Genomic DNA, 461373 nt, shown 5'->3' with positions numbered 1-461373 from the left:
ATGCCAACTGCGGATACTTTCCCCAACCAAAAAGTGAATTGGGTTTTAGAGCCTAAGCGAGCTGTATTTTTAATTCATGACATGCAAGCGTACTTTTTGCGCTTTTATGATCAAGAGTCAGACTTAATAAAAACGTTGAAGCAAAATCTTGCTGCAATTAAAGCGTATTGTCATGCCAACGGTATTCCTGTCGTTTATACGGCTCAACCAAAGGATCAAACGCCGGAAGATAGAGCTTTATTGAATGATATGTGGGGAAGTGGCCTTAACGACTTTCCTGAGCTACAAAAAGTGGTTGAAGAACTCGAACCTGATGAACAAGATACGGTTTTGGTGAAATGGCGTTATAGTGCTTTTCATCGTTCAAGTTTGGAAAATTTGATGAAATCGTGGGGCCGTGATCAATTAATTATTGGCGGAATTTATGCTCATATTGGTTGTATGATTACTGCTGCTGATGCTTTTATGCGTGATATACAGCCTTTTATGGTGGGTGACGCTTTGGCTGATTTTACCGAAGAAGAACATCGACAAGCGCTTGTTTATACGGGGGGAAGAACAGGGCGAGTGATTTCAACAAAAGACATACTCACGTCCACTGATATCCCAGATGCGGGTTTTCGATATGAGCAATTAAAAACGCAAGTATTGGCTTTTTTGGATGATGAGGATATTCAAGAATTTGATGCTGATGAAGAGCTTATTGACTACGGTTTGGACTCCATTCAAATAATGTCTCTTGTTTCAACATGGAAAGCGCATGGTGTTGAAGTGTCTTTCCAAGAGCTGGCTAGTGCTGCGACATTGAATGGTTGGTGGAATCTTCTGCAAAGTAAGCAGCAGGTGGCGGCATGATCAATCCGTTGGATTTCACTGGAAAAACCGTTTGGGTGACAGGTGCCGGAAGAGGAATCGGCCTAGAAGTTGCCAATGCATTTTTAGAAAATGGTGCCACTGTTATTGGGTTTGATTTGGTATTTTCTGAGCCAAAATATGACTTTGAATGCATTGAGCTGGATATCAGTGATGAACAAGCGGTGGCAAGCACTGTTTTGTCGGTGAGTGAACGTCATCCTGTTTTGGATGTGCTGGTAAATGGCGCGGCTATTTTGCATTTAGGAAGTGTTGAAGAAACAAGTTTAAAAGAGTTTCAACGTTGCATAAATGTCAACGCGGGTGGGCCTTTTTTGATGATCCAGCACACCATTCCTCTTTTTAAACAGCAAAAGAGTGGTGCGATTGTTACCATCAGTTCGAATGCGGCTAAAGTGCCAAGACAAAATATGGCGGCTTACTGTGCGTCAAAAGCTGCCTTGTCCGCATTAAGTCATACCGCTGCATTGGAACTTGCGCCTTATGGTGTGCGATGTAATGTGGTGTGCCCAGGTTCTACAGATACACCTATGCAGCGTATGTTATGGACGGATGACGAGGCGGAAAAGAACACCATTCGAGGCTTTCCAGAACAGTACAAACTGGGGATCCCTTTAGGCAAAATTGCTCAACCTAATGACATTGCTCAAGTGGTCTTGTTTTTCGCTTCATCTATGGCAAATCATATTACGATGCAAGATGTGGTCGCTGATGGTGGTGCAACATTGAATGCTTAATAGTTATTAAATAGGCTATGAAAAAAACAACATGGTTTCATGTTGGTTTTTTTAAGATGGTTGGGCTGGATACTTATATGTTTTTAAATTCTGAGAGTTCATATGGACAAACACAAATTAGCATTGGAGAGTATGGTTTTTTAAATATCAGCCAATTCTTTTTCCAAGAACACGGATTGATCGATTCTGAGTGCGAAGCAAAAGTAACTAAACCTGAGGGTTACGAAAAATGGAGAGTAAAACGAAAGGAGTCATTTCTAGCTGGACGGCTGGCTGTAAGGTATGCGCAGTATTGTTTGAATCTGCCAATGGTTGATATTCCAAAAGGAAGTAATGGCTCTCCTATTTGGCCAAATAACTATACTGGAAGTATTTCACATATAGATGGTCAAGCTGTCGCGGTATTATTGCTAAATTCGCATTCGCATATTAAAGGGATTGGAATAGATGTAGAAAAGACTAGCCATTCAAACCAACTTGAAGAGTTGGATATGATAGGCCGAGAGTCAGAGTTACAGGTTCTTACGGACATAAATGTTGAAGCGAGGTTGGCAAGGTTGCTTTTATTTTCTCTTAAAGAGAGTGTCTACAAAGCGTTATTTCCAATCGTTGGTACTTTTTTCGATTTCTTAGATGTTGATCTTATTTCTTGTCATAAAAATACCGTTACCTTTCAAGTGAAGCGACAATTAAGTGATCAAGTTCAAAAAGGTTTTCAACTTAAAGGAAATTTTATCCAAGAACAGGATCATTTTATTACATGGGCATATTGGTAAAATATCTTCCAACACTTTCGTTATTAATTCGGTGTGAATTTTGTCTAATTTAGCGTCTTGATAAACTAACTTAGTCTTTCTTTATATACGCTATAGGGTTGTTTTTAAATACTTGTTTGAAGGCATAAGCAAAAGCCGAAGATGAGTGATAACCGACTTCTAAGGCGACTTCTGTCACTGACATTCCACCTTGTTCTAATAAATTTATGGCTTCTAATAGTCGTATTTTCTGACGCCACTCTTTAAATCCCATACCCACTTCTTTGTTAAATATTCGAGTAATTGTTCTACTTGAAATCGTCAGCTTTGTTGACCAATTTTCAAGGCTCAGTGAGTTACTTGGCTCTTTCATTAATTGAGTAACTAATTGGCTCAACCTTTTATCAGAAGGGATTAATAAGGATAAAGCATTGTCTGATTGCAAGGCTAATTGATCAATCAGTACCTGTATGAGTCGTTGTTCAGGATCGTCTAGATTTTTTTGGGGGCTGATATTACCAATAGAAAGAATGAGCTCTCTAGCTAATGGTGTAATGTTTAATACCTTATTTTTATCTCCCATCTTAGTGACAATATCTGGTCTAAAGTAAAGGCTATGGAATTTTGCACCAATGGGCGCTTTTACACCATGATCACAATTAGGCGCTAACCAGATAGCTTTTTGTGGTGGTACCAACATGATTTGGTTTTGATACTCCACATGCAAAATTCCTTTTGAAGCATACATAAGCTGGTACCAGCTGTGATGATGTGGTGGACCTTGATGGCCGGCTGGCATATCTATTTTTCGAGTGATGACAGGTTTATCGCCAGCATTGATGATTTGTTCATTGGTTGAAAATGCTTTTATATATGGTTTCATGTTTAATTATTAGATGTTTGTCTTTTAATCGATGATTGAAGTCATTTTGTAGAAGGTAAGACTTAAAGCTAACTGATAAACTCTGCGATATCATATATCACCATTTATTGCATTCAAGCTATTCATAAAGAGAAGTTGTTATGTTGAATTCAGAAATAACGCTGCAATCAGAGAAGCCACTAAAGTCATGGCAAACGCCTAAACATTTACTTATGTTGGTGTCGATTGTTGTGCCAATAGCATTTGCTAGCTGGCAAGCTTTGCTTAATAATTTTGTGATTGAAAAAGCCAATTTCACAGGTGCTGAAATTGGCTTATTGCAAAGTGTTCGTGAGATTCCTGGTTTCTTGGCTTTCACTGCTATTTTTATTCTATTGTTCATTCGAGAGCAAGGCTTCATGCTTTTGTCTTTGATCATGCTTACTGTTGGCGTGGCGATTACAGGTTTTTATCCTTCTGTAGCAGGGCTGTTATGTACGACATTATTGATGTCTGTTGGCTTCCATTATTTTGAAACCCTTAAGCAGTCCTTGTCATTGCAATGGCTAACTAGAGAAGAGGCACCAGAAGTTCTAGGTAAGCTTATTTCGATTGGTGCACTAGCATCTTTGATAACTTACTCTGGTTTATGGTTATTACTTGAGGTTGTTCAACTTGATTATAAATGGGTGTATCTAATCGCCGGTGGAGCAGCTTTGACCTTGGTTTTATTTATTTGTGTGGCTTTCCCTCGATTTGAAGCAAAAACACCACAAAACAAAAAGCTGCTACTTCGTAAACGTTATTGGCTCTATTACGCACTGACATTTATGAGTGGTGCGAGACGTCAGATATTCGTCGTTTTTGCTGGTTTTTTAATGGTAGAGAAATTTGGTTATTCCGCATCAGACATTACCTTATTGTTCTTGATAAATTATCTGTTTAATTGGTTTTTTGCTAAACGAATTGGGCGTTTGATTGGTCGTTTTGGTGAGCAAAAAGCATTGGTTTTTGAATACACTGGTTTGGTTTTTGTGTTTGTTGGTTATGCGTTTGTTGATTCAGCTATGTTGGCAGGTAGTTTATACGTCATTGATCATTTATTTTTCGCATTGGCATTAGCGATTAAAACCTACCTACAGAAAATTGCAGATCCAGCGGATATGGCATCCACGGCAGGAGTATCTTTTACCATCAGCCATATTGCCGCAGTTGTTATTCCAGTTACTTTTGGACTGATTTGGTTGGTGTCGCCAGCTAGTGTCTTCTTAGCGGGTGCCTTGATGACGGTTGTTTCTTTGATATTGGCATTTAATATCCCGAATAAACCAGAGGAGGGCAACGAAGTTCGCCGTTTTCAATGGCGTTAATAATAAAAAAAGGCGAATCATTGATTCGCCTTTTGAATTTGATTACTCAATACATGTTACATACGGTAAGTAGCACTTACACCAATTGTACGGCTTTGACCAACAGAAGCCCTAGTACCTCTATTTATTAAGTAAACTACGTCTTCATTTGTTAGGTTTTTAATGTACCCATCAATGGTTAAGTCCCCAGTGGTATATTGAATACGAGCATCAGTGACAACATAATTTCCAGACTTGTAATCTTCAGTGTTATCTAAATCAGCGTAGTACTCGCTAACATAAGTTGCATCGGCTCCAAAAGATAAGTTGTCGCCAATATATTGTGTAAAACCTAAGCCAAGGTTTAGGTCTGGTGCATAAGTAAGTTCATTGCCATCCCAGTCAGAAGTGCTATCACTGGTCGCGTTGATGGTGTTTTGCAATGTACCTATCGAACCACGTAGTTCTAGGTCATCAGTTACCAAAAAGGTAACCTCTAATTCAGCGCCATAAGTCTGAACAGACTCGACATTTTCTAATGTGTCGCTTGTGTAAGCCTGATAATCGGAATAATCATTGTAGAAAATACTTGCATTAACAGACATGTGATTAAAACGTGTTTTACTACTTAGTTCGAGCGCTGTGACTTCTTCTTTATCATAAGTGTAATACTCATTAGTGCTCCAATTAAGGCCTGCTCCACCTGCGTTGTAACCTTGACGAGCAGAGGCTCCTAGTGTTGTTTTTCCGGTTAGGTCATAAGTAACACTTAGTTTAGGGAGGATGATTGTGTAATTCTCATCTTGATCTAGTGTATAGGTGCTGGCTTTTACAAGTGTTCTATCTTGATTTTGGTTTTCAATACGACCGCCGACAGTCAATGACAGTTTCTCTGTGGCGTCATAAGTTGTCTCACCAAAAATTGCTAAGGTAGTTTTTGTCCCATCTGAAATAAAGTAATTGGAATCTGAAGAGCCAAAATCGACATCCAGAGTTGTATCTGACTGGGATGCATAGAATCCAATTAAGCTAGCAAGATTGGAATTATGTGGTGTGATTAATATTCTGTTTTCTAGAGCAATTGTTTCTTCAGTTATGTTTAAAAGCGTTGTTCCTGGGTATTCATCAAAGGAAGCATCTTGATTGTTGTAGCTGAATTGAGTTTGATTTTTGACGGTGTCAGAGATCTGGTAATCAACATCAATAGAGACAGTATCTACTATTGAATCTTGTAGACGAGTATTTTCACGGTCACTTGAATTTATTGAAGATGTAAGAGATTCGAAGTTACTACTGTCACCATTAATCCAAGAAAGGTACTCTCCTTCATTTTCTCTATGGATAACGCTTAATTTGGCTGTTAAGCCTTCAATGTCAGACGGCTCCCAGAGTAGTTTTCCTCGAAAGTTAATAGACTCTGAATCATTTAAATCAGGTGAATCCGCTACATCACTATCTGCTACGTCATAATCAATCCAACCTTCACCTGTAGTGCCATCAAAAGACAGTCGATAAGCTAATTCGTCTTCAATGAGTGCGCCAGAGTTCATGACTCCAAGGTTATACATGAGGTTGCCGTTATTATATTGCTCTAACCCTAAACGAATCGCACTTTCTGGTGTAAAGGTAGGATCATTAGTTTTAATAACAACAGCACCTGCAATGGCATTTGTTCCCTGCGATGTGGATTGTGGCCCACGAAGTACTTCAACAGTCTGAGTGTCCCACAGCCCAGCTGGTGTAAAATTATACCCGCCCCATGCTTCTGTTACACCATCGACTGTGGTCGATATGCGAGGGCTACCTCCTGTCATGAACGCGTTACTTCCTGTTGCCGCTCCAGCACCATTAACGCCACGAATATTAATCGTACCGAATCCTGCCGCAGTTACGTTAGGTGCTTGAATAACAATATCATTTACTTCTTTCGCTTCACCGCTTGCATAACTCTCTTCACCAATAACGGTTACCGCGGTAGTCGTATTCTTTATGTCTTTGTCTACTTTTTCACCTGTAACGATTAGAACAGGCAAGTTTGTTTCTTCTGTTGCAGCGTTTTCGGCAAAGGAGTTTCCTGAAATAAGTGCCGCATTGATGCTTATTATTGCTGCAGCGACACGTGATAGTTTGGTTGATGGTGTGTATTTCGACATTTTTATAACCTTCCTTTGTTTAGATTAAGTAAAAAGCTTGCTAATAGTATTGATAATGCGAATCGTTCGCAATAGTATTCGTTAGGTTTTTTTATTTAGGCGAAATACATTGATTAACAATTGGTCTCTTTTTTTGAGCTCTTATGGTGTTTTAGGTGAGATTGGTAGCGAGCCTTGGTGGGAGGCAATTCGTTCTGTTGGCATGCCAGTTATTCAGACATTAGATGAAGAAAACTGTTTAGTTGTTTTTATTTGGCAGGATCCGCAAGGGAATGAAAAAACGTCAAGCGTAGCCAGTGTTATCTTAGATGTTAACTCTCTTACCAATCATCATAGTTGGGAACCGATTTGTTTGAGTCGCTTGGCTGGTACAGATGCATGGTTTGGGCAGCTAACAGTGAGTTCACAATGGCGTGGCAGCTATTCATTCATTCCTCTTCAGGCAAATCAACTTCCAGATATTGCACTAAAAAATAGTGATGGTTCTAGAGAGGCACAACGAGCTTGGTGGATAGATGTTGCGAGTAATCAAATCCCCGATGATTTAAATACATTACCTACACAGGTTTCAGGATGGGGGGAGAGTTCACCACTCCATCTTCCTAATGCACCTATTGAACTAGGCTGGAAAGAATGGGAGCAGGGAAACCTCGATACTGTGCCTACTAGTCAAATTCATTCTATTAGTTGGCAGTCGTCAAGTTTAGAAAATAAACGAATTTGCAGTGTTTACTCAACAGCAATGGGTGACGCACCGTTAGTTATTCTATTAGACGGCCAACAATGGGGAGCTGTCAGTGGAACCTTATCCGTTCTTCAATATTTAACTGAAACGAAGAGGGTTTCTCCAGCGCATTACCTTTTGATCCCTTGTATTAATGGCCAAACTCGTTGGAAAGAATTGAGCTGTCATCGACCTTTTTGGCAAGCGTTAATTGATGAGTTACTTCCTACTGTAAAACATGCTTTATCAACTTCAGACAGTGATATTTCAGAGATGATAGTGGCTGGTCAAAGTTTAGGGGGGCTTTCTGCATTGTATGCGGGACTGACTTTTCCTGAACACTTTTCTAAGGTAATTAGCCTTTCAGGCTCTTTCTGGTGGCCAGAGGAAAATAGGGTGAATGGCTTGGTTCCTGAGCAACCTTTAGAGAATCTATTACCGAAAGGTGGCCTTGCTGAGCAAGTCGTTGAGGGACGATTGTCCATACAGCATTTGAATATTTTTATGACGGTCGGTTCAGGGGAAAAAGACATGTGTCTTTATAACCAAATGATGTATGAAGCGATAAAAGGAAAGAATGGCAATGTGCACTTTGAGACAGTACATGGTGGCCATGACAGGCTGTCATGGCGTTCAGGGTTGGTGAATGGCTTATTACACTTAATACCTGCGTAAATAGAAATAATTTAGGAGTAAATGATGAGTAATGTAATGGCAAATGTATTCGATGATGAAACATTGGATTTTATTGTGCTAGTAAATGCCCAGCAACAGCACAGTTTGTGGCCCAACTTTAAAGCCATACCACAAGGCTGGACATCCGTCTTTGGTCCCTCTTCTAGAAATGCTTGTCTTGACTATGTCGAAATGAATTGGACAGATCTTCGCCCGTAACTGTTTTACTCAAGATCTCAAGGAATCACAATGATGGATAATAATACCGCGTCAGATCTTTCTACTTCTGTTGTGCCATTAACTGACGTGCAAATGGGGATATGGTTAGCGGATGATATATCGCAGCAAAAAAACATCTTTACCATCGCCCATAAAGTTCATATCAATGGAAATATTGACAGTCATTACTTACTAGAAGCCATCGAAATCGGTCTAAAAGAAGCTGATACTATTAATGCGAATTACAGCGAACAAGATGGCATACCAACGCAAAGTTTCACAGGTAAACCATTACCTTTTTCACCTGAATGGGTTGATTACACAGATCATGCTGATGGTGTGGAAAAAATGGAACACTTGATTCAGCAAGATTTAGAAGCAGAATTAACCGTATTGTCTTCTGCTCCTTTAGCTCGACAAATGCTATTTAAACTGGCGGATACACATTATGTCTGGTACCAGCGTTTCCACCATATCATGTTGGATGGTTTTAGCTTTAATGCCTTTACCAGTCGAGTCGCCTCTATTTATCATTCTTTGCTTCATAAGAAGCGTATCAGCCAAACCCCTTATACGCCTTTTAGCGAGGTAGTCGAAGAAGAGTTGGCTTATAAAAATTCAGAAAAATATGCTCGAGATAAGGCATTTTGGGAAACCTATTGTGCCGACCTTCCTCAGGTTGTGAGTTTAGCCAAGGAACAGGCTGAAGAAAGTGCTGCGTTAACGACTTCTCAAAGTTTGATTCGTCTTGATAGCGAAATGAGTGGTCTGCAATTACAGGCGTGCTTAGACACCCTGGAGTCAAACAAAAACTTAGCGGTTGCGGATCTTGCTATTGGTTTGATCTCCGCGTTCTTGATGAGAGTGACAGATCAATGGCGTTTGCCAATTGGTTTCCCTTTTATGGGGCGTGTTGGTGGTGCGGCATTACAGGCTCTAGGTCCTGTTGTTAATGTGCTTCCTTTGATTTTAGAAGGGCAGGTGGATTACACCATTTTTGATGTGACACGTCGTATTAAGAAAGATTTACGATCGGTTCGTAAGCATCAAAAATACAATGGAGAGCAGATTTTCCGTGATCTGAATCGAGTAGGGGATGCCTTGTATGGCCCTACGATTAACTTACGATTATTTGATTATGAGCTAGCGTTTGGTGATGTTCCTGGAAAAATAGAACACCTTGCAGCGGGCCCTGTTGAAGATTTGGATTTCGGTATTCATTTCGAAAAAGACACGGTACACATTGAGTGGGTGGCGAACAGCCAGAAATACAATAAAGCCGATTTAGAAGACTATATTGCTCGCTTTGAATACTTTATTCAAAATATTTTATCGGCTCCTCAGTCAAGTATTTCTGAAATATCGACACTGCTCGTGCCTGAACAATCACAAATAACGCAATGGCAATGCGGTGGCATATTGCCAGAGCATCAATGTGCTAGTGTAATAGAAAAATTTCACACCCTAGGCGACGATTTATCTTCTACAGCGGCATTGGTAGTGGATGATAAAGAGATTACTTTCTCAGAGTTGAATCTTAATATTGCGAAATGGGTATACGCTTTACAGGACCTTGGTGTTGAACGAGGCGCTTGTGTTGGTCTTGCATTATCACGGGATGAACGCATGGTATTCGCCATGTTTGCGACCATGACAATTGGCGCTCATTATCTACCCATTGACCCAGCATACCCTCAAGATCGTATTAATTGGATGATTGAAGATGCGGCGCCAAAACTAGTATTGACCTATTCGGAGGTGGTGTGTGATCTACCGGATGGTACGTCTATTCAGCCCGTGGATGATGTGGCTTTTCTTGATTTGTTAAGTCGCTGTAATGATAAGAAGGTAGTCAATAACGCTTTTCCTGAGCCAAATGATTTGGCGTACATCATGTACACATCGGGTTCTACAGGAAAACCTAAGGGCGTTGTTATTGCTCATCGTGGCTTAATGAATTTAGCGTATTTTCATTGGTCTCGTGACGGTAAAGCCTTGGCGGAGAAGTATCAGCAAGTTAATGTGCTGCTAACGGCTTCTTTCTCCTTTGACACAAACTGGGATATTTTGTACTGGCTATGCTTTGGTCATACTGTTCATATTGTTCCAGATGAAATCAGTAAGGACCCAGAGTTAATTCAGAATTACTGCCAGAAACATTATATTCAGGCAGTTGATCTACCTCCGACAGTATTGACTCAACTGTTTGATGTGGATGCTATTGAGCCTAATCAATATTTCCCTAGCCTAATCTACATTGGAGGAGAAGCGGCGTCCTCACGTTTATGGCAACAAGCGCGTACTTACCCTCAGCTGAAAATTCGTAATTATTATGGCCCTACTGAAAACACGGTAGACAGCTTGGGCGCTGATGTTATGGATTCAGTGAGAATGGTCATTGGTCGCCCACTTTCCAATACAGAAGCTTATATTCTGGATTCGAGTCTATCTCCGGTTGCCATCGGTGTAGCAGGGGAGTTATATGTTTTTGGTCCGGGCTTAGCTCATGGTTATCTAAATCAACAAGCATTAACATCCACTCGATTCGTGGCGAACCCTTTTAAAGAGGGTGAAAGAATGTATCGAACGGGGGATTTAGCCCGTTGGTTAGACGATGGTCAGGTTGAATTTATTGGCCGTACGGACCATCAGGTTCAGATTCGTGGACATCGTGTTGAGCCAAGTGAAGTCGAAGTGACGATTAATCAGCTTGATGGTGTGAAAAACTGTTTGGTTGTGGCGAATAAGCAAGGTAGCACCCATCGATTAGACGCTTATCTTATTGTGGAAGAAAGCGTGATTAATGACGGTGTAGAAGAGATTAAACGACTGACTCAATCATTTTTTGAGGCTTTGTCGGACTTGCTTCCTGTTTATATGATCCCAGCCACATTGACTTTGTTACCTCGTTTTCCTTTGAATACGAACGGTAAAGTTGACCGTGGCGCTTTGCCAAGCCCAGTGGCGATGAAACGCCAAGGTACGCTACCTAAGAATGATCAAGAAGTACTGATTTCTCAGCTAGTACAAGAGGTTTTAAATCTTGATGAAGTCTTTGCGGATGATGATTTCTTTGCCCTAGGCGGAGACAGTATTGTGGCTATGTCGCTGAGCAGTTTGGCCAGAAAAAATGGCTATTCTTTACGGGCAAAAGACATTTTTGAAAGCCGAGTAGTAAGTGTGATTGCTGGGCGTCTGACACCATTAGATCAGAAGAAAATGGTGTCGAGTGTTCATACTGGTCAATTATCAGAGTTGCCTATTTATCGCTGGATGGATCAGGCTGGCGGGCTAGATTTATCCTACTACCAAGCGGTTTGTATTGCTCTACCTGATAATATGACATATCAAACCTTTCGTGGTTTGGTGAATCAGCTAATTGCTGCACACTCTATATTGAATGCTGTTGTACAGAGTTCAAAAGTAACGGTTGAGGGTTCATTAGGTTCTTTCCCTGTTCGTTTGTTTGCGGATCAAAAAGCATTTCCAGCCATGGTTGATTATGGGTTTGAGGCGCTTATTCAAACACCTGAACATCAAGTCTTTCCAGCGATGCGTGTGGGTTACCTGCAAGGTGACAAGCAGCAGGCGGCTGTATTTGCATTGCATCATACTATTGTTGATGGGGTGTCTTGGCGTGTCTTGTTTGCAGATATTTCTTGTCTATTAAGTGATCCATCTAAAGAGTTAGATGTGTCTCCTAACAGTTTACTAGACTGGCAAACAGCGTTGAAAAATGACATGCCTCGTTGGCAAAAAGAACAAGCCCATTGGTTTACTCAACTAGACGCTAAGCCGATCTTTAATACCGAGGTGTCCGGTACTAGACAGCACCAACGCTTGTTGTTGGATACAACAGCATCAGGTTTGTTGCTTGATACCTTACCTAAACAATATCGTTGCCAGCCGCAAGAAGCCTTTTTGAGTGCCTTGTATCTTGCTTTTTCTGAACATTATCAGGTTTCAGACCTTCCTATCATGATGGAGTCTCATGGTCGTGCTGAAGTGGATGGTTTGGACTTAACGAGAACGGTCGGTTGGTTTACGGCGGAATACCCTGTTCGCATGGCAGCACCAATGTCGTTACTCAAACAACTGAGTCACGTTGAGGCCCCATATGACACTGTGGTGCGTTTGGTTCGTTCTTCATTACAGAAAGTGCCTAATAATGGTGTAGGTTATGGTGTTCTCAAATATCTGAATGGTGGTGAATCGGGGCTTCTGCGACGTGGTAAATCAGAGCCGCAGATTTTGTTTAACTACCTTGGGCGTTTTCAACAAGACGCGCTGACCTTTCTGAAAGGGGAGCGTTATTTCCATGATACGTTTGAGGTACATCAGTCGGCGCTAATTAAGTCCTCTTACGCTATTGAACTGAATGTCTTCATTGATGATCAGCAGAGTGAATCGCAATTGGTGGTTCACCTTGATTACGATACTTCCTGTGTTGAGGAAAAAGAGGTTAAACATCTGATGGCTCGGCTGTCTGAGATGGCGTCTCTTATGAATCAATTTGCGAATAAGCACCAAGCGATCGCGGCAGATACATTAGTATCTGAAGATCTAAAAAGCGTCGACTTAAATGAACAGAATATCGATGACTTACGAAATCAATATGGCGCTTTAGAAGCTGTCTTACCAGCCTTACCTTTGCAAGAAGGCTTGCTTTTCCATGCTCAACTTGAACAAGCGTCTCACGCCAAAGACGCAGGTTATAGCTCCTTAGCGCGTTTGGCATTTTCTGGAAAAATGGATTTACAGCGATTGAAACGTTCGTTAGGCATGGTCATTGAGAAACATCCTCAGCTTGGTGCTTTGTTTGATTTCTCACAAGGTGATAGAGCATTGCAGATATTGCCTTGGCGACGCATCAGTGAACGTCAAAACTGGTGGCCAGTGGAAGAAGTGAATCTTCAGGGACTGGACGAATCTACACAACAAGATCGCTTATTAGAAATTGAAAAAGAAGAGTTAAGCCGAGATTTCATGGCGTTACAGTCTGCTGGTGTGCCGCTGTTGCATGCGGTCTTGGTGAGCCTGTCAGAAGATAAGCATTATCTCTTCTTGAATGCCCATCACTTGGTTGTTGATGGATGGTCAACGCCAATTATGTTGCGCGATTTAGTGAATGCTTATGGCAGTGATAAAGCTAAGCTAGTTTCTACCTCTGTGCCTTATTCGTCTGTTGTTGAGCAGCTCTTGATGCTAGACAAAACGGATATGGAAACCGCTTGGAAAGACGCTTTCACAGGCGCTGAACCAACCTTATTGTTTGCTGATAACCCACCTAATGAGTTGGTGACGACTCATACTTTAACTTTTGATACGAAGAAGTTTACTCAACTGAAAGCGCTTTATCAGGGTAAAGGTTTGACTTTAAACAGCCTTTTACAAACAGTGTGGGCGAATGTGTTGTTTGGCCTAACAGGGCGCTCTGATGTGGTGTTTGGTACACCAATTTCAGGTCGTTTTGGTAGTGTCACAGGCATTGAAGAGCATATTGGGTTATTTAGTAATACGGTGCCTGTACGAGTGAATTTGCAACCAGAGTTAAGTCTGTGGGAGCAAATGCAACAGGTGCAGAATGAACAAATTGCCTTACTTGAACATGATGGCTTGGGCTTATCGGAAATTCAGCGTCTGGTTGGTCAAAACAACTTATTTGATACCTTGTTGGTGGTCGAGAACTTCCCAGAACAAGCAGACTTGTTTGCATCGCAATATCAAGGTTTAACGCTGGATGAAGTCTATAACCGTGGCTTTACTCATTATCCACTGACTGTTTTGGCTTTACCGAGTGAGCAATTGGATTTGCTGTTTGAGTACCGTGGTGGTTCAGAGATAGCGGCCTTGCTAACACGTTTTGAAAATGTATTGGACTTTCTCCTGTCTGGAGAAACGATGCCTCAGCATACTTTGGATATTCGACTAGACGCAGAAAAAGAGCTTGTCTCGACTCTGAACAATACCGCTCATGATGTGCCAAATAGCACATTAAGAGACTGTTTGATCCAGCAAGCCTTGGCAACACCAGATCAAGCGTGTTTGTCTGACGAGTCAACTCAGTTGAGTTATCTCCAAGCTCGTTATGAAGTGATTCGTTTAGCCAAACAGTTACAGAGTCTCGGTGTGGAACCTGGGGACATTGTAGCGGTTGCTTTACCGAGATCCGTTAAGCTGAGCTTGGCTTTATGGGCCATTATCGAAGTGGGCGCTGCTTACTTGCCATTGGATACAGGTTACCCAGATAATCGCTTGAATTACATGTTAGAAGACGCCAAGCCACGAGCCTTAATTACGTTGGGTGTTGAGCAACCGCGTTTTGTGCATGAGGGTGAAAGCTTCCTTTTCGATGATGAGATTGTGCCATTACAGGATGACACGCTACTTCGTGATGAAGTTGAGGCTTGGCAAGCGCCAGTACTGGATGAAAAAGCAGCGGCTTACTTGCTTTATACGTCTGGTTCAACGGGGCGTCCTAAAGGTGTTTTGGTTTCTCACCAAGCCATTGTCAATCGTATCTTATGGATGCAGGACAGTTATCCATTAACCTCTGATGATGTTGTTCTACAGAAAACCCCTTGTAGCTTTGATGTGTCTGTTTGGGAGTTCTTCTGGAGTGCCATGGTCGGAGCGAGTTTACATATGGCTCCGCCAGAAGCCCATAGAGACCCAGTTCAATTGCAACAATTGATTGATCAGCAAGGTATTACAACACTGCATTTTGTGCCTTCTATGCTAGCAGCTTTTGTTTCTGCAATAGAAAGTACTTCTGTCTCTGAAATAAAAAGTATTTCTGTCTCTGAAATAGCAAATGATAGGGCAGATAAAGGTTGGTCTTGTGACACATTACGACGTGTATTTTGTAGTGGTGAAGCCTTGCCGGCTGAGCTGTCTAGACAGTTTGAAACAGTAATAGGCTGTGAACTTCACAACTTATATGGCCCAACGGAAGCGGCTGTTGATGTTAGCTATTATCCTGCTTTTGGTCAGGGCTTACAAAAGGTCGAAGGCGTTGGTGTACCGATTGGTTATCCTGTTTGGAATACTGAGTTACGCATATTAGATAGCTTCTTACGTCCTGTTCCGATTAGTGTGGCAGGTGAGTTGTACCTTTGTGGTGTGCAACTAGCAGAAGGCTATTGGAAGCGTCCTGAATTGTGCGCAACACGTTTTGTTGCGGATGTGGAAGGCAATGGTGGACGTATGTATCGCACTGGCGATGTGGTGCGCTGGTTAGACAATGGTGCCATTGAATATCTTGGTCGTAGTGATGATCAACTTAAAATCCGTGGACAGCGGATTGAGCTGGGCGAGATTGAGCAAGTCTTAGCCGCTCAACCAGAAGTTGATCAATCCGTTGTAGTGGCCAAAGAATGGGGACAACAAAGCGGCTCTATGGGGGCGGATGCGCGCCAACTTGTTGCTTATGCAACCAGTAAGAATGGAGAGCTTGATGTGGCTCAAATGCGTATCTCTATGGCTGAACAGCTACCAACACACATGGTGCCGGTTGCCATTATTCAGTTGGATGCTATGCCTCTTAGTGCAAATGGTAAATTAGACCGAAAAGCCTTACCTATTCCATCTGATGTGATGGATTCTAGTGCAGGGCGTGCACTGAAGTTGGGTGTTGAAACTGAGATAGCCAACGCGTTCTCGAAAGTACTTGGGGTGACAGGCTTGAGTGCGACAGATGACTTTTTTACCTTGGGTGGCCATTCTATTCTCGCGGTACGTCTTGTTGCTGAACTTCGAAAAGCGCTAAGGCTGAATGTGACAGTAGGTCAGATCATGGTGTCGCCGAGTATTGAGAAGCTAGCACAAGTGTTGGGCAATCAAGACCTAGCAAATAGTCGCGAGTTATCTGGGTTTGGTGCGGTACTGCCAATTAAACAAGGTGTAGGTAACCCTATATTCTGTATTCACTCTGCTTCTGGGTTTGCTTGGCAATATACAGGCTTTGCCCGTTATGTTGATAAAGAGTGCTCAATGCTAGGTTTACAATCACCAAGACCTGATGGGCCAATAGCGGCTCAAAAGAATATGGAAGGAATGATTGATCAGCATTTACGCGTGTTGAGGTCTCGTCAACCTTCAGGGCCTTATCGAATTATTGGTTATTCTCTTGGTGGCGTCATTGCCCATGGGTTGGCTGTACGCCTACAAGAAATGGGTGAACAAGTGGACTTCTTAGGCTTATTGGATACCTATCCGCCTGATGAGCAAGATTGGTCTGGCTCTGTTGATGCGGAAGCGCAAGAAGAAGTTGAACGCGAAAAAGAGCAATTCATGAATGTGTCTGGAGATGTATTAGATAAACAAATGGAACGAGACCGAGACGAGATGTTCGCTGATATCGTGAAAAACTATGCGGATTCGGTCACGCTTTTATCTTCAGCTAAATCAAAACGTTTTAAAGGCAAAGCTGTGTTGTTTGTTGCGGATAATACAGTGCCAGAAGGAATGGATACTCAAGCCACTTGGGCGCCTTACATAGATGAACTTGAAGAACATCACTTTGACTTTGCCCATGAAGATATTTTATCGCCAGAAGCATTAGTTTCAGTCGGCCCAATCTTTAAAAAAATGATTGAACAATAATATTTAAACGTATTCAGTGCGTGGGTATGACTACGCCAAATAAAAAGAGATCTCATGACCAAAAAAATATTATGTTGGATTTTAGTTTGCTAAAAACCAACGCTAATTTCCGCGCTATTTTCATTGCACGCTTAATGTCCGTTTTGGGTATAGGCATGTTGAATGTGGCGGTGCCTGTGCAAATTTATGAGTTAACTGGGTCGAGCTTACAAGTCGGTTATGCGGTAGCTCTTGATGGCATAGGGATGTTTATTGGCCTTATGTTAGGTGGTGTGTTGGCGGATCGAATGGATCGTAAGTATCTGATCTTATTTTCACGATTTATTTGTGGTGTTGGCTTTGTTTTGTTGGCAGGTAATGCGTATCTTTCTGAACCAAGTCTTTTCGCGGTATACGCTATTTCTTTGTGGGATGGATTCTTTAGTGCTATCGGCATGACGGCGTTAATGGCCTCTATTCCCAATTTGGTTGGACGAGAAAACGTACCAACAGCGGGCGCATTAAGTATGCTGATTGTACGAATTGGTTCTGTGATTTCTCCAGCACTAGCGGGAGTTATTATCGTGGCGTATGGCGTGACATGGAATTATACATTGGCGGCCATTGGGACGCTCTGTACACTTATTACATTAGTGACATTGCCAAATATGAAACCTCAAGAAGGAGGTCCAAAAGAGCATCCTTTGAGATCTTTGTTTGATGGTTTTTCGTTTGTTTTTACCCATAAGGTTATTCGAGCCGTAGTGGCGCTTGGTACTTTGGAAGCCGTGACAAAATCGATTCGTATCTTATTCCCTGCGCTTGCTGCAACCGCGTTTGGTGGCGGTGCTTTTGAAGTCGGTTTAATGTATGCGGCAGTACCTGTTGGCTCTACTTTAGGTGCATTAACGAGCGGCTGGGTTCGTCAATTAAAGCGTCCAGGAGTGGTAATGCTGATCACGGCGTTTCTGTCTTTTTTGTGTGTGGCGTCTTTAGGGCTAATGAGTCATTTATTCTTAATGTTGATAGTGCTCGCGGTGTTTGGTTATCTCGGTTCTATTGGCGGTTTGTTACAATATTCGATTGTTCAAGGTCATACGCCAGATCACATGCTAGGGCGAATTGGTAGCTTTTGGACAGCGCAGGATGTGGTTGGTGATTCAGCGGGTGCCTTGGGCATTGGTGTGATTGTGAAAGTGCTTTCACCTGTGTTTGGGGTGGTGGCGCTTGGGCTGGGGTGTGCGGCGACAAGTTTGCTTGTTGGCGCAGGTGTTCGTTCGCTCCGTGAAGCAAGCTTAATTGATGCTAGTATTTTTCCGGAAGAAGAAAATAAAAACGTCAATACAACAGAGCCGAGTGCCGCATCATAGTAATCAATTAAGGTGGCGTTGGTTGAATTAGAGTTCATTTAATTAAACAGATATCAGGTAAGAAACGGGGCTTTATAAAAAGATGAAGCCCCGTTTTTTTGTCTTTTCTAAAAAATCAAAGGGTAAGTTTATTTTCTTCCTTTAGGGACTATCAGCGGTGTGTTGGAAATAGGGTCGTTTATGATTAAGCAGGGTAATCCAAATACACTTTCAATTAGATTTTCCGTGATAATGTCATTTGGAGCGCCTGTGGTTATGACTTGTCCTGCTTTTATGACAATGAGGTTATCTGCATAGCGGCAAGCGTGATTTAAATCGTGTAACACGGCAACTAGGGTGTGGCCTTGCAAGCGGTTTAAATCCTGAAATAAATCCAATAATTCAATTTGATGCGCAATATCTAAATAAGTAGTGGGTTCGTCCAATAATAACAATGGCGTTTCTTGAGCCAACGCCATAGCGACCCACACTCTCTGCCTTTGTCCGCCAGAGAGTTGGTCGACATTATGAAAAGCAAGTTCACTCACATTCGTCGCTTTCATTGCTGCATCTACTGCGTTTTGATCTTCTTCTCGCCAAGGCTGAAACCATTTTTGGTGAGGAAAGCGACCACGAGAGACCAGATCCACAACCTTAATTCCGTCTGGGGCAATGGCGCTTTGAGGTAAAAGTCCTAATGTTTTTGCCACGTCTCGGGTGGCGAGAGTGTGAATATCCTCTCCGTTGAGTAATACCTGTCCAGATTGAGGTATGAGTAATCGACTCATAGAGCGTAATAAGGTTGATTTACCACAGCCGTTTGGACCGACAATGACGCTGAATTTTCCTTCGGGAATATGAACGGATAAATCTTTTGCGATGACGGTTTGGTCATAACATAAGGTGACAGATTCTGTTGAGAGTGAGATGGCCGATTTTGATGTCATAACTTTCCTTCCCGTGTAATCAAATAAACCAAATAAATTCCACCTAAACTAATGGTGACTAACCCCACAGGCAAGGTAGAACCTTCCCAACCGTGTTGTGCGATAAAGTCAGCACAAAGCAATAACAAGGCGCCCACAATCGCGGATGAACCCAGTGACACATTGGTATTTTTCTCTAATCGACGGGCAATTTGTGGTGCAGCAAGAGAAATGAATGCAATTGGCCCAGTGATTGCGGTAGCAACGGCAGTCAGAGCCACACCGATGAACATCAAGGTGAGGCGTGATTTGTTAACCGATATGCCTAATGCGGCGGCGGTGTCGTCGCCCATTTCGAGTAATTTCATGCGACTGTTCATTAAAAAAGCGCACACCATGAAAATGCAAATCAGCACAGCGGCAGGTAGAACTCGAGACCAAGTCATGCCGTTTAAAGTGCCTGCACTCCATAAGGCGGCTGTCATGGCAGTCTCCAAAGAAACAGTGAGAGACAACCATTGATTAAATGCAGTCAGTGTCGCACTGATGGCAATACCAACTATGATTAGACGAAAGCCAGAATGACCATCTCGATAGGCAAATATATACACAAGAACCGCAGAAAAAAGACCACCTAAAATCGCGCCTAACACACTCATCCAATACAGGTTTCCAAAGATAGCAATGGATATTAAAACGCCAGTAAAAGCCCCAACATTGAATCCAGTAATGTCTGGACTGCCTAATGGATTGCGCACCAAAGACTGAAACACAGCACCGCTTACACCAAGACCAGCACCGATAACCAAAGCAGCAAATAAGCGGGAGGCTCGCCATTGCCAAACTACAATAGATTGATAACGATCCGCCTCGCCAATGATCAATTGCCAAATATCATGGCGACTCTTGGCAACATGATCTCCAATGAATAAGGTGGCGAAAATCAACAACAAAGTAATCAATAGCACAATAGCTTTGGATGGTCGGATTGAAATGAGAGTGAATGTGTTTCTCATAGGCTGGTGGCTCCTTTCCTGCGTACCAAATAAATCAAAATTGGCGCACCGATAAAAGCAGTCACAATGGAGACTCTTAGTTCTCCTGCTATCAAAATTCGCCCGATGATATCGGCAAAAAGTAAAAGGCTAGGAGTCAAAATGAAACTAAAAGGAATGATCCAACGTTGATCAGGCCCAACCATCCAACGAGCAATGTGAGGCATCATCAAACTAACAAAAGCAATTGGACCTGCTGCAGCTGTTGCTGCACCACAAAGTAAAGTAATGGCGAGTAACCCTAATAGCTGGGCACGAGCAGGGTTACTTCCTAGGGCAGAAGCTAAAGAGTCTCCCAAACTAAATGCGTTTAATGCCGGGGTGATTGCTACGGCAATTAAACAACCGAAGATAACCACAGGTGCAATAAACAATGGTACGGATAACGTTCGAATATCTAAGCTGCCAACCAACCAAAAACGAATTTGATCAAAAGCATTAGGATTAAATAAGGTAATCGCAGAACTCAGTCCACCAAAAACTGCACCAATAGCAATGCCTGCCAGTGTGAGTTTCAGAGGATCGGTTTTACCTCCGCCAATATTGCCAACAAAATAGACCAACAAGCTGGCAAGAAGAGCGCCTAAAGCCGAATAAACGAAGAATTCGGAAAGTTGTGTTGCTCCTAAAAAAACAATGGCAATCGACACGGCAAGACTGGCGCCTAAATTCACACCTAATATGCCAGGGTCAGCAAGTGGATTTCGTGTGATTGCTTGAATTAGGGCACCAGAGGTTCCCAATGCCATACCGACAAATAAACCGTTTAACGTTCTAGGCAAACGGCCTTCAAGAATGATGGTTTCTGCAAGACCATGTTCTTTTCCTATTAGAACATTCCACAGCACTTGGATTGATAATGGTTTCGCACCGATGCATAAACTGAGAACCATAATGAACAAGAGTAAGGCAATCGAAACTAATAACCAGCCGTATTTTGTTTTCTCAGAAGTATATTCGTTATTGGCCATTTTCGGGATGTCCAAAGAGATTCTGCAAGCGTGTAAGCAAATTACTTGCGCTATAATAATCCAGTCGAAATGTGTCATTGCCAACAGCGAATACTTGGTCGTTTTTAATGGCATTAACTGACTGTAAATAGCTATTCTTTTTTAGTGCTTCTTCTCTGTCTTTAGAGGCAGAAAATAGTAGTACTGAGTTGCCATTAACTGCATCCGGAAAGCGTTCTCCTGTGGCGATAATAATATCGTCACGCAGACCCATACTGATATTGCCTTTGACGGATTCCGGAACGTCAGCCAGAGTGAATCCTAGCTCTTTTAATAAGCGGCCTTGTGCAGACTTGGATGTCCAAATATTCGCACCAGTGTCGTCTTGATAATAAACCATGGCTGTTGTGGGTTGAGGCGGTAAGGTGATTTTGCTTTTCGTGTCTGCGACTTTTTGCTCGAAGTCTTTAATGACATTTTTTGCTTGCTTTTCCAAACCTAATAAATCACCAAAGATTTTCGCTAATTGCATCCAGCTTTTGTTGTCATAACCAATAACTAAGGTCGGTGCGATATCTTTTAATTGGTCGTATAGTTTCATGGCCGAATCTCCACTAGTCGCAGAAATGATGATTAAATCTGGATTTGCTTTGATAATAGCTTCGGCATTCGGTTCTGTTTGGTAAAGTGCAAGCACGCCTCGCTCTTTGGCGATAGGAGCCCATTGGCGCATAAAACCTTGCTCTGACGCGACGCCTGTATTAGCCATAGTTGCACCTGATGCGATAAGCGGTGCATTGATTGCTAGTAATGTGCCGGAAAGGGTTACGCTAGTAGAAACTATTCGGTTCGGTGCCTTCTCAAGAGTAACTAATCCCTTGCTAGTCATGATGCTTCTTGGCCAACCTGATGGATCTTTCTCCACTTGGTCGATAGCTAGAGAGCCTTTTAAATGTGATGCAACTTTCTTTGTTGAGGTTTTATTATCTTGTGACTTGTCATCACAGCTTACTAACGCGAGAGAAAAAATGAAAAACACTAGAATTCGACCAAAATAGGAATAACTGCGAACCATATCTAAGACCTTAAAGACGAAAAATGAACGCGTTATTATATATAGGAGATTGAAGATTTCATACTATTGATAATCATTTTCATTAGTGGGTTTGATATTTACATGGCAAAGCACCAAAAATTAATACTATGTGGGCTGACAATGTTGAGCTTTGATAGTTTAGGAAAGTCTTTCAGTTTAACTTTTCCTTGATTGAATTTTGGATGAACGCCATTGATACGGATTTTTCTTGAAGTTAGTGAGTCTGCTGTCATTTCAAAGCGTTTTTTCTTTAGGCCGAAATTCTGGCAATGGATGATTTTTGGCTTCTCTGACATATTGATAATGAGTAGGGTGCATTTGCCTTCTTTCTTTGCGCTATGGCAATAGGTTTGTACAAAGGGATCATTGCTTGGTACATCAAACACGGTATTGCCCATTAGTTTCCCCCATAACCAGCTCACCCAATAATCGGGATTAGGTTTTAACGTTTGTCGATTGATTAGGGCGTAATCACCTCCGATGAGACTTTGCCTAATCATAACCTTTTGACCTATTTTCGCACCGCGACCTAATTGATCAGCCCACCAAAAACTAGAGACAAAACGGTCTGATAGTTTGGCCTGTCCACCACATTGCGCTGAACCTGTTTCTCCTGTCCAGAGTTGGGCGTTGGGCTGGTATTGATCGCGCCATTTTTTTAACTGCAAAGCATATTTTTCATAATCTTTGAGAGAGTTAGGTGACAGCATATTGTTGATGGTGGCTGCGCGGGTTTTTACAGGAGATCGACTACTTTGGAAAGGGTAATAATGCCAATCTACTATGTCGATTTTTTCTTCTAAGTTGGCTAAAAACACCGAAGAAATATTACTAAGGGGTTTAATCGCTTCTCCTATTCTTGGCCAAAAAGCACTTCCTGGACCAGCGGTTTTACTGCTCGGACTGTATTTATGAACACTTCGAATAAAGGTGTCGTAGTCTGTTGCAAGATTTTTGGCACTAGGTTGAGAAGTAAGACCATGAAATGCCCAATAGGCATTAAGCTCGTTGCCTAGCTCTAGAATGTCGATAGTTTGTTGATGTGCTTGGCAATAAATCAGTAAACGTTCCATTTCTTCTGCTTGCCATGCGCCTTGCTCTCGTCGTTCAAAGAGGCCGTACTTCATCGTAAACATGAGAGATAAATCATTACGCTGGCAGAAGTCGTGTAAGTTATGCCACATCTCTTTGGTAAGCTTTAAAGTATGGGACGACTCATGAGGTGGTATGCTTTTTAAACTCGTAAAATAATGCACTTTATCGGCTTCTGATCCACCGACACGAATATAAGCTGAACCAAGCGCTGATACTAGCTTATCTAATTTGGGTTGTGTTAAGTCTAATGGATCTACACGTTCTGTGCCGAGTCCACCTTGTGTACTTGTACTGCCTTCCCACCAAAATCCGCCAGCTAGTACGGAAATATCAATTGAAAAAGACAAAAACCTTGAATCGACTTTGGCTACTGGTGCCATACTCTTAAGACTGAGAGAAACGGTTTTATGTTGTCGTTTAATATTTCTGTCGTTATTCCATGAGCGGACTAGTCTACTATTAAGCAAGATATGTGTTCCCAATATGAAGGTTTGTAATAGACTGCAACAATAATATGACAGTTTTATTGTTTTATTTGTGGCGTTGAATGTTTTGAAATGATTCATAAAGGTACCAATATGAAATTTATCGTTTGGATGATGGCTGTTTTATTGGCTGGTTGTACCAGTGCTCCTAAAAACATAGACCCCGTGACTCAGTTTCAAATAGAGCGTTACCTCGGTACTTGGTATGAAATCGTTCGTCAAGATCATGCTTTTGAAGAAGGGTTGTCTGAAGTTACCGCGACTTATACTCAACAGGAAGATGGCGGTGTCGGTGTATTAAATCGAGGCTATTCTGTTGAAGAAAAAGATTGGCGGGAAGCAAAAGGGCGAGCTTATTTCGTTGATTCTTCCGATGTTGGCCATTTGAAAGTATCTTTCTTCGGACCTTTCTATGGTGCCTATGTGATTTTTGAGTTGGACCAGAAAAATTACCAATACGCCATAATATCAGGCCCTAGTAGAGAGTTTTTTTGGTTAATGTCTAGATCGCCGAGTATGCCTTTGAAAACTCAAAAACGTTTATTGGCAAAAGCGGAGGCCTTAGGCTTTCAAATGGATAAGTTGGTATATGTAAAACACACAGACCAATATAAATAAAAGTGGTTTAAAAGAGTGTGCAAGTGACGGATTGTTTTGCATTAGTGCAAACAGCAGCATAGGCTGTTGGATCTTGAATTAAAGCATAGTGAGCGTCTGAATTTCGGCAGGAAGCTATAAAGGCTGCATAACGTTTATTAAAGTTGTCTTTGGTTATTTCGGCTTCAAGGATTGAGTGCTCATCTTCGAATTGTTCTTCTAGAGCATCTTCTTTCAAGTTTTGAATGCGATACGACAGTTCATTGTATTGGTGACGAATCTGATGACAATAATGACTGTTTGGTTCGGTTTCAGAGCACTCTGTCATACTGGTATCGAGTTCTGCTCTGGCTTCCTCGTAACGCCTTAAATTGTTTTGGGCTTTATTGGCTTGAGCATTGGTACGATCAGCTTGATTGGATAACCTGCCTAGTTTGATCTTGGCAGTATTGAGACGATCTTCCATTGCAAGGCAGTGTTGGCCGAATGTGATGAGGTCATTGCCATAGGCTAAGCTGATGCCGCTGCACGCCAAAACAAAAATACTTGATGTCACGATCGACTTTCTCATAAATGTACATTGCCTGTTTGATTGAAGTTATTTTCTTATTAAGAATACGATGAATTGTAACGGGAAATAATACGGCATATTTTGTCATTTTGGGAAGGTGATTAAATGGCTCTTGCTGATGATAAATCAGATTGTTTTGAACTCAATGTAAATAAAGCTATCTATCTGATCTTCATCCCTATATAATTCACACACAAGCTAGAAAGAAGTCTCTAATTAAAAACTCTGCTATACGTTGTTTTATTCATAATTCCTCGTCCTGAAGTTTCTAAGTAAAAGTCTGATTTTTTTGCAATCTTCGCCTTATTTTGAGGCGGCTAATATTTTAATACTCAGGTAATAATTATGTCTAATACAGTAAAAGGAACCGTTAAGTGGTTCAACGAAACTAAAGGTTTTGGTTTCATCGAGCAAGAATCTGGTCCAGATGTTTTCGCACATTTCAGCGCGATCGTTAGTGATGGATTCAAAACTTTGGCTGAAGGCCAACAAGTTGAGTTCGTTGTAACTGCTGGCCAAAAAGGTCCTCAAGCAGAAAATATTACAGTTATCTAATTTTTTAGCTAATAGAATATTTTAAAAAAGGTAAGTTCTTCGGAACTTACCTTTTTTTTGTTTTCAAAAAAGCGAGCATAGAGTTTCTTTCTCTTTCCCCTTTAAAAGCCGTTTAATTTATTAAAAATAAATAACGACTCGACTCTATTTTACAAATATCTTTTGCGCATTGTTTCCCAACTTTCATAAATAAGCATGTATTTAGACATAAGGTTCAGGCAAGGAACTAAGTTTTATCTATCGCGTCCAAATATCATAACCTTAATAAGGATAATGTTATGAATCGTAGACATTTTTTCGTCACAACAGCTTGTGTGATAGCTGGAGCAAAATATTTTTCATCCTCACTAACTGCCAAAGAGCTGCCTTCAGATTCAACGTTTGAAGTGGTTTATACCAAAGAGCAATGGCGAGCAAAACTGAGTGATTTTGAATACCAAGTAATGCGAGAAGAAGGCACAGAGCGAGCTGGGAGCAGTTCATTGCTTCATGAAAAACGAGCGGGTGTTTATGATTGCAAAGGTTGTGATTTACCTCTTTACGATGCGAGTACCAAATACGACAGCAGAACAGGTTGGCCAAGTTTTTATCAAAGTCTGCCAAATTCGGTAGAGACAAAAGCTGATAATAAATTTTTTATGAGCCGCACCGAAGTGCACTGCCGTCGTTGTGGAAGTCATTTAGGTCATATTTTTGACGATGGACCACAACCAACGGGCAAACGCCATTGTTTGAATGGAGTTTCTTTAGTATTCCACTCTGCTTAACGACTTCTATTTGAAGGCTCTTTCGAGAGGAGAGAGCTTTTCTTTTTAAAATACCTAATAATCTTAAGTGAATAGAATATTACTAACTTAACTTGTCTGTTTCTTCTTGCCTTAAAGTGAGAACCTCATAACCCGTTTTGGTGACCAGAATGGTGTGTTCCCATTGCGCTGAAAGCTTTTTGTCGGCGGTAACCACAGTCCAACCGTCTTTCTTCGTTTTGGTTTTGGGTTTACCTTGGTTGATCATAGGTTCAATAGTAAAGGTCATGCCTTCTTCTAAAACCAGACCCGTACCAGCTTTGCCATAATGAAGTACTTGAGGCTCTTCGTGCATTTCACGACCTATACCATGGCCACAATATTCTTTCACAACAGAATAGCCTTTGCTCTCAGCCAGAGTTTGAATCGCTGCACCAATGTCACCTAACGTCGCGCCGGGTTTTACCTTCTTAATTCCGGCCCACATGGCATCATAGGTTGTTTTAACCAAACGCTTTGCAATGGGATTCGCTTCACTCATGACAAACATTTTACTGGAATCGGCAATAAAACCGTTTTTTTCTAGTGTGATGTCTAGGTTAACAATATCTCTGGCTTTGAGTATGTTGTTTTCATTAGGAACGCCATGGCAAACCACTTCATTGATTGAAGAGTTTAGTACAAACTCATAACCGTATTGACCCAAGCTAGCTGGTCTGGCGTACAATGTATGACGAATAAAGTCGTCAACCTTGTCATTGATTTCTAGAGTCGAAATGCCTTCTTTTACGAAGCCATCTAACATGTGAAAAACTTGCGCTAATAGCTTTCCAGACTCTCTCATTAACTCAATTTCTTCTGAATTCTTGATCTGTACTTGCATGCTATTTTACCAACTTAAGTGGTGCGTCATCGTTGGCGTTTGCCAGTTCATTAGCGATAATTTCTGCGAAAGTAAGCGTTGGATTTAGTTCTGCTAAACGGCCCATTTTTATCCAGAACTCTGCTTGAGCATTGATAGAGCGGGACATAACTTGGCAGCTTTTGCGAATGTCGTCGTGAAGATCGTCGGAGATTTTGATGATACCCATAATATATGATCCGTATATGAATTATATGCGGATCATATATTCTGTACTGCTGTGTTTCAAGCAGTTTTTACTGTGGGTGTTGAAACTGGACTTAGTAAAATAAGTTTTTTATCAGTTTAATACCTTCTTCTTGCCCGCCTTTGTTGTACGCATCCAATAGCGCAGAACCAAGAATAGCGATATCCGCTTTGCCAATTAACTGTTCGATTTGCGCTCGTTCTCTTAAACCAAAACCGACGCCAATAGGAGCGCTTGCATGGTCTTTGATTTCCGCCAAATAATCGTCTAACGACGTGGTTTTACTTTTCTCTTCATGGACAGAGTTACCCGTTACACCAGAACGTGCGACACAATATAAGAAACCACTGGCTTGGCCTGCCAGCATAGCAAGGCGATCTTTTGGTGTGACTGGAGTAACCAACCAAATAGGATCGACTTGATATTTGTCACAAGCCGCTTGATAGGTTGCAGATTGCTCGATCGGTAAATCAGGTAAAATCAAACCAAGAATATTTTCTTCGGCTGCACGTTTGGCGAGTTTTTCTAAGCCATATCGATACATAGGATTGAGGTAACTCATCAACACAATGCGGCTTTCTGGAAAGCCTTTCGCTAGTTCACCTAACTGCGTCAAACAAGTTTCTACATCAAGAGTTTGCTCCAAGGCTTTATGACACGCTGCCACAATACTTGGGCCATCGGCGACAGGATCAGAGAAGGGGAATTGCACTTCGATGAAGTCCACACCTTCTTGCATCAGACGTTCCATCCAATCCAAACTTTCTTGAACCGTTGGGTAGCCGTAAACCACATGAGTCATGGATAAAATAGGCTTTTCCTGACGTTTTTTTTCAATAAATGCCGCTAACTTACTCATGCGTTTTGCTCCTTGTTATCAGTGTGAGTATTACCAGTAGAAACAGCTGGGTAAGATGCAAGATAATCAGTTAAGAACTGAGGGAAAGTTTCGTCTTGAACCGCTTTTGCTACATTGAAAATATCTTTATCACCACGACCTGAAAGGTTGATAACAATCTTCGAGTCTTTTGGCAAGTTGGGTGCATCTTTAAAGGCGCCAGCCAAAGCATGAGACGATTCTAGCGCGGGAATAATGCCTTCTTTTTTCAGCAACATAGTACAGGCTTCGATTACCTCATCGTCCATGGCGTAAGTCATTTGAATTCGGCCAGTTTCTGCAAGGTGCGCAATAATAGGCGATACACCAACGTAATCTAAACCAGCTGCAATGGAATGAGTTTCCTGTAATTGCCCCGCTTGGTCTTGTAAAAACATGGTCGCAAAACCCTGAGCAATGCCTGGCTGACCAAGGTTGTGAGACAAGCGAATAGAGTGCTCGCCCAATTCCAAACCTTTACCGCCAGCTTCTACGCCCACCATCTCGACGTTTTTCTCATCAAGGAAGGGTAAGAACAAACCACACGCATTTGAACCACCGCCAACACATGCGTACAGACGATCAGGAAATTGACCGAACTGTGCGACACTTTGTTCGCGTACTTCTTCACCAATCACGGATTGGAAAAAAGCGACCATTTCAGGGAAGGGCGCACAACCACAAGAAGTACCGATCAGATAATGGCTGTCTTCATGACTAGAAGACCAGTCACGCAAGGCTTCGTCTAACGCATCACGTAATGTCTGTGCGCCCGTGGTGACAGGCACAACGGTTGCGCCTAATTGCTTCATCCAAAATACATTTGGGTATTGGCGTTCTATGTCTTTCGCGCCCATGTAAATCGTACATTCTAAGCCTAAGCGAGCAGCGACAAGTGCCGTGGCAATGCCATGCTGACCCGCGCCTGTTTCAGCGATCACACGTTTTTTACCCATGCGCTTCACCAACAAACCTTGGCCAATCACGTTATTCATTTTGTGCGCGCCACTGTGGTTTAAATCTTCCCGTTTAAGGTAAATCTGTGCGCCACCAAAATGGTTGGTTAAATTTTCACAAAAAGTAAGCGGCGTTGGGCGGCCAGAAAATTGCTGCCATTGTTTGTTTAGTTCAGTGAGAAAGGCTGGGTCGTTTTTGGCTTCTTCAAAGGCATGCAAAATTTGCTGCTGACTCGAATAAAGAATCTCAGGAATGTAACTACCACCGTACTGCCCGTAGAAACCGTTCTCACTTTTCATGGTGTTCTCCAATTATTAAATTAACTATACCGTTTAGTTAATTTAATCTAGATTGAGAAAGACGTCAAGGGGAGTTTTTATAAAACCGAGAAGACTAAGAGTGAAAGGAGGGAAAAGTGTATAGAACACTAAAACCTATAAATGATATGACACTAAAACCTATAAATGGTCTGAGAAGAATATCCCTTAACCAATGAACTAAGCCATGTATCTTAAAGGCTGAATAAGCTCGGCTTTACAGGCTTTTTTAGCTATATTAGACGCTTAAATGAGTGGTAAGGGATTAACGGCATGGCATCGAGCATTAACAAAGCAAAACTCACGGAAACAGACATCATCACGAAATTCGTTTTGCCAGCGATACAAGGTGTCGGTTGGGATGATATGATGCAAATTCGCCAAGAGGTGCCGTTAACCGATGGCAAAGTGGTGGTCCGTGGTTCAGTGGCAGCACGACAGAAAGGAAAGCGAGCGGATATTGTCCTTTATCATAAACTAGGAAAACCGCTGGCGGTCATTGAAGCTAAGGCTAATAAATATAGTATTGGTCAAGGCATGCAACAAGCTTTAGGTTATGCTGGCTTGTTAGAAGTACCTTTTGTGTTTGCTACCAATGGAGATAGTTTTATTTTTCATGACAAAACTAATCCCACACAACTCGAAACAGAAATTCGTTTAGAAGACTTTCCAACACCGCAATCTTTATGGCAAAAATACTGTCAATGGAAAGGCTATAAAGCAGAGCATATTCCTACCATAGAGCAAGACTACTATGATGATGGAACAGAAGAAAAACTACCACGTTATTACCAAATACAAGCGATCAATAAAACTGTAGAAGCTATTGCTGCTGGACAGGATAGGTGCTTACTGGTGATGGCGACAGGCACAGGAAAAACCTATACAGCGTTTCAGATTATTTGGCGATTATGGAAAGCCAGAGCGAAAAAACGCATTTTATTTTTAGCCGACCGTACCGCCCTAATAGATCAAGCGAAGAAGAACGATTTCCAGCCATTTGGTCCGGCCATGACTAAAATAAAAGGCCACGAAATTGATCCCGCATACGAAATTCATTTAGCCCTTTATCAAGGATTAACAGGCAAAGAAGAAGAGCTGAAAGCCTACAAACAAGTTAGCCCAGATTTTTTTGATCTTATTGTCATAGACGAGTGCCATCGCGGTAGCGCGTCAGAAGACAGTGCGTGGCGTGAAATTCTCGAACATTTTAGTGCCGCATCACAAATAGGGTTAACCGCCACACCGAAGGAGACTGATGAAGTCTCTAACATCGAATACTTCGGTGACCCTATTTATACCTATTCCTTAAAACAAGGCATCGAAGACGGATTCCTTGCGCCGTATAAAGTGGTGCGTGTCGACATAGATGTGGACGTTCAAGGTTGGCGACCAATGAAAGGACAAGTTGATAAAAAAGGCAACGAAGTCGAAGACCGTATTTACAACCAAAAGGACATGGATCGAACCTTAGTCATAGATGAACGTACTCAGCTGGTGGCTCAGACGATTACCAACTATTTAAAACGTACCGATCCCATGGCGAAAACCATCGTCTTTTGTAACGACATTGATCATGCAGAACGCATGCGCAGCGCCTTGGTAAATTTGAACCCAGAGCAAATAACGAAGAATGAAAAATACGTTATGAGAATCACTGGAGACAATCAAGATGGGAAAGATCAACTAGAAAACTTCATAGACCGTAAAAAACCTTATCCTGTGATCGCCACCACGTCAGAGCTGATGACCACAGGCGTCGATGCCAAAACCTGTAAGCTAGTCGTGTTAGATCAAAATATTCAATCCATGACCAAATTCAAGCAAATCATTGGTCGTGGAACACGTATAGATGAGAGGTATGGGAAGCTCTGGTTCACGATCTTGGACTTCAAAAAAGCCACAGAACTCTTCGCCGATGAGCGCTTTGATGGCGAGCCTGAGCAAGTAAAAGTGACGACACCAGCAGATTTTGAAAACGATGACAGTTTTGACGATATTGTCGGTCTTGATGACATCGCCCCAGCTAGCGTTCAAGAACCAGAAGCGCCATACGATAGCCATGATAATTCTGCTGAGAATAATAACTTTACCGCTGGCATGGGAGAAGACTGGAACGACGAAGAGAAAATTCGCAAGTTCTATATAAACGGCGTTGCCGTAAAGGCTTTAGCGGAGCGTATTCAATACTACGATACAGACGGCAAACTGGTGACAGAATCCTTTAAAGATTACACCCGCAAAACCATGGCGAAGCAGTTTTCCTCTCTCGATGACTTTATTAAAAAGTGGCAAAGCGCAGAACGTAAGCAAACCATTCTGGATGAAATGGCAGAGCAGGGGATTATTTGGCAAGCTTTAGAAGAGGAAGTGGGCAAAGACATGGATCCTTTTGATATGATCTGTCACCTTGTTTACGACATGCCGCCATTAACTCGACAAGAACGAGCCAAGAACGTCAAAAAGCAAAATTACTTCACTCAATACAGCGACACGGCCCAGCAAGTATTAAACAACTTGCTGGATAAATACGCGGACGTTGGCGTACAAGAAATTGAATCCATGCAAGTGCTCAAAGTACAGCCATTTAATGAAATCGGCAGTTTGAGCGACATCATCAAAAAAGGCTTTGGTGGTAAACCTCAATACGAACAAGCCATTAAAGACTTAGAAATGCATATTTACCACATGCCGCCAAAATCGGCTTAACTTGCTTTTGGCTTAACAAATTGCACGTTAAAAAATAGAAAAAGAGAATACTATGTCCATCAGTTCAGCAATCAAATCCATTCAAGACATCATGCGCAAAGACGCCGGAGTAGACGGCGATGCACAGCGCCTTGGGCAAATGTCTTGGTTATTATTTTTAAAAGTATTCGACGCCCAAGAAGAAGAGTTAGAACTGGAATTAGATGACTACCGCGAGCCCATCCCAAGCGAATTTTTATGGCGTAACTGGGCGGCCGATAATGAAGGCATAACAGGCGAAGCACTGCTTGAATTCGTTAACGATGAACTTTTCCCAAAACTGAAAAACCTCACGGCCCCGATTGATAAAAATCCTCGTGGATACGTCGTAAAAGCCGCTTTTAGTGATGCTTTTAACTACATGAAAAACGGTACGCTACTCCGCCAAGTTATCAATAAACTGAATGAAATCGACTTTACCGATTCCAAAGAGCGCCATTTATTCGGTGATCTCTACGAACAAATTCTGAAAGACTTACAAAGCGCGGGTAACGCAGGGGAATTTTATACGCCTCGCGCCATTACCAAGTTCATCGTCGCGGTCACAGACCCAAAACTGGGCGAATCTATTATGGACCCAGCGTGTGGTACAGGGGGCTTTTTGGCTTGCGCCTTTGATCATGTCAAAGCCAATTACGTGAAATCCGGTGAAGACCACCAAACCCTGCAAAAGCAAATTTACGGTGTGGAAAAGAAACAGCTGCCGCACCTACTTTGCACCACCAACATGATGCTTCACGGCATTGAAGTACCCGTACAAATAAAACACGGCAATACGCTGAATAAACCGCTTTCCAGCTGGGACGATCAAGTCGACGTCATCATCACCAATCCGCCTTTTGGTGGCACAGAAGAAGACGGTATCGAGAAGAACTTTCCTAGCGACATGCAAACCCGTGAAACCGCTGATTTGTTTTTGCAGCTGATCATCGAAGTATTGAATGACAAAGGCCGCGCGGCTGTGGTGTTGCCAGACGGCACCTTGTTTGGTGAAGGCGTGAAAACCAAGATCAAGAAAATGCTCACGGAAGAATGTAATTTACACACCATAGTACGTTTGCCCAATGGCGTGTTTAACCCCTACACAGGCATAAAAACCAATATTCTGTTTTTCACCAAAGGTCAGCGAACCCAAGATATTTGGTTCTATGAGCATCCGTATCCTGAAGGGGTGAAAAACTACAACAAATCCAAGCCGATGAAGTTTGAAGAGTTTGAAACCGAACTCTACTGGTGGGGCGATGAAGCAGATGGTTTTACCAGCCGTGTGGAAAACACCCAAGCGTGGAAAGTTTCCATTGATGAAGTGATTGCTCGTAATTTCAATCTCGACATTAAAAATCCTTACCAAGAAGCGCAAGAAGTCCACGATCCAGACGAATTACTGGCGACTTACCACACTCAGCAAGAAGAGATTGCGGCTTTGCGTAACCAACTCAAAGACATACTCGGCACAGCCTTACAATCTTCATCCAATGGAGACGCTAAGTAATGTCTGTCGATAAAGGAACGACCGCAGAGAAAAGCACGTCAGTAGATAAAAATACCTCAATAGAAAACCTGATCACGGATCATATTGATATTTGGACCAGCGCCATTAAACAAAAATCCGCCACAGGCCGAGGCTCTAATAAAAAGATAGAGCTTTACGGTATTAAGAAACTGCGTGAGCTCATATTAGAACTGGCCGTGCGTGGCAAACTGGTTCCACAAGACCCGAATGACGAACCAGCCTCTGTTTTGCTCGAACGCATCGCCGAAGAAAAAGCTCAGCTCATCAAAGATAAAAAAATCAAAAAGCCCAAAAAACTGCCTGAGATAACAGAAGACGAAAAACCGTTTGAACTACCGAAAGGGTGGGAATTCGTACGTTTTATTGACGTTTTAGATTTTAGTGGCGGTGGTCAACCGCCTAAGTCTATATTTTCTGATGTGAAATTAGAGGGATATGTTCAACTAATCCAGATTAGAGATTTAGGCCCAAACCCTCAACCAGTTTATGTTCCGAAAGATAAAGTCTCAAAATTCTGCACTGTTAATGATGTTATGGTTGGACGATATGGAGCATCTGTAGGTAAAGTTTTTTGGGGTAAAGAAGGAGCTTATAATGTTGCATTAATTCGTATTCATAATGAACTAAATGCTTTTTTTAATAGTTATATATATCAATTATTAAAGAGCCCGCTAGGGAAAAAAATGTTTACAGGTATATCTAGGTCTGCTCAAGATGGTTTTAATAAAGACGATATAGCTTCAAGTGTTTTACCTTTGCCTTCCATTGCAGAACAACACCGCATCGTTACAAAAGTCGATGAGTTAATGGCTTTGTGTGATGAGCTTGAATCGCAAACCGAATCCAGTTTGAACGCTCACCAAACCTTAGTGACTGTCTTGCTCGACACCTTGGTGAACAGCCAAGACGCCGACGAAACGGCAGAAAATTGGGCACGACTCAGCGACCACTTCGACACCTTATTCACCACAGAACACAGCATCGACCAACTCAAACAAACCGTCCTGCAACTGGCCGTGATGGGCAAACTGGTTCCACAAGACCCAAATGACGAACCAGCGTCTGTTCTACTGGAACGTATAGCCGCCGAAAAAGAGCAGCTACTCTCTAACCAAAGAAAAGACAAAAAAATCAAAAAACAGAAACCACTGCCGCCGATAACTGATGATGAGAAACCGTTCCAACTACCGAAAGGGTGGGAGTGGGTTAGGTTCGAAAATATAGTTGAGATTCAGGGAGGTATTACAAAAGGAAGAAAGCTTGCTGGCAGGGAAGTTGTAACCGTTTCATATTTAAGTGTTGCAAATGTTCAGCGAGGCTATCTCGATTTAAACTCCTTAAAAGAAATTGAAATTCCGAGTAATGAAAAAGAAAAATACAGAGTTAAAAAAAGGGATCTATTAATAACTGAAGGTGGTGACTGGGATAAGGTTGGGCGTACTGCAATTTGGCTAGATGAGCTTGATTATGTTGGTCATCAAAATCATGTATTTAAAGCTCGAATATTTATTGAAGAACAAAGTGAAATTTGGTTAGAAAAATATCTCAATGGACCTTATGCCCGTGATTATTTTGCAGGCTCCAGCAAGCAAACAACTAATTTAGCTTCTATCAATAAAACACAATTACGCGGTTGTCTAATAGCAATAGCACCAATAGCAGAACAACATCGCATTGTCGCTAAAGTCGATGAGTTATTGGCACTTTGCGACCAGCTCAAAACTCGCCTAAACGACGCACAAACCACACAACTGCAACTGGCAGATTCATTAACTGAGCAAGCTTTGTAAACATATAACCAAGGATGGTGAATTATGGCTTATGATCGCCCATGGAAGTCGTTTGAGGAGCAACTTAACTTGCTCAAACAACGAGGCATGTCCGTTACAGATGAAGTCGCCGCTAAAAACTATTTAGAACGTGTTGGCTATTATCGACTCAGTGGCTATTGGTATCCTTTTCGACAGTTCTCCATTCATCAAGACCCGAAAACCAAAGCCTTGCAAACGAGTGTCAGCGATCAATTTCATTTGAATACGCATTTTTCTGATGCGGTTGAACTGTATTTGTTTGATAAGAAACTGCGCTTGCTTGTATTGGATGCCTTAGAAAGAGTAGAAGTCGCATTGCGTGTCGATATTGCCTACTTGTTAGGTCAACGTAGTGCTTTTGCGTATCTTGAACAGCAGCAGTTTCACCCTAAATTTTCCAATCGAAACTTCAATGGTGAGCCTGCATTTGTCGCGTGGCAGCAAAAATATTTGGGGTTGGTTAATCGCTCAAAAAAGAAAGAGGATTTTGTAAAACATTACCTCAGTACGCATGGCGAAAACTTACCCATTTGGGTGGCCGTAGAAGTATGGGATTTTGGTGCATTGTCTCAGCTGTTTGCGATGATGAAGGTGCCAGATCAGGAGAAAATTGCGGCTAAATATGGGCTAAAGGACTTTAAAATTTTTGCCAGCTGGCTTCGCTCATTGAACCATTTACGTAATATAGCGGCACATCACAGTCGTTTATGGAATCGTAATATCGTTGATCAACCAAAGTTACCCGAATTGGGTGAGATAAGGTGGTGTGATGATTTTATCGGTAAGTCAGACTTAATTGCTAAGCCTTTTCTTCTGTTTGCTATATTGCGTCATATTGTACGAGAAATTTGCCCAAATACTCAGTGGCATCATAGATTAGCTTTGCTTTTAGATGATTTTCCAACAATACAGTCAGACAATAAGCGAACCATTGCCGACATTGGTGTTGTTGAGGGTTGGAGTGTTTGGTGGTCCGCTGTAGAGGAAAGCAAGCAATAAAAAACCCCCGCGTAATCTCAAAGAGACAAGAGGCAGAGGCCGTATTACTAGTAATAGTAAATTTGGCGACGGTAACAAGTCAAGCGATAATTTCTTTGGTAGTTTGGAGGCAGATCAAAAATTCTTCGAAGTTTCTTGATTTGCCTCCAAAGTCCGATGGTTCATTCATATGCTCTAGTGTAGGTTTATAATGAGCTACTTATTCTAATATAAAAAAGGCCCCAAGTTGCTTGGGGCCTTGTTTATTAGTCTTTACGCTTTTTCTAGTGCTTGGCTAATGTCTGCGATGATGTCATCAATGTTTTCAATACCGACTGAAATACGGATGAGGTCGCGACTTACGCCAGCTTTGGCAAGTTCATCATCATTAAGTTGGCGGTGAGTGGTAGAAGCAGGGTGACAAGCTAGAGACTTGGCGTCGCCGATGTTGACCAAGCGTAAAATCATATTGAGCCCGTCAATAAAGCGTGTGCCAGCTTCTAAACCTCCGACGATTCCAAAGCTTAAAATTCCAGATGCTTTTCCATTGGTGATTTTTTTCGACATGGCATGGTAAGGGCTTGACTCCAAACCAGCATAATTTACCCAAGATACTTTAGGGTGTTTTTCCAAGTACTCAGCGACTTTCTGGGCGTTTTCACAATGACGTTCCATTCGTAGTGCTAGAGTTTCTAGACCGATAAGAATGTCTGATGCGTTTTTAGGTGCCAGTGCTGCGCCTGTATTTCTTAAGGGAACAACTCGACATCGACCAATAAACGCAGCGGCTTCGAAGGCGTCTGTGTATACCACGTTGTGGTAAGACGGATCTGGCTCGTTCATCATCGGAAAACGGGTAGCATTGGCTTTCCAATCAAAATTGCCTGAGTCAACAATCATGCCGCCAATGGCGGTGCCGTGGCCGTTAATGTATTTGGTTAATGAGTGCACCACGATGTCGGCACCTAATTCAAATGGGCGACACAAATAAGGCGTTGCAACTGTGTTGTCTACGATCAAGGGTACACCTTTTTTATGGGCAATTTCAGCTAACTTTTTGATGTCGACTATATTGCCAGCTGGATTACCAATGGATTCACAAAAAACGGCGCGGGTGTTGTCGTCAATGGCATTTTCAAAGGCTTCAAAATCATCCGCTTTGATCATACGTGCTTCGATGCCTTGACGAGGTAATGAATGGGCGAATAAATTGTAAGTTCCGCCGTAAACTTGGCTGGTACTGACAATGTTGGTGCCGACTTCACAAAGACACTGAATAGCATAAGTGATGGCTGCCATTCCAGACGCTACGGCTAATCCACCAATGCCTCCTTCCATCGCCGCAATACGTTGTTCTAATACAGCATTGGTTGGGTTCATGATGCGAGTGTAGATATTACCAGCGACTTTCAGATCGAATAAATCTGCACCGTGCTGTGTATTATCAAATGTGTAGGATGAAGTATGGTAAATAGGTACCGCAGCAGATTTAGTAGTCGGCTCGGATTCGTAACCATGATGAAGAGCTAAAGATTCTAATTTCATTGTGAAACCTATTTGTTTGAATGATTCACAGTAAATTAACATCCATGCATAGTTATTTGCACATGAAATATATTTAAGCGCTAAGTTGCTTCAGTCATCTTTATTATTTTTGTACGATTTCTCCTTAATTTGCACATGTTTATTTTACCTAGCTTTACTTCGTGTCGCCTTGTCTGCCTCTTCCTCCCTCCTATAGAATTCTGTCCACGTTAACCTTAGGTATTTAAAGGGATAGGTATGAATCAGTTTGTTTATAAGAGTGCGCTTTTTTTGTTTGTCAGCGCTAGTTTTTTTGCCAGTAAAAGTTTTGCTCATCATGGTGTAAATGGTCAATTTGATGAATCAACCACCATTAAAGTGGAAGGTGTGGTGACCAAGAGTCGTTTAGTGAATCCTCATGCTTATATTTATTTTAATGTTTTGGATGCGCAGGGGCAGACGAACGAATGGCGTTGTGAGTTGGGAACAGGCAGTGCATTGAGGCGGGCTGGTTGGACAACGAATACTTTCGCTAAAGGTACGCAAATTACCGTGGTGGGGTCGCCGGCTCGCAGTGAAGACAATGCTTGTTATGTCCATACGATTACTTTTGACGATGGTGTGACCATTAAGCGTAATTCGATTTTTGATAAAGCAGGGCAATTGGTGAAGCAACCAAGACAAACCACCTTGGCCGATGGTACGCCGAATATTGATGGTACTTGGGTGGCTGAGCGACCTAAACGAGGCCCGATGCCGCCTCGTCCTGCGGAGGGTGATTCAGAAGGTCAACGCCCAATGCCGCCAGAAGGTGCGCCAAAATTGGTGGATGGTGAACAACGTCCACCCCGTGGTGATCGTCCTCCAATGGATGAGAACCGTCCGCAGTTTAATTTAACCGCAGAAGGGAAAGCGGCCGTGGCTGATTATGATTTTGCTAATTCTCCTCGTTTACATTGTACAGCGACGAATATTATTGATGATTGGACCTTCGATCAGTTGGTGAACAAAATAGAGCAAACGGAAGAGGATGTCGTGCTTTCTTATGGCTTCATGGACATCACTCGAACCATTCACCTTGATTTAGATAAACACCCAGAAAACCTAGAATTGACTCGCGAAGGTCATTCAATTGGTCATTGGGAAGATAAAGTATTGGTTGTCGATACGGTTGGCTTTAAACCAGGTTACATTCATGCGCCACCAATGAAACAAGGCGCTGCGATGAATAGCGATCAATTACACATGGTTGAGCGTTTTTATTTGAGTGAGGATGGCTTAACCCTGTATCGAGAATACACGGGAGAAGACCCACTTTACCTAGAAGGCAGTTTCTCAGGTAAAGACGAGGTGAAGTTAACCGAAGGCCACTATGAACCCTATGACTGCGCTGATTTAACCACTGAAATCCGCTAAGTAAGGTCGTCTTGTGAGCTTTTTAAACTGGGCCGAAATGTCGCCTATTGGTGAATGGGTATCTACCTCACTTTGGGGATACCCAATTGTCTTGATCTTGCATACGATTGGCATGGGAATCCTAGTTGGACTCGCGCTGATGATTTGCTTGCGAGTCTTGGGATATGGCCAAGGAATACTTCCCAGTCGTTTACTTGTTTATTGGAGGCTGGCGTTAATAGGCTTTGTGATTAATCTTGCTTCCGGTACGGTGCTGTTTTTTGGCAGCGCTACAGTCCTGTGGGAAAGCTGGCCGTTTCGGATAAAAATTATTTTTATCGCAGCGGGCTTAGTGGGAACTCATTGCTTAGTGAAAGGCCTGACAAGAACAAAGCGTATTTCGATAGGAAATATGCCAGAAGGCTTGATCTCATTGGGCCGGATGTCTGTGGGGCGATGCATAGGAAAACAAAAAATCTTAGCGTTAGCCGTGATTATTATTTGGATAACGGCTTTAGTCGCAGGGCGCTTGATTGCGTACATATTTTAAGATGATGCTTTCTAAGGGGACTTTATCTATGCAAATCCAAACGATTGTTCAGTGGATGAGCGACTCTGGCCTTAATCATTATATTGTTACCCACAGTTATGTGTGGCCGACACTAGAAAGCTTGCACTTCATTGGCTTGTGTTTGTTGTTTGGTTCTTTGTTGTTGATCGACTTACGAGTATTAGGCGTCGCTCAAACGATTCCATATTTGGCGGTTGAGAAGTTTGTTCTAGTGTCAATAATAGGCTTTGGGATTAACTTAACGACAGGTGTTATCTTCTTATTTGGTGATCCAAGCCGCTATTTTATAAATCCATCCTTTCAGTTGAAAATGCTGTGTATTTTGTTGGCATTATTGAATGCTCTATATTTCTCTTTGCGGATGAAGAAGCAAAGGGACTCAGAAGTAATTTCTAAATATATGAAAATTTCAGCGGGATTGTCACTCATATTGTGGGTTGCCGTAATTGTCTTTGGTCGAATGATTCCTTACGTTGAGTGAGGAAAGGCGGTACTGCATGTTACTTCTGTTTTGTTGGTAGTCGGCAGGTTAGAATAAAGACAATAAAACAGAATAAGCAGAGACCGTTATGGCGAGAGGAAGACCAAGTAAAAAGGTGCATATTATTGATGCTGCCTGTGGTTTGTTTACTAAGCAGGGTTACCAAAGCACCAGTATTGATCAAGTTGTAGTTACCGCAGAGGTTTCAAAACCAACAGTTTACAGTAACTTTCCGACCAAACTTGTGCTGTGGGAAAACGTCGTTGAGTCTTTAATTGAGCGTGCAAAAGAAGATATGAACGCTGCGTTGATGAGATTACAGTCTGAGGTGAAAACAACGGATAACGAAGCATTGCTAGCTGGTTGGATAATCCTTTGGGAAACTTGGGTTGCGAAGCAAGAACGTCTTGCTGTGTATCGAGTTTTGTTAGGCGAACAACATAAAATGGCAACATCTACAATTGCATTATTTGATCAGTTTGAAGCGGTTTTAGAATCTGTATTAGCTAAATGGTTAGAAGCGTTTAATGTGTCTTTGATGGCACTGTTTGCATTGAAGGCAATCAGTAAAGAGGCGCTACTAATGCCAGCGTTGTTGAATCAAGCGCGGATGAGCTCGGACAAATTCAAGAAGCAATTAGAGTGGTTGGTTAATCAGCAGTATTGAAAAGTAAGCAGAGTCTTTTACCTTTAACTTGCGGCTCTGCCTACTTTTCAGTCGTTATTTTTTAGTTGTTATTTAATTGAATACTTTCTTCTTCGGTGATTTCTGGCTCTGCAGTAAAACGACCTTTTTCTGCCCAGAACATAAGGCACAAGGCCAATGTTCCCATCACCATAAAACCACTCGACACTGGCACCAAGGTGTTGTTGTACATCTGCCCAATTATCGTGCCGATACTTAATGACATAATTGAGGATACAGAACCGATCACAGCGGATGCTATGCCTGCTACGTGTCCCATAGGTTCCATTGCTAAGGCGTTGAAATTACCAAACAACAAACCAAAGCTGAAGAAAATAGTCGCTGCATAAATCAAAAACATCCATAACTGAATATCTACGAAAGCATGCAAGCATAAGAAGAATGTCGAGACGATTACCACGACACAAATGGATCTGAACGCGATCAGTTTAGCACCGTATTTTTCGACGATACGTGAGTTCATCAAAGAAGAAGACCCTAACACTAAAGCCAATAAACCGAAGTACACAGAGAACATGCTTCCGGTTTCAAATTGAACCTGAAAAATTTGCTGTGACGAGTTTAAATAACCAATAAAGCTACCGAAGAATAACCCCATACAAACCGTGTAACTGGCGGTAATTCGGTTAGTCAGTACTTCTTTAAAGCCGTCGTAAAAGCCTTTTCTTGAAAACGCGATACGGTTTGATTTTGGCAAGGTTTCTTTGAGTCTGAATATAACCCACAAAACCAATATAGCCGCATAGACAAGGTACATTTCAAAAATACCACGCCAATCAGCGACAAACATAATGGCTTGGCCAAGCGTCGGAGCAATGGCAGGAACCAGGACGAAAATCATCATCACTAATGACATGATGCGTGCCATTTGAGCACCATGAAATAAATCGCGAACCAATGAAATTGCTGAAATATAGGGCCCTGCAACACCAAGCCCTTGAATGAAGCGACCGAACATCAATACTTCTAAACTGTCGGCTTGATAACAAACCACCGTACCGACAACGTATAAGGCAAAACCACCAAACAAAATTGGACGGCGTCCCAAAGCATCGGACAGCGGGCCACAAATAAGTTGGCCAAAAGCCAAACCAAGAAACAACATACTAATAAGTAACTGAGGTTGGTTTGCGGTTGTCGCGCCTAATTCTTTACCAATAATACCTAACGCAGGCAGTAACGCATCTATTGAGATAGCAACAATAGACATCAACATAGCGACTAGAACGGTGAATTCCTTTGGCGAAACGCCGGAAGCCGACGTATTGTTGTGAGCATTTTCCATATGATTTCCAAACTAGAACGAGCATTGTGAAGGATGACGAGCAAAATCGGATCCTGATTATGCGGGCATTATACTTAGGCTTTCTTTGTATGAGTTTGTTTCTATGTGCACAAAATAAGGAAGTGAAAGTATACAAGGTCTTATTGTTTTTGTAGTAACTTTATAGAATAGGATCAATAAAATGATTTGGACATTTCAATTCAATTCAATTAAAGAGAAGAAGGGGGCGTTATGCATAAAAGCGAACAAGAAAAAATTGAATTAGAACACCAAGCCGCCAAACTCTTTATGAGCTGCTATGAACATAATACGGGCAAACACATTCGCCATATTTGGCATAATAACCCGATTCGTCCAGATGTTTCCTGCATGTTAGAAGGCGAGCCTTTAGACCTCGAAATCGCTCATTTGTATGGTTCGGAAGAAGAAGCCATGGAGATTCTAGGACGCAACCTGACCGACAACATACGCAGCGTTTTACGTACCTTAAAAGAGGAACCTGCAAGCGGAAGACTGTTAAAAGCCCTAAACCGAATCCTAGAAAATAAATCCGGCAAACACTACAAAAGTAAACGGGTTTGGTTAGTCATTCGCAATACCCATCCTGCTTGGGTGCAAGCAGACATCAAAGCACTAGAACACCTTATCACTATACCAGAGCCACATTCCTTTGAGAAAGTCTGGATACTCGGCGACATGGAAGGCAAAAGCGGCATCGTCAGACTTTATCCTTGAGGCTTTACTCTGATGAAGCAAAGGGTCGAACCCCTTTTCCTCCAACATACATCCCAAAACAACAAGCCTTCATGGAAAAGGGCTTTGACCCTGACTATCAAGCCTCATTACTCGACGCTACCTTTGAGCTCGCTTTACCTTTAAAAACTATATAGACATACAGTTTATTTTTGCATGACTGTCTTTCTTGCGCGTTTAGCCATTTTCAATAACTTCATCTTGCGCGTTTGCACTGGCAGAAATCCGAAAAGCGTTTTAGTATCAATGAATAAGAATTTTCATAGTAGAAATAACGCGCTGTGGATAGAAAGAATAACGCGCACGCTCGTTTTTCCAGTTTTCAAAATTGTGATTAAACCTTAAAAGTTATTTATTATTAATAGGTTAAATGGCTTTTAAGGCAGCCTAGAAAATGTCTAAACGCGCATGCGCACTATTAAACTGTTATGTCACTTCACTGGTTTAGAGGTTTAAATTGATAGATTCAAATTATGTAAAGGAATCATTGTTAAAGTTTAACTATTTACCTTTGCAGAAAGATAAAAATGAAGAATTACCTGAGTTGTTTAACTCAGAGCTTTTCGGATCAGATGTTTGTGATGAATTAACTAAAATCGACTTACGAAAAGGTGGATACGATCAATGTAGTTACTTTGCGACAAGATTTAATAATGTTCATCGTCCATTAAGTATCCCTCATCCTTTACCTTATTCTCATTTAGTAAATCACATTTCTAGTAACTGGGATAAATTTCACCATATTGAAGATAATGAAAATAGTGTCATTAGACCTCTGAAGCATAAGGATGGTCGCCTCATTGTTATGACTTATGAGCGAGCAAAGGCGAAAACTAAGCGTTATCAGGATGGTATTCGCGGTAAAAAATTCATCGTTCATAGTGATATTTCAAATTTCTACCCAAGTATTTATACACACTCTATTCCTTGGGCATTGCTTGGAGTTGAAGAGGCTAAGTCTAATCCAGATGGTGGGATTGAAAATGATTTGGATCGTTACCAACGAATGATGAAGCGAAATGAAACTATGGGTATAGCTATAGGTCCAGGAACATCAAACATTGTTAGTGAAATTATCTTATATGAAGTTGATAAAGCTTTAAAGAACAATGGTTTTGAGTTTTATCGATTCATCGATGACTATACGGCGTTTTGTGAAACACATGAGCAATCCGAGAAGTTTATTCGCACTCTATCTGAAGAGTTATCTAAGTTCGGCTTACTTTTAAATATAAAAAAAACAGAAATCAAGAAATTACCCCAAGCATCAACTTCTGATTGGGTGTCTGACCTTGGTTCTCGCTTTAGCCAACGGCTAAAAGTTAGTGAGCATTATTGCACTCGCATGCTCGATTATGCCATTGATCTTCAATCAAAAAATAGCGGAGGGAGTATTCTAAAGTACACTATTAAATCCCTTATTCGTAAGGCTAATACGTCCGGTAAAAAATCACTACTAGAATATACAGCCAATTTGTCAATGCATTACCCTGTGTTATTGCCTTTGCTGACAGACTTGTTGCCACTGGCAAATTGTAAAGCTAATGACAAGTTTCATTTATCAATAAATGCGGCTCTTCGCGAATGTATAGTGAACAAGAATTCAGATGGAATAGTATGGTGCTTATTCTATTTGAAAAAGTTCTATAGTGAGTCTCTATCTAATGAATGCGCTATAGATATAATTGCAACAAAAGATTGCGTCGCAATTACAATGCTGAGCCTATTTAAACAGCACGAAGCTAAAGCAATCGCTTTTGCAGAGAGCGTTATGCTTAAATCGCTATTTGAAATAGACCAGTATTGGCTATTGCTTTATCAACTATTTATCTTTAAAAAAATAAGTAACCCATATAAATTGCCAGCTAAATACCATCATTTAGTAAAACACCCTAAAACAGGTGTGGTTAATGAAAATCGTGCTCAAAACCTCTCTAACTTAGACGCTAAAGTGTTTGATACACTCCGAAGCAAGAAAGTTACGTTTTTGAATTTGCAGTGTTTGATATTGCCTAAAAAGAAGAAGCAGAGTTGGCTAAAATCAATCATAGGCAAAGCATCAACGTCAATAGTTAAAAAAGTCGAGGAAAACGTGACATAACAAGCTGTTAAACAAGGACAAAAAACAGTTGGTTTTTGCTCCTTCGTCGCTGATTTTAACCAACTATTTTATTGCCTGTTAACAGGGCGTTATGCCTCAGTACAATGGAGTTTCTTTGAAAATACTCAGTAAAATTTATAATAACTATAAAATGATAAGCCCGTCACCGATTTTTTGGTGGCTAGTAGTTGGATTAGTCGCTCAATATTTTTATCCTTTAACAAAGTTAAACTCTGACAATGTTTCTGTAACTACTTTACAGTTTGGTTTGGTATCAGCGTTTATTTTATCCATGGGGGCAATGTGGCTTTCATTTTTATGGGAAAAAAAGCAAATGAAAGTAAGTTTTTAAATTTCTTATTTTCTAGTTCAAAGCAATTTGCTGATCTAGCTATGGGAGTTGTAGGCTTTTCATCTGCTTATTTTATCTTGCATTCAGTATATTGGCTTCCAATTTTACTGATACTTGCATCTATCGTTTTAGCTACATGTTTAAACCATATTTATTTAGTTGTATTTAATGACATTAGTGTTGGCACCTATAAATGGGTTCTTTCTTTAGATAAACGAAAGAATAAAGAGATTGAACCAATCACAGTTAAAGTAATAGCTGGTATTTTGGCGTTATTATCTATGGTACTAATTATCTGCTTTGTTGTTGGGTGGTTAAATGCATAAAAAGGTGTTTAAACAGAACAAAAACAGCGAGTTACGTTTCGCTACACATTATAACCCACAACTTTTTGTCCGCTTAACGCGGCGTTGAGGCTGTAGAATTACTCTTTTTTAAGAAAAGTAGTTTTTTTATGGGGGCGAAATGCATTACCTAATGCCTTAAAACCTCTTAGAATTGATCTCAGGGACTCGTTTTTTAGCTGAATTTAGCTGTTCGAGTAATTCTACAGCCTCGTTAGGCATTCATCGCGTTATACGTAGAGAATTTTAAATTATGAATATTTGGTTTCTCAGAATGGATAAATATAGCTTAGGCGAGCAGTGTCTCAGCGAGAGTCATGAATTTATTTATAGTGTACATGGAAGTTGTGGAAGCTTGGAGGTAGCTAAACAACATAAGAATAAAGTATTTCCAGAGTTAACGTTGGACGGTAAAGAATTAGCAAAATTAATCCGTTCAATTAAAGAAAAGCTAATTAAGGATAAACAAATTAGCTTAGATGAATCTGGGAAGCGCCGTTGTGATATTGCTATTCGGTATTGGCTTTCGGTTATGAAAGTAGGTGATTTAGTCTTTGTTAGGAATAAACAAAACAAGGTGATATTAAGTCGCGTTACAGATTATATATCTGAGGAGTTTTTCGACACATATGGTTGCTTTAAACGTCCTGTCAAAATTATAAATGAAGTAACCGAATCAATGGTTACACCTGAAATATGGAGAAGAACGCAAGGTCGAAAAACAATCGAGAGAAACGCTAGGAAACATATTACTGATTGGGTAGCTAATAATTCCGAATCTTTAAAGAAATAATAAAAACTCCTAACAAGGCGCTTAAAACAGTGGGGTTCGCTACACTACACATTATAACCTACTGTTTTAATCCGCTTAGCGCGGTGTTGAGGTCCTAGAATTACTCTTTTTTAAGAAAAATGGTCTGTTTTATGGTGGCGATATGCATCACTTACTGCCTTGAAACCTCTTAGGATTGATTAAGATACTCGTTTTTTTACTAAATTTGGTAGTTCGAGTAATTCTACAGTCTCGTTAAGTGGCTAGGGTAAGCTTGGTTATCAATTAACTATCACGGAAAAGGAAACTGTTCAAATGGACGACAATTTATCTCTTTTTATAAAATCACTTGAATCTCTACAAGAAACTATTGATGCTGCTTCTATTAATGAAGCAGGTTTTCAAGCCCATGGTTGGAACCAAGTACATCTAAGTAAACAACAAGTTTCATATGTTATATCAAACCAAATTTCAAAATTAAAATCTTATGGTAATAAAAAAGTCACGGATGGATTTACTACAACCATAAAGAGCCACATTGAAAAAATAGATCTTTTAAATACTAATTCAAAATCTTATTTTACTGATCATGCACAGCATTTACTGCAGTCTGTGCCTGGAATATTACATACTCTTCAAGTTATATTTAGTGATATAGATTATGAATTATTCTCATACGAAAATATTCAAGATAAAAAACTTTTACCAAGAGGTTTAGCTAATCGCCTGAGAAGTGCATATGCTAATTTAGATAAGATCGATGAATCAAGTAAAGATCTCAAGGGTAAAATAGCCGTTATAAATGAAGCCCATGAAGCCGCTGAGTCCTTACCAACTGATTTAGCAAGCTTAAAAGAAGCTAAAATAGAATTGACTAGTTTAATTTCTGCTGCAAATAGCGAACTCAATACGGCTAAAAAAGAGCTTTCTACTTTAAAAGAAGATGTATTAGTTTTAAAAAATGAGGCTAAAAAAGCTAGCGAAGAAGTTGAGTTGTTAAAAAACAAAGCAACATCTTCAGCTGAAGAAGCTTCAAAATTAGTGGAACAATGTGATGATGCTCTTCAAATTACGACAACACAAGGGTTGGCGGCTGGCTTTGATCAAAAAGCTAAGGAACTAAAAAATTCTATTTGGGTTTGGATTGTTGGGCTTCTAATTGCATTGGTCGCTGGGGCATGGATTGGCTCTGAAAGAGTAGACGCATTTACTCAAGTATTAAATAACGATCTAACAGCTGGGCAAGCAATTTTACACACAATTATGTCCGTTTTCTCTATAGGCGGCCCACTGTGGTTAGCTTGGATCTCAACTCAACAAATCAACCAGCGTTTCAAGTTATCAGAAGACTACTCGTATAAAGCTACCGTTGCTAAATCATTTACTGGTTTTAAAAAATTTGCAGAGCGCTTCGAGCCAGAAACAGAAGCAAGGCTATTTAACTCTACCTTGGATCGTCTAGATGAAATGCCTCTTCGATTAATCGAAGGCAAAGATTACAATAGCCCATGGCATGAATTTGTGGATTCTGAGCCGTTTAAAAATGCTATGTCCATGTTTCCAACTTTAGCTAAAGAAGCAGGCAAGTTTGCTAATAAAACAGCTTTAAAAAATAAACCTAAGCAACCAAAACAAAAAACAGAAACGACTAACTCACAGGCTGAAGCAGTCGAGGTGGAATAGCCTCTTAACAAGGCGTCAAAAAATAGAAAAAACACCAGTATATCACTCTTACTTACTACATAAATTCTAAGAACAGCTCGTGCCAATATCTAAAGCCGTTGAAGAGATGTTGAAGATTGTAGAAGCCATTATTTAATGGACTTGGAGCAGTCGCTTGGGAAGCAAACCAGTACACTTTTTTGCAGTTTGAACCACGAAGGAAAAACCATGATAGGCGAAACCAATCTCAACAAATTACTTGAATCCATGTCACCAGCATTAATGCCAGATGAATATGTCTTTTGTACGGTTCAGGGCGAGTACGGTGATTTTCATAAGCTGTCGCCTTTGGCATCTTATCGAGAGGCAGAAGGGCTTACTTTAGTCGTTACGAAAGAAGCGGCTCTTGCTAATGATTTAGCATTCGAATCCGTGTTCAAAGGCATCACGTTAACGATTCATTCGAGTCTCGATGCGGTTGGTTTAACGGCGGCGGTGTCTACTAAGTTGGCTGAAAAAGGCATTAGTGCCAATGTCATCGCGGCGTATTACCACGATCATATCTTTGTTCAATCAGAGAAAGCAGAACTGGCCATGGAAGCGCTAGGTGAATTTAGTCGTTAACAATTATAAGCGCTAAAAGCGTGCAGTTTATTTCGAGGACATTATGACATTGTCGAGCAAACAAGTTGGCGTATTAAAAGGTATGGCATCGGCAATGTTGCTTTCCATAATTTCCATATGGATTGCGGTTCACTTCGACCCGTTTAATTATTCTAATATCAGTTTGTTAGGCGAACGGTTAACCGTTTTAGGGTTATCTTTGATTTTGCCAACACTGTTGTTGATTGTATCCATTGGACGGTTAGCTAGATTTAGATTCTTCAGCCCAGAAGATATTGATGGTAGTGGGTTAACTTTAGGTTCAGCCAAAGCAAGAGTTTTACAAAGCTTACTTCAAAATACATTAGAGCAATTTGTTATTATGTTTGGCACATATACAGCTTGGGTTTTGCTAATGCCGGCTTCTTGGTTATCTGTTGTGCCAGTGAGTTCCGTATTGTTTGCCATCGGCCGGTTATCCTTTTTTAAGGGGTATAGCCATGGTGCGTCAGCAAGAGCTTTAGGGTTTGCCTTAACATTTTATTCCACTGCGCTGATGTTTTTTGTGCTTATTGCGTATCAATTATTGATCATTATAAGTTGAGTGATTAAAGACTCATGGAAGCATCGTAATAATCTTAATTTTGTATCGATTATTAAAAATGATAGCGGCAGAGTCTAACTGGATTGAAGAAGGCTTTTGGTCGGATTAATCCAAGTCTGTTTTAATATAACGAATCTTCTCAGAACACAATTAAGGCACTAAATAATGTATAGAAAACTCGGATTGTGCATCTCTGGGCTAATTATTAGTTTTCAGGCAGTAGCCTTTGATGGTTTTGCTTTCCAACATAAAGATTGGTATCTCGCTTGTGATAATTCTGGTACCTGTCGAGCAGCGGGTTACTCTGACTATAATGAATATGAGAACCCAGTGGCAGTATTGTTTGAACGTAAAGCTGGCCCTGCAAGTGAGGTTACAGCGAAAGTTTTTTATGGTGAGAGGTCGGTAAATTTCGGTGGCTCTTATGAGTCAGAAGCGACAATCACTGAAGAGGAACGAAGCATTTATCATTTATTTATTGATGGTAAAGATTTCGGTGCGGTTAAAACCTACCTGAATTCAAATCAGGTCAATAACATTCTCTCTGTTGTTACTCGAAATACCAAGATTACCTTTGGCAAAAAGGATAGGTTTTGGGCGCTTTCTGATAGTGGTGCGAGTGCAGTCTTTCGTAAAATGGACGAGTTCCAAGGGCGAATCGGTACGCTGCATGCGATTGTTGCTAAAGGCAATAAAAGCGAGTCTCAAGTTTATCCAGCTAAAGCTATTCCCATTATTTATAACAAAGCCGTCAAAGGGGAATTGCAGGCAGTTGAGCACGATAGTGTGTTATTTAAAACCTTGTTTCCGCTGTTGGTGAATGACTCAAAAGCACAAGCTAATTGTTCTGCATTTGATAATGACGGCTTTGCGTCTGATGCTAGAATGGAGAAAGCGAATTTAGGCAACGGACGTAGTATTGTTTCTTTGCCCTGTTGGATGGCGGCCTACAATTTCGCTGACGGATTCTGGGTTATTAACGATGTGGAGCCTTACGAGCCTGAATTTATTCGAGCCGGTGGTTATTATTCGAATGGTGAAATTTCAGCGTCTTATAAAGGTCGAGGCATTGGTGATTGCTGGAGTTCGGAATTATGGGTTTATGATGGTGAAGCATTTCGACTAGCAAGCTCTGATGATACTGGGCTTTGCCGAGCGATTGCTGCTGGTGGCATAGATTCAATGCCGACGTTTGTTAGTGATGTTAGAGTAGGTGAATAGATGCTATTACATTCTGCTAACAGTCTGTGAGTTCGCTCTTTATATAACGTCTCAGAACAAGGAATACACAATATAAAACTATGTCTCTTAAATCCAATTTCGAATTAATGGCTGATTATAATCAGTGGATGAATCAAAGCCTTTATAGTGCGGCGTCCAGCTTAAACACTGCGGAGCTTAATCAAGATCGTGGGGCGTTTTTTGGTTCGATCATGGCGACGCTCAATCATATTCTTGTTGGTGACACGATTTGGCTTAAACGCTTTGCTTGTCATCCGTCTTGTCTTACTTCACTGGAATACGTTCGAAAACTCAATCCACCATCGTCATTAGATGTTATTTTACACACTGAATTTGCTTCGTTATTAACAGCAAGAAAGGTAATGGATGCACTCGTTATTGAGTTTGCTGATGAATTAACCGAAGAAGTTCTAACGTCGTCCTTCACTTATACAAATACCAAAGGCGATTTGTATACTAAGAGCTTTGGACACCTGATTCAGCATTTCTTTAATCATCAAACACACCACCGTGGTCAAATATCGACTTTGCTTTATCAAGCGGGTGTTGATATTGGAATGACTGATTTGTTGGTGCGTATTCCTGATGTATAAAACAAAGTAATAAACTTTGTTGAAATTAAAAACGGGAAGTAGATTGTGTCTACTTCCCGTTTTTGTTTTTCCGTATGGTTCTTTATTGTTCTCTATTCTATGGTTCTCAACGTTAGCGTTTATGCACGCATTTCCCAGCAGATTAGATGGCTTGTATCGCTCTATCGTCGACTATGTCATGGATGGAAAATACCTTGAACTAAACGGTGATAGCCCAATGACTCCCTGTCTCTTCCAATAATATGTCTTGTGCCGCTTGTTTTGCTTCTGAGTCAGATAGCAGATCTAAAAAGAATCCAACAGGATTGTTCTTTTCTAGCTTTTCCATGTACAAAGAACGTAATGCGGCGTCTGTCGTACGAGGAATGTCAGATTGGCCTTTTTCATAACGAGCAATGGTTTGTTCTGATACACCAAAGCGATTCCCAAGCATTTTTTGAGATAGGTTTAATTCTACGCGTAAAAACTTAAACTCGGCAGGGCGTAGTGCGGTATGGCTGTCTACAATTATTTGTGCGATCGTTGAGTGAAGGCAGTTCATATCATTAATGCTGATGTATTCTTCATCATCGATTAATTCAACGGTAAAACCATTTTTTAAATAAATGTTTGGTAAGCCGCATTCAATGTAGTGATACATTTTTTTGCTCCTAATGAACCCAAACGGTTATTAATAATACGTTTGGATTATTACTGTGATTCTTGATGGTGACAGTGAGTTCAATAATTTTTCCTGCTGCCATGCCTTTCAAATTGAATTTCCAGTCTCCGTTAATTTCTGGATAAGGCCCTTCACGAAATATAGAATGTCTGCTTTTTAATAAAGTTAAAATTTGGCTAGTGGTCACACTTCGTTCAAGCATTCTTTGTTTAACATGCTTACTCCAACGAATTCTGTTGGTGTGATTTTCAGCAAGGTCGTTCATTATTTTTCGTGCAGAGTATTCACTAAGGGGAAATTCCACTATTCCTTGTGGTTCTGTTTCTTTCATAATGCTCATCCAATGAGAATTTACCTATCATTATGATAGGTGTTTGCTTTTTGTCAAGTATCTGTTTTTAGTTGGCTATTGTTGATTTAAGGCTTTCATAAGCGAAAAAAAGGAAGTAGATTAATGTCTACTTCCCTTTTATTCTTCTACTTTATGACCTGCTGTTAGCGTTTATGTACACATTTCCCAGCAGAATAGGTAGCTTGGATTGCTCTGTCGTCACCTATTGTCATGAAGACAAACAAGCTTTCTTCGATGTTTTTAGACAAGGCCAAACGTGATTCAAGTAACGGTGTGCCTTTGGTGTCTAAAATCAAGAAGTCGGCTTCTGTACCGACGGCGAGGTTGCCAATTTTATCGTCAAGACGAAGGGCTTTCGCGCCACCTAATGTAGAAAGGTAAAGTGATTTGATTGGGTTCAAATTCTCGTTTTGCAGTTGGATGACTTTGTAGGCTTCGTTCATGGTTTGCAACATGGAGAAGCTGGTGCCGCCGCCTACGTCTGTGCCGAGTCCAACGTTTACATCGTGCTCTTCGGCTTTGCTCAGTTTGAATAAACCGCTGCCGATGAATAAGTTAGAGGTTGGGCAAAATGAAATGGCAGAACCTGTTTCGTGGAGTCTGTGGTATTCGCTGTCACAAAGGTGAATGCCGTGGGCAAAAATAGAACGCTCGCTTAGTAATTTGTGTTGGTCGTACACGTCTAAATAGTTGCTGCTGTTTGGGAAAAGGTCTTGAACCCAAGCGCATTCGTCTTTGTTTTCAGACAGGTGCGTATGCATATACACATCGTCGTATTCACTTAATAGTTTGCCAGCCAGTTGCAACTGTTCGTCTGAGCTGGTTGGTGCGAAACGAGGAGTAATGGCGTAGTGCAAACGGCCTTTGTTGTGCCACGCCTCAATCAATTCTTTGCTTTCTTGGTAGCTGCTTTCTGGTGTGTCGGTTAGGTAATCTGGCGCGTTGCGATCCATCATCACTTTGCCACAAATCATGCGTAGATTATGGACTTCGCTGGCTTCAAAAAAGGCATCAACAGACACTTTATGAACGGTACCAAATACTAGTGCTGTGGTTGTACCGTTACGCAAGAGTTCTTTTAAGAATCGGTCTGCCACGTCTCGGGCATGAGCCTTGTCGCTGAACTTACTTTCTTCAGGAAAGGTGTAGGTATTTAACCAAGTAAGCAGCTGTTCACCGTAAGAACCAATCATGTCGGTTTGTGGGTAATGAATATGAGTATCGATAAACCCCGGAGTGATGATGGCATCAGGGTGATGCTCAATTGAAAGGTCGTATGGTAAGTTCGGTAGAAGTTGTTCTGCATGACCCAAAGCGTGAATTTTATCGCCATCGACAATTAAGATGCCATCTTCAAAATATTCATAAGCGGCATCAATGCCAACGTCTTTTGGATCTGCTATGCAATGGACTATGGCGGCACGCCAGGCTTTTAATTGGCTCATGATATCTCTCTTAGCTGTCTTTTTAAATCGAAGTTTGACCGAACGGTTATACTTTAGCAGGTCTTGCTTTGCCTTTCATTAGAGGCTTCTATTTTTCAATTACTTTTTGTTGTTGATTGCTTTTCTTTTGAGCAAGCTATGGAAGCCAAATCGTGTGGTTAATACTAATAGAGCACCAAAGGCATCGGCATAAAAATCGAGCCATTCACCATAGCGATTTACGCTAGGCTGAATCAGTTCAATCGCGCCACCCCAGAAGATGATAAACAACACCATATAGGTAAAGCGCTTGAATGGGCCAAAAGCACACATAAGTGCCCAGCCACCAAAACCAATAATATGGTGAAGCTTGTCTGAACCGGGAGCGGGTGGAAGGTTTTCTACAGGTAGAAGAGTGGCTAAACTAATGATGAGTCCACCAATAACAAAGCCGGCAGTTTGCACTGCCGGAGCGCTTAAAAGTCGATAGAAATGGAAGATCAATGTTTTATCCATGACCATAAAATTGCTTAGCGTAAAATGCGTGCTCGAATGTTACGGCCTTTGATTTTTTTGTTTTCCAATTCATTGACAACTTTTTTCGCAACGTCATTATCGACTGAAACGTAAGCGCGGAAATCGAAAATATCAATTTTACCCACTTGGTTTTTATCCAAGCCTATACCTGCTGTAAGTGCCCCTAGAATATCGCCTGGGCGTAGTTTGTTTTTACGGCCAGCATCAAAGGAGATGGTGGTTTTTTGTGGAATTAAACGGTAATGAGCATCTGCTTGTTCGAGTTCAATAAAGTTTGCCGTAGTGGAAAAACGTTCTTCGATGTCACGAACTTTATAATCGTCTTTTGATGTCACTAGGTTTACGGCAATGCCAGCAGCACCTGCACGACCTGTTCGACCAATACGATGGGTGTGAACGTCTGTATCGCGAGTTGTATCGTAGTTTACGACAAGGTCGATTTCTTTCACGTCGATACCACGAGCCGCTACGTCTGTTGCGACTAAGACACAGGTACTTTGATTGCTGAAGCGAACCAATACTTGATCACGCTCTCGTTGTTCAAGGTCTCCATGAATCGCTTGCGCCGCGACTTTGTGGTCAACTAACCAATCCGCTACCGCTTGGCATTCTGCTTTTGTGTTAGAGAAAACAATGGCTTGGCGTGGTTCAAAGTGTTGTAGTGCGGCCAATAGAGTTTCGCATTTGTCTTTATTTTCACTGCGAACAAAAAACTGTTCTATGTTTGGTTTTAAATCTTCGTCGGCTTCAACCTTGATGCTAATCGGGTTGGTTTGGAATTCCGCACTGATGGCTTCAATATCGTCGCCATAAGTGGCAGAGAATAGAAGAGTTTGACGATTGTTTGGTGTCAGCTCGACAACTTCGCGAATACTGTCTACGAATCCCATATCAAGCATTCTGTCTGCTTCATCAAGAACCAAGGTGTTTAGTGCATTCAATCGCAATGTGCCTTTACGAAGATGCTCCATCAAACGACCTGGTGTACCAACAACAATGTGAGCGCCATGCTCTAACGATCCAATTTGTGGTCCGAATGGCATACCGCCACACAGGCTTAATACTTTGATGTTGTCTTGGTAGCTGCGCAACTTTACGGATTTCTTTGGAAACTTGATCTGCCAATTCACGAGTCGGGCACATCACCAATGCCTGTACACCGAAAAAACGAGGATTGATTTTAAGTAAGAGACCAATGGCGAATGCTAAGGTTTTACCGCTGCCAGTTTGTGCTTGAGCAAGGATGTCTTTGCCATCAATAATTGCCGGTAAGCTTTGCTCTTGAACAGGTGTGAAAGTCGTGAATCCCATGTCTGATAGCAAGGCTGTCAGTTTTGTTGGAAGGAGGTTGGTTAAAGCGTGGTTAAATTGGGTCACAAAATGCCTGTCTAGTAGAGTAAATAATATGGGGAGGATAACAGAAATACACAGAAAATACTTTTCTTAACCATTTATTCCGTGTCGGCTAGGTGATTTTTAGGTAAAGTGTTTAATTATGCAAAATACGATGTATTGCAGAGACAAATTTTTGTTTTTTAACATAATAATGGGTAAATAATGAACTCTTCACAGGGCCATGTGAAAAATAAAAAAATGCACTACATCATATTAGCTGTTGTCTTCTTATGTGGTGTGGTGACAAGTAGTACGATTTATTTAGAAGAATACAAACATATTCGTCTCGCACAAAAAGAATCTGGTATTCATTTTACTGAAACATTGCATGATGGTTTATCTCAACACGCTTTAGTGTTGACATCTATTTCCTCTCTTATTCAATCTAGCAAAGAAGATATCTCTCCAGAACATTTCACCCGCTACCTTCAAAGCTTATCTCCTCAGCTTAATGCAGGGTTTTATTTTGCACAGTATGTTCCTGCTAATAAAAAAGCCGATTACGAGACAAAGCAAAGAAATATATTAAAGGATGATAGCTTTGCTATTCACCCAGAAGGAGACAGAGCAGGCTACCTTGCTCTTGGCCTTGGTTATCCTGATAAGCTCTCTTATGGTTATGACCTTTTATCCTCTGAGTATCGATACTCAGACACTATTAGCCGTGCACGAACCTCATTAGGTTATGTCTTATCTGAGCCAACTAAAATCTTATTGTCTGGCTGGGAGTCAACAACCGGTACGGATACCTTTATCTTAAGAATGCCTATTTATTTACCTATTGATGCTCGTTCTTATAAGTTAACGGATAAGTTTGGCTTTCATGGCATGGTGGGGACTTATTTTAGAATCGACGATTTATTGGAACAAATCGGACTTTTGAAAAATCATAGTGTGTCCTATCGAATTGCTGATGTGAGTGATACTGGTTCATTGGTTTGGTTTGCTGGTTCTTCTTTTGAAACATCTGTATGGGAAGACGGTAAGTATGACACCCAAATAGTCCGTTATGCTGGGCGTGAATGGCGTGTAGATACTCGTTTTTCAATGAATATCTCTAGTTTAATTCATTGGGATTCAGTGGTATGGCCACTGGTTCTGTTTGCTTTTGTTGCTTTGTTTTTATTCTTTTATACCCAGAAATTGTCGTCTGCCTACTATTTCGCTCTTAATTTGTTAAATAAGCGAATTGAAACAGATGATCTGACAGGCCTAGCTAGCCGTTATCAAATTCAAAAACTTTTGACAGGGTTAATTGATAGTAACCAAGAGAAAGGTGACTGGATTGCTACCTTTGTTCTTGATTTAGACCATTTTAAAACCATTAACGATGCATTTGGTCATGAAGTGGGCGATAAACTATTGATCAAGGTTGGGCAGCGTCTAAATTCTGTTTTACCTGAAGAGGCGGTAATTGGCTATTTAGGTGGTGACGCTTTTGTTGTATTACTGGCAAGCAATAACAAGCATGATATCCCTCATCTCGAATTATTAGCGAAGGAAGTGATACAGAAAATTAGCCAGAGTTATTTTGTTGACAGGCGAACACTTAATATTGGCTGCTCTATTGGCGTCGCTATGTACCCGGAATTTGGTAAAGACGCAGTGACGTTGATTAAGAATGCGGATATGGCGGTTTATAAAGCTAAAACGCTAGGTCGAGCAACCTATCACTTTTATGATGGCGAAATGGGTAAACAGTTCGCGCGTAATGTGAGAATAGAATCTCGATTAAGGCAAGCCTTGTTACATGAAAAATTTGAGCTGCATTTTCAACCGAAAGTAGACATTGTCACTGAACGTTGTGTTGGTATGGAAGCTTTATTACGTTGGAATGATGATGAGCTAGGCGCGGTTTCGCCTGCTGAATTCATCCCCATTGCAGAACAGACTGGCATCATTTTATCTTTGGGTGAGTGGGTATTCGAACAAGCTTTCCGACATATTATTGAGTGGCAAGAGCAGGGTATTAGTGTTCCGCCAATTGCCATTAATTGTTCTGCTGCACAATTAAAGCGAACTGACTTTTTACCCAACCTTTTAGTATTACTGGATAAATATAAAATTGATCCGGGTCTGTTGGAGATTGAAGTAACCGAATCTATCTTGATTGAAGACGCGGAAAGTTGTGCAGAACTTTTACGCCGAATTAGTCGTTTAGGTATTAAGTTAGCGATTGATGATTTTGGAACGGGTTATTCAAGTTTAAGCTATTTGAAAGATTTGCCGTTTGACTATATTAAGATTGATCAGGTATTTATTCGTGATATTACCGAAGACAGAGATCATGCAGCTTTGACTCACGCTATTATTGGTTTAAGTCATAATTTAAACTTAAAGGTGATTGCTGAGGGTATTACTGACGTGAAACAGTTAATCATGCTGCAAGAGTTTGGTTGTGACATTGGTCAAGGTTATCTTTTTAGCAAGGCTTTTGGTGCGAATTCTATGGGAACCGATCCAATGATTGTCGCCCTAAATGAGAAAGATGTTTCTAAATAATCTGAATACATAATTCTTGTGTTATCGATTATAAAGAAAGGACCCAATGGTTACATTGGGTCCTTTTTTATTGTTCTGATTTTATTTTGCTGTCGTAACTTTTTTAACACATTGGGAATAGTGTAACTAGAAGGCGTTATTGTTGCTACGCACTTTGTCTTTTAACGCTTCCCAGAATTGCGTCAGGTTTGGATTCTGATTGAATTTGGATCGGTATAAGCGTATTTCTAAAGGAATATTCCAGTTTTCCTCGCCAGCTAATGCCACTTTACCGTAGTTAAGTGTGTCCAGCATGAGGCGTTTTGGAATCCAGCCAATGCCGTAACCTTCTTTTACCATGGCTTTTATACTTACAGAATGATAATTCTCAGAGATGGTTTGTAACTGTGGTACTTCTCTTTGTCTCTGTAAGTGGTGATGAATCACAGGCTGTAAAAACGAGTTTTCATAATAACCAATGTAGGGAATAGGCTTGCGTTTCGCACCTGGCAAGGTGAATTTAGGCTCACCCGAGTCATCGGTGGCACTGCATGGAATTAAGGTTTCTTCGGCGATTACTATGTATTCGTATTGTTCGTCATCAATAGCTCGAATGAAGTTAATCGCTGGGTGCCAGTAACACAGCATGATGTCGCATTTTTGATCCACCAAGGAATTGACGAAGTCGATACCAAGCCAAGAACTAGACTTCATATTGATGTCTAAATCCATCTCGATATCCTGACAGAATGGTTCAATAACTTCTTTATAAAAGCTCAGGAAGAGGGTTTGTGTAGTAACAAAACGCACCTGAGATTCTTCCTGTTTCTTAATCTCTTGGCAGCGTTCTTTAGTGTCCCTGAGTTGCCGAGTAATTAATTCAGCACTTTGCAAGAAGACTTCGCCTGCTGGAGTTAAAGACAAGGGCAAGGTGTTGCGATCAATCAAGGTGACACGCATTTCCTCTTCGAGCAATTTAATACGTCGACTAAAGGTTGGCTGAGTGACGTTTTGTTCATCAGCCGCACGGGAGAAATGACGCGTTTTTGCTAGGGCAATAAAGTCCTCAAGCCATCTTATTTCCATGGAACCTCCTGACGCAAAGAAAGAAAAGCCGAATGAATCATATTCGTCCCTCCTCAATAGCGTGACAGGCGACACTGCTAGTGTCGCTTTGAAGTAACATGCTTGGAGATGTTTCGTAGCAGCGTTGATTTGCATGTGGGCATCGAGCTTGGAAAACACAGCCAATAGGTTTTTCGATCGGGGTTGGAACTTCACCAATCAATCGAATAGGTTGTGCTATTGTGCTGTCTAATCGTGGAATAGCAGACAATAAGGCGCGAGTATAAGGATGTTTAGGGTTACTAAATAATTCGCTGGTTGGCGCTAATTCACAAATTCGACCTAGATACATAACTGCAACTCTGGTTGCGAAATGCTCTACAACCGCCAAATCGTGAGTGATGAAAAGATAACTAAGATTTCGTTCTTCTTGTTTGTCCATCATCAAGTTCAATACTTGTGCTTGAACCGATACATCTAGTGCTGACAAAGGCTCATCAGCAACGATAAAGTCAGGTTCAACCGATAATGCACGAGCAAGGCTAATTCGCTGACGCTGTCCTCCAGAAAACTCATGGGGATAAAGGTCAGAACTAGAGGCTGCAATACCAACGGATTCTAAAAGCGCCTCGATTTCCTCATCAATCTCAATTCTAGAAAGTTGCGGGTTATGAAACGCAATAGGCTCACTAAGAGTTTGATAGACCGTCATTCTAGGATTCAAAGATGCATAAGGGTTTTGAAATACCATTTGCATACGGCGACGGAAAAACATGCGTTGGCGGTCATTGAGTTGATCGATACGTTGATCAAGGTAATGTATTTCGCCAGCTGTTGGTTGTGTTAGCCCCATGATGGCACGAGCAAGGGTCGATTTTCCGCATCCAGTCTCGCCGACAACGCACAAGGTTTCACCTTGGTTGATTGTTAAGTTAACGCCATTGAGTGCATGAACACTGTCTTTGTGTCTGGCCAGTTTGCCTTGGCGAAAGCGCCATTGGCTAAGCCAGCTTTCATTGGTTGAAAAAGACTTTTCCAGACCGTTAATTTGAATAAGAGGAGTCGTCATTGATTTTCCTCCTCATCTTGGTTAGTAAATTCATTGACCATATCTTCTACTAAAAAGCAGGCAACGCTGGAAACACCACTATGAATAAAGCTGGGTTGTTCTTGTCTACACCTTTCTGTGGCGTAAGGGCAGCGTGGGTGGAAAGCGCAGCCTGTTGGGCGTTCTGACAATGATGGCATACTGCCTTGAATTTGGTTAAGGCGTTGGCCCGGTAATGTCATTTGTGGTAAGGCATTTAACAAACCTTGTGTGTAAGGATGTTGGGGGTCATTGATAATCTCAAGCGTAGGGCCTTCCTCAACAATATGACCAGCATACATTACCAAGGTACGTTCAGCGACTTTTGACACTACGCCAAGGTCATGACTAATTAATACCAGTGCAACGCCATTGTCGCGACAAATGGCGAGCAGCAGCTGAAGTATTTCTGCTTGAATTGTTACATCCAAGGCGGTTGTTGGTTCGTCAGCGATGATGATGTCTGGATTCAATAAAAGAACAGAGGCAATGATGACCCGTTGACGCATACCACCAGACAATTCATGTGGGTATTGGTCAAAACGTGTTTCCGGGGACGCTATTTGTACCTTATGTAGTTTTTCTATAGCGATACCACGAGCATCTTTATAGGAGATTTTAGTATGGCTACGAATAGTTTCGACTAGCTGATCGCCAATGGAAATGACTGGGTTTAGCGTCATCATAGGGTCTTGAAATATCATGGCGATGCGCTTACCACGGACTTCTTGTAGTTGGCGTAAACTCATCTTAGTGAGTTCTTTATTCTCCAGTTTAATTGAACCTGATTTTATGTAACCAGGCTTGCTGATTAAATTAACAATAGAGAAACCTAATATGGATTTTCCTGCACCGGATTCACCGACAATGGCAATGCGTTCTCCACGATTTAGAGTGAAGCTGACGTCAATCAAGGCGGCAAGTTCTTGCTTCTTCATTTGGAAGTTGACGTTTAGGTTACTGACGCTTAATAGATTCATATTAGTCTTTATACGTCCTTGGATTTAGGTGATCGCGTAACCAATCTCCAAGTAAGTTCATTGCTAATATCAAGATGATCAGAGTGACACTTGGAAGTACGCAAATCCACCATGAGCCAGCAAACATATAGGCAAAACCTTCTGAAATAAGAGAGCCAAGAGACGGCTCGGTCGCTGGCATTCCGAGTCCTAAAAAAGACAGGGCAGCTTCTGCCACAATGGCATTGGCAATTTGTACCGTAAAGATAACTAACACTGGAGACAAGGTGTTAGGCAATATATGACGAAACATGATGCGTTTTGAACTGATGCCCATAACTCTTGCTGCATCGACATATTCTTTTTGCTTTTCTGCCAACACAGAGGCCCGGATGGTTCGAGCGAAAAGAGGCCATTCTGTCAATCCAATTACAAGTATTAATATCACCATGGCCAATTGTTGATACATAGCAATGCCGAATACGGATTGGAAAATGGCGAGAAAAACGATAGCTACCATCATGTTAGAAAAAGACAGTTGGATGTCTGCGCAGCGCATTAAAAAGTTATCTACTCGTCCACCTAAATACCCAGCCATTAAACCAATACAAATACCTAATGTGGCTTGTATTAAAACCGCACAAATACCAATAGTAAGAGAAAGTCGAGTGCCATATAAAATAACTGAAAGTAAATCTCGGCCTTGAGCATCGGTTCCCAATAGGAAGTGTGTGTCATGACTTATCCAACTAGGTGCAATTTCGGAGTTCATTAAATCCATAAAGGCTGGATCATTCACATCAAAGGGGGCAACCAAGGGAGCAAGTAAAGCCACAAGACAGTAGAAGATGAAAATAATCAGTGCTAAAACCGCCAGTTTATCACCGACAAAACCTGACCAAATATGATTCCAGCGACTACCTGAAATAGGATGGATAAGATCTTTCTTTGAATATTTCATAGGCCATGGCTCGCTAGGCGGACTGTTGGATTTACTAAACCGTAAATTAAATCAACAAGAGTATTGGTTATAACGAACATGCCTCCGACAACGATCAGATAAGCAGCGACAAGTGGCGTATCGACTCGACTAACCGCGTCCATAAATAAGAATCCCATTCCCGGCCATTGAAAAATAGTTTCCGTTAATATGGTATAAGCCACTAAGGTTCCTGCTTGAATGCCGCCAACGGTAATGACCGGCAACATGGTGTTTTTCAATGCATGTATAAAATAAATACGTTTAGCGGAAAGTCCTTTTGACCAGGCAAAGCGAATGTATTCTGATTGTAAAACCTCCATCATTTCTGCTCGGATTAATCGAACAAAAATAGGCATCAGTGCAATGGCAAGAGAGAGGCTTGGAAGAAGTAAATGGCTTAATCCGTCTTTGGTGAAGATGCCACTGTCCCATAAACCTAATATTTCAGTGGTTTGTCCACGACCAAAACTTGGCGCTATATTCCATTCCACGGAAAAAATATAAACCATGAAAATTGCAATAATAAAAATAGGCACGGAAAGGCCGATGGAGCTTAGTATCATTAATAAACGAGAAACTGGGTGTTTAGGTTTGATCGCGGCTAATACGCCACAAGGCGTGGCGACGATGATAATGAGTAAAATTGCACAAAAAACCAGTTCTAATGTAGCCGGAAGTTTTTTAAGAATGACGTCTAAAGCAGGTTCTTTATAATAGTAAGACGTACCAAGGTCACCTTGAATAGCTCCTTTGGCAAAACGCCAATATTGACTTAAGAAGCCGTCATTTAGGCCTAGCTGCTCACGTAATTGCTCTCGCTCATCTAAGGATGCCGTCATGCTGACCATTTGTTGTACTGGATCACCCAGCTTGTCTTGGATAGCAAAGCTGATCACACTAATGATGATCATAACAAAGCAAGCTTGCATTAAACGGCGAAGTAAGAAAATCAGCATCTGGTGATTTTTTTCCTTTTGATCATTGAGATAAGTTTTCCTTGTATGCTGGTGGCAAAGTACTTCGAGTGGTTGTTATTCATCAATGAACAGGTCTCCCAAATAAGGGTAATTCTGGTCATTTACAATGTCTTGTATTTTAACTTTGCTTTTCGCAGCCCAAGAAAGATATTGCCAGTAAAGGGGAACAACAGCGGCATCTTCATATATAGTTCGTTCTATTTTCTGCAATAAGCGAAGACGTCTTTCTGGATTCATCTCTCTGTTTGCTTGATGAATATCATTGTCGATACTAGGGCGACAATATTCGCTGGCGTTATAAGCACCTAATCCTGTTTTATTGTTTGGGCAGGCAATGATGAACTCGAATAAGTTGTTGGAATCCATAGTGTCCGATTGCCAGCCAAGCATCATAATATCTGCTGTATGATTATCAAATTCTTGAAAATACTGAGCTTTAGGTAATGTTTTTAAATCTACCGTTATATTAATCCTGGCTAACATGGCGGCAACAGCTTGGGCAACTTTCTCATCATTCATGTAGCGATTGTTTGGCGCCATCATGCTAATACGAAAGCCTTTCTCGTAGCCTGCTTGTTTCATTAAGTCTTGTGCTTTGCGTAAATCGTATTCAGGCTCTAAGTCTTGGACGTGACCAAGGAAACGATCTGCGCTTAATTGTCCTGCTGGTGTAGCATGGCCCTTTAATATTTTATCTACAATAAGTGTTTGGTTGATTGCGAGATTAATTGCTTTTCTGACTCTAACGTCTTTGAATTCTTGACGTCGATTTTGATTCATATGTAACAATAAAATACGAGTGCTTGGCAAAGTGACAAGCTGAATGCCTGCGGCCCGCTTGGTTCGTTCAATATCAATAGGTGATATAGGGAATATGAAATCAACATCACCTGAGAATAAGGCAGCGAGTCTTGTTGAGTCGGTACGGATAGGCGTTAGAATAACCGTGTCTACATTACCAGGTGAGTCTACGTCCCAATAATTGTAATTACGCTTTAATTCCATTCGACTACCAAGTTCACGGTTTATAAATACAAATGGACCTGTACCTGAGACATTTTGAGACGCAAAGGTTTTACCATATTTAATAATTTCATCTCGACCTTGATAGAAAGCCTGATCCATTGGGAACACATAAGCCATGATATTTAAAAGTAGTGGGTTAGGTGAGGTCGCATGAACATCAACAGTATAGTCATTGATAGCAGTTGCTGAGGCTATGCTGTCAAACATGGCGCGAAAATCCGGCGACGTTTTTAAACGGTTAATGGTGTAAACCACATCTTTTGCTGAAAATGGATTACCAGAATGAAAAGTGACGTTTTGTCTTAAAAAGAAACGCATGGTGTGTGCGTCGATACGTTGCCATTTTGTGGCCAGTCGAGCTTCAAATTGACCGCTTTTGTTCCACCGTAATAAGGGGTCAAAAGTGAAATGAGAAAACTGCAATGTTCCTTCGGAAAGCTGTTCGTGGGGGTCTAATGAGATTGGATCTGCGTTTAAAGCAATTTCTAATTTTGTTGCGTTCACCTTGTTGCATAAAATAAGTGTCAAACAACAGGCTATAATAACCTTGATCTTCATTACTTTAGACCTCATTTATGTGTGGTGCGTTGCTCTGCTTTGTCTGCAAGTGATTCAATCGTCTTTTTTTGTAGAGTATTTGACGAGGAAATGACGTTTTATATGGCTTTTGGCCAAAAGGGTAGCTAGGTATTCTTACAAATAAATAAGTAAAAATACAGTAAGACCGTGTTGTTTCAGCACATTTAGATCAGAATTGTGTTTTATTTAAAGCATTAGGTTTAAATAAATAGGTAAATATGAATTATTTTGCTCATCTGCATATAGCGTCCATAACTCAAACATCTTGGGTTGGTAATTTATTGGGTGATTTTCCAGTAAATGCGAATTTGCTGGATGCAGATTTGTTAGAAGGTTGGCGTTTGCATCAACAAGTTGATGTTATGGTTGATCAGCATGCGGCCAGTGTCGAATATCGTTCTATGCCAAGAAATGGCCGGAGACGCTTCGCTGGCATAGTGCAAGACATTGTCATGGATTATTGGTTAATCCAAAACTGGTCTCGTTTTGGTGTAATGCCTTTAGAGGTATTTTGTGATCAAGCGGTATTGGGTTTGACGTTAGATAAAGAGCGTAGCCCTGAACGTTTGAAAAATATGATTAGCTCATTAGAGGCGGACAATTGGTTATCAACACTAGGAACCGCTGATGGTGTAGAAAAAGCCATACGTTCCATTATGCGGCGCTGGCGATATGGCGAGTATTTACAGGACTTTGTTGATGATCTTCCTAATGTTATTGAGCAAGCGGAGAGGCCGTTTTTGGCTTTATATCCAGACTTACTGAAGTTTGTTGATCAGGAAATGAAAAAAGCCGAGGCCACACGCAGCCTCGGCTAAGTGAACTTAGAAAAACTAAGTTCGGTCAAGAGAACAATCACACAAGCTTCAAGTTAGGTGCAGATTCCTTTCTTGTGCTTAATATGACGTAGATGAGTATAGGTGTTTAGCTTTCTAGCAACCTTGACTTAAGTCAGAGCTGCACCAAGTGCATGATAAAAAACTAATGGTATCTTGAGAGAGTATTTTCTCTATCTTAATTGGAACTTGTGGTAGAATCCGCCACCGAAAAAGACTTGGTCGTACTTAATCATAGCACTTCATCATAAATGCGATCATAACAACAGGGGGAATTAGCTTGGCCGTTCAGTGGTATCCAGGGCACATGAACAAAGCGCGTCGAGAAATCGAAGAGGTTATGACGCAGGTGGATATAGTCATCGAAGTATTAGATGCCCGTATTCCTGACTCTAGTCAAAACCCTATGTTAAATACATTGCGTGGTGAGGTTCCTGTTCTTCGTCTTTTGAATAAAAAAGACTTAGCTGACAAAGCTCGTTTGGATCTTTGGTTAGAACATTGGCGAGGTAGCGAGACAGTATTAGCACATCCTTTTTCAACACTTGATAAAGTTGACGTTGCTAAAATTAGCCAATGGGTAAGCCAAATGGTTCCCCATCGAGGCAGTGCTGAAAAACCGATTCGTGCGATGATCGCCGGTATTCCTAATGTGGGAAAATCCAGTTTGATGAATGCGTTGCTTGGTCGCCGTGTGGCAAAAGTGGGTGATGAGCCTGCTGTTACCAAGTCGCAACAAAAATTAAAAGTAACCAATGGCTTTCAGTTGTTGGATACACCAGGCATTTTATGGCCAAAAATTGAAAATCCAGATGCTAGTTATCGTCTAGCGGTAACCGGTGCAGTTCGGGATACAGCAATTGATTACGAAGATGTAGCTTTGGTTGGCTTGAAATTCTTTATTAGCGATTACTTGGATGCATTGGTGAGTCGTTATAAGTTAAAAGAAATTGCCGATGATCCTTATGACGTTTTGAAGGTTATTGGTTCTAAGCGCGGTGCTTTGCGGTCTGGTGGCAAGGTCGATATGCACAAAGCAGCTGAAGTATTTTTAAATGATGTAAGAACGGGTGCGATTGGTCCTTATGTGATGGAAACGCCCGAAATGATTGCATTGGAAGAGCGTTTGGTTGAAGAAGCAAAAGCGAAGAAGGAAGCAGTTCGGCTAGCAAGATTAGCCGCCGCTATACCTCAACGTCAACAAGCGAGCAATCGTGCTTATCGTGAAAATCAGGCGCAATCCACTAAGCAAGATGAAAATTTAGATGACCATTAGTGAGGTTCACTGTCATGGATTATGAAATTGCTTTTGACCAAGACGAAAATATTTATCGTATATACACAGGGTATGAATTCGCAGCAATTGGCGAGTGGATTTCTGAATATGTACGAGATTTAGAAAGTATTCAACGAGTATTAATGGCTGCTCGTCTAGCAGAAACTGAAAAAGAAACGACCGAATTCAAACATGGTCCTTTTGATGTGATTCTGAGTGAGGAGGGGGTCTCTGTTTCTCGTCAAGTTGACCTGGATTCGGCTGAAGAAGAAATAAAAGCCATGTTTGATACTCAAGAAAGCTTTTACCAAACATCAACAGATGGCATTCAGTCAGAGTGCGGTCTAGAAGATTTGATCAATATGATCGAAAACTGGCACGAAGTGCTGCAATAGTTGTTCCTTGCGCTGGCTGGGTTTACACTAGCGTATGTTTATTTTTCATGTTTTTTTAGGGAGCCAATATGCTCATCGAATTGGAAAAAGCTCGTACTCGAAATAATGTCGTTCGCATTTTTCGTGAAGAACTAGACGGACCAGAAAGCTGGACGGATGGTTTTGTTGTGGCTGCCAACGAAGAAATGGTTTTGCTCCAATTAGTGGATGACAGCATTCGTCTTAATGGTTATCAAATTCTATTTCTTGAAGACATTAGCGATTTTGCCCATCCAGCTCCCTTTAACGACTTTCAGAAAAAAGTATTAGCGCTTCGGGGCGAAGAAGTGGTTGATCCAGAAGTAGAGCTTGATGATCTTGCTGTATTGTTGATCGACATTAGCGAAGAGTTTGGTTTAGTTACCCTTCACCGTGAAGAAATTGAACCGGATAGTTGTGAAATCGGTCGTGTTATCCGCGCTGATGCAGTGACCTATGAATTAGAAGAAATTGGTTCAGACGCACGTTGGTTTGACGATACTTTTGAATACGACTTATATGATATTACTCGTATTGAATTTGGCGGTGCATATGAAGAAGCTTTAATGCTTGCCAATGATGATATGGGCGATGATGCCTATGAGTTATCTGATACTTATCCTGAAGATGATGTGAATATTGACGACGAAAAATAGTTGTTAGTTTCCTTATCTGTTTTTTAGAAAACGCCTTCATTGGCGTTTTTTTATTTTATCTGTATATATTGTCTGTATTCAGTGTGTGTTTTTCTAATTTAGGCTGAATTTGAGGCAAGGTTTTGACTTGCTTTTAGCATGAAGTAAAAAAGGAAACTTTTTATGTCTCGTTGGTTGTCACTTCTTTGTTTGCTTATTTTGGTTTCAGGCTGTGCTGCGTATGCAACGCATCAATTTGATGACCTTTTCGGTGCTGAAAATCCTGAGAACCGTGTTAGTTATATTAATAAAGATGATGCAACATTTTATAATGAGCAAGTTAAGCCGATTTTAGATAATCGTTGTGTGTCCTGTCATGCCTGTTATGACGCCCCTTGTCAGCTCAAATTGACCGCTTCAGAAGGTATTGAGCGAGGAGGTTCAAAGGACTTAGTTTATGATGGAACTCGTTTGTTAGCGGCTTCTCCAACACGATTATTTATTGATGGAAAAACTACTCAAGAGTGGAGAACAAAAGGCTTTCACCCTGTTTTAAATGAACGGGGGCAATCACCTTCTGCAAATCTGCAAGGTAGTCTGCTATATCGTGCAATAGCGTTACGCAAAAAACAGGGAGAGTTTACACAGCCTGTTTTATCAGATGATTATGATTTTTCTTTGGCGCGAGATCAGCAATGTTCGAGTGTAGAAGAGTATTCCCAGTTTGAGAGAGATTATCCAAATTGGGGGATGCCATACGGGCTCCCCGCCCTGAGTGACCAAGAGTACGACATTTTGACCCGTTGGTTAGCGAAAGGGGGAAAAATGCCAGTAGCGAAGGCGCTACCATCGACACTTCAAATGAAGGTCGAATTATGGGAATCTCGTCTAAATCGCGATGACTTAAAAGGTCAGTTGATTTCTCGTTATATTTACGAGCATTTGTATCTATACAGTTTGTACCTTGATGATGGTGAAGACTATCGCTTCCAATTAGTACGATCGAAAACCCCACCGGGTGAACCTGTTGATCGTATTGCCACACGCAGACCTTATGATCCACCTGGCGTAGCTAAAGTTTATTACCGCCTTTTAGCCGATCCTGAAGTAAAAGTTCAAAAAAATCATATTCCTATGCAATTAGACGAAGCGCGTTATATACGCTGGATGTCTTACTTTTATGGTGAAAAATACCAAGTCACAAGAGACCCTGGTTATGAACGAGAAATTGCCACTAATCCGTTTAAGGCTTTTCGTGAGATTCCTGCCCATGCTCGTTATCGTTTTTTATTAGACCATTCTCAAAATACCATCATGGCCTTTATTAAGGGGCCCGTTTGCCGTGGTCAGGTTGCTGTAAATGTAATTAATGAGCAATTTTGGGTATATTTTGTTGATCCTGAGCTGGCTTATAACAAAGGCTCTGCTGATTTTTTAGAAGACCAAGTACAAGAACTTGACTTACCCGCTGTAGGTTCTAGTAATACATTGCCTTTAGCGTCATGGGTTATCTTCTCTGAACAGCAAAAATCTTATCTATCCGCAAAAGCGGCATTAATTGAAAGTGACGCTGGGAAGAAAATGCCATTAGATCTGAATATGATCTGGGATGGTGATGGCAATAATCAAAATGCTGCGCTAACTATTTTCCGTCACTTTGATAACGCCTCTGTTGTAAAAGGTATGGTTGGACAACACCCTAAAACCTCATGGGTAATTGATTACCCATTATTAGAGCGTATTCATTATTTGTTGGTGGCAGGTTTTGATGTGTATGGCAATGTGGGTCACCAATTGGTAACTCGCTTATATATGGATTTTTTACGCATGGAAGGAGAGATGAACTTCCTGATGCTATTGCCAACCCAAGATAGAGAAAGAATTCGAAAATATTGGTATCGAGATGTTAGCCAGACAATAAAGAATTACATTTTTAGTGATTACATTAAAATTGATAGAGAAGCTGAAATTAAATATGAAACAAATGATCGTCAAGCTGAACTCTATGAAAAGTTACGTCAAAAGCTGACAAAAATTCTTGATCATGATTATGACTTAGAGCAAAGCATTTTAAATACTAAACAAATTGAAGCCTTGTATCAGCTTCAAGCTGCTCGTGGTGGAGGTTTAGTTTTCTTACCTAATGTTGTTACTGTCTTAGTGACTAAGCAGGGTGTTCCTGTAGAAGTATTAAGTCTGATTCATAACAAGGCCCATTCAAATATTTCTAGTTTATTGGATGAAGAATCGGCACGCTTGCCAGCAGAAGACGGTGTCACTTTAGCAAAAGGTGTGCTTGGTGATTATCCAAATGTTCTCATGCAAGTTGAAGAAAGTGAGTTAATCGATTGGGCTGGCCAAGTGTCCCAATTGAAAACGCGCAAAGATTATACTGAGCTTCTAAATAGTTTTGGTATCCGACGAACTCATCCAAACTTTTGGCTTGTTAGTGATGCTATTGCCAATCTGAATAAATTAGACCGACCAAGAGAAAGTGGTATCTTGGACTACAACCGTTTAGAAAATAGGTAATGTAACTCTGTGTTGTGTTGAAAATGATGTGTTTAGAGTTAATTAAAGGATATTCGTCGTGCTTTGATTTTTAGATTCCTATGACCCTAAAGTATAAAATAGATGGGATAAAAAGGCGTCAATTAAATTGACGCCTATATAGTTAAGGTTTTTTCTTCTTCCTAGGTTTTATTACTTTATTTTCGTCTGATTCTTTTTTTAATTTCCGTTTTTCTTTTATTGATAATACTGGTTTTTTCTTTTCATTTTTAGACATATCATCCCTCTAATTTAATAACAGATTAATTAATGTTTTTAAAAAATAAAAATTACATGAATAAATTGGGCCATCTCACCTCTTTGATTGATTTTTAAAATAGAAAGCTTTTTAAAACAACCTTTTTTCTGAAAGTTTATTTTTGAAGAAAAATATATTTAAATAGTCTGTTTTTTTATTTTATTGGCATTTATAGATGCATGCTAAAAAAATATTTTCATATAAAAAATAAAAAACTTTAAGAAATTCTAAGGTAATTTAAAATAATAAATTCAGGCGAGCGTAAGGTTACGCCCGATTAAGAGGGGAAGATCAGGGTAAAACTCCCTGAAAATAAAATATAAAAAAGTATTAATATAATGTCTTTCATGCTTCCAATATAGCAACTTAAATAATAACTTCAAGCTTATGTAGATCTATTTTAAAAAGAAAGCGCGAATTCAACTCCGAAGTGCACCACTCCCTAAATTACGCTGCACTTCGTAGTTCATCGAACACGACCGCAGGTTGTCTATAGCCAAGGCACTTCCTTGGCCTCAGATTTAGTGACCTTTGTACCTTCGCAACTTCTTCATCTGTCACTGTCCTAAGATCGGTTCCCTTAGGGATATATTGCCTCAGCAGACCGTTAAAATTTTCATTTAAGCCGCGCTCCCAGGAAGCGTAAGGGTTAGCAAAATACACATCGGCCTTCAGTTTTTGAGCAATGCTTTCATGGGCACAAAACTCTGTTCCGTTATCTGCGGTAATCGTATGCACGTGACGACGATAGCGCCACAGCATAGCACCAACCGCTCGACACACATCTTCAGTACTTTTCTTGGGCACTTTACGGATTAAGTACATCTTACTCTTCCGCTCAACCAAGCTAACAATCGCTCCAGTACCTTGCTTGCCTAAAACGGTATCGACTTCCCAGTCACCAAAACGCTGCTTGCTATCCACTATATCAGGGCGTTCTTCGATACCAACTCTATTAGGAATAATGACCCGTTTGGTATGCTTTCCTTTTCGATATCGCCTACCGTTGTGTCGTAAATGCTTGTACAGTTTTCCACCTTGACGCTTGTCTCTTTGCACATAGCCATAAATCCATTCATGACTGACAGGTAAGCCTATTAAATGGCTTACACCTGATATCTGTTCAGGGCTCCATTTTAGCGCTAGACCAAACTCAACATAATCGATGGTTTTCTGTGATATCTGGCTTTTCGCAGCACAGTGTCGTCGATGTTGAGCACGGCGCTGTGCGACATTAGGCTCATAAGTGCCATTGATAGTATGCCGCTTTAACTCTCGACTGATACTGGAATGACTGATGTTAAGTCGCCTGCCAATCTCTCTGTAACTTAAATGTTGGCTCAGATAGGCTTGAATCTGATATCGTTGTCCTTCGATCAACTGCTTATAGCTCATGGTAATACTCTAATTGTTTGGCGACGTTAGAATACCACCTATGGGCAGTTGATCTCTCGTCACCTACTCAACCATGAGTGGTGCACTTATTATCTGAATTTGCGAAGTATTTTAGTAGTGGAATAACGCGTCTGTGTTCGCGTCTTCCTTAGTGAATAACTGGAATGCAATAATATTGTACCCGTTCATCGGTATCGTAAGTCCTACAAGGGGCAACCTCATTCATGATGGTGGTGTTTCTCAGCTTTATCTCCTCAAGTGATACTAGAAAGCCCAGTTCTGTTATTTGTGTTATAGATAAGCATAAATACACACTTCTGCATTCCCTGCAATATTTGCTACTTGTATCTTGAGTGATTAAACCCAACTAACAATATATATTCTCTATTTGTTGGAAAATCTTATGATTCCTTTCTCTATTCTTGATTTAGCACCGGTTGCTGATGGCTACTCTGTGGCGGATTCACTTGCTATGAGTCGTAAAATGGCAATGGCGGCTGAAGAAAAAAATTATCTGCGTTTTTGGTTAGCTGAGCATCATGGTATGGCAGGTGTAGCAAGTTCTGCGACCTCTGTGGTGTTGTCTCATCTTGGTGCAGCGACATCAAAAATTCGCCTAGGTTCTGGTGGTGTTATGTTGCCAAATCATTCTCCTCTGGTAATCGCTGAGCAGTTTGGTACCTTGGCAGAACTTTATCCTGATCGAATTGATTTAGGATTGGGGCGCGCGCCGGGTACGGATATGCAAACGGCTAGAGCGTTAAGGCGTAATATGGATGCTTCCGTTGATAGTTATCCTGATGATGTCTTGGAGTTACAGAGGTTGCTTGGAAGTGGTAGTCAAGGAATTAAAGCTGTGCCTGGTTTTGATACTCATGTCCCTTTGTGGATGCTAGGTTCGAGTTTGTACAGCGCTCAAGTTGCGGCAGAATTTGGTTTACCTTATTCTTTTGCATCCCATTTTGCGCCTGATCAATTGATTCAGGCGCTTACTGTTTACCGTCGTAACTTTAAACCGTCGGAGCAGCTTGCGAAACCTCATACCATGGCTGGTGTTATGGCTGTTGTAGCCGATACAGATGAAGAGGCACAGTATTTATTTACCTCTGCTCAGCAGCAGTTTATCAATTTACGCCGTAATCGAAATGTTCCATTTGCGAAACCTGTTGATTCTATGGATGGCATTTGGTCACCTAGTGAAAAGCACATGGTTGAGCATATGTTGCAATATGCGGTTGTTGGCTCGAAGGCGTCTGTTGCCTTTAAACTTTCAAGTTTTTTAAACGCAACTGAAGTGGATGAACTTATTGTTTCTATGCCTATTCATGATCCCGAAGCACGATTGAAGTCACTAGGTTTAATGGCAGAAGTTCGAGAAGAGTTGGTGATTGGTTAATATCTAGATACATTGATGTTGTGAGTTTATCAATGGTTGTTCTAAATGGTGTATTTTAATAGAAGTCATTGGAAGCAAAAAACCACTAAAGAGATTATCTTGCTTTAGTGGTTTTTATTTAAGTAAGGATGACTATTTTAATAAGGCGATGGGGTACCTGTTACTCTTTGTGTCTTGAATCGACGGTGACCCCAAAAATACTGTTCTTTTTTCGATTCTATTTGTGCTTCGATTAGCTTATTTATTTTGGTAGCGTCTTCCACCTCATCCCCTGTCGGGTAATCTTCAAGTTCAGTGAGGGATAAATAATAGCCTTTTTCAGTGCGACCATAATCATAGAGTAAAATGGCTGCTTGAGTGGTTTTGGCCAGTTTGCTGATATGGGAAATAGTCGCACACTCTTTTCCATAGAAAGGAGCGAATACGGAATTTTTTCGACCATAATCTTGATCTACTGCATACCATACGGCTTTATTTTGCTTCAAAGATTTAAATACTTCCCGTACGTTTCTGCGTTCGATGGTTTTTGAGAAAATTGCTTGGCGTTGGCGTTCCATAACCCAATTCACGACAGGGTTTCTCTGTAATTTATAGATTGGGTGAACGTCTATGTATCGAGCCATATGGGTTCCACATAAATCGATAGAGGAAAAATGAGCGCCAATAATAATGCAGCCTTTACCTTTTGCTAGGGCCTTTTCAATTACATCTTGGTCGTTAAATGTCACTTTTGAGATAGTCTTGCTTCTGTCTTGAAACCAGGTGTTAAACATTTCAAAAATGCCTATTCCCATACTTTCTGAATGTGCTTTTGCTAACGCTATTCTTTCTTCATGAGTCATTTCAGGAAAACAAATTTTCAGGTTCACATAGCATATATGTCTTCTATTCGAGTCTAAATAATAGTGTAACTTACCAAAGTATTTACCTAGGTTTTTTTGTACGCTCCAAGGTAAAAAACTGAGCAGATAAGCAACTCCCATACCTAACCATGTTAACCAATGTTTTGGTTTTATGAATTTAGTAAAACTTTTGTCTAGAGTGCTTTTTTTAGCCATTGTATCCCTCCAAAAAAGCCTGCCACTGCTTATCTGATACGTGAAAAGTTGAGTGTTTGCTGGTTTCTTTGTCTAGTGATCGTTTTAAACGGTCAATGTTTGATTGCTGCCAGGCTGGATTTGCGGTTTTAAGTTCGCATTTATCGAAGTCGATAACCCACACTTTATTATGATTATCTATCATGATGTTATGGCAATTTAAGTCTGAATGATAAACGCCATGGTTATGGAAGTCTCTAATGACTCGTCCTATTTCTGTCCAGTTGATTTTGCTACTGTGATCACCTTTTATGATATCGAACAAATCACTGGCATTGGGTATGGTTTCTGTAAGTAGTTCTGCGTGATAGAAACCTTTGTTAAGTGTAAAGAGGCCACCAATTGGACGTGGTACAGGAAGCCCCAAAGTACACATTTTTTCTAACAGCTTTAGTTCTAGCCAGGGGCGCGTTTTTTCGATGCCGTTAAATAAGAAATATTGTTTATTTACTTTAGCAATTAAGCCCCCACGTCGATAACGACGAATCACAAAATGGCCGAAAGAGCTGTTTATAAACCAAACCGCGCCCCGACCAAGCCCGGTTCCAGACTGAGCATTTTGTGATTTCCAAAATTCAGGGTCAAACCATGACGCTGTTACTGGTAGTTCTTGATCGCTTTGTAATAACGTCATATTAGGCGATACTTTAATGGTCTGTGGCATGTTACTCGCTTTATTGTGATGTATAGGTAATGCTTATAATTTTGGACACATTCAAGGACGACTATTCTATAATACTTACCGACTTTAATCAGCCCTAGAGGAAGACATGCAACAAGAGAATATTCAACATTTAGCCGTTGTTCGGTTATCTGCGTTAGGTGATGTGTGTCACGCTATGGCTGTGGTTCAATCTATTCTGAAACAGAACCCTGGGATGAAAGTAACTTGGGTTACATCTCCACTAGAGGCGAACCTTGTACGATTGCTAAAAGGTGTGGAGGTTGTTGAATACAATAAAAAGACGGGGATTCCTGGATTATTCTCATTGCGGAAGCAATTAAAAGGGCAGCGATTTGATATGCTTTTGCATTTGCAGTGGTCCTTACGTGCAAGCTTAGTATCCCTAATGATTAAGGCCAAAAGACGAGTTGGTTTTGCTTTGTCTCATTCTCGTGAAAAACAATCTTGGTTTGTTAATGAGTTGGCACCTGAACCGAAAGGGGAGCATGTTTTAGATTCTTTTCTATCGATTGCCAGTGTACTTGGGGTCACAAAACCGAGTTTGCCTTGTGATCTTGTTTTGCCAGAAGTGAGCTTTGATCTGCCAAATCGTTATGTGGTATTGAATCCGTCAGCCTCTAAAGCAGACCGGAATTGGACAATAGAAGGCTATCAAGCGGTGTTAGATTACCTTATTGATAAAGGTATTTGCCCCGTTATTACCGGTGGACCGTCAGAAAACGAAGCGGAGTTTGCGCAACGTATCATTGAAAATCGGAAAAAAGACGTGATTAATTTAGTGGGAAAAACACCGCTGAATATGATGTTGTCTGTTCTAAAAGGCGCGGATTTGGTGATCAGCCCCGATACAGGGCCAGCCCACATGGCAACTTTGGTTGGAACTCCTGTGTTAGGTTTGTATGCACATTCAAACCCTAAACGAACAGGGCCATATCAGGATTTAGATAAGGTCATCAGTGTATACGAGAAGTTGGTTGAGAAGGAATATCAAAAGCCAGTTGCTGAATTACCTTGGTCAACACGTGTGCACGATCAAGAAGCCATGCAGCATATTCGTATTGACCAGGTCCTAGCGTTATTAAAAAGGCTTATCTAAGGCCTTTCTCTGCCAACTTAAGATCTAATGTTGCCTTTAAGAGCTTATATAATTGGATAGAGGCATCAATTTCTTCTTTTCTATTGGTTAAGCTTTCTATATTCAAACCAAGTGGAACATCTAGTGGTAAAGCTGTTTCGATAATTTGCTCTAAAGCGTTACGACAAATTTTTATGGACTCATCCAATGGTGTTGCTGAATCTAGAATGCGGTGTTTGGTTGCATCTGGCACCGAGATGCCTAGCCATTCCATGAATTCGAGTGTTTTGGCGCTACCACAAGGTGTGAAGGTTAAAATGATACGCTTTGGCGTCTCACCTTGTTGTTTACATTCTCTTGCATAGCGACTGATTAAATCAGCTGTTGCTTGATGATTGTAAACCGCTTGTGAGATAAAAAATTCACAACCTGCGTCCGATTTTTTCATCAAGCGTAAATGCTCGTCTCCTTTTTTTGCATGGCGCTCAGCAATGGTGACACCACCCAAATTGAAATCATGAGACGATGCTTTTAATGTATCGTACGCTTTTGGTAAAGGTAGTTTGATATTGCCATCAGAAGAAGGTGAGCCAACTAGCACTAAATCGCGAATACCAAAATCTTCCCATGCTTCTGTTAACCAGCCAGAAAACTCTTCTGAACTGCGAGAAGAAACAGATTTATAGGTAATAACAGGTTTGCCTGATTGAGTATGAAGGCGCTTTGACCAAGCTCTGGGATCATGGGTTTCCATAAAAGGGAAAGGGCGAGGTTTGTCGATGCGACTCGTTTCGTCTTGAATGTCATAGACGATCAAGCCATCAGCCTCAACATTTGTTAAGCGTTCTAAGAGCTTGTCACTAATTTGCTCTAGCTGTTCTTCTCCAACAGATGACCGTGGCGGTGTTGTGCCAATGAAGTACACGCCTCTGCTGGGATCTTGAAACTTTGTTGCCAATTCGGATTTCATAATGTCACACTCTAAGTAGGCGAGGCAGATAATGTTGTTCTGTACCTCGGTAAATTTGCTTGATGTGGCTATTCTAACAGTGAAATGTATTCAAGGCTTTGCTTACAAGTTGAATAATATTGTAGATGAAATGAGGCTCGCTAATTCGTTCAATAAAATAAAGAGGTAAAGATGCCAAATATTGAGTTAAAGGGGCTGCATGAAATAACGTCATTTAAAACCAGTTCATCGGGCTTGCCCCCAGTGCATACTTGGTCTCCTCCTTTTTGTGGTGATATGAATCTTATTATTAAAGCAAATGGGGAATGGTTTCATGAGGGTGGAAAAATAAGGCGTTCTGCCATGGTTACCATGTTTAGTCGAATTTTATGGTTCGAAGCTGGTGAATACTTTTTAGTAACTCCCGTTGAGAAAGTTCGGATCCAGGTGGAAGATGCCCCTTTTTTAGTTACTGAATGGCGTTGGATAGAAACCGTGCAAGGGCAAGCTATTGAGTTTAAGACACATACAGATGATGTTTTAGTGTTGGGTGTAGACTGTAATTTATGGATGGATTTTTTTAAAGACGAAGAGCGCCCTTATATTTCGATGCGCTACGGAATGAAGGCATTGGTTGGCCGCAATGTGTTTTACAGTCTAGTTGAAAGCTTAGAAAGGGTTGAGACATCAAAGGGAACCGGTATGGGGCTGATAAGCGCGGGTAAATCTTATCTTTTAATGGAAGATGAATGACGAATTCTTACCCGTCTAGGTATATAATGTGATGCATTGAGCGTGATGTTTTGCTTTGCGCATTATTTTTGTTTGAAGGGGTGTTTGTTTGTTATTCGAAGAATTTGGTTTTGATAATCGCATTTTGAAGTCCATTGATCACTTAGGGTTTAATGAGGCGACAGAAATTCAATCCCGTGCGATACCAGAAGCTATGGTTGGTCGTGATTTATTAGCGTCGTCAAAAACTGGATCAGGAAAAACACTCGCTTATCTTTTGCCAGCGTTACATCGAGTTTATAAGAAAAAAGCCTTGTCAAAACGTGATCCACGGGTTGTGATTTTAGTACCAACTCGTGAATTAGCGAAACAGGTTTATGGTCAACTTCGTCTTTTATTAGCGGCAAGTCGTTTTACATCCATTCTTATTCAAGGTGGCGAAAACTTCAATGATCAGCATAAACTTTTACAAAAAGATCCCCATTTTATCGTCGCAACACCAGGGCGTTTAGTGGATCACTTGAAACAACGTCATGTTTTTCTTGAAGGGTTAGAGTTACTTATTTTGGATGAAGCTGACCGTATGTTGGATTTGGGGTTTGCTGATGCCATGCGTGCTATAAACGCTGCGGCAAGTCATCGTCAGCGTCAAACTTTATTCTTTTCTGCCACACTAGATAATACCGATGTCAGTGATATTGCAGGAGAATTATTGCGGGAACCTTCTCGTATAGCGATTGGTCAAGGTTTTGATGAGCACTCAGATATTGGACAACATATTTTGCTATGTGATCACTTAGATCATAAAGAAGCATTATTGAAACATTTGTTGGTTGGCGAAACGATTAAGCAAGCCATTGTTTTTACTGCGACTAAAAGTGATACCGTGCGCTTATCTGAAATCATTGAAGGTTGGGGGTTAAGTACTCAAGCACTTAATGGTAATTTATCGCAAAGTGCTCGAAATAAAACGATGGAAAGTTTTGCCAAAGGACAATTTGACGTTTTGGTGAGTACTGATGTGGCATCTCGTGGTTTAGATATAGCTAGTGTTTCTCATGTATTTAATTTTGATTTGCCAAAACAAGCAGAAGAATTTGTCCATCGTACTGGACGAACCGGTCGCGCAGGCTTTAAAGGGGAAGCTTATTCCTTAGTTGGTCCGAAAGATTGGGTTAACTTTAAGGCTATCGAAGCATTCTTACAAAAAGAGTTTTCAACCGAAGTGATTGAGGGCTTAGAGCCTAAATTTAAAGGATTAACACCACCAAAACCAACTCGTAAAGTGGGTAAAAAGCCAACAACAAAGGTACAAAGTAAAACGCCTAAGAGGTCGACCAAGAAAGCCACTGGTAAAGCTCGTTTTCATGATAATCAACAAGATGGTTTTGATGCTTTCAAATTACCAACTAAGCGTTTCGAAAAACAAGCTAATAGCGATGATGGTGAAGATTAGAATATTTGGCCTTGTTGGGTATTGGTGGTTTGCTTAAATTGCTAAACAAGTACTATATTTTGATGTTATTAGATTAAAGGTGAGATATATTCACGGTACTGGTTAATTTTGCTAATTCATTGGAGAGAAGGTTATTAACCGTTTACCCCCACTAAATTCATTAAGATGTTTTGAATCTGCTGCTCGTCATGGAAGTTTCAATAAAGCAGCCAAAGAGCTTTCTGTGACGCCTTCGGCAATTAGCCATCAGATTAAAGGTTTAGAGAGCTTTCTAGGCCTTGAATTATTTCGACGGACCAAGCGTAAGGTAATTTTAACGGAAGCTGGGGAGTCTTACCTAAAGCCGATAAAAGCTATCTTTGAACAACTGGAAAATGCGACATCTGAACTAAAAAGCCAGCAAAAATCAGGTTCATTACGTTTAGCTGTTGCCCCTGCGTTTTTAACTCGTTGGTTAATGCCCCGGATGGAGCGTTTTCAAAGTCGTTATCCTGATATCCAAATTGAAATCAGCTCGTCTATGGGGTTAATTGATTTTTCTGCTAATGATGTTGATATGGCCGTGTATTTTGGTAATGGTGAATGGGAGGGGGTAGAGGCTTATTATTTACGTCCTGCTCGCTTAGCTCCTGTGTGTAATCCAAAGCTGATAAAAGCAGATCAGCCAATCAATACACCTGAAGACATGCGTTTCTACCCTTTATTGCATGTTTCAAAACGAAAAGACGAATGGCATGATTGGCTACAACAGCATGATCTTGATCCTACGCGTTTTCGCCGAGGTTTGATGTTTTTCAGTGGTTCTTTGACCGCAGGAGCCGCTGCACAGGGTTTAGGTATTGCTTTGTCTGACTCTGAGCTTGTCATGCCAGAAATCGAGGCGGGGACACTAAAAATATTATTTGATCAGCATTTAATTACTAACAAATCTTTTTACTTGGTATATGAGAAACGCCGTTCTGTTACATCTGCTATGTTGGCATTTAAAGAATGGATTATTGAAGAAATGGTAAGTAATTAAGTTATTTTGATTATAGCAATACATAATTTGTCGAAATTTTAAAAACGTAAATGAGAGTTTATATATGAGCACAGCGTTAGCGGTAAACAGTTATTTTGATGATAAAGTAAAATCTATTGCTCTAGATAATGCCGAAGGTACTTCAACAGTTGGTGTTATGGCAATTGGCGAATATGAATTTGGTACTAGCCAAAGAGAATATATGACGGTTGTGTCTGGGGCTTTGACTGTGAAGCTGCCAACAGAAAATGATTGGAAAATTTTTGCAAAAGGTGAGTTATTTATTGTAGAAGCAAATCAGACTTTCCAAGTAAAAGTCGAAGAAACTACTGCGTATCTTTGTCGCTACGAATAACCTGCATCGCTTTCAAAAAAAGGGCTGATTAATTAATCAGCCCTTTTTTCGTTCTTAAGATAGCTTTATTTTTTGATTAGCCGCCAACCACATTAACCAATAAGGTTACTCTGTCTCCTGGTTGTACATATTTCTGACTACCAACTTTAGGGTTCCAATCTTTAATATCATTCACAGAAACTTTGAACTTATTGGCAACAACAGCTAATGAGTCTCCGGAGCGAATGGTATATACCACTTTTTTCATTACACTGCGTGTACCACGTGTATTCTTAGTACTGTTTTTTGATTCTTTAGGTTCAAGCCAAACAACCAGTTTTTTTCCTGGGAATAACGGATCGCCAAGACCCATACTGTTCCAGCGGGCAAGTGTTTTACTGGTTGTCCCGTATTTATTAGCAATCAACCATAAGCTGTCCCCTGGTGAAACAGTGTAGTTGATTTTGATTCTATTACGGCTCGGCGCATTAGATTGTTTAGCTAATAAGCGTTGGTGGGAACTTAGTGTGTAGCTTTCAATGTCGTTACCAGCTACTGGAATCATAAGTTCTTGTCCAACACGAATTAATGAAGACGATATTTTGTTCACGTTTTGCAGAACACCGACTGTTGTGTTGTGTTGTTTAGCAACTAGTAGCAAGCTGTCTCCCGCTTTTACTGTATAGCGAACCCAAGTGACACGTTCTTCGGGTGGAATTTCTGCTAATTTAGTGCGGAATTGTTTGGCTTTAGTAATTGGCATTAGCAATCTATGAGGGCCGTCAGGTGAGGTTGCCCATTGATTAAACCCTGGATTTAAAAGATAGACTTCATCGATACTTATTCCAGCCATTTCCGCAGCTTGTGCTAAATCGAGCTGGCCACCAATGTTGACCACATCAAAGTAAGGTTTATTTGGAATAAAGTAAGTTGAATAATTATACTTTTCAGGATTCTTAATTATCTTTGCTAAGGCAATAAGTTTTGGAACGTAGGCACGTGTTTCTCTTGGTAAATCTAAAGACCAGAAATCGGTTGGCTTACCTGCTTTTTTATTCTTTCTGATGGCGCGCATAACCGTGCCTTCACCAGAATTATAAGACGCTAGGGCGTGTAGCCAGTCACCATCAAACATTTTATGTAGACGAGTAAGGTAGGCAATTGCTGCTTGAGTCGAGCCGATGATATCTCTACGGCCGTCATACCACCAAGTTTGATCTAGACCATACATTTGTCCAGTGGATGGAATGAATTGCCAAGGGCCAGATGCACGTCCATGACTGTAACCAAAAGGGTCGAAGCCACTTTCAACAATCGGTAATAGTGCTATTTCAGTAGGTAGTCCGGCTTTTTCTAATTCCTCAACAATGTAATACAAATAACGTTCACCACGCTTTGATACACGGTCTAGATAGGAAGGATGAGAGCTAAACCAACGTAGTTGCGAAGATAATCGAGGACGATCTATATCAATGTCCATTTGGTAGCCAGCACGAACTCTGTCCCAAATATCATCAGGTACGCGTGGTTTACTAATGGCAATAACCGGTTCGATTGGCTCTTGCTCAATGTCTTCCACCGCGGTTTCTATTTCTTCTATTGTTGAATCAATAGGCGGAACGGAATCAATAAAGCCTAGGCGTTCAGTGTCTGCTTCCACGACATCGGCTTCTTCCGCCGGTTCTAAAAGATCGACAGACTCATTGGATCGCTCTACTTTAGAGGCTGTTTGGCAAGCACTGAGGATTAAACTTGCAAGGCAAATCCATAAAATTTTATATATCATGAAAACCACAAAATTGAATAAAGTTTAGACATTTTAAAGGTGTGGCGGGAGAGGTCAACTAAAACTATCTTTAGCTCGACGTACTTGACTAAATGCAGCGACCGAATCTTCCGTAGGATCTTCTTTAAGTTGTTGTGCCGCATACATTTTAATTGTTTTATTGTGAGTGCGTAAAAAAGGATTAGTTTTTTTCTCTAAACTTAATTCTGTCGGAATGGTTGGCTCATTGTGTGAGCGTTTTTCTTGGCTAGTTGTATTGCTTTCTAATAAGGTTTTATTTTGAGGGTCTAATGACATCGCAAAGCGATAGTTCGCTAGAGTGTATTCATGGGTGCAATAAATTAGAGTGTTCTCAGGGAGTGATGATATTTTTTCCATGGCTTCTAGCATCTGTGCTGGGGTACCTTCCATGATTCGACCGCAACCACCTTTAAATAACGTATCACCACTGAATAAAATAGGTGTTTCTTGTACTGAAAAGTAGCAAAGGTGATCTAGGGTGTGCCCCGGTGTTGCAATTACACGGAAATTTTTTGTAAATACTTGAACACTATCGCCTTCTGATACGGAATGAGTCACAAGTTCAGTTAAGTGTGCAGGACCATAAACTTGGCAGCATGTTTGTTGTTTCAGTTCCGCTACACCGCCTGTATGATCATAATGATGATGAGTGATTAAAATGCCGACTAAGGTTTTTTGATTTTCGAGGCAGTATTGTTTCACTACTTTCGCAGAACCCGGATCGACAGCCCAAACTTGTGAGCTATCTTTATCTTGGATTATCCAGATATAATTGTCTTGAAAAGCTGGAAGCGGAAGTATGGTCATATATTGTCTACTTTAATAGAAGTTTTGCATTTCAGATGACGCGCCATAATAAAAATAAAGACATCGTCACGCCGTTTTAAATAGAGAATTCATTGTATGTTGGATGATCAATCAAGACAATTTTTTCAGACTTGGTACAAAACTAATTTAGGGGACAGTCTGCTGCAATTAGAGTTAGCAGAAATTGAATCTGAACTCGATCTCTCTGTAGGTTATTACTTGGTTTCTCAGTCACCGTTGATGACGTTATCATTACAAAACCATCGAATCAGAGAGAGTATTTTATTAGCCCCTGTTTTGGAATTTGGTGCACCTTCGAATACCATAGTTGCTAAGTCAAGCGAACTGCCTTTTGAAAGTGATGGGGTTGATATTCATGTTTTTCATCACTCATTAGATATTTCAGCAACTCCCCATGATGATTTACGGGAAGCAGCAAGAACCTTATTACCTAGTGGTAAACTGATTGTTGTTGGTTTTAATCCGTTGGGTTTATGGGGGTTTTGCCGCCTCTTTTCACCACGTGTGAAAGCACCTTGGTGTGGTCGCTTTATTTCTCATCAGCGTTTGGAAGATTGGTTGAAAGTAGCGGGTCTAACTTTAGAGTCTAAACGGTTTATTTATTACAAACCTCCTGTGCAAAATAGTAAATGGCGATTGCGTTTTAAGTGGCTTGAAAAAATGTTGAAACCACTTAAATTACCTTTTAGTGGTGTTTATGTCATGACAGCAACAAAGCATGAAAAGCGCTATATTCCGTTAAAACCTCGTTGGTCAGGGGCTCGTGTTAGAGTGCCACCATTAACAAAACCAACAGCAAAAGAGATGAAAGAGTGAAAGATGTAATTATGTACACTGATGGAGCTTGTAAAGGCAATCCAGGGATTGGCGGTTGGGGAGCTTGGCTTACCTTTGGTGAGCATGAAAAGCGTTTATGTGGTGGTGAACATGACACCACGAATAACAGGATGGAATTAATGGGGGCAATAGAGGGGCTAAGGGCTTTAAAAGAAAAGTGCTCTGTAACCCTATACACAGACTCCTCTTATGTTCAAAAAGGCATCACGGAATGGATGGCTGGCTGGAAGCGGAAAGGTTGGATGACTGCTTCAAGACAGCCGGTAAAAAATAAAGATTTATGGCAGGCATTAGATGAACAATGCCAAAGACATGAAATGACTTGGAAATGGGTGAAAGGTCACGCAGGAATAGAAGGCAATGAGATTGCGGACGATTTGGCGAACCAAGGTATTGAAGAGTTAAGGGCAAGATCATGAGGCAGGTTGTTCTCGATACGGAAACAACAGGTATTGATCCTAAACAGGGTCATCGTATTATCGAAATCGGTTGTGTAGAAATGATAGGTCGTAAGCTAACGAAACGACACTTCCATGTTTACATCAATCCTGACAGAGAAGTTGAAGAAGAAGCTTTCAGAGTCCATGGAATTAGTAATGAATTTCTTGCTGATAAGCCTCGTTTTCATGAAGTCGCTCAAGATTTCTTTGATTTCATAAAAGGGGCTGAATTAATCATCCATAATGCGCCTTTTGATATTGGTTTTATGGATCATGAATTTGCTCGACTCGGCGGCTACCCTAAAACTGCAGAGGTGTGTGGTGTTTTTGATAGCTTGGTTTATGCTCGAAAAAAGCATCCAGGACAAAAAAACAACTTAGACATTCTATGTCGACGTTATGGTATTGATAACTCACACCGAGAATTACACGGCGCACTTTTAGACGCTGAAATTCTGGCCGATGTGTATTTGTTGATGACAGGTGGCCAGACCAGTTTGGGGTTGGCTAATAGTTCTGATTCAAATTCTAAAGAAGAGGGTGATGTTGGCGAGATTCGTCGTCTTGCTCCTGGGCGCCCAGCGTTAAAAATAATTAGAGCGAATGAAAGCGAATTGAAAGTGCATGAAGAGCGTTTGGATTTGATTGATAAAAAATCAGGTCAATCTTTGTGGCGAATTAAGCATTAATGGAGTATAAAAATTTGTTTATAATTTTTATACGTAACCTTAAATGATTGTAATAAAAAGCCTTCAAAAGAAGGCTTTTTATTACTTAGAAATAAGCGAAAAATTAATTTTCTTAACTCAGGACTTACAGGAAGTAAACAACACAAAGGCCGCCAACTGTGCTTAATACGATGGTATAAGGAAGAGCCATCCAAACCATCTTACCGTATGAAAGTCTTAGTAAGGGGGCAATTGCTGAAGTAAGTAAGAACAAGAATGCTGCTTGACCGTTTGGCGTTGCCACACTAGGAAGGTTTGTTCCCGTATTAATCGCAACCGCCAATGTATTAAAATGTTCTTTAGTAATTGCTCCTGCATCAAGAGCTGCTTTTACTTCACCAATGTAGACGGTGGCAACAAATACATTATCACTAATTGCTGACAACAAACCGTTAGCGATAAAGAACATGATAGGTTGTGAATGTGTCGGCATATTTAATACGATGTCGATAATAGGCTGGAACAAATGCTGTTCGTGTATAACAGAAACAATGGTAAAGAAAACAACAAGTAACGCCGTAAAAGGAAGTGCTTCTTCAAACGCGTGACCGATTTGATGTTCCTCTGTGATGCCGTTAAAAGCAGTTAACAAAACAATAACCATTAAGCCAACAAGACCAACTTCAGCCACATGAAAAGCTAAAGACAGCATGAGTATGATAGACACAATGCCTTGAATAATAAGTTGAGCTTTGTGTTTGTTTGTACTTTTTTTAGATTCTTCCTCTTCAAATTTTTTCAGTATATTGCGAACGTTTTCAGGAAGGCGAGCACCATAATCAAACCATTTTGTTTTTTCTAAAATAACAACAGTAATTAATCCGCAGGCCAATACTGGCATGGAAATAGGTGCGACGCGCAAAAAGAACTCAACAAAATCCCAACCCGCAACTTTTGCAATAAGAAGGTTTTGTGGTTCACCTACTAATGTTGAAACACCACCAAGAGCAGTACCTATTGCACCATGCATTAATAAGCTACGTAGAAAGGAACGAAATTCTGCCAAATCTTCTTGGTTGACAGGAAGTATGTTGTCGTCACTGTTTGGGTTGTGTTTTTTATTAGGGTCTTGGTCTGAGGCGACTTTATGGTACACGGAATAAAAGCCGACACTTACACTTATAAGGACAGCCGTAACCGTTAATGCATCTAAAAATGCAGACAATATTGCAGCAGATAAGCTAAAAACCAATGAGATGATGACTTTGGATTGAATTTTTACTAACAACTTATTGAATATGAAAAGGAGCATGTCTTGCATGAAGTAAATGCCAGCGACCATAAACATTAGCAGTAGGATTACATCGAAGTTTTTAATTACTTCATGGTAAACACCGTCAGAGGTGGTGAGCCCTAAAAGAACTGCCTGAATAGCAATCAAACCACCGGGTTGTAACGGGTAGCACTTTAATGCCATGCCAAGAGTGAAGATAAATTCAATAATAAGTAACCAGCCCGTGATGAATGGGCCTAGTGTAATAACAGCAATTGGATTAATTATTAAAAATGCAATCACGGCTTGCTTGTACCACAGGGGGAAGCCCCTAGAAAGTTATTCCCAAGCGCATGTGATATAGAGGTTTTCATTCATTGCTCCTTCTGAGAAGAGGTTAAAGTTTTTTTATAGTTTTTAATTGAGGGCATGATAAGGGATATGGAAAACAGTATCTATAGTGATTAATAGCTAATAGATATTGTTATTTGCGTAAATATCCCCACTATCACAAGAGCTTATAATTATTTAGAGGAAGAAAACGTTGGAATTTTTAACTGACTACGCAGGTTTTTTATTAAGGCTCATTAGTGTGGCTTTGATTATCGTGTTTGTACTAGGGATTATCGCCAGTGGGAAGCGTAAGTCACAACCAGGTAGTTTATCCGTTACCAAACTTAATGAAAGCTATGATGATATGAAGGCGGAGTTAGATCGCCAGCTATTAGATAAAAAAGTACTTAAGGACAGAGAAAAAGAGAAAAAGAAAAAAGAAAAATTAGAAAAAAAGCACAGAAGAAATCCCCGAAAGAAGCAGATGCAAAGAAGCGTCTTTATGTTTTGGACTTTGATGGTGATATCAAAGCATCCGCTGTAGAAACCATGCGTGAAGAAATTACTGCTATTTTAAGTGTTGCAAAGCCGCAGGATGAAGTTGTGGTTCGTTTGGAAAGTGGTGGTGGTGTGGTGCATGGCTATGGATTGGCGGCATCTCAGTTGCAACGTATCCGTGAAGCGAATATTCCTCTTACTATTTGTGTTGATAAAGTGGCAGCTAGTGGTGGTTATATGATGGCCTGTGTGGCCGATAAAATTATTGCGGCTCCTTTTGCTATTTTGGGCTCTATTGGTGTGGTTGCTCAAGTTCCGAATGTGCATAGATTGCTTGATAAAAGTTTAATTGATGTTGAGCTTCATACAGCGGGTCGTTATAAGCGTACTTTGACTATGTTAGGTAAGAATACTGAAGAAGGGCGTGAAAAATTTAAGCAAGACTTGGAAGATACTCACGGTCTATTTAAACGTTTTGTGTCTGGTCAGCGTCCACAGTTAGATATTGATAATATTGCGACAGGTGATACTTGGTATGGTTCTGAAGCTTTAGAAAATAACTTGGTTGATGTCGTAATGACGAGCGATGCTTATTTGGTTTCTCATTATGATAATGCTGATGTTATACAGGTCGTTTATAAACAGCCGAAAGGGATAGCCGAGCGTTTTGGTTTATCTTTATTTTCTGCCTTAGAGCATAAAGTTGTTTCTTGGGTTGGCAAACTAACTCAGACAAAAGGTTATTAGCTGGCTAACTAGAAAGTAATAGCTAAAAAAGGTGGCATGTTTTCACATACCACCTTTTTTTATTTTATTGAAAGTTCAGGGAGGTTGTTCGAACCTCTTTATTCAAAAACAATAGGAGGGCTAATCAGTTCTTGGGCATCAAATGCTTCTTCCCTATTAGCTAGTTCATTAGTGCTTTGTAGGTCGTCGTAATCAAGACTTGCGCCAGTTTCGGGTGTCATGGATTGCAAGGCGATTTTTTCCATGGCATCTTCTAAAGTAATAGGTTCAAAATAAAGTAGCGTGCCAATAGTAGGGTGATCTAAATAATTTAGCTTCTTACTTGCCGTTTTATTATTTTGTTCCAAGGTTAGAATAAAGGCAGGTTCAAATTCTTTAAATTCTGGCTGCCCTTCAATCAACTCCGGTTCAGTAATCGTTTGTGAAAAGAATGATGAAGTTGTTTCTTTAGTTTGTGGCTCTATTGTTTCGGTTTCAATTATGTCGGGCAGTGTGAAACTGTCGAATAAATAATGTTGATAGCGAATGTCAGATTCTAAATATCGGCCTAGTTTTATAGCAATGTCACCTGTTAATTCAGGGTAGCCATCTTTTTTTTGTTCACTATAAAATGTCTTTTTAATCGTATCACCAGGCTCTTTGAAAATGAGAGTCCATTGTTGATTGCTTAATATTTCTACATGACCATCAAGTTGTTCTCTAAATTTTTCAAAAGGTGTGGGGATTGTCGTTGTTTCAGCTTCAGTTGCTAATAGCGTGTTGTTCTCGCTATTAGCGTTGTCATCAAGTGGTGTTATTTCACTTTCTGGCTTTGTAAAACGAATGAGACCTTCTGTAGAGATTAGGTCTTTGTACTTTATTTGCTCAGTGGATTGACCTTCAGGCCAGATGAAGGTGAGTAAGTAGCCTTCGTAAGCTCGAGCTGTATCAGGGTCGATTTGTCCGTCATCAGCGAGCGCTTGATGGCTTAATAAAGTCAGTGTTAAGAAAGTTAAAATTCGGGCTTTCAATGCAATAGCTCCAAAGTCTTTGTTGTTTGTTGGAAGCGCTCTTCTGCGCTGTTCATAGGGGCTAAAAACTTCAAGGTATCAGATCCTACTAGTTTGTAAGAATCAGGTTTTGTTTGGATTAGCCTGATGAGTTTCATTGGATCAACCGGTGTTTTACTGTTAAAGAAAATCTTACCTTCTTTTGCGTTAGCCTCAATTTTATTGATACCAAGCAGTTCTGCTTTTAATTTCAATTCGGTTTGACGAAACAGGTTTTTGGTCGAATCAGGCAATAACCCAAAGCGATCAATCATTTCAACTTGTAAGTCTTTTAACTCTTCGCTGCTTTGTGCGCTTGCGATGCGTTTGTATAATATTAAACGTGAGTGTACATCACCTAGGTAGTCTTCAGGAATAAGTGCTGGCACTCTAAGATTAATATCCGTTTGTGCAGGGACAGATATATCAACGTCTGGTGATTCACCATTTTTGAGAGATTTTACCGCTCGGTCTAGCATTTCCATGAAAAGCGAGAAGCCAACATGTTCAATATGACCACTTTGTCCATCGCCTAATAATTCTCCAGTTCCCCTGATCTCGAGGTCATGGGTTGCAAGTGTAAAGCCAGCACCAAGTGTGTCTGCCAGCATGATTGCTTCAAGGCGCTTTTCAGCATCGCCAGTCACCTTGCGATCATTTGGGGTGAGTAAGTAAGCGTACGCTTGATGGTGTGAGCGTCCAACTCGACCACGTAGCTGATGTAGTTGGGCTAAGCCAAATTTGTCTGCTCGTTCAATGATAATGGTGTTGGCGTTGGGTATGTCTATGCCTGTTTCTATGATAGTTGAACACACCAGAACGTTGGCTCTTTTATGGTAGAAATCAGACATGACCTGTTCTAATTCTTTTTCACGCATCTGTCCGTGGCCGACAATAACTCGAGCCTCTGGTATGAGTTCTTCCAATTCTTCTGCGGCTTTTTGGATGGTTTGTACTTCGTTATGTAAAAAGTAAACCTGTCCGCCACGATGAAGCTCTCGTAAAATAGCTTCTTTAATTTGGTGTGAATCTCTTTCTTTAACGAAAGTCTTTACAGATAAACGTTTCGCTGGTGGTGTTGCGATAATGGATAGATCTCGAATGCCTGATAGGGACATGTTGAGCGTTCGTGGAATTGGCGTTGCTGTTAGTGTGAGTATATCTACCTCAGCTCGTAAGGCTTTGAATTGCTCTTTTTGTTTGACGCCAAAGCGATGCTCTTCATCGATAACAACCAAGCCAAGATTGGAAAACTTAATGCCACTCTGAATTAGCTTGTGAGTGCCGACAACGATATCTGCTTTCCCAGATTCAAGACGATCAATTGCGGCATTAGATTCCTTGCCTGATCGGAAGCGGGATAGAAGCTCAATTTCAACAGGCCAATCCGCAAAGCGGTCGCAGAAGTTCTCGTAATGCTGTTGGGCTAGTAGGGTCGTTGGTACCAATACAGCCACTTGTTTACCATCTTGAACCGCAAGAAACGCAGCTCGCATGGCAACTTCTGTTTTACCGAAACCCACATCACCACAAATTAATCGATCCATTGGCTTTTTAGAGGACATGTCTTGCATTACGGCATCGATGGCCATTTGCTGGTCTGGTGTTTCTTCAAATGGAAAGCCAGCTGAGAAAATTTCATATTGATCGTCCGGTTTTGCAAAGGCATAGCCGACACGAGCTTCTCGTTTTGCGTAAATGTCTAATAATTCGGCTGCCGTGTCTCGGGCTTTTTCGGCGGCTTTTTGTTTCGCCACGCTCCACTTATCTGTGCCTAGCTTATGCAAAGGTGCTGAGTCTTCATCGGCACCTGTGTAGCGAGAAATTAATTGCAATGAGGAAACGGGAACATACAGTTTTGCGTCATTTGCATAACCAAGAGTCAGTAGTTCTGTTTCTTGGCCATCAATTTGTAGGTTGGTAAGGCCAAGGTAGCGGCCAACACCATGATCGATATGCACAACGGGGGCATTCATTCTTAATTCCGTGAGGTTTCGAATGATAGCATCTTCACTTACATTGCTTCCGTGTTTGCTGCGTCTACGTCGTTGAGAAACGCGTTCACCAAGGATTTCGCTTTCTGCAATTAAGACAAGTTCATCATCGATAGCGAAGCCGCGGCTAATGCTCCCTTCTGTAATAGAGAGAGCTTGTTTTGACTTTGTAAATGTACTCCAACTATCGACTTGTTTGGGGGTTATTTTGTGTTTTTTTAATAAGTCTAATAATGCTTCACGGCGACCTGCTGATTCGGCGACAATTAAGACTCTAGCACTGGTTTTGCTAAGAAAATTTTGTAGTTTATTAAGTGGTGATTGGGCTTTAGAGTCTATTTTGACGCTTTCTAATGCTTTGTATGAAGGGTGGTCGCCCTCAGTAGAAAAAATAACATTGGTAAATTTATTGAGTTCACCAAATAGCTCACTTTCTAGTAGGCATATTTCATCAGGCTTGAGGATTGGTCGTTCAATGTTGTAATTGAGTGATTCGTGACGGCTACGGAAATCAAGCTGGATGCTAGCAAGTTGTTCATTAAAAGTGTCTGATCGGACAATAAGTGTGTTGTCCGGCAGATAGTCAAACATGCTTGCTGTTTGTTTAAAAAACAAGGGTAAGTAATATTCTACGCCTGCAGGGATTAATCCACTTGATATGTCTTGGTAAAGTGGGCTTGAAAGAGGGTCGGTTTCAAAGCGCTCTCTAAAGGCTTGGCGAAACTGCTGTATTCCCTGTGATGTAGTAGGGAACTCTTTGGCAGGAAGCATTTTTATTTCAGATACTTTGTTGATGCTTCGTTGTGTTTCTGGATCAAACCAACGGATAGATTCAATTTCATTATCAAACCAATCAATTCTTATTGGGTTCTCGGCACCCATTGGATACACGTCCATTAAAGCACCACGAATCGCGTATTCGCCATGTTCGTGAACATTTTCTACATTTAGATAGCCTGCGTTGGTTAGTTTTCTTGATAGTTGCTCAAGGGGGAGTTCTTGACCCTCTTCTAAATGAAAACGTTGTGCATCTAAATGTTGTTTCGGACAGAGTCGCGTTAAGCAAGATGCGACTGTGGTAAGTACAATTGGATTCTTGGTTTCTGTAAGCTTTGCTAGTGTTTCTAAGCGTTGCGATATAATGTCTTGGTGTGGTGAAAATGCATCATAAGGGAGTGTTTCCCAATCACTAAATCTTAGTAATTCTTTTTTTCCGTGATTTAGAAATTGCATTTCGTCTTCGAGTTCATTCAATTCGGCAACAGTATTTGCCATAAAAAGAATGGGGTGTTTGTGCTGAGATGCAATGGCCAGCAGCTGTAATGCTTTACGACTGCCGTCTAGTCCGTTAATTAGGTTTTTGAAGCCGGGTTTTAAAGTGAGCGATACATTCTCTGACATGTCGGGCTTATTGTTCTCTGTTTGCGGATAGTGTTAATGACACAGAGTCTGCAAATCGCAGGGCGTGTGGTTTAGCAACTTCAATTTTTGCATAAGTCACATTATCTTGTGTCATACATAGTGCGAGTAAGTCAGCTGTTAGCTTTTCTAGTAAAAGAAAGCGGTTATTTTCTGTATGGGCTATCATTTCTTTGCAAATGGTTCTGTAGTTCACCGCATTTTCAACATTATCTGTGTCATAGGCTTGGGTTGCTGGATAGTGTACCCAAGCATTGATAATAACATCTTGTTTATTGTTGATTTCTGATTCGTTGAATCCAATATAGGTCCGTAAGCGTAAGTTCTTAATATGAATCTGTGCTTCTGGTTGAATCATTACTAGTCTCTCTTTTGGGCCTATTGGTCATGTGCTTGATATTGTGTCGTTTTCAATCTGGTATGGCAACATTAGCTGTATATGAGTTTGAGTCTAATAACTGGCTGATGATAAGAAATTTTCGATTTGCATGATTGGTGTTAAAAATAGGCTATTAATTTCCCTTATTAAATAGTCGTTATAATGCTTTTTTGTTCAAAAAATGAACTTGGCTGAATAAAGTCATGAATTTAGCTAAAAGTTGGCGCTCAAAGACGGTGCAGTATGCTGGTCAATAAGAGTAATGATCTTTATAATAGTCCGGTTTTTTGGTGAAGTGAGTTTGCGTTTACAATTTTCTTAAAGTTAGTTGTTCGTTTGTACATGTTTTCCCGGAGGGGGTGCAAGCACTGCGCATTACGCTTTTTGTCTTCAATTTATTGTTGGGCAGAACATATGTATAAAATTACAAAAGGCCTAAATCTACCGATCTCCGGTGCTCCTAATCAGGTGATTGAGAGTGCGGTCGCAGTAAAAACTGTGGCTGTTATCGGTCCTGACTACCATGGTATGAAACCTACTATGCTGGTTAAGGAAGGAGATAAGGTTAAGAAAGGTCAGGTTATCTTTACAGATAAGAAAACGGAAGGTGTAAAGTATACCGCTCCTGCTTCTGGTGTAATCTCTGCTATTAATCGTGGTGCAAGACGTGTTTTACAATCTGTTGTTATTCGCGTTGAAGGAACAGACGCTGAAACATTTGCGGCTTATTCAGGATCGGAATTAAAATCCTTAGAGCGCAACAAGGTTGTAGATAATCTAGTTGATTCTGGTTTATGGACAGCTTTTCGTACACGTCCATTTTCGAAAGTACCTGAAGTAGCATCAATACCAAACTCCATCTTTGTTACTGCGATGGATACTAATCCGTTGGCGGCTTCTCCTGAAGTTGTTTTAGCAGAACAGGCTGAAGCGTTTGCTGATGGTTTGACTGTTCTAACTCGTCTAACTGAAGGTAAAGTCTTTTTATGTAAGGCACCTGGTGCAAAAATTCCAACGACAGCTGATGTAACTGTTGAAGAGTTTGCTGGTGTTCATCCTGCAGGTCTTGCTGGTACGCATATTCACTTCCTTGATCCAGTAAGCGACAAGAAGACGGTTTGGTCTATTAATTACCAAGACGTAGTATCAATTGGCAAACTTTTTGTTGCTGGTGAACTTGATGTTGAACGTGTTATCGCATTAGCAGGGCCTCAGGTTAAAAATCCTCGCTTAGTTCGGACTCAAGTTGGCGCTAGTTTAGAAGATTTAGTCGCTAATGAGTTGTCTGAAGGCGAAAATCGTGTCATTTCTGGTTCGGTTCTTTCTGGCCGTAATGCTTTTGGGCCTTTTGCCTATTTAGGACGTTACCATAATCAAGTATCTGTGTTGCTTGAAGGTCGTGAACGTCAGATGATGCATTACCTTCGTGCTGGTGTTGAGAAACATTCTATTATGAATGTTTTCTTGTCAAAGCTAATGGGTAAGAAGTCATTCGATATGTCGACAACGACCAATGGTAGTGATCGTACAATGTTGCCACTTGGTAATTTTGAGCGTCTTATGCCACTAGATATCTTGCCAACACAGTTACTACGTGCGTTGGTTGTAAATGATACAGAGCAAGCTCAGAAACTTGGTGCGCTTGAACTAGATGATGAAGATTTGGCTTTGTGTACTTACAGTTGTTCAGGTAAGTTCGAATATGGCCCGATCCTTCGGGATTGTCTAACTCTAATAGAGAAAGAGGGTTAATTCATGGGTCTTAGAAAAGTACTCGATAAAATAGAGCCTGAGTTTCATACAGGCGGGAAATACGAAAAGTGGTACGCACTTTTTGAAGCGGTAGATACCATTTTTTACCGTCCAAGTTCTGTTACGAAAAACGGCTCTCATGTCCGTGATGCTGTTGATATGAAACGCATCATGATTTTGGTTTGGATGTGTACATTCCCTGCTATGTTTTTCGGTATGTATAACATTGGCTTCCAGGCTAACAGTGCAATAGATGCGATGGGGGTGTCTGCTCCTGATACTTGGCGTCATGCTGTTATTGGCGGGTTAACCAATTACGATGCCTCTAGTATTTGGGACAATATGGTTTACGGTGCAATGTACTTTTTGCCTGTCTATCTTGTTACATTTGCAGTTGGTGGTTTTTGGGAAGTTTTATTTGCTTCTGTGCGTAAGCATGAAGTAAATGAAGGTTTCTTTGTTACCTCTATCTTGTTCGCACTTTCTTTGCCGGCAACAGTTCCTTTGTGGCAGGTTGCTCTAGGTATAACCTTTGGTGTTGTGTTGGCCAAAGAAGTGTTCGGTGGTACAGGTAAAAACTTCCTTAACCCAGCACTTGCTGGTCGTGCATTCTTGTTCTTCGCTTATCCTGCTTCTATGTCAGGTGATGCAGTTTGGACTGCGATCGATGGCTTCTCTGGCGCAACGGCATTAAGTCAATTGGCGGCGAGTGGCGTGTCTGGTTTAACACTTGCTTGGTCTGATGCTTTCTTTGGTTTCATTCAAGGCTCAATGGGTGAAACCTCTACCTTAGCTATTTTGATTGGCGGTTCTGCGTTATTGGTTATGAGAATAGCTGCTTGGCGTATTGTTGCAGGCGTGTTCTTGGGCATGGTTTTAACCTCTTCGCTATTCAATATGATAGGTTCTGAAACGAACCCAATGTTCTCAACACCTTGGTACTGGCACCTTGTTTTAGGTGGTTTTGCATTCGGTATGATGTACATGGCAACAGATCCAGTTTCTGCATCAATGACGAGCCGCGGTAAATGGTTCTATGGTGCTTTGATTGGTGTGATGGTGGTTCTGATTCGCGTAGTAAATCCAGCGTATCCAGAAGGTATGATGTTGGCGATTTTGTTTGCGAACTTATTTGCGCCCTTCATTGATCACTTTATTGTTCAGGCGAACATTAAGCGGAGGATTGCACGCAATGGCTAGCAATAACGATAGTATTCAAAAAACCATTATGGTTGCTTTGGCTCTATGTCTAGTGTGTTCTATATTTGTTGCAGCTGCAGCAGTAGGTTTAAAACCAATACAGAATGCCAATAAAGATTTAGACCGTAAGCGAAATATTTTGTCTGCGGCAAATATGCTGGATGCTAATACATCGGTTGATGCTGTGTTTGAAACAATTGAGACACGTATTGTTAATTTGCAGACTGGTGTTTTTGCAACGCAAGCTGAATTAGATGAAGCGGGTATTACACCAGCGACGTATGATCAGCAAGCTGCAGCGAAAGACCCTCAGCTATCTGTGGCGCTTGCTGGTTCCGAAGATCCTGCAAGTATTAAACGTCGTGCTAAATTTGCGTCCATTTACTTAGTGAAATCTGATGCTGGTATTGATCGCGTTATCCTTCCAGTTCATGGCTATGGGTTGTGGTCAACCATGTATGGTTTTATCGCACTAGAAAATGATTTTGATACAGTTATCGGTTTTGGCTTCTACGATCAAGGTGAAACACCTGGATTAGGTGGCGAAGTGGATAACCCAAATTGGAAAGCGTTGTGGGAAGGTAAGAAGGTTTATAATGACCAAGGCGAAGCGGTAATTCAGCTTGCTAAAGGTGGTGTAGACAGTTCGGATCCACAAGCAATTCATAAAGTAGATGGATTATCTGGTGCCACATTGACAAGTCGTGGTGTCACAAATCTTGTTCAATACTGGTTAGGCAAAGAGGGTTTTGGACCTTTCTTGTCAGTGCTACGTAGCGAAGGAGTTCAATAATGTCTAATGTGAAACAAGTCCTTTTCGGGCCAATTCTTGCGAACAACCCAATAGCATTACAAATTTTGGGTATTTGTTCTGCTTTGGCAGTAACGAGTAGTTTAAGTGTTAGTTTGGTAATGGCGATTGCTCTTACCTTGGTAACCGCTTTTTCTAGTTTCTTCATTGCTATTATTCGTAACCATATTCCTAATAGCATTCGTATCATTGTTCAGATGATCATTATTGCTTCTTTGGTTATTGTGGTTGATCAAATCCTAAAAGCCTTTGCTTTTGAAATTAGTAAACAGCTTTCTGTTTTTGTTGGTTTGATTATTACCAACTGTATCGTTATGGGTCGTGCTGAAGCCTTCGCCATGAAAAACGGTCCAGTGATGAGTTTTCTTGATGGTATTGGTAATGGCTTAGGTTATAGCGTGATGTTGATCATTGTTGCTATTTTCCGTGAGTTACTGGGCGCTGGTAAGCTTTTTGGTGTTGAAATATTTACTACCATTCAAAATGGTGGTTGGTATCAGCCAAATGGTTTGATGTTATTACCACCTAGTGCGTTCTTTGTTATTGGTTTGGTTATTTGGGCACTACGTGCTTATAAAACAGACCAAGTTGAAGAGGCGGACTTTAAAATTGCTGCTAACTCACGTGCTCAGGAGGCGCTATAAATGGAACATTATATAAGTCTATTTATTAAAGCTGTTTTCGTTGAAAACATGGCCTTGGCCTTTTTCCTTGGTATGTGTACTTTCTTAGCCTTGTCTAAGAAAGTTGAGACAGCAATTGGTTTAGGTATTGCCGTTGTTGTCGTATTAGCGATCACGGTTCCTCTGAATAACTTGTTGTATCAGAACCTTTTGGTTGATGGTGCATTAGAGTGGGCAGGGTTGCCAGGAGTTGATCTTAGCTTCCTAGGTTTGTTGAGTTACATTGGCGTTATCGCCGCAGTAGTTCAGATCTTAGAAATGACATTGGATAAATACATGCCAGCGTTATATAACGCGCTGGGCGTATTCTTACCCCTTATCACTGTAAACTGCGCAATCATGGGGGCATCTTTGTTCATGGTTGAGCGTGATTACAACTTCAGTGAAAGTCTTGTGTACGGTGTAGGTGCTGGTGTTGGTTGGGCGCTTGCAATTGCTGCGCTTGCTGGTATTCGGGAGAAGCTTAAGTATTCAGATGTTCCTGCAGGTTTGCGTGGTCTTGGTATCACGTTCATTACTGTCGGTCTAATGAGTTTGGGCTTTATGTCATTTTCTGGTGTGCAGCTTTAATTTGCTGCTCAGTGGGACAACCAAGAATAAGGTTTAACTAACATGGTCAACTTAGAGATTATTCTAGGTGTGGTGATGTTCACAGCTATCGTACTTGCGCTAGTGGCAATTATCCTTGCTGCACGTGCTCGTTTGGTAAGTACTGGTGACGTTACAATTCGCATCAATGGTGAAAAAGAAGTTACTGCTCCAGCGGGTGGTAAATTACTTCAAACTTTGGCAAATAGTGGGATTTTTCTATCATCTGCATGTGGTGGTGGTGGTACTTGTGCCCAGTGTAAATGTAAAGTGACAAGCGGTGGTGGCTCTATGCTATCTACAGAGCAGTCTCATTTTACTCGTCGAGATGAGAAAGAAGGTTACCGTCTATCTTGTCAGGTTGCTGTAAAGCAAGATATGGATGTAGAGGTGCCTGAAGAGGTATTTGGTGTTAAGGCTTGGGAATGTACTGTTGAGTCAAACCCTAACGTAGCTACTTTTATTAAAGAGCTTACGTTGAAATTGCCTGAAGGTGAAAATGTTGACTTCCGTGCTGGTGGTTATGTTCAGCTTGAAGCACCTGCTCATACGGTACATTACAAAGATTTTGATATTGAAGAAGAATACCGAGGAGATTGGGATCACTTTAACCTTTGGAAGTTTACTTCTAAGGTTGATGAAACCGTTATTCGTGCGTATTCAATGGCGAACTACCCAGAAGAAAAAGGTTTGGTTAAGTTTAATATTCGTATTGCTTCTCCGCCTCCGGGTAAAGATGATCTACCTCCGGGCCAAATGTCATCTTATGTCTTTAGCTTGAAACCAGGTGATAAGATTAAAGTCTATGGTCCTTTTGGTGAGTTTTTTGCTAAAGATACTGATGCAGAGATGGTGTTTGTTGGTGGTGGTGCTGGTATGGCGCCAATGCGTTCCCATATCTTTGATCAGCTTAAGCGTCTAAACTCGAAACGTAAAATCAGTTTCTGGTATGGTGCGCGTAGTGTGCGTGAAGCATTTTATACAGAAGAGTATGATAAGCTTCAGGAAGAAAATGATAACTTTGAATGGCATTTGGCTTTGTCTGATCCGCAACCAGAAGATAACTGGGAAGGTAAAACAGGCTTTATCCATAATGTTCTTTATGAAAACTATCTTAAGGATCATCCAGCGCCAGAAGATTGTGAGTTCTACATGTGTGGGCCTCCAATGATGAACGCTTCGGTGATTAAGATGCTAGAAGATCTAGGTGTAGAAAAAGAAAATATCTTACTTGATGATTTCGGCGGCTAGCACCTCAATAAAGACCCACCTTATGGTGGGTCTTTATTTTCTTAGGTCTTTGACTCTTTGGGTCTTTGTTTTATTACATAACTAAAAAGACTTTTTATGCGTAAAAAAATACTATTTTCAGCTTTTTTGTTAATTGTCATCGCAGTAGTTTACCGTCTTTCCTCTTTTTCTCCTGAGTTGGTAAGCTTCTCTGGCCCTACAATGGGTACAACTTATACTGTTAAGTTCTATACTACTGAGCAGGTTCATAACCCTTGGGATTTAAAAGATGATGTTGATGATGTCTTGGTTAAAGTGAACCAGTTGATGTCAACTTATGATCCAACTTCTGAACTTTCTGAATTTAATAAACTCCCTGCTGGTGGGTCTGCAGATATCAGTGAGGATATGGCATATGTCATTGATAGAGCTCTCTTGATAAGCAAAATGACGGCAGGAGAGTATGATGTAACTATCGGGCCTTTAGTTAATCTCTGGGGGTTTGGTCCTGGTACAAGAGAAGATAAGGTGCCGAGTCAAGCGGCTATTGATGCTGCAAAAACACGTATTGGATATGAGTTTTTAACACTTAACGCTCGTCGCTTAAAAAAAGAAAAAGACATCTATGTTGATTTGTCTTCAATTGCGAAAGGTTATGGTGTTGATGAGGTAGCAAGAGTACTTCGTGAGAGAGGTGTTGAAAGTTATCTTGTTGAAGTGGGTGGGGAGATTTCATCTAAAGGAATGAAGCCAGATGGTTCTGCTTGGAAAATAGCAATTGAAAGCCCTGCTGGTGGTCATTCTATGGCTGAGCGTATCCTGTCTCTTGATGATGTTGCTATTGCAACTTCAGGTGACTATCGAAATTATTTTGAAAAGAATGGTGTACGTTACTCCCATACCATTAATCCAATTACAGGAAGGCCAATAACACATCGCTTGGTTTCTGTTACTGTTATTGATAAAACAGCAACGATGGCGGATGGTCTTGCTACAGCAATTACTGTGCTAGGTCCTGAAAAAGGGTTGGTCTTTGCTCAAGAGAATGGTATCGCGGCTTATTTGCTAGTGAAAACAGATTTTGGTTTTGAAGAGCGTCCATCGGACGCATTTAAGTCTTATTTAAAATAAGCGGAATTTTCTGCTTTTAGGAGATATCTTATGTTAACGATTGTTTTAGCATTTGCCCTGATGCTTTTGTTGGTTGCAGGCATGTCTGTTGGTGTATTGATGGGAAGAAAGCCTATTTCTGGTTCTTGTGGTGGCATGAGTTCTTTGGGGATGGAAGTGGCTTGCGATATTTGCGGTGGCGACAAAGGTAAGTGTGAAGAAGAAACGAAAAACAGCGCTGCGAAAAAAGTCTCTGATGACACGTTTTATGACGCATCTAAATAATAGAATTGAAAGAGGGTAGTATGACAACGAGACATTATGATGTTGTGGTCTTAGGTACGGGGCCAGCAGGGGAAGGTGCAGCAATGAGTGCTGCTAAAGCCGGTAAAAAAGTCGCTGTTATTGAAGCGAGTTCACAGGTTGGCGGTAGTTGTACGCATTTAGGAACCATCCCGTCAAAAGCTTTGCGTCATGCTGTTAAAGAAATTATCGTCTTTAATACAAACCCTATGTTCCGTGATATTGGAGAGCCTCGTTGGTTTTCATTTCCTAAAGTATTGGATCGTGCAAATAAAGTCATTGACCAGCAAGTGATGGGGCGAACTGAGTACTACGCGCGTAATCGTATTGATATTTATTTTGGTCGAGGCAAGTTTAAAGATGCTAATACCATAGAAGTAAATACTTACGAGCAAGGCCCTGAGCTTCTTGTTGCAGATAAAGTTGTAATAGCAACAGGCTCTCGTCCATATCGCCCTGCTAATATTGATTTTTCTCATCCTCGAATTTATTGCTCCGACACTATTTTGAGCCTGAGTCATACGCCTAGATCGTTAATTATTTATGGTGCAGGTGTTATTGGTTGTGAGTATGCTTCAATTTTTTGTGGTCTCGGTGTTCGTGTTGAATTAATTAATCCAGCCAAAAAACTATTAAGCTTCTTAGATGATGAGATTACTGATGCGCTGAGTTATCACTTACGTGATAGTGGTGTATTGATTCGTCATAACGAAACCTATGATTCTGTGGAAACGACCGATCGTGGTGTTGTGATGCATATGGCGTCTGGCAAAAAATTGCGAGCAGATGCATTATTATTCTGTAATGGGCGCTCAGGTAATACAGATAACTTAGGGTTGGAGTCAATAGGTCTAGAAGCAAATGGACGTGGCCAACTTGCGGTTAATAATACTTATCAAACTCAAATTGAGAATGTTTATGCTGCGGGTGATGTGATTGGTTGGCCTAGTTTAGCTAGTGCCGCGTATGACCAAGGGCGTGCAGTTGCTGCGAACATGTATGGGGCGGAAGGGGCTGAATTTATTAGTGAAGTTCCAACAGGTATCTATACTATCCCTGAGATTAGCTCTGTTGGTAAAACTGAAGCTGAATTAACTACAGAGAAGGTTCCTTACGAAGTTGGACGTGCTTTCTTTAAGAATACGGCTCGAGCTCAAATTACTGGCGAAGCGGTAGGTATGCTGAAAATTCTTTTTCACAGGGAATCTTTAGAATTGTTAGGTATTCACTGTTTTGGTGACCAAGCCTCTGAGATTGTTCACATTGGTCAGGCAATCATGAAGCAGCCTGGCGAGCAGAATACCTTAAAGTACTTCTTAAATACGACGTTTAACTATCCAACGATGGCTGAAGCTTATCGGGTAGCTGCATTAAATGGTTTTAATCGGGTTTTTTAGCCTTTATTAGCGCTATAAAAAACGCCTAATTTTTAATGAATTAGGCGTTTTTTTTGTTTCTTATATTTGAAAATTGTAAAAGAGTAGATTAGCTGCCTTTGATGGCGTAGATGCCTTTTAGGTTGCGGAAATAGCCTTTGTAATCCATGCCGTATCCAAATAAGAATCGATCAGCTACATCCGTACCTATGTAATCTGGAACCATATTGGTTTTACGATCATGCAATTTGTTAATTATAGTTGCTGTATAAACACTACTTGTGCCTTGCTCTTCTAGCCATTTTTGAATGGCTTCAAGGGTGTGACCTTGGTCAAAAATATCGTCAACAACTAGAATATGTCTGTTTTTGAGGCTTGTTTGAGGATAGCTGAGCCAATTTAGAGAAGCGCCTTCAGTGTCCATGCCATAACGAGTGGCATGAATATAATCTAACTCTAGAGGGAAGTTTAGGCGTTCAATAAGTGCGGCTGTAGGAATTAGGCCTCCATTCATAACGCAAAGAACAAGAGGGAGTTTATCACTAAGGTCTGCGGTAATCTGATTTGCCATCTTATTTAGGGCTTCATTGATTTTTGCTTCATCAACCAAGCAATCTGCTTCATCTAAAATTTTGTTTAGTTCGTTGATTGTGTTTGTCATGGTTTGCCCTGTTAAAGAAAATTGGCGAGATTTTACATTAATCTTGACCGGATGCTAAGTTTTTATGTTATGTAATGTAGCGCAAAGGCAAATGGAAGCGAGAACAATCAGCCAAGATGTTTGTAACCAGACAAGGAAAATAGGTATCGCTGCAAAGGCACCATAGACAATTTGATAGCTGGTAAAAAATTGAGCGAATGAGCTAAATATTGTGTTCAGGGCATAAAGACCGATGCTGCCGGCAACTGAAGAAATAGCTGCCCATTTTAATGAAACGTCTGCATTAGGTGTTAGAAAATTTAAGGTGAGTAGCATTAAAAAATAAAGGGTGATGGTTCCCAATTCTAATAGGCTATTGAGCCAGAAATTATTGTTTGTATCTTGTATCTGCATGGATATCAGGGTTCCATACAGGCTTAATGAGGTTGCGAAAAGAATGGGGCCGAGGGTAAGAATGGTCCAGTAAGTTAAAAGCCGTTCTCTGATCTTCCGCCTTACTTGAATTTCCCATATAGATTGAACACTGTTTTCAAAGCTATTAAGCAACAACAGAGCGGTCAGGAAAAGTGCTATTAAGCCTGCAATGGGTAAGTTTTTGGTTTGTGCAGAAAACTTAACTAAATATGGCAGAACGACGTCACTAGAGCCTGGGGCAAGGTGTTGTTCAATCAGCTGGAGTAGTTGAGCTTGCATTGCCTCTAAAGTAGGGGTGAAACTTAAGATGCCAAGTATGATTGTGATAATGGGTACTGCTGCCAATAAGCTTGATAAAGTTAGCTGTGCAGCTTTTTGTGAGAGATTGCTGTGTTTAAATCGAGTGATGGTTAAGTTTCCATACCGTTTAAAGGTGAGATACAGGTAAATTAGGCGTTCAGGCATGTTTTCATCACGTTATTAAATAAAGTTCTACGATATCACAGGTTAAATTAGAATATAAAAACTTCTTTAGTCATATCAATTGCACAAATACAGTGCAAGGTGTATTTTTGTGGTGCGCTCTGCTTGCAGTAATCTACCTTGGCTTGTATTATTCGTCTTGTTCCTTTTGTGATATTTGTGCTGAAGAGGTAGTGGAATTTAGCTATTCTCGGTTCCTTAGTTGCAAATAGTCATTTTAGCCCAGTTTACTGGGCTTTTTTATGTCTATTGGTTGACGATTGCTATTCCATCCCTATAATAGCCCACCAAATGAAATGTAATGACATTAGTTCCGTTAGCTCAGTTGGATAGAGCAACCGCCTTCTAAGCGGTAGGTCACTGGTTCGAATCCAGTACGGAGCACCATTTCAGTCCATTACTTTAATTATATTTTTTATTTAGGTTTTGTTGGCTGTAATTGAATAAATGTCTTGTTAATGACGAGATTGCCAACAAATTAAAGCAAGTTCCCGAGAGGAAGTTTTATGCAAGTTTCTGTAGAGACAACGTCTCCAATCGAGCGCGTTCTAACCATTAGTGTTCCAGCTGCTCGTGTTGACGAAAAAGTAAGTTCTGAAGTAGCGAAAACGGCGAAAACAATCCGTATCGATGGTTTTCGTAAAGGTAAAGTGCCAGTTAGTGTTGTTAAAAAGCGCTATGGCCAAGGTATTCGTATGGATGCTGTTGAGCAAATCATGCGTGATGCTTATGTTGAAGCGATTCAAAAAGAATCAATTCAACCAGCTGGTATGCCTTCAATTGAACCTAAGAACTTTGCCGAAGGCGCTGATCTTGAGTTCGTTGTTAAAGTTGAAGTTTACCCAGAAGTTACTTTAGCAGATAACTCAGCAATTAAAGTTGAGCGTGTTGTCTCTGATGTAACAGATGCTGACCTTGATGTTATGCTAGAAACTTTGCGTAAGCAAAATGCAGAATGGACTGCTGTTGAGCGCGCATCTGCTGATGGCGACCAAGTAACAATCGATTTTGTTGGCTATTTAGGTGATGAAGCGTTTGAAGGTGGTGCTGCACAAGGTCATAAATTGGTTCTAGGCTCTAATACTATGATCCCTGGTTTCGAATCAGGTATTTTAGGTGCTAAAGCAGGTGAAGAGCTTACAATCTCTGTGACTTTCCCTGATGATTATCAAGCTGAAAATCTAAAAGGACAAGAAGCTAGCTTCAAGATCACAGTATCTGAAGTAGCAGAACAAGTGCTTCCAGAATTAGATGATGCGTTTGTTGAAAAATTTGGTTTAGAAGACGCTAGTATTGCAGGCTTGCGCGCAGAAGTGCGTAAAAATATGGAGCGTGAACTTAATCAAGCAGTTAAAGCTAAATTGAAAAACGCTTTGTTTGACGGGCTACTATCTATTAACGAAGTAGAAGTTCCTTCTGCATTGGTAGATCAAGAAGTTGACGCTTTACGTAAGCAAGCTGCTAGTCAGTTTGGTGGTGAAGGTTTTGATGCTTCTCAGTTGCCTGCAGAATTATTCCAAGACGAAGCGAAAAAACGCGCTAAACTTGGTCTGTTGATTTCTGAAGTGATCAAGAAAGAAGAATTAAAAGTCGATGATGATCGTGTTCGTGCTTTCTTAGAAGATATGGCTCAAGCTTATCAAGAACCACAACAAGTTATCGACTTCTACTTGAAGAACAAAGAGCAACTATCTCAAGTTCAATCTGCTGTACTTGAAGAGCAAGTTGTTGATAAACTGTTAGAATCTGCCCAGGTTACTGAAGTGACTTTGGGATATGAAGACGCTATCAAGCCAAATGCCCAAGCTGAAGAGGCTGGGGAAGAAGCATAAGACTCGTCTTATCTTTTTAAATAAGGTCGACATAGCATATGCTATGTCGGCTTTTTTGTTTTAAGGCTTTTTTTAAGGAACACAGTATGAACTTAACGAACCCAACTACCGGCCCTGTTGCGATTACGAGCAATGGCCTTGTTCCAATGGTTATTGAGCAAACAGCTCGCGGAGAAAGGTCGTTCGATATTTATTCTCGCTTATTGAAAGAGCGAGTGATTTTCTTGGTTGGTCAGGTTGAAGACCACATGGCCAATTTGGTCGTGGCTCAGTTGCTATTTTTAGAATCAGAAAATCCAGATAAAGATATTCATTTATACATCAACTCTCCTGGTGGCTCAGTCACAGCGGGTATGTCTATTTATGATACTATGCAATTCATTAAGCCAGATGTTAGTACTATGTGTATTGGCCAAGCGGCAAGTATGGGGGCTTTATTATTGACGGCTGGTGCAACTGGGAAGCGTTATTGCTTACCAAACTCACGCGTTATGATTCACCAACCACTAGGTGGTTATCAGGGCCAGGCTTCTGATATTGAAATTCATACACGTGAAATTCTAAGTATTAAACATAAACTAAATGAAATTATTTCTTTTCATACAGGCAAGCCTATTGAGCAAGTTGCCATTGATACGGATCGTGATAACTTCATGAATCCTGAAACGGCAAAAGAATATGGTTTAATTGACGAAATTCTGTTGAAACGAGAAGTTTAATAAAAGGGTGGAATAAATGTCGGATGATAATTTTAGCCGTGGCGACCACTCTGATCGGTTATTGTACTGTTCTTTTTGTGGAAAGAGTCAGGACGAAGTAAAAAAGCTTATTGCAGGACCTTCGGTTTATATCTGTAATGAGTGTGTAGATTTATGCAATAACATTATTATTCAAGAGTTGTCGCAAATTGATGCCGATGGTGAAGTTGATGATGAGTTGCCTACGCCATCAAAATTAAGTGCAGCACTTGATGATTATGTTATTGGTCAAGATAAAGCGAAACGTGTTTTGGCTGTTGCGGTTTATAATCATTACAAGCGACTTCGTCATCAAGGTAAAACGGATACGAGTATCGAGCTTGGCAAAAGTAATATTTTGCTAATTGGTCCAACAGGTAGTGGTAAAACATTACTTGCTCAGACACTTGCTCGTGTTTTAGATGTGCCTTTTACTATTGCAGATGCAACAACCTTAACAGAGGCTGGTTATGTTGGTGAAGATGTTGAAAACATCATTCAGAAACTACTGCAAAGCTGTGATTACGATGTTGAAAAAGCACAACGTGGTATAGTTTATATTGATGAAATAGATAAGATTTCTAGAAAGTCTGATAATCCATCTATTACTCGTGATGTATCTGGCGAAGGTGTTCAGCAAGCACTGCTTAAATTGATTGAAGGTACAGTGGCTTCTGTTCCTCCTCAAGGTGGTCGTAAGCATCCTCAGCAAGAATTCTTGCAAGTTGATACATCCAATATATTATTTATCTGTGGTGGTGCGTTTGCAGGTTTAGAGCGCGTTATTAGTGAAAGGACAGAGAAGAGTAGTATTGGCTTTTCAGCTAAAGTAAAAAGCAAGGATGAAGGTAAGTCCTTCTCTGAAGCGGTGCACCGTGTAGAAACGGAAGATTTGGTCAAATTTGGTCTGATTCCAGAGTTTGTAGGTCGTTTACCGGTAGTGGCAACGCTTTCAGAGCTTGATGAAGAAGCCTTGATGACGATCTTAAGCCAACCTAAGAATGCATTGGTTAAACAGTATCAACATCTGTTTGAGCTTGAAGGTGTAGAGCTAGAATTTACACCTGAATCATTACGTGAAGCAGCAAAGTTAGCATTAGAACGCAAAACTGGTGCTCGTGGGTTGCGTAGTATTTTAGAATCCGCATTGTTGGATTCTATGTATGAGCTACCTACCCGTAACGACGTTTCTAAAGTTGTCATGGATGGCGCCTCTATTCGTGGAGAGTCTGCACCTTTGATGGTATTAGAGAAAGAAGAAATAGCGAAAAATGCTTAATTCTTAATATTGTTGATGTGATATATAAAGCCGAATTTAAGTTTGATGACTTTTATTCGGCTTTTTTTGTTGGATTTTATGTGTTTAGTTTTCTGTAGACTAAAATACAAATGTGACTTGCGCTTGTAATTTTGTGCTTCGCCCTTATCTCTTTCCTATTGAATGTTGAAATTTAAAGTGCGCTTTTTTTGATGGCGCCCAGATTGGAAAAAAATATGTCAGATTCTTTGCTCCTTCCAATGCTGCCACTTCGAGATGTGGTTGTATATCCTCATATGGTGCTGCCGTTATTTGTTGGTCGTGCTAAATCTATTGCTGCATTAGAGTCTGCAATGGAAAATGATAAATATGTGTTTCTTGTTGCCCAACAAGATGCGTCTAAAGATGATCCAGTTTTAGAGGATCTTTATTCTATTGGAACAACAGCAAAGGTCATGCAATTGTTGCGTCTACCTGATGGCACAGTGAAAGTTTTGGTTGAAGGTGGGAAGCGTGCCCGACTAAATCGTATGGAAGATGCAGAAGGTTTTGTTTATGGCGAAGTTGTTGAGTTAAACCTTCAAGACGAAGATCAAACTGAGCATGGTGTTATTCGTAATGCTTTGCTTAAGCAATTAGATGAATATGTTGCTGGTAGTAAACGTATTCCTGCGGAAGTGGTGGCGTCTCTAAAATCAATTGATGACTTGTCTAAGTTGATTGATAACATCACTGGTCACATGAGCTTGAAGTTAGAAGATAAGCAAAAAGTGTTAGAGGTTGATTCATTAACGGGTCGAGGAGAATACTTGATCGGTTTGATGGATGGTGAACTAGATATTGCCCACCTTGAAAAAAGCATTCGTAGCCGTGTTAAAAAGCAAATGGAAAAAAGTCAACGTGAGTACTATTTGAATGAGCAAATGAAAGCCATTCAGAAAGAGCTGGGTGACATGGAAGATGGTGGTAATGAGCTGGATTTACTTCAGGAGAAAATTGCTGAAGCTGGTATGTCGGAAGAGGCAAAAGAGAAAGCCGATGCAGAGCTGAAAAAATTGCGGATGATGTCGCCTATGTCTGCAGAAGCAACAGTGGTTCGTGGTTATATAGACTGGTTGATTTGTCTACCTTGGAAAAAGCGCAGTAAAGTTCGTAATGATTTAGCTTATGCAGAGAAAATCTTAAACCAAGATCATTATGGTTTACAGGATGTAAAAGAACGAATTTTAGAGTTTCTTGCTGTACAGCAGCGTGTGAAAAAAGTAAAGGGTCCTGTTCTGTGTTTGGTTGGGCCTCCTGGTGTTGGTAAAACCTCCCTAGGTCAATCGATTGCAAAAGCAGTGAATCGTCAATATGTACGTATGGCCCTTGGTGGTGTGCGTGATGAGGCTGAGATTCGAGGTCACCGTCGTACTTATATAGGATCTATGCCAGGTAAATTGCTACAGAAGTTAGCAAAAGTAAAAGTTAAGAATCCGCTGTTTTTATTAGATGAAATCGACAAGATGGGAATGGATCAGCGTGGTGATCCTGCTTCAGCTTTATTAGAGGTTCTTGATCCTGAGCAAAACCATACCTTTAATGACCATTATCTTGAAGTGGATTATGATTTATCGGATGTGATGTTTATATGTACTTCAAACAGTATGAATATTCCAGGTCCATTGCTTGATCGTATGGAAGTTATTCGAATTCCTGGTTACACAGAAGACGAAAAACTGAATATTGCTAAACGTTATTTATTGCCTAAGCAAATCAAATTGGCAGGTCTAAAAGAACTTGAGATTCAGGTTTCTGATGACGCGCTTATGGACGTTATTCGCTACTATACAAAAGAAGCTGGTGTTCGTGGCTTAGAGCGAGAATTGAGCAAAATTTGTCGCCGAGTTGTTAAAAAGCAAGCGCTGAGTAAAGGTAAAACAGCAAAAGCGGTTGAAGTTACCGGTGCTAATTTGGAAGATTTTTCTGGTGTTCATAAATTTAGTTATGGAAAAGCAGAAGAAAAAAATCAGATTGGTCAGGTAACGGGCTTAGCTTGGACGTCTGTTGGTGGTGAATTATTGACCATTGAAGCGGCTGGAGTGGTCGGTAAAGGACGTCATGTGAAGACTGGTTCTCTTGGTGATGTGATGCAAGAATCCATTCAAGCCGCCCTTACTGTTGTAAGAAGTCGGGCAATTGGACTTGGAATTGATGAAGATTTTCATGAAAAAACCGACCTTCATTTACATGTGCCTGAAGGGGCGACACCAAAAGATGGACCAAGTGCTGGTGTGGCAATGTGTGTTGCTATTGTTTCCGTCCTCACTAAGATCCCTGTTAAGGCCTCTGTGGCTATGACAGGCGAGATTACACTGCGTGGTGAGGTGCTACCTATAGGTGGTTTGAAAGAGAAGCTTCTGGCGGCTCACAGGGGCGGGATAAAAACTGTTATAATTCCGCAAGAAAATGCTCGTGATTTGAAAGAGATTCCTGATAATATCAAGGCAGACATTGAAGTCGTTCCTGTAAAATGGATTGATGAAGTACTTGATATCGCTTTAGAGTATATTCCTTCACCAAAAAAGGTAGAAACCTTACCTTCAAGTGAAAAAACTGTTGATGAACAAGAAACTGTAAGTCATCATTAAAGGCATATCCTGTGTTGACAGGGAGTAGGTTGGGCTTGTATAACTTCTTGCTCGGCCTTGTCGGTAGGTATTTTTTACTGAGCCGAAAAATTTTAAGGAACCACGAATTTACTGAAGGGGTACAACGTGAACAAATCTGAATTAATTGATGCTATCGCAGCGTCTGCTGATCTATCTAAAGCTTCTGCAAGTAATGCTCTTGACGCTACTTTAAAAACAATTGAAGCTGCGTTGGCAAAAGGTGACCAGGTTACACTAGTTGGTTTTGGTACTTTTGCAGTTAAAGAACGTGCGGCACGTACAGGTCGTAATCCTCAAACTGGTGAGGAAATCCAAATTAAAGCAGCGAAAGTTCCTGGTTTCAAAGCCGGCAAAGGTCTAAAAGACGCTGTAAACTAATGTTTTTGGAGCAGTAGTTCAGTTGGTTAGAATACCTGCCTGTCACGCAGGGGGTCGCGGGTTCGAGTCCCGTCTGTTCCGCCATTAGACACAAAAGGTGTATTCCAAGCGGAATGCACCTTTTTTATTGGTCATTAAATTCATTCATTCGGAGGCAGTAATGCTCCAAGATATAAGAGATAAGTCACAAGGCATTGTGGTAAAGATCATAGTTGGTTTTATCGTTGTGACTTTTGCTCTATTTGGCGTAGATGCTTTAGTTAACAGCTTTACTTCATCAGATACAGTTGCAGAAGTTGATGGCGTAGAAATTACGCGAACTCAGGTTTTGCAAGGTGCTGAAACACAGCGTCGTCAGTTGATTTCATTAATGGGGGGACAAATTAATCCGGCCTTATTGGAAGATAACTTATTGCAACGCCGAGCTTTAGATGAATTGATTCAGCGCGCAGTTTTAGCAAATCAAGCTAAAGAGTTGGGTCTAGGTGTTTCTGATGCTCAAGTTGATGCTTATTTATTGCAAGCAGAGCAATTTCAAACTAATGGTCAGTTTGATCAAAATAAATACCTTAACTTTATACGTTCTCTAAGCTTTACTCCGCTTGCCTTTAAAGAACGTATTAAACAAGATGTTTTAATTCAGCAACCTCGTAATGCCATTGCCGGATCTGAATTTGTATTGCCATATCAGGTAAATAATGTTTCCAAATTACAGTCACAAGAGCGATCTTATGACTATGTTTCTTTTTCTTTGGCAGATGAGTCTGAAAACACAAGTGTGTCCGATGATGAATTAAAAGCTTATTACGAAGCTAATAAAGAAAGTTTTAAAACACCTGAGCAAGTAAAATTAAATTACGTGGTTATCTCTAGTTCTGATTTTTATGATGATGTCAGTGTTACTGATGCAGAACTACAAGATGCTTATACTGCTTCTGTCTCTGCTTTGGGACAAGAAGAAAGATCAGCTTCTCATATTCAGATAGATACATCAGATAGAAGTGATGAAGATGCGCAGAAAATTATTGAAGAAATTCAAGTTAAATTGGAGTCGGGTGAAAGCTTCTCAGATTTAGCAGCAGAATACTCTGATGATATCGGCTCAAAAAATGATGGTGGTAATTTAGGTTATCTCGTTAAAGGTACGATTGACGAAGACTTTGATGACACCTTGTTTTCAATGAAAGTTGGTGATGTGAAATCGGTTAAGAGTCAATTTGGCTATCATCTAATTAAGCTAAATGAGATTGTAAAATCGGATGCGCCAAGTTTTGCGTCTAAAGAGGCTGAGTTAAGGGAGCAGTTACTTGAGGTAAAAGCAAGAGATGCCTTGTTAACAGCTCACGAAGACATTACAGACTTAGCTTATGCAAGTGATACATTAGATGCGATTGCTAAAGAATATAGCGTAGACGTGCTTCAGAGTGATTATTTTGGCCGTGATGGTGGTTCAGATGACATTACTAGTAATGCCGTTGTGATTGCTGCTGCTTTTGATGTTTCTGTTTTGGAAGATAATCAAAATAGTAATTTAATTGAATTAAGTGATGATCAGGTTGTGGTTGTTCATTTAAATGATCATAAGCCAGAGTCTTTCCAATCATATGATGAAACGAAAGAGCAGGTCACATCGATTGTTGTGCAGAATAAAGCGTTAGAATCACTTAAGTCTAAAGCGGAAGCGGCAAAAGACTCTCAAAGCACTGTTTGGTCTTCTGTAGAGAATGCTAAGCGTGGCCAAGATGAATTAACTTCTTTAGCCTTCTCATTGGCACACCCTCAAGATGATTCGCCAGTGATTGCCGTTAAAGGGCTTTCCAATGGGGATCTAGCTTTGATTCGATTGAATGAAGTGAATGCCGGTCAGGAAGAAGTTTCTACTGATCAGCAGCTTGCTTATGAGCAATACTTGAATCAAATTCAAGCAACGTTGAGTACAGAAGGGCAGCAAAATTTTTTAACAGGTAAGGCGAATATTAAGCGATAAGCTAGTATTCGTTTTATGAAAAAGCCACTCATTGAGTGGCTTTTTTTTGTTTTAGAACGAACTAAAGAAAAGAGTTTGGTCTACTTATTTGATAGGGTTGTTAGCCATTCAATAGAAGGAACAAAAAACGCCTGTCCTGTTTTCGCACTTGTGTATTTCATAAGGTGATCTGTATTGCCATTTTCATCACCTTTTACCATGCTCTCTAGCATAAGATTGAAAATCGTAGGTGTTTTACTGTAACTCGCAAACATTAAACCTTTCTCTGTTAAAGAGGCGTAAGGAATACTTTGGCGAAGGATTTCCATAGAGCGTCCATCTTCGTCTTTTAGCGATGTTCGTTTTGTATGTGCGTGGACTGATTTATCTGCTGATGCATATTCTTGGTTGTCTTTTTTTGTGCGCCCGTAGGTATCTTCTTGAGTTTTTAGGTCTTGTTTTTCCCACTTATCTAGGTCGTGGACAAAGCGCATGAGGTTGAAATAGGAACCGTTTTTAAAGTTGGGATCTTCATCTCCAACAAGAGCAACATTTTTTCGGTTTTCACCTTCTGGATTTTCTGTTCCATCAACAAACCCAGTTAAATCACGGTTATCTAGGTATTTAAAGCAGCTCACTTCTTCGACAAGGCTGACACTGTCTTTGAATGCAGTGTAGAGAGTGTTACCTAACTGGTAAGTTACATCGCGACGAGAAGAGCGAATGTGCAAAACAAGGTCTACATCTGTTGGCTTTATTTCTATTTCTTTCCCTTTAATATGAGGAAAAGGGGCAAGGTGAAGTGGGCGTTTAACATCAAGCATTTCCCATGCTTGATGGCTCACTCCTACTGCTGCATGTAGGTTTGCATCAGGGAATTGGTTCTGAATATCAGAAATTAGCTTTGGAGTCGCTGCTAAAGTGCTTTTTACTTCATTAATCTTCGATGGATTAATGTTAAGCGTGATAAAAAGGGCGTCACTTGATGCTTCTGCGATAATGCCCGACTGAAATGATGTCATCATGAGGGTCCTTTTACTTAATAATTTAAAAATTTGGATAGAGTGTCTTTAACTGACTTTCTTGTGACGGTTTCTCTTGGCCACTGGTATATTCTTCTAATGCCTCAGCAAGAGGTTTACCTTGCCACTCATGAATAGGGTTATTCGAGTACAGCATAAGTTCAGCTTCCATTAATAGCTGCGTAACTTGAACGGAAGTGAGTCGTTTGATGTCATCTACACTGTGGATTTCGTTATCACCCCAGCGATGGCGAGCCCATTCTAAGAGGCAAGGTCTTAGTGTTGTAAGGTTGTTTTGGTGGCAAGAATCTAGCAAGGCAGTATAAGCACTTTGCTCATCTTGAGTGCTAAGTGGTGCGAATTCTTGCAAGGTTGGAACACTAGGTTCAATTTTAGGTGATGATTTCTTTTTCTTGAGCCACATAACTAGCCATAGACCTAGCATACATAAGGTGATGAATAGTAACCCAGCAATAAAATAATGGCGTAATGACGGACCTTCCTCTGAGTTATTTATGGCTATTTTAATGTCATTAGGCTCAGTTTTCTCGACAGGCTTTTTAGCTAAAGAAATGGGGGCAACAGAACGTGGTTGCGCAGGAAGGGGGTCACTAATTGTATTTTTAGTGGGGGCTGCATCCCCCGTTCCTTTATTTACCATGTCAGAAGTATTTGGAAGTGGATCAATAGTAATATCCGCTGTTGAAGCGCTGGCGTTACTTATTGACCTTGTTTCTGTATCCCAATAAGCAATGTTGATATCTGGAAGCGATAAGGTTCCTTCTTCTGTTGGAACTACTTCAACGCTAATGGTTTGATGCCCAGTAACACCCTTAGCTGTTTTTTCATTACTAAACTGAGGTGGTTTTGGATAAAGCTTGTAGTTGCGTGTGCTGTTAAAATCTAAAGTAGGAATTTGCTCAGGAAGCGCTCCTTTTGCCTTTATGTCGATTGTCCAAATCAGCGTGTCTCCAATTCTTGGCGCATCACTGGTCTTTTCTAGTTTAGTTGAGACTGTAACTTTAGAGCTTGGTAGCCAAACATCACTAGAATAGCTCGCGGGAATAGGGAGTACTTGTAGATTAAGAGGGTCACTTTGTACCTTAATCATTCTTCTGCCCGTGGAGGTGTTTATCATCGCTTGAACGGTTTGTGGTGGTACGGTAAGAATGCCACTGCGTTGTGGGAAAGCTAAATATTCACGGGTAATAACCTGATATTGTGTGCCATTGATGGTTTGGTAGTTAACTTGATCATCAATTAGTCTTTCAATGACTAGGTCTGGGTGAGATGGTGTGGAGCGGTTTGCATTTTGTAAAGCAACAGAAGTGTAGAGTTCTACACTCAAAATGACTTCTTGTTGTAAATAAGGTTCTATTTCTGAAACTTCTGTCTTCATTATGACAGGAGGGTTACCGTTACCGTCTAACAGTTGAGGTGAGCTTTTAACTGTTAATTTAATTGGTTGAGATTCGTAGTCGCCTATTTTGATAGGAGGAATCTCTACTGTTCCCACTGATTTCGGCATCAACGAAACTACCCAGAAATTCAAAGCGGTGCTTGTGCCTAAATTGAAACTGAACTGGCTGTTTTGGCTTTTGCCTAATACATCGAAATCACGCTGTAGTGGTGTTAAATCTGGACCATTCCCAGTGTCTGAAAAGTCAGCTCGTAATGTTAATTGGACAACTTCATTTTCGGTAGTGACATTTTTGTTAAGAGATGCTGTAACGCTTGCTGCATGGAGAAAGCCAGAGAGCGAGATAGAAAGCAACGTTGTCATCAGAAAAGAAAGTAAACCTACGTGCTGACTTTTCTGTATGAATGAATAGAAAAATTGCTTTATTACCATGGGTTTGGCCTATCCTCTTGGGTAAATCGACTTTCGTTACGTTTCTCTTGATGCAAGTACCAAAGTTTACGTTGGAGCAATAATCCAGGATCGTCTTGGATTTGTCTCAACCATTGGTTTAGCGCTTGAGTTTTTTCCTTATCGAGTTTTTCTTCGATAGGTTGTTCTGTTCCTCTTTTGTCTTTTGCATCGTCATTCTGCTTATTATCCTCAGGTGATTTATCTTTGTCTTCTTTTTCGTTCTTTTTATTGTCTTTTTTTGACTCTGAGGAATTTTCTGAGTCATTTTTATTATCAGCTTCTGATGGATTTTGCTGTTTGTCTTTATTTGGTTTTTGCTTGTTGTCTTGATTTTGATCCTGAGATTGTTGATTGTCTTTTTTTCTTCTTCTTGTTTCTTCAAATAGTCGAGATTTTCTTTGGCAACGACCAGTGATGGATCTTGTTCTAGGGCTTTTTCATAAGCTTCGATAGCCTTTTGTGTATCACCAGATAAGGCTAAAGCATTACCTAGGTTGTAGTTTTCAGAAGCATTTCTCTCTATTTTTTTAAGAGAATCTATAGTTTCTTGGTAGTTTTTCAAAGCATAAGAAGAGGCTGCTTTCCAATTTGGTTGAGTGAAAAATTCATCAGCGGCTAGCCAATCACCTCGGTCAACCGCTTGTTGTCCCTTTTGGTCAGGGGTTAAAAACCAATCTAAAGGAGAGGCCAGAGCTTTCTCCGAAGGGACGGAAAAAATACTAATTAGCAATATAAATAGCATGCCTTTTCTAAACTGAAACGCGAGCCAGAGTAGGAAGGGTAAAGCAAACCAATGGCCTTGTTCTTGCCAATGAAGGCTTTTGTTTTGAGATTTTTGAGTGTGTTGATTGTCTAAAGATGTATTGGTTATCAGGGCAAGTTCGCTTGGTGTTAAGCGACCTTGATAAAATTGACCATTTAATGACTTGGTAAATGCTTTTAAATCATTAATTGGTGTCGTTGCGATAACGTTTCTTCCATTTTGTCTCATGATCTGACCATCAGGAAGTGTGATAGGTGAGGCCGTAGAGGTTCCCACTGCAATGACATCGAGTTGTGTGTTAATTCCCTTTAGTAATGATGGGATCTGTTGTTTGTCTTGTTCACTTAGGTCGTCAGTTAAAATAATAAGGTGTAAAGGTGTTGTTGTATCTTGGGTGAGTGATAAGGCTGTTTCAACGCCACTACTTAAATTACTGCCATACATGGGCATAATGATAGGGTCGAGTGCTAACAAGAAGTGAGTAATGGTTTCTCTGTCTTGGCTAAATGGGCTAATGACAAAGCCTTCACCGGCAAAAGCAACCAAGGCTATATCACCTTCTTTTGTTTGCTCAAGGATATCTCGAACCGTTTGTTTTAGCTGTGTCTGACGATTAGGTTTAATATCCGTCGCATACATAGATAAAGATTGATCGACGACCAAAACGGTTTTCTGCGTACTTTCAAACATGTCCGTTGGAACTTTTGTCCAGCTAATACCAGCCAATCCAACCCAGCATAATAGAATGGCAGTGAACCCTAACCATTTATTTGTATTTGTTGATGTATTTTTGTATTCCAAATGTTTTAGCAGATTTGCGTCTACTGTGTGATTGAGCGTGGTTTTTTGTGACGCGTTAGTATCTAAAAAAAGATGATTAATAAGGTTACTGGAATGAAAAGTAGCCAATAAGGGCGTTCAAAATGAATGAGTTCAAACAACATCATGAAAGACTCCTTTTGCGCCAAATGATTTCTCTATTAGACAGCAAGGCCAAACCAAGAAAAGCGATAGCAGCAAATCCAAGCCAGTGAAAAAGGCTTGTTAAAGGTCGTTGCCAAATATCTTCTGCGGGGGTTGGTTCTAAAGCATCTAGTGTTTGATAGATGGCTCTTAGGTCTTCAGTACTCTTCGCACGAAAATATTCTCCACCGGTTTGTGCTGCAATGTTTTTAAGTAGGGTTTCGTCTAAATCACTGGACGGATTAATTACTTTTGCCCCAAAGAAACTCTGAACTAACATGCTGTCTGCACCAATACCTATGGTATGTATGCGTACGTTTTGTGAGGCGGCAAAAGTTGCAGCTTGTTCAGGTTGAACACGGCCTGCGGTATTGGCTCCGTCCGTCATGAGGATTAAGATTTTCTTATCTGATGGTTTATCTTCTAATCTTTTAATGCCTAAACCTATGGCATCACCAATTGCGGTTTGTTCTCCGGCAAAGCCTATTTGAGCTTCTTGGACAAGTTGATTAATAGTCTTGGTATCAAAGCTCAATGGTGCTTGTAAGTAGGCTTTGGAGCCAAAAACTATGATGCCAATACGATCACCTCGTCGTTCTTTAATAAAGTCAGATAACACCGATTTTGCTGCTTCGAGTCGGTTTGCTGGTTGATTATTAAGTGTCATGTCTGAAACTTGCATGCTGCCAGATAAATCCAAGGCAATTAATAAATCACGTCCTGATGGAATGACTCTTGTTGGTTCTCCCAACCAAGCAGGCTTTGTCATAGCCATAACTAGTAAAATCCATGACATCGTCAGACAGAAAAATCGTAATTGAAAGCGTCCTGATACCGCTTTGATATCCTGATGATGGATTAACTGCTCTGTGTTGGCCCACCAAATAGCATTTCCTTTTGGCTTGGCTTTTGGAAGAAAAAATACTGCCAAAGGTAGAGGGAGAAGAAATAGAAGCCAAGGCCAGGTTAATTCAAGCATGGTGTTTCCTTATCCAATAACTTGTCGTTTTAAACATAACCTTTCGTTGTTCAATCGTAAGCTCAACATTATGGCGATAAGGGCCATCAAAAAATGCGCTACCTATTGAGGAAAATTGATATTTTTTCGGCATGGTACTATCTATTTTCTCCAGCAGTAAGGTGCTGGGTAGGGCGGCCATTTCTGTTTTGTTTTCACTGATTAGGCAGCGTCTGATCATTTCATGGCACAGCAATATGCCAGCTTTATCTTGCAGAATGCCTTGCGTATTGTCCGTTGCAGCTTTTTTTATATTCGCTAAAGCTTCGCGACGATAGGCTCGTTTTTTATATCGACGATGAAAATAAATAAGAGTACCGAGTACAAATAGAACAACCACAGCCAATAGGAGCCATGTCCACCAAACGGGTGGCCACATCGGAACAGACTGGGGTAGTAAATAAGCTTCATTAGGCAAACTCATTGTTGCCTGTGCATGATCTGCAGGCATTAGCGTAAAGCTCCTTGAGAAAGTAAATAACGAGCAATTTTTTCAGGGGATTCTGTTAAGTCGAATAACTGGTGGCGAATACCAATGGTAGCCAATTTTTGGCGCATCAAGGTGTTTTGTTCGAAGAATGCTTCCTTCGCTTGCTGCATGGTTTTTTTACTGACATTGACACGTTGAATGCCTTTTTCGTCTGCTATTTGATATTGTCCAGCTGGTAAATTGTAAGCATTACTGTCAATGACCTGAATCCAGTGTACAGAATTATGTCTAGCAAGTTTTATTAGCTCACTTTCTTCATCATCACTCCAACTTTGTTTATCTGTCAGTATGATGACATCTTTATTATGTGCTTTGGCAGCCAATAATGAGTGAGCCCAAACACTGTTTTTCTTCATATCTTGTGTTCTATTTTCTAATAGTGACGCGCCTTGTAATTGATGAAGAAAGGTTGGAAACATGCTTTGTTTGTTGCTGGCGTATTCTTTTCCACCGTAACTTAAACGATAGGATAAAGTGTCGCCTTGTTGTTTTGAGCGCCATGCGATAATAGCTGCGATTTGAATCAAGCGAGTTGAGATAAAAGTGTGACGCGTTCCAAAATAAGCATGATTTGATAGATCAATTAACAATAATCTTTGATGGTCATTCTCTTGAGCATACAGACGAGTATGTGCCTGCCCCGTACGTGCAGTAACGCGCCAATCAATGTGTCTCAAATCATCGCTCGCTTGATAGGCGCGCAGCTCCAGCATTTCCATGCCGTGGCCTTTTTGGCGCGATCGACGTTCGCCTGAGTTTGTTGCAAAGCGAATGGCTTTAGGTGCTCGACCTAAATGTTTTGCATAATGGGCCAAGAGTGCAAAATGCGCTTCATCTAGCTCAGGTGATTCTGGCGATAATAATGGGCTCATGTTCCTACTCATTGTTCTTACTTTTGTCGCTAAAGTGCCGGAACGTGACTGATTAATCGCTTCAATAAATCATCCACAGACAACCCCGTCGCCTGAGCTTCAAAAGTCGTAATGATGCGATGACGCAAAACAGGTAAAGCAATCTGACGAACATCGTCGGGTGTGACAAAATCTCTACCATTTAATAGTGCATTGGCGCGGGCACAGCGATCTAATGCGAGGGTGCCTCGAGGGCTTGCGCCGAACTCAATCAGGTTTGCTCCTTTCCCTGCATCTCCAAAGTAAAGCTCAGGTTGCCTAGTTGCCATGACCAATTGCACTATGTATTGCTCGACACTTTCTGACATGTATAGAGACAAGGCTTTCTGTTGTAGTTCAAGAATGTCACTTGGCTTGCATAAGGGTTGTGGTGTGCTAGTAGCGGCTTTGTGTAGGTCTTGCTGTCTGACCAGTCTGAGTACTTCTAATTCACTAGTAGCGCTTGGATAGCCAAGATTTATTTTCAACATGAAACGATCAAGTTGTGCCTCAGGTAAAGGGTAAGTACCTTCTTGCTCAATTGGATTTTGAGTCGCGATGACAAAAAACAAAGGTGATAACGCATAACTATGGTTACCGACAGTGACTTGATTTTCACCCATGGCTTCTAATAAGGCGGATTGCACTTTTGCTGGCGCACGGTTTATTTCATCAGCCAGTACTATGTCGTTCATTATGGGGCCAGGAATAAAGCTGAATTCCCCCGTTTCTTGTTGATATATGTCGGAGCCCGTTACATCGCCAGGTAATAGGTCAGGAGTAAACTGAATTCGTTGGAAGCGGCTGTCTATCGCATTGGCGAGAGCTTTAGCGGCAGTCGTCTTGGCAATACCCGGTGGCCCTTCTAATAACACGTGGCCATTGGCGATTAAAGCGACAAGTAATTCGTGGGTTAAATCCGGTTGGCCAATAATGGCACGGTTTAGGTGGTCTTTTAGTTGTTCAATTACAGCTACCATCGAACCTAGATTCCTTATACTTCTGTCAAAAAAAGTGTCAACACAATATAATAACCTCCATCTTATCGGATTCAAATCTTTACGCACAGAGTAACGTCTGTAAGAGTAACGTAAGCATAGGAATAAAAAATGGCAAAAGTTGTATTGAGTGTGGCCTTGCCTGCATTTAAATATGAAGCTATGTATGCGGGTTCTGCAAGAAACTTAGTGGCAAGCAGCTTGGATGGTCGAAAGGTTCAACTACCTTTGGTCGCTTTTCAGCGTTTTGTAACACATCAGGGAATTAATGGTGTGTTTGAAGTAGAATTTGATGATATGAATAAATTGATTGGCGTTACTCAGCTTAGATAGTGCCGTTTAGAGAGCACTGCTTTGATAAAACGTCAGCCTGACTTAAACACCTAGGAGCCTTATTTTATGTACAACCTTGCTCGTTCATTACTTTTTAAATTGGACCCTGAAGTTTCTCATGAATTGTCATTAGATCTTCTTGCTGCAAGCAGTCGATTGGGCTTGAATAAATTGCTAGGTGGATTGCCATCAACTAAACCAGTGGATGTCATGGGGTTACGTTTTCCTAATGCGGTAGGGTTAGCGGCAGGTTTGGATAAAAATGCGGATGCTTTTGAAGCATTAGGGGCATTAGGGTTTGGTTTTGTTGAAGTTGGTACTGTGACGCCAAAAGGTCAAGCCGGGAATCCAAAGCCTCGTTTGTTCCGTTTGCCAGAGCATGAAGCTATCATCAATCGTATGGGGTTTAACAATAAGGGTGTTGATCATCTTGTCTCTCGTATTAAATCCCATCGTTACCCTGGTGTTTTAGGTGTGAATATAGGGAAAAATTTGACCACGTCGGTTGAAGATGCTGCTGCTGATTACTTAGCCTGCTTAACGGCTGTCATTCCTTATGCTGACTACATTACAGCGAACATTAGTTCACCGAATACTCCAGGGTTGCGTAGTTTGCAGTTTGGTGAAAGTTTGGCGCAATTAATAGCACCATTAGTTGAAGCTCGTAATCGCTATGAAGCGGAACAAGGTAAGCGTGTTCCTTTGGCAGTGAAAATTGCCCCAGATATGTCAGATGATGAAATTAAATTAGTGTCAGATACGCTGGTGGAGCAGGGTGTTGATGGTATCATTGCCACCAATACGACTTTGTCCCGAGATGCAGTTGTTGGTCATCAGTTTGAAGAGGAAGCTGGTGGGTTGAGTGGTGCGCCAGTACGTGATGCTTCAACTCATGTTGTTAAAGTGCTTGCAGAGCATTTGAAAGGCACCTTGCCAATTATTGGTGTGGGTGGTATTTCAAGTGGTTCAGATGCCGTTGAAAAACTTCAAGCCGGAGCAAGTTTGGTACAAATATACTCTGGTTTTATTTATCAAGGTCCAGAATTGATAAAAGAAGCCATTGCCAGTACAGATGCCTACTATCGAGAACGTGATTTAGGCATTTAAAAAATTGAATTGAAAACAGCTCGCCTGATTTTGCGGGTTGTGAAGAAGGCGAGACATGATCTCGCCTTCTTTATTTGTTGAATATCCATTGAGATCTTTAACCGGAACGCCGGAACGAGATCTCCCATTGAATTTTAAAAAAGTAATTTAAAAATGAGCACAATATTACAGACAACTGATTCAGAAAATCAGGTTTACGCATTAGAAATAACCTGTCCTTTAGGATTAGAAAATGTCTTAGAAAAAGAACTGCATGGCGAAGGTCTAATGAAGACTCGCTTTGGTGAAGGGCAAGTTAAATTAACCACAGATCTAGAAGGCATGTATAAAGCATGTCTTTGGTCTCGTGTTGCCACTCGAGTGATGCTGCCAATTGCTAATTTCAAGATCGATTCCGCTGATGATCTATACGACGCAGTAAAAGCCATTCCATGGTCTGATCACATGTCGGCGACCAATACGATTGCAATTGATTGCCATGGTACGAACCATCATATTCGTAATACTCAATTCGGTGCTGTCCGCGCCAAAGATGCGATTGCGGATTACTTTGTTGCCTTGTCTGGCGAGCGTCCAAGTGTCGAAAAAAATCAACCTGATGTACGTATTGCTTTGCGCATTAAACGTGAAGTGGTCACGGTAAGTATCGACTTATCAGGTGAAAGCATGCATCGCCGTGGTTATCGTCAACAGGGCAGCATGGCACCATTAAAAGAAAATCTTGCAGCGGGTTTGTTGCTACGAGCTGGTTGGGGCAAAGATTGTGGCTTAACTCAGTTAATCGACCCTATGTGTGGTTCTGGTACTTTCTTAGTGGAAGCGGCCATGATGTCGTTAGACATCGCGCCAGGTTTAGGCCGTCAATATTGGGGATTCAAAGGCTGGAAACAGCATGATCACCGTATGTGGCAGCAGTTAATGGATTTTGCGAAAAACCGTAAAAGAGATGCTGTTGAATTAGGTTTGCGTTTTCAAGGTACGGATCGAGATCAACGAGCGATTGCCGCTTCTCGTGAAAGCATCAAACGCGCAGGCATGGTAGGTATCATCGACGTCGCTATGACGCCATTTCAAGAGCACGAGTTTGATATTAATCCTGAACTACCGGGTTTAGTGATTTGTAACCCGCCTTATGGTGAGCGTATTGGCGACGAAATGACCTTGATCGCCTTGTATCGTGAACTTGGCGAGTGGGTCGTCACACACGCTCGTGGTTGGCAATTTATGATGCTAACCAGCAACGATCAATTAGCCCGTCAAATCCCAGTTCGCCCAGAGAAAAGTACTCGTGTAATTAACGGTGGCATTGAATGTCGTGCCTACCTTTTTCCATTGTTAGCCGGTAGCATCAAAGAAGACGTAGTCGCGCAATCTGTAATGACACCAGGTGCGCAAATGTTTGCTAACCGCTTGCAGAAAAACGCCAAGAAAATGAAGAAGTGGGTCGAGAAAAACAAGATCCAATGTTACCGAGTATATGATGCGGATATGCCTGAATACGCTGTGGCGATTGATGTTTATGGTACCTGGGCGCATGTTCAAGAATACCAAGCGCCAAAGAGTGTTGACCCTGAAAAAGCCAAACAACGCTTATATGAAGCGGTTTCTGCCATTCCTTCGTCATTGAATATTCCTGAATCTAACGTCGTGGTAAAACATCGCGTAAGGCAATCAGGTAAAGAGCAATACGAGAAACTGGATCAATCCAAACATGAAATGATTGTCGAAGAATACGGTTGCGACTTCATTGTTAACCTTAAAGATTATTTGGATACGGGTTTGTTTCTTGATCACAGACCAGTACGTAAATTGATTCAAGATAAAGCCAATCGCGCACGTTTCTTGAATCTATTTTGTTACACAGGTACTGCGTCTGTTCATGCGGGACAAGGTGGCGCACGCACAACGTTAAGTATCGATATGTCGAACACCTATACGGAATGGGCCCGTCGTAATATTGAACTGAATGAGTTCTCTAGCCGTGATCATGTGGTTGAACGTGCTGACTGTATTGAATGGTTAAAAGAGAGTCGTGAAAAATTCGATTTAATTTTCATGGATCCGCCCACTTTTTCTAACTCGAAAAAAATGGCGGATGTATTAGATATTCAGCGAGATCACGGTGAGTTGATTCGTTTAGCCGTAGCAAGACTAGATCGAGGTGGCGAGTTAATCTTCTCGAATAACTACCGACGTTTTATTTTAGATGAAGATCTGGAGCAAGAGTTTGATATTAAAAACATTACTAATCAAACCCTAGATCTTGATTTTGAGCGTAATACAAAGATTCACCAGTGTTATCTCATAAAGCGCAAATCTGGGAATTGAAATCTCAATCAATTATAATTTCCTGAATTGAGATTAAAACACCAATATTTATATTCAATATGCTGATTTTTAAAGGTTTATAAGTTTCCATCATGAGAAAAACATTTCGACTTGTTATTAGTTGCCCCGATAGAGTGGGGATTGTTGCAGCGGTCAGTCAGTTTCTGAATGAACGCTCTGGTTCTATTATTGAAGCCAGTCATCACACTGACGTTGGGCAAAAATGGTTCTTCATGCGTCATGAAGTCGACGCGGAAAGTTTAACTGTTGATGTAGAAACCTTCCGTGAAGAGTTCCAAGCCATCGCAGATGAATACGAAATGCGCTGGTATGTAAAAGACAGTGAAGATCGTCCTAAAGTTGTGTTGTTGGCAACCAAGGAATCCCATTGTCTTAATGATATTATGCATCGCTGGCACACAGGTGAATTGAACTGTGACATCGTAGGTGTGATCGCCAACCATGAAAACCTTCGTTCTATGGTTGAATGGTACAAGATTCCTTACTTTTGTATTCCTGTACCGAAAGAAAATAAAATGCCAGCCTTTCAAGAAATTGAAGCTTGCATTGATCAATCGGGTGCAGACACCATCGTATTAGCTCGATACATGCAGATATTCCCAGAATTTCTATGTGAAAAATATCGCCATCAAGTGATTAATATTCACCATAGCTTCTTGCCTTCTTTCATCGGAGCTAAGCCATACCATCAAGCGGCGGTTCGTGGTGTTAAGTTAATTGGGGCGACTTGTCATTATGTCACCGCTGATTTGGATGCGGGTCCAATTATCGAGCAAGACGTGATTCGTGTGCGTCATAGCCATGCAGCAGAAGACATGGTGCGCTTGGGGAAAGATATCGAAAAATTAGTCTTGTCCCGAGGTTTGCGTTATCACCTTGAAGATCGTGTCTTAGTGCATGGTAATAAGACTGTGGTATTTGCAGAGTAAGCTATTTTTGCATTTAATCGGGTGAATAGTAAAAGGGAAGCTGATGCTTCCTTTTTTTGCTTTTCTACAGTGTCTTCTGCCTTTGTATGTCTTTTTTATTTTTTTGTAATCTTAAGTGTGCAAAATTATTCTTCTTGAAAAAAGAGTCTATAGTTAACTTAATGATTGAATAAAGAGACGGCATGCGAGGGGAATTATGAAACTCAAATTAACGCCAACTCAGAATTTATGTGTTGGTTATTTAGAGTCTGGTTTTGAATTAATTCAATTAGACGATCAGTATTACTTCATCAAGGGAGAGCGTCGACAAAAGGTTTTACCAAAGACTTTAGAGGCGTTAATTAACAGAGGTGCCCTTACTTACACTGAGCAGGGGCGCTATATGCTGACCAAAGAATTTGTAGAATATCGAAAGTTATTACGTGAAGCGACTAAACCGGTTCATCACTAATACCTTGTTGTTTTTTAATGTAGAAAATTATCGTTTTGTTCAGAGTTGTTCAAAGTGAGGCTCGTTGCCCCATTACCTTTCTAACGAAAGATAATGGGTTTTTTTATGCCTATATCACAGACTTAAAACGCCTGATTCGTAGGGCAGTATGAGGGAGGCACGACCGTGATCTGCCACTGAAAACGAAGTTTTCATTATCTGAAGTAGGTCTGATTAGACGAGGAACGAGGCGTAATCAGGCAATCCAAGGTGTATGAAATAACAGACACATTTGTAATATGCTTCATTATGAATAATGAAATTTTTTCTTGCCTCCTGTAGGGCAGCATGAGTGAGGCACGACCGTGATCTGCCGTTGATAATGTATCTGAAGTAGGTCTGATTAGACGAGGAACGAGGCGTAATCAGGCGACCAAAGAAGTATGCAATCGCAGACAGGCTATCTTGAGTTGATCGATATGACAGGTCGCATCATACGAGAAGATAAACGTGGCTCAATAGATACGTCGCTACTGCCTATCTTGAAACGTCTAAATATTTCCTCTGAAAACTGGCTATGCGTCGCAACAGAATTCGAGAAAAGAACAGGTAACTTAGTTGGGCAAGAACGCTCAATAGATTATTATTGCGAAAGACACCAACAACAAAGAAAACCTAAAAGGCAAAGTCTTCAATTCATCGCCTAACTTGTCATAAAAACATTATAAAACCTGTTCACTAAAAAGCGTGATTTGCTTTAGTGTGTCTGAAAGTCAGCTTTTAAATCTTTTTCTGTAAGATTTTTCATTCAAACACAATAAAATAGATGTTTTTGTAGACGATTTTATCTGCTTTACTGACTTTTCATATCGTATTTTTATGGTGTGTGTCCTGTTTAAGGTTTGTGTAGACACTACAGTTAGACGAGCTGCTGGATTAGGATATTTATCGACTTAATTTCGGATGCTCATACTACACATAGCAAAGATCATGCGACAGGTGAAACAATTCGGCTGCATCACAATTGTACATTGCCAGAGGTTACGGGTTTTGGTGTGAAAATTATCGCAATTCCAACTAGTGAACTGGTAATGTTGGCATAGCAAAAACTTGAAACGGAGCTAAAGCAGGCTTTATATTTTTTCTAATGGTCAGTGTAATGTCCACCAATAGCAAATATATAAACATACTCTTCATCGAACTTGTAAATGAGTCTGTCTTTTTGAGAAATTCGCTTCGACCATAAACCAGATAGGCTATGCTTTAGTGGCTCGGGTTTTCCTAATCCATTATTGGGATCTGAGCGAAGCATTTCTTTTAATATTTTACATAGCGCGTTATGTAATTTTTTATCTTTTTCTCTTAACTGCTCGTAAGAGAGCCACGTTTTACCTTCAAAGATTAATGATCTCATCTAATTGCTCTTGTGTTGGTTTGTGGCCTTTATTAGTCTTATGCGTATTCATTGATTCAGCTATTTGTTGCATCAAGCTATTACTTTGTAATACATGTAATGTTTCTTGTTCTCTTTCCCAGTCATCTGCACTCATTATAATAAAAGCATCACCAGCACGTCTGGTTACTTTGATAGGCTCATGCTCGCTAACTGTTTGTTCAACGTATGCTTTTAAGTTGTCTCTAAACTGATTGACACTTATGCTGTCCATTGTAAACTCCAATTTGTGTACGGTATTTCCGTACATTTTATTTCAAAAAACAGAATAAGTCACTCAAAAGGGCAAAAGATAGTTGGATTTTGCTCCTTCGTTGCTTATTTTAGCTAAGCATTTCTATACCTATTAGTGAGGTATTAACACTTTAAAAGCATCAATGAGTGTTCGACAGGCAGCAGAAACTGATGAAGTAAATATCTTTAGGTTATTTTTACCTTGATGAGCCGGAGAGTTAACTTCCATTTATTTATCCTAGAGCAATATCAAGGTGAAAGTGTTTACGTTTGCTTTGAGGATGTTTGAAAAATGCGAGTTGTTTGATGTTAAGGCCTTCATTTTTATCCAAGGGTGAAGGTCTTTTTTATGTGGCGGATTTAGGTTTAAGTAATTAGGTTGTCGAGTGGGTTTTGTTTTTCAAATGAAAGCTGCGCTTTCAACGTCAGATTACGCCTTGTTCCTTGTCTTATCTGATCGACGAGGAACGAGGCGTAAATGATTTTAATGTAAAGATTTGGGTGTTTCAGTAAAGAGGTAACTCACGGCTTGGGCAAGTTTTGGGCTTATATGGCTGCTGCGTAATAATGTCCAAAGGGGTTGTTTGGTTTCCGAGTGTTGGCTTAATTCGGCTGCAATCTGCTTGAAAGCAATATAGCCATCTTCTCTATGGGCCAGTTTCTCCATGATGATACGAAGAAGCTGAGGGTTTTGTCCTAACCAATGTGGGCATTTTGCTGCTAAGGCTGCAATGGCATGGGTATCGTCGTCATGGCATTGGGTTAGGCTACCGAGTAAACCAAATAAAGGTAAGAGTAAATCATCATTAAGCTCCGCTCTTGATAGGGCACGCAAGTAGCTTGCTTGAGTCAATGGATCTTGTGTTGTTTGCAGTTGGTTGATTAAAGTTTTTTGCAGACTGTCTGAAATACCTTCGTGTTCTAACGCATGACATAATGCGCTGACAACTGGGTTGGCGGCTTGTTTGATGGCTTTATCAATAAGAGCTTCGTACTTTGCTTCGTTTGCTCTTGCGGCCAGTTCTGCAATACCTTGAAGCCCTAGTGTTTGCCAGCTGCCATCTTTTTCAATGACGTCTGATGATAAATAATCAACAACCGCATGAAAATATTCAGAAGGTTCTTGGTGTAAGTCTTTTCCTAGTATGGCGTGAAAGCTTGCCATGCGTTCTTGATCCGGTTTAAACACATAAGGGCTGTCTTCTAGGGCTTCTGATAAACCTGCTTCTTCCCCTTTGTGGAGAATCTTATCGACGATGCTTTTAATGAAATGATCTCGTGTGCCTAGATTCAAACATCCGGCTTCGTCTAAAGGCAGTTTGAGAAACCAAACCACACCTTGTTTTGCAATCTCTTCTTTTGACGCATCTTTTGATTTTAATAGGCAAGCTAGCCATGCGTGTTGACGAAATGGAAAAGGGTAGGCTTGTTGTTTTCGATCAAACTGTACGGTTTGCTGTGGTGTGATTTTGGTGATGTTTCGGCCTAAGTCGTAATAGCTAACATCGCAGCCGACCATATCAAATAAGTCAGAAAGGGATTCAAGTTTGCTCATGGTTCAATTTTGCTCATGGTTCAATCAATAGTGGCTCAAGTTGCCGATAAGTCGTGTTGTCGATAAGATAGCCCGCGTACTTTTATCGGTTTGAAAAAGATGTCGTATCTTACCGTTTTTCTAAGGAGAAATCAGGTTGAAAAAAGCCTTTTCTACCCATCATACCTTGGCTGATTTATTGATGGATTTACAAGTTGCGATGCAAAATGGTGGTGTTTGGGATTGTGAAATGCCCACTCAAGATGCATTACAAAGCGTTGAGCCTTTTTGTATCGATACCATGGCATTTGAACAATGGCTAAGATTTGTGATGATGGAGCGCTTCAAGCTTTTGCTGGCTTCAGGAGGCGAATTACCGGTTCGCTGTCATATTTCTCCAATGGCGGAAGAGGCGTTTAAGCTGAAACCGAAGCCGATTGTGAATCAGATAGTGAATTGCTTAAATCGAATTGATCAACACCTAAGCGGTATCTTGTGATTTCAGATCGAATTCATCACCCTTTCGTAAAAGATCTAGCTTGGCTGGTGGAAGGGCACTATATCGAGCAAGATTTTGACCTCGGATTATATTGGCTTTCTGATACTGAAGAGCGATTGCTTTTATTGGACTCCAATCCCACGTTACTTATAAGTGCAGTTTCTGCTTGTAAGTCGCATTTCCTAGGCAGTTACTTTGAAACCTTATTTTCTTTTGCGATAGAGAACTTATCTTCGTTAAAAGTAGTGCTTGAGCATTTTCAAATTGAGCACTTTCAAATTGAAGGTAAGGGTAAAACATTGGGTGAAGTAGACATGCTGGTAGAAACGCCAGAAGGGGAGCTTCATCAATTTGAAATAGCGATTAAATTTTATTTAGAAAGGCCGGATCTTTACCCACATGATTGGATTGGGCCGAATAAGAATGACAGTTTATTAAAAAAAGTGACAAGAGCCAGAGAGCATCAATTGTCCATTTTACAAACAGAGGCTGGTTTTTCTGCAATTAAATCTATTGTAAAAAATCGAGTGCCTAAATCGAACTTATTGGTTTTTGGTCGTTTGTATTTAGCATTAAAAAATCAACAGGATATAGTGTCCTGGTTGGCTCAAGATGGCTATGGAGGGTGGATACGAGAGTCTGATTTTACTTTATTGATGGAGCATTTCTCTCATTTTTATATGTTAGAGAAGCCGCATTGGATGGCGTTTCCAGAGATAAGTGATAAATTTATTTTATTTTCTCTTCAATCCGCCTACAATCTTGTCAGGAAATTCCTACATGATGATCGGCCTAAACATGTGTTTTTATACCATGCTCTCACTGAATCTAAGTCAACAAACAGAAGTGTGTTTGTTGTTCCAGACTCTTGGTGAGAGATTAAATAGATTCAAGCATATTCTAATAGTATTGAAATTAAATGACTGATTTATCAAAATTGCTCCATTGTAAAATGCCACTCGCTGCGTGGGTAATAGATATAGAGCAATCGAACGTGCCATGCTTTAATGCCGCAGCAGAAGCTTTATTAAAAGACTCTTTGGGTGATATCAAACTGGGTCAACGCATGATTGATGAAACCTTGAGAAAGCGTTTATCTTTTTATCTTGAGACTCTTAATGAGGGCGATGTGCTGCCGTTCAATTGGCCGTTTACCTCAAAAGACAATCGTGATTATAAGGTGATTGCCTCTGTTGTTTTACTTGATGGCGCACGTAAAGGGTTATCTGTTGAAGCTCACCCAGTTACACCTATCAGTCATAGTAATGAAAGCCAAAGCATTGATTTTTTTACACGGTTTAAAACTTTAGCCATTGCTGTTTTTGATAAAAGCGGTAACCGAGTTCGATCAAGCGAATGTTTTTCTACACACTTTGGTGATGTTAATCACATACGTGATTTATTCGCGGTATCGAGTGCCGCTAATAGTTTTATCAGTCGTTTAGCTTTACACAAGAACCTATCTCAAGAAATAAGATTGTCTACAGCAAATGCCGTTCGCTGGTATCGAATAGAAGCGTCTCAGAATGAATCTACGGAAAATGTCTATTTATTAGCTCATGACATTCAAGAAGAAAGAGATCATGAGGTTGCCCTTTATAAATTACATAATTACGATAATTTAACCAGTTTGCCTAATCGTAATTTACTCTATCAGCAACTTGAAAACGCCTTGGTTAATGCTCAAAAGCGTAATCGTGAATTTGGTCTTTTGTATCTCGATTTAGATGGTTTTAAAGTCGTCAATGATAACTTTGGTCATCGGGTTGGGGATGAGCTTATTCTTCGCGTGGCGGAGCGTATTAAAGAAAGTATTCCTTCTGAAGCTGCCCTTTATCGTTTAGGCGGTGATGAGTTTGTGGTTGTATTAGAAAATACACAGAATATTGATTCATTAAAAAATATCGCAGAAAGCATTATGCAGAATGCGAGTCATACGTATCCTGTTGCGAAAATGGAAATGATGATCACCGCCAGTATAGGAATAGCCAGTTACCCTCAACATGCGGATGATATAGATAATTTATTGAAAAATGCTGATGCGGCTATGTATCGAGCAAAATCGATGGGTCATAACATGTACTTTGTGTATGAAAAAGACATGGCTGCTAATATTAATGCACATTTAACATTGGGTGGCGGATTAAGAAAGGCAATCGATGACGAGCAGTTTGTACTTTATTATCAACCAAAAGTTTGTCTCCCAGAAGAAACTGTTGTTGGTGCTGAAGCCTTAATTCGATGGGTTCATCCTGAGCTTGGCTTAATTAGTCCAGATCAATTTATTCCATTAGCTGAAGAGAGTGGTTTGATTCTTCCTCTTGGTGAGTGGGTGATTCGCCGTGCTTGTCGCCAAATGCAAGCGTGGCGTGAAAGTGGCCACCCTCCTATTAAGGTGTCGGTAAATTTATCCAGTCGACAGTTTATGCAGGCTGATCTAGTCGACATGGTTAAGCGAATTCTTGATGAAACAGGTGTGGATCCTGAATTGTTTGAGCTTGAATTGACAGAAAGTATGTTGATGGCTGATGCAAAACAATCGATAGAAAAACTGCATGGCTTTCGTGAATTGGGTTTAACGCTTTCTATTGATGATTTTGGAACAGGTTACTCCTCGCTTGCTTACCTGAAAAAATTTCCAATACAGACTTTAAAAATTGATCGCTCCTTTATTAATGATTTAGGGCTTGATTTTGATAATGATGCCATCGTTAAGGCGACTATTGCGATGGCGAATAGCCTGAACTTAAAGGTCATTGCTGAAGGGGTGGAAAACCGCTCACAAGTAGAGACACTGAACGGTTACGATTGTCGGGAAGTTCAAGGTTATTTATTCTCTAAACCATTATCTGATATAGATTTTCTTTCCTATATGCAAGGGCAGGGATTTGGGGATATTGGGCGTTTTGGTCCCCATTAAAAGTGCAGTAATTGGGTATTTTAAAATTTTTTATATTCTGTTTATGGCGAATGGAGTATTCTCTTAATTCAAGCGACAACTTACAAAACATGTAAAATTATGGATGCCTTGTGTCAACCCTCGAAAACCTTTCTTGTCCTATAGACTCTTTATCACTTAGTCGTGATGAGCGCAGTCTAAAGTGTGAAAACGGACATACCTATGATTTAGCCAAAACTGGCTATGTAAATCTTTTACCCGTACAGAATAAGCGTTCTAAAGATCCTGGTGATAGTAAGGCTATGGTTGCTGCTCGTCAGGCTTTTCTTAATCAAGACTTTTATTATCCTATTGTTGAAGCTGTTTTATCATCTTGGCCGAAAGATCGTTTAATAAATGGTGTAAGGGTATTAGACGCAGGATGTGGTGAAGGTTATTACCTTAATGAAATAAGTAAAGCTCTACAGGATCGACATATTGAAGTGGAACTTACAGGGCTAGATATTTCAAAGTGGGCGATTACTGCAGCCAGTAAACGAGATAAAAACATCAGTTGGTTGGTGGGAAGTAACGCAAGTTTACCAACACCAGATCAACGTTTTGATGTCATTTTATGTTTATTTGGTTTTCCTATATTTAACGAGTTTTCAAGGGTTTTGACAGATTCAGGTTTGCTCCTCCTTGTTGAGTCGGGCGCAGATCATTTGATTGAGTTACGCCAAATATTGTATCCGTCAATTCACGATTATAAACAAACTCACAGCGACGGTGTGGCCGATTTTGATTTGGTTTCTGAGGAAGCAAAAACTTTTAGTTTTACACTAGACTCCCAAACAGAAATCCAAAACTTATTAAGCATGACTCCTCATATTCATAAAGCCTCTTATGATGGCAAAGAAGCCGTTAAGCAACTTGAGTCGATTATGCTGACTGCGGATATTAAACTTCGTTGGTACCGAAAAAAGGAAATAAATAGTGTCTAATCATTTAAAAGAACTCTTTAGTAAAAATAGAGAGTGGGCGTCAAAAGTAACCGCAGACAATCCTGACTTTTTTTCTACATTGTCAGAACAGCAAAATCCAGAATATCTTTGGATTGGTTGTGCAGATAGTCGTGTTCCAGCGAACCAAATTGTTGATTTATTGCCTGGTGAGGTTTTTGTACACCGTAACATTGCAAATGTTGTGGTACATACGGATTTAAATTGCTTGTCCGTTATTCAGTTTGCTGTTGATGTGTTAAAAGTGAAACACATCATGGTGGTTGGTCATTATGGCTGTGGTGGCATTAAGGCTGCAATGGGTACAGAAGAGCACGGCATGATTGATAACTGGTTGCGTCATATTAAAGATGTGTATCGTCTACACAGAAAAGAAATAGATGCCATTGATGACGAACACGCCCGTTTTGATCGCATGTGTGAGTTGAATGTGGTTGAGCAGGTGGCGAATGTTTGTCAAAGCAGTATTGTTCAGAACGCATGGCGTCAAGGGCAAGAATTACATGTACATGGCTGGTGCTACAGCTTAGGGAATGGTCATATCAAGGATCTTGAAGTAACTGTTTCTAATGCGAAAGAGTCTACGGAAAGACTTAATAGCATGTAAGAAATCAATCGAAAAAATAAACCCTAGTAAAAATACTAGGGTTTATTGATTAACTGTTGAGAACTAAGGTTGAGGTAGTTAGTTATTTCTCAAGCGTTTTACCAAATTTCATTCCCATTTGAGTTGGTGTTTCAGCTTCTAGGGACTCGTCCCATTTGATTGCGTCTTTTCCAAATAAAACGATGGCGGTAGAGCCAAGTTTAAATCGACCCATTTCCTCGCCTTTTTTGATTTCAATATCGTTTAATTCTTTATAATCCCAAGTGACGACATTTTTGTTAAAAGGGGTTACTTGTCCAGCCCAAATCGTTTCTATACTCGCAACAATCATTGCTCCTACGAGAATGACAGCCATAGGGCCAGCTTCGGTATCAAACAAACAAACAGTGCGTTCATTGCGAGCAAAGACATTTGGTATTTGTTCTGCTGTGACTTTGTTGACTGAGAACAACTTGCCAGGAATATGGATCATCTTGGTAAGTTTGCCTGTTAGTGGCATGTGAACACGGTGGTAATCTTTTGGTGATAAGTACACGGTTGCAAATGAGCCTCCAAGGAATTGATCCGATAGAGAAGCATCGCCACCTAGTAGTGTTGTTAAGCTGTAATGGTGGCCCTTGGCTTGAAAAAGTGTACCGTGTTCTATGTTGCCTAGTTGGCTAACTGCACCATCAGCAGGACAAGCTATGCTGTTTTCTTCGTCGCAAATCGGACGAAGTTCAGGGCGAATAGCGCGGGTGAAGAAATCATTAAAATTACGGTAAGACAAGGCGTCGCTGTTGATGGCCTCAGACATATCGACTTGGTATTTTTTTACAAATTGGCTAATAAATGTATTTTTCACCCAATCATTTTCGCACTCCGCTATTTTCCCTATAACGCGAGACAATGTTTTTTGAGGGGTGATATGTTGTGCAAATGCGAAAAGTTGATCTTTAGTCACTTGTTTCATCCTGATATTGGTAATTTATATAATCTTGTGGCTGATTAAAGACACAATCTGTTTAAGGTTTTTATAATCTTGTTCATTAAACTCTATGCGAGTTTCCAACCAAAATATAATCATTTCATTCTTTGATGCGAGTGTGGAGGCAAGAATTAAATGACTATTTGTATCTATTATTTGATCAGAAGTATGGGGGAAGTCTTTTAGTAAGTCTTCGAGTTTTTGTCCAAATAAATGTGTCGCAGATTTTTTGCTTGATAGCTTTTTAAACACATTCGATGGTGCATTCCATTGAATTGATTTAATGGTTTCTATGTTATAGCCAGATTGATAGATAGGCAGCGTTTTATTTGTTGAATGTTTAAAAATAATACAGTGCTGCATATTGGGAATGGTTTGTTTTGTTGCTTTTAATGCTAAGTTGGCTTTTTGTTTGATGTCTAAATTAGTCTTATCGCCAATGCTTGTTTTCAATATAGCAAGTGGTGATAGTGATGGTTTTTTAACTCTTTTTTCTTGCTAAATAGCTCTGGATCTAGCAGTTGTAGTGCAAGAGGAAACTTGCCGCCCATATTATGGAGCGCTGCAGCTTCGGTGGTTGCTAAATGTGCTGTCTGAATAACTTCACCGAGATGACGGTGCATAACAGTTGCCACAATACGATAGAAAAAAGGCAGTTTTTTCGAATCCCATCCCATTAAATTAGCTTCTCTTGCTACTTTTGTCGCGCAATAAGCAAAAATAAGCGGGCTGTTTGACAATATGGTTAATCTTTTATTTTCGGTAAATCCAGGTAACTCATCTGGGTGATGAGCAAGATGTGCTAGCTCTTGTAGTTCTTTGCTGTTTGGAATGTGCTTGGTAAGAAAGGAGTCAACAATTTCATTCGATGTATTCCAATATGTGCACATGTGAACGGTTAGTTCATCAATACGACAACCTAAGACACTGAGTTCAGCTTCGCTTGATTTTTCACCTTGTATTACTCTTTGGGAAATTTCAGTCATTAATGGGTAAGCATAAAACCATAATAGCCATCTTGCTGAGTCTCTAAATAAGGTTATCCAAAAAATATCATCTTCATGGCCAGATATGTTTTTTATTGCCCAGTATTTTGCGATGCTGGCTGCTTCATAACTGGTTTGCACCTGACTTAAGAAGGCAATTAGATGCGGTGGTTGTTTTTTGTTTTTAAGGTTATATGGTGTAAAACGGTTGAATAGTTTGGCAATTCCCTTCATACCTATCATAGATGCCGCATGGAATGGCGTTTTGATTTGGCTGCTTTTGCTGGGGGTGATGCGATTTGCTTCGTTGAGTATTGTAAAGGCGAGCATTGGATCTGATGCTATGTTGGTTTGCATTGCATCCAATGTATCAAGTGTATCTTCTGTTCTTTTAATCTGGCTCTTTAGGCGCGCCAAATTGGCCGATTTAACTGGAAATTTTTTATTTTTTAAAAAATGTAGCCATTCATTTAGGCTAGAAGGTGACTTGTCTTTCATAGCTGGTTACATTAATGGCTCAGTTATTTGTCTGTTTAAAGCATTCTTATGTTTTTGATCTCATCCATCATACTGTATATTGAGATAAGAGCATACATTGTAAGTATTAAGGAAGAGTATATGTTTGCATTAGCTGGTGTGCTAGTGGTTATCATAAGTGTTGTGGTTGGATATTTAGCGTCTCATGGCAATATGTTGGCATTATGGCAACCATTTGAAGTGCTTATTATATGTGGTGCAGCATTTGGGGCTTTTATGGTTGCTAACCCATTTATTGTCCAGAAAAAAGTATTCACTATGTTACCTCAGGTTTTTGCTGGGAGCCGACATAATAAAAGATTTTATCTACAGTTATTGGGCTTGATTTACTGTCTTTTTCAAAAGAGTCGTCAAGATGGTTTCCTTTCCATTGAAGAAGATATTGAGTCTCCTTTCACAAGTGAATTATTTAATCGCTTTCCTGACGTGGTTCGAGATCATGAAGTGGTTAATTTTCTTACCGATAATTACCGAATTTTTACTCTTACAGGTCTTCCTGCCTATGAAATCGACGCCATTATGGATAATGAAATCGAGCAGATTCAAGAAGAGCTTGTTGCGCCAAGTCATGCTTTGACTCGTGTTGCTGAGGCTTTACCCGGTTTTGGTATCGTGGCAGCCGTTCTTGGTATTGTTATTACTATGGGGTCTATTGGTGGACCATTGGAAGAAATTGGAGCGCACGTTGCGGCAGCTTTAGTGGGTACTTTCTTAGGTATCTTTTTTGGTTACGGATTTGTCGGTCCGGCTGCTTCTCATCTGGAGAGTTTAGGTGCGCATGAACTAAAGGCATATCTATGTATTAAGGCTAGCTTAAACTCTGTTGTTTCTGGTTATGCGCCAGCAGTGGCAGCTGAAACAGGTCGTAAACTGCTTCCGCCTGACATGCGTCCAAGCTTTGTTGAGTTGTCTGATGAACTTAAGCAGTATCGCTAGTATGAGCTTACGCCAGATTATGGAGGATATTACATGGCTAACGGCTTAGTTATTCGACGAGTTAAAAAAGTCAAAAAAGGAGGGCATCATGGTGGTGCCTGGAAAATAGCCTTAGCTGATTTTGCCTTGGCTATGATGGCTCTTTTCTTAGTGTTGTGGCTGTTGAGCGTGGCTTCTCCTGAAGAGCTAGCTAGCATAGAAGGGTATTTTCAAGATCCTATGGGGCCATCTACCGCAGGTTATAGTGCTAATCCTATTGATTTAGGTGGCAGTCCTGCAAAAAGTGTAGAGAAAAAACTAGACTTACAATTACCAGAAACGGGTAGTACGGATGTTCAGTCAATAGAAACTAGACGTGGTAGTGGTTCAGAAACGGCGGATTCAACAAGCTTAAATGACCTTGTACTTGAGCAGATGGAAAAAATGAACATCGTGCTTTCTGAAGAAAAAAACTTACGTATTGAGATTACCCCGTTAGGTGTTCGTATCACTTTACTTGATGATCCCAATAAGCCCATGTTCGAGCGAGGACGTGCTCGAATGATGCCGGATATTGAAAATACCTTACTTGCCATGTCCCCGATTTTTAATAACGTAACCAACCCAATTGTTATCACAGGGCATACGGATTCTTCTAAATTTGGTGATTCAGATCGGTTGGATAATTGGGATTTATCTGCGTTAAGGGCAAATGCTGCTCGTCGTATATTGGAAGAGGGTGGTGTTGTGGATGAGCGGATTGCCCAGGTGATAGGTTTGTCTGATACGGTTCCTTATAATCGATCAGATAGAAACAGCCCTGAAAATAGGCGTATCAGTATTACGCTATTAACAGATGATGCCTATAAGGAAATGCTAGAACGTAATCGTCGGAACTTTGGTGTTCCAATGCGCCAATCTGATGTTAGATTGACGCCGGACACTACATTCTAAAAAGCTTGGTTTTCTCTGATTGAGTGCTTGATTCTTAAGAAGCTCTGGAAGCGGTGTTGTGTAATTTCACCTTTTTCTAGAGCTTCTAGAATGGCGCAGCCAGGTTCTTTTTCATGGGCGCAGTCTCTGAATCGGCAGTAGCCGATATGAGGGCGAAACTCAATAAAGCCATTCATTAGCTCGTCTTCTGATATATGCCACAAACCAAATTCACGTATTCCTGGAGAGTCTATAAGGTCGCCGCCTTTTGGCATGTGGAATAAGCGTGCTGTGGTTGTGGTATGAACGCCTTTCTTTCTCTTTTGTGATAATTCACCAACGGTAATGTCTATATCGGGAAGAAGGGTTCCGATAAGGGATGATTTCCCCACGCCTGACTGCCCTACAAAAACACTGGTTTTATCTTGTAAGAAGGAATAAAGCGATTCCATGCCTTCTTGATGCTTGATGGAAGTTCGAATGATTTTGTAATCCAAATCTTCGTAGGTTTTTAAAAGTTCGTTGAGGTCTGATTGGTTACTTTCGTCTATTAAATCGCACTTGTTTAATAATATAACAGGCGGAATGCCAACCGTTTCGGCAGCCACTAAATAGCGATCTATTAAGTTCGCATGGGCAACAGGTTCAGCTGCAATAACAACAATGATGTGATCTATATTGGCCGCAACGGGTTTTATTCTGCCATGCATATCTGGGCGAGACAGTGAGGTGTGCCTTGGTGTTGTGGCAACAACAACGCCGCCTTCATTTTGTTTTGGACGCCAAACAACTTTGTCGCCTGTCACTAGTTGACCTAGGTTAGCGCGTAGATTGCATCGTGTGGAAATACCGATAAATGGCTCTTGTGTGCCTTCTACTTCCACTTGGGTGCCAAAGTGGGAAATAATAATGCCTTCTGTTTCAGGCCCAAGGTCTGATGATTGAAGAAGCTCTTCAGCAACATCGCCTCGTTTTTGTGTGCGTTCTACACGCTCTTTTTGAATTCGTTCAATTCGCCAAGTTTGTTGTTTAGTAAGTTTTCGCTTCGACATTATATTCGTCTGGTCATATAGTAAGGCGCATAGAGTATAATGCTTGGCATTGATAATAAAGGATTTGGATGGTTATGAGCTTAAATGAAGAGAATTTAGTATGGATTGATCTGGAAATGACGGGCCTTGACCCAGAAACAGATACAATTATTGAGATCGCGACAGTTGTGACCGATAAGCATCTTAATGTCTTGGCGAAAGGTCCTAGCCTTGCGGTACATCAAGAGAAGTCTGTAATGGATGCAATGGATGAGTGGTGTACACAACATCACGGCGATTCTGGTTTGACGGCAAGAGTGTTGTCTTCGACTATTAGTATGGAGCAGGCTGAAAAAGAAACGATTGAGTTTTTAGCTCAATATGTACCTTCTGGTGCTTCACCAATATGTGGTAATAGTGTTGGTCAGGATCGTCGCTTCCTATATCGTTATATGCCAAATCTAGAGCGTTTTTTTCATTATCGTTACCTTGATGTGAGCACGGTAAAAGAATTAGCTAAACGTTGGAAACCAGAAGCGTTGGAGGGTTTTCAAAAGTCTGGATCGCATTTGGCAATGGACGATATTTTAGAGTCTATTGGTGAGCTTAAGCATTATCGTCGTACTATGTTTGGTTTAGATCTAGATTGAGCTAAGTGGTAATCTTGAGGTTAATGGTTTTAGTATAGATATCCAAAAGTGTAAGCGCCTAATGTTGTTTATATGGGTTAGGTGCTTACACTGTTTTATTTGCATTATCGGTTGTTAATTGATTTCTAGATAAGTGCGGAAGTGCCGTCCCAGATTAATTTGACACCGGTTAAGAATAGAAAAAAATACATGTATTTGAAAAAAGTTTCGGTTGGTATTTTGTAGTGTAGCCATGCCCCTAGTTGTACACCTATATAAGCAAGAGGAGTAAAGCAAAGGGATAGTAGGATATTTGATGTGTGTAATTGTCCAAGCATACCGTAAGGAATAAGTTTAACGTAATTTATAACTGCAAAAATAACGGCCGCAGTAGCAACATATTGAGTTTTGTCTAGATTGGTTCTAAGTAAATATACGCTCATTGGTGGTCCGCCAGCATGAGCGATAAAACTGGTGAAGCCTCCAAGTGCACACCAAAACCTACCTGCTATCGAATTGAGTGGCTTTCTTTGAGATGTTTTGTGTTTCTTTGGCCATGAGTTGATTGTAAAACCAATCGCGATGACGCCAACGACAATTTTTAGCCATTCTACAGAAAACCACGATGCCGTTAATCCTCCAATAATGATGCCGATTATAGCCGCTGGAATACATTTAATAAGCTGTTCTGTATTCCATTTTTTCCAGAACTTTTGAACGGTAAAAATGTCCATAACGCAAAGTACGGGAAGCATAATTGCCGCGGCAATAGTGGGAGAAGTTTGAAGTGAGATTAAGGGGACTGCAATAACGCCAAAGGCACCAGAAAAACCACCTTTGGATATACCTGTTATGAAAACAGCGATAGCGATGAGAGAGATAAGAAACCAGTCCATAAGAGCTCTTTATTGGAAGTTATTGTTATTGATTAATAAAGCCGATGTTTTGATTATGATCTATCTAGTCTTGTTTCAAAAGGTTTCTGTATTAGAATTGTTTGAATATTTGTTTTGCTCCGTTTGAGTGAAGAAAGGATAAAGATGTAATGCGAATAGAAAAAGATGTGTATGGTGAAGAAGCAATGGAGAAATTAGGTGAGATCTTTTCGTCTTCATTGCGTGCTGGTGGTGTTGTCTATTTGGAAGGCGATTTAGGAATGGGCAAGACCACATTAGTAAGAGGCGTTCTACGGGGCTTAGAATATGAAGGACCAGTAAAAAGTCCAACTTATACGATAGTTGAGCCTTATGAGTTAGATGGCCTAGAGGCATTTCATTTTGATCTGTATCGTGTGACGGATGCTGAAGAGCTAGAGTATATGGGGATTCGTGATTATTTTAATGATGGTAGTTTGTGCTTGATTGAATGGGCTGAAATGGGGGAGGGAGTATTACCTGAAGCGGACCTTATTGTCTCTCTTAGTTTGATTAATCAAGGGCGTCATGTCTCTTTAGTGGCAAAAACCTCAAAAGGTAATGACATTTTAAATGCTGCGCGAGGTGCTATAGCGTCTTGATGTATAGAAGTCTTTACTATAAGTAAGATTGAGATCCACTTAATCAGCAGTTATAGTGGGACATATATACTAGCTAGCTGTCTGATATGCATACTAAATTTCGTAATAGTCTTTATATTTTTATTGGTTTTATTTTATCTGTTGCATCTTTAAATCTATTTGCCGCAGAAGTTCGAGATATTCGTGTTGCTCAGCAAGAAGGGGTGACTCGTCTTGTTTTTGAACTTTCTGATGCAGCAGAGCATCGTCTTTTTCCTCTTTCAAATCCTGACCGTATTGTTTTGGATTTAAGTGGGGTTGATCTAAACACGTCTGTTGTTAATGGGTTGTCGGCTCTGTCTTCGGGCGTTTTGATGCGAGTTCGTTATGCGAAAAGAGATAATGGCGTGCGCTTTGTTTTGGACTTATCTCAGTCTGCAAAAGCAAAAAGCACAGTTCTTTCAGCGAGTGGGACCTATGGGCCACGGATTCTAATTGAACTTGAGTATGGTGACAGAAAACCAGCGACTGTTGTTAAAAGCTTAGCGAACTTATCTAAAGAAAAGCGTGACATTGTTATTGCTATTGACCCTGGGCATGGGGGTAAAGATCCTGGCGCTTTAGGACAATACAAGGTTCGAGAGAAAGATATTGTTTTATCTATTGCTAAAGAATTGGCGAGTCGTATTAATGCGGTTGATGGTTTTAAAGCGGTATTAACACGATCAACGGATGTATACCTCAAGTTACGAGACCGATCCCGAGTAGCACGTGAGTCCAATGCAGACTTAATGATTTCTATTCATGCGGATGCGTTTACAAAAGCGAGTGCGCGTGGGGCCTCAGTTTGGGCGTTATCATTAAGTGGTAAGAGTTCTGAGATGGGGCGTTGGTTGGCAAGGCAGGAAAATTCAGCGGATTTGGTTGGTGGGATTTCCTTAGATGATAAAGATCAACTGTTGGCCGAGGTTCTGTTAGATATGTCTATGAATTCGACAATTCAGATGAGTTTGAATATCGGTAAAAGTGTTTTGGGGGAGATGCGTAGTGTTGCTAAACTTCATAAGGATAGCGTTCAGCAAGCAGGTTTTGTGGTATTGAAATCTCCTGATATACCTTCTATTTTGATTGAAACTGGGTTTGTTTCAAATAAAACGGAAGCAAAGAACTTATCTAGTCGGAATTATCGAGTGAAATTGGCCGCTTCCATATCAAAAGGTGTGATTGAGTATTTTACTAAAAACGCACCGGACGGAACGCTGGTTGCTTGGAAGCAAAAAAGCCATTCTGATTATATTTATACGGTTGGGAAGGGTGATACCTTGTCTGAAATTGCACGACGTAATCAAGTGTCGCTCAGCGTATTACGTCAAGCGAATAGTCTGAAAAACGATGTTATTTGGATTGGTCAAAAACTGGTTATTCCTGCCGGATAAAATCTAATTTTACTTCTAATTTTTGATTGGAAGTATCTTCTATTAAAGGTCGTTCATGCAAAGAATTAATCTTTTATCACCACGTTTAGCGAACCAAATTGCTGCAGGTGAGGTGGTTGAACGACCAGCTTCTGTGGTGAAAGAGTTACTTGAAAATAGTTTAGATGCGGGGGCTTCGCAACTCGATATAGATGTGGAGCAGGGTGGTGTTCGCCGTATTAAAATTCGGGACAATGGTACTGGAATCGTTAAAGATGATCTTTCTTTGGCTTTGAGCCGTCATGCAACCAGTAAAATTATCACGTTAGATGATTTAGAGGCTGTTCGTACTTTAGGGTTTCGTGGTGAGGCCCTAGCAAGTATCAGTTCTGTTTCCAGAATGCATCTGACTTCTCAGGCAGAAGGCGAGACGGAAGCTTGGCGAGTGGAAGCGGAAGGTAAAGATATGGCGGCGGCGATTCGCCCAGCTTCGCATCCGCAAGGAACAACAATTGATGTGCGTGATTTGTTTTTCAATACGCCCGCACGCCGTAAGTTTTTGCGTACTGAAAAGACTGAATTTACTCATCTTGAAGAGGTGGTGAAGCGATTGGCGTTGAGTCGTTATGAGACAGGTTTTCGGTTGAGTCATAATGGCAAACAAGTATATGACCTTCGTCCTGTAACAGATCAGCTTCATGCTGAGCATCGACTTGCTACCTTATTAGGTAAAAAGTTTATTGAGAATTCTTTAACGCTTGATGTCGAGGCGGCTGGACTGCGTTTATGGGGATGGATTGGTTTGCCAACGTTTTCTCGTTCACAGGCAGATCTTCAGTATTTTTTTGTGAATGGCCGAGTTGTTAAAGATAAGTTGGTGGCTCATGCCGTTCGCCAGGCTTACCGTGATGTTTTATATAATGGCCGTCATCCTACCTTTGTTTTGTATCTTGAGTTAGACCCTTCTACTGTTGATGTGAACGTGCATCCAACTAAGCATGAGGTGCGTTTTCGTGATGGCCGTTTGGTGCATGACTTTTTATTCAGTCGAATACATAAGGCTATTGCAGACGTTAGGCCTGAATCGGATGGTGCTCCAACGGGGATGCAGAATGATAGTTTGTCAAATGTCCCTATGCTTAATGAGCAGCAAATGAAAGAGCAGTCTGCTTTGCCTTTATCTAATCGTGCGGCTTCGAATAGCATGGATTGGATGCGAGCATCACAAGGTGCACCCGTTTCAGGTGATGTTCGAGGTCAGCTTGATGGAATGCGTCAGCTTTCTAGTTATGCACAAAATTATGCGTCTAGTGCTGAAGTTATTGACCCTGAAACTGGGGAGATAAAAGAGTCTTCACCTTCTCATTCTTTAGGAGGCGATGTTTCAGCTGTTGAAGGTGTAAGCTATCAGGCGGTTCCGCCATTAGGTTTTGCTGTAGCCCAATTGCATGGTGTGTATATACTTTCTGAGAGTGAGCAAGGGCTAATTTTAGTTGATATGCATGCTGCTCATGAACGCATTGTTTATGAAAGAATGAAAACGGCTTTTTATCAAAAAAACATTTCATCACAGCCTTTGCTGGTGCCAATCAATGTTGCCGTGTCGCAAAGTGAAGCGGACTTGGTTGAAGAGAGTGGTACTGTTTTTGAATCGTTTGGTTTTCGTGTAGAGCGTACAGGGTTGGAAAGTGTCATGGTTCGTGAAGTTCCTGTTATCCTGATTCGAGGTGATGTTGAAGGGCTTGTTCGTGATGTGATCAGTGATTTAGCCGCCAATGGTGTATCTGATCTTATGGAATCTCGTGCTAATGAGCTGATGGCGTCTATGGCATGTCATGGTGCCATTCGTGCTAATCGTAAACTAACGATTTCAGAAATGAATAGTCTACTTCGAGATATGGAAATAACAGAGCGAAGTGGACAGTGTAACCATGGTCGACCAACTTGGGCGCATTTAAGTATGTCTGATTTGGATAAACTCTTTTTGAGAGGGCGTTAAAAATGACAAAACCATATGTTGTTTGCTTGATGGGTCCGACAGCCTCAGGAAAGACAAGGTTAGCGGTAGAGTTAGCTGAAAATCATAATTTTGAGATTATTAGTGTTGATTCTGCTTTGGTGTACAAGGGTATGGATATAGGGACAGCAAAGCCGGATGCTGCTTTGCTGGCAAGGGCGCCTCACAGGCTGATTGATATTATTGATCCGCTTGAATCTTATTCGGCTGCAGATTTTGTTGCTGATGCTGTGGAACAGGCGCAAGAAATTTTATCAAAAGGTAAAACTCCCCTTTTGGTTGGCGGTACTATGATGTATTTCAATGCTTTGCAAAAAGGCTTAGCGGAGATGCCGAATGCTGATTTGGCATTGCGTGCTGAGATTGAGCAAGAGGCAGCGAATAAGGGGTGGGCTGCTTTACATGAAGAGTTGAAAAAAATTGACCCTGATGCTGCTTTACGCATCCATCCTAATGACCCTCAGCGGTTGCAAAGGGCGCTTGAGGTTTATCGTTTGACAGGAAAATCCATGACTCAGCTTTGGTCTGAGCAAGGTAGTGTTTCCTTGCCTTTTAATATGATTAATATGGCGGTGATGCCACAAGAAAGAAGTGTTCTTCATGAGCGTATTGAGCAGCGTTTCTATGAAATGATGGAACAAGGCTTTTTGGCGGAAGTTGAAGGTCTTTATCATCGCGGTGATTTGTCGATTGATATGCCTTCAATGCGTTGTGTTGGTTATCGACAGCTATGGCAGTATTTAAACGGTGACGATTTGCTAGAAGATGCTATCTTTAAAGGTGTTGTTGCTTCTCGTCAGTTGGCCAAAAGACAGCTTACTTGGTTGAGAGGATGGGAGGATTTGATGATTTTTGATAGTTTATCGAAAGATCTTGTGCCTGAGGCCTTGAATTACATAGAAAGCAGGATTATATAGGGGAAATAGATAAAAATTTGGTGTACTATCTACAAGATTGTTTTATCAATATTTAATTTAATATTTATCGCTCGCTTAAGGAGATTCCAATGTCAAAAGGGCAATCATTACAAGACCCTTATCTAAATATCCTACGTAAAGAAAGAGTACCTGTGTCTATCTTTCTTGTTAATGGGATTAAACTTCAAGGACAAATCGAATCATTTGATCAATTTGTGATTCTTTTGAAAAATACAGTAAGCCAAATGGTGTATAAGCATGCCATTTCTACTGTTGTTCCTTCTCGCACAATTAATGTGCCTGCTCCTGAACAGCAAGCAAACGAAGCTGAATAGTTTGCCTTTGATGTGGCAAGCTGAGGAATATTCTATTGTTTTTTGAACGTCCAGATAGTGGTGATATAGCTGTGCTGGTTCATATAGATTTTCATGATAAAAATGAGTCTTATGGGTCTGAAGAGTTTGTTGAACTTGCTATTTCTGCTGGTGCTGATCCTGTTGCTGTTGTTACAGGTTCACGTCAGCGACCTGATGCTCGGTATTTTATCGGTACCGGTAAGCTAGCCGAAATAAAAGATATTGTTGATCGAGAAGAGGCGGAAGTCGTTCTTTTTGATCACGCTTTATCTCCTTCCCAAGAGCGTAATTTAGAAAGTATTTTACAGTGTCGAGTATTGGATCGTACCGGTCTCATATTGGATATTTTTGCTCAACGTGCACGAACCCATGAAGGTAAGTTGCAGGTCGAGCTTGCTCAGTTGCAACATATGTCAACTCGCCTTATTCGAGGTTGGACGCATCTTGAACGTCAAAAAGGCGGGATTGGTATGCGTGGACCTGGTGAGACTCAATTAGAGACTGACCGTAGATTGTTGCGAGAACGTATTAAAGCCATTCAAAAAAGATTGGGTAAAGTGGGTTCTCAGCGAGATCAAAATCGTCGTTCTCGTTCTCGATCTGAAGTTCCAACCGTTTCTTTGGTTGGTTATACCAACGCAGGTAAGTCCACTTTATTTAATCGTGCGACTGGGTCGGATGTGTATGCTGCGGATCAATTGTTTGCCACGTTGGATCCTACGTTAAGACGCTTGGATGTTGAGCAAATAGGTTCAATTGTTTTGGCGGATACCGTTGGCTTTATTCGACAGCTTCCCCATCGATTAATTAAAGCCTTTCAGGCGACTTTAAAGGAGTCTTCTGAAGCGGACTTGTTGTTGCATATTGTTGATGCTGCTGATATTTCTCGTGATGAAAATATGGCTCATGTTGATTCTGTATTGGAGGAGATTGGGGCTAGCGAAGTGCCAACATTAAAGGTTTTTAATAAAATTGATGCTCTGGAAACAGTTGAGCCGCGCATAGATCGAGATGCTGACGGGAACCCTTATAGAGTTTGGTTGTCTGCTCGTGATGGGCAAGGTATCGATTTACTTAAGCAAGCGATAGCAGAACTGCTTTCGGAAGATGTTTTTAATGAGACGCTTTCATTATCTAATGAATCGGGTCGTTTAAGAGCAATGTTGTTTGAGCATGGTGCTGTTAGATCGGAGCGTTTTGATGAGACGGGTCGATCTGTTCTTGAAGTGAGATTGCCTAAAAAAGATTATTTGCAAATTTTAGCGCGTGCTGGGTTGTCTGAGGATCAGATACAGGCCGCATAAATTGCGCAGGATTATCATTAAAATAAAGTGGAGATGTAGTATGGCCTGGAATGAACCGGGTAATAACGACAATGATCCATGGAATCCAGATAAAAACCGTAATAATGGTTCTGGGCGTCCGGATGCTGATCGTGAAAAAGATGCCGACAAAAATGACCCTTGGGGTCGTCCATCAGGTGGAAAAGAGCAGGGTCCTCCGGATCTTGATGAAGCTTTTCAAAAACTAATGGGCATGCTTGGCGTTAAAAAAGGCCGTAAAGCTGGTGGCTCTAATGGTGGTGGTTCCGGTATGTCAGGAAAACTAGGAAGTGGCTTAATTGCTATTATTCTAATTGCACTGATTGCATTGTGGGCTTCTGCTGGTGTTTATCAGGTTGACCAACAGGAACGCGGTGTTGTACTTCGTTTAGGTAAGTACCACTCTACAGTGATGCCAGGTCTTCATTGGAATCCACCTATGATTGACTCGGTAAGCAAGGTGAATGTCACTAAAGTGCGTTCGCATGACCATAAAGCATTAATGCTTACGGTTGATGATGCTATTGTCGAGGTAGGTGTTTCTGTTCAGTATTCTGTTCAGGATCCAAAAGATTTCTTGATTAATGTGCGTAATCCTGAAGAATCTTTAGCTCAGATCACTGAAAGTGCGCTTCGCCATGTTGTTGGTAGCTCAGAAATGGACCAAATCTTAACGGAAGGTCGAGAGCTATTGGCAGTTGGTGTTAAGGCTCGAATTCAAGATTATAGTGATGCTTATAATACAGGTTTGTTGATTTCAAAAGTTAACGTCGAGAATACTCAGGCGCCAAATCAGGTGCAGGAAGCATTTGATGATGTTATCAAAGCGAAAGAGGATGAGTTGCGAGTTCGTAACGAAGCTGAATCTTATGCTAACGGTATCATTCCTGAGGCTCGTGGTCGTGCCCAGCGTATCAGAGAAGAAGCAGAAGCTTATCGATCTGAAATTGTTGCCCGTGCAAGTGGTCAGGCTGATCGTTTTGATCGTTTGTATCGCGAGTATGTTAAAGCGCCAGAAGTGACTCGTCGTCGTTTGTATATTGAAACGATGGAGTCTGTTTATAAAGACGTGAATAAGGTTGTAGTTGATACTGAGGGTGGAAATAACATGATGTATTTGCCTTTGGATCAATTAATGAAACAGCGCGCTGGCTCCTCTGATGGGGCTGGATCTATTGGTGCTGGAAATATTGGGACACTAACGGATCAAGTGATTGAAGAGATCCGTAAGCGTCAAAGTACAACAATTCGTAGAGAGGGCAGAAACTAATGAAAGGTTTTTCTTTTTCCGTTTTATTTGTTGTTCTTCTCGGTATGTTAGTTGCTTCGCAAACGCTTTTTGTTGTGAATGAAACAGAGCGAGCGGTTATTCTCAAGTTTGGTGAAATAGTTGAAGCTGATGTGAAACCTGGCTTGCATTTCAAATTACCAATCATGAATGAAGTTAAGAAGTTTGATGCAAGAATTTTAACAATGGACTCCCGTCCTCAGCGTTATTTGACGTTAGAGAAAAAAGCCGTTGTTGTAGATTCCTATGTTAAATGGAAGATCGACTCAGTCGCTAAGTTCTATCAAGCAACTTCTGGTGATGAGTTTGTTGCTAATCGTGTTTTGTCTTCTCGTGTTGATACGGGTCTTCGAAATAAGTTTGGTGAGCGAACTATGCATGAGGTGGTTTCGGGTGAACGTGATCAGTTGATGACTGAGTTGCGTGAAGATCTAAATCTGGTTGCTCAAAATGAACTGGGTATTTCTATTGTTGATATTCGTGTTAAGCGAATTGATTTACCGCCTGATGTTAGTGAGTCTGTTTACCAGCGTATGAGAACTGAGCGTGAGCGTGAAGCTCGTGAGCATAGATCGAAAGGTTTAGAGCTTGCTGAAGGTATTCGTGCCGATGCCGATCGCCAACAAGTTGTGTTGGAGGCTGAAGCACAGCGTGACGCTGAGATGATTCGTGGTGATGGCGATGCAAAAGCTGCTGCGATTTATTCTAAAGTTTATACGCAAGATCCTGAGTTTTACGAATTCTATCGTAGTCTTCAGGCTTACCGTGAAAGCTTTAATGGCAACAATGATTTGTTTGTTCTTGAGCCTGATAGTGAATTCTTTAAATATTTGAATAGTTCAACGAGCAGTGCCAAGAAATAGAGTGGATATTCATCAATAATCGTACATGAGACCTATTTGTTAAAATAGGAAACATGGTACTATTACTCAAACCGGGCTTGGCCCGGTTTTTTAATGGTCAAAATAAAGAGAATCTATGCAAGAATTGTTGCAGTCGCTGTTGGTTGGCGTCAGCCTTTTATTGATCGTCGAGGGTTTTTTGCCTTTTCTCGCTCCTAATGTATGGCGAGAAATAATGGTGAGGGCAATCGCAAGCTCAGACTTTAATTTACGTATTCTGGGTGTGGTTAGTATGATTCTTGGATTAACGCTTCTTTTGCTGACACGAAGCTAAGAGGATAATTTAATGACATTAGCAGATCGCTGGTTGCTTCCTGAGGGAGTCGATGAAGCGTTGCCAGAACAGGCGGCTAAAATTGAACACCTTAGAAGAACTCTGCTTAATCTCCATGAAAGTTGGGGATACCATCTAGTAATACCTCCTCTCTTAGAGTACCTGGATTCACTTCTTACAGGTGCTGGTTCAGACCTAGAAATTGAGACATTTAAAGTTATTGACCAATTGTCTGGTCGACTTCTAGGGATACGTGCGGATTTTACATCGCAAGTTGCTCGTATTGATGCTCATTGTCTTAAAGATGATGGTGTTCAGCGTTTAAGTTATTGCGGCAGTGTTTTGAGGACTATGCCTGCAGGTTTAGATGGCACTCGTAGCCCGATTCAACTCGGTGCAGAAATCTATGGTCACGGTGGTGTAGAGAGTGATATCGAAGTTTTGTCTTTGATGTTACAAACATTATCTGTTGCTGGGTTGCCTAATCTTGTGCTTGATCTTGGTCATGTTGATATTGTTAGCGGTGTTCTTGCTGCTTGTGGTCTCAGTGCTGATCAGGAAGGTAAATTAATTGAATTTTATAAAACCAAAGATCTTCCAGAGCTTGATCGATACGTTGACGAGTTAGATATTGGTGAAGTCAAAAAACAATGGCTTGTTGGTTTACCTCGTTTATGTGGTGGAAAGGAAGTGTTAGAGCTTGCGACCACTTTGTTTGGTAATGTTAGTGAGTCTATTAGTAGCGCGATTGTACTATTAAAGCAGCTCAGTGATTCTATTTCTGAACGATTCCCTGCGGTAGGTTTACATTTCGATCTGAGTGATTTGGTTTCTTATAGTTATCATACTGGCGTAGTCTTCGCCGCTTATGTTCCTGGTCATGGGAATGCGATTGCTCGTGGTGGACGTTATAACAATATTGGTCAGGTATTTGGTCGTTCTCGGCCTGCAACAGGTTTTAGTACTGATGTGAAAGCTTTGGTGGCCTTGGCAGATATTGTGGTTAATAAACCAAAAACAGTTCTGTCTCCTGTTTGTTCGAGTGATGCCCTTTGGAAAAAAGTAAATGCTCTGCGGGCTGAAGGATACCGTGTGGTAGAGGTTTTTGATGACCTTTATTCTGGTTATGCAGATTTTAAGTTGGATTTTGTTGATGAAACTTGGCAGTTGTTGCCTGTTCAAAACTAGACTTTTCTTTAAGAACTATCTAAATGAGACCTGAAATTATGGGTAAAAATGTTGTTATTCTAGGCACTCAATGGGGTGATGAAGGTAAGGGTAAGGTTGTTGACCTGCTTACTGAAGATGTTGCTGCGGTTGTGCGTTTTCAAGGTGGTCACAATGCTGGTCATACTTTGGTTATCGATGGTAAGAAGACTGTTCTGCATTTGATACCTTCTGGTATTTTGCGTGAAGGTGTTCAATGTATCATTGGTAATGGTGTGGTTTTGTCTCCTGCTGCTTTGAAAACAGAAGTGCTTGAGCTTTTAGAGCAAGGGGTTCCAGCGGTAGAACGTTTGAAAATTAGTGCTGCATGTCCTTTGATTCTTCCTTACCATATCGCAATTGATCAAGCGCGTGAGCTTGCTAAAGGCGAGAAAAAAATTGGTACAACTGGTCGTGGTATTGGGCCGGCTTACGAAGATAAAGTTGCTCGCCGTGCCATTCGTGTCGGAGATCTATTGGATTCTGAGCGTTTTGCAGCGAAACTGAAGGAAGTGCTTGAATACTATAACTTTGTACTGACTCAATATCATAAAGTTGATCCAATTTCCTTTGATGAGGTTTATGCGGAAGGCTTAGAGATGGCTGAGTTTTTGCGTCCTATGGTTGCCGATACAATTACTTTGTTGCATGACTTGCGTAAAGCAGGTGCGAATATTATGTTCGAAGGTGCCCAAGGTTCATTGTTGGATGTTGATCACGGTACATATCCATACGTAACTTCTTCTAATACCACTGCTGGCGGTGCGCCAGCAGGTACGGGTTTTGGTCCTTTATATTTAGACTATGTATTGGGTATTACTAAGGCTTATACGACGCGAGTAGGATCTGGTCCATTTCCAACTGAATTGTTTGATGAAGATGGCGAGCGTTTAGGTGTTCGCGGTCATGAATTCGGCGCGACAACGGGTCGTTCTCGTCGTTGTGGTTGGTTTGATGCGGTGGCTTTACGTCACGCGGTTCAAATTAACTCAGTATCGGGTATGTGTTTAACTAAGCTTGATGTTCTGGATGGATCTTCAGTTATCAAGGTGTGTGTGTCATATACAGGTGCTGATGGTAAGCCAGTTGCTGGTTCTTTAGTTGATAGTGAAGGTTATGAGCAAGCGAAGCCTGTTTATGTAGAATTACCTGGTTGGCCTGAATCAACTGTTGGTGCGGAAAGTTTTGATGCACTACCAAAAAATGCACAAGCCTATATTCGTTTTTTAGAAGAGCAAGTTGGTGTGCCGGTTGATATTATTTCCACTGGTCCTGATCGTAACGAGACGATTGTTATTCGCGATCCTTTTAAACAATAGTTTGTTTTGAATTTATTGTAGTAATGAAAAAGCCGCTTTTTGCGGCTTTTTTCATTTTTAGCGACTGTTAAGTTCATCATATTAGTATTCTTTGTAAATAGAGTGAAAAGAGGGGGCGGAGTTTATCAAGTGCTAAGGTAATATTTACAATTGAATTTATGGCGATTTAACTGCCGACTAAATAATGAAAAAAATGAGAGGAAATAATTATGGTTAAGTTGTTGCTTGCTGATGATGATGCTCGTTTATCGGATTTAATAAAGGAATACTTTGATGGTGAGGGTTATGAAGTAGCTCATGCTTGGAATGGTCGTGAAGCATTAGAGCTGATGGCTGCTGATATGCCTGATATTATTATTCTTGATGTCATGATGCCTGAATTGGATGGATTTGAAACTTTAAAGCAAATCCGTAATAAGAGTGCTGTACCTGTTATTATGCTAACGGCAAAAGGTGATGATATTGATCGTATTCTAGGGTTGGAAATGGGGGCGGACGATTATTTATCTAAACCTTTTAATCCACGTGAGTTATTGGCACGTATAAAAGCTATTTTGCGTAGGGCGAGCCAAGAGCGTGAAGATGACCCAACAGCAGATATTGATCTTTCTGGTGTATTATTACGTCGTAAAGATCGAACTGTTTATTTAGAAGGTGAGTTAGTCGAGCTAACGACATCTGAATATACTTTGCTGGAATGTATGTTGATGGCTCCGGGTCAGGTTCTTACAAAGCAAGAGCTTTCTGAGAAAGCGCTAGGTCGAAAATTGACTATGTATGATCGTAGTCTGGATATGCATATTAGTAATCTACGTAAAAAAATAGGTAATTTAGAAACTGGTGATCCTCGCATTAAAACGGTACGAGGTGTTGGTTATATTTTTGTTTCGAATGAACAGGGTGCTTAGCTTTTCATGAAAAATACTTTTCTGCGCGTGTTTTTGGTTGTGCTGTTATCCAATATTGTTGTGGTAAGTATTGGTTTGGGAATGGTGCAGTTTATCCAAAAGCGCAACCAGGTGTCAGCTGATTTGCTTGGTGATGTGGGTGTTCAGTTGGTTGCTGGGTATGAAAAGTTTGGTATTACTTCTTTGCAGGAAGAGGTGACGAAGGCTGAGAAGAAGTTATCTGGGACTATTTATCTATATCAAGAGAATGGTCGTCCGCTTCTTAAATCGTTACCTCGTAATTTCAGAGAGCAAAATACGCCAAGTGTTAGTGCGAGGCCATCTGCAGATTTTCTGCACAGCCAATTTATACAGGTGATTGGCGGAAATAATGTTCAGTATTTGCTGATATTTAAACCTAATCCAAAGATAAGTTCGCTTGCGCCTGAGGCTGTGGTTGGTTTTTCTTTGCTTGGTCTCCTCGTTTCTAGTGGTGTGTTGGCTTATTGGTTGTTGGGGCCGTTGCTTAAATTACAGAGAGTAGCGCGTTCTTTTGGTCAGGGTGATATGGCTGCTAGGGTTGAGAGTAAATTAACTCGACGTAGTGATGCAGTTGGTAAATTGGCTCGAGAGTTTAATCAGATGGCGGTGAGGATTGATACCTTATTGTCATCTAAAGAGAGATTGATGAGAGATGTTTCTCACGAGTTGAGAACGCCCTTGGCAAGAATCGAAGTGGCCTTAACTATTGCAGAAGACAAGTATGCTCTTGAGGCGCAAAAGGGTTACTTGTGTCGAATACGTACAGAGCTTCATGAACTTGATGAGTTGATTGGCCAGGTTTTAACTTTGAGCCGATTAGAAGCGGCTTCTCTTATTAAAGAGGAAATCGATTTACAGGGGTGGCTTAATGATATTGTTGAAGATGTCAGTTTTGAGAGTCAGTTAAAGGGGATATCAGTTTCTAAGTTAGGGCGCCTACCTAAAACCATATTAGGTGATCCCCTTCAGTTGCGTCATGCGATCGAGAATGTTTTACGTAATGCCTGTTTTTACGCTGGGGATGGCGGTGTTATTGAAGTCGAGACAGAGGAAAAATCTGGCTTTGCTTTGATTTATGTGAGGGATAATGGCCCTGGTGTTTCAGAAGATAAACTTGAGAAGATTTTTCATGCTTTTTATCGGTCTTCTGAGGCTAGGGAAGCCAATAGTGGAGGGTTTGGTGTTGGCCTTACTATTTCTCAGAGAATTATTCGCGCACATAAAGGCACAATAACCGCCCATAATCGTGATGTTGGAGGGCTAGAGGTTTGCTTTAAACTGCCGTTGGCTTAGTGTTAAGTATTTTCATTTTTCTGTCTGCTAAGAAAGCGCTTGTCATTATGCTTTGAGATAAGTACTATGCGCCTCGCAAGTTGGCTAGGCAGTCGCCGCTCAATTTATTGGGGGGAGGAAAGTCCGGGCTTCGCAGGGTAAAGTGCCAGGTAACGCCTGGGGGGCGTGAGCCTACGGAAAGTGCAGCAGAAAATAAACCGCCTAAGCAGTTCTCTGCCGGTAAGGTTGAAATGGTGCGGTAAGAGCGCACCGCGCGACTGGTAACAGTTCGTGGCAAGGTAAACCCCACTTGAAGCAAGACCAAATAGGAACTCTTTGGCGTGACCCGCGCTGAGTTCGGGTAGGTTGCTAGAGACGTGCAGTGATGTACGGATTAGATGAATGACTGTCCACGACAGAACCCGGCTTATCGGCCAACTTGCATTTTTCCTTTCTTTTTATACTTCCATTTTTACACTTAATTGCTAGAGGGCCTTTATTGCTCTCGGCTTTTTTGCGTTTTTTTCTCCATTTTCATTTTGCCTCTCGTAGAAATTTCCTCTTCAGTGCATCTTTTTGCGTGCGCTTTGTTTGTGATTGTTCCTTGTCTTTTACATTTTTAATTAATATTTTTTTACTATTGTGGTAAAAAGGTGTTAAATTGTGGGATAAAGTGTCGATAAGTGGGATATAGCTGTGTTTAGAGGGATTCATCAAATTAGTGTGGATGCAAAGGGGCGTATGTCGCTTCCGGCTCGTCTGCGCGATGATCTTGCACAGTACGACGACGATGGGGTGGTTGTAACCATAGATCCAGTGTCTCGGTGTTTATTGCTGTATCCCTTATCAGAGTGGGAACTGATTCAACAAAAGTTAGATAAATTACCTACTTTTCAGCCACAGGCGCGGCGACTTCAGCGATTGCTGGTTGGGCATGCGACAGATTTAGAGGTGGATAAAGCAGGGCGTATTCTATTGCCAGCACCACTACGTGAATTTGCTCGCTTAGATAAAAAGCTCACCATTCTTGGGCAAGGCAAAAAACTAGAAATCTGGAGCCAGGAAGAATGGGAAGCTCAGCGTGAAGATTACTTATCTCAAGATGCGCTTGAGGATCTACAAATTGAAACCATGATGGATATTTCTTTATGACAACGACAATGGCAGAACATATAAGCGTAATGCTTCATGAATCCGTCGATATGCTAGTTACCGACGAAAATGGCCTTTATGTCGATGGTACTTTTGGCCGTGGTGGCCATACTCGCTTGGTTCTTGATCGCTTGGATAAAGGGCGAATGCTAGGTTTTGATAAAGATCCAGTTGCTATTGCTCATGGTAAATCATTAGCGCAAGAAGATTCACGCTTTTCCATTGTGCAAGATAGTTTTGCCAATATGGTTACGCACATTTCAGATGTATTTGGTGTTGATAAAGTCGATGGTGTGATGATGGATTTGGGTGTGTCTTCGCCCCAGATTGATGATGCAGAGCGTGGTTTTAGTTTTATGAATGATGGTCCGCTGGATATGCGAATGAATCCTGATGAGGGGATGAGTGCGGCGCAGTGGATCGCGGTGGCAAAAGAAAAAGAGATCGCTGATGTTATGTATCAATATGGAGAGGAGCGATTTTCCCGCCGTATAGCAAAGGCTATCTGTGAGTATCGTGCTCATACTCCTATCCTTACAACGCTTCAACTTTCAAAAGTGGTTGCCGAAGCGAACCCTGCTTGGGAGAAAGGCAAAAACCCAGCAACACGGGCTTTCCAGGGCATTCGGATTTACATCAATAATGAATTAGGGGATTTGGAAGTGGGTCTTGAAGCCGCAGCTGAGTCCTTGAAAGTGGGTGGGCGTTTGGCTGTTATCAGTTTTCATTCACTAGAAGATCGAATTGTTAAGCGTTTTATGAAACTGAAAGCAAAAGGGCCTGAATTACCAAGACATTTACCAATTAGAAATGCACACCTTGATATTAAGTTTAAGACAATTGGTAAGGCGATTAAACCATCGCAATCAGAAGTAAGTGACAACGTTCGCTCACGCAGTGCTGTATTGCGGGTTCTGGAGCGAGTCAGTGATTAAACCGCGCTTTACACCATTGATATTTGTTTTCGGTGTGCTGATGTTGGTTGCTGTATCTATTGCTGTTGTTGTTCAGGTTTATGATTTTAGAAAGAATTTTTCCTACCTTCAGACATTGAAGCAGGACGAAGTGGATTATGAGGTGAAATGGGGGCAGTTATTGCTTGAGCAGAGTGCTCTTACTCAACCTAGTCGTTTAGAGCAAGCGGCTATTAAAGATTTAAATATGCACGCACCATCACAGGATGAATTGGTAATAGTGAAACCATGAGTATTGAAAATAGTGTTCACAGCCCAGGAAAATGGCGCTTTAGGTTTGTATATGGGATGGCTTTGGTGCTGTTCCTAGTTGCTGGCGGGCGTCTTTTTTATCTGACGGTCGTTGACAAGGCATTTTTGAAGAACCAAGGGGAGATACGAGCGGTCAGAACCGAGTCTATCCCAGCTACCCGTGGAATGATTTTAGATCGTCGTGGTGAGCCTTTGGCTGTAAGTACACCAACCTGGACGCTTGTTGCTAATCCTAAAGCTTTGTGGAGGATGAAAACTGATCCGGCATTGAATTTAGGGCCTGAGCAAGAGATAAAGCGTCTTGCAGAAGTGATGGGGGTTGGTCGTGCTTGGTTGCAGGAAAAATTTGAAGCGAATAAAAGCCGCTCTTTTATGTATTTGAAACGTCAAATACCGCCTAATGAAGCCGATGCTATTATGGCTGCAAGAATCGTTGGTGTGAGTAAAACGAAGGAATACAAACGCTTTTATCCTGCTGGTGAAGTTGCATCTCATGTCGTTGGTTTTACTAATATAGATGATAAGGGGCAAGAGGGTATTGAGCTTGCTTATGATCAGGCTCTAGAAGGTGAGCCTGGTCGTCGTAGTTATGTGAAAGACCTTTCAGGGAATATAATTCGTGGTATTGGCGTCGCTGAAACTGAGCGTCCAGGTGAAAATATCGAGTTAAGTATCGATCTTAGATTACAGTATTTAGCTTATCGTGAGCTTAAAGCAGCAGTGAATGAGCATAGGGCTACTTCTGCATCTGCTGTTATTTTGGATGTTAAAACAGGTGAAATTTTGGCAATGGTAAATCAGCCATCATATAACCCAAATGATCGCTCTAAATTAGAGTATGAAGAGCTTCGTAATCGTGCTGTGATCGATTTGTTTGAGCCAGGCTCGACGATGAAGCCTTTTACTATTTCTGCTGCGCTTATGTCTGGACAATATACAACGGAGTCTAGGATTAATACTTCTCCGGGTTATTTACGTTTTGGGCGTTTCACGATTCGTGATGCAGCAAATTATGGTGATATGGATTTTGAAAGACTATTGATTAAATCGAGTAACGTTGGTGCATCAAAGATTGCCTTGTCTTTACCGCAGGATGCTATATGGAATATGGATTATGAGCTTGGTATTGGTTCACCTGTCGGAATAGGCTTTCCAGGTGAGGCGTCTGGTGTTTTACCATCGCACCCTAAATGGCATCCCTCTGAAATTGCCACATTATCTTATGGTTATGGCTTGTCTGTTTCTACATTACAGTTGGCCCAAGCTTATATGACGTTAGCCAATGACGGTTATAGAGTTCCTGTGACAATTTTTAAACAAGATGTGCCTGCGGACGGTAAACAGGTTATTCCTCGAAAAGTTGCAAAAGACGTTGTGAAGATGATGGAGTCTGTTGTTCAGAAGGGTTCTGGTAAAGCGGCAAAAATTCCGGGTTATCGAGTTGCGGGCAAAACAGGTACAGTGCATAAGGTCGGTTCTAAAGGGTACGAATATGATCAATACATTGCTTTGTTTGCAGGTGTTGCGCCTGCGTCTAATCCTCGGCTAGCTATGGTTGTGATGATTAATGACCCAAAAGGGCGTGAATATTATGGTGGTGAAGTTGCTGCCCCTGTATTTTCTCGTGTAATGGAAGGTGCCCTAACGACGTTAAATATTTATCCAGATTTACCTGAAGGTCTTAGAGAAGTGCGTTTAGAGCCGAAAAAGACGCCGCTGCAAGTGGTTCAAGGTGGTTAAATGGATCAGTCCGGTTCTTATCAATTAACGCATGCTCAGCTACTTAATTTAGCGAATTGCCCCATTGAGGGTAATTCGTGTTTTGATGTCTACACTCATTTAGAAATCGATAGTCGAAAAGTTAATGCGCAGGCGGTTTTTTTTGCTTTGCCTGGTGTTACTTCTAATGGCTGGGATTACTTAGATAAAGTTGCAGATTTAGGTTGTAGTGTTGCTGTTGTTCCTTCCCATTTAAATCTTCAGCACGATAAGCTTAAACTCATATCTGTTACTGATCCTGTGAAACTCTTAGTTACTTGTCTTCATGGTTTTTTTGGTCGTATGCCGAAAAAAATGATTGCTGTGACAGGAACAAACGGTAAATCTTCAATTTGTTACTATATTGCTCAATTAGCTCAATCGATCGGATTAAGTAGTGGTCTGGTTGGTACTTTTGGTATTGGTCCTTTAGGTGATTTGTCGGAAGCGAAACAAACGACACCGGATATATTGTCGTTACATCTTACCTTAATGGAAATGGCTAAATCTGGAGTAAATTTAGTTGCTTTTGAGGCTTCTTCTCATGCGCTTGATCAAGGGCGTATTGAGGGTGTGCCTTTTCAAACAGCGGTTTTTTCAAATCTAACGCGTGATCACCTTGATTATCATGGTGATATGACCTCATACGCATTAGCAAAGCGGCGATTGTTTTCCTTTCCAAGTGTATCTCATTCTGTTTTTTGTATGGATGATGATAATGCTGCTTTAATGGCTGAGGCAGCTCAAAATACAGATCGCCACTATTATAGTGATCAAGATCCACGAGCAGATTTTTATGTAAGAGACTTATCGTTTAACCCTTCCGGTTGTTGCTTTATTCTGTGTCATCCAGATGGAGAAAGTGCTATTGATTTGCCTTTGCTTGGTCGATTTAATGTCCTGAATGCGTTAGCCGCATTAGCTAGTCTTTGGTATGAGGTTCAGAGTAAAGATGCACTGATAAAGGGCTTGTTCTCTTTGCAGGGTGCGCCTGGAAGAATGGACAAAATAGAAAAAAACAATGGGCCTCTTGTTGTTGTTGACTTTGCGCACACCTCAGATGCTTTGGAGGTAGCGTTACAGGCATTAAAAGTACATTCAAACGGTAAGCTTATTTGTGTTTTCGGATGTGGTGGTGATAGGGATAGAGGGAAGCGCCCGCTGATGATGGAAGCTGCTTTGTCTAACGCTGATTATGTTTGGTTAACTTCTGACAACCCTCGTACTGAGTCTGTAGAACAAATTTTTTCTGATGTTTTGGTTAATACTCCTCTAAATAATGAGTTATTCAGTTTTGAGCCAGATCGTCGCATTGCGATACAGAAAGCCGTGTTGTCTGCAGGGCCTGATGATGTGGTTCTAATAGCGGGTAAAGGTCATGAAAATTATCAAGATATTCAAGGTGTTAAATATCATTTTGATGATAAAGAAGAGGCGCAAAAAGCGTTAGAATTATATGTTAATTAAACTTACGCTTTCTGAAATAGCAAGAGCCTGTAATGGTGAACTAATTGGCCCTGATCAAGAAGTTACTACTGTGGTTACTGATACTCGTAAAATATCAGTAGGCTGCCTATTTGTTGCATTAAAGGGTGAGCGCTTTGATGGTCATGATTATGTTATCGCTGCAATGGCGTCCGGAGCTGTTGGTGTTGTTTCCGAACGGGATTTAACAGTGAGTTCGTATGTGAAAGTGGCTGATACTGTGTTGGCTTATGGTTGTATCGCACATTTAGTACGTAATGCATTTTCAGGTCCTGTTGTTTGTATAACGGGTAGTAATGGTAAAACAACAGTAAAAGATTGGTTATCTCAATCGCTTTCTGGCAAAAGTGTGTTAAAAACACGCGCAAATTTGAATAACCAAATTGGTGTGCCGCAGACCTTATTAGAATTAGAAAGCCATCATGAAATTGCTGTAATTGAGGCTGGAACAAGTATTCCCGGAGAAATTGAACGATTGGCGAAAATTGCTTCTCCTGATGTAGTTGTATTGACCAATGCGAGTGGTAGCCATTTTGAAGGCTTTGGTAATCTTGAAGGGATTGCTCGTGAAAAAGGGTGTTTAATCTCAGGTGCCACTTCAGACGCAATTGTTATCTTAAATTCAGATGATCAGTTTTTTGATTACTGGTGTGGTTTGGCCAATGAACGTAAAATTTATTCTTTTGGCTTTACGGACTCAGCAGATTTGTATGCCTATGATATTGTCTTAGGTCCGGAATCTAGTTCGGCGACCATGTGTTATCGAGGTGAATCTATTCCTGTCGTCGTTGCTGGGGCTGGTAGGCACAGCATTGCAAATGGTATGGCGGTTGTGCTTGCAATGGTCGCTGTTGGAATAAGTTTCTCCTCTGCCGTTAATGAGTTAGCCTCTCCTGTTTTGGTTTTGGGACGATTAGAGCGACTTAGAACAAAAAATGAAGCTCTATTAATTAATGATTGTTACAATGCGAGCCCAACTTCTGTTGAAGCGGCAATTGACGTACTTGCAATTCAGCCTGTAGAGAAAACATGGTTGATTTTGGGGGCGTTAGGAGAGCTTGGTGAACAACAGGATAGTATTCATCATGGGTTGGGGGTATATGCTAGAGAAAAAGGTATTTCTCACTTAGTTTGTGTTGGGGCTGTGGCCGGAATTGCTGGTAATGCTTTTAGCAGTAATGGTGGTCATGCAGTATATTGCGATACACATGAAGAGGCAGCTGCGGTTGTTTGTTCGCTTGATAAAAGACATGCCATTTTAGTCAAGGGATCTCGTTCGGCTAAAATGGAAAATGTCATTGAAGCATTAATAAAATAGGATGTTCTTTACCAATGTTACTTCTGCTAACGGCTTATCTAAGTAAATATTATACGTTCTTTACGGTATTTGATTACTTGTCTCTTCGTGCCATTTTGGGTGTTCTTACGGCATTAGCGATTTCGCTTTTGATTGGTAATAAGGTCATTGTTTTATTGCAACGCCTACAGATTGGTCAGGCGATTCGTGATGATGGTCCTCAGAGTCATCTATCCAAAGCCGGCACGCCAACTATGGGCGGAGCGCTGATTATTTTTTCTATTACAGTTAGCACTCTATTATGGGGGGACTTAAGCAATAAATATGTTTGGGTTGTTCTATTAGTTATGTTGGCATTTGGCATCATCGGCTGGGTGGATGATTACCGGAAGGTTGTTGAGAAAAATCCACGTGGACTTCCTGCAAAATGGAAGTATTTTTGGCAGAGTGTATTTGGTTTAGCTGCAGCTTTCTATTTGTATTACACGGCAAGCACACCTCAAGAAACCGCTTTAATTATTCCTTTATTTAAAGATGTTGCGATTCCATTGGGTGTGTTTTTTATCGTACTAACGTATTTTGTTATCGTTGGAACAAGTAATGCTGTGAATTTGACTGATGGGCTTGATGGGTTGGCAATTCTACCAACAGTTTTGGTTGGCGGTGCATTAGGAGTGTTTGCTTATTTAACCGGTAATATTCGATTTGCTGATTATCTTTTGATTCCTTATGTTCAAGGTTCGGGAGAGTTGATTGTTTTCTGTGCTGCTTTGGCGGGCGCTGGACTCGGCTTTTTATGGTTTAACACTTATCCTGCCCAAATATTTATGGGGGATGTTGGGTCTCTAGCTTTAGGCGCGGCGTTAGGTGTAATCGCCGTTATTGTTCGTCAGGAATTGGTACTGTTTATCATGGGCGGTATTTTTGTAATGGAAACTGTCTCTGTGATTTTACAAGTGGCCTCTTATAAATTAACGAAAAGGCGAATATTTAGAATGGCGCCGATACACCATCATTTTGAATTAAAAGGTTGGGCAGAGCCAAAAGTTATTGTTCGTTTTTGGATTATTACGGTTTGCCTTGTCTTGGTGGGTTTTGCAACTTTAAAAGTACGTTAGGAGTTTTCATGTCGTTGATCGGGTCAGATCGGGTTAGAGCCGTTGTAGGCTTGGGGGCGACAGGTTTGTCTTGCGTACGCTTTTTAGCCAGTAAAGGTATTGAATTTTACGTTGTTGATTCTCGTGATAATCCTCCGGGATTAGAGCAAGCGAAGGCTTTATGTCCTGAAAGTCATATTTTTACTGGTGACTTGTCAGTGCTTGAAACTCTGGGAGTTTCTGAGCTTTATGTTAGTCCTGGTATTGCTTTGAAAACCCCTGTTTTAGCTAAATTAGCTGAGCGCGGAGTGGCAATGCGAGGGGATATCGATTTATTTTGTGATTATGTCGATGCTCCCTTTGTCGCTATCACAGGGTCTAATGCTAAAAGTACAGTCACAACACTTGTAGCTCTGTTGCTACAAGCATGTGGTAAAAATGCTAAGGCGGGAGGGAATCTAGGTTTGCCTGCTTTGGACCTACTCTCTCCTGGTACTGATTTCTATGTGCTCGAGCTGTCTAGTTTTCAACTAGAAACAACTCATGCATTAAAAGCTGATTTAGCTTGCCTCCTTAATGTCTCAGAAGATCACATGGATCGTTATGATGATTTTTATGAATATCAGCGGGTAAAGCAAAAGGTCTACCGAGGTTGCAAAGCCGCGGTATGTAATAAACAAGATATCTTAACGGCTCCGCTTTTAGCTGAATCAACCCCAGTTCGTGCATTTACTACGAAAAGTCCTGACTTAAAAGAGTTTGGAATGTTGAAAGACGGTGATGGTGCGTGGCTTTGCCGTGGTGTCGAACGTCTTTACCATACTTCTCAAATTGCGCTGAAAGGCTCTCATAATCATGCCAACGTATTGGCTTCATTGGCTATGCTTGAGTTACTCGGTATTGATCTTATGTCGGAAGGTATTGCTAAAGTACTTGGTGAATTTGGTGGTTTGGCGCATCGATGCGAAACGGTTCGAACTTTTCACGACGTTACCTTTATTAATGACTCAAAAGGCACAAATGTAGGTGCTACATTGGCTGCTCTTCAAGGGCTGGGGTCTTTAGCAAAGAAAAATATTTTGCTAATCGCCGGTGGTGAAGGAAAGGGGGCTGATTTTAGAGCCTTAACTAAGCCTGTATCTGATTTTGTTCGTATCGTTTATTTGTTTGGAAAGGATGCTGATCAGATTGCTAAAGCATTACCTACTGAGACTCAGGTTAAGCGATTTGATTCGTTAGATGATATTGTATTAAGTGCTTCGCAAGACGCAAAAAAAATGACGTTGTTTTATTCTCGCCTGCTTGCGCCAGTTTAGATATGTATAAAAATTACGAAGTGCGTGGCGAGCATTTTGTTCAACTGGTTTCGGCGTTATGACTTGGTTGAAGGTATTTGATCGGGTTTCTCTCCGTGAGTTTACTCAAGTAGATTCTATTTTCATGGCATCGGTAATTTCCATCCTCGCATTAGGGTTGGTAATGGTATCTAGCGCATCAATATCTATTTCAGAAAGTATTCATGGGCATCCTTATTTCTTTATGGGGAGACAAGGTTTTTATCTGATATTAGGATTGATTTTTGGCTGGACGTTGCTTCATTTACCAACAAGTCAGTTGCAGAAATGGGGCATCCTAATGATGGGCTTGTCTTTGGTTTTACTTATTTTGGTATTGGTACCTGGTATCGGTAAAAGCGTAAATGGTAGTCGCCGTTGGATTAATTTAGTGGTGTTTAACTTGCAGGCATCGGAAGTCGCAAAAGTCTGTATGGTGGTTTATGTTTCTGGTTATTTGGTCCGAAGAGCAGATCGAGTAAGAGCTGGTTGGGCTGGCTTTATTCTTCCTCTTAGCCTTTGTAGTATTTTTCTTTTATTTTTGTTGTTCGAACCAGATTTCGGCGCCTCTGTTGTATTACTTGGTACCGTGATGGTGTTGTTGTTCTTGGGTGGCGCTCCTTTGTACCAATTTCTGCTTTTAATGATGGCGGCAGTAGCTATGCTGGGTGTTGTAGCTATTTCTGAAAGTTATCGTTTAAAGCGGTTGATGAATTTTATTGATCCATGGGCTGACCCTTTTAATGAAGGTTATCAATTAAGTCAGGCGCTCATTGCTTATGGTCGTGGTGAATGGTTTGGACTTGGTTTGGGGAACAGTGTCCAGAAACTATCTTATTTACCTGAAGCTCATACGGATTTTGTGTTTTCTATCTGGGTTGAAGAAACCGGTATGTTTGGCGGATTACTGTTGATTTTTTTGTTTGCAGTTATGGTCGGGCGAGCGTTTAAAATAGGTCGTAAAGCCATGGATTTAGCTCGACCTTTTGCGGCGTATATGTGCTTTGGTTTTTCAATTTTAATTTTAGCGCAAGTTATTATTAATATTGGTGTAAATACGGGTTTTTTGCCAACCAAAGGGCTCACATTGCCATTGATAAGTTATGGCGGTAGTAGCTTGATTGTAACGTTAGGTAGTTTGTTTGTGATTATGCGTGTTGATGTTGAAAATCAACGCGCAGAGAAAGGTCATAATGTTAGTGGGTTAAAAGATGTAAAAGAGAGTGCTGTATGAGCGATGTGAAAAGAGTCGTTATAATGGCTGGAGGGACGGGCGGCCATATTTATCCGGCTTTAGCGTGTGCTCATAGCTTTAAAGATAAGGGGTTAGATGTTCAGTGGTTAGGATCTAAAGGTGGGATGGAAGAGTCCCTTATTCCTGAGCATGATATTACTTTGCACTCTCTATCTATCAAAGGTGTGAGAGGTAAAGGTATTTTAGGTCTGTTGGCTGCACCTTTTAGGGTTTTGCACGCAATTGGTCAGGCTATTGCTATTTTGCAAAAGAATAAACCTGATGTTGTTTTAGGTATGGGGGGGTTTGTTGCTGGCCCTGGTGGTGTGGCGGCTCGTATTTTAGGTATCCCTTTAGTTATTCATGAACAAAATGCTATCGCCGGTACAACCAATAAACTGCTTTCTAAAATTGCTAGCCTTAGATTACAGGCTTTTGATGGCGCACTTCCTAATGGGATAAGTGTTGGTAATCCTATTCGTAGTGATATTTTAAATCAGACTGCCCGTTTATCGAGAGAAGGCTCTGCACGCCCTTTACGTTTATTGGTTGTTGGTGGCAGTTTAGGTGCCAAGGCGATCAATGATGTTGTACCTCAAGTTTTAGCTAACTGGTCCTTTTCTCAGCGCTTAGATGTTTGGCATCAAACCGGTACGCGAAACTTTGATGAGGTTTCTGAGTTGTATAAAAATGCGGGAGTTGAAGCCCGTGTTGAGCCTTACCTAGATAATATGGATCAAGCTTATTATTGGGCAGATGTTGTTTTATGTCGTGCTGGTGCAATGACGGTAAGTGAATTGGCTATTGCTGGGTTGCCTGCAATCTTGATTCCATATCCTTATGCGATAGATGACCACCAAACGGCTAATGCGCATTATTTGGAAAAGGTGGGTGCTGCATATTTACTTCCGCAGCCAGAATTAACATATGAAAAAATTATTGCTTTGCTTTCAGGCTTAATTGAAAGTGAAGATGCATTATTAAAAATGGGTGCGCAGGCAAAAAGTGTTGCTCATCCAACTGCTACGCAAGACGTCGTTGCACATTGTTTAAGGTTAATAAAATCATGATAGATAATAAAGTTCAGTACGATATTCCAACTATGCGCCGTATCCAAAATATTCATTTTATTGGTATTGGTGGTGTAGGTATGTGCGGTATCGCTGAGGTCTTACATAACCAAGGGTATCAGGTATCTGGCTCGGATCTTAAGGCATCGTCTGTCACTGAGCATTTGGAAGGTTTGGGTATTAAGGTTTTTATTGGTCATGTGGAAGAAAATGTTTATGACGCTCATGTCATTGTTGTGTCCACTGCGGTTAATGAAAAGAACCCAGAAATTATTTGGGGTAAAGAGCATCGTATTCCGATTGTTCGTCGAGCCGAAATGCTTGCTGAATTAATGCGCTATCGTCATGGTATTGCTGTGGCAGGAACTCATGGTAAAACGACAACGACAAGTTTGATGGCGTCAGTTTTGGCCGCGACAGGTGAAGCGCCAACGTTCGTCATTGGTGGGCGTTTAACGAGTGCTGGCGCTAATGCTCAGTTAGGGAGTAGTTCTTATCTTGTTGCTGAAGCGGATGAAAGTGATGCGTCTTTCCTTCATTTGCAACCACAAACTGTCATAGTGACAAACATTGATGAAGACCACATGGATACTTATGGTGGTGACTTTGAGAAGGTAAAGCATACTTTTATTGAGTTTATTCATAACTTGCCTTTTTATGGTTTGGCAGTTTTATGTGTAGATGATGAAAACGTACGAGAAATCCTCCCTTCTTTGAGTCGTCCAGTATTAACTTATGGTATTGATCAAGAATCGGATTTCTATGCAACGGATATTGTTCAAACAGGGCGTTACTGCGAATTTTTAGCGCATCGTCCAGAAGGTGAACCGCTAAAAATTCGTTTGCCAATGCCGGGGCGTCATAATGTACTTAATGCACTATCAACCATTGCTGTTGCCACTGACCTAGGGGTGGAGGCGACAGCCATTCAGGCTGGTTTGATGGGCTTTGAAGGTGTTGGACGTCGTTTTCAAGAGCAGAAGCCATTATTGCTTCCTAATGGTTCAGAAGTGATGTTTGTTGATGACTACGGGCATCACCCGAGTGAGGTTTTGGCGACAATAAAAGCAATTCGTGCAGGCTGGCCAGAAAAAAGATTAGTTATGGTGTATCAACCCCATCGCTATACTAGAACTCGGGATTTATATGAAGATTTTGTTCGTGTGTTATCTCAGGTGGATGTATTACTTTTGTTGGATGTTTACTCTGCCGGTGAAGCCTTGATTAATGGTGCTGATAGCCGTTCTTTATGTGGCAGTATTCGTCAACGGGGTAATGTTGATCCAATTCATGTTGGTAGTGAGGCAGATCTTCGTTCCATTTTAAGTAATGTATTACGTGAAGGTGATTTGTTAATTACTCAAGGTGCTGGTGATATTGGTTCCGTATCTAAAAACTTATCCGTAAGTGGGATTTAAGATGTCTCGTACGCTAAAAGAATCTGTAATTGCTGTTATTTATGGTGGTCGTTCAGCTGAGCGTGAAGTTTCTTTGCAAAGTGGGCCATTAGTGGCGGAAGGCTTGCGATTAAAAGGTTATCAAGTTCTTGAGCTTGATTTATATGGCCCAGAAAGAAATCTAGATCCTGTTGCTCAGCTGCAGTCCATTGATTTTGATTTTGCGTTTATTGCACTTCATGGTGGTGAAGGGGAGGACGGTCGTGTTCAAGCTTTACTTGAAATGCTGAATAAGCCTTATTCTGGTAGTTCTCCATTAGCATGTGGCTTGGCAATGGATAAGGTTTTAACTAAGCGCTTTTGGAATGGTATCGGAATACCAACGCCAGCGTATTTATCCTTTGTCGGCCATGCCGATGCAGATGTGATTGAAAAGCAGATGTCTTATCCTGTTATTGTTAAACCTTCCAGGGAAGGCTCTACAATTGGGATTAATAAGGCAAATAATCGAATGGAGCTTGATGATGCACTATTGAAGGCGCTTGAATATGACTCAGATATTTTGGTGGAAGAGTTTGTTGATGGGCCTGAATTTACTATTACCGTCATTGATGATGTCGCTTATCCAGCTATTGGCTTAAAACCAGCTCCAGATCATAAGCTTTATGATTACGAAGCGAAGTATATCGCTGATGATACTGAATATTTGTTGCCATGTGGTTTGAATGAAGACGACGAAAACGAACTTCAAATGCTTGCCCTGGATGCTTACCGTTCCCTTGGTTGCTCTGGTTGGGGGCGAGTAGATATTATGAGAGATCAGGCGGGTGTGTTTTGGGTATTGGAAGTTAATACTGCACCAGGTATGACAAGCCATAGTCTTGTGCCAATGGCGGCAAAATATGTAGGTATTGACTATGCTTCACTTGTTGAAAAAATTGCACAAAATGCCTGGGATCAAGTAAGGCATGATTGATTTATGAGAATAGCGGCATTAATTGGGGCGATTCTATTGATTTTGGTCGCCACTTTTCAAGGTGATGATTCACCAGATACTTGGTTTGCAATTAAAGAAATTAAGATCAAGGGGGATTTAAAATACACCTCAGAAGATCAATTAGTGTCAGACTACTCGTCTTTATTTGATCAAAGTCTTCTTGCAGTATCAATGTCTGATGTTTTGTCTGTTGTATTGTCATCAGAGTGGGTGGCAAGTGCAGAAATTCGTAAAGTTTGGCCAAATACATTGCAGGTGCTTGTTCATGAGTACACTCCTCTCGCATACTGGAGAGATGGGCAGTTAATATCGACTTCAGCCGTTGTTATTGCCCCTGATGAAATACCAAATTTATCCTTGCCAAAGCTTTATGGTCCTGTTGATTCGAGTGATGTGGTTCTTGAGCAATTTGGCCTAATTAGTCAGGTTCTTGCTTCGACATCATTGCGTATTGCTACCCTTACTTTAGAGCCAAGAGGGGCGTGGAGTATCATCTTTACCAACGGTGTTAGGGTAAAGCTAGGTAGAGAAGGGATTTTAGAACGATTACAACGCTTTATAGCGGTGTATAAAAGTGATTTATCGGGTAGAATAGATCAAATTACATCAGTTGATGCCCGATACCCACATGGGGTCGCTGTAGGTTGGAAAGAAAATAATTGATACTGGTCTGATTTTTGATTTTTGAATCATCAAATTAGAGCAACCATAAACACGTAATGCCGGGAAGGTGAAATGATAGTCGGTTTGGATGTAGGCACATCAAAAGTTATCTGTTTAGTTGGCGAAGTTCTAGCTGATGGAAGCTTGGAAATTGTCGGTATTGGCTCTCATAGTTCAAAAGGTATGAAGCGTGGTGTTGTTATCAACATAGAATCAACAGTTCAGTCTATTCAGCGTGCAGTTGAAGAAGCTGAATTAATGGCTGGTTGTAACATTCATTCCGTTTATGTGAGTGTTGCTGGAAGTCATATTCGTAGTTTGAACTCTCATGGTATTGTTGCGGTCAAAGATGGTGAAGTGCAACAGGAAGACATTGATAGAGTAATTGATGCAGCTCAAGCGGTTCCTATTTCTTCTGATCAACGAGTGCTTCATATTTTACCTCAGGAATACCATATAGATTCTCAAGAGGGTATTAAAGATCCACTTGGTATGTCGGGTGTTCGCCTTGAAGCAAATGTTCATTTGATTTCAGGCGCAGTTAATGCCGTGATGAATGTTGAAAAGTGTATCAAGCGTTGTGGCTTAGGTGTAGATGGTGTCATTTTATCTCAATTGGCATCTAGTGAGTCTTCATTGAGTGAAGATGAAAAAGATTTGGGTGTGTGTTTGATCGATATCGGTGCAGGCACATCAGACATAGCAGTTTGGATTGATGGTGCATTACACCACACAGCTGTAGTGCCAGTTGCTGGAGATCAAGTGACAAATGATATCTCTATGGCATTACGTACTCCAACTCAGCATGCTGAAGAAATTAAAGTGAAATATGCTTGTGCAATGTCTTCTATGGCGTCTGCTGACCAAGTTTTACAGGTTCCTAGTGTTGGTGATCGCCAACCAAGATCCATTACTCGACATGCTCTGACTGAGGTTGTTGAGGCAAGATATGAAGAAATTTACAACTTAATTTTAGATGAATTAAGGCGCAGTGGATATGCGGAGCGCATCCCTGCAGGTATTGTAATTACTGGTGGTACGTCGCTTATGGAAGGCGCTGCGGACTTGGCTGAGAAGATTTTTCAGATGCCAGTTCGATTATCTGTACCAGATTGTACTAAAGGTATGTCAGACATTGTCGATAACCCTATATATTCAACAAGTGTTGGATTATTGGCTTATGGTAGTAAAGAGGCTGAAGTAACAGAAATCTCGAAACGGATGATGTCTAAGACGCAAACTAAACGAGAAGCATCGATTCTGGCTCCTAAAGAAATTGGACAGACCTTCAGTGCAGCGAAGGCTTGGCAGAAACTGAAACATTGGTTTCAGAGTTATATCTAGTCAGGATTGATAGTGAATTTATTGAGGAGCGATAAGCCCATGAACGTCTTTGATTTAGCCGAAGATAATTTATCCGATAATGCTGTTATTAAGGTTGTTGGAGTCGGTGGCGGTGGCGGTAATGCTGTTCGCCATATGCTACAAAACAGATTAGAGGGCGTTGAATTTATTTGCGCTAATACTGACTCTAAAGCACTAATTGGGTTCGATACAGGAATATCGTTGCAGCTAGGCTCAACAATTACAAAAGGTTTGGGTGCTGGCGCAAATCCTGAGGTAGGGCGAGACTCTGCTTTAGAAGATCAAGAGAAAATAACTCAGCTACTTACTGGTGCTGATATGGTTTTTATCACTGCTGGAATGGGTGGTGGAACTGGAACAGGCGCTGCGCCTGTTATTGCTAAAGTAGCCCGAGAGTTAGGTATTTTGACAGTGGCGGTTGTAACTAAGCCTTTCCCGTTTGAAGGTCGTCGTCGAGCTAAAGTGGCTGAAGAAGGTGTTAAAGAATTACGTGAAAATGTCGATTCATTAATAACAGTACCAAATGAGCGTCTTTTACCCGTTTTAGGTAAAAATATTTCATTACTCAAGGCGTTTGGTGAAGCGAACAATGTTTTGTTTAATGCGGTTCAGGGTATTACAGACCTTATTATGCGCCCAGGTTTGATTAACGTTGACTTTGCAGATGTAAGAACAGTTATGTCTGAAATGGGTATGGCGATGATGGGAACTGGGTCTGCTTCTGGTGATGATAGAGCTAGGGTTGCTGCGGAAGCTGCGATACATAACCCACTATTAGAAGATATCAATCTTAGAGGTGCGCGAGGCGTACTGGTAAACATTACAGCAAACGAAGAAGTTGGTTTATCCGAGTTTACTGAGGTTGGTGGGATTATTGAAGAATATGCATCGGAAGATGCTACTGTCGTGATTGGTTGTGCTATTGATCCCAATGTTGGTGATGAAATGCGAGTCACGGTAGTTGCTACTGGTTTAGAGGGTAAATCTACAGTTGAGATGAAATCTGCTGTTGGTGAATCTGTTGTCTCTCAGCCAGTTATAACGAAGGTAGAGCAAGCTGTTGAAAGCCGTGAGACGGAAGCAGTTATGGCTCAGCCTGAGTTGAATCTTGCACCAGCGACAAAGGTGGAAGTGGTTGAGAAAAGCTTGGAGGAAAAGAGTGAATCTGTGGATTCTGCTTCTGGATCAAGTGGCGATAAATTATCGTATTTGGACATTCCAGCATTTTTGCGTCGACAAGCGGATTAATTTGCGCAAAAAATACGCAATTTTCAAATGTTGGATTGTATAAAAAATGTCTTATTGGTACTATTTGTAAAGAAAAGTAACCAGTCATAAAAATGTAGGAATATAATGGTACGCCAACACACACTAAAGAACATTATTCGAGCAACTGGAGTCGGTTTGCACTCTGGCGAGAAAGTGTATTTGACACTTAAGCCAGCCCCTGTAAATACCGGCATTGTATTTGTTCGTACAGATTTAGATCCAGTTGTTGAGATCCACGGTGATGCGAGAGCAGTTGGATCAACGAATTTTGCTACGGCTTTATGTCAAGGTGATGTGAAGGTTAGTACTGTAGAGCATTTGTTATCTGCAATGGCCGGTCTAGGTGTTGATAATGCTTATGTAGAAGTAAGTGCTAGTGAAGTTCCTCTTATGGACGGAAGTGCTAGCCCGTTTGTTTTTCTTCTGCAGTCAGCTGGGTTAGAAGCCCAAAATGCACCAAAGAAATTCATTCGAGTTAAGAAGCCTATTCGCGTCGATGAGGGTGATAAATTTGCTTCTCTTGAGCCGCATTCAGGATTTCGTTTGTCCTTTACTATCGATTTTCAGCATCCAGCAATTGGTGAGGATGTTCAAAGTACTTCGTTTGATTTTTCAACGACAACTTTTGTAAAAGAAATTAGTCGTGCTAGAACATTTGGTTTTATGAAAGATCTTGAGTACTTTAAAAACAACAACCTTGCTCGTGGTGCGAACATGGAGAACGCAATCGTTCTTGATGATTATCGTGTATTGAATGATGAAGGTTTACGTTATAGGGATGAGCTAGTACGTCACAAGGTTTTGGATGCGATTGGTGATCTTTACCTTCTTGGGCATAGCTTGATTGGTGAGTATAAAGCTTATAAATCAGGTCACGCTTTGAATAATAAGCTTTTGTTAGCTTTACTTGAGCAACAAGATGCTTGGGAATACGTCGTTTTTGAAGATGAGGCCCAAACTAATCCAATATCCTATGTTGAGCCTGCATTTGCTGGTGCATAGTGAGTGATTAAATCTTAATCAGTTTTAAAAAAACCAGACATTATGTCTGGTTTTTTTGTATATAGGTCCTTGATATTTCATGTTTTGTCACACATTACCGTGATAGACTGTATTTATTACTAATTGGCTACGTTGAGTGCAAGATGTTAGGAAATGTAATTAAAAAGATTGTCGGTACAAAGAATGACCGAGAAGTAAAACGATATAAAAAAGTCGTTGCACAGATAAACCAACTTGAAGAATCTTTTCACAAGTTGTCTGATGATGACTTAATGGCAAAAACAGGTGAATTTAGAGAGCGCCTAAATAAAGGTGAATCTTTAGATTCCATTTTACCTGAAGCTTTTGCTGTAGTTCGTGAAGGCAGTCGTCGTGTAATGGGGATGCGTCATTTCGACGTTCAGCTTATCGGTGGTATGGTTCTGCATGAAGGTAGGATTGCAGAGATGCGTACTGGTGAGGGTAAAACACTAGTGGCAACATTGGCTGTATATCTTAATGCCTTGTCATCAAAAGGTGTTCATGTTGTAACAGTGAATGATTATCTGGCTAGTCGTGATGCTAATTGGATGAGACCTCTGTACGAATTTCTAGACATGAGTGTTGGTGTGGTGTTTTCTGGTCAAGATCGTGACGATAAGAAAGCCGCTTATTTATGTGATATTACTTATGGTACAAACAACGAGTTTGGTTTTGACTATCTTCGAGACAATATGGTTTTCCGTTTGGAAGATAGAGTTCAGCGTGAGTTGAACTTCTCTGTTGTGGATGAGGTTGATTCTATTCTGATTGATGAAGCTAGAACGCCACTGATTATTTCTGGTGCAGTTGAAGATAGTTCAGAGCAATATCGAAAAATCAATTTGCTCGCTCCTCTCCTAGTTAAGCAAGAAGATACTGGTGTTGAGGGTGAAGATCCTACTGGTCATTATGTTTTTGATGAATCTCAGCGCAGTATTGAGTTGACTGAAGAAGGTCACTCCTTCGTTGAGAATTGGTTGGTAGAGCAAAATATGTTGGGTGAGGGTGAAAGCCTATATGCAGCCGCTAATTTGACTTTATTGCACCATGTTCACGCTTGCTTAAAAGCACATGTCATTTTCAAGAAAGATGTTGATTATGTGATTCAGGGTGATCAAATTGTCATTGTTGATGAACATACTGGCCGTACTATGGCTGGACGCCGTTGGTCTGAAGGTATCCATCAAGCTGTTGAGGCAAAAGAAGGTGTGACTATTCAGGCTGAAAGTCAGACTCTGGCATCAACAACATTCCAGAACTATTTCCGTTTGTATGAAAAACTATCTGGTATGACAGGTACTGCTGATACCGAGGCATTTGAGTTCCAACAAATTTATGGCTTGTCTGTCATTGTTATCCCAACGAACCGTCAAGTTCAGCGAAAAGACTTCAATGATTTGATCTACATGTCTACCGAAGACAAGTTCGAAGCTATCGTGTTGGATATTGAGAATATCGTAAAACAAGGTCGTCCAGTTCTTGTTGGTACGGCATCTATCGAATACTCTGAATTACTATCGAACTACCTTGATAAGAAAAATGTTAAGCATAATGTATTGAATGCTAAGCAGCATGAGCGTGAAGCTGAGATAGTTGCTGATGCAGGGCGCCCAGGTGCCGTAACGATTGCTACAAATATGGCTGGTCGTGGTACTGATATTGTCTTGGGTGGTAACTTGCAGGTTGAGTTGGCTAAACTTGGTGAAAATGCAAGTCAAGAAAGTATTGACGCGCTTAAAGCGGATTGGGGGTTACGCAACGAATCTGTTTTAGCTGCTGGCGGTTTACATATCATTGGTACTGAGCGTCATGAATCTCGCCGTATCGATAACCAGTTGCGTGGTCGTGCCGGCCGTCAAGGTGATGTGGGTTCTTCTCGTTTCTATCTTTCATTAGAAGATAATTTAATGCGTATCTTTATGTCCGACCGCATCAAAAAAATGATGATGGCGCTTGGTATGGAGAAAGGTGAGGCTATCGAGCATAAGATGGTTTCAAATGCGATTGAGAAAGCGCAGCGTAAGGTGGAAGGTCGTAACTTTGATATTCGTAAGCAGCTGTTAGAATATGATGATGTGGCTAATGATCAGCGTCAGGTTATCTATCGTCAACGCTTTGAGATGATGGTGTCTGAAGACTTATCTGGTGCGGTGTCTGCGATGAGGGAGGAAGTTGTTTCTAATCTTATTGATGAGTTTATTCCTCCACAAAGTATCTTTGATATGTGGGATCTAGAAGGTCTAGAAGAGAAAATTCGTAACGAATTTAGTCTCTCGCTTCCTATTGTTCAATGGGTAGAGGAAGATAAGAAGCTTTATGAAGAGCCTCTTCGTCAAAAGATTCTAGATAGCTTTATTGATGATCATAAGCTTAAAGAACAAACTGCAGGTGAGAAAGCATTTAGGTCTTTTGAAAAGCAAGTGCTTCTTCAGGTGCTTGATACACTTTGGAAAGAGCATCTGCAGACGATGGATATGCTTAGGCAGGGTATTCATTTGCGTGGTTATGCTCAGAAGAATCCAAAACAGGAATATAAGCGAGAGGCATTCGAATTATTTCAAGGGCTACTCGAGCAAATTAAATTTGAAGTGATTCAAATTATTACCCGTGTAAGAGTTCAATCAGCTGATGAAGCTGAAAAAATTGAAGAAGCTCGCAGGCAGCAGGAAGAGAAAACCACTATGAATATGGTGCATGACTCTTTGGATTCTCCATCTGAGACTTCTACGGATCTTGATCAAGAGTACCCTAAAGTTGGCCGTAATGAACCTTGTCCATGCGGTTCTGGTAAAAAATACAAACAGTGTCACGGTAGTCTTGTTTGATTTGAGAAAGTTTAATTGGAGAAAGCTTAAATGGCAGTAGGGTTACATGAATTTCCTCAGATCCCTGAAATTAAAGGGATTAGGATAGGTGTTGCAGAGGCGGGAATTAAAAAGCCTAACAAGAAAGATGTTGTTATCTTCGAATTGTGTGAAGGAGCTTCTGTAGCAGGTGTTTTTACTCAAAATGCTTTTTGTGCAGCCCCTGTGCGACTTTGTCAGAAGCATTTGGCAACAACAAATGCTCGTTATTTATTGATAAATACAGGTAATGCAAACGCTGGTACGGGTAAATCTGGTGTTGAGAATGCGTTAAAAACTTGTGAGGCTTTGTCGTCTCAAGTAAAAACGGATATCGAAGCTATTTTACCTTTTTCTACCGGTGTTATTGGTGAGCCTTTACCTGTTGATAAAATTATTGCAGCTATTCCTACTGCGTTGGTGAATTTGTCTGGCGATAATTGGCGTTCTGCTGGTTTAGGTATTATGACAACGGATACCTTGCCAAAGGGTTCTATTCGCACTTTTGATTTTGATGGTCGTACTTATTCTATTGCTGGTATCTCAAAAGGTGCTGGCATGATTCGCCCTAATATGGCGACTATGCTTGGTTATGTTTGCAGTGATATTGCGATGAGTGTTGATGTGCTTCAATCTATTTTGAAGGATGTTGTTAATAAGAGCTTTAACCGTATTACAGTTGATAGTGATACTTCAACGAATGATTCCTGTATTGCCGTAGCCACTGGCATGGCGGGTAATGAGCCAGTTACATCATTGGATGATCCATTGGCTCAGGCCTTTTTGGGTGCTTTTACAGAAGTGATGCAAGAGCTGGCTCATGCTATCGTCAGAGATGGTGAAGGGGCGACGAAATTCGTTACGGTTGAGGTTGTTGGTGCTGCAAAAGTTGAAGATTCGACTAAGGTTGCCTTTGAGATTGCTCACTCCCCATTGGTAAAAACGGCCTTGTTTGCTTCTGATCCAAACTGGGGGCGTATATTAGCCGTTGTTGGTCGAGCCGGAGTTAAAGGTTTGGATGTTGATCGTGTTCAACTTCATATTAATGGTTTTGAAATTGCTCGCGATGGTTGCCGTTCTCCTGATTATCTTGAAGAGCATGGTAAGCAAGCCATGAAGCCAGAAGAGATACATATCCGCTTGGATCTAGGTATGGGCCAACAGTCTGATATTGTTTGGACTACGGATTTTTCCCATGAATATGTCACTATTAATGCTGAGTACCGTACTTAATGTTGGTTAAAGTTGCAGCCGGAATTATTCTTCGTGATAACAAGGTGTTTATTGCTCTTAGAAAATCTAATCAGCATCAAGGTGGTTTATGGGAGTTTCCAGGAGGAAAATGTGAGTCTTCAGAGTCTGCTTCTATTGCGTTATTGAGAGAGTTGAAAGAAGAATGTGGTATTTCTGTTACAGATTGTGCTCTTTTTGAGAAAATCTCTCATGACTATGGTGATAAGCAGGTTGAACTTTTCTTCTATAAAGTTACTGGTTTTGATGGTGACCCGATAGGGAAAGAGGGGCAGGAAGTTCGTTGGGTAGCTATTGATGATTTATTGTCTTATGAGTTCCCAGAAGCTAATAGGCCTATTGTTACTGCGCTTGTGAATAATAAGTAATTGCCATGTGATTTTTTTAAAAAGAGCTTCATTATGAAGCTCTTTTTTTATCTTTAATTTAATATTTGGGCTAAGAGTTTGCGGACGACACTTGGTTCAAACGGTTTCCCGCAAATAGCGTCAACGCCTTCTTGTGCGATGTTTGAAAGTTGACTATCTTCAGAGTTTGAGCTGACCATCAAAATAGGAATGTGAGCTAGTTCCGGATCTTGTCTAACTGTTTCAGTTAGCTCTCTGCCATCCATTTCTGGCATGTTGTAATCAGTAACGATTAAATCAAATTCTGATTGAGCAAGTCGTTCAATTGCTTCCTTACCATTTTCGGCAAACTGTATATCTTCTATCCCCATTGTATTCAGGGTTTTACTTATATGTTTTCGGGCCATGAGGCTATCGTCTGTTACTAATACACGAAGCGTTCTTGGGTCGAACATTTCTAGGTCGATCTCTTCTTCAATGATTAAATCTAAAGTAGCATAAATGGCACGCTGTAAATCTTTTGGATTGAAAGGTTTAGGTAGGATCGCGAGTACACCAGATTGCCTTAAATGCTCTAGATGTTCTCTGTTTCTTTCGCTGGATATGAGCATAAAGCACTGTTCTTCAGTCGCTTTGTTGGCTCTGATGCGATCAATGAGATCATTGGCAGAGCCATCAGGAAGGTACATGGAAGAGATGACAAGATCCGGAGGAAAGGCATTTAAAGAGCTTATAGTCTCTTGAATATTATTAGCGTATTCAATTTGTTTAATACCTGCGTCTTCTAGAGCCTTAGTGATGATTTTCCGTTGAGTATCGGAAGGTTCAACAAGAAGAAAGGAGAGGTCACCGATTGCTGCGTAAGAGTCCATTTATTAAGCCACCTAGTTTCTCAATGTTAGTTGCTCTGTTTAGGGAGCTACTTTTTCTGATTAATGTTTGTTAATTCTTTTATAATAAATAGGTTAACATGTTTTATCCAATTTTTTATGAGGTCGAGACAATAAATGTCTACAGCAAGCGCATGCCATATTTTAGTAAAAACAAAAGCAGAAGCAGAATCAATTAAGGTAAAGTTAGATAAAGGAGCGGATTTTTATAAGTTGGCAAAACAATTTTCAACTTGTCCTTCAGGCAAGAAAGGAGGGGACCTTGGTGAATTTCATAAAGGTGATATGGTTCCGGCCTTTGATAAGGCTGTGTTTGGTGGGCCTTTACTGAAAATTCAGGGGCCTATCAAAACACAGTTTGGTTTCCATCTTATTAAGGTATTATATCGCTCTTAAATGAATCTAAAGAAGGAAGTAGGTATGAGTAATCCAATTCAATTAGATGAGTTTTATTTTGTTGCACCACAACTGACTAAAGAAGATTTTGTTGTTTTGAAGGAGCAAGGTTTTGAGCGAATTATTAATAATCGCCCTGAGTTAGAATCAGAGGATCAACCATCTGGACAAAGCCTTCAAGAAGCAGCAGAAGCGTTGGGTTTTGAATATATTAGCAACCCTGTTGAATTGTCAAAGCTTTCTCAGGAGCATGTTTCTTCTCAAGAGGTGGCTTTGTCTACGCTGAAAAAGACTCTGGCTTTTTGTCGAACAGGAACGCGTTCATCTGTTTTATGGCTGTTGCTGAATAATTCTCGGGGTGGAAATTATAATGACTTATCTGCACATGTATCTAGTAAAGGCTTTGATCTTACTCGATGTGTTCCAGCAATGATGCCTTTGTTAAAAAAGTAATCTGGTAAAAAATATATAAGTGCCGCTTAATTTTGAGTTGGTTTTTTTGAGCGCTAGTATTGGAAAATTATGGTTAGTCGTCCGTCATTAGAAACAGCTACAGCGTCCGATCCCGATCGTTTTGTGGAACCGTTGGAGCTTGGTAAGCGCGTGAAATCGATACGTCTGGCTAAAGGTTGGACGTTAGAAGAGGTAGGTAAGAGGACGGGTATTGCTCGTTCTACATTATCTAAAATTGAAAATGATCAGGTTTCGCCTAGTTTTACAATTGTTCAGAAGTTAATTAATGGTTTGGAGATGGATTTGCCTCAGTTATTTGTTGAGGCGAGTGAGCATTCTATTGCTGGCAGAAGGGATGTGACCCGTAAAGGGAAAGGTGAACCACACCCAACAGCCACTTATGAGCATGAGCTTTTAAACTATTCAATTAGTCGTAAGAAAATGGTGCCTTTTAAAACTAAAGTGCGAGCAAGGTCTTTTGCTGAGTTTAAAGAATGGGTTCGCCATGACGGTGAAGAGTTTCTTCTTGTTTTGCAGGGGACGGTTAATTTTTTCTCTGAACTCTATGAACCTATTGAATTAAAAGAAGGGGATAGTGTGTATTATGATGCCAGTATGGGGCATGCCGTTGTTTCCATGTCAGTAAAAGATGCAGAAATACTGTGGGTAGTTGCACGTTAAATATTATAAAAATGATAGATGATATAAAGGTTGTGGAAAGTTATGAAAGAGTGGGAATTGACAAGTTGGAGAGAAAAAACGGCGTTACAGCAGCCAGTTTATCCTAACGCAGAGCATTTGGCTCAAGTTGAGAAGTCTTTGGGGAAAATGCCTCCGCTTGTTTTTGCTGGTGAAGCGCGGCAATTAAAAAAAGCATTAGGTCAAGTGGCTAATGGGCAATCATTTCTACTGCAGGGCGGTGATTGTGCTGAAAGCTTTGCTGAATTCCACGCAAATAATATTCGTGACACGTTTAAAGTTATGTTGCAAATGGCTGTTGTGCTGACTTATGCCGGTAAGTGTCCGGTTGTGAAAGTGGGGCGAATGGCTGGTCAATTTGCTAAGCCTAGATCTGCTGGTATGGAAACGATCGACGGTATTGAATTACCTAGTTATCGAGGCGACATTATTAATGGGATTGAGTTTACTGAACACGCTCGAGTTCCAGATCCAGAGCGTTTGGTTCAAGTTTATAATCAAAGTGCTTCTACTATGAATTTACTTCGAGCGTTTGCTCAAGGTGGATTTGCAGATTTACATCAAGTGCATCAATGGAATCTAGATTTTTTGAATACGAGTCCTGCAGGTGATCGTTTTCATGGCGTTGCAAGTAAAATTGATGATGCGTTGCAATTTATGGAAGCTTGTGGAATAGGTCCTGGCTTGGGGCAGTTGAAAGAAACTGAATTCTATACTTCTCATGAAGCTTTGTTGCTGCCATATGAGCAGGCTTTGACGCGTCAAGATAGTTTGACGGGTGACTGGTATGATTGCTCTGCGCATATGTTATGGATTGGTGATCGTACTCGTCAATTAGATGGTGCGCATGTTGAATTTTTACGTGGTGTGAAAAATCCAATTGGAGTCAAAGCAGGGCCTTCTATGGATCCTGAAGATTTAGTGCGTTTATGTGACGTATTAAACCCAGACAATGAGTCTGGACGTTTGAATATTATTGTTCGTATGGGGGCTGATAAGGTTGAAGATGGTATGCCTAAACTGATTCAAGCCATTCAGAAAGAAGGTAAGAATGTAGTTTGGAGTAGTGATCCAATGCATGGTAATACGGTGAAGGCATCAACCGGTTATAAAACGCGTCGTGTTGATGATGTGTTGAAAGAGGTTCAGCAGTTTTTTCAGGTTCATAATGCTGAAGGTTCTTATGCTGGTGGTGTGCATTTTGAAATGACAGGTCAAAATGTGACGGAATGTGTTGGTGGTTCTTTTGAGGTTACCGAGGCGGATTTGGCTGATCGATATCATACTCACTGTGATCCTCGCTTGAATGCTGATCAGTCTTTAGAGCTGGCTTTCATGATTTCCGAGACGCTTAAAAAAGCGAGATCTTAAGTTTTAACGATTGACTGTTTAAAACGAAAAAAGCTCAGCTGATTAATAACCAGCTGAGCTTTTTTGTATTTTTCACTTGGGTTAACTTTTTCGGCGTCGAAATGCTGATGTGGCTGATTTTGATGTTACATCAATCTTCGCCATGATAAGTGCCATTTCTTCCGCTTCAGCCTGTTGTTGGCTTTTTAGTTTATCTTCACGCTCTTTTTTTGATGCTTTTTCAGCTTCGCTTAGCATTTTTTGAATGCTTGCTTTGCTTTTTGTGCGAGCGGGTGCCTTTTTTTCTCGACAACCTGAGAGGTTGGTGTGTCTAGTCTTTCTTCGCCAATGAGTTCTCCGAAGAAGGATTTAGCAGTTGGGGTCGGCTCAAGAGTTTTTTTGGCAGCGAGACTGTTTTTTTTACTGCTGTTTTTCTGGTCTTTTTAGGTTGCTCTGCTGTAGATACACCGTTGGCATCAAAAAGCGCTTTTTTCCCTGTGTTTAGGTTTACTGCTTTTTCTGCTGTTTGCGCTATTTTATAGCCGCGTAAGCTTTCGCCATTATAAATTGAGATGTAATCTGTCTCTAATTCATAAAGTTCTTGCTTGTCGCTTGTTTCGAAAAGCTCTTCAACAACAAATGCTTCAACGCCATTCTCCCTAATGTCATTGTATAAAGGAAAGTCTAAACCTTCATTTGTTGCTTCAATATATTGTTCAAAGCGTTGGAAGCCACTGTTAAAAGAAGTTCCAATGTAATGCTTTCCGGTAATGTTATTCGTGATCTTAAAAACGACCAAAATCGTGCCTCTTACGTGATATCTTTTAAATAACATATAAACCCCATTCACCCAAGGTAACCCAAAGGTGAATGGGGTTTATAAAAAAATAGGATTTAGTGTTTTACGACGATGTTGAGACCGTCTCGAACATTTAGGTGGACATTTTCAACTCTCAGGTCTTGCGCGATTAAGCGGTTGACTTGGTTGACAGCAATGTCGCTGTTTTCTTTTGGATCTAGAACTCGTCCTTGCCAAAGGGAGTTATCGATAACAATAAGTCCACCAGATCTAACAAGCGGTAATACTGCTTCGTAATAGTTTAGGTAGTTACGCTTATCGGCATCAATAAAGACAAAGTCGAATTCGCCTTCAAGGGATTCAATCGTATCGAGAGCAGGTCCAAAAATCGCAGTGATTTTTTTTCCGTATTCGCTACGGTCAAAAAAGGATTGAGCAAACTCAATGGCTCTTGGGTTTGTTTCACAGCAAATAAGTTTGCCATCATCAGGCATGCCTTCGGCAATTGATAGTGCTGAATAGCCAGTAAACATACCTATTTCAAGAGCACGTTTAGGCTTAGCTATCTTTGCTAGAAGTTTTAATGTGCGACCGATCGTTTTTCCTGACAGTTTATTTGGGTAACCCATATCTGAATAAGTCTTTTCAACTAGTTCAATTAATAGGTCTGGTTCTGCTTGAGTTGTCTCAATGCAGTAGTCGTCAAGATTATTAGGGTGCATATTGCCTTTTGATAAGTAAAGTCTGTATGAAACGAATGGTAATTTTACTCTGAGTACAGAGAATGTCTATGGCTGAAAGGTAGAAAAAGACCTTGATTTTTGTGGATGGCGGTAACACGGAGTAAAAACAGTTATTTAAATTAGATTCGCATGAATAATTGAAAAATGATAGTTTATGCGCTGAAATTTACATGTGCTCTTTAGTATGGAGCACCACTGACTCCGATAGGGGAATAAAATGCCTGTAATTACTTTGCCTGATGGCAGCCAACGCTCTTTTTCAAATCCAGTTACTGTTATGCAGGTAGCCGAGGACATTGGTCCAGGTCTTGCTAAAGCGACAGTTGCGGGTCGTATCAATGGTCAGTTAGTTGATGCTTGTGAGCTTATTTCTGAAGATTCAGAATTAAGTATTGTTACAGGAAAAGATGCAGACGGTATTGAAATCATTCGTCACTCTTTTGCGCATCTTGTTGGTCATGCTGTTAAACAGCTTTATCCAACCGCAGAAATGGCAATTGGTCCTGTGATCAATGAAGGTTTCTATTACGATATCGCTTATGAACGTCCTTTTACGCCAGATGATCTGGCGGCAATAGAGAAGCGTATGGGTGAGTTGGTCAAAACAGATTACGACGTTGTTAAAAAAATGACCCCTATTGCAGATGCGCGTCAGCAATTTGTTGATCGAGGCGAGACTTATAAAGTTGCTTTGATCGATGATATGGATGACTCTGTAGAAAGTGTTGGTTTGTATCAGCATGAAGAATACATGGATATGTGTCGTGGACCGCATGTACCGAATACACGCGTATTGCGTCATTTTAAGCTTATGAAATTGGCTGGTGCTTATTGGCGTGGCGACTCTAATAATGAGCAGCTCCAGCGTATTTATGGAACAGCTTGGAATGATAAAAAAGAATTGAAAGCCTATTTGACTCGGATTGAAGAGGCAGAAAAGCGCGACCATCGCAAATTAGGTAAAAAATTAGACCTTTTTCATGTGCAAGAAGAAGCACCCGGTATGGTGTTTTGGCATCCTAAAGGGTGGCGCTTGTATCAGGCTGTTGAGCAATATATGCGCCAGCAGCAGATAGATAATAATTATCAAGAAGTGAAAACTCCACAGATTGTAGACCGTGTACTTTGGGAAAAGTCTGGGCATTGGGGTAAATATCACGAAAATATGTTCACTACTCATTCGGAAAACCGTGATTACGCAGTTAAGCCAATGAACTGTCCGTGTCATATTCAAGTTTATAACCAAGGTTTGAAAAGTTATCGAGATTTACCATTCCGTATGGCTGAGTTTGGTTCTTGTCACCGTAATGAGCCTTCTGGTGCTTTGCATGGTATTATGCGTGTTCGTAACTTTGTCCAAGATGATGGGCATATTTTTGTAACGGAAGGCCAGATCCAGCAAGAAGTGTCTGAATTTATCAACTTGTTGCATGAAGTTTATGCGGATTTTGGTTTTGATAACATTATTTATCGTTTGTCGACTCGCCCAGAACAGCGTGTTGGGTCTGATGAGGTTTGGGATAAGTCTGAGAAGGCATTGGCAGATGCTTTGGATTCTGCAGGACTAGATTGGGAAGAGTTGCCAGGTGAAGGGGCGTTCTATGGCCCTAAAATTGAATTCTCTTTGAAGGATGCCATTGGCCGTGTTTGGCAGTGTGGCACGATTCAAGTAGATTTCTCTATGCCGACACGTTTAGATGCTAAATATGTGGCAGAAGATGGTTCTCGTCAGACTCCGGTTATGTTACATCGTGCTATTGTTGGTTCGTTGGAGCGTTTTATCGGTATTTTGATCGAAGAAACAGAAGGTGCTTTCCCAGTTTGGCTCGCACCAGAGCAGGTAATTATCATGAATATTACCGATCGCCAGGCTGACTATTGCTCAGATTTGGAAAAAAGATTGAATTCAAATGGCTTTAGAGCAAAACTTGACTTGAGAAACGAGAAGATCGGGTTTAAAATTCGCGAGCATACTATTCAACGAGTTCCATATATGATCGTTGTTGGTGATAAAGAAGTAGAACAGAACCAAGTAGCCGTTCGTACTCGAACCGGTGAAGATCTTGGAGTGATGAGTATTTCTGATTTTGAAGCTTTACTTCAAAAAGAAGTGACTCGTCGTAGCCGTAAACAAGACTTGGAGATAGCGCTATAAAAGGTAATATGAATCGTGGACGTGCAGCTGGTAAGCAGCGTCCTCAAATCAACGAGAACATTCGAGCCACTGAAGTACGTTTAATCGCTGCTGATGGTGAACAAATTGGTGTTGTTTCGATTGAGGAAGCACTGAAAGCTGCTCAAGAAGCTAACCTTGACCTAGTGCAGATTACTGACTCAGATCCGATTGTTTGTAAAATCATGGATCACGGTAAGCATATTTTTGAAGCGAAAAAAGCAAAAGCAGCTCAAAAGAAAAATGCTAAGCAGATTCAAGTTAAAGAAATGAAATTCCGTCCAGGGACGGAGGAAGGGGATTATCAGGTAAAACTCCGCAACCTGATACGTTTCCTTGAAGGCGGGGATAAGGCCAAAGTATCACTACGATACCGCGGTCGTGAAATGGCCCATCAGGAGCTTGGTATGCAACTTATGAATCGAGTCGCTTTAGACTTAGAGGAATATGGTGTAGTAGAGCAAGCTGCGAAAATGGAAGGTCGTCAATTGACTATGGTGCTAGGCCCCAAAAAGAAGAAGTAATTTTAAATAGCGTAAGTTATTAAGAAATTACACTAACATTAACGAATGCGAGAGTGGTTTTATCATGTCCAAAATTAAGTCACACAGTGGCGCAGCTAAGCGCTTCAAACGTACCGCGAATGGTTTTAAACATAAGCAGTCTCATACTAGTCATATTTTGACTAAGAAATCGACTAAGCGTAAGCGTCATCTTCGTTCTTTGAACCAAGTGGCGCAAAGCGACAAAGCGTTAATTGTACGCATGTTGCCATACATCTAAGTCTAGATTTTTTTAGTTCATTAATTTATTAGTATAAGGTTTATATTATGCCTCGCGTAAAACGTGGTGTTCAGGCTCGTCGCCGTCACAAGAAGATTTTAAAGCAAGCTAAAGGTTACTACGGTGCACGTAGTCGTGTATTTCGTGTAGCTAAACAAGCTGTCATCAAAGCTGGTCAGTATCAGTACCGTGACCGTCGTCAGCGTAAACGTCAATTCCGCGCATTGTGGATTGCTCGTATTAACGCTGCTGCACGTATCAATGGTCTATCTTACAGCCGTTTCATTGCTGGTTTGAAAAAAGCAGCAATTGAAATTGACCGTAAGGTTTTGGCTGATCTAGCTGTGTACGAGAAAGAAGTTTTTGCTGCAATCGTTGAAAAAGCGAAAGCAAGCTTAGCTTAATTTCTGACGTAGCCTTAGAGTGACTCAATCTTGAAGGATTCAATCTTAATAGAGAGAGTTATTCAATGCAGTCTTTGATAGGGGAAGAGCTAGCGCTCTTCCCCTATTTTATTTTTTGGAGTGTGTAAATGGAGAACCTAAAACAGATTCTTGCTGATGCGCTAAGCGCAGTTGCTGCTTCTGATAGTGAGTCCGCACTAGATGATGTTCGTGTACATTATTTAGGTAAAAAGGGCGCTTTGACCGCTTTGTTGAAACAGCTTGGTAATGTTTCTGCAGAAGACCGACCAAAGTTTGGTCAAATGGTGAATGAAGCTAAAGACCAAGTACAAGAAAAAATTATAGAGCGTAAAGCTGGTCTTGCGAAGGCAGCTTTAAATGCTAAATTGGCCACAGAGACAATTGATATTTCTTTGTCTGGTAAAGGTCAAGAAGTTGGTGGTCTACATCCAGTAACAAGAACAATGGAGCGTATTGAGACCTTCTTCCGTGGTATCGGATTTGATGTGGCTGCAGGCCCAGAAATTGAAGATGATTACCATAACTTCGAGGCGTTAAATATTCCTGCTCATCACCCAGCGAGAGCTATGCAGGATACCTTTTATTTTAATCCAACAACCGTACTGAGAACGCATACATCTCCTGTTCAAGTGCGCACAATGGAAAAAACTCAGCCGCCAATTCGAATTATTTGTCCTGGCCGTGTTTATCGTTGTGATTCTGATCAAACCCATACGCCAATGTTCCATCAGGTTGAAGGGTTGTTGATCGATGAAAATATTTCCTTTGCAGATTTGAAGGGGATTTTGCAAGAGTTCCTAAATGTTTTCTTTGAAGATGATTTAAAAGTTCGATTCCGTCCTAGCTATTTTCCGTTCACTGAACCTTCTATTGAAGTGGATATTATGCGCACTAATAGCAAGGGTGAAGAGTCTTGGTTGGAAGTGTTAGGCTGTGGCATGGTTCACCCTAAAGTGCTTGAAATGTCTGGAATCGATTCGGAAAAATACACTGGCTTTGCTTTTGGTATGGGCGTAGAGCGTTTTGCTATGTTGCGCTATAAAGTAGATGACCTTCGTATGTTCTTTGAAAACGATTTACGTTTCCTTAAGCAGTTCAAGTAACCAGTCGATCTAGGATGTTTTTATGAAAATTAGTGAGAATTGGCTAAGAGAGTGGGTCAATCCAGATATCAGTAGTGATGATTTGGTGGCTCAGATAACCATGGCTGGTCTTGAAGTTGATGAAGTTTTACCTGTTGCTTCTGAATTTTCTGGTGTGGTAGTAGGTGAGATTATCAGTGCTGGTGCTCATCCAAATGCGGATAAGCTTCAAGTTTGCCAAGTATCAGACGGTACAGATACTTTTCAAGTGGTTTGTGGTGCCCCGAATGCGCGACCAGGAATTAAAGTCCCTTTCGCAAAAATTGGCGCTGTATTAGGCGCTGATTTTAAGATAAAGAAAGCCAAACTACGTCAAGTAGAATCTTTTGGTATGTTGTGCTCTGCTTCTGAATTGGGCGTGAGTGATGACCATGACGGTATTATGGAATTGCCTCTGTCGTTAACAACAGGAGCAGACTTCCGTGAGGTGTTGGGTCTTGATGATAGAATTATCGACGTTGATTTGACGCCAAATAGAAGTGACTGTCTCAGCTTAGCTGGATTGGCGCGTGAAGTGGGTGTGTTAAATAAAGTTGATCTTACGCCTGTTGATATAGTGGCTTCGGATGTCTCTATCGAAGACACATTCTCAGTTCGTGTTGATGCTGTAGAAGCGTGTCCACGTTATTTAGGGCGTGTTATCCGTGGTGTTAACGTCACAGCGCAAACGCCTTTATGGATGGTTGAAAAACTTCGCCGAAGCGGAATTCGTTCGATTGATCCTATTGTTGATATTACGAACTATGTCATGCTCGAATTGGGTCAACCAATGCACGCATTTGATTTAGCAAATTTGTCTGGATCAATTGTTGTTCGAATGGCAGCGGCTAACGAAAAAATTGTTTTGTTAGATGGCCAAGAAGTCTCCCTTCGTGAAGACACGCTGGTCATTGCGGATGAGAGGGCGCCATTAGCCATTGCTGGTGTTATGGGTGGTGAAGGTTCTGGTGTAAACGCTGCAACAGCAGATGTTTTCCTAGAAAGTGCTTTCTTTGCTCCTATCGCATTGGCGGGTAAAGCGCGTTCTTATGGTTTGCATACCGATTCTTCTCACCGCTTTGAACGTGGTGTTGATGCAAGTTTGCAAGAGAAAGCAATTGAGCGTGCTACAGCCTTGATCCTAGAGATCGCTGGCGGACAAGCCGGTGCTGTTACACATACGGTGAATGAGGCGTCTCTTCCTGATGCTGCGGTCGTTACTTTACGTCGTAAAAAGCTAGATCAATACTTAGCGATTTCTATTGAAAAAGAGCTTGTGACTGATATTTTGACACGTCTTGGTTTGGAAATGCTTGAGGTAAATGATGAAGTTTGGACAGTTAAGTCACCGTCTCATCGTTTTGATATCTCAATTGAAGCAGATTTGATTGAAGAGGTAGCGCGTATCTATGGTTATGACAACCTACCTTCTTCTATGCCTCAGGCAGCAGTGAACTTCACTCCTTTGTCAGAAGGTAAAACGCCAATTCAAGCCTTGCGCGCCACCTTGGTGTCTCAAGGTTATCAAGAGGCTGTGACATACAGTTTCATTGATCCAGTGCTTAGTAAGCAGTTTTTACCAGAAATTGAGCCAGTGCCTTTGGCAAATCCAATTTCTGCAGATATGGGTGTAATGCGACCAAGCCTGATTCCGGGTCTTGTAAAGGCGTATTTATATAACCAAAATCGTCAACAGTCTCGGGTTCGTTTGTTTGAGACGGGACGTCGCTTTATTGGTTCTGTAGATGCTCTAAATGATCTAGATCAGCAACAACAAATATCTGGCCTTATTGCAGGTACTCGTAATGCTGAGGCTTGGTATCATGGCAGTGAGAAAGTAGACTTTTATGACTTGAAGGCGCATGTTGAGGCATTATTTGAGCTAAATAATGGCGGTCAGCCAACTTATGAGCGTTCAACGTGTGAGTTCCTGCATCCAGGTCGTTCAGCTGATATTTATATTGATGGTCAGTTTGTTGGTCTTATGGGTGAGCTTCATCCGCAATTATCTAAAACATTAGGGGCAAATCAGTCTATTTATGTGTTTGATATTGCATTGAGTGCTGTGTTGGATGCGACTCTGCCGGAATATAAGGCGGTTTCACGGTTCCCTGAAGTTCGTCGAGACTTGGCCTTGTTGGTTGATCGATCTATCCCTGTAAGTGAACTTGAGCGAGTGATTGTTGAATCAGCTGGTGAGGGGTTTAAAAATGTCTTGGTTTTTGATGTTTATCAAGGGCAGGGTATTGATGAAACGAAAAAAAGTGTCGCTTTGGGCTTGACGTGGCAGCATCCTTCACACACTCTTAGTGATGAAGAAGTGAACAACTCTGTCGAACAAACTGTTTCAGTATTATCTGAGCAGTTGGGAGCCGTTGTAAGGGGATAGATTTATGGGATCGTTGACAAAAGCGGACCTTGCTGAAAATTTAGTGGATGCAATTGGTCTAAGTAAAAAAGACGCAAAAGATCTTGTTGAAGGTTTTTTTGATGTTGTACGCCATTCACTTGTTGAAAGGCAGCAAGTTAAGTTATCGGGTTTTGGTAATTTTGAAGTGCGTGAAAAAAGTCAGCGCCCAGGTCGAAATCCTAAGACGGGAGAAGAGATTCCTATTACAGCTCGTACTGTTGTTACTTTTAGGCCTGGGCAAAAGCTTAAGTCAAAAGTAGAGGATTACATGCAGGAATGATGTTGTCTCTTTATAAAAAGCCATCCTAAGCAGGATGGCTTTTTTGTATCTATGTAATGTGCATTATTTGAATTGAATTAATAGAATATGATTAAGGCGGCTTTTTATATAATGAATGAAAAGTGACGAACTAGAATGATATTTAGATCAATGTTTAAGCGAATGATCTATTTAATTTTATTAGTGCAGTTAAATTAAAAAAAAACAGATAAAAGTCTTCCCTTTTCAATTCGTTATAGTAATATACGCACCCGCTGACAGCGACAGTGTTGTTGTTGGTTTTCGGGGCGTAGCGCAGCCTGGTAGCGCACTAGCATGGGGTGCTAGTGGTCGCAGGTTCAAATCCTGCCGTCCCGACCAAGAATAGAAATGCCGCTATAGCTCAGTTGGTAGAGCATCTGACTTGTAATCAGAGGGTCCCGAGTTCGACTCTTGGTGGCGGCACCACTACTTGGTCGAAGTTTCTTATCTTTAGTAATAAAGAATAGGAATGAAAAAAGATTTTGCTTTTATTAAAGCCGCTATAGCTCAGTTGGTAGAGCATCTGACTTGTAATCAGAGGGTCCCGAGTTCGACTCTTGGTGGCGGCACCACTTGCTAATAAGAAGTGTATGTAAAAGTAAACTGCGTCATATAATGCCGCTATAGCTCAGTTGGTAGAGCATCTGACTTGTAATCAGAGGGTCCCGAGTTCGACTCTTGGTGGCGGCACCAATTTTACTCTTAGAGTAATTGAAGATTTGATTTAGCGTTTAGCCGCTATAGCTCAGTTGGTAGAGCATCTGACTTGTAATCAGAGGGTCCCGAGTTCGACTCTTGGTGGCGGCACCACTTAATAAGTGGAATAAATGCTAGATGAATGGGAGTTAACACTCCACATCGTAAGATGTAAAACTAAAAATGGGTGTGTAGCTCAGTTGGGAGAGCGTCGCCCTTACAAGGCGAATGTCGGGAGTTCGAACCTCTCCACACCCACCACTTACTATGCAGTGGTACTTATGAGAAGTAAGTAAAAAGCTAGATTGTGATGGAGTGGTAGTTCAGTTGGTTAGAATACCTGCCTGTCACGCAGGGGGTCGCGGGTTCGAGTCCCGTCCATTCCGCCAATTACTTATTAAGCTGTAAGTAAATGGTAGTAAAAAAGCTTAAAGCGGGTGTGTAGCTCAGTTGAGATTCGTTTCTACAAGGCGCATAAGCATCGGGAGTTAAGAACTCCGATCGAGAGATCTAAAATTGATATTGGGTGTGTAGCTCAGTTGGGAGAGCGTCGCCCTTACAAGGCGAATGTCGGGAGTTCGAACCTCTCCACACCCACCACTTACTATGCAGTGGTACTTATGAGAAGTAAGTAAAAAGCTAGATTGTGTTGGAGTGGTAGTTCAGTTGGTTAGAATACCTGCCTGTCACGCAGGGGGTCGCGGGTTCGAGTCCCGTCCATTCCGCCAATTACTTTTAATAGAGTAATTTGGCTAAGTAATACCATCATTACGATGGATGTGTAGCTCAGTTGAGATTCGTTTCTACAAGACGCATAAGCATCGGGAGTTAAAAACTCCGATCGAGAGACCTAAAATTATATTGGGTGTGTAGCTCAGTTGAGATTCGTTTCTACAAGGCGCATAAGCATCGGGAGTTAAGAACTCCGATCGAGAGATCTAAAATTGATATTGGGTGTGTAGCTCAGTTGAGATTCGTTTCTACAAGGCGCATAAGCATCGGGAGTTAAGAACTCCGATCGAGAGATCTAAAATTATATTGGGTGTGTAGCTCAGTTGAGATTCGTTTCTACAAGGCGCATAAGCATCGGGAGTTAAGAACTCCGATCGAGAGATCTAAAATTATATTGGGTGTGTAGCTCAGTTGGGAGAGCGTCGCCCTTACAAGGCGAATGTCGGGAGTTCGAACCTCTCCACACCCACCACTTACTATGCAGTGGTACTTATGAGAAGTAAGTAAAAAGCTAGATTGTGTTGGAGTGGTAGTTCAGTTGGTTAGAATACCTGCCTGTCACGCAGGGGGTCGCGGGTTCGAGTCCCGTCCATTCCGCCAATTACTTATTAAGCTGTAAGTAAATGGTAGTAAAAAGCTTAAAGCGGGTGTGTAGCTCAGTTGAGATTCGTTTCTACAAGACGCATAAGCATCGGGAGTTAAGAACTCCGATCGAGAGATCTAAAGTTGATATTGGGTGTGTAGCTCAGTTGGGAGAGCGTCGCCCTTACAAGGCGAATGTCGGGAGTTCGAACCTCTCCACACCCACCACTTACTATGCAGTGGTACTTATGAGAAGTAAGTAAAAAGCTAGATTGTGTTGGAGTGGTAGTTCAGTTGGTTAGAATACCTGCCTGTCACGCAGGGGGTCGCGGGTTCGAGTCCCGTCCATTCCGCCAATTACTTATTAAGCTGTAAGTAAATGGTAGTAAAAAAGCTTAAAGCGGGTGTGTAGCTCAGTTGAGATTCGTTTCTACAAGGCGCATAAGCATCGGGAGTTAAGAACTCCGATCGAGAGATCTAAAATTGATATTGGGTGTGTAGCTCATTTGAGATTCGTTTCTACAAGGCGCATAAACACCGGGAGTTAAGAAGCTCCGATCGAGAGATCTAAAATTGATATTGGGTGTGTAGCTCAGTTGAGATTCGTTTCTACAAGGCGCATAAGCATCGGGAGTTAAGAACTCCGATCGAGAGATCTAAAATTGATATTGGGTGTGTAGCTCAGTTGGGAGAGCGTCGCCCTTACAAGGCGAATGTCGGGAGTTCGAACCTCTCCACACCCACCACTTACTATGCAGTGGTACTTATGAGAAGTAAGTAAAAAGCTAGATTGTGTTGGAGTGGTAGTTCAGTTGGTTAGAATACCTGCCTGTCACGCAGGGGGTCGCGGGTTCGAGTCCCGTCCATTCCGCCAATTTACTTAACATTAATATTCATATTAAAGCTAAGTGAATTTATGTATTTATAGTTTCCTGCTTTTTTCAAAAAAGTTCTTATCTAAATTATTTCTAATCCCTCTCAAAAATTTCTAGTTTGTTTCGTGTATTTCTTGAAATTCTCTTATTTATCAATGTACTTTACATATCTATAAATTGTTTCAGTCTATTCTCTAATAATTTTTTTTAACTTTACGTGATGATTTATTGAATATTGTATTGCAGAAGAAATACGTACTGGTAATATCATCTTATGGGCTTCTATAATAGGAGCGTATAATTGATTCAATCAAAGAATAATTCCCAATAAAAATAACAACGGAGCTTATTATGATTACCTCTTCTAAATTCTTCTTTAGAGCAAGTCTAGTTGCAGTGTCAGTCGCGGCCGCATCCTCAGCATATTCTGCAGGTTTTGCATTAAATGATCACAGTGCTACAGCATCTGGTACCGCTCTAGCTGGAGCTGCTGCTTCTAATGCAGATATCTCTTTCAGCTTTTGGAACCCAGCTCTTTTTGTAAACGCAAAAGAAACAACTGTTTTTGTGTCAGGTGCTTATGTTATACCAAGTATGGATGTTTCTCTAACGTCAGCAACGGATGCGACACCAACAGCAGCCGGTGGACCGAAAGATTTATCAAGTGACGGTGTATCAAGCGACTCTGTTGATAGCACGCTTGTTCCATCTTTATATTTTGCGAAACCTATCTCCGATAAAACGGTTGCGGGTGTGTCTTTGAATGTACCTTATGGCTTGTCTGGTAACGACGATCAAGACTGGGCAGGTCGTTTTCATGCGACAGAAACTGCAGTGCAAGATATTGCCCTGAGCTTTTCTTTAGCACACCGAGTTAATGATTGGGCATCTGTGGGTGCAAGTGTTCAAGTTCATGAAGCAGAGATTGTCTTGGAGTCTGCTGTTGGTTCAAGTACTTCCGCTACAGGTGGAGAAGGTATAGGTCGAATTGAGGCCAGTGATACAGCTATAGGTTATAGTTTTGGTGTGTTGTTAGAGCCGAAAAAAGGTACTCGTGTGGGTTTAGGGTATCGCAGTGAAGTTGAGTTTGATTTTAAAGGAGATGTTACATACACAGATGTTAGTACGACTTTAAATACAGTTTTACAAAGCAACTATGGTTATCAATTGGTTAATGCTGGCGTAACTGACTCAATAAAGTTCCCTTCGTTAATTACACTAAGTTTAGAACATGATTTGTCGAATAAATTGAAGCTAGGGTTGAGCGCAATTAGAACAGGCTGGAGTTCAATGGATGGAATTGACATTGATTTTGATAGTGATCAGCCTAATTCCAAGCTCACTTTTGGTTTCGAAGATCAGTGGATGTACTCTGCAGGTTTGACTTATGTTTACTCTGACAAATTGATTCTGAGAACGGGTGTTGCAATGGACAATTCTCCAGTTACTGACGAATATCGTTCTGCTCGTACACCAGATGGAGATCGTACTTGGTTATCATTGGGTGGAACCTATGATCTTAATGATATGACGTCACTGACGTTTTCCTATACCCATGTGATGATTGAGGATGTTTCTGTTAGTCGCGACGGTACTGGCGAAGATGCTGCTCGTGGGACATTAGACGCAGATTATGAATCTTCTGCTAATGTGATCTCTGTCGCAATGAATATGGCGTTTTAATCAGTAATAAATAGATGTTTTAATTTCAAAACCAGAACCTCTATGGGGTTCTGGTTTTTTTATGTCTGATTATGTAGGTTAATTATTTTGTCGCGAGAAGGTGTGTCTGCATTTATGCGTATCAATATTTTTGACTTTAATAGACCATGCGAAGTTCTTTGGCTTTTTCGTTGTCACGTGCTGTCCAGTCCGTTAGTGGTGATGGTTTGCCAAAGTAGTAACCTTGTAAAGTGTGGCATCCTAAAGCGGCAAGTAGATTTGCTTGTTCTTTCGTTTCTATGCCCTCTGCAATTACCTTCATATTGAGAGATTCAGCCATTTGTATTGTTGATTTCACAATATCTATATGGCGCTGATCATTAGGTAATGGTGCTATAAATCGACGATCTATCTTAAGAATGTTCGCTGGTATATCAATTAACTGGCCTAGTGAAGCTTGGCCTGTTCCGAAATCATCAATAGCAATGGATATACCATACTGAGATAGGCTTCTTAAGCGTTTATGGATAAGAGGGTTCGTCATGACGGAGCTTGTTTCTGTGATTTCCAATTCAAGCATTTTATTTAACCAAGGGTTGTCAGATATAAGTGTCATGAGTAAAGCAAAAAAGGCGTCATTCATGAGTTCTTGACCAGCGAGATTAAATGCAATTGGAGTATGTATATGCTCTTTATGCCATTCTGATAGGGTCACTACAAGCTCACGTAACAGGTTTTCTGCAAGAGTAGGTAATAGGCCTAAATCTTCTGCTATCTTGATAAAGGTGCTTGGTGGTACAAATCGCTTGCCATCATTCCAGCGAGCAAGAGCTTCAAAGGAACGAATTTGTCCATTCGGAGAGACTTGCGGTTGTAGCCAAATGCTCAGTTCTTTGTTTTTGATAGCAGTGCTAAGTTTTAAGCCAAGCTCATGCTCTTCAATTAATTTGTTTTCAAGGTTGTGATTATAATATGAGAGTCTGTCTGTGCTGCTGGAGTATTCTAGAGCCATTTCACAGTGCTCTAGTAGCTCTTCTGCACTTGTTCCATCTGTATGGTAATAGGCAATACCAACTTGATAGTCCATATTTAGGGTGCTGCCATCAATATTAATTTGGCTCGGTAATACAGAGTGGATAAGAGCTGATAGGTTTTTTTGGATTAAATAGGCTTGGCCTAATGGAACGAAACAAGAAAACTTAACCCCACGTAATCTACCAATGATGGCTTGATCAGATAATTGTTTTTGCAAGGATTTAGAAAAATTTAGAATGATTTTATTCGCGTTGTCTTTGCCATATTGCTTGTTAAGTAGTTTGAACTGACAAATTCGAATAATAAACATGGCTCCGGTTAGGTGTTTTTCTTGTTCGTTGAACCTCTGATTAACTTGACGGCAAAAGTATCGGTTGTTCGGGAGTAAGGTTAATAGGTCAAAGTGGGCTAGGCGGGTGTTAGCTTGTTGAGATGTTTCTAATTCTTGCTGTATTGCACGTAATTTAGTGGTGTTTTGTAAGTGTAGAACATAATGTCCATGTTGAGTCAGAGAAGCTCTTTTGATTTCGATGTGAACATCAGTGTTTTGTTTTAAAGTGCATTCTGCTGTATTTGATTGCCAAAAAAACTTACCGGAATCGCCTAATGGTGAAAGCCAATCAGATATTTTTGTATCTGGAAATGTATTTTGTGTTGAATTAGCTAAAAGGTCACGAGCAAGTTGATTGACTTTAATTAACTTGCCTCGTTGGTCACAAAGTAAAGTGGGTGTGCCAGTATTTTCAAAAAACTCTTCATACAATGCATAGTTTTCGTTTAATTTTCTATAAAGACCTTTCATGCGAGTAGCATTACTTTCTAATGTGGAAATAATTCTGGAAACAGCAAGTGGCAATCCAACGTTTAAAGTAATAAATGTAAGTAGTTGAAAGTAAAATGAAGCAGCTATGTTGGTTTGGTTAGAAATGATATTTTCGCTGGTGATTAAGTAAAATGGGAAGATATTCACAAACATAGCCACTAAAGAGGCTTTAAAGCTAAACAGCAGGCGAGTGATTAGTGGTAGTGAATAAAGCGAAATGAGAGCGTATTTTTGGGCATTTAACTCATTGTTTAATGTTAGTAATAAAGAGCTAGTCGTTAAGAGAGTGATAATAAATAGGGCGGCAGTTGTTTGTGTGTATTTCTTACTAAAAAAAAGTAAACCTACTAGAATGCATAGAAAAAGGCTATTCATACCGAAGAGTGATGCTTCAGTATCAATGAAAAAAGAATGCACTTCTGAGATAGCAAAAATACAAATAGTAAGTGCTAGAAGGATTCTGAGAGCACTCTGTTGAAGTGCTTTTTCATTTCGCCCAAAAATTTGGTCCGAATCAACAAAAAAATAGTTTTTAAGAAAATTAATAAACATTATTCAACTTCATAATGTAGAAAAAAAGAAGCCGCAACGAATTACGGCTGGACTTAAACATTACCTAAAAATCCTTAATACCACCATGCTATTTACAACACTGGCATCATATTTAGGTAAGAATTATGTTTTAATTTGCCGAAAATGATTATCCCAATGAATTTCTGGGTGTTTTTTGATCACTTTCGTGGTGTCTTGTATTGGATTGTTTTTCATTTGAACGCCAGTGCCACTGGTTAATAAAAACTCATGTGAGTTATTTGTGGCTACAAGACCACAAACATCTCGGCAGTTTTCTATACCTAAAAAAGTTTTGGAGCCTATATGCCAATAGGCAACTAAACCACCTCGCGGTGTGCTAATGGCTAATATTTCCCCTGATTTATCAAAACAAACACTACCGCAATATTGTTTAAAGCGAATACGAACGTTTTCCGGTATAGGAAGATACTCCATTGACGGGTTGTCTATTGTTGACAAGGCGACCAAAGGAACTTGATCCCAGATTTCTCCTTGGTATTGGAAGCCCAAAGCAACAACACCTTGCTGATTGACATCTAAATGTCTAATGCTGAGTTGATGAAATTCATCATCATGGACTGCATGATTTAATACTTTTCCACTTTCTAATGATAGGTAAGTAACGTTTGGTTGCATTGTATCAAGGTTCAATATTTTTCTGTCTTCATCTGGTCGAGTCATTAGGCCGCCGTTTGCAATGACGAGAACCTTATCACTTAAAAAGACAGATTCATGAGGGCCAATTCCATTACTATTAAAAATATTGAGTATATTTCCGCTGGGCCATTCACGAATAAATATCTTACCTTGACCTGTTGGGTAATGGTTTTCTTGAGTAATTAGGCGTTTACCATCTGATGTGAACAATGCATGACCATAAAAGTGATGGTCTTTTGTTGGTTCAATGCGTTTAATTTTTTGATGGCTAGATACATCAAAAAAATCTATATAAAAACCAGGTCTTCTAGCAACAATGCCAACAATACTTTGGCTTGGATGAATAACAGGGGCGTGTGCTCTTTGCGTCAATGGTGCAGACCAGAGTATTTCGCCCCCATCATCAAATACGCCGAAAAAATGTTCTTGTTTATTTAAAGAGTAAGCTGAAGCATACAGCTTACTCTTTGAGTCGTTAGGAATTACAGTGGCCCAAGATGGTGCTGTTGCTATAATTCCACCTAGGGCTAAAAAGGAGCGCCTAGATATCATGACTAATCTCCATCTCTACTGTTAAAGCCAATTTGAAAGCCTAATGAGGTGACAAGGCTTGATAAGTAAGATTGGCTGGTTGAAATAGACTTGACTAAAGGTGCCGCTAAGGCAATACGTTCTTCTTTTGAGTTACTTGGGTGGAAGAAGTCTTCTGGTAGCTGAAGTGCTAGCTTTACATTTTCAATGAGTTGTTGTTCGAATTGAGTTGCTAACATTGGGTTTGATTGTTTAGCAATATCATACAAAGAAGGTGACCCAGCATGATAAATTTCACGATATGATTTCAAGTTTTTTTGCATAGCTTGAAGAGACAAATCGCTTCGATAAAATTCCGCTAGCTTTAAATTCTCACGGCTATTATAACCAATTGGTGTTTCAAGCTTTGCGTCTTTAACTGCAGACATGTGTTCGATCCATTGTTGCAAGAATTGCTCTAATGCAACCTTTTCTGGATCGAAACCAGTACCTTCTTCATCAAATACCCAGTCTTCAGCTTTTCCTTCTTTCCACTGATTTGCTACCGCATTCGCACTTTCAAAGTGGTGTGTTGTCACTCTTTCTAAAAGTTGGCAATGGTTGGTAGATGTTAATGGGTCAAAATCAGGGTGGTAGAGCAAACTCTCAATTGCGGTTAATCCACGAACAGCAATACTAGCGGAAGTCCAAAACCTAGGCGCATCCATAATAGATGGATCGCTTTGAGTTAATGCTCGTAATTGGCGTTGCGTAACCCCTTTTTTATCAGGCCAATACTCAAAAGCATAGTAGCGCATAAAGTAGGTAACAGGACCGAAATTTAGCCATTGGACTTGTTGCCAGTCTAAAGCGTTCTCTTTAAAAGCTTGTTGAGCCGAATTTAATGACTCTTTGGATGGTGCTGCACAAAGTTTATCGGCGCGTTGTTGTAGTGTTTTTGATGAAATTGAATAGGATTCATAGCCTTGGTTAATGACGTTAGTCACTATGCCATTTAGAGGTCCTTCCCATTGACCGGCTGATGCGAGTAAAGGGGTAGACGCACTGATTGCTAAGGCAATCAGTTTAGGAAAGTATTTCATTAAAGCGACTCCAAAAAGTAGATAAGTTTTTTACGATGTTCTTTACTTAGTTGTTTATAAAAATCTTTGCTTTGTTGCGCTTCGCCTCCATGCCAAAGAATCGCTTCTTCAATTGTTCTGGCTCTACCGTCATGTAGAAATCCGACTCGACCTGATACTTTTTCAGATAGTCCTATTCCCCATAGTGGTGCTGTTCTCCATTCGTTTGGAGCTGTAGAGAAGCTTTGAAATCCACTAGCGAGTTCAGATCCCATATCATGTAATAACATATCCGTAAAAGGATAGAAGGTACGGTTGCTTAATTCACTGAATGTGGCATTTTTCTTTGTTTGCATTTTTGGTATGTGGCAACTAACACAACTACCTTCTTCAAATACCGTTTTTCCTTCAAGAAAGTCGGGATTGCTTAAGTTGCGCATTGCAGGTGGAGAAGACAATGAGACAAAAAGATCAACCAATCTTGCTTGCTGTATATCGACTTCCAAATTGTCTAGGTGTGGGCTGTTTCCGTTTGGACTTTTAATGCATTCAATTTGTAATTTGGTGCAATCACCTGATGCCGCTGGATTTAACGGTGTAGATAGCCCTAAATCGGTATTAAACGCCAACTGGTTTTGCGCGCTGACACTAGGAGTAGAAGCTTTGTAACCAAAGCGACCGATAGTTTTACCTTTACCGTCGTTGTTTGGAATCCAACTTACTCGACCACTAATGCCGTTATTATCACCATCCTCAGGGTCAGCGTTTGAAAGAATTATATCATCTGGAATATTGTCTAATAAACCCATTCCAACCAGTGCGGGGGAGACAAGGAGGGTTATACCTGTACTATCCTCTAAGTTTCCATAATTAAGTGCTGTCCAGTGGATGTTTGGTTTTCTCAATTCGACCTTTGTGCCGTCTGCAAGTGTTTCAGTATGGGTTGTATAAGTAAGTTTATAATCACCTTCAGGTAGAATACCTGGAGAAGCTTGTCCTTGAAATTGATTGCCATAATGTTTATCTCCAATATTTGGATAGATAAAGTCTGCAACTTGAGAGGTGTTTTTATATGATTTTCCGAAGCGAATTAAGAACGAAGGAACTGTCGATCCACTTATGCCAGATTCAGGTGCATGAGCGCGACCATTATTAATGTGGCAACTGTTGCATGATCGTGTGTTAAAAAGAGGACCCAAACCATCGCTAGCAGTGGTTGAGGAGGGCGAAGGTACCCAAAATTTTTGGAAAACACTTTGGCCTATACTAAAATGTAATTTATTTTCAGGCTTAATGCTTGAAGTAGGTTGTGTATAATCACTCGCAAAAGCAGCAGTCTGAAAACAAAAAAAGCTGGCGAAAGCGCCAGCTGTAAGAAAAGTTAAATTCTTCAAATTTGTTGTCATAAATAGACAAATACCATTAACTGACTAAATGACACATCTTTCCAGGTATCCCATTTAATTATTTATTAGGGATGGCGATATTATTCAAATACCGCACTTGGATTATCTAGGCTGTCAGACCCTTCTAGAGCAATACCCTGAAGATCCAAATGATGAATGATTTCTTCAGTAACACGAGTTTCATCTACTAGAGAATCAACAAATGTTTGGACTAGTTGGTTGCCCGCAGTATTGTTCATTGCAATTAGCACATCAAATGTCTGACCTTGTTTTGCTGCATCAACCATGGCTTGGGCTGCTGCTTCAGTAGTTTCCAATTTTGCTTTCATTTCAAGGTCTAAGGCGACGTCTTCTTGCGCAACTAATTTAGACAAAGAAGGGCCTTTTACCCAGCTACCATCAACACGTTTGTATTCACCAAGATATACATTTTTGATGCCTTGAGCGTCATGATAATGAGACCAATGAGTGTTGTCAGAGAAGCAATCATGTTCTTCTTCTGGGTCATGTAACATTAAACCAAGCTTAGTTCTTTCACCGCCAAGTTCACCATAGGCTAAACTACCCATACCAGTAAGAATAGTCGAAAGGCCTTCATCTGTAGATTGCTCTAATAGCGCAACACGAGCGTCACCGCCTTTTTTCCAATTATTTGCCATTTCTTCTAGATCAGAAATTAACAAATCAGTTGCAGCGACTAGGTAATCACGACGGCGGTCGCAGTTTCCATTTGTACAGTTTTCTAAATCGAAATCTGTTGCCGGGCGTTCACCAGCTCCTGGGTTAGTGCCATGTAAATCTTGACCCCAAAGCAGAAATTCAATTGCATGATAACCACTTGCTACGTTAGCCTCAACGCCATCAGCTTCTTGTAATGTTTCAGAGATCAACTCAGGAGTAATGTTTGTTGCATCAATCATCTGGCCGCCAATATGGAGGTGCTTAGAAGCAATAACATTTGCGGAATAAAGAGGGTTCAAATCAGATTCTGTGCCGTAGCTGCTTGTAGAAACATAGTCGATCAAGCCTTCATCTAGTGGCCAAGCGTTAACCTTTCCTTCCCAGTCATCTACGATTGCATTACCAAAGCGGTAAACTTCACTTTGTTGGTAAGGGGCGCGAGCTGCAATCCATGCAGTACGAGCTGCTTGTAGGTTTGCTTCTGTTGGTTCTGTTAGAAGAGTATTAATTGCACTGCGCAATGTTTTCGCCGTGCTTAAAGAGTCACCGTAAATTGCTTCAGCAATGTCTGCATAATGAATAACAACTGCGTCGGCAGTAACTGTGCTGGATTCATTGTTTACTGCTGTAGAACCACATGCAGTAAGCATTGCACTTGCAACGCAAATCGCAAGAGGGGTTAACATTCGTTTCATTTCGAAGCTCCAATATTAGTTAGTAAAAATATAATATTCGAAATGAAAACGATTATCAATGCTTGTTTTTACACATTATTTATAACTTCTCTACAGAGCTCTAAATAAGTAGCAGTATTACAGAATTTTTAATAACTGCATTGTTGATGAAAAGCATTGCCCGATGAATTTTTTAAATTATATTCACATGCCTTTTCTCTTAAAAGGTTTTGTCCTTCCCATGAAACACTCATAGTAATGGGTGATTTATTTTTATAACTAGGAATAAAACGATAGGCTGCAATTACATCAATAGAGCTGTTTGCTCCTAGTTGAATGGATTGTCCAATTAGACGTTGACGGGTTTCCGTATTATATAAGGTATAATCTGTCGTGTATTCTTGGTCACCATTTGTATGGGAAAAATTCAACCAGATTTTACGGTAGATTTTAGTGTCTGATGTTGGATTGGTAAAACGTAGTTTTGTATAAATAATTTGAGATTGGGATAAGCTAGATTGTGCGTTTTGGCTTACTTTTAAATAAGAAGCATTATTTTTTTGCCATGGCATTTTGGTGCCAAAAGAAGCATCAACAATCTGAATAGTTTGTTTCGCAAAATGTGCTTTTGTAAGTTGAACAAGATCTTTAGCTGGGGCATACAAAGCCAGAGCAAGTACGCTAAGTAATGCTACTTTATGAATAGAGCGAGTAGAGTTTATTAACTTAATCATATCCACAACCTTTAATTTATCTTTACTGTTTATTTGTACAGTACTGTATATAAAATCAGTATATCTGTATAGTTTTTTTTACAAAAAACATTTGCATTTTTCTAAAAAAATTATTGAATTTAATTTAAGTAATGATTTTCATGGAATTGTAAAATAATGTTTGATTTTATTTAATTTATTGAATTTAAAGGGTATTTTGATGATTCCCACAGCCTTCTTAACGGTTTTTGTGGACAATATTTTAAAACATGTTTTTTCTTGTTTTTGGATAGGTATTACTTCAGTTTCGATGGTAATAAAAGGACCAGACACTATAATGCTGCCACTAATAAGCGATGAGGTGGGTTGTGGATAAAGTCGATGTGATAGTGATTGGGGCTGGTGCTTCAGGTTTAATGTGTGCGGCGACTGCTGGTTACCGAGGTAAGAAGGTTATTGTATTAGATCATGCAAATAAGCCCGGCAAGAAAATCCTTATGTCTGGGGGAGGTCGTTGTAACTTCACTAATATGGATGCTGCACCTAAACACTTTTTATCTGATAACCCTCATTTTTGTATTTCTGCATTACGTCGTTTCTCTTCTCAAGATTTTGTTGATCTAGTTGACCGACATGGTTTGGAGTATGTGGAAAAAACACCAGGGCAGCTTTTTTGTGAGCATTCAGCAAAAGATGTATTGGATATTTTATTAACAGAGCTCGAATGGTCTGGTGCTCAGTTAAAGATGAATACCCAAATTACAGCCATTGAATATCATAATGACCACACCTTAGTAAAAACCAATCAAGGGAATTATGTTTGTAAATCTTTAGTGATTGCCACAGGTGGTTTATCTATTCCAACTATGGGAGCGACAGGGTTTGGTTATGAAATTGCTAAAAAGATAGGACACGAAATATTACCGACACGAGCTAGTTTGGTCCCCATTACAGTACAGCCAGACCGAAAAATGCAACTTGCTGAATTATCAGGTATTGCTTGCGATATTATTGCGTCAGCTAGCGGAGAAGCTTTTCAAGAGCCTATGCTATTTACTCACCGGGGCGTTAGTGGTCCATCAATACTTCAAATTACCAATTTCTGGCAGCCGGGCGAAGAGCTGAATATCAACATTGCACCAAGTCTATCTTTAGATGATTTGCTGAATGTTCGCCAACAAACACCAAAGAAAAGTTTCGAGGGATTCTTATCCAATTTATTACCTAAACGTTTAGTCGAACTTATTAAGAGTGAATTTCTATGGCTAAATGATCGCTCAGCGCAAATCTCTAACGAGCAAATAAACAATTTATTCCAGTACCTCTCTAACTTTGATATTTCCCCAAACGGCACAGAGGGTTACCGTACAGCTGAAGTGACCTTAGGTGGAGTGAATACAAATGAAGTTTCTTCTAAAACCTTTGAGTCTCAAAAACAAAAAGGTTTGTTTTTTATTGGTGAGGTTCTGGATGTGACTGGTTGGCTTGGGGGCTACAATTTTCAATGGGCATGGGCGAGTGGCTATTGTGCAGGGCAATATGTGTAATAGTGTTTCATTCATGCTTCCACGTTATTTGTTTGGTATCTCCCATTTTTCCGTCGCTGTTTAAGCGGTAGGCTAGAGCAACGAGTAAGGTTTGCGCTAAGGTCATAGAAGATGTTAGTGAACGAAACCCTAACACTTCGGCTTCTTTTATATCGAAACATACATCAGATAGTGACGCTAATGGACTGATTTTACTGTCCGTAATAGCTATCACTTTGGCACCAGCTTTAAAAGCGAACTCACTAACATTGACAGTTTCTTTAGCATATGGGCTGAACGTTGTGGCAATAATGACATCATTCTCGCGGATGTTACTGGCTTGCTCAATGAGCATCCCGCCACCGCCATCAATAAGGTGGGTGGTTTTGTTTAGATGCCTTAGGCTGTAGGCAAAATAGCTAGAAATAGGAAATGCACGGCGTAGGCCAATCAAATAGATATTCTGAGCATGTTCAAGTAAATCCACCGCTTTGTTCAACATTTCTTGAGGGAAATGATGGTTCATGTGGTTCATTGAAAAGGCGTTACTACTACTAAATTCTTCTAAAATATGAGATGCATCAATTTTAGTACTAGAGGTGCTTTTACTTAATTTTACGCGCTCGCTGTAACTCGATGTTTGTTCGACTAAAGACTGGCGAAACAAATTTTGCATTTCACTAAAACCGTTATATTCAAATGCAGCAGCAAAACGAACTAGTGTTGAAGGTGGTACATCACACTGAACAGCAAGACTAGCGACGGTTTCAAGTGCGACTGTATTAGGATGTTCTAATAAAAAGCGCGCGACTTGTTGTAATCGTTTACTTAAGTCATCGTAGTTTCGACTAATGGCTTGTTGTAATTGTTCTAGAGACGTTGGTGCAGCCAAAAATAACTCCTACCTAAAGTAATGATGCGAGAATGGTTTTCTGATAAACATTATAGCGATATTTTCGTCAAAATACTTGCTGGTTTTATCTATGGTTAAGGTGACAAGCTAGATGAAGCACTGTCGCTGAAAGCGAGGGTCAAAGGGAGGTTATCCATAACCTCCCTTTTTCTTTCTTAAATTAAATTAACGAAATTCACCCGCATATTTTTCCACTAATGCAATATTGTCTTTGGTGATAAATCCAGGTCCTGAGTTTACATCGTTGCTAGGAATCAAACCGTAGCGTGAGTAAAGCGTTAAGAAGCTGATTGGTAGATAACCTTGTAAGTAGGGTTGTTGATCGATGGCAAAATCAATACGGCCTTCTTTGATTGCTTCTGAAATTTCGCCACTTAAATCAAATGTACCAAAATAAATATCTTTAAGATTTCTATTTTTAGATAGTGCTCGCAATGTCGGATGCGCTGAGGTTGGCCCTAATGTAAGGATGGCTTGAGTATCTGGATGCTTACGTAAATAAGCAGATACTTTAGTTTCTACATTGGTTGGATCAGAACCAGAGTCAATCATCTGACTACCTAGTTCTACACCTAGCCCTTTTGCGAAGCCCATGCAGCGCTCAACAGAGGCTGGATTAGTAATGTAATGGTTAACACATAAGAAAGACTTCACACCTTGCTTTCTAGCGCGTTCACCAGCACCTAAACCTGCGGCAAATTCAGGTTGCCCAATGTGTAATAGAGCGCCTAATGCTTTCGATTGAGCTTGAGTGCCAGAGTTCATCGTAATAAAAGGAATACCTTTACGAGTGGCCTTATCTAAAGGTTCTTCTAATGTATCGTAGTCAGCAATGGACAATACAATACCATCGGGATTGGTTGCGACAGCTTGCTCAACAATACGCGCCATATCGGCGAGGTCACCTGTGGGTGGATTTCTATATTCTACAGTTACATTCATATCTGATGCTGCGTGCTTCACTGCATTCTTAATGACGTTCCACCAAGAGTCAGAATCAGGTGCATGAGAAATGAACACATAGCGTTCACCTTCGGCATGAACGGATGATGACATAGACATCACACCTAGTGTTGCCGCACTTGCTACCAGTATGGCTGTACTTTTCTTAAGAAACTTCTTCATTCCAACTATCTCCGTTTTGTTTATTTATTTTTTTATTACTCATTCCTGGATTTAGTAAACACTGATGCTGGTTTATTTTTGATCAGAGTCGAGGTGATAGTAGAATGAATGTTTCACAAATGCAATAATTTGGAATTTTTGATTTTTTTGGTGTTGTTTTTAATTATCTTGTTGTTTTTAATGTATTTATTTTAATTAATTGAACTATTTATAACTGGTTTATGAATGTTTATAGAAAAAATAATAAAAATATTTATTTTGTCTATTGAAAAAAATGAAATAAATATTCTATTATGGGTTCATTGTTGAAACAGAATGTATTGAGTTCTATCGCGTGCTGGGTAGATCGCTAGAACACGACTAGAAACCGCAAAAAATAAATATAAAAAAATAGGTGAGATGTTATGACTGATCAAATTAACTCTGTGGATGTATCTGAAGCGGGACGAGATAAGTCAGCCGAAGGTGATATAGCAATCGATGAGCGAGTCCGAAAGGTGCCCGCTTGGAAGAGACTGTTACATCGTCCGGAGTTTGGTGCTATTTCTGGTGCCGTTTTAGTGTTTGTGTTCTTTTTTATTACTGCGGGCGATTCCGGTATGTTTGCCTCAGATGGCATCATGAATTGGGCGACAGTGTCAGCTCAATTAGGATTAATCGCTATTAGTGCTTGTTTGTTAATGATTGCCGGTGAGTTTGATTTATCTATTGGTTCAATGATTGGCTTTGCCGGCATGATGATGACCATTCCTGCAGTGTATTGGGGCTGGCCAATTTGGGGGGCGATTCTTTTTGCGTTTGCTGGTGCCATGCTGATTGGTTTTTTTAATGGCTATATTGTCGTTAAAACAGGTCTTCCATCTTTTATTGTGAGCTTGGCATTTCTTTTCATTCTACGTGGTTTGACGATTGCGTTATCTATTTTATTTACTAACCGCACGATTATTGGCGGTATTGATAAATACGCCGAAGGTGATTGGCTGGCTGTGGTATTTGGCGGCACGATAGGGAATAGCCTCTTTATCTGGATGGCAGATATAGGGCTGATTGGCACTTATGATGATGGCTATCCAATTGTTGATGGTATTCCTATGGTTATTGTTTGGTGTATTGGACTGGCCATTGTAGCGAGTTGGGTTTTGCTTCGTACTTCGTTTGGTAACTGGATTTTTGCCACTGGCGGTGATGATAAAGCAGCTCGTAATGTTGGGGTCCCTGTCGATAAAGTGAAAATCTCTCTGTTTATGTTTACTGCATTTACTGCCACGGTTTATGCCGCTTGTCAGGTATTTGAATTTGGTTCCGCAGCGGCAGATCGAGGTGTATTAAAAGAATTTGAAGCCATTATTGCAGTTGTAATTGGTGGTGCATTACTTACAGGTGGTTATGGCTCGGTGATTGGTGCTTGTTTCGGTGCATTGATTTTTGGCGTGGTGCAAATGGGGATTTTCTTCACCGGAATTGATTCAGATTGGTTCCGAGTTTTCTTAGGTGGCATGTTGTTAATTGCTGTTTTGTTCAACAACTACATTCGTAAAAAAGTGACAGAAGCTCGAAATTAACAAGGTTTATATTTTTGAGTTTACTTTTTATATGAAGAATTTAGGAGAGCAAAAATGAGCGAATTTATTATTGAATTGAAAAATGTTAGCCGTTTTTTTGGATCAGTTATTGCCTTGAAAGACATTGATATGCAAGTGAAGTTAGGTGAGGTCCACTGCTTGTTAGGTGATAACGGTGCAGGTAAATCGACACTAATTAAAACCCTTGCAGGTGTTCATGCGCCAAGCGAAGGAGAGTATTTTTTAGACGGAAAGCCAGTTGTTTTTAAATCTCCCGTAGAAGCTCTAGATGCAGGCATCGCAACCGTGTATCAGGATCTTGCTTTGGTGCCTTTAATGAGTGTAACACGTAACTTTTTTATGGGGCGTGAGTTAACCAAAGGTCGTGGCATTTTTAAACGTTTTGATTTGGAAAATGCCAACAAAATTGCTCAAGCTGGAATGGCTGAAATGGGAATTAAAGTTCGGGACCCTTCTCAGGCTATTGGCACTATGTCTGGCGGTGAAAAGCAATGTCTAGCCATTGCCCGTGCAATTCACTTTGGTGCTAAAGTTTTGATTCTTGATGAGCCAACAGCAGCGCTGGGCGTTAAGCAATCTGCCAATGTTCTAAAAGTGGTCGCAAAAGCTAAAGCGCGTGGTTTAGCTGTGATTCTGATTACTCATAATGTTCATCATGCTTATCCAATTGCCGATCGTTTTACCTTGTTGAATCGAGGTCAAAGTTTAGGTTCTTTCTTGAAGTCGGAAGTCAGTCGTGAAGATGTTTTGGAAATGATGGCGGGTGGTCAAGAGTTGGATGAATTGACGGCTGAATTAGAAGAATTTAGTCGTTTAGATGCTACAGCATAAGGAAAACCATTATGACGACTAATAAAGTGCGCGTTGGTTTGGTTGGTTCTGGTTATATGGGAAAAGCTCATGCCATTGCTTATCGCAATGCAATGGCAGCTTTTGCTATCTCACAGGAACAGCTGCAGTGTGAAATGCTAGCCGATGCGACGGAAGAATTAGCAGAAAAAAAGCCAAAGAACTAGGGTTTAATCGTGCGACAGGGGATTGGAAGCAGCTTGTTAGCGATCCTAATATTGATGTTGTAGATATTTGTGCACCGAATTTTCTTCATAAAGAAATTGCCCTAGCGGCTATAGCAGCAGGCAAACATGTATACAGTGAAAAGCCCTTAGCTCTTACTGCCAATGATGCTAAAGAGATGACTGAAGCAGCAGAGTTGGCAGGTGTTAAAACCTTGGTCGGATTCAATTATATCAAGAACCCAACCGTACAATTCGCTAAGCAATTGATTGCACGTGGTGACATAGGTGAAGTAGTGCATTTTCGTGGTGTATTTAATGAAGATTATTTGGCTGATGCCAACTTGCCTTTTAGCTGGCGTTTGCAAAAGCAATTTGCAGGCACCGGAGCACTTAATGATCTGGCATCGCATCTGGTTCAATTAGCCACGCACTTGGTTGCACCTATTAGCTCACTCTGTGCAGATTTGAAAGTGGTTCACAAGCAGCGCCCATTTATGCAAGCGGAAGACGGATCGGGTATGGGCGAGGTCGAAAATGACGATCAAGCGCACATGATGGTGCGGTTTGCCAACGGTGCGCAAGGCACATTGGAGGCGTCTCGTATTGCATGGGGACGAAAGAATGGTTTGTCATTTGAAATCACGGGGACAAAAGGTAGCTTGATTTTTGATCAAGAAACCTTGTCAGAATTGTCCTTGTATATCAATGAAGGTAATCCGCAAACTCAGGGTTTTAAGCGTATTTTAGTTGGCCCAGAACACCCTGATTATCAGGCGTTTTGTGTTTCAGCGGGTCATGGTTTGGGATTCAATGACATGAAAGCCGTTGAAATCCGTGATTTGTTCCAAGGCATAGTAAACGATACATCTTTATGGCCTGATTTTCGGGCTGCTACACAGGTCAATATCATTCTCGATAGTGTCATTGAGTCTCATGAGAAAAGAGCATGGGTCGAGGTTGAACAGTACGATGAGGAACAACAATGAATAATAAAGAATTAGACGTTATTTGCTTAGGACGTGCTGCAGTTGATCTGTATTCAGAACAGATTGGTTCGCCATTAGAAGACGTTAGTAGTTTCAAGAAATACTTAGGTGGTTCGTCTTGTAATATCGCATTTGGTACGTCTCGTATGGGGTTGAAGTCTGCCATGTTAACGCGAGTCGGTGATGAGCACATGGGACGGTTTGTCCGTAAAGAATTAGCTCGTGCAGGAGTAGATGTTTCTCATGTTGTTACCGATGAAGATCGTTTAACCGGTTTAGTGTTATTAGGCATCAAGGATAAAGATACGTTTCCATTGATCTTTTATCGTGAAAATTGTGCTGATATGGCAATCAATGAAAACGATTTTGACGAAGCTTATATTGCTTCCGCGAAAGCTTTGTTGATTACAGGCACGCACTTTTCAACGGAAGGTACAGATCAAGCAGCAAGAAAGGCAATTCAATATGCCAAAGCTAACAATACAAAAGTTGTTGTCGACATCGATTATCGTCCTGTCTTATGGGGGTTAACTGGTCGTGGTGAGGGCGAAAATCGCTTTGTTTCTAACGAATCCGTTACTCAGCATCTTTTGTCTATTATGCCGCTATGTGACCTAGTTGTTGGCACAGAGGAAGAGTTTCATATTGCTGGTGGCTGTGAAGATACGATTGAATGTTTGAAACGTATTCGTAAGGTGTCATCGGCTGAATTCGTCGTTAAGCGCGGTGCATTAGGCTGTTCTGTTTTTAAAGAGGCGATTCCAGAAACATTGGATGAAGGTATTACACGGTACGGCGTAACTGTAGATGTGATGAATGTATTGGGCGCGGGTGATGCATTTTTAAGTGGATATCTACGTGGTTGGATTCAGGGCGAAGTGACTGAAAATTCCTGTGATTATGCAAATGCATGTGGTGCGATTGTTGTATCCCGTCATGGTTGTTCACCTGCTATGCCTAGTTTAGAAGAACTGGATTATTACCTGATACATAGAAATGATATTCCCAGGCCCGATCTTGATCCTGTTTTGAATTATCTTCATCGAGTAACGACACAGCGCACTGTACGTGAAGATCAGAATAAGCAGTGGCAAGACATGTGTATTTTAGCTTTTGATCATAGACGACAATTTGTTGATATGTGTCGTGAGGCGGGCGCGCCGTTATCTCAAATTACGAAAGCCAAAAAGCTGATATTGGAAGCAGCTTATCAAGGTGCGTTGTCATTGGAAGGCAAAGTTGGAGGGGCTGGGATTTTAGCCGATGGTACTTTTGCGCAGGATGTTTTGAATGATATTACGGGTAAAGATTATTGGATTGCTCGACCAGTTGAAATGCCAAGCAGCCGACCGCTTCGATTCGAGTTGGGTAATAATGTAGGGCAAGCTATTGAGACTTGGCCTATCAATCATATCGTAAAGTGTTTGGTGTTTTATCATCCAGACGATGAAATCAGCCTACGTAATGAACAAGAGCAAAAAATCATGGACCTTTATCGTGCTTGTTGCACAACGGGACATGAACTTCTTGTGGAGATTATTCCTCCAGCTGGTTCAAACGTACAAAACGATACCTTGTCTCGTTCGATTGAACGTTTTTACAACTTAGGAGTATTCCCTGACTGGTGGAAATTGCCGTCACCGACTAAAGCGGCTTGGCAGAATATTAGTGCTCTCATTAAGGCGCGAGCGCCATATTGTCGGGGAGTTGTATTGTTGGGTTTAGATGCGTCAGTGGAAGAGCTAAAAGCAGGCTTTAATGCCGCAGCGGGGCAAGAACTTTGTAAAGGTTTTGCTATTGGACGCACTATTTTTTCTGAACCAACTAAAGCATGGTTGAGAAAAAACATTAGTGATGCCGAATTCATTGCTAGCGTGAAAAAAAATTATTTGGAAATGAGTGATTTGTGGCAGCAACGTAATAACACAAGTCTTAGTGATCAAGTCGCTCAGCAGATAGAGGGGTAGAAAAATGGAGACATTACGTCTAACCATGGCACAGGCTTTGGTGAAGCATCTTCAGGCCCAGTTTATTCTCATTGATGGTGTTGAAAAGCCTTTATTTGGTGGCGCTTGGGCCATTTTTGGACACGGTAATGTGGCCGGAATAGGGGAAGCTTTGGCGCAAGTGAAAGATCAATTTACGACCTTTCGTGCTCATAACGAACAAGGGATGGCGCTGGCCGCGTGTGCTTATGCAAAACAACATCGACGTCAACGTATTATGGCTTGCACATCATCAATTGGTCCTGGTGCGACTAACATGGTTACGGCTGCCGGATTGGCAATGGCGAACCGTTTGCCGGTGTTGTTTCTACCGGGTGATGTTTTTGCGACTCGAGCGCCAGACCCTGTGTTGCAACAAGTAGAGCATTTTAATGATCCAACCATGTCGGTGAACGATAGTTTCCGTCCAGTGTCACGTTATTTTGATCGTATTAATCGCCCTGAACAGCTTGTTACTAGCTTGCCAGCGGCTATTAATACTATGTTAGATCCGATTACTTGTGGTCCTGCGACTTTGGCGTTACCGCAAGATGTGCAAACCATGGCATTTGATTTCCCAACAAGCTTTTTCACCAAGAAAGTTCATAAACTGCGCCGTAATCGAGCCGATGTCGATCAGCTCGCAGTGGCGGTTGAGGCCATCAAGGCCGCAAAAAAACCACTAATTTTACTTGGCGGTGGTGTGCATTACAGTTTAGCAGTGGAAGAAGTAAAAGCTTTTGTTGAGCAATATCAAATACCAGCTTGTGAAACGCAAGCTGGTAAAGGTGTATTAACGTGGAATCATCCATTAAACCTAGGTGCGGTTGGGGTAACTGGTTCTAGCGCCGCCAATGAGGCCGCACAAGAGGCAGATTTGATCATAGCTATTGGTACGCGTTTGCAAGACTTTACGTCGGCATCTCGTACCTTATTTGCTAATCCTGATCATATTTTGTTGAGTTTGAATGTGGCTCCATTTGATGCAGCAAAGCATAATGCTTTGCCATTAGTTGGGGACGCAAAATCGACTCTTGAAGAGTTATTCGTTCAGCTTTCTACTAGCTGGAAAGCGCCATCGTCTTGGAAAAATCAGGTTCAAGCTTTGAATGAAACATGGTTATCAGTGGTCGATCAAGTTACAGCATTACCTGCACAAGCCAGTAATACAGATTATTTACCAACGGATGCAAATGTTATTGGTGTGATAAATCGCTTTGCTTCAGTTAATAGCACGATAGTTCAAGCAGCGGGAGGTTTACCGGGAGAGCTACATAAACTTTGGCGAACCTCATCAGACCTTGGTTATCACGTTGAATACGGTTTTTCGTGCATGGGATACGAACTAGCTGGTGGTGTTGGTGTGAAGATGGCAACGCCAGAACGCGATGTGATAGTGATGGTAGGCGACGGCAGTTATTTGATGCTGAACTCAGAAATCGCAACTTCCGTGATGTTGGGTTTGAAACTCACCATCGTAGTGTTAGACAACCGAGGTTACGCTTGCATTAATCGATTACAGCAAGCGTGTGGCGGTGAACCATTCAATAATTTATTAGAAAATTGTCATACGATCGAAGAGGGCGCACCCAAAACAGATTTTGCGGCCCATGCGAAAGCATTGGGTGCAGCATCAGAACAAGTGTCTTGTCTCGTAGATTTAGAGGCGGCATTAGCGCGAGCAAAAGCAAGCGATAAAACCTATGTGATTGCGATGGATACTGACCCTATGCCAAGTACAGAACAAGGTGGCGCATGGTGGGATGTGGCAGTGCCAGAAGTGTCGACTCGTAACGAAGTGGAAAATGCTGAACGTCAATACAAAATAGCCAAAAGAATGCAGCCCTATTAACCCATATTAGATCAGAGCTTGGAGCAATCCTATGAACAGCGATAATAAAAATAACAGCACAGCAAACCAATCCAACATCCGAATTGGCATTAACCCATTAACCTGGACCAATGACGATTTGCCTTCTTTGGGTGCGGAGACCCCTCTTGAAGTGTGTTTGAGTGAAGCTCGTCAAGCTGGATACAGTGGCATTGAATTAGGAAATAAATTTCCTCGTGATGCTTCCGTGCTAGGGCCAATTTTAGAACAACATGATATTTCACTTGTTTCAGGCTGGTATAGCGCGCGTTTACTAGAGCGCAGTGTAGAAGATGAAATTGAAGCCATGCAAGATCATCTTAATTTGTTGAGAGTATTGGGTTCCAATGTGATGGTCGTCGCTGAAGTCAGTGGCTGTATCCATGGTGATCAGTCTGCACCATTGTCCCAACGTCCACGCATGACAGACAATCAATGGGGCGAGTACGCAGCACGTATGACTAAGCTAGCAGACTACATGGCTGGCGAAGGTGTAAAAATGGCCTATCACCATCACATGGGGACTGTGATTGAAACGGAGGCAGAAGTAGATAAGTTAATGGAAATGACGGGGGATAACGTCGGTTTATTACTGGATACAGGTCACATCACTTTTGCTGGAGGTAATGCGTTATCGGTAGCGAGAAAACACGCAAAACGTATTAAGCACGTGCATTGTAAAGACATTCGCCCAAGTATTTTAAAAGATAATCTTAACCGTGACAGTGCTTTTCTAAATGCCGTTCTGGAAGGTGTTTATACGGTGCCGGGTGATGGCTGTATTGATTATTTGCCAATTTTTGAAATCTTGAAGTCCGTTAATTATAACGGATGGATAGTCGTTGAAGCAGAACAAGATCCTGCTATCGCGAATCCATTAACATACGCCAAAATGGGTTATGAATATTTATCTTCGACCCTTAAAAAAGCCGGTTTTGCTTTTTAATTTTACGCTAATACTATCCTACTATTTTAAAGAGAGAAGAATATGTCTGATTCAAATGAGGTAATGGGCAACTTTGTTGATAATCAACGAGTGGCAAGTCGCTCAACTCGTATAACAAATGTTTTTAATCCGGCAACGGGTAATGTGTCTTTGTCTGTGTCTTTAAGTACCGTTGAAGAAACGCAAGCGGCCATTGCATCGGCTCAAAAGGCGTTTGAAACTTGGTCAAAAGTGACGCCGTTAAATCGTGCTCGTGTGTTATTTAAGTTCAAAGCTTTGGTTGAAGAAAATTGTCATGAGTTAGCAGAATTGATTTCTAGTGAGCATGGTAAAGTCTATTCTGATGCCATGGGAGAATTAACTCGTGGTTTGGAAGTGGTTGAGTTTGCCTGTGGTATTCCTCATCTTCAAAAAGGCGAACACAGTTTAAACGTTGGTCGAGGTGTAGATAGCTACAGCTTGATGCAACCACTTGGCGTGTGTACTGGTATCAGCCCATTTAATTTTCCAGCGATGGTGCCAATGTGGATGTTCCCAGTGTCTATTGCCTGTGGTAATTCTTTCGTTATGAAGCCATCTGAAAAAGACCCAAGTACGGTTATGCGTCTTGCGGAATTATTGAAAGAAGCAGGCTTGCCAGATGGTGTTTTCAACGTTGTAAACGGTGATAAAGAGTCGGTTGATATTTTACTTACAGATGAACGCATTCAAGCTGTGAGTTTTGTTGGTTCTACGCCAATTGCAGAATATATTTATGCAACTGCCAGTGCTCATGGCAAACGTGTACAAGCATTGGGCGGCGCAAAAAATCACATGTTGGTGATGCCTGATGCCGATCCCAATCAAGTGGTTAATTCTTTGATGGGGGCCGCTTACGGTTCAGCTGGCGAGCGTTGTATGGCGATTTCGGTTGCTGTGTGTGTAGGGGATGAGGTTGCTGACAACTTAATAGATAAATTACAGACTGAAATTGCAACAATGACGGTTGGACCTGGTCTCTATAAGCAATATGGGATTGAGCATGAGCCTCATATGGGGCCACTGGTTAGTAAAGAGCACGCACAGAAAGTACGTGATTACATAACCTCTGGTGTTGAAGAAGGGGCAACTTTAGTTGTGGATGGCCGTGATTTTGTGGTTAAAAGTCATGAGCAGGGTTACTTCGTTGGACCAACGCTTTTTGACCAAGTTAAAGCCGGTATGAGAATTTATAATGAGGAAATCTTCGGACCTGTTTTGTGTGTCGTTCGTGTAGATTCTTATGAAGAAGGTTTGGCATTAATTAATCAACATGAATACGGTAACGGTACAGCCATCTTTACTCGTGATGGAGACAGTGCTCGTCAGTTTACTGAAAATGTTCAAGTCGGTATGGTCGGTGTGAATGTACCAATTCCAGTTCCAATGGCTTTCCATAGCTTTGGTGGTTGGAAGCGTTCTTTATTTGGACCTTTACACATGCATGGACCAGATGGTGTGCGTTTCTACACTCGTATGAAAACGGTTACTGCTCGCTGGCCAACAGGTTTGCGTGCTGGCCCAGAGTTTTCAATGCCAACCATGAAGTGATTTTCTACGAGGTTTTTAACCATGTCTCATTTGCTCAGTAAAAGAAATAAACAGGTCGGACAGACTCAAACCCAGCATGTGACACCAGAAAGTGCCAACTGGAGGTATGTTGGATTTGAAGCGCATGAATTAACGGCGGGCGAATCGATTACGCTTGCTACAGGAACGGATGAAGTCTGCGCGGTTATTCTTTCAGGTAAAGCCAATGCCAGTACTAAGTGTGAAGCTTGGTCTGACATTGGGGATCGCATGAGCGTATTTGATCAGAAAGCACCGTATTCTGTTTATGCACCAGCACAAGATGAAATCCGTATCGAAGCCATTACTGATATGGAAGTGGCTTTTTGTAAAGCGCCTGGAAAAGGTGGATTTCAGGCTAAACTGATTACCCCTGAACAGTGCCAATATGAAACCCGTGGTGTTACGAGCAATACTCGTCATGTGTGTAATATTTTGTTTGGAAATGAACCTGCTGATAGCTTATTAGTATGTGAAGTTATTACGCCAAGTGGTGGTTGGTCGAGTTATCCGCCCCACAAACACGATACCGATGCGGCACCAATGGAAACTCAATTGGAAGAGACTTATTACCATAAAATTGACCCTCCACAGGGCTTCGCTTTTCAGCGTGTTTATACGGATGATCGCAGTATTGATGAAACCATGGCCGTCGAAAATGGTGACTTGGTCATGGTGCCAGAAGGGTATCATCCTGTTGGCGTACCTCATGGATATAAATCCTATTATTTAAACGTCATGGCAGGCCCAAGTCGAAACTGGATTTTCCATAACGACCCAGATCATGAGTGGATTATTGAACGTGATAAAAACGCTTAGAAAATCTTAAATAAAAATAACATTGAAGGGATAAATATATGCTGAACTTTGCTTTGTTTGGTGCTGGTCGGATCGGGAAAATGCATGCCCAAAATATTCAAGCGTTTGCTCAATCGAACCTGAAATATGTGTTTGATGTGTATGCACCTGCGGCGAAAGAGGTGGCCAAAGCCACTGGCGCGCAAGTGGTTACAAGTGTAGAGGAAGCACTAGCTGACCCTGAAATACATGCGGTATTAATCGCAACAAGTACTGATACCCATGTAGATCTAATTGTAAAAGCTGCCAAGGCGGGTAAGGCTATTCTCTGTGAAAAGCCGATTGATTTGGATACAGCTACAGTCAATGCGTGTTTAGAAAAAATTAAAGATTTCCAAGTGCCAATACAAATCGGTTTTAACCGTCGTTATGACCCTAGTCACGCGGCAATTGCCAAAGCAGCACAAGATGGTAGCATTGGTAAATTAGAACAATTGATCATTACTAGCCGTGATCCTGGTATGGCACCCGTAGAATACTTGAAATCTTCTGGCGGTATTTTCCGTGACATGATTATTCATGATTTTGATATGGCACGCTTTGTACTAAATGAAGAAATTGTTGAGTTACAAGCTTTTGGCGGCGCTATGGTAGATGAAAAAATCACCGAGATTGGCGATGTTGATAGTGTTATGCTGATTATGAAAAGCCAATCTGGTCGTTTAATCCACATCAATGGTTCACGTCGTGCGATTTACGGTTATGATCAACGTGTGGAAGCGTTTGGTTCAGAGGGAATGGTAATTTCAAATAACCAAACTCCAACCTCTGTTACGCGATTTACCAAAGAAACAACACAAGTAAAAGATCCGCTTTATAACTTCTTTATTGACCGTTATGTAGAGGCTTATAACTTGCAGCTAACGTCTTTCATCGAAAATGTAATAGCGAAGCAACCTGTCACTCCAAGCTTTGAAGATGGACGTCGCGCTCAAATGCTGGCGGATGCGGCACAGCAGTCTCTTGAGACTGGGCAAAAAGTTACTTTACGTTGGTAATATAACGGACTGTCATTTAACGAATAGAGATGAAAAGGAGCGATAAGCTCCTTTTTTTGCTTTGATTGAAACTAATGAGGGTATTGAAAATACATGCATAAACTTCCTCCTCGTGCACTTGAGTATTTGAATGCAATTGCTCGTTATAAAACCTTGCGTAAGGCAGCCAGTCGCTTAAATGTAGACCCTTCTGCAGTGAGTCGATTACTCTCTCAATTGGAGGAAAATTTGATGCTACCTGTGTGGGATAGGACAAATAACCGTAATCCGATTACGCCAGCGGGTGAAGAGTTACTGCAATATTATAGAAAAATGCATGCCAGTGAACAGGCAACGCTTTCTCGGATTGATGATTTGTTGAATTTACGTACCGGTGAGGTTCGTATTGCTGTGGGTGAAGGAATTCTTGGAGATCTTATTTCCTCTTCGTTACAGTCTTTTCTAGAAAAACACAAAGACATCCAGCTCACGGTCGAAATGGCTGGAGCACAAGATGCTGTGAACTTATTACAGGAAGAGCATATTGATTTTGCGTTGACCTATGCTTCTGCCAATCATCCTAAGTTACATTGTCATTTAGAAACCACACACCCATTGGAGTTGATTGTTCCACCGGGGCACGCTCTAACTCTATGTAAGGTGCCTGTGACCTTTGATTCTATAGCAGAATATCCGATTGCATTGATTGATAAGTCAACTGGTATGGGGCGGCTAGTAACGCTTGCTGAAGAGGTAAATCATCTTAAATTGACACCACGATTACGGACTAACTCAGTGTCGGCATTAACGAATTTTGTGGTTTCAGGTTTAGGGATTACCTTTATGCCATTACTGACTGTACGAGAAGAAATTAAAGAAAAGCGAGTTATAGTGGTACCAATGAATAACACTATTTTTTCACAAGCGAAAGTGCGTGTGCTTAGTTTAGAGGGACGAGAATTAACCTTAGCTGCACAGGCTCTATTGGATCATTTATCAGAAACCATGGAGTTTCTAGAACATCATTAATCTTTCGTTAACTATATTTTGATTTGGCAATAGTTAAAATGAAATAAACTAATTAAGTTGTGTTGACTTTAATGCAACGCTTTGAGTCTTGTGGTGTCAACAGCGCAAGTATAGTTTGGTTAGGGTAAAGAAAGAATAATTAAGGTGATAAAAAGCACCGTTAACTCACAAAGGAAGCTCATTATGAATCTCGTTAATAAAATGTTTGTAACAACCCGTTTAGTTAAGGCGTTGGCTTTAGGGGCAGCATTGTCTTCTGCATCTTTCGCCATTAATGCTCAAACGATTAATCTTAGTTATAACGGCGCACCAGATGCTGAAAAGAATGCCGTTCATTTGTTTGCCACCAATTTACAAAAGTTGGTTGCTGAAAAAACAGATGGTGATTTAGAACTTAAACTTTATCCAAATAGTATGTTGGGTGAAGAGGAAGAGCGTATGGAGCAGGTTTTAAATACGCCGAGTTTAAATGTGGCGTCATTTGGTGGTATTTCTCCGTTATTTCCGGAGATATTTGTTAGTGCTATTCCATTTTTATTTGCAGACTTTGATGAAGCTCGTAAATTTTTTGACCATGGTGAGTATTGGAAAAAATCCCAAGAAGCTTTTTATCAGCGAACTGGTGGTCACTTGCTAGCTGTTGTTGAAGAGGGTGGTTTCTTAGCCTTTACAAATAATAAGTTACCAATTAAATCACCTAAAGATTTTGATGGTTTGCGTTTTCGCGCCATGGATAAAAGCCAAGTAGCTTTATATAACGCATTTGGTGCATCAGGTACTCCAATTCCATGGACTGAAGTGTATCTTGCTCTGAAAACAGGTGTTGCTGATGGTCAGATGAACCCACCAATGTATATCATTTTGGGGAGTTTGTTTGAGGTCCAAAAATACGCTACTTTGGCTAATATTCAGTACTCTGATCAGTTTTTAGTTGGTAATGATGAGCTGTTAAAGAGTTTGTCAGCTGAAGACAAAGCTTCTTTATTGGAAGCCGTTAAAGAAGCCAATGACATTAACCGGGAGGCTGTTCAAAGTCAGGTTGAAACGCGCATCGCTTATTTAGAAGAAAATGGTATGCAAGTATATCGTCCTACAGCGGCCGAATTAGAAGCGTTTCGTACAGTAGGTCAACCTTCTTACTTTGATTGGTTGAAAGAAGAAGGTATTGGTCAAGAATGGGTTGATTTAGCCCTAAAAGACGCGGCATTTAAACACTAAAACCGTAATTTATATGGCGCCTTCGGGCGCCTTTTTTGAGGTTGTTATGACGTTAAATCGTTTCCGCATCACTTTGTATCGAACCATGTTATTTATTTCAGCATCGATCCTAGCTTTGAATGTGTTACTGATTCTTTATAGCGTGTTTACGCGTTATATATTGAATTATTCTCCTATTTGGTCAGATGAACTTTCTCGCTATGCAATTATTGCCAGTGTGATGCAAGTTATGGCGTGTGCTTATATGGATTCACGTCATATGAAGGTGTCTTTTGTTGAGCAAGCGGTAGGAACAAGATTAAGACATATCATTCAAATGTATCAATGGCTTGTCATATTAGCTGTGTCCTGTTTTTTTGTGTATGTAAGTGCTCGTTACTCATTATCACTTGGTAAGTTTTCAAGTATGGGGTTAGGGATCAGTAAAACAATTCCTTTGTTATCCGTACCTATTGGCTTCGCCGCTTTGTTTGTGATGGCTTTAATTAAGGGGCCTTATTCACAACAAATGCCGTTAGAGGAAAAAGTATGTTAGCTGCAATTATTGGCACATTTTTAGTGAATATCTTGTTAGGTGTGCCCTTGTTTATTTGCTTATTACTAGCCGCTTTAATTGGTTTTGTCTTTGTTGATTTTTCATTGGCGTATCGCATGATTCCGCAGCAATTTTATGGCGGCATTAATTCTTTTGCATTGATGGCGATTCCTTTGTTTATCTTCGCAGGTAATTTGATGAATACCTCTGGATTAACGTCACAGTTGATTCGTTTGGCGAACTCGCTTGTTGGTCATTTACGCGGCGGATTAGGCTATGTAAATGTTGTGTCTAGTGTGTTTTTTGCGGGAGTTAATGGTTCTGCTGTTGCAGACACGTCAGCATTAGGTTCTTTGTTAGTACCTGCGATGAAAAAGGAAGGTTATGCAACCAATTACGCAGCGGGTTTAACCGCGGCGAGTTCTTTGATTGGGCCCATTATTCCACCTAGCATTTTTATGATTTTGTACGCGTCTTTAACCAATACCTCGGTTGGGGATTTGTTTCTTGCTGGTGTTATTCCAGGTTTGCTATTGGGCAGTGCTTTTCTAGTAATGAACTATATCTATGTTAGAAAAGTTGGTATTCAAAGCCAACATGAACGAGCAAGTTTAAAAGGCGTTTTATCTGCATTTTGGTATTCTGCTCCAGCTCTTATTGCGCCGTTTATTATTGTTTCTAGTATCGTGTTTGGTTTTGTAACACCGACAGAGTCTGGTGCTTTAATTGTGGCTTATGCATTAATACTTGGTTTACTTAATCGAACATTGAATATGCGTAAGTTATTTGATGCCTTGACGGATACCGCTATTTTAACAGGAACAATTTTTGTCATTATCGCAGCGTCTTCTGTCGTCAGTTGGTTATTGGCTTATGCGCAGTTGCCATCACAGTTAGTAGAATATTTTGAGCCTTTTAAGAATAATCCGACTGCCGTATTGTTGATTTTAAGCTTGATTACCTTCTTTATTGGTATGTTGATGGAAGAAGTTTCCGCGCTGATGTTGCTGACGCCCGTCTTTTTTCCAGTGGCGATTGCCTCAGGTGTCGACCCTATACATCTTGGGGTGGTTATTACGGTGAATATTACGATTGCGTTAATCACACCCCCGATGGGCGCTTGTGTTTTCGTCGCTGCGGCGGTGAGTAAATTAGAAATCACCGAGATGTTTAAGAGTATTTGGCCATTTGTTTTGGTGGCTATTTGTGCTCAGGTTTTGGTGATTTGTATTCCTGATTTAACTTTATTTTTACCTGGTATCTTTAAGTAATATGAAGAGTTTAGAGCAATTGCTAATACCCAAGTGTGATGAGTTCTCTTGGGATGAATACAAGAGAATTCCGATTATAGATAATGGTGAGAGTTTAATTCCGTTAAGTACTTCTAATCGATTAGTGACGTATCCATTTTATGCAAAAATGGGCATAGCGAACGCTATGCCAGAATGTTTTGTTAGAGAGGGTGTATTTGAAAAACTACATCAAGTAACTAAGCTGATTCCTGAAGGTAAGCAGTTGGTTGTGCTTGATGGCTGGCGACCTTTTCCTGTTCAGCAGCATCTTTTTGATACTTTGATTAATATTCTTAAAAAATCGTTCCCTGGGCATCCAGAGCATTATTTACATGAGAAGGCAAAAAGCCTTGTATCTCCGCCGAGTAGTGATGTGGGAGCACCAAGTCCTCATCTTACAGGTGGATCTGTGGATGTTACCTTGTGTGATGACATGGGGCGTTTTTTGGATATGGGAACTCATTTTGATGAAGCCAGTCCACTTTCTTGGACTGACGCCTTGGAAATAGGTGATTGCCTTAATCAAGAGGCTCAAGAAAACCGCCGTATTCTTTATCATGCAATGAGTGAGGTTGGTTTTACTAACTTACCCAGTGAGTGGTGGCACTATGATTTTGGCAATCAACTTTGGGCCTATCGAACTGGGAAGCAGCATGCCCAATATGGTATTACTCGCCCTAGAGACATTATTAAACAATGGGAAAGTGAAATTTTAGAGAATGGATTTATTTAGGCTTTTAGTTGGTCTTTTTTTGTTTTCATATTAATGAGCTCACTGTGTTTAGACTCAGTGAGCTTTTTCTTGATTAAATTGCTCGTTAGTTTTATTTCTTTCCGCCAAATAATAGCTCTTCGTCATAAGGCAAAAATTCTTTATTTTGTTATAAAAGTTTCTAAAGATCCTTCAATAGTTCCTTCTGAAAAGTAACCTTTTTCACCAATGACTATATCACCAAGCTAAGCGTTACCTTGTTTTTTTATGTCTTAAGAACACTTCTGCCTTAAACTTCCTATTTGAGTATCTCTTGGATTATTATATTTTGTATTATAATATCATCAATAGTCACTATGTCTTGAAGTATACCGCTACATTGCCGTCTCTTTTTAACGGTGAATAGCGGTATCTTTTTGCTACATAAGAATAAATATTAATATGCGAAAGTCAGTTCGGATGGGAATGATATGAATATGCAACCAGTATTATTTACGAATGGTGAGCTTGATGCCTTGCGACCTCAGTTGGGTCAAACAAGCTTAATGGGCCAAACAATTGCAGGTCATATTGATCAAGTCGACGCGTATATGCGTTTGCCGTTGGAAGTACCTGGCCACGGTGAAGCGGGCGGTTATGAGCATAATCGCCATAAACAAAACTATAAACACATGCATTTGGCCGGCAATCTATTTCTTGTTACGCAAGACAAAAAATACGCCACATTTGTTATTGAACTATTGTCCTTGTATGCGGATAAATACCTTTCTTTTGGTTTTCATGTTCAGAAAAACACCAATCCTACTGGTCGACTATTTCACCAAATTTTGAATGAACATTGCTGGTTGTTGTTTAGCAGTTTGGCCTATTCTTGTGTCGCGAATGAGATGACTCAAGCCAAGCGTGATCATATTGTGACGAATCTTTTTGATCCTATGTTGGACATGTTTACTGTTAAGTACGGGCATGATTTTGATCGTATTCATAACCATGGTATTTGGGCTGTTGCGGCAGTTGGGATTTGTGGTTTGGTGATTGGCAAACGCGAATATTTAACCAAATCGGTTTACGGTCAAGCCAATGATGGCTCGGGTGGTTTCTTAGCTCAAATTTCTAAGTTATTTTCACCTGCCGGTTATTATATTGAAGGGCCGTATTATCACCGTTACGCGCTTTATCCAACCTGTATGTTTGCTGAAATCATCCACCGTTTTATGCCTGAGATAGATATTTATAACTACAAAGGTGGTGTTATTGGGCGAACGGTTAAAGCGTTATTGGCAACAGCTTATCCAAATGGTGTTTTCCCAGCTTTGAACGATGCATCGAAAACCATGGGTGTAACTGATGCCGGTGTGCAAGTGGCTGTGAGTGTGTTGTGTGAACATTATGGCTGTGATGAAAATATCGTTGGCATGGCTGAGATACAAGGCGAAGTCTGGGTGCAAGCCTGTGGTTTAACACTTTCTCAAGAGCATGAAAAAGCACAAAAAGCGGATAAGATTATTACACCTTATTGGCCAAGTATTGAGCTGAATGAAGGTGCAGAAGGAGATAAAGGTGCCATTGGTATTCTTCGTCTTCAAGGTGCGGATGACGATATCGCTCAGTTAGTGATGAGTTATGGTCAGCATGGTATGGGACACGGCCATTTTGATACCTTGGGGATTACCTTCTTCAACCGCGGACAAGAAGTTTTACAAGAGTACGGCTTTGCTCGCTGGGTCAACGTGGAGCCAAAATTTGGCGGACGTTATCTAGATGAAAATAAATCTTATGCTCGCCAAACGATTGCTCACAATATTGTGACGGTTGATCAAAAAACACAAAACAATTTTGATGTTGAGAAAGCCGACAGCGTTCATGGTATTCCACATTTCTTTAGTGCGAATGATGATTCTTGTTTAGGTGTCAGTGCATTTGCAAATGATCATTATGACAACATCGGTATGCAACGTAGTGCGTTCTTATTGAAAGATGAACGTTTTGAAGCGCCCTTGTTGATCGACTTATTCCGCTTACGCAGCGATGGGCAACACAGCTACGATTATTCTCATCAATACAACGGCCAGATAACTCATACAAATTTTGATTATGTATCCAACACGGAATTGGAGCCATGGGGCGATGATGATGGTTATCAGCACCTTTGGAAGCTCGCATCTGGAAAAGCGCCAGAGACGGCATTGGTTAGTTGGTTGCAAAACAATAGTTATTATTCTTGGAGTGGAACGAGCTCTAATACTAATGATGAGATTGTTTTTACTTCCATTGGTGCTGCAGATCCAAGTTTTAACTTGCGTAACGAGACTGGTTTTAGTTTACGCAGCCAGGGCGGTACGACTTTATTTGCGTCAGTTCTAGAAACTCATGGTTACTTTAACGAAGAGTTTGAACAATCCACCAATGCGCGTGGACAAATCTCTGAAGTTAAAGTAATTGGTCATAATGATTTGGGTTCGGTAGTGGAAATTACTGCTAAAAATGTAACGTTTGTATTGATGGTAAGCAATCAAATGGGTTGCGAAGAAAATACCGCACATCAACTTGAATTTGATGGTGTTGAGTATCGTTGGACAGGCTTTTATTCGTTGAACATCTGTCCGGCTGAAGGAGCATAAGACTATGAGTTACCAACCTTTATTATTAAGTTTTGACGAAGCCGCTATTTTAGCTAAAGACCTAGAAAAAGAGACGCTGTTAGGGCGTGGACTACGTCGTGATATGGACAAAGTAAAAGCCTATATGGACGGCGTTGGTGTTGAAGTGCCTACGCAACAGGGTGAAGCCGGCGGTTATGAGCATAACCGTCATAAGCAAAATTACATCATTATGGACATCGCAGCGCGTTTATTTTTAATCACGAAAGATGATATGTACCGTGATTATATTGTGACGATATTAACCACATACGCGCATGTTTACCCAGAACTAGAAGACAACACCAGTCGAGATTCAAATCCACCAGGTAAGCTTTTTCATCAGACATTGAATGAGAATATGTGGATGCTGTATGCCTCTTGTGCGTACAGCTGTGTTTATCACACATTGACAGATGATGAGAAAACGCTGATCACAGATAACTTATTCAAACCAATGATTCATATGTTTGTTGTCACTTACGGCAAAGACTTTGATATCGTCCATAATCATGGTTTGTGGGCCGTTGCTGCCGTTGGTATTTGTGGTTACGCGATTGGCGATCAGGCGTCTGTTGATAAAGCACTTTATGGTTTGACATTGGATCGCACCAGTGGCGGATTCTTAGTGCAATTAGATAACTTATTTTCTCCAGATGGTTATTACATGGAAGGGCCTTATTACCACCGCTTTTCTTTGCGTCCTATTTTCTTATTTGCTGAATCGATAGAGCGCCGTCAGCCTGATTTGAAAATATACCAATACAATAACTCCGTTATCAAAACCACGTCTTACGCCGTGATGGCGACCGCCTTCCCTGATGGCAGCTTGCCTGCGCTGAATGATTCCTCTAAAACCATCAGTATTAATGACGAAGGTGTCATTATCGCCACGAGCGTTTGTTTCCAGCGTTATGAGCAAAATGAAACCTTAATCAGTATGGCTAATCATCAGCAAGATGTTTGGATTCATTCATCGGGTGAAGCCTTGTCTACTGCTGTGGCGAATACGAAAGACATTAAACCTTTCTCTTGGGGAAGTACTTTCTTGAGTGATGGACCAAAAGGCGAAAAGGGTGGTGTGAGTATCTTACGTCACCGTGATGCACAAGACGATGACACCATGGTGTTGTTGTGGTTCGGTCAGCACGGTTCAGATCATCAATACCATTCAGCATTAGATCACGGTCATTACGATGGTTTGCACATGAGTGTGTTTAATCGTGGTCATGAAGTATTGCAGGATTATGGTTTTGGTCGTTGGGTCAATGTGGAGCCGAAATTCGGTGGTCGCTACATTCCTGAAAATAAAACCTATTGTAAGCAAACCGTGGCACACAATACGGTGACAGTGGATCAAAAAACGCAGAATAAATTTAATACGGCGTTGGCGGAAACTAAATTCGGTAAAAAGCACTTTTTTGAAACAAGCAATCCTGTATTGCAAGGTGCAAGCGCCATTATTGAAGGCTACTACGAGGGTGTTGATATGCAGCGTAGTATCTTGGTCGCAGATATCGAAGAATTTGAAAAACCATTAGTTATTGATGTTTATCGTATCTTGTCAGACCAAGAGCACCAATACGATTTGCCGTTCCATCATCAAGGGCAAATCGTTCATACCGATTTTGAGTACAGCATTCCGACTAAGCTTTCTCCTCTCGGTGCTGATAACGGCTACCAGCATTTATGGAAAATCGGTGAAGGTCACGTGGAGGGTAGTGCTTTAGTGAGTTGGTTGCATGACAACAGCTACTACAGTCTTGTGTCTACTGCACCAAAAGGTGGGGAGATTATTTTCGCTCGCTTAGGCGCCAACGATCCTGATTTCAATTTACGTTCTGAGCCGGCTTTCATTTTAAGGCAATCAGGTGCAAATCATGTCTTTGCTTCTGTGTTGGAAACTCATGGCTATTTTAATGAATCAATCGAAGCGTCTGACGGTGCTCGTGGTTTGGTGTCCGCAATCAGTGTATTGGCTGAAAACGCTGACGGCACCGTTATAGAAATAAAAACAGTAACAGATTCAGTATACCGTTTTGGTATTTCGAATCGGGCATCAGGATTACAACAAACAACACATACCTTGATGACTGAACAGGGTGAATTTACTTGGGTTGGTGCATTTTCAGCTCTTTAAATATCTGTTGAGTTCATTAGATGGTGTTTATTAATAGGAGAGTAGTTACCTTTTGTAAGCACCATTTGAGCGAAATTTGATGTAAGTAATAAGCAGATGAAAATAGCTTGTATTAAGTAAAAAACAACTTGATTTTGATTGTTTTTTATTTGTATTATCTTATTACAAAAATTCATGTGTATATAGTTTAGTCATTAAGGAAAATGTTTTCTCCATATACATAAAAATTTACGGTTTCAGAAAGAAGTAAGAACTCAGATTCATCATTGGGCAATGGATACTTAGCTAATTTATTTGAATATATTGGTGAAGGTATTTGGTACGTGCGCAATGGATAGCCTTGTTATTGTCTGCTCTAGTGGACTATTAGCAATCTCAAGCTGGTTTTCTAGTTGAATTGGTTGTACCCACTTTGTATTACATAAAGTGGGTTTTTTTAAATCATTTTACTCTTAAGTAATACTACAAAAATAAAAGGCAAAGTTATGGAAATACTCATCGTCGGAATATACTTTTTATTCCTAATTACCATTGGCTGGATGTTTCGTACTTTTACCAGTACGACAAGTGATTATTTCCGTGGCGGCGGTAATATGTTGTGGTGGATGGTTGGTGCCACTGCTTTTATGACTCAATTTAGTGCCTGGACATTTACTGGTGCCGCAGGTAAAGCTTATAACGATGGTTTTGCCGTAGCTGTTATTTTTGTTGCGAATGCATTCGGTTATTTAATGAATTATCTGTATTTCGCACCTAAGTTCAGACAGCTTCGAGTGATTACTGTAATTGAAGCCATTCGTATGCGCTTCGGTGCAAAGAATGAGCAGGTTTTTACTTGGTCTAGTATGCCGAACAGTGTGGTTTCTGCAGGTGTTTGGTTGAATGCATTGGCTATTATTGCCTCTAGTATTTTTGGTTTCGACATGGCAACAACGATTTGGGCTACAGGTCTTGTTGTATTAGTTATGTCCGTAACTGGTGGCTCTTGGGCTGTTATTGCATCTGACTTTATGCAGATGGTTATCATCATGGCTGTAACGATTACCTGTGCTGTTGTAGCCATTATTCAAGGTGGCGGTGTTAGTGAGATTATTGCTAACTTCCCTGTAGATGAGGGGGGCTCATTCCTAATGGGTAATGACCTTAATTATCTGAGCATCTTTGGTATTTGGGCTGTATTTATTTTCTTCAAGCAATTCAGTATTACAAACAATATGTTAAATGCTTACCGTTATTTAGCAGCAAAAGATTCTAATAATGCTAAAAAAGCCGCTTTATTGGCTTGTGTGTTGATGACAATGGGCCCTTTGATTTGGTTTATGCCAAGCTGGTTCATTGCCGGCCAAGAAGGTGTTGATCTAGCTACAATCTACCCAGAGCAAGGTAGTAAAGCAGCTGATTTCGCTTACTTGTATTTTGTACAAGAGTATATGCCTGTTGGTATGGTTGGTTTGTTGATCGCGGCTATGTTTGCTGCAACTATGTCTTCTATGGATTCTGGTTTGAATCGTAACTCAGGCATTTTTGTTAAGAACTTCTATCAAACAATTTTACGTCCAACATCGACTGAAAAAGAATTGGTGTTTGTATCAAAGTTAACCTCTACTTTCTTTGGTATTGCGATCATTTTAATTGCTTTATTTATTAATTCTCTAAAAGAACTTAGTCTTTTTGACACAATGATGTACGTTGGTGCCTTAATTGGCTTCCCAATGACGATTCCTGCTTTCTTAGGTTTCTTTATTAAGAAAACACCTGATTGGGCTGGTTGGGGTACATTGGTTGTTGGTGCTTGTGTTTCTTACTATGTTGGTTTTGTTATTACGCCAGAGTTAGTACAAAATATCTTTGGTCTTGAAGAATTAACTAAGCGTGAATGGTCTGATTCGAAAGTGGCAATTGGCCTAATGGCTCATATTATCTTCACTGGTGGTTTCTTCGTTCTATCAGTATTGTTCTACAAGCCGCTTAGTGAAGACCGTCAGCGTGATGTTGATTTGTTTTTTGGTAATTTAGCAACGCCTTTGGTTTCTGAAGGTAGTGAACAAAAAGCATTGGATAACAAGCAACGTAAGATGCTAGGTACACTGATTGCTGTGGCCGGCATTGGTGTAATGGGCATGTGCTTGATTCCTAATCCACTTTGGGGGCGCGGCGTCTTTATATTCTGTGGCGTTATTGTATTAGCGGTAGGTTTGCTATTGGTTAAAGCAGTAGATGACTCTGTTGAAGCTCAAGTGGAGTCTTAAGTTTAATACTAAATAAAGACCTATGTTTTATGAAAGCCATAACAACTCAGTTGTTATGGCTTTTTTATCATCTAAATGAAAGCAATAAAATACAATAGTGTGGTGTCCATTTCTTTAAGAAGGCTTTCTAAGAGTTCGTTCTAGACATCATTCAGGTTAGTTTTGTATTTCTTCTTAAGCCAAAATGTTTTAGTTCATCAGGTGAGGGTTTGTTTTTATGGTTGGAATTATAGAGTCTTCAGTATGGTTGAAAAAAAGAAAATCTATTTTAAGGTATTGATGGTGATGTTTAAATAATGCGGGACGCCACTAACATCTAACATCTTCTACAGGAGGGTTAACACTTTAATTTTGAAGATGGGAATCCTTCCTCTAAAGAGAATTGCTGGTTTAATTAGGAGTGCTGTGTAGCGTTATTGTAGTCGTTATATTGAGATCGGAGGTATAGATAGATACTTTAAAAAGATAAAAAAACAGCCAGTGAAAGTAAATTCCACTGACTGCTCAAAGTAATATAACTACAATATCTAAAATTTACTACTTTAAGAGATTAGTAAATTAGGCAGAGTCATTGATATAGCTGGTATGAAAGTGACTAAAATTAGAGCCGCTAACATTGCTAGGTAGAAGGGCCAAATAGTTTTAACCGCTTTTTGAATGGTTACACCACCGACAACACAGCCTACAAATAGACAAGCACCGACCGGAGGAGTACAAAGTCCTAAACCTAAGTTCATCATCATCATGATACCAAAGTGCACTGGGTCCATACCAAACCCAACCGCAATTGGTAGGAAGATAGGTGTACAAATTAGAATCAGGGCTGCCATGTCCATGATCATCCCTAGACACAAAAGCAACAGGTTGAGCATGATTAAAATCATAATTGGATTATCAGAGATTGATGTGATGAAAGATGACATCACAGCAGGCACTTGATAAAACGCCAACATATAACCAAAGGCTGAGGCACAACCGATTAAGATCATCACCATACCCGTTGTTTTGATAGATCCGGTGACTGCGGCAATAAATCCTTTAAAATCCATTGTTCGATATACAAGAAAAGACACCAGCATGGCGTAAACTGCACCAATGGCTCCAGACTCTGTCACTGTGAAAATACCAGATAAAGTACCACCCACCACAATGACTGCAGTGATTAGACCTGGTACAGAAGCAAGGAAAGTTAAGGCCAATATTTTAAAGCCAACAAAAGGTTCAGTTGGGAATTTTTTCTTGATGGCAATCCAGCGAGCGACACATGCAAGTAATAAACACATCAATACGCCAGGTACGATACCTGCCATAAATAAACTTGAAATAGATATGCCGCCACCCGCAGCTACAACATATAAAATCATATTATGGCTAGGGGGAATAACGATACCTGCAATAGAAGAGGTAACAGTAACGTTAACAGCGAAGTCATCGTCGTAACCTTTCTCTTTCATTACAGGGATAAGTAATGAACCTAGCGCTGATATATCTGCTACAGCAGAGCCTGAAATACCACCAAATAACATACTTGAAAAAATATTTACTTGAGCAAGGCCACCACGCATCCAGCCTACAGAGGCTGCTGCAAAGCGAATTAAGCGAGCAGCAATACCACCATGTAGCATCAGTTCACCAGCGAAGATGAAAAAAGGCACCGCCAGTAAAGCAAAGGTAGACATGCCTGCCACAATACGTTGATAGCCGATCATTAGCGGCAAGCCTTCAAACATAAAAGCAGAAATTGCAGCAATGCCTAAAGCAAATGCAACCGGAACACCCATCACCATTACGAGGGCGAAAACACCGAGTAAAATAGCTAAGCCCATATTATGTATTCTCCTGGTTAATGGTATTAGGTCGTATCACCCGGTTTAACGATCGTACAATTCGATCGACTGAAAATATAAAGATCAAGGAACCAGAGATAATAACCGGGTAATAGCGATAAGCGGCGCTTATGTCTAATAAAGGAATTCTTTTTGATCCAGAAAATTGAATTAAATCGAATGCACTAATAGCCATTAATAGGCCAAAGGTGGCCATAATGATATCGGCTAAAAAGCCAATAAATACTTGCCCAGAAGAAGGTAATAGTTGAGTGAAGATATCCACACTTAAATGTGTTCTTTCATGTATGCCCACTGCAGCGGTTAAAAAACCGATAGTGATGACAAGTAATAAAGAGAGTTGTTCAACCCATGTTGGTGTGTCATTTAGGATGTAGCGTCCATAAACTAACCAAGCAAAGGTAAAAACGAGAACGAGCATGCCAATACCAGAAATAAAATTGACGAGTCGTTTAACGTAAACAAGGATAGTGTTGTAAATACGTAGGATATTTATGCTATTCATGATGTGCCTCAAAAAAAGCAGGAACATAAAGGTTTATGTTCCTGCTAGTTGTCACCTAGTCGATTTTTCGAATGTCTTCGATGTACGACGCTAAAATAGGTGTTGCTTTGATGGCTTTTTCGTATACAGGTCCCATTAAGTCAGCAAACGCTTTAGGGTCATTTACGTTGTTAAATTTCACGCCTGCTTTTTCAGCAAGATCACGACTAGCCTTTACACGTTTTGTCCAAAGCTCACGTTGCATAGCAACGCTTTTATCAGCTTCTTTTTGAACAATCACCTTGTCAGCATCCGATAGACTGTTCCATGCTTTTGTGCTCACACAAAGACACTCAGGAATAATAAGGTGATTAGACAAAGAGTAGTATTTAGCTACTTCATAATGATTTGATGATTCAAATGATGGCGGATTATTTTCCGCACCATCTACAACACCAGTTTTTAATGACTGGTAGACTTCACTATAGGCCATAGGGGTTGCGTTACCACCAAGCTCTGCAACCATGTCCACGTAGAGTTCGTTGTTCATTACGCGGAACTTCATACCATTAACATCACTTGGTTGTTTAATCGGTTTTGTGTTGTTGTAGAAAGAACGTGAACCTGCATCAAACCAGCCAATCGACATGATACCGGAAGGCGCCATATCTTTACTTAAGCGCTTACCAAAAGGTCCATCCATCACACGGTACATGTGATCTACATCTTTAAAAATGAAAGGTAAAGATACAATGTTGGTTTCAGGGATTTCAGTACCCATTGGCCCAAGACTAAAACCTGCAAACTGAATGGAGCCAATTTGCATCATTTGGATCGCATCACCTTGGCTTCCTAAAACACCGCCGTTATAAAGCGTGCCAGATACTCGACCGTCAGTAGCTTTATCAACATTTTGTATGAAGGATTCAAGTGCGTCAGAAATAGGGTAGTTTTGGGTGTGTATATTCCAGCCAGTCCAAGCGGAAAGCGCAGAACCTGAAAATACTAGTCCAGCAAGAGCTGCAGAAGCGATAAGAGTTTTTTTCATTATTTTTGTCCTCTTTTTTTATATTGTGCTTTTTTAAAAGCGTTTTTTATTATTGAGAGTTTTTTTACTATATCCAAAAAGGATTAGCAATAATGTTATTGTATTATTTTTCTTGAGCAAGAAATAAGGTACCTTGGATTAAGGTAAGAAGTGGAATAAATTATTGTAATATTATGTTAAGAAAAAGAAGAGACCTTTTCGTAAAATACGATTTCAGTGATTTTTTACAAAAAGGTTTCTTTGTATTATAGGTTATTTTTAAACCACTTCAGTTTCAGGTAGTCTGTGTTTGCCTGATTGCAAATGGTCCATAGAAGCAGCTTTCGCAGCAGCAGCATTTCCAGCCATAATTGCTTCATATATCAAGCGATGTTCATTCAAACACACGGCGCCATGCATTGACGAGTGTAAAATAAATGTCTTGAACATGGTTGTCAGAATATTTCCGAAAGGTAGATAAAAATCATTATTGGTAGAGTTAAATATCAACCGATGAAAACTTAAATCTACTTCTGCCCAAGCTTCTTGGTCAAAATTTTCTGTAACTTGAACCATTTTCTGAAAAATTTCAGAAAGCTCTATTCTTTGTTCTGCTGTAGCATGAACTGCCGCAAGAGCACATGCCTCTGGTTCTACAGCGCGTCTTAGCCCAAGAAACTGACTGCAAAAGACTTTTGAGTCACTTAAACCATCCATCCATTCAATCATTTGAGGGTCTAGAAAGTTCCAGTAAGCTCTATTAACAACTTTTGTGCCGATTTTTGGCCGTGATGCAAGTAATCCTTTTGAAGTTAGAAGCTTTATCGCTTCTCGTAGTGCTGTTCTGCTCACACCAAATTGTTCACAAAGGGTCATTTCATTTGGAACGATGGAACCTTGCTCTAGATCGCCAGACAGTATTCGACGGGCAATACTGCGAGCCACTTGCACATGTAAACTTCTAGAAGACATAGATATATTAGAAAAATTATTCATAATGTCCTTAACTTTGAGACTCAATAACGAGCATTAGTCGATCTCTGATTTCTATTTATTAGTAATCGATTAGCAGATTCTAACATAAGTGAATACAGTTTTTTTATAGTTTTAGTTTAACAATTGTAATACATAAATTGAGATTGCTGTTTTTTTATTCTTTTTAATGTCCAATAAAAGGATATTACTTTGAATTTAGGAGTTAAGAAAGGGGCTGTGATTGCTGATGTTTCTTTTAGAAATTGATTTGAAATGGAAGTATATTTATCGCTTAATAATGATATTGTAATACAATATAAGTGTAGTATTAAAAACATCTAACCTTACATAATTGACTGTAGTGTCTGTATTTATCGAAGGGCTGAGCATCTATTTTATCCCTTGTAAGGCCAGGTAGCATCTGTTTCTAGTTTAACTGCTAGTGCGTTGCTTGCAAAAAAGCCAAGACTGCTGTCTTGGCTTTTCATATTTTATTTAACAATTACTTTGGAAAAATGATAACTATCTAATTTTATTATTTTTTAAATTTCTTGATTTCACCACTTTTTAGACGAGCCATATAAGAAGCTAATTCTTTCTTAACAATAGGCATTAAGAAGTACAAAGCAGCAATGTTCACAACCGCCATGGCAAAAATAGCAGCATCAGAGAAGTCGATAACTGGACCTAAATTGGCTGCGGCACCAATGACGACAAATACACAGAAGATAATTTTAAATGTCATTTCTGCCTTTGGGGTTTCGCCAAATAAGTAGGTCCATGCTTTTAATCCATAGTAAGCCCAGCTGATCATGGTTGAGAATGCAAACAGTACAACAGCAACAACAAGTAAATATGGGAACCAACTAAGTGCTGAGCCAAAAGCTGCTGACGTTAATGCAACACCTGATGCACCGCCGACAGTCGCAATAGATCCACCTTCATTGAGAATGTAGAGACCTGTTTGAGCATCTGTCATTAACTGACCAGTGATGATGATAACAAGAGCGGTCATTGTACAGATCACAACAGTATCAATAAAAGGCTCTAATAAAGAAACTAAGCCTTCTGTAACCGGCTCATTTGTTTGGACTGCAGAGTGAGCAATAGCCGCAGAACCGACACCAGCTTCGTTAGAGAAGGCAGCACGTTTGAAGCCTTGAATAAGGGCACCGACAAGGCCGCCAGCAACACCAAGTCCAGTGAATGCACCTTCAAAAATTTGACCGAAGGCCCAACCAATTTTATCAGCATTAATCAATAAAATAACAAGGGCAGCACCTACGTATAAAACCCCCATAAGTGGCACAATTTTTTCTGTTACATTTGCAATGGATTTAATGCCACCAACAATGACAGCATAAACTATGACGGCAAAAACAATACCTGTGATCCAGCCAGGGTAATCGCCGATAACACCACTTAGTTGAGCATGAGCTTGGTTAGCTTGAAACATGTTGCCACCACCAAATGAACCCATGATGCAGAAAACGGCAAATAAAGCCGCTAAGAATTTCCCCCCAGGTAAGCCTTTCTCTGCAAAGCCTTTCGATATGTAATACATCGGGCCACCAGAAACACGGCCATCAGAATATTCATTTCGATACTTTACACCCAATGTACATTCAGTGAACTTTGATGCCATACCCAATAAGCCTGCTAGAATCATCCAGAATGTTGCACCTGCGCCACCTATACCAACGGCAACGGCAACCCCTGCAATGTTCCCTAAACCAACTGTGCCAGATAGTGCTGTGGTTAATGCTTGGAAGTGACTTACTTCACCAGCATCATTAGGGTTTGAGTAATCCCCTTTAACCAGTGCGATAGAGTGTCCTACACTACGAAATTGAATAAATCCGAAGTAAAGGGTAAAGACACTTGCGCCCACCACTAACCAAAGCACAATCCAAGGAAAAGTAGTGCCTGGGATTGGGGCGAAAATAAGATTAACAAACCAGCCCGTTGAAACGGCAAAAATACCGTTAACAATTTCGTCTATGCCTTCCGCTGCAAATACGGAAGGACTCAGAAGTAGAGCAACAAAGGTAAACAAATACGTGAATAACATGGTAAATCGTTTCATACAAAAACTCCTTAGCTCACAACGGTGACGGGGACACTAGCGCTCATTACCAAATTAGCGGTAACACTTCCAAAAACACGAGCGCTAAGCCCTTGTTCACTTGATCGTGCAACAATTATTTGTTCGGCATTTTTTTCTACTGCGAGAGAGTTTAATAAATGGGCAGCTTTACCATGCAAAACCTTACCTTCAGCGTTGATGCCATCTGCTTTCAAAGAGTCAAGGGCAGGTTGGATAACTCGTTCATTCGCTTTATTTAGCTCATCCTGTCGAAGTTTCTTACGATTTGCGTTTTCTTCTGCTGTTTGGAATGTATAAGGAGACCATTCAACAATGCAGACTAATTCAAGCGTACACTCTTTACCTATTAGAGTTGCAAGACGTTTTGCATAAGCTAGTGCTCTACTGGCCGCCTCACTTCCGTCTAATCCCACGATGATTTTTGCTGACATATTTACGTCCTCTTTATTTTTTTATAGTTAAATCAAAAAAACTTTTTACATTTTTAAGTAAGCTTCGTTCGTGTATTGAATTGGTCCTAACAGGTCGATTTAATGTATTTCATATCCTAGGTTTATTGTCATAAATAAAGTGCTGTGAAAAAATTAAATAGTACTTTTATTTTTTAAAAGGGGCGGGAAAGAATAAACAACATAAGAGCCCGTAATTATTAACAGTAGACTAATAGTGCTGGTTTTGTTCGGTAAAAAGCAGATTTATTTTTTGGAGGTATAAAAAAAGCCAACGATTATTTTACAGCGCTGGCTTTTCATTGATATTAGATTGCTCTTAATATTTTTTATTTAATGCGGTATTTGAATTGCTGTCGACACTAAAGATGGTCCACCGTTCATTTACTATTTGTTGTTGAGCATATACTTCAGCAACAACTCGACGGTTCTGAGCTCGGCCTTCTTCTGTAGCATTGCTATCAATAGGGCGTGCTTCGCCGTAACCAATACCTTTAACTCTATTAGGCTTGATTCTGAAACGATCTACTAGAACATCAGCAATTGCTGTTGCTCGTTTTTGTGATAATTCACGGTTTAGATCTTCAGAGCCTTTATCATCTGTGTGACCTTCAATTACGACTGTACTATTTGGATGATCTTGTAAAAAAATGGCTAGTTTTTCCAATTCAGGATAGAAACGAGGGGAAATATCAGCTTTACCTGAATTAAATAACACATTTAATTGAACGGATAATAATTTAGTTGTTTGGTTTGGACAGCCATTATTGTCAACGGCAGAGCCGCTTGGGGTATCAGGGCAAAGGTCGCGAGCAGCAATGACACCATCTCTATCTGTATCTGCAAGACCAGACTGGACATTTGATGAGTATAAACTTTCTGCGGCAATGGTAATGTGGCTAAAAGCTAATACCATTCCAATAATGCTCATTTTTCTAATTATACTTTTCATTATGTCGCACCATTTGTATAAATTGCTTCCGATTTATACATGTTAAGAGAAACCTATTCTTGTTACTACGGTCCTTTTGTAGCGTTGTTTTAAGGAAATAGAGTTTTGTAACGGAATGTATCTATCGATATTTGTCATTCCTTCTTGTATTACCAGTTACCTGTATTCTCCATGGATACCCATGGTTCTTCTTTTTCAAGTGAGTCGCCTTTTTGAAGTAACTCAATTGAAATGTTGTTAGGATCTTTAACAAAAGCCATATGGCCGTCACGAGGTGGACGTAAAATAGTGACGCCAATAGATTGAAGCTTCTCACAGGTTTTGTAGATATCATCCACTTCAAAAGCCAAGTGTCCAAATTGATCTCCACCTGAGTAACTGCGATCCCCCCAGTTATGAGTAAGCTCTACTTCTGGTGCGCCTTCTTCAGTAGCATAATAGATTAGGGTAAATTGACCTTTTTCACTGTCTTTACGTCTGGTTTCTATTAAACCTAAGCCCTGAGTATAAAAGTGATGGCTTTCTTCTGGTTTATCTGTTCTTAGCATGGCGTGTAAATATCGAATAGACATAACAAGTCCTTAATCTGCTTGAATTATATTTTTCTATTGTTGCAGTATCAGTATCACAATTCAAAGTAATCGATAAAAATTATTTATTTCTTCCTTTTTACTTACTCTTCCCAAACCCACCTTAGAGGGTCGCCAAAGTCATCATAGATGATTTTTTTCTTTGGTCTTTTTTTGGTAGGAGTAGGGGAAGAAGCTGATTTTTGATTTTTTCTTTGCTGAAGAGCGGCAACAACATGATTTAATGGTGTTCTGTCTTGCTTTGGTTCGTTAAAGCCGATGTGGCTCGTGTTATACTTTCCATCAACTAGACCAGATTCACCCATGTTAACCTGTTGGATTTCGCCTTTCGCCTTGATAAATTGATCTACCAAAGACTCAAGTTCTTTTCGTGTGTCTTTTTTTGTGGTCTTGGGTTTAATCATAGCGTTTCAGTTGAAGGGTATCCTGCTTGCAGTAATTGGCTTGGGAAATTGGTTGTAATTTATCCATATTAAACGTAAGAGGTGGCTGGTGTCTATTAGCAACTTAATTGTACATGAGATTCAAAAGAATGAAGGCGAGCGTAAAGCGATACTCATTGCACGTCCAAATGAAAATCCTGTAGATGGACAAGCGGAAGCGCTTTCTACTCAGGTGACCAATTTATTTAACCGCTCAGGTATGAATACAGGTCGTTTTGTTAATCCTCAAGGAAGTGAAGAGGGTGCACAATTACCTGCATTACTTTTTAAACATTTTAAAGATAATGACTTTGCTGATTTTGCCGGATTTACTAAAGATTGTGCTGCTGAATACTTAAAGTATCTTGAACCAGTGGAAGAGGCAGAAGGCGGGTTGTTATGGTTTAACCACTATGAGCTGCATGATACGCATTTTTTATACATAGTTATGTTGAAACGTAAAAAAGGTATCGGCCTTGGTGCAGATCTTAGTTTATCTCAAATTGAACAAATTGAGATGGAAAAACTACATATGGCTTTGCGTATTAATTTAACGGCTTGGCAAGGTGCTGATGAAGGACGTTATATTGCCTTTCGTTTTGGACGAGCGCCTAAATCTGAGAGTGAATATTTCACTCAGTTTATTGGTTGCGATGAGCCTAAAGCAGCAGCAAAAGAAACACGTAAATTGGTTGATTTGACCTCTGCATTTTGTCAATCCGAAGGATTTCCGTCAAAACAAGCAAATGAGTTCAAAAAAGTGGTCTCTGAGCATTGTCAGATAAAAGCTCAAGATCGTGAACCTTTGGCTATTAAAGAAATTGCTTCTGAGGTGGAATCACGGTTTTCAATAGAACAAGCGAATAAGTTTTTAGAAATCGCTGACTCAGATAGCTTTAAAATGGAGAAGGAAATCTTTGTTGAGAAAGCTGCTCTGAAAAAACTTACTCGTTTATCGGGCAGCTCAAGGGCATTAACTTTGAGTTTTAATAGTGATTTGCTTGGCGAGTCGGTTGAGTTTGATGCCGACACTGGCACATTGACAATTAAAGAACTGCCAAAAAGCTTATTGAAACAGCTGCAAGCTATATCTAACTAAATACTGGTTTGTAAAGGGGCTTTAAATACTAAAGCCCTAAAAAAACTTCTAGTTCCTGCATTGTTTTGAAACAAGCCGTTGCACCAGCTGCGGTTTGTGATACAGGATCGAATGCGCCGCTGTATGCTAAAACTCTCATTCCCGCTGCACAGCCAGCTCTTATGCCCGCTACAGAATCTTCAATCACTAAACAGTCTTTTGGATCAACCTTGAGAGCTTCTGCCGCTTTTAAGTAGATGTCTGGCGCTGGTTTTCCGTTTTTGACGTCTTCAACACAAAAGCGAGTGATGAATTTTTCAGACAGGCCAATTTTGTTAAGCTTCATGTTCATTTCTTTGCGGCGAGCATTTGTGGCCATCGCAATCGGCATAGTTATTTTGTCAAGCAGTTCACGTACACCATTAATCGGTTCTAAATGTTCATGAATAATAGCGTGGAATCGTTGTCTGTACTCTGAGTCAAAAGTTTCTGGTAAAGGTTTACCTAATAAATGTTCCGCGTTTTTAAGTGTTTCTTGATTAGTAAAACCTGTAAATTTTTCTAATAAGGTTTGTTCATCAATATCCAAGCCAATTTGATGTAGCATAGAAGTGAAGATTTCGTTGGAGATGGTTTCTGTGTCAACAATGACACCATCGCAATCAAATATAACAGCTTTGTAGGGGAAATTCATAAATAAGGTGGTTCGTTGTGAGTGAAGGAAGATCATAACGAATTGTAGTGCGGAGAAGAAAGGGAGGGAGTGTTATTATTTTTCTCCCCTTTAAAAATTCTTTCTATTATATAATTATGCCACTTGCATGGTTTTTATATTTTCAGAGTTAAGCTTGGCCAAGTTCTTGTTGGCGAATATTACTTTTCTTCATTGAAATAATGATTGATTTGAAAAAAGCAATAACAGCCTTTGCTCTGCGAATACGTTTTTGACGACGAGCATAATCTTCAGCCATAGTGTCAACGAAACCCCATTTTGCTAGTAATGCTTCGTATTGTTGTTGTGAATCCATAGTATTCTCCAGTGTTAATCGATTGAAATGTTGTTTTATTACAACAATTGCAATATTAGATAAGCTTGACCGATTGAACAAACGATCCTTTTTCACTCTAAAGGTTAGTTTTTTTCATCATTTAAATTTACTAAGGAAATAACCTTGTATCAACCGTTAGAGAGTTTTTCAAAACAATGGATTTTTAAGCGTAATGATCCAAGAATAGAACAAAAAGATTTAGAGAACATTCACCTTCTAAGTGAACAGAGAGCCAGTCAAATTTGGCTTTCCTATATTAGTGATGAACAAATTCACCCAGATCATTTTACTGATAGAGATTGGTTGAAAAAAACAACATCTCAACTGGAAGTCCCTAAAACACAATGGGAAAAAACATGGGACAGTGAAAATGAATCTTTACCAGAGGATGTTTTAGCGCATTTTTCTGCATGGGGTGAAGATACTATGGTGTTTTTCTGTTGTCATAATGAGTTGGTTTTTGAGCTGACATGGGGTGTTTTTAAGCGAACTTGGAAAGCATTTTTGTTTTTAGATAATGGTCCAGTTTTAGTGGGAAAAAAGAAAAAACAGGCGGCACAATTTCATTCTAATGGTTGGGTGAATTTATTATTAAGAGAGTCTTAAACTCTCTTAATAATCGGCTGCTTATTGATTCTGATTAGTTTTTCTATTTTGTAATTTACTTACAATGTTTTTTGGCCATTACTTCGTTTTCGACTTGCGAGGCAATGCTCATTAAATGCCTGGTAATAATGAAGTAGCTTTTGGCTAGCGGAGTTGTGGCCTAGTGAGTCCAGTAGCATGGCTGTTACTTCTGCGGTGGCGAACTGTATTTTATGATGGGAATGACGAACTAAAAATGAGCGTTGTGCCTCACTGCTTATTTCAAAATGGGGGATATCCTTTAGCCATTCACTCTGATGAAACATTTTACTTGCCTGTTTCCAGCTCCCATCTAAAATAATAAAAGTGTGCTTTTTATCGTTACCAATTACTTCGGAGAACTCAGCTCTTTGTTGTCTATTTTGAGCCTGAGCGGTTTCTGTATTGGGAAATAATAGAGTGTAATTATCTTGTTGGCTTTTGATCTGGTCAAGTAGGTCTTGTTGGGGTTCTGTTCTACTCCATAAATAAGCTTGAGTGTTATTAGGGAATAGGTCTGCAATGAGTCGACCGCTGTTGGTCGGTTTATGTATTTCATCCCTATGATAGAGTAAAATGAATTCGACTGGAGAATCGTTGCTTTCTTTTAAATGGCAAAAACAAGCAAATTCCGCCATTAAGCAATGGGGGCATCGAATAGCATTGGAGCCTCTTGCAATGAATGGTCTCATTGACTCCAATTTACATTGCTCCCTCAGTACATCAACGCAATGCTTTTTAGGTGTTAGTTTCATGTTTCCCATGCCCTATATTTAATTGTAATTATTATCCTAGTTTGCTTGATGGAAAACATCTTAATAATAACTAAATATTTAGAACTATTAACCAATGTGGCTTATATCTTGAATGTATTACGGATTGATTTGATGTAAATATGCAAATATAAAGGAATGAATTGAAATAGGGTTATTGTTTCTGTTCGTTAACATCAAGTCGCGATATGGTGTCAGCTATTCTTTTTTGTACTATGAGTTGTCTATGAGTCGTTATATCTCTCCAGTGCTATACGTTCTCCTTATGTTAGTAGGGTGCGTAGCTTTTATATCTATTGCTGGTGTCCGAGTTGGTATTTTTGAGCCTTTAACAGGCTTCTCTATGTTACGAAAAAGTGTATTTGCCTCTTTATTTTTGTCTTTCCTCACTATTTTATCATTAGGAGTTTGTCGCAAAGAGCAAAATATTGCGAGTCAACGCTTCTTTATTTTGGTATTGACCGTTTCTGTCGTTTACAGCTCCATGTGGATTGCTTTTTATGTTCAAAAAGCTGAATTGCCTAAAATTAACGACGTGACGACAGATACCGAAATGCCTCCAGCGTTTTTAAATGTCAATTTTGTGCGTAAGTCTAATGAAAACAGCCTTGCCTATAATTATGATTTTGCTGCTATTCAGCATAAGTATTATCAGGACATCAAACCTGTTTTTACGAAACTAAAGAAAGATGATGTCTACAAAGTGGTAAGTGAATTAGTTGAGAAGCGTGGATGGGAAGTGGTTGCAAAATACTCTCAAGCTGGGCTTTTAGAGGCGACAGCTCGAACGCCTATTTTTGGTTTTCGTGATGATGTCATTATTCGAGTAATGAAGATTGATGATCATACTGTTCGTATAGATATGCGTTCTTGTTCGAGAATAGGTAATGGTGATTATGGCTTGAATGCAGAACGTGTTGAGACTTTTATGACGGATTTATCTAAGCTATTAGTTCGTTCAACCATGCCTAAAGTTAATTCTGTTCGTTAATTTACTTCCTTCCTATTATTGAAAATACTCGTCATTGAAAAAAAGACAGGCTAGACTCTTTAAATATATTATTTAAGGAAGTGTAAAGGTGAGTCTTCGTCAACAAAAAAAAGCCAATACTCGATCAAAAATCAAAGCAATTGCTAAGCAGGCGTTCTTGTCTCAAGGCATCGAAGCAACCAGTACTCGTTATTTAAGTGATCAAGCTGGCATTGCTGTTGGTACGCTATTTGTTCACTTTCCAGATAAACTCTCTCTGGTAAAAGACATTTTTTTTGATGAAATGGATGCAGCATTACGTGCCGCAGCATTAGCTCAAAAAGCTTGCGCTTCTCCTATTGATTATTTGCTGCAGACTGCGCAAATGCTGTTTGAGTTCTATGATGCTTATGCTGAATTTACGCGACAAGTGTTGTTAGATAGTTTGGCAAACGGAGGTTTCCACACTAAGCAAATGGCGGTAATTTCAGATGGGATTAATAAACGCTTTAAACAGGTAGGTATAGACGATAAAACGGCCAGTATATTTACTGACAATATGATTGCTAATTACTGGTTTATATTACTAAGTAGTGTGCCTCAAGGCGTTTTGGGCGAAGCCTCAATTGAGCATTTAAAACGTTTAAATTTGCCTTTTGAAGTGTCTTATAAGAATGCTCTAAAAAACAAAGGTTAGTGTTATTGAAGCTCGTTTGCCTTTCTGTAAGGGCCTTGATAATCAAATAATCGTTCTGTTACTTGCCAATGTTGCTTTTGCTTTTTAGCAATAACAAAGTCAGGTGCAGGAAGATAAGGTAAAAATTTCTCGACTTCTTCCAGTGTATCAAATTGAATGGATTGGCTGCCATTTGCTATTCTTCTGCCAAACACATCATTAAAAGACTGTCGTGATTTTTTATAGTTAAATTGAAAGGTCTCAGATAGTGTTAAACCATCTTCATCGTGATATGTGATCTTAATACTTTTGTCTTTCCATGCTATTTCTGGAGTGATGTCGGAGCAGCGTAATACCTTGTTGTTCTTTAGGTTTAACGCACTTCTTAATAAATCATCAGGGTCGATGAGCTTTTCTGAACAGTGCTGGCATTGTCGGGCCGCGATGTCATTTTCTTCATTACAGAATGGGCAACGTTTAAAACGAAAACGATAAGTACATTGAATTTCTCCTTCTGGAGTGTCAATGAGTCCATGGCAGCGACGGCCAAAATGCTCAAGAATATTCCCTTCAGCGTCTTTTCTTCCCCAAAATGTATTGGCAAAATCACAGTCAGGACAATGGATCTGAACCGCCACGGAATCCTGGGTCGGTTTTCTTTCTCCAATTTCTGGTTGAAAGATGTTGTAACCGTTATTTGTGTAATCCAAAACCAAACAATCTTTTTTTCCAGGGCTTAGTCTCAACCCTCTACCGACAATTTGTTGAAACAAGCTAATAGATTGAGTCGGTCGTAAAATAGCAATCACATCTACATGAGGTGCATCAAACCCCGTGGTTAAAACAGAAACGTTAACAAGGTATTTAATCTCTTTGGCTTTGAATGCGTTGATTAAAGTGTCCCGTTGTTTGAGCTTTGTCTTTCCCGTAATTAAGGCAGTTTCATTGACAGGCAAATAACTGACGATTTCTTTGGCGTGATCTATGGTTGCGGCGAAAACCATGACGCCTTGTCGGTCTTGGCTGAGTTGCATTATTTGTTCGGTTACGGCTTTTGTAACACGAGCGTGTTTATGAATTAGTTCATTTAAAGCGATGTCGTCCGTGTTTTGCTCACCGTCTAAACTTTCTGTTAACAGACTAAAATCATAGTGTGCAACTGCCGCGTCATAATGAATGGGAGGCGTTAAATAGCCATTTTTTACCATGTGTTGAAGCGGTAATTCAAAGATACACTTTTTGAATAGGGTATTGGTGCATTGACGTGTGTAGCCATGATAATGATTTTGATAAATCCAACCGCTACCTAAACGGTAAGGAGTAGCGGTTAAGCCGAGGATTTTTATTTTAGGATTCAGCGTTCGAAAATGTTCCAATGTTTTGTTGTATTGTCCGCTGTCGTCCATTCCGACACGATGACATTCATCGATGATGATTAAACTAACGGCTTCTTGGAAATCATCTAGGTTTGCAGAAATGGATTGAATACTGGCAAACGTGGTTTTTTCAGAACTGTTTTTTTGACTTAAGCCTGCTGAGAATATACCCGCAGATGAACCCGTTGCGAGAAACTTGGCGTGGTTTTGTTCGACAAGCTCTTTTACATGAGCAAGACAAACAACACGACCTTTCGCTAATAGGCTTAATTCAGCAATAACAAGACTTTTGCCTGCGCCTGTAGGTAAAACAATCACGGCAGGGTCATCGCTACTACGAAAGTGAGTAAGAGATGCTTCCACCGCCTGAAGTTGATAGTCTCGTAATATGAATGGCTGAATCATAAGTATTGAAATCTTGGTGTGTTAGGTGAGTAGCTACAGTAATATAATGACCTTGGTAATTTTGCCCTTTTAAAAGTGATTAATCTATCTATGTCTGTCGACACTTGGTTAACAAAAAATCCTTATATTGAAAATTCTATTCCTGCTTTTACTCGCAAAGAGCCTTTTTCTAACGTATTAACGGATTTACAGACTAAGGGGTGGAGCGTACAGGATGATTTTTTCTCAGCTGATTTTACTCAAGCATTAATGGATGAAGTTGAAAACATTCAAAATGCTTACATGCAACAAGCAGGTGTTGGTAGGAAGCAAGATCATCAAGTGGCTCTTGATGCGCGTCGAGATTATATTCAATGGATTGATCCGGATAAACCAATCAAAAGAGACTTTCTCAAAATGATGGAGACGTTAAGAATCGCGTTGAATCGCCATTTGTTTTTGGGTTTGTTTGATTATGAAGCCCATTTTGCTCGTTATGAAAAAGGCGCGTTTTATGAAAAGCATATTGATGCTTTTAAAGGAGAAAGTAATCGTATCCTTTCCACTGTTTTATATTTAAATGAAGGCTGGCAAGACGGAGATGGTGGTGAGTTAGTTATTTATGATGAACACAAACCTGAAATAGAAGTTGGACGTTATTCACCAATCAAGGGGAGGTTAGCTATTTTCTTGAGCGAATGTTTTTATCATGAAGTACTTGTGGCTAAGCGAACCCGACACAGTGTGGCAGGTTGGTTCCGAGTTAATAACACCACAGGGAAAACGTTGGACCCAGATCAATAATGCTTTTGGGTTTTTAGTAATCCAGCTTGTTTTTTGTCAAAACAAGCTCGAAAATTACTCTATAAATCTCTATAATGCGTGCCTTGTTTAATTGCTCTGGTTTTACGTTCCAGATCGCATAGGAGATTACGTGTGTCTAAAGTCGTTGTTTGTGCCCTTTATAAATTTGTTGAGCTTCCTCATTTTGAATCCATCCGTGAACCACTTCAGAAAACATTAGAAGAGAATGGCATTCGCGGTACCTTATTGCTAGCAAGTGAAGGTATTAACGGAACAGTTGCCGGTTCTCGTGAAGGTGTTGATACTATGTTGGCTTGGTTGGCGAAGCAGCCTGGTTTGGACAGTATTGTGACAAAAGAGTCATACGATGAAGACATGCCTTTCTACCGTACAAAAGTTAAATTGAAAAAAGAAATTGTGACCATGGGGGTTGAGGGTATTGATCCGAAACGCGTGGTTGGAACCTATGTCAAACCGCAAGATTGGAATGATTTAATCTCTGATCCAGACGTCGTATTGGTTGACACCCGTAATGACTATGAAGTGCAAATAGGCACATTCAAAAATGCGGTGAACCCAAAAACAGAAACATTTCGTGAATTCCCCGCGTATGTAAAAGAAAACATGAATCCAGAAAAGCAAAAGAAAGTGGCCATGTTTTGTACTGGCGGCATCCGTTGCGAAAAATCCACTGCTTATATGTTAGAGCAAGGTTTCGAAGAGGTTTATCATCTTGAAGGCGGTATCTTGAAGTACCTAGAGGAAGTGCCAAAAGAAGAAACTATGTGGGAAGGTGAGTGTTTTGTCTTTGATAATCGTGTGTCTGTGAATCATGATTTAGAAAAAGGTGAATACGATCAATGTCATGCTTGTCGTATGCCAATCACAGAAGAAGAGAAACAAGACGAACGCTATATTCAAGGTGTAAGTTGTGTTCATTGTGCAGACAAGTTCACAGATGAACAGCGTCAGCGTTTTGTGGAGCGTGAACGCCAAGTTCAATTAGCTCGTTCTCGAGGTGAAGAGCATATTGGTGCAGAAGTTTCTGATGCGGTTGAAAAGCACCGTGCAGAAAAAGCATTAGAAAAAGAACGCCAACGGAAAATTCGTGAAAGTAATGTAGGTCAAACAAAACTAAGTTAATTGGGTGTATTTGGCTCGACATAGTTGAGCCAAATAATGCTGTAAATTCAAACTATTGATCTTTATAGCAAAGTTTTTGGCTATTTCTCTCAATACCAGCCATCCAGTGCACGAAGAGTGGTTTCGAAAGTGCTCCGACTACCGTACAATAAAAAATCGCTTTTTATCAGCCAGTATCCATCATGAGTTATCAAGTTTTAGCACGTAAATGGCGCCCACAGACTTTCCTTGAAATGGCTGGGCAAGATCATGTACTTCAAGCGTTGGTCAATGCATTGCGCCAACAGCGCTTACATCACGCCTATTTATTTACCGGAACTCGCGGTGTGGGTAAAACCACCATAGCGCGTATTTTTGCTAAATGTCTAAACTGTGAAACGAATGGGATTTCTCCTGAACCTTGTGGAACTTGTGATAGTTGTAGAGAAATTGTTGAAGGCCGTTTTGTCGATTTGATTGAAGTCGATGCCGCATCTCGTACCAAGGTTGAAGACACTCGTGAATTGCTCGAAAACGTTCAATACGCCCCGACTCGTGGTCGCTTCAAAGTCTATTTAATAGATGAAGTGCACATGTTGTCGACTCACTCTTTTAATGCGTTATTGAAAACTCTTGAAGAGCCACCCGCACACGTTAAATTCTTATTGGCGACGACAGACCCACAAAAACTTCCTGTTACTATTTTGTCTCGTTGTTTACAGTTTAACTTGAAAAATATGTCACCGCAGCGAGTGGTGGATTACTTACAAACCGTATTAAAAGCGGAACAAATTAATTTTGATCAGCCTGCTCTTTGGCAGATAGGCCAAGCTGCTAACGGCAGTATGCGAGATGCATTGAGTCTAACTGATCAGGCGATTGCATTTGGTAATGGCACGATTTCTGAATCCGGTGTAACCGCCATGTTGGGTTTGGTTAATCAAGCTCAAGTGTTAGATTTACTAGAAAGTGTGGCGTCGAAAAATGCCGCTGATGTATTGTCTCGTATCTCAAGTCTTGCAGATTATCAGCCTGATTTCAGTGCTATTTGTGGTAGTTTATTGGAATGTTTACATCGTATTGCTATCGAGCAACAAGTACCGGGAGCTTTAGTCGATCAACTTGGTGATCTGGTTCGCATACAAGGTATCGCCGCAAGTGTAAGTTCAGAAGAAATTCAAGTTATGTATCAGAGTTTATTGATAGGACGTCGAGATCTTCATCTTGCTCACTCTGCTCGTGCTGGCTTTGAAATGCTGATGCTAAGACTGATCGCGTTTCGTCCTACTCCGCCAATGGTTGTGAGTCATGATGCTCCACCTGTTATGACTGCTCCACAGGAGGTTACAGAAAAAAAACACCAATCCATGAGCCAGTAGCAGAAGCAGTAACGGTAAACAATGCTTCTGATAAGGATCAATTAGGGGTTAACCAGTCAGTCTCACCATTGCCTAAAGAAAACTTATCTGAAGAAAAACTGTCCGAAGAATTACAGGTAAAAACACAAGAGACCGAAATTAACCCTTCTTTACCTCAAGAGCGTCCACCTTGGGAAGAAACTTCTGAAACAGATGTAAAACCTGAAGTGAGTGTTGAATCTGAAATAAAAATAGATGATTCAACCTATGCTGAATTATCTGACGAAGGTGATACCCATTCTGGGTATATTGAACCTGAGATTGTGGTTGATGAAACCATTGAGTCAGAGAGTAAAACCGAACTAGAAGAAACTTCGTCTGATCGGCCTGAAACACCAGAAGCACCTCGTGAACATAAACCCTTTGTTGTTGCCGAATCTGAATTTTTAGATGATGGACAAGATGACGAAGACGATGACGATGACGATGATGAAGCGGAAGAGCGAGCAATAGCAGACGTAATCGATCCTTTTAATCCAGCCGCAGATTTAGTGAACGCATTAAGTGCTGACGCTGAAGAATTACCCGCTGAAGAAGAGAAAGAGCCAGACACACGATTGTCAAAAATCCCAGATACGATTGCTCAACCAGCTTTAGGTATGCCAATGCCAGAGCTTAATCATTATAACGAATTAACCATGAAGCATTGGTGGTTAGTTGCGCCACGCTTGTCCTTAACGGGCTTGGTGCAAAATATCTTAATGAATTCCAGCTTGGTTGATGCCAGCGATCAAGGTATTCGTTTAGAAGTTCCTTTGGAATACGGTCACATGTTGAACCAAATGCGCTATGAACAAATACAAGGTGCACTAGGTGACTTCTTCAATATGGCGGTACCACTTATAATAGATACCGTGGAAGACACCAACGGTGTTACTGCAGAAGAATTTGCAGCCAGCAAACGTGCTGAAGCCCTGCAGGTTGCAATTGAACATTTAAATTCACATCCAGTTGTACAAGCCTTATCGGCGACGATGGGCGCACAACTGGTTTATGATACTGTTAAAGTTAAAGCTTAATTGGAGAGCAAAGTTATGTTTAAAGGTGGTATGGGTAACATGATGCGCCAAGCGCAGCAGATGCAAGAAAACATGCAGAAAGCGCAAGAAGAAGTTGCCAATATGGAAGTTGAAGGTCAAGCCGGTGCTGGTCTTGTTAAGATCGTCATGACAGGTCGTCATGACGTTAAACGTGTTTCAATTGATGATTCTTTATTTGCCGATGATAAAGAAATGCTAGAAGACCTAATTGCAGCAGCAGTAAACGATGCAGTACGTAATATTGAAGTCGGTCAAAAAGAAAAAATGGAAGCAGCGACGGCGGGTATGTCTTTACCACCAGGCTTCAAAATGCCTTTCTAGGAGTTTGCTTTGTTTAGTCCCTTAATTAAAGAGTTGATGGAATCATTACGTTGCTTGCCAGGTGTTGGGCCAAGATCGGCTCAAAAAATGGCCTTGTACTTACTCGAGCGTGATCATCAAGGGGCTGATAGGCTGGCAAATGCACTGCGTGAAGCGCTCGACAAGGTCGGGCGTTGTTCAAGTTGTCGCACTCTGACTGAAGAGTCTGAGTGCCAGCTTTGCCAAGACCCAGAGCGTGATGCAAAACGTTTATGTATCGTAGAGACACCGGCAGACGTTGTTGCGATTGAATCCGCGGGTACATTTACTGGTCGCTATTTTGTTTTATTGGGGCATTTATCTCCGATTGATGGAATTGGCCCTGAAGAATTAGGCTTAGATCGTTTAGAAGCCTTGGTTCAGCACAATGATGTTGAAGAGGCGATTATTGCCACAAATTCAACAGTAGAGGGCGAGGCAACTTGTCACTACATTGCTGAAAAACTAAAAACACTGAACATCAATGTTAGTCGTATTGCCCATGGTGTTCCCATGGGTGGTGAGCTTGAATATGTTGATGGGAACACTCTGGCGTTAGCGTTAGAGGGACGGAAGACACTCTAAAATGAATGACCAAGATGAGCCTCTGAATATTATTTGGGTTGCAGACAATGAATCACTGATGAGTTGGTGTGATTACTGGGCGAAATTGCCTGTGATTGCTGTGGATACCGAATTTATTCGTCGCACAACCTACTTTCCTATTACTGGATTGATTCAGATTAGTGAAGGCGACAAAGCGGTTCTAATTGACCCACTTAATATTGATGAATGGGATCCGTTGCGAGCGCTCATGGTGAATCCTTCTGTAATGAAGGTATTCCATGCTTGTTCTGAAGATTTAGATGTTTTTGATTGTTTGTTAGGTGTTTTGCCAACACCATTTTATGATACTCAAATTGGTGAAGCGTATGCATCAGGCCAATGGTCTCTAAGTTACGTTAAGTTGATTTATGAGTATTTAAAAATCGAAGTGGCTAAAGATGAAACTCGATCTGATTGGATTCAACGACCATTAACCGATGCGCAAAAACGTTATGCGGCTTTGGATGTTGTTTATTTAGCGAAAGTATACCCTTTACAAATTGCTCGTTTGACTGAAAAAAACATGCTTGATTGGGTGTTAGAGGATTGTGAGTCCTTGAAGTGGCAATATCAAATGAACTCAGATCCAGAGCAAAATTGGGCTGGTGTTAAAACAGCTTGGCGTTTGTCTCCTGCGGGTTTGACTCTGCTTAGGTTGTTGTTTATCTGGCGTGATGAGCAGGCCCGTAAAGAAAATGTACCAAAAGGGCAAATATTAAAAGATCGTACTTTGTGGTCTTTGTCTAAAATTTTGCCTACTCACAATAAAGCTATTTCAGAAGCGGAAGAGTTAACTGGTCGACAACACCGTTTATACGGTGATGTGATTTTAGAAAAAGTCGCTTTAGTTAATGAATTATCCGACGATGAATACCAATTGCCACTGGAAATGCCACTGCCTTCACAAACGGGTGAATTGACTAAATCGATTAAATCCTTTGTTCGTGAGCGTTCCACTGCATTAAATATTGCACCAGAAGCCATGATGAAACGTAAATTGTTAGAGCCTTTGGTTCGATATTTATTTGATGGCACGGAAATCGATTGGACAAATCCAGCAATGACCGGGTGGCGACGTAATGCTATTGTTGATCCAGTGTTGGAAAAATTTAAAAAATCCTAGTTCGGTAAATAAGACTGAAACCAGAGTTTAAAAGATTTAATGCAGCGAAAAATCGCTTAGAGAAAATTATGAAACAGCACTTAATCGTAGAAGTATTTCGTTCTTCGAAGCATGATGGAATGTACTTATATGTAGAAAAAAGCATTGGTCTTAAAAAAATTCCAGAAGAGCTCATGGAGCGTTTTGGAAAAGGCATTAGTGCCATGACCATGTTGTTAACAAATGAAAGTAAATTAGCGAGAGCAACACCGGAGAGTGTGACGAAAGGCATTCGAGAAAAAGGTTTTTACTTGCAATTGCCACCAGCTAAAGATGAATACTTGTTAGATCTTTATAAAACACCGACACAAGCTGTTTATTAACTATGGCCCCTAAGAACTATGATTGCTAAGCGAACAGAGCCTTTTTGGAAAACCGTTCCATTGGAGCAAATGTCTCCAGTTGAATGGGAATCCATTTGTGACGGTTGTGGTAAATGTTGTTTACAAAAGTTGCAGGACGATGAAACAGAAGAGGTGTTTTATACGAATCTTTCATGTCATCAACTTAACCCGGTAACCTGTCAGTGCAAAGTATACAAAACTCGACAGACAGCGGTTCCAACCTGTATTACGTTAACACCAGATCAGATAGATGAATTTCATTGGTTACCAGATACTTGCAGTTATCGAGTGTTGCACGAGACCAAAGATTTACCGAATTGGCATCCGCTGGTGGTTGGAAACAATCAAGAAATGCTGCGTCAAGGATTAACTGTTCGACATTACGCAGTGAATGAGAATACAGTGGATGAAGAAGAATGGGACACCCATATTATAAAGTGGGTGCATGGTATGCCAGAGCCGTATGATGTAACTTAATCAAAAGCGGTCGCTAATGTCAGCAAAGTAGTTCAAGGAGTTCGCAAACGTGAAGTGGTTGAAAGTAAATACTGTGTTGTTGTTATCTGCCGTTTTATCCTTTTGGGTTCCGTTGAGTCAAGCAGACACCCAATTCCGCGTTATTGTGGATGCCTCTGGCAGTATGTTGATCAGTGATCCTGATAGACTCACTTCTGAGGCTCTACGCCTTATTTCCAACCTTGCACCGGAAGAACAAGCCACACTAGGCATCTGGTTGTTTGGTGAAGCCCCTCGTGTGTTATTGCCAGAAGCACCGGTGAACAAAGACACTAAAGCCAAACTTGCTAATTATATGAACAGCTATGTTACACAGGATGTAAAGACAGATTTAGAAGCCATTATTAAGGTGCTGCTAGAAACGCCGGATTCAGGTGATTTAGCGGAAGGTTTTGATCGACATTGGATTTTGGTTACCGATGGCATGGTTGACATCAGTTTGGATGAAGAAACGAACAAAGCATCACGCGATCGTATCTTGAACGGCTTAACTAATAAACTAGAAGAAAACGGCATTCATCTGCATACCATTTCAATGACGGGTTATACAGACAAAGAATTGCTTGAATCCCTTTCCCTTAGGACTAATGCTACCCATACTGAAGTAGCGATTCCAGAAGATTTACTAGCAACATTCGATCGTATTTTTGCGCAAGCATCACCATCCGATGAATTGCCTTTTGATGGTAATCGTTTTGTTGTGGATGATGCGATTGATGAACTCACCCTCGTCGTATTTCATGAAAATGGTATACAACCACATATTATCAAGCCAAATGGCAAAGTCTTGTCCTTGGTAGATAAAACCAGTGCAACCGTTTCGGCATCAGATCATTACACTTTGATAACCATCAGCAAACCTGATCCTGGTGAATGGCAAATCAATAACGTGGACCTTGAGCGCAGTAGTATTCGAGTCATTACTAATTTAAGTGCCCAGGCCACAACAATATCGCCAGTAGTCTTTGTAAATGAAATGATCTATTCCACAGTGGGACTATTTGAAAGAGATACGCAAATCAAAGACGATGAAGTTCTTGATTTACTGACGGTTAATCAAACCTTGGTGCGCCTTAATGGCGAGAAAAAAGAACCCATTTTTTCCCATGGAATGACTAAATCCAGTAGCGAGTTTAAACAACGTTTAGCTGGCATTACTGAACCGGGTAACTACGAATTAATCAGTTTGATTGATGGAAAAACTTTTTCACGTCAACTAAGTCAATATTTTACTGTTCATCCTGCTGTTGAGTTTTCTGGGGACGCACCAGGAGGTAATCTAATTGCGTTCTCTGCGAAACCTGTCAACTTAAAATTGAATGTTTTACGTTCAAATATGAAGCTTGAATTTACCTACAATAGTGGAGCCGTTGAAGTCGAAGACATGCCTCTTGTTGGACAAGGCTATTGGGAAAAGATTGTTCCAGTTGCCCCTAAAGACAATGTTAAGGTGCGAGCGAAACTAATTGGCGTAACACAGACAGGAATGCGTTTTGACTATTGGACTCCTTACTGGAGTTTTGCGAGAGAAGGTGATGGCGACGCTAAAGTTATCGTAGGCGAAGACGCTCCAGTCAGTCTCTTATTGACACCTGTTTCACCCTCTAATAATGATGTGATGCCAGTCTTAGTTCCGCCGGCTATTTCCATTGTTAATGAGTCGGAAGAAAGTGAAGAGGTCGTACCAGACCGTACTTTACCGTTTACCCCAGAGAAAACAACGAAACAGCAACAAGATGTGAACATGTCATCTACTGAGTGGATCATGTATGCCGCGCTAAATCTCGGTGCTCTCTTAGTAATAGGCGGTGGTATATTTTTGTACCGATTGTCGAAGAAAAATAAATCTGCAAAAGGTGATGACGTAAACGATGTGTGAGTTATTAGGCATGAGTGCAAATGTGCCAACGGATATTTGTTTCAGTTTCTCAGGCTTACGTGCTCGTGGTGGTCGAACAGGGCCACATAAGGACGGTTGGGGAATGGCCATGTACCGCGATGGCGACGTGTGGTCGATTCATGACCCAAGGCCCAGCGCTGATTCAGACATGGCAGAAATCATCAGCAGCACTTCATTAAAGTGCGACATTGTTATCAGTCATATCCGCCAAGCCAATGTTGGAGGAGTTTGTTTATTAAACACGCATCCCTTTAGCCGTTTGCTTTGGGGAAAGACTTGGTCATACGCTCACAACGGACAACTTGAAGACGCAATGGCTTTGCCAGTCTCTGTTCATCACCCGCTTGGCAGCACAGATTCAGAACGTGCTTTTTGCTGGATCATAGAGCAACTGCAATCGCGTTTTGGTGAAAATGAGCCTTCTCTAGAAGTGCTCTCCGGCGCTTTATCTGAACTGGCGTTGCAACTAAAAGCGCGTGGTGTCTTCAATATGATGCTGTCCGATGGCGACAAATTATATTGCTTCTGCACCACCAAACTTCATTGGATCACCCGCCGAGCACCCTTTAAAAAAGCGACTTTATCGGACGAAGACGTCATCATCGACTTCAAAGAAGTCACCACAGACAAAGACGTCGTCACCGTCATAGCGACGCAACCTCTAACTCAAGATGAAAAATGGCAGCAAATGGAAGAAGGGGAGCTTTGCGTCTTTGACGGCGGTGAAGTCGTCTGCCAGATTAAAGCGGAGCTTTGATTGTTTCCGTATATGTAGGGCAGATGAACGAAGTGTGATCTGCCGATTTGTTCCCTCCCATTTTTTCAAGGGGAGGGTTAGGGTGGGGTTATGTCTGGCTCTTGTAGGTCGGAATTTATTCCGACAAGTCGTTTTGCCAGATTCCGGTTTTATTAATAGCTCTGGCAATGGTTGTAGAGTCAGTATTTTACAGAGCCATTAAAACGGTTTTGAAAATGTGTAGACGTGCAGGCACGCACGCTATCATAAAATGTTAGCTTAAGGAGGAATTGTGACGGAAAACTGGCCAATCTGTGGACGTGAAGTTCACTTGCATGGAGGTTTACTTGCGATCAATAAACCGCAATCAAACCTGATTACCCTTTGGCCAAATACTTTATGTGGTAAACGTTGTGAAATAAAAATTCCAACTTATGGGAAAATATATACTGGGATAAAAAACCTTGGTGTTGAAATTGTTGGCCTCGAGTTTATAACTCATGAAAGTGAGGCAATTGGAGAGTCCCCGACTCAATGGAGAACCTATTCAGATCAAAAAAAGATTTGGCCAAACTGGGATGCAACACAGTTATGGTCTCAGGTCGGGAATGCGTCGTTCAAGCACAAAGATGGGGTGTGTTATGATTTATCTAAAAGAATTTCTTATCAGCTTACTTCATTAAACTTAAGGCTAAAAGATCTCTCGTTGTCATACCGAGACCAGTTGAATGCTTTAAATATCAAGTCAAAACCCAATCATGGCCAACGCTTTCAAGATGGTTTTACTGATACTGTATATCAGAAATTCCATTCATTTCTTTTTGACTCTTGCATCTTGCGCGATTACTTATCGGAGTTTGTTTACAATTTTTCTAGGAGAGGTGCGCTAAGGGAGGCTGGAAAAGAAGTAACAACAGCTGGTGGATTATATAAATCATTAAAGAAGAATAGTGAATTAAGTTCTTTTGAGAAGCATCTTAAAGAATGTATGGATGATGGAGGCTGGCTGAAAGAGCTTGGCGCTTATCGAGATTTAGTTATGCATTCAGCACCTATCAATATTGCAAATCATCGGCTTTATTGTATTCAAGAGATCATTTCACTGCCTGAGTCCAAACAAGCTCAATCAGTGAGGTTCCCAATTCCTAGTAACCCAGATGGGCTTTATAAACAACGCTGCAAAAAAGCAGATTTTGACAGGTATGTTAAAGAGCTAGAGTTGATTGCAAAATCTGCGTTAGATGATTATGGCGAATACGACTGCTTAGAGTATGCTCAAGCTATCTCTACTAAGCTTTCTAATCTCGCTTTGGAGATCGGGTCTTTCGCACCTTATAAGCCAATGATTCAGCAGATTATTAGAACTCCTAGAGGTACAACATCTATCTTTCGAGAACTGTAAGTAAGCTAATAAGGCAAACAAGTGAAATAACATGTAGCTTTACTTGTGCCATTATAGCCTATGTATTTTTGCCTATTATACGAGTGTTAAATATCAACCCACATCACGCTTTTGTGTCTGTAAACAGAGCCGCTGGATTGAGGTATTTGAGCGTCGTCGCGGCTGAAGGGCAGAGTTTAAATGCTTTTGTTTGTGATGCGATTCGAGAAAAAATAACGAATTCACATCATTTAGATAATTAAAGCCTTCCCTAGCTTTTATATCTTCTCTCTTACTCACATGACTATTCACTGACCAAAGATCTTACGCTCGCATGTAAGACCAGCCTTTCATTTGCTGATGAGCAATGTATTGAACCGCTGCGTCTACTTGTTTCACGTCAGGCTGAGCGGAAAGCGTTTGCGCTTGCAGGCTGTTACGACAAATCACCAATCGACTCAAAATATCCTCGTCACTTAAGGTAACGGCCAATGCCGCCGCTGGGCCATTGACGACGATTTCCACTTGGGCATCAGGTTCCAATTTAAGCAAATTACGGGCGTTATTCTGAGCTCGTTTTAAAGCATCTACTGTTGGCGCATGGATCAACAATTGAGTAACTGCCATAGCTATATCCTCTTAAAAATTAAAGTGCATTTGCAATGTCTTGAGCGATTTTTTGTAATCCATCTGTGCCGCGATGACGTGGGCGAGGCAGGTCAATTCGCTTATCTAACACTATATTCGCAGGTGAGCCAGACAGCACAACGACACGATCGGCTAAATACACAGCTTCTTCAATATCATGGGTGATAAACATCACTGCCTTGCGAGTCTGTTCCCAGATTGCCAGTAACTGATCTTGTAAATGTTGACGAGTAATGGCGTCTACCGCACTAAAAGGCTCGTCCATTAATAACAAGTGAGGCTGAACCGCCAATGCTCTGGCAATGCCGCCACGCTGAACTTGTCCACCAGACAATTGATGTGGCCAACGTTCCGCCAGTTCTTCCAGTCGAGCCAGCTTCAGTACTTCGTCTACGCGTTCACGTTTTTCTTCCGCTGTTAGCTTAAGTCCTTTTAGACCATAGGCAACATTGCTGCGTAATTTACGCCAAGGCATTAAGCGACCATCTTGGAACACAACGCCACGGGAGCGTCGCGTGTCGTCTTCTTCAACATGAAGTTCAATGTTGCCATGGCTGGCGGTAGCCAAACCTGCTACACAGCGTAATAGAGTGGATTTACCAACACCAGAGCCACCGACAACTGCGATGAATTCACCGTCTTCCATGCGAAGGTTTAAGCCAGAAAAAACAGGATCTGGATTGTTACCATAGTGATAACTTAAGTCTTCGATATTTAAGATGGACGCCATGTCAGCACTCGCTTTTCAATAAAACCAAATAGAGTATCGCTCAAGGTGTAAACCAGAGAAATAATCAGCATGTAAACCACAACGACTTCATAAGCACCAACGCCAGCGGCTGAATTCATTTCTTGTCCCATTCCAGGAACGCCTAGAAGCTCTGCGGCGATGAGCGTCATCCAAGCTTGTCCAATGCCAGTTCGAATACCAGAAAAAATCCCTGTAGCGGCTCCCGGCAAGGTTACTTGAAGCGCTTGTCGCAAGTGTCCATTTTGACCAAAAGCACGAGCCAGTTCATAAAAGCGGGAATCCACATTGCGCACTGCAGAATAGGTCGCAAAGTAATTTACCCAAAACACGCCAATGGCAATAACGAAGGCAGCACCTGCATGGCTGACTTTGAACCAAGCAATGGCAAACACAACCCAAGCCAAAGGTGGAATAGGGCGAAGAATTCGTGCTAACCAAGCGTGTAGTGCGTCTAGCAGAGACGACGAGGCCGCCAATGTACCGACCAAGAATCCAAGAGCGGTACCAATCGCTAAACCCCAAGCGTAGTGAACCAAGCTGGAAAGAACCGCTGGCAATAAACGCTCGGATGTCCATTCATCAGCCAGTGCTTGTGGTAATTTAAATGGGTCTGGTATGGTTCCAGCCGCCGCCCAACCTGCTGATTGGGCATATTTCCAGAGCATGACAAACGCCGCCACACCGATGATTCCCAATAAAGCACGTCCTAATCGGGATCGTGTTAAAGGGTGAGCCTGTGATGCCATGATAGGGAATTACTCCTTAACTAGATCGTTGTAAAAACGAACATCAAACAAGGCTTCGAGGTCAACTTTGACTTTAAGTGTGCCTTGGCTCGCTTGGAAATCATGCATGGTACGAGTACCGTCGATGATGGCGTTCGGGTTCGCTTCAAACTGATCATGTGAATTTTTCAGAGCCGTTAGCGTAATCTTCGCAGGTAAGCGTCCGCCACCAACGTATTTGCCAACAGACTTCACTGCTTCTTCTGGGTTGTTACGCAACTCAGTTGTAGCAGCAATGTGAGCTTTTACTAAAGCTTTGACGAGTTCAGGCTGTTCATTGATTAATGCTTCGCGCACAACCATTACCGCACCCGGCTGATTAGGGAACATACCAGAACCAGATGCGACGACTTTTGCATCGGATTTTCGATCGCTAATAATGCTGACGACAGGCTCTAGAATGGCCGCGCCATCGACGGCTTCTGTCATTAGCGCTTGTTGTACCTGAGCCGCGCCTTGATAAATAATATCGATGTTTTGCGTAATTTCGTCACTGCTCATGCCAAGCTGTTTTTGTAACCAATACTGCAATACGGTTTCTGGCACAGAACCTCTTGGGAAAGTAGAAATTACCGCTTTACGGCCTTGGTCTGCCTTGAAACGAGCAAAGGCTGTTTTCGCATCACCATTTTCAAAGTAAGGAGACAAGTTGCCCAAAGCCACCATGCTGATTTGCTCAACGATGTTCGAAGCGACAACTTTAATGTCGGCACCTTTCGCACGGGCAACCATTGCTGGCCCAATACCAAGATAGGCGACGTCTAATTGACCAGCCAACAATGCTTGAACAATAGCTGGGCCATTTTGGAACTGGAACAATTTAGGGTCACTGACACCTGCGTTTTCCAAGGTGTTATTTTCCAAAACAATAAAGGCTTGGGAGATCGGGATAATAGGCATATAGCCAATTTCAAGGTTTTTTTCAGCAGCAGTTACTAAACTACTCCAACCAAACAAAAACAAAGCCGTTAGAGTCATAAATCGACGCATCGGAGCACTCCAGATAATTAAAATTTAGAGTAAATTATATATAAATTAAAAGAATATTAAAGTTATCCTAAAGATCGTTTTGAACTATGTAAATAAGCTATTTTGTAAGAAAAACCAAGAATGGGTCGAACCTCTTTTCTCCTCCAAACCTTCTGCCCACAAAAGAAATTTTCAAAGAAGTCTTTGACTTGGACTTATAGCCATAATCAGAAAGTGAACTGTTTAAGGTAGTTAGTGGGACAAATGATCTAATTTTATTTAGGCGTATATAGCTCTGATCGATTATTTTGATTTTTTAAGGTTTTATTTCTTATCATTAACTTTAAAACTATTTTTTTATATTAATATTAAGAGTGTTTAAGAATGTTTTAATGTTTGGATTTAATTTTTAAAATATTTCTTGTTTAAAATAATTTAAATTATTAAAGTGATATGTAATGTAAGACTTATTTTTAAATGATAAATATTAGAAGATAGAGTCGATAGGATTCGATTCAGAATATAACCATAATTAATGGACGATTGAATGGCTTGAATTTTATTTAAGGTATTACTTTTAGCCATTGTTTAAGTGTTAGGCGAAACGACAGCGCCATTTCTGTCGATAAAAACAAGGATGTTATAATGACAACAATACTTGCAAATGAACTGCATACAATCATGGATCAAAATAAAACCGAAATCATGCAAGCTATTCAGCAGTCACAATTAAATGCCGATTTTAGTAGCGATAAAATAACTGCCAACGCGTTTTGGTGGGGAATTCATATTGTAATTCCTGAAGGTCCTTTGAATGATATAAGATCGGCTACTGATATATCTAAAGTTATCGTTGGACTTATTGGTACTGGTTTTGGTATCGCGGGTGTTCCACCTGTAGCTGTGGCTATTGGTATTATCGTTGCGGTGTGGGGAGTTGAAAGTATAGCTATTAATGCCGTAGATCAAGGAAAAGGAGTATACTTGAGCTGGACTTGGCCTCAACTGGCTCTAGTTTGGGCTCCTCCTTATATTCAGTCTCTTCCTTTACCAACAGCAATCCTATAATACATATTAGTAATATGTAAATTGTTGTGAATAAAGTTACGCGGTTTCTGTTTTTTAGAGCCGTGTGACTTTTTTATGAATTATTATTCAACTCTTAGTTATCTTTATAAATCAAAGTGTTGAGTATTTTTTTTAATAGTTGTAATAACAGTTTTCTGATTTTTATTTCTGTTGATAGGTGGCTGTAATCTTTAATTTAATGTGAGTGTGATGTTTTTTAGTGGTGATGATTCGGTAGGTTGAAAAAAGGAATTGATGGTGTGATATAAGTGTCATTGATTTGGTAAGTGAGTTAGTGATTCTATGTTTGGATTTTATTATCTATATCAATTTTATAAACTATTTATAGTCTCTTTTTATAATGCGTGATGATGAACTTTGAGTTGTAAGAAATAATCGAGTTATAATTTATTCGTATTATTACTTCTGTTTGATAATGCGAAGATTTATTTAATATTAGAGCAGGATACGAGCTACACCGAAAAGCCGTCATTGCTGCGGAAGGGTAAAGCCTAAATCGGCTTGTTTGCGATGCCATCCGAGGAAAAATAGCAAACATGAACTCTCATCGTTTAGATTAAGTAGGTCTTAGTTATAGCCAGATATCAGGCTAAAGGGGCGAACCTCTTTTGGTCTTCTAAGCCTCCCAATACAAAAGATTTTTTCAAAGAAGGGTTTGACTCTAACTATTGAGCACTATTGCTTGGTCTCGCTCTAGGTGTTTGCTGTGCTTCTAAAGCCAAATATCCATTTGTAGGTCAGGATAAGTGAAGCGCAACCTGCTGTGAAGGCGAAGGTTTTTATATTTAAGGGTGGTATTTTCTACTTATTGAGGAGGAAAGCGGGTTGATTCAGATATATTTTGGGAACCTCAATCAACTCGCGCTAAATTAATTTCACGTTTAAATGAAAACAAAGTGACTAGCGGAATAGTTAACCTTCGACAATTCCTTTCTTTTTATTTCATTACTTAATTTTACTCTTGTATCTTAATTATTTGGTGTAGCATTCTCATCATAGATGGCTAATTTCTTGCGTTTTATAACCTTGGCGTGCGCAAGTCAAAAACGTAACACATTGAGAGGCGCTATTAACGTCTTGTAAGTGGAGAATATAAATGCATAAAGAAATCATAGACTTCTGGTTTACTGAGCTTGAGCCAAAGCACTGGTGGCAAAAAGACACTGAATTTGATGCCATGATCCAAAGTCGATTTGGTTCATTACATAAGCAGGCTAAAGCCGGAGAGTTGTTTAGCTGGCGAGAAACTGCGTTAGGTAGCCTTGCTGAAATCATTGTTCTCGATCAATTCTCGCGAAACATTTACCGCGGCAAACCGGAATCGTTTGCATGTGACGCTTTAGGTTTGGCATTGGCTCAGTTTGCCATTTCGAAAGGTTTTGATACTGAGTTGACTGAAGCGGAGCGGAGTTTCTTATACATGCCTTTTATGCACAGTGAATCAAAACTGATTCATATTGAGGCCGTGAAGCTGTTTGAATCATTAGGTAATGCAAGTAATTTAGAATTTGAACATAAGCATAAAGCTATCATCGATAGATTCGGTCGCTATCCTCATCGAAATACGATTTTAGGACGAGTATCAACACCAGAAGAAGTTGAATTTCTTAAGCAAGAAGGTTCAAGCTTTTGAGTTCATAAAGTATCTCTTCCCATTTTTATCGAGCTTCGATTGCTGTTATTCTAGCGCCATTATTGATGTAGCAGAGTAGACAGAATGATTGATGACAACGATGTAATTGAAACCTTAGACGAACTTGAGACCTTTCTACGTTTGATTGAAATGGGCGGTTTAGGCCTTAACAATGTATCCGGCGTGGCGTTAGCGACGAATAACAGTAATGGTCGTCCGTTTGTGGCTGTGCTGGATGATGACCAGCAGTTGGTGTTAGGTCGTTGGGTAACTCAAGATGTGTTTGAAAACGGTAAAGACATGGTTCGTTACGGTACGAAGAAAACCCATTAATGAAAAGCTTCCGGTACTTTTGAGTATAATGATTTTTTACATGCTGTTTACTGGTTTTTTGTAGATCCAATGTATATACTTTTTCTATCGAGTGTTAATTGATCAGATACTTTGATAGTCAAAGTATCTAAAGGTGAAAGTATGAATATCGATACAGAGGTTAAAAAATGGGGTAATAGTTTGGCCCTCAGAATTAACACTGTCACGGCAGAAGCATTGAACTTGCATCAAGGAAGTAAAGTTCGCTATGAAATTTTGCCGGAAGGGTTGTTAATCAAGCCGATAGACACAGCAGAGAAGAAGCATAAATGGCCGTATTCTGAAGAACAGTTATTAGATGGTGTGACAGCAGAAGCGGCTCATGCTGATGAGTTAGCGACACTTTCTGGTAATGAATGGCCATACTGATTCAGAGGATTGTTTAGGGAAAAACTCTTATGAAAACAGCTTATGTACCTGATAGGAAAGATATTATCAGGCTTGATTTTGATCCTAAAAAAGGCAAAGAGATTGGCAAACTGCGTCCGGCGTTAGTGCTTTCGTCTAAAGCTTTAAATTCAAAAACAGGAATGATTATCTGTTTGCCGATTAGTACCAGTATTCGAGGTGGCGCTCTAGAAGTGTCTCTAGCTGATGATTTAAATAAGCCTTCAGTTGTTGTATCTAATGCGCCACAGACGCTAGATTGGAAACATCGAAAGGCTCAATTTATTACTCAAGCTAATAATCAGGTTTATAAAGAAGCGGTATTAAAACTGGCGACCTTGATGGGCATCGATCAAATATTGGATGAGATGGAAGGTTAAAAGGTTTTGATAAAGTTAAAAAGGTCAGAGCTCTTGAGCTGGCGCTAATGTTGATGAAAAAAATCCCGCTTAAGCGTTTGCCTAAACGGGGTTTTTGTATGTTATGAAAGGCTTTACTGAACGAGTTCGTTGTCCGTAAATTCGCCTTCAAATAACGCAGTAGACAAGTAACGCTCGCCTGAGTCAGGTAAGATCACGACGATTTTCTTATCTTTAAATTCGTCTAAATGGCTTAGTCGTTCTGCAGCGATAACCGCTGCACCACAAGAAATGCCACACAAGATGCCTTCTTCGCGCATCAAGCGTTTTGCCATAGCAATGGCATCTTCATTGGATACTTGTTCAACTCGGTCAACCATAGACAAATCAAGATTTTTAGGAATAAATCCTGCGCCAATACCTTGGATTTTATGGGGTGCTGGTGTTGGTGCTTCACCGTTCATTGTCTGTGTGATAACAGGAGACGTGGTTGGTTCAACAGCAACACTGATAATCGCTTTGCCTTGAGTGTTTTTAATATAACGACTCACACCTGTGATTGTGCCGCCAGTGCCCACGCCTGCAACAAATACATCAATTTCACCATTAGTATCTTGCCAAATTTCTGGGCCAGTGGTTTTTTCGTGAATTTCTGGGTTAGCAGGGTTTTCGAATTGTTGAAGCAAAACAAACTTTTCGTCTTGTGCAATTTCTTCTGCTTTAGCAATCGCGCCTTTCATGCCTTTTGCAGGTTCGGTTAATACAATTGTCGCACCTAAAGCTTTCATTACTTGGCGACGCTCTACGCTCATACTGGATGGCATAGTGATCGTAATAGGGTAACCACGAGAGGCCGCAACGAAACATAGGGCGATACCAGTGTTGCCACTTGATGCTTCAACAATGGATTTTCCTTTGCTCAGAATGCCTTTTTTCTCAGCGTCCCAAACCATGTTTGCGCCAATTCGACATTTTACCGAAAACGCTGGGTTACGGGATTCTAGTTTTGCCCAGATATTCCCATTGCCGATACGGTTTAGACGAACTAATGGTGTGTTGCCAATGGTAAGGGAGTTATCTTCAAAAACGTGGTTAGACATACTATTTCCTTTTTATTAGTCGTTAAATAATAACTGCTTATCGTCGCAGCATATTGGTTTCACTATAACCTCTTGATGGGGATTAATGTTAGAATTTCCAACTATATAGATAGAAGCTACGCGTATTGCTCTTTTATTAAGCGACGTAAGCGCCCACTAGACAGGATACCTTTTTAGATACTATGGAAAATCATGCTGTGATGACACGTGACCGTCATCTTATTATCCGTAAAAAAGAGCAACTGACGAAACGTCAAAAAGATGGTTTACCTAGCGATCGTATGGCAAATGAACTTACCGCTATGATTGAAAAATCAAACGCTTTATACCAAGCCCGATTTGCTCGTTTACCGAAAATCACCTACGACGAAAGCTTGCCTGTTGCGGCCCGTGCTGATGAAATCATCAAAGCCATTCAAGATCACCAAGTCATTATAATTGCGGGCGAAACAGGCTCTGGTAAAACCACTCAACTACCAAAAATGTGTCTGCAAGCTGGGCGTGGGTTAGCTGGAACCATTGGTCACACTCAACCAAGGCGTATTGCCGCACGTAGTGTCGCAGAACGAATCAGCGACGAACTGCAAGTAAACCTTGGTGAACAGGTCGGTTTTCAGGTTCGTTTCAATGACGAAAGCAATGAAGAAACCTTAATCAAGTTGATGACGGACGGTATTCTTCTCGCAGAAATTCAGCAAGACAAACTGCTTTATAAATACGACACCATCATCATAGATGAAGCCCATGAACGTAGCTTAAACATCGATTTTTTGTTGGGGTATCTAAAGCAAGTATTAGCCGCTCGTCCTGATTTAAAAGTGATTGTAACGTCTGCAACCATCGACGTTGAGCGTTTTTCAGAGCATTTTGAAAACGCGCCTGTTATCGAAGTGTCTGGTCGTACTTATCCGGTTGAAATTCGCTATCAACCTTTATTGAGTAAATCGGATTCCGAAGAGTTGGATGAAGATCAAAGTATGGAGCAGGGCGTGCTTGATGCGGTTGAGCTGTTGATAGCCGAAGAGCGTCAATCTGGTTATCGCGGTGCTGGGGATATTTTGGTGTTTTTACCCGGTGAACGTGAGATTCGAGAAACGGCTGAAATCTTACGTCGTGCAGAGTTACGTTCAACGGAAGTCTTGCCGCTGTACGCACGGTTAAGTGCGAGTGAGCAGCAAAAGATTTTCAAATCCCATTCAGGTCGTCGTATTGTTTTATCGACTAACGTGGCGGAAACCTCTTTGACCGTTCCAGGAATTCGTTATGTCATTGATCCTGGTTTGGCTCGAATCAGTCGTTACAGTGTTCGTTCTAAAGTCCAGCAATTGCCGATTGAAAAAATCAGTCAAGCCAGTGCCAACCAAAGAGCTGGCCGATGTGGCCGTGTTGCCGATGGTATTTGTATTCGCCTTTATGATGAGGCAGATTTTGAAAGTCGTTCTGAATTTACTGACCCTGAAATATTCCGAACCAATTTAGCCTCTGTTATTTTACAGATGGCAAACTTGAAATTGGGGGCGGTTGAGAAATTTCCTTTTGTTGAAATGCCTGAAAAACGCATGATCAACGATGGTTATCGAGCTTTGACAGAATTAGGCGCTTTACATAAAGACCGTTTAACTCCGATTGGCCGCCAACTTGCCAAGCTACCCATTGACCCGAAATTAGGCCGGATTCTGATTGCTGCTCAGCAACATAGTGTTTTGAAAGAAGTCGCTATTATTGTCAGTGCTTTATCGGTTCCTGACCCAAGAGAGCGTCCACAAGATAAAAAGACCCAATCAGATCAAGCTCATGCGGTAGACAAGGACGAAGATTCTGATTTTGCTGTTTTCCTAAACTTATGGGAGCGCTATGAAACACAGCGTCAGGAATTGTCTCAGAACCAATTGCGTCAATATTGTCGTAAGCAATTTTTGAATTTCATGCGAATGCGTGAATGGCGAGATATCCATAGACAGATCATGATTGCTTGTAAGCAGCTTGGTTTTAAAGAAGTGCAACATGAAGAGCGTCATTATGAAGCGATTCATCGATCTTTATTAGCAGGGTTGTTTACGCAAGTTGCCAATAAAATGGAAGACAGTAAAGAAATGCTTGGTTGTCGTTCACGTAAGTTATCTATCTTTCCTGCCTCTATGTTATTCAAAAAACCACCTCAATGGATTATGGCGGCAGAATTAATCGAAACCAGTAAACTTTATGCGCGAGTGACCGCAAGAATTGATCCTGCTTGGATTGAGGAATACGCGGCACCCTTTGTAAAACGACAATACTTTGATCCGCATTTTGAACGTAATCAAGGCCGTATTATGGCGAGTGAGCAAGTGTCACTCTATGGTTTGGTTATTGTTGCTAAACGTCGTATTGATTATGGTCACATTAATCCAGAAGAAGCCCGCGAGATTTTTATTCGTTCTGGTTTAGTGGAAGGGGAGCTACGTACGAAACTCGCTTTTTATCGTAAGAACAAAGCTCTCGTTGAAACGTTAGAAACGCAAGAGGCTAAGTTGCGAAAACGCGATATTTTGGTGGATGATGAAGCTGTTTTCGCCTTTTATGATAAGCGTTTACCAGCAGATGTTCGTAATTTAAAAAGTCTAGAGTACTTTGTTAAAAAGTCTCCAGATAGCTTATTTATGACTCGGGAAGATTTAATCAACCAAGATGTCAATGTTGATGATATGGCGTTTCCTGATTCTTTTGGTTTGAATGGTGTTGCATTACCTATTGATTATAAATTTGATCCGGGCAAAGAGACGGATGGTGCGACACTCAAAGTTCCTGTCGGCTTGCTTAGACAATTAAGTTTGGAAGACTTAGGTTGGGCTGTTCCTGGTTTTATTAAAGAACGGTGTGAAGCCTTACTGCGCTCTTTGCCAAAAGTTTTGCGTCGTCGCTTTGTGCCGATTCCACAATTTGTTGATCGTATTTACCCAAATCTTTCAAAAGACAAAGGGGATTTGCTTGAACAGCTTAGTTTGCAAATCAAGCGAGAAACACTGATTGATATTCCATTAAATGAATGGAACGCGGAAAAGCTGGACTCGCATCTAACCCTAAATTTAGAAGTGGTTGATGAGCGTGGGAAAATTCTTGGTGTAGGTAAAGATCTTGGACAACTACAGAGTCAATTTAGCGACCTTGTGGAAGAAAGCTTTGCGAAATTTGGTACTAAGCAACATGAGCAAGAAGGTTTAACCGCTTGGCCAGATCAAGATATTCCTGAGCGCCAAGAAATCAAGCAAGCTGGTATTAAGGTTACTGCGTTTCCAGCGTTAGTGGCGGATGGCGAGAAAGTCTCTTTGAAGATGTTTGATGACCGAAATACCGCAATTGAAACCCACAGGAAAGGTGTTATTACGTTATTAAAGTTAACCCTTAGTAAAGAAATGCGTTATTTACAAAAGAACTTACCTCATCTAAAAGAGTCGATGTTGATCTTTTCACCTTTGGGCCATAAAGAAACCTTGCTGAATGATTTGCTCAATGCAGTATTGGATAAGGTGTTCTTAGATGGGCGTGCTTTGCCTCGTACCAAGGCGGAATTCGAGCAAGCTGTATTGACCCATAAGCCGCGTTTAATCACGGTGGCAAATGACATGGCTGAGCAGCTTTATCGAGTGCTTTCTTCTTATCAAGGCGTTGCTAAGAAGATGAAAGGAAGTATCCCACTTCCTTGGACCAGAATTTACGGCGACATTAAAATTCAGCTTGGTGAGTTGATTTACCCAGGATTCATAGGCAATACTCCGTTGTTTTGGTTGGGGCAGCTTCCTCGCTATTTCAAAGGTATTGAGGTGCGTTTAGAACGATTTCAAAATCATTTGAACAAAGAGAACGCTTATGTGTCTGAATTAGAAGGTCTTTGGCAAATGTATGTCAGACAGAAGAAGGCACATGACGAAAAAACATTATATGACCCTGAGTTAGTGAAGTACCGTTGGATGTTAGAGGAATATCGTATTTCTTTATTTGCTCAATCTGTCGGAACCTTAGAACCTATTTCAGACAAGCGACTTGCGAAGCAATGGCAAGAAGTTAAAAAATTGGTTTAATTTATAAATAACGTTTTGCTTTTTTGCTAGACGCTGTGTGTGAAGTATTACGAGTTAAGGATAGTGAAGATGTTTAAAAAAGTAATAGGTACTTTACTGTTTGGTTCTATGTTACTGCTTGTGCAATCTTGTGCGCATGTGCCAGTAGAAACCAAAGAAGATCCCTGGGAAGGGTTTAATCGATCCATGCTGACATTTAATGACACATTAGATGGCGCGATTTTGAAGCCGATCGCAAAAGGTTATAAAGCCGTTACCCCAACACCTGTGCAAAAAGGCGTGAGTAATTTTTTCTCTAACCTTGGTGAAATAGGCAACATTACGAATAATCTATTGCAAGGCAAGTGGGATGGCACTGCATCATCAACTTGGCGTTTCATTATTAATAGTACCGCAGGTTGGTTTGGTATTTTTGATGTGGCAAGCGAGCTTGGTTTAAAAGAGTACGATGAAGACTTTGGACAAACGTTAGGGTATTGGGGGGTATCATCTGGGCCTTATTTGATGTTGCCTTTCTTTGGTCCTTCTACTTTACGTGACGGTGCTGGTTTGGTGGTGGATTATACCGCCTATGATAGTGGCGAAGATTTGTTGTTGGACTTAACGTATGAAGAGTATCTTGGCACACTTGCATTAGACGTTGTTGACACTCGTGCGCGTTTACTAAGTGCTGAATCTTTTATTGTTGGTGATAGATACAGCTTTATTCGAGATGTGTATTTACAATCTCGTGCCCATGAAGTGTACGATGGAAATATTCCAGAAAAACAAAAAAGTGACGATCAAAACTTTAGTGACGAAAGCTTTGAAGATGACAGCTTCGATGATGATAGCTGGGGCGAAGAAGATTCGTCTGATGACTCTTGGGGAGACGAGTCCGATGATTCCTGGGGAGATGATTCAGCTGACAGTTGGGCTGAATAATTTAGAAAGTGCGACTGTACTTTGACATAAAAAGAACCCCCAATGTTGGTTGTCCAACTATTGGGGGTCACTTCAAATAAGCCCTTTTTTGTTGCTTCCTCAATCTATTATTTGTTCGGATATTTATTTAAGCGATGCCTGCACCGTCAGTGTTATTTTGAGAAGCTTTCCTGAATCTGTACCAATATAAAGCGCACCTTCTGAATCTTGTGCAATAGAACGAAGACGTTCAGCTAGATTCTCTAAATATCGAGTTTCTGTCGTATCGCCGTTAGCGGCAACTTTGACCTTATTTAAATGTCTTAACGCCAACGCAGTTGAAAGAAAATCTCCATTCCAATTGGAAAACAACATGCCTTGATAACGAAGTAAACTGCTAGGTGCAATAGAAGGAATAAATACCTTAGCTGGGTTGTCTATGCCGTCTTTTGTTTTGCCCTCACCAATACTCGCTGCGCCTGAATATTCTTTGCCATAGGAAACAATTGGCCAGCCATAGTTAGCAGCAGGGCGAATCAGGTTTATTTCATCACCACCTTTTGGACCATGTTCGTTTGACCAAAGTGTTTGAGTATTTTGATCATAAAACAAGCCTTGAGGGTTTCTGTGTCCATAACTCCATATTTCATTTTTGATATTGGCATGTGAAACAAACGGGTTATCAGCAGGCACTTGGCCGTTCAAACTTAAACGAATAATAGAACCCGCATGATTGGTTAAGTCCTGAGCGTTTTCTCGAACACCTCTATCACCGATAGAGAAAAACACATGTCCTTTGTCATCAAAAGCAATACGACCGCCATAGTGCTTTGTGTACGGCGATGCAGATTCAGTCACTAACAGGTCTTCCCACTGTGTCAAATCGTTATTGACTAAAATGGCTCTTGCTAATGTTGTGCGTGAACCTTCATCAGACGATTTCACATAAGTGAAATACAACCATGGTTGTTTATCGAATTCTGGTGATTTTGCGACATCCAATAAACCACCTTGACCTTTACTATCAACATTTGGCAATCCGGTAAGGCGTTGCTTTTCCCCACTGGTTAAATTAACTCGATAAGCGTCACCTTTTTGTATGGTGACAATGGCTTCTTGATCATTAAGTAACGCAATACCCCATGGCGTGCCATCAAATTGCGTTACTTGTTTAATATTCAGTGAATTATCAACAATGACAGCATTTGAGGCGTTAGCATTTAGCACCATGAGGCTTGCTAAAAATAGTATCCAATTTTTCATAAGGCGACCTCTCCCGCGAATGTTTATGCCTCTAGTATAGCGAAAAACACAGAGAAAATAGGGTGTAGGGTAGGACTTCCTTTGCAATTGCAGATTACTTACCTAGTTGAATGAAGTATTCAAATAAGCGTTCATTAAGGAGCAAAAATACGTAGTTTTGAGTCTATCTTGCAAAAAAAACTATAAGAGAAATGACAGGAAAATAACAAATAAAATGAGATGGAAAATAGTTGAAAAGGGGACAAGAAATAGGATCAAAGTTATCCGAAATAACGCTCGTTTTCTTGTACATTTCGAGTCACAACTGCATTAGCTGCAATAATGGCGTTATCGCCAATTGTGATGCCGGGTAAAATTTTAGCGCCACCTCCGATCCAAACATTATTGCCAACTGTGATGGGGCGAGAGAAGCATTCACCAGCGGTGCGTAAGTTGGCTTCTCTTGGATGATCTACCGTATACAAATGAGCCCCTGGGCCAATCAGAACATTGTCACCAATATGAATCGCAGCGCTATCTAAAAAGACGCAATGGAAATTAATGTAGACGTTTTCGCCAATGTGAATTTGAGAGCCATAGTCACATTGAAACCCCGGTTCAATCACCAGACTACCAAATTCGGCAAAAAGTCGAGTAACATGGCGCAAGTTTCCCTTACTCGGATGCGCGTTAAACTTCGCACAAGCAAGGCGAGCCGCTTCTCTACGTAAGCGTAGGTCGGTGTCGATACCATTAAAAGATTCACCACGGATCATTTTTTCGAATTCAGTCATGGGTACTTATTACTCGCTTATAAATAAACAATTGAAGTAAAAATAGAAAACGCGACCTAGGTCGCGTTTTTATATAAATAGCACTTCTTAATGAAAGCTAAGCTTACAGCATAGAAGCCAAAGTCACTTCTAACTTACGCTGATCAACAGCAAAGTTACGGATGCCTTCAGACAGTTTCTCAGTTGCCATAGCATCTTCGTTCATTGCCCAACGGAAGCCAGCTTCAGTAATGGCAGCAGGTGCTGCTTTTACATTAGTTGCTGGAATCAATTTACGTTCAAGTTTGCCTTCGTCTTTCTTCAACTCTTCAAGCAGGTTCGGGCTAATGGTTAGACGATCACAACCAGCAAGCTGCTCGATTTCGCCAAGGTTACGGAAGCTCGCGCCCATAACCACTGTTTTGTAGCCGTGCTCTTTGTAGTAGTTGTAGATCTCGGTCACAGAAACCACACCAGGGTCTGTTTCTGCTGTGTATTCTTGGCCAGTGGATTTTTTGTACCAATCAAGGATACGACCAACAAAAGGCGAGATCAGGTAAACACCCGCTTCAGCACAGGCTTGCGCTTGAGCAAAAGAGAACAACAAAGTTAGGTTGCAGTTGATGCCTTCTTTTTCTAGCTCTTCTGCTGCTTTGATTCCTTCCCAAGTAGAAGCCGCTTTGATCAATACTCGATCACGAGTTACGCCAGCTTCTTCATAAAGAGCAATCAGTTTACGAGCTTTCGCCAATGTAGCGTCTTTATCAAAAGACAAACGGGCATCCACTTCTGTAGAAATACGGCCTGGAACGTATTTAAGAATTTCAGTACCAACAATCACCGCTAGCTTGTCACCAGCGTCTAGGATTTGTTGTTCTTTGTCATTGCTCTGGGTTTTCGCCCAAGCAACCGCTTGTTCTAGGAAAGGAGCATATTCAGGGATTTGTGCTGCTTTTAACATCAAAGACGGGTTAGTCGTTGCATCTTCTGGTAAAAAGTCTTTAATCGCTGTGATATCACCGGTATCGGCCACAATGGTTGTGAACTCTTTTAATTGAGATAACTTGTTGCTCATTGCTCTTATCCTTTGCGTTGATGATGTTTGACCAAATCAATGGCCTCTAATAATACATGTATTTTTGCGTCGGCTTTATGACCATTTTCAGAAAGATAACGACGAAACTGTTTGCCGCCGGCTTCTCCTTGGAAAATACCCAAAATATGTCGAGTCAGGTGCATAAGTCGCTCACCTTCCTCTAATTTACGTTCCACGTAAGGAACGAACGCTTCCAACGCCGCATAGCGATCGGTAACAAGGGTTTGACCCCCAAATAATTGTTCATCTACTTGGCTTAATAACCAAGGGTTGTGATACGCCTCGCGGCCCATCATGACACCGTCTACTTTGGTTAACTGCTCTTGACTCTCTGCTATGGTTTTAATGCCACCATTAATAATGATTTCAAGGTCAGGAAAGTCTTGTTTTAATTGATGCACATAATGATATTTAAGCGGAGGCACCTCACGGTTCTCCTTCGGGCTTAGACCTTGCAAAATCGCATTACGAGCATGAACTATAAAAGTCGTTACGCCAGTCGTAGCTATTTCACCCACAAAGTCACGGACAAAATCGTAGGAATCTTCATCATCCAAACCAATACGGTGCTTAATGGTTACAGGCAAACCACAAGCGTCTTGCATCGCCTTCATCGCATCTTTGACTTTTTCAGGATGCGCCATCAAGCAGGCACCAATCAAACTGTTTTGAACACGATCACTTGGACAACCGACGTTTAGATTGATTTCATCGAAACCATTTTGCTCCGCCATTTTTGCGCACTTGCCTAAATCTTTCGCATCAGAACCACCAAGCTGCAAAGCAAGAGGGTGCTCACATTCATCGTAGCGTAAAAAACGCTCTGGATGATTGCCGAGTAACAAGGCACTGGACGTTACCATCTCAGTATAAAGCAGGGTTTGCTTGGTTAATGTTCTCGCGAAAACTCGGTAATCGGATGTGGTCCACTCCATCATGGGTGCTATGCTGAAGCGTCTATCCACTGAATCCCTTGATTCTACTGGGCTGGAGCCTATAATGTCATTGATGTTATTTCGCATTTATATTGTCATTTTTGGTTAAAATATGGCGTTTTAGGTGGCTCAGTGCTAAAAAAGTGCTAAAAATTTTTTTTAGCACTGGCTGTTTTTTGTTACCGAATAATGCAGTTGTAAACTCATTATTTAATTATGTCATAAAATTACAGGTTCATGGTATGGCTAGTTTTAGGAAGAGGCAAAAGAAAGACGGAACTTTGGTGGTTTATGCTCAGATTCGTTTTAAGAAATCTGGTCAAATTGTGTTTAGCGAAAGTGAAAAATTTGAAGGGAAGGGTGCGCAGAAAGCCGCTGAGTTGTGGGCAAATAATCGTGAAGCGGAAGTAAAGCGTAAGCTTGATAGTGGTAAATCTCTCGTTCAGCTTTCTATTGCTGAGGGTATGGCTCGTTATGTCTCGGAGCATGAAGACGCGCCTAATCCACTTGGTAAAACTAAGCGTGGCACTATGATACTCATGAGTAAGGAGCCTATTTTAAAAGAGATTTCTTTATCTGAAATGACCTCTGCTGGTTTAATGGAATATCTTCGTAAACGTTATCATGATGATGGCGCTAAGCCTGTAACGGTACTGCAAGACATTAACTACATTCGTGTATTGGCTAAATACGCAAGGGTTGCATGGTCGCTTCCAATTGATTTGCAGGAAATTGAAGATGCCGCAGGTTTAGGTTCCAGGATGGGGGTTATTGATCGCTCTATACCTAGAACACGGAGGCCATTGCTCGAAGAAATAAGTAATATTTGTAATTATATACACAGAGAAAAAATGGAAGAGGAAGGCTTACCCCTTTTTTAACACCATTAGATGAGGTTGTGCTTTTTGCTATTTTTTCTACGAGACGATTAGGCGAAATTTGTCGTATTGAGTGGGAAGATGTTGATCTCGAAACGGGGATGATTGAAGTAAAAGATATGAAGCATCCACGAAAAAAGAAAGGTAATAATATGACATTGCACCTTCCTAATCGTGCAGTTGAAATTATAAAGAGGCAGCCTAGGATAGAAGGGGAATCGAGGGTTTTTCCTTATGCTGAAACGACTATCGGTTCTGCGTTCCGTCGAGCTTGTAAAGAGTTCAAGATTGCCGATTTAACATTTCATGATTTGCGCCATGAAGGTGTTAGTCACTTATTTGAGCTTGGGTATACCATTCCACAAGTTAGTATGATTTCAGGGCATCGTTCTTGGAGTAATCTTTCTCGCTATACCCACTTAAACAAGCTTGAGAAGTTTGATAAATATGCGGATTTTGAACCTGTTAAAGACCTTGGAGAGGCTGGCTTGGTTAAGCCGATATAGCCTCTCGTTGATTGCGTCGGCCACGTCGTAGTGGTCCAGATTGTTCTGTCATGATTTTCTTTGGTTGTTTGATTACGGCATGAGCTCTGCCACTTAGTAGTAGTGCTCTTTCTTTTGCTTCTTGTCTTGCTTTGTCTAATGCTTCTGCTAAGTCTTCTAAGTGGACGATATAGGGGCTCTTTTGAGACTGAGCCATTCTAAACACAGGAATCATTAGTTCACCTGCATTGGCTGCTTTGTTGGCTTCAGCCAATGTTTTGAAGTTTGTGTAGTGAAGTGCTTCTTCAAGTTTGACCGCTGCACGACCCTCAAACTCTGCCATTAATAAAAATAGTGTTTTAGAGCTCATTATCCTTCTCCTTAAGCGGCGTGTTGTTTGTCTTTTATGACTGACATGGCCAGTTCAAATCCGTGGTAGCCTTTGGCGAATACGCTTCTTTGTTGTGTGTCTAATTCGCCGTGTTGGTTATATGGATTGCGCCAGTGTTTTGGCTCGGCGTAGATGGCGAGTACTTCCAGCGCTTTGCTACTTTCAATGCTTGAGTGTTCTGCGAGTAAGGTGCTGATTCTCGTATACGAGGTATTAAGCTGATCTTCTAGCGAACGAATTGTGCGGTGTTGGTGTTCGTTTTGGATTTTTACTCGATAGTTCTCTGCAGCGGCACGGGCTAAGTTATCTCGCATGCTGCTAGACATCGAAGCGATGCAAGCAAGCTGCTCATAGCCTTTTAACGTTCTAAGAAGTTCACCTACTGTAATTGGGTTGCTCTTATCGTCATATCCTGCGATTTGGTCACGGTGCCAGCTTATTGATTCTGTGTTCATTTCTCTCTCCTTAAGCGACTTTGGCGTCTTGTTTTTCGTTTTCAGCTTGGATGCGAAGATAGATTTCTTCGCGGTGAACGGTGATATCTCTTGGTGCTTTGATTCCTAAGCGAACCTGCATGCCTTTTACACTTAGTATTGAGACTGTGATGTTGTTGCCAATTTTTATGCTTTCGCCAAGCTTTCGTGTGAGAGTAAGTAATTCAGGGGTAGCGGTACGAATTCGAACAGAGTTGCCTTTAATGCCTGATACTGTGATTTGGATGTTGTCGCCAATGTTGATGGATTCGCCGATGCGTCGAGTGAGTATTAACATGATTCCTATCCTTTGGTTTAGGTTTACGATCTAAATAGTTTAGTAAAACAAACCAAATGATGTCAATGTTTTGTTCGTAAAAATAAACAAAAATGTTTTGGAGGGAATTTTAGGCAAAAAAAAGCCCGCAATATTTAGCGGGCTTAATTTAAGGGAGACGTAATCAATTAGGTTTGTAATCTATAATTAAGAATACACATTTAGCGGTATCGTAAAGGGTCATCAAAGCATATGAAAAAACAGCGAATGTTAGCGTATCTAACAGCAATGGCATATTTTCAGTCTGAGCTATCAGGATAGAATCCTTTGCTGACAGAAAGATGATTGCAAGCACAATTAGAGTAATTTGTTCTTTTATGGTCAAAAGCATGTTGGCTTTTGTCTTGGCAAAAAAGTTACCACCCCCATGCTGATCAGTCAATTCTCGAATTTTCGTTAAGGTAATACTTAGAGTTGTCGTATTAATCGCTAGTAGTGCAACAAGGATCGTGATCAGATTATTCGCGAAGAATTTGTCTAAGTAATCTGTATTAAGCCAATCTGAAAAAAGTTTCATCAGAAACCCAATGGCAATGGCTTTAAGAGCTTGGCTTAGTATTGCTTTCATCGTCTATATGGCCTTTTAGAGCATCAATAATTTCGACCAAGTCCTCTGGTCGTTGAATCGGAGCCTCAAGTTCAAACTCATCAATCACCGTCTCTTTTATAGTATCAGCAGTACTAACTTTGCTTGTCAAGCCTACAATTTTTAGTTTTATGTTACCTCCGCCTTTACTTAAATAGTCCACTAGATTTCCGATGGTTTTGTTTTCTTTGTCTAGTTTTAGTGTCGCCCCGTTATCAGACTCTAGACTCAAAGAACTGCGATGAGAATTAGTAACTTTGGAGAGATCTTTCAGTTCTTCCGAAAGGTCTGCTGTAAGATTCGCCATGTTAGGTGTAATGAATTGAAATTCTGCTTTTTTAATTTTGTGGTCATGAAGCTTTACCATCTCCCAGAACTCGTTACTTTCAAACTGTGGTTCCCATTCAGCACTTAGGTTTTTGGTTTTTAGTCTTTTATTGATATGTTTGATAATGGTCCCAACAGCAACTCGACACTCAGAAAAAGCGCGACTTCTCTTTTTTACTGCGATTATTTGTTTATTTGGTGCATTCCATATAATCATGATGGTTGAGGGCCAATCATCCAATAGTTCACCTTGAAAGTCTTTTTCGCGATGAATAAGTTTCTCGCGTGCAATCCTGATAACTAGAAACTCTCCATCGTCGAAAAGTAGTTTTGTTTTCAGTCCCTTAATATCAGGGGAGCTTTTTAGTATGGACTTAATTGATAGATAGAATAGATGATTCTTTTTTTGATTAATTCATCGAGACTTAGAAAATCCTCAAGAGCATCGGCCTGAGCAAACCTATCTTGTGGAAGGAGGTGGTATCGGAATAGTTCGAATACGTTAGACAATTTATCATCCTTGAATCAATGTTTATTACTAAAACTTAACCTTGGCCTCTTTGACAACCCCAACAATTCGGCAATTGCCATTTATTTCAAGAGGTCGGTAGTTAGGATTTAGTGGTTTTAAATATTTTTGCCCAGCATCAATGAATAGTTTTTTAAACGTTACTTCATCAGTACCTTCTAACTTTGCGACAACTAAGTCACCATTTTCCGCTTGAATACTAGGATCTACTAAGATCAGATGTCCTTCTGGAACACTAATTCCAGAAGTTGTAGTCATGCTATCGCCAACAACCTTCAACCAAAAAGAGTTTTCACTTACGTTGGCTGGAGCTTCTTCCCAATCAATTTCATCACCTAAAGTTCGGTAGTCAATTGCTTCTGTCCACTCGCCAGCTTGTACATGGCTAATTACTGGTAGTTTTCTTGTGTTGTTTTGGATAGGGGCAAGAGTCAAGTTGCTTTCTCTTGTTTCTAGAGAATGACTTCCTATGCCTGTGAATAGCCAATTTGAATCACAGTTAAGTATCTTGGTTAAAGGAACTATGAACTTTCCACCAGGTGAGTTAATTCCGTTGAGCCACTGACTAACGGTAGCCTTAGAGGCTCCTGTGGCTTTAGCTATGTTGACGGCTTTTAAATTGTGCTCCGTCATTTTTTGTCTGATTCGGTCTGAAATTTCCATGTTTAGAATACTAAACTAACTTGAGTTTATTTTTACATACATGTAATGTATGTAAAAACGAACCTTTAAGGTTAAGAAAAAAGGACATGATGATGCTCAAAAAAACAGTAGTTGATTATTACGGAAACCAATTGAAGACAGCAAAGGCACTAAACCTAAGTCGTGGTTATGTCTCTCAATGGGGCGATGTTATCCCTGAGGTGCAAGCCCTCCGAATTGAAAAGCTGACCGATGGCGCTTTGAAGTACGACCCAGCGCTTTATACCAAATCAGCTTAGCGGACGATTTTTAAATAGAACACGTTTAGTTATTTCAGGAGAAAACAATGAGTACACACAAAATTAGAAGCCGAAATATCCGCCCACTGCCTGATATCGCGAGAGTAGTTGGTGACTTAAATGAGCTTAAGAAAGCTTGTGAGGCATCTATGGGCTCACTTAATCACGCGAACTTAGACGGTACAGAGTTATTCCGCCATCTTGTTGATACGCATAAGATTGCCGAGTCAGTTCTTGAAGGGCTTTCTTTTCAGTACATAACGCCTCGTGTCTTCGATCACATCTGGGATGGAATCCTCACCAAGGAACACATTGCAATGAACCGTAGGGATTAGCTCGTTATTTATTAAGTCGTAGGTGACGGCGGCAACAATGAAGCCATCCGGTGCATTTAGTTCCCGTTCTTCTTCAGGAAGATTAATCACTTCTAAGAAGCGGGGCACAGGGCCAGAAATGCCAGAGATTCGTTTGCTGACGTGCTCGCTCTCTCCGATCTTTTTAAGAATCACAATATTCATGCGCTTTCCTTGCTTTTGTAAGTCACGGAATAACGAATTTAGAACATTAAAAACGTGGATTCAAGTGCGGCACACGTTTGTATTTATCAGGAGAAAACAATGGATCACATCGACCAAGCCCTTTACGACACGGTTCATAACTCGGATATGTCAGCCAAGGAAATATCGTCTTTATTGGGAGTAGGGCATCAGGTGCTCATTAATAAAGCCAACCCGCAAACGGAAACACACAAGATGACGTTGCGTGAAGCGGTGGCGATTCAGTTGATTACAGGGAATCACTCAATCTATCGCGCCATGGGGATGGAACTCAGCATCAAAACGAAAAAGGTTGAGACGTTAGGCATTCTTGAATCTGTGTTGAATGCCGGTAAAGAGCACGGCGATGTGTTGGCGATGATTCATAAAGCCATGGCAGACGGAAAGATGACCATGCGTGAGCAGGAAAAATGCCAACGGGAAATTACCGAAGCGATCGAGTCGCTTATGGCGCTCCGTGAGTCTGTGCTTGAGCACAGCATGAAACAGATTAAAGGTTAGCTGCCATGAGTATGGAATTGATGGTTAAGGCGATGAAAACGAAGGTGGGTAATCCACTTCGTAAGTTGGTTTTGCTGAAGCTTGCAGACAATGCAAACGATCAAGGTGAGTGTTGGCCAAGTTACCAGTACATTGCTGACCAGTGTGAAATTGGGAAGCGTACAGCGATTTGCCATATTGATAAATTAATTGAATCGGGCTACCTGAAAAAAACGACTCGAAAGGGTGTGAAAGGCAACTCTTCGAATGTTTATGTTCTTAATTTCGACGCAAAGCCAGTAAACAATGGGGGTGCAAATCCTGCACCCCATGGTGCAGGAGATGCACTAGGTGGTGCAAATGCTGCACCCCCTAGTGCAAATGCTGCACCAGGGGGTGGTGCAAATGCTGCACCCAGAACCAGTCACTCTCTTGAACCAGTCAATGAACCAGTCAATGAATCTTTGGTCGTTCCGCCCAAACCCAAAAACCAAAACGTGCTTCTGGCGTACCGGATGAATTTCTGGTCGATCAACGAATGCTGGATTGGCTGAGTGCGAATCAGATCACGACCGACTGGCGCACGGAAACCAATAATTTCTTGGACTATCACCGGGCGAAAGGCTCGACCATGGCGGATTGGGTGGCCGCATGGCGAACGTGGATGCGTAATTCCATGAAGTTTTCCGTATCACGACCTGCGCCGCCTAGCACGGCCAAGCAGCAAGTAAGCGATTCTTTGACGAACATTCACGACACCGATTGGTAGGAGCGAGCCATGAACGATTTGTTTGATGAATTCCCAACCACAGACGCGGCGTACTTCGAAGCCGCCAACCATGCCCATGACTTAGCCCATTGGAAACCAAGTCATGACACGGTCTACGAAGCAGGGCGACGAGTCAGTTTTTCTAAGCTGCGACGCCGTGACACCGGAGCAGGCAAGCGCGCTTTTGCCAAGGCATACAGAGACGTTTGCAGAGCATGGTTGCGTGGTGAACGATTCAAACGAGACGTGATTGAGGCTCAAAAATACGGCGAGAAGATCAGCGAAAGCGAATTACTGCGTCGTCGAGTGATCGGTCGCGAAAGAGTTTGTCAGTTAAAAAATTTGTTAAGGGGCGCGACATGATCATAGAAAACTTAATTCGCTATCACTTTGAAGATGGCTCTGAGGTCACCGCAAGCTGGAGTGATACACCAAGTGACTGTAATTACATTTACTTTTTTAAGGGAGCTTACACCTTTCTAAAAGTGAATGATGAAGGTTTATGGGAATTAGTGGATTTTGAGTTTCATGAATGGGATCAAATCACCAATCCCATTCGAATCGCTGAAATTATGAAAAATGTACACCCACGGCCTGTGGGTGTTTGAGAAATACTAACAAGGTTTCAAACCAACCGACCACGTTTTAAATAGGAAAGAATAAACATGCGCTGGCTAAACCGAACCAAGCCCAACACATTAGGGGCGCTAGGATGGCGGATTGTGAACGACCACATAAACTATCTGATTTCTAGTTCTGCCGATGCGGGTTGGTCTGGCGTTGGTAATACAGGGCGTATTTGTGAAGCGGTCGAGTCTGGCGTTACCCAAACCTTTGCTGGCGGCGGTGACAGTAATGCGGCGATGATTCGACAAATCCGTGCGTTAGCCGCGAAAGACAAAGGCTTTTCATGGCTCTTTAGTGACTTATCACGCATGCAATTGCTTTGCTTGCTCGCGGCGGTATTGGCAGAAGGGCGTAAAACCATCAAAGGCAAACCCTTATCGAATGGGCGTATCGCGGCCAATTTGCCAGCGTTCGCAGCAGAATTGCGACTTGGCCCTGCACACGCCACACTCAGCGAAAAAACCTTTAGTAACAACGTAGCAGAAGGGCGCAAACGCTTCTTGCTCAAGCTACAAAACGAACTGGCGGCACGGATCACAGAAGACCAATTAAAGGCGATGCTATGACTCGACGCACCACGAAGAACATCAGTGATGCGTACATCAAGGCAGCATTAAAAACAGACGTTCGTTATCTTTACGATTCCCGTCGTGTGGAGTTTCACATTAACGCTGCGAGAACCGGCGGCACCTTTTACGATGTGGTTTACAAAGGCAAGAAACGCCAGCGCACTAAGCTTGCCAAATGGCCAGCGGTGACTGCGAAACGGCTGTTTGCTGAACTCCCCGCCATTCGTGCCAACGCCTTGGCGGATCGGAACGCGAGTTTAACAGTCTCCACCTACCAAACAGGGGGCGAGGTGTTAATGTGGTTCATGCAGCACATTGACGCAGACAACACCTTTTCTGATTCCTACGTCTCCACCGCGTCCAGTTACATTGGCAACCATTTACTAAGCCTACTGGACAGCGTGCAGCTCAACGACATAGACAAAACCTTCCTATACAAACAACTCTACATGCCCATGCAAAGCGAGTACGCCCTGTCCACCATTAAAGGCGTGCTTGGCGTACTGAAAACCGCCTGTAGCCGCGCCAATGAATTGGGCCTGATTGCCAATAATCCCACCAAAAGCATTACTCTAACCAGCTTCACCACGACCCAACCCGACAGCCAACCAGGGCGACTCAAGCCTCACGATTTACCCGTGTTACTGGCGGCCATTAATAAGCAAAGCACAGCGCGTCGAATCTTCTTCATGACGCAACTGCTCCACGGCACCCGCATAGGCGAAACCTGCCTTGCCGAATGGAAGCACTTTTCGTCCAGCGCGTTGGAATGGTACATACCTGCAGAGAACACCAAAAATGGCACCGAGCACCGCTTGCCCATCACCCAACACGCCATGGACCTAATCAACACCTTACCGAAACGAGGCGACTACGTGTTCAGCGTGAAAGGTGACAAACCCATGGCGAAACGCACTGTAGAGCGTTGGTACCAAAGCCTGAGTGACCACGTCGGCATCAAATTCACTAGTCACGACATACGCAAACTCGCCCGCGACAGCTGGCAAGACATGGGCATCGACTGGGTAATAGGGGAAATGCTACTCAACCACGAACGGGACGGATTGGACAAACGCTACATGCACACCCATTCCAGAGAACAGATGCGCAAAGCGCTAGGGGAGTGGGAAATTAAACTAAATCAAGCTTGTGAAAATAAAAAAACCTACTAAGATCAATTGGTAAGGATAATTAGATTCGAGAATTAGTGTTGTTTAAATATTGAGGCTTAAACTATGACTGTTGTATTTCTGACAAATATCGTTAAACCGTGGGATGAACTCAATTCACTACTTGCGAAACGATATGTGTTTCAGCCTGAAATTTCTGATGTGACTCGTATGGCTGGATCATTAAGTGTCTCAATTAAGCATCAAGTAGAAGTTGCAGAGTTTAGTCGAACAGCAGTAGATAATGAATCAATCGAAAACCGCATAATGTCTGATGTAGCTGATGCATGGAAACATGGAAAGCTTAGAAACCCAGCTCGTGACAATTCATTTTCTGTAGGTTCACAGTTTGAGTGTGATAAAAATGATGATTTTAGGTTTATCCGAAATATTTTAAGTACGAACCATGCAACTGACGGTGTATTAGACTTTATGGAAGTATCTAAAGAAGCTATAAAGTATTGGATTAATAAATTGAACATACCAATAAATTGGAACCCGATGATACTTGAAGGGGATGTGGGGTTTCATAAAGAAGCTTATTTGTTTTATAACCCACAGTATCAAGTTAGCATGAAGTCAATGAATTTACAGGTTGTCAAAAGAAATAGTAGTAATCAATTGATACCATATGATTGCCCCAATGTGAGATTTGCAATTTATGACCATGAGAAAAATGAAAGTTAAGATATTGGCTTTGTAAGTATCAACCACGAACGGGATGGACTGGACAAACGCTACATGCACACCCATTCGAGAGAACAGATGCGCAAAGCGTTAGGTAAATGGAGGGAGGATATATTAATACATTATTAATCACTTCAATCATATTAATACATATATACAATTATAATAGTTAATCTAGCTTAACTATTATATGTATTGACGGTACCGTCAAAGAGTAAATAGTTGAGAGATAAACGTTATGCCATTACCTAAAGCAAGTCATCAAAAGCCACAAGCGACCGCGAAAGACGTTAAGTCTGCTGCTGCCGTTGGCAATGCTGCGTTTGCTTACTTCAAGAAACATGGCTCTTTTCCTACCTCCAAAGAGCAATTAGCTAAGGGTTAGCTTGCCTGTTGTTCAATGTACTTCCTTATTCAGATTAGCTGATAACTGGGAACTTCACAAAAACTCATTTGAGTCCTATAAGCTTTATGGCAGGCTTCCTGATTATTTTGGTCGGGATGCAGAACTAAGCCACCCTACAGTACATCATATCCACCTCGCAGTTACTGAAAAACTCGCTAAAGAGTGGTCAAGGCGTTACCCCAGAGTAGATCAGGTTCGTTATAGAACGACTAAAGTGGGAGAGCCTGAGAACGATTACTGGCTCATTTATGCCTATGATGATCTTGACGATAAATACTTACTATTAACCATAATAGGCCCTGATGCACATAATGATGCTGAATGGCGGTCTTCTCTAACCACTCTTTATATTCAATTCGTCGAGCCTTGGATCAATGGCAAGCTGGACGATGTTGTTTAGTTTTGGTTTTCATATAGAGCTAATATTTCATTCGTTCCTTGAACAACATACTTTTGCTGGATCATTGCCCAAGGGGAGCAGCTTTGGGCTAGGCCCGATGTGATTTTCAAATGCTCTTCTATTGCATCTGGTGAGTACCTTGTAATTATCGGTTCTTTAAAAAAGGACTGAGAAAAGAAAAAATAGACTTATATTTATGTTGATGTTCAAAAACTTTTTCTCGATTTTTTGCTAATTCTTTTTGCTTGGCCGTTGTGACTTCATTGTGAATTCCATTTACCTCTTTTAGATGAAGCTCTAGCCCTTCTAGTTTTGAGAGATAAATACTAAGGTTGGACATACACATTTCATAGCATAAGCTAAGTTCTTTGATAGCGGCTACTTTATTTTCTAAGAGATGCTGTTTTTTTACTCTCTCTTCCCATGACTGGAAAGATCTATAAGCATAGAAGGCTGCAAATGCTGTGGCTATTCCTGCGATACTAGTAGCGATACTAGAAAAAATGGATAACTTGGTATCAGTAGCTGACCATGTTGGTAAGCCTGTGAGTGTTCCTAGTGTATAGCTAATAATGATGATAAAAGCACTACATACCCACCACTCTACATCCTTGATATTCATGTTCTACATACCTTTTCTGTTCAATAGTTTGCTTTAATTTAATGCCGTTAAATATACACCAATTAATTTAATAGGCTTAATGCTTGAAGTTAGTTTATTCATAAACTACTATTTCCTTGCACTGGCAAAATCCAGTGTCGGGATTGCAACCCCGTTTTACCAAAGCGGCCTAAAACACGCACCGCGTGTTTTTTTGTGGCCGAGATTCGCCTGTTATGGTGGGTCTGCTTCAGGCCAACTTCGGTTGGGCCGTGCCTTTGGGCGGTTGTTGCAACCTGATTTAGATCCACCACCTTATTGAGATTGCAACCTCATTTGGTGGTTTAACCAGACCAAAGGAGGCCATAGATGGCTCATTTAATTATCTCTTCAAAAGACATCCGCATACTCGACGGATTGTATTCCCTTAATGATCTTCATAAAGCTGCTGGCGCAGAGAGCAAGCATCGTCCAAATTACTTTTTGAATAATCAACAAACGAAAGAGTTGATAGCTGAAATTGAAATAGACGGGATTCCGGCTATCAAAGCAAAACAGGGCGTTGGAACCTATGTTTGCAAAGAACTGGTTTACGCCTATGCCATGTGGATCAGCCCGAAGTTCAACCTAGAAGTCATCCGCGCCTTCGACCAAGCCCAACAAACACCAGAACAAGAACCTGTCCAACAAAGCTTACCCGCGCCCATCCAAGACGATGAAAAACTGAAACTCATCAACGACATCGCCCAATCCTTGGGAATCACAGAAAACATAGTCGTTGTACCCGCCAGCGAGATAATGAACATGGTCCAAACTATCCGCGGCTACCAACAACAAATCGCCAAACTCCAAACCAACCCCGCATGGGTCGACCAAACCATCGAACGCGTCAAAAACGCCACAGGCCGACACTTCGGGGAAGGGTAGAACAGAGAAGGAACAAGGGGCGAAATGCCCCTTTTAAATCTGGTATGTAGTGGTATAAGATTAAATAACCCTAAATTTAGTATGGAGAGTAGCTTATGAGTTCAATTGTTGAATATATGGAGCAACAATCTTCTAGAGACGCACTTGCATCAGTTTTAGCGCATTTGCTTGAGTGCGGTATGATTGAGGGTGATAGTGCTCGAGGTATATCTCGTCAAATAGTAGGTGAGCGAACACTGGATAACCTTACTAAGAAACAAATCTATAGATATGAGAAAGATGTTCTTCATTTAGTTAATGTTAAATGTAGTGGTCATTGCGAGGGGGGCATTCATATAGATGACCTTGAAAATGCATATTTAAGAGAAGTAGAGCTTGGTGATTTATATTGTCAGCACTGTATGCATGATGTTGAAAATCGGCCATTTTGATATTGTAGTTTAAAGCAGAAATTTTATTATGATGTTGGTGGTCATATAAAAATTTCATTTTGAGCCTATCAGGTCGCACCTCATTTCTGGTCGGAAAAACGGAAATCTTACCTCTTACAAAATTTCACTTGGTCATTCGTGATAGTTAAAACTATACTGTATGAATATACAGTATTTTAGGTGTAACTATGCGAGTGACTTATCTTGGGGTGTCTCAGTCCCAATCTTTTATTGATGCGAACAGTGTGCGGATTCCGCTTTATGTGGAGTCTGTGTCGGCTGGGTTTCCTTCGCCTGCTCAGGATTTTGTTGAGCGAGCGTTGGATTTGAATGAGCTTTGTATTCCTCGTCCTATGTCTACCTTTTTTGTGCGAGCACAGGGGGAGTCTATGATAGATGCAGGGATTAATTCTGGCGATGTGTTGGTGGTGGATCGTTCACTTACGGCTAAGCATGGCGATATTATCATTGCGAGTGTTCATGGTGAAATGACGGTGAAGACGTTGGAGTTAAAGCCAGAGGTGTTGCTTCGTCCTAAGAATAAAGCCTATAAGCCGATCCCGATTACGGAGGAATCCGAGTTCGAGGTGTTTGGCGTGGTGACCAGTGTGTTTCGTCAGTTAAAACACCATTAATGGAAACGGTGTTTGCGTTGGTGGATTGCAATAACTTTTACGCGAGTTGCGAAAAGTTGTTTCGGCCAGACTTAAAACATAAGCCAGTGATTGTGCTGTCGAATAACGATGGCTGTGTGATTGCGCTGCTCTAAAGAAGTGAAGGCGCTGGGCATTAAAATGGGTGGCCCCATTTTTACACTACGAGATGAAATCGCGCGTCACGGCATTGTGTGTTTTTCATCTAATTATGCGCTGTATGCGGATATGTCTAATCGGGTGATGACGCTGTTGGAAGAAGAAGCGCCCAGGGTGGAAGTGTATTCCATTGATGAGGCGTTTTTAGATTTAACGGGCGTGGATAATGTGGTGGATTTGTTGGCGTTTGGTCAGCAGGTGAAACGCAAGATTGATCAGTTCACCGGTATTCCAGTTTGTGTGGGAATTGCTCCGTCGAAAACGCTGGCAAAGTTAGCGAACCATGCAGCGAAGAAATACGACAAGACAGGCGGCGTGGTGAACCTGATGGATCGAGCACGCCAGCGTCGGCTTTTGGCTTTGGTTGATGTGGGCGATGTGTGGGGCGTGGGTCGTCGTATTTCGGAAAAACTGCGAACTCGTAACATTCATACCGCGTTGGATTTGGCTGATGCGGATGCTAAAGCAATTCGGAGTGAGTTTTCGGTTGTGCTGGAACGAACCGTGCGAGAGTTAAACGGTGTCTCGTGTTTGGATTTAGAAAGCGTTAGGCCGATTAAACAGCAGATTATTTGCAGTCGCTCGTTTGGCCGTCGTATTACAGAGCAACAAGAACTACGGGAAGCAATCGCAAAGTACACGACCAGAGCCGCAGAGAAATTACGAGGCGAACAGCGCTTATGCCGTGTGGTGAGTGTGTTTATTCGCACCAGCCCACATGCCAAGGGTGAACCTCATTACGCCAATTCCTTTTCTGCCGAATTACCCAACCCAACTGATGATACGCGGGATTTGTTAAACGTGGCTGATGTCTTGTTTCAGCGTATTTGGCGCGCTGGCTTTCGTTATATGAAAGGCGGCGTCATGCTGACAGACTTCTATGAACACGGCATGTATCAACAAGACCTGTTCCGATCCGATAGCACCAAACCGAACGCCAAAGCACTGATGAAAGTGGTCGACACCATCAACCACAGCGGCCTCGGCAACGTCTTCTTCGCCTCACAAGGTGTCTCACCACAATGGTCCATGAAACGAGAACATCTATCCCCAGCCTACACGACCAGATGGGGAGAACTGCCAAAGGTTTGGTGATATTAAAAAAATATCGGATTGGCCTTGAAAAATACGGCTACTGTATGTATATACAGTAATGTGTGAGTGGTCACACATTCCAATAGCTTAATTAAGGATAGTTTATGTTGAAGAAAATTGTGTTAGTGGTTGCTGCAGTATCTTCTTTTGGTGTGTTAGCTGATCAATCTAGTATCGGACAGTTTGATACAAAGTCACTTTGTATTTATAACGGTCAGCTATTCAGCATTGGTGCAACTGTCCAGTCAGGGAAAACTAAATTAACTTGTATTATGCCTGAAAAAACTGAAAATAAATCTAGTGGTATTTATCGTGACACTATATTTAAAACTGCTCATTGGGCTTAGTTTCAAAAGTTAGATTATAAAAAAACCACCTTCGGGTGGTTTTTTTATGCCTGAATAAAACGTTTTCATCAAAAAACATCTGTGATTTACCGCCAACAGGCCGCCATTGAGTTGTTAAGGTGTTTTGCTCCAGCCCAATAAATACAAGGCTTTAACTATAAAATGTCGCTTTCATAAGAAGAGAACGACACTTTATAAATTGTTCTTTCTGTCTTCTTAATTTAATATTTACTTGGCTCGGTGAAATCCATTGTCGGGATATCAGGTCTTGAAAAATTGATAAAAGGAAAAATCAATGCATAAATTAATGTTGAAAATTGTTACCTGTTCTTTGTTGGCAGTTGGACTGGTTGGTTGTGGTACTATTTATTTCGGCGGTACGCCGATGATTAAGACAACAGATCAGCTTTATGTTGAGAATATATCTCTTACGTTAACCGAGTCTGTAACGCCAGATATTGAGTATTATAAAGAAGAAGAAGTGCAAAAAATCTTTGAAGATACTCTTATAAAACACTTACAAGAAGACAATTTATTAACATTGGACAATACTCAAAACTCGTTGAGTATTGAAATAACATACCATAGACAATTCGGTGCTGATAGTACCCCGTTTCCTACTGACTCACTTCGTGGTCCTCGCATTAGTTATACAATCACCGTTAAAGATGGAAGTAAGGTTTTAACTGATAAAAGTCGGTCCGGTTTGGAATATGTTGGGAATATGATGATGAAACTTAAGATCGGCAGTTACTCAATGAGAGAGAAGTCTGATGAAGATGCGCTTATTGAAGGAGTAGCAGAAATGATCGCAGAGGATATTGAAAACTTAGAAAAGCCGTAGAGTTTTTGTAAGAACTTATCAAATTATCTTTTTAAAAAAGACGACCTTATGATCGCCTAAGAAGCCACCTTCGGGTGGTTTTTTTGTGCCTGAACAAAACGTTTTCATTGAAAAAGACTTGTGATTTACCGCCAACATGCCGCCATTGAGTTGTTAATGTGCTTTGCTGTAGCTCAATAAAAACAAGGCTCTATGTGTAAAATGTCGCTTTCGTAAGGAGAGAACGACATTCGATAAATACACGCGCGAGGCTTGCGAAGGCGGGAGTTAGCCGTTAAAGTTTCTCCATACTGTTAGTTTTGTATCTAACGGCAACACAACAAACATATAGAGCCTCGCTGATGCGGGGCTTTGTCATTTCTGGGCCTCGCTGATTGCGGGGCTTTTTTGTTTCTAGATTGGACGCACGTTATGAAATTCCTACCGGATGAGCTACTTCAAACAGCTGCGTTCGTCCTTGTGGGGCTGATGGGTGGTGCTGTGAAATATCTTCGTGATTTCCAACATAAAGCTAAGAAGTTCTCATTGATTCACATGCTTATCGCTGTGTTTACAGGCGGTTTCTTGGGCATGCTCACATTCTTTCTTTGTGCATCTCTCAATATAGGCGGGCCGATGACTGGCTTTATGGCAGGTGTTGCCGGGCTGATGGGTGATGAAGCAATCAAACTCTTTATTAATCGATTTAAGCGGGGCTTGTCATGAGTTTAAATTTATCTCAATTGCGTGAGTACGTTGTCATACCTGCATTACAGCAGTTAGGAATGTATTCATTAGCCGCTGAACAGCTTGTGCTGGGGACGATTGCTCAAGAGTCACACGGTTCGTATTTGAAGCAATTGGCTAATGGGCCAGCACTTGGACTCATTCAGATGGAGCCAGCAACACACAAAGACCTGTGGATCAACTTCATCAAATATAAACGAGCCATAAAGCATTCGTTGCTGATGATGACCTCAGACAGTGTAGATGAATGCTATGAGCAGAATGGCTGGCCTGATCATGTTGCGCTGATTTGGAATCTCAGATACGCCATTGCTATGTGCCGTGTTCACTATTACCGAAAGCCTCAAGCACTGCCAGAAGCCCACAATATCAGGGCTTTGGGTCAGTATTGGAAAGATCACTACAACACGATTCACGGTGCCGGCACTGTTGAAGAGTTCATTAACCATTTTCCATTCGAGCTGTATGGAATCGATAAGGAGCAATACCTATGAGTACAATTTTCTTAGCCATTTTAAAGACATTATTAACGAAATTAGTCACCGAAAAGGTGTTGATCGCTGTCTTCTTACATGTGGCCGAATCACTGACAAAAAAGAGCAGCAATACTCTTGACGATAAGCTCATGGTTGAAATTAAAAAAGCTCTCAATGAGTCGTAAATTTCAGTAATAAATCATCATTTTTACTGTGTTAAAAGTAGCTCAATTTTTATGACAAAACCGCTCATTATGCTTTTTTACTGAAAAGTGGCAAAAAAGGTCTGTTTTTAGCTTAATGCTGATCAATTGGTTAATTTTATTGATTGTTTATATCCTATTGATTTACAAGGAAAAGGTACTCTCTATAGGGCCCTTTTTTCTGCGGGTAGAAGACTCGCGGGGTCACAGAAATTTTTCAGAAATTAGCTTCTATTACCCATTCCCATTTGACCATCATTCTTGTGAATAGAGGGTGAATTTACATGGCTACAAAAATACAGCTTGCCGCCGCTTTGGATGTGAACGTTAAGACGATCCGTAATCATGAAAAAGAGGGCTATGCCGTTGTTCGCGATGAATCTGGCTCAATCGACATTGAAAAATCGGTGCATGCTTATGTGGATTATCTATCGGAAACGGTTCGGCAGCTGAGAGCGAATAATGGGAGGAAAACGGGGGGAACCAGTAGAAACAGTAAACAGCCAAAAACCCTCGAAGATTGGAAAAAAGAGAAGGAAAAGCAGGCGGCGATAAAACTGCATCTACACAATGGCCGTGAAAGCGGTGAATTAGTGCCTTATGACGCCTTGTTAGAGTTGGTGAATGGCCCACTTTCGATGTTTAGAAGGCAGCTTTTAGACGTACCCAATCAGTTGCAAAAACGCTTACAAGTTTCTCCTAAAGAGGTGAAGGCTATTGAGCAGGTAGTTGAAGGCGCTTTTGAAAGTTTAAATGAGCTTGGAAATGATGAATTACCGTCGCTTATCGAGAACATTCTCGAAAAATATTCTAAGCATTACGTCCCCGCCGAAGAAGATACCGCTAATACCGTGGAGTAAAGACAACTATAACTCTGATGCTCAGATATACCCGCCTAAGTCGTTTCAAAGGGCGTGGTTACTTGCTCTTGAATCGCCTTATATTGAAAAAATTGTTCTGTCTAAAAGTGCGCGTGTTGGTTACGCGATTTTTATAAACACGTCTGTGGCGTGGCTGGTATCGAATGATCCTGGCAACATTATGATTGTTCAGAACACACAGGGCGATGCGGAAAAGTTCGCGACAAAAGAAATAGGCAAGGTTTTTAATCACTGTTCGCCAGTGATATCTAAGTTATACGGTAAAAATACTTCAACCGAGAAAAGTTTTTTCGGTGGTGACTTGTCCGTTGTTTGGGCCACGTCCGCCAGTAGCTTTCGCATGGTGACAATCAAGTATCTCTTCATGGATGAGATATCGGGCTGGCCGGATAACGTCGATAAAGAAGGCGACCCAATTGATTTGGGTATCACTCGAACTGAAAGTGAAGGGCAACGCAAGATTGTTCTTGGTTCCACTCCAAAAGAAGCCGGCACTTGCAAGATCACTCGTGAATTTTTACAGACAGACCAGCGTTATTTGTATGTACCTTGTCCTCATTGCGAATTCAAACAACGTTTAAAATTAGAGAATTTTAGATACTCAGCAAAAGACTATAAAAGTGCGCATTTTGTTTGTACGAACTGCAGCGGAAAAATTGAAGAACACCATAAATTCAACATGGTGGAAGCGGGCGAATGGCGCGCGACACGTGAATTTGAATGTTGTGATGTTCATCAGGTGCCAGAACAATGGGACGAAACTGGCAGCGCACTTTGCTGCAAATGTGGTGAACCAGGTGATACCAACGAGCGCGGAAAAATAGACGCTGGTTTTCATATTTGGTCAGCGTACAACGACAACCCCAACACATCATTGCCATCCATTGCCGCCGAATACGACAAGGCGAAAAAAGACCCACGCAAAATGCAAACCTTCATGAACACGAAGGTGGGTGTGGAGTATTCGGATGCATCAAGAGCTCATAAGCTTAATAACTTTGAAGCGCTTTACCATCGTCGTGAATATTACTCACCAATGGAATCTCTACCTGAGGAAACACGATGTGTGTTGGCAACAGTGGATACTCAGAAAAACCGTTTTGATTACCACTTTTGGGCAGTTGGTGACCGTGGTGAAATGTGGGCGATTCATTATGGAAAAGTACATGGAGACCCAGAAGATTTATCTACTCAACAAAACCTTATTCATGAATTAGAAACAGAATTTACTCTGTCTGATGGAAGACGTATTGGAGTGTTTGCCGCCGCAATGGACTGTAACGGGCATGCATGGAAAGCCATGCTTGAATTTTGTGCTCCATATCAAGGTTGGATTTTTGCTATTCGTGGTGAAGTGAATGCAAAAACCAAATTCAAACCAGAATTCACATTGAGTTTTAAGGTTCACCCTGAAGTGAAATGTGAATACCGAAGTCTCAATGTTCATCAACTAAAGAACCGAGCGGCAGAACGTTTAAATAACGAAATGCCAGGAAAGAACTACATTCATTTCCCGGTCAATGATGTGTTTGATTTGGTCTATTTCCAAATGCTTACAGCGGAAGAATTAAAAGGCAGTGGTAGCAATGTGAAGTGGGACAAAAAGCCCGATCAAAAACGAAATGAGCCATGGGATTTACTCGTGTACGTGCTTTGGTTGTGGGACTTTTTACGACCCGAAATAAAACATGCTTCCCCACAAGAGCCACTTGGCCTAATTGACCCCAATGCTCACAAAATCACAGATGACGTGATAGAGAACGATTATGGCGATTATTACGAAACGTCAGATTATGGAGATTATTAATGGCTATCTACTCAACTGAAGACAATCTCAAGATTGTTCAACAAGCCATCACTGACCTAGTGCAGGGCAAGCGCAAAGTGAGAGTGGAATACACCAACCCACAAGGTGGTCGAACGGCCATGCAATATACGGAAGTAAGCTTGTCAGAATTACGCATGTTAGAACATCAAATGACCAGCGATTTGCAGTCTGTTCCCTTGATGGAAAGCGTTGATGTCGAGGTGCTATTTTGAGTTATTCAAGTGTTGCCAAATCGCCATTATTCAAAGGGGCTGAATTGCATGATAACGAGAAGAGCGAAAGTGTTCTTCTTAAGGAAATTACTGCCAGCCATCACCTTGTGCGAAATAACCCGTTGTTACGAGTGGGAGCGTCAAGGTTTCGTGCAAGCTGCATTGGAGGTGGAGCCAAACCCGTATTCGATCCAGAACTGTTCAGTGAAAATTTCATCAAGAGCTTTCAAGAATGGGAGTTGTATTGTGACTTTTACGACAACACGAACTTAGCAGGAGTCCAAGCATTAGCTGTCATGACCATGTTACTGGATGGGAGTGCTTTCTTTGTTCGTCGTCGTACCTTGCATCCAATACCGTTGCAAATCCAAGTCGTGAGTCCGTTAAGTCTGGCTATCGACTTAGAGCAAACAGGGTCTAGTAGCTACGTTCGTGGCGGCATCATGTACGCTAAAAATGGCAAAATTAAAAAGTACGCTTTTTACAAGCTACCAAGAGACCATCCAGACTTCGATGAAGACTCGGTTAACTGGTTACCAGCAGAAGATGTAATTCACCTACGTGATGTTGTGCATGTCTCGCAAAGCACAGCACAACCTTGGATTTCCCCAGGGGCAGATTTTGCTAAGCAATATCAGGACAACCAAACAGTTGAAATAAAATCTCGAATGAAGCGAGTAGGGCAACAGGTATTTGCTCTAAAAGAAGCAGAAGTGAGCCAAACTGCGACAGGACCAAACAACCATAAAACGCCCAATAGATTAGTTCACCATGCTGGTGGTGTGACGTTCTTAAATGGGGTGAAAGAAGTGAAAACCGCCTCGCCAGCTGAAATCGCGGGTAACTATCAAGAGCATAACAACCAAGTGTTACGCATGATTGCAGGGCTTTTGGGAATTACCTATGAAATGCTCACAGGTGACTTAACGCAAGTGAACTATTCCAGCATTCGCGCGGGCATGATTAATCACCGTAGGCTAATTAGCCAGCTACGGGACATTGTGCTTGGCCCTGCTTTTAATCGCATGTTGAGTTGGTTTATTGATGCTTATCACCTCGCAAACACAGACGGCTTACCCAACTACTTTGACAATCCATACACCTACCTGAACCCCACTTGGATTTGGCCTGAATGGGAAGAAATCGACCCACTTAAAGCAGCCAAAGCGCTAGTTCTCGAAGTTCAGAATGACATCACATCACTGGAAGAAATTTCCAACAGCCGTGGTAAGACGTTGGATAAGCACCTTGATGGGGTAAAACGCAGCCAGGACGCAAAACAAACAAGAGGAATACAAGATGCGCCATCTACTGCAATTGATGACGAACGCTCCGATGATGATGACGATTGACGCGCATCAAGCAAACTTTGATCTGCTCAAACAGTTTTATCAGAACCCAAGCTTGTTCTTAAGTGGCGATAAAAGTGGACGTGAAGACACCTTTTGCCACATTGGGATTTTCGGACCCACTTCACACCGCTTCAATGGACTAGACGCGAACTGCAATGAAATTTTGTCTTACCGTGATTTACGCCAACGCTTCAATGCTCTTGTTCAAGACGATTCGGTGAAGAACATCTTTGTGGAATTTGACGGCCCGGGTGGGGAAGCATCCGGCTGCTTTGATCTGGCTAACTTGATCAAAGAGATTGGCACAGTAAAACCGGTGATTGGCTTCATCAATGGTGGTTCGTACTCGGCTAATTACGCCTTAGCCAGTGCTTGTACTGAACTTTACGCCAGCCCACACAGTATGGCTGGTTCCATTGGAGTGATCTTTGGTCGTCGTGAAGTTCATAACGACAAAGAGACCATTACCTACTTCACCACAGGGGAAGCCAAAGCTGATGGCTCGCCACATTTGGCATTAAGTGAGGAAGAGCGTCAACGTCACCAAGCCATGGTGAACCAGTTGGGGGATGCTTTCTTTCAGCTGGTGGCGAACAACCGAGGCGTAGAAGCGGCTCAGGTGCAGGCCCTTCAAGCGAAATCCTTTACCGCTCGTGACCTGTTGGCTCACGGTTTAATTGACGACATCAAAACAGAAGAAGAGATCCACGCCATGATGACAGACGCAAAACACAAGCGAATTGTCGCCGAGATCCAAGCCACTCATGACGCTGAAACAGCCGAAATGAAGGAACAGATCCAAGTGCTACAAACCTCGCTGCAATCACAGGAAAGCTCACATAAAGAGCTTGCCCAGAAAATTAACCAGCTTGCACAAGCCGCCGGGGTACCAGAATTGGCGGGGCAACTCATCGAAGATAAAGCCGATGAGCAAGCGGCAGCAAAAGCGCTAAAGGAAGCCGCCGCGAAAAAGGACGAAGACATTTCATTAACCAGCGGGTTGGAGTCATCTAAGGAAGAAGACTACGACATGCTGCAACTGATTGAGGAAGCATAATGCAAGAGATTCATAACAAAGTCTCCGAGTCGCTGATTCTTCTTTGGGCTCATGAACAAGGGGAAATGTGCATTAAGCAAATCGATGCCGCGGCTTCCCAACCAGAATGGGCCATCGTGACCAAAGAAGGTGAAGCGTTATCGGTATCTGATGAAAACTATGACGGCAGCGACGCCTACGGTATTCATGCGGGTGGCGGCAAAGTGTACTGGGCCAATTGTGTATTCAATACGCTCTACATTGCGTGGCCAGAAGGGGTGACAGAGCTAATTAAGGCGAAAATCACAGAGCAGCTTGAAAAAGCCTTCATTGTTATCAAAGAAGGGTCACAGTAATGGAAAAGGAAATTTTTGAACATGAAGCGTTTTCGCTTACTTCGCTGACAACCGGCTTTAATGCATCAATGCATATAGATGCCGCTGTCCTGAATATGTTCACAGTGGAAAATGTCGAAAATCGTACTGTGATGATTGTGAAATCTGGACAACAGTTGCAAGTATTAATGCCAGGTGAAATTGGCCAAAACCCAAACATCGACGAACACGACGCTGAAAGTGCTGTACCAGTTCGTTTGATTCGTTATCCATTTGATACACGAATTGTTCCCAGTGACCTGTCACGCATCAGCTCATTACGCGACAAGAAAATCAAAGCGCAAGAGCTTGCGTCTTTGGTGAAAAGTCAAATGGGTAAGCACAAGGACAACCATCGCTATACCGCAGCCTATACCGCGTACTCCGCGTTAAAAGGCAAAGTGAAAAACAAGAAAGGCACAGTGCTGGTGGATCTTCACAAAGTATTGGGCGTAGATGAACGCAAGCTGGATTTGAAGCTAGGAACGGCAGGAACCAATGTGCCAACCTTGCTCAAAGGGCTACGCAAAGCCACCGTGGACAATGCGAAAAAGCATGGTCACCTGACTTTACTGGGTGTCGAGTGCCGTATTGGTCAGGAAATGATTGAACGAATTCTCAATCATGCCAGCATCAAAACGTTCTACAGTGAAGAAATTCACGCAAAACGTGTGGTGGCCTTCGCGGATGATCCAAGTGAAATCAACATTTGTGGTATCAAGTTTGTTTCTGACGAAGCAGACGAAGTGGCGACAAAAGGCGCAAGTTACCCGCTGGGTGTAAAAGGCTTGTTTGGTATGTTGCGAGCACCAGCCGATGTGCTGCATGCGAGTTCAGCCAAAGCGCGTGAATGCCACATCACCACTAAAGAGCTAGATCATGACGAAGGCCTAGAAATCCGCTCCCGCGCGATTTATTTGCCGATTGCACGTGATCCGTCCTTGTTAGCGGAAATCTATTCTTCTAACTAATTAGTACCTTCAACTCCTTACTTTTTGATCCATGAGGTGCTTATGAATCTCAGTCATCGTGCTGTCTTGGAATCGCTCAAAAGCGAAATCGATAAGGAGTTTGGGCAAGATGCGATATGGACATCGCAAGAAGGTACAACGGACACCATAACAGGGACGTTCTCATTTCTTGAAAGCGATGTGAACACCACGTCGAAATCAAAAACCGCAGGGCAACTGCATGTTGAAGTGATCACCGCGACCTTTTGCGTATCACCCAATCATTGCCCCTGTGAAGAAGGAGATTGCCTCGAAATAGACGGCGTATCTTATCTGGTTTTACCGTTTCAGAAAGGCGAGTATGAAATCATTCTTCCCTTAAAAATAACGCAAAACAAAGACCATAATTGGCGGTGATTTATGAACCTAGAGATAGATTTAGGTGATGGCATTGCTGAACTTGAAGAACAACTTGAGTTGTCTATTCGTCAACTTCAACAAGCGGTCACTCGAACCATAAAGAAAACCGCCCGCTGGTTAGAAACACAAACAAAGAGAGAGTTAGGTGTTGCTTTATCAGTACCTCAACGAGTGTTAGCGGCTCGATATTACAAGACGTTTTATATGAAAAACGGTCGACGAACCGTGAATGTCTGGTTTGGTTTATCGACAATTTCTGTGAGCGCATTAGGTAAACCCGTTCAAACCGATATTGGTGTGAGGGTGGGAAAACATCATTTTATTGGTGCTTTTGTCGCTACGATGAAAAGTGGCCATAAAGGTGTTTTTAAACGAAAGCATGCCTCAGGCGGCAAGCGTTCGAAACGATCAGACGGACAATGGACGGAACTGCCAATTGAAGAAGAGCGCTTTCCTATTGAGCAGATTGCCCAGCCCATCATAGAGCGCTATCACGTGCGAGCCGAAGCGCGCTTTCACCACATCTTGAAACAAGAGATCAACTTCGTAATGAACATCGAGGGGCAGTGAGTGGTAAACACCAATATTAATTTAAGTGATGTACACCAAGCCATCATAGATGCTCTGAAGAGGCGATTTTCTAAAGTCACCATCGCCAGTTACGACCCAAGTGACAATCTCGAAACGCTTGCTCCGGCCTGTTTGCTTAACATTGAAGAGTTACCCAAAGCGCCTGATGTAGGCGATGGTCGTTATCCTGTTGTGGCGCAATTTGCCATTCATTGTGTGCTAGGGCAGGAAGTTAAAGATCTACAAATGGAACTCCAAGAGTTTGCCATTGCTGTTTCTCAATTTGTTTATGAAAAGGGGATCTGGCTAAAAGGTTCAGTCTTAGAAAAGCCGTTCAATATCGAAGCGTACCCTGGCAACTTTCGCAAAAATACCCTTGGTGGTTTTGACTCGTGGGTGGTGAATTGGGAGCAAAAACTCTACCTTGGTGCGTCCACTTGGCAACCTGAAACGGTTAAAAGCGGCATTCGCATTGCGGCCGGCCCAACCGATGAAAACAACCAAGATGAATACCGGAGCCTCTAATGCGTCAACTTATTGAAGCCATGGTTCGGGATATGTTGAACCCCTATCTCGATAGAATTGAAGAACTAAGTGAAGAAACCGAAGATTTAAGACGACGCCTGCAAAGCATTATTCGTCTTGGTTATGTTACCGAAGTGCATGAGTCAGGTACTTTGATTCGAGTTCAACACGGCGCGCTTAAAACGCCTTTTGTTCGTTGGTTTTCTAGTGCTGCTGGCGATACTTCAGATTACCGGTGCCCAAGTGTGAATGAACAGGCTGTTTTGCTGAACTATGGTGCGGGTAACAATGGCACACAAACCGTCGCCCTAGTCGGATTGTTTAGTGATAAATTTCCAGCTCCAAGCAATGATCCCAATGAAATTATCCGTTGTTATCCTGATGGCTCACGTGTTTCTTACCATACTCAAAAACATTTAATGACAGTGAATTCAATAGGTGATTTGAATGTTGATATTGGTGGTTCTGCCATCGTAACTGTCGGTATGGATGCAAGCATAGATGTAAAAGGTAAAACGGCTCTCAAATCATCAGGTGATACAACAGTTGATGCTTCTAAGATAAAGCTGAATGGTGGTGCTGGAGTCGTTACTGGTGCGCATAAATGCATGATCACCGGATTACCACATGCAGATTGTTCGTCTACCGTCACTGCAGCAAAGTGAAGGATTTAACGTGAGGAAAATATGGCATTAGACAAAGAGCTATTAGCTCAAGACATTGAAGCGGCGATGGTTGCAAACGGCTTTGAGCCATTAGCAGGAAAAGCAGCGGGTCATGATTGGTGGTTGGCGTTTGCAGAGGGCATCGTTAATCACATTACTCAAAATGCTCAAGTTGAAGTAACCAAAGGGTCCAGTGCTGGATCATATCAAGTGAGCTAATAAAAAGAGTGAATAACCAAATGGTAGGCATCGATCGAAAAACAGGACGAACAATAGATGGCTTTGATCAACTAGTGAGCCGTATTACACAAGTTATGACTACACCCAAAGTAGGACGAGCAAAACGCCCAACATTTGGAAGTGATGTTCGTCAATACATGGGCGCGAATATGTCTGACAGTATGTTAATTCGGTTGCAAGCGGCTGCGATTGCCGCTTTTTATGAGCCAATCAATGGACTTACTGATTTTGTTCCTTCTCGTTGTGTAGCTAAGCGATTAATAGATGGATTAGCTTTGTATTTTGAGGGCAAATGGAATGGCCGAGATGTTAAATTTGAGGTGCCATTAGATGTTTCCACATCAAAATCCACTACCTAAACCAGACATCATCACCACACCGAACTTTGATGATCTTTTTAAAACGGTCAAAGAGAATGTACTGACGTATTTGTCAGAAAATGCACCGGATGACGTAGCGGATGTAACAGAAACCTTTGAAAACGAAGCCGAGTTGTTAACCAAATTTACTCAAGCGTTTACTGTCATACTGCAAAGTCACTTTCGACAAATGAACGCTCAAGCGTTGCAGATGTTTGGCATGTACGCGACCGACGATGCCATGGTGGATTTAATCGCCAGCCAATTAGGAGTGGAGCGTCAAATACTGGAAGAAGGCGACCCAAATGCGTTTCCTCCAGTACCGCCAACGGTCGAAAGTAACGAAACCTTACTCACACGTTATTACTTAGCTGCCTATGCACTGGCGACAACGGGCACACGATCGGGTTACCGATTCAATGCAATGACGCTGGGAGGACGCCCCAAAGTAACGGTTGAAAGCCCAACGAAAAGCAAAGTCGTGGTGACCTACGAATTTGAAGCGCATGACATGGCTGGGCAAACCAAAGATGCCCAAGCAAGACGTGTTTCACCAGGTGAAGTGGACTGTTTCATATTGGCCCATTCCAATAACGGCGTTCCCGCCGAATCACTTATAACAGCAACGCAAGAATACATGCAGCGGGACGACATCGCTCAAGAAACGGATCTACTCACAGTCAAAGCACCTACGATAAAAACATGGTCATGTGATGCTGTGCTTTATGTACGTAATGGCTCTGACGAAGATGTGGTGAAAGCCGCTGCAGAAGCAGCCGTTCGTGAGTATGCAGAACAGCAACATAGGCTAGGCGGAAGCGTTGAGCTTTCCATGTTGTATAGCGTCTTACTCAAAACCACGGGGGCACATCGTGGTGATTTGATCGACCCACCAGATCCAATACGCTGTGAATACAACGAGGCACCTTACCTTGAGTCAGTCCAAATTACCGTCAACACTGAAAACCTATAGTGTTTTACCAGACAATCGCAGTCCACTAGAGCGCGCATTAGAACTTGCTTTAAGTGAGGCTCTGTATTCGATTGATCACTCATATCCTGAATTATTGGATGCTCAAAAAGCACCAATAGAAGGAATTGCAACGCTCGGTATTGATCGACAAGTGCCAGTTTGGGATTCAGAAGACTCTGAGCAGGCGAAACGAAATCGTGTTGAATATGCTTGGCGTAATAGGCAGCTAAGTGGGACACGAGCAGGGTTTATAAAAGCGCTCGAGCAAATGGGATTTGGTGCTGATGTTACGCCATGGTTTAAAAAGCCTTCGGAGTTAGAGCCCTATTACTTTCAAATATGGGTGTATGCCTCAGACCGTGTACTGACGCCAGAAATCAACGCTCGCATAGATCAACTTCTTATAGAAATGAAGTCAGAGCGAGATTCCTACGTTATGGATCTTGCTCGTGAGTCCATTGCTTCGCCACGCATTGCCGTAGCAGCAGAGATTGGCATCACCATGACATCACTGCCATTTGTTCCAGCCGGCAGTGAGGCAAACGCATTAACCCATACGGGCATAGCCCAGCATCTAAGAATTATATCGACATCGGAGCCAGCGAGAAATGAGTGACTATAGAACTTACATCACAGAGACAGGTTTTGGTCTTGAGCGTGATGCAAAATTTAGAAACACACATGTCGACCATTCAATTTTAGTCGTAGGTGATGGTGTACTTCCAGACAGTGCATCGCCAGCGGAACAAACAGATTTAGTTCACCAAGTAAGATCCTATGCAATTACGATAGAGAAGGATGATATAGATCCAAATGTCTGGATTGCTCGAGCTGAAATTCCGGCTAGTGACGGAGGCTTTTTTATCAAAGAAGCAGGAGTGAAAACGTCAGATGGAGAGCTTTATGCCTATGCTCGTCAAGCGGGTGACTATAAACCATTGCTCGATGAAGGGCAGGGTAAAAGCTATACAATCCGCCTTAAGTTTGTTCCAGGCAATGCAGACGCGATTCAAATCAAGATTGACCCTTCAGTACAATTCGTAACCCCAACGGATTTGAGTAACGCGGTTCAAACTCATGTTGAGGAAGAAGATCCTCACGAACAGTATCAAACTAAAGTACTTGCTGCTTCTCAGGCATCATCAGAGAAAAAGTATGTTGATACGTTACAAAACCAGAAAAAGCTATTTGATGTTTCAGGTACTGCCGATGCTATTGTGTTAACCAGTAAGGCAGGGACGACACCCATTACTGAATTAAATGATTTTGACGAGTTTTCATTCATCGTCACAGCAACCAATACATCATCCAACATGACGATAAAAATCGATGAGTTAGATGCTGTTACATTGTCTGGCATTAGCAGTGACACACAAATATTTGAAACCGCGTTGCTGACTGTTCGATACATCGGCGGAGCGTTCTATATTGCTGAGCAGATTAATCCAAAAACAGGTAATCCAGTCGCTCTCATTGGTGAAATTCTATCAACATCTTTTGCTCAAACTGGCGCTTGTAAGATGCGGTTCAATGCTGGTGAGTTGAATCGTTCGACGCATCCTATTTTATTCGCCAAAGCTCAAAAAGAAGGTTTAGTTGATCAAGCGTTGAAAGATGCAGATCTACGGAAATATGGCGGTAAATGGGGGGATGGCGATGGTTCAACGACATTCACATGTCCTATTTATGACGGCACATTCTTACGTTATGCAGACAATGGGCGCGGTTTAGATGTTGGGCGTGAACTGGGGAGTTGGCAGGAGGATGCTATTCGTAATATCACTGCATTTACGCTGTTAGCGACTGATGGAGGTCGAAATAGCGCGATGTCAGTAAGTAATTCAGGCGCGTTTGTGACGCCTCCATCCACAGATAGAGTGGATGCGACAAACGGGGATCGTAATACTATAGGCCCCCACGGTTTGCAATTCGATGCTTCTGCTGTTGTCCCTACTGCCGATGACAACCATCCGATGAGCTACGCCGTCGACGCTGAATTTTTGGTGTGAGGAATTATATGAAAATTTTAAATGCGTTTGATCGATCTACAGAGTTTTGGGTATTCACTGGTAGGGTGGAGCAGCAAATAGATCCGCTCAGCAAAGAGCTAGTATCGTTACGTTATGCAACGGATAAAGAGCTGCTTCCAGAAAAAGAAGGTTTTGTTCAGGGCTTCGTGACAGGCGAATGGAAATACTACGCTGATAATCGTGGCACAGAATACTGGGACGAAGATGGCACCAAACACGTCATAAACGAACTAGGGGAAGAACTACCCGAGAGCGCTTTATTAGAGGAGCCGCCCAAACCGGAGCCAACTTTTGAAGAACGCCTAGCCTCGGCCATTGCTAATCGGGAAGCCGCTTACAAAAAGGAATCCGACCCTTTATACATGGAATGGCAATACGATGGCACAGCCGAAGCCGAGCAAAAATGGCGCGATAAAGTCGCCGAGATCAAAGAGCGCCTTCCCTTACCAACGAAATAACAATTTCTAATTAAAGAACCCATCAAACACCCAGCCGCGCAAGCGGTTTTTTTACGTCTGGAGAAAGCCCATGACCACAAAACAGCCGCCTAATCCTCGGCAAAAATACACCGTACTCTCGCCTTACCAATGTCCAAATTACAAACTTTGGCACTCAAAAGGCGACACGGTCGAGCTGCTTCCGTGCGAAGCGGAATACTTAATCCTCAGCGGTAAAGTCGCCCTTGCGACAACGGCCGCCAAATCAAAAGGAGAGGCGTAATGCCAGAAATTGCATCCTTTGTACATAACGGCATGAGTGTCGAAACACACTCTGCACCGCCACCAATGGGGCCGTTGGGCGGCGTCGTTTTAGGCGTAGTCGGCACCGCGCCAGACGCCGACCCACTCTGGCCTAAAAACAGTCCAATCCGCATTGCTAACATGGGCTCGGTCGCCAAGCTAGATATGGCAGGCACCGAACGAGGCACGCTTTATCGCACTTGTTACGAATTGCTCCGCATCGTTTCCGTGCCCATTTATGTTGTGATTGTGGATGAAGAAACGGACGCTGCTGACACAGTAAACAACGTCATCGGTAAAGTGGATGCGGAAACTGGCCAGCGAACCGGCATTCAAGCCTTAAGCGATTGCCAAGAAGTCCCAACCCACATTGCGGCACCGGGCTTTAATACTAAACCGGTTGCAGATGCACTTGCTGCAATGGGCAAACGTTTATTTGCGATCCCGGTTGGCGATGGTCCCAACACCAGCGATAACGCCGCCATCGAATACTCAAAATCCCTCGGTGGCGAAGGCACAGGGTACGACGCATTCTATGTGGTCGATCCGTTCGTCTCGGTTTACAGCCAAGCGGCGAAAGGCAACGTCTACTTCTCTGGCGCGGCTATTGCCTTATCTTGCTTTGCTCGAGTCAAACCATGGGAAAGCCCAGCGAAAGGCGGCATGGGGGCATTAATCCAAGGCACAGCGCGAACCATTGATTACAACATCATGGACAAAGCCACCAATGGTGATTTGATGAACCGCTTCGGTATCTCGTACTTTGCCCGCACGTCCATGGGCGGCTTCTCGCTGATTGGTAACCGTTGCGTCATGGGTCGATTCGTCTCACAAGTGGGTCTTGAATACGCCATCATTCGCAAGCTAGCGAAAACAGCCCAGCGCGCCATGGCTCGAAACCTCAGCGAATCTTTCATGAACCAAGAGATTGAAAAACTCAACTTCTGGCTCAAATCCCTGCAAGCCGACGAAACCATCATGGGCGCGCAAGTCTACTTGCACCCCACGCTCAACAACGTCGAAAACTACACCAACGGCGAATGGCACATCGCCATCAAATACCACGGCTACGCACCGAATGAACACATGGTGTATCACCTAATTGAAGATGTCGGCATCGTCGAATCGTTCCTTGAAGGAGTTCTATAATGGCAGGACAACGTTCACGCATCAGCAGAATGGCCATCATCAACGGTGAGCCATTAATCAAAGAACTCGACGAGTTCACCCCGCCCGAAGTCAAAAAGACCATGCAAGAAACCCGCGGCGGTTCATTTATCCCCGGTGAAGTCATGGTCGGGTTGGAAAAGCTCACAGCCAAATTCAAAATCAAAGGTGCCAGCCAAACCTTGCTGTCTGCTTTTGGGCTAGCCGATGGCGAGATGTGCCAGGTCAACGTAAACGAATCTCACCAAGACGAAGATGGCAACAAATTCGCCATCAAATACAGCGTCACAGGGGAAATCACCAGCGTCACCGAATCCGCCAGTAAAATGGGCGAGCTACCCGACAACGAAATGGAAATGTCGGTCAGCGCCTATAAAAAGACCGAAGCAGGGCGAACCATCTACGAGATCGATCGCAACGCGCAAATCCTCGACCTTGGCAATGGCGACATCCTCGCCGAACACCGTCGCAACGTTGGCTTACCTTAATTCATAGCGTTAATCGTCAGCCAAACCAATTCAAGCCCCTTTGCCCGCTTACTTTTAACAGACGTTACGTTCAAAAGAGCCGAGCGGGCTTTTTTACCTAATTGAAAAGAGAACCACCATGTTTGAACCAAAAACACACAGCCTAGTTTGGCCAATTGAAAACGAGCAAAGCCAACCAATTAAAAGCGTAAGCATCCGTCCAATCACCATGGGCCAGCACCGCAACCTAAGTAAAACTCACAAAGCCGATGACACCAAACTGCTTCGAGTTTGCATTAGCCAGAGTGCCGGTTTAAATGAAAAATTGCTCAAACAGCTTGTCACACCAGACTACAACAGCATTCAAAACCAAGTGTTGGAACTCATCAACACCACCGCCAGTAAATTAATGGAAGACTCATTTGATCCAGCTGAACCAACTTTATTGATTCCAATTGAAGGCGACGATGGCCAACAAAAAACCAGCTACAAACTCAAGCCGCCAACCGTCGCCACCACCGACCTAATGGACACCTATAGCGACGAATGGGAACGCACCATCTTCATCAGCTCAAGCTGTTCAGGTTTCTCAAAAGATGAACTAGAACGCCTCAGCTTGCCTGACTGGAACCAGCTACAGGAGCGCCTGATCGATTTTTTGGAAAAACCGGCGGACTACTTTCGCCCAAAGACGTAGAAGTCCTAACCGACGTGATCCCGCTGGTTTACCACGTTCCACCATCTGAAATACTCAACTGGCGCATCGACGAAGCCATGCGCCGTTACCACCTAGCCGCCGCCAAACTAGGAATAAACAAGGGGTAAGCCGTGGCCGATAAAAAGATCTCCATCGCATTGTCTGCGATAGATAAATTCAGTAAACCATTCAAAGCGGCCATCCAAACGGCAGGTAAATTAGACCAACAAGTAGAAGAAACCAGCGCAAACCTAAAGAAACTTGGCAGCCAACAAGCGTTAGTTGCCCGTTTCAAAACCCTGAACACCCGCCTAGACGAAACCCGCAAGGCCATGTCTCAGGCAACCCAAGAAACAACACGCTTAAAACAATCAGAACTCAACGCCAAAGAAGTCGTAAAGCAACACACAGCCGAACTTGCCAAAGCTGAAAAAGCTGTATTAGATGCTGCCCAAGCCTATGGCGCACAGTCTCGCCAAGTGCTCGATGCAAGCCAAAAAGTAAAGCAGCTCACCAAAGACAAAAGAACCGCCGAACTCGCCCACAAAAAAGAAAAAGTCGCCCTCAAAACCTCAGAACAAGCGACCAAGCAACTTACCAGCGCCTACGGCAAACAAGCCAAAGAACTGGGCGGATTACGTCGAGACATGGGCGCGGCAGGCTTAAAGGTCAATTCTTTAGGCGCCCAAGAACTCAAACTTGCACGTCAAACCGATCAGGCAAGCAAAGCCCTAGACCGCCAGCAAGCCAAGCTGAAAAAGGTCCAAACCCTAAAAGGCCGCATTGCCGATCGTAATGCTCAAAAAGGCGAACTGGTCGGGCAAGCCGTCGGCCTAGTGGTAAAAACCGCGCCCCTCATCATGGCGGGAAAACGCGCTGTCGACTACGAAAACACCTTTGCTGACGTCAAAAAAGTCGTCAACTTTTCCGACAAAAAGGAAGAGGCCGAATACCGCACCAGCATGATGAAACTCGCTGGCCGCCTTGGCGTTCAGCAAGAAGGCATTGCCGACATCGTCACCGCCGCAGGGCAATCCGGCATCGAAAAAAACCAGCTGCTCCAGTTTGCTGAATCCGCCACCAAAATGAGCGTGGCGTGGGACGTATCGGCAGAAGAGGCCGGTTCCACCCTCGCCACATGGCGCGCGGCCATGGGACTCACCCAAAAGAACGCCTTAGACCTAGCCGACGCCACCAACTACTTAAGCAACAACATGAACGCTAAGGCAAAGGACATTGCCGCCGTCATGGTGCGCCAAGGCTCCACCGCCATGGGCGCAGGTTTAAACTACAACCAAACCGCTGCTTTGTCTGCCAGCCTCATTGCAGGCGGTGCGACTCAAGAAGTCGCCGCCACCGCCCTGAAAAACATCACCGGACGACTCACATCTGGTTACGCCGCCACCGCCGCCCAGCAAGATGCCATGGGGCGCATCGGCTTCAATGCTGAAGAACTAGCGGACATGATGCAGCAAGACGCCCAAGGTACCCTTGTGGAAGTCATGCGAGGCTTGCAAGACGTCAACGCCACAGACCGAGGCGCAGTGATTTCGCAGCTCTTTGGGGAAGAAGTAAAAGGCGCGGTGGCCAAACTCGTCACCACACTGGACGACGACAAAAACGGCCTCGTTGCTGCTTTTGCCAAAGTCGCCAACCAAGCCGATCGCACCAACAGCGTCAACGACGAATACGCCAACCGCGCCGCCACCCGTGGCCACAAACTCGCCATGCTCGGCGCTAAATTTGACCGCATGACCATCGTACTGGGCGACCGTCTTTTGCCCGTGCTCGATGCCGTCTTGCCGCCGCTCATGTCCGTGGTGGACAGCGTGGCCGACTTCGCCGAAGCCAACCCACAGCTTGCCTCCGGTTTACTCGGCGTGGCCGCCGCCATCGCCGTGGTCAAAGCCGGTGCTATCGCTTTTAAACTCGCCAAACTCACCCTTGGCAACGGACGCGATCGCTTCAACTTAGGCAAAACCAAACTCACCAGCGCCACCGACCAAACCACCCAAAGCGCCAACCGAGCATCACGCTCCCTAGACCGACTCAACCGCAAACTAAACGGACTTGGCGCAGGCGCGGGTTACGGCACAGGAAGCAGGGCAGGCAGAAGAGCAGGCAACCGACTCGCAGGTCTAAGAAGTTATGAAGACCAAATTTCAGACCGCAACAACCCAACCAAACGCGCCAGCGCAGGCGGTCGTTTTGGCAAATTTGGCAAGTTAGGAAAACTCGGTGCCTTAAAAGGCGCAGGGCGATTCTTTCGTCCACTGGACATGGCCATGCAAGGTGTCAGCCTCGCTTCTGCCATGTCTGGCGGTAGCGGCACCGAAATAGGCGCAACCGCAGGCGACATGGTAGGGGGAATGGGTGGCGCGGCGGCTGGCGGCTTAGCCGGAGCCGCCATTGGTTCCGTCGTACCTGTTATTGGTACCGCCATTGGTGGCCTCGTTGGCTCCATCGCAGGCGGCATGGGCGGAGGCGCACTAGGGGAATGGATTGGCAGCAACATAGGCGGCTGGTTCACCGACGACAAAACCGACCAACCCGCACCAGAAGCCATTGCCAAGCAAAGCCAACAACTACAAAACAACAACAAAAGCATGACCTTCGCGCCAACCATTCACCTAACACCAACAGGCAACCCAACCTACGATCAACAAGTCAGCGACCAAGTGATAGAACGCCTAAAAGCCGAATTTACACAGGGCATGATGGGCAACATGGACGTCGCCTCAAGGTCGGATGGGAGCTTGACGGATAAGCGAACGAGTTAATGGCTAAGTCGCTTGTGCAGTGGTAAATGGGGGTCGGTGAAATGCAGACCCCTATAAATGCTTCTAAGACACGTGTGCAGCGGTAAATTTTCAAGGAGGAACGAATCGTTCCTCCTTGAAACCATAGGCATAGGGAATGATGGCAACATGGGCGTTGCGACAAGAGCCGATGGGAGGTTGAAGGATAAGCAGAGTTCATAGAGTGTCATTGGTTTGAAAAAGGTTTGCTGGTGTTTCAAAATTAAGCTACTAGAATAAATTAGTAAGAGCCCGCAGTGTCTCTATTAATGGTTTTAAGTTATATCTAGTAAAAGTTAACAATAAAATTCGTATAATTAATATTTCACTTTAATAAGGAAGTCTAGTGGTAATTGGTCGGTCTGTTGAATGTTTGATTTGTAATAGTGACTTTTTTATTCGAGTTGGTATTGGTTTAGATTCATATCAAAAACACTATTTTGATTGTTTGAATTGCGAGCAACCAATAGGAGTTGCTGTTCGAAATGGAAGTATTGAAACTATAGAAAATTGTAAGCTTGGTGGGTTTGAAATTGATAGTAGTAAAAAAATTATAAACTTACATCCTAGTTTTTGTTTTCCCGTTGAAAAATATCATGATATTAGCTTCTTCCCATCTATAGAGGAAGTTGCACTTCTTAGTCCTCATATTAGGAAAAAAGAAGGGGCTTTTTTGCAAGATGTTGCTACTCAATTTGATATCCCTAATGCAGATTCAATATGGGGTAAAGTTAAGGCAATATATGATTTTTCACATATTAAAGGTAAAGAAAAGGCACTGGTAAAAACAATAAAAGGTTACAATTTAATTAGAAAAAAATGAAAATGGTTGAAGATGAATGTTATACATATATCGATGTATTACACGATTTTTACGATGCATTATTTTATCCGAGAGTGAATGAATTATTTGACCCAATAAAGGCTCTAGTCGATAAATTATATGATGAAGGTAAATTAGACGATTTTTATGAATACTATAAAGATAATTTACGTGAAGAAAATAGTGTAAGGTATTTTTCTGTTTTTACAACATATTTTAAAAATAGAGATATATTGGGTCAGTTGATTTATAGGGCTAGAATTAATAATTCGGAAGTTGATGATTTAATGGTAGGATCTAAGGATTTCGATAATATTAAGTTGTTTTATGGTGAAACATATGAGTCATTAACATCAAATTTCACTGTTTTAGCTTGTTTAAATAACTTGGAAAGTGGTCGTAAATACGATGAATTCAAGACTCTTACTCTTCCTAAATACATTAAGGATTTGGAGAAATCAAAGAAAGACAGACCAATGAAAGACAATCCAAGATTCTCAAGATTTAGCGAGTTTCTTGATTCTAGTCTAAGGAATGGATCGCATCATGCGTCAATTTGGAGGAAGGGTGAAGTTATAATGTACCGCAGTGGTGGCGCAGGAGCAGAAAGAAGCATGTCGTATAGCAAATATCTATATATGTGCAATGTACTAACTGTCTCTATTGCTGCATTGCATATGGTGGAACTTCATCTTGTGAGTAAATATAGTTTAAATTAGATTTTTATGATCAGCTGAAAAATAGATTAGTTTTTCATCTGCCCCAAATGTATTGTTGTATCCAAAATAGTGCATGTAGTCTGACTTAAAAAGGAGTTTTTATGATTTTGGAAAAGGGTAAAAAAAACGCAATTTTACATTTTGATGAATCTGGTTTTACGGGTAATAATCTCCTTCATGAGCAACAAAATATATTTTGTTATGCCTCAATTGAATGTCCACATCAAGAGGCTCAGGATTTTGTCGAGTACATAATCAAGAAATACAAAATTCAAAACGGAGAAATAAAAGGTAGTAAATTATTAAAAGGTGTAAAGGGGAAAAGAGCAGTTGACGAAATAATTCAACATTTTAAAGGCAGATTTAAAGTTTCTACCTCAGATAAAAAATATGCACTGGCAGGCAAGTTTTTTGAATATATATTTGAGCCAGCTATTCAGAGCGTAAGTTCTATATTTTACAAAATCAATTTTCATCGTTTTATAAGTAACATGCTTCATTTGGAATTAAGTGTTCGTGGGGCCATGGCTGAGCAGATATTTGAGGACTTCGAAAAACTGATGAGAACTGGAGATTTTGAGGGTCTTAAAGCTCTTTTTTCAGCATCTAAAAATGAAGGTATATCTCCAATTCTGGAGCAAATATGTGATTTTGCTATACATAACAAAGAAGCGGTAGTGAGAGAGCTGGATGGTTATGTTGGTAGTGGTGCAGGAAAATGGGTACTAGATTTAACAAATACAGCGCTTTTTGGTCTACTGGCTGCATGGGGTCAAGAATACGATCAATTGACAGCTTATTGCGATCAATCAAAGCCATTAAGTGAAGATCAAGAAATTTTTAATGTCATGATCAACCGAGAAGATAAGAAGTATTCGCACGTTGCGGCCATAGATAGTCCTATTACCTTTAACCTAAAAGAGCCACTTAACTTAGTAGATTCAAAAAATGTTCATGGAGTTCAACTGGCTGATGCAGTAGCTAGTGCATTTGCCTATGTATGTGACAACGAAAATCAAGACGAATACGCAAAGAAATGGAGAGGCATGATTGAGGGGCATGTTATCTTTGGCAGTATATTCCAAGACTATGATCATCTTGATTTAAGTAAATTAGAAGTGCAGAGAAATGTAGTGTTGCTTCACGAGCTAACTGAACGAAGTAAAAATGGTCAAAGCTTAACTGAAGATATTGGAGAGTACATTCAGTTCATTACTATGGCTCTTAGAGAGAATCCTCTTGAGCTGCATAAATAGCAAGGCTGCTGTCTAACAATTTTCATCTACTTCTCAAAGTTGCTGCAAACCGCGGCGATATTTGAGATTTCCCCCATTGACCCGCCCCCAATCTTGATCTAGTATTTCTATTGCACTGGCAAAATCCAGTGCCGGGATTCGAACCCCGTTTTCACAGCGGCCTAAAACACGCAGAGCGTGTTTTTTTGTGGCCGAGATTTGCCTGTTATGGTGGGTCTTTGTTGGGCAACCTTCGGGTTGGCCGTTCCTGTGGCGGTAGTTCGAACCCGATTTAGATCCACCACCTTACTGAGATTCGAACCTCACGAGGTGGTCAACTTCATACACAGGAGGCCAAACATGGCTACGGATATTATCTCAAGCATTGACGCACCCGTTGTACAAATCACCAACGATCAAATCACCACGACTTCGACCGACCTCGCCAAATGCTTTGGCAAACGTCATGCAGATGTATTACGTCGAGTAGAAAACCTTGGTTGCAGTGCAGAATTTAGCGAACGCAATTTTACGTTGGCTGAATACAAAGATGAACAAGACAAGACTCGACCCATGTATCGCATCACCCGCGACGGCTTCGTCTTCTTGGCCATGGGCTTCACCGGCACCAAAGCAGCCCAATTCAAAGAAGCCTACATCAACGCCTTCAACCAAATGGAAAAACAGCTCAACGAGCAAAAACAACTCCCCGCCAGCACAGAAAACACCGCGGTGGCCGAAGCCGACAAATACCAACTGCTCAACAGCATCGTCAAATCCATGAAACTGGACAGCGACCCCGTCGTCGTTCCATCAAAAGAACTCATCGACCTAATCCAAGCCGTCCGCATGTACCAACAGCAAATAGCACGACTACAAACACCAGACTGGGTAAACGACAACATCACCCGCGTCAAAGACTACGCCCAACGCAACTTTGTAGACTTCTAAGCGACAGGCAACTAAAGCTCACTAAGTGGGCTTTAGTTGTTGTTTTTCATAGGGTAAAGGGATAGGTTTGATGAAAAAGTAATCATCGAAATATCATTAAAGGAGTAAAGAATCTATGCTTTGTATCATCTGCCGACTTGAGAAAGATGACATGAGTGATGAACATGTTATACCTGATTCTTTAAATGGTTATTACCATATATATAACGTTTGCAAGGCTTGCAATTCATCAATGGGAGAAAAAATCGATGCTCCTTTAATTAATCACCAACTCACAAAATTATACCGATCAGAGCAAGAAATAGCAGGTAAGACTGGGAAAATACCTAATCCATTCTCAGGTGTTTTTTATAGTGAAGATAATCCTGATAATAAAGCTAGAGTGGATAGAAATAAGGATGGAAACTATGAAGTTGTTTATCATCCAAGAATAGACGTTGAGTTTGATGCTGATGGTGGAATTGAAAGAATTGAAATAGAAGTGATCTCAAAAAATGAAAGTGAAATTGATGACCTGTTGCAAAAAGTATTAAGTCGTAATCATATTTCTAGAAATGCTATTTTTGATAGTGAGCGGAGGCGTGAAGAGAGGAATGGTAAAATTGTTACAAGGTGGGAAATTGACACCTTGAAATTTAAAATAGGGCTACTCAAAATTGCCTATGAGTTTGCCGTAGATTTAATTCCAGAATATTTTCTGGACCCAGAGGCTATTAAAATATCAGAGATTCTTAAGAATGCCGATTACTTTAATGTTGAGGGATTCGTAAAAATAGGATCTGGTTTTGAGCAAGAAATCTTTAAACCGTTTATTGATTATCTTAACTTAGATAGCAATAATCACTACATAGTTTTGTTTCCTTCGAATCTTGGACTTGTGTGTTTTATTAAGCTCCATAAGCTTTTTACAATAGGTGTTGTCTTATCAAGTAAGCGTTTTATAGATATTTCTGAGACTATAGTGGGTGTGAATGATTGTAACAAAAAGATCTTTAAAAAATATCTATTGCCCGAGCTTATGCTTGAATGTTTGGGTCCCAATTATACTAGACTTGGTTATAGTTTTGATAACGATAAAGATAGAGCTAAAGGGCAAATGGAGATAGACTTGCCAGAATATCGCTATGAAGGTGGAGACAAAATAGAGCTTGTTCCGTTATATAAGAAAAATGGTGAAAAGCATCCGTTCTTTCTTGATGAGCTAATACACAAGAGTGAATTTGATTGGCGTAAAAATGGAAGCTGGTTGATTACTAATTACTTTTTTCCAAACTCAATTGAATATTATGTAAAGTCTGTAGGGACAGGGAATTTATACAAAGTTGTAGCATTTGAAAATAGTGTAGAACTAATTAAAAAAGTATAAGAGGTTTTCGAGTTTGGGGTCAGGTGAAAAATAGCGACTCATCGCGGGCTTCTTTGTTTTCCAACATGATTTACTGTGGTGTCACAAAGCTATCAATGGCTTTACTAAGTTCAATGATGTCTTTGGCTTTTGTGAGCTGTGCTTGGACTTGAGGTTCATTGACGGGAATGTCTAGTTTGTAATCCGCCAGCGTCCGTTCTTCTTTCGCTTGCTGTAAAAGCATGGCTAAGAGCTTAAGTTGGTTGTTCTGGTCTAGGTTGTATGTTCTTCCAGCTTGTTTAAAGGTGTTGATAACGGTTTGGTGAACACCAGATTTTTTATCCGGTTTTGGCAGTTTAGACGCTATGGGTTTACAGGTGTTGTAAGCGGCGTAGTAGGCTTTGTGTAGGCTGGTTCTTAAGTACTGATTCTTATATTCTGAGTTTGATTGTGCTTGTAAAGCGTGCTCCGCAAAGAGCATCAAATCATTAATATCCGCATCCATGTGGTGCTTTCCTTAGTAAATGCTAGTGATAAAATGGTCAAAGGCTTTGTCTGAAATATCGCTTTCTGCCAATAGTTTCAATAGACCTATGTTCATTGAGTGGATTTGCTCAGAAGTTAAATCGTCTTGGACCTGGTATCGAGTAGAAATCCAGCTTTCACCTTCATCATCTTCCATTATGTCCCGTGAAACTATGTAATTATCGATTCTGTGGGAATTAAAGTATGTATTAACAATGGTGAAATAGTGCTCAGTTTCTTCTTGCGTTATGCCATGTTCAATCAGGTAGAGTTCTAGAGATTCCATTACGGGCAAATGGGCGTCTAACTTAGGAATGTTGAGCTTTGAGTATGTTCTCATGAGTTTTACATCCTCTGAAAATAAGCCAATTGCTCTATTAAACATGCTTAATAACCAGATTACGGTCATAGTTGGAGTACTTGATTCTAAATATGTTTCTAGTACTTTAATTGCTTTTTTTGTGTGACCTATTAAGTTCAGCCGAGCTGCATAGTTAACAACCGGAGTTTGGCCACTTATATAATTAAGCGATTTAATATGTTCTTCAGTCATTTTCTTTTCATTACCAAGAGCAGCTTGATGAAACATCATTGCACTATGACTTAAGCCTTTAGAGAGCTTGCTCAAGTCGTCAATCTTGACTCGTATGTCCCGCTCAATACGTGCTTTTTCAAATTCACTTAGAGCGCTAAATGGCCCCAGCTGATAATAAAATCGCTGACATTGAACCATTAAATCATCCATGAGAGCGTTTGCTGCTAATTCGGGCTGTGCCATTGTTCTTCCTGAGTTGTTTGTTTTCTAACCATCGATAATAGTTCGATACTAACAAATATGGGTGCGCCCATGCCATAGCCAGCAACAAAAAATCTAACCCAAGCCCATCCCTGATGGGCTTTTTCGTTTCTGTCCTTCCATTTTTATCTAAGGAGTAATCATGCGTCAGATGATGTCGCTCGGTGGTTTTGTGTTTTCGCTCAGCGAAGGCACACCATACGAGGGTTTGCAGCGCACTAGCGACGGCGGTTGGGTCGCGGTAGCGCGATACGGTCAAAAGCCCATGAGCCAAAACACGGGCCAACAGTTGGAAAATATCACCGTCACAGGCACGTGGTTTCAAAGCGATGGCATGGCGAATCTCAACGCTTTACGTGCCTTACAAAACCAGCGAGCGCCCTTGGTGCTGGCCGATGGCTACGGCAACAACTTAGGCCAATGGACGATCAAACGCTTGCAAGAGAAGCAAGACAAGATCATCGACGACGGCACCGCCTTCGTCCTCGGATTCACCCTAGAGCTACAAGAGTACGCCAATGACAACAATACGTAGCCGCGACGGCGACACCATATCCAACATTCTGTGGATCGCCCTAAAACGCAACGACGACGAAGCGGAAGAAGCCTTGTTCGAACTCAACCCCGGTTTAGAAACCTACGGGCCAGTGCTTCCCGCTGGCGTCATAATTAACATCCCCACCTTGTCAGAAAAAGCAGCCGAGACGGTAACCAATATATGGGACTAAACAACCAATCCAACTATTTACCAAGAGTCAGCGTGAGCGGAGCAGGCGAACGCATCATCAATAATCGCCTGACCTCGTGGGAGCGCATCGACGCCGCAGGCACACAAAGCGACCAACTCACTTTGCACATCGACACCACAGGGCAAACAGGCTTGCCGAAAGAGGGCGCGGTGCTCACATGGCAAGAAGGCTACGGCGACAACCTGATCGACAAAGGCCAGTTCAAGATTACCCGCATCGTGCCCACACTGTTTCCGCCCAGCGTCACCATCGTTGCCACCGCCGCGCCGTTTCAAGTAGACGACAAGACCGGCTTTAAAGAGCGCCGCACCCGCACCTTCGAAAACGTCAGTCTTGCCGATCTGTTCCGCCACGTCGTCACGCCTCACGGATTCAGCCCACGGGTGGCCAAAGAGTTTGAAAGTGTCGTCCTCGAGCACATGGACCAAACCGACGAAACCGACAGCGCCTTTTTAACCCGCCTCGCACAGGAACGGGACGCCATCGCCAAACCCGTCAACGACCTGTACGTTCTCGCCAAACGGGGCCAAGTGAACACCATCACAGGGCAAGCCATCCCGCCCGTCGTCGTCGGCGTACCCAGCCAAAACACACCGAACGATGGCCAATTCATCAACGCCCAACTCGACCGACCTAGCCGAAGCGCCATCACCGGCGTCAAAGCCAACTGGACAAACAGCAACACAGGGGAAGAACACACAGTACAAGTCGGCACCGCACCGTATAAGAAACTACGCCAAAGCTACGACAACCCAACCACCGCCCAACAAGCCTGCCAAGACGACCTCATCAAAAGCCAACGCCAAGGCACCAGCGTCACACTCGACTTACCAGGCAACCCCAAACTCGTCGCAGAAGGCATCCTCACCCTAAACGACACCTTCCCACCCGAAATGAAAGGCAACTGGTCCATCGACAAAGTCACCGCACGAGGCGACAGCAAAGCAGGGTACAGGTGTTCTGTAGTGGCGAGTGAAGTGGTTTGAATTTTGGGAGATTAAAAATTGCGTGCGTTTTGTACTGGTAGTAAATGAGAAAGTCTTTTAATATCAATGGATAAGGGTTTATAGCCTAGAAAGAAGAGGCTGTAGATAAATGTGTAAACGCGCATGCTCGTTTTCCTAGTTTTTAACTTTGTGAATAGTCACATAAAACTTTTATTATTCAATTATTTATAAGGTTTTTTTTGGGGGGGGGAATTGTCTAAACGCGCATGCGCACTATTAAAATGTTATGTTTTTAATCAGGAACCGATATCTGAATTTTTTTTAGTTTAATTTGTAAATATTTTTTAGTTTGTAGAAGATCATTGATTTTACTGTCCACTTTATCAAGCTGTATTTTAAATATATCAATTTTGTCCTGATTACTGATCTCTTCATTTTCCCAAGGAACAATTAGGTTAACTATTTCTTGCAGTGGCATTCCGAGTGATTTTGCATGTTTGATAAGTTCAATCCGTGCGATAGAGCTGTCAGGATAATCAAAATATCCATTGAGTAATCGGCTAGGTTGTAATAGTCCAATTTTTTCGTAATGGCGGATAGTATCTTTTGTTAATCCTGTCTTTTCCATTAATTCATGTTTTAACACATTTTACCTTATTTTTTGTGTTGACTATGGGCTATACACCATAGTTTAGAATGGCCTTTCTAATCAACTAGAAAGGTGGTCAAATGTTAAAAATTTTTAAAAAACTTATGATAACAGTTATAATTATTGTTCCGGCAACAGATGTTTGGGCTGTTAGTAATGACCAAAACAGATGCTTTCCAGAGTCTCTGAAAATGTTAACTGAGTTACCAATGCCAAAAGATCAGGAATATCTGATAACAGTCAGCGAAAGAATATTCACACCTACATCAGTAAATGAAGTGTATCGAAAATTTGAAGCGTTGCCGCTCAATCAATTAATGACCGAAACAGAAGGAGTCTCAGGTGTTAATTTCACTTATGCAATCATAGGTGAGCAATACCTAGTGAAGGGTGATAAAAGAGCCGTTTGTTTAATGGATGGTTATGGTGCAATTGAAGAATTACAGGAGAATACTCGTCCACATCGCTTTGCTTATAGAGTTTGGAATTTTTCATTGCCGGAAGCTGAAAGCATTTCCTACGGTGATGGCGAGTTTTTATTTAAGCCATTAGAAAGCGGTACTGAAATAATCTGGAATTATAAGTTTGCATTAAAAAAAGATGAATTCCCGGGGAATCTTGGTGGCTTAGGGCGGTGGTTATTTAAGAAATCTTTTGCCGAATCAACTTGGAAAAAATATATGCATCAAGCTTTGAGTAATTTAAAAAAAGTTGTTGATTCATAAGTGGTTCATATGCAAACATAACAAGTTAATCAACTGGACGTATTACGGTTGTCATCGTTTTTGCAAAAGAAAAATCCGCAAAAACAATACCAACCTACACGCCAGTTATTAAGGCGCTAACTCTTCCTACCCCCTAAACCAGCCAAGGTTTGCTTTCCCCATTGACCCCGCTCGTATCTTGATCTAGTATTTCACTTGCACTGGCAAAATCCAGTGTCGGGAATACCACCCCGTTTGTTACCGTAGCGGCCTAAAACACGCACCGCGTGTTTTTTTGTGGCCGGAGTCCGCCTGTTATGGTGGGTCTTTGTTGGGCCAGCTTCGGCTGGGTCGTTCCTACGGGCGGCAGTGGTATCCTGATTTAGATCCACCACCCTTTGAGAATACCACCTCAGAGAGTGGTCAAAATTTTGACCGTAGGAGGCCATAGATGGCTATGCAACTTATTACACTTCATACTCGCTCTATCAACGAGCAAACCCTCGATACCGTAAACGCCCGTGAACTTCATTCCTTTCTTGAAGTAGGCCGCGATTTTAACACTTGGATTAATGCTCGTATTAAACGATATGGCTTTGAAGAAGGTGTGGATTACACTGTTATTTCCCAGTCCCCCAAACGGGGGAGCGGGAATCGCGGCGTAACAAAAGAGTATTTCCTCACCCTAGACATGGCCAAAGAACTCGCCATGGTCGAACGCAACGAGAAGGGCAAACAAGCCCGCCGCTACTTCATCGACTGCGAAAAACAACTCCACGAACAAAAACACCTTCCCATCACCACGCCCAACAAGGCAATCCTCGAAACCGACAAATACCAACTTCTCAACAACATCGTCAAATCCATGCAACTCGACAGCGACCCCGTCGTCGTTCCATCAAAAGAACTAGTCGACCTAATCCAAGCCGTCCGCATGTACCAAACCCAAATCGCCCAACTCCGCACACCAGACTGGGTAAACGACAACATCACCCGCGTCAAAGACTACGCACAACGCAACTTTGTAGACTTCTAAACGACAGGCACAAAAAAGCCCACAAAAGTGGGCTTTATATTATCTAAATTAATCTATTGGGTAGGGATCCTGCTTAATGCTTTTATCACTTGCTCGTTGGAAGCTTCACGAAGCAACATGCTTCCTAGCATTGGTTTTCTTCATTCCGTGAAGTCCATTTCTGTGTAGTATAGATAATGTGAGCTTACATATAAAAGTTGCGAATAGGAGGGTTTAAATCTAGTGGAGTGCTAAAAAAATGCTAAAAATATTTTTAGGTGTAGGTATCTTATTGAATTTCATTGATATTTTTTTCAGTTTGGCCAATCCATCATGGGTGCGATAGAGAATCGACGATCAAGTGTATTGCTTGTGTTTAAAGGCTTTGAGCTGTTTTCTATGACTTTTTCGTCTGTCATTAATTTGGTCTTTTATAATCGAAAATAGATGTTTTTGATGGCTTAGTGCTAAAGAAGGGCTGAATTATTATTTTCAGCACTTGAGTGTCAATGCACTTGTTTATCTGATGTGGCGATTATGTCATAAAATTACATGAATTCTAATAGATGGTGATCGTTACTTTGGAAAGAAGAAGAGAAAACACTGCTCAATCAAGGTATCAACTCAGCTTTGATGCTTGTTATTTAATGGTTTTTTAGCCGTGATTACGATTTATCAAAAAGGAATTACTGTTTTTTAGAATGGTTTTAGGTCTCGTGGTGCCACTTTGGCGACATGTTGATTGCTTTATTTTTTGGTGCCATAATGGCACCGATCAATAATTTTGTTGAATTGAAAATTGTAAAATTAAACAAAAGACTGGAAATACAAGCAGTCATGGAGAAAGAGTATGCTTATTTCTCAAACTAAGGAAAATGTGCGGCTCGTTGCTAGAGCGCCAAAAGATGTTCAAGAGATTATTATTAATGCCGCCGAATTGTCCGGAGCTTCAATGTCTCAGTTTATGGTTGATGCTGCTTTAGAGAAGGCAAAAGAAGTGGTAGAACGAAATAGGCTACTAATGTTGTCGATGGAAGGGGCTAACCGATTTTTTGAAGCGTTAGACAATCCACCAGAAATTCAACATCTTGATGATGCTCACCAAGCGCTAAAGGATTATGAAAGTGGCGATAAAACCTTTAAGCGAAAGCCATAATCGAAAGCACTTTGATTGTGGTAATAAGCGAATCAATAAATTCGTAAAAGAGTCTGCGAACAGTGCTGCAAAACGAAACCTATCTAGGACGTTTGTTCTAGAAGGGAGGGATGAAACAGACATAGCGGGCTTTTACTCGCTCAGTAATATTGAGGTCAAAGTACCTGTTCCTCATAAACTGTACAAGAAATACCCCAACCCATTGCCAGGTGTGACACTAGCCAGAATGGGAGTAGATGAAGGCTACCAAGGGCAGGGTATCGCCAAAATTATGATAGTCGATGCCATGCGACGAACATTGCGAATAAACGAGAACATGGGCGTCGTTGGGCTGTTTGTTGATGCTAAAGACAATGATCTCGTTACATTTTACCAGAATCGCGGCTTCATCTTCCTTCAGAAGGAAGAACACACCTCCAAACTTTGGATGCCGATCGACTCTATTGTGACATTCTTCAAAGATCGAAAATAACTTATTAAGGCCGCAGTCTATCTCAGGTCGCTGCCTTAACTATTCTTTATCAAAAGCCAACCTAACCGACACCTACCCACCCGAAATGAAAGGCAACTGGTCCATCGACAAAGTCACCGTACGTGATGACAGCAAAGCAGGGTATCGGTGTAATGTGGTCGTTAGTGATTTAATTTAACTCTGACTCCAATTATTGTGGTTGCGGATCACCAAATTAGTGACTCAGATTTAGGCAGTCATATGGATAGAGCATATGAAATTGCAGAGCTATTTGAGATAGGCAAGATTTAACAAGCAAAAGCAGCATCGCCACTTCAAGGCTGGACGCGCTAACGCGCGCCGCTGCTTTGGACGTAAGCTGTATAGAGAGAATATATGGATACCGTAAGAGAATATCAGGCTAGAAGAGCTGTATTTATTAAAATTATTCCAACTAGTTTTTTTGTTTTCTTTGTTTGTAGTCTAGTTTCATTATTCACTGACAATGAAAAACCTCTAATATTTGTGGTTGCTTTTCTCGCTATCATTATGGCTATAGGCGCCCAGTTAACTTTAAATAAATGTCCCTCTTGTGATAAATCACAATTCGGCACAATAACTATTAAAGGCAAATTAATCAGAACGAATAGCTGGGCTCTTAATCCCTACTCCTGCCCTTGGTGCAAAACGAAATTGAGATAAGAGCTCAAAAGGATAACCAGCCTTCAAACCCAGTTAAGAATTTGGGGGCAGATAAAAAATAGCACTGAACCTTCATTGATCCCAAATAACTACGCCAAAGCTACGACAACACAACCAGCGCCCAACAAGCCTGCCAAGACGACCTCATCAAAAGCCAACGCCAAGGCACCAGCGTCACACTCGACGCTCTTATTGACTAGGTACGGGCAACCCAACTCGTCGCAGAAGGCATCCTCACCCTAAACAACACCTTCTCACCCGAAATGAAAGGCAACTGGTCCATCGAACAAAGTCACTGCACGAGGAGATAGCAAAACAGGGTATCGGTGTTCGGTAGTGGCGAGAGAGGTTGTTTGAGGGGGGATTATGTGTGCATAACAGTTTATTTTTGAAATGATCTCTTTTTTGAGCGTTAGCCATTTAAAAAATTGCGCTGTACGTTTTTTATACTATTATTGAATGGGGGCGTTATTTAGTATCAATCGATAATAATACCCGCATCAGAAATGGCAGTTGTTAGGGACCCCAGCGAACAAAAAATGACATATTTTTTAGTTAATAGCTAAAAGGAAAGTGAATAATATGGAAACTCCAATTGAATATGATGAAATAACTTTACACGAAGAAGAACTCAATTATCTTCCCGATGATGTAATTGAAAACTCACTGCCTTTGTCATTTTATGGAGAGGCAACTTTAGTTGATTTTTATCGTCCAGGCAGAGGAAGTTGTTCGAGTGTGGCAATCCGTACACGAGTTAATATTAATCTAACAGTTCTAGATGAACTTAAAGGTATTTTGAACGTTCGGTATTTCACATACGACTCGCTAGGAAATATTTCTGACACTTCTAGTACGACAATCGAATCGCAGGTCTTGTTAAGGCCAAATAAACCTATAGTAGTAACTGCTCAGCAAAGTTCTGACTATTTCAAGTTTTATTATGCACATTTGAACTATCAGACCGCTAATATAAAAATATACTGCCATGACAAATATACAATTCGTAGTAATGGTAAGGTATGTCATAAGGCCTTTACTTCTTCCACGCTTAAGTTAAGTCTACAGCAGATCTCATTTGTAACCAGCACTAACCCCCAAGACTTTACAATAGAGTGAAAAATTGGACTAAGTAAGAAGTGAGTACATGAGATTAGACCCTTGATTCATAAAAATTACTTAATAGTGACAGATAACCTTTAGCACTTTTGGTTTGGTAGGATTTAGTAATTACGTGGTAATACTTGTGCAGTGATCGATTAGCTGCACTTTAGCAAGGCTTTAATAATAGAATAATTTGGGGCGTAGTAAAATTGAATTTTGGGCCAGATGAAAAATAGCACCTAGTTTTCATCTATTCTAAAAAGGTCAACGAGCAAAACCAACCACAGACAACTTAGCGCTAGCGGAAACAGACAGCTATTCCCTCCAAGGAAGGCAACTGCTCAACAACATCGTCAAATCCATGCAGATACAAAGCGACCCAGTCGTCGTTCCATCCAAAGAACTTATCGACCTAATCCAAGCCGTCCGCACTTTCCTAACAAAAAAAGCAACAGCAAATAGCACGACTAGCTTTTTAATTCAGGTAAGCAGACTGGGTAAACGACAACATCACCCGCGTCAAAGACTACGCCCAACGCAACTTTGTAGACTTCTAAGCCGCAAGCAACTAAAGCCTGCTTAAGTGGGCTTTAGGTTTGAACTTATGAAGTAAAAAAGATAACTTAAATGAACGGGTAAGATGGAGCTTAAGTTTTGCCATCGTTGTATGCGCGTTTTAATCATATAAACAGTTATACAGACCGAGACGGTCAAGGAGCGAAAAATGGCAAAATGGGCAGATTATCTTATTTCAGCGGTAAGTTATAATTCAAAGCATACACATATCGATCAAGTAATGGCACATTTGGATTCAGGCGATACTGTTGGAGAAGGAAAAATATACAACCGTTCGAAAGTTGTTGAACTTATCAATGATGGCAAAACCTTTTGTACAATCGTTAAAAATAGTGAAGGAAGATGGAATAAGGGTCAGAAGGTTTTTATCATAAATGTAAATGGTGTCAGTTATATAAAAACAGTCGATAACGGTACTGAAGCGGATAACCTTGAAAACCTACCAGAATTTTAGTTTTAGAATAAAGTGAAAAGTTGTTATTAGTATTTATCTATTAACTAATGCTTAAAAGCCCACGATTGTGGGCTTTTTGTTATCGTCCGATCTGGCTTAGTGCGGTGTCACAAAACCATCAATGGCTTTACTGAGTTCTATGATGTCTTTTGCTTTTGTGAGCTGCGCTTGGACTTGAGGTTCATTAACGGGAATGTCTAGTTTGTAATCCGCCAGCGTCCGTTCTTCTTTCGCTTGCTGTAAAAGCATGGCTAAGAGCTTAAGTTGGTTGTTCTGGTCTAGATTGTATGTTCTTCCCGCTTGTTTAAAGGTGTTGATAACGGTTTGATGAACACCACATTTTCTTTCAGGCTTTGGAAGTTTGGATGCAATGGGTTTACAGGTGTTATAAGCAGCGTAGTAGGCTTTGTGTAGGCTGGTTCTTAAGTACTGATTCTTATGTTCTGAGTTTGTTTGTGCTTGTAAGGCGTGCTCCGCAAAGAGCATCAAATCATTAATATCCGCATCCATGTGGTAGTTTCCTTAGTAAATACTGGTCACAAAATGGTCAGAGGTTTTGTCTGAAATATCGCTCTCAGCTAATAGTTTCAATAGACCTAAGTTTATTGAGTGGATTTGATCAGAAGTTAAATCCTCTTCAATTTTGAATCGAGTTGAAATCCAGCTTTCACCTTCATCATCTTCTAAAATACCACGTGACGAGCTGAATTTATTGATGCGCTGAGAATAAAAGTAGTTATTTACAAGAGTAAAATAGTGCTCGGTTTCTTCTTGCGTAATGTCATGCTCTGCAAGGTATTGCTTAAGTTCGAGCGCTTTAGGCAAGTTAGAATCTATCCTTGGAACCTTTAGTTTAGAGTAAGTTTTCATCAGTTTTACATCCTCCGAGAACATTCCTATTGCTCTATATATATTTTTTAATAATAAAATCACATCTACAGAAGGTGGGTTTGAACTAAGATAGTTTTCTAATACATCAATGGCTTCTTTAACATTGCCAAGCCTGTGAAGGCTGTTCGCGTAGTTGATATGAACACCACTATTATCAAGATACTTAAGTGTATTGAGGTATTCTTTTTTGACTTCTTTGATATTACCTAGTGCAACTTGTAAGTACATCATAGCTGCATGGCTAAAGCCTTTAGATAGTTTGCTCAAGTCGTCAATTTTGACTCGTATGTCCCGCTCAATACGTGCTTTTTCAAATTCACTAAGTGCACTTAATGGCCCCATTTGATAATAAAAATCAAGACATTTAGGCATCAGTTCATCCATGAGGGCGTTTGCTGCTAATTCGGGCTGTGCCATTGTTCTTCCTGAGTTGTTTGTTTTCTAACCATTGATAATAGTCCGATACTAACAAATATGGGGGCGCCCATACCATAGCCAGTGACAAAAAATCTAACCCAAGCCCATCCCTGATGGGCTTTTTCGTTTCTGTCCTTCCATTTTTATCTAAGGAGTAATCATGCGTCAGATGATGTCGCTCGGTGGTTTTGTGTTTTCGCTCAGCGAAGGCACGCCATACGAGGGTTTGATATGCATCAATAACGCTGATTTAAAGTGCCATTTCAATGATGGCATTTTTAGTGTTTTACCCACATAATATTTTTACTATTAAAAGGAGCAAGTAGCAGTATGAATGATATTTTAAAGCGTTCTATCGTTAGTATGGCTGTCATTGGGTGTGGTAATACGATGGTTTTCGCGGAATCCGATAACAGCTCTGAATCAAACTGGGAAGGTTTCTATGCCGGTTTGTCTTTAGGCATCTTGTCTGGTTCAGCTAGCCCTGATACAGCAATTGAACATGCTGGGTATTTTACATCGAATTCATCAGGTTCAGATAAAGAACAGATTAACCCTATTTTGCAGCGTAAAGTGGAAGACAGCAGCGTGGTGGGTTCATTACTACTGGGATATAACATTCGATCAGGTCATCTTGTTTATGGTGTTGAGGCGGATCTTACTGGCCCAACGTCTGCAATGTCAGAAACAGCTTCTAATATAGCCTACGATACTGCGCCAAGCTCGACGTTCACAACGAAAACAACGGTCGAAACAGACTTTTCTTTGAGTATTCGACCTAAAATCGGTTACATAAATGGCGATTTCTTACTTTATGTTTCTGCTGGCCCAACAATAGGACGCTTCAAGACAACACATCGTTATACAGACACCTACGTATCTGGTATAGATTATCTATTTACAGATGAACAAACTTCAGTAGGGCTTTCTGTCAGTATTGGTGCTGACTACGCTATTTCCGATAGCTGGATGGTTCGTGGTGATTATGTCTACAGTAATTACTCAGATATTCTCGACGGGGATGGGGATATAGATAAGGATGGTGCTACTGACGACATTCATTATGACTCAAGTTTTGTTTCGCAAAACGTTCGCTTCTCAGTAATTAAGCAGTTTTAACGGCTTCTAAAAGCGTAAAAATGGTTCACAGCGTCAGATAAAAGACACTCTTTAACCACTTCAAAACCAAACACCCCCAAGCTCATCCCTGATGGGCTTTTTCGTTTCTGTCCTTCCATTTTTATCTAAGGAGTAATCATGCGTCAGATGATGTCGCTCGGTGGTTTTGTCTTCTCGCTTAGTGAAGGCACGCCATACGAGGGTTTGCAGCGCACTAGCGACGGCGGTTGGGTCGCGGTGGCGCGATACGGTCAAAAGCCGATGAGCCAAAACACGGGCCAACAGTTGGAAAACATCACCGTCACAGGGACGTGGTTTCAAGGCGATGGTATGGCGAACCTTAACGCTTTACGCGCCTTACAAAACCAGCGAGCGCCCTTGGTGCTGGCCGATGGCTACGGCAACAATTTAGGCCAATGGACGATCAAACGCTTGCAAGAGAAGCAAGACAAGATCATCGACGACGGCACCGCCTTCGTCCTCGGATTCACCCTAGAGCTAGAAGAGTACGCCAATGACAACAATACGTAGCCGCGACGGCGACACCATATCCAACATTCTGTGGATCGCCCTAAAACGCAACGACGACGAAGCGGAAGAAGCCTTGTTTGAACTCAACCCCGGTTTAGAAACCTACGGGCCAGTGCTTCCCGCTGGCGTCATAATTAACATCCCCACCTTGTCAGAAAAAGCAGCCGAGACGGTAACCAATATATGGGACTAAACAACCAATCCAACTATTTACCAAGCGTCCACGTGAGCGGAGCAGGCGAGCGTATCATTAACAACCGCCTAACCTCGTGGGAGCGCATCGACGCCGCCGGCACGCAAAGCGACCAACTCACCTTGCACATCGACACCACAGGGCAAACAGGCTTGCCGAAAGAGGGCGCCGTGCTCACGTGGCAAGAAGGCTACGGCGACAACCTGATCGACAAAGGTCAGTTTAAAATCACCCGCATCGTGCCGACATTGTTTCCGCCCAGCGTGACGATCGTTGCCACCGCCGCACCGTTTCAGGTAGACGACAAGACCGGCTTTAAAGAGCGCCGCACACGCACCTTCGAAAACGTCAGCCTTGCCGATCTGTTCCGCCAAGTCGTCACAACCCACGGATTCAGCCCACGCGTGGCCAAAGAATTTGAAAGCGTCCTCCTCGAGCACATGGACCAAACCGACGAAACCGACAGCGCCTTCTTAACCCGCATCGCACGGGAACGGGACGCCATCGCCAAACCTGTCAACGACCTGTACGTCCTCGCCAAACGGGGCCAAGTAAACACCATCACAGGGCAAGCCATCCCGCCCGTCGTCGTCGGCTTACCCAGCCAAAACACACCGAGCTATGGCCAATTCATCAACGCCCAACTCGACCGACCCAGCCGAAGCGCCATCACAGGCGTCAAAGCCAACTGGACAAACAACAACACAGGGGAAGAACACACCGTACAAGTCGGCACCGCACCGTACAAAAAACTACGCCAAAGCTACGACAACCCAACCAGCGCCCAACAAGCCTGCCAAGACGACCTCATCAAAAGCCAGCGCCAAGGCACCAGCGTCACACTCGACTTACCAGGCAACCCCAAACTCGTCGCAGAAGGCATCCTCACCCTAAACGACACCTTCCCACCCGAAATGAAAGGCAACTGGAGCATAGACAAAGTCACCGCACGCGGCGACAGCAAAGCAGGGTATCGGTGTAGTGTTGTGGCTAGTGAAGTGGTTTGAGGGATTTTAATTGGCAGACGATTGGGAAGTGTTTAGTATCAAGGAATATGGGTTTATAGCCGATAAATAAAAGGCTGTAGATAAGAGTCTAAACGCGCATGCGCACTATTAAACAGTTATGACTAAATAAGGATATATATGCATTCGAAGCAAGTAGTACAAAATATTTTAGAGAAACATGGCTTTCATTTAGATAATGAGAGCAATGTTGGCGATAGCTATAAAATGGATCTTGATAACGAATGGAACATATCTGCTTTTTGTTCATTTGTCGGTAATGTTTTTAAGAATAATATTGATAAACAATCTTATGAATATATTCGCGTTAGTTTATTTGATTGTATTGGTACAGAGTACAATTTTAAAAATTCAGTATCTTTAGATAAAAATATTGATCAAGTTGTAGCAACTCTTGAAAGTCATTCAAATAATGACGACATACTAAAATGTGAAAAATGTAAATCTCGGTATGTTCAACCTAAAAAACCTCACTCAGGTAAAAAATGGAAACCATTTTTATCTTGTAGTGGCATGATGATTGTTGGGCGTGGGCAAAGTAAAGGAGTGATATGTGATGGAACTTCCAAAAAGCTTCCAGCTGTGGTTGTAGTTTAGTCATTGGAATTTGGGATCAGATGAAAAATAGATTAGTTTTTCATCTGATCCCAATGACCTAAATACATTGCCTTGAAAGCGGATCGGGTCATGGAGCTTGAAGGGCGAGTATTGCCTAATACTCAGGATTCGAGTAGAAAGAGTCATACTGTCATAAAAAATAAACGTAAATCCCGCCTGAAATTTGGGAATCTCCCTTAGCAAGGGAGAAAGAATACTGCGATATTAACAGGGACGTCGCCAATCTTTAAAAAGCAAATCCCCTATAGATAACGCGGCCGTTCAACAGACGGTTATAACCATGGCTTCGCCACCGTATAACCGCTTAGTAGTTATACCTCATGGAGAAAGATTAGCAAATGAACGCAACTAACACCGTCGCAACTAGACTCCCTGTTTGGGCGTTAACCCTTATCGCATTAATTATTGTCGTCTATATTGGTGTACTGGGTGGGGTAGCCATTTGGAGTGAGCGGGATGTAAAGTTCTGGCCACCGGAAATTGGCAAGGGGCCTAAATCAATGCTTATTTCAGAACTAAAAGAAGCTAGGTCAGATCTTCAGCGAATCAAGTTAGGAGCAGAGTCGGAGATTAGTGTCCTTAATACTCGCTTAAATGATGCTAGAACAAATCAATCGAAAACCCGTGATGGCAAAATATTCGAATCGATGGAGTGGGAAGATCAAGCCAAAGCTATTGAAAAAGATATTCTCCGATATGAAGAGAAAATCATCAAAAAAATAGATATTTTCAATAGCTATATAAGAGATCTAGAGGGCGAACTTAAGGGACTTTAGGTATAACAAGGCCATTAAAAGGACGCAAAACACTTGGCTTGCGCTCCTTCGTCGCAAAGTTTAGCCAAGTATTTCCCGCCTCTTATGGCGGCGTTATATTTTTAAGGAAGAAATGTGAATACTTTGGGCATTAGAGTAAAACCTTGTTCGGTTATTATTGCAGTTTACGATTTCGACAATAGCCTAATTATTAATGTTGAAGATATTAAAATCCCTAAAGCGCTACCAACTCCGGAAGCCTTGAAGTATGTAAGAAATTCAGTTTTGGATATTCTTAGAGAGTTTAATATCGAAAAGGCAGCCTTGAGGATTGTAGAAAGTAACTCTCAAACATTAAACATACGGCGAATTGAAATTGAAGGGGTGATTCAAGAAGCTTTTGCAAGCAGTCGTTTGTCTGCATATTTCTGTGGCCAAATATCTACAATAGCGGCGAAGCTTAATATGAAAAGGGCAGATTTTAAATTGTTCGTCGAAGGCGAAAAAAATTTCGAACCCATAGAAAACTGGAGTGATCACAACAAAGAGGAGAAGGAAGCTATTCTTTCCGCTTTAGGAGCTGTCCATGCTTAATACTACAAGAACAGCAGAGTTAAGTTTTCATATCGAGAAAGAAATTGGCCACGAAGGAAAGAATTCAACCGTGTTTACGGCTACAGATCTACAGTTGGGCGCCGAAATTGTAGTTAAAAAGATGCTTAAATCAGATTTTTCCAATATCGATGAATATTTTACAGAATCTAGTTTGTTGCATCTAAGCAGTCATCCAAATGTCGTTCCGATTTATTACGCTTGCCAAGACGAAGATCATATTTTTCTTGCCATGCCGCACTTTAAACATGGATCTCTTAAGAAGAAAATGAGAGAGTCTTCCCCTAGCGTCAGAGATGTTGTCATCTGGTCTACTCAAGTACTTAGTGGTTTGCATAATATACATTCTAAAAGGCTAATTCACTTTGATGTGAAGCCAGATAATATATTATTTTCAGATAGAGGCGAGGCGCTTTTGTCTGACTTTGGGCTAACTAAGCAAACCTCGTACAGCGGTATTGCTGGGCAAGATAGAATATATGGCAACATGGTTCCTCCCGAGGCTTTTAGTACATCGGACTTTAATAATCAATTCGACATATATCAATTTGGGCTTACTCTTCATAGAATGTGCGCAGGAGACGCTACTTTTTATGCTGAGTATGCTACTTTTATAGAGGGTGGGGTATTAAACCGCTTAAATTTTAGACATGCCGTGGTAAATGGGCAGTTTCCAAATCAAAGCAGCTATCCAGAGCATATACCTCAAGCATTAATAAATACTATAAAAAAGTGCCTAGCTATAGATTTAGGCTGTAGATATTCTTCTGCAATAGACGTAGTAAATGACTTGGCCAGCATAGATGGTGAACTCCTTGATTGGAGGTTATCTAATGAGGGTGGGAATAGGACGTGGATCAAGCAAGCCACAGATGGACGACAATTTGAGCTAACTGTTGACTCAAATGGAGCCTCTCAGGCGAGAAAAACATCGGTGGCGGGAAACACTCAAAGAGTGACTGATTATTGTAAGCCCCAGTTAAATAGATCGGAAATAAAGCGCTTCCTTAGGAGGTACTAGCTATGTTGAAAATTACAAATAAAAGAGAGAGTTATCAGAGTCGCGCTAAAAATGCGACCAGTGTTAAACACTCTCACAAGAAAAGTGAAGATATCCGAAAATCTCGTGAAGACTACAAAGTTGATTGCAATGGTTACTTTGTTTGGAATTCCGGAGACAAGTTAAAAAAAATATAACAAAGCAAACCAGCATCAGTCGCTGCGCTCCTTGGACAGCCTTGCCGTCGCTTTTTTTATGCATGGCTTCGCCATTTTCGCACAAAAAAATCAACAACAAGTCTGCCGCTGTTTGCGGCGTTAACTCTTCCCACCCCCTCGAACCAGCCAAGGTTTGTTTTCTTCATTGACCCCTGCCCAATCTTGATCTAGTATTTCTCTTGCACTGGCAAAATCCAGTGCCGGGATTCGAACCCCGTTTATACCGTAGCGGCCTAAAACACGCACCGCGTGTTTTTTTGTGGCCGGAGTCCGCCTGTTATGGTGGGTCTTTGTTGGGCAACCTTCGGGTTGGCCGTTCCTACGGGCGGTAGTTCGAACCTGATTTAGACCCACCACCTTATTGAGTTTCGAACCTCACGAGGTGGTCAAAACATTGACCGTAGGAGGCCAAGTATGGCTATGCAACTGATTCCGCTTCACACTCGCTCTATCAACGAGCAAACCCTCGATACTGTAAACGCCCGTGAACTTCACACCTTTCTTGAACTAGGCCGCGATTTCTCCAATTGGATAAAAGCTCGCATTGCTCAATATGGCTTTGAAGAGGGCGAAGATTTCATGATTATTTCCCGCTCGCCAAAATTGGCGAGCGGGAATCGTGGCGCAACAAAAGAGTATTTCATCACCCTAGACATGGCAAAAGAACTGGCCATGGTCGAACGCAACGAGAAGGGCAAACAAGCCCGCCGCTACTTCATCGACTGCGAAAAACAACTCCACGAGCAAAAACAACTTCCCGCCACCACGCCCAACTCGGCACTCCTCGAAACCAGCTTCCAAGAAACAGAAAAATACCAACTCCTCAACGACATGGTCAAAGCCATGAAACTGGAAAGCAACCCCGTCGTCATCCCCTCTAAAGAACTCGTCGACCTAATCCAAGCCGTCCGCATTTTCCTAACCAAAAAAAAGCAACAGCAAATCGCCCAACTAACTCTCTCACTCAGACAAGCAGGCTGGGTAAACGACAACATCACCCGCGTCAAAAACTTAGCTTAATGTAATTTTGTTGATTTCTAAACCGAGGGCGTTTTAAATCAACAAAAGCAAAGCCCGCCGATGTGGGCTTTTTATTGATTGTTGATGCGCACCGCGCTAGACTTATTTTATGATCAAATCATTCAAACACAAGGGCCTTAAGAAATACTTCGAAACAGGAAGTGTTTCCGGTATTCAAGCAAAGCATCAGCGTAAAATACGTATGCAACTTGCTGCGGTCGATACCGCCCAAGAGATTGATGATATCAATTTACCCGGTTTTAACTTGCACCCTTTAAAGGGAAGTCGAGATGGGGTTTGGTCTATTACCGTGAATGGGAATTGGCGTATTACTTTCGAATTTGTTGATGGTAACGCTTACATTCTCAACTATGAGGACTATCACTAATGAATATGCACAACCCTCCGCACCCAGGTGAATTTATTTACGATGTTTATCTTGAGCCTGCGGGTTTTAGTTGCCGCTTTTTAGCCAAGCAATTGGATGTCGCATCGTCCACGCTAAGCCGTGTATTGAAAGGGCAGAGCGCTGTGTCGCCTGAAATGGCACTGCGTTTGTCTAAAGCGCTTGGCAGAACACCAGAGAGTTGGTTGGCCATGCAAGATGCCTATGATCTTTGGCAGGCTAAGCAACATCTAAATTTAGCAAATGTTCACCCTGTCAATTTTGCATCGGCCTAGACCATTATGCCAAATCAAGTTTTTTGACTGGTCTAATGGTCTACCTCCTAATCTAAATATCGCCTTTCTTTAATACCGCTTTTAGCTCATCTTGTCGCTGTTCTAATTGTTCCATGAATGTCTCTCTGACGCTGTTTTTCTTCATTCCGTAAAGTCTATTTTTTTATAGTATAGATAATGTGGATTTGTATATAAAAGGCGTGAAAAGGAGAGTTTAAATTTTACTGGATGTAAGAAATTTTTAGGTATAGGTATTTTATTGAGTTTTAATTATTTTTATCTAAGGAGTAATCATGCGTTAGATGATGTCGCTCGGTGGCTTTGTGTTCTCGATGAGCGAAGGCAACGCCATAGGATGTTTTGCAGTACACTAGCGACGGCGGTTGGGTTGCGGTGGCGTGATATGGTCACAGGGACGTGGTTTCAAGGCGATGGCATGGCGAATCTCAACGCTTCCTTACAAAGCCAGCCAGCGCCTTTGGTGCTGGCCGATGGTTACGGTGATCGATAAAGGTCTTTTTTAAATGACTCGTGTCTATACAGAAATGCTAATAATTAACTAAAGAACCGCTTCCAGTCCTTTTTTATCAATGATGTTGAGTAGGCGAACAGCGGCGCCTCTTGGTTGTGTTTTTCCTTGCTCCCATTTTTGTATGCTTTCAGTGCTCATCGCCAACACACTTGCAAGTACGCCTTGGCTAATGTGTTCTCTAGATCGAATGGCTTTTATTCGATCTGCTGTCATACTTTCTTGCTTATCGCTTAAAGCGAGAGCATCAATCTTTCGCATCGTAATTTGACTTACTACGCCGTTTTCATGAAAACGTTTCGCCATACTTTGCATGCGTTCAATACGTTTATCTTTCATATTTCACCTCTTTTAGTAAGCTGTTCTTAACACTTTTGGCTATGTCATGTTCGGACATGCTTCTTAATTCACCTGCTAATAGTTTATAAACTTCCAGCAGTTTATCTGGTATCTCTTTACTTTTTTTGGTATATAGCTTTTACGCCAGCCATCCATAAAGAACATCTTTTCACCTGTCTTAACTGCAATGATTCCTCGATTGGAGTCACGTTTGCTTTGTTTAGGTGAAGCAATTCGCTTTTTGTATAGCTCGTAACGAACAAGCTCTCCATCATGAAGTCCATTTAGCAGCTCTTTCGCTACTTCAGCTAACTTCTCTTCACTTACTCGGGCTTCTCTCATGAAGGCCAAAAAATCATCGGTAATATATAGTTTCATAACCGCATTCATGTTTAAACTATGGTAGTTATTACCATAGAAAATATTTATGTCAATGTTGTTCGATTTAGATATAAGTTTGTATGATTAGGTATCTTTTCATGATTTAAATGAAGAGAAAGTTGTGACTACACCTCATGTATAAAAAACGTGTGGCTTGTTGCTAGAGCGCCAAAAGAGATTCAAGAGATCATTGAATTTGGCGCTAGATATTACGGGCAGTCATTCGCCCATATCGCATCCACAAACTCAGGATGATCAATAAACGGATTGCGGTTTCCTTGTAGCTCTTCCACGCGGTCATTACGACGTTTTTCAAAATCGCTAACAGGGAAGCGTTTGTTCCAATCCACCAGAGTGCATAGATCACCTATGGAAGGTTGACCGCTTTGTTTCTTGTTCCCTTTAGTGATGATAAGGTCTGGCATGTTTTCTGGTGAAGTATCGTCGCCAGCTTCGTAGCGTGTCGCCATGTAGAAGACCATGCGGGCGATTTGTCCTTTGGCGCGGTCGGTTGGTTCAAAGGATTGTTTTCTTTTGTCTAAGAAGGCGCCTGATTCTACTTGGGAACCATCTAGTAACTTGTCATAAACTGGTCTACCACCCATTCCAAAGCCATAGTTACTGTGGGCACCGTTTATATTGCGGTCAGCAGGGCGAAGGTGATGTAAGTCTGTGTAGCCGTCTTGGCTTTGTTTTTTAAATCCTCGGGATTTTGGCCAAACGTGTTCTCTGTCCCAGGCATCGTTTTTGCTCTTGCCTCTGTTTGCTTGGTCAATGCGTCTTGTATCATCAAGATAGAGCAGGGTAACGAGACCACACTTTGGTTCAGTATCTGGACAAGCCGAATCGGTATAGACCAAGGCTTCCCACACATCTATTTTTACACCATCGTACCAATCTGTATTGCCACTCTGAGTGTATTTCAGTGGTTTTTGGCCATCTATGATGCTGTGCAGTTTTGATTTCAATGCATCACCTGTTAACCCTTGTGTACCATCGTAGTATTCCGCCGAAGCACACATTGAAAAGAGCATAAAAAATACAAAAGCACTGCGCCACATAATGATTACCTAATTTTATAGTTGGGCGGATTGTAGGGCAGTGCTCATTCTTTATGGGGTGGAGATTTGCAAAGAATTGTCACCAGAAAAGGAATTTTTAACATTCTCTATTTATGAATCGATGGATTTAGGGGGAATGGTAGAAGGTGAATTTCTATGTTTTTGAATTGATGTTATTAGCTTATATCTATCTGTTATGAGTCTCTGCTTGCAGTCCTATTCTGCTGTTTTACAATCACCACCCTTTTATACGCTTTGTATAAAATCATCATTTATTAAAATCGGACTAATTTATGAAGGTTAAAGAATACCTAAGCGGGTTTGCTCTGCTTGTTGTGGTTATTGTGTTGGGTGCTATTGCGTTGGATTCCGCGATTTTCTTTCGTTTGGTCATTGGCCTTGGTTTGGGCTATGCCTTAACACGTTCTGCACTTGGTTTCGCTGGTAGTGTTAACCGTGCTTTTCGTGGTGGTTCTACTCGATTAATGCGTGCATTGATGCTGATGTTTACCGCTACTGCGATTACTTCTACTGCATTTTTGTATAACCAAAACCCACTTGATATGAATTTGTGGATTAACCCAATTAATATGGGACTTATTCTTGGTGGTTTGATGTTCGGTTTTGGTATGTCGTTTGCGAGCTGTTGCGCATCTGGTGTATTGACGTATTTTTCAAGTAGTTTAACGCGTCCAGCCTTGGTTTTATTTAGTTTTGGAATGGGTGTGTTTCTTGGTTTCCCTATGCAAGCGCAGGAAAGCTGGATTCGTGAAACTGTCATTTCCACTTCAACCTATGAAGGAAAGGGGTTTATCTTCCCGATCTTTTTGCAGGCACGCCGCTGGATGGTTATTTAGGCGCTATTTTGTTGACTGTGTTATTCGCTGGCATTGTTAGTTGGTTAGCTCACAGATATGAACGTAACCGCCGTTTAAATGATACTTACGTTGGTACAGCATCAGAAAAAGAGCAGCAAGAAAGTATACCCCATGATTTTGCCGCCCATAACTTTTTTAGTTTTCAAACCTATGAAGCCTTATTTGTAAAACGTTGGTCAATGGGAATGGGTGTGGCGGTAATAGTTGTGCTGTTTACTATATTGATGGGCGTTACTGGATCAGGTTGGGGAGCTTCTACACCATTTGGTGTTTGGGTTGGTCGTATTTTTATTGCTTTTGGTGCTGATCCTATGGCAATTGCTGAATTTACCCATCGACCTGTTGGTTTGTTTACTATGCCATTTTTTGATCATCCAGTGAGTGTTCAAAATGTTGGCATTATTTTAGGTTCTTTTATTTCCTTGTTGCTTGGTGGGCGATTCTCTAATGGGATTTCTCGTCTTCGTTTGAGTGGTCGTGAAGCTGGTATGCTAGTTGTTGCTGGTTTGGCAATGGGCTTAGGTACAAGACTTGCCAATGGTTGTAACGTTGGTGCTTTGTTTACACCAATCGCGAACTTCTCATTGTCTGGCTGGGTATTCTTGGTCGTGATGGTTGCTGGTGGTATTGCTGGGAATTGGTTAGGAAAACGTTTTAAACTTGCCTGATACAGAATTGGGCTAGCCCTTCATTTTTAAAAAGCCGTTACATGCGATATGGTGTAACGGCTTTTTTGTGTGTATTTAAGCCATGTAGATTTCGTTAATTTTTCTCGTACTGGATTGAAGAATTTAACCTTTCTATCTCTATAAGTGTTTTTTCAATATAATGTGCGGCTAGACTTTCTTGAACCGTTTGAATTGAGTATGTAATGAGTACTGAGTTTTCTATTTTATCTGCCACACTATTATTTTTGTTCGTTATTGATCCGTTTGGAAATATTCCTATTTTGTTATCAGTAATGAAAGGCGTGCCGCAAAAGCGTCAATATCAAATTGTTATACGTGATGGTTTGATCGGCTTGCTAATTCTCGTGTGTTTTTTGTTTTTTGGTGTGGAGTTTTTGCAGTTATTGCATCTTGAAACGGAATCCATTTCCATCGCGGGTGGTGTCGTGCTATTTGTGATCGCCTTGAAGATGATTTTCCCTTCACCTTTCACGAAAGATGCTCCTCCAGTTATGGAACCTTTCATCGTACCTATCTCCATTCCTATGCTTGCTGGACCGTCTACCTTGGCGACCTTGTTGGTTATGGTGAAGAGCTTTCCTGAACGCCAAGAAAGCTTGTTGGTTGCTGTTGTAGCAGCGTGGGGGATTTCAGTTGTGATTTTAGCTATGTCTCCTTTATTGAACCGCCTTTTGAAAGAAAAAGGTTTGGCGGCAATGGAAAGATTAATGGGGATGTTGCTGTTGATGATGGCTGTGCAAATGTTGGTAAATGGTGTGCGAGGCTTATTTACTCATACGTTAGCAATGCTTTAGGGTTTGTTTTTAAAGGTTAATTTTTTAAATACGTCTGATTATTAGAAACCAAAAAAGACTCCATCTTAATTCATAAAGATGGAGTCTTTTTATTGGGATTGCTTAGGGATATGGTTACGGTAGTTTATTGTTCTATGGCTGGAATGTCGTTTTGATCAATTAACCCATATTCCACGGCGATTTGTAATAGTTGAATGACCAATTCATCTGGCGGTAACAAATGCAAAGGTGTTGTTTGGCCTTGCTCAGAAAACGCGTCGTCTAGGTTCACATCGCGTTCTTCAAACCAAGAGTGAATGCTTTGTACTTCAAAGCTTGGCTCCAGTCCTTTTATGTCGTAAGTGGCTTCAACAAGTTGATTAAGCAATTCTGGCTCTAGGCCGTAAATCACATCGGTATCAAATTCGTTAATCCACTCTGCCAAAATATCACTGGCTTCAAAACCGAATTCGTGGAGTTGTTGCTCATCTAGATCGTGCGCGTTAGGCTCGATATTGTGATTTTCTAGCCATTCATCGTCTGGAATAACTAGTACTTCTTTGACCTGAGCTTCATGAGTAGACCAGGTAAAAAGTAATGGAAAAATAGGCTCGTCGGAAGAATTGGCGACAGCCGTCATGAATATAGGTAAACTTGCCATAATTTAGAACCAATGTTTGATTGTTAAGGAAGAATAAATGACCAGCCGAATCAAGATCAGTAGTGCGTTTGATGGCGGTAACATCTCCGTTATTAATGCCACGGAGCCGGACAATATTAGAGTAAAGATCCCTAATGATACAAACTCTAAATTTCTTCAGTGGTTTTATTTTCGTTTACAAGGCGGAATGGGTGAGCAATGTGTGATCCATTTCGAGAATGCCAGCGATGCGGCATACCCTGATGGCTGGGTTGATTATCAAGCGGTTGCTTCTTATGACCGAGAGTACTGGTTCCGTGTTCCCACCGAATATATAGATGGTAAATTGGTGATTTCTCATCAACCAGAGCAAGACAGTGTGTATTACGCTTACTTTGCACCCTATAGCTACGAACGTCATTTAGACATGATTTCTTGGGCAGCAAGTCATGATGATTGTATTACTGATCATTTGGGCGAAACGGCAGAAGGTCGTGATATTACCTTATTGGAAGTCAGCAAAACTCAGGGGCTTGCAAAAAACATCTGGATTATCGCCCGTCAGCATCCAGGTGAAACCATGGCAGAATGGTTTATCGAAGGTCTATTAGAGCGCTTGTTTGATGAATCTCATCCAATTGCTCGTTCACTTCTTAATCAGTGTCGTTTTTATGTGGTTCCAAATATGAACCCAGATGGCGCTGTGCTTGGCAATTTACGAGTCAATTCTAAAGGTGTGAACTTAAACCGTGAGTGGAAAAATCCAACACAAGAATTTAGCCCTGAAGTATTGGCGGTACAGAAGAAAATGGCGGAAACCGGAGTCGATATGTTTTTAGATATCCACGGTGATGAAGCTTTGCCTGTGAACTTTGTAGATGGTTGCCAAGGCGTGCCATCGTTCGATGCTCGCATGGAAGCAATGGAAACCTTGTTTAAGAATATTTTCTGTTCCGTTAGCCCTGATTTTCAAACTGAGCTTGGCTACACGCCAGATCAATTTGGTGAAGCGAATTTAACAGTGGCAACCAAATGGGTTGGCGAAACCTATAACTGTCTTTCTTTCACTTTGGAAATGCCGTTTAAAGATAATCAAAACCTACCTGATGATGTGGTTGGTTGGTCTCCTGAGCGTGCAAAAATTCTTGGTGCTGATGTGTTGTATCCGATCCATCAAGTGATCAACAGTGTCCATATGAAAGGGGATGATTAAGGCTCGTGTCTGACTATAAAAAGCCTGATGTTAAAAACGTTGAAAGTAAACAGGATTCATTGCTTGAGTTAAAGCTCGCTATGGGGAAGTTTGCACAAGAAAGAGATTGGGATCAGTTTCATTCCCCTAAAAATTTATCCATGGCACTGGCCAGCGAGACGGGGGAGTTATTAGATTGCTTTCGTTGGCTCACAGAAGAGGCATCTTATCAGTTAGACGATAGGCAAGCTCAAGCAGTAAAAGAAGAGTTAGCTGATGTTTTGTTATTTACTGTGCGTTTAGCAGATAAATTGAATATTAATCTATTATCAGCAGCGAGAGATAAAATTGCTAAAAATGAGCGAAATTATCCTGTAGATAAAGTGAAAGGTAGTGCTAAAAAGTACAATCAGTATTAAAGTCCCTAGGGAAGTTAATTTATGAGTGAAGACTCATATTATATTTTATAAAACGTTATTTTTAGGATGAGAAAAAATGCCTAAGGCGAGTGAAATTAAAAGAAATATGGCTGTTGAATACGATGGTAAAACTTACATTGTAAGAGGCATTGAGCGCTCAGTTCCACAAGGTCGCGCGGGCGGAAGTCTTTACCGTATGCGTATGTACGATGTGGTATCAGGCCGTAAATTGGATGAGACATTTAAAGATTCGGACATGATCAACCTTGCCGATCTTATTCGTCGTCCTGTTATGTACTCTTATTCTGATGGTGATGAGTATGTTTTCATGGATAACGAAGACTATACGCCTTTTACTTTGAATAAATCAGCCATTGAAGATGAAATTTTATTCATTAATGAAAGCACTAGTGGTATTCAAGTGGTTCTAGTTGATGACAGCCCAGTAGCGATTGAATTACCGACTAACGTTGAGCTAGAGGTGATTGAAACAGATCCATCTATTAAAGGCGCTTCAGCGACGTCTCGTAACAAACCAGCAAAATTGTCAACGGGTGCCGTTGTTCAAGTGCCTGAGCATATTTCTACTGGAGACCGAATTAAGGTTAATGTAGAAGAGCGTAAATTTGCAGGTCGCGCTTAAAAATCAATCCTTTTTAAGTTTGCATAAAAAAACGCAGCTATAGGCTGCGTTTTTTATTCGTTATAATTAAATAACTTAAAAATTACTTTTGATCGTCTTTTAATCTTTTCTCGGGATGGTTATTCGCTTCTTTTAGTCCTGCTTCACGCTGAACGGCAGCTAATACACCTCGTAAAATACCCAACTCTTGTTTCTCTGGTCGTGAACGGTTGAAAAATCTGTGTAGTTTATCTAAGACTTTCCCAGGATGATTACGAACGACAAAGTTGATGCCGTATAAGGTTTCTTCTAAATGCTCGTAAAAAAGGTCCATGTCTTTCTTACGAGGGTATTCTGGTGTTTCTGTATTTTTGAAGTTCTTGTTTTGGTTTGCCATCCAAATTTCATAAGCGATGATTTGTACTGCTTGTGAAATGTTCAAAACAGGGTATGCGTCGTTAGCATCGATATAGACTTGTCGATGGCATTGGGCTATTTCTTCGTTTAATAATCCTGTGGTTTCCCGTCCAAATACAATGGCAACGTTATGATCTACCGCTTCTGGAATAACACTTTCAGCACATTCTCTGGCGTTCATAATTGGCAGTTGAAAAGTGCGATGGCGAGCGCTCGTTCCAATAACAAGGCTGCAGTCAGCAATGGCTTCTTGGAGTGATGGAACTATTGTGGCATTTTCAAGTAGATCAACTGCACCTGCTGCTCGGCTGGTGGCTTCTTCCGATGGATAATCATTTGGATCCACCAAATAGAGGTTAGTTAATCCCATGTTTTTCATGGCGCGTGCAATGGCACCGACATTCCCAGGGTGAAAGGTGTTGATTAGTACGATTCGGATGTTACTTAGCATGGGTTGTGAAGCACTCAGGGTTGATTGTCTCTTAGTACGATTATGGCGTTAGCGTGAGGGATTGCTCTGTGCTGGCGAAATCGACATTTTCTAAGATGACTTTGGTTGTGTCGTTAAAGAGGAATTGATTACAGGCGTGATGATACAGTGATCCTGTCTCTAACACCAATCGGTAATTGCCTCTCGGAATATAGTTGGCGGCATAGGACTGTTTTCCATAAAGGTAAATGGAAAATGGTTTTTGACCATCGTAAGACTCAAATGTCAGTACACTGTGTTCCGGTAGTTGGTTGAGGATTCTTAATCGACTTGTGCCTTCTGCTTTTCCTATTAATTCACCATGAGAGGGAGATGCTCCCGGTTGACCAATACATTTTGTTTGCGCTGCATGTTCCGCACTACCATAACCTATGTTTTCAGCTTGAACCCAACCACTGACACCTTGAAAACGAATGGTTAACCAGTCACCTTGCATTTTTATGCTTTGTAAATTGGACTGCGCAGGTACACGTAACAGAATTTTACTGGATGAATCCGGCTCAGAGTATAAATTTGTATCAACTAGCGTGTAGTTGGTTCCCACCCGGAATTGGGGATATAAACCGCTAATGTAGGTGGTGTTTTTGGCGTCGGCTTTAGATGTTTCTTGGGATGACGACTGCCAATATAAGGTGCTGTAAATACCGGCAGCGAAACAAGCAATATAAGTGACTGCTCGGAATGCAGATTTTGCAGCGTCTAAGCGAATAGGCTGACTGATTGGATCTTGTTTTTTATATGATGTGTTTTGGGAGGACGAGTAAGACAGCTCCTCTTCGTCATCAACAAAAGACTGATAAGGTGGAATGTCAGGTTGTGCTTGGGAGTCTGTAAAATGATAACCCTGAGAATTAAAGTTTTTTGAGGCTTTGAAGGCTTCTTCGTAAAGTGCTTTTAAACGTTTTTCATTAAGAGTATTACGTGCCGTTTTAATGGCCTCGTTACGAGCTTTTTCTTGATAAGCATTGTTACGCTTCATTTCTTCGTAAGCGCGTTGGCCTTCTTTAATGAAAGCTTCTTGTTCTTTATCTGTACTGGTTGAGTAATTGTTATAACGATTTTTCGCCGCAGAGCTTTGAGTATTTTCTTTAGTAAAGCTAAAAGGTTTCCAGTCGTTGACCTTTTTACCTTGGCGAATGGCCTTATTGACGTTTTCATAGGCGGCTTGAAGTCGCTGAAAGTGTTCAGTGGTATCTGTATCTGGGTTTTTGTCTGGATGATACAACCTAGCTAAACGTCTAAAAGCCGCTTTAGCTTCCTTTTCGCTGGCGGTTGTTGGTATTTCCAGCAAATGATAGTCATCAATTAGGCTCATGTGTTTTAGATACTAACCATGTTTATGAGAAAGTGGGTGAACAGACTCATTATGCACAATTTGTGGTCTCTGACAAAGGCGCATCTAGTTCTTATTGATGACTTGACTCTGATAGGCAAGGGTCTAAAAGGCTAAGGTAGCTAGCTGGAGTCATTGGCCTATGAAGGTGATAGCCCTGACCAAGCTGACAGTTCCACATTTGTAGTAAGTTTAGTATCTCTTCTGATTCAATACCTTCTGCCACACTGGTGATATTTAATTCTTCACTGAGGTTAATCATATTGCGGCATAAGGTTTGGCTTTGCTTATTATTTAGTAAATTCATGACAAAAAACTGATCAATTTTGAGTTCATCAGTTTGAAGAGAAACTAGGTTTTGCATTGAGCTATAACCCACACCAAAATCATCAATTGCGAGTTTAAAACCCGCTTGATGAAGTTGCGCCACGTTGCTGATGACTATGTCATTATTTTGAAAAACGCTGGTTTCTGTCACTTCTATTGTGAATTGCTCAGCTTTTAAATTGTATTTTTGAATCAATTGACTTGTGCGTTTAGCAAAGTCTTCTTGCCAAAGATCCAGAGCTGATATGTTGATAGATAAGGTTTGTGTTGTGAGTTCCTTAGAGTGAGCAGCTGCCCATTGAAAGGCTTTTTCAATTACCATGTAAGTTAGTTTATAAATAAGTCCGGTTTGTTCTGCCAGAGGAATAAATTCAGCAGGAGAAATTTGACCTAGATATTCGTTATGCCAGCGAAGAAGGACTTCACCTCCAACGATTTTGTTTTTAGATAGATCAACTTGCGGTTGGATATCAAAATAGAGTTTTTCATTTTTAATATCGTCAGTTAATAGCGTTATTAACCTTAGTTGGTGGGCATGGTTGCTTTGTAATTTGTTCGTGAAGGGCGCCCAACTTCCGGAAGAATAAGTCACTGTGTTACTGGCAATTATGGCATTCTGATAAAGTTTATCTAGGTTGGAACCCTGTGAGGGATAAAGTGCACTACCAATTTTATATTGATGGCGGAAGTGTACCTTGTTTACCAGTATAGAATGGTCGAGCACTTGTTGAATTTGTTCTATTTGACTCTTTAATTCGTTAGGTGTTGTGCTCACGATGACGATGTTTCTAATTGTTAGGCGCATCAAGTGTTTAGTGTGTTTGCCTGTCAATGGTAAAGGTAATATTCCATCCATTGTCATGGTTTTTTTATGGATTCGCATAATAATGTCATTAAGTGCAATATCAGCTTGTGCTGGACCAAATGCTTGGCTCAGTTTTAGATGGCTAGTAATCTCAACCATGATTAATGCAAGGTTTGGTTGATCATGAGCTCCTTTTGAAATCAGTAATGGGAGTTTTTCAAAGTAATAGGTGCGATTTGGTAGACCTGTTGATGAGTCCGTAATGGCTTGGAGTTGACGCTTACGTTCTATGTAATTGGATTTGTCCGCGAAAGCAAAAGCAAACCCTAATAATTGTAAAAGACTACAAATAGGAAGTATGGATTCGGTCATTATATTAATGGGTAAAACTTTCCAAAATATTAACGTATTAAGAATGCTGCCTAACATCAAAGTAAGCCAAGAGAATAGGTAAAACCGAACGGCAAGGAAGCCCTTAGAATAGGCTTTTATCCCCCAGTAGGTACAAGCGACAAACATAAATACTTCGATTAAAGCGAATAGTGAAGCGGATACTTGTTCAGAAAATAATTGAGTCGCTATGAGGAAGGCAATAAAGCCTAAATCACCATATCTGCGTATAAAAGATTCTGCTGTTGGGATTTGGACTTCTTTTAAGAAAGTCAAACTGAATTTATAAAGTATCCAGGTGGCAATACCAAAAACTAAGAATAAATTTTTTGTTGTCCATTGACTGAATTCTTCAGGAAAAATCCAACGGTTAAACCCTGTGATAATTGATAGAGAAACCAAAATTGTGATGTTAATCCCAAGATAGTAAATATAGCCAGGTTGTCTAAGTAGTATAAAAACAAAAATATTGTGAGCGAGAAGTACTAAGAGACTGCAAAGGATGACAGTCCAAAAAAGCAATTTTTGCTCTTTTTCGTCAATCACTTCTTGATCATTGAATAGCATAATAGGTGTTAAAAGAGGGGAGTGTCCTTGTTTTCGAATGAGAAGCGTTGTTTCTTTTTGCTCTGATAAGGCGATGGGAATCCAAATGCCTTTATATTTTTCGTTATCAGTGTTCCAAGTCTGCAGAGCTCCCCTGACCCAGTGTTGCTGCAACTCATCCCCGTGAAACAAATAAAAGTCTAGATTATTGATGATGTAATAGCTGATACCCAGATGTAGTCTTTTATTTGCCGATTCTGTTGTGATTTTCGGAAATGTTAGTTTGTGCCAATAAGCAGAATTAGAGAAGCCTTGAGACTCTTCATAGAGACTTTCCTGAAATGTATCCAGTGATAAAAGGCTCTGTGCAGTGATGGGAGTAGTTTCCTTGAAGGTAGGAAATGTATCACTGCTTTTTTGAGTGTATTCCTGAGCGAATGCGCTTTGCGTACTAAAGTATGATGCTAATAAAAAGAAAAAAACAACGTTTCTAAATATCATCCTTGTTTACCCTAATCGAAGATGTCTGTATGAAAATACAAAGCTATAAATTAACACTATATAGGAAAAGAAAAGTATTAGAGTCTGTTGAAACAGTAATACTTTGCTTGCAATCGAGTGCGCTTTCTTAAAATATAGGCCATATTTTCAATTTATGTATTATGTTTAGGAATTTTATGAGCGAAACACTGACCCATTTAGACCATAAAGGCCACGCTCACATGGTGGATGTCTCTGATAAAGAGATCACTAAGCGAACGGCGACAGCACAAGCCATTCTGAAAATGAAGGCATCAACTTTGGTAAAAGTAATGGAAGGGGGGCTGCCTAAAGGCGATGTTCTTGCCACAGCCCGTATTGCCGGTATTCAGGCGACGAAAAAAACTTCTGATTTGATCCCCTTGTGTCACCCATTAATGTTGACCAAAGTAAGTGTAGAAATTAATGCCATCAGTGATTGCGAATTAGAAGTGTTGTGTACCTGTTCTTTGTCTGGAAAAACAGGTGTAGAAATGGAGGCGTTAACTGGAGTCAGTGTGGCAGCACTAACCCTTTACGATATGTGTAAGGCCGTTGATAAAGGGATTGTTATTAATAATGTCTCTTTACTTGAAAAAAAAGGCGGTAAAAGTGGTGATTGGAGTAAAGACAATGTCTAACTCAGATAATCAAATAAAACGAAAAGTTAATATTGTATTTTTTGCATCGCTTAAAGAAACAATTGGGCAAGGGAACTATACCATAGCGTTGAATTTGCCATTGAGTATTGCCCAATTAAAACAACAGTTGGCAAGTGAACTTGATAAGGGGAATGCCTTATTAGATCAAGGCATTCAATCTTCTGTCGATTTTGAATTCACGAGAGACGATGATTTAGTGCCTGAGAATGTTATCGAAGTGGCTTTTTTTCCACCCGTAACAGGAGGCTAAATGATACAAGTACAGGAAAACGACTTTGATGTTGATGCATTATATAAAGGCTTATTGAAAAAGAATAAAACAGGCGCTGTGGCCATGTTTGTTGGCTTGGTACGTCAGTTTTCAGATTTGTCTAAAGACGCTTGTTCTTTTGAGCTTGAGCATTACCCAGGAATGACAGAGCGTAATTTACAAAAAATTGTTGATGAAGCAAATGATCGTTGGCCATTATTAGATGTCTGTGTCGTTCATCGAGTAGGGCGTTTGACGATAGATGATCAAATTGTTTTCGTTGGTGTGAGCGCTTCTCATAGAGCGGAAGCATTTCAAGCTTGTGATTTTATTATGGACTACTTAAAAAGCCGCGCCGCTTTTTGGAAGAAAGAAACTCAAGGCTCAGAAAGTCAGTGGGTAGAAGCAAATACTAAAGATGAAGCAAGCTTAGAGCGTTGGTCTAAAGAGTCATAGCTCAAAGTCGAGCTATGACTCTTAGAGATCTTTGCACGACGACTGCGCTTGCTAATACTTTGTTAAAAACAGACCCGAAATACTCATTTATAACACATAAACTCCGTATCCTTGTCTATTTTGCCTTGTGTTAACTTCGCTCGTTGCTTAGTGCAAAGGCCTCTCTTATTTGAATAGTTAATTCGGGCGTAGAGTTTTCTTTCGCCCACTGGCATGGCGCTCTCGATACTCTGTATCTATATATTTATCGGTTGTTGCCATGCTTGCGTGCCCTGCGTCTTCTCTTACATGCTCCTTCGGACGTGTTTTTACATCTTCGGAGATTCCGGTATGACGTAACCAATGGACAGTGGCTACGCGTAAATCATCAGCGTCTTCTCTCATGCCATCTTCACACATGCGCTCATAGGCTCTATCAAAACAAAATTGCACTATATTGCGTACTTGTCTTGAGCTGGTCATCGCACCTTGCCCACGATTTTTAGGAATCAGAGGTGTGTTTTCAGCGATTGTTGGGAAGGTCGGTAAATCACGGAAACGACGGTATCTAATTAGGGCGTTAAGCATATCGTCAGATACAGCGACAAGTCGCTCCTTGTTTCCTTTCGAAAGAACTTTAAACCACCAATGTCCATCTGAGTCTTTTATGAAGTCTCCCATCACTGGTGCAGATCGTTCATCGGCGACTAGTTCAGAAATTCGTAAGTACATGCCTAGTAGGGCATTCATAATGAATAAGGTGCGTTCATGCATCGCTGGGTCTTCTTCGGCCAGCATTTCAGCGGTTTCAGTTACATAGTCCCATTGTAAGTTTGAAATTCGTCTTACTTGTTTTCGAGTCACTTCTTTTTTAACGAATTTGCTTTTCTGGCGAATCAAAGCAACAGGGTTTTGCTGTATTGCGTCTTCTTGCATTAAAAAGCCATAGTAAGACGATAATATTGAAAAGGTGGCACGAATAGCCGCTTGGGATAATGAGTGTTGTTTGGTTTGTGGTATGTCGCCGTTTTTAAATTCTAATTTGCTGACGTGAGCCACAAAAGGACGCCAATCTTTATTTGGGATTCTTTCTCCCATGTGTAATTTAAAACGAGCGACATTTTTTGTGCCAATCCAAGTTTCTGGAGGCGCAACGCAAAAATGAATAAACTCTTCTATTTGATCTCGTCTTAATTGTGATGTTGGGCAAGATGCTATATTCCAAGACCACAATAATAAGCGTTCTACTTCTCTCCGATATGAGTTAAAGGTTGCTTGAGAGCCGTTATAACTATAGATAAAACATAAGGCAAGCTGTAAGTCTCGACGGTATTCAGGATCGTTTAATTGAGGTGTGTTTCCCTTTAGGTGAGCAGCAATAGTCTCAAACTGAGTGAAGGGATTTGGTAGATGTTCTAAGTTATCGATTAAGGCAAGCGGTGTCATAGTGTTTAAAATCTAAATGGATAAGTTAGGTTAGCAAATTTTAGCCTATATCCCTATCCATTTATAAGTTCTGTCGTGTATTGCTGTGAATTTTTATGGGCTTTATTCTTTACCTAAATCTTCCTGTTTTTCTGCCTGTTCGATTATGTCGAATAAATTCATAATCGTTTTTATTTTTTCTTTGTCTTTCTCTTCAGCATCTTTGAATGCTCTTTTAATAAGGTATTGTGCTGTTTTCCCTTTTCCTTGGTTGAAGTCCAATAATGCTTTGTAACTTAACGCCATAGGTATGTTTTTTATCGATTGATAATATTGAATGTTAGCTCGCCATATTAATCGGTTTTCATAAAGGAAATTTGATTTTATGTCTATCGGTTTTGACAGAGAAAGTTGTGCATGCAGCATGGAAAATAGGATGTTCTTGGGGGCTAATTCTAGTTCCTTTTTAATGATATTTAAGCCTTCTTCAGTTTGTCCTGCGGCTTCATGACTTATTACCTTTAGGTAATCCGTAAATTGATTGTGCTTCTTTAACTTGTTTAAAAAATTAAGAGCACGCTCCGGTGATTGAACAAGGTAAGAGAAAAGGCCTTTTGCAAAGAGCTTGGCATCTTCATCTTGAATTTGTTGATCTAGGTACGAATAGGGTTGATCATCTAGCCCTGCTCGGTAGGCTAGTAATGAGGCTCTGAAAAACTCAAAGTCATTACTTTTTTTATAGCTCAATATGGTTTCTTTTTTGTCTGTACTGAATGAATCAGATAATCGAGTATCCGGTAAAGGATGACTTGATAGGAATTCTATTTTTGGTCTTCCTAACGCTTTTTTTAAAAAGGCTTGGAAGAGTTGATTCATACCATCTGGAGAAATACCGGCTTCGGTAAGATATTGTCTACCACGTCGATCGGCTTCCTGTTCTTGATTTCGGCTATAGGTTAGGTTGTTTTCTGCTTGATTGGCTATACCGCCTAACCAAAGGGCAGTGGTCGCATCAGCGTCTGCACCTGCGAGAGCTGCAGCAATCCCTGCACCGAGTAATAAAAGCGTTTTTTGCAGTTCTTCACCCGAATGCTGTGTTTGCCGTTCATAGTGCCTTAATTCTAAATGGGCAACTTCGTGGGAAAGTAATCCAAAGAGCATATCTTCATTTGTGATGACTTCCATGATATCCGAGTAGATAAACATGTGACTCCCAGGGATAACAAAAGCATTACTTTGGGTGCTGTTGAGAAAAGTCATTTCCACAGTTTTATTATAAAGACTTGTTTGTGGAAGAATTTGAGATAAAGTCTCTTTCAAATAATCGTATGCAGGTGGGTAGTCTATTAAAGCTCGACTGCCGTTTAGTTTTCTAAACCAATACTGTCCTAGTATATAAGACGGGTTGGACAAAGAGCGTTCATCTTTGTTTGCTTCTAAATCCGGAATGACAGCATTGACGGAAATAGAGAAAGAGCTTGTAAAAACAAAGGCTAAGATGGCTAAGCCTGTTGTAACGTTTGAAAATAGTCTCATAATACGGCTAATGCATTTGTTGGATAAATTTAAAAATGACGATTAATTATGGCAATCAGTATGACGTAATCTTGGATGCAAGAGAAGATCGTTGTCCAATGCCACTATTAAAGGCCAAAATGGCATTGAGTAAGATGAAGGTGGGTGAGTCCTTATGTGTGATGACTTGTGATTCAGGTTCACTAAAGGATATTCCTCAATACCTAGACTTGGTTGGATACTCGTTATTATCAACCGACGACAATAACAGCACATATACCTTTATTATTCAGAAAAATTAAAATGGAATCTGTATGTTTAAAATAGTTGATACACTGATTAAGCGGTATTTTTCAAATGAAGAAGTAGTGGTGTTTCTGCTGCTTTTGCTTGGAACTCTTGGTGTTTTGGCATTTTGGGGTGGTGTATTAGCGCCTGTTTTAGTCGCCATCGTATTGGCTTTTTTATTACAAGGTTTGGTAGATAGATTACAAAAATTGGGCTGTCGTCATCTTGTTGCTGTCTTACTTGTCTTTTTTACTTTTTTGACTGCGTGTGGTGTATTTATTGGTGTTATGGTGCCAATCATTTGGCGTCAAGCGGTACGTCTTGTTCAAGATGCGCCGCGTATGTTTACTGCTATACGTGACGAGTTTTTACAGTTTGCGGAAGGCCATAGTGACTTTTTGAGTAAAGGCGCTATTGAAGAGGCAATAAATTCATTAGCTAATGAGTCGACTAACCTTGGTCAATGGTTGGTGTCGTTTTCCTTGTCTAGTATACCTTCATTATTTTCTCTGGTTATTTATTTGGTTTTGGTTCCTTTGATAATGTTTTTCTTATTGAAAGACCAAAGTAAAATTCTGGCTTATTTGACATCGTGGTTACCTAAAGAAAGAAAAATGATGCGTAATATTGCTCATGAAATGAATGATCAAATCGCTAATTATATTCGTGGTAAGTTCATTGAAATGATCGTTGTTGGCGTCGTGACTTATATTGTATTTCTATTCTTTGGGCTAAAGTACGCTGAGCTTTTGGCTTTGCTTGTTGGGCTTTCTGTATTGATTCCTTATATCGGCGCCGCCGCAGTGACTATCCCAGTTGTATTGGTGGCTTTTTACCAATACGGAACAGACGGTGCTTTTGTTTACGTTGTGGTTGCTTATCTCATTGTTCAGGCTTTAGATGGGAATGTTTTGGTGCCTTTGTTGTTTTCTGAGGCGGTGAATTTACATCCCCTAGCGATTATCGTGGCCGTATTGTTCTTTGGTGGTTTGTGGGGATTCTGGGGGATATTTTTCGCGATACCTCTTGCCACTCTTGTTAAGGCGATTATTAACGCTTGGCCTGATCAAGAAGCGCTTTCCTCTTAATCTTTGAATTGAACAGAAAAAGCTCGCTCTTTCAGTGCTGAAAGAGCGAGCTTTTTTTATGGTATTTTTTGGAATTGAACTAGAAAACTTTAAATAGATTCTACACGAGCCAGTACGGCAGAAAATGGAGGAAGAATTACTCGTTGATTTTCTATGTAGCCTGTATGAAGTGCTTCAGGAAGTGTCAATAAAGTAAGAGATAACTCTGTTGGAAGAATTTTATCTTGTTCAGATGTATTTAGTGCCACATAGAGTTGCTTATCGTTATGACGACGAATATATACGAGAGTAGAGTCATCGTCATAAAGAAAATGAATACTGCCGTGTATGAGTTCAGGATGTGACCGTCTTACATGAAGAAAGTCTCTATACGCATGTAAAACAGAGTGTCTGTTTGATTCTTGTTCGGCAATCGCCAAAGGGAGTTGGGCGTCAGAAAGAGGAAGCCAAGGCGTATTAGATTCTGTGAAACCACCTAATATTTTATTCTCCCAAGGTATTGGTGTCCGACAGCCGTCCCTTCCTTTAAATTCAGGCCAAAAATTAATACCAAAAGGATCTACTAGCTGGTCGAATTCTAGTTCAGCTTCAGGCAAACCAAGCTCTTCTCCTTGATATAGACATACACTTCCTCGCAGAGATAAAAGCATCATCATATATATTTTACTTTTTGCTAGAGCGTGTTGATCTTTTCCCCATCTTGTTGCGACACGTTCCACATCATGATTTCCGATAGACCAACAAGGCCAGCCATCGCCTAAACCCGATTCAATGGTTTCCATTGTTTTACGTATATGGCTCATAGATGAGTCATGAGTCAGTAAATCAAAGGAATAACACATGTGTAACTTGTCTTTACCTTGGGTGTAAGCTGCCATAGTCTCAAGGGAAAAATCACAACCGACTTCACCAACGGTTGTTGTATTAGGATATTGATCGAGTAAATGCCGCAAACGTTGTAGAAAAATAATGTTTTCTGGGCGAGATTTATCGTAAATATGCAGTTGGTAAGCATAGGGGTTGTCTAGTCGTACGCCAATACTGCCTTCAACAATGTTTTCTTTGGGAGGATTATTCCTAAGTTCAGTATCATGGTAGTAATAGTTCGCTGTATCCAAGCGGAAGCCATCAACGCCTCGTTTTAACCAAAACTCAACCGTATCGAGAAGGGCGTTTACTACTTCTGGATTGTGAAAATTCAAATCTGGCTGGCTGTCTAAGAAATTATGCAGATAATATTGCTTTCTCCGGCTGTCCCAGTGCCATGCAGGTCCACCAAAAACAGATAACCAGTTATTAGGCACAGTGCCATCAGGCTTTGGGTCTGACCAAATATACCAATCAGCTTTGTCGTTATCATGGTTGCTTCTAGATTCAATAAACCAAGGGTGCTGATCTGAGCTATGGTTGAGTACTTGGTCAATCATGACTTTTAAACCATGGTGATGAGCGGTTTCAATAAGTTTGTCAAAGTCATCAAGATTGCCAAAAATAGGGTCTACATCGCAATAGTTAGCTACATCGTAGCCAAAGTCTTTCATTGGAGACGTAAAAAAAGGCGAAAGCCAGATAGCGTCAACACCAAGGGCGGCTATATAAGGCATTTTCTCTGTTATACCTGATAAGTCACCAATACCATCATTGTTAGAGTCAAAAAAGCTACGTGGATAAACTTGGTAAATGACTGCGCCACGCCACCATTCTTGTTGAGTAATCATTTAACCTTCCTCGTTCTTTATGTAAACTTTTTCAAGATGTTGAAATCAGAGACGTGTTTGTGTTTTCAAGCATTATCTATCGTGCTTTTTTTGCTTAATTCCAGCATACTCAAACATTCTAATTTATGCATGATCTTTGTTACTGATTTTGTGGCAAGTTATCTTGATTTACTATTTTGACCTATTGTTTAAAACTAAATGGAGCCAACATGTTTTCTATTAAAGCTCGCCCTATTGCTTGGCCATTATTCTTTTTTTACTTCTTTTTCTGCGCACTTATCGGGGTCATGATGCCTTATATCTCGGTTTACTATAAATCGATTGGTTTAACAGCATCGGAAATCGGTCGCTTAATGTCGACTTTTACCTTGTCTGGTATTTTAGTTCCTCATTTTTGGGGCTGGTTGACGGCAAAAATAGGGCTTCCAAAACGTATTTTACAAGTGGGTATTTTAGGTTGCTTCGTTGCGGTAATTCCTTTTAATTGGACAGATCAATTTGAAACCTTATGGCTATTAACTTGTTTAATGGCGTTGTTTTACTCTGCTTTATTGCCTATGACAGATTCCCTTGCGGTGAGAAGTATTCGGCATCTGGATGTGCCTTATACAAGGCTTAGGGTCGGTGGTTCAATCGGATACGTTGTTGCTGTAGCTGGTGGTGGCTTTCTTATGGGGCATTTTGGGGTGTGGATTGTCATTCCTACCATGTGTACCTTTCTTGCCTTGGCGGTTGTTACTTCTTTGTTTTTAAAAGAGCAGGCTTATGAGATTCAAACTCATAAAGAAACAACCTCTTTCATTTCTCTTGTTAAAACGCCTGAGTCTATATTATTTTTTGTTTTGGCATTTTTGGCGTTTATGTCCCATGCACCGTTTAATGTATTTTTTGCTGTGCATTTATCGAATGAAGGCTATAGCGGTGAGGAGATTGGTCTACTTATGGCGCTGGGTGTCATCATTGAGATTGTATTGTTTTTGTTCTTTGGTAACGCACTTAAGCGATTCCATGTAGTCCATATTGTGATGCTTTGCTTTGTATTCGGTATTATTCGTTGGTTCTTGGTTGGTTGGTTTGCTTCAGTTTTATGGATTTTAGTATTTACCCAGTTACTCCATTGCATCACATTTGCGCTTTTTCATATGGTTTCGATTGAACAAATACGTCGTCTTTTCCCTGAGCGTTATGCAGGACAAGGACAAGCCATGTACAGTGCTTTTGCGATCGGTTTAGGTGGCGGTCTCGGGATGGTGTTTACGGGGTATTTGTGGGAATGGGCTGGTGGCGCTTGGGCGTTTACTGCTGCTTCTATGACGAGTGCGCTGGCATTGATTATTTTAATCGCAAGCCAGCGTCGTTAGATTAAATGTTGGCTTCGTGTTTAAGTAGTTCAATAAAGGCGATGGCTGCACGGCTTAATGTCTTTTGTTTGTGATAAATAACACCGAGCTTTCTTTCGACATTCAAATCCGGGAGGTTTAGCACGGCAAGTTTATCATCGACGAGAGTCGAAGGTAGCAGTGACCATCCCCAGCCAATGCTGACAAGCATAGCAAGTGTTTCTAGATTATTTGTGTTCATTCTGACCTGTGGCTTTAATCCTTGTTTCCCAAAAACTTGTTCCGCAATTTGCCTTGTGAAGGTATTTTTGTTTGGAAGTACGCATGCATGTTGAGCTAGTTCAATTAGGCTCAATTGTTCAGTTTGAGCAAGAGGGTGGTCTTTACTGACGACACAAGTTAAAGGGTCGGACCAAATTGGTAAAGACTCAATCAGTGCGTTTTCTTTATTAGAAAGGGTAATAATGCCAAGTTCTGCTCGTCCCTTCAAAACATCTTGATAAGCTTCCTCAGATTGAGAAAACTCTATTTCCAGCTGGGCACTTGGGAAATCTTCTTGGAAGCGCTTTAAAGATTTAGGTAAACGTCGTAAGCCAACGTGATGACTAGTTGAAATTCTCAGCTCTCCGCTGACGTCTTGCATTTGTAGAGACATGCTGCGTTTTATGTCTTGTAAGTCTTCTGCCATTTTTCTGGCTTTAGGCAGTAAACGTATTCCCGCTTCTGTTAACTGTACTTGGCGCCCAATACGATCAAAAAGCCGTACCCCCAAATTATGTTCTAAGGCAGCGACTCGTTTACTAATAGCAGGTTGAGTGACAAAAAGCTGTGATCCCGCATGTGAAAACGAGCCTGTTTCAGCCACTTTTATAAAGGTTATTAGTTCAGCTATGTCTATCATTCCAAAAAATTATCCAAAATATGAAAAATATGAATTTGAGTAATTTAAGCCAAAGTTTTAGGATAGCGCAATAAGATTTTTAGGAGAGAGCTTATGTCAGGTAAAACCCTTTATGACAAGTTGTGGGATAGCCACCTTGTTCAACAACGAGATGACGGTAGTGCGTTAATTTATATCGACTTACAATTACTTCATGAAGTCACGTCCCCTCAGGCTTTTGAAGGTTTACGATTGGCTGGACGTAAGCCTTGGAGAGTGTCTTCAAGCTTGGCTACGCCAGATCATAACGTACCAACGACCAAGACAGAACGAATTTCTGGTGTTGATGGTATTGAAGACCCGGTGTCTAAAATTCAGGTTACAACGCTGGATGACAACTGTAATGAGTTCGGCATCACCGAATTTGACATGAAAGATATTCGCCAAGGAATCGTACATGTTGTTGGGCCAGAACAAGGTGCGACGCTTCCAGGCATGACCGTGGTTTGTGGTGATTCACATACATCTACTCATGGTGCCTTTGGTGCTTTGGCTCACGGTATAGGAACATCTGAAGTTGAGCATGTTTTAGCGACCCAGTGTCTTGTACAAAAGAAAAGTCGCAACATGCTTGTTCGTGTGGATGGTGAATTGTCCCCTTGGGTTTCTGCAAAAGACGTTGTACTTGCGATTATCGGTGCAATAGGTACTGCTGGTGGAACAGGCTATGCGATTGAATTCGGTGGCACAGGTATCCAGTCTTTGTCTATGGAGGGCCGTATGACGGTTTGTAACATGGCAATTGAAGCTGGTGCTCGAGTCGGTCTGATTGCCGTCGATGACACCACAATCAACTATGTTAAAGGTCGTCCTTATGCACCAAAAGGCGATCAATGGACAATGGCTGTTGAAGCTTGGAAAGGACTTGTTTCAGATAAAGACGCACAGTTCGACGAAGTTGTTATTATCAAAGCGGAAGATATCAAGCCTCAGGTTACTTGGGGGACTTCTCCAGAAATGGTCATTGCGATTGATGAAGATATTCCACGCCCTGAAGATCAAACTGATCCAGTGAAAAAAGAAGGTTATGCGCGAGCTTGGAAATACATGGGTCTTGAAGGTAAGACGACATTGGCTGATGTAACGCTTGATCGCGTATTTATTGGTTCTTGTACTAATTCCCGTATTGAAGATTTGCGTATTGCTGCGGATGTTGTGAAAGGTCGTAAAGTGGCCTCTACGCTTAAACAAGCGATTGTGGTACCTGGTTCTGGATTGGTAAAAGCGCAAGCTGAAAAAGAAGGTTTGCACCTTATTTTTGAAGAGGCTGGATTAGAATGGCGTGAGCCTGGTTGTTCAATGTGTTTAGCGATGAACGCTGACAAGTTGGGTGCTGGTGAGCATTGTGCATCTACTTCCAATCGTAATTTTGAAGGCCGTCAAGGCTTTGGCGGTCGTACGCATTTGGTTAGTCCTGCTATGGCTGCAGCAGCTGCAATCGCAGGTCATTTTGTTGATGTTAACGAGTTTGTTAAACACTAAAAAGGAGAAAGTATGCGTCCCTTTACTCAGCACACAGGTTTAGCCGCTCCTTTGGATTTGGCAAACGTTGATACTGATATGATTATTCCAAAGCAGTTCTTGAAATCTATCAAACGTACAGGCTTTGGTAAAAACTTATTTGATGAGCTTCGTTATCAAGATGAAGGTCAACCAGACCAATCTTGTGAAGGTCGACCTTTGCGAGATGAGTTTGTTTTAAATCAAGCGCGTTATGCTGGTTCCAGCGTTCTGCTTGCTCGTCAGAACTTTGGCTGCGGCTCAAGCCGAGAACATGCACCTTGGGCACTGGATGATTATGGTTTTCGTTCCATTATTGCGCCAAGTTTTGCAGATATTTTCTATAACAACTGTTTTAAAAATGGTTTGTTGCCAATTGTTTTGCAAGCAGAAGAAGTAGACCAGTTGTTTGCCGAAGTGATGGCGACAGAAGGTGCTCAGGTTGTAATTGATTTGGAAAAGCAAACGGTAACATCACCGACTGGCGCAACATTTGAATTTCCAGTAGATAACTTTCGTAAGCATTGCTTATTGAATGGTTTGGATGATATCGGTTTAACGTTACAACAAGACTCTGCCATTCGTCGTTACGAAGAAAAACGCATGAATGAAGCGCCGTGGCTTTTCTTGTCACGTGAGAAATAATAAATAAGACATTAGTTTTTAAGGATTTTACATGACTAAGAATGTATTAGTGTTGCCTGGTGACGGTATTGGTCCAGAGATCATTGCACAAGCTGTACGTGTGTTAGATATGGTAAATGATCAGTATTCTTTGAATATTAAACATGAAAGCGCTTTAGTTGGCGGTTCTGCTTATGATGAGACAGGGTCGCCTTTGCCAGAAGAGACATTAGCAAAAGCCAAAAATGCGGATGCTATTTTACTTGGTGCTGTAGGTGGTCCTAAATGGGATAATTTGGATATGTCGGTTCGACCTGAAAAAGGCTTACTTGGCTTACGTTCGAACCTTGAGCTATTTTCAAATCTACGTCCTGCGATCTTGTATCCACAATTAGCCGATGCGTCTAGCTTGAAGCCTGAAATTGTTGCTGGATTGGATATTTTGATCGTTCGTGAATTAACTGGCGGTATTTATTTCGGCCAACCACGTGGCATTCGCACTTTAGAAAATGGTGAACGTGAAGGTTTTAATACTTACGTTTATTGTGAGTCTGAAATTCGCCGTATTGGTCGTTCTGCTTTTGAAGCAGCTCGTCAACGAGGCAAACGAGTTTGTTCTATTGATAAATCTAATGTTCTAGAAGTGACTGTTCTTTGGAAAGAAGTCATGGAAGAAGTTGCGAAAGAGTATCCTGATGTCGAATTGACTCATATGTTAGTAGATAATGCTGCAATGCAGCTTGTTCGAGCACCAAAACAGTTTGATGTAATGGTTACTGGCAACATGTTTGGTGATATTCTATCAGACGCAGCAGCTATGCTGACAGGTTCTATTGGTATGCTTCCCTCAGCGTCTTTAAATGCTGAAGGTCGAGGTATGTATGAGCCTTGTCATGGCTCTGCACCAGATATCGCAGGAAAGGGAATTGCTAACCCATTGGCGACCATTTTATCTGTTGCTATGATGTTACGTTACTCTTTGGATGCCAAAGAAGCTGCGGATGCTATTGAATCGGCAGTAAGTAAAGTTTTAGATCTAGGTCTAAGAACGTCAGATATTGCATCAGAAGGATGCGAAACTGTTAGTACGCAAGCCATGGGCGATGCGGTATTAGCAGCACTAAAAGCTTAATACCAAAAAGGTAATAAGTGTTTTCATTCGGGATATTGCTCTTGGTATGAGTGACCCCACAAAAAAGGTAGAGATAACCATGTCAAAACAAACTGTAGGTTTAGTCGGCTGGCGCGGAATGGTTGGTTCCGTGTTGATGCAACGTATGCGAGAAGAAAAAGATTTTGATCACATTGATCCTGTTTTTTTTACTACTTCTCAAACGGGGCAAAAAGGGCCAGAAATTGGTAAGGATATTCCATTACTTCAAGATGCAACTGATATTGAATCATTGAAGAAGATGGATATTATTATTACCTGCCAAGGCGGGGATTATACCAAGGCTATTTATCCACAGTTGCGTTCTGCAGGTTGGAAAGGTTATTGGATTGATGCCGCTTCTTCATTACGTATGGACAAAGATGCGATTATTGTTCTTGATCCAGTTAACTTGAATGTCATCAAACAGGGTTTGAAAGATGGCGTTAAAACCTTTGCTGGTGGTAACTGTACTGTTAGTTTGATGATGTTGGCTTTAGGTGGCTTGTTTGAAAAAGGCCATATTGAATGGATGACGTCTATGACGTACCAAGCCGCTTCTGGCGGTGGTGCACGTCACATGCGAGAGTTGATCAATCAGATGGGTATGTTACAAGGTTCTGTTGCTTCTGAGCTTGCTGATCCTGCTAGCGCTATTTTAGAGATCGACCGTAAAGTAGCGGAACAAATGCGTTCTAATACTATGCCGGTTGATCAATTCGGTGTGCCATTAGCAGGTAGTCTGATTCCATATATTGATTCTCAGTTAGACAATGGTCAAAGCCGAGAAGAGTGGAAAGCACAAGCCGAGACTAACAAAATCCTTGGCAATACGACGTCTATTATTCCAGTTGATGGTCTTTGTGTTCGTATTGGTGCGATGCGTTGTCATAGCCAAGCATTCACTATTAAATTGAATAAAGACATTCCGATTGCTGATATCGAGGGTATTCTTGCTCAGCATAATGACTGGGTAAGTGTAGTTCCTAATGATAAAGAAGCGACAATGGCACGCTTAACTCCAACAGCAGCAACAGGAACATTAGGTGTTCCTGTTGGGCGGATTCGTAAGCTGAATATGGGGCCTGAGTATATCAGTGCCTTCTCAGTGGGTGATCAGTTGTTGTGGGGGGCTGCAGAGCCTCTACGACGCATGTTAAGAATCTTGTTGGACGATTAGTCGTTTGACCTAGATTGATAAAAAGCGTTTGCTGTCATGGCGAGCGCTTTTTTTTCTTTTTTTGTTCATTCTATTGTTCTTTTCGTTTTATTAGATTGTCTTCTATAGTTAGTGAGTAGGGGGGTTATGTGATTTCAACATTACCGAAGTGGGTTGAGTATGGTGCTTTTTCACTGGCGTTAGGTGCTGGGAGCATTAATGCTGTAGCTTTGCTAGGCATGGAGCATCAGGCTGTTTCTCATTTATCTGGTACGGCAACTCTTTTAGGAAGTGCTTTTCTTGATTCATCCTATGCGACTTTATTTCATTTGATTGGAATATTACTCAGTTTTGTTATTGGGTCTGTTTTTTCTGGCTTTATATTAACTGGAACATCGTTAAAGCTCGGTCGGTTTTATGACTTATTACTTATTACAGAAGCGGTTTTATTGTTAATAGCTATGTATTTTTTGTTAAATAATCATGCAATGGGGCACTATTTTGCTTCGGCAGCGTGCGGACTTCAAAATGCTTTAGCGACAACATATAGTGGTGCGGTTCTTAGAACAACTCATCTAACCGGTATTTTTACTGATTTGGGTATTATGATAGGTGGTGCGTTTAGGGGGAAAAGTTTCGATAAACGTAAAGCCTCTTTGTTTGTCATTATTGTTGTAGGGTTTGTGTTGGGAGGGACTTTAGGTGCTTTTCTATTTAATCGATTAGGCTTCTATGCGTTACTGGCCCCGGCTACTTTATGTGTGTTCCTTGCTATTTTGTACCGTGCTTATCGTATGCGTTTAGGAAATGATGAGACCTAATGGTTATGTTTTTTTATTCGGCTGATTTAATAGTTTGCCAGATATCGAACTGTATGCTATTGATAAATAAAGCGTTAAATGAATTTAATCGTGACGAATTAGGAAGAAATTAATACATTCATGATCTTGAACAAGTATTTACATTATGGGCATTGAAATCCAATCAATTCGTCCATAGATTATAGTTAAGAGTCTAAGAAAAAGAGGAGGAACAAAATTTAAACAATTAAAACACCTGACCTAAACAGAAGGAAATTCTTTATGTATACATTGAATATTAGTGGTCACCACGTCCAATCTGGTGAAGAAGTTCAAGAAGTCGTTAAAGAAAAAATGGATCACTTATCTCGTATCAACAACCAAATAACCAGTATTAAAGTGATTCTAAATACAGAAAAGCATGAGATTCATGAATTAATAGTAGAAGCCAGTGTTCATATACCTGGGCATGATCTTTTCGCAACGGTTAAGACAGACAAACAGCTTAAACCTGCTCTTGACCTTTTAGTTGGTAAATTGGAGAAACAATTGGTTAAACACAAAGCTAAACACGCTGGTCGACAGCATCACATCAATGCGAATGATGTTGAAAGTCCTGCAGAACGACAACAACAAGCTGAATTTGATGAGCTTGTAGAGCGTGAAGTTATTTAGTTAATCCACCTTTCTAGGAGAAGCCTCGCATAGCGGGGCTTTTTTGTGCCTGGTGTTCCTTTCTGAAATGGGTCTCCTAGGTGTAAACCTATTTCGGGACGGGACAGAGCCAATAAAAAAGCCTACAAATATTTATTTGTAGGCTTTTATGAAACAGCTTAATTAAGCTTAAGCTGTTAACTCATGTGACTAAATTTATATATTAGCAGCAGGAATAAATTCGATTGGTGCTGTCGTCATCTCTTCTAATGGCGGCGCAAAATCCGTTAGATGAATGCCGGCTACAGCCTCTTTGTATTCTTCTAATGTTGGGAAGCGTCCCAATATTGCAGAAAGTACAACCAATGGAGTAGAGCCAAGTAGTGATTCACCTTTCTTCTCTGTTGAGTCTGCTACGACACGACCTTGGAATAATCGAGTAGAGGTAGCAATAACAGTATCACCTGGTTCTGCTTTTTCTTGGTTACCCATACATAAGTTACAGCCAGGGCGTTCTAAGTACATGATGTTTTCATACTTAGTACGTGCAGATGCTTTAGGATTAGAGTCATCGAACTCAAAGCCAGAGTACTTCTCTAAAAGTGCCCAATCGCCTTCTGCTTTCAACTCATCAACGATGTTATATGTTGGTGGCGCGATAACTAGAGGAGCGTTGAACTTAATCTCTTTACCTTGTTTTTCCATATTACGGAGCATTTGAGCGATGATTTGCATATCACCCTTGTGTACCATACAAGAACCAACAAAGGCTAAGTCAACAGTCTTGTTTTTATAGAATGAAACTGGGCGGATAACATCATGGGTGTAACGCTTAGATACGTCATCATTGTTTACGTCTGGATCGGCAACCATTGGTTCGTTAATTTGGTCTAAATCAACAATAACTTCTGCGTAGTATTTTGCATTTTCATCCGGTGTTAATGCAGGTGCAGTACCTGATTTAACTTCGTCAATACGTTTATCAGCTAAAGAAATTAAACCATGAAGTGTTTTAGCAGGATTTTCCATGCCTTTGTCGATCATGATTTGAATACGTTTTTTGGCTAATTCAAGTGATCCGATTAAAGTCTCGTCTTGAGATATACAGATGGAAGCTTTCGCTTTCATCTCAGCTGTCCAGTCGGTGAAAGTGAAGGCTTGGTCTGCTAGCAATGTACCAATATGTACTTCGATAACACGACCTTGGAAGACGTTTTCACCATCAAATTGTTTAAGCATTTGAGCTTGTGTAGCATGTACCACATCACGGAAATCCATGTGTTTTTTCATGTGGCCTTTAAACGTCACTTTCACTGATTCCGGGATTGGCATTGCGGACTCACCTGTTGCCAATGCAATTGCTACAGTACCTGAATCAGCACCAAAGGCAACGCCTTTAGACATACGTGTATGAGAGTCACCACCGATGATGATGGCGCGGTCGTCAACGGTAATGTCATTCAATACTTTATGAATAACATCTGTCATTGCCGGATAAACGCCTTTAGGATCACGGGCAGTAATTAGCCCGAATTTGTTCATAAAACTCATTAACTTAGGCGTGTTGGCTTTAGCTTTACTGTCCCATACAGAGGCAGTGTGACAACCAGATTGGAATGCACCATCGACAATTGGTGAAATGGTAGAAGCGGCCATGGCTTCTAGTTCTTGGCATGTCATGGGACCAGTCGTGTCTTGTGAGCCGACAATATTGACTTTGACACGAACGTTTGAGCCTGCGTGTAGTGGTGAATCAGATAAAACACCAACAGCATTACGGTTAAATATCTTCTCAACAGCTGTTAAGCCTTGTCCTTCATGTGAAATTTCTTTTGCAGCGGCATAGACGCTTAGAGGTTCAATACCTAAAGCTTCTGCTGCAAATGTTTGTAGTTTCTTACCGAAGGTTACAGCGTATGAGCCGCCCGCTTTCATGAATTCCATTTTTTGTGGCGTAAAAGCGGATGATATATCAGCAAGTTCTTTATTGCCGTTATATAATTTCTTCGCTTTTGTATCGATCGTTAGTACTGTGCCAGTTGCTACTGAGTAGGCTTCTTCCAATACAGGGTCACCATTTTTATCAGTAACAGTATTACCGTTTTCATCTACTTTCTTAACCCAGTTTTTAAGGTCAAGACCAATACCACCAGTTACATCAACCGTTGTTAGGAAGATTGGAGCGATACCATTGGTGCCAGCAACAATAGGTGCGATGTTAATAAAAGGTACATATGGACTTGCTTTTTTACCAGTTAAGAGAGCAACGTTATTTACACCAGACATACGAGATGAACCAACGCCCATAGTGCCTTTTTCAGCAATAAGCATGACTTGCATATCAGGGTGTTTAGCTTGTAATGCTTTTATTTCTGCTTGGGCTTCTGGTGTGCTCATGCATTGACCATGTAATTCACGGTCTGCACGAGAATGAGACTGATGACCTGGAGATAATAAATCAGTTGAAATATCACCTTCACCAGCAATATAAGTAACCACATTAATTTTTTCAGCGATATCTGGTAACTTAGTGAAAAATTCAGCTTTTGCGTAGCTTTCTAAAATATCTTTAGCAATACTGTTTCCAGCTTTATAAGCGTCTTCAAGACGTTCCATATCAGCTTCGTATAGATACACTTGAGTTTTCAAAACTTCAGCTGCTGGAGTTGCGATAGCAACATCATCAGACAATGCAAGATCGATCAATACTTCAACAGAAGGGCCGCCCTTCATATGAGAAAGTAATTCAAGAGCGAACTCAGGTGTAATTTCTTTTACGCTGGATTCACCTAAGATGATTTCTTTTAGGAATTTTGCTTTTACAACAGCAGCACTTGTTGTGCCTGGGATTGTGTTGTAAATGAAGAAATTAAGAGAGTCTTCACGGTATTGATTGCTAGTGTCTTTAATTTGAGCAATGATTTCTGCTAATAATCCACCGTCATCAATTGGCTTAGGATGTAACCCTAAACCTTTACGGTCTTCAATTTCTTGTAAGTATTCTGAATACAGGCTCATTTACAACACCTCTAAATAATAATTTATGATAGTAATATTATGGACTAAAAAGGGACTTTGAGATCTGGCTTACTTTCGTTTGCCAATAGCACTTAAATGCTGGAATCTTATTAAATCATTCCCTGATTAGTTATTTTTTGTACTGATCACTTGCTTCAATTTATGTAATGACTTGGATTTTATAACCCAAGCCATACGAGACTCTATGATTTTCTATATACTTATTTTATAGAAAAAAAGCAGTAAAGACTTATTAAACGCCATAACAATTTCGAATAGGTGACATTTAGCGGAATTATTCTGATTTAGAGATACTATCGTTTTCCTGAATAATCCTCACGATTCTGAAGCCCCAATTGCTGGCTTTTAAGTCAGGTGTTGCTCTATATCTTGTTGCACTACGACCGACTCTTGGGATATCAAACCAAGATCCACCTTTAAGTACTCGATTGTCACATTGGTTTGCTAACCACACTTGGTTTTTGTTTGGAGCGCCTTCGTATGTGTCGTGATAACAATCTTCAACCCATTCAGCAACATTTCCATGCATATCAAACAAACCTAATGGATTGCTGGCTTGGCTACCCACTGGCGCGGTTGAAATTCCATCCCATTGGCTGCCACAGCTATCACATACACTGTAGCCTGGCTTTACCGTGTTGCCGTACCAGAAGGCGGTATTAGAGTCTGCTCTTGCAGAGTATTCCCATTCTATTTCAGTAGGTAGCCGATATTCTTCATTGGTTTGACTGGATAGCCAAGATGTATAGGCTTTGGCGTCATACCAGCTAACATTAATGACAGGGCGGTTGCCTCGTCCCCAACCATTATCAGGAGGGAGTTCACGATTTGTCGCCTTGGCGAATTTATCGTATTGATCAAATGTAATTTCATATTTACTAATGTAAAAACCGCTAGGAATTTCAACTTCATGAACAGGCTTTTCATTATCGTCTCCCATTCTATTTTGGTCTCCCATCATAAAAGTAGTCGGAGCGATTTTTTCAATTTTAGGTGCTGTGCCACCTGTTTTTAAAGGTTCTTCAAGTATTTGTGGGAGAGCTTTAAAAACACTTTCTGCAGTTATTTTTGGGGTTGGTTTTGGGGTTGCAACAAGTGGCTCTTTTTCAGCTGGCCACAGTATAATCGCTGCAATAAGACCGATGGCAACAATAGATGATGTGGCAATTATTTTGTTTTTTGAATGGCGAATCTGGCGCTTTACTGCTTTGAGTGTAGAAGAGCCACTGATTACTTCTGGTTTATAAAGGTTAGCCCGAATAATTCGAATGACTTCTGTTAATGATGTTGGCCTGTGATTTTCTCCATCTCTAGACCATTTTAATAAACGATTCCAGACTGCATCACTCAAGCTATGGTGAGAGTCCGGTAGGCTAGTTGAAAAGTCTTTATCGAGAATGGATTCGCCAAGGAGGGCTGCCATCAAGAGTCTCATAAAAGCAAAACGATCCGATGCGATGGTACGTTGTTGATTTTTTTCAGATACTCAGGTGGAAAAAAACGACTATCCATATTGTTTTCATCGATTCTTGTCATCCAGTTATGGGCGCCAAATCCCGTCATTAGGCCAATGCCGTTTACAACATGTATTGAGCTTAAATCTAGATGTCCGTGGAATAGATTGTTTTGATGTATTTGGTCTAGTGCCTTGGCTATGTTATCAAATAGGCTGATGACCACATTTAGTGGGGCGCCATCTGGATACTTTCCCAAGAAGCTGTATAGGTTTTCGCCACCACAAACGGCTGAACAAGAAAATACCCATAAATTTGAATAAAAAGGCGGATAATTTGGTGTAATTGCAGGATGTTTTACACTGGCGTATTTTCTCGCATTTTGCAGGAAATCTTCTACTTTTCCTTTTTTCGGCTGGAAAAAACGCAGCACAAAAGGGCGTCCGCCTTGATCTGCTACCCAGGTTGTTTTATTGCTGTCCATTGGGTAGTTCAATATATACGGATCGAGTTCAACGCCAACATGTTGGCCAATTTTTAGTTTTTGTGGGTCATAAAAATCATTCATTACGAATTTGATATCCAAATCAAGACGTTACTACCTAAGTGCCTATAAAGTAAAAAAAACAGGCTTTTATTTGTATGTGGAAAGAAGAGTACTTGTTCGCTCCTTCCTTAATACCTAGTATAATCACGTTTTTTAACACAAAAAGGTAGAGTAATGTTATCAGCGTATCCTGAGCTTGTTGAGTTTCTTCCATGTGAATCCCCTAAAGCGTGGGTGAATTGGGCTCTTGAGAACCAAACTTTGCTATTAAATGATCATGCACATTGCGAAAAAAAGCCGCAAGTACGGCAATGAATTTGATGTACCGCTATGTTGACCGTGATAATTTATTACACAAAATGTCGCGTTTAGCCCGTGAAGAGCTTTTACATTTTGAACAAGTTCATAAACTGATGCGCAGTCGCGGTATCGCTTATGATCATTTATCGGCGTCTCGTTATGCGGATGGTTTACGTAAGCATATCCGAACTCATGAGCCTGCGCGTTTAATTGATATTATGATCATTGGTGCCTTTGTTGAAGCTCGGTCTTGTGAGCGTTTTGCTGCGTTAGCGCCACATTTAGACGACGAATTGTCTAAGTTCTACATTTCATTGCTAAAATCAGAAGCGAGACATTTTGAAGATTATCTTGCATTGGCAAAAGAATATTCAAATGAACCTATTGATGACCGAATTGCTTTTTTTCGAGACTTAGAAGAAAAGCTTATTACTGAGCCAGATATTGAGTTTCGTATGCATAGTGGTCCGCCAACGACAGCATAAACTGAGTAATACGATATAAGGTAAATTTTTTCTGTGGATTTTTAGCATGCTGCTAAACTCATAATATGAAATGGTAACTCTGGAGAATATTATGGGTACAGATAAAAACCAAACCCTTCCGGATGTAACGTATTGGCTTGTGTTAGAAATAATGAAAGTAAATCCGGTGGTAGATATTAATGCGATGTACAAAGGCTCATTAGAGTTGGACTTTTTGTATCAAGTGCTGACGGCTAAAGCGAAAATGCATTGGCGTAAAATGTATGGTGTTCAGTTAGGGCCTGTGATTACAAATAATGCTTTTTTTCGAGCTATGACCATGTTGCATAATCGCAATATTGAGTTTGATCGCTCTAGAAACAGTATTGAAACAGTTTGGGTTAAATCACTTTTAAAGCGTTAAGTGAATCGTACTCATAAATTTATCTATCTGTTATGAAAGAGTATGAAATAAAAGTGCCAGCAAATAAGCTGGCATTTTTGATTGCGATTGCACTGTGATCTTCTTAGCTTTCTTTAGCTCAGCGTCTCATAGTGAATGCCCTGAAGAGATTTCAAACCATTCTGGTTGAAATTTTCTACTGTCGCTTTGAGTTGAGAGTAGTGGTTGTTCTCAATTTTTGCTAGGTAGACATCTTTATCCCAATCACCTAACACACAGCGTAAAGTGTTTTCGTTCTTATGGACATTGGGGCGGTGTGTATGGCCATGAATTACTGTCCTACAATGATGTAGATTAAGTGAGTCATTAACCGCGGTTTCTGTCACATCCATAATATCCATGGTTTTTTCTGATGCCATAGATTTACTATCATTTCGAAGTTGTGCTGCAAGAGCTATCCGCTGCTCTAATGGCAAGGCTAATATGTGTTCTTGCCAAGCACTAGAGCGTACGGTTTGCCTGAACTTCTGGTATTCCACATCTTCTAAACAGTATTCGTCACCATGGGTCAAAAGTACTGTGCTTTCTTCCAAAGTTAATACAGTTTGCTCTTGAATTAGAGAGGCGCCCACACGAGTTAGCCATGATTTACCAATTAAAAAGTCTCTATTGCCGTGTAAAAAATACAGAGCAATGCCAGATTGAGATACATCAAATAAGGCGTTTTCTATATTCGTATTCCAATCTGCTTGGAAATCGTCTCCGATCCATGCTTCATAAAAATCACCTAGAATATAGAGCTCAGCTTTTTCTTGATTGGCAATAAGTTCTTTCGTCATCTGTATCAATGCCCGAATAAGATCCGGGCGTTTGTCACTAAGGTGTAGGTCAGATATGAAATAACGAATCATTATTTTACAAGTTCAGCGCTTTCGATAATAACATCTTCAGCTGGAACGTCTTGATGTCCGGCTTTCATTGTTGTTTTTACTTCTTTGATTTTATTTACAACATCCATGCCTGCAGTGACTTTACCAAAAACAGCGTAACCCCAGCCTTGTGACGTTTTTGCAGTATGGTTTAAGAAGGCATTGTCAGCAACGTTAATGAAGAACTGTGCAGAAGCCGAATGAGGATCCATTGTACGAGCCATTGCTAATGTACCTACTTCATTTTTTAGGCCGTTATCTGCTTCGTTTTCAATCGTTTTTTGTGTTTCTTTCTGTGTCATACCAACTTCAAAACCACCGCCTTGAACCATGAAGTTATTGATTACGCGGTGAAAGATAACACCATCATAGAAACCAGAAGTTACATATTCTTCAAAGTTTTTCGCTGTTTTTGGCGCTTTTTCGTAATCTAACTCTATGTGAATGTCACCGTGGTTTGTATGTAAAATGATCATTTTATATTCCCTATTCTATAAATAGCTAAATGTATTAATGGTTAAGATTTACTTAGGTCTTTAATTAATACGGGCATTTTATGTGTTTGTAAGCAAAGACGCCACCGTGGATGTAATAAAAGGTGATTGTAAAGCCTGTAAATGTAAGATAAATTTAATATGCGTAACTGGTTACCTATATTGATTGTTGTGGAAAGTAAAATGGAACAGTTTGGTGTGTTGACTCTAGGAAGTCGACTTAAGCGTTTGAGTGATTATTTGTTTGCTGAGGTTCAAGAGATTTATTTGCAGTGCGATGTTCCTATTTCATCGACTTATTTCCCGATTCTTAAGCTATTGCAAAAAATGGGGAGTTTGTCAGTTATGGAAATCGCTGAGAGTCTGCATTTAAGTCATCCCGCCGTTAGTAAGCAAACCGCTAAAATGTTGAAAGAGCATTTACTAGATAAGAATGCAGACGAAGATGATCAACGGCGTTCGTTGTTGAGTCTTTCCGAAAAGGGCTTGGCGGCTATGTTAAAGGTTGAGCCTGTCTTGGAAGAAATGAAAGTCGTCATAGAGCGATTTACAGACTTCAGTAGTGATAACTTTATGGTGGGTCTCGAAGCGTTAGAGAAGCAGGTCTTTAGCGAAGGTTTAGCTAATAAAGTATTAGATAGATTGCTGCCGTTTAAAATTGTAGAGCTTAGTCGTCATCATGAGAAAAGCTTTTATAACCTTAATATGGCTTGGCTGGAACGATATTTTCCTAACCAGATTTCAGAGCATGATTTGGCTCTTTTAGAGAGGCCTTTAGAATACGCAGCTCAGCATGGCGGAGCAGTGTGGGTCGCAATGCGAGAAGCTAACCAACAAAATGTGGTACTTGGTACTATTGTCTTGGCTCAGCATGATGATAGGCAAATAGGGGAGATTTTGAAACTGTCAGTTGCTGAGCATTGCCAAGGCAAAGGAATAGCTCAAGCTTTGTTGTCCCATGTGTTTGAAATAGCACAATCTGTTGGAATGACTAAATTAACCTTAGAGACGGCCTCTTGTTTAACGGCAGCTAGACGTCTTTATGATAAAAACGGCTTTATTGAAATGTTACCGCCAAAGCCGTCTTTGTATGAAAGAGCGGATGTTTACATGGAAAAATCTCTGGAGAAAAAATTGAGAGGCTTAGGGTGAAGGGGCTAGAACATATGAATACACGACAGCACATGCAACGAGGTGCGGTGGTTTCCATGCCGATGATTTTGGGTGGCGTTCCTTTTGGGCTTTTATTTGGCTCGTTAGCGTCAAGCTATGGTTTGAGCCCTTGGTTTGCCATTGCTATGTCTGCCATCGTTTTTGCAGGCTCTGCTCAATTTGTTGCTTTAGGTTTAATCGCTATACATGCGCCGATTTGGGTTATTGTTTCGACAACTTTTATTGTCAATCTTAGACATCTTTTGTATGCGGCCGATATGGTGAAATATGTGAAGCATTTGCCAATGTCGGTTCGCTTTATTATGGGTTTTGGTTTGGTTGATGAAACCTATGCCGCTGTGCGACCTATGTATGGGATAGGCTCAGTTGATGAAAAAACAGGACATAAAGTCTATCTAGGCTCTTTTTTTGCGTTTTATATCATGTGGAACGTGACAACGATTTTAGGCATTTTATCTGGGGAGCTGATTCCTGGTATGAGTGAGTGGGGGCTTGAATTTGCTATGGTGGCTACTTTTATTGGCATCATTACACCGTATTTGAAACACAGTCCTTTTTGGTTTTGCATGCTCAGTGCTGGTGTTTCGTCGATTGTTTTGTCGGGGTTGCCTAATAATCTTGGTTTGTTGGTGTCTGCTGTGATTGGAGTGGTCGCAGGGTATCTTGCTGACGTGTATGGAAGTTCTTCGAGTTCTCACCAATCAACTGATAATAATACACAAGGAGGTGAGTGATGAGTTTATTAGATTCGGTCCTCATTATCTTTGGAATGTTTGTTGTGACTTTTGGTGTTCGTTTTGTCTTGTTTGCGCGAGCTCATAAAGTTGTTATGCCTGTTTTTGTGGAGAGAGCACTTAAATTTGTGCCTGTTTCTGTATTAACCGCCATTATTGTTCCTATGATTTTTATGGCAGATAATCAGATGAATGTATCCATTAGTAATCCCTGGTTGATCGGTGGGCTTGCCGCGTTTGTCATTGGTATTTGGCGTCAACATCAGCTGTTGACAATATTTGTTGGTGTTGTGGTGTTTTTTATCGCGAAATACATGATTTCACTTTCCGTATAAAAGAATAAAAATAAAGAAAAGAGGCAAAAGATTTACCGACTCAATATCCTATAGAAACCGAAATCATATATACTTGTCGGTCAAAGTACTCATTATCGTCAGACGAACATTTATCGGGACTTACATCTAACATGTCAGAAACGTCAAAACCAGGTAATTTTATTACCCAAATCATTGATAAAGATAACGAAGCCGGTAAGAACGGAGGCAAGGTTCTTACTCGTTTTCCACCTGAGCCAAACGGCTACTTACATATTGGTCATGCCAAATCTATTTGCCTGAACTTTGGTTTGGCGCAACGTTACAATGGTCAATGTAATCTTCGTTTTGACGACACGAACCCTGAAAAGGAAAGTGTTGAGTACATTGAATCCATCAAACGTGATGTTGAGTGGTTGGGATTTAAATGGAAAGACGAACCAAAATTCGCTTCAGACTATTTTGATCAGTTATTCGACTTTGCAAAGCAGCTTATTCAGCTAGGTAAAGCGTATGTGTGCGAGCTTAATGCTGAGCAAATGCGCGAATACCGTGGCACTTTGAAAGAGCCTGGCAAAAATAGCCCATATCGTGATCGAAGCGCCGAAGAAAATATGGCGCTTTTCAATGATATGGCGAATGGCAAATACAAAGACGGTGAAGTGGTTTTACGTGCAAAAATTGATATGGCGAGCCCAAATATCAATATGCGTGACCCTATTATTTATCGAGTTCGTCGTGTGCATCATCACCAAACTGGTGATAAATGGTGTATTTATCCTATGTACGATTTTACTCATTGCTTGTCTGATGCCATTGAAGGCATCACGCACTCTGTTTGTACACTGGAATTCCAAGATCATCGTCCTTTGTACGATTGGGTGTTGGACACGTTGAAAACAGTACATCCACAACAAATTGAATTTGCGCGCCTGAACTTGAATTACACGGTAACAAGTAAGCGTAAGCTGAAATTGCTGGTAGACGAAAAACACGTGCATGGTTGGGATGACCCTCGTATGCCAACGGTTTCTGGTTTGCGTCGCCGAGGTTACACAGCGAAATCTATCCGTAATTTCTGTGATCGTATTGGTGTTACTAAATCAGACAGTGTAGTTGACGTGGGTATGCTTGAACACGCGATTCGTGAAGATTTGGATGCCAGTGCTAATCGCGCCATGGTTGTGTTGAATCCAATCAAGGTGACACTGACAAATTACCCTGAAGACAAAGAAGAAATCTTCACGGTAAATAATCATCCGAAAAACGAAGAAGCGGGCGCTCGTGAAGTGCCTTTCAGTAAGCATTTATTTGTTGATGCAGCGGACTTCGCAGAAGAGCCACCTAAAAAATGGAAGCGTATGACCATTGACGGTGCTGTTCGTCTTCGTGGTGGCTACGTAATTACTTGTGATGAAGCGATCAAAAATGAAGCTGGTGAAGTGGTTGAGCTACTTTGTCGCTACGATGCAAACACACTGGGTGTGAATCCAGAAGGTTACAAGCCAAAAGGTGTGATTCATTGGGTAAGTGCGAGACACGCGGTTGATACTAAAGTGAACCTTTATGATCGTTTGTTTGTTAACGAAGCGCCAGATGCCAATTATGAAGATAAGAATTTCTTAGACTTCATCAACCCTGAATCTTTAACTACGATTACTGCTGCCAAAGCAGAGCCTTCTTTATTGACGTCAGATAAAGGTCAAGGCTTTCAGTTTGAGCGAGAAGGTTACTTCTGCCGTGATTTAAAAGAAGACGGTATGGTATTTAACCGCACAGTAACATTACGTGATTCTTGGGCGAAAATAGAAGCAAAAGGAAAATAGGTGCATGTTGAAAGTTCATAACACCCTTACTGGGAAGAAAGAAGTTTTCAAACCGATCGAAGAAGGCAAGGTAAGTATGTATGTCTGTGGTAACACGGTATACGACTTCTGTCATATTGGTCATGCGCAGCGCGATGATTTCCTTTGATATTATTTCTCGTTTTATTCGTCATCTAGGCTACGAATTAAATTATGTGCGTAACATTACTGACGTAGATGACAAAATCATCAAGCGCGCAGCAGAAAATAATGAAACAACTCAATCTTTGACTGAGAGAATGATTGCAGCTCAACGGGAAGATGAACTGCGTCTTGGTAATAAAATGCCAGATCGTGAGCCAAGGGCCACGGAGTTCATGCAAGAAATTATTGATATGGTGCAGGTTCTTATTGATAAAGGCTTTGCTTACCAAGGTACATCTGGTGATGTTTATTACCGAGCAACGAAGTTTGAAGAGTACGGTAAGTTAAATAATCGTAAACTTGAGGATATGCTTGCTGGTGCTCGTATTGATGTGGAAGCTGCAAAAGAGCATCCTGCTGATTTTGTATTGTGGAAGCAAACCAAAGAAGGTGAGGTTTCTTGGCCCTCCCCTTGGGGAGAAGGACGCCCTGGATGGCACATTGAATGTTCTGCAATGTCGACTAATTGTCTAGGTAGTCATTTTGATATTCATGGTGGTGGTCCAGACCTTAAGTTCCCTCATCATGAGAATGAAATTGCACAATCAGAAGCCGCAACAGGTGAAAAATACGTTAATTACTGGATGCATTGTGGTGCTGTTCGAGTGAATAATGAAAAGATGTCGAAATCATTGGGCAATTTTTTTACCGTTCGAGATGTGTTAGCTAAATTTAACCCTGAGGTAGTACGTTACCTTATGGTTTCTAGTCAATATCGCAGTGCAATTGATTACTCTGATCAGAGCTTGTTGGAGGCGAAAGTTGCATTAGAGCGTCTTTATACGGCATTGCGTCAGCAAAATGTAGCTGCAACTTTTGTCCCTAGTGATTTTACTGCACGTTTTGAAGAGGCGATGAAAGACGACTTTAATACGGCTGTTGCTGTTTCTGTTTTGTTTGAGCTAGTTCGTGAATTGAACAAGATGAAAACAGAAAATGCAGAGAAGGCCTCGACTTTAGCTGCGGAATTGCTTTCTTTAGCAGAGTTACTTGGCTTACTTTATCAGGATCCTGAATACTTTTTGCAAAATAGCACTGTGTCAGAAGGTTTGGATGAGGGAGCAATACAAGCTTTAATTGATCAAAGAACACAGGCGCGTAAAGACAAAAATTTTGCACGTAGTGATGAAATCAGAGATGAATTGGCTAGTCAGGGTATTGAGCTTCTAGATAGTCGAGAAGGCACTACGTGGACGCGTAGCTAAAGGCTGTTTCAAGGTTTAGATCCTGTAAATAGAATAAAAAAAGGCGATGTACTATTTTGTATATCGCCTTTTTTATTTAGCTAACAGACTGTCCTTGTAACTGGGTTGTTATTTTAGAATTTGCTCTGAATGTGTTTTGGTTTTTACTTTACTGATGATGTCTGAAATTAAACCTTCTTCATCAATGATGAAAGTCGTTCTAACCGTTCCCATTGACTCACGCCCCATGAATTTTTTAAGCTGCCATGTTTCGTATAACTCATGAACTTCTTTTTCTGTGTCTGCTATTAATGGGAATGGAAGATCATATTTTTCAATAAAGTTTTGGTGCTTTTTCTCCGTATCGCTGCTGACACCCAATACGACGAAGCCTTGCTCTAGGAGTGCTTGGTAGTTGTCTCGTAAATCGCACGCTTGAGCAGTACAGCCGGGAGTGTTGTCACGGGGGTAAAAATATAAGACGACTTTTTTGCCTTTAAATTGGCTAAGTGTAATTGTGTCACCGTTTTGGTCTTTAGCGCTAAAATTCGGTGCAATTTGCCCAATTTCTATTGTCATAGTCATTACTCTCTGTTCTAAGAAACATGGAAAGAAAAATAGTTTCTTGCCTATTTTGCAGTAAGAAAAATATTAGCTTAACAAGAGCTAAGCAAAAAATCTCTCTGAATAGACTTTCTTGCTAATTTACTCTGGCTTTACGCCCCTCAATTATTGTTAAACCCGCATATGGACGTTACTATAGGCGCGCTTATAATTTTATGGAGACTCGAAATGATCACAGGTAGTTTAGTTGCGCTTATCACTCCCATGTCAGCAGATGGCGCAGTAGATACTAACAAATTAGATGATCTAATAGAGTTTCATATCAACGAGGGGACCCACGGCATTGTCGCTGTCGGTACAACCGGTGAATCATCAACTCTGACGACAGAAGAGCACGCCAATGTTATTCGTCAAGTTGTCAAAACAGTAAATGGTCGTGTTCCTGTTATTGCTGGAACAGGGGCAAATGCGACTCACGAAGCGATACATCTTACTCGTGCTGCAAAAGAGGCTGGAGCCGATGCTTGTTTGCTAGTTACGCCTTACTATAATAAGCCGACTCAAGAAGGTTTGTTTTTACACTTTAAAGCTATTGCCGATGCAGTTGATATTCCTCAGATTCTTTATAATGTTCCTGGTAGAACTGTGTGCGATATGCTTAATGAAACTGTGGTTCGCCTTTCCGCTATTAAAAACATTGTTGGTGTTAAAGACGCAACAGGTAACTTGGAACGTGGTGAGGCATTAATTAAAGCTGTACCGGAAGATTTTGCCGTATATTCAGGGGATGACCCAACGGCTGTCAACCTTATGTTACTTGGTGGTAAAGGTAATATCTCTGTTACAGCAAACGTTGCCCCTAAAGCCATTGCACAAGCAGCAGAGTCTGCCCTTGCTGGTGATGCGGAGAAAGCGCATTCAATTGATCAAACGGTTGCCTTGTTACACAAAAATCTATTTTTAGAGTCGAATCCTATTCCTGTTAAATGGGCATGTAGCCAATTGGGTTTATGTAAGGAGGGGATTCGTTTGCCATTAACCCCACTTTCAGACAAGTATCATGCGGCTGTTAGACATGCCATGGTAGAAGCCGGAGTTTTATTAGTATGAATAAATTTACATTACAGCTAGTCAGCGTTAGTGCATTTGCTGTTTTTTTATCAGGTTGTAGTTTGTTTTTTACTGATCACTCAGATGATTATCAAGATGTGACGAAAACGCACAATACGTTAGAGATACCTGAGGGTTCAACACCTTCTAAAGATATTTTGGTTATTCCAAATGAAGATCGCATTACAGACTTAACTCCTGCGAAACCTTTTGTGACACCAAGAGCACAATTTATTTATCATCCAATGGTCGCTGTTGGTGTTGTAGAGAAAGAAGATGCTATTGAGTTTTCTTTGCCGGCAAACAAAGCTCAAGCAAAACGTATTGTTTCTGATTTCCTGACTGCTTTGTATGGTGCTGGTGAATCTATTGCATCACAAACAGATGATCAAATAATATCGGTTGCTTTTGATTTTCATCCACAAGGTTGGTGGGCGTCTTTATACAGTAAAATTACCCGACTTTACCCAGCAAAGACCGTTTTCGCATTTAACTTTACTGAGAGTGAAGATAAAACATTAGTGAGTATTCAATTCCGTGACGAGGTTCAAGATGCTGAGGTAGGGCCATGGATGACTCCAGTGGAGAACTCAGATGCTTACACTGTCGCTGTTCGACTATGGGGAACCTTTGGGCGACAGTTGAACCAATCGTCAGCTTATTTATCTAATCAAAATGATGCTTCTTCTTATCCAATTTGGGTTGATCATCATGGTTTGTATGCAATACGCCTAAATGATGCGTCACCATCAGGGCTTAAGACAAAATTAAATGCGGCGGGTATTTATCTCGTACCTGGAGCGGATAATCTACTTGCACCTGTATCGCCAGAAAATATTGCGCGTGTTGGTGATGTCATTGATTTTACAATACCTACTGGCAATGGTGAGACTCAAAAACTATTCAATGTTCGTCGTCGTAATCTAGATGATGTTAGTTGGGATTTACGTGAGTACTCTTATAAAATCACGGAGCAAAAAGCCGGTAAGTTTTTAGTGATTGATGTGTCTTCAGTGGCGCAGCCTGAAGACCCAGAAGTGGTTTCATTTCACTTCGCACAGCGTTTTATTAAGTAAATAAGTTTAACCCCTCATAAAAGAAGACCGGAGACTCTCCAATGGAAAAACGACAAGAGCTGTATGCAGGTAAGGCAAAATCTGTATTTCGTACAGATGATCCTGACAAGATGGTTCTAGTATTTCGTGATGATACCTCTGCATTTGACGGTAAAAGAATAGAGCAACTTGACCGCAAAGGCATGGTGAACAATAAGTTCAATGCATTTATCATGACGAAATTACAAGAAGCAGGTATTCCTACGCATTTTGAAAAATTATTAAGTGATACTGAATCCTTGGTTAAATGCTTAGACATGATGCCAGTTGAGTGTGTCGTACGAAATGTTGCTGCGGGTAGCTTGTGTCGTCGTTTGGGTGTAGAAGAGGGTGTAACACTGACTCCACCGACGTTTGAATTATTTCTGAAAAATGATGCTTTAGGTGATCCAATGATTAACGAATCTCATGTGGAGTCGTTTGGTTGGGCAAAAGCAGATGATCTTGTAAAAGCCAAAGAGCTTACATACAAGGTCAATGATGTATTAAAAGCGATTTTTGCTGAAGGCGGCATGATTCTTGTTGATTACAAATTAGAATTTGGTCTATATAAAGGTGAAGTTCTTTTAGGCGATGAATTTTCTCCAGACGGCTGTCGCTTATGGGATGCTAAAACGAAAGAAAAACTAGATAAAGACCGTTTCCGTCAAGGTTTAGGTGGTGTTATCGAAGCTTACGAAGATGTTGGTCGTCGTATAGGTATTGATTTCGACGCATAAACGGATTGGCGGTTTGACCATAAGGGAGAAGCTTTTCTCCCTTTTTTGCCAAATAAGTGCCATGCAAGGACATACATTGATTAATTTCCTCCCTATTGCCATTGGTTTACGTTACGCCCGAGCTAAACGTTCCAACCATTTCATTTCATTTATCAGTTTCTCTTCAATCGCCGGCTTAGCATTGGGTGTTATGGTATTAATTACCGTTTTATCTGTGATGAATGGTTTTGACCGAGAATTACGTCAACGGATTTTGGGTATGGTTCCTCATGCTACTTTGTGGGGAAATCCGGAATTAGACGACTGGCGCTCAACCGCTAAATTAGTGGAAAAAATGCCCGACGTTGTTGGCGTTGCTCCTCATATTCAAGCTCAAGTTATGTTTCAGTCTGGATCAAGTGTTCATGGTGCTATTTTGAATGGCGTTAATCCAGAGATGGAAAAGAAAGTTTCAATCATTGATGAAAATATGGCGACAGGTTCTTTGGATGCCCTTAATGACACTCGTTTTGGAATTGTCCTAGGTGCTCAATTAGCCAAAATGCTAAGAGTAGAAATAGGCGATAAAGTGACGGCTATTTTACCGAAAGCCAATGTTTCTATTGCGGGTGTTGCACCGGTACTGAAGCGTTTCACCGTTGTAGGGACGTTTGAAGTTGGAGCAGAACTAGACAGTGGGCTTGCTTATATCAATATCACTGATGCTGCGAAACTAAAGCGTTATAAGGAAGACTCAATCGAAGCATTGCGTATTTCTTTTGATGATCTGTTTGTTGCTCCTACTCGTATTTGGGATATCGCCAGAGCTGTGCCTGGGCAAAATAGGGTCAGTGATTGGACTCGTACCCATGGTAACCTTTTTCAGGCAATTAAGATGGAAAAAACCATGATAGGTTTGTTGCTGTTATTAATCGTCGCTGTTGCTGCTTTTAATATTGTTTCTACCTTGGTAATGGTTGTTACTGATAAGCGTAACGATATTGCGATTCTAAGAACCATGGGCTTGACCTCTGGTCAGGTGATGTGGATATTCGTGGTGCAAGGTATCTTCATTGGTATGTTGGGCACCTTGATTGGTGTGGTGTTGGGAGTGACTTTGGCGCTTAATATTAGTGAAATTCTAGCAGGCCTGCAGACATTACTTAATGTGCAATTTCTTAGTTCAGACGTATATTTTATTAACTACCTGCCCTCTCAACTTGAATGGTCTGACGTGAAGTTGATTGTTACATCTGCTTTTATCATGACGGTTGTTGCAACAATATACCCTGCGTGGCGAGCATCAAAAGTTGAGCCAGCGGAGGCGTTACGCTATGAATAATGATGTTGTATTAGAGTGTCGTTCACTTTCTAAGCAATACCAAGATGGTAAACAGGTCATAGATGTTTTTCAGTCTATCGACTTTACCTTAAATAAGGGGCAGGCTTGCGCTATTGTTGGTGCTTCTGGTTCTGGTAAAACAACCTTGCTTAACTTACTTGCTGGATTGGATTTGGCAACAGCAGGTGAGGTAAAACTGGCGCAAGTTTCTTGGTCTAGTCTTAAAGATGCAAAGCGCTCTAGAATGCGTAATAAAGAGATGGGCTTTGTGTATCAATTTCATCATTTGCTTCCTGAATTTTCGGCATTGGAAAATGTACTTATGCCAATGTGGATTGCAGGTATGGACAAAAAAGAAGCTAAACAGCGTGGTGAAGAGTTATTGAGTCAAGTCGGTTTGAAAGATCGTTTGAATCATAAACCATCACAGTTATCTGGTGGTGAAAGGCAGCGAGTTGCAATTGCTCGAGCTTTAGCTAATCGCCCTGCTTGTGTGCTGATGGATGAGCCAACAGGAAACCTAGATGAAACAACATCTCTGGAAATTCAAAGCCTGATCAATGAACTTAAAATAACGTATAACATGGCATTTCTTGTTGTTACGCATGATGAAAAAATGCTGAGTTGGATGGATTCAGCTTACCGTTTGTCTCAAGGTTCTTTGCATGCCCTAAAGTGATCTCGTTAAGAGATGATTATGCTCGACTATCTAGTTAAATAATAACCAAGGTTTACCAGTAAATCTTGGTTTTTTTTATTGTGGGAGTTTTTTTGGTGAAGGTTTTATTTATCGCGAAGTTTACGCTCTTGCCAGCGTTTGATAACGTGAAGACGCCATAAAATGGTGATTATTCCATAACCTATAGCGCCAACAACTAAACCTGACGCAATGGAGCCAACGTATAATGGCAGCCAGATGTGTTCGAGTTTATCCCAAATCCATTCAACAGAGAGTCGAAAGTCTTTTTTGTCATGGGAGCCTAGTATTAAACTGCCAACCTTGTAATTACAATAAAAAACAAAGGGCATAGTGAGGGGGTTTGTAATCCATACCAGAGCGATAGAGACAGGAATGTTTGCGCGTAATGGAATGGCTAATAAAGCAGATGCTATCATCTGAAATGGCATTGGAATAAAAGCCCAAAATAAGCCATTGAAAAAAGCTCGAGCAACAGATTTACGATTTAGGTGCCACAAATTAGCTTCGTAAATTTGCGAACCCAAAATTTTTAAGGCTTTGTTTCCTTTAAGCTTCTCTGGGTTTGGTATAAATTTTCTTAGATAACTTTTCGGCATAATCAGGTAAAAATAATTTAGGAATTTAAGACATGGAGGTCTTATGCTACTAAGTAGTTTGTCCATTTTGATGGGCGCCATTTTGGTGCCGAGAGACTATTTGTGGCTGTATTCTACGCACATCATTCTGGTGTGTCTCTATTTAATAATGACAAAGCGCTTAATAGTGTTGTTTTTGACACTTCTGTCCTTTATTTCAGTTGTATTCAATGAATTCCAAAGTGTTGCCCCTTTATCTGTAGAGGTGGGGCAGACAGTGTTTTTTGATGTAGATAAAAGGGTGCTATTCATTGAGGGGGCGGAAATATCTCGCTCTTTGTGTTCGTCATCACAGTCTAGTTGCGTCGCTAGTGTGGCTTATTTTTTACCAAACGGTATACGAAAAACACTTAATGATATTTCTCTTGCCCCTTTTGTTATGTCAACAACAAATCTACTTAAAGGTACGATTACACGTGTTGTGTTACCCAGCAAAGATGGCCTTTGGTGGCAACGTAACCTTTATATTAAAAGGCAAGTCGCACAGCTTGATGTTCACTTTATGAACTTGGATGGCTATCGTCTGGAAAATTCTGAAATATCATTGAAAACACATCTAATTAATAAACTTGATGAGACCTTAAAGCCTTTCCCTTATTGGCGTTTTTCTAAAGCTCTGCTCTTGGGGCAAGACGATTTGTGGAGTGAGCGAGATACATGGATGATTCGTATTCTTGGTTTGGCTCATCTTTTTGTCGTTTCTGGGTTGCATACGGGCTTTATGTTTGTCATTGGTCGTGTCATTAGTTCGATGTTTTGGTGGTTAAGTCCACATAGCGTTATGTTATCAGGATTCACTCGTTGGCATTTAGATACGTTAATTGTCATTCCATTATTATTTGCTTATGCCTATTTAACAAATTGGGGTGAGCCTGTTGTTAGGGCGTCGATTATGTTGAGTATTTATTTATGCGCACGTATGTTGGCTCTTAAAGTATCACCGTACAGTATTATTACTTTTGCTTTGTGGCTGGTTTTGCTTATTGAGCCTAGATCCATGCTGGACCCAGGTTTATGGCTGTCTTTTAGTATGGTGTATTTGTTGATTGGTTTCTCTCAATCATCGGCAGGTGTTTTTCGTTTGTTGATGGTGCAAGTTATGTTGAGTACCGCTTCTATGGTATTGATTCTTGGTTGGCAGGATGAAATTTCCAGTGTGTCTATTTTAGTTAATATCATCTTAATTCCGTTAGCTGCCTTTATTTGGTTTCCATTAGGGGTCATTTCTTGTGTTGAGGTATTTTTATTAGACACAACATATCTGTATACAATCCTAGAGTCCTTTCTTTATTACCTTGTATCCATTATTGAATGGGTAACTTTTTCTGTGCCATTGTTTACTTTTTCAGTGTTTTCTTCAGGTATACCAAGAGTATTAATGCTCTGTCTTATTTGCTACTGGGTTTATCAACATCCTTTAAAAAGAGGTTGGTGGGGAGCTTTGGTTGTCTGGTGTGTATTGTTTTCCTCTATGTTGTTTCCTGGCACAGAGACCAGTTTTAGAATTCTTAATAAGGGGAATCACTTAGTTTTAATGGAAAGGCAAGATGCACAATTATCAGATGGTTGGGCTGGTTCTGATTTGAATAAATTAGATTTTTCATCGTATTTATATTCGGAGGATAAAAACAGGTACATTCTGTCACCAAATATGTTGTCACAGCTTTCACCAAATGTATTGTTAAAGCATGATGTTAATTGGGTAATATTGAAAACAGAAGCGCCAGAAAGTATGAAAAATATTTTTGCAGCTTTGAAAGTGAATTGGTTGATTATTGCTCCTGGCGAGATGTTGACGTTTTACTTTCAAAAAGGCCAAATATTATTACAACATTCTTCCTGCATTTATTCTTTTTTTCTCTTTAAATCTGATACTTGCAGGCGTGTAGAAAAGTTAGAGAGTGTGTTAAATTACATGCAAACTTAAATTGGAGAGCAAAGTGTTAGCCTTTATTCAAACTGGTGGTTTTTTCATGTGGCCGTTAATGGTGTGCTCAATTTTGACACTGGCGATCATCCTTGAACGTTTTTGGACTCTTCGTAAAGCTGGCGTTGCTCCAAAAGGCCTTTTAGCTGATGTTATGAAGCGATTACGTGATGATAGAATGACAATTGAATACATTCGCTCTATGCAATCACAAGCTGGCTTGGCGTCTATTTTCGCAGCTGGCCTTTTAAACTCGAAGCATGGCCGTGGAGCTATGAAAGAAAGTGTTCAAGAAGCAGCAAGTCATGTGATTCATGAATTGGAGCGGTTTATGAATACACTCGGTACTATTGCTGCTATCTCGCCTTTGTTAGGTTTGCTGGGCACTGTTGTGGGCATGATCAAGGTGTTTGCTGTTTTGATGGAAAGTGGTGCAGGTAATACGGCATTATTGGCCGGTGGCATTTCAGAAGCCTTATTAACAACAGCTGCAGGGCTTGGGGTTGCTATTCCAGCACTAATCTTTCATCGTTTTTTCAGTCGTAGAATAGATGTGCTTGTGGTTACTATGGAGCAGCAGTCTACTAAACTCGTTGACTCTTTGTATGGCGATCGTGAAAAGTCAGGAGCAGCACAGTGAAATTTAGACGTCAAAAAATAGATGACGTTCAGATTAACCTAACTCCGTTGATAGACGTTGTTTTTTTGTTGCTGATTTTTTTTATGGTTAGTACTACTTTTAATCAGAGTACTGAACTTACCATTGATTTACCAACGGCTACGTCCAACTCTCCTAGTTCAGACATTACACAAAAGGTCGAGTTGGTAATTACAGCTGATGGTCAATATGTCATCAATGGACAAACCTTAATTAATGAAAGAGTTGGCACACTTGTTCAAGGCTTAAAAGAAATAATGAAAGGTGATAATTCGAGACCTTTGATTATTACTGCAGATGCCAAAGCATCTTATGAAATGGTGCTTAGGGTGTATGATGCTGCGGCCAAACTGGGTATAACCAAGCTGGCTCATACTGCTCAAAAAGAGACTGCTCAGTGAGTCTTGAATCGCTCTTTACCCGTTCTTGGTATGGTCGCTGTGGCTGGACAAATGTATTCCGTCCTATTCAGCCTTTGATTAAGCGGGCGGTGTTAAAAAAAGAACGTCTTTTTTAGAGCAGTCCAATATATCTTATAAAGCGCCAGTTCCTGTGGTTGTTGTCGGGAATATTAGCGTTGGAGGTACAGGTAAATCCCCCATGGTTGTCGCCTTATGTAAGTTGCTGTCAGCACATGGCTATCGTCCAGGCATTGTTTCTAGGGGGCATGGGGCAAACGTTGAGACACCCACTCATGTTTATGCGGACAGTTTAGCCAGTGATGTTGGTGATGAGCCTGTGATGTTAGCTCGACGTGCTGATTGTCCTATGGTGGTTTTTCCTAAACGCGTCGAAGCAGTGAAGTATTTACTGGCCACAACAGATGTCGATATTGTCGTATGTGATGATGGTATGCAGCATTATCAATTGGATCGTGACATAGAAGTTGCCATGCTGGACGCTTCGCGAGGTGTTGGTAATGGTCAACTTTTACCTGTTGGTCCATTAAGGGAGCCAGTTGATCGATTAAATGATGTTGATTTTATCGTCAGTGTGTCAGAAGTTATGACCGATTCTCTGCAAGCTCTCAATCTGCCTATTATATTAACGCCTTTAATATCGAGCACTTTGGTTTCTTTGGATGGTAGGAAAAGCATGGATTGTCGAGATGCTTTTTCAAATGATACTAAGTGGCATGTGATTGCAGGGATTGGTAACCCGCAACGCTTCCTTAATACATTAATGACATTGGGTTTATCAAAAGAGCAGTTAAACCATAAATGGTATACTGACCATCATTCGTTTCAAATGGCTGATATTCCCGCTGATGGTGCCGTCGTTATGACGGAAAAAGACGCAGTAAAGTGTCAGTCACTGACATTATTAAATTCCAATGTATGGTATTTACCTGTTTCCTTGGTTTTACCGGATAGTTTTCAGAACGCATTTATAGAAAAATTAAATCTTATTAAAGTAGACCTTTAGCATGAATAAAACATTATTAGATATCCTTGTTTGCCCTGTAACAAAAACCACTTTAACTTTGAGCCAAGATGGTACTGAGTTGATTAGTAAAATTGGTGGTATGGCATACCCCGTCCGTGACGGTATTCCTGTTCTATTGGAAACAGAAGCACGTACGCTGACTGCAGAAGAGCGTTTAGAGCCAGGCTTGACAAAATAAGTCATTCAAAGTGCTAACTGTGTGTTTAGGCAATATTTGTCGATCACCGGCAGCGCAGGGTATTTTAGAGAAAGTTGCTTCAGATAATAAACTATTCTTGGAACTTGATTCTGCAGGAACTGCTGCTTATCACGTGGGAAACTCCCCAGACTCCAGATCGATTACGGCTTTGAAGCAAGTTGGTATTAATATTGGTCAGCAGAAAGCTCGACAAGTTATTCAGGCCGACTTTGATGAATTTGATTGGATTCTTGCAATGGATAGGGAAAATCTAGTAAATCTTCGTAAAATCCAACCAGAACATAGTCGGGCAAAGCTTGTTATGTTTGGTGAATTTCATCCCAGTATATCATTGGGTGAAGTTGCTGATCCCTATTATGGCGGTGATGAAGGTTTTGTTTTGATGAGAGAGCATCTTTTACGAATATCAAATGCGTTTGTTCTTCACCTTACGTCACCTCTATAATCCATTCACTTAATTTTGAAGATAATTAAATTAGTTAACGATTATGCCATTTAACCCAGATGTTACGTTTACACAGGAAGTAGAAGAAAGCATTCAGAAGAATGTTTCTTTAGCGGCTTACAACACATTTCGTTTTTCATATCAGGCTGAATACTTTGCTGTTGCGGAAACGCTAGACTCTTTGAAAGTATTACTTGCTTGGGCTAATCGTCTTGATATCAAAATCACGATCATTGGTGGCGGTAGTAATTTACTGATCTCTGATAATATTTCAGGTTTGGTCATAGTGAACAAATTGGCGGGTATGAAAGCCCGTGAACGCTCAGGTAATTTAGTTAGTTTTACTATTGCGGCAGGTGAAATTTGGCATAAAGTGGTAGAGCATGCCATCGCCCAAGAATGGTATGGCATTGAAAATCTCGCTTTAATTCCGGGTACTGTTGGTGCCGCACCTGTTCAAAATATTGGTGCTTATGGCATAGAAATCAAAGATGTTTTAGCCCGAGTTCAGGTGATTGACCAAACAACCGGAGATGTTTATTGGGTAAATGGCAATGATTGTGGTTTTTCCTATAGAGACAGTCATTTCAAGAGGAAATGGAAAAACAAGCTAATCATCACGTCGGTTGAGTTAACGCTTAAAAAACAAGCCGATTTATTATTAAGTTATGGTGGTTTGGCTAATTCTATTGAAGGAGAACCAAACCTTAAAAAAGTTTTTGAGACTGTTTGCAAAGTGCGACAAGAAAAACTGCCAAATCCAAGTGAATTAGCAAATGCAGGTAGTTTCTTTAAGAATCCGATTGTTAGTTCAGAACAGCATGATGAACTGAAAAAGCGTTTTCCTAATCTGGTTTCTTTTCCGTTCGAAAACAGCTTTAAATTGGCGGCTGGATGGTTGATTGATCAGGCAGGATGGAAAGGGCATAAATACCAAGGGGTTGGTGTCTATGATAAACAAGCGTTGGTTCTCGTGAACTATTCCGAAATCAGTGCAGAGCCACTATTGGAGCTTGAAACTCAAATAAAACAATCGGTTTTAAACTTGTACGGTGTGGAGTTAGAGCGCGAGCCTGTTCAACTACCTATTCATTTGTATCCGGATACTATTGTAAAATATTCTACCGTTTCTGACATTGATGGAGAGGCTTGATTGAAAGTCGGTGTGATTGATTCAGGCGCAGGCGGATTAACCATCCTCAATGCTATTCATAAGAAACAGCCTTATCTTGATTTAGTCTATTTGGCAGATGATGAATTTGCTCCTTATGGAAGTAAAACAATCGTTCAGTTACAGGATCGATTAGTGAAGATAGGGCAATTCTTTGAAATTGAAAAAGTCTCGGCAATTGTCGTAGCTTGCAATACGGCAACGGTTGCTGCAATAGATGCTTTAAGAGCCAGTACATCACTTCCTATCATTGGCGTTGAACCAGCTGTCAAACCAGCTTTTCGAATCAGTAAACAACGTAAAGTTGCTGTGCTTGCAACTCCTGTTACCGCAAATAGTACGCGTTTAAATCAGTTAATTGACCTTTGGAAGGCTGATAGTCAGGTTTCAATTATGTCGAGTGATACGCTGGCTTTTGATATTGATGCTTGGCCAGAAACACAAGAAAAAATAGAACAAACGATTCGTCTACTTTGTGAAGAGATGCTGGAAAAAAAGATAGATACCTTGGTTCTTGCTTGTACTCACTACCCTTTGGTAAAGCACTTATTTGAAAAAGTATTAGGCTGTGAATGCGAAATTATTGAGCCAAGTGAAGGTGTCACCGCTCAACTTATACGTCGGTTATCAGAGAGTTACACCGATAATATGAGTGCGCTCATGTTAGCTAAACCAGCGGGAAAAATTCAGTTGTGTAGCTCGCTAGGGAACAAAAATATGCAAAGATTAGTATCTTGGGTATCTGAGCCTGAAGCCATTGTTGCTCAACGGGCTGTTAAGATTTAGTTATTTACTGTTTTCTTTTCTTCATATCTTAAGTGTTAAAAAAAGGCCATGATTCTGTCTTTTTCCCACATGGCATCTTTATGCCCCAATTCAATTAATGCTCGACAGTATTCAGGCGTGAAAAGTAAATAACTGGCAGCAGAGCTTATTTTCTCCGAGGTAGACCCTCCCGCCGCTTTTAATAAGACTCGAATGTTTTTGGGTAAGGTGCCAATGTAATGATGGGCGATTTCGTTAAGCTCTTCTGATGGAGAAATAATGAGTGTTTCTGTTGGTAAGCTTTGATGTTTTGCTTGTTTTTCCTTAGGTAAGTCACGAATCAAATTATTCATGATTTCAAGTTGATTAATGTCATCTTCAAGATTATCAATAAAGGCACTGTTTAATAACTGACCTAGTATTTGTGCCATGCTTGGGGCACTTGATTCTACTATTTCATCTTTTATTGGCCATTTTTTAGGGCTTCGATTGCCACTTACGCCGATAATGAAAAGCTTATTGGCACCTAATTTAAGTGCTGGATAAATTGCTGATTTTTGTCGAATTGCGCCGTCGCCATAATAATGTTCTTGTATTTTATGGGCTGGAAAAATCATTGGGATCGCACTGGATGCCAGTAAATGCTCTACTCCCAACTCTGCAGAAATGCCTTTTCTTCTGTTTCCTTGCCATTCTTTAACACCTAATTTACCTTGAAAAAAGGTGGTTGATTCACCGGTGCTGTAACTCATAGCGGTGATTGCTAGGGCTTGTAGTTGATCTCTTTCAATAGCGCTATTGATTCTAGAAAAATCTAAATGGTTGCTTAATAGCTCTCTTAATGGACCGTTATCCATCAGAGCAATTGAAGTGTCTCTATTGTGAAGATGAAAAAGAGATAACAATGTTTTTGTTAAGGAGCTGGCAACTGGCCAACGCCCAGTTGTATAGATTTGATCTGGAGTTAAATGTCGCCAAACAAAAGCAAGTGTTGAAGCTGCCCGAGAAAAATTATCAGCATAGGATGCGAGCATGGTCGCGTTTAGCGCACCAGCTGATGTACCGCATAAAATAGGAAAGGGCAAAGGGGTATTTTTAGGAAGCATTTTTCCCATTGCCGACAATACTCCAACTTGATAAGCCGCACGAGCTCCGCCGCCAGAAAGAATTAATGCGTTGTTATTTTTCATAAAAATTCCCTTAGTTAGGCTTCAATTCAGAGTTAAGTTTATTGGCCTTATGTATCTCATAAAATGCTACTTTCTTCTATCAAAACAATCACTCATTTGTACATAGTATGGAGGTTTTTGATAAAATCCAGATATAATTGTTTTGCATTTCTATTGTCTATTGTTATTACATTTGTGGACTAAGCAAGCAATGTCGGTCACAATCTCTTCTATACTTTTTTATAAGTGCTTTTATTGATACTTTTCTGATAACGGCTTTTTACAAATAATAAAACAATAAAGGATGAATGATATGAATTCTTCTGTCGTCATTAGCGGAGTTGGTTTATGGACTCCAGCGCACTCAATTAGCAATGAAGAACTTGTAGCCAGTTATAATGCATGGGCTGAAAAATTTAATACTGAAAATGCCGTGGCAATTGAAGCGGGTGAGTTTGAAGGAAAACCACTCTCTAGTGCAGCATTTATTGAAAAAGCGTCTGGTATTAAAAGTCGCTATATCTATTCAAAGGAGGGAGCTTTAGATGTCAATCGAATGCGTCCTGTGCTTGAAGTGCGTGATGATGAGCAAGTATCTCATCAGGCAGAAATGGCCATTGCTGCTGCTAAGAAAGCATTAATCGCAGCCAATAAAACACCTGCAGATATTGATACCGTTATTGTTTCTTGTGCTTACACGCAACGATCTTATCCTGCTATTGCCATTGAAGTGCAAGCGGCTTTAGGTATTGATGGTTTTGCTTTTGATATGTTGGTGGCATGTTCTGCTGCAACCTTTGGGTTGCAAAGAGCTGTTGATGCCGTAAAAGCAGGTACGTCAAAAGGTGTGTTGGTGATTAATCCTGAATTAACGTCACCTCAAGTCAACTATATGGATCGGGATTCACACTTTATCTTTGGTGATGTGGCGACGGCAACAGTAGTGGAAAGCAGTGAGACTTGTCAGTCTAAGCACGCTTTTGATGTCGTTAGTACCAAGTGTGTGACGGTGTTTTCGAATAATATACGCTCAAACTTTGGTTATACGACTCGAGTAACAGATGAAGATCCTTATGCGACAGATAAGCTTTTCCATCAAAATGGTCGTAAAGTATTTAAAGAAGTGTGCCCTATGGCTGCGGAACACATTGAAAATCATTTATTAAGTGAAGGTATTCAAGTTACGCAATTAAAACGTTGGTGGCTGCATCAAGCGAACATCAATATGAACCTTTTAATTAGTAAGCGTTTATTGGGGCGTGACGCGACTATAGAAGAAGCACCAGTGGTTCTGGATGAGTATGCAAACACAGCCTCGGCTGGATCTATTATTGCCTTTGCTAAATACCATGAAGATTTAAGTGTTGGTGACATTGGTGTTATCTGCTCTTTCGGTGCAGGCTATTCAATTGGTAGTTTAATTCTTAAAAAACGATAGGTTGAAATATACATTTTTTTGGAAACGAGCATTTTTAAAAGTGAGTTTCAAATAAGTCCCTGTTAAGTGATTGGAACTGTAGTATATTTAGTAGAAGCTATTTATATCGGTTTAAAGACTTAACAGGGCATAAAATATGGCAATTCATCCTCAAGCTGGACAGCTTGCATCTCATGACTCTCTTGTAAATCTACCTGAACTTATGACAGCGTATTTTTTAAAAAAGCCTTGTGTTAAAAATCCAGAAGAGCGCGTAAGTTTTGGGACCTCGGGGCATCGCGGTAGTGCTTTATTGGTGAGTTTTAATGAAGACCATATTCTTGCTATTGCCCAAGCGGTTGCTGAATATCGACAATCTCAGCATATTTCTGGGCCGCTGTATTTAGGTAAAGATACTCACGCCTTATCAGAAGCCGCTTTTCAGACTGTGTTGAATGTACTGACTGCGAATGGCGTTAAGGTTCGTACTCAACTGAATGGCGGTTATACGCCGACCCCTGTTATTTCTCATGCAATTCTCACACATAATAAAATGAATTTACAGGACTTGAGTGATGGTCTTGTCATTACGCCTTCACATAACCCTCCAGAAGATGGCGGCATCAAATACAATTCCACTAAAGGTGGTCCAGCCGATAAAGACATTACGGATTGGGTGGCCAAAAGAGCCAATGAGTTGTTGGCGAACAACTTGATTGGTGTTAAATCCTTCTCTAGTGAGGAAGCAAATAAAAGTGGTCTTATTGAGTCGTTCGATTTTATTAACCATTATGTTAATGATCTTGAAAATGTTATCGACATGGAGGCTATTGCTAAAGCTAACATTCGAATTGGTGTTGATCCAATGGGTGGTTCAGGTATTCATTACTGGGAACCTATTGCTAAGAAATACGGTTTAAATATTACTATTGTTAATCCAGAAGTTGATCCTACGTTTCGTTTTGTGCCGCTCGATAAAGATGGTCGTATTCGTATGGATTGTTCTTCTCCTTATTCCATGAGTAATTTATTAACTCTCAAAGACGACTTTGATATTGCCGTTGGTAATGACCCAGATTACGATCGTCATGGCATCGTTTGTGCTGGATCTGGTTTGATGAATCCGAATGCCTATTTAGCTGTGGCGATTGAGTATTTGTCTCAGCACAGGCCACAATGGTCAAAAGACATCCTATTTGGTAAAACCTTAGTGTCGAGTGGCATGATTGACCGTGTGGTTAATGGTCTTGGTCGTACGCTTTGTGAAGTGCCTGTAGGCTTCAAATGGTACGTGGAAGGGATGTATGAAGGAACAATGGCATTTGGTGGTGAAGAGAGTGCTGGTGCCTCATTTTTACGTAAAGATGCTAGTGTTTGGACAACAGATAAAGACGGTTTCATTATGGCATTGCTTGCTGCGGAAATTTTGGCTGTAACAGGTAAAGATCCTCAAATGCTTTATGATGAGCAGGTATCAAAATATGGTCAGCCTTTTTACAAGCGTATTGATGTGGTCGCAACTCTGGCTCAAAAAAAGATACTAGGAGCCTTAGACAGTAAGAATGTAATACAAACAGAACTGGCTGGAGAAGCCATTCTTAGCGTGCTAACTCATGCGCCAGGTAATGGTGCAGCGATTGGAGGTTTGAAAGTCTCTACCGAAAACGGTTGGTTTGCAGCAAGACCGTCAGGAACGGAAAATGTATATAAAATTTATTTGGAAAGTTTTGTTTCTGAAGAGCACCTTGCTGAGTTAGAAAAAGAAGCAAAAGCATTGGTGGATAGTGTGCTAACAGCCTAGTTCCTATCGTAATAACGGTACGGTTACGTTATTAATTAATAGAAGAACGCCTCAGTACTAAAAAAAGAAACAGAGGCGTTTTTTTAACTTATTTATTCTTTTTAGACTCTTCAAGTAGGTAAGCAATGAAATTTTTGATACTGTTTAAGTTAAATTCAGCACTTGTCATATGATGGTCTAAATCTTTGATCTCATGTTCTTGCTGAAGATGTTCTCGACGAACTACTTCTTCTTTAAGTTCTTGTAACGTAAGTTGTGTTTCGTCGATTAATTTATTCAGTCTTTCGGTTGATAATACTTGTAGATTGCTCATTACATTTTCCTTAATTAAAGTTGGCTGCTGATACCTAAGCAAAGAGCTGGAGCGACAAAGAACACACCTAAAATATAACCAAGAGCGGCAAATTTATTTTCAGATGCTGTCGCACCTAATGCCTCTGCAGCTTTGACTGGTAAATTGCGTAGAATTGGTAAACCATAAATGACGACAACACCTAAAATATTATAGGTGAGGTGAATAAAGGCAATTTGTAATGCCGCTTGCGCATTACCTGTAACTGCAGTTGCAGCAAGCACTGCTGTTACACAAGTGCCAATATTTGCACCGAGCGTGAATGGGTAAATATCTTTCAATTTGAATGCGCCAGATCCTGCTAGAGGTACCATCAAAGAGGTTGTTGTTGAAGAGGATTGAACTAAGACGGTGACTAAAGTGCCAGACATGATTCCAGACAATGGACCGCGACCGATTGCGGTATGCATAATGTCTTTTGCTTTGCCTACCATAAGTTTCTTCAATAGTTTTCCAACCATGGTGATTGCTACAAAGATTAAAGCGATGCCTATCAATATGAGCGTAATACCTCCGATTTGATCCCCTAAAGAATGAGTCGCGTCTTTTACTGTGTTTACAACAGGCGAAGTAGCTGTTTTTACAAAGTTAAAGCTTTTAATGGATGAATCACCTGAGCCGTAGAATAAACCAGATAGCCAACCGCCCATTCTTTCTAAAAGGCCAAAAGCAATTTCCAAAGGTAAAAAAATAAGAACAGATAATAGATTGAAGAAGTCATGTACTGTTGCCGCTGAGAAGGCGCGTTTAAATTCTTCCTTTGCTCGAACGTGCCCAAGAGACACAATGGTATTGGTGATGGATGTTCCAACGTTAGCGCCCATAACCATAGGAACTGCAAGTTCAACAGGTAAGCCGCCAGCGACTAAGCCAACGATGATTGATGTTACGGTTGAGGAGGATTGAATTAGAGCCGTGGCGACAATACCAACAACCAACCCAGCAAATGGGTTGCTAGCAAAGGCAAACAGCTCTTTTGCATGTCCACCCGCAGCCATTTTGAAGCCTCCGCCAATCATGCCGACGGCACAGATTAATAAATAAACTAATAAGGCGACGGTTGCCCACTGCATGTAATTCTGAGATTCGCTTCTGTTAGGAAGCACAGCTTGATTATTTTCCATGGAGGTTTTACCTAATAGTTAATTGGTAAAACGGATACTACTGGTAAGAGTTTGCAGAAATGTGACGGAAAAATATTTGTATTATGAAGAATACACTCTGTTCAAGGCCGCTAAAACAGAGTGGGAAAACAAGAAATGAAGATAAATTAAAGAGTAGTAAGGCGAGAAAACCACCGAGTTAAAGGGATGTCTAACTGTGTACTAAGTTTCTGGGCAGAGGCTTTAAGTTCTTTGGTATTTGAGTGGTTTTTGCGTTTTCCTGCAATAATGACCCAATTACCGCTGCCTGTATCGAGGGCACGAACATCGTTAAAATGCACTTTAAGAAGCTCGGTGAGTTCGTGATTGTTTTTTTGGTCGATCCAGCAATTCAGTGCTAACCAGCCATCTTCTTTAATGTTTTTAGCACAGTTCTCGATAAAACTTTCGTGTAAAACAGCTCGATCCATTCCTTGTGTGTTGTATAGGTCTGTCATTAGTATGTCGACTTTTTTTGGTAACCCTTCTGCTATGTAATCTACAGCATTAGCAATATCTAAAGTGATGCGTTTCCCTTTTGGGATTTTAAAATACATTTCTGCAGCATCCATAACTTCTTGACGTAATTCCACCGCGGTAATATGAATCGCAGGGATGGCATAGTGCAATGCATTAAGTAATGTGCCTCCACCTAAACCTAAGATGCAAACTCGTTTGGGTTCACAAAATAACAAGGGTAGCATCATTGCTTGAGTATATTCGTGTTGAAGTATATGAGGTGTAGATAAACGAATACGGCTTTGTTCATCACCTTCAGCAAAAGATAGAATTCGATATTGTCCATCGTCAAAAATACGTATTGGACCAAGTTCATCTGCGCTGTCATGTAGTAAATTTTGGTGACTCATTGCGTTCCTTAATATTAAAAAAATAAGGCTCGGAATACCGAGCCTTATTAAAGTAGTGGAAATGTTTAGGCATTTAGGCTGCAGGCATTTCTCTTAAGTGCTTCAGTAGAGCTTGCGCTGGATGAGGGATAGACACATCATCAAAGCGTTTGGCTTGGCTGCGACAAGAATAACCAGTAGCGACTAATTTCCCATTTAATTCTGAATCGGTTATTTTTTCTTTCCAAGATAACTCATAAATGGTTTTTGACATGTCTTTGTTGGCAGTTTCGTGACCATAGGTCCCAGCCATGCCGCAACAGCCTACGTTCTCAACTTTTAGCTCCAGCCCTAAGATGCTGTAAATCTTCTGCCAATCTTGAATGGATGCAGCTGCATTGGTTTTTTCTGTGCAGTGAGTCATCAAATGGTAGGTAGACTTTTCACAAATTAAAGGCTGATTAATAAGGTGCTTCTCTTTAAGTGCTAGCCATTCTTGCATTAATTGTATATTAGGGATTTGTCGACTATCACCAAAGGCTTTCGCATATTCAGAGCGATAGGTCAGTGTCATAGATGGGTCAATACCAATAAACGGTAAGCCATAAAAGGATAGGCTTTGTAGCATATCTAAATTTTTACGGGCGGTTCTATTAAATGCTTTCATAAAACCGTGAACATGTAATGGTTTCCCGTTTGGCATATAAGGCGCAAGGTAACCTTGAAAACCTAGACGACTGAGTAGTTCCATTGTGTCCAATACCAGTTGTGTTTCGAAGTAGCTAGTGAAAGCATCTTGAACAACAATAACGGCACGTAATCTGTCTTTGTAGCTTAATGATTCAATCGCCAAGGGGGTGGCTAAGCGAATACCCCGTTGTGACATTTCTTTCTTGAGATTATATTTACTCAATTTAGGTGTATCTGTCAGTCCAAGATATTTACTACTTAATTTATTAACCCAAGTGCGGCTCATTAACCAATTATAAGGTCGTGGAAAAATTGCCATAGTAGGAATCATAAATTCCAAAGAGCCAATGAGGTAATCTTTTACTGGACGTAAATAACGACTGTAGTACAGCTCAAGAAACCTTGCTCTGAAGTCTGGTACATCTACTTTAATTGGGCATTGACCTACGCAAGATTTACAGGCTAAGCAACCCATCATAGATTCATGGACTTCGTTTGAGAAATCATAAACTCCACGACGTTTTCCTATGGTGTGAATCAATTTTGGAAAAAAGTTGATAAAAGCGTTGCTGTTTCTTGCAGATTTACTGGCTTTAACTGTATCAACACCTTGCTCGCTCATGCCGCGTAACCATTCACGCATTAGTGAAGCTCTACCTTTAGGGGAGTGTCTACGGTCGCGAGTGCCTTTCCATGATGGGCACATAGCATCATTTGGATCAAAATTGTAACAAGCACCATTACCGTTGCAATACATGCCTTCTTTAAATTGTTCACGATTCTTAATTGGAATTTGACGATCAAATTGACCACGTAATGGCACAGCGTCAATTTTTAATAAATCGACACCGAGTTCAAAGGGGGTTGCAATTTTACCTGGGTTTAATTGGTTACGAGGATCAAAAGCACCTTTAACTTGTTGAACACTCGTGTAGAGGTCTCCGAAGAAAGCAGGCGCATATTCAGAACGAACACCTTTACCATGTTCACCCCATAATAAACCATTGTATTTCTGTGTTAATGCAACCACCTTGTCGGTGATTTCTCGAATCATAGGTTCTTGTGATTCGTCTTTTAAGTCCAGAGCTGGGCGAACGTGAAGTACGCCAGCATCTACATGGCCAAACATACCGTATTGGACATTATAGCTGTCTAATACAGAGCGGAATTCCATGATGAAGTCTGCTAGGTTTTCTGGTGGTACAGCGGTATCTTCAACAAAAGGAATAGGTCGTTTTTCACCTTGCGCATTACCAAGTAGACCAACAGACTTTTTACGCATCCCCCAGATTTTATTCACATTGCTATGACCCATAGCGACGGTATAACCCAAAGTACTACTACCGCCTTGTTCCGATAGTACATCTAACTTGTCAGTCAGTACTTTGATTCTATCTGAAACTTCTTTTTCATCATTGCCAGTATATTCGACAAGGTTGATGCCTTGGATGTTTTCACCGTCATTCTCAGGGAAGAACTCAGCAACCGAATTCCAAATAATGTCGCCTTTCGCAAGACCTAATACTTTTGAATCAACGGTTTCAATTGAAGTAGGTCTTACCGCAAGCAATTCACGTGCATGTCGCAATGAACCTTCAAAACTGTTGTAACGAATATTGACCAAAGCGGCGTAGGTTGGAATCGGTAGTAAATTGACTTTAGCTTCGACGATAAAGCCTAGTGTTCCTTCTGATCCACAGAGTACAGAGTTCATATTGAATAAACCTTCTTCTGTACGAATATGTGCTAAGTCATAACCGGTTAGGCAACGGTTGAGTTCAGGGAAGGTGTCTTTGATTTCTTGGGCTTTATTCTGTTGAATTGAATCAACAGTGCGATGTGCATGAGCGGAATAGTCACTGCCACTTTGAATTCCAGCCAATGTTTCATCATCGATAGGGAAGGATTCAAGCAGTTCGCCATCCAACAATACTGTTTTTAATGATAAAACATGATCTCGTGTTTTTCCGTACATGACGGAACCTTGTCCACTGGCATCGGTATTTATCATTCCACCAATGGTCGCTCGGTTACTGGTTGATAATTCAGGTGCGAAAAATAATCCATGAGGTTTGATAGCTTTATTTAGCTGATCTTTGACAACACCAGTTTCAACACGCGCCCAGCCTTCTTCAGTGTTGATTTCCAAAATACGGTTCATGTATTTAGACAGGTCTACTACCAGGCCGTCAGTGAGCGATTGACCGTTTGTGCCTGTACCGCCGCCTCTTGGGCTTAGAACTATGTCATGAAATTCTTCTTGATTTGATAAGCGGACCAACAACTGAATATCATCAGTATTTTTAGGGTAGATAACCCCTTGAGGAAGTACTTGATAAATAGAGTTGTCAGTTGAGAGCACAACGCGATTAGCGTAGTCAGGATTTGTGTCTCCTGAAAAACCTGAAGTATTCAGACGTTCAATGAAAGAAAGGTATTTCGCCTGAATTGGCGTGACTTCAGAAAGCTTAGGAATCATGTGTCATTTCCATAAATTATGAGTGCGCGAATTTTAACAAAAAAATGTCCATTAGAGTGAAAATTTGAAGAGAAAAATACTTTTAATAACCTGAGTTTATTGCATGATGTTCTTGATGCTACAGAGTATTAGAATTCAAAATAATCATAACCAACAATATGTTATTCTAGCTTAATACTGATTAAACCTATTTTGGGATTCATTCGTGTCATTAATTCACTCCATTATTTTACCTGTTTCATATTCTTCTCAGGATTATGTGCTTGATATCTATCGAGGTGATTTGGAGCACCCTAATGCGCCGGGTAATAAATGGCACAAGCTCCAATATCATCTTGCGGCAGCAAAACGGCAAAATGCGAGTGTCATTGCAACCTTTGGAGGTCCTTTTTCAAACCATCTTCATGCGTTCGGCGCAACGCTTACTCATTCAACTTTTAAAGCTGTTGCTGTTATTCGTGGTGAATTGCAGTCAAAGCTAACGGCGACTTTATTAGATATGGTTGCGGATGGTGTTGAATTGTGGCCGTCGTCTCGTTCAGATTATCGATTAGGGGTAGAGTCCGACGTGGCTCACGAAATAAATCGTCAGTATGGAAATGTGTATTGGATACCAGAAGGTGGTGGAGGATCTTTAGGGGCTTTAGGTTGTCGAGATTGGGCTGCAAGCATTGATCAAATGAATAGTGAATATGATGCTTGGGTAGTTTCAGCAGGGACAGGGACAACGGCGGCAGGCTTATTAGCTCATCATTCTACTCCAGATTTACATGTTTTTAGTGCTCTAAAAGGTGCGGCTAATCAAAGAGATGAAATTATTGAACAAGCCTTAAAAATTATGGTGAATGACAAAAAGAAAGCAAAGCTTGATGAAAAACTATTTTTTCATTCAGACAGTCACGAAGGCGGCTATGCTAAGTTTAGCCCAGTTTTACATGATTTTTTACAGGAGTTTTCTAGACTGAATCCCAATAAGGCTCTGGACCCCGTTTATACCAGTAAAAGTATGTTTGCGGTGACTAATGCTATAAGGAAGGGTACCTGGCCGTATCGTCGTACGTTATTTATTCATACAGGTGGATTGCAAGGTTGGAGAGGGTATTCATCAAGTAGTAATCCATTTTTAGGCTTTGAACGAGATAGCGAGAGTTAGCTTCTTCATGTTAAAGTGGCGCAACTTATGTAAAACCCGCGTTAACTAATGGAAGCGTTAGAATCTTGTTTAGTGGGTTATGTTGTTTTTGATAGACGGAAGAGAATCACGCATGGGTCTTTTTAGACGTGTTGGTATTATTGCTAGGTTAGACAAACCTCAGATTCTGGATACAGTTAAAAAGCTAATGGAGTATCTTCAAGAAAAAGAAGTATCTCCAGTCCTTGAAGGCGAGTTAGCAGCGATGATGCCAGGTGTTAAAGTGGCGTCATCTGCTTTGAAAGAGCTGGGCGATAACTGTGATATGGTCATGGTGGTTGGTGGTGATGGCAGTTTTCTTGGTGCTGCACGTGCTATATGTAATTATGACATTCCAGTGCTGGGTATTAACCGAGGCACATTAGGTTTTTTAACCGACATTTCTCCGCATCGTCTTAAAGAAGAGTTAGATCCTATTTTTCGTGGTGAATACCATGAAGAAAAACGTTTTATGATTGAGGCAAAGATTAAACGCCAAAATCGCCCTAGTGGTGAAGGTATTGCTCTTAATGATTTGGTGCTTCATCCAGGTAAATCAGCACGAATGATTCGCTTTGATTTATTTATAGACGATCAATTTGTCATGACTCAAAAATCAGATGGACTTATTGTGGCAACGCCAACAGGCTCAACGGCTTATGCCTTGTCTGCTGGCGGTCCAATCTTGCTCCCTAAGCTTGATGCTTTGGTGTTGGTTCCTATGCACCCTCATACATTGAGTAATCGACCAATCGTTATTGATGCCAATGCTCGAATTCGTATTGTGGTTTGCGAATCTAATCTGACCTATCCAAGTGTCAGTTGTGATGGGCAGCTTAATATTACTGCAGCACCGGGTGATGAAATTTATATCACTAAAAAAGCTGGAGGAATTCGACTCATACACCCTAAAAATCATGATTTTTATAATGTGTGTCGTGACAAGTTAGGTTGGCAATCCAGTTATCGACCATAGAGAAACCAGATACGACTAAGGTTTTGTTTTCATGAACGTCATTGAGTAAGGTTATTGAGGTCTCCATGTATTTTGTTTATCGATTTGAAAAAACAGAAGACCCTAAGGTATTAACTGAGGCTTTATGGCATCATAAAATTGCTCATCAAGTTATTTTCAACGAGGGGCATAATGAACTTTGGTTGCGTGATCCTCGTCAACTGCCAGCTCTAGAACACATACTTACCTTATGGAAAGAGAATGCTTATGAGCTGGATTATTCGAAAACAAATCTTCCAGTTTTTATATCTTCATCCTCAAGTGTTAGCCTTATTACTCAATTTAAACGAACACCTGTAACCATTTTATTGTTGCTGGTAACTTTGCTTGCAGCAGCTTTAACCAAATTAGGCACTAATTTTGACATGGTAGGGCAATTTACTATTAGTGGTTTTGAGGTTAAAAATAGCCAAATCTATTTTTATAATTTATCTGAGGTCCTTGTCCGAAAAGAGTATTGGCGCTTATTTACACCGGCCTTATTACATTTTAGTGTGCTGCATCTTGTTTTTAATACTCTTTGGGTTTGGGACATAGGTAGAAAACTTGAGCGCTTGCTTGGCTCAGTTGTCTGGGCCGTTGGTGTGTTTATTATTGCTGTGTTAAGCAATGTCTTACAGTATGAAATCAGTGGTTATCCTTTGTTTGGTGGCTTGTCAGGTGTGGTGTATGGCTTGATCGGCTTTGCATGGTTTTTGCCTGTTCTGAATACACGTTTACCGACGATTATTAATAAACAATTGATGATCTTTTTTATTGTGTGGTTAGGTATCGGCTACACACCTTTCCCTGAGATGATTGGTCTTGGCAGTATTGCAAACACAGCTCACAGCATTGGTTTATTTGCTGGTTTAGCTTTGTGCCTTGTATATTGGCTGGCAACAAAGCATCGTCAACATTAATGAAGCAAAAGCTCGTTTGAATCGAGAGAGAAGTGCAAATGAATTTTAAAGAAATGATCGATAACATGTCTCCTGAAGTCTATACCAGCTTGAAACAAGCAGTAGAGCTTGGCAAATGGCCTAATGGCGTACGTTTAACAGAAGAGCAAACAGAATTGTGTTTGCAGGCAGTTATTACGTATGACTACAGCAATAAAACGGAAGAAGAACGTGTCGGTTACATTGATACCAAAGTGCATCAAGCATGCGACAGTAAAACGTCGACGAACGAGCATGAAACCATTAAATGGGTTGGTGAAAGTCCTAAGGACAAGCATTAATGCTGCACGGTACGCTAAAAAAAATGTCCACTGAAGTTCTGCACGGACAGGTGCAGTATTATCTCAACCTTGGTACTGATCGTGTTGCTGTTAATGACTTGCTGGGCAAAAAAATCGCATTGCATATTGACGGTACCATTCATTGTACAAACTGCGGAAAAGTGACTAAAAAGTCTTTTAGCCAAGGCTTTTGTTTCAATTGTTTTAGAAAATTAGCGGCCTGTGATACTTGTATTATGAGTCCTGAAAAGTGTCATTTTCATTTAGGTACCTGTCGAGATCCTGAATGGGCAGAGCAATTCTGCATGCAAAGCCATTATGTTTATTTAGCAAATTCCTCTGCTCTCAAAGTCGGTATTACCCGCGGTGATCAATTACCGACACGCTGGATTGACCAAGGCGCAACGCAAGCGCGTCCATTGTTTCGTGTACAGAACCGAAGAATGTCCGGTTTAGTGGAAGTCTTATTTAAAAGCGAAGTAGCCGATAAAACCAATTGGCGCAATATGCTAAAAGGCTCTTCTATTGTGATGGATCTTGAACGAGAACAAGAGCGCTTAATTGGTCAACTTTATGAAGGTTTGGATGCGTTGCAAAATGAATTTGGTTTGCAATCCATTACCGATTTATCAGACGAAAATGAAACCCACGAATTCAACTATCCAGTTATAGAATACCCAACCAAAATAACCAGTATTAACGCCGAGAAAACGCCACACATCGAAGGTACTTTGATGGGAATTAAAGGCCAATATTGGATGCTTGATACTGGGGTGATAAATATTCGCAAGTACACTGGTTATCAAGCGACATTGACATTTTAGGAGAGAAGAGATGAAAGAGAGTCAACCTTCGACGATATATTTGAAAGATTACAAAGTTCCTCCTTTCCTTATTGATAAAACTGAACTGACATTCGATTTGGACGAAGCGACGACTATCGTCACGTCACGTTTACATATGCGTCGCAATCCAGCTTATGGTAAATCTACTGTTCCTTTGACTCTCGACGGTGGGGAAGGCGTTAAGCTGATTGGGCTGGCGATGGATGATTATACATTGCCTCCAGAAGAATATCGCATCAGTGAAAATAAACTGATTATTACAGCGACAGCTGATGAATTCGTTTTGACCTGTGAAACCTTGATTGAGCCACAAAACAATACTAGTTTAGAAGGACTTTATCGCTCTTCTTCTATGTTTTGTACCCAGTGTGAAGCCGAAGGTTTTCGTCATATTACCTATTATTTAGATCGTCCTGATGTGATGTCTGTTTTCACCACAACCATCATTGCCGATGCAGATCGTTACCCTGTTATGCTTTCAAATGGTAATGAAGTTGAGCGTGGTAAAACAGAAGAGGGTAAAACCTTTGTTGTATGGCATGACCCTTTCCCAAAACCTGCTTATTTGTTTGCTCTGGTTGCAGGTGATCTTGCGGTTAAAAACGATATATTTACAACGCAGAGTAAGCGTGATGTAAAACTGCAAATATTTACTGAGACTCACAATATCGACAAAGTTGATTACGCTATGGAAGCCCTTAAACGTTCTATGCGTTGGGATGAAGAAGCTTACGGTCGAGAATACGATCTAGACATTTTTATGATCGTTGCTGTCGATGACTTCAATATGGGCGCGATGGAAAATAAAGGGTTAAATATTTTTAACTCTTCCTGTTTGCTTGCTAGCCCAGAAACGACAACAGACGACTCTTACTTACGAGTGGAAGCCATCGTTGCCCATGAATATTTCCATAACTGGTCAGGCAACCGTGTTACTTGTCGTGATTGGTTTCAGCTGAGTTTGAAAGAAGGTTTTACGGTTTTTCGTGATCAAACTTTCTCAGCTGATATGCACTCAGAAACAGTGAAACGAGTTGAAGATGTTTCTTTTTTAAGAACCGCTCAGTTTGCTGAAGATGCAGGCCCAATGGCACACCCTGTACGTCCAGCTTCGTTCATCGAAATTTCTAACTTTTACACCTTAACGGTTTATGAGAAAGGTGCAGAAATTGTTCGAATGATTCATACCTTACTTGGTGCAGAAAAATTCCGAGCGGGTTCTGATTTGTATTTCGAGCGACACGACGGTCAAGCCGTTACTTGCGATGATTTTGTTGCCGCGATGCAAGACGCTTCTGGTGTTGATTTGACGCAATTCAAACGCTGGTATTCTCAAGCAGGTACGCCAGTGGTTTCTGTAACAGATGAATTTGATGCTGCGTCTGGAACTTACCGTCTAACTATGAAACAAGAAACGCCAGTTACGCCTAATCAGCCGACAAAGCTAGCGCTGCACATTCCAGTGCGTGTTGGTTTGCTTGATCAGAGCGGTAACGAATTATCAGCAACGCTGGATGGAGTAATAGCAGAAGATCATGTGTTGCATTTAATGTCATCAGAGCAAACGTTTGAATTTACCGGTTTAACTTCCTGCCCTGTACCTTCTTTATTAAGAGGCTTTTCGGCACCAGTTAAATTGCATTATGACTATACACCAGCAGACTTATTGTTACTGATGTCATCGGATTCGGATGGCTTTAATCGTTGGAGTTCTGCGCAGCAATTGGCAGTGAATGAACTTCAAGTGCTTATCGGTCAAGCTATCGTTGGAGAAACCTTGTCGATTGACTCTCAGCTTATTGATGGTTTTAAAGCTTTGATCGGTGACAGCAATCTAGATCCTGCAATGGTGGCTTTGATTTTAACCTTACCTAGCCAAGCTTATTTGTCCGAGTTGGCTAACCCGATTTACCCAGCTGCTATTAAACAGGCAAGACAGTATTTAAAAACTCAGCTTGCGAATGCTATGTCTGACGAGTTTGAGAGCCTTTACGTTAATAACCAAAGCCAAGGTGTTTATCAGGCGAATGCAGAAGACATCGCGCGCCGTTCATTAAAGAACCTTGCTTTGTCTTATTGGGTTGAAACTGACTCGGCAGCTGCTCAGCAAGCTGTTGTTCAGCAGTTTGAGTCTGCGAATAACATGACAGATCAATTTTCCGCTTTATCGATTGCTGTGCATTCTCAGCACGAAAAAGCCGCTGATATGCTGGCTGCTTTCTACGATCAGTGGAAAAATGAACCTTTGGTTGTTAACAAGTGGCTAATGTTGAGTGCTGGACAAGAAAATGATGATGCTTTAGTTAGGGTAAAAGGGTTAATGGAACATCCTGCGTTTGATCTTAAAAACCCAAATAAAGTACGTTCAGTATTGGGTGGGTTTGGTCAAAATATGGCGGCTTTCCACAAGGAAGATGGCAGTGGTTATCGCTTCTTGGCTGATCAAATTATTTTGCTTAATAAGCGCAATCCGCAGATTGCTTCTCGACTTTGTACCCCTCTTACTCGCTGGAAAAAAATGCAGCCTGAGTTAGGTGACAAAATGAAAGTAGAGCTTGAGCGAATTTTGACAGAAGACTTGTCGAAAGATGTTTATGAAGTGATTTCTAAGTGTTTGGCTTAGTCTTAAATTCAGATCATAATTGAATGCTGATTAAATTATTTTCAAAGTATGAAATTGAAGCCTTTAAGGATTATTCTTAAAGGCTTTTTTATGTCTTTCAGGTGCTTTCTAAAATGATAATCTTTACTCTTTCTTTGCAATTAGCCTCTAAGTCTGGCATAAGTGAGGGTAACTTATTGTCGACCTTGAGTTTATTAAGGAGCGAAAAATGAAAGCACGTGTAAAGATTTTAATTCCTTTCACCCTAAGCCTTTTGGTGTCAGCTTGTAGTACATCGTCTCAACAATCTGACTCTAATACTCTTCCTGAGTCAGATATTGCTATATTGTCACAACAACCTTCTGCCTCGCTATTACCTCCAGTGAGTGAAGATAACGAAGCGCTTATTGAAGACCTTGAACAACAAATTGCAAACAATAAATCCCAACTGTCTAGTTTGAATCGTTCTCTTGATGAAAAAGACGCAATGATAGCTTCACTGCAAGCGTCGTCTTTATCTAATGCCGATGCTTTACGTGAATTAGAAGCGCATAAGAAATCAAGAAAAGAGCTTGAAATACAGTTTTCAGCTTTAAATTTGGATAATGATTTATTAAAACGTCGAATCAATGAGTTGGAAAATAAAAATTTAGTACTAGAAGAAGAAAACGCAGATTTAGAATTAGATAATGAAAATGCTCAAAAACAACTTGCTGAACTGAGAAAAAATAATCAAATGCTAGGTGAGTCATTAGCGGAAACGAGAGCAGAGCATCAGACTTTATTTAAAAAGTATCAGGCGCTTAATAACGCTGTTTTATCTATTCAATCCTCTGGTTCTGATACGGCTGAAAATAATAGTAATGTTCAAACCGCAGTTGAATTGTCTCGTTTACAGGCTCAAGTAGAAGAGCAAAGAGCGGTTATTACGGAATATAAGAATGAAATTTTAGAACTTGAATCTGCATTGGATGAGACGAGTAATTTTGAATTACGTTGGAAGGCATTAGATGAAAAGCTTGCTGTAGCTCAACAAAAAAATACTCAATTAACGGCTCAATTGGATGTTGCCGAAGCGGCATTATCAACAGGTCAAAAGGAACGAGATATCTTGCTTTCAAGATTAAATAACGTTCAGCAGGTTTTAGACGCTAAGGAAAATAGCAGTATTGCAGCAGCTGCATCAATGGAAGCCTTACAGTCACAAGTTGGTTCACGTTTGCTTAATGTGCGCTGGCAGCTTCCTAATGAGATGGCATTACATGATATCTTTGAAATTGTCGTTACCGCACGTGCTCAGCCTTCCTTATCTGGACAAGCGTATATTGCGGAACTGGTAACAGACAGCTCTATACAGATGATTAGTGCTCCCGTTGCTAATGCTGTAGTGCAATCCGGTGGATTACAGTGGCGTTGGCGTGTAGCTGGTTTAAATGAGAAACCTGATGCCCAATTGAACCTCATTGTTAACCAACAAATTAATATTCAAGACCAAGAAATAATGAGGCAAGTGTATCGAGGAAGTGAAACCTTATCTTTGGTTAATACAAACTTATTTGAAAAATATGGTTATTGGAGTGGTGCAATTTTACTTGGATTGTTGGGTGGTTTCTTAATAGGGCGCATTAACAAACCTAAAAATATCGTTTAAACGTATTTCAAAGAAAATGGGTTGAATTCGCCATTTAATCCGTTTTCTTACTTATCGTAAACCGTTTTTTTTGGAGTTTAAATTTTTCACTATTGAGAAATAGCCCCAAGCTCCCATTTCTCTGTAATACTCTTAAGTATGATTTCCTTTATCTCTTTCACTGCGCTAGGAGACGGTTGTTTATAGATGTGTTTGTTGTAAGTTCCTGAGGTGAATTGGGCACCTTTAAAAAGATGAAATTCCGTGTTGTCATGGCGACGGGTCATTCGTTCACATGAGTTTCTAATTCCTTTACGGTTTCCCCATGTATCTAGATCGCCATAAAATACATGAACTTGGGTTTTGTCTGTATGACTATTAGGACATCCAGACGAGTCTCCTGGATAGAGTGAGAAAACAAAATCAGGCTTTGGTGAGTCTTTGGCTTTGAGAGCGGCAGTACCTCCCCTTGAAAACCCCATAAGAGCGTAGCTAGTTAGGTCTATTTCAGGGTGTTCTTTTAGGATATTCAAGATAGGAATTATATCTCTGCTGTATTCTTTACCACTTAAACTATCAAGCCCTCTTACTGCCGCGCTATTTATCATGACAAAGCCGATGCCGTACTTAGTTAATCAGCCAGACCAAATGTATGCTCTGCTGTTTCTGTCTCCACTACCTTGAAAATAGATAATGACAAGATATTTTTGATTTGGTTCGAGGGACTTGGGTGGTGTGATAATCACGTATTCGTTCATTGTTTCAGGTTTAATTGCGGTGCTACAACCGGATAGGATGAATGCAGCTAAACCGGATAAGATAATTATTCTTATGAGAGGCTCTCTACTTGAGAGTTTTTTTATAACCTAGCGTTATTGGTATGACAATGTCTAAGGTGGCTGGAATGAATTTGGCGTGATGTGTTGACCCGCATCATCACATTTATCGGATCATTCAATTCCACATTACTTTTTTTCAACGTGAAATGGATTGCTTTTAGGTATAGTACCTCTGCATATTCTATTTTGAGGTAGTGGTCGTGGTAAAGTCTGATTCGTATTCTATTATTGAAAAACGCTTAGCTGAAAATGTATTGATCCTGGATGGTGCTATGGGCACCATGATTCAAGCATATAAGTTAGAAGAGCAGGACTACCGTGGCGAGCGCTTTGCTGATTGGGAAAGTGACCTAAAAGGCAATAATGATCTCTTGTCTCTGACTCAACCCAAGATTATCAAAACGATTCACACAAGCTATCTAGATGCTGGCGCGGATATCATTGAAACCAACACTTTTAATGCCAATTACATCTCCATGCTTGATTATCACATGGAAGAGCTTAGCTACGAGCTTAACTTTGAATCCGCTCGATTGGCTCGTGAAGCAGCCGATGAATTTACTAAGCAAAACCCAAATAAGCCTCGTTTCGTTGCGGGTGCGGTTGGTCCGACCAGCCGAACTTGTACTATTTCACCTGATGTAAATGATCCTGGTTTTCGTAATATTCATTTTGATGAATTGGTATCTGCCTATACAACGGCGGTAGATGCCTTAATCAAAGGTGGTGTCGATATTATTTTGATTGAAACCATTTTTGATACCTTAAACGCCAAAGCCGCTATTTATGCAGTGTTGGATTATTTTGAAAAAACAGGTGTGCGTTATCCGATCATGATTTCCGGTACCATTACCGATGCGTCTGGTCGTACTCTGTCAGGTCAAACCACGGAAGCCTTTTGGAATTCAATCTCTCACGCTAAACCACTTTCTGTTGGCTTAAACTGTGCGTTAGGGCCAAAAGAACTGCGCCAATATCTGGATGAGCTGTCACGCATTGCCGATGTTCATGTTTCATCTCACCCCAATGCTGGTTTGCCTAATGCCTTCGGTGAGTACGATGAGTCGCCTGAAGAAATGTTGGAAGAAATCCAAGAGTGGGTGAATTCGGGTTTCTTAAACATCATTGGTGGATGTTGCGGTACGGCGCCAGAACACATTAAAGCCTTCGCGACGGCCTTTGCTGATGCTACACCACGCGTTATTCCTGAAATAGAAAAGGCATGTCGCTTGTCTGGTCTTGAACCTTTTAATATTGATGGCAATAGTTTGTTTGTGAACGTGGGTGAACGAACGAATGTTACGGGTTCAGCAATGTTTAAACGCCTTATCAAAGAAGGTGATTTTGATACTGCGCTTGATGTGGCTCGTCAGCAGGTTGAAAACGGTGCGCAGATTATTGATATCAACATGGATGAAGGCATGTTGGATTCTCAAGCTGCTATGGAGCGTTTTCTAAAACTGATTGCTTCAGAGCCGGATATCTCCCGTGTACCAATTATGTTGGATTCCTCAAAATGGGAGATTCTTGAAGCTGGTTTGAAGTGGGTTCAAGGCAAGGGTGTCGTCAACTCTATCAGCATGAAAGAAGGTGAAGAGAAGTTTAAAGAACAAGCTCGAACGCTTATGAAGTACGGTGCTGCGGTTATTGTGATGGCGTTTGATGAAGTGGGACAAGCAGACACACGTCAACGTAAAATCGATATTTGTCGTCGCTCTTATCATATTCTGGTTGACGAAGTGGGTTTCTCTCCAGAAGACATTATTTTTGATCCTAATATCTTTGCAATTGCGACAGGTATTGAAGAACACAACCGCTATGCGCTGGACTTTATCGAGGCGACTGGGGATATCACACGTGAATTGCCTTACGCCAAGGTATCTGGTGGTGTGTCTAACGTGTCGTTCTCATTCCGTGGTAATAACCCAGTTCGTGAAGCCATTCATGCGGTATTTTTGTATCACGCCATTAAGCAAGGCATGACAATGGGGATTGTGAATGCTGGGCAGTTAGCCTTGTATGAAGATATTCCTGTGAAACTTCGTAATGCAGTAGAAGATGCCGTGCTTAATCGAACGCCAGATGCAACGGACAATTTACTGGGTATGGCGGCTGAGTTTGCTGGTACGGGTGAAATGGCGGAAAAAGAAACACAAGAATGGCGTAGTCTTCCTGTATCAGAACGTTTGAGTCATGCCTTAGTAAAAGGTATTACTGAATTTATTGATGAGGATACAGAAGAGGCTCGTCAAGAGTTTCCTCGTCCATTAGAGGTGATTGAAGGTCCTTTAATGGATGGTATGGGGATTGTTGGGGACTTATTCGGCTCCGGTAAAATGTTCTTACCACAAGTGGTGAAATCTGCTCGTGTAATGAAAAAAGCCGTCGCTTATTTGATGCCTTATATAGAAGAAGAAAAAGCTCGTAACATGGACACGGCTTCTTCAAGTAATGGCAAAGTTGTTATGGCAACCGTAAAAGGTGATGTTCATGACATTGGTAAAAATATCGTCGGAGTTGTGCTGCAATGTAACAACTTCGAGGTGATTGATTTGGGGGTCATGGTTCCTGCTGAGAAAATACTTCGTACAGCCAAAGAAGTAGGTGCCGACATTATTGGTTTATCAGGTTTAATCACACCGTCTTTAGATGAAATGGTGCATGTTGCTAAAGAAATGGAACGCCAAGGTTTTGACTTGCCAGTAATGATTGGTGGTGCGACAACATCAAAAGCGCATACCGCGGTGAAAGTTGAACAAAACTATAAACGTAATCAAGTAGTCCATGTTACCAACGCGTCTCGCAGTGTGGGTGTCGCAAGTGCCCTGCTAAGTAAAGACCCTAAGCGTCGTCAGAAATTTGTTGATGAAATCAAAGCGGATTATGAAAAAACACGTATTCGTTATAAAGACCGAGCTAAAGCGGGTCGCCGTGTTTCTTTAGATAAAGCGAGATTGAATAAAGCACCTATTGATTTTTCTACTGGTATTGCTGTACCTAAAAAAATAGGTGTGACCGTGATTACTGAAAAAGACATCGATTTTAATCTCGTGAAAGAGTACATAGATTGGACGCCATTTTTCCAAACATGGGAATTGGCTGGTGCTTATCCAAGAATCTTGACAGATGCCGTCGTGGGTGTTGAAGCGACACGCGTTTTTAAAGATGCATTAGAAATGCTTGACGAAGTCATTGCTACGAAATCTTTGCAAGCGCGAGCTGTTGTGGGTATTTTTCCAGCGAACCAAGTCAATCATGACGACATTGAGTTGTATGCTGATGAATCTCGAACGGAAGTCATTGAACGTTTATCTTTCCTTCGTATTCAAAATGAGCTGACTGCACCAGGTAAATACAATCACAGTTTGGCGGATTTTGTTGCGCCGAAAGACAGTGGTGTACCAAATTATATGGGAGCATTTGCTTGTGCTGCAGGCTTTGGTATTGATCCATTGGTTGCGAAATACGAAGCGGATCATGATGACTACAACTCTATTATGATTAAGGCTGTAGCAGACCGTCTTGCCGAAGCGACGGCTGAGTACTTGCACGAAAAAGTTCGTAAGGAAATTTGGGGATACGCCAAGGATGAAGATTTAACCAACGAGCAGTTAATCAAAGAAAAATACCAAGGTATTCGTCCGGCTCCTGGTTATCCTGCTTGTCCTGATCACACCGAGAAAGCCAAGCTTTGGACTCTTCTTGATGTGAAAAAGAATATCGATATGGACATTACGGAAAGCTACGCCATGTTACCAACAGCCGCTGTGAGTGGTTGGTATTTCGCGAATCCTGAAGCAACTTACTTTGGTGTCGGCAAAATTGGCCCAGATCAAGTTGATGATTACGCTGAACGTAAAGGCATGAGTAAAGACGATGCGGAACGTTGGTTAGCGCCAAACCTAGGTTACGACCCAGAAGACGATCGAATTTAACGACACTTTTCATTAAGAAGCATTTATTATGTCAAAAGTTATTAAAGACCCAGAGCGCCATAAAGAGCGGATGCAGAAAATAAAGTCTCATATAGACAAACGTATTGCAAAAGCTCAAGAAGACAAAGGCACGTTTGTCCTTTTAACCGGCAATGGTAAAGGCAAATCTAGCTCCGCGTTGGGTATGGTTGCTCGTTCTTTAGGTCATGGTATGAAAATTGGCGTTGTGCAGTTTCTGAAGGGCGAATGGAATACAGGCGAGATAGACTTCTTTAAGAAGCAAGACGGTATTCAATGGGAAATTATGCCGGCAGGTTTTACTTGGGAAACACAGAACAGAGAGTTTGATATTGCCTCTTCAGCACAAGCATGGGAAAAAGCAGCGGCAATGCTTGTAGATCCAAGTATTAATCTGGTTGTGTTAGATGAATTAACCTATTTATTGCATTACGAATATTTAGACGAAGATTCTGTGCTACAAGCATTGATGGATAGATCTGAAGGTCAGCATTTGGTAGTGACTGGGCGTGGTGCTTCAGATTCCTTGGTTGAGCTTGCGGATACAGTAAGTGAAATAAAAGAAGTTAAACATGCTTTCAAGCGCGGTATAAAGGCTCAGAAAGGTCTGGAGTTTTAGTTTTTTATGGTTTTATATATTATATTAGTTGGTTTTTATAGTTAAATAATCTCCATTAGTGTTGGTATTATTTCCTTTTAATTTTTTAATCTAATTATCGAGGTTTTTATGGCAGCTATTGAGCGCATGGAAGTAGGTCAGCGTATGAGTCGTATCGTGAAACATAACGGTACAATCTATCTTTGTGGTCAAGTTGGTGCTGACGCTAACACTGGTATCACAGAACAAACTCAAACTATGCTTGATAAGGTTGAAGTCTTGCTAGAGCAAGCTGGCTCCAGTAAAGAGCACATCTTATCGGCGACAGTTTATATTCGCGATATGAAAGATTTTTCGGCAATGAATGCTGTTTGGGATGCTTGGGTCCCAGAAGGTTTTGCACCAGCTCGTGCTTGTGTTGAAGCGCGTATGGCAAGAGCTGAGTTACTTGTTGAAGTATCTATTGTGGCGGCTGAAAAATAACGGCTACGGTAAAGAGAGAAAACTCACATTTTCAAATGAAAAATGAGTAAGTGCTTTTGTTGTATGCTTGCTCATTTTTTTGTCTCAATTCATTTCTTGATAGTTACATTATTTTCAACAAGAGCATTACTTAATGTTCTTATCGTTCTTGCCATATCTCTTGATAGATTCATCAGCAAAATCCCAAAATCAAATGGATAATCATCATGGAAATCACTGAAAAGGTGATCGGAGACTTCAAGTAATAAGCTGTCTTCATGGGCATAAAGGCTGCCAACACGATCATGCAAAGCAATCATAGAAACAAAACCAATGACTTCTCCGAAATGAATTGTGCGTGTAAGAATGCTTTTTTTGTGGTGATGTTTATAGAAATCTAAACTACCGTGAAGAACAATATGGAAGTTTCCTCCTTTGCTTCCGTAGCTAAATATTTCATCATCCTTTAAGGCATATTTTAAAATACCATTATCTAATAAATATTGGATAGCAGGTTCTGATAACGCGCCAAATATAGAACCTTCTTTTAAACGAGAAATGGATATGTCGTATTTAGCTTCTGTTGCTGAGACGGCTCTCATTTTTTATTCTCTCCGCCAAATGGATAAATGGATCTTTGTTTGGTTTTTTAGCCCGAAAATTTCGCCATTATCTTGTCATCGGCTAACAATTGTATTTCTAAATATTTTAATTTATTAAATATTGGACTTATTCGATAGAGAAAACAGCACTTTTTTGTATTCTCTGGTAACGCTAATCACATTGAGTGTAACGATAGGTGTTAGTTTTTTATGGAATAAGTTGTTTGTCTCTTAAAGAGTAGGGGCAAACTGTGCGATAATGCACCATATAAGCGTTACTCCTGTTAAAGCCTGATTGAGTTTTTAATTAGCTAGATTGGAGTGCAAACATTTACTTAATGATCAGTGGAAGAATACTTTGTTAACGACGGCTAACATCACCATGCAATTTGGTGCAAAACCTCTTTTTGAAAACGTCTCTGTTAAATTCAGTGAAGGTAAACGCTACGGCCTTATCGGTGCGAATGGATGTGGTAAATCTACATTCATGAAAATTCTTGGTGGTGACCTAGAGCCAAGTTCAGGAAACGTATCAAAAGATCCTAACGAACGTCTTGGTAAATTGAAACAGGATCAATTCGCTTACGAAGAATATTCTGTCATCGATACTGTCATGATGGGGCACACAGAGCTCTGGGCAATTAAGTCTGAAAAAGACGCGATTTATGCTAATCCTGAAATGACAGAAGAAGATGGTCTTCGTGCGGGGGATTTGGAAGCTGAGTTCGCAGAAATGGATGGCTATACAGCAGATGCTCGTGCTGGAGAATTGTTGTTAGGCGTTGGTATTCCGACTGAACAACATTATGGTCTTATGAGTGAAGTGGCGCCAGGTTTGAAATTGCGAGTATTATTAGCCCAGGCACTTTTTTCTGATCCAGAAATATTGCTACTCGATGAGCCAACTAACAACTTGGACATTAACACGATTCGTTGGCTGGAAGGTGTTTTGGTTGAGCGTAATTGCACAATGATCATTATTTCCCATGACCGTCACTTCTTAAACTCTGTTTGTACTAACATGGCAGATTTGGATTATGGTGAATTGCGCTTGTTCTCTGGTAATTATGATGAGTACATGACAGCAGCAACGCAGTCTCGTGAGCGTTTATTAGCTGATAATGCTAAAAAGAAAGCACAGATTAACGAATTGAAATCATTCGTGAGTCGTTTTTCTGCTAACGCATCGAAATCTAAACAAGCAACTTCTCGTGCGAAACAAATTGATAAAATTCAGCTTGAAGATGTGAAGCCTTCTAGCCGTCAAAGTCCGTTTATTCGTTTTGAGCAAGAGAAAAAACTGCACCGTCTTGCCGTGCAAGTTGAAAATTTAGCTAAGTCTTATGACGAGCAGCTTTTTAGCAACTTGAATATGATGGTTGAAGTCGGGGAGCGTATTGCGGTTATCGGTCCAAATGGTATTGGTAAAACAACACTTCTTAAATGTTTAGTTGGCGATACAGAGCTGACGAAAGGCGAAGTTAAGTGGTCTGAAAATGCCAATATTGGTTATTATGCTCAGGATCATGCCCATGAATTTGAAAAAGACGTGGACTTGGTTGAGTGGATGAACCAATGGGGTCAAGAAAGTGATGATGAACAAATCATCCGAGGCACACTTGGTCGTCTATTATTCTCACAAAATGATATTAAAAAATCTGTCAAGGTTCTGTCTGGTGGTGAACAAGGTCGTATGCTTTTCGGCAAACTGATGCTGCAAAAACCAAACGTTCTTGTTATGGATGAACCGACTAACCATATGGATATGGAGTCAATTGAGGCTTTGAACTTAGCGCTCGATCATTATCCTGGTACTTTGATCTTTGTCAGTCATGACCGTGAATTTGTATCTTCTCTTGCTACTCGTATTGTCGAAGTAACAAATAAAGGTATTGTGGATTTCCATGGTACTTACGACGAGTACCTAGAAAAACTAGACGCTTAAGTTTATCTAGACAAGTAAATAAAAAAGGAAGATTTTATAATCTTCCTTTTTTATGCTTGGTTCTTGCTATACTAATGTATATGGCTAGCGTCTGTCGTTGTAGGTATCAGGCTCTTGATATTCGAGAATATCTACTTCATCGTTTACATTAATAACACCTGTATTCAGGGCAATCATGTTGATACCAAACATGATACCTTTCTTATCTAAAAGACGAAATTTCCCCAGTGTTTTTAAAGGCTCGCCTTTTTTAAGGCGTTCTGCTGTTTCCGGGTTGAGAGTCGTAAAAATACAGCGCTCACAGGGTTTTACATTTTCAAACTCTACTTCACCAATCCTAATACGCTTCCAGGAATCTTCCGCAAATGCTTTATTTCCTTTGATCACTAGGTTGGGTCGGAATTGCGTCATCTTAATGTCTTCAGGGCAGGTTCTATTTAGTTCATCTAATGATGCTTGTGTAGTAAGTAAAAAAGGGTAACCATCAGCAAAAGCGACTGGCGAATCTGGTTTTCTATTGGTGAATCGTTTTGATTTTTCGCTGAAATATACAAGCTCAACAGGTTCGTGCAAAATGGAGCTGAACCATATATTCGCTTCTTCGGATACCGTTTGTCCTTGTACATCTTTTTCCCAAATAGTGACTTTTTTATAATTCTCAGGAAAATTCTTGGGGCTAAGAGCTAGTTCTGTTTTGATGTCAGGGTGAGAAAGTATCCAAGTGTTACCTTCAAGTGACTTTGCTTCTACTAGCGTTAATTTTGGGTGTTCTCTCCCTGTGACACATTCGCCGTCTGGTTTTACTAGCATGTAGCGACGATCTCCCAAAAGTCCTGCTTCATTTACTGGACTTGATTGCAAGGCAATACCGTGAATAGATTTAATAGGGTAAATAGCCAGCTGGCTTAGGGAGTAAGTCATGGGAGCTCCTTTTGGGATGAGCTTCCATTATTACTTAAGGTGTGCGTTTTTCCAATGATTAAGCCTCAGAATAACCTTCTGAGGCTTAATATATTGCGAACTTTCTATTAATTTGGCGTTTGTTCTTACAGGTAATAAGAAGCCAAAGGAGGGAAGCCGTTAAATTCTACAGCACTGTATGTCGTAGTGTAGGCGCCAGTGGACAACCAAAACATACGATCGCCAATGGCTAGATTAAGTGGTAATCCGTATTTGTAGTTTTCGTACATGATATCTGCGCTGTCACAGGTTGGACCTGCAATAATGACTTCTTCTAGTTCGCCTTCTTTTTCTACGTGAATTGGGTATTTGATGGATTCGTCTAATGTTTCGATTAGACCAGAAAATTTACCCACATCCGTAAATACCCAACGGTTCAATGCTGTATGCGATTTACGAGAAATCAATACAACTTCACTGACTAATATTCCAGCGTTGGAAATCAATGAGCGACCGGGTTCAAGAATGATGCGTGGCAATTCTGTACCAAAATCTTCTTCTAAGAAGCGGGTAATTTCTTCTGCATAAGTCGATAACTCATTCGTACGCGTAATATAGTTGGCAGGGAAGCCACCACCCATATTAATCATCTGAAGCTCAATATTATCTTCTTCTTTTAGGCGTTCGAAGATCACTTTAACATTTGCTATAGCTGCATCCCATGCGCCGATATCACGTTGTTGAGAACCAACATGGAATGAAATTCCGTAAGGGATCAAGCCAAGTTCTTTTGCAAGTACAAGTAAATCCATCGCCATATCTGGACGGCAACCGAATTTACGAGATAGTGGCCAGTCTGCAGTTACTGTACCTTCTGTCAAAATACGAACATAAACACGAGAGCCGGGTGCTGCTTTTGCAATGTTACGTAAATCTGCTTCAGAGTCTGTAGCAAACATACGAACACCTTTTTCATAAAAATAGCGTACGTCATTTGCTTTTTTGATTGTGTTGCCATAACTCACACGATCTGGAGATACACCACCAATTGCAAGTAATTTATCCAACTCATAACGTGATGCGACGTCGAAATTTGAACCACGATCACGTAGTAATGTTAGGATTTCTGGTGCAGGATTGGCTTTGATAGCATAAAAGATATCAGCAACAGGAAAACCTTTGGTGATTTCTGTATAAGCTTCATCGATAATTTCTGTATCGATAACAACAAAAGGTGTTTCTTTTGTCGCTGCAAAAGCTTTGAAGCGAGCGAAGCGCTCAGGTGTGTAGAAATCGTTGACATCAATAGACATGGATAGAAACTCCTCATTGTACAAACATAAACCGATGATAAGTAAACGTCTTTAGCTTCTCCCGTCCTACTTATGGCTGTTACTTATCCGGCCTTGTGATGGCCTTAAGCGACTAGCGCAGCAGTTGAAGCGGTGCGGATTATGTTCAGCAATGACGCGGGCGAAATTTAAGGTCAAGAGGGGATTACGTCAAGTATTTTTTTGTTTTTTTAGTCAAAAAAAGAGACGAAGAATCGTCTCTTTTTTCATAGGACTTATAACGTCTTATTTGTGGGATATTTTTGCTTGAAAATAATGAAAGCCACTACCGATGATTAATGCTCCAACGAAATAAATGCCTTCGTTTGGGTTGTTCACTAGAGCCGTTAAACCAGGTCCAGGACAGTAACCACTGATCCCCCAACCAATACCAAAAAGTGATGAGCCAATAATCAATTTTGAATCGATTTGACGTAAAGTCGGCACTTGCCATGTGTTGCCTAACAAAGGGCTGAGTTGTTTTCCTTTAATAAAGTAACCAATCATCCCTACAACAATAGCACTGGCCATAACAATGATAAGAGATGGGTTCCAATCGCCGAAAATATCTAAAAAGCCGATGACAACGGCGGGGTTAGTCATTTCTGAAAAAGCCAACCCTAAGCCAAATAGTAGGCCGGCGAGGAGTGTAGTAATTGCATTCATGATGTTTCCTAATATGTTCTTTTTAGTTTAAAACGGCAACAGTAATGATTGCAGTAGCCATAAAGGTAATCGTCGCAACAATAGATCGAGGTGATAATCTTGATATGCCACAGACGCCATGACCACTGGTGCAGCCACCACCAAGTCGTGTTCCGTAACCGACAAGTAGCCCTGAAATAATCAGGAGCAATGGGCTTCTTGTTTCAGGGAATGCAACGGTTTGCTCTGTTAATATACCGTACGCACTACCACCTATAATGAGTCCTGCTATGAATAAAAAAGGCAGTAAACGACCTTTACTGAATAAAAGTTGTGACAATATGCCACTGATACCAATTACCTTACCAGTAACAAGAAGATATATTGTTGCTGTTAGGCCAATTAGTATCCCGCCAACGAGGGGGTTAAATATTGTTTCCATGATAGATTCCAATTATTAATATTAGGCTATTCTAATGTATATTTATAAGTAAATGCTAATATATTTTTTAAATGGTTTATTTTTGCTTTTTTATTGCGATTTTTTCCATGAAGAAGAGTTGTGAAAATAGAAATAGGATCTTCAGTTCCACAGTCTTTACCTATTAGATAGCTGATAATGTGGAAAGCACGCTGTATTCTTGAGTAATAAAGGAGATCGGATGGATGATTTATGGTTGGGTGCTTCGAGAAATGAGGCACAATGTGTTTTCCTTTTGCCTAATAAACCTGTGCTATCCAAGGGAAATGATTGTATTTTATCGAGAGAAGTTAATGCCTCTCTTTTGATTGAACTAAATGGAAATCATTGGCGTAAAATTTTAACCATCATGGCAAAGTTGTTTGTTCCTCACTATGATGATTGGCGTGAGTTCCGTGATAATGAATTACTAAATAAAGTTGGTATTGCTTTTGGGCTTCATCAGTTGGAGGGTTATCAAGGCACACTTTTTATTGTTGGTAATGCTTTTCGAGATATTTGGCCTGTACCGGATACTGCACAAGAAATTGGAGAAGGGCATGTGGCTGCTTTTTCATCCCCTTGTGTTTGGTGTCCTTATTTAGACTATCGCCAATTTCCTAATGTGTTAATTGAAAGAATACGTGAAACTGTTTTGGAGAAATAATGCTTAGAGCTTTAAAAAGTCTTTTTAGTTTGCCTGTCGAGCATGGCGAGCAAATAACCTATCAGAAAGCGGTCGCTGCATTGCTCATGGAGGTAATGTTAGCGGATCATATAGTTGATGAAAAAGAAGAGAGACAAGTTAAGCGCTTTCTTCGGGACGTCAGCGAACTGGGTGATGACATTGACATACTTTATCAAGAAGCGAAAACTGGTGTAGAGCATGCAAATGATTTGTATCAATTTACTAAAGTTATCAATGAAACAGCTACACTAGAGCAAAAAATGCTTCTTCTAAAAGCCTTGTGGCGTGTTGCTCTTGCCGATGGTAATATTGATGCCCATGAAGATCATAGAATTAGAAGAATAAGTGAATTGCTCTTTATGCCTCATTCTGAATTTATTCAGGCAAAAATCTTTGTGCAAAATGAAATGAGCACAGAGTAGGTTTGGATAACAATGATTTGCTTTTAATATAAAAAAAACGCGGCGTAAGCCGCGTTTTTTTGACTGGTCTAACTCTATTTTCTAATTTAATGAAAAATAGATTTAAGCTGCGAAGTTTGCGGCTGCAAATTCCCAGTTAGCCAATGCCCAGAAACCTTTCAGATAATCAGGACGAACATTGCGATAATCAATGTAGTAAGCGTGTTCCCAAAGGTCAACTGTGATAAGAGCTGTTTGGTCACCAGTAAGCGGAGTTGCTGCATTACTTGTGTTGACGATTTCTAAAGAACCGTCTGCATTCTTAACTAACCACGTCCAGCTGGAGCCGAAGTTGTTTACGGCTTTATCATCAAAAGCAGCTTGGAACTTTTCAAAAGAACCCCAAGTCGCATTGATAGCATCTGCTAGAGCACCAGTTGGAGCGCCTCCGCCATTAGGGCTTAAGCTATTCCAGAAAAATGTGTGGTTCCAGATTTGAGCTGCGTTATTAAAAACAGGACCAGCTGGAGCAGATTTTATGATCTCTTCAAGTGATTTGTTTTCGTAATCAGATCCAGGAACTAGACCATTTAATTTAACAACGTACGTGTTGTGGTGCTTGCCGTAGTGATACTCAAGCGTTTCAACAGACATGTGCGGCTCAAGTGCGTCTTTAGCATAAGGAAGAGCTGGCAATTCAAAAGACATTTAAATTCTCCTTGCTTTTTATTAATGAAAAATGCTTGTTATCAAGCAGTTAATGGTGCTTATATAGTAGCATTGAACAACTTAAGATAATATTATTTAGGATTGTTCTAAGACGATTTTCCATAATTTTTATTAATAACGGTTATATAAGATTTCCATGCAAAGAGACGATGATGTTGAGATCCCAAGCCTGACTCTGGATCAAGATGAGGTCAGTGATAGAAGGCCTAGTGCAGTAGCGCCCAAAGGCAGTTCTTCCCCTTCTCCAGCTAGGCCTACTCATGCCCCTAAACCAATGGTTGTGCAGAAAAAAACCAATTTATTAGGTGTTTACCTTTTATTAATATTTATTCTGTTAATTTCTGTTGGTGCTGGATATTGGTTGTGGCAACAGAATGCACAGCTGCGTAACGAAATTTATGGTGCTAAAAGTGAAATTCAGAATCTAGACCATCAATTACTTGCTGCTGATGTATCTGCGAATAAACAGGGTCAAACTCTTGAAGAAACCCTTAAAACCCATGATAGCGAAATTCGTAAATTATGGGCTGTTGCTTATGATCGGAATAGAAAAACGATTGCAGATAATGGTGCTGAGATTGAAAAACTGCAGAAGTCACTTGCCAGCCTTAAAGATACCTTATCGACTCAATCTAAGCGTATAGCGATACAGTCATCTGCATTTAATGATTTGGAAGCCGGTTATAACAAATTAATCCCCGCAGTTTCTAATATCGATAATGTGGTGAAAACTGTTGCTATGACGCAAGAAGCTCAAGCAAAGCAATTGCAATCAGCGGAAAGCCAAATTGCGCTTCAGGCAGGTCAAAATCAAACACAGAACCTGAATGTTAGAACGATTCTTCAAGATCTGGCGGCAGCACAGAAGAAAATAGCAGCCCTTGAAAATAAATCTGCAGATGTGAGTGCATCGGATTTAGCAAAAATTCAAACAACTTTAGCAAACCATCAGGATGCAATAAATTCAAGTGATGCCTTTAGAACTCAGGTTAATGGTGAAATTATTAGGCTACGTAAGCAAATTAATCAGTTAGTGCTTGAGCAACAACTTAACGCTGAATAAATTAATACTAGAGAATAATTATTTTAAAAGGCCGATTTATCGGCCTTTTTTTATGTTTGATTTTTAAATATACATATTCAACTAAAGTCTAAGCGATGAATCTCTTATAACCTAAAGGCATGTTATAGTTTAAAAATACTTAAGCCTTACAATAGAGATGGGGAATTATGACAGAGGCAAGACTGACTCACCTAAAACAGCTAGAAGCCGAAAGTATTCATATTATTCGTGAAGTTGCTGCTGAATTTGATAATCCAGTAATGCTGTATTCTATAGGTAAAGATTCAGCCGTTATGCTGCATCTTGCTATGAAAGCATTCTATCCAGGAAAACCACCATTTCCTCTAATGCATGTCGATACAGGTTGGAAATTTAAAGAAATGATCTCATTCCGTGATGAGCTAGTTGCAAAGCTAGGTTTGGAATTGATCGTTCATAAAAACCAAGAAGGTATTGATCAGGGAATTGGGCCTTTTACACATGGTAGTTCTAAACATACTGATGTGATGAAAACTCAAGGTTTGAAGCAAGCATTAGATAAATACGGCTTTGACGCTGCATTTGGCGGTGCTCGTCGTGATGAAGAAAAATCTCGTGCCAAAGAGCGCGTGTATTCTTTCCGTGATAAGCAACACCGTTGGGACCCTAAAAACCAACGTCCAGAGCTTTGGAATATCTACAACGGTAAAGTAAACAAAGGTGAGAGCATCCGTGTTTTCCCATTGTCTAACTGGACGGAATTGGATATTTGGCAATACATTTATTTAGAGAGTATTCCAATTGTGCCTCTTTACTTCTCTGCTAAGCGTCCAGTTGTTGAACGTGATGGCACTTTAATCATGGTGGATGATGAGCGTATGCCTCTTAATGGTGAAACGCCTGAAATGAAGTCTGTTCGCTTTCGTACACTTGGCTGTTATCCATTAACTGGGGCGGTTGAATCAGAAGCGGCGTCATTGCCTGAGATTATCCAGGAAATGCTACTGACAACCAGTTCAGAACGCCAAGGGCGAATGATTGACCATGATTCTTCCGGTTCAATGGAAGAGAAGAAGAAACAGGGCTACTTCTAAGTTTGAAGTAAAGTAAGTTTGGAGTGAAAAATGTCTCACCAGTCAGAATTGATCAGCCAAGACATACTTGGCTATTTGAAACAACATGAAGAAAAAGATCTATTGCGCCTTCTTACTTGTGGCAACGTAGACGATGGTAAAAGTACATTAATTGGTCGTTTGCTGCATGACTCTAAATTGATATATGAAGATCATTTAGATGCCGTTAAACGGGACAGTAAAAAATCAGGAACACAGGGTGAAGAGATTGATTTGGCTTTATTGGTCGATGGTCTTCAAGCAGAGCGTGAACAGGGCATAACTATTGATGTGGCTTACCGTTATTTTTCTACTGAAAAACGTAAGTTTATTATCGCGGACACACCGGGACACGAACAATACACACGTAACATGGCAACGGGCGCGTCTACTTGTGACCTTGCGATCATCTTAATTGACGCTCGTTATGGTGTGCAGACGCAAACTCGACGTCACTCTTATATTGCGGCTTTACTTGGTATTAAGCACGTTGTTGTTGCTGTGAATAAAATGGATTTGGTAGATTTCTCTGAAGAGAAATACAAAGAAATCGAATCAGATTACCTTACGTTTGTTGATCAACTTGGCGACCGTAAACCTGAAGATATTCAGTTTGTGCCAATGTCGGCATTGCGTGGCGATAACGTAGTGAACGCATCTGAAAGTACGCCTTGGTACAAAGGTTTGCCTTTGATGGCGATTTTGGAAACTGTTCAGATTAATCGTAACGTTAAAAAAGATTCTTTCCGTCTTCCTGTGCAATATGTAAATCGTCCTAACTTGGACTTCCGTGGTTTTTCTGGAACGATAGCGGCGGGTGTGGTTAAGCCGGGTGATGAGATTGTTGCTTTGCCTTCTGGTAAAAAATCCAAAGTTGCTGAAATCGTTACTTACGATGGTAATTTGGCTTCTGCGAAAGCAGGTCAAGCGGTGACGATTACATTGGAAGATGAAATCGACATCAGTCGTGGCGATATGCTTTCGCATCCAGGCCAAGAGTCCTTGATTGCCTCTACGTTAAGAGCATCTATTGTTTGGATGGCGGATCAAGCTTTGGTTCCTGGCAAGCTTTATGACTTTAAGCTAGGTACGCAAACTGTACCGGGTAAAGTGCATCACTTTAACCATCGTATTGATGTGAACACGTTAGAGCATAGCAAGATCGATGCACTGGAGCTAAACGGTATTGGTGACTGTGTTATTCAATTTGATGCCCCCGTTGCTTTTGATGAATATCAAAATAGTCGTTTAACAGGAGCCTTGGTTATTATTGATAGATTGACCAATGTAACTGTAGGTGCAGGTATGGTTGAAGAGGCCATTGCTGAATTAGACGCTGACTCTGTTGTTAGTGCTGAGGATCGTGCAGCGCGTCTTGGCCAAAAACCTGCAGTTATTGCTTTGCCATCTGAAGTGTTGGTTAAATCTGATGTGTTGGAGCGATTGCTTTTACGTCAAGGCATTGTGGCGTTAGTAAAAGCGGATGCTACTGAACAAGAAGCGAAATTGATTCGTCAAACAGGTGTTGCCTTTCTTGTTTCTAATGCGTCTATTGCTGACTCTGAAATAAGTGAGACTGCTATGGACGAAGTAGTTGATTTGGTTATTGAAAGTATTCGTTTGTAATTAACGAGAAGCAGCCAAGGCTAAAGTATAAAAAAACCAGTGTGAATCACACTGGTTTTTTTGATCTGACGATTACATTTAATCTAACGTTTTTCGTTCTGGGGTTAGCTTAGCTGCGTTGGCGTTTTGGAAGTGTGTCGCGTAGAGCGTTTGCCATAGCGATTAATGACTTTTCTGTTGTTTCCCAATCAATACAAGCATCAGTGATAGATACGCCATACTCTAGGTCTTTAAGGTCCGCTGGAACCTTTTGGTTACCCCATCCGATATTACTTTCGATCATCAGCCCCATGATGGAATTGTTACCATCAAGAATTTGTTGGGTCGAATCCTCCATCACAGAGACTTGTTTTTCTGCTTTTTTACTTGAGTTTTCGTGGGAGCAATCAACCATAATGTTGTGCTTCAAGTTGGCAGAAGTGAGGGCTGTTTCGCATTGTGCAATATTAGAGGCGTCGTAATTAGGTTGGCCATTGCCGCCACGAAGAACGAGGTGGCCATAAGCATTACCTTTGGTGTTAACAATACTAACTTGGCCGCTTTCGTTTATACCCAAAAATGAGTGTGAATGAGATACAGATTGCATCGCGTTCACAGCAACAGTTAGACCTCCATCCGTGCCGTTTTTAAAGCCTACAGGTCCTGACAGGCCAGAAGCCATTTCACGATGGGTTTGTGACTCCGTTGTTCGTGCGCCAATTGCAGACCAGCTAATAAGGTCTTGAATATATTGAGGAGAGATTGGATCAAGGGCCTCTGTAGCAAGCGGGAGTCCCAACTCTGATAAATCAATCAATAATTTACGGCCAATTCGGATACCTTTATCTATGTCGAATGTACCGTCCAAATTTGGATCATTTATTAACCCTTTCCAGCCAACTGTAGTGCGAGGTTTTTCAAAGTAAGCACGCATAATGATATACAAGGTATCGTCTAGCTCTGCTGCTAGGTTTTTGAGGCGTTTTGCATAATCCAAAGCTGCAGTCGTATCATGAATTGAGCATGGGCCAATCACAATAGCAAGACGGTGATCTTTACCGTCCATGATGTTTTTGATCGTATCGCGTGATTCTGCAATATGGCTGCTAACGCTGTCGCTTACCGGTAATTCTTCTTTTAATTGGCTCGGTGTTACCAAAGAGGTAAAAGAGGCAATATTTAAATCTTCAAGACGTGTATTACTCATTAAGGGGATTCCTGCTTTTTTGCTTTTAATTATATAAGTAACGATAACGTGTTTTGATCTTCGAATGAACCGCCAGTTAAGAGTTTTTTAGAAGAAAAGGTATTTTAATCCGAACGTTAATAGTGCTGTTGCTAGAACTGGTTGTAAAATATGATTTGGAACGTGACTGGCGATGCGAGTACCTATGTAAATAGTAGGAATAGATCCAATCAAAAGTGCAGCGAGCAGGGTGTAGTCCACATTGCCCAAAAAAAGATGCCCTGTGCCTGCTACTAACGTTAGTGGGACTGCATGAGCTAGATCGGTACCTACAATATTTTTGGCTCGCATAATGGGAAATAAAATCATCATGATTGCTGTGCCTAAAGCGCCGGCTCCAACGGAAGTCAAAGTTACAAATACACCTAAAATCAAACCAGAAAAAAATATTATTTTTGTGCCTTGATCTTCTTTAATATTAACGTTTAATGTTCTGATTAGCTTATTTCTGAATAGTATGACAATGGCGGTTACAATTAACATAACACCTAATGTGCTAGTTAGAATTTCTTGATAGTGGTCAGGTTTGTGGAATTGAGATAAAGCCCATACCGTTATTAAAGAGGCTGGAATACTTCCCGCTGCCATAGCAAGTACAATCTTCCAGTTTACATTGCCACGTTTTGCATGCATGACAACACCAGTGCTTTTTGCAATACCTGCGTACATTAAATCAGTTCCGACAGCTATGTGTGGTGGAAATCCAAAGAGTAATAATAAGGGGGTCATAAGTGAGCCACCACCAACTCCTGTTATGCCAACAGCCAAACCTACTGCCGCGCCAGCAACGATATACCAGATAAAATCCATTCGTAAACCATATTGAAGTTATTTAAGCTGGCAACACTAGATGTTTTTTACTATTCTATAAAGTAATATTTTATTATGTTTTTAACTCTTTTTCGAATAAGGTGGCCGATGAAATTACAGCAGCTTAGATATATATGGGAAGTGGTGCGCAATGATTTGAATGTTTCGGCCACGGCGCAAAGTTTATATACCTCACAACCAGGTGTTAGTAAGCAAATACGTCTTTTAGAAGATGAGCTTGGTGTTGAAGTATTTGCACGGAGTGGGAAGCATTTAACGCATGTGACGCCGGCCGGGGAGAAAATTATTGCTTTGGCTGGTGAGGTTCTTAACCAGACAAAAAACATTAAGCGTGTTGCCAAAGAGTTCAGTGATGAGCGTAAAGGTTCTCTTGATATCGCTACGACCCATACGCAGGCGAGATATGCACTACCTAAGGTAATTAATCAGTTTATTGAAGGTTACCCAGATGTGACTTTACACATGCATCAGGGGACTCCTATGCAGATTGCTGAAATGTCTAATGATGGTGTGGTGGACTTTGCTATTGCAACTGAAGCGCTTGAGCGATTTAGTAATTTAGTGATGTTGCCTTGTTATACATGGAATCGGTCTGTGGTTGTGCCAAAAGATCATCCTTTAGCGAACGTTAATAAATTAACCTTAGATATTTTGGCAGAGTATCCTATTGTTACTTACGTGTTTGGCTTCACTGGTCGTTCTCAATTGGATCAAGCATTTCAAGAGGCAGATCTTCATCCAAATGTCGTTTTCACTGCGGCAGATTCAGATGTTATTAAAACGTATGTACGTCTTGGGTTGGGAGTTGGTATTGTTGCATCAATGGCCTATGACGAAGTTCAGGACTCAGATTTGGTCTCTTTGGATGCTTCGCATTTATTTGCCGATAGCTGTACCAAAATAGGTATCCGTAGTAATACATTTATTCGTGGTTATATGTATAAGTTCATTGAATCTTTTGCACCTCATCTGACGAAAGATTTGGTTGTTGCAGCTATGGAGGCGGCTAGTAGACAAGATGTTGAATTGCTATTTAAGGATATTGAATTACCTAGATATTGAGTTTTAAAGCTCTTTGATTAGGTACAAAAAAACCACGACTAGAGATGGTTCGTGGTTTTTGATTTAATCAAATAGCTATTTTTTAAGTTTGATTGTCATTTCTGCAATGCGCTTGCCTTGCGCTTCACAAAGTGCTTTTTCATCATTTGTTAATTGTGTTTCATTGGTGGTGTTAGCTAAATGACTTGCACCATAAGGTGTGCCACCACTCATGGTATGAATGAGCTCTTTATTTTTATAAGGCAAGCCTACCCAAACCATCCCGTGATGTAATAGTGGTGTCATCATGCTGTGAATACATTGTTCTTGGCCTCCGTGCATAGTGCTTGCACTGGTGAATCCACAAGCAGGTTTGTCAATCAATTGCCCTGTCAGCCAGAGTGTAGATGTTTGGTCAATGAAGTGTTTTAGTGGGGCGGCCATACTACCAAAATAAGATGGTGATCCAATAGCAAGGCCAGAGCAATTAGATAGTTCTTCTAGCGTGCAGTAAGGTGCGCCTTCATCTGGTAGTGCGGGTTTGGCCACTTGTGTCGTATCGGCAACATCTGGTACTTGTCGTATTTTGGCTTCAACTTCGCTTATTTTGTTGATGCCCCTAGCTATGTGTTTTGCCATCTCAGAGATGGATCCATGACGGCTGTAAAATAAGACTAGAACATAAGGTCGTTCACTCATTTAAATAATTCCAAAACACTTTCTGGTGGTCGGCCTAATTTTGCTTTGTTGTTATGAATAACAATAGGGCGCTCTATTAACCCCGGATTTTTATGCATAGCTTGAAGTCGTTCATCATCCGTTGAGTCTTTATTTAATCCAAGCTCTTTGTAGAGACTTTCTTTTGTTCTCATTAACTCTAATGGTGATATGTCGAGTTGTTTTAAAATGGTTTCAAGTTCGTCAACGCTTGGGTTGTCTTGTAGGTACAGGCGTATAGTTGGTTGAATGTCATTTTCTTCTAAAAGTTGTAGTGTTTGACGAGATTTAGAACAGCGCGGGTTGTGGTAAATAGTGGTCATGTGGGCTTCCTATTTATTATTTGGTTATCCGCTTATAAAGAAAGTGGTGAAGTGTTTTGTCAATCATTATTAGTAGAGGGTTCAGCAGGTCACATTGATTGCTAAACCCTTGTCGTGCTTTTTCTAGTTCTTGTTGCTTTTTATTTCTTGGCAGTAATGAAATCGATAGCGTCTGAGATGGCTACGTCTTCATTGTCTCCCTGAGTGCGGTTCTTGTATTCAAGGGTGCCATTCGCTAAACCTTTGTCTCCAACAACAAGGCGATGAGGGATGCCAAGTAATTCGCAATCTGCAAATTTAACTCCTGGGCGTTCTTTACGGTCATCGAGTAATACGTCTAAACCTTTTGCTTTTAACTCAGTGTATAAGCGATCACACTCATTACGTACGGCTTCTGATTTATCATAATTCATTGCTACAATGACAATATCGAATGGTGTGATGCTGCTAGGCCATAAAATGCCTTTATCATCAAAGTTTTGTTCAATAGCGGCGGCCACAATTCTAGAAACCCCTATACCATAACAGCCCATGTGCATTACTTTGGCTTTACCGTTCTCATCTAGGACTGTAGCTTTTAGGGCTTCTGCGTATTGTTGGCCAAGCTGGAAAATATGACCTACTTCAATACCGCGTTTAATAATGATTGTGCCTTTCCCGTCTGGAGATGGATCGCCTTCAACAACATTACGTAAGTCTGCGGTTTCAAAGTTAGAGCAATCTCTTTCCCAGTTTAGGCCAATAAGGTGATAGTCGTCCTTGTTTGCACCGGCACAGAAATCAGACATAACAGCAGCTGAACGATCAACAATGACACGAATGCCTTTCTCTTTTAGATCTTTGGGGCCAATTGAACCAGGTGTGCAGCCAATTTTATTTATAATATCCGCTTCATCTGCGAATTCAAAAGGAGAAACAATACCGTCAAGTTTCTCTACTTTTAATTCATTTATATTATGATCGCCACGAAGTACAAGAGCTACGATGGTAGTCTGTTCATTTTCATCCAAGCCTTTTACTAACATTGTTTTAATTGTCTTTGTAACGTCAAGCTTAAGAAACTCGGCGACTTGTTGGATTGTCTTACAATCTGGTGTGAAAACTTCAGTCAATTCTTGTGTTGGTTCATCAGCTTTTGATTTTAAGCAAACAGCTTCTGCAAGTTCTACGTTGGCTGCGAAATCGGAAGTGTCACTGAACGCAATGTCATCTTCACCAGAATCTGCAAGCACATGGAATTCGTGTGAGTACGCACCACCGATGCTGCCTGTGTCTGCCAGTACTGGACGGTAGTCTAAACCGATGCGATCGAATACATTGCAATAAGCTTTATGCATTACCTCGTAGGTTTCATGTAATGACTCTTCATTAATATGGAACGAATAAGCATCTTTCATGCAGAACTCACGAGAGCGCATTACGCCGAAGCGAGGGCGAACTTCATCACGAAACTTTGTCTGAATTTGAAAGAAATTCATTGGTAGTTGTTTGTAGCTAGTGAGTTCATTTCGCGCAAGATCTGTGATCACTTCTTCATGTGTTGGGCCAAGGCAATAATCGCGACCGTGACGATCTTTTAGTCGAAGTAATTCCGCACCGTATTTTTGCCAGCGTCCAGTTTCTTGCCATAGTTCTGCCGGTTGCACGCCCGGCATCATGACTTCAAGAGAGCCTGCTTTTTCCATTTCTTCACGGACAATGTTTTCGACTTTGCGAAGTACTTTTAATCCAGTTGGTAGCCAAGTGTATAAACCTTTAGATAACTGTCGGATCATACCTGCACGAACCATTAATTGATGGCTTGTGACTACGGCATCAGTTGGTGCATCACGTAGGGTAGAAAATAAATAATTGCTTGCGCGCATGATAATTCTGTCTATTTTGAAGTTATGTTTTTAACCAGCGAATTTTGGTTCGTACTGGCCTTTTGTAGTAACCGTTATTGCAAAAATTCCGCCAGCTTGGGGGAATTTCTTTAACTCTTCTTCGGTTTGTGCTGAGCGGCATGTTGTTACAAATAATGTGCTCATGTCAGGACCACCAAATGCTACCATGGTTGGGTAAATTGCTGGTACAGGATACTCCTCTAAAATTTCTCCCGCAGGACTAATTTTTACGACACGTTGACCTTGGTATAGAGCAGACCAATAATTGCCTTCCATATCAACAGCAGCTCCGTCGGGACGGCCATTACCACGTGGGAACTCGATGAAGATTCTCTTGTTGGAAGCTGTTCCGTTTTCAAGGTCATAATCAAATTGATAAACCACATGATTAGGTGTGTCCGAATAATACATAATTTTATTATCTGGAGAAAAAGCCAAACCATTTGAAGTCCAAGCAGCTTGATCGATAAGCTTTTCTTGGCCTAAACTAAATTGATGCAAAGCACCTTTAAAAGCGTCTTTTGGTGAATACATTGTACCAGCAAGGAATCGGCCTTTCGCATCGCAGCGTCCATCATTGAAGCGTGTTGTTTTTCGATCATAGGTTGCTAACCAATAGGGTTGTAATGGCGCATGGAAGTCTGAAAAAGTATAGACTCCTGTTCGAAAAGCAGCAATAAAACCTCCTTGTTTGCTTAAAGAAAAGCAGCCTATTTCTTCATCAAAAGTACGTGTTGTTAATGTTTTTGATTCGGTATGATAGCCATGTAACTTAAACGCATCGATATCGACAAAATAAAGAGTTTGAGTGTGTTCGTCCCAGCGAGGGCATTCTGCTAATTTTGCTTGTGCATCCAAGACACATTGCATTGTTGTCATGTGAGCTCCAAGTCTCTAAGTGATTTTAAATTTTAGGGTGCTATAGTGCTTATGAAAGCCTTTTTTGTAAAGTAGGAATATATAAAGATGTTTGAGTTAAATCCTGTATTAGAGCGTGATTCTATTCTTGTTGGTCATTTTTCATTGTGTCAGCTTCGCTTAATTAATGATGCTCAGTTCCCTTGGTTTATTCTGATACCTCAGCGTAATGATATAACGGAAATTTATCAGTTGGTGGAAGAGGATCGGCAGCTATTAATGGCTGAAAGTTGTTTGCTTTCAGAAACTCTGCATGATGCCTTTTCCGCCGCTAAGCTAAATGTTGCCGCACTCGGCAATCAAGTGCCTCAATTGCACTTGCATCATATTGTTCGTTATACAACAGATTTGTGCTGGCCTGGGCCTATTTGGGGTAAGTTTCCTGTGGTTCCTTATACGAAAGACAACTTGGCTGAAATCTTGCAGAAGGTTCAATCATTACTGAGCGACGATTTGAAATTGCCTGACAATAGGGCAGAGTTATACTATTAGTAAAGAGCTCTGAAATAGTGCTCTATATAATATAAGAGTGAATTTTAGCTAATTTGGAAAGCATGTCTTATGAGCATACGCAGAAGGAAAAAGGCAGTACAGAAGCTTGTTAAATTATTTAATTTGGCAACCTCGTCTAATTCAAGTGAATCCGCTATGGCATTGCGTCACGCGGAATCATTGATTAGGCAATATAATATTGCTCAAAGAGAGCTGCCTATTTTGCAATTATGCGATCGAACTATGCTTTATAAAGTTAGCTGGGGCGGAAGCGCTCCTCAGCATAAAAAAGACAGTGTGATTAAAACTTTTTCAGAAGGCTCTGTTTATCAGCGTCGCTTTAGTGAAAAAAGTACTGACCCGAGTAGAGCTTATGAATCGGTTCAGACTATTCTTGATGATATGGACCTTAATGGGTTTTATGATGTGTCATTATCGGATGATGAAGACGTTTGTACAAATAACGCATTAGATGAAAATTCATCTAATGCGATGAATTCCGACGAAATAAATGAGCAACATTTTAAGCAGAATGATGGTTTGGTAGATGAGATGGCAGTGGAAAGTGTTTTAGATGATCTAGAATCGGAATTAGAAAAGACTATGTCATCAAAAGGTGATAGTTCAAATGATTCACCTAATTATGCCTCATCATCTAGTGATAATGTGATAAATGCTACTGAGGCGTTTCGTCCAAATAGTCATGAATTCGCTGAAACATTGAAAACGCAATACGCCACAAGTGATCCTACCCTGCCATTTACAGAAGATGACTATTGGTCAAAAGTGTATGAAAAGCTAGCAGATTTTGATGAGACAAAAACTCAACTTGAGATAGATTCTTTGGTGGCGCAGCTTTCCTTAGCTCAAGAGAATTTAAAGGCTAAAAAACAAAAACGTTATGATCATGAGCAATCAGAAGTTCAGGAACGCTCAGAAAGGGCTAGAATTGAGCGAAGCTTTGAAGAAGCTATAGAGCGGGCGTTTCAGGCGAGGGCGAGGGCTTATGAGGCATGGGAAGCTAGCTGTACTAATGTTCGAATGGCTTGTTTAAGAGATGAGCAGGAGGCGGTTCAAGGATATGACTCTATTCTTAATAATCTAGAAAAGAGTAAAGAATCGTTTAAACAACACCTTCAAAGGAAGGAAGATTATCGTGCTGCGAAAATTATGCATGAGTTGCGTCAATCTTTGGTGATGGCAGTTTCTGTGGGCGATGATGCGGTGGCATCTTATGAAAATGTAATTAAGATCATGGAAACAAACGGCCTTTCTTTGAAGGATCTTGAATTTTCGGACATTAAAAATAAAAGTTTGTTTATTCGCTTGTTGGAACGTGAGTCTGCTTTGATTTCAGATGTGCATGAAAGGGAAAGGCATACAGAAGAGATGTTGGATAAGTTTCTAACATCTTCTCTTTCTGAAAAAGAGGCAAAAGCGTCTGAGAATCCTATACAGCATATTCAGCGTTTATTGATTGCTGCAAGTGAGGGGGGCAGTTTGAAACTCGAAAGAACCTCGATCAGGTGATTCATTTGATGGATGCCAATGGTGTTGGTGTAAGGGATATTGGTTATGGTTTCATTAAAAAGTATTCAGTTTTTATTCGTTTAATTAATTGGGAGGCGGAGCGTATTTCTTCGTTATCTGAACGGGAAAAATTTACCGCGCAAATTTTGGAGGAGTATATTCAACACTCCGTTCAAAAGCCTCAATCGGATCAAAGGGTAAATAGAAAAAATAATTAAGTTTTTTGATTTGCTATTTTTTTAGCCTCCATTGTTTATAAATATACCTTCCATTCATATCGTTGATGGAGGGTATATTTGTTGAAAACCTACCTTAGTGCTTTCTTTGCGAGTCCGCATCTTTTACCATTTCATCTTCGATTCAATCGTAATACTCAGCAGGAGAGAAGCATGAGCATTATTAAAGAAGATGATTTAATTGATAGCGTTGCAGACGCGCTACAGTTTATCTCTTATTACCACCCTCTAGATTTCGTTAAAGCTGTACATGAAGCGTATGAGCGAGAAGAGAGTAAGGCTGCCAAAGATGCTATGGCACAGATTTTAATTAATTCCAGAATGTGTGCTGAAGGAAAACGCCCTATTTGTCAGGATACAGGGATTGTTACGGTGTTTGTGAAGATAGGTATGAATGTTCAGTGGGAGGGTTCCAGAAGCGTCACTGACATGATTAATGAAGGTGTTCGACGTGCTTATCTTTTGCCAGATAATGTATTGCGTGCTTCTATTCTTGCTGATCCTGCCGGAGCTCGAAAAAACACTAAAGATAATACTCCAGCTGTTATTCATATGGAGGTTGTTCCTGGTGATACTGTTGAAATTCATGTTGCGGCAAAAGGCGGCGGTTCAGAAAATAAATCTAAATTAGCAATGCTAAATCCTTCAGATGACATCGTTGAATGGGTTAAAAAAACAGTACCTACAATGGGGGCGGGGTGGTGCCCGCCAGGTATGCTAGGTATAGGTATAGGTGGTACCGCTGAAAAAGCCATGGTGATGGCAAAAGAGTCTCTTATGGAGCCTATTGATATACATGACTTGAAAACGCGTGGTCCACAAAATCGTGTAGAAGAGTTGCGTTTAGCTATTTTTGATGCAGTTAACGATTTAGGAATAGGTGCTCAGGGCTTAGGCGGGCTAACAACGGTTCTTGATGTTAAAATTATGGATTATCCAACCCATGCGGCATCCTTGCCTGTTGCTATGATTCCTAACTGTGCAGCGACACGCCACGCACACTTTGTACTGGATGGTTCTGGTCCTGCTGATTTGGTTCCGCCTTCATTAGATGATTGGCCTCAAATTACATGGGAAGTGGGCGATAGTGTGCGTCGTGTCAATTTGAACGAAATTACACCAGAGCAAGTGAAAGAGTGGCAACCAGGTGAAACTGTTCTGCTTAATGGTAAAATGCTAACGGGTCGTGACGCTGCTCATAAAAAAATGGTTGAGATGATTGCAAATGGCGAAGAGCTTCCAGTTGATCTAAAAGGTCGCTTTATCTACTACGTTGGTCCTGTGGACCCAGTAAGAGATGAAGCTGTTGGCCCTGCAGGCCCAACCACGGCAACACGTATGGATAAATTTACTCGTACTATCCTTGATAAAACCGGATTGCTTGGCATGATAGGTAAATCTGAGCGTGGTCCGGTTGCCATTGAAGCCATCAAAGAATTTGGTGCAGTCTACCTTATGGCTGTTGGTGGTGCTGCATATCTTGTATCTAAAGCCATTAAGAAAGCGGACGTTATAGCCTTTCCTGAACTTGGAATGGAAGCTATTTATGAGTTTGATGTTGTTGATATGCCTGTAACTGTTGCAGTTGATTCCGCAGGTACTTCTGTTCATATTACAGGGCCTGCTGAATGGAAGGCTCGTATTGAGGCGCAGGCTTTAGAGATTAAATAAGCTGATTGTTAGTGAAACTGATTTGATTGTTAAAAAGGCTTCAATGAAAATTGAGGCCTTTTTTGTATTTTTGATGTTTAGAGTGTTGCATCATGATTTTTAATCTGTATTATACGCAGCTCGTTCAGGCAAATAGCTTGAATGCGCTCTTTAAGAATTTAAACAGATAATTTGTGTGGGCGCTCGCTAGAGACTTCAGAAGACCATCGCATTGCTACTTGTAGCGTGTAGTTGGTCAAAAAAATTGAAGACTTACGAGAGTCTGCACGCAATTCGCTTTATGTTGGTTTGCTGTTCTTAATTGGACGGTGGATTAATTAAGTTATTTGTTAGTGTAATAGATTTGAGTGAGCATGTTCTTTAACTGAAGAGTTTGATCATGGCTCAGATTGAACGCTGGCGGCAGGCTTAACACATGCAAGTCGAGCGGTAACAGGGGAGCTTGCTCCTGCTGACGAGCGGCGGACGGGTGAGTAACGCGTAGGAATCTGCCTAGTAGAGGGGGACAACATGTGGAAACGCATGCTAATACCGCATACGCCCTGAGGGGGAAAGGAGGGGATCACTTGTGACCTTCCGCTATTAGATGAGCCTGCGTGAGATTAGCTAGTTGGTAGGGTAAAGGCCTACCAAGGCGACGATCTCTAACTGGTCTGAGAGGATGACCAGTCACACTGGGACTGAGACACGGCCCAGACTCCTACGGGAGGCAGCAGTGGGGAATATTGGACAATGGGCGCAAGCCTGATCCAGCCATGCCGCGTGTGTGAAGAAGGCCTTAGGGTTGTAAAGCACTTTCAGGGGTGAGGAAGGGTACGTTGCTAATACCAGCGTACTTTGACGTTAGCCCCAGAAGAAGCACCGGCTAACTCTGTGCCAGCAGCCGCGGTAATACAGAGGGTGCAAGCGTTAATCGGAATTACTGGGCGTAAAGCGCGCGTAGGTGGTTTGTTAAGTCTGATGTGAAATCCCAGGGCTCAACCTTGGAATGGCATCGGATACTGGCAGGCTAGAGTACGGTAGAGGGGTGTGGAATTTCCTGTGTAGCGGTGAAATGCGTAGATATAGGAAGGAACATCAGTGGCGAAGGCGACACCCTGGACTGATACTGACACTGAGGTGCGAAAGCGTGGGGAGCAAACAGGATTAGATACCCTGGTAGTCCACGCCGTAAACGATGTCTACTAGCCGTTGGGTTGTAATGACTTAGTGGCGCAGCTAACGCAATAAGTAGACCGCCTGGGGAGTACGGCCGCAAGGTTAAAACTCAAATGAATTGACGGGGGCCCGCACAAGCGGTGGAGCATGTGGTTTAATTCGAAGCAACGCGAAGAACCTTACCTACTCTTGACATCCACAGAACTTGGAAGAGATTCCTTGGTGCCTTCGGGAACTGTGAGACAGGTGCTGCATGGCTGTCGTCAGCTCGTGTTGTGAAATGTTGGGTTAAGTCCCGTAACGAGCGCAACCCTTATCCTTATTTGCCAGCACTTCGGGTGGGAACTTTAAGGAGACTGCCGGTGACAAACCGGAGGAAGGTGGGGACGACGTCAAGTCATCATGGCCCTTACGAGTAGGGCTACACACGTGCTACAATGGCGTATACAAAGGGCTGCAAGCTAGCGATAGTGAGCGAATCCCATAAAGTACGTCGTAGTCCGGATTGGAGTCTGCAACTCGACTCCATGAAGTCGGAATCGCTAGTAATCGTGGATCAGAATGCCACGGTGAATACGTTCCCGGGCCTTGTACACACCGCCCGTCACACCATGGGAGTTGATTGCTCCAGAAGTAGCTAGCTTAACCCTTCGGGGATGGCGGTTACCACGGAGTGGTCAATGACTGGGGTGAAGTCGTAACAAGGTAGCCCTAGGGGAACCTGGGGCTGGATCACCTCCTTAAACGATAGAAGCTCTGGTGAGCGTTCACACAAATTATCTGATTTTATTCTTAAATAAAAAGGTCGCTAATAGCGGCCTTTTTTAGTTTTTGATACGTATTTTTTTTAGAATTTATATTGAAATATTATCTTAAATTAATGCTGGAAGTGCTTGACGGGAGATATTATATCTCTATAATTCGCCTCCACGATTTGAGGGAAGGCACTATTTGATAGTGTTGTTTCTTCCACCTAAGGTAACTTAGGTATGCTCTTTAACAATTCGAATTTTGAAATAACGATAAATCAAGCGTTAAACCGGTGGAAGCTCACTTTAACCTAGTGACTTCTATTATCGTAAATCCTAAGAGGTACAAAAGCTCTTAGGTATGTGATCTGAATGTGAAACTCTTCGGAGTGGAAACTATTTTGGGTTATATGGTCAAGTGACCAAGCGTGCACGGTGGATGCCTTGGCAGTCAGAGGCGATGAAGGACGTGGTAATCTGCGAAAAGGTTCGGGGAGTCGATAAACAGGCTTTGATCCGAACATGTCCGAATGGGGAAACCCACCCGCTTGCGGGTATCGTATGGTGAATACATAGCCATACGAGGCGAACGAGGGGAACTGAAACATCTAAGTACCCTTAGGAAAAGAAATCAACCGAGATTCCCTAAGTAGCGGCGAGCGAAAGGGGATTAGCCCTTAAGTGGTTTAGGTGTTAGTAGAAGGCTCTGGAAAGGGCCGCCGTAGAGGGTGATAGCCCCGTATACGAAAACACCTTTATCATGAAAACGAGTAGGACGGGACACGTGATATCCTGTCTGAATATGGGGGGACCATCCTCCAAGGCTAAATACTCCTGACTGACCGATAGTGAACCAGTACCGTGAGGGAAAGGCGAAAAGAACCCCTGTGAGGGGAGTGAAATAGATCCTGAAACCGTGTACGTACAAGCAGTGGGAGCGGACTTGTTCCGTGACTGCGTACCTTTTGTATAATGGGTCAACGACTTATTTTCAGTAGCAAGGTTAAGCGAGTAGTGGAGCCGTAGGGAAACCGAGTCTTAATAGGGCGTTTAGTTGCTGGGAATAGACCCGAAACCGGGCGATCTATCCATGAGCAGGTTGAAGGTTGGGTAACACTAACTGGAGGACCGAACCCACGTACGTTGAAAAGTCCGGGGATGACTTGTGGATAGGAGTGAAAGGCTAATCAAGCTCGGAGATAGCTGGTTCTCCTCGAAAGCTATTTAGGTAGCGCCTCGTATCTCACCATTGGGGGTAGAGCACTGTTTGGGCTAGGGGGTCATCCCGACTTACCAACCCCATGCAAACTCCGAATACCAATGAGTGCAATTACGGGAGACACACGGCGGGTGCTAACGTCCGTCGTGGAAAGGGAAACAACCCAGACCGTCAGCTAAGGTCCCAAAGTTACAGTTAAGTGGGAAACGATGTGGGAAGGCTTAGACAGCTAGGAGGTTGGCTTAGAAGCAGCCATCCTTTAAAGAAAGCGTAATAGCTCACTAGTCGAGTCGGCCTGCGCGGAAGATATAACGGGGCTCAAACTGTACACCGAAGCTACGGATGCTTAGTTTACTAGGCATGGTAGAGGAGCGTTCTGTAAGCCGTTGAAGGTCAAGCTGTAAGGCAGGCTGGAGGTATCAGAAGTGCGAATGTTGACATGAGTAACGATAAGGGGAGTGAAAAACTCCCCCGCCGGAAGACCAAGGTTTCCTGTCCCATGTTAATCAGGGCAGGGTGAGTCGGCCCCTAAGGCGAGGCAGAAATGCGTAGTCGATGGGAAACAGGTTAATATTCCTGTACTCGTACATATTGCGATGGAGAGACGGAGAAGGCTAGGCCAGCACAGCGATGGTTGTCTGTGTTTAAGGCGGTAGGTTAGGTGCTTAGGCAAATCCGGGCACCTCCCTTTATTGGGGAGACCGAGAACTGACGACGAGCCCTCTTTTGGGTGAAGTGGTTGATGCCATGCTTCCAGGAAAAACTTCTAAGCTTCAGATATGTTCGAACCGTACCCCAAACCGACACAGGTGGTCAGGTAGAGAATACCAAGGCGCTTGAGAGAACTCGGGTGAAGGAACTAGGCAAAATGGTACCGTAACTTCGGGAGAAGGTACGCCGGCCGGTGTGAAGGACTTGCTCCGTAAGCACTAGTCGGTCGAAGATACCAGGTGGCTGCGACTGTTTATTAAAAACACAGCACTCTGCAAACACGAAAGTGGACGTATAGGGTGTGACGCCTGCCCGGTGCTTGAAGGTTAATTGATGGGGTTAGCGTAAGCGAAGCTCTTGATCGAAGCCCAAGTAAACGGCGGCCGTAACTATAACGGTCCTAAGGTAGCGAAATTCCTTGTCGGGTAAGTTCCGACCTGCACGAATGGCGTAACGATGGCCACACTGTCTCCACCCGAGACTCAGTGAAATTGAAATCGCAGTGAAGATGCTGTGTATCCGCGGCTAGACGGAAAGACCCCGTGAACCTTTACTATAGCTTCACAGTGAACTTTGAACCTATTTGTGTAGGATAGGTGGGAGGCTTTGAAGATAGGACGCCAGTTCTATTGGAGCCAATCTTGAAATACCACCCTGGTATGTTTGAGGTTCTAACTCAGGTCCATTATCTGGATCGAGGACACTGTGTGGTGGGTAGTTTGACTGGGGCGGTCTCCTCCCAAAGAGTAACGGAGGAGCACGAAGGTGTGCTCAGCATGGTCGGAAATCATGCATAGAGTGTAAAGGCAAAAGCACGCTTAACTGCGAGACAGACACGTCGAGCAGGTACGAAAGTAGGTCTTAGTGATCCGGTGGTTCTGTATGGAAGGGCCATCGCTCAACGGATAAAAGGTACTCCGGGGATAACAGGCTGATACCGCCCAAGAGTTCACATCGACGGCGGTGTTTGGCACCTCGATGTCGGCTCATCACATCCTGGGGCTGAAGCCGGTCCCAAGGGTATGGCTGTTCGCCATTTAAAGTGGTACGCGAGCTGGGTTTAGAACGTCGTGAGACAGTTCGGTCCCTATCTGCCGTGGACGTTTGAGATTTGAGAGGAGCTGCTCCTAGTACGAGAGGACCGGAGTGGACGAACCTCTGGTGTTCCGGTTGTCACGCCAGTGGCATTGCCGGGTAGCTACGTTCGGACGGGATAACCGCTGAAAGCATCTAAGCGGGAAGCCTCCCTCAAGATAAGATCTCACTGGGACATAAGTCCCCTAAAGAGCCGTTCGAGACTAGGACGTTGATAGGTTGGGTGTGTAAGTGCTGTGAGGCATTGAGCTAACCAATACTAATTGCTCGTGAGGCTTGACCATATAACACCAAAGTGGTTTTGGATGGATATGAAGAGAGAATGAAAAAGACTCTAATAGATCATCAGAAAGAGACACATATTACGATAAAGCATCAGCAATGATGAGCATCGGTTTAATACTTGATTGACGTTATTTCAAAACGAATTGTTAAAGATCCAAGCATGTCTTCGCGTGTTTTGGTAAGGCGACAAAGAGAACATCGAATAAGATGAACTCAGCCACCAGAACGAACGCAACCGAATTGCTTGACGATCATAGAGACGTTGAACCACCTGATCCCATCCCGAACTCAGAAGTGAAAAGCGTCATCGCCGATGGTAGTGTGGGAGATCCCATGTGAGAGTAGGTCGTCGTCAAGTTTGAATTAAATCTAACCTAATTATTGGTTAGTAGAAAATTGATTTCATTAGACAGTTTCTAATGAAGCAAACCAGTTTTCTTGATGATCATAGAGGCGTTGAACCACCTGATCCCATCCCGAACTCAGAAGTGAAAAGCGCCATCGCCGATGGTAGTGTGGGGGATCCCATGTGAGAGTAGGTCGTTATCAAGATTTATTTTAGAGAGCCCTGATTGCTTAAGCAGTCAGGGCTTTTTTGTTTCAAGAAAAATAAAAAGCGGGTTATGTGTTAAGTTGTGGCTATTTTTCAGATGCCGAGAAAGGCTAATAATGGTTTTGGAGATAACTCTCAATTAGATAGCCAATAGGGCATATCTAAAGATTCTAAAAAACTCTCTGCTTCTGAGCCCTGTAACAAGGCTAAGGTGGAAATAATCCCTGCGTTGATGCAAGTGGGCGCTGCAACAGTTACACACCTTGGTGCGTCTGTCACTGCCCATCCAGTAATCGGGTTTAAAACATGAGAATAACGTATATTTTCTTTTACTAAGAAGCGCCGACTATCTCCAGATGTAGTAAGCGCTCCAGAAGAAAGAGCAATGATATTCTCTGATTTTTTTTGATCTAAAATAGACTCTATTCCGACCTTCCAGCTTTCACCATTCAATCTTTTGCCATTACAGGCAAGATCGCCACCGCAGTTAATTAGAATGGCTGCTGATGTCTTTGATAGGGCTTGACAGCAAATGCTTAACATTTTGTCGACAGCGTATTCTTTTCCTATGCCGCCAAAATCTAATTCCATACCTGAAGGAAGCTTTAATTGAGTGGGATTGTTTTGGTTCCAGCCTAGTTTTGTCCAACCGACTTTAGTTAATAGTCTTTTGACTGCATCTTGTTGAGGTAAATTGTCGCTGCCATCGAACTTCCATACAGTCCTTAATATGCCTGATGTTATGTCAAATAGCCCTTCTGAAGCATGGTAAGCATGATTGGCGAAAATCAATAATTGGGCGGTTTCTTCGTCTATTGTTTGATACTTATCTGCTTTTGCGTGAATATCAGCAAAAGTATTGTTTTGTTGGTAGCGACTGAATTTATGTTCAATTCGCCATGCTTCGATAATGGCTTTTTTTGCAGCGGTTTTTGTTAATAGTCGTTGTTTACATTCAATCAGAATTGAGCAATTACTGGCCATGCATTCAAATTGGATTTGATAGGCGTGTTTGTTTTCTTGCCACAAGCTTGGGTTGGGGTGATTTGACGGGTTAAACGAGGAATCTAAAATTAACTCTTCAATAAATTTCATTGCATTCCTGTAGATGAAAATCCTCTACTGAATAGGGTAGAGGATTTATGTCTTTAAAATTTATAGCCTACCATCAACATAGCAGCATCCAAACCTGGATAAAGCTCTTGAGAAGTTAACTTTCCATAGCCTTTATCGCCAGAGCTTTCTTGATGATAAAGAGAAAATCGCGTATAGAACTCAGTTTCATCTGCAAATTTATAGCCGTATTTTAAACCAATTGTATAAGTATCAAGATCACCTAAGCGATAGTCTGCACTGGCAAAATCAGTGTTTGTATAATCACTAGAGTTTAAATAACGATGATAGAAATCTGCTTTGCTTTGAGTGTACCAACGAAGTTGAGGTTCTAGATACTGGTTATCAAAACGGAATCGATATTTAGCATCGATGGTGTGAGAATTGACACCCCAATCATCAAACATATAACGATAACTAACATCGAGAATATCGTCGTTATCAAATTGATATTTTGTTTGCCAATAAATGCTTTGTTTTAAACGTGAATCCGGACGTTTTTCGTATAAATAGAGGTCTGATCCACTACTTTGGTAATTTCCACCATAGTTACTTCCAGCGCTATCCTCTATTACAGATAGGAGCTTATAAGGGTCCGTTAGATATCCAGAGCTAGTGCTTAATGCATAGTTGAATTGCATGACAGTTTTGCGATTAATAATTTGAGTGATGCCAAATACTGCATCCATTAGGCTTTTATTATCTGAATCTGTGCGCTGAGTAAATTCACTGTCAGAATTATTGAGTGGCACTTGTACTAAACCTGTCGGCACACCACCTTCAGGGTTAACTGTGTCACTGGATAAATTTAAACCCAAGGTAAGTGTTGTATTTTTTTGGTTTAAATAACGTGACAAGCTGCTATTTACACCAAGAGACTGATAGTCGTGCTCATTAGAAAAATAACCGCCAACGTTATATGCCCAATCACGATCTATTGGTGCAGACCAATTGGTTGAAAGTGCAATGCGAGTATCTTTGAACGTATCATCAAGAGGCTGCTCACCAATGGCTGTATTATAGGAACCTTTACCTGAAGGGCTGGTAAAGGTTTGAATATGGTCACTTGGCGTAGCGCCATTAGGCGATGCTCCAGTTAAAGTATCTGCTGCAATTTTAAACGTGAGTTTTGTTTCTTCGTCATAGTTTTTAGTGGCACTAATGACGGGCTCTGCGGCAGAGACGCGTCCGTCACTTTCTGAATAAAGTAGGAACGCAGAATCAACATCCCAGCTATCCGCCGCGCTAACACTTGAAGGTATACCACTAATAAGTGCACAGCTCGCAGCGGTTAATAACTGAGCTAATTCGCGATTCTTATTGCTTTTTTTAGTTACAGCCACAGCCACCACCTCCAAAACCTTGTCCGCCACTGCTGGCTTCTTTGCTGAAATAAATGTGATCATTTAAACTACTTTCGATAGGATCACTAATTAGATTCATTTCCTGCTGGGCAAGAATGTCTCTTTCCCATGGCTTGATCCCTACATCACTGCACCCTACAAGGATTATTGGTAAGGTGAATAAACTAATAACACTGATTATTCTTTGCATAGGTTATTCCTCTTTTTCTATTAGTAGCTCAGCAATAGTGGATTCATATTTGCTTATGTCTTTCTGATGAAATCCAACATGTGTTGCTCTAATTTTTCCTTGGCGATCGATTAAAAAGCTCGTTGGCATTCCAATAACCTCAAAGTCTTCAGGTAACTGTGCTTCTGTATCAAATAACACTGTAAAACCAGGTTTGAATTCACTTAAGAAATCTAATGCTTGGTCCTTTTCCTGATCCAAATTGATAGCGATGACTTTGAAACCTTGAGCTTTGTATTTGGCTTGAATACTTGTCATCCAAGGAAATGATTCACGGCAAGGTCCACACCACGAAGCCCAAAAGTCCACTAGTAGTACTTGTCCTTTTTGCATCTCTAATGACGTTTTATTGTTTGTTTGGTACTCAGGCAGCATCACTGTTTGGTGTGGCGCTACTTTAGCTGTGGCTGATGGTGTTAAATTGTTCGCCCACAATGTTGAAGATAAAAAAAGGTAGCCAGATATGGCGGCTAGTAAAATGTGTTTAGAATGTTTGATCATGGCTTGCTTCCAAGTAAAAGATATACTGGAAATAGTACTGTTCCATTCTTAAGGGAAAATTAAGGAATAAAAAGATATGACATAAGGTTCACTTAAGGTTGCGTATTTATAGTGTGTGAATCTACGCATATTAAGGAATATTTAGTGATGACTTCTTTCATGTCTTATCGACAAATAAAATGGCTAGTAGCTTCTTTATTGGCCTTATTTTTGGCTATTCCTAGTTTTGCGAATAGTGACTTCTTGAAGCCGTCTGAGGCCTTTAAAATAAAACTTGATAGCGCAAAGAAAGAAATTCATTGGGATATTGCTGAAGGCTATTATTTATATGAATCACGCGTAAAAGTCTCATCGGCAGAAGATAAAAACTATATTGATATCGTTTCATTTTTTAACCAAAGCAGAGGAAAAAGATGATCCTAACTTTGGTTGGGTCAATGTATTTCATGACAAAATGAGCATTGCGATTGATGCTAACGATAAAAATATAGACGATTTGAAAGTAACGTATCAAGGTTGCGCCGCAGCGGGTTTGTGCTACCCACCTCAAACTAAGACAGTGTCTTTTAGCGGAATTACTGATAAGTCTGGGATTAGGCAAGTCGCTACGTCTGCAGAGACTAAATCAGTTAATACTTCTTTGCCAGCAACGACGAATGTATCAACGGAAGGTGAAGAGGGGCAGTTGGTTAAGCTGCTATTAAACGGTGATCGTTTTTGGGTATTGATCACTTTTTTCGTTCTAGGTTTAGGGCTTACTTTTACGCCTTGCGTATTGCCAATGATTCCCATATTAGCGGGTATCATTGCAGGCCAAGCAGGAAACATTACGGCTAAAAAAGGTTTTTTCTTGTCCTTATCCTATGTCTTGGGTATGTCCTTTTCTTACAGTATGGCTGGCGTATTAGTTGGTATCTTTGGTGCGCAACTTAATCTTCAAGCTTTGTTTCAAGCCCCCGGTGTATTGATTAGTTTTAGTGCATTATTTGTTCTTTTATCTTTGTCTATGTTCGGCTTCTATGAACTGCAGTTACCTATGTTTTTACGTGACAGGTTAGATAAATTAAGTCAAAAGAGTGTCGGTGGACCTTATCTTGGCGTTGGTACTATGGGGGCTATTTCTGCATTAATTGTTTCGCCTTGTGTCTCTGCGCCATTAGCAGGAGCTCTAATTTATATCAGTACAACGGGAGACGCCGTTCTTGGCGGCAGTGTGTTGTTTGTTATGAGTTTAGGTATGGGCATTCCTCTCCTGCTGGTTGGTTTAGGTGGAGGGAAATATCTTCCAAAAGCAGGTATGTGGATGATGCAGGTCAAGGCTGCATTTGGCGTGATCTTGTTGGGCGTTGCTGTCGCATTGGTATCTCGTATTGTGACTGAAACAGTCAGTGTGTATTTATGGGCATTACTTTGTATTGTTTATGCCGTTCATCTTTCACCGTTTCACTCAGTTAATAGCGGTTGGGGAAAAACTCGACAAGGTTTAGCGTTAATTCTATTCATCTATGGTGCTGCGTTATTAACCTCTGGATTAGCAGGTAAGCCTAGTTTAGATAAACCGTTAGGGTATTTTTCTTCAGTATCAAATGGAATGAGTTTCGTTGAAGCAAAGCCTTTGTTTGATCGTATGCAAGATGTTGCCTTGGTTGAAAAAGCCATGCAGCAAGCTAAAACAAATAGACAGGTAGTTGTCTTAGATATGTATGCAGATTGGTGTACCGCTTGCTTGGAAATGGAAAAAGAGGTTTTTAGTAGTGAAGATCTAAAACTTTATTCAAATAACATCTCATTTCTGCAACTTGATATCACTGAAAATACAACAGATCAACAAGCGTTTTTATCAAAGTATGGCGTATTCGGACCGCCAACTCTGTTATTCTTTTCATCTACTGGTGATTTGATCAATGTGCGCCAAGGTGAAATGGATTTAGCACAGTTTAAAAACATGCTGCAATCGACCTTGGCAAACTTATGAAGGAAGGGATGGATTTGCGGATACTCGTTGTAGAAGATGATCTCTCGTTAGCGGATGGCCTTGTTACTGCTTTTAAACGTGAAGGTTATACAGTCGATTTACTTCATGATGGTATTCATGCCTTGGAAGCATTAGCTAACGAAGTGTTTGATTTGGTGATATTGGATTTAGGTCTGCCAAGACTAGATGGTTTGGCTGTGCTGAAGCAGCTTCGCTCTAATAATAACGTGCCTGTTTTGATTCTTACTGCCAGAGACGCCTTGGAAGATAGAGTTGCAGGTTTGGATTTTGGTGCTGATGATTATTTAGTGAAACCTTTTGATGTAACTGAGTTGAAAGCCCGAACGCGAGCCTTATTGCGTCGTAGTTACGGAAGAGCTATTAGTGAAATTCACTATAAAGGGCTTGTACTTTTTCCAGCAAGTCACAAAGTGACCTATCAAGATAAAGACATCAATTTGACTCGTCGGGAATATTCTTTGTTGCACGAGCTTGTGAGTCAGCCTGGACATGTTTTTACTCGCGATGTTCTACAGCAATTGATGTATGGATGGGGAGATGACGTGGAAAGTAATGCGCTTGAAGTGCATATCCATCATTTGCGTAAAAAGCTGTTCCCAGAATTAGTTCGCACCATACGAGGCATTGGTTATGTGGTCGATCAAGAAGCGAGTTAAAGAAAAACTATTAGGCTCAATTCGACGAAGAACACTTTTCTTTGTTATGTTCCTTTTTACCATGACAAGTATTGCCATCATGGTGATAGGTTTGTTGTTTGCAAATCATGAAGTGGAAGAGTTGTTCGATGCTCGATTGGCTCAGCAAGCACGTCTACTGCTTACTTTGTCTGAGAGTATTGAAAAACTAGATTCGAATGAAAACATCATATCGCCTTTATTAATCGATGAGGCTAATACTGATTCATCTGTTGGTCATAAATACGAAAGTAAAATTTTTTATCAGATCTGGGTCGATGATAAACTAAAGATCGCCTCGGATTCGATGGTATTGTTTCATCAGAAAGAAGGGGCATTTGGTTACGGCGATGCAATAGCCAATGATTACCAATGGCGTACTTTTAGCTTAAATCAAGTGACTGGCAATATTAAAGTAATTGTTGCCGAGCGTTCTGATGTCAGAGGTGAAATTTCAGATCAAATCGTCTTTCAAACTCTTTTTCCTGAAATATTAGCGTGGCCAATTTTGGCAGTTCTTGTTTGGGTTGCTGTTGGTTTTGGACTTGAACCGCTTCAACAACTAGCTCAGCGTATCCAGAAAATCACTCCAACCAAATTAGAACCCATCGAAATGATTTATGCTCCTGAAGAGTTAGTGTCTGTAAAAACGGCCTTGAATGGACTTCTTATGGAAATTGATGTGTTGATGGAAAGGGAAAAGCGCTGGATAGCGGATGCCGCCCATGAACTAAGAACGCCATTGAGTATTCTAAGAATTCATGCTGAAAATGCAGCATCAGCAAACAATGATCTAGAGAGAAATCGATCATTAGCTCAGCTTGTATCTGGAGTTGATCGATCAACTCGGATTGTGTCGCAGTTGCTTGTGCTTGCTCGGCTTGAACATCAGAAAAAAGTTACTAAAGAAGAGGTTGATGTAATTGCGATCAGTCGATCAATGATTGCAGATATCCTTCCTTTAGCCTGGAAGAAAAAGCTTGAAATTAGCCTAGATGTAGACAATAACTTGGCTTGGTTTTGTTATGTTGAGCCGAATCATATTGAGATACTGCTGCAAAATTTGATTAGTAATGCGATTAAGTTTTCACCTCAAAGGTCAACTATTCAAGTGGTTTGGACTCAGTCTGTGAATCAAGTCGAATTAAAAGTAATAGATGCAGGCAAAGGCGTTAGCGAAGAAGAAAAACAAAGACTCAGTGAACGTTTTTTTCGTTCTGGCGAAGTCGAAGGTGCTGGTCTTGGGCTGTCTATTGTTAGAAATATTGTCGATAAATACCAAGGTGCACTTTCATTTAATGATTCAATTCCCCATGGCTTAATGGTGCGAGTTAAGTTACCCATTTTGACGATAAAGTAAGTTTCTCCCTAAGGTTAGCGTTTAAATCAAAGGTTACGTTCTTATTTAATACCAGGCATTGCCTGGTATTTTTTTATTTGAATTTTGTTATTTTTAAGAGTTAGTAATCTTTATTTCCTGATGCTCTTTTCCTAAAAATTTGCAATAGATCCTACAATAATTAGCTGAAAATGGAGATTATAATAAGTTGTCTAATGATTACAGATCTAAATAATGATTGAATGTTTGGTTTGTTTTATTTAGTGTTAACGGACTTATTTCTATTTTTTATTCATTTTTCTAAGGAACATGAGGTTTATTATGAAAAAAACACCCAGGAAATATCTTATATCTCTAATGAGTTTTGCAGTTGCACTTTTTTCTGTGTCTGTAGCAGCAACTACGTTAGATAAGGTAAAAGAGGAAGGTACTGTGACGATAGGTGTCGCGAATGAAGTTCCTTATGGCTATACCACTCCAGATGGAGAGCCTGCAGGTGAGGCGCCGAGCATTGCCGTGCATGTTCTGAATAATTTAGGAGTAGCAGACGTAAATGTTGTTGTAACTGAATTTGGTTCCTTGATTCCAGGTCTTCGAGCTGGTCGTTTTGATGTCATCGCGGCAGGTATGTACATTACGCCGAAACGCTGCGAGCAGATCTTATTCTCCAATCCTACATATAGTATCGGTGAAGGCTTTTTGGTTAAGAACGGTAATCCAGAAGCTCTAAATGGTTACGATGATATTAAAGATAAGTCTGTGAAGTTAGGTGTGATGTCTGGTTCCGTTGAGTATGGTTATGCTCGTGATTTTGGTATTTCACTTAGTAAAATTGTGACATTGCCAGATTATCCATCAGGTGTAGCAGCTCTTAAGTCTGGTCGTATTGATGCCCTTGCAGGTACAAGTTTGACTATGGCTTCTTTAGCTCAGAAAGATACTCGTGTTGAATTAGCGCAGCCTTTTACTCCTCTTATGATTAAAGGTAAATCTATTAAAGGATACGGTGGCTTTGGTTTCCGTCCAGCAGATACTGCATTACGTGATGCTTTTAATGGAGAGTTGAAGAACTTTATTGATACAGAGTCTCATATTGCAATGGTAGAGACTTATGGTTTTGGTAAGCATACTTCACCTGGCAGTATGACCGCTAAGCAATTGTGCCAATAATACTAGGGAATTGTATACATGGAATTTGGAGAGATTGTCTCCGTATTACTCCAAGGGGCTGTTGTTACAATTGAAATTGTAGCGATGGCTTTGCCTCTCGCCATACTTATGGCATTTAGCTTTGGTTTAATTCGTCTTTATGCTTCTGCACCATTCAAACAAATTGCAATTTTTTATATTGAGTTTTTTCGCGGTACATCCGCATTAATTCAGCTGTATTGGATTTATTTCGTGTTGCCATTTTTTGGTATCACCATTGATGCGATGACTGCGGCGGTTGTGGCATTAGGCTTGAATATTGGGGCTTATGGAACAGAAGTTGTTCGAGGTGCAATTCAGTCTGTTCCAAAAGGACAATTTGAGGCATCAATAGCGTTGAATTTCACTGCTACTCAAAGACTATGGCGCATTATCATGCCTCAAGCGCTTGTTAATATGATTCCACCGTTTGGTAATTTAGCCATTGAGTTGGTTAAAGCGACATCATTGGTTTCACTGATTACTATTGGTGATTTAACATTTAGAGCAAAATCTTTAGCAGATACAACATTACAAGTCGGAGAGATTTTTGGCGTTGTTTTAGTTTTATACTTTGTGATGGCTCAATGTTTGATGTTTTTTATTAAACGTTTAGAAAAACATCTTAGTAAGGGGTTAGGTCGTGGAGGGATTCATTCATGAGTGGGTTTCATTGGGACTGGGCATTCACATGGGAAGTATTTCCTATCATTTTATCTGCCGCTAAAGTTACCTTATTGGCTACATTGTTAGGCAGCATCTTTGCCATTGTTATGGGGTTGGTGTTTGCTTTATTACGACGCAATTCAAGTCAAACAATACGGGTAAGTATTTTCTGGGTTATTGAGTTCATCCGCAGCACTCCTTTGTTGGTGCAAATATTTTTCCTTTATTATGTTATGCCGGAATTTGGCATCAGCATGTCTCCGTTGGTTACTGGGGTGTTTGCTCTAGGTCTTCATTATGGGGCTTATTTATCTGAGGTTTTTCGTAGCGGTATTGATGGCATTGAAAAAGGTCAATGGGAAGCCGCTAGAGCGTTAAATTTATCTAAGTTAGATACATACAAAGACATTGTTCTTCCTCAGGCGATTCGTCCAATGATTCCTGCGACAGGTAATTACATCATTGCTATGTTCAAGGAGACGCCACAGCTGTCAGCTATTACTTTATTAGAAATGTTACAGATGGCAAAAATCATTGGTTCTGAGAACTTTCGATATTTAGAACCTTTTACCCTAGTCGGAATTATGTATTTAGTGTTTAGTCTTTTAGCCGCTTTTGGTATCCATCAGCTTGAAAGGCGTTTCCCAAAAGAAGGATTTAGTTTGAAATGAGCACACCTATAATTGAATTTCATAATGTAAAAAAGTGCTTTGGTGAAACCGTTATTTTTAGTGACTTTAACTTTAAAGTCGAAGAGAACGAGATCGTTTCTATTATTGGACCAAGTGGTTCTGGTAAGAGCACCTTGTTGCGGATATTGATGACCTTAGAAGGGATTGATGGCGGTTATATAAATATAGCGGGTGAATCTTTATGGCACATGCCTTGGCAAGGGCAATATGTCCCTGCAAATAACAAACACCTGCATAAAATGCGTAATCACCTTGGTATGGTTTTTCAGCATTTTAATTTGTTTCCGCATATGACAGTCAAACGTAATATTACTGAAGCACCGATGCGAGTTAAAGGTATTTCCAGAGACGAAGCCGAAGCGTCAGCAGAAAGATTGCTTCAGCTTGTTGGTTTGGCGGATAAAGCGGATAGTTACCCCAATGATTTATCCGGCGGTCAGAAGCAGCGAGTAGGGATTGCGAGAGCTCTTGCTATGAAGCCATCTATATTACTCTTAGATGAGATTACATCAGCTTTGGATCCAGAATTAGTGGATGAGGTGTTGGATGTAATCCGTAACCTTGTTAAAGAAGAAAGCTTCACTATGCTACTTGTAACTCATGAAATGTACTTTGCTCGTGAAATTAGTGACAGAGTGTGCTTTTTTGATAAAGGCGCTATTGTGGAAGAGGGTAAACCGGAAGCCATTTTCACACAACCTCAAGAGGAGCGAACAAAAGCGTTTTTAAATGCTTACCTTGGCCAATAGCTAAGAGCGAGGAGCTTCTATTAAGTACGAACCACAATTAATAGAAGCTCTATTGGTAATGACTGTATAATTCAATTTAAATTATATTGAGTGTCAGTTGTATGGATTCGTTATATAGCGTTATTTTGTTAACACTTTTTGCGGGCTTGGCTATGCCTGCAGGAGCGCTACTTGCTCGTTTTGAGAAAATCAAATCAGTATTGTTAGAGGATGAATTAATACATGGTATTACGGCTTTTGGCGGTGGGGCATTATTGTCTGCCATTGCTTTAGTATTAGTGCCAGAAGGAATCGAACAATTTTCTCCTTGGTCTTCTGTTATTTTATTTTTATTAGGCGGCATCGCATTCATGCTACTTGATATCCAACTATCAAAAAGCAAAACATCAATGAGTCAGTTAGTGGCGATGTTGGCGGATTTTATTCCAGAATCCTTAGCACTAGGTGCAGCTATCGCTTTAGGTGGATCAGAAGCTGTATTGTTAGCAGCACTTATTGCTATGCAAAACCTACCAGAAGGTTTCAATGCTTTTCGAGAGCTAAAGAGCTCTTCGAATTATTCTTCCTATAAAATTGTATTCTATTTTTTCATTCTTGCTTTATGTGGTCCTATTTCAGGAACTATTGCGTTTATCTGGCTTGCTGAATGGCCAGCAGTCATTGCTGGTATTATGTTGTTCGCTTCAGGCGGAATTTTATATGCAGTATTTCAAGATATTGCACCTAAAGTTGTACTAGAAAAACATTGGGCACCACCAATGGGTGCTGTGATGGGATTTGCGCTTGGGTTGATTGGTTTTATGTTAAGTTAATAATGCTTTTCCTAATATCATTATAAAAATGTATACAAAAACAAAAGTTTTCGAATATAGTGATTATGCTTTAAATATTTAAAGGAATAACGCTGTGTTCAAAATAGTAAATGATATGAGTGTAAGTGCTATAGTCGCAGGCTTTATCGCTGTACTAATTGGTTTTGCAAGCTCAGTAGCTATTGTCTTTCAGGCCGCCCAAGCCGCCGGTGCAGACACTAATATGATTGTATCTTGGATTATGGCTCTTGGTTTTGGTATGGGGGCAACCTGTTTTTTCCTATCTTTATGGTATAAATCTCCTGTTATTACTGCTTGGTCTACACCTGGAGCTGCATTACTTGCTACGAGTTTGAGTACTATTACTTATCCTGAAGCAATTGGCGTATTTATTTTCGCAGGCGCGTTAGCTGTACTGACAGGTGTGTCTGGTTTATTTGATAAGGTCATGCGCTTGGTACCTTTGCCTATTGCTTGTGCCATGCTCGCAGGTGTTTTATTTAAGTTTGGGGTTTCGATTTTTGATTCAATGATGGGTGATGTTTTTCTTGTTGGAACAATGTTGCTGGCTTATTTGATTAGTAAGCGTTTTATACCTCGTTATACTGTTTTGTTCGTTTTAATGGTTGGTGTTGTTTTTGTATTGAGTCGCTCTGAAACGCATTTTTTATCAAATATACCTTTCAATATTGGCTCTCTGATTTGGGTTTCTCCTGAATGGAATTTTGGTGCTCTCATCGGAATAGGGTTTCCTTTGTATATTGTTACCATGACGTCTCAAAATATACCTGGCGTTGCGGTAATGCGTAGTAGTGGTTATGAAACACCAGTATCACCATTGATTAGTTGGACGGGATTTACTTCTGTTGTACTTGCACCATTTGGTGGTTTTGCTTTCAATCTTGCAGCGATCACCGCGGCGATTTGTTCTGGTGAGGAGTGTCATAAGGATCCTAAGCGTCGATACATAGCAGGTTTATCTGCTGGTGTTTTTTATGCGATTGCTGGAGTAGCAGGTACTTCAGTTGTTGCTTTATTCTCTATTTTTCCAGCAACTATGATTGCTGCTTTGGCTGGGATCGCTTTACTGGGAACGATCGGTATGAATTTAAAAGCAGCCATGGAGGAGGATACCAATAGAGAGGCAGCATTGGTTACTTTTCTCGTAACTGTATCTGGGGTTTCTTTTGGTGGTATTGCTTCTGCATTCTGGGGGATTTTATTCGGTGTTGCTTGTCTCTTAATATTAAAAATTAAAATTAAGTAAGTAGGTCTTGCATGGATATAAGCCGAAAAATTAAAGAGGATATATTAAATAGTCAATTGCCAAGAGGTGTTCCTCTCCGACAAGTGGAGTTATCGAGCCGTTATAATGTCAGTAGAATTCCAATAAGAGATGCTCTTTTATCGTTAAAAGGAGAAGGTTGGTTAGTGCCTCATGGAAAAGCAGGCGTTATGATTCCCATTTTAAATTGGAAAGAAGCTGAAGATATTTCTTTAATGCGTGTAGAATTAGAGTGTCTGCTGTTTGAGATGGCATTCGATAAAATCAGTAGTGAGGATCTTAAAAGTGCGAAAGTATTCTTATCTAAGTTAGATGAAGAAAATTTAACACTATTAAAAAAAGGTGAACTCAACTGGGGGTTCCATAGTGCTTTATATCAAGCTGCAGACAGGCCAACTTTTCAGAGAGTGGTGGAAGATTTGAATAAGAAGGCTGTATGTTATCTTGGCTTTCAATATGGGCCTTTAGGATATCGTCAGATAAGTCAAAAACAACATGAGTCACTTCTTTTGCTCATTGAGTCTAAAGATAAGCGTTCTGCGCTTACTTATTTGAGAGCGCACATTGAAGACGCTGGTAAGTTACTTGTTCAATATTTAAGAGGGCTTGAATAGTATTATTCTGATTGGGGGAGATACACTGTTAGGCTTGCACCACCAAGAGTGATTGATGTTTCTTTTTTGATAAAGCCTTGAATTCCATTTACTGTGTGAGCAGTAGCAGAAAGCTCCGCGAAATATAATCCCAAACCAGTATTCGCCTCAATAAAGTCTTCAGATAAATCGTTATCTGAGCTGTTGTTAAATCCTTTGCCGTCATCTTCTATCGAAATAATGAGAAATTGACCTTCTCTTTTGGCTTGAATAAGAATTTTGGATTTTGCAAAGCGAAATGCATTGTATACGGCTGTTCCAACTACCGCAGTCATGAGTCGTTCATCAAATACACCAGTTAAACTGGAATCGCATACATAATTTAGTTCTAAATTTTTGGCCTGAGCTGAAGGCTGCAAAGCAAATACTTGATCATCTAAAAATTCATCCATTAAAAAAGTATCGATATGTAACTCATAGCCATCAGACGCAAGCCGATAAAGGTATAAATACTCTACCCATTCATCGTTTAATTTTTTCAAAGACTCTTCAATTGAGACTATTTTATTTCGACTTGACGCTTTGTTGTCTATTGTGTCTTTTAATCCCTGTAGTTGGTACAAAAGTGTACCAACTTGATTTTTACTTTCATGTATAGCACTAGCAAGAATAGTACTAATATTTAGTTTTTTCATTTCTGGCCTTCAAATGCTTTAAGATAAGTAGAGCTCTGTTGTTTAGTTGGTGCAATAGCACCGCCAGATTGTACTTGATTAAGCCAGGCTTCAAATATTTGCCTGGCTGTTAGAATGTCATTATCAGCTAAATAGATATCTATCTGATAACTGTATATTTTTGCTTTGTCCGCGGGATCTTCAAAAAATAATTCATGGACTTTTTTAAGCGTACTGTCAAAGTTATCCTTCTGACGAGGTAATAAAGGACCTTCATCAGCGATTCTAGCAAGTGACTCTAAATGACAAATATAAGGTTCGGCCGTGTTGTAACATGAGTGTTTTGCTAAGAAAACAGCTCTTCTATAAGCCATTTCTGCTGCCATTGTATCTTTTAATAAAAAACTAACTCGGCCTAATTCCATTTGACGTAATATATTTTTAGGTGATCGACCAATAGCTTCAATTAAGGTTTCTTGTGCTGAGGCAGGGTCACCCTTAGCTAATTGTATTTTTGCTAACCAGTCATAAGCACTGACAAAAAATCTGTTATCAAGCATTAATTGGCGAAAGCATTGTTCTGCTTTGTCCAATTTATCCATAAAGAAATAGGATTTAGCTTTTCCAAATAATGCCCATGGCATTTTTCTGTCTTTCAGCGTTTTTTCAAATGAAGAAAGCGCATTTTCATATTCTTGTAACTCTAGAAGGCTCTCTCCAATGATTCTTTCACATTTGCCAATTAAAGCAGGGTGTTTTTCAATAACTAATTCAGCTGCAGAGATAGCTCCGTGATAATCGCTTGAATCAAGGGCAATATTAACGTCATAAAGGCGTTCCTTTGTTTCTAATAATTTAGTTAGGCGACGTTGTAAAATTGCTTGAGAGAAAGGTTTAGTAATATAACCATCAGGTTGAAATTCGATCGCGCCCATTACCATCTCGATAGATGTTTCTGCAGTCACCATCAGATAGGTGGCCGTATTCGGAATCAATTTTGAATGCCTGACCTCTTCTAAAAGTTGTTGACCATCTTTGCCGTTACCTAGATTGTAATCAGATAAGATCACATCAAAAGATTTACTCCGTAGTAACTCAATTGCCGTTTCGGCTTTCATAGCAATATCAATGGATGTAAACCCAAAATCTGTCAGCATTTTTCGCTGCATGATTCGTGCTTCTGCCATGTCCTCTATAAGTAATGCTTTTTTCTTAGAGAAATCTAGTTGAGCCATAAATAGTTACATTCCAGGTTTAGCTGTTATAAAAAAGACTTATTTGCATCAACAATAAGATCTTCGGAAAAAATTTCATCTTCTTCAGATGTTTGTTGCGGTATTGAATAAGACTCACTTGCCCAGGCTCCTAAATCGATGAGTTTGCATCTTGCGCTACAAAATGGTCTATCAGGATTTTCCTGAGACCAAGGCGATTTTTTTGCACGTCGGACAAGCAACTAAGGTTACGGTATTACTCTTTAACATACTAATAACTCTAAAATTTTTTCATGTAATCTGATGACTTTATCATTCATTTCGCCAATATTACCAGAATTTTCCAAGACTAGATCTGCTTGGTTTATGCGTTCACTATTACTTAATTGTGTTGCAATAATTTTTTCTGCATTTTCTTGGCTTATTTTGTCCCTAGTCATCACTCTTTGGAGCTGAACCTTTTTTGGAACATCAATTGCAATCACAAGCTGACAAATTGCATTTTGTTGTGTTTCAAATAATAAGGGGTGAACAAGAAGTGCATATTTTGATGACGTCTTGCCAAGTTGTATTTGAATTTCTTTTCGTATGGCTGGATGAGTGATTGACTCAAGCCATAATCGCTCTTCCGGTTGGTTAAATATAATTGTACGAAGAGCACTTCGATCTAAAGAACCGTCTTCTAAAAGAATGTGGTCACCATGGCGTTGATGAATTTGATGAAGGCAATTTGACCCTGGTTGAACCACAAGCCTAGCAACATCGTCAGCATCAACACTTTGAATACCTATTGCATTGAAACACTTTGAAATTGTGCTTTTTCCTGAACCTATGCCGCCGGCAAGGCCAATTATAGGAGTAGTATTGTTCATCATAAATAAAACACTATTATTCCTGAAAAGATTAAAAATGGACCAAATGCGATTTGTTCAGAACCATTTTTATTAAAGACTATAGTGTATAGGATTCCAGTTAAGCTTGCACAAAGTAGTAAGGGGGCTAAGTTTGAAATACTAAGCCACGCACCGAGTGCTGAAATGAGTTTTACATCCCCCAAACCAATTCCTTCTCGCCCTCTGAGCATTATATAGACTTGATGTAGAGTATAAATAGAGCAATAACCTACAAGCATTCCTAGTACGCTGCTTTCTAATGTTCTAGTTATTAGGTGAAATAAGAGGGCGCAAATCAATACGAGGATACAGCATTCATCAGGAATAAGTTTATGCTCCAAATCAATAATGGCCGCAGTAATTAGAGCGCTAATTAGGATGCTTTGTAATATCAATGAAGGAATATCGAAAGAGAGCCAAAATAAGGGTAAGCATAAGAATAGGTGTAATGTCTCGATGAATGGATATCGATAAGAAATAGATTTTGTACAGTAGCGACATTTTCCTTTAAGTAATAAGTAGCTAAATATAGGAATTAAATCATACCATTTTAATAAGTGTGAGCAGTGAATGCAGTGTGATCTTGTTGTTCTAATGGCATTTTCATCGCTAAAGATAAAAGGTATAGACAGTAAGTTATGAGCTTCTTTTCTCCATAAATGAAAGTACTTTGCCGGCCATCGCACTGTAAATACGGCTGAGTAGCTCCCTAGGCTCAAGGTGAAAATTATAAATAAGACTAATTCAAAGAATGTTCTATTCATCTTGGTATTTCCAATAGGGGAGCGTACAAAGAAATTAGAGCGGAAGTGACAAAGCCTCCAGCAACAAAAAGGCAGCACGCAGGAATTATTTTTTCGAGTAAAGAAATATTTTTTTGCCAACGTTTTTCATGCTCTCTAGCTGCAAGGCTTAATGCTCTTTCTATATCTCCATCCTGAGCGGCAGAATGTAAAGCGATGGCTGATTCATTGGGGAACCATTTAATTGGAAAGCTAGTTGCATAGCTTTGACCTAGTCTGAGTGTGTAATAGATTTTTAGAATGTCCTGTTTTATCTGTGTATGTTTAAAGTACTCAGGCATGCTTTTCAATGCGTCTTGTAGAGTTAGTCCTGTTTTCCTGCTAGTACTTAATAGAGAGAATAATTTCGTTAAACGAAAGTTATCACTGAATTTCTCTAGCCAATGGCAAGCATTTCCCTTATGCAGATTATGAATAATGAACAACTGAATTAGGCTGCATAGTAGATATAGACTGATAGAGATAATTAGTGACGAAAAACGGGTTGTTACAGCTATTGGTTGGAATGCACTATTGACTATCATGATAATAAGTGCGATTTGAATGATGCAGAAAGGGTAAATGACGGCTTTGAGTAAGCGTTGGGACCAATTGAGTAGGGTGTTGAGCTGTTCAATAGATAGGCTTAAGCTCTTTTCACAATCTTCTCTTGTCCCTTGGGAATTTAATAATTGGCAGTAAGGGGTTGTTGATTGATCAGTTAGCCTACTTAAGGTTTCATTAAACAGCGCCCCTCGCCCTAATTCATCCAATAGAGCCTTACTTACAGTAGCGATAGTCGAGTGTGTTGAAGATAAAGCCAGGTGGGAAATAGCTTGGTTAAGTTGTAATCCTGATTTTAAAGCACTTTGGATTTCCTTATAGAAAGTAAGCAGGGCTTTATAGTCTAACTTTTTAGGATTCCACTCAATAATGGATATTTGCCAATTCCCATTTTTAATAGCATCAAAAAAAGGTTTTTTTTAGATAATACATAGTGGTAATTAACCTCACCATTTTGTTTTTTAACTTTAAACCAAGGCATTTTGTTCTCCATCGTCATGATGGACAAAAGCTTGCCAGAGAGAAGGTAAGGAAATTAAGTGGTCATAATCTTTTGGTAAAGTGTCTTTCCATAAGGGTAATAGCCCATTGAATATTGGGCATTGAGAGGTTGTCTTATAAAGCATAGATTGATGGATTATAAGTTTTAATGAGCTTACTAGGGAGAAAAAATCAACTTGCCAACCATGACATCGGTGAATTGCATCAAGTGCGGAGTTTGTGTGTAGAGTAGCAAGGACTAGGTGTCCTGTTAATGCAGCATTGACTGCAAGATTAGCCGTCAATGCATCACGAACTTCCCCAACCATGATGACATCAGGGTCCTGCCTTAGGAATGATTTTAAGAGAGAGGCAGAATCCAAATCTATGGCTTGATTTGGTTCACATTGAAATAACCCTTGGATTTCATATTCGACAGGGTCTTCAATGGTGAATATTGTTTTTCTTCCATCATTAAGGGTATCAAGGCATGAATAAAGCGTTGTACTTTTACCAGCACCAGTGGCACCACAAACTAAGATCAAACCACATGGAGTGTTTAATGCTGAACGCAGTGTGCTGAGAAGATTTGGTTGTATTCCTATTTCATTTAATGCTAATCGACTTTTTTCGGGAAGTAATCTCATGGCAACTTTTTCTCCTTTCACAGTTGCAATGATACTGACTCTAATAAAAGTGCTTCTATCTCTTTCCTCAAATAAAAACTGACCCTCTTGAGTCCTTCTTGTTTCTGATAGATCCAAACTAGAACGCATTTTAATTCGATTAATGAGGTTTCCACCTTGAGGTAAATCAGCGACTTTATTGAGTTGTCCATAACTACGTTGGTAAACATGAAGTCCTATTGGTGTTTGTTCAATATGGATATCTGTAGCTTGGCTAGTAATTGCATTGGAAATAATTTCTTCTAACGTCATTCCTCTTCTCCTACGATACTTTTGCATTGAGTAGGGAGGATGTTGGCATCAAGGTCAGAGGTGCAGTTCCAGTTTCTGTCTTCATCCCGGGTGTACTGTATATATTGGTCTTCACTTATCCCGGTGTTACTGTTTAGCTTTAAGGTGATATTGCCAGTGCTATTATTCTGGTTGTCTACTGTAATGGATTTAGCTATGGAGTCGTCGGGCAGGGAGCGTTTAATAAGATTAAAATCACTTGTACTTGGAAAATATCCGTACAAAAGAATAAACTCTTCCACTAATGACTGGTGTTGAGTTGCTAGGTTTTGTGCCTCGATTAATTTTGCTTTAGATATTTGTCGGGTAAATGTCGGTGCAGATAGGCTAGCTAAAATAGAAATAATGGCAATAACAACCATTAACTCCAATAGCGTAAAACCTCGTATTGTTAGGCGAGAGAGTAGCATTCTTCACTCCTTGAAGATTGTTGAGTATTAGCATCCTGCCAATAAATTTTCGTTACTAAATATGAGATTAAATGATTTGATCGAGATAGTCACCTGTTGGTGTTTTTTCTTCGTAATTTGTTTTAATGTCTTTTTTGTTAGCATGACTTTGTAGAGAAAGGTCATCATCAATAAACTCTTCTTCTAACTCTTTTAAAAGTTTATTGTATTTGTCGGTTTTAGCTTCGTCTGCTTTCTTTTGCTTTCGCTGTGAAAGTGCCTGACCTTGCTCTGATATAGTTACGATATGATCACTGGATGCCTTTGCATTACGGGCATTAAGGGCTGCCATGTTTGTATCTTCATCTGAACGTAAATCAAATGGAATGTACCCAGGTTGAGTGGTATTTGCTGGAGTATGACTTGATATTGCAATGGTATGAGGAAGACTGCCTGACATAATGACCTCCAAATGAATGAGCGCTTTTAGATAGTAATAGCCATTAAGCAAGATGTCCAATGTGAGTGAAAAATGACACTCACATTGGTTTGCTATTTATATGTTCTCTTTCTGCCCAGCTTGAATTGCTGTGATAGCGATTGTATAGACTATGTCGTCTACTAATGCACCACGAGACAAATCATTTACAGGTTTACGGATGCCTTGCAGCATAGGGCCAATACTTACAACATCCGCGCTTCTTTGAACGGCTTTATAGGTTGTATTTCCTGTATTTAAATCTGGGAAAATAAATACAGTCGCCTTGCCCGCAACCTTGCTGTTCGGAGCTTTCTGCTTAGCTACTTTTTCCATAATCGCTGCGTCATATTGTAATGGCCCGTCAATTAAAAGATCAGGACGAAGGTTTTGTGCAATAGCCGTTGCTTCACGAACCTTATCAACATCATTACCAATACCTGATCCACCCGTGCTATAGCTAATCATGGCAACTTTAGGAGTAATGCCAAAAGCTGTTGCTGAATCCGCACTCTGAATTGCTATTTCAGCAAGCTGTTCAGCGGTTGGGTCTGGGTTTATGGCGCAATCGCCATATACGAGTACTTGATCCGGTAAGCACATGAAGAAGACGGAAGACACCAAGCTTGCATTTGGTGATGTTTTTATAAGTTGGAGTGCAGGACGAATCGTATTCGCTGTCGTATGAATAGCGCCAGAAACCAATCCATCAACATCCCCAATTTGTAGCATCATAGTGCCTAGAACAACGTTATCTTCCAATTGTTCGCGAGCAACAATATCGGTTAAACCTTTATTTTTTCTGAGTTCAACCATAGGTGCAACATAGCGTTCTCGAATATTTACAGGGTTTATAATTTCGACACCATGATCTAATTCAATACCATTATTTTGAGCAATACGTAAAATTTCAGTTTCACTCCCTAATAAGGTACAGCGAGCAATACCTCGCTCTGAACAGATAGATGCGGCTTGAATGGTGCGGACATCTTCACCTTCAGGCAAAATAATACGTTTATTAAGAGAGCGGGCAAGTTCAATTAAGCGGAATCGGAATGCTGGTGGCGAAAGTTTTCTTTCCTCCTGATTCATCGCAAAGGAGTTGATCCAATCATGATCAATACAGCGAGCAATATGCTCTTTTACCATGAGAACACGCTCTTTATCATCTAAGGGTATCTCTTGGTTGAAAGACTGCATGTTAATTACAGTTTCCCAGCTATTTGATTCAACTGATAAAACGGGCAGGCCTTTTGCCATAGCTTTGCCGCAAAGCGACATTAAAGATTCACTCGGTTGATATCCACCGGTTAAAACAAGTGCTGCAATTTTGATGTCATTTAATGCGGCAATAGCGGTTGCCATGATCACGTCAGTACGGTCACCTGGAGTGAAAACTAATACACCTGGGCGTAATGCTTCGAGCATATTTTCAACACCACGAGCGCATAAGGTATAGGACTGCACTCTGCGGGAGTCAATCTCCCCAGCATTGATAATGCGAGCATTTAAAAAGTCTGCTACATCCTTAACGCGGGGATAGGTTAACTCGTCCGCTGCTGGTATTTGACCAAGCAAACTGAAATTGCGTTTAAAAATACCGCGCTGTGCAAAAAGATCACCGTAAGACTTGACGCCTAATGAGCCGGGTGTGGTTTTGTTTAATATACAGCCGATGACATCTGCCGCTTTAATTCCACCATAAGATCCCGCAGCAATTTCAACATGATGTTCTAATTCGTTTACAC

447 protein-coding genes, 17 tRNA genes, 4 rRNA genes, 1 other RNA gene and 7 pseudogenes (2 of these 476 cut by a window edge) are annotated in these 461373 nt (G+C 41.0%); 328 read left to right on the top strand and 148 right to left on the bottom strand.

What is annotated here, in order from left to right; genetic code table 11:
- The 3 genes in view from AC0L3Y_RS17145 to AC0L3Y_RS17135 are tightly spaced (at most 17 nt apart) and all read left to right on the top strand, a layout consistent with a single transcriptional unit that may run on beyond the window.
- Window positions 1-855, top strand: partial view of an isochorismatase gene (locus tag AC0L3Y_RS17145; RefSeq protein ID WP_473466817.1) — the 3' portion only. 30 nt of this gene lie to the left of the window's left edge; the window shows 855 of its 885 coding nt (coding positions 31-885); its start codon lies off the left edge, out of view; the stop codon is at window positions 853-855.
- Window positions 852-1610 carry a 2,3-dihydro-2,3-dihydroxybenzoate dehydrogenase gene (gene dhbA / locus AC0L3Y_RS17140; RefSeq protein ID WP_473466815.1) on the top strand — a complete coding sequence of 253 codons (759 nt, stop codon included), beginning with the start codon at window positions 852-854 and terminating at the stop codon, window positions 1608-1610. Before AC0L3Y_RS17145 ends, dhbA begins: the two co-directional genes overlap by 4 nt.
- Window positions 1611-1627: 17 nt before the next feature.
- Window positions 1628-2386, top strand: a complete 759-nt coding sequence (locus AC0L3Y_RS17135; RefSeq protein WP_473466814.1) for a 4'-phosphopantetheinyl transferase family protein — start codon at window positions 1628-1630, stop codon at window positions 2384-2386.
- 70 nt (window positions 2387-2456) lie between these two features.
- On the opposite strand, the gene AC0L3Y_RS17130 is transcribed toward AC0L3Y_RS17135, so the two are convergent.
- Window positions 2457-3248: an AraC family transcriptional regulator gene (locus tag AC0L3Y_RS17130; RefSeq protein ID WP_473466811.1), complete on the bottom strand. Its 792-nt coding sequence runs from the start codon at window positions 3246-3248 to the stop codon at window positions 2457-2459.
- A 140-nt stretch (window positions 3249-3388) separates the two neighbouring features.
- On the opposite strand from AC0L3Y_RS17130, the gene AC0L3Y_RS17125 reads away from it, so the two are divergent.
- A complete protein-coding gene (locus AC0L3Y_RS17125; RefSeq protein ID WP_473466809.1) occupies window positions 3389-4597 on the top strand; it encodes an MFS transporter in 1209 nt (402 codons plus the stop codon).
- Between the two features lie 56 nt (window positions 4598-4653).
- Here the strand turns inward: AC0L3Y_RS17125 and AC0L3Y_RS17120 are convergent, their stop codons facing one another.
- Window positions 4654-6729, bottom strand: a complete 2076-nt coding sequence (locus AC0L3Y_RS17120) for a TonB-dependent receptor (RefSeq protein WP_473466806.1) — start codon at window positions 6727-6729, stop codon at window positions 4654-4656.
- A gap of 109 nt (window positions 6730-6838) precedes the next feature.
- Here AC0L3Y_RS17120 and fes point away from each other — a divergent pair, with 109 nt between their 5' ends.
- The 4 genes from fes (at window position 6839) to entS (ending at window position 18300) form a co-directional block, all read left to right on the top strand.
- Window positions 6839-8128 (top strand): enterochelin esterase, encoded by a 1290-nt coding sequence (gene fes, locus AC0L3Y_RS17115; RefSeq protein ID WP_473466804.1) that lies wholly within the window; start codon window positions 6839-6841, stop codon window positions 8126-8128.
- Window positions 8129-8152: 24 nt separating this feature from the next.
- Entirely contained in the window at window positions 8153-8347 is a 195-nt protein-coding gene (locus AC0L3Y_RS17110; RefSeq protein WP_473466802.1) for an MbtH family protein, read from the top strand.
- A 30-nt stretch (window positions 8348-8377) separates the two neighbouring features.
- Window positions 8378-16951, top strand: a complete 8574-nt coding sequence (locus tag AC0L3Y_RS17105; RefSeq protein WP_473466801.1) for an amino acid adenylation domain-containing protein — start codon at window positions 8378-8380, stop codon at window positions 16949-16951.
- A gap of 71 nt (window positions 16952-17022) precedes the next feature.
- Window positions 17023-18300, top strand: coding sequence for an enterobactin transporter EntS (gene entS, locus AC0L3Y_RS17100; protein WP_473466798.1), 1278 nt, complete (start codon window positions 17023-17025; stop codon window positions 18298-18300).
- Between the two features lie 128 nt (window positions 18301-18428).
- Here the strand turns inward: entS and AC0L3Y_RS17095 are convergent, their stop codons facing one another.
- The 5 genes from AC0L3Y_RS17095 to AC0L3Y_RS17075 form a co-directional block, all read right to left on the bottom strand.
- Complete coding sequence (locus AC0L3Y_RS17095; RefSeq protein WP_473466796.1) at window positions 18429-19226, bottom strand: ABC transporter ATP-binding protein; 798 nt, start codon at window positions 19224-19226, stop codon at window positions 18429-18431.
- Window positions 19223-20221: a FecCD family ABC transporter permease gene (locus AC0L3Y_RS17090; RefSeq protein ID WP_473466794.1), complete on the bottom strand. Its 999-nt coding sequence runs from the start codon at window positions 20219-20221 to the stop codon at window positions 19223-19225. Before AC0L3Y_RS17090 ends, AC0L3Y_RS17095 begins: the two co-directional genes overlap by 4 nt.
- Window positions 20218-21231 carry a Fe(3+)-siderophore ABC transporter permease gene (gene fepD / locus AC0L3Y_RS17085; protein ID WP_473466792.1) on the bottom strand — a complete coding sequence of 338 codons (1014 nt, stop codon included), beginning with the start codon at window positions 21229-21231 and terminating at the stop codon, window positions 20218-20220. The genes AC0L3Y_RS17090 and fepD overlap by 4 nt, the downstream gene beginning before the upstream one ends.
- On the bottom strand, window positions 21221-22285 hold the full coding sequence (fepB, locus tag AC0L3Y_RS17080; RefSeq protein WP_473466790.1) for a Fe2+-enterobactin ABC transporter substrate-binding protein: 1065 nt from the start codon (window positions 22283-22285) through the stop codon (window positions 21221-21223). The genes fepD and fepB overlap by 11 nt, the downstream gene beginning before the upstream one ends.
- A gap of 98 nt (window positions 22286-22383) precedes the next feature.
- Window positions 22384-23868, bottom strand: coding sequence for a glycosyl hydrolase family 79 N-terminal domain-containing protein (locus AC0L3Y_RS17075; protein ID WP_473466788.1), 1485 nt, complete (start codon window positions 23866-23868; stop codon window positions 22384-22386).
- A 111-nt stretch (window positions 23869-23979) separates the two neighbouring features.
- Here AC0L3Y_RS17075 and AC0L3Y_RS17070 point away from each other — a divergent pair, with 111 nt between their 5' ends.
- Window positions 23980-24504: a lipocalin family protein gene (locus AC0L3Y_RS17070; RefSeq protein ID WP_473466786.1), complete on the top strand. Its 525-nt coding sequence runs from the start codon at window positions 23980-23982 to the stop codon at window positions 24502-24504.
- Between the two features lie 7 nt (window positions 24505-24511).
- Here the strand turns inward: AC0L3Y_RS17070 and AC0L3Y_RS17065 are convergent, their stop codons facing one another.
- Entirely contained in the window at window positions 24512-25054 is a 543-nt protein-coding gene (locus AC0L3Y_RS17065; RefSeq protein ID WP_473466784.1) for a hypothetical protein, read from the bottom strand.
- Window positions 25055-25399: 345 nt separating this feature from the next.
- On the opposite strand from AC0L3Y_RS17065, the gene AC0L3Y_RS17060 reads away from it, so the two are divergent.
- Complete coding sequence (locus AC0L3Y_RS17060; protein WP_036160450.1) at window positions 25400-25609, top strand: cold-shock protein; 210 nt, start codon at window positions 25400-25402, stop codon at window positions 25607-25609.
- 278 nt (window positions 25610-25887) lie between these two features.
- Entirely contained in the window at window positions 25888-26376 is a 489-nt protein-coding gene (gene msrB, locus AC0L3Y_RS17055; RefSeq protein WP_473466781.1) for a peptide-methionine (R)-S-oxide reductase MsrB, read from the top strand.
- A gap of 82 nt (window positions 26377-26458) precedes the next feature.
- On the opposite strand, the gene map is transcribed toward msrB, so the two are convergent.
- The 4 genes from map to trpB all read right to left on the bottom strand — a co-directional run bounded on the left by map (window position 26459) and on the right by trpB (window position 29597).
- Window positions 26459-27238 carry a type I methionyl aminopeptidase gene (gene map, locus AC0L3Y_RS17050; protein WP_473466779.1) on the bottom strand — a complete coding sequence of 260 codons (780 nt, stop codon included), beginning with the start codon at window positions 27236-27238 and terminating at the stop codon, window positions 26459-26461.
- 1 nt (window position 27239) lies between these two features.
- The gene (locus AC0L3Y_RS17045; RefSeq protein ID WP_473466777.1) at window positions 27240-27446 is read right to left on the bottom strand and encodes a ParD-like family protein; all 207 of its coding nucleotides are present in this window, start codon (window positions 27444-27446) and stop codon (window positions 27240-27242) included.
- A gap of 91 nt (window positions 27447-27537) precedes the next feature.
- Entirely contained in the window at window positions 27538-28323 is a 786-nt protein-coding gene (gene trpA, locus AC0L3Y_RS17040) for a tryptophan synthase subunit alpha (protein WP_473466775.1), read from the bottom strand.
- Window positions 28320-29597 carry a tryptophan synthase subunit beta gene (gene trpB / locus AC0L3Y_RS17035; protein WP_473466773.1) on the bottom strand — a complete coding sequence of 426 codons (1278 nt, stop codon included), beginning with the start codon at window positions 29595-29597 and terminating at the stop codon, window positions 28320-28322. The genes trpA and trpB overlap by 4 nt, the downstream gene beginning before the upstream one ends.
- 291 nt (window positions 29598-29888) lie before the next feature.
- Between trpB and hsdR the strand changes: the two genes are divergently transcribed.
- Genes hsdR through AC0L3Y_RS17015 form a run of 4 tightly spaced genes read left to right on the top strand, consistent with a single transcriptional unit; the run spans window position 29889 to window position 36686 of the window.
- The gene (gene hsdR / locus AC0L3Y_RS17030; RefSeq protein ID WP_473466771.1) at window positions 29889-32324 is read left to right on the top strand and encodes an EcoAI/FtnUII family type I restriction enzme subunit R; all 2436 of its coding nucleotides are present in this window, start codon (window positions 29889-29891) and stop codon (window positions 32322-32324) included.
- A gap of 52 nt (window positions 32325-32376) precedes the next feature.
- Window positions 32377-33855 carry an N-6 DNA methylase gene (locus tag AC0L3Y_RS17025; protein WP_473466769.1) on the top strand — a complete coding sequence of 493 codons (1479 nt, stop codon included), beginning with the start codon at window positions 32377-32379 and terminating at the stop codon, window positions 33853-33855.
- Window positions 33855-35666 carry a restriction endonuclease subunit S gene (locus tag AC0L3Y_RS17020; protein ID WP_473466767.1) on the top strand — a complete coding sequence of 604 codons (1812 nt, stop codon included), beginning with the start codon at window positions 33855-33857 and terminating at the stop codon, window positions 35664-35666. The genes AC0L3Y_RS17025 and AC0L3Y_RS17020 overlap by 1 nt, the downstream gene beginning before the upstream one ends.
- A gap of 24 nt (window positions 35667-35690) precedes the next feature.
- Window positions 35691-36686: an Abi family protein gene (locus AC0L3Y_RS17015; RefSeq protein ID WP_473466765.1), complete on the top strand. Its 996-nt coding sequence runs from the start codon at window positions 35691-35693 to the stop codon at window positions 36684-36686.
- Window positions 36687-36938: 252 nt separating this feature from the next.
- Here the strand turns inward: AC0L3Y_RS17015 and AC0L3Y_RS17010 are convergent, their stop codons facing one another.
- Window positions 36939-38210, bottom strand: a complete 1272-nt coding sequence (locus AC0L3Y_RS17010; RefSeq protein ID WP_473466763.1) for an O-acetylhomoserine aminocarboxypropyltransferase/cysteine synthase family protein — start codon at window positions 38208-38210, stop codon at window positions 36939-36941.
- 237 nt (window positions 38211-38447) lie between these two features.
- Here AC0L3Y_RS17010 and AC0L3Y_RS17005 point away from each other — a divergent pair, with 237 nt between their 5' ends.
- The 4 genes from AC0L3Y_RS17005 (at window position 38448) to AC0L3Y_RS16990 (ending at window position 41303) form a co-directional block, all read left to right on the top strand.
- Entirely contained in the window at window positions 38448-39605 is a 1158-nt protein-coding gene (locus AC0L3Y_RS17005) for a DUF6152 family protein (protein WP_473466761.1), read from the top strand.
- Window positions 39606-39618: 13 nt separating this feature from the next.
- Window positions 39619-40134, top strand: a complete 516-nt coding sequence (locus AC0L3Y_RS17000) for a hypothetical protein (RefSeq protein ID WP_473466760.1) — start codon at window positions 39619-39621, stop codon at window positions 40132-40134.
- Between the two features lie 28 nt (window positions 40135-40162).
- Window positions 40163-40636, top strand: a complete 474-nt coding sequence (locus AC0L3Y_RS16995; RefSeq protein ID WP_473466758.1) for a DUF6644 family protein — start codon at window positions 40163-40165, stop codon at window positions 40634-40636.
- Window positions 40637-40724: 88 nt separating this feature from the next.
- Entirely contained in the window at window positions 40725-41303 is a 579-nt protein-coding gene (locus tag AC0L3Y_RS16990) for a TetR/AcrR family transcriptional regulator (protein ID WP_473466756.1), read from the top strand.
- A gap of 61 nt (window positions 41304-41364) precedes the next feature.
- Here AC0L3Y_RS16990 and AC0L3Y_RS16985 read toward each other — a convergent pair whose 3' ends face one another.
- On the bottom strand, window positions 41365-42627 hold the full coding sequence (locus AC0L3Y_RS16985) for a multidrug effflux MFS transporter (RefSeq protein WP_473466754.1): 1263 nt from the start codon (window positions 42625-42627) through the stop codon (window positions 41365-41367).
- Window positions 42628-42858: 231 nt separating this feature from the next.
- Here AC0L3Y_RS16985 and AC0L3Y_RS16980 point away from each other — a divergent pair, with 231 nt between their 5' ends.
- From AC0L3Y_RS16980 to AC0L3Y_RS16940, 9 genes are all read left to right on the top strand, one after another.
- Window positions 42859-43362: a hypothetical protein gene (locus AC0L3Y_RS16980; RefSeq protein WP_473466752.1), complete on the top strand. Its 504-nt coding sequence runs from the start codon at window positions 42859-42861 to the stop codon at window positions 43360-43362.
- 475 nt (window positions 43363-43837) lie between these two features.
- Window positions 43838-45481 (top strand): antiviral reverse transcriptase Drt4, encoded by a 1644-nt coding sequence (gene drt4, locus AC0L3Y_RS16975; RefSeq protein ID WP_473466750.1) that lies wholly within the window; start codon window positions 43838-43840, stop codon window positions 45479-45481.
- A 303-nt stretch (window positions 45482-45784) separates the two neighbouring features.
- Window positions 45785-46159 (top strand): hypothetical protein, encoded by a 375-nt coding sequence (locus tag AC0L3Y_RS16970; RefSeq protein WP_473466748.1) that lies wholly within the window; start codon window positions 45785-45787, stop codon window positions 46157-46159.
- 271 nt (window positions 46160-46430) lie between these two features.
- Window positions 46431-46970 carry a hypothetical protein gene (locus AC0L3Y_RS16965; RefSeq protein WP_473466746.1) on the top strand — a complete coding sequence of 180 codons (540 nt, stop codon included), beginning with the start codon at window positions 46431-46433 and terminating at the stop codon, window positions 46968-46970.
- A gap of 294 nt (window positions 46971-47264) precedes the next feature.
- Window positions 47265-48632 (top strand): hypothetical protein, encoded by a 1368-nt coding sequence (locus AC0L3Y_RS16960; protein ID WP_473466744.1) that lies wholly within the window; start codon window positions 47265-47267, stop codon window positions 48630-48632.
- A gap of 207 nt (window positions 48633-48839) precedes the next feature.
- Window positions 48840-49235 carry an ACT domain-containing protein gene (locus AC0L3Y_RS16955; protein WP_473466742.1) on the top strand — a complete coding sequence of 132 codons (396 nt, stop codon included), beginning with the start codon at window positions 48840-48842 and terminating at the stop codon, window positions 49233-49235.
- A 43-nt stretch (window positions 49236-49278) separates the two neighbouring features.
- Window positions 49279-49818 carry an MAPEG family protein gene (locus tag AC0L3Y_RS16950; RefSeq protein WP_473466741.1) on the top strand — a complete coding sequence of 180 codons (540 nt, stop codon included), beginning with the start codon at window positions 49279-49281 and terminating at the stop codon, window positions 49816-49818.
- 165 nt (window positions 49819-49983) lie between these two features.
- Window positions 49984-51039 carry a DUF1176 domain-containing protein gene (locus AC0L3Y_RS16945; protein WP_473466739.1) on the top strand — a complete coding sequence of 352 codons (1056 nt, stop codon included), beginning with the start codon at window positions 49984-49986 and terminating at the stop codon, window positions 51037-51039.
- A gap of 80 nt (window positions 51040-51119) precedes the next feature.
- On the top strand, window positions 51120-51653 hold the full coding sequence (locus AC0L3Y_RS16940) for a DinB family protein (protein WP_473466737.1): 534 nt from the start codon (window positions 51120-51122) through the stop codon (window positions 51651-51653).
- 199 nt (window positions 51654-51852) lie between these two features.
- Here AC0L3Y_RS16940 and AC0L3Y_RS16935 read toward each other — a convergent pair whose 3' ends face one another.
- The 5 genes and pseudogenes from AC0L3Y_RS16935 to dbpA all read right to left on the bottom strand — a co-directional run bounded on the left by AC0L3Y_RS16935 (window position 51853) and on the right by dbpA (window position 55938).
- Window positions 51853-52293, bottom strand: a complete 441-nt coding sequence (locus AC0L3Y_RS16935; protein ID WP_473466734.1) for a helix-turn-helix domain-containing protein — start codon at window positions 52291-52293, stop codon at window positions 51853-51855.
- 10 nt (window positions 52294-52303) lie between these two features.
- The gene (locus tag AC0L3Y_RS16930) at window positions 52304-52645 is read right to left on the bottom strand and encodes a DUF4258 domain-containing protein (protein ID WP_473466733.1); all 342 of its coding nucleotides are present in this window, start codon (window positions 52643-52645) and stop codon (window positions 52304-52306) included.
- A 164-nt stretch (window positions 52646-52809) separates the two neighbouring features.
- Window positions 52810-54111 (bottom strand): guanine deaminase, encoded by a 1302-nt coding sequence (gene guaD / locus AC0L3Y_RS16925; RefSeq protein ID WP_473466731.1) that lies wholly within the window; start codon window positions 54109-54111, stop codon window positions 52810-52812.
- Window positions 54112-54210: 99 nt separating this feature from the next.
- Window positions 54211-54606: a VanZ family protein gene (locus AC0L3Y_RS16920; protein WP_473466729.1), complete on the bottom strand. Its 396-nt coding sequence runs from the start codon at window positions 54604-54606 to the stop codon at window positions 54211-54213.
- A gap of 14 nt (window positions 54607-54620) precedes the next feature.
- Window positions 54621-55938: pseudogene (gene dbpA / locus AC0L3Y_RS16915) on the bottom strand (ATP-dependent RNA helicase DbpA).
- A 246-nt stretch (window positions 55939-56184) separates the two neighbouring features.
- Between dbpA and AC0L3Y_RS16910 the strand changes: the two are divergent.
- Window positions 56185-58524, top strand: a complete 2340-nt coding sequence (locus AC0L3Y_RS16910) for a bifunctional diguanylate cyclase/phosphodiesterase (RefSeq protein ID WP_473466727.1) — start codon at window positions 56185-56187, stop codon at window positions 58522-58524.
- A gap of 126 nt (window positions 58525-58650) precedes the next feature.
- Here the strand turns inward: AC0L3Y_RS16910 and AC0L3Y_RS16905 are convergent, their stop codons facing one another.
- The 6 genes from AC0L3Y_RS16905 to AC0L3Y_RS16880 all read right to left on the bottom strand — a co-directional run bounded on the left by AC0L3Y_RS16905 (window position 58651) and on the right by AC0L3Y_RS16880 (window position 65157).
- The gene (locus AC0L3Y_RS16905) at window positions 58651-59589 is read right to left on the bottom strand and encodes a LysR family transcriptional regulator (RefSeq protein ID WP_473466725.1); all 939 of its coding nucleotides are present in this window, start codon (window positions 59587-59589) and stop codon (window positions 58651-58653) included.
- A 37-nt stretch (window positions 59590-59626) separates the two neighbouring features.
- A complete protein-coding gene (locus tag AC0L3Y_RS16900) occupies window positions 59627-60637 on the bottom strand; it encodes an ABC transporter ATP-binding protein (RefSeq protein ID WP_473466722.1) in 1011 nt (336 codons plus the stop codon).
- Window positions 60634-61635 carry an ABC transporter ATP-binding protein gene (locus tag AC0L3Y_RS16895; RefSeq protein ID WP_473466720.1) on the bottom strand — a complete coding sequence of 334 codons (1002 nt, stop codon included), beginning with the start codon at window positions 61633-61635 and terminating at the stop codon, window positions 60634-60636. The genes AC0L3Y_RS16900 and AC0L3Y_RS16895 overlap by 4 nt, the downstream gene beginning before the upstream one ends.
- Window position 61636: 1 nt before the next feature.
- A complete protein-coding gene (locus AC0L3Y_RS16890; protein WP_473466718.1) occupies window positions 61637-62575 on the bottom strand; it encodes an ABC transporter permease in 939 nt (312 codons plus the stop codon).
- The gene (locus AC0L3Y_RS16885; protein WP_473466716.1) at window positions 62572-63552 is read right to left on the bottom strand and encodes an ABC transporter permease; all 981 of its coding nucleotides are present in this window, start codon (window positions 63550-63552) and stop codon (window positions 62572-62574) included. Before AC0L3Y_RS16885 ends, AC0L3Y_RS16890 begins: the two co-directional genes overlap by 4 nt.
- A 75-nt stretch (window positions 63553-63627) precedes the next feature.
- Window positions 63628-65157, bottom strand: a complete 1530-nt coding sequence (locus AC0L3Y_RS16880; protein WP_473466715.1) for an ABC transporter substrate-binding protein — start codon at window positions 65155-65157, stop codon at window positions 63628-63630.
- A gap of 239 nt (window positions 65158-65396) precedes the next feature.
- Here AC0L3Y_RS16880 and AC0L3Y_RS16875 point away from each other — a divergent pair, with 239 nt between their 5' ends.
- The 5 genes from AC0L3Y_RS16875 (at window position 65397) to AC0L3Y_RS16855 (ending at window position 70870) form a co-directional block, all read left to right on the top strand.
- Complete coding sequence (locus AC0L3Y_RS16875; protein ID WP_473466713.1) at window positions 65397-65996, top strand: acyl carrier protein phosphodiesterase; 600 nt, start codon at window positions 65397-65399, stop codon at window positions 65994-65996.
- Window positions 65997-66294: 298 nt separating this feature from the next.
- A complete protein-coding gene (gene ylqF, locus AC0L3Y_RS16870) occupies window positions 66295-67290 on the top strand; it encodes a ribosome biogenesis GTPase YlqF (RefSeq protein ID WP_473466711.1) in 996 nt (331 codons plus the stop codon).
- Between the two features lie 14 nt (window positions 67291-67304).
- Window positions 67305-67685, top strand: coding sequence for a YacL family protein (locus AC0L3Y_RS16865; RefSeq protein ID WP_473466709.1), 381 nt, complete (start codon window positions 67305-67307; stop codon window positions 67683-67685).
- 68 nt (window positions 67686-67753) lie between these two features.
- The gene (locus tag AC0L3Y_RS16860; protein WP_473466707.1) at window positions 67754-68359 is read left to right on the top strand and encodes a hypothetical protein; all 606 of its coding nucleotides are present in this window, start codon (window positions 67754-67756) and stop codon (window positions 68357-68359) included.
- A gap of 162 nt (window positions 68360-68521) precedes the next feature.
- Window positions 68522-70870, top strand: coding sequence for a fatty acid cis/trans isomerase (locus tag AC0L3Y_RS16855; protein WP_473466705.1), 2349 nt, complete (start codon window positions 68522-68524; stop codon window positions 70868-70870).
- 724 nt (window positions 70871-71594) lie between these two features.
- Here AC0L3Y_RS16855 and AC0L3Y_RS16850 read toward each other — a convergent pair.
- Complete coding sequence (locus AC0L3Y_RS16850) at window positions 71595-72542, bottom strand: IS30 family transposase (protein WP_473462002.1); 948 nt, start codon at window positions 72540-72542, stop codon at window positions 71595-71597.
- A 403-nt stretch (window positions 72543-72945) separates the two neighbouring features.
- On the opposite strand from AC0L3Y_RS16850, the gene AC0L3Y_RS16845 reads away from it, so the two are divergent.
- Entirely contained in the window at window positions 72946-73938 is a 993-nt protein-coding gene (locus tag AC0L3Y_RS16845; RefSeq protein WP_473466704.1) for an LLM class flavin-dependent oxidoreductase, read from the top strand.
- Window positions 73939-74075: 137 nt separating this feature from the next.
- Here the strand turns inward: AC0L3Y_RS16845 and AC0L3Y_RS16840 are convergent, their stop codons facing one another.
- Window positions 74076-74996: a lysophospholipid acyltransferase family protein gene (locus AC0L3Y_RS16840; RefSeq protein WP_473466703.1), complete on the bottom strand. Its 921-nt coding sequence runs from the start codon at window positions 74994-74996 to the stop codon at window positions 74076-74078.
- Window positions 74989-75699, bottom strand: coding sequence for a 3-deoxy-D-manno-octulosonic acid kinase (locus tag AC0L3Y_RS16835; RefSeq protein WP_473466701.1), 711 nt, complete (start codon window positions 75697-75699; stop codon window positions 74989-74991). Before AC0L3Y_RS16835 ends, AC0L3Y_RS16840 begins: the two co-directional genes overlap by 8 nt.
- Window positions 75700-75805: 106 nt before the next feature.
- On the opposite strand from AC0L3Y_RS16835, the gene AC0L3Y_RS16830 reads away from it, so the two are divergent.
- A complete protein-coding gene (locus AC0L3Y_RS16830) occupies window positions 75806-76816 on the top strand; it encodes a glycosyltransferase family 9 protein (protein ID WP_473466699.1) in 1011 nt (336 codons plus the stop codon).
- Here the strand turns inward: AC0L3Y_RS16830 and AC0L3Y_RS16825 are convergent.
- Complete coding sequence (locus AC0L3Y_RS16825) at window positions 76809-77765, bottom strand: methylenetetrahydrofolate reductase (RefSeq protein ID WP_473466698.1); 957 nt, start codon at window positions 77763-77765, stop codon at window positions 76809-76811. The genes AC0L3Y_RS16830 and AC0L3Y_RS16825 overlap by 8 nt on opposite strands.
- Before the next feature lie 171 nt (window positions 77766-77936).
- On the opposite strand from AC0L3Y_RS16825, the gene AC0L3Y_RS16820 reads away from it, so the two are divergent.
- The 4 genes from AC0L3Y_RS16820 (at window position 77937) to ppnP (ending at window position 81308) form a co-directional block, all read left to right on the top strand.
- The gene (locus AC0L3Y_RS16820) at window positions 77937-78497 is read left to right on the top strand and encodes a DUF1285 domain-containing protein (protein WP_473466696.1); all 561 of its coding nucleotides are present in this window, start codon (window positions 77937-77939) and stop codon (window positions 78495-78497) included.
- Between the two features lie 88 nt (window positions 78498-78585).
- Window positions 78586-79932 (top strand): DEAD/DEAH box helicase, encoded by a 1347-nt coding sequence (locus AC0L3Y_RS16815; RefSeq protein ID WP_473466695.1) that lies wholly within the window; start codon window positions 78586-78588, stop codon window positions 79930-79932.
- 118 nt (window positions 79933-80050) lie between these two features.
- A complete protein-coding gene (gcvA, locus tag AC0L3Y_RS16810; protein WP_473470644.1) occupies window positions 80051-80953 on the top strand; it encodes a transcriptional regulator GcvA in 903 nt (300 codons plus the stop codon).
- Between the two features lie 64 nt (window positions 80954-81017).
- The gene (ppnP, locus tag AC0L3Y_RS16805) at window positions 81018-81308 is read left to right on the top strand and encodes a pyrimidine/purine nucleoside phosphorylase (protein WP_473466694.1); all 291 of its coding nucleotides are present in this window, start codon (window positions 81018-81020) and stop codon (window positions 81306-81308) included.
- A gap of 76 nt (window positions 81309-81384) precedes the next feature.
- Here the strand turns inward: ppnP and AC0L3Y_RS16800 are convergent, their stop codons facing one another.
- Window positions 81385-83073, bottom strand: coding sequence for a lytic transglycosylase (locus AC0L3Y_RS16800; RefSeq protein WP_473466693.1), 1689 nt, complete (start codon window positions 83071-83073; stop codon window positions 81385-81387).
- Between the two features lie 54 nt (window positions 83074-83127).
- Window positions 83128-83901, bottom strand: coding sequence for a hydroxyacylglutathione hydrolase (gene gloB, locus AC0L3Y_RS16795; RefSeq protein ID WP_473466691.1), 774 nt, complete (start codon window positions 83899-83901; stop codon window positions 83128-83130).
- 96 nt (window positions 83902-83997) lie between these two features.
- Here gloB and AC0L3Y_RS16790 point away from each other — a divergent pair, with 96 nt between their 5' ends.
- Genes AC0L3Y_RS16790 through dnaQ form a run of 3 tightly spaced genes read left to right on the top strand, consistent with a single transcriptional unit; the run spans window position 83998 to window position 85888 of the window.
- A complete protein-coding gene (locus AC0L3Y_RS16790; protein WP_473466688.1) occupies window positions 83998-84738 on the top strand; it encodes a class I SAM-dependent methyltransferase in 741 nt (246 codons plus the stop codon).
- A complete protein-coding gene (gene rnhA, locus AC0L3Y_RS16785; RefSeq protein WP_473466687.1) occupies window positions 84735-85178 on the top strand; it encodes a ribonuclease HI in 444 nt (147 codons plus the stop codon). The genes AC0L3Y_RS16790 and rnhA overlap by 4 nt, the downstream gene beginning before the upstream one ends.
- On the top strand, window positions 85175-85888 hold the full coding sequence (dnaQ, locus tag AC0L3Y_RS16780; protein WP_473466684.1) for a DNA polymerase III subunit epsilon: 714 nt from the start codon (window positions 85175-85177) through the stop codon (window positions 85886-85888). Before rnhA ends, dnaQ begins: the two co-directional genes overlap by 4 nt.
- 124 nt (window positions 85889-86012) lie before the next feature.
- Here the strand turns inward: dnaQ and nhaB are convergent.
- A pseudogene (gene nhaB / locus AC0L3Y_RS16775) lies at window positions 86013-87514 on the bottom strand (sodium/proton antiporter NhaB).
- A gap of 170 nt (window positions 87515-87684) precedes the next feature.
- On the opposite strand from nhaB, the gene AC0L3Y_RS16770 reads away from it, so the two are divergent.
- Entirely contained in the window at window positions 87685-88017 is a 333-nt protein-coding gene (locus AC0L3Y_RS16770) for a hypothetical protein (protein WP_473466683.1), read from the top strand.
- Window positions 87918-88718, top strand: a complete 801-nt coding sequence (gene sohB / locus AC0L3Y_RS16765) for a protease SohB (RefSeq protein WP_473470643.1) — start codon at window positions 87918-87920, stop codon at window positions 88716-88718. The genes AC0L3Y_RS16770 and sohB overlap by 100 nt, the downstream gene beginning before the upstream one ends.
- A 98-nt stretch (window positions 88719-88816) precedes the next feature.
- On the opposite strand, the gene AC0L3Y_RS16760 is transcribed toward sohB, so the two are convergent.
- The 3 genes from AC0L3Y_RS16760 to folX are packed head-to-tail and all read right to left on the bottom strand — an operon-like array spanning window position 88817 to window position 93517.
- Window positions 88817-89728, bottom strand: coding sequence for a hypothetical protein (locus AC0L3Y_RS16760; protein ID WP_473466681.1), 912 nt, complete (start codon window positions 89726-89728; stop codon window positions 88817-88819).
- On the bottom strand, window positions 89725-93141 hold the full coding sequence (gene mfd, locus AC0L3Y_RS16755) for a transcription-repair coupling factor (protein WP_473466678.1): 3417 nt from the start codon (window positions 93139-93141) through the stop codon (window positions 89725-89727). Before mfd ends, AC0L3Y_RS16760 begins: the two co-directional genes overlap by 4 nt.
- A 7-nt stretch (window positions 93142-93148) precedes the next feature.
- The gene (folX, locus tag AC0L3Y_RS16750) at window positions 93149-93517 is read right to left on the bottom strand and encodes a dihydroneopterin triphosphate 2'-epimerase (protein WP_473466676.1); all 369 of its coding nucleotides are present in this window, start codon (window positions 93515-93517) and stop codon (window positions 93149-93151) included.
- Between the two features lie 435 nt (window positions 93518-93952).
- Here folX and AC0L3Y_RS16745 point away from each other — a divergent pair, with 435 nt between their 5' ends.
- The 9 genes from AC0L3Y_RS16745 to sthA all read left to right on the top strand — a co-directional run bounded on the left by AC0L3Y_RS16745 (window position 93953) and on the right by sthA (window position 102612).
- Complete coding sequence (locus tag AC0L3Y_RS16745) at window positions 93953-95290, top strand: Na(+)-translocating NADH-quinone reductase subunit A (RefSeq protein WP_473466673.1); 1338 nt, start codon at window positions 93953-93955, stop codon at window positions 95288-95290.
- A gap of 3 nt (window positions 95291-95293) precedes the next feature.
- A complete protein-coding gene (locus AC0L3Y_RS16740; protein WP_473466670.1) occupies window positions 95294-96490 on the top strand; it encodes an NADH:ubiquinone reductase (Na(+)-transporting) subunit B in 1197 nt (398 codons plus the stop codon).
- Window positions 96483-97283 carry a Na(+)-translocating NADH-quinone reductase subunit C gene (locus tag AC0L3Y_RS16735; RefSeq protein WP_473466668.1) on the top strand — a complete coding sequence of 267 codons (801 nt, stop codon included), beginning with the start codon at window positions 96483-96485 and terminating at the stop codon, window positions 97281-97283. The genes AC0L3Y_RS16740 and AC0L3Y_RS16735 overlap by 8 nt, the downstream gene beginning before the upstream one ends.
- Window positions 97283-97945: an NADH:ubiquinone reductase (Na(+)-transporting) subunit D gene (locus tag AC0L3Y_RS16730; RefSeq protein ID WP_473466665.1), complete on the top strand. Its 663-nt coding sequence runs from the start codon at window positions 97283-97285 to the stop codon at window positions 97943-97945. Before AC0L3Y_RS16735 ends, AC0L3Y_RS16730 begins: the two co-directional genes overlap by 1 nt.
- Window positions 97946-98554, top strand: coding sequence for an NADH:ubiquinone reductase (Na(+)-transporting) subunit E (nqrE, locus tag AC0L3Y_RS16725; RefSeq protein ID WP_317004399.1), 609 nt, complete (start codon window positions 97946-97948; stop codon window positions 98552-98554).
- 42 nt (window positions 98555-98596) lie between these two features.
- The gene (gene nqrF / locus AC0L3Y_RS16720) at window positions 98597-99823 is read left to right on the top strand and encodes an NADH:ubiquinone reductase (Na(+)-transporting) subunit F (RefSeq protein ID WP_473466661.1); all 1227 of its coding nucleotides are present in this window, start codon (window positions 98597-98599) and stop codon (window positions 99821-99823) included.
- A 96-nt stretch (window positions 99824-99919) separates the two neighbouring features.
- Complete coding sequence (locus tag AC0L3Y_RS16715) at window positions 99920-100933, top strand: FAD:protein FMN transferase (protein ID WP_473466657.1); 1014 nt, start codon at window positions 99920-99922, stop codon at window positions 100931-100933.
- A gap of 30 nt (window positions 100934-100963) precedes the next feature.
- Window positions 100964-101197, top strand: a complete 234-nt coding sequence (nqrM, locus tag AC0L3Y_RS16710) for a (Na+)-NQR maturation NqrM (protein ID WP_473466655.1) — start codon at window positions 100964-100966, stop codon at window positions 101195-101197.
- A gap of 20 nt (window positions 101198-101217) precedes the next feature.
- Window positions 101218-102612, top strand: coding sequence for a Si-specific NAD(P)(+) transhydrogenase (gene sthA, locus AC0L3Y_RS16705; RefSeq protein WP_473466652.1), 1395 nt, complete (start codon window positions 101218-101220; stop codon window positions 102610-102612).
- Window positions 102613-102700: 88 nt separating this feature from the next.
- On the opposite strand, the gene AC0L3Y_RS16700 is transcribed toward sthA, so the two are convergent.
- Together AC0L3Y_RS16700 and AC0L3Y_RS16695 are read right to left on the bottom strand one after the other, a co-directional pair.
- Window positions 102701-103252, bottom strand: coding sequence for a hypoxanthine-guanine phosphoribosyltransferase (locus AC0L3Y_RS16700; RefSeq protein WP_473466649.1), 552 nt, complete (start codon window positions 103250-103252; stop codon window positions 102701-102703).
- A gap of 54 nt (window positions 103253-103306) precedes the next feature.
- Window positions 103307-104131, bottom strand: a complete 825-nt coding sequence (locus tag AC0L3Y_RS16695) for a YihY family inner membrane protein (protein ID WP_473466646.1) — start codon at window positions 104129-104131, stop codon at window positions 103307-103309.
- Window positions 104132-104459: 328 nt separating this feature from the next.
- Between AC0L3Y_RS16695 and AC0L3Y_RS16690 the strand changes: the two genes are divergently transcribed.
- The 8 genes from AC0L3Y_RS16690 (at window position 104460) to AC0L3Y_RS16655 (ending at window position 112992) form a co-directional block, all read left to right on the top strand.
- Window positions 104460-104536: transfer RNA gene (locus AC0L3Y_RS16690), tRNA-Arg, on the top strand.
- 119 nt (window positions 104537-104655) lie between these two features.
- Window positions 104656-105981 (top strand): trigger factor, encoded by a 1326-nt coding sequence (tig, locus tag AC0L3Y_RS16685; protein ID WP_473466643.1) that lies wholly within the window; start codon window positions 104656-104658, stop codon window positions 105979-105981.
- Window positions 105982-106067: 86 nt separating this feature from the next.
- Complete coding sequence (clpP, locus tag AC0L3Y_RS16680) at window positions 106068-106700, top strand: ATP-dependent Clp endopeptidase proteolytic subunit ClpP (protein WP_473466639.1); 633 nt, start codon at window positions 106068-106070, stop codon at window positions 106698-106700.
- 16 nt (window positions 106701-106716) lie between these two features.
- Window positions 106717-107997: an ATP-dependent protease ATP-binding subunit ClpX gene (clpX, locus tag AC0L3Y_RS16675; protein WP_473466637.1), complete on the top strand. Its 1281-nt coding sequence runs from the start codon at window positions 106717-106719 to the stop codon at window positions 107995-107997.
- Between the two features lie 215 nt (window positions 107998-108212).
- A complete protein-coding gene (gene lon, locus AC0L3Y_RS16670) occupies window positions 108213-110606 on the top strand; it encodes an endopeptidase La (protein ID WP_473466636.1) in 2394 nt (797 codons plus the stop codon).
- A 126-nt stretch (window positions 110607-110732) separates the two neighbouring features.
- Window positions 110733-111005, top strand: coding sequence for an HU family DNA-binding protein (locus tag AC0L3Y_RS16665; RefSeq protein WP_036163501.1), 273 nt, complete (start codon window positions 110733-110735; stop codon window positions 111003-111005).
- 7 nt (window positions 111006-111012) lie between these two features.
- A tRNA-Asp gene (locus AC0L3Y_RS16660) sits at window positions 111013-111089 on the top strand.
- A 76-nt stretch (window positions 111090-111165) separates the two neighbouring features.
- Window positions 111166-112992: a SurA N-terminal domain-containing protein gene (locus tag AC0L3Y_RS16655; RefSeq protein WP_473466634.1), complete on the top strand. Its 1827-nt coding sequence runs from the start codon at window positions 111166-111168 to the stop codon at window positions 112990-112992.
- Window positions 112993-113072: 80 nt separating this feature from the next.
- Here AC0L3Y_RS16655 and AC0L3Y_RS16650 read toward each other — a convergent pair whose 3' ends face one another.
- The 7 genes from AC0L3Y_RS16650 to AC0L3Y_RS16620 all read right to left on the bottom strand — a co-directional run bounded on the left by AC0L3Y_RS16650 (window position 113073) and on the right by AC0L3Y_RS16620 (window position 120970).
- Window positions 113073-113996: a Dyp-type peroxidase gene (locus tag AC0L3Y_RS16650; protein WP_473466632.1), complete on the bottom strand. Its 924-nt coding sequence runs from the start codon at window positions 113994-113996 to the stop codon at window positions 113073-113075.
- Between the two features lie 22 nt (window positions 113997-114018).
- Window positions 114019-115845, bottom strand: coding sequence for a BatD family protein (locus tag AC0L3Y_RS16645; protein WP_473466630.1), 1827 nt, complete (start codon window positions 115843-115845; stop codon window positions 114019-114021).
- A 118-nt stretch (window positions 115846-115963) separates the two neighbouring features.
- Entirely contained in the window at window positions 115964-117538 is a 1575-nt protein-coding gene (locus AC0L3Y_RS16640) for a VWA domain-containing protein (protein WP_473466626.1), read from the bottom strand.
- Window positions 117539-117572: 34 nt separating this feature from the next.
- A complete protein-coding gene (locus AC0L3Y_RS16635) occupies window positions 117573-118571 on the bottom strand; it encodes a VWA domain-containing protein (protein ID WP_473466623.1) in 999 nt (332 codons plus the stop codon).
- Window positions 118564-119061 carry a DUF4381 family protein gene (locus tag AC0L3Y_RS16630; protein WP_473466620.1) on the bottom strand — a complete coding sequence of 166 codons (498 nt, stop codon included), beginning with the start codon at window positions 119059-119061 and terminating at the stop codon, window positions 118564-118566. Before AC0L3Y_RS16630 ends, AC0L3Y_RS16635 begins: the two co-directional genes overlap by 8 nt.
- The gene (locus AC0L3Y_RS16625; RefSeq protein WP_473466616.1) at window positions 119061-119972 is read right to left on the bottom strand and encodes a DUF58 domain-containing protein; all 912 of its coding nucleotides are present in this window, start codon (window positions 119970-119972) and stop codon (window positions 119061-119063) included. The genes AC0L3Y_RS16630 and AC0L3Y_RS16625 overlap by 1 nt, the downstream gene beginning before the upstream one ends.
- A 29-nt stretch (window positions 119973-120001) precedes the next feature.
- Window positions 120002-120970, bottom strand: a complete 969-nt coding sequence (locus AC0L3Y_RS16620; RefSeq protein ID WP_473466612.1) for an AAA family ATPase — start codon at window positions 120968-120970, stop codon at window positions 120002-120004.
- 129 nt (window positions 120971-121099) lie between these two features.
- On the opposite strand from AC0L3Y_RS16620, the gene AC0L3Y_RS16615 reads away from it, so the two are divergent.
- The 6 genes from AC0L3Y_RS16615 to AC0L3Y_RS16590 all read left to right on the top strand — a co-directional run bounded on the left by AC0L3Y_RS16615 (window position 121100) and on the right by AC0L3Y_RS16590 (window position 126843).
- On the top strand, window positions 121100-121321 hold the full coding sequence (locus AC0L3Y_RS16615; RefSeq protein ID WP_473466610.1) for a DUF2835 family protein: 222 nt from the start codon (window positions 121100-121102) through the stop codon (window positions 121319-121321).
- Window positions 121322-121387: 66 nt separating this feature from the next.
- Window positions 121388-122428, top strand: a complete 1041-nt coding sequence (locus tag AC0L3Y_RS16610; protein WP_473466607.1) for a quinone-dependent dihydroorotate dehydrogenase — start codon at window positions 121388-121390, stop codon at window positions 122426-122428.
- Window positions 122429-122581: 153 nt separating this feature from the next.
- Window positions 122582-124756, top strand: coding sequence for a bifunctional 23S rRNA (guanine(2069)-N(7))-methyltransferase RlmK/23S rRNA (guanine(2445)-N(2))-methyltransferase RlmL (gene rlmKL, locus AC0L3Y_RS16605; RefSeq protein ID WP_473466605.1), 2175 nt, complete (start codon window positions 122582-122584; stop codon window positions 124754-124756).
- Window positions 124757-124848: 92 nt separating this feature from the next.
- The gene (purU, locus tag AC0L3Y_RS16600) at window positions 124849-125706 is read left to right on the top strand and encodes a formyltetrahydrofolate deformylase (RefSeq protein WP_473466602.1); all 858 of its coding nucleotides are present in this window, start codon (window positions 124849-124851) and stop codon (window positions 125704-125706) included.
- A gap of 196 nt (window positions 125707-125902) precedes the next feature.
- The gene (locus AC0L3Y_RS16595; RefSeq protein WP_473466599.1) at window positions 125903-126157 is read left to right on the top strand and encodes a formyltetrahydrofolate deformylase; all 255 of its coding nucleotides are present in this window, start codon (window positions 125903-125905) and stop codon (window positions 126155-126157) included.
- 422 nt (window positions 126158-126579) lie between these two features.
- Window positions 126580-126843, top strand: a complete 264-nt coding sequence (locus AC0L3Y_RS16590; protein WP_473466595.1) for a hypothetical protein — start codon at window positions 126580-126582, stop codon at window positions 126841-126843.
- A gap of 437 nt (window positions 126844-127280) precedes the next feature.
- Here AC0L3Y_RS16590 and AC0L3Y_RS16585 read toward each other — a convergent pair whose 3' ends face one another.
- The 3 genes from AC0L3Y_RS16585 to AC0L3Y_RS16575 all read right to left on the bottom strand — a co-directional run bounded on the left by AC0L3Y_RS16585 (window position 127281) and on the right by AC0L3Y_RS16575 (window position 129378).
- A complete protein-coding gene (locus AC0L3Y_RS16585) occupies window positions 127281-127550 on the bottom strand; it encodes a Txe/YoeB family addiction module toxin (protein WP_473466591.1) in 270 nt (89 codons plus the stop codon).
- Window positions 127531-127803 carry a type II toxin-antitoxin system Phd/YefM family antitoxin gene (locus tag AC0L3Y_RS16580; RefSeq protein ID WP_473466589.1) on the bottom strand — a complete coding sequence of 91 codons (273 nt, stop codon included), beginning with the start codon at window positions 127801-127803 and terminating at the stop codon, window positions 127531-127533. The genes AC0L3Y_RS16585 and AC0L3Y_RS16580 overlap by 20 nt, the downstream gene beginning before the upstream one ends.
- Window positions 127804-128307: 504 nt before the next feature.
- Window positions 128308-129378, bottom strand: coding sequence for a DUF3549 family protein (locus AC0L3Y_RS16575; protein ID WP_473466585.1), 1071 nt, complete (start codon window positions 129376-129378; stop codon window positions 128308-128310).
- A gap of 136 nt (window positions 129379-129514) precedes the next feature.
- Here AC0L3Y_RS16575 and AC0L3Y_RS16570 point away from each other — a divergent pair, with 136 nt between their 5' ends.
- The 5 genes from AC0L3Y_RS16570 to can all read left to right on the top strand — a co-directional run bounded on the left by AC0L3Y_RS16570 (window position 129515) and on the right by can (window position 134363).
- Window positions 129515-129856: a YqcC family protein gene (locus AC0L3Y_RS16570; protein ID WP_473466582.1), complete on the top strand. Its 342-nt coding sequence runs from the start codon at window positions 129515-129517 to the stop codon at window positions 129854-129856.
- Entirely contained in the window at window positions 129853-130731 is an 879-nt protein-coding gene (locus tag AC0L3Y_RS16565) for a DUF1853 family protein (protein WP_473466579.1), read from the top strand. Before AC0L3Y_RS16570 ends, AC0L3Y_RS16565 begins: the two co-directional genes overlap by 4 nt.
- A 44-nt stretch (window positions 130732-130775) precedes the next feature.
- Window positions 130776-132776, top strand: coding sequence for a putative bifunctional diguanylate cyclase/phosphodiesterase (locus AC0L3Y_RS16560; RefSeq protein WP_473466576.1), 2001 nt, complete (start codon window positions 130776-130778; stop codon window positions 132774-132776).
- A gap of 110 nt (window positions 132777-132886) precedes the next feature.
- Window positions 132887-133738 carry a putative RNA methyltransferase gene (locus AC0L3Y_RS16555; protein WP_473466572.1) on the top strand — a complete coding sequence of 284 codons (852 nt, stop codon included), beginning with the start codon at window positions 132887-132889 and terminating at the stop codon, window positions 133736-133738.
- Window positions 133731-134363 carry a carbonate dehydratase gene (can, locus tag AC0L3Y_RS16550; RefSeq protein ID WP_473466567.1) on the top strand — a complete coding sequence of 211 codons (633 nt, stop codon included), beginning with the start codon at window positions 133731-133733 and terminating at the stop codon, window positions 134361-134363. The genes AC0L3Y_RS16555 and can overlap by 8 nt, the downstream gene beginning before the upstream one ends.
- 82 nt (window positions 134364-134445) lie before the next feature.
- On the opposite strand, the gene asd (AC0L3Y_RS16545) is transcribed toward can, so the two are convergent.
- From asd (AC0L3Y_RS16545) to AC0L3Y_RS16535, 3 genes are read right to left on the bottom strand one after another with little or no spacing between them, the layout of a single operon-like run.
- Window positions 134446-135306, bottom strand: a complete 861-nt coding sequence (asd, locus tag AC0L3Y_RS16545) for an archaetidylserine decarboxylase (RefSeq protein ID WP_473466562.1) — start codon at window positions 135304-135306, stop codon at window positions 134446-134448.
- Between the two features lie 24 nt (window positions 135307-135330).
- A complete protein-coding gene (locus AC0L3Y_RS16540; protein ID WP_473466558.1) occupies window positions 135331-135783 on the bottom strand; it encodes a hypothetical protein in 453 nt (150 codons plus the stop codon).
- On the bottom strand, window positions 135780-136814 hold the full coding sequence (locus AC0L3Y_RS16535) for an HDOD domain-containing protein (protein WP_473466553.1): 1035 nt from the start codon (window positions 136812-136814) through the stop codon (window positions 135780-135782). Before AC0L3Y_RS16535 ends, AC0L3Y_RS16540 begins: the two co-directional genes overlap by 4 nt.
- 120 nt (window positions 136815-136934) lie before the next feature.
- Between AC0L3Y_RS16535 and motA the strand changes: the two genes are divergently transcribed.
- Together motA and AC0L3Y_RS16525 are read left to right on the top strand one after the other, a co-directional pair.
- Window positions 136935-137789: a flagellar motor stator protein MotA gene (gene motA, locus AC0L3Y_RS16530; protein WP_473466550.1), complete on the top strand. Its 855-nt coding sequence runs from the start codon at window positions 136935-136937 to the stop codon at window positions 137787-137789.
- 33 nt (window positions 137790-137822) lie between these two features.
- Window positions 137823-138722, top strand: coding sequence for a flagellar motor protein MotB (locus AC0L3Y_RS16525; RefSeq protein ID WP_473466544.1), 900 nt, complete (start codon window positions 137823-137825; stop codon window positions 138720-138722).
- Here AC0L3Y_RS16525 and rsgA read toward each other — a convergent pair.
- Window positions 138719-139753, bottom strand: a complete 1035-nt coding sequence (gene rsgA, locus AC0L3Y_RS16520; RefSeq protein ID WP_473466539.1) for a small ribosomal subunit biogenesis GTPase RsgA — start codon at window positions 139751-139753, stop codon at window positions 138719-138721. The genes AC0L3Y_RS16525 and rsgA overlap by 4 nt on opposite strands.
- 74 nt (window positions 139754-139827) lie before the next feature.
- Between rsgA and orn the strand changes: the two genes are divergently transcribed.
- A complete protein-coding gene (gene orn, locus AC0L3Y_RS16515; RefSeq protein WP_473466536.1) occupies window positions 139828-140382 on the top strand; it encodes an oligoribonuclease in 555 nt (184 codons plus the stop codon).
- 125 nt (window positions 140383-140507) lie between these two features.
- On the opposite strand, the gene AC0L3Y_RS16510 is transcribed toward orn, so the two are convergent.
- Entirely contained in the window at window positions 140508-141257 is a 750-nt protein-coding gene (locus AC0L3Y_RS16510; protein ID WP_473466533.1) for a sulfite exporter TauE/SafE family protein, read from the bottom strand.
- A gap of 149 nt (window positions 141258-141406) precedes the next feature.
- Between AC0L3Y_RS16510 and tsaE the strand changes: the two genes are divergently transcribed.
- The 33 genes from tsaE (at window position 141407) to mutT (ending at window position 177902) form a co-directional block, all read left to right on the top strand.
- Window positions 141407-141877 (top strand): tRNA (adenosine(37)-N6)-threonylcarbamoyltransferase complex ATPase subunit type 1 TsaE, encoded by a 471-nt coding sequence (gene tsaE, locus AC0L3Y_RS16505; RefSeq protein WP_473466530.1) that lies wholly within the window; start codon window positions 141407-141409, stop codon window positions 141875-141877.
- 86 nt (window positions 141878-141963) lie between these two features.
- Window positions 141964-143292, top strand: a complete 1329-nt coding sequence (locus AC0L3Y_RS16500) for an N-acetylmuramoyl-L-alanine amidase (RefSeq protein ID WP_473466525.1) — start codon at window positions 141964-141966, stop codon at window positions 143290-143292.
- A gap of 55 nt (window positions 143293-143347) precedes the next feature.
- Window positions 143348-145270 carry a DNA mismatch repair endonuclease MutL gene (mutL, locus tag AC0L3Y_RS16495; protein ID WP_473466521.1) on the top strand — a complete coding sequence of 641 codons (1923 nt, stop codon included), beginning with the start codon at window positions 143348-143350 and terminating at the stop codon, window positions 145268-145270.
- A 2-nt stretch (window positions 145271-145272) separates the two neighbouring features.
- On the top strand, window positions 145273-146205 hold the full coding sequence (gene miaA, locus AC0L3Y_RS16490) for a tRNA (adenosine(37)-N6)-dimethylallyltransferase MiaA (RefSeq protein WP_473466516.1): 933 nt from the start codon (window positions 145273-145275) through the stop codon (window positions 146203-146205).
- Between the two features lie 89 nt (window positions 146206-146294).
- Window positions 146295-146540 (top strand): RNA chaperone Hfq, encoded by a 246-nt coding sequence (hfq, locus tag AC0L3Y_RS16485; protein WP_036162470.1) that lies wholly within the window; start codon window positions 146295-146297, stop codon window positions 146538-146540.
- A gap of 35 nt (window positions 146541-146575) precedes the next feature.
- A complete protein-coding gene (hflX, locus tag AC0L3Y_RS16480; protein ID WP_473466508.1) occupies window positions 146576-147865 on the top strand; it encodes a ribosome rescue GTPase HflX in 1290 nt (429 codons plus the stop codon).
- A gap of 40 nt (window positions 147866-147905) precedes the next feature.
- Window positions 147906-149153: an FtsH protease activity modulator HflK gene (hflK, locus tag AC0L3Y_RS16475; protein WP_473466505.1), complete on the top strand. Its 1248-nt coding sequence runs from the start codon at window positions 147906-147908 to the stop codon at window positions 149151-149153.
- Entirely contained in the window at window positions 149153-150034 is an 882-nt protein-coding gene (gene hflC / locus AC0L3Y_RS16470) for a protease modulator HflC (RefSeq protein WP_473466500.1), read from the top strand. Before hflK ends, hflC begins: the two co-directional genes overlap by 1 nt.
- Before the next feature lie 115 nt (window positions 150035-150149).
- The gene (locus AC0L3Y_RS16465) at window positions 150150-150347 is read left to right on the top strand and encodes a DUF2065 family protein (protein WP_473466495.1); all 198 of its coding nucleotides are present in this window, start codon (window positions 150150-150152) and stop codon (window positions 150345-150347) included.
- Window positions 150348-150359: 12 nt separating this feature from the next.
- The gene (locus AC0L3Y_RS16460) at window positions 150360-151535 is read left to right on the top strand and encodes an ATP phosphoribosyltransferase regulatory subunit (protein ID WP_473466494.1); all 1176 of its coding nucleotides are present in this window, start codon (window positions 150360-150362) and stop codon (window positions 151533-151535) included.
- A 38-nt stretch (window positions 151536-151573) separates the two neighbouring features.
- Window positions 151574-152872 carry an adenylosuccinate synthase gene (locus AC0L3Y_RS16455; RefSeq protein WP_473470642.1) on the top strand — a complete coding sequence of 433 codons (1299 nt, stop codon included), beginning with the start codon at window positions 151574-151576 and terminating at the stop codon, window positions 152870-152872.
- Between the two features lie 209 nt (window positions 152873-153081).
- Window positions 153082-153780, top strand: a complete 699-nt coding sequence (locus AC0L3Y_RS16450) for a response regulator transcription factor (RefSeq protein WP_414682511.1) — start codon at window positions 153082-153084, stop codon at window positions 153778-153780.
- Between the two features lie 6 nt (window positions 153781-153786).
- The gene (locus AC0L3Y_RS16445; protein WP_473466491.1) at window positions 153787-155094 is read left to right on the top strand and encodes a HAMP domain-containing sensor histidine kinase; all 1308 of its coding nucleotides are present in this window, start codon (window positions 153787-153789) and stop codon (window positions 155092-155094) included.
- Window positions 155095-155170: 76 nt separating this feature from the next.
- Window positions 155171-155519: RNase P RNA component class A (gene rnpB, locus AC0L3Y_RS16440), an RNA gene on the top strand.
- Between the two features lie 250 nt (window positions 155520-155769).
- The gene (mraZ, locus tag AC0L3Y_RS16435) at window positions 155770-156225 is read left to right on the top strand and encodes a division/cell wall cluster transcriptional repressor MraZ (protein ID WP_036162590.1); all 456 of its coding nucleotides are present in this window, start codon (window positions 155770-155772) and stop codon (window positions 156223-156225) included.
- Entirely contained in the window at window positions 156222-157160 is a 939-nt protein-coding gene (gene rsmH / locus AC0L3Y_RS16430; protein WP_473466487.1) for a 16S rRNA (cytosine(1402)-N(4))-methyltransferase RsmH, read from the top strand. Before mraZ ends, rsmH begins: the two co-directional genes overlap by 4 nt.
- Window positions 157153-157431: a cell division protein FtsL gene (ftsL, locus tag AC0L3Y_RS16425; RefSeq protein WP_473466483.1), complete on the top strand. Its 279-nt coding sequence runs from the start codon at window positions 157153-157155 to the stop codon at window positions 157429-157431. The genes rsmH and ftsL overlap by 8 nt, the downstream gene beginning before the upstream one ends.
- Complete coding sequence (locus AC0L3Y_RS16420; RefSeq protein ID WP_473466480.1) at window positions 157428-159191, top strand: peptidoglycan D,D-transpeptidase FtsI family protein; 1764 nt, start codon at window positions 157428-157430, stop codon at window positions 159189-159191. Before ftsL ends, AC0L3Y_RS16420 begins: the two co-directional genes overlap by 4 nt.
- Window positions 159192-160676 carry a UDP-N-acetylmuramoyl-L-alanyl-D-glutamate--2,6-diaminopimelate ligase gene (locus tag AC0L3Y_RS16415; protein ID WP_473466477.1) on the top strand — a complete coding sequence of 495 codons (1485 nt, stop codon included), beginning with the start codon at window positions 159192-159194 and terminating at the stop codon, window positions 160674-160676.
- Window positions 160666-162012: a UDP-N-acetylmuramoyl-tripeptide--D-alanyl-D-alanine ligase gene (locus AC0L3Y_RS16410; RefSeq protein WP_473466474.1), complete on the top strand. Its 1347-nt coding sequence runs from the start codon at window positions 160666-160668 to the stop codon at window positions 162010-162012. The genes AC0L3Y_RS16415 and AC0L3Y_RS16410 overlap by 11 nt, the downstream gene beginning before the upstream one ends.
- 14 nt (window positions 162013-162026) lie before the next feature.
- The gene (mraY, locus tag AC0L3Y_RS16405; protein WP_473466471.1) at window positions 162027-163109 is read left to right on the top strand and encodes a phospho-N-acetylmuramoyl-pentapeptide-transferase; all 1083 of its coding nucleotides are present in this window, start codon (window positions 162027-162029) and stop codon (window positions 163107-163109) included.
- 8 nt (window positions 163110-163117) lie between these two features.
- The gene (murD, locus tag AC0L3Y_RS16400) at window positions 163118-164404 is read left to right on the top strand and encodes a UDP-N-acetylmuramoyl-L-alanine--D-glutamate ligase (protein ID WP_473466466.1); all 1287 of its coding nucleotides are present in this window, start codon (window positions 163118-163120) and stop codon (window positions 164402-164404) included.
- 58 nt (window positions 164405-164462) lie between these two features.
- A complete protein-coding gene (ftsW, locus tag AC0L3Y_RS16395) occupies window positions 164463-165656 on the top strand; it encodes a putative lipid II flippase FtsW (protein WP_473466460.1) in 1194 nt (397 codons plus the stop codon).
- Window positions 165653-166726: an undecaprenyldiphospho-muramoylpentapeptide beta-N-acetylglucosaminyltransferase gene (gene murG, locus AC0L3Y_RS16390; protein WP_473466456.1), complete on the top strand. Its 1074-nt coding sequence runs from the start codon at window positions 165653-165655 to the stop codon at window positions 166724-166726. Before ftsW ends, murG begins: the two co-directional genes overlap by 4 nt.
- Window positions 166723-168144: a UDP-N-acetylmuramate--L-alanine ligase gene (gene murC / locus AC0L3Y_RS16385; protein ID WP_473466452.1), complete on the top strand. Its 1422-nt coding sequence runs from the start codon at window positions 166723-166725 to the stop codon at window positions 168142-168144. Before murG ends, murC begins: the two co-directional genes overlap by 4 nt.
- A gap of 1 nt (window position 168145) precedes the next feature.
- Entirely contained in the window at window positions 168146-169099 is a 954-nt protein-coding gene (locus AC0L3Y_RS16380; protein WP_473466449.1) for a D-alanine--D-alanine ligase, read from the top strand.
- Between the two features lie 3 nt (window positions 169100-169102).
- Window positions 169103-169783 carry a cell division protein FtsQ/DivIB gene (locus AC0L3Y_RS16375; RefSeq protein ID WP_473466446.1) on the top strand — a complete coding sequence of 227 codons (681 nt, stop codon included), beginning with the start codon at window positions 169103-169105 and terminating at the stop codon, window positions 169781-169783.
- A gap of 72 nt (window positions 169784-169855) precedes the next feature.
- Window positions 169856-171127, top strand: a complete 1272-nt coding sequence (ftsA, locus tag AC0L3Y_RS16370; RefSeq protein ID WP_473466444.1) for a cell division protein FtsA — start codon at window positions 169856-169858, stop codon at window positions 171125-171127.
- A 39-nt stretch (window positions 171128-171166) separates the two neighbouring features.
- The gene (gene ftsZ, locus AC0L3Y_RS16365) at window positions 171167-172396 is read left to right on the top strand and encodes a cell division protein FtsZ (protein WP_473466442.1); all 1230 of its coding nucleotides are present in this window, start codon (window positions 171167-171169) and stop codon (window positions 172394-172396) included.
- Window positions 172397-172501: 105 nt separating this feature from the next.
- Window positions 172502-173419 carry a UDP-3-O-acyl-N-acetylglucosamine deacetylase gene (gene lpxC / locus AC0L3Y_RS16360; protein WP_473466439.1) on the top strand — a complete coding sequence of 306 codons (918 nt, stop codon included), beginning with the start codon at window positions 172502-172504 and terminating at the stop codon, window positions 173417-173419.
- A 143-nt stretch (window positions 173420-173562) separates the two neighbouring features.
- Window positions 173563-176265, top strand: coding sequence for a preprotein translocase subunit SecA (secA, locus tag AC0L3Y_RS16355; protein ID WP_473466435.1), 2703 nt, complete (start codon window positions 173563-173565; stop codon window positions 176263-176265).
- Window positions 176266-176295: 30 nt separating this feature from the next.
- Window positions 176296-177516: a bifunctional glutamate N-acetyltransferase/amino-acid acetyltransferase ArgJ gene (gene argJ / locus AC0L3Y_RS16350; protein WP_473466429.1), complete on the top strand. Its 1221-nt coding sequence runs from the start codon at window positions 176296-176298 to the stop codon at window positions 177514-177516.
- Complete coding sequence (mutT, locus tag AC0L3Y_RS16345) at window positions 177516-177902, top strand: 8-oxo-dGTP diphosphatase MutT (protein ID WP_473466424.1); 387 nt, start codon at window positions 177516-177518, stop codon at window positions 177900-177902. The genes argJ and mutT overlap by 1 nt, the downstream gene beginning before the upstream one ends.
- Window positions 177903-177955: 53 nt before the next feature.
- On the opposite strand, the gene AC0L3Y_RS16340 is transcribed toward mutT, so the two are convergent.
- Window positions 177956-178753, bottom strand: coding sequence for a response regulator (locus tag AC0L3Y_RS16340; protein ID WP_473466421.1), 798 nt, complete (start codon window positions 178751-178753; stop codon window positions 177956-177958).
- Between the two features lie 135 nt (window positions 178754-178888).
- Here AC0L3Y_RS16340 and AC0L3Y_RS16335 point away from each other — a divergent pair, with 135 nt between their 5' ends.
- The 4 genes from AC0L3Y_RS16335 (at window position 178889) to AC0L3Y_RS16320 (ending at window position 181690) form a co-directional block, all read left to right on the top strand.
- Window positions 178889-179167 (top strand): peptidylprolyl isomerase, encoded by a 279-nt coding sequence (locus AC0L3Y_RS16335; RefSeq protein WP_473466416.1) that lies wholly within the window; start codon window positions 178889-178891, stop codon window positions 179165-179167.
- A gap of 24 nt (window positions 179168-179191) precedes the next feature.
- Window positions 179192-179620: a protein tyrosine phosphatase family protein gene (locus AC0L3Y_RS16330; RefSeq protein ID WP_473466413.1), complete on the top strand. Its 429-nt coding sequence runs from the start codon at window positions 179192-179194 to the stop codon at window positions 179618-179620.
- Between the two features lie 69 nt (window positions 179621-179689).
- Window positions 179690-180301 (top strand): helix-turn-helix domain-containing protein, encoded by a 612-nt coding sequence (locus AC0L3Y_RS16325; protein WP_473466410.1) that lies wholly within the window; start codon window positions 179690-179692, stop codon window positions 180299-180301.
- A 42-nt stretch (window positions 180302-180343) separates the two neighbouring features.
- Window positions 180344-181690: a class II 3-deoxy-7-phosphoheptulonate synthase gene (locus AC0L3Y_RS16320; protein ID WP_473466407.1), complete on the top strand. Its 1347-nt coding sequence runs from the start codon at window positions 180344-180346 to the stop codon at window positions 181688-181690.
- A gap of 81 nt (window positions 181691-181771) precedes the next feature.
- Here AC0L3Y_RS16320 and AC0L3Y_RS16315 read toward each other — a convergent pair whose 3' ends face one another.
- The 3 genes from AC0L3Y_RS16315 to AC0L3Y_RS16305 all read right to left on the bottom strand — a co-directional run bounded on the left by AC0L3Y_RS16315 (window position 181772) and on the right by AC0L3Y_RS16305 (window position 183190).
- Window positions 181772-181927 carry a hypothetical protein gene (locus tag AC0L3Y_RS16315; protein WP_473466404.1) on the bottom strand — a complete coding sequence of 52 codons (156 nt, stop codon included), beginning with the start codon at window positions 181925-181927 and terminating at the stop codon, window positions 181772-181774.
- Between the two features lie 73 nt (window positions 181928-182000).
- Window positions 182001-182504 carry a GIY-YIG nuclease family protein gene (locus tag AC0L3Y_RS16310; protein ID WP_473466401.1) on the bottom strand — a complete coding sequence of 168 codons (504 nt, stop codon included), beginning with the start codon at window positions 182502-182504 and terminating at the stop codon, window positions 182001-182003.
- 59 nt (window positions 182505-182563) lie between these two features.
- Window positions 182564-183190 (bottom strand): O-methyltransferase, encoded by a 627-nt coding sequence (locus AC0L3Y_RS16305; RefSeq protein ID WP_473466398.1) that lies wholly within the window; start codon window positions 183188-183190, stop codon window positions 182564-182566.
- A 238-nt stretch (window positions 183191-183428) separates the two neighbouring features.
- Here AC0L3Y_RS16305 and thrS point away from each other — a divergent pair, with 238 nt between their 5' ends.
- The 23 genes from thrS to AC0L3Y_RS16190 all read left to right on the top strand — a co-directional run bounded on the left by thrS (window position 183429) and on the right by AC0L3Y_RS16190 (window position 194992).
- Window positions 183429-185366, top strand: coding sequence for a threonine--tRNA ligase (gene thrS, locus AC0L3Y_RS16300; protein WP_473466395.1), 1938 nt, complete (start codon window positions 183429-183431; stop codon window positions 185364-185366).
- A gap of 8 nt (window positions 185367-185374) precedes the next feature.
- A complete protein-coding gene (gene infC / locus AC0L3Y_RS16295) occupies window positions 185375-185908 on the top strand; it encodes a translation initiation factor IF-3 (protein ID WP_473466391.1) in 534 nt (177 codons plus the stop codon).
- A gap of 64 nt (window positions 185909-185972) precedes the next feature.
- Window positions 185973-186167 carry a 50S ribosomal protein L35 gene (rpmI, locus tag AC0L3Y_RS16290; protein WP_063331360.1) on the top strand — a complete coding sequence of 65 codons (195 nt, stop codon included), beginning with the start codon at window positions 185973-185975 and terminating at the stop codon, window positions 186165-186167.
- A gap of 47 nt (window positions 186168-186214) precedes the next feature.
- Window positions 186215-186571 (top strand): 50S ribosomal protein L20, encoded by a 357-nt coding sequence (rplT, locus tag AC0L3Y_RS16285; RefSeq protein ID WP_024023333.1) that lies wholly within the window; start codon window positions 186215-186217, stop codon window positions 186569-186571.
- A gap of 128 nt (window positions 186572-186699) precedes the next feature.
- Window positions 186700-187695, top strand: a complete 996-nt coding sequence (pheS, locus tag AC0L3Y_RS16280) for a phenylalanine--tRNA ligase subunit alpha (RefSeq protein ID WP_473466386.1) — start codon at window positions 186700-186702, stop codon at window positions 187693-187695.
- Between the two features lie 22 nt (window positions 187696-187717).
- Window positions 187718-190102 (top strand): phenylalanine--tRNA ligase subunit beta, encoded by a 2385-nt coding sequence (gene pheT / locus AC0L3Y_RS16275; RefSeq protein WP_473466384.1) that lies wholly within the window; start codon window positions 187718-187720, stop codon window positions 190100-190102.
- Window positions 190103-190106: 4 nt separating this feature from the next.
- Window positions 190107-190403 carry an integration host factor subunit alpha gene (locus AC0L3Y_RS16270; protein ID WP_473466379.1) on the top strand — a complete coding sequence of 99 codons (297 nt, stop codon included), beginning with the start codon at window positions 190107-190109 and terminating at the stop codon, window positions 190401-190403.
- Between the two features lie 283 nt (window positions 190404-190686).
- Window positions 190687-190763, top strand: a tRNA-Pro gene (locus tag AC0L3Y_RS16265).
- 11 nt (window positions 190764-190774) lie between these two features.
- Window positions 190775-190850: transfer RNA gene (locus AC0L3Y_RS16260), tRNA-Thr, on the top strand.
- Between the two features lie 70 nt (window positions 190851-190920).
- A tRNA-Thr gene (locus AC0L3Y_RS16255) sits at window positions 190921-190996 on the top strand.
- 45 nt (window positions 190997-191041) lie between these two features.
- A tRNA-Thr gene (locus tag AC0L3Y_RS16250) sits at window positions 191042-191117 on the top strand.
- Window positions 191118-191158: 41 nt separating this feature from the next.
- Window positions 191159-191234, top strand: a tRNA-Thr gene (locus tag AC0L3Y_RS16245).
- Window positions 191235-191305: 71 nt separating this feature from the next.
- Window positions 191306-191381, top strand: a tRNA-Val gene (locus AC0L3Y_RS16240).
- Window positions 191382-191432: 51 nt separating this feature from the next.
- Window positions 191433-191509 (top strand) — tRNA-Asp (locus tag AC0L3Y_RS16235).
- 135 nt (window positions 191510-191644) lie between these two features.
- Window positions 191645-191720, top strand: a tRNA-Val gene (locus AC0L3Y_RS16230).
- A 51-nt stretch (window positions 191721-191771) separates the two neighbouring features.
- Window positions 191772-191848 (top strand) — tRNA-Asp (locus tag AC0L3Y_RS16225).
- A gap of 400 nt (window positions 191849-192248) precedes the next feature.
- Window positions 192249-192324 (top strand) — tRNA-Val (locus tag AC0L3Y_RS16220).
- A gap of 51 nt (window positions 192325-192375) precedes the next feature.
- Window positions 192376-192452, top strand: a tRNA-Asp gene (locus AC0L3Y_RS16215).
- A gap of 134 nt (window positions 192453-192586) precedes the next feature.
- A tRNA-Val gene (locus tag AC0L3Y_RS16210) sits at window positions 192587-192662 on the top strand.
- Between the two features lie 51 nt (window positions 192663-192713).
- Window positions 192714-192790, top strand: a tRNA-Asp gene (locus tag AC0L3Y_RS16205).
- A gap of 314 nt (window positions 192791-193104) precedes the next feature.
- Window positions 193105-193180 (top strand) — tRNA-Val (locus tag AC0L3Y_RS16200).
- A gap of 51 nt (window positions 193181-193231) precedes the next feature.
- A tRNA-Asp gene (locus AC0L3Y_RS16195) sits at window positions 193232-193308 on the top strand.
- Between the two features lie 352 nt (window positions 193309-193660).
- Window positions 193661-194992 carry an OmpP1/FadL family transporter gene (locus AC0L3Y_RS16190; protein ID WP_473466375.1) on the top strand — a complete coding sequence of 444 codons (1332 nt, stop codon included), beginning with the start codon at window positions 193661-193663 and terminating at the stop codon, window positions 194990-194992.
- A 136-nt stretch (window positions 194993-195128) separates the two neighbouring features.
- Here the strand turns inward: AC0L3Y_RS16190 and AC0L3Y_RS16185 are convergent, their stop codons facing one another.
- The 6 genes from AC0L3Y_RS16185 to AC0L3Y_RS16160 form a co-directional block, all read right to left on the bottom strand.
- The gene (locus AC0L3Y_RS16185) at window positions 195129-197381 is read right to left on the bottom strand and encodes a putative bifunctional diguanylate cyclase/phosphodiesterase (protein WP_473466372.1); all 2253 of its coding nucleotides are present in this window, start codon (window positions 197379-197381) and stop codon (window positions 195129-195131) included.
- 123 nt (window positions 197382-197504) lie between these two features.
- Entirely contained in the window at window positions 197505-198611 is a 1107-nt protein-coding gene (locus AC0L3Y_RS16180; protein ID WP_473466369.1) for a DUF1513 domain-containing protein, read from the bottom strand.
- 2 nt (window positions 198612-198613) lie between these two features.
- Window positions 198614-199672: an imelysin family protein gene (locus AC0L3Y_RS16175; RefSeq protein ID WP_473466363.1), complete on the bottom strand. Its 1059-nt coding sequence runs from the start codon at window positions 199670-199672 to the stop codon at window positions 198614-198616.
- Window positions 199672-201057, bottom strand: coding sequence for a di-heme oxidoreductase family protein (locus AC0L3Y_RS16170; protein ID WP_473466360.1), 1386 nt, complete (start codon window positions 201055-201057; stop codon window positions 199672-199674). Before AC0L3Y_RS16170 ends, AC0L3Y_RS16175 begins: the two co-directional genes overlap by 1 nt.
- Window positions 201058-201137: 80 nt before the next feature.
- Entirely contained in the window at window positions 201138-202433 is a 1296-nt protein-coding gene (locus tag AC0L3Y_RS16165) for an imelysin family protein (protein ID WP_473466357.1), read from the bottom strand.
- A gap of 128 nt (window positions 202434-202561) precedes the next feature.
- A complete protein-coding gene (locus tag AC0L3Y_RS16160) occupies window positions 202562-203146 on the bottom strand; it encodes a hypothetical protein (protein ID WP_473466354.1) in 585 nt (194 codons plus the stop codon).
- Between the two features lie 335 nt (window positions 203147-203481).
- Here AC0L3Y_RS16160 and AC0L3Y_RS16155 point away from each other — a divergent pair, with 335 nt between their 5' ends.
- Window positions 203482-204672: a BaiN/RdsA family NAD(P)/FAD-dependent oxidoreductase gene (locus AC0L3Y_RS16155; RefSeq protein ID WP_473466351.1), complete on the top strand. Its 1191-nt coding sequence runs from the start codon at window positions 203482-203484 to the stop codon at window positions 204670-204672.
- A 7-nt stretch (window positions 204673-204679) separates the two neighbouring features.
- Here AC0L3Y_RS16155 and AC0L3Y_RS16150 read toward each other — a convergent pair whose 3' ends face one another.
- Complete coding sequence (locus AC0L3Y_RS16150; protein ID WP_473466345.1) at window positions 204680-205543, bottom strand: MurR/RpiR family transcriptional regulator; 864 nt, start codon at window positions 205541-205543, stop codon at window positions 204680-204682.
- Window positions 205544-205729: 186 nt separating this feature from the next.
- The gene (locus AC0L3Y_RS16145) at window positions 205730-206689 is read right to left on the bottom strand and encodes a sugar ABC transporter substrate-binding protein (RefSeq protein WP_473466342.1); all 960 of its coding nucleotides are present in this window, start codon (window positions 206687-206689) and stop codon (window positions 205730-205732) included.
- Window positions 206690-207093: 404 nt separating this feature from the next.
- Between AC0L3Y_RS16145 and AC0L3Y_RS16140 the strand changes: the two genes are divergently transcribed.
- The 19 genes and pseudogenes from AC0L3Y_RS16140 to AC0L3Y_RS16050 all read left to right on the top strand — a co-directional run bounded on the left by AC0L3Y_RS16140 (window position 207094) and on the right by AC0L3Y_RS16050 (window position 230311).
- Window positions 207094-208251, top strand: coding sequence for an ABC transporter permease (locus AC0L3Y_RS16140; RefSeq protein ID WP_473466338.1), 1158 nt, complete (start codon window positions 207094-207096; stop codon window positions 208249-208251).
- Between the two features lie 54 nt (window positions 208252-208305).
- Complete coding sequence (locus tag AC0L3Y_RS16135; RefSeq protein WP_473466335.1) at window positions 208306-209103, top strand: ATP-binding cassette domain-containing protein; 798 nt, start codon at window positions 208306-208308, stop codon at window positions 209101-209103.
- An 11-nt stretch (window positions 209104-209114) separates the two neighbouring features.
- Complete coding sequence (locus AC0L3Y_RS16130; protein WP_473466332.1) at window positions 209115-209288, top strand: hypothetical protein; 174 nt, start codon at window positions 209115-209117, stop codon at window positions 209286-209288.
- Window positions 209261-209452, top strand: a pseudogene (locus AC0L3Y_RS16125) (Gfo/Idh/MocA family protein); the annotation flags it as partial. The gene AC0L3Y_RS16130 and the pseudogene AC0L3Y_RS16125, both read left to right, overlap by 28 nt.
- Before the next feature lie 12 nt (window positions 209453-209464).
- Window positions 209465-210274, top strand: coding sequence for a Gfo/Idh/MocA family protein (locus tag AC0L3Y_RS16120; protein WP_473466326.1), 810 nt, complete (start codon window positions 209465-209467; stop codon window positions 210272-210274).
- Entirely contained in the window at window positions 210271-212241 is a 1971-nt protein-coding gene (locus AC0L3Y_RS16115) for a bifunctional 5-dehydro-2-deoxygluconokinase/5-dehydro-2-deoxyphosphogluconate aldolase (protein ID WP_473466323.1), read from the top strand. Before AC0L3Y_RS16120 ends, AC0L3Y_RS16115 begins: the two co-directional genes overlap by 4 nt.
- Before the next feature lie 4 nt (window positions 212242-212245).
- On the top strand, window positions 212246-214111 hold the full coding sequence (gene iolD / locus AC0L3Y_RS16110; protein ID WP_473466320.1) for a 3D-(3,5/4)-trihydroxycyclohexane-1,2-dione acylhydrolase (decyclizing): 1866 nt from the start codon (window positions 212246-212248) through the stop codon (window positions 214109-214111).
- Between the two features lie 31 nt (window positions 214112-214142).
- Complete coding sequence (gene iolE / locus AC0L3Y_RS16105) at window positions 214143-215075, top strand: myo-inosose-2 dehydratase (protein ID WP_473466318.1); 933 nt, start codon at window positions 214143-214145, stop codon at window positions 215073-215075.
- 42 nt (window positions 215076-215117) lie between these two features.
- Complete coding sequence (locus AC0L3Y_RS16100) at window positions 215118-216644, top strand: CoA-acylating methylmalonate-semialdehyde dehydrogenase (RefSeq protein ID WP_473466315.1); 1527 nt, start codon at window positions 215118-215120, stop codon at window positions 216642-216644.
- 21 nt (window positions 216645-216665) lie between these two features.
- Complete coding sequence (gene iolB / locus AC0L3Y_RS16095) at window positions 216666-217481, top strand: 5-deoxy-glucuronate isomerase (RefSeq protein WP_473466312.1); 816 nt, start codon at window positions 216666-216668, stop codon at window positions 217479-217481.
- Window positions 217482-217519: 38 nt separating this feature from the next.
- Window positions 217520-218518 (top strand): inositol 2-dehydrogenase, encoded by a 999-nt coding sequence (gene iolG, locus AC0L3Y_RS16090; protein ID WP_473466308.1) that lies wholly within the window; start codon window positions 217520-217522, stop codon window positions 218516-218518.
- 93 nt (window positions 218519-218611) lie between these two features.
- Window positions 218612-219526: a LysR family transcriptional regulator gene (locus AC0L3Y_RS16085; protein ID WP_473466305.1), complete on the top strand. Its 915-nt coding sequence runs from the start codon at window positions 218612-218614 to the stop codon at window positions 219524-219526.
- Between the two features lie 183 nt (window positions 219527-219709).
- A complete protein-coding gene (gene dctP, locus AC0L3Y_RS16080) occupies window positions 219710-220744 on the top strand; it encodes a TRAP transporter substrate-binding protein DctP (protein ID WP_473466301.1) in 1035 nt (344 codons plus the stop codon).
- A 46-nt stretch (window positions 220745-220790) separates the two neighbouring features.
- A complete protein-coding gene (locus AC0L3Y_RS16075; RefSeq protein WP_473466298.1) occupies window positions 220791-221279 on the top strand; it encodes a TRAP transporter small permease in 489 nt (162 codons plus the stop codon).
- A complete protein-coding gene (locus AC0L3Y_RS16070) occupies window positions 221273-222550 on the top strand; it encodes a TRAP transporter large permease (RefSeq protein ID WP_473466295.1) in 1278 nt (425 codons plus the stop codon). Before AC0L3Y_RS16075 ends, AC0L3Y_RS16070 begins: the two co-directional genes overlap by 7 nt.
- Before the next feature lie 19 nt (window positions 222551-222569).
- Window positions 222570-223304 (top strand): M15 family metallopeptidase, encoded by a 735-nt coding sequence (locus AC0L3Y_RS16065; protein WP_473466292.1) that lies wholly within the window; start codon window positions 222570-222572, stop codon window positions 223302-223304.
- 449 nt (window positions 223305-223753) lie between these two features.
- Complete coding sequence (locus AC0L3Y_RS16060; protein WP_473466289.1) at window positions 223754-225904, top strand: heparinase II/III domain-containing protein; 2151 nt, start codon at window positions 223754-223756, stop codon at window positions 225902-225904.
- 4 nt (window positions 225905-225908) lie between these two features.
- The gene (locus AC0L3Y_RS16055; RefSeq protein ID WP_473466286.1) at window positions 225909-228062 is read left to right on the top strand and encodes a heparinase II/III domain-containing protein; all 2154 of its coding nucleotides are present in this window, start codon (window positions 225909-225911) and stop codon (window positions 228060-228062) included.
- Window positions 228063-228547: 485 nt separating this feature from the next.
- Complete coding sequence (locus AC0L3Y_RS16050; RefSeq protein WP_473466283.1) at window positions 228548-230311, top strand: sodium:solute symporter family transporter; 1764 nt, start codon at window positions 228548-228550, stop codon at window positions 230309-230311.
- A 542-nt stretch (window positions 230312-230853) separates the two neighbouring features.
- Here the strand turns inward: AC0L3Y_RS16050 and AC0L3Y_RS16045 are convergent.
- The 9 genes from AC0L3Y_RS16045 to AC0L3Y_RS16005 all read right to left on the bottom strand — a co-directional run bounded on the left by AC0L3Y_RS16045 (window position 230854) and on the right by AC0L3Y_RS16005 (window position 239146).
- Window positions 230854-232137, bottom strand: coding sequence for a TRAP transporter large permease (locus tag AC0L3Y_RS16045; protein ID WP_473466280.1), 1284 nt, complete (start codon window positions 232135-232137; stop codon window positions 230854-230856).
- A 1-nt stretch (window position 232138) separates the two neighbouring features.
- Window positions 232139-232663, bottom strand: a complete 525-nt coding sequence (locus tag AC0L3Y_RS16040; protein WP_473466277.1) for a TRAP transporter small permease — start codon at window positions 232661-232663, stop codon at window positions 232139-232141.
- A 55-nt stretch (window positions 232664-232718) separates the two neighbouring features.
- Window positions 232719-233690, bottom strand: coding sequence for a TRAP transporter substrate-binding protein (locus AC0L3Y_RS16035; protein WP_473466274.1), 972 nt, complete (start codon window positions 233688-233690; stop codon window positions 232719-232721).
- 258 nt (window positions 233691-233948) lie between these two features.
- Complete coding sequence (locus AC0L3Y_RS16030; RefSeq protein WP_473466271.1) at window positions 233949-234665, bottom strand: FadR/GntR family transcriptional regulator; 717 nt, start codon at window positions 234663-234665, stop codon at window positions 233949-233951.
- 514 nt (window positions 234666-235179) lie between these two features.
- A complete protein-coding gene (locus AC0L3Y_RS16025; protein ID WP_473466266.1) occupies window positions 235180-236730 on the bottom strand; it encodes an alanine/glycine:cation symporter family protein in 1551 nt (516 codons plus the stop codon).
- Window positions 236731-236741: 11 nt separating this feature from the next.
- Window positions 236742-237182: a universal stress protein gene (locus tag AC0L3Y_RS16020; RefSeq protein WP_473466263.1), complete on the bottom strand. Its 441-nt coding sequence runs from the start codon at window positions 237180-237182 to the stop codon at window positions 236742-236744.
- Window positions 237183-237519: 337 nt separating this feature from the next.
- Window positions 237520-238152 carry an OmpA family protein gene (locus AC0L3Y_RS16015; RefSeq protein ID WP_473466259.1) on the bottom strand — a complete coding sequence of 211 codons (633 nt, stop codon included), beginning with the start codon at window positions 238150-238152 and terminating at the stop codon, window positions 237520-237522.
- A gap of 149 nt (window positions 238153-238301) precedes the next feature.
- Entirely contained in the window at window positions 238302-238724 is a 423-nt protein-coding gene (locus AC0L3Y_RS16010; RefSeq protein ID WP_473466255.1) for a VOC family protein, read from the bottom strand.
- A gap of 101 nt (window positions 238725-238825) precedes the next feature.
- Window positions 238826-239146, bottom strand: a complete 321-nt coding sequence (locus tag AC0L3Y_RS16005; RefSeq protein ID WP_473466252.1) for a hypothetical protein — start codon at window positions 239144-239146, stop codon at window positions 238826-238828.
- Between the two features lie 88 nt (window positions 239147-239234).
- Here AC0L3Y_RS16005 and AC0L3Y_RS16000 point away from each other — a divergent pair, with 88 nt between their 5' ends.
- Window positions 239235-240263 carry a nucleoid-associated protein gene (locus tag AC0L3Y_RS16000; RefSeq protein ID WP_473466250.1) on the top strand — a complete coding sequence of 343 codons (1029 nt, stop codon included), beginning with the start codon at window positions 239235-239237 and terminating at the stop codon, window positions 240261-240263.
- Between the two features lie 28 nt (window positions 240264-240291).
- Here AC0L3Y_RS16000 and AC0L3Y_RS15995 read toward each other — a convergent pair whose 3' ends face one another.
- The gene (locus tag AC0L3Y_RS15995; protein ID WP_473466248.1) at window positions 240292-240936 is read right to left on the bottom strand and encodes an HAD family hydrolase; all 645 of its coding nucleotides are present in this window, start codon (window positions 240934-240936) and stop codon (window positions 240292-240294) included.
- A gap of 148 nt (window positions 240937-241084) precedes the next feature.
- Entirely contained in the window at window positions 241085-241270 is a 186-nt protein-coding gene (locus tag AC0L3Y_RS15990; RefSeq protein WP_473466245.1) for a hypothetical protein, read from the bottom strand.
- A gap of 144 nt (window positions 241271-241414) precedes the next feature.
- Here AC0L3Y_RS15990 and AC0L3Y_RS15985 point away from each other — a divergent pair, with 144 nt between their 5' ends.
- Window positions 241415-241897 carry a DUF2947 family protein gene (locus AC0L3Y_RS15985; RefSeq protein WP_473466242.1) on the top strand — a complete coding sequence of 161 codons (483 nt, stop codon included), beginning with the start codon at window positions 241415-241417 and terminating at the stop codon, window positions 241895-241897.
- 59 nt (window positions 241898-241956) lie between these two features.
- Here AC0L3Y_RS15985 and AC0L3Y_RS15980 read toward each other — a convergent pair whose 3' ends face one another.
- Window positions 241957-242670: a tRNA-uridine aminocarboxypropyltransferase gene (locus AC0L3Y_RS15980; RefSeq protein WP_473466238.1), complete on the bottom strand. Its 714-nt coding sequence runs from the start codon at window positions 242668-242670 to the stop codon at window positions 241957-241959.
- A gap of 244 nt (window positions 242671-242914) precedes the next feature.
- On the opposite strand from AC0L3Y_RS15980, the gene AC0L3Y_RS15975 reads away from it, so the two are divergent.
- Together AC0L3Y_RS15975 and AC0L3Y_RS15970 are read left to right on the top strand one after the other, a co-directional pair.
- Window positions 242915-243679 (top strand): DUF1499 domain-containing protein, encoded by a 765-nt coding sequence (locus AC0L3Y_RS15975; RefSeq protein WP_473466235.1) that lies wholly within the window; start codon window positions 242915-242917, stop codon window positions 243677-243679.
- Between the two features lie 88 nt (window positions 243680-243767).
- Window positions 243768-244355, top strand: a complete 588-nt coding sequence (locus AC0L3Y_RS15970) for a TetR/AcrR family transcriptional regulator (RefSeq protein ID WP_473466232.1) — start codon at window positions 243768-243770, stop codon at window positions 244353-244355.
- 2 nt (window positions 244356-244357) lie between these two features.
- On the opposite strand, the gene radD is transcribed toward AC0L3Y_RS15970, so the two are convergent.
- Window positions 244358-246115, bottom strand: a complete 1758-nt coding sequence (radD, locus tag AC0L3Y_RS15965) for a DNA repair helicase RadD (RefSeq protein ID WP_473466229.1) — start codon at window positions 246113-246115, stop codon at window positions 244358-244360.
- A 90-nt stretch (window positions 246116-246205) separates the two neighbouring features.
- Here radD and AC0L3Y_RS15960 point away from each other — a divergent pair, with 90 nt between their 5' ends.
- From AC0L3Y_RS15960 to AC0L3Y_RS15910, 11 genes and pseudogenes are all read left to right on the top strand, one after another.
- Entirely contained in the window at window positions 246206-246898 is a 693-nt protein-coding gene (locus AC0L3Y_RS15960; RefSeq protein WP_473466223.1) for a 2OG-Fe(II) oxygenase, read from the top strand.
- A 132-nt stretch (window positions 246899-247030) separates the two neighbouring features.
- A complete protein-coding gene (gene trhO, locus AC0L3Y_RS15955; RefSeq protein ID WP_473466218.1) occupies window positions 247031-248041 on the top strand; it encodes an oxygen-dependent tRNA uridine(34) hydroxylase TrhO in 1011 nt (336 codons plus the stop codon).
- A 182-nt stretch (window positions 248042-248223) separates the two neighbouring features.
- Window positions 248224-250457, top strand: a pseudogene (gene dnaX, locus AC0L3Y_RS15950) (DNA polymerase III subunit gamma/tau).
- A gap of 15 nt (window positions 250458-250472) precedes the next feature.
- On the top strand, window positions 250473-250799 hold the full coding sequence (locus tag AC0L3Y_RS15945; RefSeq protein ID WP_473466215.1) for a YbaB/EbfC family nucleoid-associated protein: 327 nt from the start codon (window positions 250473-250475) through the stop codon (window positions 250797-250799).
- Between the two features lie 9 nt (window positions 250800-250808).
- Window positions 250809-251402 (top strand): recombination mediator RecR, encoded by a 594-nt coding sequence (gene recR / locus AC0L3Y_RS15940; RefSeq protein ID WP_473466210.1) that lies wholly within the window; start codon window positions 250809-250811, stop codon window positions 251400-251402.
- Between the two features lies 1 nt (window position 251403).
- A complete protein-coding gene (gene rnd, locus AC0L3Y_RS15935; protein ID WP_473466206.1) occupies window positions 251404-252546 on the top strand; it encodes a ribonuclease D in 1143 nt (380 codons plus the stop codon).
- Window positions 252547-252614: 68 nt separating this feature from the next.
- Window positions 252615-252908 carry a YcgL domain-containing protein gene (locus AC0L3Y_RS15930; protein WP_473466202.1) on the top strand — a complete coding sequence of 98 codons (294 nt, stop codon included), beginning with the start codon at window positions 252615-252617 and terminating at the stop codon, window positions 252906-252908.
- 18 nt (window positions 252909-252926) lie between these two features.
- A complete protein-coding gene (locus tag AC0L3Y_RS15925) occupies window positions 252927-253406 on the top strand; it encodes a YcgN family cysteine cluster protein (RefSeq protein ID WP_473466198.1) in 480 nt (159 codons plus the stop codon).
- Between the two features lie 49 nt (window positions 253407-253455).
- Window positions 253456-255324, top strand: coding sequence for a VWA domain-containing protein (locus AC0L3Y_RS15920; RefSeq protein ID WP_473466195.1), 1869 nt, complete (start codon window positions 253456-253458; stop codon window positions 255322-255324).
- On the top strand, window positions 255317-256102 hold the full coding sequence (locus tag AC0L3Y_RS15915) for a class II glutamine amidotransferase (RefSeq protein ID WP_473466191.1): 786 nt from the start codon (window positions 255317-255319) through the stop codon (window positions 256100-256102). Before AC0L3Y_RS15920 ends, AC0L3Y_RS15915 begins: the two co-directional genes overlap by 8 nt.
- 271 nt (window positions 256103-256373) lie before the next feature.
- On the top strand, window positions 256374-257483 hold the full coding sequence (locus AC0L3Y_RS15910; protein WP_473466187.1) for a hypothetical protein: 1110 nt from the start codon (window positions 256374-256376) through the stop codon (window positions 257481-257483).
- A 303-nt stretch (window positions 257484-257786) separates the two neighbouring features.
- Here the strand turns inward: AC0L3Y_RS15910 and AC0L3Y_RS15905 are convergent, their stop codons facing one another.
- Genes AC0L3Y_RS15905 through AC0L3Y_RS15890 form a run of 4 tightly spaced genes read right to left on the bottom strand, consistent with a single transcriptional unit; the run spans window position 257787 to window position 260636 of the window.
- On the bottom strand, window positions 257787-258089 hold the full coding sequence (locus AC0L3Y_RS15905; RefSeq protein ID WP_473466183.1) for a DsrE family protein: 303 nt from the start codon (window positions 258087-258089) through the stop codon (window positions 257787-257789).
- Between the two features lie 19 nt (window positions 258090-258108).
- Window positions 258109-258840, bottom strand: a complete 732-nt coding sequence (locus AC0L3Y_RS15900; RefSeq protein WP_473466180.1) for an ABC transporter ATP-binding protein — start codon at window positions 258838-258840, stop codon at window positions 258109-258111.
- A complete protein-coding gene (locus tag AC0L3Y_RS15895) occupies window positions 258825-259607 on the bottom strand; it encodes an ABC transporter permease (protein ID WP_473466176.1) in 783 nt (260 codons plus the stop codon). The genes AC0L3Y_RS15900 and AC0L3Y_RS15895 overlap by 16 nt, the downstream gene beginning before the upstream one ends.
- A gap of 9 nt (window positions 259608-259616) precedes the next feature.
- A complete protein-coding gene (locus tag AC0L3Y_RS15890) occupies window positions 259617-260636 on the bottom strand; it encodes an ABC transporter substrate-binding protein (RefSeq protein ID WP_473466172.1) in 1020 nt (339 codons plus the stop codon).
- 624 nt (window positions 260637-261260) lie between these two features.
- On the opposite strand from AC0L3Y_RS15890, the gene AC0L3Y_RS15885 reads away from it, so the two are divergent.
- The 5 genes from AC0L3Y_RS15885 to AC0L3Y_RS15865 all read left to right on the top strand — a co-directional run bounded on the left by AC0L3Y_RS15885 (window position 261261) and on the right by AC0L3Y_RS15865 (window position 264476).
- A complete protein-coding gene (locus tag AC0L3Y_RS15885) occupies window positions 261261-261683 on the top strand; it encodes a hypothetical protein (protein WP_473466169.1) in 423 nt (140 codons plus the stop codon).
- 1117 nt (window positions 261684-262800) lie between these two features.
- Window positions 262801-263337: a DUF924 family protein gene (locus tag AC0L3Y_RS15880; RefSeq protein ID WP_473466166.1), complete on the top strand. Its 537-nt coding sequence runs from the start codon at window positions 262801-262803 to the stop codon at window positions 263335-263337.
- 84 nt (window positions 263338-263421) lie between these two features.
- Window positions 263422-263670: a hypothetical protein gene (locus AC0L3Y_RS15875; protein ID WP_473466162.1), complete on the top strand. Its 249-nt coding sequence runs from the start codon at window positions 263422-263424 to the stop codon at window positions 263668-263670.
- 141 nt (window positions 263671-263811) lie between these two features.
- Window positions 263812-264078 carry an AbrB/MazE/SpoVT family DNA-binding domain-containing protein gene (locus tag AC0L3Y_RS15870; protein ID WP_473466158.1) on the top strand — a complete coding sequence of 89 codons (267 nt, stop codon included), beginning with the start codon at window positions 263812-263814 and terminating at the stop codon, window positions 264076-264078.
- A gap of 29 nt (window positions 264079-264107) precedes the next feature.
- On the top strand, window positions 264108-264476 hold the full coding sequence (locus AC0L3Y_RS15865) for a type II toxin-antitoxin system PemK/MazF family toxin (protein WP_473466154.1): 369 nt from the start codon (window positions 264108-264110) through the stop codon (window positions 264474-264476).
- 113 nt (window positions 264477-264589) lie between these two features.
- Here the strand turns inward: AC0L3Y_RS15865 and cysK are convergent, their stop codons facing one another.
- Window positions 264590-265555, bottom strand: a complete 966-nt coding sequence (cysK, locus tag AC0L3Y_RS15860) for a cysteine synthase A (protein WP_473466148.1) — start codon at window positions 265553-265555, stop codon at window positions 264590-264592.
- Window positions 265556-265755: 200 nt separating this feature from the next.
- On the opposite strand from cysK, the gene hrpA reads away from it, so the two are divergent.
- Both hrpA and AC0L3Y_RS15850 read left to right on the top strand, forming a co-directional pair.
- Entirely contained in the window at window positions 265756-269613 is a 3858-nt protein-coding gene (hrpA, locus tag AC0L3Y_RS15855) for an ATP-dependent RNA helicase HrpA (RefSeq protein ID WP_473470641.1), read from the top strand.
- A 69-nt stretch (window positions 269614-269682) separates the two neighbouring features.
- Complete coding sequence (locus tag AC0L3Y_RS15850; protein WP_473466144.1) at window positions 269683-270537, top strand: MlaA family lipoprotein; 855 nt, start codon at window positions 269683-269685, stop codon at window positions 270535-270537.
- Window positions 270538-270660: 123 nt separating this feature from the next.
- On the opposite strand, the gene AC0L3Y_RS15845 is transcribed toward AC0L3Y_RS15850, so the two are convergent.
- The 4 genes from AC0L3Y_RS15845 to dusA all read right to left on the bottom strand — a co-directional run bounded on the left by AC0L3Y_RS15845 (window position 270661) and on the right by dusA (window position 274649).
- Window positions 270661-271779: a PQQ-dependent sugar dehydrogenase gene (locus AC0L3Y_RS15845; RefSeq protein WP_473466140.1), complete on the bottom strand. Its 1119-nt coding sequence runs from the start codon at window positions 271777-271779 to the stop codon at window positions 270661-270663.
- A gap of 260 nt (window positions 271780-272039) precedes the next feature.
- Window positions 272040-272552, bottom strand: a complete 513-nt coding sequence (locus AC0L3Y_RS15840; RefSeq protein WP_473466136.1) for a sugar O-acetyltransferase — start codon at window positions 272550-272552, stop codon at window positions 272040-272042.
- Window positions 272553-272655: 103 nt separating this feature from the next.
- On the bottom strand, window positions 272656-273606 hold the full coding sequence (tal, locus tag AC0L3Y_RS15835) for a transaldolase (protein WP_473466133.1): 951 nt from the start codon (window positions 273604-273606) through the stop codon (window positions 272656-272658).
- A 5-nt stretch (window positions 273607-273611) separates the two neighbouring features.
- Window positions 273612-274649, bottom strand: a complete 1038-nt coding sequence (dusA, locus tag AC0L3Y_RS15830) for a tRNA dihydrouridine(20/20a) synthase DusA (protein WP_473466130.1) — start codon at window positions 274647-274649, stop codon at window positions 273612-273614.
- A gap of 155 nt (window positions 274650-274804) precedes the next feature.
- On the opposite strand from dusA, the gene AC0L3Y_RS15825 reads away from it, so the two are divergent.
- A complete protein-coding gene (locus AC0L3Y_RS15825; protein WP_473466126.1) occupies window positions 274805-275443 on the top strand; it encodes a hypothetical protein in 639 nt (212 codons plus the stop codon).
- Window positions 275444-275460: 17 nt separating this feature from the next.
- Window positions 275461-275946 carry a site-specific integrase gene (locus tag AC0L3Y_RS15820; RefSeq protein ID WP_473466121.1) on the top strand — a complete coding sequence of 162 codons (486 nt, stop codon included), beginning with the start codon at window positions 275461-275463 and terminating at the stop codon, window positions 275944-275946.
- On the opposite strand, the gene AC0L3Y_RS15815 is transcribed toward AC0L3Y_RS15820, so the two are convergent.
- From AC0L3Y_RS15815 to AC0L3Y_RS15790, 6 genes are all read right to left on the bottom strand, one after another.
- A complete protein-coding gene (locus AC0L3Y_RS15815) occupies window positions 275933-276295 on the bottom strand; it encodes a pyocin activator PrtN family protein (protein ID WP_473466116.1) in 363 nt (120 codons plus the stop codon). The two genes, AC0L3Y_RS15820 and AC0L3Y_RS15815, sit on opposite strands and share 14 nt — an antisense overlap.
- Before the next feature lie 11 nt (window positions 276296-276306).
- The gene (locus tag AC0L3Y_RS15810) at window positions 276307-276771 is read right to left on the bottom strand and encodes a hypothetical protein (protein WP_473466111.1); all 465 of its coding nucleotides are present in this window, start codon (window positions 276769-276771) and stop codon (window positions 276307-276309) included.
- 10 nt (window positions 276772-276781) lie between these two features.
- On the bottom strand, window positions 276782-277087 hold the full coding sequence (gene csrA, locus AC0L3Y_RS15805) for a carbon storage regulator CsrA (protein WP_473466105.1): 306 nt from the start codon (window positions 277085-277087) through the stop codon (window positions 276782-276784).
- A 163-nt stretch (window positions 277088-277250) separates the two neighbouring features.
- Entirely contained in the window at window positions 277251-277694 is a 444-nt protein-coding gene (locus AC0L3Y_RS15800) for a hypothetical protein (protein WP_473466102.1), read from the bottom strand.
- Complete coding sequence (locus AC0L3Y_RS15795; RefSeq protein WP_473466097.1) at window positions 277666-278280, bottom strand: hypothetical protein; 615 nt, start codon at window positions 278278-278280, stop codon at window positions 277666-277668. The genes AC0L3Y_RS15800 and AC0L3Y_RS15795 overlap by 29 nt, the downstream gene beginning before the upstream one ends.
- A gap of 297 nt (window positions 278281-278577) precedes the next feature.
- On the bottom strand, window positions 278578-279231 hold the full coding sequence (locus AC0L3Y_RS15790) for a LexA family protein (protein WP_473466093.1): 654 nt from the start codon (window positions 279229-279231) through the stop codon (window positions 278578-278580).
- Between the two features lie 86 nt (window positions 279232-279317).
- Here AC0L3Y_RS15790 and AC0L3Y_RS15785 point away from each other — a divergent pair, with 86 nt between their 5' ends.
- The 11 genes from AC0L3Y_RS15785 (at window position 279318) to AC0L3Y_RS15735 (ending at window position 285173) form a co-directional block, all read left to right on the top strand.
- Entirely contained in the window at window positions 279318-279509 is a 192-nt protein-coding gene (locus AC0L3Y_RS15785) for a Cro/CI family transcriptional regulator (protein ID WP_473466089.1), read from the top strand.
- A 47-nt stretch (window positions 279510-279556) separates the two neighbouring features.
- Window positions 279557-279844, top strand: a complete 288-nt coding sequence (locus AC0L3Y_RS15780; protein ID WP_473466084.1) for a hypothetical protein — start codon at window positions 279557-279559, stop codon at window positions 279842-279844.
- 282 nt (window positions 279845-280126) lie between these two features.
- The gene (locus AC0L3Y_RS15775) at window positions 280127-280567 is read left to right on the top strand and encodes a phage regulatory CII family protein (protein ID WP_473466081.1); all 441 of its coding nucleotides are present in this window, start codon (window positions 280127-280129) and stop codon (window positions 280565-280567) included.
- Window positions 280568-280572: 5 nt separating this feature from the next.
- The gene (locus AC0L3Y_RS15770) at window positions 280573-281100 is read left to right on the top strand and encodes a helix-turn-helix domain-containing protein (protein ID WP_473466077.1); all 528 of its coding nucleotides are present in this window, start codon (window positions 280573-280575) and stop codon (window positions 281098-281100) included.
- Between the two features lie 224 nt (window positions 281101-281324).
- Window positions 281325-281678 carry a hypothetical protein gene (locus tag AC0L3Y_RS15765; protein ID WP_473466072.1) on the top strand — a complete coding sequence of 118 codons (354 nt, stop codon included), beginning with the start codon at window positions 281325-281327 and terminating at the stop codon, window positions 281676-281678.
- Window positions 281675-281923 carry a hypothetical protein gene (locus AC0L3Y_RS15760; RefSeq protein ID WP_473466070.1) on the top strand — a complete coding sequence of 83 codons (249 nt, stop codon included), beginning with the start codon at window positions 281675-281677 and terminating at the stop codon, window positions 281921-281923. Before AC0L3Y_RS15765 ends, AC0L3Y_RS15760 begins: the two co-directional genes overlap by 4 nt.
- Before the next feature lie 57 nt (window positions 281924-281980).
- Window positions 281981-282508, top strand: a complete 528-nt coding sequence (locus AC0L3Y_RS15755) for a hypothetical protein (protein ID WP_473466067.1) — start codon at window positions 281981-281983, stop codon at window positions 282506-282508.
- Window positions 282505-283683, top strand: coding sequence for a tyrosine-type recombinase/integrase (locus AC0L3Y_RS15750; protein ID WP_473466064.1), 1179 nt, complete (start codon window positions 282505-282507; stop codon window positions 283681-283683). The genes AC0L3Y_RS15755 and AC0L3Y_RS15750 overlap by 4 nt, the downstream gene beginning before the upstream one ends.
- 63 nt (window positions 283684-283746) lie before the next feature.
- A complete protein-coding gene (locus tag AC0L3Y_RS15745) occupies window positions 283747-284367 on the top strand; it encodes a hypothetical protein (RefSeq protein ID WP_473466061.1) in 621 nt (206 codons plus the stop codon).
- A 238-nt stretch (window positions 284368-284605) separates the two neighbouring features.
- Window positions 284606-284752, top strand: a complete 147-nt coding sequence (locus AC0L3Y_RS15740) for a hypothetical protein (protein WP_473466058.1) — start codon at window positions 284606-284608, stop codon at window positions 284750-284752.
- A gap of 1 nt (window position 284753) precedes the next feature.
- Entirely contained in the window at window positions 284754-285173 is a 420-nt protein-coding gene (locus AC0L3Y_RS15735; protein ID WP_473466055.1) for a type II toxin-antitoxin system YafO family toxin, read from the top strand.
- Between the two features lie 145 nt (window positions 285174-285318).
- Here AC0L3Y_RS15735 and AC0L3Y_RS15730 read toward each other — a convergent pair whose 3' ends face one another.
- The gene (locus tag AC0L3Y_RS15730; protein WP_473466052.1) at window positions 285319-285795 is read right to left on the bottom strand and encodes a hypothetical protein; all 477 of its coding nucleotides are present in this window, start codon (window positions 285793-285795) and stop codon (window positions 285319-285321) included.
- Between the two features lie 348 nt (window positions 285796-286143).
- Here AC0L3Y_RS15730 and AC0L3Y_RS15725 point away from each other — a divergent pair, with 348 nt between their 5' ends.
- From AC0L3Y_RS15725 to AC0L3Y_RS15545, 37 genes are all read left to right on the top strand, one after another.
- Window positions 286144-286701, top strand: coding sequence for a KilA-N domain-containing protein (locus AC0L3Y_RS15725; protein WP_473466049.1), 558 nt, complete (start codon window positions 286144-286146; stop codon window positions 286699-286701).
- A gap of 95 nt (window positions 286702-286796) precedes the next feature.
- The gene (locus AC0L3Y_RS15720) at window positions 286797-287132 is read left to right on the top strand and encodes a hypothetical protein (protein ID WP_473466046.1); all 336 of its coding nucleotides are present in this window, start codon (window positions 286797-286799) and stop codon (window positions 287130-287132) included.
- Between the two features lie 188 nt (window positions 287133-287320).
- Complete coding sequence (gene umuD / locus AC0L3Y_RS15715; protein WP_473466043.1) at window positions 287321-287767, top strand: translesion error-prone DNA polymerase V autoproteolytic subunit; 447 nt, start codon at window positions 287321-287323, stop codon at window positions 287765-287767.
- Window positions 287767-287901: a Y-family DNA polymerase gene (locus AC0L3Y_RS15710; protein WP_473466040.1), complete on the top strand. Its 135-nt coding sequence runs from the start codon at window positions 287767-287769 to the stop codon at window positions 287899-287901. The genes umuD and AC0L3Y_RS15710 overlap by 1 nt, the downstream gene beginning before the upstream one ends.
- Window positions 287888-289039, top strand: coding sequence for a translesion error-prone DNA polymerase V subunit UmuC (umuC, locus tag AC0L3Y_RS15705; RefSeq protein WP_473466037.1), 1152 nt, complete (start codon window positions 287888-287890; stop codon window positions 289037-289039). The genes AC0L3Y_RS15710 and umuC overlap by 14 nt, the downstream gene beginning before the upstream one ends.
- A 104-nt stretch (window positions 289040-289143) precedes the next feature.
- Window positions 289144-289386 (top strand): DUF1496 domain-containing protein, encoded by a 243-nt coding sequence (locus tag AC0L3Y_RS15700; RefSeq protein WP_473466032.1) that lies wholly within the window; start codon window positions 289144-289146, stop codon window positions 289384-289386.
- Window positions 289387-289681: 295 nt separating this feature from the next.
- Window positions 289682-290230, top strand: a complete 549-nt coding sequence (locus AC0L3Y_RS15695) for a hypothetical protein (protein ID WP_473466028.1) — start codon at window positions 289682-289684, stop codon at window positions 290228-290230.
- 411 nt (window positions 290231-290641) lie between these two features.
- Complete coding sequence (locus AC0L3Y_RS15690) at window positions 290642-290935, top strand: phage holin family protein (protein WP_473466024.1); 294 nt, start codon at window positions 290642-290644, stop codon at window positions 290933-290935.
- The gene (locus AC0L3Y_RS15685) at window positions 290932-291450 is read left to right on the top strand and encodes a hypothetical protein (protein WP_473466018.1); all 519 of its coding nucleotides are present in this window, start codon (window positions 290932-290934) and stop codon (window positions 291448-291450) included. Before AC0L3Y_RS15690 ends, AC0L3Y_RS15685 begins: the two co-directional genes overlap by 4 nt.
- The gene (locus tag AC0L3Y_RS15680) at window positions 291447-291617 is read left to right on the top strand and encodes a hypothetical protein (protein ID WP_473466015.1); all 171 of its coding nucleotides are present in this window, start codon (window positions 291447-291449) and stop codon (window positions 291615-291617) included. Before AC0L3Y_RS15685 ends, AC0L3Y_RS15680 begins: the two co-directional genes overlap by 4 nt.
- A 302-nt stretch (window positions 291618-291919) precedes the next feature.
- Complete coding sequence (locus AC0L3Y_RS15675) at window positions 291920-292495, top strand: hypothetical protein (RefSeq protein ID WP_473466012.1); 576 nt, start codon at window positions 291920-291922, stop codon at window positions 292493-292495.
- Window positions 292401-294323, top strand: coding sequence for a terminase gpA endonuclease subunit (locus AC0L3Y_RS15670; RefSeq protein WP_473466009.1), 1923 nt, complete (start codon window positions 292401-292403; stop codon window positions 294321-294323). Before AC0L3Y_RS15675 ends, AC0L3Y_RS15670 begins: the two co-directional genes overlap by 95 nt.
- Entirely contained in the window at window positions 294323-294556 is a 234-nt protein-coding gene (gpW, locus tag AC0L3Y_RS15665) for a gpW family head-tail joining protein (protein WP_473466006.1), read from the top strand. Before AC0L3Y_RS15670 ends, gpW begins: the two co-directional genes overlap by 1 nt.
- A complete protein-coding gene (locus tag AC0L3Y_RS15660) occupies window positions 294553-295908 on the top strand; it encodes a phage portal protein (protein ID WP_473466003.1) in 1356 nt (451 codons plus the stop codon). The genes gpW and AC0L3Y_RS15660 overlap by 4 nt, the downstream gene beginning before the upstream one ends.
- Window positions 295856-296965, top strand: a complete 1110-nt coding sequence (locus AC0L3Y_RS15655; RefSeq protein ID WP_473466000.1) for a S49 family peptidase — start codon at window positions 295856-295858, stop codon at window positions 296963-296965. Before AC0L3Y_RS15660 ends, AC0L3Y_RS15655 begins: the two co-directional genes overlap by 53 nt.
- Complete coding sequence (locus AC0L3Y_RS15650) at window positions 296965-297300, top strand: hypothetical protein (protein ID WP_473465997.1); 336 nt, start codon at window positions 296965-296967, stop codon at window positions 297298-297300. Before AC0L3Y_RS15655 ends, AC0L3Y_RS15650 begins: the two co-directional genes overlap by 1 nt.
- On the top strand, window positions 297300-298289 hold the full coding sequence (locus AC0L3Y_RS15645; RefSeq protein WP_473465993.1) for a major capsid protein: 990 nt from the start codon (window positions 297300-297302) through the stop codon (window positions 298287-298289). The genes AC0L3Y_RS15650 and AC0L3Y_RS15645 overlap by 1 nt, the downstream gene beginning before the upstream one ends.
- Window positions 298290-298331: 42 nt before the next feature.
- The gene (locus AC0L3Y_RS15640) at window positions 298332-298685 is read left to right on the top strand and encodes a head-tail joining protein (protein WP_473465990.1); all 354 of its coding nucleotides are present in this window, start codon (window positions 298332-298334) and stop codon (window positions 298683-298685) included.
- A 3-nt stretch (window positions 298686-298688) separates the two neighbouring features.
- A complete protein-coding gene (locus AC0L3Y_RS15635; RefSeq protein WP_473465987.1) occupies window positions 298689-299258 on the top strand; it encodes a hypothetical protein in 570 nt (189 codons plus the stop codon).
- Window positions 299259-299783, top strand: coding sequence for a hypothetical protein (locus tag AC0L3Y_RS15630; RefSeq protein ID WP_473465984.1), 525 nt, complete (start codon window positions 299259-299261; stop codon window positions 299781-299783).
- Window positions 299783-300448 carry a phage baseplate assembly protein V gene (locus tag AC0L3Y_RS15625; RefSeq protein WP_473465981.1) on the top strand — a complete coding sequence of 222 codons (666 nt, stop codon included), beginning with the start codon at window positions 299783-299785 and terminating at the stop codon, window positions 300446-300448. Before AC0L3Y_RS15630 ends, AC0L3Y_RS15625 begins: the two co-directional genes overlap by 1 nt.
- 21 nt (window positions 300449-300469) lie before the next feature.
- Window positions 300470-300667 (top strand): hypothetical protein, encoded by a 198-nt coding sequence (locus tag AC0L3Y_RS15620; protein WP_473465976.1) that lies wholly within the window; start codon window positions 300470-300472, stop codon window positions 300665-300667.
- 20 nt (window positions 300668-300687) lie between these two features.
- Window positions 300688-301047, top strand: a complete 360-nt coding sequence (locus AC0L3Y_RS15615; protein WP_473465973.1) for a hypothetical protein — start codon at window positions 300688-300690, stop codon at window positions 301045-301047.
- Window positions 301019-302020, top strand: a complete 1002-nt coding sequence (locus AC0L3Y_RS15610; protein WP_473465971.1) for a baseplate J/gp47 family protein — start codon at window positions 301019-301021, stop codon at window positions 302018-302020. Before AC0L3Y_RS15615 ends, AC0L3Y_RS15610 begins: the two co-directional genes overlap by 29 nt.
- Window positions 301980-302636 carry a phage tail protein I gene (locus AC0L3Y_RS15605; RefSeq protein ID WP_473465968.1) on the top strand — a complete coding sequence of 219 codons (657 nt, stop codon included), beginning with the start codon at window positions 301980-301982 and terminating at the stop codon, window positions 302634-302636. The genes AC0L3Y_RS15610 and AC0L3Y_RS15605 overlap by 41 nt, the downstream gene beginning before the upstream one ends.
- Window positions 302629-304029, top strand: coding sequence for a phage tail protein (locus AC0L3Y_RS15600; RefSeq protein ID WP_473465965.1), 1401 nt, complete (start codon window positions 302629-302631; stop codon window positions 304027-304029). Before AC0L3Y_RS15605 ends, AC0L3Y_RS15600 begins: the two co-directional genes overlap by 8 nt.
- Window positions 304026-304508 carry a hypothetical protein gene (locus AC0L3Y_RS15595; protein WP_473465962.1) on the top strand — a complete coding sequence of 161 codons (483 nt, stop codon included), beginning with the start codon at window positions 304026-304028 and terminating at the stop codon, window positions 304506-304508. Before AC0L3Y_RS15600 ends, AC0L3Y_RS15595 begins: the two co-directional genes overlap by 4 nt.
- A 70-nt stretch (window positions 304509-304578) precedes the next feature.
- Window positions 304579-304770 carry a hypothetical protein gene (locus AC0L3Y_RS15590; RefSeq protein ID WP_473465959.1) on the top strand — a complete coding sequence of 64 codons (192 nt, stop codon included), beginning with the start codon at window positions 304579-304581 and terminating at the stop codon, window positions 304768-304770.
- Window positions 304770-305939 (top strand): phage tail sheath protein, encoded by a 1170-nt coding sequence (locus AC0L3Y_RS15585; protein ID WP_473465956.1) that lies wholly within the window; start codon window positions 304770-304772, stop codon window positions 305937-305939. Before AC0L3Y_RS15590 ends, AC0L3Y_RS15585 begins: the two co-directional genes overlap by 1 nt.
- Complete coding sequence (locus AC0L3Y_RS15580; protein WP_473465952.1) at window positions 305939-306445, top strand: phage major tail tube protein; 507 nt, start codon at window positions 305939-305941, stop codon at window positions 306443-306445. The genes AC0L3Y_RS15585 and AC0L3Y_RS15580 overlap by 1 nt, the downstream gene beginning before the upstream one ends.
- A gap of 118 nt (window positions 306446-306563) precedes the next feature.
- Window positions 306564-307121: a phage tail assembly protein gene (locus AC0L3Y_RS15575; RefSeq protein WP_473465949.1), complete on the top strand. Its 558-nt coding sequence runs from the start codon at window positions 306564-306566 to the stop codon at window positions 307119-307121.
- Between the two features lie 131 nt (window positions 307122-307252).
- Entirely contained in the window at window positions 307253-309901 is a 2649-nt protein-coding gene (locus tag AC0L3Y_RS15570; RefSeq protein WP_473465945.1) for a phage tail tape measure protein, read from the top strand.
- Between the two features lie 364 nt (window positions 309902-310265).
- Entirely contained in the window at window positions 310266-310742 is a 477-nt protein-coding gene (locus AC0L3Y_RS15565; RefSeq protein ID WP_473465941.1) for a hypothetical protein, read from the top strand.
- Between the two features lie 2 nt (window positions 310743-310744).
- Window positions 310745-311461, top strand: coding sequence for a hypothetical protein (locus AC0L3Y_RS15560; RefSeq protein ID WP_473465937.1), 717 nt, complete (start codon window positions 310745-310747; stop codon window positions 311459-311461).
- A 101-nt stretch (window positions 311462-311562) separates the two neighbouring features.
- The gene (locus AC0L3Y_RS15555) at window positions 311563-312717 is read left to right on the top strand and encodes a DUF3800 domain-containing protein (RefSeq protein WP_473465934.1); all 1155 of its coding nucleotides are present in this window, start codon (window positions 311563-311565) and stop codon (window positions 312715-312717) included.
- Between the two features lie 339 nt (window positions 312718-313056).
- Window positions 313057-313647, top strand: coding sequence for a Rha family transcriptional regulator (locus AC0L3Y_RS15550; RefSeq protein WP_473465931.1), 591 nt, complete (start codon window positions 313057-313059; stop codon window positions 313645-313647).
- 115 nt (window positions 313648-313762) lie between these two features.
- The gene (locus AC0L3Y_RS15545) at window positions 313763-315013 is read left to right on the top strand and encodes an HNH endonuclease (protein ID WP_473465928.1); all 1251 of its coding nucleotides are present in this window, start codon (window positions 313763-313765) and stop codon (window positions 315011-315013) included.
- Window positions 315014-315083: 70 nt separating this feature from the next.
- Here the strand turns inward: AC0L3Y_RS15545 and AC0L3Y_RS15540 are convergent, their stop codons facing one another.
- Both AC0L3Y_RS15540 and AC0L3Y_RS15535 read right to left on the bottom strand, forming a co-directional pair.
- Window positions 315084-315497, bottom strand: coding sequence for a hypothetical protein (locus AC0L3Y_RS15540; RefSeq protein ID WP_473465923.1), 414 nt, complete (start codon window positions 315495-315497; stop codon window positions 315084-315086).
- 12 nt (window positions 315498-315509) lie between these two features.
- On the bottom strand, window positions 315510-316295 hold the full coding sequence (locus AC0L3Y_RS15535) for a hypothetical protein (RefSeq protein WP_473465920.1): 786 nt from the start codon (window positions 316293-316295) through the stop codon (window positions 315510-315512).
- 160 nt (window positions 316296-316455) lie between these two features.
- Between AC0L3Y_RS15535 and AC0L3Y_RS15530 the strand changes: the two genes are divergently transcribed.
- Genes AC0L3Y_RS15530 through AC0L3Y_RS15520 form a run of 3 tightly spaced genes read left to right on the top strand, consistent with a single transcriptional unit; the run spans window position 316456 to window position 318048 of the window.
- Window positions 316456-316848, top strand: coding sequence for a phage tail protein (locus AC0L3Y_RS15530; protein ID WP_473465916.1), 393 nt, complete (start codon window positions 316456-316458; stop codon window positions 316846-316848).
- A complete protein-coding gene (locus tag AC0L3Y_RS15525) occupies window positions 316832-317041 on the top strand; it encodes a tail protein X (protein WP_473465873.1) in 210 nt (69 codons plus the stop codon). Before AC0L3Y_RS15530 ends, AC0L3Y_RS15525 begins: the two co-directional genes overlap by 17 nt.
- A gap of 32 nt (window positions 317042-317073) precedes the next feature.
- Entirely contained in the window at window positions 317074-318048 is a 975-nt protein-coding gene (locus tag AC0L3Y_RS15520; protein ID WP_473465911.1) for a contractile injection system protein, VgrG/Pvc8 family, read from the top strand.
- A gap of 253 nt (window positions 318049-318301) precedes the next feature.
- Here the strand turns inward: AC0L3Y_RS15520 and AC0L3Y_RS15515 are convergent, their stop codons facing one another.
- Window positions 318302-318655, bottom strand: a complete 354-nt coding sequence (locus tag AC0L3Y_RS15515; RefSeq protein WP_473465908.1) for a MerR family transcriptional regulator — start codon at window positions 318653-318655, stop codon at window positions 318302-318304.
- 83 nt (window positions 318656-318738) lie between these two features.
- Here AC0L3Y_RS15515 and AC0L3Y_RS15510 point away from each other — a divergent pair, with 83 nt between their 5' ends.
- The 7 genes from AC0L3Y_RS15510 (at window position 318739) to AC0L3Y_RS15480 (ending at window position 324820) form a co-directional block, all read left to right on the top strand.
- Window positions 318739-319383, top strand: a complete 645-nt coding sequence (locus AC0L3Y_RS15510) for an SRPBCC family protein (protein ID WP_473465905.1) — start codon at window positions 318739-318741, stop codon at window positions 319381-319383.
- Window positions 319384-319813: 430 nt separating this feature from the next.
- Complete coding sequence (locus tag AC0L3Y_RS15505) at window positions 319814-320398, top strand: antA/AntB antirepressor family protein (protein ID WP_473465903.1); 585 nt, start codon at window positions 319814-319816, stop codon at window positions 320396-320398.
- An 829-nt stretch (window positions 320399-321227) separates the two neighbouring features.
- Window positions 321228-321533 carry a type II toxin-antitoxin system TacA family antitoxin gene (locus tag AC0L3Y_RS15500; protein ID WP_473465900.1) on the top strand — a complete coding sequence of 102 codons (306 nt, stop codon included), beginning with the start codon at window positions 321228-321230 and terminating at the stop codon, window positions 321531-321533.
- Entirely contained in the window at window positions 321502-322005 is a 504-nt protein-coding gene (locus AC0L3Y_RS15495) for a GNAT family N-acetyltransferase (protein WP_473465897.1), read from the top strand. The genes AC0L3Y_RS15500 and AC0L3Y_RS15495 overlap by 32 nt, the downstream gene beginning before the upstream one ends.
- A 375-nt stretch (window positions 322006-322380) precedes the next feature.
- A complete protein-coding gene (locus AC0L3Y_RS15490) occupies window positions 322381-322686 on the top strand; it encodes a hypothetical protein (protein WP_473465894.1) in 306 nt (101 codons plus the stop codon).
- Window positions 322687-323268: 582 nt separating this feature from the next.
- Window positions 323269-323805 (top strand): hypothetical protein, encoded by a 537-nt coding sequence (locus AC0L3Y_RS15485; protein ID WP_473465891.1) that lies wholly within the window; start codon window positions 323269-323271, stop codon window positions 323803-323805.
- Between the two features lie 709 nt (window positions 323806-324514).
- Window positions 324515-324820, top strand: coding sequence for a DUF3892 domain-containing protein (locus AC0L3Y_RS15480; RefSeq protein ID WP_473465888.1), 306 nt, complete (start codon window positions 324515-324517; stop codon window positions 324818-324820).
- Between the two features lie 96 nt (window positions 324821-324916).
- On the opposite strand, the gene AC0L3Y_RS15475 is transcribed toward AC0L3Y_RS15480, so the two are convergent.
- Window positions 324917-325330 (bottom strand): hypothetical protein, encoded by a 414-nt coding sequence (locus tag AC0L3Y_RS15475; RefSeq protein ID WP_473465886.1) that lies wholly within the window; start codon window positions 325328-325330, stop codon window positions 324917-324919.
- Between the two features lie 12 nt (window positions 325331-325342).
- Window positions 325343-326128, bottom strand: coding sequence for a tetratricopeptide repeat protein (locus tag AC0L3Y_RS15470; RefSeq protein ID WP_473465884.1), 786 nt, complete (start codon window positions 326126-326128; stop codon window positions 325343-325345).
- Window positions 326129-326288: 160 nt separating this feature from the next.
- On the opposite strand from AC0L3Y_RS15470, the gene AC0L3Y_RS15465 reads away from it, so the two are divergent.
- From AC0L3Y_RS15465 to AC0L3Y_RS15400, 14 genes are all read left to right on the top strand, one after another.
- Window positions 326289-326426, top strand: coding sequence for a hypothetical protein (locus AC0L3Y_RS15465; protein WP_473465881.1), 138 nt, complete (start codon window positions 326289-326291; stop codon window positions 326424-326426).
- Between the two features lie 32 nt (window positions 326427-326458).
- On the top strand, window positions 326459-327247 hold the full coding sequence (locus AC0L3Y_RS15460; protein ID WP_473465877.1) for an outer membrane protein: 789 nt from the start codon (window positions 326459-326461) through the stop codon (window positions 327245-327247).
- 138 nt (window positions 327248-327385) lie between these two features.
- Window positions 327386-327778 carry a phage tail protein gene (locus AC0L3Y_RS15455; protein WP_112139140.1) on the top strand — a complete coding sequence of 131 codons (393 nt, stop codon included), beginning with the start codon at window positions 327386-327388 and terminating at the stop codon, window positions 327776-327778.
- On the top strand, window positions 327762-327971 hold the full coding sequence (locus AC0L3Y_RS15450; protein ID WP_473465873.1) for a tail protein X: 210 nt from the start codon (window positions 327762-327764) through the stop codon (window positions 327969-327971). Before AC0L3Y_RS15455 ends, AC0L3Y_RS15450 begins: the two co-directional genes overlap by 17 nt.
- A gap of 32 nt (window positions 327972-328003) precedes the next feature.
- Window positions 328004-328978 (top strand): contractile injection system protein, VgrG/Pvc8 family, encoded by a 975-nt coding sequence (locus AC0L3Y_RS15445; RefSeq protein WP_473465870.1) that lies wholly within the window; start codon window positions 328004-328006, stop codon window positions 328976-328978.
- Window positions 328979-329116: 138 nt separating this feature from the next.
- Window positions 329117-329593, top strand: a complete 477-nt coding sequence (locus tag AC0L3Y_RS15440; RefSeq protein ID WP_473465867.1) for a hypothetical protein — start codon at window positions 329117-329119, stop codon at window positions 329591-329593.
- Between the two features lie 359 nt (window positions 329594-329952).
- Window positions 329953-330390, top strand: a complete 438-nt coding sequence (locus AC0L3Y_RS15435; RefSeq protein WP_473465863.1) for a hypothetical protein — start codon at window positions 329953-329955, stop codon at window positions 330388-330390.
- Window positions 330391-330504: 114 nt separating this feature from the next.
- Complete coding sequence (locus tag AC0L3Y_RS15430; protein ID WP_473465861.1) at window positions 330505-330963, top strand: RuvC family protein; 459 nt, start codon at window positions 330505-330507, stop codon at window positions 330961-330963.
- Entirely contained in the window at window positions 330956-332002 is a 1047-nt protein-coding gene (locus AC0L3Y_RS15425; protein WP_473465857.1) for a serine/threonine-protein kinase, read from the top strand. Before AC0L3Y_RS15430 ends, AC0L3Y_RS15425 begins: the two co-directional genes overlap by 8 nt.
- A gap of 2 nt (window positions 332003-332004) precedes the next feature.
- The gene (locus tag AC0L3Y_RS15420) at window positions 332005-332178 is read left to right on the top strand and encodes a hypothetical protein (RefSeq protein ID WP_473465852.1); all 174 of its coding nucleotides are present in this window, start codon (window positions 332005-332007) and stop codon (window positions 332176-332178) included.
- A gap of 435 nt (window positions 332179-332613) precedes the next feature.
- Window positions 332614-333219, top strand: coding sequence for an antA/AntB antirepressor family protein (locus tag AC0L3Y_RS15415; RefSeq protein ID WP_473465849.1), 606 nt, complete (start codon window positions 332614-332616; stop codon window positions 333217-333219).
- A 109-nt stretch (window positions 333220-333328) separates the two neighbouring features.
- Window positions 333329-333607: a type II toxin-antitoxin system RelE/ParE family toxin gene (locus AC0L3Y_RS15410; protein ID WP_473465844.1), complete on the top strand. Its 279-nt coding sequence runs from the start codon at window positions 333329-333331 to the stop codon at window positions 333605-333607.
- Complete coding sequence (locus tag AC0L3Y_RS15405; RefSeq protein WP_473465841.1) at window positions 333607-333900, top strand: HigA family addiction module antitoxin; 294 nt, start codon at window positions 333607-333609, stop codon at window positions 333898-333900. The genes AC0L3Y_RS15410 and AC0L3Y_RS15405 overlap by 1 nt, the downstream gene beginning before the upstream one ends.
- Before the next feature lie 355 nt (window positions 333901-334255).
- Complete coding sequence (locus AC0L3Y_RS15400) at window positions 334256-334411, top strand: hypothetical protein (protein ID WP_473465837.1); 156 nt, start codon at window positions 334256-334258, stop codon at window positions 334409-334411.
- Between the two features lie 48 nt (window positions 334412-334459).
- On the opposite strand, the gene AC0L3Y_RS15395 is transcribed toward AC0L3Y_RS15400, so the two are convergent.
- The 3 genes from AC0L3Y_RS15395 to AC0L3Y_RS15385 all read right to left on the bottom strand — a co-directional run bounded on the left by AC0L3Y_RS15395 (window position 334460) and on the right by AC0L3Y_RS15385 (window position 336210).
- Window positions 334460-334768, bottom strand: coding sequence for a helix-turn-helix domain-containing protein (locus AC0L3Y_RS15395; RefSeq protein WP_473465834.1), 309 nt, complete (start codon window positions 334766-334768; stop codon window positions 334460-334462).
- A 75-nt stretch (window positions 334769-334843) separates the two neighbouring features.
- On the bottom strand, window positions 334844-335146 hold the full coding sequence (locus AC0L3Y_RS15390) for a type II toxin-antitoxin system RelE/ParE family toxin (RefSeq protein WP_473465830.1): 303 nt from the start codon (window positions 335144-335146) through the stop codon (window positions 334844-334846).
- Between the two features lie 212 nt (window positions 335147-335358).
- On the bottom strand, window positions 335359-336210 hold the full coding sequence (locus AC0L3Y_RS15385) for an endonuclease I family protein (RefSeq protein WP_473465826.1): 852 nt from the start codon (window positions 336208-336210) through the stop codon (window positions 335359-335361).
- 293 nt (window positions 336211-336503) lie between these two features.
- On the opposite strand from AC0L3Y_RS15385, the gene AC0L3Y_RS15380 reads away from it, so the two are divergent.
- The 3 genes from AC0L3Y_RS15380 (at window position 336504) to AC0L3Y_RS15370 (ending at window position 338571) form a co-directional block, all read left to right on the top strand.
- Entirely contained in the window at window positions 336504-337067 is a 564-nt protein-coding gene (locus tag AC0L3Y_RS15380; RefSeq protein ID WP_473465822.1) for a YeeE/YedE thiosulfate transporter family protein, read from the top strand.
- Between the two features lie 17 nt (window positions 337068-337084).
- Entirely contained in the window at window positions 337085-337756 is a 672-nt protein-coding gene (locus AC0L3Y_RS15375) for a YeeE/YedE thiosulfate transporter family protein (RefSeq protein ID WP_473470640.1), read from the top strand.
- A 203-nt stretch (window positions 337757-337959) separates the two neighbouring features.
- The gene (locus AC0L3Y_RS15370) at window positions 337960-338571 is read left to right on the top strand and encodes a MarC family protein (protein ID WP_473465819.1); all 612 of its coding nucleotides are present in this window, start codon (window positions 337960-337962) and stop codon (window positions 338569-338571) included.
- Window positions 338572-338695: 124 nt separating this feature from the next.
- Here AC0L3Y_RS15370 and AC0L3Y_RS15365 read toward each other — a convergent pair whose 3' ends face one another.
- A complete protein-coding gene (locus tag AC0L3Y_RS15365; RefSeq protein ID WP_473465816.1) occupies window positions 338696-339211 on the bottom strand; it encodes a hypothetical protein in 516 nt (171 codons plus the stop codon).
- A 37-nt stretch (window positions 339212-339248) separates the two neighbouring features.
- On the opposite strand from AC0L3Y_RS15365, the gene AC0L3Y_RS15360 reads away from it, so the two are divergent.
- From AC0L3Y_RS15360 to efpL, 3 genes are all read left to right on the top strand, one after another.
- Window positions 339249-340403: a M14 family metallopeptidase gene (locus tag AC0L3Y_RS15360; RefSeq protein WP_473465813.1), complete on the top strand. Its 1155-nt coding sequence runs from the start codon at window positions 339249-339251 to the stop codon at window positions 340401-340403.
- Between the two features lie 5 nt (window positions 340404-340408).
- Window positions 340409-340801: a nucleotide pyrophosphohydrolase gene (locus AC0L3Y_RS15355; protein ID WP_473465811.1), complete on the top strand. Its 393-nt coding sequence runs from the start codon at window positions 340409-340411 to the stop codon at window positions 340799-340801.
- A 76-nt stretch (window positions 340802-340877) separates the two neighbouring features.
- Window positions 340878-341444, top strand: coding sequence for an elongation factor P-like protein EfpL (efpL, locus tag AC0L3Y_RS15350; protein ID WP_473465808.1), 567 nt, complete (start codon window positions 340878-340880; stop codon window positions 341442-341444).
- A gap of 82 nt (window positions 341445-341526) precedes the next feature.
- On the opposite strand, the gene trmJ is transcribed toward efpL, so the two are convergent.
- From trmJ to AC0L3Y_RS15335, 3 genes are all read right to left on the bottom strand, one after another.
- Complete coding sequence (gene trmJ, locus AC0L3Y_RS15345) at window positions 341527-342291, bottom strand: tRNA (cytosine(32)/uridine(32)-2'-O)-methyltransferase TrmJ (protein WP_473465805.1); 765 nt, start codon at window positions 342289-342291, stop codon at window positions 341527-341529.
- Window positions 342292-342331: 40 nt separating this feature from the next.
- Entirely contained in the window at window positions 342332-343645 is a 1314-nt protein-coding gene (locus AC0L3Y_RS15340; RefSeq protein WP_473465802.1) for a J domain-containing protein, read from the bottom strand.
- A gap of 91 nt (window positions 343646-343736) precedes the next feature.
- Window positions 343737-346232, bottom strand: coding sequence for an EAL domain-containing protein (locus tag AC0L3Y_RS15335; RefSeq protein ID WP_473465799.1), 2496 nt, complete (start codon window positions 346230-346232; stop codon window positions 343737-343739).
- Between the two features lie 176 nt (window positions 346233-346408).
- On the opposite strand from AC0L3Y_RS15335, the gene moaC reads away from it, so the two are divergent.
- The 3 genes from moaC to AC0L3Y_RS15320 are packed head-to-tail and all read left to right on the top strand — an operon-like array spanning window position 346409 to window position 347618.
- Window positions 346409-346891 (top strand): cyclic pyranopterin monophosphate synthase MoaC, encoded by a 483-nt coding sequence (gene moaC / locus AC0L3Y_RS15330; protein WP_473465797.1) that lies wholly within the window; start codon window positions 346409-346411, stop codon window positions 346889-346891.
- The gene (locus tag AC0L3Y_RS15325; RefSeq protein ID WP_473465794.1) at window positions 346884-347162 is read left to right on the top strand and encodes a MoaD/ThiS family protein; all 279 of its coding nucleotides are present in this window, start codon (window positions 346884-346886) and stop codon (window positions 347160-347162) included. Before moaC ends, AC0L3Y_RS15325 begins: the two co-directional genes overlap by 8 nt.
- The gene (locus AC0L3Y_RS15320) at window positions 347163-347618 is read left to right on the top strand and encodes a molybdenum cofactor biosynthesis protein MoaE (RefSeq protein WP_473465789.1); all 456 of its coding nucleotides are present in this window, start codon (window positions 347163-347165) and stop codon (window positions 347616-347618) included.
- A 177-nt stretch (window positions 347619-347795) separates the two neighbouring features.
- On the opposite strand, the gene AC0L3Y_RS15315 is transcribed toward AC0L3Y_RS15320, so the two are convergent.
- A complete protein-coding gene (locus AC0L3Y_RS15315; RefSeq protein WP_473465784.1) occupies window positions 347796-349043 on the bottom strand; it encodes a tyrosine-type recombinase/integrase in 1248 nt (415 codons plus the stop codon).
- Window positions 349044-349145: 102 nt separating this feature from the next.
- On the bottom strand, window positions 349146-350558 hold the full coding sequence (locus tag AC0L3Y_RS15310) for a M48 family metallopeptidase (RefSeq protein WP_473465780.1): 1413 nt from the start codon (window positions 350556-350558) through the stop codon (window positions 349146-349148).
- Window positions 350559-350593: 35 nt separating this feature from the next.
- Between AC0L3Y_RS15310 and AC0L3Y_RS15305 the strand changes: the two genes are divergently transcribed.
- Together AC0L3Y_RS15305 and AC0L3Y_RS15300 are read left to right on the top strand one after the other, a co-directional pair.
- Window positions 350594-350839 carry a sulfurtransferase TusA family protein gene (locus tag AC0L3Y_RS15305; protein WP_473465777.1) on the top strand — a complete coding sequence of 82 codons (246 nt, stop codon included), beginning with the start codon at window positions 350594-350596 and terminating at the stop codon, window positions 350837-350839.
- Between the two features lie 12 nt (window positions 350840-350851).
- Complete coding sequence (locus AC0L3Y_RS15300; RefSeq protein WP_473465774.1) at window positions 350852-351913, top strand: AI-2E family transporter; 1062 nt, start codon at window positions 350852-350854, stop codon at window positions 351911-351913.
- Window positions 351914-352002: 89 nt separating this feature from the next.
- Here the strand turns inward: AC0L3Y_RS15300 and AC0L3Y_RS15295 are convergent, their stop codons facing one another.
- Window positions 352003-353631: an alpha-glucosidase gene (locus tag AC0L3Y_RS15295; RefSeq protein WP_473465771.1), complete on the bottom strand. Its 1629-nt coding sequence runs from the start codon at window positions 353629-353631 to the stop codon at window positions 352003-352005.
- Window positions 353632-353840: 209 nt separating this feature from the next.
- Here AC0L3Y_RS15295 and AC0L3Y_RS15290 point away from each other — a divergent pair, with 209 nt between their 5' ends.
- The gene (locus tag AC0L3Y_RS15290) at window positions 353841-354992 is read left to right on the top strand and encodes an MFS transporter (RefSeq protein WP_473465766.1); all 1152 of its coding nucleotides are present in this window, start codon (window positions 353841-353843) and stop codon (window positions 354990-354992) included.
- A 1-nt stretch (window position 354993) separates the two neighbouring features.
- Here AC0L3Y_RS15290 and AC0L3Y_RS15285 read toward each other — a convergent pair whose 3' ends face one another.
- Entirely contained in the window at window positions 354994-355872 is an 879-nt protein-coding gene (locus tag AC0L3Y_RS15285; protein ID WP_473465763.1) for a LysR family transcriptional regulator, read from the bottom strand.
- 93 nt (window positions 355873-355965) lie between these two features.
- Here AC0L3Y_RS15285 and leuC point away from each other — a divergent pair, with 93 nt between their 5' ends.
- The 6 genes from leuC to hpf all read left to right on the top strand — a co-directional run bounded on the left by leuC (window position 355966) and on the right by hpf (window position 361819).
- A complete protein-coding gene (gene leuC / locus AC0L3Y_RS15280) occupies window positions 355966-357393 on the top strand; it encodes a 3-isopropylmalate dehydratase large subunit (protein ID WP_473465759.1) in 1428 nt (475 codons plus the stop codon).
- Between the two features lie 12 nt (window positions 357394-357405).
- The gene (gene leuD, locus AC0L3Y_RS15275; RefSeq protein ID WP_473465756.1) at window positions 357406-358056 is read left to right on the top strand and encodes a 3-isopropylmalate dehydratase small subunit; all 651 of its coding nucleotides are present in this window, start codon (window positions 357406-357408) and stop codon (window positions 358054-358056) included.
- Window positions 358057-358087: 31 nt separating this feature from the next.
- Window positions 358088-359167 (top strand): 3-isopropylmalate dehydrogenase, encoded by a 1080-nt coding sequence (gene leuB, locus AC0L3Y_RS15270; RefSeq protein ID WP_473465753.1) that lies wholly within the window; start codon window positions 358088-358090, stop codon window positions 359165-359167.
- A gap of 79 nt (window positions 359168-359246) precedes the next feature.
- Entirely contained in the window at window positions 359247-360365 is a 1119-nt protein-coding gene (asd, locus tag AC0L3Y_RS15265) for an aspartate-semialdehyde dehydrogenase (protein ID WP_473465750.1), read from the top strand.
- Window positions 360366-360493: 128 nt separating this feature from the next.
- A complete protein-coding gene (locus tag AC0L3Y_RS15260; protein WP_473465745.1) occupies window positions 360494-361165 on the top strand; it encodes a YoaK family protein in 672 nt (223 codons plus the stop codon).
- 261 nt (window positions 361166-361426) lie between these two features.
- The gene (gene hpf, locus AC0L3Y_RS15255) at window positions 361427-361819 is read left to right on the top strand and encodes a ribosome hibernation-promoting factor, HPF/YfiA family (protein ID WP_473465742.1); all 393 of its coding nucleotides are present in this window, start codon (window positions 361427-361429) and stop codon (window positions 361817-361819) included.
- A gap of 195 nt (window positions 361820-362014) precedes the next feature.
- Here the strand turns inward: hpf and AC0L3Y_RS15250 are convergent, their stop codons facing one another.
- From AC0L3Y_RS15250 to AC0L3Y_RS15240, 3 genes are all read right to left on the bottom strand, one after another.
- Complete coding sequence (locus AC0L3Y_RS15250) at window positions 362015-364816, bottom strand: bifunctional aconitate hydratase 2/2-methylisocitrate dehydratase (RefSeq protein WP_473465737.1); 2802 nt, start codon at window positions 364814-364816, stop codon at window positions 362015-362017.
- 295 nt (window positions 364817-365111) lie between these two features.
- Window positions 365112-366260: a formylglycine-generating enzyme family protein gene (locus tag AC0L3Y_RS15245; RefSeq protein WP_473465733.1), complete on the bottom strand. Its 1149-nt coding sequence runs from the start codon at window positions 366258-366260 to the stop codon at window positions 365112-365114.
- A gap of 8 nt (window positions 366261-366268) precedes the next feature.
- The gene (locus AC0L3Y_RS15240; protein ID WP_473465729.1) at window positions 366269-366859 is read right to left on the bottom strand and encodes a hypothetical protein; all 591 of its coding nucleotides are present in this window, start codon (window positions 366857-366859) and stop codon (window positions 366269-366271) included.
- Between the two features lie 153 nt (window positions 366860-367012).
- Between AC0L3Y_RS15240 and AC0L3Y_RS15235 the strand changes: the two are divergent.
- Together AC0L3Y_RS15235 and AC0L3Y_RS15230 are read left to right on the top strand one after the other, a co-directional pair.
- A pseudogene (locus AC0L3Y_RS15235) lies at window positions 367013-367623 on the top strand (MiaE family protein).
- A 91-nt stretch (window positions 367624-367714) separates the two neighbouring features.
- Window positions 367715-368026, top strand: a complete 312-nt coding sequence (locus tag AC0L3Y_RS15230) for a hypothetical protein (protein WP_473465725.1) — start codon at window positions 367715-367717, stop codon at window positions 368024-368026.
- Between the two features lie 113 nt (window positions 368027-368139).
- Here AC0L3Y_RS15230 and AC0L3Y_RS15225 read toward each other — a convergent pair whose 3' ends face one another.
- Together AC0L3Y_RS15225 and AC0L3Y_RS15220 are read right to left on the bottom strand one after the other, a co-directional pair.
- The gene (locus AC0L3Y_RS15225) at window positions 368140-368916 is read right to left on the bottom strand and encodes a UDP-2,3-diacylglucosamine diphosphatase (RefSeq protein WP_473465721.1); all 777 of its coding nucleotides are present in this window, start codon (window positions 368914-368916) and stop codon (window positions 368140-368142) included.
- A complete protein-coding gene (locus AC0L3Y_RS15220; protein ID WP_473465717.1) occupies window positions 368916-369410 on the bottom strand; it encodes a peptidylprolyl isomerase in 495 nt (164 codons plus the stop codon). Before AC0L3Y_RS15220 ends, AC0L3Y_RS15225 begins: the two co-directional genes overlap by 1 nt.
- 159 nt (window positions 369411-369569) lie before the next feature.
- Between AC0L3Y_RS15220 and AC0L3Y_RS15215 the strand changes: the two genes are divergently transcribed.
- The 5 genes and pseudogenes from AC0L3Y_RS15215 (at window position 369570) to cysS (ending at window position 374863) form a co-directional block, all read left to right on the top strand.
- Window positions 369570-370580, top strand: coding sequence for a GNAT family N-acetyltransferase (locus tag AC0L3Y_RS15215; protein ID WP_473465714.1), 1011 nt, complete (start codon window positions 369570-369572; stop codon window positions 370578-370580).
- A gap of 14 nt (window positions 370581-370594) precedes the next feature.
- Window positions 370595-371335: an AzlC family ABC transporter permease gene (locus AC0L3Y_RS15210; RefSeq protein WP_473465711.1), complete on the top strand. Its 741-nt coding sequence runs from the start codon at window positions 370595-370597 to the stop codon at window positions 371333-371335.
- Complete coding sequence (locus tag AC0L3Y_RS15205) at window positions 371335-371670, top strand: AzlD domain-containing protein (RefSeq protein WP_473465708.1); 336 nt, start codon at window positions 371335-371337, stop codon at window positions 371668-371670. Before AC0L3Y_RS15210 ends, AC0L3Y_RS15205 begins: the two co-directional genes overlap by 1 nt.
- Window positions 371671-371801: 131 nt before the next feature.
- Window positions 371802-373475 (top strand): glutamine--tRNA ligase/YqeY domain fusion protein, encoded by a 1674-nt coding sequence (locus tag AC0L3Y_RS15200; RefSeq protein ID WP_473465705.1) that lies wholly within the window; start codon window positions 371802-371804, stop codon window positions 373473-373475.
- 4 nt (window positions 373476-373479) lie between these two features.
- Window positions 373480-374863 (top strand): annotated as a pseudogene (gene cysS, locus AC0L3Y_RS15195) (cysteine--tRNA ligase).
- A 108-nt stretch (window positions 374864-374971) separates the two neighbouring features.
- Here cysS and bcp read toward each other — a convergent pair.
- Window positions 374972-375421, bottom strand: coding sequence for a thioredoxin-dependent thiol peroxidase (gene bcp, locus AC0L3Y_RS15190; protein ID WP_473465699.1), 450 nt, complete (start codon window positions 375419-375421; stop codon window positions 374972-374974).
- A gap of 213 nt (window positions 375422-375634) precedes the next feature.
- Here bcp and dapA point away from each other — a divergent pair, with 213 nt between their 5' ends.
- From dapA to AC0L3Y_RS15165, 5 genes are all read left to right on the top strand, one after another.
- Window positions 375635-376516 (top strand): 4-hydroxy-tetrahydrodipicolinate synthase, encoded by an 882-nt coding sequence (gene dapA / locus AC0L3Y_RS15185; protein WP_473465696.1) that lies wholly within the window; start codon window positions 375635-375637, stop codon window positions 376514-376516.
- Window positions 376513-377592: a hypothetical protein gene (locus AC0L3Y_RS15180; protein ID WP_473465693.1), complete on the top strand. Its 1080-nt coding sequence runs from the start codon at window positions 376513-376515 to the stop codon at window positions 377590-377592. Before dapA ends, AC0L3Y_RS15180 begins: the two co-directional genes overlap by 4 nt.
- 41 nt (window positions 377593-377633) lie before the next feature.
- Window positions 377634-378350 (top strand): phosphoribosylaminoimidazolesuccinocarboxamide synthase, encoded by a 717-nt coding sequence (purC, locus tag AC0L3Y_RS15175; protein ID WP_473465689.1) that lies wholly within the window; start codon window positions 377634-377636, stop codon window positions 378348-378350.
- Between the two features lie 76 nt (window positions 378351-378426).
- Window positions 378427-379671 carry a lipoprotein-releasing ABC transporter permease subunit gene (locus tag AC0L3Y_RS15170; protein WP_473465687.1) on the top strand — a complete coding sequence of 415 codons (1245 nt, stop codon included), beginning with the start codon at window positions 378427-378429 and terminating at the stop codon, window positions 379669-379671.
- On the top strand, window positions 379664-380350 hold the full coding sequence (locus AC0L3Y_RS15165) for an ABC transporter ATP-binding protein (RefSeq protein ID WP_473465682.1): 687 nt from the start codon (window positions 379664-379666) through the stop codon (window positions 380348-380350). Before AC0L3Y_RS15170 ends, AC0L3Y_RS15165 begins: the two co-directional genes overlap by 8 nt.
- A gap of 104 nt (window positions 380351-380454) precedes the next feature.
- Here AC0L3Y_RS15165 and AC0L3Y_RS15160 read toward each other — a convergent pair whose 3' ends face one another.
- Window positions 380455-380967 carry a DUF2062 domain-containing protein gene (locus AC0L3Y_RS15160; RefSeq protein ID WP_473465678.1) on the bottom strand — a complete coding sequence of 171 codons (513 nt, stop codon included), beginning with the start codon at window positions 380965-380967 and terminating at the stop codon, window positions 380455-380457.
- 43 nt (window positions 380968-381010) lie between these two features.
- Here AC0L3Y_RS15160 and AC0L3Y_RS15155 point away from each other — a divergent pair, with 43 nt between their 5' ends.
- From AC0L3Y_RS15155 to murI, 8 genes are all read left to right on the top strand, one after another.
- A complete protein-coding gene (locus AC0L3Y_RS15155; RefSeq protein ID WP_473465672.1) occupies window positions 381011-382933 on the top strand; it encodes a ComEC/Rec2 family competence protein in 1923 nt (640 codons plus the stop codon).
- A 13-nt stretch (window positions 382934-382946) separates the two neighbouring features.
- The gene (locus AC0L3Y_RS15150; RefSeq protein WP_473465667.1) at window positions 382947-383573 is read left to right on the top strand and encodes a MotA/TolQ/ExbB proton channel family protein; all 627 of its coding nucleotides are present in this window, start codon (window positions 382947-382949) and stop codon (window positions 383571-383573) included.
- Window positions 383570-383992 carry an ExbD/TolR family protein gene (locus AC0L3Y_RS15145; protein ID WP_473465663.1) on the top strand — a complete coding sequence of 141 codons (423 nt, stop codon included), beginning with the start codon at window positions 383570-383572 and terminating at the stop codon, window positions 383990-383992. The genes AC0L3Y_RS15150 and AC0L3Y_RS15145 overlap by 4 nt, the downstream gene beginning before the upstream one ends.
- Before the next feature lie 151 nt (window positions 383993-384143).
- Window positions 384144-385016, top strand: a complete 873-nt coding sequence (gene lpxK, locus AC0L3Y_RS15140; RefSeq protein WP_473465657.1) for a tetraacyldisaccharide 4'-kinase — start codon at window positions 384144-384146, stop codon at window positions 385014-385016.
- A 1-nt stretch (window position 385017) separates the two neighbouring features.
- On the top strand, window positions 385018-385215 hold the full coding sequence (locus tag AC0L3Y_RS15135; protein ID WP_473465652.1) for a Trm112 family protein: 198 nt from the start codon (window positions 385018-385020) through the stop codon (window positions 385213-385215).
- A gap of 19 nt (window positions 385216-385234) precedes the next feature.
- Window positions 385235-385681 carry a low molecular weight protein-tyrosine-phosphatase gene (locus tag AC0L3Y_RS15130; RefSeq protein ID WP_473465646.1) on the top strand — a complete coding sequence of 149 codons (447 nt, stop codon included), beginning with the start codon at window positions 385235-385237 and terminating at the stop codon, window positions 385679-385681.
- Window positions 385682-385724: 43 nt separating this feature from the next.
- Window positions 385725-386834: a UDP-N-acetylmuramate dehydrogenase gene (gene murB / locus AC0L3Y_RS15125; RefSeq protein WP_473465640.1), complete on the top strand. Its 1110-nt coding sequence runs from the start codon at window positions 385725-385727 to the stop codon at window positions 386832-386834.
- The gene (gene murI, locus AC0L3Y_RS15120; RefSeq protein WP_473465636.1) at window positions 386835-387638 is read left to right on the top strand and encodes a glutamate racemase; all 804 of its coding nucleotides are present in this window, start codon (window positions 386835-386837) and stop codon (window positions 387636-387638) included.
- Between the two features lie 35 nt (window positions 387639-387673).
- Here murI and AC0L3Y_RS15115 read toward each other — a convergent pair whose 3' ends face one another.
- Window positions 387674-388807: a patatin-like phospholipase family protein gene (locus AC0L3Y_RS15115; RefSeq protein WP_473465632.1), complete on the bottom strand. Its 1134-nt coding sequence runs from the start codon at window positions 388805-388807 to the stop codon at window positions 387674-387676.
- Between the two features lie 292 nt (window positions 388808-389099).
- On the opposite strand from AC0L3Y_RS15115, the gene AC0L3Y_RS15110 reads away from it, so the two are divergent.
- Window positions 389100-390224: a beta-ketoacyl-ACP synthase III gene (locus tag AC0L3Y_RS15110; RefSeq protein ID WP_473465629.1), complete on the top strand. Its 1125-nt coding sequence runs from the start codon at window positions 389100-389102 to the stop codon at window positions 390222-390224.
- 136 nt (window positions 390225-390360) lie between these two features.
- Entirely contained in the window at window positions 390361-392004 is a 1644-nt protein-coding gene (gene pgm / locus AC0L3Y_RS15105) for a phosphoglucomutase (alpha-D-glucose-1,6-bisphosphate-dependent) (RefSeq protein WP_473465624.1), read from the top strand.
- Window positions 392005-392092: 88 nt separating this feature from the next.
- On the opposite strand, the gene AC0L3Y_RS15100 is transcribed toward pgm, so the two are convergent.
- The 4 genes from AC0L3Y_RS15100 to ydiJ all read right to left on the bottom strand — a co-directional run bounded on the left by AC0L3Y_RS15100 (window position 392093) and on the right by ydiJ (window position 397515).
- Complete coding sequence (locus tag AC0L3Y_RS15100) at window positions 392093-392317, bottom strand: hypothetical protein (RefSeq protein WP_473465620.1); 225 nt, start codon at window positions 392315-392317, stop codon at window positions 392093-392095.
- Window positions 392318-392331: 14 nt separating this feature from the next.
- Complete coding sequence (locus tag AC0L3Y_RS15095) at window positions 392332-393480, bottom strand: Na/Pi symporter (RefSeq protein ID WP_473465615.1); 1149 nt, start codon at window positions 393478-393480, stop codon at window positions 392332-392334.
- Between the two features lie 146 nt (window positions 393481-393626).
- Window positions 393627-394367 (bottom strand): spermidine synthase, encoded by a 741-nt coding sequence (locus tag AC0L3Y_RS15090; protein WP_473465612.1) that lies wholly within the window; start codon window positions 394365-394367, stop codon window positions 393627-393629.
- A 73-nt stretch (window positions 394368-394440) separates the two neighbouring features.
- Window positions 394441-397515 (bottom strand): D-2-hydroxyglutarate dehydrogenase YdiJ, encoded by a 3075-nt coding sequence (gene ydiJ, locus AC0L3Y_RS15085; protein ID WP_473465610.1) that lies wholly within the window; start codon window positions 397513-397515, stop codon window positions 394441-394443.
- Between the two features lie 205 nt (window positions 397516-397720).
- On the opposite strand from ydiJ, the gene AC0L3Y_RS15080 reads away from it, so the two are divergent.
- The 7 genes from AC0L3Y_RS15080 to AC0L3Y_RS15050 all read left to right on the top strand — a co-directional run bounded on the left by AC0L3Y_RS15080 (window position 397721) and on the right by AC0L3Y_RS15050 (window position 406021).
- Window positions 397721-398668 (top strand): 1-aminocyclopropane-1-carboxylate deaminase/D-cysteine desulfhydrase, encoded by a 948-nt coding sequence (locus AC0L3Y_RS15080; protein ID WP_473465606.1) that lies wholly within the window; start codon window positions 397721-397723, stop codon window positions 398666-398668.
- 112 nt (window positions 398669-398780) lie between these two features.
- Window positions 398781-399662: an NAD(+) kinase gene (locus AC0L3Y_RS15075; RefSeq protein ID WP_473465603.1), complete on the top strand. Its 882-nt coding sequence runs from the start codon at window positions 398781-398783 to the stop codon at window positions 399660-399662.
- A 41-nt stretch (window positions 399663-399703) separates the two neighbouring features.
- Window positions 399704-400603 carry a rhomboid family intramembrane serine protease gene (locus AC0L3Y_RS15070; protein WP_473465600.1) on the top strand — a complete coding sequence of 300 codons (900 nt, stop codon included), beginning with the start codon at window positions 399704-399706 and terminating at the stop codon, window positions 400601-400603.
- Between the two features lie 38 nt (window positions 400604-400641).
- Entirely contained in the window at window positions 400642-400923 is a 282-nt protein-coding gene (locus tag AC0L3Y_RS15065; RefSeq protein WP_473465597.1) for a YeaC family protein, read from the top strand.
- Complete coding sequence (locus tag AC0L3Y_RS15060; RefSeq protein WP_473465594.1) at window positions 400923-401747, top strand: DUF2797 domain-containing protein; 825 nt, start codon at window positions 400923-400925, stop codon at window positions 401745-401747. The genes AC0L3Y_RS15065 and AC0L3Y_RS15060 overlap by 1 nt, the downstream gene beginning before the upstream one ends.
- Before the next feature lie 10 nt (window positions 401748-401757).
- On the top strand, window positions 401758-404391 hold the full coding sequence (pepN, locus tag AC0L3Y_RS15055; protein WP_473465591.1) for an aminopeptidase N: 2634 nt from the start codon (window positions 401758-401760) through the stop codon (window positions 404389-404391).
- Window positions 404392-404599: 208 nt separating this feature from the next.
- Window positions 404600-406021, top strand: a complete 1422-nt coding sequence (locus AC0L3Y_RS15050) for a hypothetical protein (protein ID WP_473465588.1) — start codon at window positions 404600-404602, stop codon at window positions 406019-406021.
- Between the two features lie 89 nt (window positions 406022-406110).
- Here the strand turns inward: AC0L3Y_RS15050 and AC0L3Y_RS15045 are convergent, their stop codons facing one another.
- Complete coding sequence (locus AC0L3Y_RS15045) at window positions 406111-406608, bottom strand: dienelactone hydrolase family protein (protein ID WP_473465584.1); 498 nt, start codon at window positions 406606-406608, stop codon at window positions 406111-406113.
- A 431-nt stretch (window positions 406609-407039) separates the two neighbouring features.
- On the opposite strand from AC0L3Y_RS15045, the gene metH reads away from it, so the two are divergent.
- The 3 genes from metH to AC0L3Y_RS15030 all read left to right on the top strand — a co-directional run bounded on the left by metH (window position 407040) and on the right by AC0L3Y_RS15030 (window position 411873).
- Window positions 407040-410774, top strand: coding sequence for a methionine synthase (metH, locus tag AC0L3Y_RS15040; RefSeq protein WP_473465581.1), 3735 nt, complete (start codon window positions 407040-407042; stop codon window positions 410772-410774).
- Window positions 410775-410802: 28 nt separating this feature from the next.
- On the top strand, window positions 410803-411411 hold the full coding sequence (gene cobO / locus AC0L3Y_RS15035; protein WP_473465576.1) for a cob(I)yrinic acid a,c-diamide adenosyltransferase: 609 nt from the start codon (window positions 410803-410805) through the stop codon (window positions 411409-411411).
- A gap of 108 nt (window positions 411412-411519) precedes the next feature.
- On the top strand, window positions 411520-411873 hold the full coding sequence (locus AC0L3Y_RS15030; RefSeq protein WP_473465573.1) for a RidA family protein: 354 nt from the start codon (window positions 411520-411522) through the stop codon (window positions 411871-411873).
- A gap of 89 nt (window positions 411874-411962) precedes the next feature.
- Here the strand turns inward: AC0L3Y_RS15030 and AC0L3Y_RS15025 are convergent, their stop codons facing one another.
- A complete protein-coding gene (locus tag AC0L3Y_RS15025) occupies window positions 411963-412454 on the bottom strand; it encodes a cyclic nucleotide-binding domain-containing protein (protein ID WP_473465569.1) in 492 nt (163 codons plus the stop codon).
- Window positions 412455-412812: 358 nt separating this feature from the next.
- Here AC0L3Y_RS15025 and AC0L3Y_RS15020 point away from each other — a divergent pair, with 358 nt between their 5' ends.
- Window positions 412813-414399: an ABC-F family ATPase gene (locus AC0L3Y_RS15020; protein WP_473465566.1), complete on the top strand. Its 1587-nt coding sequence runs from the start codon at window positions 412813-412815 to the stop codon at window positions 414397-414399.
- An 84-nt stretch (window positions 414400-414483) separates the two neighbouring features.
- Here the strand turns inward: AC0L3Y_RS15020 and AC0L3Y_RS15015 are convergent, their stop codons facing one another.
- The 4 genes from AC0L3Y_RS15015 to AC0L3Y_RS15000 form a co-directional block, all read right to left on the bottom strand.
- Window positions 414484-415320 carry an MOSC domain-containing protein gene (locus tag AC0L3Y_RS15015; protein ID WP_473465563.1) on the bottom strand — a complete coding sequence of 279 codons (837 nt, stop codon included), beginning with the start codon at window positions 415318-415320 and terminating at the stop codon, window positions 414484-414486.
- Between the two features lie 125 nt (window positions 415321-415445).
- Window positions 415446-416612: a type III PLP-dependent enzyme gene (locus AC0L3Y_RS15010; protein WP_473465560.1), complete on the bottom strand. Its 1167-nt coding sequence runs from the start codon at window positions 416610-416612 to the stop codon at window positions 415446-415448.
- A 264-nt stretch (window positions 416613-416876) separates the two neighbouring features.
- Window positions 416877-417296 carry a DUF6691 family protein gene (locus AC0L3Y_RS15005; RefSeq protein WP_473465556.1) on the bottom strand — a complete coding sequence of 140 codons (420 nt, stop codon included), beginning with the start codon at window positions 417294-417296 and terminating at the stop codon, window positions 416877-416879.
- A 22-nt stretch (window positions 417297-417318) separates the two neighbouring features.
- Window positions 417319-417717, bottom strand: a complete 399-nt coding sequence (locus AC0L3Y_RS15000; RefSeq protein ID WP_473465551.1) for a YeeE/YedE family protein — start codon at window positions 417715-417717, stop codon at window positions 417319-417321.
- Between the two features lie 220 nt (window positions 417718-417937).
- On the opposite strand from AC0L3Y_RS15000, the gene AC0L3Y_RS14995 reads away from it, so the two are divergent.
- Together AC0L3Y_RS14995 and AC0L3Y_RS14990 are read left to right on the top strand one after the other, a co-directional pair.
- On the top strand, window positions 417938-418402 hold the full coding sequence (locus AC0L3Y_RS14995; RefSeq protein ID WP_473465548.1) for a DUF6942 family protein: 465 nt from the start codon (window positions 417938-417940) through the stop codon (window positions 418400-418402).
- Window positions 418402-418845 carry a tellurite resistance TerB family protein gene (locus AC0L3Y_RS14990; protein WP_473465545.1) on the top strand — a complete coding sequence of 148 codons (444 nt, stop codon included), beginning with the start codon at window positions 418402-418404 and terminating at the stop codon, window positions 418843-418845. The genes AC0L3Y_RS14995 and AC0L3Y_RS14990 overlap by 1 nt, the downstream gene beginning before the upstream one ends.
- A 102-nt stretch (window positions 418846-418947) precedes the next feature.
- Here the strand turns inward: AC0L3Y_RS14990 and AC0L3Y_RS14985 are convergent, their stop codons facing one another.
- Window positions 418948-419532, bottom strand: coding sequence for a Fe-Mn family superoxide dismutase (locus tag AC0L3Y_RS14985; RefSeq protein ID WP_473465541.1), 585 nt, complete (start codon window positions 419530-419532; stop codon window positions 418948-418950).
- A 157-nt stretch (window positions 419533-419689) separates the two neighbouring features.
- On the opposite strand from AC0L3Y_RS14985, the gene AC0L3Y_RS14980 reads away from it, so the two are divergent.
- The 3 genes from AC0L3Y_RS14980 (at window position 419690) to cysN (ending at window position 423333) form a co-directional block, all read left to right on the top strand.
- Window positions 419690-420616: a hypothetical protein gene (locus AC0L3Y_RS14980; RefSeq protein ID WP_473465536.1), complete on the top strand. Its 927-nt coding sequence runs from the start codon at window positions 419690-419692 to the stop codon at window positions 420614-420616.
- A 167-nt stretch (window positions 420617-420783) separates the two neighbouring features.
- Window positions 420784-421689: a sulfate adenylyltransferase subunit CysD gene (gene cysD / locus AC0L3Y_RS14975; protein ID WP_473465531.1), complete on the top strand. Its 906-nt coding sequence runs from the start codon at window positions 420784-420786 to the stop codon at window positions 421687-421689.
- A gap of 30 nt (window positions 421690-421719) precedes the next feature.
- Window positions 421720-423333, top strand: a complete 1614-nt coding sequence (cysN, locus tag AC0L3Y_RS14970) for a sulfate adenylyltransferase subunit CysN (RefSeq protein WP_473465528.1) — start codon at window positions 421720-421722, stop codon at window positions 423331-423333.
- 109 nt (window positions 423334-423442) lie between these two features.
- Here cysN and AC0L3Y_RS14965 read toward each other — a convergent pair whose 3' ends face one another.
- Together AC0L3Y_RS14965 and AC0L3Y_RS14960 are read right to left on the bottom strand one after the other, a co-directional pair.
- Window positions 423443-424519 (bottom strand): 3-deoxy-7-phosphoheptulonate synthase, encoded by a 1077-nt coding sequence (locus AC0L3Y_RS14965; protein WP_473465525.1) that lies wholly within the window; start codon window positions 424517-424519, stop codon window positions 423443-423445.
- A gap of 87 nt (window positions 424520-424606) precedes the next feature.
- On the bottom strand, window positions 424607-425368 hold the full coding sequence (locus tag AC0L3Y_RS14960; protein ID WP_473465520.1) for a sulfite exporter TauE/SafE family protein: 762 nt from the start codon (window positions 425366-425368) through the stop codon (window positions 424607-424609).
- A 108-nt stretch (window positions 425369-425476) separates the two neighbouring features.
- On the opposite strand from AC0L3Y_RS14960, the gene cysB reads away from it, so the two are divergent.
- Complete coding sequence (cysB, locus tag AC0L3Y_RS14955) at window positions 425477-426451, top strand: HTH-type transcriptional regulator CysB (protein ID WP_473465515.1); 975 nt, start codon at window positions 425477-425479, stop codon at window positions 426449-426451.
- Between the two features lie 75 nt (window positions 426452-426526).
- On the opposite strand, the gene wrbA is transcribed toward cysB, so the two are convergent.
- From wrbA to AC0L3Y_RS14935, 4 genes are all read right to left on the bottom strand, one after another.
- Window positions 426527-427129 (bottom strand): NAD(P)H:quinone oxidoreductase, encoded by a 603-nt coding sequence (gene wrbA, locus AC0L3Y_RS14950; protein ID WP_473465512.1) that lies wholly within the window; start codon window positions 427127-427129, stop codon window positions 426527-426529.
- Entirely contained in the window at window positions 427126-427470 is a 345-nt protein-coding gene (gene arsC, locus AC0L3Y_RS14945) for an arsenate reductase (glutaredoxin) (RefSeq protein ID WP_473465506.1), read from the bottom strand. Before arsC ends, wrbA begins: the two co-directional genes overlap by 4 nt.
- Window positions 427471-427610: 140 nt before the next feature.
- Window positions 427611-429335, bottom strand: coding sequence for a proline--tRNA ligase (locus AC0L3Y_RS14940; protein WP_473465502.1), 1725 nt, complete (start codon window positions 429333-429335; stop codon window positions 427611-427613).
- A 30-nt stretch (window positions 429336-429365) separates the two neighbouring features.
- Window positions 429366-430235, bottom strand: coding sequence for an SMP-30/gluconolactonase/LRE family protein (locus tag AC0L3Y_RS14935; protein WP_473465496.1), 870 nt, complete (start codon window positions 430233-430235; stop codon window positions 429366-429368).
- 87 nt (window positions 430236-430322) lie between these two features.
- On the opposite strand from AC0L3Y_RS14935, the gene AC0L3Y_RS14930 reads away from it, so the two are divergent.
- The 8 genes from AC0L3Y_RS14930 to rrf (AC0L3Y_RS14895) all read left to right on the top strand — a co-directional run bounded on the left by AC0L3Y_RS14930 (window position 430323) and on the right by rrf (AC0L3Y_RS14895) (window position 439972).
- Window positions 430323-430766, top strand: a complete 444-nt coding sequence (locus tag AC0L3Y_RS14930; protein WP_473465491.1) for an HIT domain-containing protein — start codon at window positions 430323-430325, stop codon at window positions 430764-430766.
- A 69-nt stretch (window positions 430767-430835) separates the two neighbouring features.
- Complete coding sequence (locus AC0L3Y_RS14925; RefSeq protein ID WP_473465487.1) at window positions 430836-432296, top strand: DUF2786 domain-containing protein; 1461 nt, start codon at window positions 430836-430838, stop codon at window positions 432294-432296.
- A 5-nt stretch (window positions 432297-432301) separates the two neighbouring features.
- Complete coding sequence (locus tag AC0L3Y_RS14920; RefSeq protein ID WP_473465484.1) at window positions 432302-432514, top strand: hypothetical protein; 213 nt, start codon at window positions 432302-432304, stop codon at window positions 432512-432514.
- Between the two features lie 171 nt (window positions 432515-432685).
- Window positions 432686-434203: a fumarate hydratase gene (locus AC0L3Y_RS14915; RefSeq protein WP_473465481.1), complete on the top strand. Its 1518-nt coding sequence runs from the start codon at window positions 432686-432688 to the stop codon at window positions 434201-434203.
- A gap of 361 nt (window positions 434204-434564) precedes the next feature.
- A 16S ribosomal RNA gene (locus tag AC0L3Y_RS14910) occupies window positions 434565-436104 on the top strand.
- Between the two features lie 418 nt (window positions 436105-436522).
- Window positions 436523-439419, top strand: a 23S ribosomal RNA gene (locus AC0L3Y_RS14905).
- Window positions 439420-439663: 244 nt separating this feature from the next.
- Window positions 439664-439778 (top strand): 5S ribosomal RNA (rrf, locus tag AC0L3Y_RS14900).
- A 79-nt stretch (window positions 439779-439857) separates the two neighbouring features.
- Window positions 439858-439972, top strand: a 5S ribosomal RNA gene (gene rrf, locus AC0L3Y_RS14895).
- Together the 16S, 23S and 5S rRNA genes form the textbook arrangement of a ribosomal RNA operon.
- A 136-nt stretch (window positions 439973-440108) precedes the next feature.
- On the opposite strand, the gene AC0L3Y_RS14890 is transcribed toward rrf (AC0L3Y_RS14895), so the two are convergent.
- Genes AC0L3Y_RS14890 through AC0L3Y_RS14875 form a run of 4 tightly spaced genes read right to left on the bottom strand, consistent with a single transcriptional unit; the run spans window position 440109 to window position 443180 of the window.
- Window positions 440109-441068, bottom strand: a complete 960-nt coding sequence (locus AC0L3Y_RS14890; protein WP_473465477.1) for an FAD:protein FMN transferase — start codon at window positions 441066-441068, stop codon at window positions 440109-440111.
- Between the two features lie 53 nt (window positions 441069-441121).
- The gene (locus AC0L3Y_RS14885; RefSeq protein ID WP_473465474.1) at window positions 441122-442429 is read right to left on the bottom strand and encodes a DUF3570 domain-containing protein; all 1308 of its coding nucleotides are present in this window, start codon (window positions 442427-442429) and stop codon (window positions 441122-441124) included.
- Complete coding sequence (locus AC0L3Y_RS14880; protein WP_473465471.1) at window positions 442416-442640, bottom strand: DUF4266 domain-containing protein; 225 nt, start codon at window positions 442638-442640, stop codon at window positions 442416-442418. The genes AC0L3Y_RS14885 and AC0L3Y_RS14880 overlap by 14 nt, the downstream gene beginning before the upstream one ends.
- 3 nt (window positions 442641-442643) lie before the next feature.
- The gene (locus AC0L3Y_RS14875) at window positions 442644-443180 is read right to left on the bottom strand and encodes a TlpA disulfide reductase family protein (protein WP_473465466.1); all 537 of its coding nucleotides are present in this window, start codon (window positions 443178-443180) and stop codon (window positions 442644-442646) included.
- Between the two features lie 159 nt (window positions 443181-443339).
- Here AC0L3Y_RS14875 and AC0L3Y_RS14870 point away from each other — a divergent pair, with 159 nt between their 5' ends.
- From AC0L3Y_RS14870 to AC0L3Y_RS14820, 11 genes are all read left to right on the top strand, one after another.
- A complete protein-coding gene (locus AC0L3Y_RS14870; protein WP_473465463.1) occupies window positions 443340-443597 on the top strand; it encodes a protein-disulfide reductase DsbD domain-containing protein in 258 nt (85 codons plus the stop codon).
- Window positions 443554-445155, top strand: a complete 1602-nt coding sequence (gene dsbD, locus AC0L3Y_RS14865) for a protein-disulfide reductase DsbD (RefSeq protein ID WP_473465459.1) — start codon at window positions 443554-443556, stop codon at window positions 445153-445155. Before AC0L3Y_RS14870 ends, dsbD begins: the two co-directional genes overlap by 44 nt.
- Before the next feature lie 14 nt (window positions 445156-445169).
- A complete protein-coding gene (locus tag AC0L3Y_RS14860) occupies window positions 445170-445832 on the top strand; it encodes a response regulator (RefSeq protein WP_473470639.1) in 663 nt (220 codons plus the stop codon).
- A complete protein-coding gene (locus AC0L3Y_RS14855; protein ID WP_473465454.1) occupies window positions 445807-447210 on the top strand; it encodes an ATP-binding protein in 1404 nt (467 codons plus the stop codon). The genes AC0L3Y_RS14860 and AC0L3Y_RS14855 overlap by 26 nt, the downstream gene beginning before the upstream one ends.
- Before the next feature lie 300 nt (window positions 447211-447510).
- A complete protein-coding gene (ehuB, locus tag AC0L3Y_RS14850) occupies window positions 447511-448359 on the top strand; it encodes an ectoine/hydroxyectoine ABC transporter substrate-binding protein EhuB (RefSeq protein ID WP_473465450.1) in 849 nt (282 codons plus the stop codon).
- 18 nt (window positions 448360-448377) lie between these two features.
- On the top strand, window positions 448378-449040 hold the full coding sequence (gene ehuC / locus AC0L3Y_RS14845) for an ectoine/hydroxyectoine ABC transporter permease subunit EhuC (protein WP_473465445.1): 663 nt from the start codon (window positions 448378-448380) through the stop codon (window positions 449038-449040).
- The gene (ehuD, locus tag AC0L3Y_RS14840) at window positions 449037-449714 is read left to right on the top strand and encodes an ectoine/hydroxyectoine ABC transporter permease subunit EhuD (protein ID WP_473465442.1); all 678 of its coding nucleotides are present in this window, start codon (window positions 449037-449039) and stop codon (window positions 449712-449714) included. The genes ehuC and ehuD overlap by 4 nt, the downstream gene beginning before the upstream one ends.
- Window positions 449711-450484, top strand: coding sequence for an ectoine/hydroxyectoine ABC transporter ATP-binding protein EhuA (gene ehuA / locus AC0L3Y_RS14835; RefSeq protein WP_473465437.1), 774 nt, complete (start codon window positions 449711-449713; stop codon window positions 450482-450484). The genes ehuD and ehuA overlap by 4 nt, the downstream gene beginning before the upstream one ends.
- Before the next feature lie 101 nt (window positions 450485-450585).
- The gene (locus tag AC0L3Y_RS14830) at window positions 450586-451296 is read left to right on the top strand and encodes a ZIP family metal transporter (RefSeq protein ID WP_473465433.1); all 711 of its coding nucleotides are present in this window, start codon (window positions 450586-450588) and stop codon (window positions 451294-451296) included.
- 94 nt (window positions 451297-451390) lie between these two features.
- Window positions 451391-452563: a benzoate/H(+) symporter BenE family transporter gene (locus AC0L3Y_RS14825; protein WP_473465430.1), complete on the top strand. Its 1173-nt coding sequence runs from the start codon at window positions 451391-451393 to the stop codon at window positions 452561-452563.
- An 11-nt stretch (window positions 452564-452574) separates the two neighbouring features.
- Window positions 452575-453195 carry a GntR family transcriptional regulator gene (locus tag AC0L3Y_RS14820; RefSeq protein ID WP_473465427.1) on the top strand — a complete coding sequence of 207 codons (621 nt, stop codon included), beginning with the start codon at window positions 452575-452577 and terminating at the stop codon, window positions 453193-453195.
- 2 nt (window positions 453196-453197) lie between these two features.
- Here the strand turns inward: AC0L3Y_RS14820 and AC0L3Y_RS14815 are convergent, their stop codons facing one another.
- The 10 genes and pseudogenes from AC0L3Y_RS14815 to pta all read right to left on the bottom strand — a co-directional run.
- Window positions 453198-453869, bottom strand: a complete 672-nt coding sequence (locus tag AC0L3Y_RS14815; RefSeq protein WP_473465424.1) for a sensor histidine kinase — start codon at window positions 453867-453869, stop codon at window positions 453198-453200.
- Window positions 453866-455083, bottom strand: coding sequence for a response regulator (locus tag AC0L3Y_RS14810; protein ID WP_473465421.1), 1218 nt, complete (start codon window positions 455081-455083; stop codon window positions 453866-453868). The genes AC0L3Y_RS14815 and AC0L3Y_RS14810 overlap by 4 nt, the downstream gene beginning before the upstream one ends.
- A gap of 26 nt (window positions 455084-455109) precedes the next feature.
- Window positions 455110-455332: pseudogene (locus AC0L3Y_RS14805) on the bottom strand (DNA gyrase inhibitor YacG).
- Complete coding sequence (coaE, locus tag AC0L3Y_RS14800) at window positions 455326-455937, bottom strand: dephospho-CoA kinase (RefSeq protein ID WP_473465417.1); 612 nt, start codon at window positions 455935-455937, stop codon at window positions 455326-455328. The pseudogene AC0L3Y_RS14805 and the gene coaE overlap by 7 nt, the downstream one beginning before the upstream one ends.
- Complete coding sequence (locus AC0L3Y_RS14795) at window positions 455934-456719, bottom strand: prepilin peptidase (protein ID WP_473465414.1); 786 nt, start codon at window positions 456717-456719, stop codon at window positions 455934-455936. Before AC0L3Y_RS14795 ends, coaE begins: the two co-directional genes overlap by 4 nt.
- A complete protein-coding gene (locus tag AC0L3Y_RS14790; protein ID WP_473470638.1) occupies window positions 456716-457561 on the bottom strand; it encodes a type II secretion system F family protein in 846 nt (281 codons plus the stop codon). The genes AC0L3Y_RS14795 and AC0L3Y_RS14790 overlap by 4 nt, the downstream gene beginning before the upstream one ends.
- A gap of 207 nt (window positions 457562-457768) precedes the next feature.
- Complete coding sequence (locus AC0L3Y_RS14785; protein WP_473465411.1) at window positions 457769-458719, bottom strand: GspE/PulE family protein; 951 nt, start codon at window positions 458717-458719, stop codon at window positions 457769-457771.
- The gene (locus AC0L3Y_RS14780; protein ID WP_473465409.1) at window positions 458716-459168 is read right to left on the bottom strand and encodes a pilin; all 453 of its coding nucleotides are present in this window, start codon (window positions 459166-459168) and stop codon (window positions 458716-458718) included. Before AC0L3Y_RS14780 ends, AC0L3Y_RS14785 begins: the two co-directional genes overlap by 4 nt.
- 67 nt (window positions 459169-459235) lie before the next feature.
- On the bottom strand, window positions 459236-459607 hold the full coding sequence (locus tag AC0L3Y_RS14775; RefSeq protein WP_473465406.1) for a hypothetical protein: 372 nt from the start codon (window positions 459605-459607) through the stop codon (window positions 459236-459238).
- A gap of 96 nt (window positions 459608-459703) precedes the next feature.
- Window positions 459704-461373: the 3' portion of a phosphate acetyltransferase gene (gene pta / locus AC0L3Y_RS14770; RefSeq protein WP_473465403.1), read on the bottom strand. Its footprint extends 430 nt past the window's final position; 1670 of the gene's 2100 nt are visible here — the last part of the coding sequence; its start codon lies off the right edge, out of view; it ends in the stop codon at window positions 459704-459706.

This window comes from Marinomonas sp. GJ51-14 (assembly GCF_055808695.1).
The sequence above is the reverse complement of the archived record's forward strand: the minus strand, read 5'-3'. Positions and strand labels throughout refer to the sequence as shown.

Bases quoted from the DNA above. Each gene is read 5' to 3' on its own strand.
- dhbA (WP_473466815.1), top strand. From the start codon at position 852: ATGATCAATCCGTTGGATTTCACTGGAAAAACCGTTTGGGTGACAGGT.
- AC0L3Y_RS17135 (WP_473466814.1), top strand. From the start codon at position 1,628: ATGAAAAAAACAACATGGTTTCATGTTGGTTTTTTTAAGATGGTTGGG.
- AC0L3Y_RS17130 (WP_473466811.1), bottom strand. From the start codon at position 3,248: ATGAAACCATATATAAAAGCATTTTCAACCAATGAACAAATCATCAAT.
- AC0L3Y_RS17125 (WP_473466809.1), top strand. From the start codon at position 3,389: ATGTTGAATTCAGAAATAACGCTGCAATCAGAGAAGCCACTAAAGTCA.
- AC0L3Y_RS17120 (WP_473466806.1), bottom strand. From the start codon at position 6,729: ATGTCGAAATACACACCATCAACCAAACTATCACGTGTCGCTGCAGCA.
- AC0L3Y_RS17110 (WP_473466802.1), top strand. From the start codon at position 8,153: ATGAGTAATGTAATGGCAAATGTATTCGATGATGAAACATTGGATTTT.
- AC0L3Y_RS17105 (WP_473466801.1), top strand. From the start codon at position 8,378: ATGATGGATAATAATACCGCGTCAGATCTTTCTACTTCTGTTGTGCCA.
- entS (WP_473466798.1), top strand. From the start codon at position 17,023: ATGTTGGATTTTAGTTTGCTAAAAACCAACGCTAATTTCCGCGCTATT.
- AC0L3Y_RS17095 (WP_473466796.1), bottom strand. From the start codon at position 19,226: ATGACATCAAAATCGGCCATCTCACTCTCAACAGAATCTGTCACCTTA.
- AC0L3Y_RS17090 (WP_473466794.1), bottom strand. From the start codon at position 20,221: ATGAGAAACACATTCACTCTCATTTCAATCCGACCATCCAAAGCTATT.
- fepD (WP_473466792.1), bottom strand. From the start codon at position 21,231: ATGGCCAATAACGAATATACTTCTGAGAAAACAAAATACGGCTGGTTA.
- fepB (WP_473466790.1), bottom strand. From the start codon at position 22,285: ATGGTTCGCAGTTATTCCTATTTTGGTCGAATTCTAGTGTTTTTCATT.
- AC0L3Y_RS17070 (WP_473466786.1), top strand. From the start codon at position 23,980: ATGAAATTTATCGTTTGGATGATGGCTGTTTTATTGGCTGGTTGTACC.
- AC0L3Y_RS17065 (WP_473466784.1), bottom strand. From the start codon at position 25,054: ATGAGAAAGTCGATCGTGACATCAAGTATTTTTGTTTTGGCGTGCAGC.
- AC0L3Y_RS17060 (WP_036160450.1), top strand. From the start codon at position 25,400: ATGTCTAATACAGTAAAAGGAACCGTTAAGTGGTTCAACGAAACTAAA.
- msrB (WP_473466781.1), top strand. From the start codon at position 25,888: ATGAATCGTAGACATTTTTTCGTCACAACAGCTTGTGTGATAGCTGGA.
- map (WP_473466779.1), bottom strand. From the start codon at position 27,238: ATGCAAGTACAGATCAAGAATTCAGAAGAAATTGAGTTAATGAGAGAG.
- AC0L3Y_RS17045 (WP_473466777.1), bottom strand. From the start codon at position 27,446: ATGGGTATCATCAAAATCTCCGACGATCTTCACGACGACATTCGCAAA.
- trpA (WP_473466775.1), bottom strand. From the start codon at position 28,323: ATGAGTAAGTTAGCGGCATTTATTGAAAAAAAACGTCAGGAAAAGCCT.
- trpB (WP_473466773.1), bottom strand. From the start codon at position 29,597: ATGAAAAGTGAGAACGGTTTCTACGGGCAGTACGGTGGTAGTTACATT.
- hsdR (WP_473466771.1), top strand. From the start codon at position 29,889: ATGGCATCGAGCATTAACAAAGCAAAACTCACGGAAACAGACATCATC.
- AC0L3Y_RS17025 (WP_473466769.1), top strand. From the start codon at position 32,377: ATGTCCATCAGTTCAGCAATCAAATCCATTCAAGACATCATGCGCAAA.
- AC0L3Y_RS17020 (WP_473466767.1), top strand. From the start codon at position 33,855: ATGTCTGTCGATAAAGGAACGACCGCAGAGAAAAGCACGTCAGTAGAT.
- AC0L3Y_RS17015 (WP_473466765.1), top strand. From the start codon at position 35,691: ATGGCTTATGATCGCCCATGGAAGTCGTTTGAGGAGCAACTTAACTTG.
- AC0L3Y_RS17010 (WP_473466763.1), bottom strand. From the start codon at position 38,210: ATGAAATTAGAATCTTTAGCTCTTCATCATGGTTACGAATCCGAGCCG.
- AC0L3Y_RS17005 (WP_473466761.1), top strand. From the start codon at position 38,448: ATGAATCAGTTTGTTTATAAGAGTGCGCTTTTTTTGTTTGTCAGCGCT.
- AC0L3Y_RS16995 (WP_473466758.1), top strand. From the start codon at position 40,163: ATGCAAATCCAAACGATTGTTCAGTGGATGAGCGACTCTGGCCTTAAT.
- AC0L3Y_RS16990 (WP_473466756.1), top strand. From the start codon at position 40,725: ATGGCGAGAGGAAGACCAAGTAAAAAGGTGCATATTATTGATGCTGCC.
- AC0L3Y_RS16985 (WP_473466754.1), bottom strand. From the start codon at position 42,627: ATGGAAAATGCTCACAACAATACGTCGGCTTCCGGCGTTTCGCCAAAG.
- AC0L3Y_RS16980 (WP_473466752.1), top strand. From the start codon at position 42,859: ATGCATAAAAGCGAACAAGAAAAAATTGAATTAGAACACCAAGCCGCC.
- AC0L3Y_RS16965 (WP_473466746.1), top strand. From the start codon at position 46,431: ATGAATATTTGGTTTCTCAGAATGGATAAATATAGCTTAGGCGAGCAG.
- AC0L3Y_RS16960 (WP_473466744.1), top strand. From the start codon at position 47,265: ATGGACGACAATTTATCTCTTTTTATAAAATCACTTGAATCTCTACAA.
- AC0L3Y_RS16955 (WP_473466742.1), top strand. From the start codon at position 48,840: ATGATAGGCGAAACCAATCTCAACAAATTACTTGAATCCATGTCACCA.
- AC0L3Y_RS16950 (WP_473466741.1), top strand. From the start codon at position 49,279: ATGACATTGTCGAGCAAACAAGTTGGCGTATTAAAAGGTATGGCATCG.
- AC0L3Y_RS16945 (WP_473466739.1), top strand. From the start codon at position 49,984: ATGTATAGAAAACTCGGATTGTGCATCTCTGGGCTAATTATTAGTTTT.
- AC0L3Y_RS16940 (WP_473466737.1), top strand. From the start codon at position 51,120: ATGTCTCTTAAATCCAATTTCGAATTAATGGCTGATTATAATCAGTGG.
- AC0L3Y_RS16935 (WP_473466734.1), bottom strand. From the start codon at position 52,293: ATGTATCACTACATTGAATGCGGCTTACCAAACATTTATTTAAAAAAT.
- AC0L3Y_RS16930 (WP_473466733.1), bottom strand. From the start codon at position 52,645: ATGAAAGAAACAGAACCACAAGGAATAGTGGAATTTCCCCTTAGTGAA.
- guaD (WP_473466731.1), bottom strand. From the start codon at position 54,111: ATGAGCCAATTAAAAGCCTGGCGTGCCGCCATAGTCCATTGCATAGCA.
- AC0L3Y_RS16920 (WP_473466729.1), bottom strand. From the start codon at position 54,606: ATGGATAAAACATTGATCTTCCATTTCTATCGACTTTTAAGCGCTCCG.
- AC0L3Y_RS16910 (WP_473466727.1), top strand. From the start codon at position 56,185: ATGAACTCTTCACAGGGCCATGTGAAAAATAAAAAAATGCACTACATC.
- AC0L3Y_RS16905 (WP_473466725.1), bottom strand. From the start codon at position 59,589: ATGGAAATAAGATGGCTTGAGGACTTTATTGCCCTAGCAAAAACGCGT.
- AC0L3Y_RS16900 (WP_473466722.1), bottom strand. From the start codon at position 60,637: ATGACGACTCCTCTTATTCAAATTAACGGTCTGGAAAAGTCTTTTTCA.
- AC0L3Y_RS16895 (WP_473466720.1), bottom strand. From the start codon at position 61,635: ATGAATCTATTAAGCGTCAGTAACCTAAACGTCAACTTCCAAATGAAG.
- AC0L3Y_RS16890 (WP_473466718.1), bottom strand. From the start codon at position 62,575: ATGAAATATTCAAAGAAAGATCTTATCCATCCTATTTCAGGTAGTCGC.
- AC0L3Y_RS16885 (WP_473466716.1), bottom strand. From the start codon at position 63,552: ATGCTGATTTTCTTACTTCGCCGTTTAATGCAAGCTTGCTTTGTTATG.
- AC0L3Y_RS16880 (WP_473466715.1), bottom strand. From the start codon at position 65,157: ATGAAGATCAAGGTTATTATAGCCTGTTGTTTGACACTTATTTTATGC.
- AC0L3Y_RS16875 (WP_473466713.1), top strand. From the start codon at position 65,397: ATGAATTATTTTGCTCATCTGCATATAGCGTCCATAACTCAAACATCT.
- AC0L3Y_RS16865 (WP_473466709.1), top strand. From the start codon at position 67,305: ATGGATTATGAAATTGCTTTTGACCAAGACGAAAATATTTATCGTATA.
- AC0L3Y_RS16860 (WP_473466707.1), top strand. From the start codon at position 67,754: ATGCTCATCGAATTGGAAAAAGCTCGTACTCGAAATAATGTCGTTCGC.
- AC0L3Y_RS16855 (WP_473466705.1), top strand. From the start codon at position 68,522: ATGTCTCGTTGGTTGTCACTTCTTTGTTTGCTTATTTTGGTTTCAGGC.
- AC0L3Y_RS16850 (WP_473462002.1), bottom strand. From the start codon at position 72,542: ATGAGCTATAAGCAGTTGATCGAAGGACAACGATATCAGATTCAAGCC.
- AC0L3Y_RS16845 (WP_473466704.1), top strand. From the start codon at position 72,946: ATGATTCCTTTCTCTATTCTTGATTTAGCACCGGTTGCTGATGGCTAC.
- AC0L3Y_RS16840 (WP_473466703.1), bottom strand. From the start codon at position 74,996: ATGGCTAAAAAAAGCACTCTAGACAAAAGTTTTACTAAATTCATAAAA.
- AC0L3Y_RS16835 (WP_473466701.1), bottom strand. From the start codon at position 75,699: ATGCCACAGACCATTAAAGTATCGCCTAATATGACGTTATTACAAAGC.
- AC0L3Y_RS16830 (WP_473466699.1), top strand. From the start codon at position 75,806: ATGCAACAAGAGAATATTCAACATTTAGCCGTTGTTCGGTTATCTGCG.
- AC0L3Y_RS16825 (WP_473466698.1), bottom strand. From the start codon at position 77,765: ATGAAATCCGAATTGGCAACAAAGTTTCAAGATCCCAGCAGAGGCGTG.
- AC0L3Y_RS16820 (WP_473466696.1), top strand. From the start codon at position 77,937: ATGCCAAATATTGAGTTAAAGGGGCTGCATGAAATAACGTCATTTAAA.
- ppnP (WP_473466694.1), top strand. From the start codon at position 81,018: ATGAGCACAGCGTTAGCGGTAAACAGTTATTTTGATGATAAAGTAAAA.
- AC0L3Y_RS16800 (WP_473466693.1), bottom strand. From the start codon at position 83,073: ATGATATATAAAATTTTATGGATTTGCCTTGCAAGTTTAATCCTCAGT.
- gloB (WP_473466691.1), bottom strand. From the start codon at position 83,901: ATGACCATACTTCCGCTTCCAGCTTTTCAAGACAATTATATCTGGATA.
- AC0L3Y_RS16790 (WP_473466688.1), top strand. From the start codon at position 83,998: ATGTTGGATGATCAATCAAGACAATTTTTTCAGACTTGGTACAAAACT.
- dnaQ (WP_473466684.1), top strand. From the start codon at position 85,175: ATGAGGCAGGTTGTTCTCGATACGGAAACAACAGGTATTGATCCTAAA.
- mfd (WP_473466678.1), bottom strand. From the start codon at position 93,141: ATGTCAGAGAATGTATCGCTCACTTTAAAACCCGGCTTCAAAAACCTA.
- folX (WP_473466676.1), bottom strand. From the start codon at position 93,517: ATGATTCAACCAGAAGCACAGATTCATATTAAGAACTTACGCTTACGG.
- AC0L3Y_RS16745 (WP_473466673.1), top strand. From the start codon at position 93,953: ATGTATAAAATTACAAAAGGCCTAAATCTACCGATCTCCGGTGCTCCT.
- AC0L3Y_RS16740 (WP_473466670.1), top strand. From the start codon at position 95,294: ATGGGTCTTAGAAAAGTACTCGATAAAATAGAGCCTGAGTTTCATACA.
- AC0L3Y_RS16735 (WP_473466668.1), top strand. From the start codon at position 96,483: ATGGCTAGCAATAACGATAGTATTCAAAAAACCATTATGGTTGCTTTG.
- AC0L3Y_RS16730 (WP_473466665.1), top strand. From the start codon at position 97,283: ATGTCTAATGTGAAACAAGTCCTTTTCGGGCCAATTCTTGCGAACAAC.
- nqrE (WP_317004399.1), top strand. From the start codon at position 97,946: ATGGAACATTATATAAGTCTATTTATTAAAGCTGTTTTCGTTGAAAAC.
- nqrF (WP_473466661.1), top strand. From the start codon at position 98,597: ATGGTCAACTTAGAGATTATTCTAGGTGTGGTGATGTTCACAGCTATC.
- AC0L3Y_RS16715 (WP_473466657.1), top strand. From the start codon at position 99,920: ATGCGTAAAAAAATACTATTTTCAGCTTTTTTGTTAATTGTCATCGCA.
- nqrM (WP_473466655.1), top strand. From the start codon at position 100,964: ATGTTAACGATTGTTTTAGCATTTGCCCTGATGCTTTTGTTGGTTGCA.
- sthA (WP_473466652.1), top strand. From the start codon at position 101,218: ATGACAACGAGACATTATGATGTTGTGGTCTTAGGTACGGGGCCAGCA.
- AC0L3Y_RS16700 (WP_473466649.1), bottom strand. From the start codon at position 103,252: ATGACAAACACAATCAACGAACTAAACAAAATTTTAGATGAAGCAGAT.
- AC0L3Y_RS16695 (WP_473466646.1), bottom strand. From the start codon at position 104,131: ATGCCTGAACGCCTAATTTACCTGTATCTCACCTTTAAACGGTATGGA.
- tig (WP_473466643.1), top strand. From the start codon at position 104,656: ATGCAAGTTTCTGTAGAGACAACGTCTCCAATCGAGCGCGTTCTAACC.
- clpP (WP_473466639.1), top strand. From the start codon at position 106,068: ATGAACTTAACGAACCCAACTACCGGCCCTGTTGCGATTACGAGCAAT.
- clpX (WP_473466637.1), top strand. From the start codon at position 106,717: ATGTCGGATGATAATTTTAGCCGTGGCGACCACTCTGATCGGTTATTG.
- lon (WP_473466636.1), top strand. From the start codon at position 108,213: ATGTCAGATTCTTTGCTCCTTCCAATGCTGCCACTTCGAGATGTGGTT.
- AC0L3Y_RS16655 (WP_473466634.1), top strand. From the start codon at position 111,166: ATGCTCCAAGATATAAGAGATAAGTCACAAGGCATTGTGGTAAAGATC.
- AC0L3Y_RS16650 (WP_473466632.1), bottom strand. From the start codon at position 113,996: ATGATGACATCATTTCAGTCGGGCATTATCGCAGAAGCATCAAGTGAC.
- AC0L3Y_RS16645 (WP_473466630.1), bottom strand. From the start codon at position 115,845: ATGGTAATAAAGCAATTTTTCTATTCATTCATACAGAAAAGTCAGCAC.
- AC0L3Y_RS16635 (WP_473466623.1), bottom strand. From the start codon at position 118,571: ATGCTTGAATTAACCTGGCCTTGGCTTCTATTTCTTCTCCCTCTACCT.
- AC0L3Y_RS16630 (WP_473466620.1), bottom strand. From the start codon at position 119,061: ATGCCTGCAGATCATGCACAGGCAACAATGAGTTTGCCTAATGAAGCT.
- AC0L3Y_RS16625 (WP_473466616.1), bottom strand. From the start codon at position 119,972: ATGAGCCCATTATTATCGCCAGAATCACCTGAGCTAGATGAAGCGCAT.
- AC0L3Y_RS16620 (WP_473466612.1), bottom strand. From the start codon at position 120,970: ATGGTAGCTGTAATTGAACAACTAAAAGACCACCTAAACCGTGCCATT.
- AC0L3Y_RS16615 (WP_473466610.1), top strand. From the start codon at position 121,100: ATGGCAAAAGTTGTATTGAGTGTGGCCTTGCCTGCATTTAAATATGAA.
- AC0L3Y_RS16610 (WP_473466607.1), top strand. From the start codon at position 121,388: ATGTACAACCTTGCTCGTTCATTACTTTTTAAATTGGACCCTGAAGTT.
- rlmKL (WP_473466605.1), top strand. From the start codon at position 122,582: ATGAGCACAATATTACAGACAACTGATTCAGAAAATCAGGTTTACGCA.
- purU (WP_473466602.1), top strand. From the start codon at position 124,849: ATGAGAAAAACATTTCGACTTGTTATTAGTTGCCCCGATAGAGTGGGG.
- AC0L3Y_RS16595 (WP_473466599.1), top strand. From the start codon at position 125,903: ATGAAACTCAAATTAACGCCAACTCAGAATTTATGTGTTGGTTATTTA.
- AC0L3Y_RS16590 (WP_473466595.1), top strand. From the start codon at position 126,580: ATGCAATCGCAGACAGGCTATCTTGAGTTGATCGATATGACAGGTCGC.
- AC0L3Y_RS16585 (WP_473466591.1), bottom strand. From the start codon at position 127,550: ATGAGATCATTAATCTTTGAAGGTAAAACGTGGCTCTCTTACGAGCAG.
- AC0L3Y_RS16580 (WP_473466589.1), bottom strand. From the start codon at position 127,803: ATGGACAGCATAAGTGTCAATCAGTTTAGAGACAACTTAAAAGCATAC.
- AC0L3Y_RS16575 (WP_473466585.1), bottom strand. From the start codon at position 129,378: ATGAGCAAACTTGAATCCCTTTCTGACTTATTTGATATGGTCGGCTGC.
- AC0L3Y_RS16560 (WP_473466576.1), top strand. From the start codon at position 130,776: ATGACTGATTTATCAAAATTGCTCCATTGTAAAATGCCACTCGCTGCG.
- AC0L3Y_RS16535 (WP_473466553.1), bottom strand. From the start codon at position 136,814: ATGAAAGACAAGTCACCTTCTAGCCTAAATGAATGGCTACATTTTTTA.
- motA (WP_473466550.1), top strand. From the start codon at position 136,935: ATGTTTGCATTAGCTGGTGTGCTAGTGGTTATCATAAGTGTTGTGGTT.
- AC0L3Y_RS16525 (WP_473466544.1), top strand. From the start codon at position 137,823: ATGGCTAACGGCTTAGTTATTCGACGAGTTAAAAAAGTCAAAAAAGGA.
- rsgA (WP_473466539.1), bottom strand. From the start codon at position 139,753: ATGTCGAAGCGAAAACTTACTAAACAACAAACTTGGCGAATTGAACGA.
- orn (WP_473466536.1), top strand. From the start codon at position 139,828: ATGAGCTTAAATGAAGAGAATTTAGTATGGATTGATCTGGAAATGACG.
- AC0L3Y_RS16510 (WP_473466533.1), bottom strand. From the start codon at position 141,257: ATGGACTGGTTTCTTATCTCTCTCATCGCTATCGCTGTTTTCATAACA.
- tsaE (WP_473466530.1), top strand. From the start codon at position 141,407: ATGCGAATAGAAAAAGATGTGTATGGTGAAGAAGCAATGGAGAAATTA.
- AC0L3Y_RS16500 (WP_473466525.1), top strand. From the start codon at position 141,964: ATGCATACTAAATTTCGTAATAGTCTTTATATTTTTATTGGTTTTATT.
- mutL (WP_473466521.1), top strand. From the start codon at position 143,348: ATGCAAAGAATTAATCTTTTATCACCACGTTTAGCGAACCAAATTGCT.
- miaA (WP_473466516.1), top strand. From the start codon at position 145,273: ATGACAAAACCATATGTTGTTTGCTTGATGGGTCCGACAGCCTCAGGA.
- hfq (WP_036162470.1), top strand. From the start codon at position 146,295: ATGTCAAAAGGGCAATCATTACAAGACCCTTATCTAAATATCCTACGT.
- hflK (WP_473466505.1), top strand. From the start codon at position 147,906: ATGGCCTGGAATGAACCGGGTAATAACGACAATGATCCATGGAATCCA.
- hflC (WP_473466500.1), top strand. From the start codon at position 149,153: ATGAAAGGTTTTTCTTTTTCCGTTTTATTTGTTGTTCTTCTCGGTATG.
- AC0L3Y_RS16465 (WP_473466495.1), top strand. From the start codon at position 150,150: ATGCAAGAATTGTTGCAGTCGCTGTTGGTTGGCGTCAGCCTTTTATTG.
- AC0L3Y_RS16460 (WP_473466494.1), top strand. From the start codon at position 150,360: ATGACATTAGCAGATCGCTGGTTGCTTCCTGAGGGAGTCGATGAAGCG.
- AC0L3Y_RS16455 (WP_473470642.1), top strand. From the start codon at position 151,574: ATGGGTAAAAATGTTGTTATTCTAGGCACTCAATGGGGTGATGAAGGT.
- AC0L3Y_RS16450 (WP_414682511.1), top strand. From the start codon at position 153,082: ATGGTTAAGTTGTTGCTTGCTGATGATGATGCTCGTTTATCGGATTTA.
- AC0L3Y_RS16445 (WP_473466491.1), top strand. From the start codon at position 153,787: ATGAAAAATACTTTTCTGCGCGTGTTTTTGGTTGTGCTGTTATCCAAT.
- rsmH (WP_473466487.1), top strand. From the start codon at position 156,222: ATGACAACGACAATGGCAGAACATATAAGCGTAATGCTTCATGAATCC.
- AC0L3Y_RS16420 (WP_473466480.1), top strand. From the start codon at position 157,428: ATGAGTATTGAAAATAGTGTTCACAGCCCAGGAAAATGGCGCTTTAGG.
- AC0L3Y_RS16415 (WP_473466477.1), top strand. From the start codon at position 159,192: ATGGATCAGTCCGGTTCTTATCAATTAACGCATGCTCAGCTACTTAAT.
- AC0L3Y_RS16410 (WP_473466474.1), top strand. From the start codon at position 160,666: ATGTTAATTAAACTTACGCTTTCTGAAATAGCAAGAGCCTGTAATGGT.
- mraY (WP_473466471.1), top strand. From the start codon at position 162,027: ATGTTACTTCTGCTAACGGCTTATCTAAGTAAATATTATACGTTCTTT.
- murD (WP_473466466.1), top strand. From the start codon at position 163,118: ATGTCGTTGATCGGGTCAGATCGGGTTAGAGCCGTTGTAGGCTTGGGG.
- ftsW (WP_473466460.1), top strand. From the start codon at position 164,463: ATGACTTGGTTGAAGGTATTTGATCGGGTTTCTCTCCGTGAGTTTACT.
- murG (WP_473466456.1), top strand. From the start codon at position 165,653: ATGAGCGATGTGAAAAGAGTCGTTATAATGGCTGGAGGGACGGGCGGC.
- murC (WP_473466452.1), top strand. From the start codon at position 166,723: ATGATAGATAATAAAGTTCAGTACGATATTCCAACTATGCGCCGTATC.
- AC0L3Y_RS16380 (WP_473466449.1), top strand. From the start codon at position 168,146: ATGTCTCGTACGCTAAAAGAATCTGTAATTGCTGTTATTTATGGTGGT.
- AC0L3Y_RS16375 (WP_473466446.1), top strand. From the start codon at position 169,103: ATGAGAATAGCGGCATTAATTGGGGCGATTCTATTGATTTTGGTCGCC.
- ftsA (WP_473466444.1), top strand. From the start codon at position 169,856: ATGATAGTCGGTTTGGATGTAGGCACATCAAAAGTTATCTGTTTAGTT.
- ftsZ (WP_473466442.1), top strand. From the start codon at position 171,167: ATGAACGTCTTTGATTTAGCCGAAGATAATTTATCCGATAATGCTGTT.
- lpxC (WP_473466439.1), top strand. From the start codon at position 172,502: ATGGTACGCCAACACACACTAAAGAACATTATTCGAGCAACTGGAGTC.
- secA (WP_473466435.1), top strand. From the start codon at position 173,563: ATGTTAGGAAATGTAATTAAAAAGATTGTCGGTACAAAGAATGACCGA.
- argJ (WP_473466429.1), top strand. From the start codon at position 176,296: ATGGCAGTAGGGTTACATGAATTTCCTCAGATCCCTGAAATTAAAGGG.
- mutT (WP_473466424.1), top strand. From the start codon at position 177,516: ATGTTGGTTAAAGTTGCAGCCGGAATTATTCTTCGTGATAACAAGGTG.
- AC0L3Y_RS16340 (WP_473466421.1), bottom strand. From the start codon at position 178,753: ATGGACTCTTACGCAGCAATCGGTGACCTCTCCTTTCTTCTTGTTGAA.
- AC0L3Y_RS16335 (WP_473466416.1), top strand. From the start codon at position 178,889: ATGTCTACAGCAAGCGCATGCCATATTTTAGTAAAAACAAAAGCAGAA.
- AC0L3Y_RS16330 (WP_473466413.1), top strand. From the start codon at position 179,192: ATGAGTAATCCAATTCAATTAGATGAGTTTTATTTTGTTGCACCACAA.
- AC0L3Y_RS16325 (WP_473466410.1), top strand. From the start codon at position 179,690: ATGGTTAGTCGTCCGTCATTAGAAACAGCTACAGCGTCCGATCCCGAT.
- AC0L3Y_RS16320 (WP_473466407.1), top strand. From the start codon at position 180,344: ATGAAAGAGTGGGAATTGACAAGTTGGAGAGAAAAAACGGCGTTACAG.
- AC0L3Y_RS16315 (WP_473466404.1), bottom strand. From the start codon at position 181,927: ATGCTAAGCGAAGCTGAAAAAGCATCAAAAAAAGAGCGTGAAGATAAA.
- AC0L3Y_RS16310 (WP_473466401.1), bottom strand. From the start codon at position 182,504: ATGTTATTTAAAAGATATCACGTAAGAGGCACGATTTTGGTCGTTTTT.
- AC0L3Y_RS16305 (WP_473466398.1), bottom strand. From the start codon at position 183,190: ATGCACCCTAATAATCTTGACGACTACTGCATTGAGACAACTCAAGCA.
- thrS (WP_473466395.1), top strand. From the start codon at position 183,429: ATGCCTGTAATTACTTTGCCTGATGGCAGCCAACGCTCTTTTTCAAAT.
- infC (WP_473466391.1), top strand. From the start codon at position 185,375: ATGAATCGTGGACGTGCAGCTGGTAAGCAGCGTCCTCAAATCAACGAG.
- rpmI (WP_063331360.1), top strand. From the start codon at position 185,973: ATGTCCAAAATTAAGTCACACAGTGGCGCAGCTAAGCGCTTCAAACGT.
- rplT (WP_024023333.1), top strand. From the start codon at position 186,215: ATGCCTCGCGTAAAACGTGGTGTTCAGGCTCGTCGCCGTCACAAGAAG.
- pheS (WP_473466386.1), top strand. From the start codon at position 186,700: ATGGAGAACCTAAAACAGATTCTTGCTGATGCGCTAAGCGCAGTTGCT.
- pheT (WP_473466384.1), top strand. From the start codon at position 187,718: ATGAAAATTAGTGAGAATTGGCTAAGAGAGTGGGTCAATCCAGATATC.
- AC0L3Y_RS16270 (WP_473466379.1), top strand. From the start codon at position 190,107: ATGGGATCGTTGACAAAAGCGGACCTTGCTGAAAATTTAGTGGATGCA.
- AC0L3Y_RS16190 (WP_473466375.1), top strand. From the start codon at position 193,661: ATGATTACCTCTTCTAAATTCTTCTTTAGAGCAAGTCTAGTTGCAGTG.
- AC0L3Y_RS16185 (WP_473466372.1), bottom strand. From the start codon at position 197,381: ATGTTTATTAATTTTCTTAAAAACTATTTTTTTGTTGATTCGGACCAA.
- AC0L3Y_RS16180 (WP_473466369.1), bottom strand. From the start codon at position 198,611: ATGATATCTAGGCGCTCCTTTTTAGCCCTAGGTGGAATTATAGCAACA.
- AC0L3Y_RS16175 (WP_473466363.1), bottom strand. From the start codon at position 199,672: ATGAAATACTTTCCTAAACTGATTGCCTTAGCAATCAGTGCGTCTACC.
- AC0L3Y_RS16170 (WP_473466360.1), bottom strand. From the start codon at position 201,057: ATGACAACAAATTTGAAGAATTTAACTTTTCTTACAGCTGGCGCTTTC.
- AC0L3Y_RS16165 (WP_473466357.1), bottom strand. From the start codon at position 202,433: ATGAAACGAATGTTAACCCCTCTTGCGATTTGCGTTGCAAGTGCAATG.
- AC0L3Y_RS16160 (WP_473466354.1), bottom strand. From the start codon at position 203,146: ATGATTAAGTTAATAAACTCTACTCGCTCTATTCATAAAGTAGCATTA.
- AC0L3Y_RS16155 (WP_473466351.1), top strand. From the start codon at position 203,482: ATGAGGTGGGTTGTGGATAAAGTCGATGTGATAGTGATTGGGGCTGGT.
- AC0L3Y_RS16145 (WP_473466342.1), bottom strand. From the start codon at position 206,689: ATGAAGAAGTTTCTTAAGAAAAGTACAGCCATACTGGTAGCAAGTGCG.
- AC0L3Y_RS16140 (WP_473466338.1), top strand. From the start codon at position 207,094: ATGACTGATCAAATTAACTCTGTGGATGTATCTGAAGCGGGACGAGAT.
- AC0L3Y_RS16135 (WP_473466335.1), top strand. From the start codon at position 208,306: ATGAGCGAATTTATTATTGAATTGAAAAATGTTAGCCGTTTTTTTGGA.
- AC0L3Y_RS16130 (WP_473466332.1), top strand. From the start codon at position 209,115: ATGACGACTAATAAAGTGCGCGTTGGTTTGGTTGGTTCTGGTTATATG.
- AC0L3Y_RS16120 (WP_473466326.1), top strand. From the start codon at position 209,465: ATGACTGAAGCAGCAGAGTTGGCAGGTGTTAAAACCTTGGTCGGATTC.
- AC0L3Y_RS16115 (WP_473466323.1), top strand. From the start codon at position 210,271: ATGAATAATAAAGAATTAGACGTTATTTGCTTAGGACGTGCTGCAGTT.
- iolD (WP_473466320.1), top strand. From the start codon at position 212,246: ATGGAGACATTACGTCTAACCATGGCACAGGCTTTGGTGAAGCATCTT.
- iolE (WP_473466318.1), top strand. From the start codon at position 214,143: ATGAACAGCGATAATAAAAATAACAGCACAGCAAACCAATCCAACATC.
- AC0L3Y_RS16100 (WP_473466315.1), top strand. From the start codon at position 215,118: ATGTCTGATTCAAATGAGGTAATGGGCAACTTTGTTGATAATCAACGA.
- iolB (WP_473466312.1), top strand. From the start codon at position 216,666: ATGTCTCATTTGCTCAGTAAAAGAAATAAACAGGTCGGACAGACTCAA.
- iolG (WP_473466308.1), top strand. From the start codon at position 217,520: ATGCTGAACTTTGCTTTGTTTGGTGCTGGTCGGATCGGGAAAATGCAT.
- AC0L3Y_RS16085 (WP_473466305.1), top strand. From the start codon at position 218,612: ATGCATAAACTTCCTCCTCGTGCACTTGAGTATTTGAATGCAATTGCT.
- dctP (WP_473466301.1), top strand. From the start codon at position 219,710: ATGAATCTCGTTAATAAAATGTTTGTAACAACCCGTTTAGTTAAGGCG.
- AC0L3Y_RS16075 (WP_473466298.1), top strand. From the start codon at position 220,791: ATGACGTTAAATCGTTTCCGCATCACTTTGTATCGAACCATGTTATTT.
- AC0L3Y_RS16070 (WP_473466295.1), top strand. From the start codon at position 221,273: ATGTTAGCTGCAATTATTGGCACATTTTTAGTGAATATCTTGTTAGGT.
- AC0L3Y_RS16060 (WP_473466289.1), top strand. From the start codon at position 223,754: ATGAATATGCAACCAGTATTATTTACGAATGGTGAGCTTGATGCCTTG.
- AC0L3Y_RS16055 (WP_473466286.1), top strand. From the start codon at position 225,909: ATGAGTTACCAACCTTTATTATTAAGTTTTGACGAAGCCGCTATTTTA.
- AC0L3Y_RS16050 (WP_473466283.1), top strand. From the start codon at position 228,548: ATGGAAATACTCATCGTCGGAATATACTTTTTATTCCTAATTACCATT.
- AC0L3Y_RS16045 (WP_473466280.1), bottom strand. From the start codon at position 232,137: ATGGGCTTAGCTATTTTACTCGGTGTTTTCGCCCTCGTAATGGTGATG.
- AC0L3Y_RS16040 (WP_473466277.1), bottom strand. From the start codon at position 232,663: ATGAATAGCATAAATATCCTACGTATTTACAACACTATCCTTGTTTAC.
- AC0L3Y_RS16035 (WP_473466274.1), bottom strand. From the start codon at position 233,690: ATGAAAAAAACTCTTATCGCTTCTGCAGCTCTTGCTGGACTAGTATTT.
- AC0L3Y_RS16030 (WP_473466271.1), bottom strand. From the start codon at position 234,665: ATGAATAATTTTTCTAATATATCTATGTCTTCTAGAAGTTTACATGTG.
- AC0L3Y_RS16025 (WP_473466266.1), bottom strand. From the start codon at position 236,730: ATGAAACGATTTACCATGTTATTCACGTATTTGTTTACCTTTGTTGCT.
- AC0L3Y_RS16020 (WP_473466263.1), bottom strand. From the start codon at position 237,182: ATGTCAGCAAAAATCATCGTGGGATTAGACGGAAGTGAGGCGGCCAGT.
- AC0L3Y_RS16015 (WP_473466259.1), bottom strand. From the start codon at position 238,152: ATGAAAAGTATAATTAGAAAAATGAGCATTATTGGAATGGTATTAGCT.
- AC0L3Y_RS16010 (WP_473466255.1), bottom strand. From the start codon at position 238,724: ATGTCTATTCGATATTTACACGCCATGCTAAGAACAGATAAACCAGAA.
- AC0L3Y_RS16005 (WP_473466252.1), bottom strand. From the start codon at position 239,146: ATGATTAAACCCAAGACCACAAAAAAAGACACACGAAAAGAACTTGAG.
- AC0L3Y_RS15995 (WP_473466248.1), bottom strand. From the start codon at position 240,936: ATGAATTTCCCCTACAAAGCTGTTATATTTGATTGCGATGGTGTCATT.
- AC0L3Y_RS15990 (WP_473466245.1), bottom strand. From the start codon at position 241,270: ATGGATTCACAACAACAATACGAAGCATTACTAGCAAAATGGGGTTTC.
- AC0L3Y_RS15980 (WP_473466238.1), bottom strand. From the start codon at position 242,670: ATGAAACTAACACCTAAAAAGCATTGCGTTGATGTACTGAGGGAGCAA.
- AC0L3Y_RS15975 (WP_473466235.1), top strand. From the start codon at position 242,915: ATGAGTCGTTATATCTCTCCAGTGCTATACGTTCTCCTTATGTTAGTA.
- radD (WP_473466229.1), bottom strand. From the start codon at position 246,115: ATGATTCAGCCATTCATATTACGAGACTATCAACTTCAGGCGGTGGAA.
- AC0L3Y_RS15960 (WP_473466223.1), top strand. From the start codon at position 246,206: ATGTCTGTCGACACTTGGTTAACAAAAAATCCTTATATTGAAAATTCT.
- AC0L3Y_RS15945 (WP_473466215.1), top strand. From the start codon at position 250,473: ATGTTTAAAGGTGGTATGGGTAACATGATGCGCCAAGCGCAGCAGATG.
- rnd (WP_473466206.1), top strand. From the start codon at position 251,404: ATGAATGACCAAGATGAGCCTCTGAATATTATTTGGGTTGCAGACAAT.
- AC0L3Y_RS15930 (WP_473466202.1), top strand. From the start codon at position 252,615: ATGAAACAGCACTTAATCGTAGAAGTATTTCGTTCTTCGAAGCATGAT.
- AC0L3Y_RS15925 (WP_473466198.1), top strand. From the start codon at position 252,927: ATGATTGCTAAGCGAACAGAGCCTTTTTGGAAAACCGTTCCATTGGAG.
- AC0L3Y_RS15915 (WP_473466191.1), top strand. From the start codon at position 255,317: ATGTGTGAGTTATTAGGCATGAGTGCAAATGTGCCAACGGATATTTGT.
- AC0L3Y_RS15905 (WP_473466183.1), bottom strand. From the start codon at position 258,089: ATGGCAGTTACTCAATTGTTGATCCATGCGCCAACAGTAGATGCTTTA.
- AC0L3Y_RS15900 (WP_473466180.1), bottom strand. From the start codon at position 258,840: ATGGCGTCCATCTTAAATATCGAAGACTTAAGTTATCACTATGGTAAC.
- AC0L3Y_RS15895 (WP_473466176.1), bottom strand. From the start codon at position 259,607: ATGGCATCACAGGCTCACCCTTTAACACGATCCCGATTAGGACGTGCT.
- AC0L3Y_RS15890 (WP_473466172.1), bottom strand. From the start codon at position 260,636: ATGCGTCGATTTATGACTCTAACGGCTTTGTTTTTGTTTGGTTGGAGT.
- AC0L3Y_RS15885 (WP_473466169.1), top strand. From the start codon at position 261,261: ATGACAACAATACTTGCAAATGAACTGCATACAATCATGGATCAAAAT.
- AC0L3Y_RS15880 (WP_473466166.1), top strand. From the start codon at position 262,801: ATGCATAAAGAAATCATAGACTTCTGGTTTACTGAGCTTGAGCCAAAG.
- AC0L3Y_RS15875 (WP_473466162.1), top strand. From the start codon at position 263,422: ATGATTGATGACAACGATGTAATTGAAACCTTAGACGAACTTGAGACC.
- AC0L3Y_RS15870 (WP_473466158.1), top strand. From the start codon at position 263,812: ATGAATATCGATACAGAGGTTAAAAAATGGGGTAATAGTTTGGCCCTC.
- AC0L3Y_RS15865 (WP_473466154.1), top strand. From the start codon at position 264,108: ATGAAAACAGCTTATGTACCTGATAGGAAAGATATTATCAGGCTTGAT.
- cysK (WP_473466148.1), bottom strand. From the start codon at position 265,555: ATGTCTAACCACGTTTTTGAAGATAACTCCCTTACCATTGGCAACACA.
- hrpA (WP_473470641.1), top strand. From the start codon at position 265,756: ATGACACGTGACCGTCATCTTATTATCCGTAAAAAAGAGCAACTGACG.
- AC0L3Y_RS15850 (WP_473466144.1), top strand. From the start codon at position 269,683: ATGTTTAAAAAAGTAATAGGTACTTTACTGTTTGGTTCTATGTTACTG.
- AC0L3Y_RS15845 (WP_473466140.1), bottom strand. From the start codon at position 271,779: ATGAAAAATTGGATACTATTTTTAGCAAGCCTCATGGTGCTAAATGCT.
- AC0L3Y_RS15840 (WP_473466136.1), bottom strand. From the start codon at position 272,552: ATGACTGAATTCGAAAAAATGATCCGTGGTGAATCTTTTAATGGTATC.
- tal (WP_473466133.1), bottom strand. From the start codon at position 273,606: ATGAGCAACAAGTTATCTCAATTAAAAGAGTTCACAACCATTGTGGCC.
- dusA (WP_473466130.1), bottom strand. From the start codon at position 274,649: ATGCGAAATAACATCAATGACATTATAGGCTCCAGCCCAGTAGAATCA.
- AC0L3Y_RS15825 (WP_473466126.1), top strand. From the start codon at position 274,805: ATGGCTAGTTTTAGGAAGAGGCAAAAGAAAGACGGAACTTTGGTGGTT.
- AC0L3Y_RS15815 (WP_473466116.1), bottom strand. From the start codon at position 276,295: ATGAGCTCTAAAACACTATTTTTATTAATGGCAGAGTTTGAGGGTCGT.
- AC0L3Y_RS15810 (WP_473466111.1), bottom strand. From the start codon at position 276,771: ATGAACACAGAATCAATAAGCTGGCACCGTGACCAAATCGCAGGATAT.
- csrA (WP_473466105.1), bottom strand. From the start codon at position 277,087: ATGTTAATACTCACTCGACGCATCGGCGAATCCATCAACATTGGCGAC.
- AC0L3Y_RS15800 (WP_473466102.1), bottom strand. From the start codon at position 277,694: ATGAAAGCAATACTAAGCCAAGCTCTTAAAGCCATTGCCATTGGGTTT.
- AC0L3Y_RS15790 (WP_473466093.1), bottom strand. From the start codon at position 279,231: ATGGAAATTTCAGACCGAATCAGACAAAAAATGACGGAGCACAATTTA.
- AC0L3Y_RS15785 (WP_473466089.1), top strand. From the start codon at position 279,318: ATGATGATGCTCAAAAAAACAGTAGTTGATTATTACGGAAACCAATTG.
- AC0L3Y_RS15780 (WP_473466084.1), top strand. From the start codon at position 279,557: ATGAGTACACACAAAATTAGAAGCCGAAATATCCGCCCACTGCCTGAT.
- AC0L3Y_RS15775 (WP_473466081.1), top strand. From the start codon at position 280,127: ATGGATCACATCGACCAAGCCCTTTACGACACGGTTCATAACTCGGAT.
- AC0L3Y_RS15770 (WP_473466077.1), top strand. From the start codon at position 280,573: ATGAGTATGGAATTGATGGTTAAGGCGATGAAAACGAAGGTGGGTAAT.
- AC0L3Y_RS15765 (WP_473466072.1), top strand. From the start codon at position 281,325: ATGAACGATTTGTTTGATGAATTCCCAACCACAGACGCGGCGTACTTC.
- AC0L3Y_RS15760 (WP_473466070.1), top strand. From the start codon at position 281,675: ATGATCATAGAAAACTTAATTCGCTATCACTTTGAAGATGGCTCTGAG.
- AC0L3Y_RS15755 (WP_473466067.1), top strand. From the start codon at position 281,981: ATGCGCTGGCTAAACCGAACCAAGCCCAACACATTAGGGGCGCTAGGA.
- AC0L3Y_RS15750 (WP_473466064.1), top strand. From the start codon at position 282,505: ATGACTCGACGCACCACGAAGAACATCAGTGATGCGTACATCAAGGCA.
- AC0L3Y_RS15745 (WP_473466061.1), top strand. From the start codon at position 283,747: ATGACTGTTGTATTTCTGACAAATATCGTTAAACCGTGGGATGAACTC.
- AC0L3Y_RS15740 (WP_473466058.1), top strand. From the start codon at position 284,606: ATGCCATTACCTAAAGCAAGTCATCAAAAGCCACAAGCGACCGCGAAA.
- AC0L3Y_RS15730 (WP_473466052.1), bottom strand. From the start codon at position 285,795: ATGAATATCAAGGATGTAGAGTGGTGGGTATGTAGTGCTTTTATCATC.
- AC0L3Y_RS15725 (WP_473466049.1), top strand. From the start codon at position 286,144: ATGGCTCATTTAATTATCTCTTCAAAAGACATCCGCATACTCGACGGA.
- AC0L3Y_RS15720 (WP_473466046.1), top strand. From the start codon at position 286,797: ATGAGTTCAATTGTTGAATATATGGAGCAACAATCTTCTAGAGACGCA.
- umuD (WP_473466043.1), top strand. From the start codon at position 287,321: ATGCGAGTGACTTATCTTGGGGTGTCTCAGTCCCAATCTTTTATTGAT.
- AC0L3Y_RS15710 (WP_473466040.1), top strand. From the start codon at position 287,767: ATGGAAACGGTGTTTGCGTTGGTGGATTGCAATAACTTTTACGCGAGT.
- AC0L3Y_RS15700 (WP_473466032.1), top strand. From the start codon at position 289,144: ATGTTGAAGAAAATTGTGTTAGTGGTTGCTGCAGTATCTTCTTTTGGT.
- AC0L3Y_RS15695 (WP_473466028.1), top strand. From the start codon at position 289,682: ATGCATAAATTAATGTTGAAAATTGTTACCTGTTCTTTGTTGGCAGTT.
- AC0L3Y_RS15690 (WP_473466024.1), top strand. From the start codon at position 290,642: ATGAAATTCCTACCGGATGAGCTACTTCAAACAGCTGCGTTCGTCCTT.
- AC0L3Y_RS15685 (WP_473466018.1), top strand. From the start codon at position 290,932: ATGAGTTTAAATTTATCTCAATTGCGTGAGTACGTTGTCATACCTGCA.
- AC0L3Y_RS15680 (WP_473466015.1), top strand. From the start codon at position 291,447: ATGAGTACAATTTTCTTAGCCATTTTAAAGACATTATTAACGAAATTA.
- AC0L3Y_RS15675 (WP_473466012.1), top strand. From the start codon at position 291,920: ATGGCTACAAAAATACAGCTTGCCGCCGCTTTGGATGTGAACGTTAAG.
- AC0L3Y_RS15670 (WP_473466009.1), top strand. From the start codon at position 292,401: ATGATGAATTACCGTCGCTTATCGAGAACATTCTCGAAAAATATTCTA.
- gpW (WP_473466006.1), top strand. From the start codon at position 294,323: ATGGCTATCTACTCAACTGAAGACAATCTCAAGATTGTTCAACAAGCC.
- AC0L3Y_RS15655 (WP_473466000.1), top strand. From the start codon at position 295,856: ATGCGCCATCTACTGCAATTGATGACGAACGCTCCGATGATGATGACG.
- AC0L3Y_RS15650 (WP_473465997.1), top strand. From the start codon at position 296,965: ATGCAAGAGATTCATAACAAAGTCTCCGAGTCGCTGATTCTTCTTTGG.
- AC0L3Y_RS15645 (WP_473465993.1), top strand. From the start codon at position 297,300: ATGGAAAAGGAAATTTTTGAACATGAAGCGTTTTCGCTTACTTCGCTG.
- AC0L3Y_RS15640 (WP_473465990.1), top strand. From the start codon at position 298,332: ATGAATCTCAGTCATCGTGCTGTCTTGGAATCGCTCAAAAGCGAAATC.
- AC0L3Y_RS15635 (WP_473465987.1), top strand. From the start codon at position 298,689: ATGAACCTAGAGATAGATTTAGGTGATGGCATTGCTGAACTTGAAGAA.
- AC0L3Y_RS15625 (WP_473465981.1), top strand. From the start codon at position 299,783: ATGCGTCAACTTATTGAAGCCATGGTTCGGGATATGTTGAACCCCTAT.
- AC0L3Y_RS15620 (WP_473465976.1), top strand. From the start codon at position 300,470: ATGGCATTAGACAAAGAGCTATTAGCTCAAGACATTGAAGCGGCGATG.
- AC0L3Y_RS15615 (WP_473465973.1), top strand. From the start codon at position 300,688: ATGGTAGGCATCGATCGAAAAACAGGACGAACAATAGATGGCTTTGAT.
- AC0L3Y_RS15610 (WP_473465971.1), top strand. From the start codon at position 301,019: ATGTTTCCACATCAAAATCCACTACCTAAACCAGACATCATCACCACA.
- AC0L3Y_RS15600 (WP_473465965.1), top strand. From the start codon at position 302,629: ATGAGTGACTATAGAACTTACATCACAGAGACAGGTTTTGGTCTTGAG.
- AC0L3Y_RS15590 (WP_473465959.1), top strand. From the start codon at position 304,579: ATGACCACAAAACAGCCGCCTAATCCTCGGCAAAAATACACCGTACTC.
- AC0L3Y_RS15585 (WP_473465956.1), top strand. From the start codon at position 304,770: ATGCCAGAAATTGCATCCTTTGTACATAACGGCATGAGTGTCGAAACA.
- AC0L3Y_RS15580 (WP_473465952.1), top strand. From the start codon at position 305,939: ATGGCAGGACAACGTTCACGCATCAGCAGAATGGCCATCATCAACGGT.
- AC0L3Y_RS15575 (WP_473465949.1), top strand. From the start codon at position 306,564: ATGTTTGAACCAAAAACACACAGCCTAGTTTGGCCAATTGAAAACGAG.
- AC0L3Y_RS15560 (WP_473465937.1), top strand. From the start codon at position 310,745: ATGGTTGAAGATGAATGTTATACATATATCGATGTATTACACGATTTT.
- AC0L3Y_RS15555 (WP_473465934.1), top strand. From the start codon at position 311,563: ATGATTTTGGAAAAGGGTAAAAAAAACGCAATTTTACATTTTGATGAA.
- AC0L3Y_RS15550 (WP_473465931.1), top strand. From the start codon at position 313,057: ATGGCTACGGATATTATCTCAAGCATTGACGCACCCGTTGTACAAATC.
- AC0L3Y_RS15545 (WP_473465928.1), top strand. From the start codon at position 313,763: ATGCTTTGTATCATCTGCCGACTTGAGAAAGATGACATGAGTGATGAA.
- AC0L3Y_RS15540 (WP_473465923.1), bottom strand. From the start codon at position 315,497: ATGGATGCGGATATTAATGATTTGATGCTCTTTGCGGAGCACGCTTTA.
- AC0L3Y_RS15535 (WP_473465920.1), bottom strand. From the start codon at position 316,295: ATGGCACAGCCCGAATTAGCAGCAAACGCTCTCATGGATGATTTAATG.
- AC0L3Y_RS15530 (WP_473465916.1), top strand. From the start codon at position 316,456: ATGCGTCAGATGATGTCGCTCGGTGGTTTTGTGTTTTCGCTCAGCGAA.
- AC0L3Y_RS15525 (WP_473465873.1), top strand. From the start codon at position 316,832: ATGACAACAATACGTAGCCGCGACGGCGACACCATATCCAACATTCTG.
- AC0L3Y_RS15510 (WP_473465905.1), top strand. From the start codon at position 318,739: ATGTTAAAAATTTTTAAAAAACTTATGATAACAGTTATAATTATTGTT.
- AC0L3Y_RS15505 (WP_473465903.1), top strand. From the start codon at position 319,814: ATGGCTATGCAACTTATTACACTTCATACTCGCTCTATCAACGAGCAA.
- AC0L3Y_RS15500 (WP_473465900.1), top strand. From the start codon at position 321,228: ATGCTTATTTCTCAAACTAAGGAAAATGTGCGGCTCGTTGCTAGAGCG.
- AC0L3Y_RS15490 (WP_473465894.1), top strand. From the start codon at position 322,381: ATGGATACCGTAAGAGAATATCAGGCTAGAAGAGCTGTATTTATTAAA.
- AC0L3Y_RS15485 (WP_473465891.1), top strand. From the start codon at position 323,269: ATGGAAACTCCAATTGAATATGATGAAATAACTTTACACGAAGAAGAA.
- AC0L3Y_RS15480 (WP_473465888.1), top strand. From the start codon at position 324,515: ATGGCAAAATGGGCAGATTATCTTATTTCAGCGGTAAGTTATAATTCA.
- AC0L3Y_RS15475 (WP_473465886.1), bottom strand. From the start codon at position 325,330: ATGGATGCGGATATTAATGATTTGATGCTCTTTGCGGAGCACGCCTTA.
- AC0L3Y_RS15470 (WP_473465884.1), bottom strand. From the start codon at position 326,128: ATGGCACAGCCCGAATTAGCAGCAAACGCCCTCATGGATGAACTGATG.
- AC0L3Y_RS15465 (WP_473465881.1), top strand. From the start codon at position 326,289: ATGCGTCAGATGATGTCGCTCGGTGGTTTTGTGTTTTCGCTCAGCGAA.
- AC0L3Y_RS15460 (WP_473465877.1), top strand. From the start codon at position 326,459: ATGAATGATATTTTAAAGCGTTCTATCGTTAGTATGGCTGTCATTGGG.
- AC0L3Y_RS15455 (WP_112139140.1), top strand. From the start codon at position 327,386: ATGCGTCAGATGATGTCGCTCGGTGGTTTTGTCTTCTCGCTTAGTGAA.
- AC0L3Y_RS15450 (WP_473465873.1), top strand. From the start codon at position 327,762: ATGACAACAATACGTAGCCGCGACGGCGACACCATATCCAACATTCTG.
- AC0L3Y_RS15440 (WP_473465867.1), top strand. From the start codon at position 329,117: ATGCATTCGAAGCAAGTAGTACAAAATATTTTAGAGAAACATGGCTTT.
- AC0L3Y_RS15435 (WP_473465863.1), top strand. From the start codon at position 329,953: ATGAACGCAACTAACACCGTCGCAACTAGACTCCCTGTTTGGGCGTTA.
- AC0L3Y_RS15425 (WP_473465857.1), top strand. From the start codon at position 330,956: ATGCTTAATACTACAAGAACAGCAGAGTTAAGTTTTCATATCGAGAAA.
- AC0L3Y_RS15420 (WP_473465852.1), top strand. From the start codon at position 332,005: ATGTTGAAAATTACAAATAAAAGAGAGAGTTATCAGAGTCGCGCTAAA.
- AC0L3Y_RS15415 (WP_473465849.1), top strand. From the start codon at position 332,614: ATGGCTATGCAACTGATTCCGCTTCACACTCGCTCTATCAACGAGCAA.
- AC0L3Y_RS15410 (WP_473465844.1), top strand. From the start codon at position 333,329: ATGATCAAATCATTCAAACACAAGGGCCTTAAGAAATACTTCGAAACA.
- AC0L3Y_RS15405 (WP_473465841.1), top strand. From the start codon at position 333,607: ATGAATATGCACAACCCTCCGCACCCAGGTGAATTTATTTACGATGTT.
- AC0L3Y_RS15400 (WP_473465837.1), top strand. From the start codon at position 334,256: ATGTTTTGCAGTACACTAGCGACGGCGGTTGGGTTGCGGTGGCGTGAT.
- AC0L3Y_RS15395 (WP_473465834.1), bottom strand. From the start codon at position 334,768: ATGAAAGATAAACGTATTGAACGCATGCAAAGTATGGCGAAACGTTTT.
- AC0L3Y_RS15390 (WP_473465830.1), bottom strand. From the start codon at position 335,146: ATGAAACTATATATTACCGATGATTTTTTGGCCTTCATGAGAGAAGCC.
- AC0L3Y_RS15385 (WP_473465826.1), bottom strand. From the start codon at position 336,210: ATGTGGCGCAGTGCTTTTGTATTTTTTATGCTCTTTTCAATGTGTGCT.
- AC0L3Y_RS15380 (WP_473465822.1), top strand. From the start codon at position 336,504: ATGAAGGTTAAAGAATACCTAAGCGGGTTTGCTCTGCTTGTTGTGGTT.
- AC0L3Y_RS15370 (WP_473465819.1), top strand. From the start codon at position 337,960: ATGAGTACTGAGTTTTCTATTTTATCTGCCACACTATTATTTTTGTTC.
- AC0L3Y_RS15365 (WP_473465816.1), bottom strand. From the start codon at position 339,211: ATGGCAAGTTTACCTATATTCATGACGGCTGTCGCCAATTCTTCCGAC.
- AC0L3Y_RS15360 (WP_473465813.1), top strand. From the start codon at position 339,249: ATGACCAGCCGAATCAAGATCAGTAGTGCGTTTGATGGCGGTAACATC.
- efpL (WP_473465808.1), top strand. From the start codon at position 340,878: ATGCCTAAGGCGAGTGAAATTAAAAGAAATATGGCTGTTGAATACGAT.
- trmJ (WP_473465805.1), bottom strand. From the start codon at position 342,291: ATGCTAAGTAACATCCGAATCGTACTAATCAACACCTTTCACCCTGGG.
- AC0L3Y_RS15340 (WP_473465802.1), bottom strand. From the start codon at position 343,645: ATGAGCCTAATTGATGACTATCATTTGCTGGAAATACCAACAACCGCC.
- AC0L3Y_RS15335 (WP_473465799.1), bottom strand. From the start codon at position 346,232: ATGATATTTAGAAACGTTGTTTTTTTCTTTTTATTAGCATCATACTTT.
- moaC (WP_473465797.1), top strand. From the start codon at position 346,409: ATGAGCGAAACACTGACCCATTTAGACCATAAAGGCCACGCTCACATG.
- AC0L3Y_RS15325 (WP_473465794.1), top strand. From the start codon at position 346,884: ATGTCTAACTCAGATAATCAAATAAAACGAAAAGTTAATATTGTATTT.
- AC0L3Y_RS15320 (WP_473465789.1), top strand. From the start codon at position 347,163: ATGATACAAGTACAGGAAAACGACTTTGATGTTGATGCATTATATAAA.
- AC0L3Y_RS15315 (WP_473465784.1), bottom strand. From the start codon at position 349,043: ATGACACCGCTTGCCTTAATCGATAACTTAGAACATCTACCAAATCCC.
- AC0L3Y_RS15310 (WP_473465780.1), bottom strand. From the start codon at position 350,558: ATGAGACTATTTTCAAACGTTACAACAGGCTTAGCCATCTTAGCCTTT.
- AC0L3Y_RS15305 (WP_473465777.1), top strand. From the start codon at position 350,594: ATGACGATTAATTATGGCAATCAGTATGACGTAATCTTGGATGCAAGA.
- AC0L3Y_RS15300 (WP_473465774.1), top strand. From the start codon at position 350,852: ATGTTTAAAATAGTTGATACACTGATTAAGCGGTATTTTTCAAATGAA.
- AC0L3Y_RS15295 (WP_473465771.1), bottom strand. From the start codon at position 353,631: ATGATTACTCAACAAGAATGGTGGCGTGGCGCAGTCATTTACCAAGTT.
- AC0L3Y_RS15290 (WP_473465766.1), top strand. From the start codon at position 353,841: ATGTTTTCTATTAAAGCTCGCCCTATTGCTTGGCCATTATTCTTTTTT.
- AC0L3Y_RS15285 (WP_473465763.1), bottom strand. From the start codon at position 355,872: ATGATAGACATAGCTGAACTAATAACCTTTATAAAAGTGGCTGAAACA.
- leuC (WP_473465759.1), top strand. From the start codon at position 355,966: ATGTCAGGTAAAACCCTTTATGACAAGTTGTGGGATAGCCACCTTGTT.
- leuD (WP_473465756.1), top strand. From the start codon at position 357,406: ATGCGTCCCTTTACTCAGCACACAGGTTTAGCCGCTCCTTTGGATTTG.
- leuB (WP_473465753.1), top strand. From the start codon at position 358,088: ATGACTAAGAATGTATTAGTGTTGCCTGGTGACGGTATTGGTCCAGAG.
- asd (WP_473465750.1), top strand. From the start codon at position 359,247: ATGTCAAAACAAACTGTAGGTTTAGTCGGCTGGCGCGGAATGGTTGGT.
- hpf (WP_473465742.1), top strand. From the start codon at position 361,427: ATGTATACATTGAATATTAGTGGTCACCACGTCCAATCTGGTGAAGAA.
- AC0L3Y_RS15250 (WP_473465737.1), bottom strand. From the start codon at position 364,816: ATGAGCCTGTATTCAGAATACTTACAAGAAATTGAAGACCGTAAAGGT.
- AC0L3Y_RS15245 (WP_473465733.1), bottom strand. From the start codon at position 366,260: ATGGCAGCCCTCCTTGGCGAATCCATTCTCGATAAAGACTTTTCAACT.
- AC0L3Y_RS15240 (WP_473465729.1), bottom strand. From the start codon at position 366,859: ATGAATGATTTTTATGACCCACAAAAACTAAAAATTGGCCAACATGTT.
- AC0L3Y_RS15230 (WP_473465725.1), top strand. From the start codon at position 367,715: ATGGGTACAGATAAAAACCAAACCCTTCCGGATGTAACGTATTGGCTT.
- AC0L3Y_RS15225 (WP_473465721.1), bottom strand. From the start codon at position 368,916: ATGATTCGTTATTTCATATCTGACCTACACCTTAGTGACAAACGCCCG.
- AC0L3Y_RS15220 (WP_473465717.1), bottom strand. From the start codon at position 369,410: ATGATCATTTTACATACAAACCACGGTGACATTCACATAGAGTTAGAT.
- AC0L3Y_RS15215 (WP_473465714.1), top strand. From the start codon at position 369,570: ATGCGTAACTGGTTACCTATATTGATTGTTGTGGAAAGTAAAATGGAA.
- AC0L3Y_RS15210 (WP_473465711.1), top strand. From the start codon at position 370,595: ATGAATACACGACAGCACATGCAACGAGGTGCGGTGGTTTCCATGCCG.
- AC0L3Y_RS15205 (WP_473465708.1), top strand. From the start codon at position 371,335: ATGAGTTTATTAGATTCGGTCCTCATTATCTTTGGAATGTTTGTTGTG.
- AC0L3Y_RS15200 (WP_473465705.1), top strand. From the start codon at position 371,802: ATGTCAGAAACGTCAAAACCAGGTAATTTTATTACCCAAATCATTGAT.
- bcp (WP_473465699.1), bottom strand. From the start codon at position 375,421: ATGACAATAGAAATTGGGCAAATTGCACCGAATTTTAGCGCTAAAGAC.
- dapA (WP_473465696.1), top strand. From the start codon at position 375,635: ATGATCACAGGTAGTTTAGTTGCGCTTATCACTCCCATGTCAGCAGAT.
- AC0L3Y_RS15180 (WP_473465693.1), top strand. From the start codon at position 376,513: ATGAATAAATTTACATTACAGCTAGTCAGCGTTAGTGCATTTGCTGTT.
- purC (WP_473465689.1), top strand. From the start codon at position 377,634: ATGGAAAAACGACAAGAGCTGTATGCAGGTAAGGCAAAATCTGTATTT.
- AC0L3Y_RS15165 (WP_473465682.1), top strand. From the start codon at position 379,664: ATGAATAATGATGTTGTATTAGAGTGTCGTTCACTTTCTAAGCAATAC.
- AC0L3Y_RS15160 (WP_473465678.1), bottom strand. From the start codon at position 380,967: ATGCCGAAAAGTTATCTAAGAAAATTTATACCAAACCCAGAGAAGCTT.
- AC0L3Y_RS15155 (WP_473465672.1), top strand. From the start codon at position 381,011: ATGCTACTAAGTAGTTTGTCCATTTTGATGGGCGCCATTTTGGTGCCG.
- AC0L3Y_RS15135 (WP_473465652.1), top strand. From the start codon at position 385,018: ATGAATAAAACATTATTAGATATCCTTGTTTGCCCTGTAACAAAAACC.
- murB (WP_473465640.1), top strand. From the start codon at position 385,725: ATGCCATTTAACCCAGATGTTACGTTTACACAGGAAGTAGAAGAAAGC.
- AC0L3Y_RS15115 (WP_473465632.1), bottom strand. From the start codon at position 388,807: ATGAAAAATAACAACGCATTAATTCTTTCTGGCGGCGGAGCTCGTGCG.
- AC0L3Y_RS15110 (WP_473465629.1), top strand. From the start codon at position 389,100: ATGAATTCTTCTGTCGTCATTAGCGGAGTTGGTTTATGGACTCCAGCG.
- pgm (WP_473465624.1), top strand. From the start codon at position 390,361: ATGGCAATTCATCCTCAAGCTGGACAGCTTGCATCTCATGACTCTCTT.
- AC0L3Y_RS15100 (WP_473465620.1), bottom strand. From the start codon at position 392,317: ATGAGCAATCTACAAGTATTATCAACCGAAAGACTGAATAAATTAATC.
- AC0L3Y_RS15095 (WP_473465615.1), bottom strand. From the start codon at position 393,480: ATGGAAAATAATCAAGCTGTGCTTCCTAACAGAAGCGAATCTCAGAAT.
- AC0L3Y_RS15090 (WP_473465612.1), bottom strand. From the start codon at position 394,367: ATGAGTCACCAAAATTTACTACATGACAGCGCAGATGAACTTGGTCCA.
- ydiJ (WP_473465610.1), bottom strand. From the start codon at position 397,515: ATGATTCCTAAGCTTTCTGAAGTCACGCCAATTCAGGCGAAATACCTT.
- AC0L3Y_RS15075 (WP_473465603.1), top strand. From the start codon at position 398,781: ATGGGTCTTTTTAGACGTGTTGGTATTATTGCTAGGTTAGACAAACCT.
- AC0L3Y_RS15065 (WP_473465597.1), top strand. From the start codon at position 400,642: ATGAATTTTAAAGAAATGATCGATAACATGTCTCCTGAAGTCTATACC.
- AC0L3Y_RS15060 (WP_473465594.1), top strand. From the start codon at position 400,923: ATGCTGCACGGTACGCTAAAAAAAATGTCCACTGAAGTTCTGCACGGA.
- pepN (WP_473465591.1), top strand. From the start codon at position 401,758: ATGAAAGAGAGTCAACCTTCGACGATATATTTGAAAGATTACAAAGTT.
- AC0L3Y_RS15050 (WP_473465588.1), top strand. From the start codon at position 404,600: ATGAAAGCACGTGTAAAGATTTTAATTCCTTTCACCCTAAGCCTTTTG.
- AC0L3Y_RS15045 (WP_473465584.1), bottom strand. From the start codon at position 406,608: ATGATAAATAGCGCGGCAGTAAGAGGGCTTGATAGTTTAAGTGGTAAA.
- cobO (WP_473465576.1), top strand. From the start codon at position 410,803: ATGTCAAAAGTTATTAAAGACCCAGAGCGCCATAAAGAGCGGATGCAG.
- AC0L3Y_RS15030 (WP_473465573.1), top strand. From the start codon at position 411,520: ATGGCAGCTATTGAGCGCATGGAAGTAGGTCAGCGTATGAGTCGTATC.
- AC0L3Y_RS15025 (WP_473465569.1), bottom strand. From the start codon at position 412,454: ATGAGAGCCGTCTCAGCAACAGAAGCTAAATACGACATATCCATTTCT.
- AC0L3Y_RS15015 (WP_473465563.1), bottom strand. From the start codon at position 415,320: ATGACTTACTCCCTAAGCCAGCTGGCTATTTACCCTATTAAATCTATT.
- AC0L3Y_RS15010 (WP_473465560.1), bottom strand. From the start codon at position 416,612: ATGTCTATTGATGTCAACGATTTCTACACACCTGAGCGCTTCGCTCGC.
- AC0L3Y_RS15005 (WP_473465556.1), bottom strand. From the start codon at position 417,296: ATGAATGCAATTACTACACTCCTCGCCGGCCTACTATTTGGCTTAGGG.
- AC0L3Y_RS15000 (WP_473465551.1), bottom strand. From the start codon at position 417,717: ATGGAAACAATATTTAACCCCCTCGTTGGCGGGATACTAATTGGCCTA.
- AC0L3Y_RS14995 (WP_473465548.1), top strand. From the start codon at position 417,938: ATGGATGATTTATGGTTGGGTGCTTCGAGAAATGAGGCACAATGTGTT.
- AC0L3Y_RS14990 (WP_473465545.1), top strand. From the start codon at position 418,402: ATGCTTAGAGCTTTAAAAAGTCTTTTTAGTTTGCCTGTCGAGCATGGC.
- AC0L3Y_RS14985 (WP_473465541.1), bottom strand. From the start codon at position 419,532: ATGTCTTTTGAATTGCCAGCTCTTCCTTATGCTAAAGACGCACTTGAG.
- AC0L3Y_RS14980 (WP_473465536.1), top strand. From the start codon at position 419,690: ATGCAAAGAGACGATGATGTTGAGATCCCAAGCCTGACTCTGGATCAA.
- cysD (WP_473465531.1), top strand. From the start codon at position 420,784: ATGACAGAGGCAAGACTGACTCACCTAAAACAGCTAGAAGCCGAAAGT.
- cysN (WP_473465528.1), top strand. From the start codon at position 421,720: ATGTCTCACCAGTCAGAATTGATCAGCCAAGACATACTTGGCTATTTG.
- AC0L3Y_RS14965 (WP_473465525.1), bottom strand. From the start codon at position 424,519: ATGAGTAATACACGTCTTGAAGATTTAAATATTGCCTCTTTTACCTCT.
- AC0L3Y_RS14960 (WP_473465520.1), bottom strand. From the start codon at position 425,368: ATGGATTTTATCTGGTATATCGTTGCTGGCGCGGCAGTAGGTTTGGCT.
- cysB (WP_473465515.1), top strand. From the start codon at position 425,477: ATGAAATTACAGCAGCTTAGATATATATGGGAAGTGGTGCGCAATGAT.
- wrbA (WP_473465512.1), bottom strand. From the start codon at position 427,129: ATGAGTGAACGACCTTATGTTCTAGTCTTATTTTACAGCCGTCATGGA.
- arsC (WP_473465506.1), bottom strand. From the start codon at position 427,470: ATGACCACTATTTACCACAACCCGCGCTGTTCTAAATCTCGTCAAACA.
- AC0L3Y_RS14940 (WP_473465502.1), bottom strand. From the start codon at position 429,335: ATGCGCGCAAGCAATTATTTATTTTCTACCCTACGTGATGCACCAACT.
- AC0L3Y_RS14935 (WP_473465496.1), bottom strand. From the start codon at position 430,235: ATGACAACAATGCAATGTGTCTTGGATGCACAAGCAAAATTAGCAGAA.
- AC0L3Y_RS14930 (WP_473465491.1), top strand. From the start codon at position 430,323: ATGTTTGAGTTAAATCCTGTATTAGAGCGTGATTCTATTCTTGTTGGT.
- AC0L3Y_RS14925 (WP_473465487.1), top strand. From the start codon at position 430,836: ATGAGCATACGCAGAAGGAAAAAGGCAGTACAGAAGCTTGTTAAATTA.
- AC0L3Y_RS14915 (WP_473465481.1), top strand. From the start codon at position 432,686: ATGAGCATTATTAAAGAAGATGATTTAATTGATAGCGTTGCAGACGCG.
- AC0L3Y_RS14890 (WP_473465477.1), bottom strand. From the start codon at position 441,068: ATGAAATTTATTGAAGAGTTAATTTTAGATTCCTCGTTTAACCCGTCA.
- AC0L3Y_RS14880 (WP_473465471.1), bottom strand. From the start codon at position 442,640: ATGCAAAGAATAATCAGTGTTATTAGTTTATTCACCTTACCAATAATC.
- AC0L3Y_RS14875 (WP_473465466.1), bottom strand. From the start codon at position 443,180: ATGATCAAACATTCTAAACACATTTTACTAGCCGCCATATCTGGCTAC.
- AC0L3Y_RS14870 (WP_473465463.1), top strand. From the start codon at position 443,340: ATGTCTTATCGACAAATAAAATGGCTAGTAGCTTCTTTATTGGCCTTA.
- AC0L3Y_RS14855 (WP_473465454.1), top strand. From the start codon at position 445,807: ATGTGGTCGATCAAGAAGCGAGTTAAAGAAAAACTATTAGGCTCAATT.
- ehuB (WP_473465450.1), top strand. From the start codon at position 447,511: ATGAAAAAAACACCCAGGAAATATCTTATATCTCTAATGAGTTTTGCA.
- ehuC (WP_473465445.1), top strand. From the start codon at position 448,378: ATGGAATTTGGAGAGATTGTCTCCGTATTACTCCAAGGGGCTGTTGTT.
- ehuD (WP_473465442.1), top strand. From the start codon at position 449,037: ATGAGTGGGTTTCATTGGGACTGGGCATTCACATGGGAAGTATTTCCT.
- ehuA (WP_473465437.1), top strand. From the start codon at position 449,711: ATGAGCACACCTATAATTGAATTTCATAATGTAAAAAAGTGCTTTGGT.
- AC0L3Y_RS14830 (WP_473465433.1), top strand. From the start codon at position 450,586: ATGGATTCGTTATATAGCGTTATTTTGTTAACACTTTTTGCGGGCTTG.
- AC0L3Y_RS14820 (WP_473465427.1), top strand. From the start codon at position 452,575: ATGGATATAAGCCGAAAAATTAAAGAGGATATATTAAATAGTCAATTG.
- AC0L3Y_RS14815 (WP_473465424.1), bottom strand. From the start codon at position 453,869: ATGAAAAAACTAAATATTAGTACTATTCTTGCTAGTGCTATACATGAA.
- AC0L3Y_RS14810 (WP_473465421.1), bottom strand. From the start codon at position 455,083: ATGGCTCAACTAGATTTCTCTAAGAAAAAAGCATTACTTATAGAGGAC.
- coaE (WP_473465417.1), bottom strand. From the start codon at position 455,937: ATGATGAACAATACTACTCCTATAATTGGCCTTGCCGGCGGCATAGGT.
- AC0L3Y_RS14795 (WP_473465414.1), bottom strand. From the start codon at position 456,719: ATGAATAGAACATTCTTTGAATTAGTCTTATTTATAATTTTCACCTTG.
- AC0L3Y_RS14785 (WP_473465411.1), bottom strand. From the start codon at position 458,719: ATGACGTTAGAAGAAATTATTTCCAATGCAATTACTAGCCAAGCTACA.
- AC0L3Y_RS14780 (WP_473465409.1), bottom strand. From the start codon at position 459,168: ATGCTACTCTCTCGCCTAACAATACGAGGTTTTACGCTATTGGAGTTA.
- AC0L3Y_RS14775 (WP_473465406.1), bottom strand. From the start codon at position 459,607: ATGTCAGGCAGTCTTCCTCATACCATTGCAATATCAAGTCATACTCCA.